The organism is Pseudomonas sp. CC6-YY-74 (assembly GCF_002025205.1).
GTDB lineage: Bacteria > Pseudomonadota > Gammaproteobacteria > Pseudomonadales > Pseudomonadaceae > Aquipseudomonas > Aquipseudomonas paeninsulae.
This window is the reverse complement of the sequence record NZ_CP019947.1, coordinates 2,413,817-2,873,353: the sequence shown is the minus strand read 5'-3', so window position 1 is coordinate 2,873,353 and position 459,537 is coordinate 2,413,817. Positions and strand designations below refer to the sequence as shown.

Below are 459,537 nucleotides of genomic sequence, written 5' to 3'. Positions count from 1 at the left end.
TCGTTGCTACGCGCGAGCAGCGAGGTCGGCTGCAGTACCTGCAGTTCGTTATGCACCTTGGTGATGCCTTGAACCTTGCGTGTCGCCTGTTCGGCGGTGCTTTTCAGTTCACTGCGTGGCGTCTGACCGGCCAGCAGCACCACGCCGTTGTAACTGGTGACCACGATGTGCGAGGTTGGGTCGGTCAGGTCGGCGTGAGCGCGGGCGATATTGGCGCTGACTTGTGGGGCGATGAACTGGTCATCGATTTTGTTGCCGATGCTGCGGCTGCCGCAGCCGGCAAGAATCAGGCTGCACAGCAGTCCGGCAAGAATCAGTGGCGAACGGGTCATTCTTCACTCCCAAACAGTTGGTGGTCGATCAGGTCGCACAGGCAGTGGATCACCAGTAGATGGACTTCCTGAATGCGTGCGGTGGTCTTCGACGGTACGCGAATTTCCACATCTTCCGGCAGCAGCAGTGAGGCCATGCCGCCGCCATCGCGGCCCGTGAGGGCGACCACGGTCATTTCACGGTCATGGGCGGCCTGTATGGCCTGGATCACGTTGGCCGAGTTGCCGCTGGTGGATATCGCCAGTAGCACGTCGCCCGGCTGGCCGAGTGCGCGGATTTGCTTGGAAAAAATTTCGTTGTAGCTGTAGTCGTTGGCGATCGAGGTGATGGTCGAGCTGTCGGTGGTCAGGGCGATGGCCGGCAGGCTCGGGCGTTCGCGCTCGAAGCGGTTAAGCAGTTCGGAGGAGAAGTGCTGGGCGTCGCCGGCCGATCCGCCGTTGCCGCAGGTGAGAATCTTGCCCTCGCTGAGCAGCGCCTGAACCATGGCCAGGCTGCCTTGCTCGATGAAGGGAACCAGTACTTCCAAAGCCTGTTGCTTGGTTTCAATGCTGGCCAGGAACAGTTGGCGGATGCGGTCTTGCATTTCCATCAGAGATTTAACCTTCAGTGTGGCGCCGGTTCAGGTGTCAAAGGCGTTTTGAATCCAGTTCAGCCCGGGAGTCGAGTTGCCTTCGGCGGTTATGGCAATCACGTCGAACCGACAAGGGTGTTTGGCCCAGCGCGATTCCTGCTGCAAAAAGTGCATGGCTGCTTTCGTGAGCTTGTCGCGCTTGCGGGCGTCGACGCTCTCCACGGCGCCGCCCCAGGTGGAGTGCCGACGATAGCGGACTTCGACGAATACTACTGTATCGATGTCGAGCATGACCAGATCAAGCTCGCCGCGGCGGCAGCTCCAGTTCTGCGCCAGAAGCTTCAGGCCGTGTTGCTGCAGATGCAGGCGGGCCAGCTCTTCGGCAGCCTTGCCGCTGCTTTGCGTGCTGCGGTGGTCGATCAATTGAGGTTGTCTGGCAGGCGCTCGACGCGACCGTCGCGAAACTCGGCCCAGGGCAGTTGGCGTTCAATGCGCTGCGCCGGGTTGAGGCTGAGGCTGCCGGACAGGCCGTCGATCCGGGTATCCGGCAAGGCCTTGAGCTGGCTCAGGCGCGGCGCCAGGAGGTAGGCGTCGGCACCCATGGCGTAGAGGCGGCCGAGACTGCCTCCGGCCTGTGGCCATTGGCTTTCGACTTGCTGGCGTACCGGGTCGTTGACGTTCAGCAGCCAGGGCGTTTCGCAAAAGCGGATGCCGTTCAGGTCGTGATATTGCGCATCGCTGTGGTTGCCGGTAAACAGGTGCGAAGTGGCATACACGGGCACGTCGCCAGCGTATTGGAAGGCCAGGATCGGTTTGATCTGTTGCGCTTGCTGCGGGGTGGCCGCAAGGAAGATGAAGTCGATGTCCTGGCGCCGTGCCGGCTGCGCGGCCACCGCAGTGCCCAGGGTGTTCTTTAGGCGCTTGCTGCGTGCTTCGCTTTCACGCAGTTGGAACAGTTCGGCGATTTGCCGCGCCAGTTCGACGGGCTGGTCAACATGTTCGGCGGCGATCAGGGTGCCGCCCTGGGCTTGCCAGCTCTGCCGGAAGGCATCGAGTACCCGGTCGCCCCAATCACCGCGCGGCACCAGGGCCGCTGCGCTGCGCATGCCGTCAGCCCAGGCGCGACGTGCCGCTTCGCGCGCTTCATCTTCGGCAGCAAGGCCGAACTGGAACAGCTGAGTCGGACCTTCCTGGCCTGGGTCGCTGTAGTTCAGGGCCAGGGTGGTGATCGGTAATTGCTCGCGATCACTGAGTTGTTTGACCAGTGGTTTTTCCAGTGGGCCGATAACCAGTTGCACGCCGGCAGCCTGTGCCTGGCGGTAGAACTCATCCAGTGAGCCCATGCGTGAGCTGTCATAGAACTGGATATTCGGCGGGTTCTGCCCGGCCTGCTGGGCTTGATAGTGGGCGGCGAGAAAGCCGTCGCGCAAGGCGCGCGCTACGGCTGCAAGCGGGCCTTCTTGTGGTAGCAGCAGGGCGATTTCCTGCAAGGGCTGGCTGGACAGTTCTTGCAGTTTGCGCAGTGCTGGCGGTAATTGCAGAGCGGCGGGATGTTGGGGGTGTTGTGCCAGCCAGTCATCGATGGCTGTTTGCTGTTGTTGCACGGTGCCAGGAGTCTTGGCGGCCTGAGCCAGGCCCAGCCAGCCAGCCAGGTCGGCGCCGTCGTTGGATTGCAGTTGCTCGCTTGGCAGGCTGGAGACCAGGCTCCAGATCGTTTCGTGGTTGCGGGTGGCGGTCTCGCCGCTTATCAGCAGTGGGGCGATGTACACGCGTTCGCGCGCGGCGGCGAGGATCTGTCCGTCGGCCTGCAGGGCGTTGGCGCGAGCCAGTTGGGTGCGCACCTGTTGTTCGATCGGCAGTTCTCCCAGGCGCTCCAGGCTGGGATGGCTGAGCGCCTCCAGGGCGGCTTTGGGTTTTTCGCGCGCCAATGCCAGTTCGGCGGCCAGGGTGCTGGCATAGATCTGCTGGGCCGGCTTCAGGCTACTGAGTTGCACCTGTTCGAGGATGTTGTCGGCACGCGCGATATTTTTCTGCTGATAAGCCTGATCGGCGGCAGCCAGGCGCAGCAGGGCGGCTTGTTCGGGCTTGCTTTCGGTGGCCTGTTGCAGCAGTTGCTCGATGCTGGCTTGAGGGGTGCGCGGCAGTTCTCCCAGGTTGGATGAGGGCGGGCTGGCGCAGGCGGTAAGCAAGCCAGCAAGACAGAGAACGAGGAGCGGACGCAGGCAGGCGATCATGTAAGCGGTCCTGATACTTGATCAAATGAACGGTGAATTGTACCCAAGGCCTGGCCCTGGCGCGATGTCGATGGCGTGAAACGGGCTACAATGCGCGCTTTTGCGATTGAAGAGGCTCGAGCTGTGACCAGTCCCGGTGCACTGAATTCCACTCCCGGCACCCTTTATGTGGTCGCCACGCCAATTGGCAACCTGGACGACATCAGTGCGCGGGCGCTCAAGGTGCTCGGCAATGTGGCCTTGATTGCTGCCGAGGACACCCGCCACTCCGTGCGCCTGATGCAGCATTTCGGGATTGCCACGCCGCTGGCCGCCTGTCACGAACACAACGAGCGTGATCAGGGCGGGCGCTTTCTCGCGCGGCTGTTGGCGGGCGAGGACGTGGCATTGATTTCTGACGCCGGTACGCCGTTGATTTCCGACCCCGGCTATCACTTGGTGCGCCAGGCGCGTGCCGCCGGGGTCGCCGTAGTGCCAGTGCCGGGGCCTGTGCGCTGATTGCGGCGCTGTCGGCGGCGGGCTTGCCGTCCGACCGGTTTATTTTCGAGGGGTTTCTGCCGGCCAAGACCGCCGGCCGGCGGACGCGCCTGGAGCAGGTAAGGGAAGAGCCGCGCACGCTGATCTTCTATGAGGCGCCGCACCGCATCCTCGAGTGCCTGGAAGACATGCAGGCGGTGTTCGGCGATGAGCGGCCGGCCTTGCTGGCTCGCGAGATCAGCAAGACCTTCGAGACGCTCAAGGGCCTGCCATTGAGCGAGTTACGCGCCTGGGTGGCGGCTGACAGCAATCAGCAGCGCGGCGAGTGCGTGGTCCTGGTCGCTGGCTGGCAGGCGCCGGAGGGCGAGGCGGCGGTCAGTGCCGAGGCGCTGCGTGTGCTCGAGTTGTTGCTCAAGGAAATGCCCCTCAAGCGAGCGGCGGCGTTGGCGGCGGAAATCACCGGAGTGCGCAAGAATCTGCTCTATCAGGCGGCGCTGGAGCGGCAGAAAGACGCTTGAGCCTTGTTCTATCGGGCGCGTGCCGGTAACCTTGGCGGCGGAGAGTCGATCGGACAGTCGCTGCCGTGTTTCGTTCTGCGAAATGCGGGGGAGGAAAGTCCGGGCTCCATAGGGCGGAGTGCCAGGTAACGCCTGGGAGGCGTGAGCCTACGGAAAGTGCCACAGAAAATAACCGCCTAAGCGCTTCGGCGCCGGTAAGGGTGAAAAGGTGCGGTAAGAGCGCACCGCGCGGCTGGTAACAGTCCGTGGCTAGGCAAACCCCACTCGGAGCAAGACCAAATAGGGTTCCATTGGCGTGGCCCGCGCTGGAACCGGGTAGGTTGCTAAAGGCGTGCAGTGATGTACGTCGTAGAGGAATGACTGTCCTCGACAGAACCCGGCTTACAGATCGACTCTCCACCTTTCCTTTCTATCCGCGACACCTCTACTCCTCGCTTTTCTAAGACCAAAAAAATCTTACTCTTAACAAATCACTTTAAGTTCGAAGTGCAGCTTGCTGTACATGCTCAACTTGCCGCGAAAAACTCCGCGTATTGCTCCGCTCTTACTCCTGTTTAGTTTGCTAAATCGCCGTTCTGTAAGGGTTTTTCCCTCCAGGCGCGTCTTGACGGTGGGGTGTGGGCGTTCCTATAGTGTGCGCAGGTGGTAAGAAGTGGCATGAAGTGGGTTTTTTGGGGCATGGATAGCTAATTTAAGGGGAAGCGCAGCTGTGTTTCGTGGAGCCAACGCCATCAGTCTCGACGCCAAAGGGCGACTCGCGATGCCAAGTCGGTATCGGGACGAGCTCGTGTCGCGTTGTGCGGGCCAGCTTATCGTGACCATCGATGCCATCGACCCCTGCCTCTGTGTCTACCCACTGGCTGAGTGGGAGCAGATCGAGAACAAGCTGCGCGAATTGGCCTCCTTCCGTGAAGAGAACCGCCGTTTGCAGCGTTTGCTGATCGGTAATGCTGTTGACCTCGAGCTGGATGCTAGCGGTCGCTTTCTGGTGCCGCCGCGTCTACGCGAGTACGCCAGGCTGGATAAACGCGCGATGTTGGTCGGCCAACTGAATAAATTTCAACTGTGGGACGAAGATACCTGGAATGCGGTCGCCGATGCCGATTTGGCGGCCATCAAGCAACCGGGTGCTTTGTCCGACGAACTACGTGACTTGATCCTGTGACTATGACCAGCAGCTTTCGCCATATTACTGTGCTACTCGACGAGGCTGTCGGCGGGTTGGCTGTGCGTGCGGATGGCTGTTACCTGGATGGCACCTTCGGTCGTGGCGGGCATAGCCGGTTAATCCTCGAAAGGCTCGGGCTAGACGGGCGCTTGCTGGGGTTTGACAAAGACCCCTTGGCGATTGCCACGGGGAATGAGTTAGCGGCCGAAGACGGCCGCTTTGTCGTTGTGCAGCGCAGTTTTGCGGAACTTGGCGAGGAAGCTGCTGTCCGCGGGCTGGTTGGCAAGGTCAATGGCGTTCTGCTGGACCTGGGCGTTTCATCGCCGCAGCTGGACGACGCCGAGCGCGGTTTCAGCTTCCTCAACGATGGCCCGCTGGACATGCGCATGGATCCCGCACGCGGCGTCAGTGCGGCGCAGTGGATCGCCAGCGCCAGCGAAGAGGAAATTGCCAGGGTCTTTAAGGAGTATGGCGAAGAGCGTTTCGCCAGGCGCATGGCTCGTGCCGTGGTGTTGCGTCGTGCGGAACAGCCCTTTGAGCGCACCGCCGACTTGGCCCAGGTGCTGACGGTGGCCAATCCCGCCTGGGAGAAGGGCAAGAATCCGGCGACCCGCGCGTTCCAGGGGCTGCGCATCTACATCAATAACGAGCTCGGCGATCTGCAGCGTGGCCTCGATGCCGCGCTGGAGACGCTTGAAGTGGGCGGGCGCTTGGTGGTGATCAGCTTTCACTCCCTTGAGGATCGCATCGTCAAGCAGTTCATGCGCAAGCATGCCAAGGGCGAGCGGGACGAGTACCCGCGCGACTTGCCGATCATCCCCAAGGCCTTCGAGCCCCGTTTGAAACTGATCGGCAAGCCGCAGTTCGCTTCCGAAGCCGAGCTGAAGGCCAATCCGCGCTCGCGTAGCGCCGTCATGCGTGTGGCGGAGAAAATGCGATGAGTACGGCCTTCGCCAAGCCATTGCCAAAGGGCAGCCTGCTGATGCTGGTGCTGTTCATTGGCGTGCTCGGCAGCTCGCTGGCGGTTTCTTACAGTGCGCACTGGAATCGGCAGTTGCTCAACGGGCTGTATGCCGAGCTGAGCATCCGCGACAGGGCGCAGGCCGAATGGGGGCGTTTGATTCTCGAACAAAGCACCTGGACCGCGCACAGTCGTATTGAGACTCTGGCCAGCGCACAGCTGAAGATGCGTATTCCCGAAGCCGCCGAAGTGCGCATGGTGGCGCCATGATCAAGCTCGAAGGGGCTCTTTATCCCTGGCGTTTTCGCCTGGTGCTGCTGCTCCTGGCGCTGATGGTCGGTGCGATTGTCTGGCGCATCATCGATTTGCATGTATTCGATCATGATTTTCTCAAGGCCCATGGCGATGCGCGCAGCGTGCGGCATATTCCGATTCCTGCGCATCGTGGTTTGGTCACTGATCGCAATGATGAGCCGTTGGCGGTGAGCACCCCGGTCACCACCCTTTGGGCCAATGGTCGGGAGTTGCAGGCGGCCAAGGCTCAATGGCCGGCCTTGGCGGCGGCGCTGGGGCAGGAGCCCAAGGGGCTGGGCGAGCGCTTGCAGGCCAATGCCGAACGCGAATTCATGTACCTGGTGCGTGGCCTGACGCCTGAGCAAGGGCAGCGGGTGCTCGACCTGAAGGTGCCCGGCGTGTATGCCATCGAAGAGTTTCGGCGTTTTTATCCGGGCGGCGAAGTGACCGCGCACGTGGTCGGTTTTACCGATATCGATGATCGCGGCCGCGAAGGCATGGAGCTGGCTTTCGATGAGTGGCTGGCCGGCGTGCCGGGCAAGCGTCAAGTGCTCAAGGATCGCCGCGGTCGTTTGATCAAGGATGTCCAGGTTACCCAGAATGCCAAGGCAGGTAAGGCGCTGGCGCTGTCGATCGACCTGCGCCTGCAGTATCTGGCGCATCGCGAGTTGCGCAATGCCCTGGTCGAGTTCGGGGCCAAGGCGGGCAGCCTGGTGATGATCGATGTGAAGACCGGCGAAGTGCTGGCGATGGTCAATCAGCCCACCTACAACCCGAATAACCGCCGCAATCTGCAGCCGGCCGCCATGCGTAACCGGGCGATGATCGACGTGTTCGAGCCGGGCTCGACCATGAAGCCATTTTCCATGAGTGCCGCGTTGAAGAGCGGCCGCTGGAAGCCGACCGATACCGTCGATGTGTCTCCGGGTACCTTGCAGATTGGCAGGTACACGATTCGGGATGTTTCACGCAGCACTGGGCCGTTGAATCTGACCGAAGTTCTGATCAAGTCGAGCAACGTCGGCATGAGCAAGATCGCCTTCGATATTGGCGGCGAGTCCATCTACTCGGTAATGCAGGCGGTCGGGTTGGGGCAGGATACCGGTCTGGGCTTTCCGGGCGAGCGGGTCGGCAATTTGCCCAATCACCGCGAATGGCACAAGGCCGAAACCGCCACCCTGTCTTATGGCTACGGCTTGTCGGTGACGGCTGTGCAGTTGGCGCATGCCTACTCGGTACTGGCCAATGATGGTCGCAGCGTCCCCTTGTCGTTGACCCGAGTTGATCGCAAGCCGGACGGTGTGCAGGTGATCCCTGAAAATATCGCCAAGACCATGCAAGGCATGCTGCAGGAAGTGATCGAAGCGCCCGCGGGTGTGTACCGGGCCAAGGTTCCGGGTTACCACGTTGCGGGCAAGAGTGGTACCGCGCGCAAGGTTTCGAAGGACTCAAGAGGTTATCGGGATAATGCCTACCGTTCATTGTTCGCTGGCTTCGGCCCGGTCAGTGATCCGCGGATTGCCGTTGCCATCGTCATCGACGAGCCCAGTAAAGGCGGTTACTACGGTGGTTTGGTGTCCGCGCCGGTATTCGGCAAAGTCATGGCAGGCGCCCTGCGGCTGATGAATGTCGTGCCGGATAACCTGGCGCCGCCGGTCGAATCGCAAGCGACTGCAGTGAACGCAGCCAAGGGAGAGCGCATCTGATGCCCATGCCTCTGAATCAACTGTTGCCCGAAGCCGCCAGTGCGGTGCTGATCCGTGAATTGACCCTGGATAGTCGCAAGGTGCGTCCCGGTGATCTGTTCCTTGCCGTGCCGGGTAGCCAGCAGGACGGCCGCGTGCATATTGCCGACGCGATTGCCCGCGGTGCCGCTGCGGTGGCCTATGAGGCCGAGGGTGCGCCGAGCATGACGGCCGGCAGCGCTGAGCTGGTGGCGATCAAGGGCTTGGCCGGTCAGCTATCGGCTATCGCCGGGCGCTTCTACGGTGAGCCGAGCCGCAGGTTGCATCTGGTTGGCATCACTGGCACCAACGGCAAGACCAGCGTCAGCCAGTTGTTGGCCCAGGCGTTGGATTTGCTGGGTGAGCGCTGCGGCATCGTCGGTACCCTGGGCAACGGTTTTTACCACGCCTTGGCCCTCGGTCGGCATACCACCCCGGATCCGATCGGCGTGCAGGCCACCCTGGCCGACATGAAGCATGCCGGTGCCCGTGCGGTGGCCATGGAAGTCTCCTCCCATGGCTTGCACCAGGGCCGGGTGACGGCGCTGGCGTTCGACGTGGCGGTCTTTACCAATCTGTCGCGCGATCATCTGGACTATCACGGTTCGATGGATGCCTATGGCGAGGCCAAGGCAGCCTTGTTCGCCTGGCCGGGCTTGCGTTGCCGGGTGCTCAATCTGGACGACGAATTCGGTCGTAAACTGGCCCGTGCCGAGCATGACTCGCGCCTGATCAGCTACAGCCTGGAAGACCCAACTGCTTACCTGTACTGCCGCGACGCCCAGTTCGACGAGCAGGGTGTGCGGGTCAAACTGGTCACGCCGCGCGGCGAAGGTAACGTGCGCAGCGCACTGTTGGGGCGTTTCAACCTGAGCAACCTGCTGGCCGTGGTCGGTGCGCTGCTGGGCATGGATTATCCGCTCGACGAAATCCTCAAGGTGCTCCCGCAGTTGCAGGGCCCGGTCGGGCGCATGCAGCGCTTGGGCGGCGCCGAACAGCCACTGGTGGTGGTCGATTACGCGCACACCCCGGATGCCCTGGAAAAGGTTCTCGAAGCCCTGCGGCCGCATGTCAAAGGTCGTTTGCTGTGCCTGTTCGGCTGTGGTGGTGACCGTGATCGCGGCAAGCGTCCGCTGATGGCGGCCGTGGTCGAGCGTCTGGCCGATAGCGTGCTGGTCACCGACGACAACCCGCGTAGCGAGGCTCCCGGGCAGATATTCAGCGATATTCGCGCAGGTTTTGCGATGCCCGACAGCGTGCAGTTCATCCATGGTCGCGCTCAGGCCATTGCCCAGTTGATCGCCGCCGCCGGCCCGGCCGATGTGTTGGTGCTGGCGGGTAAGGGCCACGAGGACTATCAGGAAATCAACGGCGTGCGCCAGCCATTCTCCGATCTGGTCGAAGCTGGCAAAGCCCTGGCGGCATGGGAGGTTGGACATGCTTAAAGCCCTGCGATTGAGCGAAATCAGCGCGGCGCTGAATGCGCAGCTGATCGGTGAAGATTGTGCCTTCGATGCGGTCAGCACCGACAGTCGGGCGATTCAGCCGGGTCAGCTATTCATTGCGCTGACCGGGCCGAACTTCGACGGTCACGCTTACCTGGCCGATGTCGCCGCCAAGGGTGCGGTGGCTGCGCTGGTCGAGCGGGAAGTGGCGGACGCACCGTTGCCACTGTTGCTGGTGGCTGATACGCGCCTGGCGCTTGGCAGGCTCGGCGCTCTGAATCGTCGGGCCTATGGCGGTCCGCTGGTTGCGGTCACCGGTTCCAGCGGCAAGACCACGGTCAAGGAAATGCTGGCCAGCATTCTGCGCACGGCGTTCGGCGCGCAGGGCGGTGCCGTGCTGGCTACCCGTGGCAATCTGAACAACGACCTGGGTGCGCCCCTGACTCTCCTTGAGTTGGCGCCCGAACATGTCGCAGCGGTGATCGAACTGGGCGCCAACCATGTCGGCGAGATCGCCTACACGGTCGGGCTGACCCGGCCCCAGGTGGCCATCATCACCAACGCCGGAACCGCGCATGTCGGCGAGTTCGGCGGTCCGGAAAAAATCGTCGAGGCCAAAGGCGAGATCCTCGAAGGGCTGGGCGAGGGCGGGGTTGCCGTGCTCAATCGTGACGATGCGGCCTTTGCGCTCTGGCAACAGCGGGCAGGCGACAAGCGCGTGCTCAGTTTCGCCTTGCACAATTCGGCGGCCGACTTCCATGTCAGCGACCTGGACCGCGATGCACGTGGCTGCTCGGCGTTCACCCTGCACTGTGCCGATGGCCTGGCGCGTATCCAGCTCAACCTGCTCGGCGAGCACAATGTTGCCAATGCCTTGGCTGCATCTGCGGCGGCGCGGGCCCTGAGCGTGCCGCTGGTCGATATCAAGAATGGCCTGGAAAACCTGCAACCGGTCAAGGGCCGCGCCGTCGCGCAGCTGGCGAGTAATGGCGTGCGGGTAATCGATGACAGCTATAACGCCAACCCCGCGTCGATCTGCGCGGCGGTTGATATACTCGCCGGCTTCTCTGGTCGCACCGTTCTGGTGCTCGGGGACATGGGCGAGCTGGGAGCCTGGGCTGAGCAAGCTCACCGCGATGTGGGCAGCTATGCCGCTGGCAAGGTTGCCGCGCTCTATGCGGTTGGCCCGCTGATGGCTCATGCGGTTGCCGCGTTCGGTGCAGATGGCCGGCATTTTGCCGATCAAGCCGGTCTGATCGAAGCGCTCCGCAGCGAGCATGGCGACACCACCATTCTAATCAAAGGTTCACGCAGCGCCGCGATGGATAAAGTCGTGGCGGCGCTCTGTGGCATATCCAGCGAGAATCACCCAATGGAGCGTCACTAAATGCTGCTGCTGCTGGCGGAGTACCTGCAACAGTTCCACAAGGGCTTCGCGGTCTTTCAGTACCTGACCCTGCGCGGGATTCTCGGTGTGCTGACCGCACTGGCGCTGTCGTTGTGGCTGGGGCCGTGGATGATCCGTACTTTGCAGATCCGTCAGATCGGCCAGTCGGTGCGCAGTGACGGACCGCAGTCGCACCTGTCGAAGAAGGGCACGCCGACCATGGGCGGCGCGCTGATTCTCTCCGCCATCGCGATCAGCACGCTGCTCTGGGCCGACCTGAGCAATCGTTATGTGTGGGTGGTACTGGTGGTGACCCTGCTGTTCGGCGCGATCGGCTGGGTCGATGACTACCGCAAGGTGATCGAGAAGGATTCGCGCGGCCTGCCGAGTCGCTGGAAGTATTTCTGGCAATCGGTATTCGGCCTGGCTGCGGCCTTGTTCCTTTATATGACTGCGCAGAGTCCGGCAGAAACCACCCTGATCCTGCCGCTGCTCAAAGACGTCAGCATTCAGTTGGGCTTTGGCTTCGTGGTGCTGACCTACTTCGTCATCGTCGGCTCGAGCAACGCGGTCAACCTCACCGATGGCCTGGATGGCCTGGCGATCCTGCCCACCGTGATGGTCGGCGGCGCCCTGGGGATCTTCTGCTACCTGTCGGGCAACGTGAAGTTTGCCGAATACCTGTTCATCCCCTACCTGCCGGGCGCGGGCGAGTTGATCGTGTTCTGCGCCGCCCTGGTCGGTGCCGGTCTGGGCTTCCTCTGGTTCAACACTTACCCGGCCCAGGTGTTCATGGGCGATGTCGGCGCGCTGGCGCTGGGTGCAGCCCTGGGCACCATTGCCGTGATCGTCCGCCAGGAAGTGGTGCTGTTCATCATGGGCGGGGTGTTCGTCATGGAAACCCTGTCGGTGATCATCCAGGTCGCTTCGTTCAAATTGACCGGCAAGCGGGTGTTCCGCATGGCGCCGATTCACCACCACTTCGAACTGAAAGGCTGGCCCGAGCCCCGCGTCATCGTACGTTTCTGGATCATCACCGTAATTTTGGTGCTGATCGGCCTTGCCACCTTGAAATTGCGTTGAGGAGACTATGAGCCTGATCGCTTCCGACCAATTCCGCATCGTTGTCGGCCTCGGCAAGAGCGGCATGTCCCTGGTGCGTTTTCTCGCGCGCCAGGGCTTGGCCTTTGCCGTGGTCGATAGCCGTGCCAATCCGCCAGAGCTGAGCACCTTGCGTGAACAGTTCCCGCAGGTTGAGGTGCGTTGCGGCGAGCTGGACGTGGACTTCCTCTGTCGTGCCAGCGAGTTGCTGGTCAGCCCGGGCCTGGCGATTGCCACCCCGGCGCTGCAGGAAGCGGCCAGGCGCGGGGTGAAGCTTTCCGGCGATATCGAGCTGTTCGCTCGTTATGCCAAGGCCCCCATCGTGGCGATCACCGGTTCCAACGCCAAGAGCACGGTGACCACATTGGTCGGCGAGATGGCGGTGGCGGCCGGCAAGAAGGTCGCGGTCGGCGGCAACCTGGGTACTCCCGCGCTGGATTTGCTCAGCGACGAAGTCGAGCTGTATGTGCTGGAACTGTCCAGCTTCCAGTTGGAAACCACCGATCAGCTGAACGCTGAAGTGGCGACCTGCCTGAACATCAGCGAAGACCATATGGATCGCTACGCCTCGCTGGCGGCTTATCACCTGGCCAAGCACCGGATTTTTCGCGGCGCGCGTCAGGTGGTGGTCAATCGCGACGATGCATTGTCGCGGCCGCTGGTAGCGGACGATATGCCGTGCTGGTTGTTCGGTCTGGGCAAGCCGGATTTCAAGCGCTTCGGTCTGCTCGAGGAGAACGGCGAGAAATACCTGGCCTACCAGTTCGACGCGCTGCTGCCGGTGCGCGAGCTGAAAATTCGCGGTGCGCATAACCAGTCCAATGCCCTGGCGGCACTGGCCCTGGGGCATGCGGTCGGCCTGCCGTTCGAGCCGATGCTGGAGGCCCTGCAGCGCTTCGCCGGCCTGCCGCACCGCTGCCAGTGGGTCGGTGAACATAATGCCGTGAGCTACTACGACGACTCCAAGGCGACCAACGTCGGCGCCGCCCTGGCTGCCATCGAGGGCCTGGGCGCGGATATCGCCGGCAAGCTGGTGTTAATCGCCGGTGGCGACGGCAAGGGTGCCGATTTCTCCGCCTTGGGCAAGCCGGTCGCGCAGTTCTGCCGCGCCGTGGTGTTGCTCGGCCGCGATGCCGAGCGCCTGGCTACGGCGCTCGGCGACGGCGTGCCGTTGATCCGGGTGACCAGCCTGGAAGAAGCCGTGCAGCGCTCCGCCGAGCTGGCCCAGCCGGGCGATGCCGTGCTGCTCTCGCCGGCTTGCGCCAGCCTGGACATGTTCAAGAATTTCGAAGAACGCGGACACCTGTTCGCCCAAGCCGTGGAGGCGCTCGCCTGATGCTCGCCTTCCTGCGCCCATACCCGTCCCCGCTGTTCAGCCGCCGTGGCCTGGACATGGACTTTCCGTTGCTGGTCGGTTGTCTGGCCCTGCTCGGTCTGGGCCTGGTGATGATCGCTTCCGCCTCTACCGAGGTGGCCGCGGTGAATGTGGGCAGCCCGCTGTACTACATGCTCCGTCACCTGATTTACCTGTTGATCGGCCTCGGCGCCGCCGCTGTGGTGCTGTTGATCCCGCTGGAAACCTGGCAGCGTCTGAGCGGGGTGGCGTTGCTGGCCGCCTTCGCCATGCTGGTACTGGTGCTGGTGCCGGGAATTGGCCGCGAAGTGAATGGCTCGATGCGCTGGATCGGCTTCGGCGCATTCAACGTGCAGCCTTCGGAAATCGCCAAGTTGTTCGTGGTGATCTACCTGGCTGGCTATCTGGTGCGTCGTCAGGCAGAAGTGCGCGAAAGCTGGGCTGGTTTCTTCAAACCCTTCGTCGTATTGCTGCCGATGGCCGGCTTGCTGCTGCTGGAGCCGGACTTCGGTGCCACCGTGGTCATGATGGGCGCCGCCGCGGCCATGCTGTTCCTCGGCGGCGTCGGCCTGCTGCGTTTCGGCCTGATGGTCGGGCTGGCTGTCGGGGCGATCTTCGTCCTGGTGCAGACCCAGGAATACCGTTTGCAGCGTCTGATCACTTTCACCGACCCCTGGGCCGATCAGTTTGGCTCCGGCTACCAATTGACCCAGGCGTTGATCGCCTTCGGTCGCGGCGAGTGGTTCGGCGTCGGCCTGGGTAACAGCATTCAGAAACAGTTCTATTTGCCAGAAGCGCACACCGACTTCGTGTTCGCCGTGCTCGCTGAAGAGCTGGGCATGGTGGGCGCCCTGATTACCGTTGGCTTGTTCGTCTTCGTCTGCGTGCGTGCCCTGTATATCGGCGTTTGGGCCGAGAAGGCCAAACAGTTTTTCGCGGCCTATGTCGCCTACGGTCTGGCGTTCCTCTGGATCGGTCAATTCCTGATCAATATCGGGGTCAACATCGGCCTGCTGCCGACCAAGGGCCTGACCTTGCCGTTTCTCAGCTATGGCGGCAGTTCCCTGGTGATCTGCTGCGTCAGCCTGGCGCTGTTGCTGCGGATCGAGTGGGAGCGGCGCACCCAGTTGGGCAGCGAGGATGCCGATTTCAGCGAGGCGGATTTTGTTGACGAGAAGCACGCGGAGGAGTCTGCCCATGCCCGGTAATGTGCTGATCATGGCCGGCGGTACCGGCGGGCACGTGTTCCCGGCGCTGGCCTGTGCTCGCGAGTTCCAGGCACGCGGTTACCGCGTGCATTGGCTGGGCACCCCGCGCGGCATCGAGAATGAATTGGTCCCGGCCGCCGGCCTGCCGTTGCACCTGATCAACGTCACGGGTCTGCGCGGCAAGGGCAAGCTGTCGCTGCTCAAAGCACCGTTTCAGCTTATCAAGGCACTGTTTCAGGCCCGTAAAGTGGTGCGTGAGCTGCAGCCCGTGTGCGTGCTCGGTATGGGCGGCTTCGTCACCGGCCCTGGCGGCCTGGCGGCCAAGCTGGGTGGCGCGCCGCTGATCATCCACGAACAGAATGCCGTGGCCGGCACCGCCAATCGCAGCCTGGCGCCGTTTGCCAGCCGCGTTTGCGAGGCCTTCCCGAATACCTTCGGCGCTTCGGCCAAGCGCCGCACCACCGGCAATCCGGTGCGCGAGGAACTGTTTCTGGAAACCCCGCGCGCAGCGCTGCGCGATCGCCGGCCGCGCCTGCTGATCCTCGGCGGCAGCCTGGGCGCCGAGCCGTTGAACAAACTGCTGCCCGAAGCACTGGCATTAGTGCCAGGCGAGCTGCGCCCGGAAGTGTTCCACCAGGCCGGCAAGCAACACGATGTGATTACTGGCGAACGTTACCGCGCTGCCGGCGTCGAAGCGCAGGTCGCTGCGTTTATCAAGGACATGGCCCGCGCCTACGCCTGGGCCGATCTGGTGGTATGCCGCGCCGGTGCCTTGACCGTCAGCGAACTGGCCGCCGCCGGTCTGCCGTCGTTCCTGCTACCGCTGCCCCACGCCATCGACGATCACCAGACGCGTAACGCCGACTATCTCGCCAGGGAGGGCGCTGCCGTCCTTCTGCCACAACGCTCCACAGACGCCGCCACGTTGGCTGCACAGCTGTCCGAGGTCTTGATGCACCCTGAACGATTGAACGAAATGGCGCGTACCGCGCGGCGTCTGGCCAAGCCCGATGCAACCCGCACTGTTGTTGATATTTGTCTGGAGGTGGCCCGTGGTTGAGAGTCGCAAAACTTTCCCGCAGCCTGAAATGCGCCGTATCCACCGCATCCACTTCGTCGGCATCGGTGGTGCCGGTATGTGCGGCATCGCCGAAGTGCTGCTTAATCTGGGCTATCAGGTGTCCGGCTCCGACCTCAAGGCTTCGGCGGTCACTGAGCGTCTGCAGAGTTTTGGTGCGCAGATCCATATCGGCCACCGCGCCGAGAACACCGAGAACGCCGATGTGCTGGTGGTCTCCAGTGCCGTGAATACGTCCAACCCGGAAGTGGCCGCTGCCCTGGAGCGACGTGTCCCGGTGGTGCCGCGTGCGGAAATGCTCGCCGAACTCATGCGCTACCGACATGGCATTGCCGTGGCCGGCACCCATGGCAAGACCACCACCACCAGCCTGCTGGCTTCGGTGTTCGCCGCTGGCGGCCTGGACCCGACCTTCGTCATTGGCGGTCGCCTGAATGCGGCGGGCACCAACGCCCAGTTGGGCGCCAGCCGCTACCTGATTGCCGAAGCGGACGAAAGCGATGCCAGCTTCCTGCATTTACAGCCGATGGTTGCGGTGGTCACCAATATCGACATGGACCACATGAGCACCTACGAGGGCGACTTCAACAAGTTGAAGAAAACCTTCGTCGAGTTCCTGCATAACCTGCCGTTCTACGGCCTGGCGGTGATGTGCGTCGACGACCCCATCGTGCGTGAGATCCTGCCGCAGGTGAAGCGCCCGGTCATGACCTACGGCTTCGGTGAGGATGCCGACGTGCGCGCGATCAACGTGCGCCAGCAGGGCATGCTGACCTTCTTTACCGTGCTGCGTCGCGACTGCGCGCCGCTGGATGTGTCGGTGAACATGCCGGGCAATCACAACGTCCTCAATGCCCTGGCGACTATTGCCATTGCGACCGATGAAGGCATCAGCGATCAAGCCATCGTCCAGGGTCTGTCCGGTTTCCAGGGCGTCGGCCGACGCTTTCAGGTCTACGGCGAACTGCCAGTGGCCGACGGCAGCGTGATGCTGGTCGACGACTACGGCCACCACCCGCGCGAAGTCGCGGCGGTGATCAAGGCGGTGCGCGGTGGTTGGCCGGGCCGTCGTCTGGTGATGGTTTACCAGCCGCACCGTTTCAGCCGTACCCGCGACCTCTACGAGGATTTCGTCCAGGTCCTGGCCGACACCAACGTCCTGCTGTTGATGGAAGTCTATCCGGCCGGCGAAGAGCCGATCCCGGGGGCTGACAGCAAGCATCTGTGCCACAGCATCCGTCAGCGTGGCCAGTTGGACCCGATCTACATCGAGCGTGGCGTCGACCTGGCGCCGCTGATCAAGCCGCTGCTGCGCGCTGGCGACATCCTGCTATGCCAGGGTGCCGGCGATATCGGTGGCTTGGCCCCGCAACTGCTGCAAAGCGCGCTGTTCGCCGTGGCTGTCGGCGAGTCGAAAGAGGAGGAGTCCAAATGAGCGCCGAATCCTTGACGTCGCACCTGCCAGTTACGGCTTTCGGCCGCGTCGCCGTGCTGTTCGGCGGCAAGAGCGCCGAGCGTGACGTCTCGCTGAACTCCGGTAATGCCGTGCTCAAAGCGCTGCAAAGTGCGGGCGTGGATGCCTTTGGCATCGATGTCGGTGACGATTTTCTGCAGCGTCTACTCACCGAGAAAGTCGACCGCGCCTTCATCGTGCTGCACGGTCGCGGCGGTGAAGACGGCAGCATGCAAGGCCTGCTCGAGTGCGCCGGCATCCCTTATACCGGCAGCGGCATTCTGGCTTCCGCCCTGGCCATGGACAAGCTGCGCACCAAGCAGGTCTGGCAAAGCCTCGGTCTGTCGACTCCGCGTCATGCGGTATTGGCCAGTGCCGAGGACTGCCGCGCCGCCGCGGCGGAGCTGGGTTTCCCGCTGATCGTCAAACCGGCCCATGAAGGCTCGAGCATTGGCATGGCCAAGGTGGCCGATGTCGACGCCTTGATCGCCGCCTGGCAGGACGCCAGCCAGTACGATTCGCAGGTGTTGGTCGAACAGTGGATTCACGGTCCGGAATACACCATCGCCCTGCTGCGCGGCCAGGTGCTGCCGCCGATTGCCCTGGGCACGCCACATTCGTTCTACGACTACGACGCCAAGTACCTGGCCAGCGATACCCAGTACCGCATCCCCTGTGGCCTCGATGCGGCCAAGGAAGAAGAGCTGAAAAACCTCAGCGCGCGGGCCTGTGAAGCGGTTGCTACCCAGGGGTGGGCGCGAGTCGATGTGATGCAGGACGCTGCCGGGAAGTTCTGGCTGCTGGAGGTCAACACCGTACCGGGCATGACCGACCACAGTCTGGTGCCAATGGCGGCGCGTGCTGCCGGTCTGGATTTTCAACAACTGGTGTTGGCGATCCTCGCCGACAGCTTTGAGGCGCGGGGTTAAACCATGATCGCCACTCTGCGTCACCAGCCAGGCTCTGCACGTGCACCGTTGCGCGGCAAGCCTGCGCAGCGCGGTGCCAGCCGCATGGTGGCCAAGGAGTCGGTCGGCCTGCGGTTGCCCAAAGCCAATTTCGCTCTGCTCAAGCGCATCACCTGGCCGCTGTTGCTGCTGGTGTTGGGCTTCGCAGCTTACGAGTTGGCGCAACGCCTGCTGCCCTACGCGGACCGGCCGATCGCCAAGATCAGCGTCGAGGGCGATCTCAGCTACATCAGCCAGCAGGCGATCCAGCAGCATATCGAGCCGTTCGTTAAGGCGAGCTTCTTCAGTGTCGATCTGCCGGGCATGCGTCATGAGTTGGAGCAGATGCCCTGGATCGCCAGTGCGCAGGTGCGGCGGGTTTGGCCGGACCAGTTGGTGGTGCGCCTCGAGGAGCACCTGCCGATCGCCCGTTGGGGCGATGAGGCCCTGTTGAACAATCAGGGTAAGGCCTTCGCGCCCAAGGAACAGGCGAACTATCAGCACCTGCCGCAACTGTATGGCCCCAAGCGGGCACAACAGAAGGTCATGCAGCAGTACCAGGTGCTCAGCCAGATGTTGCGTCCAATGGGTTTTTCCGTGGCGCGACTGGAGCTGCGTGAGCGAGGCAGCTGGTTCCTCTCCACCGGGCAGGGGATCGAGCTGCTGTTGGGCCGTGATCACCTGGTGGAAAAAATGCGTCGTTTCAGCGCCATCTACGACAAGGCGCTGAAAGAGCAACAAACGAATATCGCGCGAATCGATCTGCGTTACGCCTACGGCTTGGCCGTGGCGTGGCGTGAGCCGGTTGCGCCCACGGCGGCTGATACCGCTGTCGTGCAGTGAATCAGGAGAAGGCGAGACCCATGGTAAACGTGCAGAGCGGCAAGATGATCGTTGGCCTCGATATCGGCACCTCCAAGGTGGTGGCGCTGGTCGGTGAAGTGACTGCCGATGGCCAGTTGGAGATCGTCGGTATCGGCACCCACCCGTCGCGCGGCCTGAAGAAGGGCGTGGTGGTCAATATCGAATCGACCGTGCAGTCGATCCAGCGCGCGGTGGAAGAGGCGCAGCTGATGGCAGGTTGTCGCATCCACTCGGCCTTCGTCGGCGTGGCCGGTAATCATATTCGCAGCCTCAACAGCCACGGCATCGTGGCCATCCGTGATCGCGAAGTCAGTCCAGCCGACCTTGAGCGCGTACTGGATGCAGCCCAGGCCGTGGCGATTCCAGCGGATCAGCGGGTGCTGCACACCCTGCCGCAGGATTACGTGATCGACAATCAGGAAGGCGTGCGCGAGCCGTTGGGCATGTCCGGCGTGCGCCTGGAAGCCAAGGTGCATGTGGTGACCTGCGCGGTGAATGCGGCGCAGAACGTCGAGAAGTGCGTGCGCCGCTGCGGCCTGGAAATCGACGACATCATTCTCGAGCAGCTGGCTTCGGCCTATGCGGTGCTCACCGATGACGAGAAAGAGTTGGGCGTGTGCCTGGTCGACATTGGCGGTGGCACCACCGACATCTGCATCTTCACCGAAGGCGCGATTCGCCACACCGCGGTGATTCCGATTGCGGGCGACCAGGTCACCAACGACATCGCCATGGCGTTGCGCACACCGACCCAGTACGCCGAAGAAATCAAGATCCGTTATGCCTGTGCCCTGGCCAAGCTGGCCGGTCCGGGCGAGACCATCAAGGTGCCGAGCGTCGGCGATCGTCCGCCGCGCGATCTGTCGCGCCAGTCCCTGGCTGAAGTGGTCGAGCCGCGTTACGACGAACTGTTCACCTTGATCCAGGCCGAGCTGCGCCGCAGCGGTTATGAGGACCTGATCCCGGCGGGCATCGTGCTCACCGGCGGCACCTCGAAGATGGAAGGCGCGGTCGAGTTGGCCGAGGAAATCTTCCACATGCCGGTCCGCCTGGGCATGCCGCAGGGGGTCAAGGGCCTGGCCGACGTGGTGCGTAACCCGATTTATTCCACCAGTGTGGGCCTGTTGCTATATGGCCTGCAGAAGCAGGCTGACGGCATATCGATGTCGACCATCGGCAGCTACAGCGATGAACCCAAGACACCGCTATTCGAGCGCGTGAAGCGCTGGATACAAAGCAATTTCTGATTTAACAAGCGTTTATGCAGTAGGCGTTACAACTAGAAGCAAAGGAGAGGGAAAATGTTCGAGCTCGTAGACAACATCCCGCAAAGTGCGGTCATCAAGGTAATTGGCGTGGGCGGCGGCGGCGGTAATGCGGTCAACCACATGTCGAAGAACAACATCGAAGGCGTCGAGTTCATCTGCGCCAATACCGATGCGCAAGCACTGAAAAACATCGGTGCGCGCACCATCCTGCAGCTGGGTACTGGCGTGACCAAGGGCCTGGGCGCGGGCGCCAATCCTGAAATCGGCCGTCAGGCCGCCATGGAAGACCGCGAGCGCATCGCCGAAGTGCTGCAAGGTTGCGACATGGTCTTCATCACCACCGGTATGGGTGGTGGTACCGGTACTGGCGCTGCGCCGGTGATCGCCCAGGTGGCGAAGGAAATGGGCATTCTCACCGTCGCTGTGGTGACCCGTCCGTTCCCGTTCGAAGGCAAAAAGCGTATGCAGATCGCCGAGGAGGGTATTCGTGCCCTGGCGGAAAGCGTCGACTCGCTGATCACCATTCCCAACGAAAAACTGCTGACCATCCTCGGTAAAGATGCCAGCCTGCTGTCGGCGTTCGCCAAGGCGGATGACGTGCTGGCCGGTGCCGTGCGCGGTATCTCCGACATCATCAAGCGTCCGGGCATGATCAACGTCGACTTCGCCGACGTGAAAACCGTGATGAGCGAGATGGGCATGGCGATGATGGGCACTGGCTGCGCCAGCGGTCCGAACCGTGCGCGTGAAGCCACTGAGGCGGCAATCCGCAATCCGCTGCTGGAAGACGTCAACCTGCAGGGTGCGCGTGGCATCCTGGTGAATATCACCGCCGGTCCCGATTTGTCCCTGGGCGAATACTCCGACGTGGGTAACATCATCGAACAGTTCGCTTCCGAGCACGCCACCGTCAAGGTGGGTACCGTGATCGATCCGGACATGCGCGACGAGCTACACGTTACCGTGGTCGCCACTGGCCTGGGCGCAAAAATCGAGAAGCCGGTCAAGGTGATCGACAATACCGTGCAAGTCACGACCAGCAGTGCTTCGTCGGCGGCTACCCCAGCTTCGCGTGGCGAGCAAAGCGTCAATTACAAGGACTACGAGCGCCCAACCGTTCAGCGGCAAAGTCACGGCGGCGGTGCAGCCGCGGCCAAGCTGAATCCGCAGGATGACCTGGATTACCTGGACATCCCGGCCTTCCTGCGTCGTCAGGCCGATTGATGGCATGTATCAGGAGTATTGGGGCGATTGGTGTTCAGCAAAGGCCGGTTCTGCTATTATCGCCGGCCATTGTTGAAAACAATTCGCAACTAGTGCTATAGCGGCCAGAGCCATGATCAGACAACGTACCTTGAAGAACATTATCCGCGCCACTGGCGTCGGCCTGCATTCCGGGGAGAAGGTATACCTGACCCTGAAGCCGGCACCTGTGGACACCGGTATCGTGTTCCGTCGTACCGACCTTGACCCTGTCGTGGAAATTCCCGCGCGGGCAGGCAATGTCGGTGAAACCACCATGTCGACCACGTTGGTCAGTGGTGACGTCAAGGTGGATACGGTAGAGCACCTGCTTTCGGCCATGGCTGGCCTGGGCATCGATAACGCCTACGTCGAGCTCTCCGCGTCCGAAGTGCCGATCATGGATGGCAGTGCTGGCCCCTTTGTATTCCTGATTCAGTCCGCTGGGTTGCAGGAGCAGGAAGCCCACAAGAAGTTCATCCGTATCCTTCGCGAAGTGACGGTCGAGGAGGGCGACAAGCGCGCCACCTTCGTCCCTTTCGAAGGCTTCAAGGTGAGCTTCGAGATCGATTTCGATCACCCGGTTTTCCGCAATCGAACCCAGTCGGCCAGCGTGGATTTTTCCAGCACCTCCTTCGTCAAGGAAGTCAGCCGCGCGCGCACCTTCGGCTTTATGCGTGACATCGAGTTCCTCCGTTCGCAGAACCTGGCGCTCGGCGGCAGCGTGGATAACGCCATCGTGGTGGATGAGTTTCGTGTGTTGAACGAAGACGGCCTGCGTTACGAGGACGAATTCGTCAAGCACAAGATCCTCGATGCCATCGGCGATCTCTACCTGCTGGGCAATAGCCTGATCGGTGAGTTTCGCGGTTTCAAGTCGGGGCACTCCTTGAACAATCGTCTACTGCGCGCGTTGATCGAGCAGCCGGACGCTTGGGAAGTGGTCACCTTCGATGACATCAAGAATGCGCCTATCTCTTACATGCGTCCGGTTGCGGCGGTGTAAGTAAAAACTCTCTCCCTTTGTTTATGAAGCCACCCTAGGGTGGCTTCTTTTTTCTGCAAAACAGCCGCAAACCATTCGCCATGGCCCAGCTTGTTTTGGTGCTATTCGCGGGGTTGGCCGTGCTTGGCCAGTCGCTCCAGGGCGGCGCGCAGTTTGGGGTCGGTTATGCCGTCTGCAGTGGCCTGGATGTTCTCGGCAGCGCTGCTGGATAGGCTGATTGTGCGACCGGGTGCACGCCTTTCAGCAGTTGGCGGTTGCACCTTGAACAGGATCTTAGTTAATGTCGCGAACTCTTCGAGTGTCTGCAGCTGCCTGAGCAGGCGACGTTGCTGATAACGCAAGCGGGTGGCCCAGTGGCCATCGGTGACGATAAGAAGCAGGCAACCCTCGCGCCAGGATGCTACATGGCAGTGTTCGCGGGCCGCGGGTTGTAGCTGGCTTTCAAGTAAGTGCTGCAGGTGATCGATGCGTTGCGCCTGACTAAACAGCGCTCTCAAAGGCTTCGCTTCGCGCATTAGTGCGGCGGGTGCTTTGGCCGGCAAGGGACGAAACGTCATGGCAGGACGCCTGAAATTGTGGAGCCGCCATGGTAGCAGACTCTCTGCCGCCGACTTTGGCTCTGCCTTAATGGGGAAGCCATGCACATTATTTTACTCAATCGGAGTCACGGAGCCGCGCGCTCACTGAGCCTGGATTTACGTTGGTTGCTGGTTGCGCTGCTCATGCTGATCGTGGCGGTGCTTGGCGGTGGGGTCGCAGTGGGGGCGTGGGTCGTGCCGCAAGTGGAAAACGCGCCAGGCAGCGCGCAATTGAGCGCGGCGCTGGATCGGCAGCGTGCGGAAGTGGGCGCGGTGCGGGTCAAAGCGCAGCGTCAATTGGATGCTTTCGCCGCCCATGTTGCCGAGTTGCAGGCCCGCTTGACCCGTCTGGATGCACTGGGCGAGCGCTTGACCGAGCTGGCCGAGCTGGATGCCAGTGAATTCGATTTTTCCTTGAGCGTGGGTCAGGGCGGTCCCGAAGAGCTGTTCGGTGGCTCAGCCTATTCTCCGCCGTCATTCATCAGCACCCTCGATGATCTGGCCCTGCGCCTGGACAGCCGTGAGCAGCAGCTCGAGGTGCTGGAGCAGCTGCTCGCCGATCGCCAGCTCCATGAAGCCGAATATCTTGCGGGGCGCCCGGTATTGCAAGGCTATATATCATCGCCGTTCGGCCGGCGTACCGACCCCATGAACGGGCGTTTGAGCGTGCATAAGGGCGTGGACTTCGCCGCCAAGGCCGGCAGTGATGTGATCGCCGTGGCAGCGGGCGTCGTGACCGCGGCAAGCCGCCGCTCCGGCTACGGTAATGCCGTGGAAATCAGCCATGTCGATGGTTACGTCACCTTGTATGCGCATAATCAGCGCAATCTGGTGCAGGTTGGCGATCTGGTGCAGCGCGGTCAGGTTATCGCCAAGGTTGGTAGCACCGGCCGCTCTACCGGTTCCCATGTGCATTTCGAAGTCAGTCAAAATGGCCGGGTGGTCAACCCCACCAGCTATATCGCTCGAGTCAGCGACGTCGAATAACGCCGCTTTCTTCATCGCCGTTTCCGGGTAGAATGCCCCCTTCGCACGCAGCCATGAGGGCTGCATGGGCGACTCATGGGCCGCCCTCCATCCATACGCGTGGAAGACCCTGCCTATATGTTTGCGCCTTTGTTGAAAAAGCTCTTTGGAAGCAAGAACGAGCGTGAAGTCAAGCGCATGCTCAAGACGGTTCAGATCGTCAATGCCTTCGAGGAGCAGATGCTCGCGCTCTCGGATGAGCAACTGCGTGCCAAGACCGCCGAGTTCAAGGCCCGCCTGGCCAAAGGTGAATCCCTCGATCAGTTGCTGCCGGAAGCCTTCGCGGTAGCCCGTGAAGCGGGCAAGCGCGTCATGGGCATGCGCCACTTCGATGTGCAGTTGATCGGCGGCATGACCTTGCATGAAGGCAAGATTGCCGAAATGCGTACCGGCGAAGGCAAGACCCTGGTGGGAACCCTGGCGGTCTACCTCAACGCGCTGGATGGTAAAGGCGCGCATGTGGTCACGGTCAACGACTACCTGGCTCGCCGCGATGCCAACTGGATGCGTCCGCTGTACGAATTCCTCGGTTTGTCGTTGGGCATCGTTACGCCCTTCATGCCTCCAGATGAAAAGCGTGCCGCCTATGCTGCCGACATCACTTATGGCACCAACAACGAATTCGGTTTTGACTACCTGCGCGACAACATGGCCTTCAGCATGGAGGACAAGTTCCAGCGCGAGCTTAATTTCGCCGTAATTGACGAAGTCGACTCGATTCTCATCGACGAGGCGCGTACCCCGTTGATCATCTCCGGCCAGGCCGAAGACAGCTCCAAGCTGTATACCGAGATCAACAAGCTGATCCCTACCCTCAAGCTGCACATCGAGGAAGAGGAAGGCGTGGTCACTCAGGAAGGCCATTACACGGTCGACGAGAAGGCCCGTCAGGTTGAGCTGAATGAGGCTGGCCATCAGTTCATCGAGGAAGTGCTCACCGAGGCCGGTTTGCTGGCCGAGGGCGAGAGCCTTTATTCGGCGCATAACCTCGGCTTGCTGACCCACGTCTATTCCGGTTTGCGGGCGCACAAGCTGTTCAACCGCAACGTCGAATACATTGTGCAGACCGATCAGGTACTGCTGGTCGACGAGCACACCGGTCGCACCATGCCGGGCAGGCGCCTATCGGAGGGCCTGCACCAGGCCATCGAGGCCAAGGAAGGTTTGCCGATCCAGGCCGAGAGCCAGACCCTGGCCTCGACCACCTTCCAGAACTACTTCCGCCTGTACAACAAACTGTCCGGTATGACCGGTACCGCCGACACCGAAGCCTTCGAGTTCCATCAGATCTACGGCCTGGCGGTGATCGTGATTCCGACCAATCGGCCGATGGAACGCAAGGACTTCAACGACCTGGTCTATCTGACCCAGGAAGAGAAGTACGCGGCGATTATTACCGATATCAAGGAATGCCAGGCCCAGGGCCGGCCGATCCTGGTCGGTACCGCGACCATCGACAGTTCCGAGTACGTCTCGCGATTGTTGAATGAAGAAGGCATCGAGCATAAGGTGCTCAACGCCAAGTTCCATGAAAAAGAAGCCGAGATCATCGCTCAGGCAGGGCGCCCTGGCGCGCTGACCATCGCCACCAACATGGCCGGTCGCGGCACCGATATCGTCCTGGGGGGCAACTGGGAGGTCGAAGTGGCCGCCCTGGAAAACCCTACTGAAGAGCAGATCGCGCAGACTAAAGTCGACTGGCAGAAACGCCATCAACAGGTGATCGAGTCCGGCGGCCTGCATGTGGTCGCCTCCGAACGGCACGAGTCGCGGCGTATCGACAACCAGTTGCGCGGCCGCTCCGGTCGCCAGGGCGACCCGGGTTCCAGCCGCTTCTACCTGTCACTGGAAGACAACCTGATGCGCATCTTCGCCTCGGATCGGGTGAAGAATTTCATGAAGGCTCTGGGCATGCAGCCCGGCGAAGCGATCGAGCATCGGATGGTCAGCAACGCCATCGAGAAGGCGCAGCGCAAGGTCGAGGGACGTAACTTCGACATGCGCAAGCAACTGCTGGAATTCGATGACGTATCCAACGAGCAGCGCAAGGTGATTTATCACATGCGCAATAACCTGCTGGCAGCCGAGGATATTGGCGAAACCATTGCCGAGTTCCGCAAGGAAGTGCTGGAAGGCATCATCAACGATCATATCGCGCCGCAGTCGTTGCCCGAGCAATGGGATGTCGCCGGCCTGGAAGAGGCGCTGTACACCGGCTTCAACCTCAGGCTAGCGATCCAGCAGTGGCTCGACGACGACCACAAACTCTACGAAGAAACCCTGCGCGAGCGCATCTTGCAAGAGCTGATCGCGGCCTACAACGAGAAGGAAGAGTTGGCCAGCGCCGAGGCTCTGCGTAGCTTCGAGAAGCAGATTCTGCTGCGCGTGCTCGACGACCTGTGGAAAGACCATCTGTCGACCATGGATCACCTGCGCCACGGCATTCACCTGCGTGGTTACGCGCAGAAGAACCCCAAGCAGGAGTACAAGCGCGAGTCGTTTACCCTGTTCCAGGAGCTGCTCAATTCGATCAAGCGCGACACCATCCGGGTCTTGTCGCATGTCCAGGTGCGTCGCGAAGATCAGGTCGATGAAGAGGCGCGTCTGCGCCGCGAAGCCGAGGCACTGGCCGAACGCATGCAGTTTCAGCACGCCGAAGCCTCTGCCCTGATGCAGCCCGACGCCGTGGCTGAAGACGGTGATGTGGCCGTTGCGCCGCCGCCAGTGCGTGCCGAGCCGAAAATCGGCCGTAATGAGCCTTGCCCCTGCGGTTCCGGCAAGAAGTACAAGCATTGTCACGGCCAGGTCAACTGACAGACGCGTTGATAAACTACTGCGGGCTTCGCGCGCTAGGTTTCTCAACGGCCTGTTGGTCACCCGGTTGGATGGGTAGATGCCTCACGCTACCTACAACGCCGCGAACGGCTTAGCCGCTCGCGGCGTTTTGCCATCGAATTCGGTCGCGTCCAGTGGCGCGACACTTAAATCCCTCAAGGAGCACACCCTATGGCTGTTGGTCTTGGCCCGCTGTCTACCCTGCACCCGGTTCCAGGTTTCGAGCTGGGCATCGCTTCGGCTGGCATCAAGCGCCCCGGGCGCAAGGATGTGGTAGTCATGCGCTGCGCCGAAGGCTCCAGCGTGGCCGGGGTGTTCACCCTCAATGCCTTCTGTGCGGCACCGGTGATCCTGGCGAGAAAGCGTGTCCTGGGTAGCGTGCGCTACCTGCTGACCAATACCGGCAATGCCAACGCCGGCACCGGCGAGCCCGGCTTGCAGAATGCCAGGCGCAGCTGCGCCAGCCTGGCGCAGCTGGCCGGTGTCGAGGAGGGGGCGGTGCTGCCGTTTTCCACCGGGGTGATCGGCGAGCCCTTGCCGGTGGAGAAGATCGAAGGCGCCTTGCAGGCGGCTTTGGACGATCTGGACGCGGACCACTGGGCTGAAGCGGCCAGCGGCATCATGACCACCGACACCCTGCCCAAGGGCGCCAGCCGTCAGTTCGTGCATGACGGGGTGACCGTCACCGTCACCGGCATCAGCAAGGGTGCCGGGATGATCAAGCCGAACATGGCGACCATGCTCGGTTATATCGCGACCGACGCCAAGGTCAGCCAGGGTGTGTTGCAGGACTTGCTGCGCGATGCGGCGAACAAGTCGTTTAACCGCATCACCATCGATGGTGACACCTCGACCAACGATTGCTGCATGTTGATCGCCACTGGCCAGGCGCCGCTGGAGGAGATTACCCAGGCCAGCGGCGCGCTGTTCGCCGCACTCAAACAGGCGGTGTTCGATGTGTGCATGGAGGTGGCCCAGGCCATCGTGCGTGACGGCGAAGGCGCGACCAAGTTCGTCACCGTGCAGGTCAATGGCGGGGCGACTTACCAGGAGTGTCTGGACGTCGGTTATGCCGTGGCCCATTCCCCGCTGATCAAGACCGCGCTGTTCGCCTCCGACCCGAACTGGGGGCGCATCCTCGCCGCCGTCGGCCGTGCCGGTGTGGCGCAGTTGGATGTCAACCTGATCGACGTGTTCCTCGGCGACGTGTGCATTGCCAGCCATGGCTGCCGTGCGGCCAGCTACACCGAAGAGCAGGGCGCGGCGGTGATGGCCCAAGCGGAAATCACTATTCGCATCGAACTGGGGCGTGGCACCTGCAGCGAGACGATCTGGACCACCGACCTGTCCCACGAGTACGTGAAGATCAACGCCGAATATCGGACTTGAGCGCAGCCTACCGCCTTTAGCGCGCAAGGTAGGCGCGAGCGGCGTCGAATATTCCCATTGTTCATGGGGGCATGAACAATGGGAATTTGCTATTGAGCGGCGCTGCGTCCTAATGTCCATTGACCCTTCAGCAACCGCATCACGCAAGGAGTGCCCCCATGTCCCTGGTTCTGATCATCGGCAACAAAACCTATTCGTCCTGGTCGCTGCGCGCCGCCTTGGCCATGGAGCTGGCCGAGGCTGCGTATAGCGAAGTACTGATCCCACTCGATCGCCCGGACACCCGTGCGCGCATCCTTGTGCATTCGCCGACCGGTAAGGTGCCGCTGCTGCAGACCGAAGAGGGGCCGGTGTGGGACTCCTTGGCGATTGGCGAATACCTCGCCGAAAGCTTCCCCGAGGCTCACCTATGGCCGCGCGGCGAATACGCCCGCGCGGTGGCGCGCAGTGTCTGTGCCGAGATGCACAGCGGTTTTGCGGCGCTGCGCACGCATCTGCCGATGGACCTCAAGCGCGATCAGGCACTGGCCGAGATGCCGGCTGATGCCGAGGCCGATATCCGCCGCATCTGTGCGCTCTGGGCCGAGTGCCGTGGCAACTTCGGTGAGGGCGGCCCCTTCCTGTTCGGCCGCGCCAGCCTGGCGGATGCCTTCTTCGCGCCTGTTGCGGCTCGGCTGCGCAGTTATCGGGTGGCGTTGCCCGAGGTGGCGGCGGCGTATGTGGCCACGGTCTATCAGTGGCCGGCATTCCTGCGCTGGTATCAGGCGGCTCAGGCGGAGCAGTTGGAGTGAAACGCATTCATGTAGCCGCCGCGGTGATCCGTGCGGCGGATGGCCGTATCCTGATTGCCAAGCGCCCGGACGACAGGCACCAAGGCGGGCTGTGGGAGTTTCCCGGCGGCAAGGTCGAGCCCGGCGAGGCGGTGGAGGCCGCCCTGGCTCGCGAGCTGGAGGAGGAGCTGGGGATTCGCCCGACTGAAGCGCGGCCATTGATTCAGGTGCATCACGATTACCCGGACAAGCAGGTGTTGCTGGATGTCTGGGAGGTGTCGGCCTTCGTTGGCGAACCCCACGGTGCCGAAGGCCAGCCGCTGGCCTGGGTCGGTCCGCGGCAGTTGGCCGAGTATCAGTTTCCGGCGGCGAACCAGCCGATCATTGCCGCTGCCCGTTTGCCCGACCGCTACCTGATCACGCCAGAGGGACTGACCCCGCAGGCGTTGTTACAGGGGGTGCGCGCGGCGCTGGCCGCCGGCATTCGGCTGGTCCAGCTGCGTGCGCCGGGTATGTTCGATGCCCAGTACCGTGACTTGGCCCTGGATATCCAGGGGCTCTGCGCGGGCAGGGCGCAGCTGATGCTCAAGGGGCCGCTGGAGTGGTTGGGGGATTTTCCCGCCGCGGGCTGGCACCTGACCGCCGAGCAGCTGCGCCGATATGCCGGCAAGGGCCGACCATTGGCCCAGGGGCGTTGGTTGGCGGCGTCCTGTCATTCGGCGCAAGAGCTGGCACTGGCAACGCAGATGGGCGTGGATTTTGTCACCCTGTCGCCGCTGCAGGCCACCCAGACTCACCCTGATGCACCGGCGCTGGGTTGGGTTGTGGCCGGCGAACTGCTGCGCAGTTTCAATCAGCCGACCTACCTGCTTGGCGGTGTCGGTCCGCAGGATTTGGCGCAGGCATGGCAAGCGGGTGCTCAGGGTGTCGCCGGCATTCGCGCGTTCTGGCCGGAGCCGGCTGGCTGAGCACGCGGATAGGCTGAGCTGCGCTGATGCGAGCAAATTGCGATTAGACGCGTAGACCTGCTGCCCTTAGTCTGCGCGATCACTTTGCTCGTAGGTGGTCGGCTTCATGGCTTCGGTGTTCAACGTTATTCTGCCTATTTTTGCTCTGATCCTGGCCGGCTACTTGTGCCGCCGCACGGGCGTTCTTGGGCCGAGCGCCGCCTCGGAAATCAACCGCCTGGTGGTCTGGCTATGCTTGCCAGCGTTGCTGTTCGAGGCCACGGCCACGGCGGTCTGGACGCAGATCTGGCAGCCGCAGTTCATCCTCGCCTATAGCCTGGGCACCTTGCTGGTGTTCCTGCTGACGCTGTGCTGGCGCCTGCGTCGGGTCGGTAATTTGGCCGATGCCAGCATCCAGGGACTTAGCGCGTCTTACGCCAATACCGGCTATATGGGCATTCCGTTGTGTCTGCTGGTTTTCGGTGACGAGGGACTGCAGCCAGCGCTGATCGCCAGCCTGATCGTGATCTGTGTGCTGTTTGCCCTGGCGGTGGTGTGTATCGAGGTCGCCCTGCAGGATGAAAAGAGCCTGCGGCGTGCGACGGCCAAGGTGCTGATTGCATTGATCAAGAATCCGCTGGTCGTTGCGCCGTTGCTTGGCGGTCTGTGGGCGCTGGGCGGCCAAGCGCTGCCCGCGCCGCTGCACCGTTTTATCGACTTGCTGGCCAGTGCCACCGCGCCCTGTGCGCTGATTTCCCTCGGCCTGTTTCTGGCCCACAAGCAGGTTGGGCGCAGCGAGGGTAGCGTCGCCCTGGTGCTGATCAAGCTGATCGCTCACCCATTGATTACCTGGGTACTGGCTTTCCATGTGCTGCAACTGCCGCCCCTGTGGGCCGCCGCGGCCTTGCTGCTGAGCGCCCTGCCGACGGGTACTGGGCCCTATATGCTGGCCGAGTTCTATCGCCGCGAGGCGGCAGTGGTCTCCAGCACTATCTTGCTCTCGACCCTTGGCTCGCTGCTCAGTCTGTCGCTGTGCCTGTATCTGCTCGAACTCTGAGACTGAGGGCTGAAGTGAGGGGCGTCCGGTATAGCACCAGGCGGTAGCAACCCAGGCTGATCAGCCAGTCGAACAGCGCGGTCCACAGGTTGTGCGAGAAGAAGTGCGCGCCCTGCAGCATGCGCCCGACCGAGAAGGTAATGCCCAAGATCAGGGCCACGGCGAGTGCTGCCCTGGCCAGACCTGGGCGCCGGTCGCGCAGGACGAAGAACAGCGCGAGCAGCGCGAAACCCGCGCCAGCGTGGCCACCGGGCCAGCAGCGCCCGGGGTGCTCGGTTGCTGCGCGGCTGCTGAACAGTGGTGTGTAAGTTTCCTCGCCACCAAATTCGCTGAGGCTCCAGGGGCAATGCACGCCGGTCAGGGCTTTCAACGGCGTCACATAGCTGGTCGACAGCCCCATCGCCAGCACCAGGTAACCCAGCGGGCGGCGCCATGCCCGCCAGCGCCCGACTAGCAGGCTGAGCACGAAACCGACAATGGCCAGTACGCCGATGGCGATCACCGCCTGCTTGGCGCGGTCATGCAGGATGTCTTCGAGAAACCAACTATGCCGACCAATAAAGCCCGCCTGTGGATCGTAGGCCCAGTGGGCAATGACAAAGTCCAGCGCAGTTGGATCTGCCAGCAACAACAGCAGCATCAGCGCGAGGGGCAGGCCGAAGCCCAGGTGGAAGTTGAACGGCCTGGATGCGGCCGGGAGGAGTTCAAAGCGCATGGTCACGATCCTTGGTCTGGGCCGGAGCGACGGCGAGTCGCTCGGTGGCGGTTGCGCGCGTCTGCTGCCAGCCAAGCAGGTGGTGGCTGAAGTCGTAACTGGCGCTCTGGTAGTAGCTGATATTGCGCTTGATCAGCGGCTCGTCGGCCGTGGCACTCGCTTCGTGGCTGAGACCCAGGGCGTCAGCGTGGCGGCGCATGCGCTTGCGTGGGCTGAGAATCGCCAGGTCGTGCCCATCGAACAGACCGAGGTGTTGGTAATTGCCAAGCAGAGCGCGGCCTGGCGCTGCATCCGCGCGTAGTACATTGCGGCCAAAGAAGGTCGAGGTGTAGTCGACATTGAGCAGGCCCAACAAGGTCGGGGCCAGGTCGATCTGGCTGGTCAGGCCTGCATGTTCGCGTGGTGGGATAAAGGCCGGGGCGTAGATGAACAGCGGGATATGGTAGTTAGCCACCGGCAGGTCTTCGGTGCCGGCGCTACCGGCGGTGTGATCGGCAACGAAGACGAACAGGGTGTTGGCAAACCAGGGTTTGTGCCGCGCCTGCTCGAGAAACAGGCCGATGGCATGGTCGGTGTACTTGACGGCGCCTTCGCGGCCATAGCCCGATGGGATATCGATACGCCCGCTCGGGTAGGTGTACGGTCGGTGGTTGGAGGTGGTCATCAGTTGCAGGTAGAACGGCTTGCCGGCGGCATGGTCGGCGTCGGCCAGCTTCAAGGTTTCCGTGTAGAGGTCTTCGTCTGACATGCCCCAGGCATTCTTGAAGTGGATATCGTGCTCATTGACGCTGCTCTGATCGACCACGCGGTAACCGTTGCCGCGGAAAAACGCGCTCATGTTGTCGAAATAACCGCGCCCGCCATAGACGAAGGCGCTGTCGTAGCCGAGGGCCTGGAATTGCTGGCCAAGGCTGGCGAAACCGCTTTCACGGCCGATGCGTTTGACGATAGAGCGCCCTGGCGTCGGCGGCATCGACAGGCTGATGGCCTCGAGTCCGCGGTCGGTGCGGGTGCCGGTGGCGTAGAAGTTGGGGAAGAACAGGCTCTGCTGGCGTAGCCGGTCGAGGTTGGGGGTCAGACCGCGAGTGTCGCCGAAGCTGCCCAGGTATTTGGCGCTGAGGCTCTCTATGGTCACCAGTACCACGTTGCGCCGCTGTACCAGGCCGGGATTATCGATCCGCCGGCGAATATCCATAGGTTCGCTGCCGATAAAGCGTGCGTTGGGCTCGCTGAGCTCGGCGCGCAACTGCTTGGCGATTTCGTCCTGGTTAAGGCTGGCGTAGAACTGTGGGTAATCCAGCTCATTGTTGCGAAAGGCCGCGAAGAATTGGTAGGGGCCATTGCTCGCCAGTTCGCGTTGGTACGGATTGCCGTCTGTGCCGCGGGGGAAGTCCTGGTCGAGCAGCAGGCTGCTGACGCAGGCCGCCAGGACAAACCCTGCTACTGCCCATGGCGTATCACGCCAGCTCAGCAGCGCTGCGTTGAGGGCGGCGTCTGTGGCGCTGCGCAAGAGCATGGCGGCAACCGCAGCAATGACGGCAAGAGCCGCCAGCAGCGGGTAGATCGGATAAGACTCGAGGATGTTGTTGAGTACCTCGTCGGAGTAAACCAGGTAATCCACGGCGATAAAGTTGAAGCGCACGCCGAACTCGTCCCAGAACAGCCACTCCGCCACGGCGGTAAACAACATGGCGAACAGGCTGACAGCCACTACGCCATGTAGCAGGCCGCGGTGCCAGCGCTGCTGCCAGGTGCGCCGTGGGCAGAGCAGCAGGTAAAGGGCCAGCGGCAGTGCCGCGTAAAACCCAAAGCCCACGTCATAGCCCAGACCTGTGGCGTATAAACGGGCGAGTTCGCTCAAGCCGAGATCCGCTTCGCCGAGGTGACTGAGTAGCAAGGCACTGCGGGTCAGGGTAAAAACTGTCAGCCAAGCCAGTAGAATCAGCGCCAGGTAACGCAGTTGAGCAAACTTCAAGGCTGGCATCGTATGATCCGGCAGCGGAAAGATGCCGTGCACTCTGCCCATCGGCATGTGAGATCAATGTAGAAACCGCGTGAAAAAAACATCAAATCGTTGCGGCACGCTTGAGGATTGAACGGACATGCGCATTCTTGTGGTGGAAGACAACCGGGATATTCTGGCCAATATCCTCGATTACCTGACCCTGAAGGGTTACAGCGTCGACTGCGCGCAGGATGGCCTGAGTGGGCTGCATCTTGCGGCCACCGAACACTACGACTTGATCGTGTTGGATATCATGCTGCCGGGCATCGATGGTTATCAGTTGTGCAAACGCCTGCGTGAGGATGCCCGGCGTGATACGCCGATCATCATGCTGACCGCGCGCGATGCCCTCGACGACCGCCTGCATGGCTTGAGTGCGGGGCCGACGATTACCTGCTCAAGCCGTTCGCCCTGTCCGAACTGGTGGCGCGCATCGAAGCGATCCTGCGCCGCAGTCAGGGTAATCGTAAGCGCCAGCTGCAAGTCGGCGAGCTGGTCTATGACCTCGATACCCTGCATGTCAGTCGCGCCGGTCAGCCGTTGAAACTCAATCCCCTGGGCCTGAAGCTGCTGGCCGTGTTGATGCAGCGCAGCCCGGCGGTGGTGCGTCGCGAGGCCCTCGAAGAGGCCCTGTGGGGCGACAATTGCCCGGACAGCGACAGCCTGCGCAGCCATATCCATCAGCTGCGCCAAGTGCTCGATAAACCCTTCGCCACACCCTTGCTGCACACTATTCACGGTATCGGTTATCGCCTGGCGGAGTCCGCCAATGGGGTCTAAACAGCCGTTGCTGAGGCGCATCGTGATCGCTTTCGTGCTGATGACGCTGGTGGTCAGTGGCGTGTTTTCGTTGAGCATCGTGGCGATTGTGCACTTCGTCGAAGAGCACCTGGTGTCCCAGGAACTTGATCGTGAGCTGAGCATCGTCCTCGATGAGGAGATACGGCGTGGCGAAAGGCCACGGCTGGATTCCAGCACACGTTTTTTCGCCTCGCATCTGCCGGAGTACCAGGTGCCGCCGCAGTTCGCCGAGGCGGGCGACGGGTTTTCCGAGGTGATCGAGGGCGACCAGGCGTTTTATCTGTTCAAACGCAGCAAAAACGATCGGACTTTCATGTTGGTGCAGGAGCAGCACGAGTTCGAGGCACGCGAACAGGTGCTGTTCAATGTGGTACTGGCTGGCTTTCTGCTCAGCCTGCTGGTCGCCTGGGGCCTTGGCTGGCTGTTGGCGCGGCGGGTGATGGCGCCGGTGATCCGCCTGGCCAACCAGGTGCGCCATCGCGATCAGTTGCTCGAGTTGGCCCCGGCCCTGGCGCCGGAATACCCGGACGATGAAGTCGGTCACTTGGCGGCGGCCTTCGACAGTACGCTCGGCCAGTTGCGTCATTCTCTGGAGCGTGAGCGATTGTTCACCAGTGATGTCAGCCATGAGCTGCGTACGCCATTGATGATCATCGCCAGCTCCTGTGAATTGCTTGCAGAGCTACCTAATCAGGATGCGCGCCAGCTTGAACAGGTACAGCGCATCGGTCGTGCGAGCGAGGAAATGCGTGACCTGGTGCAGACCTTTCTGATCCTCGCACGGGCCAGGCCTCAGGAGTCGAGCCAGGGTGGCAGCGCGACCCTGGCCGACGTTGCCGATGAGCAGAGCAAGCGCTGGGCGCCACTGATGCACGAGAAGGGCCTGCAGTTCCAGTTGATCACCCAGGGTCAGGATGAGGCGCAGTACAACCTGACGTTCCTGCGCACGGTGATCTCCAATCTGCTGCGCAATGCCTTGCATTACACCGAGCAGGGCACGGTGCGCTTGATCCTCGAGAACGGCAGCTTTCGCGTGGAGGACAGCGGCGTTGGCATCCCCCTGAATCAGCAGGAACAGATGTTCCAACCTTTTGTGCGCGGTGCTCAGGCGCGTGGCGAAGGCCTGGGTCTGGGCTTGTCCTTGGTCAGGCGGATCTGCACGCACCAGGGTTGGACGGCGCAGGTGCGCGACCTGCCTCCACAGGGCAGTGTGTTCGAGGTTAGCTTGCGCCGCTGATGGCACTGCCGCACGGCGTGCTGCCGTCGATTCACGTTTTTTTCACACCCTTTTGACGGCTACATGATGCGCTAGTAGTTAATTTGGCAACCATGGATTCCTCAGAGGAGCAGGTTGTCATGTCTAGCGCTAAACCCGTCGAGTTGGACTTCTCGCGCAAGTACGACCGCGAGCATGCCCGCCAGTACTTGGCAAAGCATCAGGATGGCCTGTCCCGCCGATTGTCCCATTGGCGCGACGAGCAACTGGCCCGACATGCCCTGAAGTTGGCGGGCGAGCCGAATCTGCTGCTCGATTTACCGTGCGGCGCCGGTCGATTTTGGCCGCTGCTGGCCAAGCGGCCGAACCGGGTGATTCTCGCAGCTGACAACTCAGCGGACATGCTGGCGATTGCCATGAACGGGCAACCGGCAGATGTGGTGGCACGGGTAAAGCCCTTTCAGACCTCGGCCTTCGCCATCGATCTGGGTGATAACGCGGTCGACAGTATTTTCTGCATGCGCCTGCTGCATCACATCGCAGACCCCGAACATCGCCTGGCCATGCTGCGCGAGATGCGCCGGGTGACCCGCGACACCCTGATCGTCTCGCTGTGGGTCGACGGCAACTACAAGTCCTGGAAACGTCGGCGCCTTGAGGCTCGACGGGCAGTAAAGGGCGGGGCAACGAATAACCAGAACCGCTTCGTCATCGCCAGGTCGACCATCGAGGCGGAGTTCAAACAGGTCGGTTTCGATATCCTCGGCCACCAGGATTTTCTCCCGGGCTATGCCATGTGGCGGGTCTATGTGCTGCGCAAGGGCAATTGAGATGAGTAGCCTGATTGCGCTAGCCAAGACCGAGCCGCTGCCCAGCACCTTCGAGCGTTGGTGGCAGGCTCGGGGTGAGTGGGTCGAGGCGCCTAATCAGCGCCGTGGCGGTGAAAGTGGCGTGCAGCGGTTACATAGCAAAACAGGGCCGTTATTTTACCTGAAACGCCAGACCGGACACCTGTATCGCTCCTGGCTGCACCCCTTTGGCCGGCCCACGGTGTTGCGTGAGCTGCATGCAATGCGGGCGCTGCAACGGCTTGGCATCCGCGTGCCAACGCTGGTCTATGGTGCGGCGCAGCAACAAGCCGGCCAGTGGCGGGCGCTGTTGGTGACCGAGGCCCTCGAAGGTTTTATCAGTCTGGAACAGTGGTATGCCAGCGCAGCGCAGCAGCGCGACACACCACTCAATCGGTGCATGCTGGAACAACTGGCAGCGATGCTGAGCTGCCTGCACCGGGCCGGCTGGCAGCATGGCTGCCTGTATCCCAAGCACATCTTCATCAAGTCTCACGCTACCGTCGACGGCGGTGGGGTCGAAGTGGCGCTGCTCGACCTGGAGAAAAGTCGTCGTCGGTTGTTCAGTCGCTCGGCTTCGCGGCGCGACATGGGGCAACTTTTTCGCCATCGTGACGGTATGCCGGCTGCCGATTGGCACGTGTTGCTCGAGGCCTACAATCGTTCAATGGCTACCGTGGGGGCTGTTTCCCATGAGGTCTGAAGTCGCTGTCACTGTGCGCGATGGCAGTGCGCTGAAGGGGCAAACCGGCTGGCGGCGTATCGTGCATGCCTTCGGCTATTCCCGGGCAGGCCTGTTGGCCGCGTTCAGGGGCGAGGCGGCGTTCCGTCAGTTGCTGCTGCTCAATGCCGTGCTGTTACCCCTGGCGTTCTACCTGGATGTTGGCAAGGTCGAGCGTGCGCTGTTGCTCAGCGTATGTTTGCTGGCGCTGATCGTCGAGCTGCTCAACTCGGCGATCGAGGCCACGGTGGACCGTATCTCCCTGGAATTGCACCCCCTGTCGAAACAGGCCAAGGACCTGGGCAGCGCCGCGCAATTGGTGACCATGACCCTGATCGCCCTGGTCTGGGCGGTGATACTGCTGTAACCGCCCTGGCCTTTGACGCCAGGCGAGTGGCTGCGGCTTAATGGGCGCTGGTTACCTTTGCCGTTGTCCGCCGAGCCCCGTCATATGTCCGTATCCGCCCGTTCCCCCTCCAACATGCGTCCCAGCACCCTGCATCTGCCCCAAGGCGACTGGCCGACGGTGCTCGACTGCCTGTGTGCGCATTTTCCGGCGATCAACCGCGAGGTATGGCTGCAGCGCATGGCGCGTGGGCGGGTGCTGGATGCCGAGGGTGCGCCGATCGGCCCGACGCATGTATATCGAGTTGGTCTGCGCGTGCATTACTTTCGCGAGGTGGCAGCGGAGACGCCGATTCCCTTCGTCGAGACCGTGCTGTATGTCGACGAGCACCTGCTGGTGGCCGACAAGCCGCATTTCCTCCCGGTGATGCCGGCCGGCGAGTATGTCGAGCAGACGTTGCAGGCGCGCCTGGCCAAGCGTTTGGGCAATGCCGATCTGGTGCCGCTGCACCGCATCGATCGGCATACTGCCGGGCTGGTGCTGTTTTCCTGCAACCGGCAGAGCCGTGGCCAGTACCAGGCGTTGTTCCGTGAGCGGCAGATCGACAAGCGCTACGAAGCCCTTGCGCCGGCGCTGCCGGAGTTGGATTTTCCCCTGCGGCGGGCCACGCGACTGGCCGCCGGTGAGCCGTTTTTCCGCATGCAGGAAGTCGCCGGCATGGCGAATACCGAGACCCGCATCGAAGTGGCGCAGCAGTTGGGCGAGCACTGGCTCTACGGGCTCTATCCGGTGACGGGGAAAAAGCACCAGCTGCGGGTGCATATGGCCGCCTTGGGTGCGCCCATCGTCAACGATCCCTTCTACCCCGAAATCAGCGAAGGGCCCGATGCGCCTGACGACTACAGCCGGCCGCTCAAGCTGCTGGCCCAGGGCCTGGCCTTCATCGACCCACTGAGTGGCGAGCAACGCCGCTTCGCGAGCCGGCTGAGTCTGCTCTGAGCGAGATGCCGGGCGGATGACGCCTCGTTCATTCACCGCCGCGATGGGTGGATGGATAAAGCCTCATCCACCCTACGAATTGCGGAGTGCTCGATATCACCGGGCGGTCCGGGCGGCGTTCCGTCTGAGCGTCGCGTCAGCCCGCCGAGCGAGCCCAGGTGCACTGCCTGCGGCGAGTGGCACCTTAGGCTGTCGCAAACCGTGCTCATGCACAGATGATCACGCCGGTTGCTTCGGCGCCGCCTGCCAGAGCACTTCAGCGATGTGCTGGCGCTTGGCGATCAGGCGGGCGGCGACGAACAGCAGGTCAGAGAGGCGGTTGACATAAGCCAGGCCGACGCCGCGCAACGGCTCCAGCGCATTCAGCTGTTGGCAGCGGCGTTCGGCGCCACGTGCCAGGCTGCGGCAGACGTGCGCCTGAGCGACCAGGCGCGAACCGCCCGGCAGGATGAAGTTCTCCAGCGGGCCGAGCTCTTCGTTCCAGCGATCGATGGCGGCTTCCAGACGTTCGACTTCGACTTGTTGCAGGGCCTGGTACTCGGGCATCGCCAGTTCGCCGCCGAGGTCGAACAGGCGGTGCTGGCAGGGCGCGAGCACCGCGCTGACTTCGCTCAAGCCCGGCCACGTCGCCTGGTGTTCGGCGAGGTCGGCCAATAGCAGACCGAGCTGGCTGTTGAGCGTATCCACCTCGCCCATGGCCTCTACCCGCGGGTGATCCTTGGCCACTCGGCGGCCGTCGGCCAGCCCGGTTTCGCCAGCATCGCCGGTGCGTGTGTAAATCTTCGACAGTCGATAACCCATGTTCAATGACCTGTGTGGGGGATGGCGGCAACCAGGGGTAGGCGCAGCGTGAAGCAGGTGCCCTGGTCTGCCTTGGATTGCACTTCCATCTGTCCTTTGTGGTTGTTGGTGATGATGAAGTAGGACACCGACAGGCCCAGTCCGGTGCCCTGGCCGACTTCCTTGGTGGTGAAGAAGGGCTCGAAGATGCGCTTGCGCACCAATTCAGGCATGCCGAGGCCGTTGTCTTCCACCTGGATCTCTGCCCAGGGCGGTGCCAGCCGGGTACGCAAGGTGATCTGTCCGGGCGTGCTGCAGTCTTCGCGTTGGTGAATCGCCTGGGCGGCGTTTTTCAGCAGATTGAGCAGCACCTGTTCCAGTTCGTTGGTGGTGCCGGGCACCGGACCCAGTGTCGGATCGAACTCGCGGCGAATGAGCAGGCTTTTGAAGTCGAAGCTTTCGGTCAGGTCGAAGTCGTTGCCGGCGATGTCCAGTGCCTGGTCGATCAGGGCGGGCAGCTCGCAGGGCGCCAGTTGGCGGTTGCTGCGGCGACTGAAACTGAGCATGTGGCTGACGATTTTCGCCGCGCGCATGCCGGCCTTCTGGATGTCATCGAGCAGGCGCGGGATTTCCCGAGCCTGCAGGTAGCCGTCGATGTTTTGCAGGCTGATACCGATGCGCTCGGCCTGCTCGCGGTTCTTCTCCAGCTCCGGCGACAGGCGCCGGCGAATATTCTGCACGTTATGCAGGATGGCGCCGAGCGGGTTGTTGATCTCGTGGGCCATGCCGGCAGCCAGGCCGCCGACCGAGAGCATTTTCTCCGACTGCACCATCATCTCTTCCATGCTCAGGCGCTGGCTGATGTCGTCGACTCGGATCACCACGCCGCGGCCACTGCCGCCCATCAGCGGGTAAAAGGTCAGGGCGTAGTGATGCGGTTCTTCGTCTTTGCTCCAGGTCACGCGCTCGATTTTCTCCACCTTGTGTTGCTCGACGGTGCGTTTGAGCAGCGGCAGAAAGGGTTTCAGCGGAGGGAAGGCGAGGAACACCGGCTGGTTCAGCGCTTCTGCCAGGTGCGTGCCGGAGAGGGCGCTGGCTTCCTGATTCCATTGGGTGACGTAGAGTTGCTCGTCGAGGGCGATCAAGGCCGAGGGCATGGAGTCGATGATGCTGTTGAGGTAATTCTGGAAGCCGGTGAGCTTTTTCTCGATCTTGCTGCGCACCTGCACTTCCAGCTCCAGTTTGCGGTTGGAATGGCGGGTTTCTTCGGCCAGCTTATGCGCCTGATCGAATGCGGCCTGGGCATCGTCGCGGGCGCGCTCGAGTTCTCGTTCGCGCGCCTCGATGCGCACCAACATGGTGTTGAAGGCGTCGGCCAGGCTGCCGATTTCGTCCTGATTGCCGCGCCTGGCCCGCAGGGAATAGTTCTCCTCGCGGGTGACTTGGCGCGACAGTTCTTCCAGTCGGCGGATCGGCTTGGTCACCAGGCGGCGGATCTGCCGCGCCACGGTAAACCACAGCAGGATGCTGACGAACAGGATTGCCCCGCTGGCGGTCAGGGTGCCGGTATAGAAAGCGCCAGGCAGTTCGCTGGACGCGACTAGCAGCAAGTAGCCGTGGCGGGCGCCAAGCTGCGGCAGTTCGACCAGCAGGTTGGTGCGAAATTCGCTGTGACGCCAGCTGTCCAGTTGTTCGACGCGCTGTGGCAAGTCCAGGGACTCTCCACGGTGCAGTTGCGCCAGGCTTACGCCATTGCTGTCGTAGATTACCGCGGCGCGCAGTGGCGGGTAGTCATCCAGGCGTTGCAGCAGAGCTTGGGCCGCGCTCGCCGAGCGCAGCGCCTCCTGACCTAGGGTGGGACTGGCGATCAGTTGGCCGAGGGTGTGCAAGGCCTGCGGTGCGACGCTCTGCTGGGAAATCCAGTAGGCCGCGCTGATGAACGCCAGGTTGGCCATCAGCAACACGGCGGCCAGCAATACCAGGAGTGCGGCGAGCAGTTTGCGGCCGACGGGCAGATTTTCGAGGCGCTGGCGCAATAGCATGGGCGGGCAAGTCGCAGTGGCGAGGAAGTGTAAGCAGGGTAACGCGCGACTTAATGGCTGGGCAATCCATGTGCGTCGAGGTACTGCAACAGACGCTCATGCAGTGCCGCGAGGTGCGGCAAGACCAGGTGCTGGCGCTGCGCCGTGGCACAGGCATGGCCAAGCAGGTAGGCAATTTCGGTGCGCCGGCCCTGGGCGACATCTTGGTGCATCGAGGAGTAGTTCGCCGCGGTAGCCTGGATCACCCGTTGCACGTCGGCATGCAGGTCCAGCGCCGCGGCGGGCTGGCCACAGGTTTGCAGCAGTAGACCGAGCTCCGCGCAGAGCGTGGCGACCTCAGCCCGGTGTTCACTCAGGCCGCCGTTGCGGCAAGCGTAGAGCACGGTCAGCGGGTTGATGGCGCAGTTCAGTGCCAGCTTGCGCCATAGCCGGCTGAGAATATCCGGGCTCCACAGGTGGGGGATGCCACTGCGCTCGAGCTCACCCAGCCAACCCGGTGGGCTGCCGTCGAGCGGGTCACCAAGCCAGGTGTGGCCATGACCGGCGAATACCACACGCCATTCTCCTTCAGGCGCGGCGCGATCGCGAAAGGCGCCTTCGGTGCTTGCGGCGAGAATACAGCGCGCATTGGCTACCCGGGCAGCCACGGCATCCTGGCTGCCCAGGCCGTTTTGCAGAAGAACCAGCTCGGCGCCAGGCGCCAGGCGCGGTGCGAGACTGGCAATGGCGCTTTCGGCGTCGTAGGCCTTGCACGCCAGCAGCAGGCGTTGGATAGGCGCCGGGTCGTCGGCGGTCTGCCCCGGCACGGGGTAGTGTCGGGCCTGTCCCTGCTCGACCAGGGTCAGGCCGCCAGCGCGCTGATAAGCATCGAGCCGAGCCGAGTCGCGCAGGATCAACTGCACCGGCACGCCGGCACGCGCCAGGCGTGCGGCCCAGAGGCAGCCCAGGCTGCCGGCGCCGAGTACATGCCAGCTCATTGTCGGCACCGCCTGGCAAACCGTTGGAAAACTACCTGCGTTGGCAATACTGCGTTAAAAACGGCCTCACAAAAGCGCAGCGTTGAACGCGCTTTAGCGCGGCCCCGAAGGCGGTGAGCGAAGCGAATCAAATGCTCATTTACAGCACGTAAACTGCGCTTTTTCGGCCGTTTTTGCCTTGTCTTGCCTGCCTCGCCTACGTTTTTCAACGGATTGCTAGGTCGCATGCGGCAGGCGCATGGCGGCGACCCGGCCGCTGGCATAGGACTCCGGCAGCAGTTTAGTCGCATGCGCAATCAGGTCTTCCGGGCCGATAGGCAAGGCTTTGGCGTCGAGGCCGACCAGGCAGATCCCTGCCTTGAGACTGACGAAGCCTTCGCTGGTCTTGAACGCCTTGAGGTTGATCCCTTCGTGCAGGCGCTTGAAGCTGCTCGGCGAGCACTCGTGCAGGTTTTCGAGCAGGGTAATCAGGGCGAAATGGTCGTCGTCCAGACGCACCAGTACGTCCAGCGGGCGCACCAGTTGCTGCAGGCGGCGGGCGACGCCATGCAGCAGCTCGGTGTAGAAACCGCTGCCATGACGCTGGCGCAGTTCGCTGGCCTCCTGCAGGCCGATCAACAGGTAACACAGCGCGCCACCGCGCGACTCGATCTGGCGCAGGCTGTCGAGCAGCTTCTGCCGCAGGTAGCGTGCGTTGCCCAGGCCGGTAAGCGTATCGACCTGGTTGCGCTGTTCCATACTGGCGATGTTTTCCGTCAGCAGGCGGTTTTCCTGCAGCAGGCGGTGCAGGGTGTTGCACAGGCGGTCGGCGGCATAGACCCGTGGCACCAGTTGTTCATTCATCTGCGCCTTGTTGATGAAATCGTCGACCCCGCGGTCAAAGGCTTCGCCCAGCACGTTTTCGCCTTCCTTGCCGGTCAGCAACATGACGTAGGTGTAGTGATCGGTCATTTCATCCAGCTGACGAACCCGGCCGGTCAGTTCCAATCCGTCCATTTCCGGCATCAACCAGTCCGCCAGAAGCACGCTGGCCGGTCGCAGTTCGAGCTGCCTGATGGCTTCCGCGGCGCTGTTGGCAAAACGTACATCCTGGTAGCCGGCCTGGCTCAGGGCGCGGCCGATCATGGCGCTGGAGAACTTGGCGTCGTCCACCACCAGAATGCTGAGATGGGGGTTGGGCATGGGCAGGCTCGTAGGGAAAGTCACATGGGCCCGGTACATCGCCGGGCAGTGTTTGTCGCTATGGCTATATAATGGCCGGGTTTTTCAACCATCAACAAGCCACGCGTGCCCCGTCCGTGATCTGGGTCGCGCCGTCTATCAGGAGGAATACCATGCCCTCGTTCGACGTGGTGTCCGAATTGGACAAACACGAAGTTACCAATGCTATCGACAACGCCCTCAAGGAACTTGAGCGCCGTTATGACCTGCGCGGTAAAGGCAGCTTCGAGCTCAAAGACCTGACCGTCAACCTGACCGCCGATGCGGATTTCCAGCTGGAGCAGATGGTCGAGATTCTCAAGCTCTGCCTGATAAAGCGCAAGATCGATGTGCAATGTATGGAGTTCAAGGACGCCTATCCCTCGGGTAAGAGCGTCAAGCAGGAGATGACCCTGCGCGAAGGCATCGACAAGGAACTGGCGAAGAAAATCGTTGCCCACATCAAGGACTGCAAACTCAAGGTGCAGGCTGCCATCCAGGGTGAGCAGGTGCGGATTACCGGCAAGAAACGCGATGACCTGCAGGACGCGATTGCCGCCCTGCGCGCCAAGGATTTCGGAATGCCGTTGCAATTCAATAACTTCCGCGATTGATGCGGCAAGCCTGTCGGGCCTGGGTGGCGCGGCAGCAGTTATCGTAAAGCGACCGCCATGGCTTGCCATGGCGGTCGCGTTTTAAGTGTCGAAAAGGAGCGTCAAATGGAGATGAATGTCGAGCAACTGGTGAAGATGTCCGAGTCATGGCTGCCGGCGGTACTGCAATACAGCGGCCAGCTGACCTTGGCGGTCATCACGCTGCTGGTCGGTTGGTGGTTCATCAACACGCTGACCCATAAAGTCAGTGGTGTACTGGAACGCCGCAATGTCGACCGCGCCCTGCACAGCTTTATTAGCAGCCTGGCGAGCATGATTCTCAAGGTGCTGTTGCTGGTCAGCGTCGCCTCGATGATCGGTGTGGAAACCACTTCCTTCATCGCGGTGATCGCTGCCGCAGGCCTGGCCATCGGCTTGGCCCTGCAAGGCAGTTTGGCGAATTTCGCCGGTGGCGTGTTGATCATATTCTTCCGGCCGTTCCGCGCCGGCGACTGGATCGAAGGGCAGGGCGTATCGGGCAGCGTCGACAGCATCCATATCTTTCACACCACCCTGAAAACCGCCGATAACAAGGTGGTGATCGTGCCCAACGGCAGTTTGTCGAATGGCAATATCACCAACTATTCGCGCGAACCCAAGCGTCGCGCCGACATCAATCTGGGCATCGACTACTCCAGCGACATCAAGAAGGCCCGTGATGTGCTGCTGAAGATCGCCGAGGACCCGCGCATTCATCTCGACCCGGCTCCGGTGGTGTTCGTCACCGGCCTGGGGGACAGCGCGGTCAATTTGTCACTGCGCGTCTGGGTGGCCACGCCGGATTTCTGGCCGGTGACCTTCGCGTTTACCGAGTTGGCCAAGGAACGCTTGACCGAAGCCGGCATCGGTATTCCGTTCCCGCAGCGAGTGGTGCATCTGGTTCAGCCCAGCTGAGCCAGCGCAGTTAAAAATCGCACGTTGCGCTTATGAAAATGCCGCGTTCCCTTCGACAGGAACGCGGCATTTTTCTGCGCTTGGGCCCGCCCGGATTACCCCGCGTTCTGCGGTTTTGTTCGGGCTGCAGGCCGAGCGATTACTGAAATTACATACGCAGGCCGCCGTCCAGTTCGAGGATACGGCCGGTGTAGTAGTCGTTTTCCAGGATGTAAGCCACCGAGTGGGCGATCTCAGCCGGCTTACCCATGCGTCGCAGGGGGATGCCAGAGGTCATTTTCTCCAGGGCTTCCGGTTTCATGCTCAGGGTCATCTCGGTCTCGATGAAGCCCGGTGCCACGCCGGCCACACGAATGCCGTAACGTGCCAATTCCTTGGCCCAAACCACGGTGTCGGCGGCGACGCCGGCCTTGGCCGCGGAGTAGTTGGCCTGGCCCATGTTGCCGGCACGGGAGATGGAGGAGATATTGACGATCGCGCCCTGCTGCTTCAGCTCGATCATCTTCGCCGCCACTTCACGGGTGCAGAGGAAGACGCCGGTCAGGTTGACGTCGATCACCGACTGCCACTGGGCCAGGCTCATCTTGGTCATTTCGCCGTCCTTGACCTTGATGGTCAGGCCGTCACGCAGGATGCCGGCGTTGTTGACCAGGCCATTGATCGCCCCGAAATCTTCGGCGACCTGGGCGACCATGTGCGTTACCTGCTCTTCGTTGGCCACGTTGCACAGGTAGGCGCGTGCTTCTGCGCCGAGGGCCTTGCAGGCGGCTACGGTTTCGTCGAGCTTTTCCTGGTTGAGATCGACCAGTGCCAGTTTCACGCCTTTGTCCGCCAGGTATTCGCCCATGGCGCGGCCCAGACCCTGGCAGCCGCCAGTGATGATGATGACTTTGTCTTTGAGTTGCATCGCGTATCCCCTCAATGTGTGTCGTGTAGCCCCGCTGGCGCGCTGTAACAGCTATTCTAGGGCGCCTGTCCGTTAGTGACGGATTCTTTGCAAGGAGTCATAAGGTGAGCGTGAAAGCCGCTAAGCATGCCCGAGAACTGCTGCTCAAGGAATACCGAGGGGTACTCTCGACTCATTCGAAGGCCATGCCGGGCTTTCCTTTTGGATCAGTGGTGCCCTACTGCCTGGACGCTCAGGGCTGGCCGCTGATCCTGATCAGCCGTATCGCCCAGCACACCCATAACCTCAAGCAGGACGCCAAGTGCTCGCTGTTTGTTGGCGAGCGTGGCGCCGAGGATGTGCAGGCGGTCGGTCGCCTCACGCTACTCGCCCAAACACGACAATTGTGTGACCAGGCCGCAGTCGAAGCGGCCGCTCGGCGTTATTACCGCTATTTTCCCGAATCGCAGAATTATCACCACGCCCATGATTTCGATTTCTGGGTGCTGGAGCCGGTACGCTGGCGCTACATCGGCGGTTTCGGCGCGATTCACTGGCTGGACCACGTGGCGCTGGCCAACCCGTTCGCGGCGGTAGTCGGTGTAGGTGAAAGCGAGCAGGGCATGCTGGAACACATGAACAGTGACCATGCCAGTGCCATCGGCCATTATGTCGCGCTGGCCGGTTTGCCGGCCCATGTGCCGGCCGAACTGGTGGGTATCGACAGTGAGGGGTTCCACCTGCGCATCGGTCAGGGCTTGTATTGGCTGGCCTTTTCCACACCCTGTAACACTCCGACTGAAGTGCGCCAGGCCTTTGTTCAGCTGGCTCGTGCAGAGATTTGGCCGACCGGTGGCGCTGTTTCAGCTTGAATTAAGCGCAATATCCCATACTTCACTCTTACTGGAAGCCGTTCTTCCGCTAAGGAATTCTTGATGCGTGTTTTTCTGTTTTTGTTCTTATTGTTCCCGTTCGTCGAGCTGGCGCTGCTGATCCAGGTCGGCAGCGCCATTGGCGTGCTGCCGACTTTGTTGCTGGTCATCGGCACGGCGATCCTCGGCAGCATTCTGCTGCGCGTTGCCGGTGTGGCCGCCGCCTGGCGCGCGCGCGAGAAACTGGCGCGCGGCGAGTTGCCCGAGCAGGAAATGCTCGAAGGCCTGCTGATTGCGGTTGGCGGCGGCCTGTTGCTGTTGCCGGGTTTCATCAGCGACATCTTCGGTGTGGTGTGCCTGATCCCCTTCACCCGCCGCTTGCTGGTTAATAAAATCCGCCTGCGGGCAGCCGAGCAGGCCATGCGCCAGCGGGCCTTTGCCGATGATCTGGCGGCGCGCTCCGGACAGGCCCGTCCGGGTGCGACCCGGCCGAATGTGCTGGAAGGTGAGTTCAAGCGCCACGACTGATGCCTGTGTGCAAGCCTCGGCGGCACGGCAAGGGTGGGCTGGCCAGTCCCCTTGCGTGGCGTTTTGTGTTCGCCGGGCTGGCGTCAATACGCCGATGCCGCGGTTCCTCGATAGCAAAAAAAATCAACGCTGACCCTTGAAATCCCCTTGCACGCCCTTATGTAGCGGTCACCGCAAGGTTTTCTGCTGGTTTCGGCAGAACAGACTTCCGCGTTGTACTTAGGTGCAGCGCAACCGGCCCCGCCGGACTTTGCCAACCCGCTGGCGTGAACGCCAGCTGATGTAAACAACCTATTTGGGAGAGATCGACAATGAAGCTTCGTCCTTTGCATGACCGCGTCGTGATCCGTCGCAGCGAAGAAGAAACCAAAACCGCAGGCGGCATCGTGCTGCCGGGTTCCGCTGCCGAGAAGCCGAACCAGGGCGAAATCGTCGCCGTAGGCACCGGTCGCGTGCTGGACAACGGCGAAGTACGCCCGCTGGCCGTGAAGGTTGGTGACAAAGTGGTGTTTGGTCCTTACTCCGGCAGCAACGCCATCAAGGTTGACGGCGAAGAGCTGTTGGTCATGAGCGAGAGCGAAATCCTGGCCGTTGTCGAAGCCTGATTTCCATCTCCAGCACAGCGTACTGCGCTCCACCAAAACGAATTTTGAGGAATATCCATCATGGCTGCTAAAGAAGTTAAGTTCGGCGACTCCGCCCGCAAGAAAATGCTCGCCGGTGTAAACGTGCTGGCTGATGCCGTTAAAGCGACCCTCGGGCCAAAGGGCCGTAACGTGATCATCGAGAAGAGCTTCGGCGCTCCGACCATCACCAAGGACGGCGTTTCCGTTGCCAAAGAAATCGAGCTGAAAGATCGCTTCGAAAACATGGGCGCCCAGCTGGTCAAAGACGTGGCTTCGCGTGCCAACGATGACGCTGGCGACGGCACCACCACTGCCACCGTCCTGGCTCAGTCGATCGTCAACGAAGGCCTGAAAGCCGTCGCTGCCGGCATGAACCCGATGGACCTGAAGCGCGGCATCGACAAGGCGACCATCGCCATCGTCAAAGAAATCAAGGCTCTGTCCAAGCCGTGCTCCGACACCAAGGCGATTGCCCAGGTCGGTACCATCTCCGCCAACTCCGACTCCTCCATCGGCGACATCATTGCCGAAGCCATGGGTAAAGTCGGTAAAGAAGGTGTGATCACCGTTGAAGAAGGCACGGGCCTGGAAAACGAGCTGTCGGTTGTAGAAGGCATGCAGTTCGACCGTGGCTACCTGTCGCCGTACTTCATCAACAAGCCGGACACCATGGTCGCCGAGCTCGACACTCCGTTGATCCTGTTGGTCGACAAGAAGATCTCCAATATCCGCGAAATGCTGCCAGTACTGGAAGCCGTAGCTAAGGCTGGCCGTCCGCTGCTGATCGTCGCCGAAGACGTTGAAGGCGAAGCCCTGGCGACTCTGGTCGTGAACAACATGCGCGGTATCGTCAAGGTCGCTGCCGTCAAGGCACCGGGCTTCGGCGATCGTCGCAAGGCCATGCTGCAGGACATCGCCATCCTCACCGGCGGTACCGTCATTTCCGAAGAAGTTGGTCTGAGCCTGGAAAGCGCCACCCTGGAGCACCTGGGTAACGCCAAGCGGGTCATCCTCAACAAGGAAAACACCACCATCATCGACGGTGCTGGCGTGCAAACCGACATCCAGGCGCGCGTCGCCCAGATCCGCAAGCAGGTCGAAGACACTTCGTCTGACTACGACAAAGAGAAGCTGCAAGAGCGTCTGGCCAAACTGGCCGGCGGTGTTGCCGTAATCAAGGTCGGCGCTGGTTCCGAAGTCGAAATGAAAGAGAAGAAAGCCCGCGTTGAAGACGCCCTGCACGCCACCCGTGCAGCCGTTGAAGAAGGCGTTGTACCTGGCGGCGGTGTAGCCCTGGTACGTGCCCTGCAGGCTATCAGCGAACTGAAAGGCGAGAATGCCGATCAGGACGTCGGTATCGCTCTGCTGCGTCGCGCTGTCGAAGCGCCGCTGCGTCAGATCGTTGCCAACTCCGGTGACGAGCCGAGCGTTGTGGTCGACAAGGTCAAGCAAGGTTCGGGTAACTACGGTTACAACGCAGCGACCGGCGAGTACGGCGACATGATCGAAATGGGCATCCTCGACCCGGCTAAAGTGACCCGTTCGGCGTTGCAGGCAGCCTCTTCGATTGCCAGCCTGATGATCACTACCGAAGCGATGATCGCTGAGATTGTCGACGACAAGCAATCCGGCGGCGGCATGCCGGACATGGCGGCATGGGTGGTATGGGCGGCATGATGTAAGCCAGCCTGCTCCCCAGCAGTCCTTGAAAAACCCGCGCCTCGGCGCGGGTTTTTTATTGGGCGCAGATAAAGCCAGGTCATGCTTGTCCTGGCTGAATTGGCGATGGTTTTACGGGTCGATGATATCCAGTGATGTACTGTGGGTAGGCACGGATAGCTGCATGAGCGTTAACGGGCAGCAGACTGACCCGGCGCTACATGGTTGTATGGTGTGGAAATTGCTGCAAGTTTCACTCTTGTGGCCACTGGCAAGGCGCTGCTCGCTGCGGCCATGCAGTCGGGGCCGTTCAGGCTTGCTGCATGAATGCGTAGAGATGGTGATGGGTTACCCACGGGTTCTTTGTTACGGATGGTGACTGCCCGGACTCTTGCTCACGTTCGCGAAGGTAGCGGTTTGATTTACAGGCGGATGAAATGACGGCAGCGATGGGCTTCGAACAATGGTGGCAACGGCAGGGTGAGTGGGTCGAAGAGCCGAATCATCGGCGCGGCGGCCAGAGCGGCGTACAGCGTCTGCGTCAGGACGACGGTCAGATGCTCTATGCCAAGCGCCAGGTGGGGCATATCTACCGCAGTCTGCGTTACCCCTTAGGTCGGCCCACAGTGCTGCGTGAGCGCGATGCCTTGTTGGCCCTGCCGCGAATTGGGGTCAAGGTGGCGAGCCTGCTCTATTGCGACGTGCGGCGCGATGCCGCCGGGCTCTGGCGTGGTTTGCTGGTGTCGGAAGAGCTTAAAGGCTTTCAGGAGATCAATCATTGGTATGCCGGCGGTGGCCGTGAGCGTTTCGGCGTCGCGGTGAATGAGCAATTACTGAAACAAGTGGCCGGTATGCTGGCGCGGTTTCACCGGGCGGGCTGGCAGCATGGTTCTCTCTATCAAAAGCATCTGTTTGTGCGAGTCGAGCAGGTGGGCGAGCGTATCGAAATTGAAACGGCCTTGTTGGACCTGGAAAAAAGCCGGCGGCGTATCACCAAGTGGCAGGCCGCCCGTCACGACATGCTGCAGCTTCAGCGCCATTCGTCGTGGAGTGCTGGTGATTGGGAACGATTGGTCTACCTTTACCAGCAAGCGTTTGGCAGCGCTATCAAGGGGTTGCGATTATGAAGTTAGAAGTTGCTAGAGGAGTTTTTCTGATTGCCGCGCTGGGTGTGGCCTCATTGGCCGCAGCCGCCTGGCATGAGCCGGGTCCGGTCATGCTGGGTAACGCCAGTAGCTCGGAGCACTGCCCGCTGCCACGCAAAGCCAGCGCAGCGATGCAACAACTTGCTCCAGATAAGGATTTGCTGCTGTTCATGTTCAGCCTGTCGCAGAGCCTGTCCGGCCATAAATGAGCGAACGGCCTGTCTGACAAACCCTGCTGCGCTGCCAATGCCGTGCACTTGCCTCAAGTGCACGGCATTGGCTTTTCTGATGACTTGCCCTGGCTCAGCCCCTCAAGCGTTTTGTCGTCATTCCTGGGGCGGCCCACTAGCCTGCTGACCAAAGCCAAGGTTATCTGCCTGGTCAAGACTCAGTTACGGCTGTCGGTGTCGGCGCGGGCTCGGCGTCCGGCTTGGCCAGCAGGCTGTAGACGCAGGGCAGCACGAACAGGGTGAACAGGGTGCCCACCGACATGCCGGTGGCGATTACCAGGCCGATATCGAAACGGCTCACCGCGCCGGCGCCGGTGGCGAGGATCAGCGGCACCATGCCGAAGACCATGGCGGCGGTGGTCATCAGCACCGGGCGCAGGCGGATCGATGCGGCTTCCTCGACCGCTGCGCGGCGCGACAAGCCTTTCTCGCGGCGCAGCTGATTGGCGAACTCGACGATCAGGATGCCGTGTTTGGTGATCAGGCCAATCAGCGTGACCAGCCCGACCTGGGTGTAGATGTTCATGCTGGACAGGCCGAGGAATAGCGGAATCAGCGCGCCACAGATCGACAGCGGCACGGTCACCAGAATCACCAGCGGATCGCGGAAGCTCTCGAACTGCGCGGCCAGGACCAGGAAGATCAACGCCAGCGCCAGGCCGAAGGTCTGGTACAGCGCGCTGCCTTCCTGCACGAACTGGCGCGAGGCACCGGCGTAGTCGAAGGCGTAGCCTTGCGGCGCCTCCTCCTCGGCGATCTGCCGCAGGCTGTCGATGGCTTCGCCCATGCTGACAATCGGCACGCCCTGGATGATCGCCGAGTTGAGCTGCTGGAACTGATTCAGCTGAGTCGGTCGGGCGCGGTCGCTGACCGTGATCAGGGTCGACAGGGGCAGCATCGCGCCGCTCTTGCTCCTCACGTAATAACTGCCGAGCCAGCCCGGATTGTCGCGGTAGGCACGTTCGACCTGGGCGATCACCTTGTAGCTGCGACCGTCGATGGTGAAGCGGTTGATCTCGCCCTCGCCGAGCAGGCTGGCCAGGGTCAAGCCGAGGTCCTGCATCGACACGTCCATCTGCGCGGCTTTCTGGCGGTCGATCTCGACCACCACTTCCGGCTTGTCGAAGGCCAGGTCGACGTCGAGGAAGGCGAACTTGCCCGACTCCAGCGCGCGCTGCTTGATCTTCTCGGTCACCTGCAGCAGCGACTCGTAGTCGTTGGGCGTGTTGATCACGAACTGGAAGGGCAGGCCCTGGCCGGTGCCGGGCAGGGAGGGCAGGTTGAAGCCGAAAATCTGCAGGCCGGGTATCTGCGCCAGGCGCCCCTGTACTTCGGGGAGCAACTCCATCTGGGTGCGTTCGCGATCGCTCCAGGGGGTCAGCAAGAAACCGCCAATGCCTGATTGCACACCATTGAAGCCGTTGATCTGGAACGACGAGTAGTACTCGGGAAACTCCTTGAAGATCGCCACGAACTCATCGGTGTACTTGTTCAGGTACTCGATGTTGGTCGGTTGTGGGGCGTTGGCGATCATGAAAATGATGCCCTGGTCTTCCTCCGGGGCCAGTTCGCTCTTGGTGAAGTTGAGCAGCACGGGGATCAGCGCCATGACGATGAGGGCGAACACCACCACCACCGGCCGCGTCTCCAGGGTGCCGTGCAGGGCGCGTTGGTAGCGGCGCTTGAGTGTGTCGAACAGCCGGTCGAGGCGGTGCGCCAGCCCTGAGGGGTTCTCGTCGTGGCGCAGCAGCTTGGCACACATCATCGGCGACAGGGTCAGGGCGACGATGCCGGAGATGATCACGGCGCCGGCCAGGGTCAGGGCGAACTCCTTGAACAGCGCACCGGTGAGGCCTTCGAGGAAGCCGATCGGCGCATAGACCGCGGCCAAGGTGATGGTCATCGACACCACCGGCACGGCGATCTCGCGTGCACCTTCGATGGCCGCATCGAACGGCGTCTTGCCCTCTTCGATATGCCGGTGGATGTTTTCCACCACGACGATGGCGTCGTCCACCACCAGACCGATGGCCAGCACCATGGCCAGCAACGTCAACAAGTTGATCGAGTAGCCCATCAGCTGCATGAAGAACAGCACGCCGATCATCGACAGCGGGATGGTGATCACCGGGATCAGTACCGAACGTAGCGCCCCGAGGAACAGGAACACCACCACGATGACGATCAGCACCGCCTCGAACAGGGTTTTCACCACCTCGTCGATCGAGGCCTGGATAAACAGCGTGGCGTCGTAGGCGATGGAGACCTTGAGGTTGGGCGGCAGCTGGGCTTCCAGCTCCGGCATGAGCTTGCGCACTTCCCTGATCACGTCCAGCGGGTTGGCGCCCGGCGTGCCCTTGACGCCGATATACACCGAAGGAATGCCATCGAACGAACTGACCGAGTCGTAGTTCTCCGCGCCCATCTCCACCCGTGCCACGTCGCGCAGCAGCACCCGGCTGTCACCGACGGTCTTCAGTGGAATGGCGGCGAAGGCATCGACGGATTTCAGGTCGGTTTCGGCGTTGATGCTGGTGACTACATACTCGCCTTTCACTTCGCCGGCAGCGGCGAGGAAGTTGTAATCGCGCACGGCGTCGTTGACGTCGCTGGCGGTGATGCCATAGGCCGCCAGTTTCATCGGGTCGAGCCACAGGCGCATGGCGAACACCTGATTGCCGAGGATTTCCGCCTCGGCCATGCCGGGCAGGGTGGCCAGCTTGGGCTGGATGACCCGGGACAGGTAGTCGGTGATCTGCGGGTTGGACAGCTGCTCGCTGTAGAAGCTGATGTACATCAGCGCCGAGGCGTCGGCGGCCTCCTTGGACAGCACCGGGTCTTCGGCATCCTGCGGTAGCTGGTTCTTCACCTCGTTGGCCTTGGCCAGCAGTTCGGTGAACAAACGGTCGCTGTCGGCACCGATGCGCGCATAGATCGAGACGATCGACACGTTCTGCCGACTGACCGAAGTCATGTAGTCGATGCCATCGGCGCTGGCCAGGCTCTGTTGCAGCGGCTGGGTGATGTAGCCCTGGATGGTTTCGGCGTTGGCCCCGGGGTAGGCGGTGGTCACTGTGATCAGGGCGTTTTCCAGCTGCGGGTACTGACGGATGGTCAGTTTGCTGAACGCCTGCAGGCCGAGCAGGATGATCAGCAGGCTGACCACGGTTGCCAGCACCGGCCGACGGATGAAGGGATCGGTAAAAGCCATAGGTAAGTTCCTTTACGCCAGCGTCGGCTTACTGTTCGGCGCTGGGCTGGCTGGGCGCATTGGCCGGGTCTTCGGCGAGCGAGACCTGGGCACCGTTATCCAGCTTGAGCTGCCCGGCGGTGACGACCCGCTCACCGGCTTGCAAACCCTTGATAATCACCACTTGCCCCGCGCGGCGCTCACCGGTTTCGACGAAGCGACGTTCCACGACGAGTTGGGTTTGCCCCTGCGGATCTTTGCCCTCCTGGCCATCCGGGTCTTTTTGCTCTTCGATCACGTAAACCGAGTTGCCGTAGAGGGTGTAGGTGATGGCGGTTTCCGGCACCACGACGCGCTGGCGCTCACCCGGCAGAAGCACCTCCAGGTTGGCGAACATGCCTGGCAGCAGCTTGTCGTCGGGGTTATCCAGCTGGGCGCGTACCTGGACGTTGCGCGTGGTGTCTTCGACCTTGGGATTGATCGCCGCGATCTTGCCCTCGAATACCTCGCCCGGGTAGGCCGTGACGCTGAAGCGCACACGCTCGCCGACGGCCAGTTGCGGCACGAACTGCTCGGGCAGGAAGAAGTCGAGGTAGAGCCTGGACAGGTCCTGCAGGGTGGCGATGGTGGCGCCGGGCGCCAGGTAGTCGCCGAGGTCCACCTGGCGGATGCCGATGGTGCCGGCGAAGGGGGCGAGGATGCGTTTCTTCGCCAGGGTGGCTTGTAACTGGGCGACGCTGGCGTTGGCCTTTTGCAGCTCGGCGGAGAGCGTGTCGAAGGCGCTCTTGGAAATGTTCTGCCGGCTGACCAGGCTGCGTCCGCGCTCGAACTCGACACGGGCCAGGCCTCTTTCGGCTTTTGCGGTCGCCAGGATGGCCTGCTCGACATCGCTGTCCATCTGCAGCAGTGGCTGATCGCGTTCGATTTTTTCACCGGAGCTGAACAGTATTTCGTGGACGATGCCGCCGACTTCCACGGTCAGGTCGATGCCCTGGAAGGCCTTTAGCGTGCCGATGGCCGGCAAGCGGCTCTGCCACGGACGTTCCACGGCCTGTTCGGCGGCCACGCTGATAGCCGGTTGCGGCTGCGAGAACTGTTGGACCTGCTGGTAAATGGACCAGCCTTTGTAGGCGGCGAGGGCGAGCACCACGAGGGCTACGACGCCCAGCATGATAAGCATGCGGCGGAGCAACATATTCCGGTTCCTTGGCAAGACAAGTGGGGGCCTGGGAATAGGCAAGGAAAGCACCTTAGTACCCCGCCCGAAGCAAGTCAAAGCGGCGCTTTGCGAGAAGTTTCCTAGCACTATTTTGCGGCTGAAAGGCATGCTCAGCCAGTGGGCTGGGGCTTGTGTGTCGGCGCTTTGGCGCAGGTTCGAGGCGATTGCTCGGGCGGGGCTGTACCCTGCGCGCAGAGCGCTGCGCAAGAGCCGCGAGCGACTATGGAGGGGGCGCTGGATACGCTGGGGAACTGCCCCCGTCAGCGGGGGCAGTGGCTGGGCGTTACGCGCTCAGGCGACGGGTGACTTCGCTGAGTTGCCCGGACAGCTCGTTGAGGTTCTGGCTGGCAGCTTCGGTGCGCTGGACATTTTCCTGGTTGGTGGTAGCGATTGAGGTGATCTCGGTGAGGTTGCGCGAAATGTCTTCGGCTACCGAGGTCTGCTCTTCGGCGGCCGTGGCGATCTGCCGATTCATGTCGCGGATCGCTTCCACCGCCTGGGTGATGCGCTGCAGCATGACGCCGGCCTCGGTCACCTGTTCGACGCCTTCGTCACTGCGGCTCTGGCCACTCTCGATGGCGCGCACGGCATTTACCGCGCCGGTCTGCACCGTGTCGATGATCTGGTGAATCTCGGCGGTGGATTCGGCGGTGCGCTGGGCCAGGGTGCGTACTTCATCGGCGACCACGGCGAAGCCACGGCCGGCCTCGCCTGCACGAGCGGCCTCGATGGCGGCGTTGAGGGCCAGCAGGTTGGTCTGGTCGGCAATCCCGCGGATCACTTCGAGTACCTTGCCGATACGGCCGCTGTCAGTTTCCAGGCGACGGAGCACTTCGGCGGTGTTGACGATCTCGCCGCGCATCGCGGTGATAGAGCTGATGGTCGACTGCATGACTTGTCCGCCCTGCTGTGCGGAACGGTCGGCGTCGTCCGCCGCGCTCGCGGCTTCGGCGGCATGGCGTGCGACTTCCTGGGCGGTGGCGGACATTTCGTGCATGGCGGTGGCGACCTGGTCGGTGCGCGAGAATTGGTCGCGGGTGCCTTGGGCCATCAGGGTGGCGATGGTGTTCAGGTCGCCGCTGGCGTTGTCCAGGTTGGCGGTGCTGCGCTGCAGGCGGGCGAAGGTGTCGGCGAGAAAATCGCGCAAGGTGTTGGCGGCCACGGCCAAGTGGCCGAGCTCGTCGTGACGGCTGCTATCGACCTGCTGGCCGAAGTTGCCGTGGCTGAGCTGGGTAATGTGCTCGATCAGCTCGCGAATCGGGTTGATCAGGCTGCGGTTGACCAGCCACAGGCTGAACAAACCGACCGCCAGGCTGGACAGCAGCATGACCGCAAAACCGATTTGCAGGGTGCGATCGGCCGCGACACTGATCGTCGCCGACTGGACCAGGCCTTGTTCGCCGAGTTGTTGTACCAATGCGCTCATCTGCTCGCTGGCTGCCCGGTCGATACCTTTGACCGCTGCATCGCCCACGGTCGGGTCGGCACCCGCCGCGACAAAGGCGTTATAGCCCTGGTGGTACGCACGACCCATGCTCTGGTGTTCGTTGCGCAGTTGCTCGACCTGGCGATTCAGTCCGGCGATCTGTTGGCGGTCGGCGACCTCAAGCAGTTGCCCCAGCACAGCCTGAACCGTGCGTTCCTGGGCCTGGAAGCGTTCCCAGTATTTATCCCGGTCGGTCGGGTTTTTGCCACGCAGCAGGACGTTCTTCCACTCCTGAACCTGGGTTTTGAATTCAACGTTGGCACTGTCCACCAGCCGGGAGGCGTGCAGCGGTCCGTTGATCAGGCCGCGGTAAGCGTCGATGCCATTGGAGAGGAAGCTGAAGCTGGCCAGTGCGACCAACAGAACCAGCAGCAGGCTGCTACCCAGGAGGGTAAGAATCTGCGCGCGTAGTGAATTTTTTAACATGCTCTATGCCTCGTCGTAGCGAAGGAAGTCAGAGTCCGGGCCGCCAGGTTATCGAGGCGTTGTGACTTCCATGTGAGGCAAAGCGGCGCGGGGGTACTGTTAGCCGGGGTTGTCGGCGCTGCGCCGCTATTCTTGAGCGCTAATCGGGCCTGAGTTTAGAAGGGGCGCTAGCGCTGCTAGACCAAACGTAGATGGTTATCCCAAAGGCCCGCCGGCAGTTGCAGCGGCTGAGTCAGAATGCGCTCGCCGCGACAATCGTAGCGGCGACAGCGGCCAATCCCCGCGCTGACCACGAACCCTTCGGCCACCGCGCCGACGCCGGCGCAATCGGCTAGTGCTGCATCCAGGCGCAGTTCGGCACTGTCCAGGTCCCAGATGAATACCCGGTTGCCACGCGGCGCGGTCAGTGCCAGCAGGCGCAGCTCGCTGTTGATTGCCACGCTGGCGGTGTACTGGTTCATCACCAGACGTTGCGCCTCGGCCAGGGGGAAGGGCTGGAAGGCTTGGCCGGGGCGCTTGATCGCCAGCAGTGACGCCGCATCGCCGGCTTCGCCCATGTATTGCTGGCCGCTGACCACAGTGCCGTCGCTGGCAACCGCCAGGTGGCGCACGCTGTTCATGCGTTCGGGGAGCTGCTCTTTGCTGAGCAATGTGCCGTCGCGCTGGAGCAGGACCAGGCTGGACTCCATGGTGTCGAGGTTCATTTCCACCCGGCTGTCGGCTTCGGTGCGGATACCGCCGTTAGCCACCACCAGGGTTTCACCATCGGCCAGCCAGAGCAGCTGGTGCGGACCCAGGCCGTGGCTCGGCAGCTCATTGCTGCGCTGCAGCCGCTGGCCATCCAGACGATAGACGCCAATCACCCCGCGGCCGGGATCGCTGGTGTCGTTCTCGGTGGTGTACAGCCACTCACCGTCTTTGTGAAATAGCGCATGGCCGAAGAAGTGCCGTTGTGCCGGAGTGTGCAGGGTTTGCAGCAGGCGGCCGTCGCGGGTATCGATCAGGTAGCTCTGGGTGCTGGGTCTGCGGCCGACGAACAGCGCCAGCGGCCGACTGGGGTGGGGCACCACATCGTGACAGCGTTCGCTGACCTGGGTGGCGAATACCTGGCTGCCGTCCAGGCGATAGCCCACTGCATAGTGTTTGCCGGCGGCATCGTTGCGCGCCGACAGCAGCAGAGGTTGTGCGCCGTTGTCGCTCAGGGTCCAGCCAGCAAAAGCCCCGGCAACCGCTGCGGTGGCGGCCAGGGTCGCGCCAGTCAGGCCGAGAAAGGCTCTGCGCTTCACCAGTGGCATCTCTTAGTCGCCATCGTGGGAGTTGAAGCCCATCTGGATGCTGAGGGCTTTCGCCAGCTCGGTTTCATGCAGGCGGTGCAAGGCATTGAGGCTGTCGTACAGCGCGTTCAGCTCGCTGCGACCGGCCGGGTCGGCGAGCAGCTCGCCGAGTGGACGTTGCAAGGCGGCAAGGCGTTGGCGAGTATCGCTGTAGGCGGTGTCGATGCGTTGTTGCAGGGCTGCCTGATCACTGCTCAGCAGGGCTTGCACGCCGTCCTGCTCGGCACCACGCCAGATGCGTTCGGCGCTGGCCAGGCCGGCCGCCAGGTTGGCCAGGCTGGCCTTGCTGCGCCACGCCTCGGCCTGATACGGCTGCGGCTGGCCTTTGCTCTGTCGACCGAGTGGGGTGCCGAGTTTCTTTTTCAGACCGTCGAGGGCGTTGACCTGGGTGCGCAGCAACTCGGCGACGGCCTCGGCAGGCTCGGCGTAGCGCTCGTTGGGGAAGGCTTGCAGCTGCGCGGCCATCCCGTCCTTGGCTTGCCAGCGATCGAGTACGTCGGTTGCCAGGGCTTGCTGGTGCTGACCGATGGCGACTAACAGTGGCAGTAACGGGCCTTCTGCTCGGCATTGCCGAGGTCGATGGCCGCGTCGTACACCAGGTATTCGTAAGCAGTCAGGCCTTGTACCACCACGCTGGATTTATCCAGGTCGGCGGGCGTCAGCTCTGGTTTGTTCTTGAGCAGTGCTTCGACCTGGCGCGCCACCAGATTCTTCTTGTCCGGCCAGAACTGTACCTGCCAGGCCCGGTTGCCCTCGGCCAGCGGGCCGATCAGCAGCGGCTGCAGGCTGGCCCAGGCGCTTTGCGCGGTGAGGAAGGCCTGGCGTGCATCGCTGAGGTTTTGCTGGTCGGCGCAGAAGGCCTGGCCGCTGCTGGCCAGCTGCCGGTTGGCCTCGGTCCAGGTGCTGTAGGCCGGCAGCAGTACGCCGTTGGTCAGGGCGCTGCTGACGCTCTGCTGCGGATCAGCGGGTGAACAGGCGGTGAGTGTCAGGCTCAGCAAGGCGAGGGTGAGGGGGGAACGGATCATGCACAGCTCCTTAGTGAGTGTTTACACATTACTGCGCTTGGCCCGGCTGCGTTGAAATCAGCCTGGCCATCGCTCGCTACTTTGGTAAACACGCTCTCTATAGCGAATTCAAGAAAGCCAGCAGCGCGGCACGCTGCTGGGCTGAAAAAGTCAGTACTTCCTGCTTGGCCGCTTCGGCTTCGCCGCCGTGCCAGGCAATCGCCTCAAGCAGGTTGCGCGCACGGCCGTCGTGGAGGAACTGAGTATGGCCGCTGACCCTTTCGGTGAGGCCTATGCCCCATAGCGGCGGAGTGCGCCATTCTTGACCGGTGGCGAGGAACTCGCTGCGGTTATCCGCCAAACCCTCGCCCATGTCGTGGAGCAGCAGGTCGGTATAGGGACGAATCAGCTGGTTGGCCAGCTCCGGCTCGGCGGCATCGCTGGCGGTGGTGAATTGTGGGCTGTGGCAGCGCTGGCAACCAGCCTGGTGGAACAGGCTCTTGCCCGCGAGTACCGCCGGCGCAGCGACATCGCGCCGCGCCGGCACGCCCAGGTTGCGGCTGTAGAACAGCACGCTGGCGAGAATGCTGTCGGTGACTTCGGGCGTGCCACCGTGGGCGGCGTTGCGGCAGTCGTTTTGCTTGCTGCTGCAGTTGTCCTGGGTGGTCAGCGAGCTGGTCAGGCCCATGTCGTTGGCGAAGGCCTCGGCGTTTTGCTGATTCAGGCTGGGTTGCCCGGCTTTCCAGCCGAAACGGCCCAGCACCGTGCGCTGCTGCGCCCGATCCCAGACTCGGTTGGCGCGCCCGGAGATGCCGTCGCCATTGCTGTCGTCCGGGTCGGCATTGGCCAGGATAGCCGCGTCGGGGATGGCTTCGAGCAGTCCCAGGCCGATCATCGGCGGGGCGATGCGGGCGGAGAGCCGGGTGTCCGCATGCAGCGGGCCATAACCGAGCTGACTGATGTCCAGTTGCGGATGGCGCAACTCAACCGCGCTGCCATCGGCCAAGTACAGGTTGTGCAGGCTGTAGCTGACCCGCACTTTGCCCTCGGGGGCGACGCCGGGGTTAGCCATGTCTTGCAGTTGGCCGCCGTAGGTCGGTTCGGCAAGCACGCCCAGGCGCTTGATGATGTCGGCGTGCTCGTTTCCCGTGGGTAGCGATAGGCGCACCAGCATGGAGGCGGCGCTAATGGCATCCGGTGCGGGCGGGTGGCCACGGCCGTCCTTGATGTGGCAGTTCTGGCAGGCGTTGGTGTTGAACAGCGGGCCCAGGCCGTCGCGCGCGGTGGTGGTGGCCGGGGAAGTCACCCAGGGATTGCGGAAAAAGCTGTTGCCGACGCTGAAGTCCAGGCGGCGTGAGGGTGGCAGATTGGCCGAGGGCAGGGAGAAGGCATTGTGGTCGTGCTTGAACACGGTGGCAGTGCCGGCCGACAGCGCTTCCCCTGGCTCGGCCTGGGTGAAACGGGGTGACTGATCACAGCCTGCCAGGGCGAGGAGAAGGCCCAGTAGCAGGTGAGGGAGCGGGGCACGCATCGACGGGAGTCCACGGCAGGAAAGTCAGGCGGGCAAGCTTAGCAGGCTGACTGAGTTTAAATAAGACGGATTTGCGTTAGCGTTGGAGGTGAAAAGTCGCAGGCAGAACAACCTGGGTGATCGTGCGATCGCCCAGGTTGTCAGGCGGACTTAGAAGCTGTGGTCGGCGGTGTCCGGGTTGAGGTCGCCGAGGCCCAGCTTGCCCGCGACCTGTTCGATCGCGTCGGTCTGTTTGACCAGGGCGGTGATGGCAGCGCGCACGATCTGCTGGCCTGCGGTGTTGTCGGCAGCGATCAGTTGGTCAAAATGCTGGTCGTTGTTGGCGCTGTCGACCAGGGCCTGCAACTTGGCTTCAGTCGCTGCGAGGTCGGCCTTGAGCGTGCTGTCGGCCTGGACGTCGACCTTGGCCACCAGCGCGGACAGGCTCGGGCCGGTCAGGGTCGTGCCGTCGGCCTTGAGGTATTCGCCCAGGTAAACGTTACGAATGCCTTTGCCATCGTAGAAATGCGAGTTGTGGGTGTTGTCGCTGAAGCAGTCTTGCTCGTCTTCGGTGGAGTTGGCTTCCAGGGCGACCTTCATGCGCTCACCTGCCAGCTCGCCAAGGGACAGGCTACCCATGCCGAAGAGCATCTTGCGCAGGCCGTTCTCGGCCGGTTCGGCTCGCAGGCTGGCGCGGTAGTTGTCCGTCACGCCGGCCTGCCATTGGCCGACCATCTCGTCCAGGTCGCTGACCAGTAGATCGCTGGCGGCCTTGATGAAGGCGCGACGGCGTTCGTTGTTGCCGCCAGTGGCACCGTCGCCGACCACGAAGTCTGTGGCTGGACGCGCGCCGGCACCCGGGTTGCTGCCATTCAGATCCTGGCCCCAGAGCATGAATTCGATAGCGTGGTAGCCGGTGGCGACGTTAGCTTCGGAGCCACCTAGCTCATTCAGGCTGGCGAGCAGTTGCGGCGTGATCGTCGTCACGTCGAGCATGTCTTCGCCAACCTGGAGTTGCGTGTTGGCGATGATATTGGCAGTGGCGCCAGGATTGCCCAGGGCCGACTGGTAGTCGGCTGCCACATAATCGATCAGGCCTTCGTCCAACGGCCAGGCATTGAGTTGGCCTTCCCAGTCGTCGACCACGGCATTGCCAAAGCGAAAGACTTCCGACTGCATGTAGGGCACCCGCGCAGCCAGCCAGGCTGCGCGGGCGGCTTGCAGGGTGGCGTCAGTCGGGTTGGCGAGCAGCGCGTCGATCGCGCTCTGCAGCGCCTTGCCGGTGCTGGCGGCGTCGCTGAATACAGCCAGAGCCAGGTCGGCATAGTGGGCGACCACGGCGCTGGCAGCGGCTTCGTCGATGTGGTTGGTCGCGGCTACCGGGGCGCTGGCGACAGGTGCTGGGGTTTGGCTGACAGGTGCCTTGTCTTCGCCGCAGCCAGCGAGGGAAATAGCGATGGCCAGCAAGCTGGCGGAAGCCAGGGGCATACGAATCATGGTGAAATCCTTTGCATGGAAATGAGAGCTATACGCAAATGCGTACGCAAAGCTGCAGCATAATGCGAAAGATTTGCATTTTGCGCAAAGGGTTACTGCGATTAAATCGCATAAACTCGTGCGCCGGATCTCCGTCTCAGCAGATCGATGCCGCTAGAATGCCAGCATCCCCTCGCAGTCATGGCCCGCCGTTATGGAGCAAGCCGCATGAGTCTAACCAGTGTTGCCGTCCTCGTGATTCTGATTCTGATCGCCGCCTATGCGGTGATTCTCTACAACGCCCTGGTGCGCTTGAAGCATGGGCTGAGCAAGGCCTGGGCGAATATCGATGTGTTGCTCAAACAGCGCCACGAAGAGTTGCCCAAGCTGGTGGAGACCTGCAAGCAGTACATGCAGTACGAGGGCCGTACCCTGGAACGGGTGATTGCCGCGCGCAACGCCGTCGCCAGTGCCCGCGCGCAGCATGATCTCGGTGCCCTGGGCAAGGCCGAGAGCGGCTTGCGGGTTGGGCTTGGGCAGCTGTTTGCGCTGGCCGAGAACTACCCGGAACTGAAGGCCAATGACAATTTTCAGCATCTGCAGCTGCGCATCAGCGGCCTGGAGAACGGCATCGCCGATCGCCGCGAGCTGTACAACGAGGCGGTCAACCTGAACAACGTGCGCATTGAGCAATTTCCCGACGTATTGATCGCCCGGGCCTTCGCCTTCAAGGCGGGTGAGTTGCTGGAGTTCAGCGATGCGCAGAAGGCAGACGTCGATCTCAAATCGCTGTTCAGTTAAGCCGTGGCGTTCGAAGGGCTGTTGCTCAGCCTGCTGTTCAGCGGCGGCGCGACTCTGGCTGGCGCCTGGTGGAGCCTGAAACGCTGGTCCCAGGTCCGCCAGCTACTCGACACGCCGACCTCGAAGATCCGCTCGGCGGCCCAGGGCTATGCCGAGTTCTATGGCGTGCTGGCCGCGCTGGCCGATGCGCCGGTGCGTGCGCCGCTGACCGGTAAGCCCTGTCTGTGGTGGCGCTTCAAGATCGAGGAATACCAGTCCAGCGGCAAGAATCGCAGTTGGCGGGTGGCCGAGAGCGGTAGCAGCGAAGCCTGGCTGCGCTTGCGCGATGGCACCGGCGACTGCCTGATCGATCCGCGCGGCGCCGAGGTTCGCCCGGCGATCCGCGAAGTCTGGCAAGGCAACCTGCGCCACCCGATGGGCTCGGCGAAAAGCGGGTTGCTCAGTTGGTTGGGCAGCGGCAAGCGCTATCGCTACAGCGAGGAGCGTTTGCAGGTCGGCCAGCCGCTGTATGCCATTGGCGATTTTCGCAGCTGTGGTGGCGGTCGTCAGGCCCGCGACCTTGAAGCAGCACAGAGCGCGGTGATCCGTCAGTGGAAGGGCGATTTCAGCGGCCTGTTGCAGCGTTTCGACAGTGACCGCAACGGCCGGCTGGATGAGCAGGAGTGGAATCGCGTGCGCCTGGCCGCGCAACTGGAAGCTGAAGACCGCCATCGCCAGGAGAGTTCGCAGCCGGCGCAGCACCATCTGGGCAAACCTGCCGAGTCGCGGCCGTTCATTCTGGCCAATGCCGGCGAAGATGAACTGGCGCGGCATTTCCATTGGCAGGCGGCCGGCGGCGCTGTGGTCTGCTTGGTCGGCGCGTTGGCGACGGCCTGGTTGCTCGGGGTGAGGGTGCTGTAGCAAGGTTGGCGGAGATTGCTTTCAGCCCGCCACGCCTGACGTGGGGCGCCGCCCGTCTGCCCCTATGTGCGGTTGTCGGCAGGCTACGGGCTGTTACAGCGTGGCTGGGTTGATGGCGGCTTGGTTGAGACGCCGGGCCTGCTTGAGGAAGAGTACTAGTTCGCGGGGTGGTAGCGGCTTGCTGTAGAAGTAGCCCTGACCTTCATGGCAGCCCTGGGCGATGATGTAGGCTTCTTGCTCGATGGTTTCCACGCCCTCGGCGATCACCTGCATGCCCAGGCTCTTACCGAGCTGGATGATGGCACGCACGATGGTGGCGTCGTCGTCGTCGTCGAGCAGATCCTGGACGAAGCTCTTGTCGATCTTGATCTTGTCCAGCGGCAGGCTCTTCAGGTAGCTCAGCGAGGAGTAGCCGGTGCCGAAGTCGTCAATCGCGATCAGTGCGCCGGAGCGGCGCAGGCTGAGCAGATGCTGGGCGGCGGTGCTGATGTCTTCCATCAGGCCGGTTTCGGTGACTTCCAGTTCCAGGCTGCGCGGCGGCAGGCGATAGACCTGCATCAGGTTGTTGACCACCCGCGGCAGTTCGGCGTGATGCAACTGCACGGTGGACAGGTTGATCGCCATGCGCAGCTCGCTGAAGCCCTGATCGTGCCATTCGCGCAGTTGGCGGCAGCCTTGGTCGAGAACCCACTCGCCGATCGCGATGATGCTGCCATTCTGCTCGGCCAGCGGGATGAACAGATCCGGCGGCACCAGGCCATGCTGCGGGTGCTGCCAGCGCAGCAGCGCCTCGACCCCGACTATCCGGTGATCGCGGTAGTCCACTTGCGGTTGATAGACCAGGAACAGCTGGTTGAGGGCCAGGGCCTCGCGCAGATCCTTCTCCAGCTCGCGGCGGCGGCGCATCTCGCTGTCGACGCTGGCGATATAGAACTGGTAGCGGTTGCGTGAGCGGCTCTTGGCCAGGGTCATGGTCTGTTCGGCTTTCTGTAGCAGCTTCTCGGTGCAGTCACCGTCTTCCGGGAACAGGGTGATACCGATAGTGGCGCGCAGGCGCACTTCCTGCTGGTCGAGAATAAAGGGTTGTTCAAGGTCATCCAGCACGCTTTGCGCCAGTTCGGCGGCCTCATAGGGCTGCTCGATGTCGGCTTGAACCAGAGCGAACTGGTCACCTCCCAGGCGGGCCAGGACGCCGAGGCGACCACCGTGGCTGCGCAGGCGATCGGACAGGGCCAACAGCAACTGGTCGCCGGTCTGGTAGCTGAACTGTTCGTTGATACCCTTGAAGTCGTCCAGGCCGACGCAGAGCACGGCGACCCGACGTTGCAGGCGCCCGGCATCATTGAGGATCTGGTCGAGTTGCTGTTGCAGTTGTTGGCGGTTCGCCAGGCCGGTGAGGAAGTCGTACTGAGCCATGCGTAGCAGGCTGTTTTCCGCTTCGCGGCGCAGGTGTGTGTTGCGTTCGATGGAGGAGAGCAATTGGTTGGCGGTGTTGATCCACAGGCCCAGCTCGTTTTTCTCGTTGCCTTTGAGCATCGGCAGCTTGTGTGCGCTGGGTCGATCCGGATTGATCTTGCTGAGGTGTTCGATGATTTTCGACAGCGGTTTGGTCAGCAGCCAGTGGTAGACCAGGAACAGCACCAGGCCCATGGCCAGGGCGCGGAGCGCACCGACGATGAAGATGATCACCGAGTTGGTGACGAAGCTCTCGCCGTAGTGTGCGGTATCGAGGGTGATGCTGAGGTCGCCGTAATATTCGCTGTAGGGGCCGCGGCCCAGCAGTTTGGTGGTGAAACTCTGTTCCTGGCCGAGAATCGGGTCGGTCAGCCAGCGGGTGGGCAATTGCGCCGGAGCACGGGATTTTTCCGCAAGCATTGGCTCGTTGGGATGGCCGATGGCAGCCACCCGCACCGATTCGTGCTGGAACAGGCCTTCGATGACCTGCATGCCCATTTCGCGATCCAGGCTGTAAACCGCCTGGGTCGAGGGGTCGCGAAACATGCCGAGAATGCGCTGGGCATCGTTGGTCACTGCCTGGCGGGTCTTGTAAACATCGAAGGCAATTTGCGCGCAGCTCAATACCACCCCAACGGCAAGCGCCGAAAGCAGTACTACACGTAGCAGCTTCAGAGACAGGCTGTTCTTGAGTTCCAGCTTCAAATGGCGGTTCCTTGTTCGATGCCAGAGGCGTCAGACCGGTGTGAGTATTAGCAACCTCGCGGTTGACGTCAAAGGGCCATTACATCAATACGCAACAGTCTACCGGGTGAGCCGCGCTGGCACGGCTGCCGCAGGGCGTTGGCAGCCTCTCCAGTATGTCGGTGCGAAGGGCTGAGTACTTGAGCGCTATCTGCTGATTTATTTCACTGACCACTGCGTCGCGGCCTGCTCCACGAATCGTCGTCCGGCATGCTCAGCATGTCGAGTCCGGCATTGATCCTACCCTGTTTTCAGGTATGGCGGCGAGGTGCGGGTGGTGCTCCCCGCATCGGGGTTGGCTGGGGGTGTGACGCGGTTGTGCGGCGCGCCGTGGAAAGTAAAAAGCCCGGCTGATCAGCCGGGCTTTTTCATTACCTGCGCGGGCCCTGGGGCTCGCGCAATGGCAGGTCTCAGGCTGCGTAGTTGTTCGCTACGAAGTCCCAGTTGACCAGGTTCCAGAACGCTTCGACGTACTTCGGCCGCACGTTGCGGTAGTCGATGTAGTAGGCGTGTTCCCATACGTCGCAGGTCAGCAGCGGAGTGTCGCCGCTGGTCAGCGGGTTGCCGGCACCGATGGTGCTGGCCAGGGCCAGGGAGCCGTCGGCTTTCTTCACCAGCCAGCCCCAGCCGGAACCGAAGGTGCCGATGGATACTTTGCTGAACTCTTCCTTGAACTTGTCGAAGGAACCAAAGGCCGCGTTGATCGCGTCGGCCAGGGCGCCAGTCGGTTGACCGCCGCCGTTGGGCTTCATGCAGTTCCAGTAGAACGTGTGGTTCCAGACTTGAGCGGCGTTGTTGAAGATGCCGCCGGAAGAGGTCTTGACGATCTCTTCCAGGGTTTTGCCTTCGAACTCGGTGCCAGGCACCAGGTTGTTCAGGTTCACGACATAGGTGTTGTGGTGCTTGTCGTGGTGGAATTCCAGGGTTTCCTGGGAAATATGCGGCTGCAGAGCGTCATGTGCGTACGGCAGTGGCGGCAATTCGAAAGCCATGGTTGATCTCCTAATCAGGTCAGGTGCGGTGTTCGCGAAGCCGATCACGGGCGGCCATATCTGCGGCGGGAGTTATCTCTTTGCGCCGCGAGTCCAGAAGCATAGCACTGGGTCCGCGGCTTAAACACACGGGAACTGTGTGGGAAACCAACTTGAAGCAGCTACCCCGGGCTTGTCGGGCAAGTGACTCAGGCGGCGGCGGGAGCGGCCAGCAACTGCCAGGCGATAGTAAACATCATCAAGGCCACGGCCAGATCGATCAGGCGCCAGGTTAGCGGTCGTGCCAATTGCGGGGCCAGCCAGGCGGCGCCGAGCGCGAGGCTGAGGAACCAGATCAACGAGGCACTGGCAGCGCCCATGGCATAGGCTCCGGGCACACTCTGCTGGGCGCCGAGCGAGCCGATCAACAGCACGGTATCGAGGTACACATGGGGGTTGAGCAGGGTCACCGCCAGGGCGGCGAGTAATACGGTGCGTAGCGAGCGCGGGGCGGCTGCCCTTTGTTCCAGACCCTGCGGCCGGCAAGCGCGCAGCAGGGCCTGGGCGCCATACCAGAGCAGGAAGGCCGCGCCGCCCCAGCGGGCGACACCCAGTAGCAGCGGGTTCTGCGCCAGCAGCGCAGCCAGGCCGAACACTCCGGCGGTCACCAGCAGGGCATCGCAGGTCACGCAGAGCAAGGCCACGGGTAGGTGATGTTCGCGGCGCAGGCTTTGCGCGAGAACGAAGGCGTTCTGCGCGCCGAGCGCGATGATCAGCCCGGCGGCGACCAGCAAACCATTGATATAGCTCTGCCACATGATAGTCACTCCGTCTGCTTGGCCAGTTGTTGCAGCACCGTCACGGCGCGTTGGCCATCGGCTTGGGCGACGAACAAGTGGTCGTGGTGGTAGCCGGCGATCACGTTGCAGCTGATGCCATGGGCGGCCAGGGCGGTAGCCACCGCGGCGGTGAGGCCGACTGCGGCGAGCGCCGAGTGCACCTCGAGGGTGATCCAGGCGGCGATATAGTCGAACTCCAGGCCCAGCCGCTCGGCCTGCTGGCGCGGCAGGATCAGGCTCAGGCCCTCGCGCTCGCGGAAACTGCCGAGTGGTTGCAGGTCGGCCGGTGGCGTGGCATCGGCCAGACAGCAGAACACGTAGTCGCCGTCGTTCAGGATTGGGCTCATGCTGCGTAGCAGGGTGGGGAGCGCGGTCTCGCCGGCCATGATGATGTCCTTGTTGCAGGGTGGGGAGGTAGCCAGTCTGTTGCGCCTGGTTGTATAAGAGAAACAAATTATGCTGATCTCTCATTAGGAAAATTGATTTGTTCGACTACAAGTTGTTGGCCGCTCTGGCGGCGGTGGTGGAGCAGGCCGGTTTCGAGCGCGCCGCCCAGCTGCTGGGCTTGTCGCAATCGGCGGTGTCGCAGCGGATCAAGCTGCTCGAAGCGCGGGTTGGCCAGCCGGTGCTAGTGCGTGCCACGCCGCCGACGCCCACCGAGATCGGCCGGCGCCTGCTCAATCATGTGCAGCAGGTGCGTCTGCTCGAGCGCGATGTGCAGGATCAGGTGCCGGCGCTAGACGCAGGCGGGGTACCCGAGCGCCTGCGCATCGCCTTGAATGCCGACAGTCTGGCGACCTGGTGGGCCGCTGCCGTGGGCGAGTTTTGCGCCGAGCACCGGCTGTTGCTGGAATTGCTGGTGGAGGATCAGGACGTCGGCCTGAAGCGCATGCGCGCCGGTGATGTAGCGGCTTGTGTATGTGCCACGGACCGGCCGGTGGCAGGGGCGCGTAGCCAGGCCCTTGGCGCCATGCGTTACCGTGCGTTGGCCAGTCCGGGATTCATTGCCCGGCATTTCCCCCAGGGCGTCACGCCGGCAGCGCTGACCCGGGTGCCGGGCATCGTGTTTGGCCCGGATGACCTGTTGCAGCATCGCTACCTGGCTGAACTTGGCGTCGAGGGTGGCTTTTTGCATCATCTGTGCCCGTCGTCCGAGGGTTTTATTCGCATGACCCAGAGTGGCCTTGGTTGGGGCCTGATGCCGGAACAGCAGGTGTTGAATGAGCTGGCCCGTGGCGAGTTGGTCGAGCTGATCGCCGATCGGCCGGTCGATGTGCCGCTGTACTGGCATCACTGGCGCAACGGCGGCGAGCTGCTCAATCGGCTGACCGATCATTTGCGCAAGGCGGCCGGCGAGTGTCTGGTGCCCGCGGGTCAATCCGTTGGCTAGGCCGCGCCGGGCGGCGATCCGCTTCAGCTCAGCTAGCCCGGTTTGCCTAACGGTGGGCTGAAGTACGGGGCCGGGCGTCGCTCAACGCCTTGCGGCGCCGGTTTCGTAGTCTGGATAAGCGCCAGCGCAACCCTGGATGGCCCGTCCGGATCGCAGCGCATTCACGCTTTATTGGGCTACGAGAGCTGTGGGGCTGGCGCCTTTTCATCCACCCTCGTTATTGATGGATGGATGGGTAAAGCGTCAGCCATCCTAGGCCGCGCTCGCGGCCACAGCGACAGCGTCAGGACAGCAGAATCTTGCCCGACCCCGGTAGCTGTTCTACGCAGCGTGCGCCGAGTAGTTGCGAGGGCGTGAAATAGCCGCCAGGGCCGCTGTAGGCGAGCAGGTGACGCACCGCCAGCAGCACGCCATGCACGGTCACCTCATAGCCATTGGCTGTTTCCAGACGGGCGGTTTTCATCTCGCCAGCGGCGTTGCGTGCCTCGCCCCACAGCCAGGTGCGCTGCTGTTCGCGGGTGGCCTGGTCGGGACCCGCTACGCGCTTGTCGACCAGGCGCTTGAGCCAGTGCTGGACGGCATTCAGGCCGAGCAGCGGGCGCAGCGGGTCGAGCAGGCGCATGCCGATGGCCAGGGCCGGCGGGGTAGACAGGTAGACCTCGATGTTGTCGATGCCGGTCGAGTAATAGGCAGTCGCCACGTCGCCCCAGGGAATGCTAACCGCGGATTTCACGCCGCGGCCGAAGTTGATCTGGCGGCGCCTATAGCCCAGCGGTACATCGGTGATGATGCCCGCGCGGCGCACCTTGCCGCCGAACTTGAAGCCTTCCAGCGTGGTTTTCGCGGTGCCCGGCGATAGCCCGCTGGCCGTGTCGAAACCGAGTGCCAGATGGCTGGCATCGGGCAGCGCCTGGTGCAGGCAGGCGGCCAGGCAATCGCTGGGGATGACGTCGAAGCCAACGCCGGGGCAGACCGCCAGTCCGGCCTCCCGGGCTTGCCGGTCACGGCCGTGAGCCGCTTCGAACACGCCGATCTCGCCGGTGATATCGACATAATGGGTCGCGCTGGCCAGGCAGGCATCGAGCATCGGTGCGCTGGTGGCGGAAAAAGGCCCGGCGCAGTGGGCGACCAGCGCCACGTCGGCCAGTGCCTCGCGAGCGCGCTCGGGCTGGCCAATGTCGAATATCCGGCATTCCAGGCCCAGCAGGCTGCCCAGGGCATGCACCGCCGCCGGGTTGCGTCCGGCCAGAATCGGCGTCAGGCCTTGGCGTTGCGCTTCGGCGGCCAGCAGGTGGCCGGTGTAACCGTTGGCGCCGTAGATCATCCAGTTGCTCGTGGTCATGCCTGACTCCTGTGGGGGATGCGCTGCATAACAGCGTAGTTGCTATATTCCGGCTGGCGTCTATCCAGAGGGCAGCCGCCTGGTTCGCCCGGTCGCTGTTCTGGCGAGTTGCGACACGGCGAGCCAGCGTCGGCACTGTTAGAGTGCGCAGACGGTCAAGTACGGCATGGAGTGGTGATGAAGATTCTGGTTACCGGTGCAAGTGGCTTTATCGGCGGACGCTTCGCCCGCTTTGCCTTGGAACAGGGCTTGAGCGTGCGGGTCAATGGTCGCCGCGCAGAGGGAGTGGAGCACTTGGTCAAGCGCGGCGCCGAGTTCATCCAGGGCGACTTGTCCGACCCCGAGCTGGTGCAGCGGCTCTGTCATGACGTCGAGGCGGTGGTGCACTGCGCCGGCGCCGTGGGCTTCTGGGGCAACTATCAGCAGTTCCATCAGGCCAATGTGGTGGTTACCGAGAACGTGGTCGAAGGCTGCTTGAAACAGCACGTGCGGCGGCTGGTGCACCTCTCCTCGCCGTCGATCTATTTCGATGGCCAGTCGCACGTGGCGATCAAGGAAGAGCAGGTGCCCAAGCATTTCTTCGATCATTACGGCAAGACCAAGTACCTGGCCGAACAGCAGGTGTTCGGCGCCCAGGAATTCGGTCTCGAGGTGCTGGCCTTGCGTCCGCGCTCGGTCACGGGGGCCGGCGATACCAGTCTCTTTCCCCGGCTGATCAATATGCAGCGCAAGGGACGCCTGTCGATTGTCGGCAACGGCCTGAATCGGGTCGACTTCACCAGCATGCAGAACCTCAATGACGCCTTGTTCAGCTGCTTGCTGGCCGCCGCGCCGGCGCTGGGCAAGGCCTACAACATCAGCAATGGCGCACCGGTGCCGCTGTGGGACGCGGTCAACTATGTGTTGCGCCAGCTCGAGCTGCCGCCGGTGACCCGGCATCTGCCCTACGCCCTGGCTTATGGCGCCGCGACGCTCAACGAAGGGCTGTGCACGCTGCTGCCTGGCCGCCCCGAACCCACCCTGTTTCGCCTGGGGGTGGCGCTGATGGCCAAGGATTTTTCTCTGGATATCAGCCGTGCGGGCGAATACTTGGACTATGCGCCGCAGGTCAGCCTGTGGACGGCGCTGGATGAGTTCTGCCTGTGGTGGAAGGCCCAGTATCCCGGCTGAAGGCTCTCAACCCAGGTTCAAGGCGCTCAGGCGTAGACCCGCTGGCCGCGATACATGCGCAGCGAACCGCTCGCCGGCTTGGCCTGCGGATCTTGATCCGGCAGGGGATGGCCTGCCTGCAGGCGGGGCGTAGGGCTATCGCTGGCGGGGTTGAATGGCTGGTCGCTGTACTGGGCGAGGAGCTGGCCGAGCTGGCGGGTCTCTTCGCTGGTCGACCTCAGGCAGGCGCTGAGCATCGTGCTGATCGCGTCCGGCTGGCTCATACGGATATCCACCGCCAGTTCCTCGCGTAGCCTGCGGCGCAAACTCTTCATGCAATCCAACACTGCTCTGTTCAGTTCCATATGCCTTAGCCCTGTTCTTGGAGTGGGCTGGGTGTCACTCATCTTGAAGGACACGAAGCTCGTTCTATCGGTAGAAACCGTTCAGGTCGCTGCCTCCAGCGCCATTAACCCTGATCCCAGGCACTGTGAGGACGGCGCTGATAAATTAATGCAAAGCGCATACCAGTCCACATGATGCGGAACTGTGCGCCCTGCAGGCGGTCTCTTTGCCAGTACCGCGCTCTGCGTCGGTGCGTGTCGCACTGGCTTGGCGCGCCGGTGAAGCGTTGCGCACTAACCGGTATACTGGCCGGAATTTCGTGTCTTCAGCGTTTTCTAAAGGTTTACTCATGCGTAACGATGCCCACGACGAACTCGATCATGTGCCCAGTCTGACCACCGATCAGAGTGATCGTGATTATTTGGATACGGGTCACCAGGAGCCCGACGCGCGGACACCATCCCGCGCCGCGGCGGATGCGCCCAAAGCGCCCAAAGCAGGCAAAGCCCCGAAAGCTCCCAAAGCCCCCAAGGCAGGCAGCACTGGCGCGCTGTGGGCCTTGGTCGGCGCCCTGGCTATCGCCTTCTGTGGGCTGGGCTGGTGGAGTTTTCAACAGATCAGCCTGATGGAGCAGCAATTGGTGGCCACCCAGGAAAGCTTCGCGCGTATCAGCGAGGAGGCTACCGGGCGTATCCAGGATATCAGCGGCAAGGTAGTGGCTACCGAATCCACGGTCACCAGCGGCAGTGAATCGCTCAAGCTGCAAGTCAAACAGCTGGAAACTAAACTGCTCGAACTGAGCAAGCAGCAGCAGGGCGTGGCCGGTCAGCAGAGCGGCCAGGACAAGCGCATAGAGCAGTTGGCAGCCGAGCTGAAGACTCAGCAAGGCGCGACCGGCAACTTCGATGGCAGCCTGAAGAGCCTGAGCAGTGAGCAGGTCGCGCTGAAAAAAGCCCAGGCGTCATTGCAAGCCGAGCAGGCATCCTTGAAAGCCGCGCAAACCGGGTCGGCCAAGCTCGACGGGCAACTGCAAAACTTGAATGACGAGATTGCGGCGCTGAAAAGGGCTGGCAATTCGAATCAGGCCATCGGCCGTCTGGAGCAGGATCTGCTGGTGTTGCGCAGCGAATTGGACAACCGTCCGGCGGCGAAAAGCAACACGGCCGAGTTCGATGCCTTCCGTGCGCAGATGACCCGCAATATCAGCACCCTGCAAGGCCAGATCCAGAACCTGCAGCAGCAAATCGACGCGCGCTGACCGGCGCGCTCAATGCCGCCAATATGAGTGTCCCGGCCATGCTCGCCTGTCGATTCGGGCGTTCAGGGCGCCTGGCGTATGCGCCGGCGGAATGCGCCCGGAGGTTCGCCGCAGAGCTGCTTGAACAGCTTGGCAAAGGTCGCCCGATCGGCAAAACCGACCTGTTCGGCAACCTGCTCCAGCGAGCGCGCGGGCTGGCGCAGGGCGTTTTGTGCGGCGCTGATGCGCAGGCGCTGCAGGTAGTCGTTGGGTGTCAGCCCGGTACTGGTCTTGAAGCGGCGCAACAAGGTGCGCGGCGAGCAATTGGCCTGCTCGGCCAAGCGCTTGAGGTCGATTGACTCGGCGTGATGCTGTTGCATCCAGTGCAGCAGCGGGGCCAGAGGGCTGTCAGTGGCGCTGCTTGCCGGCAGCAGCGGGGCAAACCTCGACTGGCGTCCGCGTTGGGTGTCGAACACCAGCGCGTTGGCGACTTGCTGCGCGAGCCACGCCCCGGCATGCCGGGTAATCAGGTACAGGCACAAATCCAGTCCGGCGTGGGCGCCGCCTGAGCTGTGTAGGTTGCCGTCGTGGCAGAGCAGTTCATCGATTTCCAAACGTACCTGCGGGAAGCGCTGGCGGAACTGGCTGGCCAATGCCCAATGGGTGGTGGCCCGACGGCCATCAAGCAGACCGGCGGCGCCGAGCAGGAAGGCGCTGCTGCACAGGCTGGCGATTGCTTGGCTGCTCGGACGTTGCGCGAGCCAGGGCAGCAAGGCGGCATTGGCGGCAAGACTCAGGTCGATGGCGCTGCCGGTGGCCGGCAGTATCAGCAACTCGGCCTGTTCGGCCAGCGCCAGGCCGCCGTCGACCTGGATACGCGCGAAGTCGAGGTCGACCGGCTGGGCATCCAGGCTGAAACGCTGCAGCTTGAACAGAGGCTTGCCGGCCAGGCGGTTGGCCAGGGCAAAAGCATCGCAGGCCATGCTCAGGCTGGAGCAGACGGTTTGCGGGCAGACGTAGAGTGCGATGGTGAACATGGCGAGTGAGTCATTGCTGGTTTGTGGCGATTATTGACACAAAGTTGGCGTGCGCGCCAATCGCCAGCTAGCCCTTTGCCGGCAATACTAAGCGCTTGTGAAACAACGCTCGCCTACTCCGGCCACCTCCAAACGCCCCCTGCTTTTCACGTAGCGCGCCTTGCCGCGAACGCCTGGAGACGGCCTCGCGACGGCGCGCGATATTGTCACAACCGCTGAGACACTCTCACCTCTGGAGTCGTGCCCATGAATCACCCCAACGCCGAACTCATCTGCCATTTCTACCAGGCCTTCCAGCAGCGTGACGCCGAGGCCATGGCGGCGTGCTATGCCGAGGATGTACGCTTCAGCGACCCGGTGTTCGAGGATTTGCGTGGCCGCGAAGCGGCGGACATGTGGCGCATGTTGACGGCGCGGGCGCAGAATTTTTCGCTGACCTTCGACCATGTCCAGGCGGACGAGCGGCAGGGCAGTGCGCAGTGGGTGGCGACCTACCTGTTCAGCCAGACCGGCAATACGGTGGTCAACCGCATCGATGCCCACTTCGTCTTTAGCGCCGGCAAGATCGTCGAGCACCGCGACCATTTCGACCTGTGGCGTTGGGCGCGTCAGGCCTTGGGTATGAAAGGGCTGCTGCTGGGTTGGGCGCCGCCGGTGCAGAACGCCATTCGCCGTCAGGCGGCCAAGGGCTTGGCGCAGTTCAGGGCCTCTCGATAACCCTTGATTCATGGCTTTTAGCTGCAATAGCGAACGTAATGGTAGGCTTTCTGGTCTGAACCTTCAGCGACGTCAGGCGCAAGTTGTAAGCCTGGACTATTCGTTGAATAACAGACCGTAGCTGAACGCGGCCCAACCGAGTGCAGTGGTTCTCCAGCTGCCAGACACAAGCCAGAGCGCCAGGAAGCCTGATCATGAATGTAATATTGCTGTCCGCAAGCAAAGCCAAGGCTTGGGGCGCGCATGCCGTCACCTCTAGCGGGGTGATTCTGGCGTTGCTGGCCTTGCTGGCTGTACTCGATGGTCGGCCGCAGGTCTGCCTGCTCTGGTTGGGATTGGCATTGCTGGTCGATGGCCTGGACGGCACCCTGGCCCGCAAATTCGACGTCAAGGTGGTGTTGCCGCACTTCGATGGCTCGACCCTGGACTTGGTGATCGACTACCTCACCTATGCATTCATCCCGGCGATCTTCGTGTATCGCTTCATCCCCCTACCCGAGTACACCCTGCTGCTCTCGGTCGGAGTGATCCTGCTGTCGTCGTTGTTCTGCTTCTGCAACCTCAACATGAAGAGCAAGGACAACTACTTCGTCGGCTTCCCGGCGGCCTGGAACGTGGTGATCGTCTACCTCTACCTGTTGGACTTCGATCCCTGGCTAAGCCTCGCCACCATCGTGCTGTTGTCGGGCCTGACCCTGACCAGGATGAAGTTTCTCCACCCGTTTCGGGTCAAGCAGTTCATGCCACTGAATATCGGTGTGACCTTGGTGTGGATGTCGGCCTGTGCCTTGCTGATTGTGCAGTACCCACTCAACCAGACCTGGCTGCTGGCGGTCTGGGGGCTGGCCTCGGTCTATTTCGTCGGTATCTGCCTGTGGCGTACGGCTCGCGAATGGTTCGCCTGACTCGGTTCGCGGGCGGTGCCTGCGATGACTGAGGCCGCCGGCAAAACCTGGTTCGTCTATCTGGTGCGGACGCAGAACGGCGCGTTGTATTGCGGTATCAGCGACAACCCGCAGCGGCGTTTCACCCAGCACCAGAGTGGCAAAGGCGCGCGCTTCTTCTATTCCAGTCCGGCGCTGGCGTTGGTCTATATCGAAGCCTGCGCGGGCAAAGGCGATGCGTTGCGCCGGGAGCGGGCGATCAAGCGTCTGGGCAAACCGGCCAAGGAAGTGCTGGTGGCCGCTGGCAGTCTTATCGCCGTGGTTGATGGCGCGCTATCAACCTGAGCGGGTAGGCCGCAGTGGTGGGCACGGGTAAGCTGGCGGTTTCCTGAATAGTTGCGGAGCCTGTCATGCACGAGTTGATCCTGCACCATTACCCAACCTCGCCGTTTTCCGAAAAGGCGCGCCTGATGCTGGGCTTCAAGCAACTGTCCTGGCGCTCGGTGATGATCCCGGCAATGATGCCCAAACCGGATCTGATCGCCTTGACGGGCAGTTATCGCAAGACCCCGGTGTTGCAGGTTGGTGCCGACATCTATTGCGATAGCGCGCTGATCGCCCGGCGTCTGGAGGCGGAAAAAGCCACGCCGCCGTTGTTTCCCGAAGGCCAGGAATTCAATGTCACCAGCTTCGCCCAGTGGGCCGACTCGCTGGTGTTCCAGCATGCGGTGAGCCTGGTGTTCCAGCCTGAATCCATCGCTGTACGCTTCGGCACCCTGCCGCCGGAATTCCTCAAGACCTTTATCGTCGACCGTACCGCGCTGTTCAGTGGCGGCAATGCCGTCCGCGTGCCGCTGGAGCAGGCCAAGCATCAATGGCCGGTGCTGATGAGCCGTTTGCAGCAGCAACTCGAGCGCGAGCAGGGCGATTTTCTGTTTGGCGAGCCGTCGCTGGCCGACTTCGCCATGGCCCATTCGCTGTGGTTCCTGCGCGGCACCCCGGTGACTGCGCCGCTGGTTGACGAGTATCCGGCAGTGGCGGCCTGGCTCGGCCGGGTGTTGGGTTTCGGTCACGGTGCGCACAGCGAGATGAGCGGTGAAGAAGCCGTGGCGATCGCGCGCGAGGCCACCCCGGCAGAGCTCCCCAATGAGGCATTTACTGACCCGAATGGTTTCACGCTCGGCCAGCAGGTGACCATTGCGGCCATCGATTACGGCGTCGATGCGGTCGCAGGCGAGTTGTTGTTCAGCGGTAGCGAAGAGTTGATCCTGCGTCGCGAGGATCCGCGCGCCGGGGTTGTGCACGTACACTTCCCGCGCATGGGCTTCCGGATCGAGGCGCGCTGAGGCGCGCTTGCCCCGGCCTACGGCTTGCGACAGCTGTCGCAGGCTTGGATGGCCGCCTGGCGCAGGCGCGGTAACTGCACGGCGAGCAGCTGAAAATGCGCCAGGCGTTCGTAGCACAGCACCAGCTCGCCGCCGGTGCGGCTGTACCAGGCGTCTGGCGCACCACAACTGGCCAGGCGCAGCACCAGATCACGGGGCAGGTGGTAAGTCTCGCTGGCGCGGGCGGCGATGGCCTCCACTTCGCCAGAGCGGCGGATCTGTTCGAGCAGGCGCTGACTCTCTTCCGGGCGCAAGCTCGGCGGCTCGTAGATCACCTGGATGCGATGGCCAAGTGACTCGCCGGGGCGGCGGCCGTGTTGTTGCTCGACCCAGGCCAGCGCCTTGCGCACCTGGGCGTACTCCTGGTCGCAGTAGAGTGCACGTTCCATTGGCAGGCCGGTGAGCTTGGGCACCCATTCCAGCCGATCCGGATCGCTGCCGTAGATCAGGCAGGCCAGATTGTAGAAGCGCTGGGCATCGAGGCCATGGCTGGCCCAGGCGTACACTTCCTCATGCTCCGGTTTCGCCCGTTGCCATTCCAGCCGCCAGTAATCGGCGATGTCCAACAGCTTGGCGTAGAAGTCGGCGTCGCGCTGACGCCCGTTGGCGAGGAACAGGCTGATGAAGCCGAGTTGATCGGCGGCATCCTCCTCGCGGCCGAGCACCGGAAGATTCAGTTCGGCGATCAGCAGGTGGCCCATTTCGTGCGATAGGGTGAACGCAGTATTCACCGCGACGAAACGTGCGCTGTCGCTGCGCAGCGCTTCCGGTGGCGGTTCTTCACTGGCCATGCTCGCCATGCCGGCCAGTAGTCCCAGGCATAGCGTGGCGCACACAACCAGGCGGCGACACTGGGCCGCAGGGCCTGGTTGGTTGCAGGACGGTTTCATCCCCGACTCCTCAGCGCAGACGGTGGAACCTTTACATCTGACTCTAGCAGCCTGGCGGGCTTGGGATTGAGTGCACAGGAGCGGCTTCAGCCGCGCAGCGCTTGGTTGCTTGTGCGACGGCTAAAGCGCAGCGCTGCCGCTGCTTCCCAGGCGAGCAGAGGGAAGTGGCTCTAATCCGCGTCCTGCAGGTCGTCCACCGTGAAGGGCGCTGGGCGATCCGGCCACTCGAGGTGCAGGCGTTCGAATTCGCGGGCCAGCAGGCTGGCCAGCAACCAGTCGCGCAGCCAGCGATGCTCGGCCGGCAGCACATACCAGGGGGCCTGTTCGCTGTGGCTGGCCGTCAGCAGTTGGCTCCAGTGTTGCTGGCGCACCGCGTAGCCACGGTAGGCCAGCAAATCACTGGCGCGCAGTTTCCAGCGCTTGTCCGGGCGCTGCACACGTTGCAGCAGGCGCGCTTTCTGCTCGTCGCGGGATATCTGCAGGTAGCACTTGAGCGGATGCAGGCGCTGCGCCGGCAGACCCGCTTCCAGGGCCAGCACGCGCTGCAGGCGGGCGGGTAACTCGGCGGCGGCGATCAGGCCGTCGAAGAGGTCGCTGGCCAGGCCTTCGTAGTAACTGCGGTTGAACACCCCGAGCAGTCCGGGGGCGGGCAGCCGCCGCCGATAGCGCCAGAGGAAATCATGCCGTCGCTCGCCGGCATCCGGTTGCTTGAAACTGTGCAGGTGCAGGCCTTGCGGGTCGATGCTGTTGAGCACGCGCCTGATGACGCCGTCTTTGCCGGCGCAGTCCGGGCCTTGCAGCACCAGCAGCAGGGCGTCCTGGCCGTTGGCCTGGAGCCGCCGCTGCTGATCGTTGAGCCAGGCGCGCAGTTCGGCCAGGGCCGATTGCGCGGCCTTTCTGTCCAGGCCGAAATCGCGCGCCGGATCCTTGGCAAAAGGTGCCGCCGGATCGAGCAGGCAGTCGTCGAGCACACTGTCGGGCAGGCGTGACATGGCGCAGTGCCTCGAATGTCATGAAACTATCGAACGCAACCTCAGCGCGAGCGCCTACAGATGGTCGCAATAGGCGCTCAGTCTTTCAGTCCTTGCGCCGCTTGAGCTGGTCGGTCAGTTGGGTTGGCAAGTTGCGCAGGATCAGGGTGCCCTGGCTCTCGTCGTATTCGACTTTCGAGCCGAGCAGGTGAGCTTCGAAGCTGATCGACAGGCCTTCGGCGCGGCCGGTGAAGCGCTGAAACTGGCTGAGCGTGCGCTTGTCCGCCGGGATCTCCGGCGACAGGCCGTAGTCCTTGTTACGGATATGCTCGTAGAACGCCCGCGGACGCTCTTCGTCGATCAGCCCGGAGAGCTCCTGCAGGCCCATGGGCTCGCCGATCTTGGCCTGGCTGCTGGCGTAGTCGACCAGGGTCTTGGTTTTTTCCCGTGCCGCTTCTTCTGGCAGATCCTCGCTTTCGACGAAGTCGCTGAAGGCTTTCAGCAGGGTGCGGGTTTCGCCCGGCCCGTCGACGCCTTCCTGGCAGCCGATGAAGTCGCGGAAGTACTCCGACACCTTCTTGCCGTTCTTGCCCTTGATAAAGGAAATGTACTGCTTGGAATTAGCGTTGTTCTGCCATTCGGAAATATTGATCCGCGCCGCCAGGTGCAACTGGCTGAGGTCCAGGTGCTTGGCGGCAGTCACGTCCAGCGCGTCGTTGACCGCCACGCCGTCGCTGTGATGCAGCAGGGCGATCACCAGGTAGTCAGTCATGCCTTGCTGGTAGTGGGCGAACAGCACATGGCCGCCGGTGGACAGGTTGGACTCCTCCATCAGCTTCTGTAGGTGCTCGACCGCCTGGCGGCTGAACGCGGCGAAGTCCTGGCCAGCGTCGAGGTAATGCTTCAGCCAGCCACTGAACGGGTAGGCGCCGGATTCGGCGTGAAACAAGCCCCAGGCCTTGCCCTGCTTGGCGTTGTAGCTCTGGTTGAGGTCGGCGAGCATGTTCTCGATGGCCTGCGAGGCACCTAGTTCGTTGTCGCGGGCGTGCAGCACGGCGGGAGTTCCATCGGGTTTCTTGTCGATCAGGTGGACGATGCAGTGGCGGATCGGCATGGACGGTCTCTCTGGAATCTTCAGCGGTGAACGGGGGCGCTGACAGCTGGCGATGGCCGGCTTCGCTGCCCCGGGAATGCTGCGCAGTTTACCCGAGTGTCTCGGCCTCGGTCGCCCGCCGCTGCTGCAAGGTCTGCAATCGTTCAATCACGTAGCGCAGGTGCACATGCAGTTCGTACAGTTCGTTGGAGTAAGACAGCGGTACCTCGACCTTGGCCAGTTCGTCCTGCAGTTGTTCCAGGCGCTCGATCTCGCTGCCCAGGCGTTCCGGCAGGGTGCCGGCATCCAGTTGCCGGTCAATCTCGCGCAGGTGCTTGTACCAGCGGTAGATGCGCGCGCGGATGCGCCAGCGATACAACGGGCCGACCGCCTTGAGCAGCGGCACCAGCACCACGATCAGCGGGATCAGCAAGATGATGTAGCGGTCGGCCAGGGACGCGATGCGAAACGGCAGGTAGCGCTGCAGTAGGGGTAGACCGCTCTTGTAGTAGTGCTCGGCGTCGCTGGACAGTTCGAAGGTGCGCGGCACGGCGCTGGGAAAGGCGCCGGCCTGATCGAGCAGGGTGCCGTTCTTCATCACCTCGCGGCTCGCCTCGAGGAACAGCGCCACCAGACCCGGGTGGAAGTTTTGGTTGATCACCAGGGTGGCCACCGGGGATAGGGTGACGGTGGTTTGCGGCGGGCTGTTCAGCGCGAGATTGAGCAGGCCTTCCTCGATAGTCACGCGCTTGAAGAACGGCAGGCGGGCTTCATAGGCGGCGGCGCGGCGGAAGTTGGCCAGGCGTAACGCCGGGTTGGCCGCCAGTAGCTGCACGCGGGTGTTCTCCGCCGGACCGACGAAAAAGGCGGCGTCCAGTTCGCCGGAGTTCAGGGCAGCGGCGGCCTTGTTGCCGCCCAGATTCTGCCAGGTGGCGGGGTACTGCTGCGGGTCGATGGCGTTGGCGAGGAGGATTGCCTCGCTGGCCGCCTGGGTGCCGCTACCGACGCTGCCCAAGGCCAGGCGCAGCGGCAGTAGATCGGCGATGCGATCGAGCGCGATGTCCTTGCGGTAGTACAACCACAGCGGTTCCTGATACACCGCACCGAGGCTGTGCAAGCGGGGTTTGTCGCCGGCGCTGAGCTGGCGTTCCAGGCCGCTCTGCACCAGGGCGATCTCGACCTGGCTGTCCTCCGCCAACAGCCGCCCGAGGTTGTCCCGCGAGCCGGCGCTGGGTACCAGGGTCAGCTCGAAGCCTTCCCTGGCCAGTTGCGTCTTGAGCTTCTCGGCAAATAACCGGTAATTGCCACCCTCAGCGCCGGTGGCCATGCTGGCGTGCATCGGCGGCGGCGGGGCCACGAAATAGAACACCGCGCCGACCAGCGCCGCGACCACTGGGACTATCCACAGATTGGCCAGCAACATGATCTTCAGGTCTGTGAGTACGCGGTGCATGGGGCTTCCTTTCGGCGGGTTCGCCCCAAGGATAGAGCATCTAGGAGCCTGTCGGACTTGACCGTTCGTAGCGAGGGGAAGTCCATGGTCCGACAATTCGGTTCGAGTCAGTTTTGTCGGTCTTTCGAGGCGAATAGCTAGCTATTTAACGAGAAAGAGCGGCAAAAATGGCCGAACCCGGCTTTTCCGCAGTAGATCAGCGTTAAGTTCGACAGGCTCCTTGTGCCTCAGGTCACCTTTGCCGCCTGCATGGGCGGGTTGCGCAGGTAATCGAGTGCCGCCAGCACGGCCAACAGGCCCAGGGCATACCAGGCATCCACACCGAGCATCAACAGCACCAGGGTGCAGAGCAGCGCGCTGAAACCGGCTAGCCAGCGCCAGACGCCGCGCAGCAGTACCCAGCCGGCGGCCATGCTCAGCAGGTAGATGACCACGAAGTTGCCGTTGGCGTAGCGGATCAGGTCGTCCACCGAGAGGTTGAACAGACCGGCCAGGCTGGCGCACAGGGCGCAGCTGAGGACCACCAGCAGCAGGGCGCGGGCCGGCACGCCGTGGTGATTGCGCTGGGCCAGGCGGGCTGGCAGCTTGCCTTCGTCGGCCAGGCTCCAGATCAGCCGGGCGAAGCCCTGGATATAGACGTTGATCGAGGCGAAGCAGGCCAGGTAGCCGACCAGCGCGATCAGCCAGCGCGCCTGCTCGCCCAGCAGCAGGTCGAACAGGCGCGGCAGCGAGGCAGCGTCGCTGTGCACATTGCCGTACGCCTGAAAGCTCAGCACCGCGACCGAGCAGGCCCAGTACACCAGGCCGGCAAGTAATACGCCGAGCAGCAGGGCCAGGGGGAAGTCGCGCTCGGGGCGCTTGAATTCCTCGCCCATATGGGTGAACGCCTCGATGCCGACGAAACACCAGAACATCACCCCCAGCGCGGCGGGCAGCAGGTGCCAGGAACCGGCGATGGGCGGCAGCAGCGACTGACTGTTGAGCGGCAAGTCGCCGACCCACCAGATCAGGCCGACACTGCCGACGATAGCCACGGCGATCAGACCCTGTACCAGCCCCGAGGCCTTGGCCGGACGCTGGCCGAGCAGCAGGATGGCGCCGAGTGTGGCGAGCTGGATGGTCAGCGCCTGGCCGCGACTCAAGTCGACCACGGCCTGCCAGAAACCGCTGGCGATATTCAATGCTGCCGGCAAGCCGACTGGCAGCACGGCGAGGAACAGCCAGGCGCTGAGGCGCTCCATGCGCGGGCCGAAGGCGCGGCCGATCAAGTGCGGCGCACCGCCGGCATGGGGGTAGTGCCGGCCCAGCTGGGCGAAGGTGAAGGCGATCGGCAGGACCAGGGCGATGAGGATCATCCAGGCCCACAGCGAGGCCTCGCCAGCCGCGGTGGCGGCCAGCGCCGGCACGACGAAAATACCGGTGCCCAGCAGCGACGTGCTCAGCAGGCCAATGCCCTGCAGCAGGCCAAGTTCTTGGTTCAGGCGGCTCATGTTGTATGCTCGTGTCCTTTCGAAGAATGCTGCCATATTAAGCCGCCGATCCGGCGCAAGCTGCCGGCTTTCACCGACGAAACGGCGCAATTCCCCCTCAAATTGCCGGATGCACGAGAACCCTGTGGACAAGTTCGATCGCCAGATCCTCGCCCTGCTGCGCAGCGATGCGCGTACCCCGGTCAGCCAGATTGCCCGCGACGTCAACCTGTCGCGCTCGGCGGTCAGCGAGCGCATTCGTCAACTGGAGCAAACCGGGATCATTCAGGGCTATCACGCCCGGGTCGCCGATCCCGATGGCGGCGCAGTCAAGGCGTTCTTCGAGCTGTTCTACAAGGATGGCCGCTGCCAGGACTACGTCGAGCGCATGCGCGCCTTCCCGGAAATCCGCCGTTGTTGCGGCATCAGCGGCGAGACCGACATGCTGGTCTACGTCGAGGTGGCTTCAATGGCGCGGCTCAGCGAGATTCGCGACGAACTCGAACGCTTCCCGCAGATGCAGCGGGTCAAGACCCATATGGTGGTGCAGGAGTGGGCCATGTGAACCGGGGCGGTTGCTCTTGAGGTTTGCCGTTCAGGGCCAGGCGTCGGCTGCGGCTCTGTAACACAACCGCTCAACCAGTGCCGGCAGCTCGCGCATGTCCTCGATCAGGTGTTGCACACCGAGTTGCCGTAGGGTCTCGCCATGTTCCGGAGGAATGTGGCTGGCACCTAGGAAGCCGATTACCTGCATGCCTGCGGTCAGCGCTGCGGTAGCGCCAGTGGCACTGTCCTCCACTACCAAGCAGCGCTGCGGGGCGACGCCGGCGGTTTTCGCGGCCAGCAGGTAAACATCGGGTGCCGGCTTGGGCCGGTCGACCTGTTCTGCGGCAAAAATGCCGCTATCAACCCGCCCGCTCAGATCGCTGCGCTGCAGCGCAAAGACAACCGCCTGATGACGACCATTGGAGGCGATGGCCAATGGCAAGTCGATGCTGTGCAGGGCATCGCGTACCCCTGGAATAATCTGCACCTCGCTGCGGATCAGCGCTTCGCTACGGGCGAGTTGCTCGGCATGGAAGTTGACCGGCAGGCAGATGCCGAAATGCGCTTCGACCCTGGCCAGGATGTCGCGGCCCTGCAGGCCGAAGGTGCCGTTCAGCACGACGTCCAACTCATGCAGGGGGACCAGGCTGGCAAGCGCTTCGCGCAGGGTCCTTTCGGCGATGATTTCGCTGTCGATTAGCACACCGTCGCAATCACAGATCAGTAAGTCGATATGACGGGTTTGCTTCATGCGGTGCGATCCTCCTGGTTATTGAGTGCTGAGGCGATTTTACCGATTCAGCCTTGGCTGCCGCGGCGACCTATCGAGTATTTGCTTCGACCGGTGCGAACAGGCAAGGTTGCCGGATTATTTTTCGTGAGAATTACAGCGAGATGCGCATTCTGCACACCTCCGACTGGCACCTTGGCCAGCACTTCATGGGCAAGACCCGCCAGGCCGAACACCAGGCTTTCTGCGCTTGGCTGATCGAGCAGGTGCACGCACATGAGGTCGATGCGCTGCTGATCGCCGGCGATATCTTCGACACCGGCGCGCCGCCCAGCTATGCCCGCGAGCAGTACAACCGCTTTATCGTCGAGCTGCGCGGCAGCGGCTGCGAGCTGGTGGTGCTCGGCGGCAACCACGATTCGGTGGCCATGCTCGGCGAGAGCAAGACCCTGCTGGCGCAGCTGGATACCCGGGTGATCCCTGGCGTGTGTGCCGATCTGCGCGAGCAACTGCTGGTGCTGCACCGGCGCGACGGCGCGCCCGGGGCGATTCTCTGCGGTATTCCCTTTATCCGCCCGCGCGATGTGCTGCAGAGCCAGGCCGGGCAGAGTGCGCAAGACAAGCAACTGTCGTTGCAGCAGGCGATCCAGCAGCATTACCAGGATCTGTATGCCCTGGCCGAGGCCGAGCGCGACGAGCTGGGTGGCGACGTGCCAATCATCGCCAGCGGGCATTTGACCACGGTCGGCGCTAGCGCCAGCGAGTCGGTGCGCGAGATCTACGTCGGCAGCCTGGAAGCCTTCCCCACCAGCGCCTTCCCGCCGGCTGCCTATATCGCCCTGGGGCATATCCACCGGCCGCAGAAGGTCGGCGGCCTGGAGCATATCCGCTATTGCGGTTCGCCGATCCCGTTGAGTTTCGATGAGGCCAGGCAGCAGAAGGAGGTGTTGCTGGTCGAGCTGGATGGCAGCGGTTTGCGCGCTATCACGCCCTTGCCGGTGCCGCGTTTCCAGCCACTGTTGTCCGTACGCGGATCGCTCAAGGAGCTGGAACCGGCGATTGCCGAGGCCGCGCAGCAGGGCAGCAGCGAGTTGCCGGTGTGGCTGGAAGTGCTGGTGAGCACCGATGACTACCTCAGCGACCTGCAGCTGCGCATCGCCGCGCTGTGCGAGGGCTTGCCGGTCGAAGTGCTGCGCATCCGCCGCGAGCGCGGTAATGCCGTGGCCGCGTTGCAGGGCCAGGCCAGGGAAACCCTGGACGAACTGAGCGTGGAGCAGGTGTTCGCCCAGCGCCTGGGCAGCGAAAGTCTGGATCAGGCGCAGCAGGCACCTTTGCTCGCCCTGTATCGGCAAGTGGTCGGCGCATTGCGCGAGGGCGAGGCATGAAGATCCTCAGCCTGCGCCTGAAGAACCTCAACTCGCTGAAGGGCGAGTGGAAGATCGATTTCACCGCCGAGCCGTTCAAGGACAACGGCCTGTTCGCCATCACCGGGCCGACCGGCGCCGGCAAGACCACCTTGCTCGACGCCATCTGCCTGGCCCTGTACCACCGCACGCCGCGCATGAGCAGCGTGTCGGCCAGCGCCAACGAGCTGATGACCCGGCACACCGGCGATTGCCTGGCCGAGGTCGAATTCGAGGTCAAGGGCGCGCGTTACCGTGCCTTCTGGAGCCAGCGCCGCGCCCGCGACAAGGCCGGCGGCGCGCTGCAGGCGCCCAAGGTGGAACTGGCGGCGGCCGACGGCACTATCCTCACCGACAAGATCAACGAGAAGCTGCGCGAGACCGAGCGCCTGACGGGCCTGGATTTCGAACGTTTCACCAAGTCCATGTTGCTGGCTCAGGGCGGGTTTGCCGCCTTCCTCGAAGCCAATGCCAACCAGCGCGCCGAGCTGCTCGAAGAGCTGACCGGCACCGACATCTACGGCCAGATTTCCCAGCGCGTGTTCGAGCAGACCCGCGAGGTCAAGGGCGCGCTCGATCAACTGCGTGCGCGGGCCGAAGGCGTCGAGTTGTTGGGCGACGAACAGCGTCGCGCGCTGCAGCTCGAAGCCGAACGCCTGGGCGCCGAAGACACCCGCCTGAATGCCGAGCAGGTCGAACTGCAACGCCAGCGCCAATGGCGCGATGACCTGGGCAAAGCGCAGAGCCAGCAGCACAGCACGGCGCTGGCCGAGCAGCGGGCCCAGGACGAATTGCAGGCCGCCCAGGCGCAGCTGGCGCAACTGGCCGCCAGCGAACCCGCGGCAAAGTTGCAGCCTATTTATCGCGACTGGCAGCAGGCGCAGCAGGCCGTGCACCAGGCTGAGCAGGCCTTGCAGCAGACCCGGCTCGAGCAGCAGCAGACCGTACAGCGCAGCAGCGCCTGTCTGTGGCAGGCGCACCAGTTCAGCCAGCAACTGCTTGGCGAGCGGCAGCACGCGTACGATCAGCTGGCCGCGCAGCGCCAGCAGCTGGACACCCGCCTGGCCGAGCACGCGCAACACGCTCGGCTCGGTGAGCAACTGGTGGCTTGGCGCAGCCAGTTCGCGGCGCGCCAGCAGTTGGGCGTGGACATCGACCAGCTCGGCAGCCGCCAGCAGCAGACCGCGCAGGCCGTGCAGGTGCTGGATCGGCAGTTGGCCGAGCAGGCCGCGCAGTTGAGCGCCGAGCAGGCGCACCTGCTTGCAGCGCAACGGGTGGAAGGCGAGCAGCAGCGGCTAGTCGATGGCCTGTTGGCCGGGCGCAGCGAAGCCGCCCTGCGCGAGCACTGGCAGTTGCTGCACCGCCGCAGCGGCCTGCTGGGCCAGCTCAAGCAGCTGGTCAGCACGCGCCTGCAGTTGGCCGAACAACAGACGCAGCTGGACGGCAAACTGCGCGAATTGCACGGCCAGCACGCCGCCAAGGATGCCGAAGTGCTCGCCTTGCGCGCGCGCTACAAGGACGTGCAGCAACAGCTGCGCGACCAGGAAAAACTGCTGGAGCAGGAGCAGCGCATCCAGGCCCTGGAGACCTACCGCGCGCAGCTGCAGGAGGGCCAAGCCTGCCCGTTGTGTGGTGCCCACGAACACCCGGCGATTGCCGCCTACCAGGCACTGGACGTTTGCGCGACCCAACAGACCTTGCTGGCGAAGAAGGCCGAACTGGAAACCCTGACCGGCAGCGGTCAGCGTCTGGCCAGCGAGCTGGCGACCTTGACCACCCAGCTCGAGCAGCAGCGGCAGCAGTTGCAACGTACCCATCAGGAGCACACTCAGCAGGAGCAACGCTGGCAGCAGTTGACCGAGCAGCTCGGCACCGTGCTGGCCGATGCTGCCGCCTTGGCCGCGTATGAGCAGCAGCAGGCGGGTGAGCTGGATGCCATCCAGCGCAGTCTGGATCAGCTCGAACACGTGAAGAGCGCCCATGACGGCGCGCGCACGGCTCGTCAGCAGCTCGAGCAGGCGTGCATCGCCAGGCAGCAACAGCTGGCCCTGAGCAGTCAGCAACGGCAGCATCAGGACACCCAGGTGGCGGACCTCGCCACCCGTCTCGAACAATTGCAGGGCCAGCGCCGCGAACGCGACAGCCTCCTCGGCCAAGAGCTGGGCGCCCTCGGCTATAACCTGCCAGCCGACGGTGACGCCTGGCTGCGCGAGCGCGAAGTCGAGTGGCACAGCTGGCAGCAGGCGCAGCAACGGCGTCAGCAACTGGAGGGTGAACAGCGCGAGCTGGAACATGCCCTCAGCGTTGCCCGCGAACTGCACGGCAACTGGCTACAGCGCTGGGCGGCAGAGCAGCAGGAACAGCCGCCGACACTGGCGGCGGTTGCCGATGCGCGGGCCGCCCTGCGGCAAAGCGAGGCGCAGCTAAGCCATGAGCAAAGCCGTCATCAGCAATTGCACGGTACGCAACAGACCCAGGCGCAGCGGCTGATTGATGATCAGCACGACCTGCAGACCAAGGTGCAGCAATGGGCGGCGGCCCTGGCCGCCAGCCCGTTCGGCGACGAGGGCGCATTCCAGGCTGCGCTGCTTGACGATCAGCAGCGTGCTGCGCTGTCCCGGCTCAAGGAGCGCCTGGACAAATCCCTGGCCGAGGCCCAGGCGCTGAAAACCGCCGCCGAGCAACAGTTGGCGACCTTGCAGGCCAATCCGGCCAGTGAACTCGAGCGCGAACAGCTTGAACAACGCCTGCTGCTGCTGACTGCCGAGCTAAAAACCCTGACCCAGCGCCAGGGCGAAATCCGCGCCCAGTTGCAGGGCGACGATGCACGGCGGCTGAGCCAGCAGAGTCTGTTCGCCGGGATCCAAGCCAAGCAGGTCGAGTACGACCTCTGGCAGCAACTCAACAGCCTGATCGGCTCGGCCGACGGCGCCAAGTACCGCAAGTTTGCCCAAGGCCTGACCCTCGATCACCTGGTCTACCTGGCCAACCAGCAACTCGAACGCCTGCATGGCCGCTACCAGCTGGCCCGGCGTAGCAGCGGCGAACTGGAACTGGAAGTGATCGACACCTGGCAGGCCGATGTCGCCCGCGACACCAAGACCCTGTCCGGCGGCGAAAGCTTCCTGGTCAGCCTGGCCCTGGCGTTAGCCCTGTCCGACCTGGTCAGCCACAAGACCAGCATCGACTCGCTGTTTCTCGACGAAGGCTTCGGCACCTTGGACGGCGAAACCCTGGAAATCGCCTTGGATGCCCTCGATAGCCTGAATGCCAGCGGCAAGATGATCGGCGTGATCAGCCACGTCGAGGCCATGAAGGAGCGGATTCCGGTGCAACTGAAAGTGCACAAGAGCGTGGGCATGGGCTACAGCGCCCTGGACCGCCGTTATGCCCTGTGACTCGCTGCCCGCGTCTTTACCTATACTGGCCAGGGCGCTGACCAGGCGCGTTGATACATGCTATGAGCATGGACGTGATGCCCAACCAGGGCCGGGGGAGGAACACACTTTGCTCAGGTTGTTCATTTGTACTGCTTGGTTGTTTTTTTGTCCCGCCGTGGTTATGGCTGAGCAAACAGCGGCACAGCAGCTGACTTTTTGCCATGAGGACCAGGATGCCTATCCCTGGGTCATGACTGACAAGAGCGGGCTTAATCTGCAGTTGCTGGGGTTGGTCGAACAGACCCTGCCGGTGACCTTCACCTATGTGTCCGTGCCCTGGAAGCGTTGCCTGTCCGGGCTGGAACAGGGCACTTATGACGGCGCCTTCGCCTCCAGCTTCAAGGTCGAACGCATGAGCGCCGGGCGCTATCCCATGGCGGCGGATGGTCAGCCTGACGCGAGTAAGCGCCTGCACATGTCGCGCTATGCGCTTTACCGCCGCCGGGGCGACTCGGTGTCCTGGGACGGTTCGGCGTTCCAGCAGCTGAGTGGCCGAATCGGTTCCCTGAGCGGGTTTTCCATCGCAGCATTTCTGCGTGAGCAGGGCGCCGAGGTGGATGAAACCAGTCGCGACCCCCTGGCGCTGCTGCGGATGCTCCAGTACGGACGTATTGAGGCGGCGGCGTTGCAGAGCCAGCGCGCCGACTTCGTCCTGCAGGCCAATCCGCCGCTGGCTGCACGGATCGAGAAGGTCGAGATGCTGCTGGAAGAAAAACCCTACTACCTGATGCTGTCCAAGGCTCTGGTCGCGAACCATGCCGCCCTGACAGAGGCCATCTGGAGCGCCATCGCGTTGCAGCGTGAGTCCGCGGCTTATCAGCAACGTATGCGTGTGTTCCTGAGCAGCGCCACGCCGTGAGGCGTGGCGCTGGCGGCCGCTAAACCATTCAGGGGCAGGCTGCTAGGGCGTGGCGATGATAAAGCGCAGCACCACGGCGGCCAGCTCTTCGCCTTGGTCTTCCTGGAGGAAATGCCCGGCGCCGGCGATGGTGGTATGGGCCTGGCCCTGGGTGCCGGGAATCAGCTTTTGCATCAGTTTGTCGCCGCCGGCGGTGATTGGGTCGCTGTCGCTGAAGGCGGTCAGGAATGGTTTGCACCAATTCGCCAGCACCGTCCAGGCCGCGCGGTTGGCCGCTGCGGCCGGGTCGTCCGGGGTGGTCGGCACCAGCAGGGGAAACTGTCGGGCACCTTCCTTGTAGCGCTCGTCCGGGTAGGGGGCGTCGTAGGCGTCGATCACCGTTTGCGGCAGGGTCGTCACGGTGCCGCCCTTGATCACCCCGCCGGCGGGAAATACCGGCACCTCCTGGGAGAATTTCTGCCAGTTACTGAAGGCCGCGCCGGGAGTGTGATCGCCGGTTGGCAGCATGGTGTTGGCGGCAACCACCCGGGCGAAGCGCTGCGGGTTTTCCGCGACCAGGCGCAGACCGATCAGGCCGCCCCAGTCCTGGCAGACCAGGGTGATGTGCTTGAGGTCGAGCTGCTCGAGTACCGCATGCATCCAATCAACGTGACGTTGATAGCTGTAGTCCTGGCGTTGAGTCGGCTTGTCGGATCGGCCAAAACCTATCAGGTCGGGGGCGATCACCCGATGCCCGGCGGCGACGAGCAGAGGGATCATCTTGCGATACAGGTAACTCCAGGACGGTTCGCCATGCAGCAGCAGCACGGGAGCGGCTGCGGCAGGCCCCTCGTCGAGGTAGTGCACGCGCAGCTGGCCGCCCTCGCAGTCATCCACCTGCAGGTAGTGGGGCGCGAACGCATAGCCCGGCAGATTGGCAAAGCAGCTGTCAGGGGTGCGTAAAAACTCCATGGGATTGTTCCTCTCGATGGCCAAGCAGGTAAATTGTGCTGTGCCGGTGCCGCTGTACAGTGTGTTGGCTGTCATGAATATAGCTGCATCAGCGGGCAGGGGCCGCGACCAGCGCTTGAACCCCAGGCATACGCGTGCATGATGGCCTCGCAAAAACTACCGGCTGCCTCGTCGCCGTAGGGGCCGCCACGAGCCAACCGAGGCACGGTGCCAGTAGCCAGCCTGCGACTCTTTGTCGAGACTATGCTCGACGTGGGTGCAGCGAAGCAGAATTGCTCCCCATCAAAACCCTCCACAGCAGGATCGCCAGTGATCGCCGTATTTCTAGTCAACAGCCTGATCGTGATAGCCGCCGTCATCATCCACTACGAATTCCTCTATCGGCTGACGCTGCTGTTGCCGCACATTCAGGTGCGCCACCGCTTTCGCATCGTGTTGGGCGTCGGTGGCGCTCTGCTGGCGCATGCGGTCGAGGTGTGGATATTCGCTTTCGCCTACTATGTGATGCACCGCGCCGGTGGCTGGGGCTACCTGGAAGGCAACTTCAACGGCAGTTTGATGGACTCGGTGTATTTCTCCTTCACGACCTTCACCACCCTTGGCTTTGGCGATATCCAGCCGCACGGCGATCTGCGCTTCCTGACCGGAATTGAATCGCTCACCGGACTGGTGCTGATTACCTGGACCGCGACTTTTCTCTTCGTGGAAATGCAGCGGTTCTGGAATACGCGATAGCCCGGGGCGTTGCCGCGCGGTCATCGTTGCTGACCGGCTTGCCCGTTGGTAACTGTCCCGAGCAGGCGCATGATCACTGTACGTTCTGAAGAGCATCGCCAATGGCCAAGCCCCCGCTAATTCCATCCTCAGCCTCCGCGCTCGGGCGTTTTTTCAAACTGGCCGGCACTGCGACACGCATCGGTGGCGGACTGCTCGGACAGCAGCTCAGCCTGGGCCGCTCGGCCATCGATTGGCAGCCAGTGGCCGAGCAACTGGGCACTGTGCTCGGCGAGATGAAAGGCCCGGTGCTCAAGCTTGGGCAGATGGCCTCGCAATGGCACGAAGTGCTCCCCGAACCGGTGGCGCAGGCCTTGAACAAACTGCAAAACCGGGTGCCGGCGTTGCCCTTCAGCGCCCTGCAAGGGCATTTGCAGCAGGTCTATGGCGATGATTTAAGCCAGTTCTTCCAGAGTATCGAGGAGCAGCCGTTTGCCGCCGCTTCGCTGGGCCAGGTGCATCGAGCGGTGGCGCTGGATGGGCGGGCGCTGGTACTCAAGGTGCAGTACCCCGGTATCGCCGAGATCTGCGCGGCAGATTTGCGCCAGTTGCGTCGTCTGCTGCCGCTCGGGCGCTTGTTCCGCGCGCCAGCCGAACAGTTGGAAGGGGTCTATCAAGAACTGGCGGCGGTGATCGCGGCCGAACTGGATTACCCGGCGGAGATGCGCCGCCTGCAGCAGTTCCGCGCGCACTTTGCCGACTGGCCGGGGCTGCGCTTGCCGCAGCCGCAGGAAGATCTGTGCCGGCCGGGCGTACTGGCGTTGAGCGAAGAGCCCGGCTTGCCCTTTGCCGAAGTCGCTCAGGCCAGTGCCGAGGTGCGCGAACGCCTGGCCCTGACGCTGGTGCGCTGGCTGAGTACGCAGGCCTTCGAGCTGGGGTTGCTGCATGCCGACCCGCATCCGGGTAATTTCGCCTACACCGCCACCGGCGAATTGGTGGTGTATGACTTCGGCTGCGTTCAGACATTGTCGCCCGCGTTGCTGGGCGCCTACGTGCAAACCTACCGGGCGCTGCAGGCGCGCGATGGCGAACAGCTGGAGCGGGCTTTCCAGGCACTGGGCACACGCCAGCCGCAATCGACCACCCCTTATGGCCTGTATCGCCAGTTGCATGGGCTGCTCGGGCCGTTGTTGCAGCGGGGCAAGTGCTGGGATTTCGCCGCCACGCCGCTGCACCAACAGGTGCAGGCGCTGTTACCGGATGTATTGGGCGCGCTTGGCAGCCTGCAACCGGCGCCGGCCACCCTGCTGGTCAACCGCACCCTGGAAGGGCATTACTGGAATCTCAGCCGGCTGGGGGTGGCCTTGCCGCTGGCAGATCTGCTGCATGAACAGATGGCGCTGGTGCAGAACCACTAGCAGGCCGTTGAAAAACTACCTACGTTGTCGATACGGCGTTAAAAACAGGCTCGGAATGCTCATTTACAGCTCGTAAAATCCGCTTCCTCGCCTGCTTTTGCCTTGTCTCGGCTGCCTCGCCTACGTTTTTCAACGGCCTGCTAGCCGCTCGGGAGTACGGACGGCGTAAACCTGGGCGCTCCAGTCCAGGCGGGGCTGGCTTACGGCTCGACTAAATCGGCTTCGAGGTCGATTGCCTGGCCGGGTGTCTGTTGGTATTTGCCTAGCTGCAGGTCGCGAAAATACTGCTGGTAGCGGCCGCTGTCGCGATACTGCTGCAGGCGCCGGTTGAAGCGCTCGCGCAGCGCCTGACTGCCTTCGAGCTGCGTGGGGAACAGCAGGTAGCTGAAGTTGTTGAGCAGTGGTTTGCGGTGGTGGGTGATTTTGCCGATGTCGGCTGCGCTGAAATGGCTGTGCAGTGCGGCGTAGCCGACGTTGATTTCCTGCGGGTAGAGCGCCACGCGATTTTTCAGCAGTTTCTCGAAGTTCTGCATGTCGCTGGAGACCCGCTCCATGCGCACGTTGCCGGTGTCGAGAAATGCATCGAATTTGGCGCCATAGCTGTATCCCAGACCGCCGCCCAGGGTCATGCCGGTCAGGTCGTAGGGGCTCTGCCAATCGAACGGAAAGTCTTTCAGGTGGAAAAACACGAACTGTTCATCGAGGATCGGTGCGCTATAGAGAAAATCCGCCTCGCGCTCGTTCTTGTGCATCCAAATCGCGCTGGCGGCGAATCTACCAGCGGCCGTTGCCGCATAGGCGCGCGGCCAAGGCAGGAATTGGAAGCTGACGCGATAGCCTTCATCGGCGAACAGGTCGCTGATCAGGTGGGCAATCACGCCGTTGTGCTTGAGGTCGGCAGACAGGTAGGGCGGCCAGTCGCCGACGCTGATGCTCAGCGCCTGCCGTTCGGCGGCCTGAGTGTTCAGGCACAGCAGCAGGCAAAGGCTGGTGCATAGTCGTCTTGCATTCATTTGCGCTACTCGCTTGGCACTGCAGCCATAGTGGCACGTTGGCCAATTTGTGCTCAATGCGCATTGTGCTGTATCGCCCACAGGTCAGTGCTTGAGGATTCGGCGCATGCCCTGGCCGCTTAAAAAAAACGCGGCGATGACGACGATTTGCTCTGTGAATGTTGCGTGCCTATGGTCATAAACAGCAAGCCAGTTAACCTTAAGGGGCTGCTCGGCCGTATTGCCGGGTCGAGCGTTTCTGGTCATCAACCAACAGGGTGGAAAAACCATGTCTTTATTGGGCAAGCTACTGGGTCGTGTGCTGTCACTGCTGGCGCTGTGGGGCGTAATGGCTGCTGCCCAGGCGCAGCCAAACGTGGTGGTCGCCTCCAAGATCGACACCGAGGGCGCGGTGCTGGGGCAGTTGATCTATCAGGCGCTCAAGCGTGGCGGGGTGCCGGTTGAAGATCGCACCCAGCTCGGCGCCACCAATATCGTGCGCAGTGCACTGATCGCCGGAGAGGTCGGTATCTACCCGGAGTACACCGGCAATGGCGCGTTCTTTTTCGACAGCGCCGACAGCAGCCTGTGGAAAGACGCCGAGCAGGGCTACGCCAAGGTCAAGGAGTTGGATCTTGCCGCCAACCAGCTGGTCTGGCTCCAGCCTGCCAATGCCAACAACACCTGGGCGATGAGTGTGCGCGGCGACCTGGCACGCGCCCACGGTCTGAAGACGCTGGATGATCTGGCCCGCTACCTGACCGAGGGCGGCGACTTCAAGTTCGCCGCCAGCGCCGAGTTCGTCGAGTCGCCAACGGCGCTCCCGGCGTTCCAGGAGGCCTACGGCTTCAAGCTTGCGTCCGAGCAGCTGCTGATCCTCGCCGGCGGCAATACCGCGGCGACCCTCCGCGCCGCGTCGATGCAGACCAATGGCGTCAATGCGGCCATGACCTACGGCACCGATGGCGGATTGAGCGCCCTGGATCTGCTGGTACTGGACGACACCCGCGGCGTGCAGCCGGTCTATCAGCCAGCGCCCGTGGTGCGCGCGGATGTACTCGAGGCCTATCCGCAGATTGCCACGCTGCTCCAGCCGGTCTTCGCCGCCCTGGATCTGCAGACCCTGCAGCGGCTCAATGGCGAGGTGGCGGTGCAGGGCGCCGAGCCGGCGAAAGTGGCGGCAGCCTTCCTCGATAACCTGGGCCAATGATCTCGGCATGATGCCGCCACTGTGGGGCAATAGAGTCATTCCTGTGCTGGCGCTGATGGCGCTGGCACTGCTCTGGAGCCTGGATTTCGTCAGTATTCAGCCCAACCGTATCGCCGCGGGCAATGGCCTGGGACTGCTGGCGGCTGTGGGGCTGCCGTGGGCGTTATCGCTAACGGCGGCGTTGCTGGCGTGTGCGTTGCTGGCGCTGCGCCCGCAGTATCCGGCCTACTGGCCGATCCTGCTGATGGTGTTGCTGCTGTTGCTGCAATTACCCCTGAGCCTGGCCTGGAGCATCGAGCGCCATATAGGCGCGGACATGCCCTATGCGCGGGTGGGTCTAGGCGCGGGTTACTGGAGCCTGCTGTTCCTGCTGGGGTTGCTGCTGATCGAGCTGCAGCAGCGCCTGCGTCTCGCGCGTGCCTGGCTGCTCGGCAGCGGCGTCGCCCTAGCCCTGCTGCTGTGGTTGCTGGCCCCGCAGGACTGGCTGGAGCCGTTGGCGTTGTTGCGTGAGTACCGCTCTCGCCGCAGCCAATTTGCCGCGGCCTTGACTAGCCATCTGGGCCTGGTCGGTGGGGCTGTGGGGCTGAGCTTGCTCTTGGGCAGTGCCATCGCCCTGTTGCTGCAACGTTATCCCAGGGCGCAAAAGGGCAGTATCGGTCTGCTGAGTTTTATCCAGACCATTCCCAGCCTGGCCCTGTTTGGCCTGCTGATCGCGCCGCTGAGCTACCTGTCTGCGCAGTTCCCCTTGCTGCTGCAGCTGAATATCCGCGGGATCGGCTGGGCGCCGGCACTGCTTGCCTTGATCGCCTACAGCCTGCTGCCGATTGTGCGCAATACCTGCGTCGCCCTGCAGGAAGTCGAGGCTGCTGTCATCGAGTCCGCCCGCGGCATGGGCATGAGCCCCAGCCAGGTGTTCCTGCAGGTACGTCTGCCACTGGCCATGCCCCTGATCATCGAGGGCGTGCGGGTTACCAGCATCCAGGCAATCGGCCTGACGGCAGTCGCCGCGCTGATCGGCGCGGGCGGTTTTGGCACCTTTATCTTCCAGGGCCTGGGGCAGTCGGCGATGGACCTGATCATTCTCGGCGCCTTGCCCATCATCGTCCTGGCGCTGCTGGCAGACAGCCTGTTCAGTCTGTTGGCAGAACGCTGTTCCACCGGAGTGAGTCGATGATCGAGCTGAGTAATGTCAGCAAGCTGTTTGGCCAGACCCGGGCGGTGGACGACATCTCCCTGACCGTGCAAACCGGCGAGCTCTGTGTGCTGGTCGGTACCTCGGGCTGTGGCAAGTCGACCACCTTGCGCATGATCAATCGCCTGATCGCGCATTCGGCTGGCAGCATCCGCATTGATGGCCGCAACATCGAGCAGATCGATCCGCAGCAGCTACGCCGCGGCATCGGCTATGCGATCCAGAGCACCGGCCTGTTTCCACACTGGACGGTGGCGCGCAACATCGCCGTGGTGCCGCGCCTGCTCGGTTGGCCGGCCGCACGGGTGCGTCAGCGGGTCGAGGAATTGCTGCAGTTGCTCGAGCTGGCGCCGGCCGAGTTTGCCGACAAGTACCCCAGCCAGCTGTCCGGCGGCCAGGCCCAGCGGGTCGGCGTGGCTCGGGCGTTGGCCGGCGACCCGGACATCCTGCTGATGGACGAACCCTTCGGCGCACTCGACCCGATTACCCGTGAAAGCCTGCAGAACGAGCTGTTGCGCATCCAGCAGCAGGTGCGCAAGACCATCGTCTTCGTCACCCATGACATGGACGAGGCGCTCAAGTTGGCCAACCGTATCGTGGTGATGGACAAGGGCCGGATCGTCCAGCAGGACAGTCCGCAGGCGCTGCTGGGCAAACCGGCCAATGCCTTTGTCGAGAACCTGCTCGGTGGCCAGGAGCGTGGCCTGAAGCAGGCTGGGCTGTTGCGCGTCGATAGCCTGATGCAGGCGCTGGCCACGCCTGCCATACCCGCCGCTGGGCCCACGCTCAAGGCCTCGGACAGCCTGCGCCAGGCGCTGTCGCTGATGCTCTGGCATCGCTGCAGCAGCTTGCCGGTGGTCGATGCGCAGGGTCTGCAGGTCGGTGTGCTGCAGCTGGATGCGCTGCTGAGCCGACCCCAGTGAGCAAACTCGGGCTGCTACGTGGTGGCGGCTGGCAGCCGTTGCTGTGGCTGGCCTTGTTGCTGGCAGCGGCGCTGGGGCTGGCCGATCTGGAGGGATTGTTTCGCCTGATCGAGCCGGACAGCCGCACGGTGATCTACGGCCGCGCTGCCTTCATCGACCTGCTCGGCAGTCATCTGCTGCTGGTGGCGCTGGCGGCCGGCGTCTCCAGCCTGCTCGGGGTGGGCGCGGCGATCATGGTGACCCGGCGCTGGGGTGCGGACTTTCTGCCGTTGGTCAGCCAGCTCGCCTCGATCGGCCAGACCATACCGCCGGTAGCGGTGCTGGCCCTGGCAGTGCCGGCGCTCGGCTTCGGCAGCGGGCCGACGCTGTTCGCCCTGATGCTCTATGGTCTGCTGCCGATTCTGCGCAACAGCCTGGCGGGCTTGCGCGGCATCGATCCGGCGGTACTGGAGGCGGCGCGCGGCATGGGCATGGCGCCGCTGCAGGTGCTCTGGCAGGTGGAGTTGCCGCTGGCCTTGAACGTTATCCTGGCCGGTATTCGCACCTCGGTGACGATCAACATCGCCACGGCGGCCATCGGCTCCACTATCGGCGCCAGCACCCTGGGCGATCCGGTGATATCGGGGCTGGTCATCGGCAATACGGCCTTTATTCTGCAGGGCGCCATCCTGATCGGCCTGCTGGCCGTGGCGGTCGACAGCCTGTTCGAGCAGCTGCAACGCTGTACGCCTGGAGCCTAGCGGGCTGCCGACCTCCGGTGTTTTGCCCCTTGCGGCGCTGCGCGCTGCTTCCGGCGCCCGCGTGCTTGGCGCCAGCAGAACCGTAGGCGGGGTTAGCCGCGGCAACGATATTCAGGCCGCTTGCCCTGTCCGGGCTGACTCCGCGTCTACGCCCCGCGGGTTATTGGTGCCCACCGGGCTTTTCGCCAGCTCTGCTGCTGTGCGGCGGTGAGGAAGGTCCAGGCGACAAAGCGGCTCTGCTTCTGCCCCTGGGCCATTTCCACGGTGCGCACTTCGAGCGCGCCGGCTTGTTGCAAGGCGCTGTAAACGCCGGGCAGGTTGCTCGCCTTGGAAATCAGGCTGGTGAACCACAATACCTGCTGGGCGTGCTGGGCACTTTCCTTGATCAAACGGCTGACAAAGCCTGCTTCGCCGCCCTGGCACCACAACTCGGCCGCCTGACCGCCAAAATTCAATACCGGCAGTTTGCGCTTGGGGTCGAGCTTGCCCAGGTTGCGCCATTTGCGCGTGCTGCTGCTGCTGGCTTCCTCTGCGTTGGCGTGGAACGGCGGATTGCACAGACTCAGGTCGAAGCGTTCGTCGGCTTGCAGCAGGCCCTGGAGAATATGCGCGCCATCGGTCTGCTGGCGCAGTTCGATGGCATCTCTGAGCCCCGGGTTGGCCTGCACGATGGTCTTGGCCGCAGCAATAGCGTTGCTGTCGATGTCCGAGCCGAGAAACTGCCAGGCATATTCGCGGTTGCCCAGCAGTGGGTAGATGCAGTTGGCGCCGACGCCGATATCCAGTGCGCGCACCTGGGCGCCGCGCGGTATCTCGCCGCCATTGCTGCTCGCCAGCAGATCGGCCAGGTAATGCAGATAGTCGGCGCGCCCGGGAATTGGCGGGCACAAGTAATCCGCTGGGATATCCCAATGGCTGATGCCGTAGAACTGTTTGAGCAGCGCCCGATTGAACACCCTGACCGCCGCCGGGTTGGCGAAGTCGATGCTCTCCTTGCCATAGGGGTTGATGATCACGAATGCCGCCAGCTCCGGGCTGGCCTTGATCAGTGCGGGAAAGTCGTAGCGGCCCTGATGGCGGTTGCGCGGGTGCAACTGGCCCTTGGCGGCATCGGGCCTGGCCGGCAAAGGAGGGCGCGGCGTGGATGGTTTACGGCTGGGGGGTTTGGTCGGCGATGTCATGCTGGCGCTATCGGCAGGGGCTGAGCGCGGCATTTTCCCATAGCTGCTGCGGCTGTGCTGGAAAAGAGTGTGCTCGATGGTTTGCTTTCAGCTCTGCGCAGCGTTAAGTGCCGGCTAAGCGATATTCAGCCACATCGCCAGGTAATCGAAAAACAGGCAGTACAGTGCGATCGGCAGCGGCAGACCAAGCAGGGTGCCGAGCAGGTAGGTACGAAAAGGCACGCCGGACAGGGCGAGGCTGTAGTTCAGCGCCGGCACCGTCTGGAACAGCGTGCGCAGGGCGATGATGCTCCACAACGGATGCCGATCCAGGCCGGCCAGTAGGCGTTGTGCCAGGCGGTTATCCAGTTCGCGCAGAGCGTTGCCGCCCAGGTAGCGAATGGTCAGGAAGGTCAGCACGCAGGAAACGATGGCGGCCAGGTAGGTGGCAATGCCGCCATAGACCCGCCCGAGCGCCAGCACCGCGGCGGCGAGGAAGATCCAGCCGGGAATCTGGATCAGGTTGCCCAGGGCGAACAGCAGGATGAACAGCAGCAGGCCGATGACCGGGTGCGTCAGGATCAAGTTTTGCAGGGCTTCCAGGTTGAACTGCGCACGGATGCCCAGTGCTTCGAACAGGAGGAACAGGCCCAGGAGAAACCCGATTACGCCTAACAGTCGGTGGGAGCTGCGCATGGCGAGTCTCTTGCTCAGGGATAACCGAGTATGCCCTTGATCTGCGCCAGGTTGGCCGCGATCCATTGTGGGTTGATCGCGCCCCAGTCACGAATGAGGTAATGCCCGGCGTTGTTGCGCTCGCCCTCTTGCTGGACGAAGACGCAGTCGATATCCAGATCGGCGAGTGCCGCCAGCGTGTCCTGGGCGGTACGCCGGGGCATGCCGGTGGCGTCCATCAAGGCCGGCACGCTGCAGGCCGTGTCACTATCGATCAGCCAGGCCACATAGAGGCGGCGGTAGAAGCTGGTTTTGGTCTTGCTCACGTCCATCGGGTCGAGTGTTCCTGTTGCAAGCTAGGGGGCGCTGCAGGATGAGCGCCCCCTACCTTATAGCCGTCAGGCGTTGGCTGTCAGCCAGCGAAGAGGGCGATGTAGCTCAGGGCTCCGGCGATATAGCCGACAAAGGCCAGGCCACTGATGTATTTGACGTACCAGATGAAGTTGATCTTCTCCATGCCCATGGCCGCCACACCGGCGGCCGAGCCGATGATCAGGCAGCTACCGCCGGTACCGGCGCAGTAAGCCAGCATTTCCCAGAAGTTGCCGTTGACCACGAAGTTGCTCAGCCAGCCATTCCCTCCGGCTGCTGCCAACGCGTCGGGGCTGACCAGCGGATACATCTTCATGGCGCCGGCGACCATGGGCACGTTGTCCACCACGGCGGAGAGCAGGCCGATCGACATGGCGATGGTGAAGACGTTGCCCAGGCCGTCCTTCAGGTAAGCCGCTACTTGTGTCAGGTGGCCTGCGGTGGACAGACTGGATACGGCCAGCAGGATGCCGAGGAAGAACAGCACGCTGGTAATGTCGATACGGCGCAGTACGCCGACCACCGAGAGCGGATCCTTGTCTTCGCTGTTTTTGCTGCGGTGGATGATTTCGGTGGTGACCCAGAGGATGCCCAGGCCGAAGAGAATGCCCATGTACGGCGGCAGGTGGGTGATGGTCTTGAACACCGGCACGAACAGCAGGGCGCCGAGGCCCAGGCAGAACACCAGGTTGCGCTCGAAGGAAGTGGTCGGGTCGCGACGACTCTCGCGGCTTTCCTTGACCTTTGGTGGCTTGATATCGCCTTTGAGCACGAAGCTCATGATGGTCAGCGGCACCAGCAGGCAGATCAGGCTCGGCAGGAAGAGCTTATAGATGATGCCGGTGGCGGTAATTTGGTTGCCGATCCACAGCATGGTGGTGGTCACGTCGCCAATCGGCGACCAGGCGCCGCCGGAGTTGGCGGCAATCACCACGATGCCAGCGTAGAACCAGCGTTCCTGCTTGTCGTCGATCAGCTTGCGCAGCAAGGAGATCATCACGATGGTGGTGGCCAGGTTGTCCAGTGCGGCCGACAGGAAGAAGGTGATCAGTCCCACCAGCCACAGCAGGTGCACGCGTTTGGTGGTGCGGATGCGGTCGGTGATGACCTTGAAGCCTTCGTGGGCGTCGATCAGCTCGACGATGGTCATGGCGCCCATCAGGAAGAACAGAATCTCGGAGATTTCACCGAGGTGATGACGCAGTTCGCCGACCACCAAATCGGTGTTATTGGTCGCGTGGGCACCTGCTTCGAGTAGCGGCAGGATGCTGTCGGCGCTTAGCACCAGTACTGTCCAGGCCAGCACTGCGGTGAGCAGTGCCGAGGCGGCTTTGTCGATTTTCAGTGGATGTTCGAAGGCGATGCATAAATAGCCGAGCACGAAGATCAAGGCCATAAGCATGTAAGCATACATAGGCGAGGTTTCCAGTCAGAGGTTTAAGGTTAGAAATAATTAGAAAAATAATGGGCGGCAGGATGCACCAATAGGCCGGTGACTGGAAGGCATTGGGTGCGACACAGGCATTAATCGTGACTAAATGTCGCGGTGCCTTGACGGCAGACAAGAAGGGATTATTGGCTTGCCGTGGGCCGTTCTGATTTACGGCTGGCAGCCAGCGCGATGTCCGGCGCGACCACTACAGGTTTATCGACGCGGTACAAAACTGGCGGGCTGTCGCTGCGCTCCGAGGCCGCCCTACGGGCCAAGCAAGTCGCCGAATCTGGAACAATCCGCAATCCGTAGGCTGTCACTCGCCGCAGGCAACGCACCCTGGTTTATCGGCGTGGCACAAAAGCTGACGGGCTGTCGCCAAGGAAAAGCCCGCGGTCTGGCGACGGCGGGCTTGGGATTTGACGCTTGTTTACGGCTTACAGGCTGGCGATGCGCTCGCGCTGCTCGGCGAGCCTGCCGAGGGCCTGCTCGGCCTCGGCCAGCTTGGCGCGCTCCTTGTCGAGCACCTCGGCGGGCGCCTTGGCGACGAAGCCTTGGTTGCTCAGCTTGCCGCCGACTCGTTTGACTTCACCGTCCAGGCGCTGGATTTCCTTGTCCAGGCGCGCCAGTTCGGCGTCCTTGTCGATCAGTCCGGCCATCGGCACCAGTACTTGCATGTCGCCGACCAGGGCGGTGGCGGACATCGGCGCCTCTTCGGCGGCGCCCAGCACGCGGACCGACTCCAGCTTGGCCAGCTTGTTCAGCAGCGGCAGGTTGTCGGCCAGACGCCGTTGATCTTCGTCACTGGCGTTCTGCAGGATGATGTCGATGCGCTTGGCCATGGAGATTTTCATCTCGCCACGGATCTGCCGCAGGCCGAGCATCAGCTGCTTGACCCACTCGATATCGCCTTCGGCGGCGGCATCGATGCGGCTCTCGTTGGCTACCGGCCAGGCTTGCAGCATGAGGGTCTCAGCGCGCTCGCCACCTTGGGAGCAGCCAGCCTGGAGCTTGATCCGCTGCCAGATTTCTTCGGTGATAAAGGGCATGAACGGGTGGGCCAGACGCATGGCCACCTCCAGCACGCGGATCAAGGTGCGGCGGGTGCCGCGCTGGCGTTCGACCGGCGCGTTCTCGTCCCATAGCACCGGCTTGACCAGCTCCAGGTACCAGGCGCAGTACTCGTCCCAGATGAACTCGTACAGCGCTTGCGCGGCCAGGTCGAAGCGGAAGGCGTCGAGTTGGCGGGTGACTTCGACTTCGGTGCGCTGCAGGGCGGAGATGATCCAGCGGTCCACCGAGGACAACTCGACTGGTTCGTCGTTGATCCCGGTGTCCTGGCCATCGGTGTTCTCGAGGACGAAGTTGGCGGCGTTCCAGATCTTGTTGCAGAAGTTGCGGTAACCCTCGACCCGGCCCATGTCGAACTTGATGTCGCGGCCGGTGGAGGCCAGCGCCAGGTTGGTGAAGCGCAGGGCGTCGGTGCCGTAGGCGGCGATGCCCTCGGGGAATTCGGTGCGGGTCTGCTTGGCGATTTTCTCCGCCAGTTTGGGCTGCATCATGCCGCTGGTGCGTTTGACCAGCAGGCTGTCGAGGTCGATGCCGTCGATGATGTCCAGCGGGTCGAGTACGTTGCCCTTCGACTTGGACATTTTCTGGCCCTGGCCATCACGCACCAGGCCGTGCACGTAGACGGTCTTGAACGGGACTTGCGGCGTGCCGTCGTCGTTCTTCACCAGGTGCATGGTCAGCATGATCATCCGCGCGACCCAGAAGAAGATGATGTCGAAGCCGGTGACCAGTACGTCGGTGGGGTGGAAGGTCTTGAGGAATTCGGTCTGCTGCGGCCAGCCGAGGGTGGAGAAGGTCCACAGGCCGGAGCTGAACCAGGTGTCGAGGACGTCTTCATCCTGGCGCAGCGTGATCTCGCCGAGGTTGTGCTTGGCGCGCACTTCGGCTTCGTCGCGGCCGACGTAGACCTTGCCGGCTTCGTCGTACCAGGCCGGGATGCGGTGGCCCCACCACAGCTGGCGGCTGATGCACCAGTCCTGGATGTCGCGCATCCAGCTGAAGTACATGTTCTCGTACTGCTTGGGCACGAACTGGATCGCGCCGTCTTCCACGGCTTTTATCGCCGGCTCGGCCAGCGGTTTGGTGGAGACGTACCACTGGTCGGTCAGCCAAGGCTCGATGATGGTGCCGGAGCGGTCGCCTTTCGGCACTTTCAGCGCATGGTCGTCGATGCTTTCCAGCAGGCCGAGGGATTCAAATGCAGTGACTATCTGTTTGCGCGCGACAAAGCGATCCAGGCCGGCGTATTCGGCGGGCAGGCTGCCATCGACTTCACTGTTGAGGCTGCCGTCGACATTGAACACCTGGGCCGTCGCGAGTACGGCGGCGTTTTTATCGAAGATGTTGAGCAGCGGCAGGTTGTGGCGCTTGCCGACCTCGTAGTCGTTGAAATCATGGGCCGGGGTGATTTTCACGCAGCCGGTGCCGAACTCTGGATCGCAATAGTCGTCGGCGATAATCGGGATGCGTCGGCCAACCAATGGCAGCTCGACGAAGGTGCCGATCAGCGCCTGATAGCGTTCGTCGTTGGGATTTACCGCGACGGCGCTGTCGCCGAGCATGGTTTCCGGGCGGGTGGTGGCGACGATCAGGTAGTCCTTGCCGTCAACCGTCGTGTTGCCGTCCGCCAGCGGGTAGCGCAGGTTCCACAGCTTGCCTTTCTCGTCGTGGTTTTCCACTTCCAGGTCGGAAATCGCCGTGTGCAGCTTGGTGTCCCAGTTGACCAGGCGCTTGCCGCGATAGATCAGGCCGTCTTCGTGCAGGCGCACGAAGGCCTCCTTGACCGCTTCGGACAGGCCGTCGTCCATGGTGAAGCGCTCGCGCGACCAGTCCACCGAACTGCCCAGGCGGCGGATCTGCCGGGTGATGTTGCCGCCGGACTCTTCCTTCCATTCCCAGACTTTTTCGAGGAATTTGTCCCGGCCCAGGTCGTGGCGGCTGATGCCCTCTGCGGCCAGTTGCCGCTCGACCACCATCTGGGTGGCGATGCCGGCATGGTCGGTGCCTGGTTGCCATAGGGTTTTGCGACCCTGCATGCGGCGGAAACGGATCAGCGCATCCATGATCGAGTTATTGAAACCATGGCCCATGTGCAGGCTGCCGGTGACGTTCGGCGGCGGGATCATGATGGTGTAAGGCTGGCCCGAACCCTGTGGGGCGAAATAGTTGTTCGCCTCCCAGTTTTGGTACAGGGCGGTTTCAATGGCGTGCGGCTGGTAGGTCTTGTCCATGCGCGGCGGGACCCTTATGACGGCTGATCGGAAAAGCCGACAAGTATAGCGGGCTGGCACTTGAGGCGTAAGGCCGGCGAGGGGCGGCTGACTGACGGGGCGGGTCAAGCCTGCCCGGATTGCATCCGGGCTGCAGGTGATTTTCTATTTACGCGGCGGCAGCAGGCGACTCAGACGGGCTTGCAGGCGGCGCTTGAGCTCGGCCTCGATCTGCGGCACGAAGTCGTCGATTACATCCTGCAGAATCAGCTCGGCGGCGGCGCGCAGTTCGTTATCCAGGCGGTTCATGTCGCTGTCGCGGCTGAAGGTTTGCTCGATGCTGCTGTGCAGGGTCGCGGCCTGCGGCTGCGGAGCGGGCTCGGCGACTGGTGCGGGCGGCGGGGTGACGATGTCCGAGAGCAGGGGGATGCTGTCCGGATCGATCGTGTCGGTCAGCAGTGGCGGATCGAGGTTTTCGTCGCCCAGCAGCTGGCGGATCGACTCGAGGTCGTCCAGCAGGTGGGTGGGTTTTTGCGGTGGTTTTGGCGTGTCCATGGTGCAGAACTTAAAGTTCGACTCGTTTCGGATCATAGCCGCGCTGGCGGTAGCTGCGGAAATTTTCCCGGCAGGCGGTCAATAGATCGGGTTGTTGGTTGACGATCTCGATCACCCGGCTGAAGCGTTCGACAAAGGGCGAAAGGGTCGGGTTGAGGTTGATCAGCACGCCTTGCTGGGTGTTCGGCTCTTCATCCAGGCCAATCACCACCGGCGCTTGCGGGTCGTCCTGGTGCAAATTGTGCGGTACGAATGCTTCGGCCTTGAAACGCCAAAGAAGTTCGTCGAGCTGCGTGCATTGCTCTGTATCGCAACCGCGCAGAAACACCGGCAGGCCATGGCGCCAGGCTTTCATCGCCAGTTGGCAGGCGGCCCGCAGGCGGTCTGCCGGGGCGGCGGAGGACAATACATAAAATTCTATTCGGGGCATGGTGGTTTCGTTATGTGGGCGGCTGCAGGCGCGGCAGAGGCGAAAAGCGCTCGGCCGCTCCTGCAATACTCGTCATCAGGCGTTAGCGCGATCCAGCAGGTACTGGGTCAACAGCGGCACCGGCCGACCGGTTGCGCCTTTCTCCTTGCCGCCACTGATCCAGGCGGTGCCGGCGATGTCCAGGTGCGCCCAGTGATACTTCTTGGCGAAGCGCGAGAGGAAGCAGCCGGCGGTGATGCTGCCGGCTTTCGGTCCGCCGATATTGGCAATGTCGGCAAATGGACTGTCAAGTTGTTCCTGGTATTCGTCGAACAGCGGCAACTGCCAGGCGCGGTCGTCGGCGCTCTGGCCGGCTTTGAGGAGCTGTTGCAGCAGTTCCTCGTTGTTGCCCATCAGGCCCGAGGTATGGGCGCCCAAGGCGACGATGCAGGCGCCGGTCAGGGTGGCGATATCGATAACGGCCTGGGGCTTGAAGCGTTCGGCGTAAGTCAGGGTGTCGCACAGCACCAGGCGGCCTTCGGCGTCGGTGTTGAGGATTTCAACGGTCTGCCCGCTCATGCTGGTGACGATATCGCCGGGGCGGGTGGCGCCACCGCTGGGCATGTTCTCGGCGCAGGCCAGCAGGCACACCAGGTTGATCGGCAGTTGCAGTTCCAGCACGGCCTTGAGCGTGCCAAATACACTGGCGGCGCCGCACATGTCGTACTTCATCTCATCCATGCCGGACGCCGGTTTGATGCTGATGCCGCCGGTATCGAAGGTAACGCCTTTGCCAACCAGGACGAAGGGCTTGTCGGTTTTCTTGCTGCCCTGGTAGTTGAGCACGATCATCCGCGGCGGCTGGTCGCTGCCTTGGGCCACGGCGAGGAAGGCGCCGGCACCGAGTTCCTTGAGTTTTTTCTCATCGAGAATCTCGACCTTGAGGTTCTTGTAGCTCTTGCCCAGGGTCTTGGCCTCTTCAGCCAGGTAGCTGGGGTGGCAGAGGTTCGGCGGCATGTTGCCGAGATCACGGGTGAATGCCATGCCGCTGGCAATCGCCTGGGCATGCTTGGCCGCACGCTGGACGTCGGCCAGCTCGGACTTGTCGCAGAGCAGGGTCAGCTTCTTCAAGGCCTTGGCGTCGGCCTTCTCGCTCTTGAACTGGTCGAACTGATAGCCGCCATCGGCCAGGTTTTCCACCATCAGGCGCGCCTTGCCGTAGGCGCCACGGTCTTTGACCTGAATTTCGCCCAGCGCGAGCACTGCATCGCTGCCGCCCAGGGTGTTCAATACGCCACGCACGGCATTGAGCATGCTGTGCAGCTGGCGGTCTGATAGTTCAGCCTCCTTGCCGCTACCGACCAGCAGCACCCGCTCGGCCTTGAGGTTGGGCAGGTTATACGCGAGCAGGGTCTGGCCAAGTTTGCCAGCCAGGTCGCCGCGCTTGAGCAAGGCGCTGATCGCACCGGCACAGACGTTATCAATTGCTTTCGCCGTTTCACCGAGCTTGTGACCTTCGCCGACGGCAATGACCAGCGTGGCGGTTTTCAGGGTTTCCGGGCGAGCGCTTTTGACAATATATTCCATGGCGTAGTGTCCCCAAGACAATGAGTCGTTATTGCAGGATAATGCCGGTTATTTTTTCGATGGTTCGTCTGTATGCGAACCGGCAAACAGTGCGGCTAGTGTGATCGTAGCCGCCTGAGCCTGACAACCCTGGAGTGTCTGGTTTGATCGTGTTCCGTTATTTGTCTCGTGAAGTCCTGGTTACCTTGAGTGCGATGAGTGCCGTGCTCCTGGTAATCATAATGAGTGGCCGTTTCATCAAGTACCTGGCGCAGGCGGCTCAGGGATTGCTGGATCCGGGTGTGTTGTTCATGATCATGGGCTTTCGCCTGCCGGGATTCCTGCAGCTGATCCTGCCGTTGGGGCTCTTCCTCGGCATCCTGATGGCCTACGGCCGGCTCTATCTCGACAGCGAGATGACGGTGCTCTCGGCCACGGGTATGAGTCAGCAACGTTTGCTGGTCTACACCATGGCGCCGGCCTTGTTGGTGGCCCTGTTGGTGGCCTGGTTGAGCATGGGCTTGGCGCCGCAGGGTGTGGCGCAGGTGGCGAAAATTCTCAATGAGCAGGATGCCCTGACCGAGTTCGATACCCTGGTGCCCGGGCGTTTCCAGGCCATGAAGGATGGTTCGCGGGTGACCTATACCAAGGAGTTGTCGGCAGATCGCGCTGAGTTGGCCGGTATCTTCATCTCCGAGAAGCGTTTTTCTAGTGGGGGCGACAAGGAGCGCGGGATCACCGTGCTGGTAGCGGAAAGCGGGCGGCAGGAGATTCAGGCCGATGGCAGTCGCTATCTGATTCTGCAGAACGGTTACCGTTACGACGGCAATCCAGGTCAGGCCGACTACCGGGCGATTCAGTACGACACCTATGGCGTGCTGTTACCCAAGCCATCGGTCAGTGGCGAGATCAGTGAGCGTGAGGCCGTGTCGACCGCTGAGTTGATCGGCAGTGACAATCCGCGCTTCCAGTCCGAGTTGCAGTGGCGTCTGTCGCTGCCGCTGCTGGTGTTCATCGTGACCCTGCTGGCGGTGCCGCTGTCGCGGGTCAATCCACGGCAAGGGCGCTTTCTCAAGCTACTGCCGGCAATCCTCTTGTATATGACTTACCTGGCGCTGTTGATCGCTGCGCGCAGCGCTCTGGATAAAGGGCGAATCCCTCAGGCGTTAGGTTTGTGGTGGGTGCATGGAGTATTTCTGTTGATTGGTCTTGTGCTGCTTTATTGGGAACCGTTGCGCCTGAAGTGGGCGAGTCGCCGTGCCGGGTCGGAGGTGGCTCATGCTTAGATTGGATCGCTACATCGGCACCCAGGTATTTTTCGCGATTCTCACCGTATTGGGCGTCCTCGTCGGGCTGGCCTTGCTGTTCGCCTTTATCGATGAGATGGGCGATGTCGAGGGTGGTTACGGTTTGCCGGAAGCCGCCTGGTACGTCTTTTTGACCCTGCCGCGGCGCGTTTACGAGATGCTGCCGATGGCGGCCTTGATCGGTTGTCTGATCGGGCTGGGCAGCCTGGCCAGCAACAGCGAGCTGACCATCATGCGCGCCGCCGGGGTTTCGATCGGGCGCATCGTCTGGGCGGTGATGAAGCCGATGCTGGTGTTGATGTTGGCCGGTATTCTGATCGGCGAGTACCTGGCGCCCTGGGGCGAAAACCAGGCCCAGGCCGATCGCGCTATGGCTATGGGCGGTGGCGAGGCGCAGAGCTCCAGGCGTGGTCTGTGGCATCGCCAGGGTGACGAGTTCGTGCACATCAATGCGGTGCAGCCCGATGGCGTCTTGTTCGGTGTGACCCGTTACCGCTTCGATGATCAGCGCCACATGCTGTCTTCCAGCTTCGCCCGGCGCGCGCAGTATCAGGGCGATCACTGGCAACTGGAGAATGTGGCGACCACGCATTTCGGTGAGCGCAGCACTGAGGTGGTAAAAGCCCCGAATGAACGCTGGGATGTCGAGTTGAATCCGCAACTGCTCGGTACCGTGGTACTGGAGCCTGATGCATTGTCGGTAACTGGGTTGTGGCGCTATATCCATTACCTGGCCGAGCAGGGATTGAATAATGGTCAGTATTGGCTGGCGTTCTGGAGCAAGATCTTGCAGCCGGTGGTGACGGCCGCGCTGGTGTTACTGGCGATCTCCTTCGTCTTCGGTCCATTGCGCTCGGTGACCTTGGGTCAGCGGGTCTTCACCGGCGTGGTCGTGGGCTTCGTGTTCCGCATCGCCCAGGACCTGCTCGGGCCTTCCAGCCTGGTGTTCGGTTTCTCGCCACTGTTTGCCGTGTTGATTCCCGCGGGGTTCTGCGCCTTGGCCGGTGTCTGGCTGTTGCGTCGCGCTGGATAGCTTCTGCAATCGATAAAAAAGCCGGCAGTTAGCCGGCTTTTTCGTGTGCAGATTTTAGCGCTTGTCTTGGTGAGTATTCTTCGGCAGTTGTACGGTGCTGCTGTCGGAATAGATGTCATGCCAGCTGCGCTTGTCCTTGTCCCAGAGTACCCAGAAAAACCCCAGGCCCAGGCACAGCCAGGAAGCAAAGGCGACCAGAAAACGCAGCAGTGCCTGCCATAGACTGATGGCCGTGCCGTCGACGTTCTGGATGCGGATGCCCCAGACCTGCATGCCCAGCGTCTGGCCGCTGTGGGTCCAGAATTTGCTGAAGAAGCCAAACAGGCTGAGTACCAGCAGGGTGGACAGTACGGGGTCGCCATCCAGTGCGCCGGCATCGGAGAGCTGTTTGAGCTGCGCTTCGCCGTAGAAGCCCATCAGAATCAGCTTGTAGGCAAAGGTCACGACGATCAGCAGGGCCAGGCACAACAGCAAGTCATAGAACACGGCGGCCAGGCGGCGAATCAATCCTGCAGAGGGAAAATCACCCTGCGGGCGCAGCAGGTGTTTGGGCATGTTGGGCTCGATATGCAATAAGGCGCTAGGTCTTGAGGGTGCGATTTACGGTATTCGGGAGCATAAAAAACCCCCGACGTTACCATCAGGGGTTCTTCAAAGCAGCAGGGTTATTCCTGGACTTGAACCTGGTCGGCCTGCATGCCTTTTTGGCCTTGTACGGCAACGAAGCTGACTTTCTGGCCTTCTTTCAGGCTCTTGAAGCCGTTGCCCTCGATCGCGCGAAAGTGCACGAAAAGATCCGGACCGCTTTCTGGCGTGATGAAGCCAAAACCCTTCTCGTCGTTAAACCACTTAACGGTACCGCTCTGACGATTCGACATGTCTGAATATCCTTGAAACCATGGTTAATGACAGCCTCTACTCGATAGAGGGCTGAGACTGGTTGCAAGGAGTAATGCGACGTCGAACGGGATGTAGCGGATCTGGACGATCTACTGCACCAGGCCACGAATTACGGCGACCCATGCAAACACAGTGGAAAGCACTCTACGCTAACTAAAAGGCAAATACCAACCCCCGCCGGGCCTGTGTTTCCGGGGTGATTAGGCAAATTTATGGGCTGCTGTACAAGCGTTTTGGCGGTGCTCGCCGGTGCGTTAGTGTGCACCACAAACCGTTGTTTGAATCGCCGCCGGTGAGAGTGGCTTATTAGGCCGAACTCAATCTACTCTCGGATCTATGCTTATTCCGGCGGGCTCGCCAGGACGAACGGGGGAGCCGTAGGCAATAAAAAACCGGCTCAGATGGCCGGTTCTCTAGGGTTTCAGGTCGTTTCGATACGTCCTGAGATGTTTGTATGGTGCCCCGAGGGAGACTCGAACTCCCACTTCTCTCGAAAACGGATTTTGAATCCGCCGCGTCTACCGGTTCCGCCATCGGGGCACAATGGCGGCGAAGTATAGGGATGCCATTGGCCTTGGTCAATCCACTTGCGTGGCTAGATTGCACTATTTCCGGTAAGCTTTGCCGCCCTGCTAGATGACCTCCTCCGAACATGCGCGTTGCCGACTTTGATTTCGAGCTGCCTGACGCTCTTATTGCCCGCCATCCGCTCGCCGAGCGGCGTGCCAGCCGTTTGCTCGTGCTGGATGGGCCAAGTGGTGCGCTGGCGCATCGTCAGTTCAGTGATCTGCTGGAGTATTTACGCCCCGGCGACTTGATGGTGTTCAATAACACGCGGGTGATTCCTGCGCGTCTATTCGGCCAGAAGGCTTCGGGCGGCAAGCTCGAAGTGTTGGTCGAGCGGGTGCTGGACAGCCACCGCGTCCTGGCCCATGTGCGTTCGAGCAAATCACCCAAACCGGGTTCGACGATTCTGATCGATGGCGGTGGTGAGGCGCAGATGCTGGCGCGGCATGACGCGCTGTTCGAGTTGCGCTTTGCCGAAGAGGTTTTGCCGCTGCTTGAGCGGGTTGGTCATATGCCGCTGCCTCCTTATATAGACCGCCCGGACGATGCCGCCGATCGTGAGCGTTATCAGACCGTCTATGCCGCGCGCTCCGGTGCAGTGGCGGCGCCTACCGCGGGCTTGCACTTCGATCAGGCGTTGCTGGCGAGCATTGCCGGGATGGGGGTGGAGAGTGCCTTCGTGACCCTGCATGTCGGGGCCGGAACCTTTCAGCCGGTGCGGGTCGAGCGCATCGAAGATCATCCGATGCACAGCGAGTGGCTGGAGGTCGGCCAGGATGTGGTCGATGCCGTGGCGGCCTGCCGTGCCCGTGGCGGGCGTGTGGTGGCGGTGGGTACCACCAGCGTGCGTTCGCTGGAGAGTGCGGCGCGCGACGGCGAGCTCAAGGCGTTCAGCGGCGACACTGACATCTTTATCTACCCGGGCCGTCCGCTGCATGTGGTCGATGCTCTGGTGACCAATTTCCATTTGCCGGAATCGACCCTGCTGATGCTGGTCTCAGCGTTTGCCGGCTACCCCGAAACCATGGCGGCCTATAAAAGCGCGATCGCCGAGGGTTATCGCTTCTTCAGTTATGGCGATGCCATGTTCATCACCCGCAACCCCGCGCCGCGCGGGCCAGAGGATCACGTATGACGCGCACCTGCCGGATGGCTTTCGAATTGCTGGCGACCGATGGTAAGGCGCGGCGTGGACGCATTACCTTTCCGCGTGGGGTGGTCGAGACGCCGGCGTTCATGCCGGTGGGCACCTATGGCACGGTCAAGGGCATGTTGCCGCGTGACATCGAGGCGACCGGCGCGCAGATGATCCTCGGCAATACCTTTCATCTGTGGTTGCGTCCCGGCACCGAGGTGATCAAGCGTCACGGCGATCTGCACGACTTCATGCAGTGGCAGGGGCCGATCCTCACCGACTCGGGTGGTTTTCAGGTGTTCAGCCTGGGTGCGATGCGCAAGATCAAGGAGGAGGGGGTGTATTTCGCTTCGCCGGTCGATGGCGCCAAGGTGTTCATGGGGCCGGAAGAGTCGATGCAGGTGCAGCGTGACCTGGGCTCGGACATCGTGATGATCTTTGACGAGTGCACGCCTTATCCGGCCGAATTCGATGTGGCCAAGCGCTCCATGGAGCTCTCGCTGCGTTGGGCCAAGCGCTCGAAGGAGGCGCATGGCGACAGCACGGCGGCGCTGTTCGGTATCGTCCAGGGCGGCATGCATGAAGAGTTGCGCATGCGCTCGCTGGAAGGCTTGAATGCGCTGGATTTTGACGGTTTGGCGATTGGCGGCCTGTCGGTCGGCGAGCCGAAGGAAGAAATGATCCGCGTGCTGGATTATCTGCCCGCCCTGCTGCCCGCCGATAAACCGCGCTACTTGATGGGGGTTGGCAAGCCAGAGGACTTGGTCGAGGGCGTACGCCGCGGTGTGGATATGTTCGACTGCGTGATGCCGACGCGTAATGCGCGTAATGGCCATCTGTTCGTCGATACCGGCGTGTTGAAAATTCGTAATGCGGTGCATCGGCATGATGATTCGCCACTCGATGCAACCTGTGATTGTTATACCTGCCAACATTTCTCCCGTGCCTACCTGCATCATTTGGATAAGTGTGGCGAAATGTTGGGCAGTATGCTGAATACAATCCATAACTTACGGCACTATCAGCAGCTGATGGCTGGTTTGCGCGAGTCTATTCAACAGGGTACATTGGCCGCCTTTGTCGATGCCTTCTATACCCGTCGTGGCCTGCCGGTCCCGGCGCTAAACTGATAAATCAACGTTTTTGAGTAGTTTCTAACAGGAGTGTTAAATGAGCTTTTTGATCCCTGCGGCATTTGCCGATGCCGCTGCCCCAACGGGTGCTGTTGGTTCTGGTTTCGAATGGGTGTTTCTGGTCGGCTTTCTGGTCATCTTCTATCTGATGATCTGGCGTCCCCAGGCCAAGCGTGCGAAAGAGCACAAGAACCTGCTCGGCTCCTTGCAGAAGGGTGACGAAGTCGTGACCAGCGGCGGTATCGCCGGCAAGGTGACCAAGGTCAGCGATGACTTCGTGGTGCTGGAAGTGTCCGACACCGTCGAGCTGAAGATTCAGAAAGTGGCCATCGCCGCGACCCTGCCCAAGGGCACGTTGAAAGCTATTTAAGCTTCACACTCTTACCATTCGACGGGGCGCTTAAGGCGCCCCGCGTCATAACGGGCGGCGTCATGCTCAACAAATTCCCCCTCTGGAAGTACCTGCTGATCCTGGCTGTGCTGGCGATCGGTTTTCTTTATTCCGCGCCCAACCTGTATCCAGATGATCCGGCAATTCAGATCAGCGGTAACAGTACGGCGATGCAGGTCGAGCAAGCTGATCTGGAGCGCGCCACGCGTGCCTTGCAGGCAGCAGGGATTGAGGTCAAGGCTTCGAGTCTGGCTGCGCAAGGCCGTGCCGGTCTGCTCCGGTTGACCAAGCAGGCCGATCAGCTGCCAGCCAAGGATGTGGTGCGCAAGACCTTGGGCGAAGAGTTCGTGGTTGCCTTGAACCTCGCGCAGACTACCCCTGATTGGCTGCGCAACCTGGGTGCGGGGCCGATGAAGCTGGGTCTGGACTTGTCCGGTGGTGTGCACTTCCTGCTGGAAGTGGATATGGACAAGGCGCTGGACGCGCGGCGCAAGGTCTACGAGGGGGAGGTCAAGAGCATGCTGCGCAAGGAGCGCGTGCGCTATCGCAGCCTGCCCGAATTCAACGGCGCGATTCAGTTGGGTTTCGTCGACGAGGCGACTCTGGAGAAGGCCCAGAGCCTGATTCGCAAGGAGTTCTCCGATTTTGAATTGAGTTCGGTCGAGCGTAGCGATTTGCAGGTGCTGCGCTTGAGCCTGACTCAGGCCAAGCTTGCGGACATTCGCGAATACTCGATCAAGCAGAACCTGACTACCGTGCGTAACCGGGTCAATGAGTTGGGCGTGGCCGAGCCGCTGGTTCAGCGTCAGGGTGCCAACCGGATCGTGGTTGAGTTACCCGGTGTGCAGGACACCGCCGAGGCCAAGCGCATTCTGGGCAAGACGGCCAACCTCGAGTTTCGACTGGCTGCCGATGTCGATGCATCGAGAACCACGACCGAGGCCTTCGAATTCCGTGAGGAGGGTCGCCCGCCTGCTCAGTTGGAGCGTGAGCTGATCATCACGGGTGATCAGGTAACCGACGCCCAGGCCAGCTTCGATGAGAATGGCAGTCCGCAGGTGAACATCCGTCTGGATGGTCATGGCGGCGAGTTGATGAACCGTGCGACGCGCAGCAATGTCGGGCGCAGCATGGCGGTGATCTTTATCGAGCAGAAGCCGACCGTGCGTTACCTGCGCCAGGTTGTCGATGGTGTCGAAAAGGAAGTCGCGGTCCAGAATTTCGTCGAAGAGAAAAAGATCATCAGCCTGGCGACTATTCAGTCGCCACTGGGTAGCCAGTTCCGGATTACCGGCCTCGATGGTCCGGGCGAGTCGACCGAACTGGCGTTGTTGCTGCGTGCCGGTGGCTTGGCTGCGCCAATGTACTTCGCCGAAGAACGCACCATCGGCCCGAGCCTGGGTGCCGACAACATTGCCAAGGGTGTTGATGCCGCGCTCTGGGGCATGTTGTTCGTGTCACTGTTCATCATCGTCATCTACCGCTTCTTTGGTGTGTTGGCGACCCTGGCCCTGGGCCTCAACATGGTGCTGCTGCTGGCGCTGATGTCGCTGCTGAGTGCCACCCTGACGTTGCCGGGTATCGCCGGTATCGTACTGACCATGGGGATGGCGGTGGATGCCAACGTGCTGATCTTCTCGCGGATTCGCGAGGAAATCGCCAATGGCATGTCGGTGCAACGGGCCATTCATGAGGGCTTCGACCGCGCTTACTCGGCGATTATCGACGGCAACCTGACCACGTTATTGGTGGGTGGGATTCTTTTCGCCATGGGTACCGGTCCGGTCAAGGGCTTCGCGGTGACACTGTCGCTGGGCATTCTCACCTCGATGTTCACCGCTATCCTGGTGACGCGAGCCATGGTCAACCTGAGCTTCGGCGGGCGTGACCTGAAGAAGTTGTGGATTTGAGGGGCTGAGATGAATCGTGTAATCAACTTCATGGGCGTGCGCAAGATTGCGCTCGTCCTCACCCTGATCGTGACCTTTATTGCGCTGGGTAGTCTGGTAGTTAAAGGCCTGAATTTCGGTCTGGATTTTACCGGTGGTACGCAGATCGAGCTGGCTTATGAGCAGCCTGCGGACCTCAGCAGTATTCGCCAGAACCTGGCGGACGCCGGTTATGGCAATGCCGTGGTGCAGAGCTTTGGTGCAACTACCGACGTGGTCGTGCGGATGCAGGGCGATGATGCGGACTTGGGGGATAAGGTTGCCTCTGTGTTGCAGCAGGCGGGCGACAAGCTCCAGGTGAAGAAGGTCGAGTTCGTCGGGCCGCAGGTCGGTGAGGAGTTGCGTGACCAGGGCGGCCTGGGCATGCTCCTGGCGCTGGGCGGCGTCATGCTCTATCTGGCCTTCCGCTTTCAGTGGAAGTTCTCCATGGGCGCGTTCATCTCGCTGGTGCATGACGTCATCGTCACCCTGGGCATTCTGTCGTTCTTTCAGGTCACTTTCGACCTGACCGTGCTGGCGGCGCTGCTGGCGATCATCGGTTATTCGTTGAATGACACCATCGTGGTATTCGATCGGGTTCGCGAGAATTTCCGGGTGCTGCGCAAGGCCAGTTTGATCGAAAATATCAATATCTCTACCACGCAAACCCTGTTGCGCACTCTGGCCACGTCGATCTCGACATTGCTGGCGATTGGTGCCTTGCTGGTCTTTGGCGGCGATAATCTGTTCGGCTTTGCCATCGCGTTGTTCGTGGGGGTGCTGGTGGGTACTTATTCGTCGATTTATATCTCCAACGCGACGCTGATATGGCTCGATCTGACTGTCGAAGATCTGATTCCACCGGTGCCGACCGAAGAGGTTGATGAGCGTCCCTGAATCTGCGCGCTTCTGCGTGGGGTAACTTGTTGAACTTGCTGCGAGTCGCTCCAGTCCAATTATGCTAGATCGGGCGCCATGCGCCGAATAAGCGAAAACCAGGAGTTCTTATGAACAAGTCAATGCTCGTTGGTGCTGTGCTGGGTGCTGTCGGTGTGACGGCAGGCGGTGCAGTGGCCACTTATAATCTGATGAGTGGTTCCGAGTACGCGGAAGTTCTAGCTGTGCAGCCGATCAAGGAGGCGATCAAAACCCCGCGTGAGGTCTGTGAGGATGTCACCGTGACCCGGCAGAAGCCGGTAAAGGACCAGCATCAGATTGCCGGTACGGCGATCGGTGCGGTTGTTGGCGGTTTGCTGGGTAATCAGGTGGGTGGCGGTTCTGGCAAGAAGATTGCCACCGTAGCTGGTGCCGTTGGTGGCGGTTACGCCGGCAACAAGGTGCAGGAAAACATGCAGGCGGGCGCCACCTATACCACCACTGAAAACCGCTGTCGCACCGTGACCGATACCAGCGAGAAAGTGGTCGGTTATGACGTGAAGTATCAGTTGGATGGTAAAGCAGGGCGGGTGCGTATGGACAATGATCCGGGTAGTCGGATTCCGGTCAAGGATGGGCAGTTGGTAATGGCCGAAACGGCCGAGTAACCCTGCAAATGAAAAAGCGCCCTGTGGGGCGCTTTTTTGTGGGCATTAAAAAACCGGCCGTTGGCCGGTTTTTTATTTATCGAGCAATCAGCGCTTCATTGAGGCGGAAAGATGCGGCTGGATGGCCGTCAGCACTGCCTTGAAGCACTTGGTGTTGCCGGCGACGATCTGGCCTTTCTCGAGGAATTCGTGGCCACCGGTGAAGTCGCTGACCAGGCCGCCTGCTTCCTGAATCAGCAGGGCGCCGGCTGCCATGTCCCATTCGGACAGGCCGAATTCCCAGAAGGCATCGAAACGGCCTGCAGCCACATAGGCCAGGTCCAGGCTGGCGGCGCCCGCACGACGAACGCCAGCGGTCTGGCCGACCAGGTTGCGGAACATGCCCAGGTAGTTTTCCAGGTTGTCGAGCTGGCTGTCGCGGAATGGGAAGCCGGTGCCGAGCAGGGCGCCTTCCAGGCTCTTGCGTGAGCTGACGCGCAGGCGACGGCCGTTGAGGGCGGCGCCACGGCCGCGACTGGCGGTAAATTCTTCCTGGCGTACCGGGTCGATGACCACGGCATGCTCCAGTCGGCCGCGGTACTTGCAGGCCAGGCTGACGGCGAAATGCGGCACACCGCGGATAAAGTTGGTGGTGCCGTCCAGTGGATCGATGATCCACAAGTAGTCGGCGCCGTCACCGCTGCCTTCGATCAGGCCGCCTTCCTCGCCGAGGAAGCCGTGGGTCGGATAAGCCTTGCGCAGCGCTTGGATGATCAGCAGCTCGGCAGAGCGATCGATTTCGGTGACGTAATCCTTGGCATCTTTCTCGTCGACCGAGATGACGTCCAAGCGTTCGATCGAGCGGAAAATCATTTCACCGGCGCTACGGGCTGCGCGCAGGGCGATATTCAGCATGGGCTGCATGGGCGATTCACCTGGGTTGTTAAAGAAAGCCGGCAATATTAGCAGAAAAGCCTGGTGGATGAAGTGCCGTCTGTGTCGTGCATGGCATTACCCTGGGTGGTTCTGTAAGCTTTGCTGCCCTTGGCTGCCCATGTGAGCGTTTGCGTTGCTGCAAAATATTCGAGTGGTTCTGGTTAATACCAGTCATCCCGGCAATATCGGTGGTGCTGCGCGCGCCATGAAAAACATGGGTCTGTCGCGCCTGGTGCTGGTCGAGCCGATGGACTTTCCCAGTGGCGATGCGGTGGCTCGGGCCTCGGGGGCGACCGATGTGCTTGAGGCTGCGCAGGTGGTCGGCACGCTTGAAGAGGCGCTGGTCGGTTGCAGTCTGGTGCTGGGGACCAGTGCGCGCGATCGACGCATTCCCTGGCCGTTGCTCGATCCGCGCGAGTGCGGGCTGGCCGCGTGCGAGCAGGCTCTGCAGGGGGCCGAAGTGGCCTTGGTGTTCGGTCGTGAATACGCCGGCCTGACCAACGAGGAACTGCAGCGTTGCCATTTTCATGTGCACATTCCGTCCGATCCGGATTTCAGTTCGCTGAACCTGGCGGCGGCCGTGCAGGTGCTGGCCTATGAGGTGCGCATGGCCTGGCTGGCGGCGCAGAATAAGCCGACCAAGACGCTCAAGTTGGAGACCACGGCGATTCAGAGTTCCCAGCCGGTGACGGCAGATGAGTTGGAGTCCTTTTATGCGCATCTGCAGCTCGCCCTGGTCGAGATCGGCTTTCTCGATCCGGCCAAGCCGCGGCACTTGATGAGCCGCTTGCGGCGCCTGTACGGTCGTAGCGGTATCAGTAAGCTGGAAATCAATATCTTGCGTGGCATTTTGACGGAAACCGTCAAGGCGGCGCGTGGTGAGCACCTTAAACAGGGGAAAACTGATGTTTGAGCGCATGCGGGAAGATATCCAGAGCGTATTCCATCGCGATCCGGCGGCGCGCAATGCGCTTGAGGTGGTGACCTGCTACCCGGGCCTGCATGCGGTCTGGTTGCATCGTCTGGCGCATGCGCTGTGGACGTCCGGTTGGAAATGGTTGGCGCGGGTGGTCTCCAATCTGGGGCGCTGGCTGACCGGGATCGAGATCCATCCGGGGGCGAAGATCGGTCGGCGCTTCTTCATCGACCATGGCATGGGCATTGTCATCGGCGAGACGGCCGAAATCGGCAACGATGTCACTCTGTATCAGGGCGTGACTCTGGGCGGTACCAGCTGGAACAAGGGCAAGCGCCATCCGACGCTGGAAGATGGTGTGGTGGTCGGCGCGGGGGCCAAGGTGCTCGGGCCGTTCACGGTGGGCGCGGGTGCCAAGATCGGCTCCAATGCGGTGGTGACCAAGGAGGTGCCGGCGGGGGCGACTGCGGTCGGTATTCCCGGGCGGATCATCGTCAAGGTGGATGACGAGCAGGCAGCCAAGCGTCAGGCCATGGCGGAAAAACTGGGCTTCGATGCCTATGGCGTCGGTCAGGACATGCCGGATCCGGTGGCGCGCGCCATTGGCCAGTTGCTCGATCACTTGCAGGCGGTTGATGGGCGCCTGGAAGGCATGTGCACTGCGCTTAACGAGTTGGGCAGTGACTACTGCGCCAAGGAGTTGCCGGCGTTGCGCGACGAGGACTTCGTTGGCGTGTGCAAGGATCAGGATGGCAAGCCGGTAGCGTGATGCGCGCGGGCGAGTGCTTTGCTATGCTGGGCGCCCTCCGGGTGCGGCTAATCCCGAGTAAAACACTAGGTCTTATAGTTGACTTGAATACTCGGGAATTGCATACTCGCTGCAAATTGTGATCCCGTGGTAACTCCCTTATGCGACTGACCACCAAAGGCCGTTACGCCGTTACCGCCATGCTCGATCTGGCGCTACATGCGCAGCATGGGCCGGTGTCCCTGGCCGATATCTCCGAGCGTCAGGGTATCTCCCTGTCATACCTCGAGCAGCTGTTCGCCAAGCTGCGGCGGAGTAATCTGGTTTCCAGCGTGCGTGGTCCTGGCGGTGGTTACCAGTTGTCGCGCGACATGCAGGGTATCCAGGTAGCCGAAGTAATCGATGCGGTCAACGAGTCGGTCGATGCCACGCGCTGTCAAGGGCAGGGCGATTGCCATGGCGGTGAGACTTGCCTGACCCATCATCTGTGGTGCGACCTGAGTCAGCAGATTCATGAGTTCCTCAGTGGCATCAGTTTGGCTGATCTGGTGACGCGCCGCGAAGTGCAGGAAATCGCGCAGTCTCAGGATCAGCGGCGCAGTAATGGCAGGATGCCGCACCTAGATAAGATTGCAGCATCCACCGTCGATTGAACGTAGGGTGCCGGCCCGCGTGGCCAGAAACCTGATTAGGAGAAGATCAATGAAATTGCCGATTTACCTCGATTATTCCGCCACCACCCCGGTCGATCCGCGTGTGGCGCAAAAGATGAGTGAGTGTTTGCTGGTCGATGGCAACTTCGGCAATCCGGCATCGCGCTCCCATGTGTTTGGCTGGAAGGCCGAGGAGGCTGTTGAGAATGGTCGCCGTCAGGTCGCCGAGCTGGTCAATGCCGACCCGCGCGAGATCGTCTGGACCTCCGGTGCCACCGAGTCGGACAACCTGGCGATCAAGGGCATTGCGCACTTCTACAGTGGCAAGGGCAAGCACATCGTCACCTCGAAGATCGAGCACAAGGCGGTGTTGGACACCACCCGCCAGTTGGAGCGCGAAGGCTTCGAGGTGACCTATATCGAGCCGGGTGAAGACGGGCTGATTACTCCGGCCATGGTCGAGGCGGCGCTGCGCGAGGACACCATTTTGGTGTCGATCATGCATGTCAACAACGAAATCGGCACCATCAACGATATCGCGGGCATCGGTGAAGTGACTCGCGCGCGCGGCGTGTTCTTCCACGTCGATGCGGCGCAGTCCACCGGCAAGGTGGCAATCGATCTGGAGAAACTCAAGGTCGACCTGATGTCCTTCTCGGCGCACAAGACCTACGGCCCCAAGGGCGTCGGCGCGCTCTACGTCCGGCGCAAGCCGCGCGTGCGCCTGGAAGCGCAGACCCATGGCGGTGGTCATGAGCGCGGTATGCGCTCCGGCACCCTGGCGACTCACCAGATCGTCGGCATGGGCGAAGCCTTCCGTATTGCCAAGGAAGAAATGGTCCAGGAAAACCAGCGCATCAAGGCCTTGCGTGATCGTTTCTTCGAGCAGGTCGATGGCCTGGAAGAGTTGTACGTGAACGGCAGTATGACCTCGCGTGTGCCGCACAACCTCAACCTCAGCTTCAACTATGTCGAAGGCGAGTCGTTGATCATGGCGCTCAAGGATCTGGCGGTATCGTCGGGTTCGGCCTGTACCTCGGCTTCTCTTGAGCCATCGTATGTGTTGCGCGCCCTGGGTCGTAACGACGAGTTGGCGCACAGCTCGATCCGTTTCACCTTCGGCCGGTTCTCCACTGAAGAAGAAATCGACTACGCCGCGCAGAAAGTTCGCGAGGCGGTCACCAAGCTGCGCGATTTGTCGCCGCTGTGGGATATGTTCAAAGAGGGTGTCGATCTGTCCAAGGTCGAGTGGGCTGCACACTAAAGCTGCCGTTGAGCAGCCCTGATGAGAGAGGAATACCAGCATGGCTTACAGTGAAAAGGTTATTGACCACTACGAAAACCCGCGCAACGTCGGCAAGATGGACGCGGAAGATCCGGATGTCGGTACCGGCATGGTCGGCGCCCCGGCGTGTGGCGACGTGATGCGCTTGCAGATCAAGGTCAACGAGCAGGGCGTGATTGAAGACGCCAAGTTCAAGACCTATGGCTGCGGTTCCGCGATTGCCTCCAGCTCCCTCGCCACCGAGTGGATGAAGGGTAAGACTCTGGATGAAGCGGAAACCATCAAGAACACCCACCTCGCCGAAGAGTTGGCGTTGCCGCCGGTGAAAATCCACTGCTCGGTACTCGCCGAGGACGCCATCAAGGCGGCCGTGCGTGATTACAAGCAGAAGAAAGGCTTGCTCTAAGGAGGTTGTCGATGGCTATCAGCATGACCGAAGCTGCCGCTCAGCACGTGCGGCGTTCGCTTGAAGGGCGCGGTAAGGGCGACGGCATCCGCCTGGCTGTGCGCACTACTGGCTGTTCGGGCCTGGCTTATGTGCTGGAGTTCGTCGACGAGGCCGCCAGCGAAGACCAGGTGTTCGAGACTCACGGGGTCAAGGTGATCATCGATCCCAAGAGCCTGGTGTACCTCGACGGTACCGAGCTGGACTTCGTCAAGGAAGGTTTGAACGAAGGCTTCAAGTTCAACAATCCTAACGTGCGCGGCGAATGTGGCTGCGGCGAAAGCTTTAATATCTGAGGCATGTGTGGGTAGTCCTTGTCATTTCGCCCTGTTCGCTCTGCAACCAAGCTTCCGTCTGGATCTGGAGCAGTTGGCCGTGCGTTATCGCGAGCTGGCGCGCACTGTCCATCCGGATCGTTTCGCCGATGCCTCTGACCGTGAGCAACGTTTGGCGCTGGAACATTCGGCCAGCCTCAATGAGGCTTATAGCACGCTGAAAAGTTCGCCCAAGCGCGCGCGTTACCTGTTGGCATTGGGCGGGCCGGAATTGCCCCTGGAAGTCACGGTGCAAGACCCGGACTTCCTGCTGCAGCAGATGCATTGGCGTGAAGAATTGGAAGATCTGCAGGACAGCACCGATTTGACGGGCGTGGCGACGTTCAAGCGGCGCCTGAAGATTGCTCAGGATGAGTTGAACGAGAGCTTTGCCGTTTGTTGGGATGATTCGTTGCGTCGCGCCGAGGCCGAGCGCCTGATGCGCCGCATGCAGTTTCTCGACAAGCTTTCCCACGAAGTGCGCCAGCTGGAAGAGCGCCTCGACGATTAACCCTCGCGCAGCCAACGTGGCACGCCTGATATACAGATAAGCATTTATTAATCATGGCCTTACTGCAGATCGCTGAGCCCGGACAGAGCCCCCAGCCCCACCAGCGTCGGTTGGCGGTGGGGATTGATCTGGGAACCACTAATTCGCTGGTCGCCGCCCTGCGCAGCGGCCTATCTGAGCCGATCGCCGATGCCGCAGGGCGGGTCATCCTGCCTTCCGCGGTGCGCTATCACGTCGACCATGTCGAGGTCGGCGAGGCCGCCAGGCTGGCCGCATCGGCTGACCCGCTGAATACCGTACTGTCAGTCAAGCGCCTGATGGGGCGTGGCCTGGCCGACGTCAAGCAATTGGGTGAGCAGTTGCCCTATCGCTTTGTCGAAGGCGAGTCGCACATGCCCTTCATCGATACGGTGCAGGGGCCGAAAAGCCCGGTCGAAGTGTCTGCCGATATCCTCAAGGTGCTGCGTCAGCGTGCCGAAGCCGCCCTGGGTGGCGAGCTGGTTGGTGCGGTAATCACGGTGCCGGCCTACTTCGATGACTCCCAGCGCCAGGCCACCAAGGATGCGGCGCGTCTGGCCGGCTTGAATGTGCTGCGCTTGCTCAATGAGCCGACCGCTGCGGCCGTGGCCTATGGTCTGGACCAGCATGCCGAGGGCGTGGTGGCGATTTATGACCTGGGCGGCGGCACCTTCGATATTTCCATTTTACGTCTGACCGGTGGGGTTTTCGAGGTATTGGCCACCGGTGGTGACAGTGCCTTGGGTGGTGATGACTTCGATCATGCGATTGCTGGCTGGATAATCGAACAAGCCGGTCTGTCTGCCGATCTCGATCCGGGCGAGCAGCGCAGCCTGTTGCAGGCTGCCTGCGTGGCCAAGGAGGCCCTGACCAGTTGTGCTGCGGCCCAACTCAGTTATGGAACCTGGCAGGGGCAGTTGAGTCGCGAGCAGTTCGAAGGGTTGATCGAGCCGATGCTGGCGCGCAGCCTCAAGGCCTGTCGGCGAGCCGTGCGCGATGCCGGAATCGAGCTGGAAGAGGTCGAGGCCGTGGTCATGGTCGGTGGTTCGACTCGCGTGCCGCGCGTGCGCCAGGCGGTCGCCGAGATGTTCGCCCGCGAGCCCTTGACCGATATCGATCCGGATCAGGTGGTGGCCATTGGTGCCGCGATCCAGGCCGATGCGCTGGCGGGTAACAAGCGTGCGGAGGGTGACGAGCTGTTGCTGCTGGACGTGATTCCGCTGTCGCTTGGCCTGGAAACCATGGGCGGGCTGATGGAGAAGGTCATTCCGCGCAACACCACCATTCCGGTGGCGCGTGCTCAGGACTTCACCACCTATAAAGATGGCCAGACGGCCATGATGATTCATGTGCTGCAAGGTGAGCGCGAGCTGATCAGCGATTGCCGCTCCCTGGCGCGTTTCGAGTTGCGCGGTATTCCGCCAATGGTCGCCGGTTCGGCGAAGATTCGTGTGACCTTCCAGGTCGATGCCGATGGCTTGCTCGGCGTAGCGGCCCGCGAGCTGGCTTCGGGGGTGGAGGCGAGCATCCAGGTCAAGCCGTCTTACGGGCTTACCGATGGCGAAATCGCGCGAATGCTGCAGGACTCTTTCAAGAATGCCGGTGACGACAAGGTCGCCCGTGTATTGCGTGAACTGCAGGTGGATGCTCAACGTCTGCTCGAGGCGGTGGAGGCTGCCTTGCAAGCCGATGGCGAACGTTTGCTGGGCGCCGATGAGCGCCTGGCTATCGATGCGCAAATGCAGCAGTTGCGCGCGCTGATGGCGAGTAACGATGGCCTGGCCATCGAGCAGCAGACCAAGCGCTTGACCCAGTTGACCGATGCCTTTGCCGCTCGTCGCCTGGATGCCACGGTCAAAGCCGCATTGGCTGGCCGTAGTCTTAATGAAATCGAGGAATAAACATGCCGCAGGTGATTTTTCTGCCCAACGCCGACCACTGCCCTGAAGGGCTGGTGATCGAAGCGCAGCCGGGTGAAACCGTGCTCAACGTCGCGCTTCGCCACGGTATCGGCATCGAGCATGCCTGTGAGAAATCCTGTGCCTGTACGACGTGTCACGTGGTGGTTCGCGAGGGGTTTGCTTCTATGGAGCCATCCGACGAACTCGAAGACGATATGCTGGACAAGGCCTGGGGGCTGGAGCCTAATTCGCGGCTGTCTTGTCAGGCGGTGGTGGCTGAGCAGGATCTGGTGGTCGAGATCCCCAGGTACACCATCAATCAAGTGTCCGAAGGGCACTGAATATTCGGCATAAGGAGCAGGTCATGAGCCTAAAATGGTCCGATGTGCTGGAAGTCGCGATCCAGTTGGCGGAAAGCAAGCCTGACATCGATCCGCGTTTCGTCAATTTTGTCGACCTGCATCGCTGGGTACTGGCATTGCCGGATTTTTCCGACGATCCACAGCGTGGTGGCGAGAAAGTGCTTGAGGCCATTCAGGCCGCCTGGATCGAAGAGGCGGATTGACCCAGCTGTAAGCCATAAGCGGCAAGCTTCAAGCGAGTTGGCATTGGCCCGAACCATGGGCGTCAATGCTTGCTTGGCGCTGCTCTTATATTTCCCCCCCAAACCCGCGTATAATTCGCGGGTTTAATTTTTCGTATTACCCACCGTTTCTGGAGTTACACATGGCTGTTCAACGTACTTTTTCCATCATCAAGCCTGACGCTGTTGCCAAGAATGTTGTTGGCGAGATCGTCAGCCGTTTCGAAAAAGCCGGCCTGCGCGTCGTTGCCTCGAAAATGGTACAGCTGTCCGAGCGCGAAGCTGGCGGTTTTTACGCCGAGCACAGCGAGCGCGGCTTCTTCAAGGATCTGGTCGCTTTCATGGTTTCGGGTCCGGTCATCGTGCAGGTGCTGGAAGGTGAAGATGCCATCGTCAAGAATCGTGAGCTGATGGGCGCAACCAACCCGAAAGAAGCGGCTGCCGGCACCATTCGCGCCGATTTCGCCGTATCCATCGACGAGAACGCGGTACACGGTTCCGATTCCGAGGCGTCCGCCGCCCGTGAAATCGCCTACTTCTTCTCCGCTACCGAGGTATGTGCGCGTCTTCGCTAAGGCGACGCGTACGAGGGTGAAGCCATGACTGAAGCTACCGGCAAAATCAATCTACTGGGTCTGACCCAGGCAGAGATGGAACAATTCTTCGAGGACATCGGGGAAAAACGTTTCCGTGCCGGTCAGTTGATGAAGTGGATTCACCACTTTGGCGTCGATGATTTCGATGTCATGAGCAACGTCAGCAAGGCCTTGCGGGAAAAACTCAAGGTCTGTGCTGAAATTCGTGGCCCGGAAGTGGTCAGCGAAGATATTTCTACTGATGGCACGCGCAAGTGGGTGGTGCGGGTGGCGTCAGGCAGTTGTGTGGAAACCGTGTATATCCCGCAAGGTTCGCGCGGCACCCTGTGTGTTTCCTCGCAGGCGGGTTGCGCTCTGGATTGCAGTTTCTGCTCCACGGGCAAACAGGGTTTCAATAGCGATCTGACCGCCGCCGAAGTGATCGGTCAGGTGTGGATCGCCAGCAAGTCATTCGGTAGCGTGCCCGCCAGATCCGATCGCGCCATCACCAATGTGGTGATGATGGGCATGGGCGAGCCACTGCTGAACTTCGACAACGTGGTCGCCGCCATGAAGATCATGATGGACGATCTCGGTTACGGTATCTCCAAGCGCAAGGTGACCCTGTCTACCTCGGGCGTGGTGCCGATGATCGACAAGCTGGGTGAAGTCATCGATGTATCCCTGGCGCTGTCGTTGCACGCGCCTAACGATGAGTTGCGCAACCAGTTGGTGCCGATCAACAAGAAGTACCCGCTGGAGATGTTGCTGGCGGCCTGCCAACGTTATGTCTCGCGCCTCGGCGAGAAGCGTGTGCTGACCATCGAGTACACCCTGCTCAAGGATGTCAACGATAAGCCCGAGCATGCTGAGCAGATGATCGCACTTCTGCAAAATGTACCTTGCAAGATCAACCTGATTCCGTTTAATCCCTTCCCCTTCTCGGGTTACGAGCGGCCGAGCAACAATGCCATTCGCCGTTTCCAGGATCTGCTGCACAAAGCCGGGCACAATGTCACCGTGCGTACCCCGCGCGGCGAAGACATCGATGCTGCCTGCGGCCAGTTGGTCGGCCAGGTCATGGATCGTACCCGTCGTAGCGAACGCTACATTGCCGTGCGTGAGTTGAGTAGCGAGGCCGAGACGCCGAGTTCCGCCGCCAATCGAACCTGAAGAGAGGATACCCATGACCCTGCGCCCAGCGCTGTTCTTGTTAATCGCCAGCCTGTTGGCCGGCTGTGTGTCGACAGGTGATGTCGACCCGATGGGAACCGACAAGGGCCGTGATGGTGCGCGTGATGCCTACATCCAGTTGGGGCTCGGCTACCTGCAGCAAGGCGCTAGTGAACGGGCCAAGTTACCGTTGAAAAAGGCGCTCGACCTCGACCCGAGCAGCGCGGATGCGCATGCGGCTCTGGCGTTGGTGTTTCAGCACGAAATGGAATACAAGCTGGCCGATGAGCATTATCGCACCGCGTTATCGCAACGCCGCGACGATGCCCGGCTGTTGAATAACTACGCTGGCTTCCTGTTCGGGCAGGAGCGCTATCAGGAGGCGCTCGAGCATTATCAGCAAGCTTCGCGCGATACCCTTTACCCGAGCGTTCACGGGTGTTCGAGAACCTTGGCTTGACTGCCATGAGGCTCAATCAGCGCGAACAGGCGAAAGCCTATTTCGAGCGCTCGCTACGCCTGAATAGCCGCCAGCCTCGGGCACTACTCGAGATGGCCGTAATGCTCTACGAGGAGAAGCAATATGTGCCGGCGCGCGGCTATTACGATAGCTACATCCTGCTGGCCGAGCAGAATGCGCGTAGCCTGTTGCTCGGCGCGAGCCTGGCGACCATCTTCCAGGATCGCGACACGGCTGCCAGCCTGGGTCTGCAATTGAAACGTTTTTATCCCGGTACGCCGGAATATCAGCAATATCGGTCGGAGCAATGATGAAAGTGGCGCATCCTGAAGTTGTAACAACCCAGCGCGTCAATCCCGGTGAGTCACTGCGCGAGGCGCGCGAGAGCAAGGGCTGGGCCGTTGATGAAGTGGCTGGCCAACTGAATCTCTCGCCACTGCGCCTGAGTCAGATCGAAGCGGGTGCTTTCGATAAATTGCCGGGCAATACCTTTGCCCGTGGCTACGTTCGCGCTTATGGAAAACTCCTGGGCATGGATCAGAGTCGTCTGGTCCTGGAGTTCGATCAGTTCACTGGCAGTGACGCCGTAGGCAGCGATGTACACAGCCTGGGCCATATCGAGGAACCGGTACGTTACTCACAACGCATCCTGCGTTTCGTCAGTTTTGCCTTGCTGGTGGCGCTGGCGGGCGTCGGTTTTTACTGGTGGCAAGAGCAGGCCGCGCAGCTTGCCGGTGAGTCGCCTGTAACCAGTATCGAGCAGGTTGAAGTAGACGGTGCCGATGGCATGACCCAGATTCATCCTCTGGATGAGCCTGAAGATCAGGCCGTGCTGGCGGCTCAGGGGGATACTGAGCTGAACCTGATGCCTGCCATCGCCGAAGTAGCCGCGGAGTCGGAATTGGACGGCGCTGCAGAGCAGGCAGCGGCTGAGCCGGCTGGCGAAGAGCTGCAGGCCGAACTTGCTGCTACCGACAGCTCCGTACCAGCCAACACTACCGAGTCGCTGGCCGTCGCTGCTGGCGAGGGCATGGTAAGTGTCAGCTATGTCGCTGACTGCTGGACGCAGTTGACCGATGCCAGTGGCAAGGTACTGTTCAGTGCGCTCAAGCGTAAGGGCGATAGTTTGCAGCTCGCCGGCAAGGCGCCACTGGAGTTACGCCTGGGCTTTGCCCGTGGTGCGCAGGTGAGCTACAACGGTCAGGCGGTCGATGTGACGCCCTATATCACGGGTGAAACCGCACGTATCAAGTTGGGTGGTCAGTAAGATGCATTGCGAATCGCCGATCAAGCGTCGTCTGACGCGCAAGATTTGGGTTGGCTCGGTACCGGTGGGCGGCGATGCACCCATCGCGGTGCAGAGCATGACCAATACCGATACCAACGATGTGGCGGCAACAGTGGCCCAAGTCCGGCGTCTGCAAGATGCCGGTGCGGATATCGTGCGTATTTCGGTGCCGGACATGGACGCCGCCGAAGCCTTTGGCCGGATCAAGCAACAGGTCAGCCTGCCGCTGGTGGCGGATATCCACTTCGATTACCAGATCGCCCTGCGGGTGGCCGAGTTGGGCGTCGATTGCCTGCGCATCAATCCGGGCAATATCGGCCGTGCAGATCGGGTCAAGGCCGTGGTCGAGGCGGCCCGTGATCGCGGTATCTCGATTCGCATCGGGGTCAACGCCGGTTCGTTGGAAAAAGACCTGCAGAAAAAATATGGCGAGCCGACCCCGGAAGCACTGGTCGAGTCGGCGCTACGCCATGTAGAGCATCTGGATCGTTTGAATTTCCCCGACTTCAAGGTCAGCGTCAAAGCCTCCGATGTGTTCATGGCGGTGGAGGCCTATCGACTGCTGTCCAAGCAGATCGAACAACCTTTGCACCTGGGCATCACCGAGGCCGGTGGCCTGCGCTCGGGTACTGTGAAGTCGGCAGTGGGCCTGGGTATGCTGCTGGCCGAGGGAATTGGCGATACCATCCGCATCTCCCTGGCTGCTGACCCGGTGGAAGAGATCAAGGTTGGCTTCGATATTCTCAAGTCGCTGCGTCTGCGTTCACGCGGGATCAACTTCATCGCCTGCCCGAGCTGCTCGCGGCAGAATTTCGATGTGGTGAAGACCATGAACGACCTCGAGGGCCGCCTGGAAGACCTGCTGGTGCCGCTGGATGTGGCGGTGATCGGCTGTGTGGTCAATGGGCCGGGCGAAGCCAAGGAAGCGGACATCGGCCTCACTGGCGGCTCGCCGAGCAACTTGATCTATATCGATGGCAAGCCGGCGCATAAATTGAACAACGACAACCTGGTGGATCAGCTGGAAAAGCTGATACGCCAGAAGGCGGCCGAGAAGGTCGCTGCTGACGCCGCAATCATCGTGCGCAGCTAACCCTGTTAAGGAAATGAATTGAGCAAGTCCCTGCAAGCCATTCGTGGCATGAACGATATCCTGCCCGAGCAGACCCCGCTTTGGCGTTACTTTGAAGACAGCGTGGCGCGCCTGCTGGATGGCTATGGCTATCGGCAGATACGTATGCCGATCGTCGAGTTCACCGAGCTGTTCAAACGCTCGATCGGCGAAGTGACCGACATCGTCGAAAAAGAGATGTACACCTTCGAGGATCGCAACGGTGATTCCCTGACCCTGCGTCCAGAAGGCACTGCCGCCTGCGTGCGGGCCGTGCTAGAGCACGGTCTGGCCGGTGGCGGGCAAACCCAGAAGCTCTGGTACATCGGGCCGATGTTCCGGCACGAACGTCCGCAGAAGGGGCGTTATCGCCAATTCCACCAAATTGGTGTCGAAGTCTTCAATATCGATGGCCCGGATATCGACGCCGAGTTGATCATCCTGACCTGGCGCCTGTGGGGCCTGCTCGGTATTCGCGATGCAGTCACCCTGGAGCTGAACAGTCTGGGCACCAGCGCGGCGCGAGCGGTCTATCGCGAAGCCCTGGTCGAGTACCTCACGGCCCGCGCCGAGCAACTGGATGAAGACAGTCGCCGGCGCATGACCAGTAATCCGCTGCGCGTGCTCGACAGCAAGAGCCCGGAGACCCAGGCGTTGCTGGCCGACGCGCCGAAGCTGGCCGATTATCTGGACGACGAATCGCTGCTGCATTTCGACGGCCTCAAGGCGCGCCTGGATGCGGCAGGGGTTCCTTACGTGATCAATCCCAAGTTGGTGCGTGGCCTGGATTACTACAGCAAGACTGTGTTCGAGTGGGTGACCGATCAGCTCGGCGCCCAGGGCACCGTCTGCGCCGGCGGTCGCTACGATGGCCTGGTCGAGCAGATGGGTGGCAAGCCGACGCCGGGCGTGGGTTTCGCCATGGGCATCGAGCGCCTGGTGCTGCTGATCGAAACCCTGGACAAAGTACCGACTGAAATTTCCCGACAGGTCGATGTCTACCTGTGTGCGCTGGGTGAGCCGGCGGAATTGGCGGCCTTGGCCTTGGCCGAGCGCCTGCGTGATCAGCTGCCGGCGCTGCGTTTGCAGGTCAATGCCGGCGCAGGCAGTTTCAAGAGTCAACTGAAGAAGGCCGACAAGAGCGGCGCGCTTTACGCCTTGGTCATGGGTGAAGACGAACTGGCCCAGCAAGTGGTAGGTTGCAAGCCGCTGCGGGGCCAGGGTGAACAACAAAGTATCGCCTGGTTGGCATTGGCCGACCATTTGGCGACCTGCGTCTTGCAGGCCTGACAGGCAGTTAAGCGATTTAGCGAATAGGAGTATCTGGGGTGGTTTCGCGTACCGATGATGAAGAGCTGGCGGTAATCAAGGATTGGTGGCAGCGCAACGGCAAGCCATTGCTCACTGGCAGCGCATTGGCGCTGGTGGTGGTGTTTGGCTGGCAGGGCTGGCAGAAATACCAGACCAACCAGGCTCATGGCGCTTCGATGGTTTATCAGCAATTGCTGGAAACCGCATTGAATCCGAGTGGCCAGCCTGATCCGGGCAAGGTCGCTGAGTTGGCCAACAGGCTCAAGAGCGATTTTGCCGGCAGTCACTATGCCCAGTACGGCAGTCTGTTCGTCGCCAAGGTAGCAGTAGAATCCGGCAAGCTGGACGATGCCGCGACCGAGTTGCAAGCGATTGTCGATAAGCCGGTGGACGACACGCTGGCAGAATTGGCCCGTCAGCGTCTGGCCCGTGTTCTGGCTACGCAGGACAAAGTCGAAGAGGCACTCACGCTGCTCGAGGGTGATGCTGATCAAGCCTACCTCGCCAGCCGTGAAGAGCTTAAAGGCGACCTGCTGGTGAAATTGGGTCGCAGCGATGATGCCTATAGCGCCTATGTAAAAGCCAAGGCGGCGCTTGCCGAAGAGGCCGCTGTGGGTGGCTTGCAAATGAAGCTCGACGATTTGGCCAAAGGGGATGCGTGACGTGATGCGTTGGAAAAATGCCGCACTGCTGGCCCTGGCCGTTTTGGCTGTAGGTTGCAGCAGCAACAGTAAAAAGGAATTGCCGCCTGCCGATCTGCCTGACTTCGAAGAAGAAGTAGTGCTGCAGAAGGAATGGAGCCGTTCGATCGGTGCAGGCCAGGGCAAAACCTTCAACATGCTGGTGCCCGCTGTCGAGGGTGACAGCATTTATGCGGCCGATGTTGAAGGCCTGGTCATGGCGCTCGATCGCATGACGGGTAAGGTGATCTGGAAAAAAGACCTGGATCTACCGGTTTCGGGTGCCGTCGGTGCCGGTTACGGCCTAGTGGTTGTCGGCACGCTGAAAGGCGAGATCATTGCCCTCGATGCCAGCTCCGGTGAGGAAAAGTGGCGCGCGCAGGTGGCCAGTGAAGTGCTCGCCGCCCCGGCGATCAATGGCGACATCGTGCTGGTGCAGACCCAGGAAGATAGTCTTATTGCCCTGGATGCCGACACCGGTAGCCAGCGCTGGATCTTTGAAAACACCCCGGCAGTTCTGACCCTGCGTGGCACTGGCAGCCCGGTGCTGACCAACCGCCTGGCAATCGCCGGCCTGTCCAGTGGCAAGGTGATTGCCCTCGATGCCCAGCGCGGTATCCCGGTTTGGGAACAGCGCGTGGCGATTCCGCAAGGGCGTTCCGAGCTTGAACGGGTGGTGGACATCGACGGAGGCCCGTTGCTTTCGGGCGGTAAACTGTATGTCGTCAGCTACCAAGGTCGTGTGGCTGCGCTGGATTTGGAAAGCGGGCGGGTGCTGTGGCAGCGCGAAGCCTCCAGTTCGGTCGGCGTGGCCCAGGGTTTCGGCAACGTCTACGTCAGCCTGGCTAACGGTACGGTAGAAGGCATCGACGAGCGTTCCTCCTCGGCGCTGTGGAGCAACGATGCTCTGGCGCGTCGCCAGTTGTCGGCGCCGGAAGTGTTTTCCAGCTATATAGCCTTCGGCGATCTGGAAGGTTACCTGCACCTGATCAGCCAGGTGGATGGGCGGTTTGTCGGACGTACGCGCATTGATAGCGATGGCTTGCGTGCTCGTCCGCTGGTGGCCGGTGCCTGGCTGTATGCGTTCGGCAATGGTGGCAAGCTGGTCGCACTGACCATCAAGTGAGCCACTGCTAGCGGGCTTGGCTATGCTGCACGGCGATGCTGTGCAGCTGGCTGTTTCGCCCTGTGAATTCCGGCCGCTGCCCATGCAGCGGCTTTTGTATTTTTTGAATTAACGAAGTGGAGAGCCTAATGGTTCCCGTAATTGCCCTGGTGGGCCGCCCTAACGTCGGCAAGTCCACCCTATTTAACCGCTTGACCAAAAGCCGCGACGCGATTGTCGGCGACCTGTCTGGTCTGACCCGTGATCGCCAATACGGTGAGGCCAAGTGGCAGGGGCGAACCTATATCGTCATCGACACCGGGGGTATTTCCGGTGATGAAGAGGGTATCGACGCGAAGATGGCCGAGCAGTCGCTGCAGGCCATTGAAGAGGCCGATGCCGTCTTGTTTATGGTGGACGCCCGCGCCGGTTTGTCGGCGGCGGACCAGATGATTGGCGAGCACCTGCGCAAGCGCAACAAGCGCAGCTTCCTGGTGATCAACAAGGTCGACAACATCGACCCTGACATGGCCCGTGCCGAGTTCGCCTCCATGGCGATGGGCGAGTCCCTGGCGATTGCCGGTGCCCATGGGCGTGGCATCACCCAGATGCTCGAAGCCGTATTGGGGTCTTTCCCCAAGGATGCAACCGAGCTGCCAGAGGGTGAGGAAGAAGAAATTGTCCTCGAAGGTCAGGAAGCCAAGCGCATCCCGGGCCCGAGCGAGAAGGACGGTATCAAGCTGGCGATCATTGGCCGGCCCAACGTCGGCAAGTCGACTCTGGTTAACCGCATGCTCGGTGAAGACCGGGTCATCGTCTATGACGAGGCCGGCACCACCCGCGACAGCATCTATATCCCGTTCGAGCGCGATGGTGAGAAGTACACCCTGATCGACACCGCCGGCGTGCGTCGACGCGGCAAGATCTTCGAGGCGGTGGAAAAGTTCTCGGTGGTCAAGACCCTGCAGGCGATCCAGGACTCCAACGTGGTGGTGTTCGTCATGGATGCCCGCGAAGGGGTGGTCGATCACGATCTCAACCTGCTCGGCTTCGTCCTGGAAAGCGGTCGTGCCCTGGTTATCGCCCTGAACAAATGGGATGGCATGGAGCCCAGCGAACGCGACTACGTGAAGGTCGAGTTGCAACGGCGGTTGTTCTTCGTCGACTTCGCCGATATTCACTTCATCTCGGCCTTGCACGGTACCGGTGTCGGTCATCTGTACAAATCAGTGCAGGACTCGTTCAAGTCGGCGATTACTCGCTGGCCGACTAACCGCCTGACCCAGATTCTCGAAGATGCGGTCGGCGATCACGCGCCACCAATGGTCAGGAACCGCCGGATCAAGCTGCGTTATGCTCACCTCGGCGGGGCCAACCCGCCGCTGATCGTGATCCACGGCAACCAGGTCGATGCGGTGCCCAAGTCTTATGTGCGCTACCTGGAAAACACCTACCGGCGAGTACTCAAGCTGGTCGGCACGCCGATCCGCATCGAGTTCAAGGGTGGCGAAAACCCTTACGAGGGTAACAAGAATACCCTCACCGACCGCCAGGTGAACAAGAAGCGCCGCATGATGAGCCACCACAAGAAGGCCGAGAAGAAGCGCAAGGACAAAAAATAGCCACAAGCTTCGAGCCGCAAGCCGAAGCAGCACGTAGGGCGGGTGAAACCCGCCGGCCCGAGTTTTTTGGCGGGTTGCACCCGCCCTACGGAATAACGCGATGCTCCAGAGCAAACTGCCGAATGTCGGCACCACCATCTTCACCCGCATGTCGCAGCTCGCCGTGGAAACCGGCGCGCTCAACCTGTCCCAGGGCTTTCCCGATTTCGATGGCCCACAGGCTTTACGCGAGGCGGTCGGTCGGCACATAGCCGCCGGGCATAACCAGTACGCGGCTATGACCGGTTTGCCGGCGCTGCGCGAGCAGGTGGCGGCGAAGATCGCGCGCAGCTATGGCCGTACAGCCAATGCCGATACTGAAATCACCATTACCCCTGGGGCGACCCAGGCGATCTTCTGCGCCATTCAGGCGCTGATTCATCCAGGTGATGAAGTGATCGTTTTCGATCCTTGCTACGACAGCTACGAACCCTCGGTTGAGCTGGCCGGAGGGCGCTGCGTGCATGTGCCGCTGGCCTTGCCCGGCTTTGCCATCGATTGGCAGGCATTGACCGATGCACTGAGCGACAAGACCCGCCTGATTATCCTCAATAGCCCGCACAACCCCAGTGGCGTGTTGATCTCGCGGGCCGAGCTGGATCAGTTGGCGGCGCTGATCCGTATGCGCGACATCTACCTGATCAGTGACGAGGTCTATGAGCACCTGGTGTTCGACGGGGTCAGGCATGCCAGCGTGCTGGCCCATGAAGAGCTGTATCTGCGTGCCTTCGTGGTCAGCTCGTTCGGTAAGACCTACCACGTCACCGGTTGGAAGACCGGCTATGTGGTGGCGCCGCCGGCCTTGAGCGCCGAGTTGCGCAAGGTGCACCAGTACGTCAGTTTCTGCGGCGTCACCCCGCTGCAGTGGGCACTGGCCGACTTTATGGCCGAGCATCCCGAACATGTCGAGGAGTTGCCGGCGTTCTATCAAGCCAAGCGCGACCTGTTCTGCGACCTGCTGGGCGAATCGCGCTTCAGCTTTAGTCGCGCCGCCGGCAGCTATTTTCAGCTGGTCGATTATTCGACGATTCGCGATGACCTGGATGATCTGGCGATGGCCGAGTGGTTGACCCGCGAGCATGGCGTGGCGGCCATTCCAGTGTCGGTGTTCTACCAACAACCGCCGAAAGGCCTGCGCCTGCTGCGCTTGTGCTTCGCCAAGCGCGAGGAGACCCTGCGCCAAGCAGCGGAGAAACTATGCGCGATATAAGCCAATTGCCCGACCTTGAACTGGCGCTGATCCAGACCGAACTGACCTGGCAAGACCCCGCAGCCAACCGCGCGCATTTTCAGGCCTTGCTCGAGCAGGCCCGAGGCGCCGATCTGATCGTGTTGCCGGAGATGTTCAGCACTGGCTTCTCCATGGATTCGGCGGCCTTGGCCGAGCCGGAGAATGGCCCAACCAGCCAGTGGTTGCTGGCGCAGGCCGCGCGGATACAAGCGGTGATCTGCGGCAGCCTGATCATCCAGGCGACCGATGGCACTTACCGCAATCGTCTGCTGTGGGCGCGTCCGGACGGCTCGCTGGCGCACTACGACAAGCGCCACCTGTTCCGCATGGCCGGCGAGCACAAGCATTACGCCGCCGGTGAGGAGCAGGTGCTGTTGGAGGTCAAGGGCTGGCAGGTGCGTCCATTGATCTGCTATGACCTGCGCTTCCCGGTGTGGAGCCGCGATTCGCATGACACTGACCTGCTGCTGTATACCGCCAACTGGCCGGCGGCGCGGCGTCAGCACTGGAACCGTTTGCTGCCGGCACGGGCGATCGAAAATCTGTGTTATGTCGCAGCGGTCAACCGTGTCGGCCAGGACGGCAAGGGGCATGCCTACAGTGGCGATAGCCAGGTGCTGGATTTCCAGGGTGAGACCTTGCTCGCTGCGGTCGACGCCGACGGCGTGTTTCGGCTGAGTCTCAAGGCCGCCGAGCTGGCGGCTTACCGGGAGCGCTTCCCGGCGTATCGGGATGCCGATGAGTTCACCCTGCTGTGAGCGAATGACCGCTACTGGGTCAGGTAGTGGTCATAGATGGCCTGGTAACGGCCACTGGCCTTGAGTGCCTCGAGGCCAGCATTGAAGTCGTCACGGATCTGCGGGTCGTGGAATAGCGGCCGGTAATTCTGCGGGTCTTCCTCGATAAACTGATGTGTCTCGGTGGTCTTGGCCTTGAACAGGCTGGTGCGCTCCAGCCGCAGCTCAAAGTAGCGAAAAATGCTCTTGTCACTGAGTACCAGGTCGTAGCGCTCCTTGTTCAGGCCCAATACCTGCAACTCCTGGTTGTTCTGCTCGAAATACAGACCCTCTTTCTGGCTGACGGCCAGCCATTCGGGGTAGCGCTGGGCGGCGCCCTGGAAGGCCACTACGCTGAGGCCCTTGAGGTCCTCGGGGGTTTTGATCTCGAGGTGGCGGCCCTTCAGGCTGACGAACACGTTGCGGTAGATCACCGCGGGATTGCCGTACAGCGCGCCGGCTTCGCGCAGGTCCTGGCCCAGGTCGGTCATGGCCGCATTCACCTCGCCACGGCGAAAGGCCAGGGGTACGCGGGCCAATGGAAAATAGCGGGGTTCGAGCTTGTGTCCGCGAAAGGCCAGCGCCTCGCCTATGACGTCCAGTTCGATGCCGCTGTTGCTCTCCGGGAAGCAGAAGGGCGGAATTCTCTCGCCGAAGGCCATGACCACGGTGGCGGCCATGCTGGAGCCGCTGCCAAGTAGCAGCAGGCAGAGCAGCGACAGGCGGGCCAAGCCAGCAATTGGGTACTTCATCGTATTTCCCGGCGAATCGAGGCTGTGGAGTCTAGATGATTGGCCGGGGCGAATGCTCGCTGGATTGCTACCAGCTGTCCGGCGGAACCTGCACCTGGCTGGCGGGGTTGTCAGTCGCCGGGTCAGGCGTCGGCATGCCCTGACGGCTGGTTTAAGGCCAGCTGCTGCGCCGCGCTGGCCTCCAGGCGTTGGTGTTCGCTGCGTAGAAAATTGCGCAGGTTGAGCAGGTCGGCAATCTTCTGTTCCACCTCGGTGAGTTTTTTCGCTACCAGCGCGGCGCCCTGGGCGCAGTCCAGTTGCTGCTCGCGTCGAGCCAGGAGTATTTCGCCGATTTCGCCAAGGGTGAAGCCCATGCTCTGCGCCTGCTGGATAAAACCCAGGTCACTGAGGGTTTGTGGGCTGTACTCGCGATAATTATTGGCGCGGCGCTGCGCGCTGATCAGGCCGAGGTCTTCGTAGTAGCGCAGGGTGTGCCGACTGGCGCCGCTGCGCTTTTCCAGTTCGCCGATGCGCATCGCAGTTGCCTCTTGACTATCGAGTAGGCTCTACAGTTTAGCCTGCTTGGGTCATTGATTATTCAGGTGGCTTAGCCATGCAACAAGAATGTTTTGTAACCGGCGGCAGTGGCTTTATCGGTCAACATCTAGTGGCTTCCCTGACGCGGGAGGGGCACCCGGTCAGCTTGCTACTGCGCGCGCCGCAAGCCTTGTCAGCACTGGCTGCGCAGGTCGATGGGCTGGGCGGCAACGCCACACTGCTGAGCGCCGTGGCGGGCGATCTGGGCAGTCCCGGACTGGGCCTGGATGGCGCCGCGCGGGCGCGGCTGGAGCAGGCGGCGGTGGTGTTTCACCTCGGTGCCCAGTTCGCCTGGGGCCTGTCCATCGAGCAGGCGCGTAAGGTCAATGTCGAGGGAGCGCTGGCGGTGGCCGAGCTGGCGGCCAGCCAGGGTAGCCGGCTGGTGATGGTGGGCGGCTATATGTTGGCCAATCGGGAGCACCTGGCGCGCATCGGCATCGACCTGCACAAACCGCAGCGCACCGACTGGGCCAGGGTCTACCGCCGCACGGGGGGCTACGAGGGCAGCAAGCTGGAGGCGCATTTCCGGGTGCTGGCACGCCTGCGTGAGCTGCGGGCGGCGTGGACGCTGGTGCATCCAGCCACCGTCTGTGGGCACAGCCGCAGTGGGCACATCCTGCCGACGCAACCATTGGCCGGCTTGATCGCCAACCTGGCAGCGGGTCGTCTGTCGGCGATCCCGGGCTCACCGGCGCACTGGCTGCCACTGGTCAGCGTGGACTTTCTCGCGCAGCTGTTGCGGGTGGCGGCCGTCGATCCGGCCCTGGCGGGACAGGAGGTCCTGGCCCTGGATGCCAGCACCCCAAACCTGCAGGGCATGCTCCAGCAGTTGGCCACAGCCCTTGGCGTCAGCGCGCCGCGCCGACATATGCCGCTGCCGGTGTTGCGCTGGTTGCTGAAAATTCCTGGTGCCCCCGGGCTCTTGCACAGCGAGTCGGAGTCGCTGGATTTTATCCAGACCACACGCTTTGATACCGCCGCGACCCAGGCGGTGGCGCGACGGCATCAATTGGTTTGGCCGGATATTGCGCAGGCATTGCAGGCCACCGCGCATTATCTGGCGGCCCAGCAGCGCCCCCGCGGCAAGGCGGGGGCAGGCTGACTCAGGCCGCCTGTTCAGCCGCCTGGCCGATTGCGCGGTTGAGCGCGCTGAACAGGGCGCGGAAGCTCGCCGTGGTCAGGTTCTCGTCGATGCCGACGCCATGCAGCGCCCGGCCGCCGTTGACCCGCAGTTCGATATAGGCCGCGGCTTTGGCGTTGGTGCCGGCGCCGATGGCGTGCTCGCTGTAGTCCATGATTTCCACGGCCACCGGCAAGCCGGCGACCAGGGCTTCCAGCGGACCCTTGCCGATGCCGCGCCAGTGTTGAGTCTCGCCTTTGCTGAGCACTTCCACGTCCACCGCGCTGGTGCCGTTCTCTTCCTGCAGGCGATGGCCCTTAAGCGCATAAGGCGCGGTGGCTTGCAGGTATTCGCGCTCGAGCAGCTGGTGGATCTGCCCGGCGCTCATTTCCAGGCCGAGGCGATCGGTTTCCTTCTGCACCACCTGACTGAACTCGATCTGCATGCGCCGGGGCAGGCAGATGCCGTATTCCTGTTCCAGCAAATAGCTGATGCCGCCCTTGCCCGACTGGCTGTTGACCCGGATCACCGCCTCGTAGCTGCGGCCAATATCGGCCGGGTCGATTGGCAGATAGGGCACTTCCCAGATGCCATGCGGGTCTTGCTGGCTGAGGCCCTTGCGGATCGCGTCCTGGTGCGAGCCGGAAAACGCGGTGTGCACCAGGTCGCCGACATAGGGGTGGCGTGGGTGAACGGGCAGCTGGTTGCACTCCTCGACCACCTTGCGCACGTTATCGATGTCGGAAAAATCCAGGCCGGGGTGAATGCCCTGGGTGTAGAGGTTCAGCGCCAGGTTGACCAGGTCGACGTTGCCGGTGCGCTCGCCGTTGCCGAACAGGCAACCTTCGACGCGATCGGCGCCGGCCATCAGGCCCAGCTCGCTGGCGGCCACGCCGGTGCCGCGGTCGTTGTGGGTGTGCAGGCTGATCAGCACGCTGTCACGGCGGCTGATATGGCGGCCGAACCATTCGATCTGGTCGGCGTAGACGTTGGGTGTGGCCACTTCCACGGTGGCCGGCAGGTTGAGGATCACCTTGTTGCTCGGCGTCGGCTGCCAGACATCGAGCACCGCATCGCAGACTTCCACGGCGAACGCCAGTTCGGTGGAGGTGAAGACTTCCGGCGAGTACTGGAAGGTCCACTGGGTGTCCGGCTGCTGGGCGGCCAGGTCCTTGATGATCTGCGCGGCATTCACCGCGATATTGACCACGCCCGCCTGGTCCTGGTTGAAGACGATGCGGCGGAAGCTCGGGGCGGTGGCGTTGTAGACGTGGACGATGGCCCGCTTGGCGCCCTTGAGTGATTCGAAGGTGCGGCTGATCAGGTCTTCGCGGGCCTGGGTCAGCACCTGGATCGTGGTGTCGTCGGGAATATGGCCGTCTTCGATCAGGCTGCGCACGAAGTCGAAGTCGGTCTGCGAGGCGGACGGGAAGCCCACTTCGATCTGTTTGATGCCGACCTGCACCAGGGTCTTGAAGAAGCGCAGCTTCTTCGCCGCATCCATCGGCTCGATCAGCGACTGGTTGCCGTCACGCAGGTCCGAGCTGCACCAGATCGGTACTGCGGTAATGGTCTTCGACGGCCAGGTACGATCCGGCAAATCGATGGCCGCAAAGGCGCGGTACTTGCTGGACGGGTCTTTGCGCATGCTCATGGGGTAATCCTTTTGACGGCGACCGGAGAGGGTGGCCAGACGAAGTCGAGATCGGTGCGGCGCTTCGGTTCAGTCACCCAGTCGCTGGTTGACCAGGCGGAGGTTGGCATGTTGCCGCAGCAGAATCAGGCTGTGGGTAGCGTTCATGGCGTCAACCCTATCCGGGGCGATCAAAGCTGGCAAGTGGTGCGATAAAATTGGTGATTTCGATCTATTTCATGCTTTATGCGCAATTATATTGCGTGGAGGCGGGCGGCGCTGCTCGGCGATTGTGCAGTGCTTTGCCCCGGCCATCCGCGCGCTGTGGCCAGGGCTGTGTGGCGTATCAGTGCTCCGCTTGCGCGGCTCGGCTGCGTCCCAGTACACGCATGTCCGCACCACTGGGGTGTTGAAATACGCGCAGGCCGAACTCGGGCAGGATCGCCAGCAGGTGGTCGAAGATATCCGACTGGGTGCTCTCGTAACTGCCCCAGGCAATGGTGTTGGTGAAGCAATAGAGTTCCAGCGGCAGGCCGTCGGCCGTCGGGCTGAGCTGGCGCACCAGTTGGGTCATGCTCTGGTTAATCTGCGGGTGCTGGCGCAGGTAATGCTCCACGTAGGCGCGGAAGGTGCCGATATTGGTGATGCGGCGGGTGTTGGCCGGCTCCTGAGCGTCCTCGGCCAGTGCGCTGTTCCAGCTGAGCAGTTCGCTGTGCTTGTGCTTGAGGTATTGCCTGAGCAGGCTGACGCGCTGCAGGCGGGCAATGGCCTCGGCGTCGAGGAAGCGGATGCTGGTCTGGTCGAGGTACAGGCTGCGCTTGATCCGCCGGCCGCCACATTCCTGCATGCCGCGCCAGTTCTTGAACGGGTCGCTGATGAAGCGCTTGGTCGGGATGCTGGTGATGGTCTTGTCCCAGTTCTGCACCTTGACCGTGTGCAGGGCGATGTCGATCACGTCGCCATCGGCATTCAGTTGCGGCATTTCTATCCAGTCGCCGACCCGGATGATGTCGCTGGAAGAGATCTGCACGCTGGCTACCAGCGACAGAATGGTGTCCTGGAAAATCAGCATCAATACGGCGGCCATGGCGCCAAGACCGGAAAGCAGGATCAGGGGTGAGCGGTCGATCAGGGTGGCGATGATCAGGATGCTGGAGACCACGTACAGGACGATCTTGACGACCTGCAGGTAGCCTTTGATCGGGTGCAGGTGAGCATCCTTGCGGCGCTGATGGAGCAGGTTGGCGATGTCCAGCAGCGCGCTCAGGGCCAGGGCGATGGTCAGCACGATAAAGCCGCTGCAGACGTTGCGCACCACCGACACCGCAGCCTCCGGCAGGCCGGGTATGGCGCTGACCCCCGCAGACAGCAGCAGTGCCGGGACAATGTTCGACAGCCGCTTGATGATGCCGAAGTCTTGCACCTGGGCATCGCTGGCATGGCGCAGCAGACGATACAGGCCGCGTACCAGCACGCGCTTGACCAGCCAGTTGGATAGCCAGGCGGCGATGATCAGCAGTACGGAGAAGGTCAGGGTTTGCAGTTCTGGGTGGGCATTCAGCCAGTCGAGCCAGCCGTTGAGTTCGTTACGCATGTTTCAACTCCGGGTTGCACGGGTAGGCCGGGATGCGTCGGTGCATGCCTGGCAGTCCGCGGTGTTCAGGATGCGGGGGAATGCCGGCGCGGTCAGCGAATGAACGTCTTGCTGACCTCGCGAAACAGCGGGTTGCCGGCCTGTTCGAGCCATTCGAAGGCGACCATTTCCCGCGATACGATGCTGGCGCCGGCTTGCTGCATGCGCGCCAGGGCCAGCGCCTTGTCCGAGGCCTGGCGCGAGCCGACGGCCTCTGCCACCACGAACACCTGGCGGCCCTGGAGGAGCAGGTCGAGTACGGTCTGCAACACGCAGACATGCGCTTCGCTGCCGCACACCACGAACTGCGCGCGGTCACCGCCGGAGCGCTTGAACAGTTCGCCTTCGCTGACTGCAGAAAAATGCAGCTTCTCGATGATGGCCGAAGCCGGGTGGCCGTCGCGCAAGGACGGGATAGTCTGCCCCAGGCCCTTACTGTACTGCTCGGTGAGCAGCACCGGCACGCCGATGCGCTGCGCCACCTGCTGCAACCACAAGGCATGTTCGGCCAGTGCGGCGCTGTCATGGATGACCGGAAACAGGCGAGCCTGAATATCGATGAGCAGCAGGGTTGAAGTCTCGGCTTTGATTCGCATCAACAGTCCCTCGTTATGGCTAAGTCACTGCAGCACGGCAATGTTTCAGGGTTTGAAGGCCCCGATAAAAATGGCCGGGTCGATCCGCGCATCATTCAGGCTGACGTTCCAGTGCAAATGCGGCCCGGTGGCGCGACCGGTGGCGCCGACCTTGCCGAGCACGCCGCCGCGCGGCAGTTCGTCGCCAACTTTGACGTCGATCTCCGAGAGGTGGCAGAACATGCTGATCAGGCCCTGGCCGTGGTCGACGAACACGGTCTTGCCGTTGAAGAAGTAGTCGCCGATCAGGATTACCTGTCCTGCTGCCGGCGCCTGGATCGGGGTGCCACGCTTGGCGGCGAAGTCCAGGCCGGAATGTGGGTTGCGTTCCTCGCCATTGAAAAAGCGGCGCAGGCCGAAGGGGCTGGACAATGGCCCGGTGACGGGCTTGTCGAACAGCAGGTTGCTCGGCTGGCGGGCGCTGAACTGCTGGTAGGCGCGGGTCTGTTCCGCCAGCTCGCGGTTGATGCGCTTGAGGTTGGCGGCGTTCGGGTTGACCTGCTGCTGGTTCTTGATGGTGATGCGCTGCTCGGCGTAGTGCTTGGCGCCGACCTGAAAGCTCAGGCTCTGAGTGTCGTTCACCTTGATCTGCTGACTGCCGAGTTTAGTCGTCAGGGGCAGGCCGACGATGGCGATCCAGCGCTGCCCATCTTCGTGGATTATCAATACCGGCTTGTCTTGATAGGTGGCGCGGGGTGCGCTGGCGGCCGGGCCCAGGTCGATCACGGCGACGCCGCCGGGTATCGGTTGGTTGAGCAGGCGGCTGATAAAACCTTCGGCCTGCACGGGCAGGGCGAGGCAAAGGCTGACTAGCAGGGCAACAAAACGCATGGGCTATCCCGGGTATAGGGTGGATGCCGTTGTGCTCATCCACCTGATGATTGATCAGTCCAGCAGCGACAGCGTCGCTGGCTGCACATGGTTGTCTTCGACCCGCACATCCAGCTCGCCTTCGCCCAGACGTGCTTTCAGGCGCTGGCCGGTGTGGGTGTCGGCGGCGCGGCGCACGGCCCGGCCGCGCTCGTCGAGGAGGATGCTGTAGCCGCGGCCGAGGGTGGCCAGTGGGCTGACCGCATTTAGGGTCTGCACCTGGCTTTGCAGTTGCAAGCGGCGTTGCTTCAGGCCTTCGCGCATGGCCCGTGGCAGGCGCTCGGCGAGGCTGCCCAGGCGCTGGCGCAGCAGTTGTAGGGTGCGCTTGGGGTGCTGGCCGGCCAGGCGGGTTTGCAGGCGCGCGAGGCGCTCGCGGCGATTGTTCAACTGGCGCTCGAAGGCCCGTGCCAGGCGCATTTCCAGGTCGTCCAGGCGCTGGGCGTGCTGGCGCAGGCGTTCGCCGGGGTGGCGCAGGCGCCGGGTCAGGCCATCCAGGCGCAGGCGTTCGCGCTCCAGGCGGTTGTGCATGCGCATGATCAGGCGCCGCTGCAGGCTGTGCAGGCGCTGCACCAGTTCGCTGGCGTCGGGGGCCAGCAGCTCGGCGGCGGCCGAGGGGGTGGGGGCGCGTACGTCGGCGACGAAATCGCAGATGGAGACGTCGGTTTCGTGGCCCACCGCGCTGACGATCGGTGTGACGCAGGCCGCGACCGCGCGCGCCACGGCTTCTTCGTTGAAGCACCAGAGGTCTTCCAGCGAACCGCCGCCACGCGCCAGGATCAGTGCGTCGAAGCCCTGGCGGTCGGCCAGTTGCAGGGCGCGGATGATCTGCGCGCTGGCTTCGCGGCCCTGTACGGCCGTGGGGATCAGGGTCAGGGCGACCTGCGGGGCGCGGCGGCGGAACACACTGATGATGTCGCGGATTACCGCGCCGGTCGGCGAGCTGACGATGCCGATGCGCTTGGGATGGGCGGGCAGGGCGATTTTGCGCTCAGTGGCGAACAGACCTTCGCTGCTGAGTTTGTCCTTCAACGCGTCGAAGGCCAGGCGCAGGGCGCCGTCGCCGGCCGGCTCGACGCTGTCGAGAATCAGCTGGTAATCGCCGCGCCCTTCAAACAGTGAGACCTTGCCGCGCACCTTGACCGCCAGGCCATCGCGCAAGGCCTGGCGAACCTTGGCCGCGTTCTGTCGGAACAGCGCGCAGCGTACCTGGGCCTGGCTATCTTTAAGGGTGAAGTAGATATGCCCGGAGGCCGGCTTGGCCAGGTTGGAGATTTCCCCCTCGACCCAGATGCCAGAGAACACATCTTCCAGCAGCAAGCGTGCGCGGTTATTGAGCTGGCTGACGCTGAGCACTTCGCGGTCGAGGTTCAGGCGTTGGAACGGGTCTTTGATCATGTCCGGCATGATAAAGACTTTGCCGGGCCTGCCATAGGCCGTTTGCCTTGACCGGCGGCGCCGGGCCATTAACAGGCCGTTGAAAAACTACCTACGTTGCCGATACGGCGTTAAAAACAGGCTCGGAATGCTCATTTACAGCTCGTAAACTCTGCTTCCTCGCCTGTTTTTGCCTTGTCTCGGCTGCCTCGCCTACGTTTTTCAACGGCCTGTTAAGCTGCGCGGCTATTACCTCGGAACAGAGTCTTTCATGAGCGAACAGCAAGCCATCATAGTGCCGAAAATCTCCAGCTTTCCCGGGCATGAAGCCAGGGCGCGGGCGATCGTGCGCTGGCTGGTGCAGCAGAATGTTATTGAGGCGCAACTAAGCACCTGTGGCCGAACGTTCAACAAAATGGCCTATGGCGTTGCCCCGGGTGCCCGGCGGGTGGTCGAGCAGCCGCAGTTATTGCCTTTCGCCCAGCCGGTCAATGGTCTGGAAATCGTCTACAAACGCTGCATCTTTACCCCGCTGCACGACTTTCTCGAGGAGGCCGGTTGTCCGCAGTGTCGCAAGGAGGTTGGCGTGGAGCTGTTCGATCGCCTGGAGGACTGGATGCCCGGCCATACCGACACCTTCATCTGCCCGCTATGCAGTCACGAAGACGACATCAATGGCTTCCTGTTTCTGCAGCCCTGCGGCTTTTCCAATCTGGGCTTTATCTTCAATAACTGGGCCGAGGCGGGTTTCAAACAGAGCTTTCTCGACGAATTCGCTGACCGGCTGGGTTACCCGCTGTCCGTGGTTGAGGTCAAGCTGTAACGCCTGCTTGGCAGGCGCGTGCGCTGGCTGCGACAGGGCGCGGCATCACGGCCGATTGTTTGCATTGAGTGCAGGGGCTTGCCTGAGTATAATGGCGCGCTTCCAATTTCCCGCCTGGGAGCCCCCGCCATGCTGCGTATCAGTCAAGAAGCTCTTACCTTCGACGACGTTCTACTTGTTCCTGGTTACTCCGATGTTCTGCCGAAGGATGTCAATCTCAAGACTCGCTTGACTCGTAGTATCGAGCTGAATATTCCGTTGCTCTCTGCTGCAATGGACACCGTTACCGAAGCCCGTCTGGCGATTGCCATGGCCCAGGAAGGTGGCATTGGCATTATTCACAAGAACATGACCATCGAGCAGCAGGCGCTCGAAGTGCGCAAGGTCAAGCGCTACGAGTCCGGCGTGGTCAAGGACCCGATCACCATCGATGCCGACGCCAGCGTCGGCGATCTGTTCGACCTGACTCGGCAGAACAACATCTCCGGCGTGCCGGTATTGTCCGCTGGCGACCTGGTTGGCATCGTCACTTCGCGTGACGTGCGCTTTGAAAACCGCTTGGACGCCAAGGTGCGCGAAGTGATGACGCCGAAAGAGCGTCTGGTCACGGTCAAGGAAGGCGAAGATACCCAGGTGGTGCGCGAGTTGTTGCACAAGCACCGTATCGAACGCGTGCTGATCGTCGACGACAGTTTCCGCCTCAAGGGCATGATGACCGTCAACGACATCGAAAAGGCCAAGGCCTATCCGCTGGCGAGCAAGGACGACCAGGGTCGCCTGCGCGTCGGCGCGGCGGTCGGTACTGGTGCCGATACCGGCGAGCGGGTTGCTGCGTTGGCGGCGGCAGGTGTCGATGTGATCATCGTCGACACCGCCCACGGCCACTCCAAAGGGGTGATCGACCGTGTGCGTTGGGTCAAGCAGAACTTCCCTGAAGTACAGGTAATCGGCGGCAATATCGCCACCGGCGATGCAGCCAGGGCGCTGGTCGACGCTGGCGCCGATGCGGTCAAGGTCGGTATCGGTCCTGGTTCGATCTGCACCACGCGCATTGTTGCCGGGGTGGGTGTGCCGCAGATTTCCGCCGTGGCCAATGTCGCCGCCGCACTGGAAGGCACTGGCGTTCCGCTGATCGCCGACGGCGGCATCCGCTTCTCCGGTGACCTGTCCAAGGCCATCGTGGCGGGTGCATCCTGCGTCATGATCGGCTCGATGCTGGCCGGTACCGAAGAAGCACCGGGTGAAGTCGAGCTGTTCCAGGGGCGTTCCTACAAGGCTTATCGTGGCATGGGCTCGCTGGGCGCCATGTCCCAGACCCAGGGTTCCTCGGATCGCTATTTCCAGGATTCCTCCGCCGGTGCCGAGAAGCTGGTGCCGGAAGGCATCGAAGGTCGCGTGCCTTACAAGGGCGCCATGAGCGCTATCGTTCATCAGATGATGGGCGGTTTGCGTGCTTCCATGGGCTATACCGGCAGCGCCACCATCGAAGAGATGCGCACCAAGCCGCAATTTGTGCGCATCACCGGTGCCGGCATGGCCGAGTCTCACGTCCACGACGTGCAGATCACCAAGGAGGCGCCGAACTACCGGGTCGGCTAAAAAATCGATTTGCCGCTGCTGCGCTTGTGCCAGCGTTGTTGGAGAGAAACTCGAAATGCTCATTTGCTACAGCAAACTCCGCTTTCTCGTCTCTCTCCGCCTAGCTGGCCCTGCGCTCGCGACGTGGCAAATCGATTTTTGAAAAAATATTTAGTCACGGGGCTGTTCGATTCAGCCCCTTGTCATTTGTGAATTTCGCTACGAGAGATGGCCATGGCTCATCAAGATATCCACGCCCACCGCATCCTGATCCTCGACTTCGGTTCCCAGTACACCCAGCTGATCGCGCGCCGCGTGCGCGAGATTGGGGTGTATTGCGAGCTGCATCCGTTCGACATGAGCAACGAAGACATCCGTGCCTTCGCTCCGCGCGGGATCATTCTCGCCGGTGGCCCGGAGTCGGTGCATGAAGCCGACAGCCCACGTGCGCCGCATGCGGTGTTCGAGCTTGGGGTGCCGGTGCTGGGCATCTGCTACGGCATGCAGACCATGGCCGAGCAGCTCGGTGGCAAGGTGCAGGGCTCGGATGTGCGCGAGTTCGGCTATGCCCGCGTCGATGTCGTCGGTAAAGGTCGCCTGTTGCAGGGTATTGAAGACCATGTCGACGACGATGGCGTGTTCGGCCTGGATGTGTGGATGAGTCACGGTGACAAGGTCACCACCTTGCCGGAAGGTTTCCATATTCTCGCCAGCACCCCGAGCTGCCCGATTGCCGGCATGAGCGACGACACGCGTGGCTACTATGGCGTGCAGTTCCACCCGGAAGTGACCCACACCAAGCAGGGCGGGCGCATCCTCTCGCGGTTTGTCCTGGAAATCGCCGGCTGCGAAGCGTTGTGGACGCCGTCGCACATCGTCGAAGACGCGATTGCCCAGGTGCGTGCCCAGGTGGGCAGCGCCAATGTGCTGCTGGGTTTGTCTGGCGGGGTCGACTCTTCGGTGGTCGCGGCTTTGCTGCACAAGGCGATCGGTGATCAGCTGACCTGTGTGTTCGTCGATAATGGTCTGTTGCGCCTGCACGAAGGTGAGCAGGTGATGGCCATGTTCGCCGAGAACATGGGGGTCAAGGTGATTCGCGCCAACGCCGAAGAGCAATTCCTCGGCAATCTGGCCGGCGAAGCCGACCCGGAGAAGAAGCGCAAGATCATCGGCCGCACCTTTATCGATGTCTTCGATGCCCAAGCCAGCAAGCTGGACAACATCAAGTTCCTCGCCCAGGGCACTATCTATCCGGACGTGATCGAGTCGGCCGGCGCCAAGACCGGCAAGGCCCACGTGATCAAGTCGCACCACAATGTCGGCGGCCTGCCCGAGGAAATGAACCTCAAGCTGGTCGAGCCATTGCGCGAACTGTTCAAGGACGAAGTGCGCCGTATCGGCCTGGAGTTGGGCCTGCCCTACGACATGGTCTACCGCCACCCGTTCCCGGGCCCGGGCCTGGGTGTGCGCATCCTCGGCGAAGTGAAGAAGGAGTACGCCGATATTCTGCGTCGCGCCGACCATATCTTCATCGAAGAGCTGCGCAACTTCGACTGGTACCACAAGACCAGCCAGGCCTTCGTGGTGTTTCAGCCGGTCAAGTCGGTCGGCGTGGTCGGTGACGCCCGGCGCTACGCTTGGGTCGTGGCCCTGCGCGCGGTGGAAACCATCGACTTCATGACCGCGCGTTGGGCGCACCTGCCCTACGAGCTGTTGGAGAAGGTGTCCAACCGCATCATCAACGAGATCGAGGGCATCTCCCGCGTCACCTACGACGTGTCGAGCAAGCCGCCTGCCACCATCGAGTGGGAATGATGCGTTAGCAGGACGGCTTCCTGGTCGTCGGCCATGCAGCGTTGCGTCCTCGCTTTTAATGCTCACGTACTGCAGTACGCTGCGCTTAAAAGCTCCGGGGCGCCTTGCCTGGCCTTAGCCCAGTAACCCTTTTTTGCGTTGCCTGTTCGATTTTAAAAGCTTCTAAAAAGCCGGTCCATCAGAGACCGGCTATTGCATGCCTACCTTGATTTCCCCGATGGGCTCAGCGTTTTGTTCTAGAAAGTCCCCCTATCTAGAGGTGTCTGTACCCATGTCATTTACACGTCGAAAACTTCTCGGTGGCCTGCTTGGTTTGACCGCCGTAGGGCTGGGTGCCGGCGGCGTACGTTACTGGCTGGGTCGCCCGCAGAATGCGGCGACCCACGACTACGAGCTGATCGCTGCGCCACAGGATATCGAGCTGGTACCCGGACACATGACCCCGGCCTGGGCCTATGGTGGGCAGGCGCCGGGCGTGGAAATTCGCTCGCGCCAGGGCGATTGGCTGCGGGTGCGCTTTATCAATCACCTGGATGAGCCGAGTACCATTCACTGGCATGGCATTCGCCTGCCGCTGGAAATGGACGGTGTGCCCTACGTCTCGCAGTTGCCGGTGCTGCCGGGCGAGTATTTCGACTACCGCTTCAAGACCGAAGACGCCGGCAATTTCTGGTACCACCCGCACCTGTCCAGCGCCGGGCAACTGGGCCGCGGACTGGTCGGTCCGCTGATTGTCGAGGAGCGCGAACCGAGCGGGTTCAGGCATGAGCGCACGCTGAGTCTGAAGACCTGGCATATCGACGAGCAGGGCGCCTTCACCGCGTTCAGTGCGCCGCGCGAGGCGGCCCGCGAGGGTACGCGTGGACGCTTGAGCAGCATCAACGGCAAGTCACGGCCGACCCTGGAACTGCCGGCCGGGCAAGTGGTACGACTGCGGCTGCTGAACCTGGACAACACCGTGACCTACCGCCTCAATCTGCCCGGTGCCGAAGTGCGCATTTATGCGCTGGACGGCCACCCGATCGAGCCGCGCGCGCTGGGCAAGGAGTACTGGTTGGGGCCTGGCATGCGTATCGATCTGGCTGTTCGCGTACCGGCGGCTGGCCAGGAGCTGTCGCTGCGCAACGGGCCGATGCGCCTGGCCACCCTGAAAAGCACTGCGACCACTGAAAGCGCGGGCGACTGGCCGGCGCGGTTGCCGCGCAATCCGGTAGCGGAGCCCGATCTGGCAAAGGCCGAGACCCTGCGGTTCAACTTCGAGTGGTCGGCGAAGCTGGCTGGTGTGGACGACAAGGGGCCGGCCAAGTATTGGCAGATCAACGGCCAGGCCTGGGACATCAATGACAAGACCTGCGCGGATCGGCCCATCGCCAGCCTGAAGAAGGACGGTCACTACATCTTCGAGCTGCGCAACATGGCCCAGTACCTGCACCCGATCCACCTGCACGGGTTGGCGTTCAAGGTGATCTCGTCCAATCGCAAGAAGATCATTCCGTATTTCACCGACACTTATCTGCTGGGTAAGAATGAGATCGCGCGAATCGCCTTCGTCGCGGATAACCCCGGCATCTGGATGTTCCATTGCCATGTCATCGATCATATGGAAACCGGCCTGATGGCCGCGATCGAGGTGGCCTGATGCGCCAGGCAAAGATCATCGACCGCAGCCAGGATCAGCATTTCATGCGCGAAGCCCTGGCCCTGGCCGCCGAAGGCGCAGCCCTGGGCGAGGTGCCGGTCGGCGCGGTGCTGGTGCAGGATGGCGTGATCGTCGGGCGCGGTTTTAACTGCCCGATATCCAGTCACGACCCCAGCGCGCACGCCGAGATGGTGGCGATTCGCGCGGCGGCGCAGGCCGTCGACAACTACCGCCTGCCGGGCAGCACCCTGTATGTGACCCTGGAGCCGTGCAGCATGTGCGCCGGATTGATCGTGCATGCGCGGATTCAGCGGGTGGTGTATGGCGCCACCGAGCCCAAGGCCGGGGTGGCGCTGAGCCGTGGCGAGTTCTTCAGTCAGGCGTTTCTCAATCATCGGGTGCTGATCGAGGGCGGGGTGCTGGCCGAGGAGTGCGGCGCAGTGCTCAGCGAATTCTTCAAGACGCGGCGGGCAACGCGGTAGAGGCCTTCTCCACTTCAGGCCGGCGGCGTATAGCCCAAATAAGCCTAGTGTCGAAACAGCGTTGAAATGTCGGTTCAGTGCCAGACCATAGTGGGGATGGCTGGCAAACTGGAGCGCGTAAGTTGATCGTGGGAGGCGCTTTAGCGGCGCTGGCGCGCAGCGCCCTCGAACGAGGCCGTCGCGGCTAAAGCCCCTCCCACCAGTGCCTCGCTATCGGTCAGGTTCGAGCGTTGCAGGCGTTCCACGGATTTCATCCAGGCTACCAAGCTGATGCGAATCGCTGCGCTCAAACTACGCGGCCCGCGCTACTGCTGGTTGGTGACGGTGAGGTGTTTGGGTCAAGCGCTGGGTAGTTCATCATGCCTTACAGCGGCGGCAGTTCTTCCTGCGGCGGCGTCTTGTTCACCCCAGGCGTGTGCAGATTGCTGGCGGCCATTTGGCCACCTTCCAGCTGCGGCTGAGTGACCCAGGTGAGGATGTCGTAATAGCGGCGGATGTTGCGCACGAAATGCACCGGTTCACCGCCACGGGCATAGCCGTAGCGGGTCTTGCTGTACCACTGCTTCTGCGCCAGGCGGGGCAGGATCTTCTGCACATCCAGCCACTTGTTCGGATTGAGGCCCTCGGCCTCGGTGAGCTTGCGCGCATCTTCCAGGTGACCGCCGCCGACGTTGTAGGCCGCCAGGGCAAACCAGGTGCGATCAGGCTCTTCGATGCTGTCGGGCAGCTGATCCTTCACCCGCACGATGTACTTGGCGCCACCGTCGATGCTCTGCTTGGGGTCGAGGCGGTTGGATACGCCCATGGCCTGGGCGGTGCGCAGGGTCAGCATCATCAGGCCGCGCACCCCGGTTTTCGAGGTGGCGGTGGGTTGCCAGAGTGATTCCTGATAGCCCATGGCGGCCAGCAGGCGCCAGTCGACCTGATTGACCTGTGCCGCCTTGCGGAAATCCTTCTCATAACGGGGCAGGCGTTGTTGCAGGTGCTTGGCGAAGGTGTAGGCGCCGACGTAACCCAGCACATCGACGTGGCCGTAATAGCGTTCCTTCAAGCGCTGCAGGCTGCCGTTCTGCTGGGCGCGATCGAGAAAGCGGTTGATCTCGTCGAGCAGGCTGTTGTCTTCGCCGGGCGCGACAGCCCAGGCCAGGCTTTGCGAGTCGCCGAGGTCGAAGGCCACCCGCACGTTGGGGAAGTACACCTGGTTCATCGCCAGTTCGTTGGAGTCGACCAAGGTCAGGTCGATTTGTCCCTCGTCGACCATGCGCAGCAGGTCGACCACTTCCTCCTCCGCCGACTCTTCGTAGTTCAGCTCCGGCAGTTTGACTTTCAATTCGGCTAACTGCTCGGCGTGGCTGCTGCCCTTGAGTACCAGGATGCGCTTGCCGATCAGCTCATCTGGACGGGTGGGGCGGCGCTGGCCATTGCGGTAGATGATTTGTGGCGTGACTTGCAAATAGGGCATGGAGAAGCGAGCTAGCTGTTGCCGTCCCTCGCTTGCTACCAGGCCGGCGGCGGCCAGTACCGGGCCATTCTCCTTGCCGAGGCGGGTAAACAGATCGTCGAGGTTATCGGCGGTCTCGATTTGTAGCTCCAGGCCCAGATCGGCGGCAAAGCGTTTGACCAGCTCGTACTCGAAGCCGGTTTCGCCGTTGCGATCCTGGAAGTAGGTGGCCGGGCTGTTACGAGTGATCACCCGCAGTACACCCTCCGCCTTGACGCGCTCAAGAGCGCTGGGTTCTTCAGCGCAGCTGGCGAGCACTAGGAGGATTCCGATCGCCGAGAGCCAGTGGGCGCAGCGTGTGCGGAACGCAGATTGAGCAAACATTGGCGCAGTATACGCAAAGCGAGGGGCTCGCCATATCTCGGCAGTGCAGGCGATAGTTCTGCTGCCTCCACGGGTGCCGCGGCGAGCGCTTTAGGCTAGAATGCACGGCCTCAAAGTACACCCCTTCCCAGAGGCTGTCCCCGATGTTGATCCTGCGCGGCGCTCCCGCCCTTTCTGCTTTTCGCCACGGTAAATTGCTTGAGCAACTGACCAGCAAAGTACCCGCTGTGACTGGGCTGTATGCCGAGTTCGCGCATTTTGCCGATGTCACCGGGGTGCTCAGCACCGATGAAGAACAGGTGCTGGCCCGTCTGCTGAAGTACGGCCCGAGTGTGCCGGTGCAGGAGCCCAGCGGCCGTCTGCTCCTGACCATTCCGCGTTTCGGTACCATCTCGCCCTGGTCGAGCAAGGCCAGCGACATCGCGCGCAACTGCGGCCTGGCGAAGATCCAGCGCATCGAGCGCGGTATCGCCTACTACGTCGCCGGTGAGTTGAGCGAAGCCGAGATGCAGCTGGTCGCGGGCTTGCTGCATGACCGCATGACTCAGCTGGTGTTGACTGATGTGCAGGGTGCCGCTGCGCTGTTCAGTCACGCCGGGCCCAAGCCGCTGACTGCGGTGGATGTGCTTGGCGGCGGTCGCGCCGCCTTGGAGCAGGCCAACGTCGAGCTGGGTCTGGCCCTGGCCGAAGACGAAATCGATTACCTGGTCAGCAGCTTCAATGACCTGAAGCGCAACCCGCACGACATCGAATTGATGATGTTCGCCCAGGCCAACTCCGAGCATTGCCGGCACAAGATCTTCAATGCCAGCTGGGATATCGACGGCGAGAGCCAGGAAAAGTCGCTGTTCGGCATGATCAAGAACACCAACGCGCTGCATGGCGAGGGCGTGCTCTCGGCCTATAAAGACAATGCCGCGGTGATCGTTGGCCACTCTGCCGGTCGTTTCTACCCGAACGCAGAAACCCGACAGTACGCTGCCCATCAGGAGCCGGTGCATATCCTGATGAAGGTGGAAACCCATAACCACCCGACCGCCATCGCGCCGTTCCCCGGTGCGGCCACTGGCTCCGGTGGCGAGATCCGTGACGAGGGCGCTACCGGCCGCGGTGCCAAGCCCAAGGCCGGGTTGACCGGTTTCAGCGTCTCCAACTTGCAGATCCCGGGCTTCGAGCAGCCGTGGGAAGTGCCCTATGGCAAGCCGGAACGCATCGTCACGGCGCTGGACATCATGATTGAAGGCCCGCTCGGTGGCGCGGCGTTCAATAATGAATTCGGTCGTCCGGCATTGACCGGCTATTTCCGTACCTTCGAGCAGGCGATCGATTCTCCGCGCGGCTACGAGGTGCGTGGTTACCACAAGCCGATCATGCTCGCTGGCGGCATGGGCAACATCCGCGCCGATCACGTGCAGAAAGGTGAAATCACCATCGGCTCCAAGTTGATCGTGCTCGGTGGCCCGGCCATGTTGATCGGTCTGGGCGGCGGCGCCGCCTCGTCGATGGCCACGGGTACCAGCTCGGCTGATCTGGATTTCGCCTCGGTGCAGCGCGAAAATCCGGAAATGGAGCGGCGCTGCCAAGAAGTGATCGACCGCTGCTGGCAGCTTGGCGAGCACAACCCGATCAGCTTTATTCATGACGTCGGCGCTGGCGGTTTGTCCAACGCCTTCCCCGAGCTGGTCAACGATGGCGGTCGCGGTGGGCGTTTCGAACTGCGCAATGTGCCCAATGACGAGCCGGGCATGGCACCCCATGAGATCTGGAGCAACGAATCCCAGGAGCGCTACGTGCTGGCCGTCGATGCCGCCGAATTCGAGCGGTTCAAGGCGATTTGCGAACGCGAGCGTTGCCCGTTCGCGGTGGTCGGTGAGGCCACCGAAGAGCCGCACCTGACCGTTGCCGACAGCCATTTCGGGAACAAGGCGGTGGACATGCCGCTCAATGTGCTGCTCGGCAAGGCGCCGCGCATGCACCGCTCGGCAAGCCACGAAGCCGAGCGGGGCGATGATTTCGATGCCAGTGGCCTGGCGATCGACGATGCCCTGACCCGCGTGCTGCATCACCCGGCCGTGGCCAGCAAGAGCTTCCTGATCACTATCGGCGACCGCACTATCACTGGGCTGGTCGCACGCGATCAGATGGTCGGTCCGTGGCAGGTGCCCGTGGCCGATTGTGCGGTCACCGCCACCAGTTTCGACGTCTATACCGGCGAAGCCATGGCCATGGGTGAGCGCACGCCGCTGGCCTTGCTGGATGCGGCCGCATCGGGGCGTATCGCCATTGGCGAGACCTTGACCAACCTGGCCGCGGCGCGGATCGAGAAGATTTCCGACATCAAGCTGTCCGCCAACTGGATGGCCGCCGCTGGCCACCCAGGCGAAGACGCCCGCCTGTACGACACGGTCAAAGCCGTGGGCATGCAGCTGTGTCCGGAACTGGGGATCAGCATCCCGGTGGGCAAGGATTCGATGTCGATGAAAACCCGCTGGCAGGATGACGGCGCGGAGAAGAGCGTAACCTCGCCGCTGTCGCTGATCGTTACCGGCTTTGCCCCGGTCAGCGATATCCGCAAGACAATGACTCCGCAACTGCGCATGAACAAGGGCGAAACCGACCTGATCCTGATCGACCTGGGGCGCGGGCAGAACCGTATGGGCGCCTCGATTCTGGCTCAGGTGTACGGGCAGATCGGCAGGCAGGCCCCCGACGTCGACGACGCCGAAGACCTCAAGGCATTCTTCGCGGTGATCCAGGGGCTGAACGCCGATGGTCACCTGCTGGCCTACCATGACCGTTCCGACGGCGGCCTGCTGGTCAGCGCGCTGGAAATGGCCTTCGCCGGCCATTGCGGCCTGCAGCTGTCGCTCGACTCACTGGCCGGCAGTCCAGACGAACTGGCTGCCGTGCTGTTCAACGAAGAGCTGGGTGCGCTGATCCAGGTGCACAAGGACGCCACGCCGCAGGTGCTGACGCAGTTCAGCGCGGCGGGGCTTGATTGCGTGGCGGTGATCGGTCAGCCGGTCAACAATGACGAGGTCGCGATCAGCTTCCAAGGCCAGCCGGTATTCGCCAGCCAGCGTCGCTTGCTGCATCGGCAGTGGAGCGAAACCAGCTACCAGATCCAGCGCCTGCGCGACAACGTCCAGTGCGCCGAGCAGGAGTTCGATGCACTGCTTGAGGAAGACAATCCGGGTCTCAGCATCAAGCTGGATTTCGACGTCAACCAGGACATCGCCGCGCCCTACATCAAGAAGGGCCTGCGTCCACAAATTGCCGTGCTGCGTGAGCAGGGCGTCAACGGCCAGGTGGAAATGGCCGCCGCCTTCGACCGTGCCGGTTTCAGCGCGATCGACGTGCACATGAGCGATATCCTCGCCGGCCGTGTCGACCTTGAGGCCTTCAAGGGGCTGGTCGCCTGTGGCGGCTTTTCCTATGGCGACGTGCTCGGCGCCGGTGAGGGTTGGGCCAAGTCGATCCTGTTCAACAACCGTGCCCGTGATGGCTTCCAGGCCTTTTTCGAGCGCAAGGACAGCTTTTCCCTTGGCGTGTGCAACGGTTGCCAGATGATGTCCAACCTGCACGAGCTGATCCCGGGCAGCGAGTTCTGGCCGCACTTCGTGCGCAACCGTTCGGAGCAGTTCGAGGCGCGGGTGGCCATGGTTCAGGTGCAAGAGTCGGCCTCGATCTTCCTACGCGGCATGGCCGGTTCACGCATGCCGATCGCCATCGCCCACGGTGAGGGCCATGCCGAGTTTGAGAGCGAGGAAGCCCTGCTCGAAGCCGATCTATCCGGTTGCGTGGCCATGCGCTTTATCGACAACCACGGCAAGGTCAGCGAAACCTATCCGGCCAACCCCAATGGCTCGCCGCGCGGGATTACCGGCCTGACCAGCCGCGACGGTCGGGTGACCATCATGATGCCGCACCCGGAGCGGGTGTTCCGCGCCGTGCAGAATTCCTGGCAGCCGGACGAGTGGCAGGAAGATGCCGGCTGGCTGCGCATGTTCCGCAACGCGCGGGTCTGGGTGGACTGACCGCGAGGTTTGGGCTCGTCAGCGCCCTCTCCCAATGCGGGAGAGGGCCAGCAGCCACTCTGACGTCTCCATTTTTCGCTCTTTGAGGCGCAGCGCAGCAACTCGGATGTTGTCTGGGCTGGTCTAACCATTGTCCCCGGAGTACATCCGGGCTTGCGGTGTCGATGGCTGAACGCGATGTTCCAATCCTCCCCGAAGTCCGTCAGGTCAAACCCGGCGAGACGCATCTGTTGTGCCGTTGCGGGCGTTCGTCCGCGCTACCCGATTGTTCTCCCGGATGCTGCGCTGGAGTACGCCTCGAGCCGCAGCGCGAGCAGCGTCTGTTGCTCTGTCGCTGTGGCCAGTCGCAGCGCCTGCCCTATTGCGATGGCAGCCACAACCCGCCGGTCGGTGGCCTGCGGGCGCGCTGGCGGCGTTTTGTCAGGGGTGATTAAGGTTTGCTTGCTTATAACTAATTGCTCTAATAAGGAAATGGATGATCTGCCATTCCGGCGCTCCAATATGGAGTTGTGAACTGGGCCATGGGTATCGCATAAGGCAAAATGCCATTATTGCTGTGGCAGGGCGATCCTGAGGTCCGGGTTTGCCGTATTCGTCGATGCATTATGGAGAACTCGATGTACAAGCTGTGTTTCTACGTCCCGGAAAGCCATCTTGAGCAGATCAAACAGGCTGTTTTCGCGGCAGGCGCCGGGCGCATCGGTAACTACGACAGCTGCTGTTGGCAGACCCTGGGCCAGGGCCAGTACCGGCCGTTGGTGGGTAGCGCGCCTTTCCTCGGCCAGCAGGGGCAGGTGCACCAGGTAGCTGAATGGAAAGTCGAGCTGGTGGTGGCCGACGAGCTGTTGCACGACTCGGTCAAGGCGATGAAAAAGGCCCATCCCTATGAGACACCTGCCTTCGAGGTTATGCGCCTGTCCGACTTGCAGTTCTGAGCGGGTGTGACAGCATTCTGGGGGCAGTGCTCGATATTGCCCAATCTCTGGGTGCTGGGTTCGGCGCCGAGGCTGCCGGCGGCGAGTACGAGAAGTGCGGCGGAAACCATCGTGCTGAAGTTGTTAACTATTCTGTTCCTCTCGGTCAGCCGGTTCGTGTCCAGCCTGATCCGTTTGATTAGTCAATTTCGGCGCCCGAGGCCCTGATACTGCGTTGCCGCTCCTCACCATAGCGGGCTATGGCTGGTCGCCGCACCTTAGCTCAGAACCTCAGGTATCCGACTTGAGTTAACCCACTAACCGCCCGACCGCTGGGTGCGCGTTTCAGACGGCGACGTTCAGGCGTACGTCAATGTTGCCGCGGGTGGCGTTGGAGTATGGGCAGACCTGATGAGCTGCGTCGACCAGTTCCTCGGCGGCGGCCTGTTCGAGGCCCGGCAGGCTGATGTTGAGTTGCACTTCCAGGCCGAAGCCGCCGGGAATCTGGCCGATGCCGACCTTGCCAGTGATCGCGGTGTCTGCCGGCAGGGCCAGTTTCTTCTGGCTGGCGACGAACTTCAGCGCACCGATGAAGCAGGCCGAGTAGCCGGCAGCGAACAGCTGTTCCGGGTTGCTCGCTTCGCCGCCCTGGCCGCCTAGTTCGCGCGGGGTGGTCAGTTTCACGTCGAGGAAACCGTCGGAGGAAACGGCGCGGCCGTCACGTCCACCAGTGGCGGTGGCGCTAGCGGTGTAAAGGGCTTGGATGCTTTGCATGGTGATGTCTTCCGGTTAGTTTGTTGTCTAAAGTATTGCGCGCTAAGTAAGTGCGTGGCATGAAACTTAGTGCGATTGAATTTAGTGCGCAATATATTTATAAGATTAAATAGTTATACGTATTTGTATTTTATGGAATAAGTGAGGCTGGCTGCGGATTTCAGGCGGGGGCGTTGGCGGGGCGGGGACAAAGGCTAGCGACCGACAGGGTGGTGCCGGTACCTGGGTTAGATCGACTGTTGTAGCTGGTTGCGCAGGGCTAGCACTTCCTCCTTGAGCGCCATTAGCTCGGCCGTGCTGTGCCCGCTGGCCTCGGCTATGCAGGCGGGGAAGCGCTCGGCCTGCTGCTGCAGGGCGCGGCCCTGTTCGGTCAGGTACAGCTCGACCACGCGCTCGTCAACGCTGCTACGGGTGCGCTTGAGCAGGCCTTCGGCTTCCAGGCGCTTGAGCAGTGGCGTCAGCGAACCGGGGTCGGTCAACAGGCGGGCGCTGATCTCGCCGACGGTGATGCCGTCGCGTTCCCATAGCACCAGCATGGCCAGGTACTGCGGGTAGGTCAGGCCGATGCTCTGCAGCAGCGGCTTGTAGGCCTTGGTCATCAGCAGGGAGGTCGAATACAGGGCGAAGCACAGCTGGTTGTCCAGCAATAGCGCGGCGCAGGTGTGGGGCTGGGTCATGGGGCGGTCCCGCGATCAGGTGATTAGCACAATAAGTTATCGCGCAAGATTAACGTGTGCAAACCTTTGCTGGCGCGACGCGTGCAGGCTGACGGATTTGTCCGCAACCCAGCGTTGAGTGAATGGCGCAAGCGCCAAGCCATGGGCCGCAAGAGAAGGCCTTGCGGCCATCAGGGCCTGATCTCGATCAGGGTGCCGTCCTTGACCAGGCTCCAGATTTCACGGATGTCATCGTTTTTCATGGCGATACAGCCTTCGGTCCAGTCCAGTGTGTGGAAGAACCACTCCGGGTACTCCTCGTCCAGCGGTGTGCCGTGAATCATGATCATGCCGCCGGGAGGCACGCCTTGCGCGCGGGCGTGGGCCTGATCGCGGGCATTGGGGTAGGAGATGTGCAGGGACAGTTGGTATTTCTCGCTGGTTTTACGCCAATCGATCCAATAGAAGCCTTCCGGCGTGCGCCGATCGCCCTCGCGTTGTTTGGCGCCATTGGCCTGCTTGCCGAGGGACACCCGGTAGGATTTGAGTGTTTCGCCGCGGCTGATCAGGTGCAGTCGGCGTTCCGACTTGACCACCAGTACCTTGTCGATCAGCGGGGCCTCCTGCATGGGCGTGGCAGTGGCGTGAACAGTAGCGGTAAGGGACAAGCAGAGCAGAATGAGTAACCAGCGCATCGGAGCGGTATCCCGGGGATCAATGAACTTTCTTGTAGTGTGCGCGCAAAGCTTCCAGCGGCTCGTTGCGTACCGGGTAAAGGTGCTGCTGGCGGTCAGCAAAGTAGCATTCTAAGGTACGCCCGATAGTCGGGAAAGCCAGCTCGGACCAGGGAATCTCAGCTTCCTCGAATAGCTTCACCTCGAGGCTCTCTTCGCCGACGGCGAAATCCAGGTCAGCCAGTTCGGCACGGAAGAACAGGTACACCTGATTGATATGCGGCAGGTCGAACAGGGTGTAGAGGTTCAGGTCGTGTACCCGGGCGCAGGCTTCCTCGTGGGTTTCGCGCGCAGCAGCCTGTTCCAGGGTTTCACCGTTCTCCATGAAGCCGGCCGGCAGGGTCCAGAAACCACGACGCGGCTCTATGGCGCGGCGGCACAACAGTACGCGCTGGCCCCACACCGGCAAGCAGCCGGCGACTATTCGCGGGTTCTGGTAATGAATGGTGTGGCAGTGCTCGCACACATGGCGCAAGCGGTTGTCGCCCTCGGGGATTTTCAGGGTCACAGGGCTGCCGCACTGGCTGCAGAACTTCATGGGGGATCCTCTTAGTCACCCATATTTTGGCGCGTGATGGGGCCGGGCGGCAAGCGCGATCAGGCGCTGCAGCGACTCCCTGAATGATCGTCGCGAGCGTTGCCGAGCTTGGGGCGAGGGTGACTTTCGTGCAATCATCGAAATAAGAATAAAGACTGAGAATCTCCATGCTGGACGATCTGCTCCACCGCGTGCGCGGCTACAGCCCGCGTCTTCTGGAGACTGACCGCAACTTCCCCGAAGCGGCGGTGTTGGTTCCACTCACCCGCAACGACCAACCGGAAGTGGTGCTGACTTTGCGCGCCAGTGGCCTGTCCACTCACGGCGGCGAGGTGGCTTTTCCCGGCGGTCGACGGGATCCGGAAGATGCCGATCTGATTCGTACCGCACTGCGTGAGGCCGAAGAGGAAATCGGCCTGGCGCCGGGGCTGGTCGAGGTGATCGGGCCGCTCAGCACCCTGATTTCGCGTCACGGCATTCAGGTCACCCCCTACGTCGGGCTGGTGCCGGATTACGTCGAATACCTGGCCAACGATGATGAAATCGCCTCGGTGTTCTCGGTGCCCCTGGAGTTCTTTCGCGGCGATCCGCGCGAGATGACCCATCGCATCGACTACCTCGGGCAGAGCTGGTACGTGCCGAGTTACCGTTATGGCGAATACAAGATCTGGGGACTTACGGCGATCATGCTGGTGGAGCTGGTCAATCTAGTCTATGACGCCGAGATCAATCTGCATCAACCATCTGAGCACTTCATCACGCTCCGCTAATTGCGCGAAAGCGCAGATCAATCGCGAAACGAGGGTCAATCAATGAAATATCGCCTGGGGCAATCCAGCGTCGACGTCCACCCCGAGAGCTGGGTGGCACCGAACGCCACGCTGGTCGGCAAGGTCAAGCTGGAGCAGGGTGCCAGCGTCTGGTTCGGCGCGGTGTTGCGCGGCGACAACGAGCTGATCCACATCGGCGAGCAGAGCAACGTGCAGGACGGCACCGTGATGCACACCGACATGGGCTTTCCGCTGACGCTCGGCAAGGGCGTGACCATCGGCCATAACGCCATGCTGCATGGCTGCACGGTCGGCGATTACAGCCTGGTTGGCATCAATGCGGTGGTGCTCAACGGCGCGAAAATCGGCAAGTACTGCATCATCGGCGCCAATACCCTGATCGGCGAAGGCAAGGAAATTCCCGACGGCTCCCTGGTAATTGGTTCGCCAGGCAAGGTGGTGCGCGAGCTGAACGAGGCGCAAAAGACCATGCTCGAGGCCAGCGCCGCGCACTATGCGCATAACGCTCAGCGTTATGCCCGCGATCTGGTCGAGCAGGACGACTGATGGGGCACGAACGCCCCGTTGTCTCGCCCTGCGTGCAGATCTGTGCGCTGGACGATGACGACATCTGTATCGGTTGCCAGCGTAATGTTGCCGAAATCACCCGCTGGGGTCGCATGGACAATGCCGAGCGTCGTCAGGTGTTGCTGCTTTGTCATGCGCGGGCGCAAGCCCTGGGTGTACTGCTCTAGCTCCACCGCCTGGTGGCCTTTTATCCCTGTTAGTTCGAGGAGCCTTCATGCCCCGTATCGGAACCCCATTGTCGCCGAGTGCGACTCGCGTCTTACTCTGTGGTTCTGGTGAGCTGGGCAAGGAAGTGGTGATCGAACTGCAGCGCCTCGGCGTTGAGGTGATCGCCGTGGATCGCTATGTCAATGCCCCGGCGATGCAGGTGGCGCATCGCAGTCATGTGATCGATATGCTCGATGGCGCGGCGTTGCGTGCGGTGATCGAGTTGGAACAGCCGCATTACATCGTGCCCGAGATCGAGGCGATTGCCACGGCGACGCTGGTCGAGCTGGAGAGCGAAGGTTTTACCGTGATCCCCAGCGCGCGTGCCGCGCAGTTGACCATGAACCGCGAGGGTATCCGCCGTCTCGCGGCCGAAGAGTTGGGCTTGCCGACCTCGCCTTACCAATTCGCCGACTCGTTCGAGGCGTGCCGGGCGGCGGTGCAGCAGATCGGCTTTCCCTGTCTGATCAAGCCGATCATGAGCTCCTCGGGTAAAGGCCAGTCGCTGCTGAAAACTATCGATGACCTGCAGCCGGCCTGGGAGTACGCCCAGGCGGGTGGTCGCGCCGGCAAGGGGCGAGTGATCGTCGAGGGCTTTATCGATTTCGACTATGAGATTGCCCTGCTGACGGTGCGGCATGCCGGCGGCACCAGCTTCTGTGCGCCGGTCGGCCACCGTCAGGTCAAGGGCGACTATCAGGAATCCTGGCAGCCGCAGCCGATGAGTGCGAAGGCCCAGGCCGAGGCGGAACGCATTGCCCTGGCCGTCACGGACTCGCTGGGCGGTCGCGGTCTGTTTGGCGTCGAGTTGTTCGTCAAGGGCGATCAGGTCTGGTTCTGCGAAGTCTCGCCGCGGCCCCACGATACCGGTCTGGTCACGCTGATTTCTCAAGATCTGTCCGAGTTCGCCCTGCATGCGCGGGCCATTCTCGGTCTGCCGATTCCGCTTATTCGTCAGCTCGGCCCCTGCGCTTCGGCGGTGTTGTTGGTGCAGGGTGATTCGCGGCAGGTCAGTTTTGCCAATCTCGGTGCGGCGCTGGCCGAACCGGACACGGCGCTGCGTTTGTTCGGCAAGCCCGAAGTCAGTGGTCAGCGGCGCATGGGGGTGGCCTTGGCGCGCGATGAGTCGCTGCAGACAGCGCGTGCCAAGGCCGCTCGTGCGGCGCAAGCGGTCAGCGTCGAACTGTGAACCCTCTGCGCGCATATGCCTGGTGGCTGACTGTGCTGGTGCTGTCGCCTGTGCTGGTGCCGCTAGCCCTACGCACGCGCAGGCAGGCACTCAGGCTGCCGCCAGCCGAAGGTCCGCGGCGCGGGTTGGCTGGGGCTGACCTGGCGGGCGAGCCATTGCGCTTGCTGGTGTTGGGTGAATCCACGGTGGTGGGTGTTGGCGTGAGCTGCTTGCGGGCGGCGCTGGTGGGGCAGTTGGCCGAGGCGCTGGCGGTTCGGCAAGGCAGGCCGGTGGCCTGGCGTGCCTGTGGTGAAAATGGCATCACCGCCGCGCAGGCGTGTGAGCGGTTGTTGCCGCAGGTGCTGGACGAGCCGTTCGATCTGGCGCTGTTGGTCTTCGGTGTCAACGACGCCAGCCATCTCACGTCGCTGCGGCGCTGGCGCGTTGCGCTCGGCAACATGGCCGAGGTGTTGGCTCGGCGTGGTGCGCAGGTGGCGTTCAGCGGTGTGCCGCCGCTGCAGCATTTCAGCGCCTTGCCCTGGCTGCTACGGCAGGTGCTCGGCGTGCGTGCAGCCTTGCTCGATACCTGCTTGCGCCAGCTCGCCGCTCGCCTGGGGGCGGGGCATCATCCGCTGAGCCTGGAGTTTTCCGCGGATTACCTGGCGGTCGACGGCTACCACCCGTCGAACCTCGGTTATCGGGTCTGGGCCGAGGGCCTGGCGGCTAGTGGCCTGTTTGGTCGGTTCGAGTAGTCAATATCGGCGCCTGAGGCCCTGATAGTGTGTTGCGGTTCCTCGCCAGAGCGGACCATGACTCGTCGCAGACGACTTGTCTCAGAGCCTCAGGCATCCGCACTTGAGTTAACCACTCACCGCACCAGCCGCTAGTCTGCCGGTGTTTCGCTCGGTGCCGTAGCGCTGGTCTTCCAGGCTCGTACGCTTTTCACCCGGTTCTCCGACGACTGCAGGATTTCCAGGCGGTAAGGGCCGATCTTCAGGCACACAGCACTGTCGGGGATGCTTTCCAGCGCTTCGGTGATTAGGCCGTTAAGGGTCTTGGGGCCGTCGCAGGGCAGGTGCCAGCCGAGCGTCTTGTTGACCTCGCGAATGTACGCGGCGCCATCGATGACCTGGGTGCCATCTTCTTGCGGATGAATGTCCGGGCTGCGCAGGGTGTCCTGATTGCTGAAGTCGCCGACGATTTCTTCGAGGATGTCTTCCAGGGTCACGATGCCAATCACATCGCCGTACTCGTCGACGACGATGCCGATCCGGCGTTTCTGTTTCTGGAAGTTGATCAGCTGAGTCGATAGCGGTGTGTTCTCCGGCACGAAGTAGGGCTCGTTGCAGGCGGCGAGCAAGTCTTCCTTGGTCAGCTGGTTGTGCCCCATCAGGCGTGCGATCTGGCGCATGTGCACGATGCCTTCGACCTGGTTGATGTCGTGGCGAAACACCGGCAGGCGCGTGTGGGTCGTGGTGGTGAGCAGGTTGATGATGGTCTCGATATCGTTTTCCAGGTCGATGCCGGTGACTTCGTTGCGCGGGATCATGATGTCGTCGACCGTGACCTTCTCCAGGTCGAGGATGCCGAGCAGCATGTTCTGGCGGTTTTTCGGCAGTTCATGGCCGGACTCGCGCACCACGCTGCGCAGTTCCTCGGTGGTCAGGCTGTCGTTGTTTTTACTGGCCGGGTCGACACCCAGTAGCCTGAGCAGGCCGTTGCTGATCCAGCCGAGCAGGATGACCAGCGGGTAGAACAGTTTGAGCAGTATCAGCAGCGGCAGGCTGAACGGGTAGGCAACTTTTTCCGGGTGCAGGGCGGCCAGGGTTTTCGGGGTGATTTCACCGAAAATCAGCAGCGCCAGGGTCAGGCCTATGGTGGCGATCGCGATCCCGGCTTCGCCCCAGAGCTGAATGGCCAGCACGGTGGCGATGGCCGAGGCGAGAATATTGACGAAGTTGTTGCCGATCAGAATGGTGCCGAGCAGGCGATCCGGGCGGCTGAGCAGGTCGCTGACCCGCTTGGCGCCACGGTGGCCTTCTTTGGCCAGATGGCGCAGGCGATAGCGGTTGAGGCTGAGGATGCCGGTTTCCGAGCTGGAGAAGAACGCCGAGCAGGCGAGCAGGAAAATCAGCAGGCCGAGCAGAAAGCCAGGGTGAGCGTTGTCCACGGAAATGGCCTAGATATGCAGTATGAATTCGCGAACCAGCTTGCTGCCGAAGTAGGCCAGCATCAGTAGGCAGAAGCCGGCCAGGGTCCAGCGGATTGCCTTGTGGCCGCGCCAGCCGAGCTGGTGGCGGCCCCAGAGCAGGACGGCGAAGACGATCCAGGCGAAGCAGGAAAGGATGGTTTTATGCACAAGGTGCTGGGCAAACAGGTCATCGATGAAGATCGCGCCGGACAGCAATGACAGCGACAGCAGGATCCAGCCGGCCCAGAGAAAGCCGAACAACAGGCTTTCCATGGTTTGCAGTGGGGGGAAGTTCCTGATCAGTCCGGACGGGTGCTTGTGCTTGAGCTGATGATCCTGCAGCAATAGCAGCAGTGCCTGGAACACGGCAATGGTCAGCATGCCGTAGGCCATGATCGATAGCAGAATGTGGGCGAGAATGCCTGGCGCTTCATTGATCGACTTTAGGGTGCCGGACGGCATGAGCTGCGCCAGTAATACGGTCAGGCAGCCTAGCGGGAATAGCAGCAGCAGCAGGTTTTCTACCGGGATGCGGGCGCAGGCGAGCAGGGTCAGTGCGATCACGGCATAGGCGATCAGGCTGGCGGCATTGAAAAAGTCGAGCGACAGGCCGGGCGCTTGGCTCATCTGCAAAAACAGGCTGGCACCATGGAAGAGCAGGGCGAGCACGCCGAGTAGCACCAGCAGGCGTTTATCGGGCGTGCTGCGCTGGCTGAGGCGCAGACCTTGGTAGAAGGTGGCGCCGGCATAGAGGCTGGCAGCGGCGAGGCTGGGAAGCAGAGGGTGCATAAATCCTTGTTAGGCGAGCCCGAAAGGCGCTGAGTGTGGCATACAACGAGCATTTCACGAAAGACCGCTGACAGTGTCGGTGGGTGGGAGTCTCCGATATAATCGCCGGTCTGTTGCAAGCCCACCCTCGGCTCGAAAGGGCCTGAAAGGAACGTGCATGTTCGAAAATCTGACTGATCGCCTCTCGCAGACGCTGCGCAATGTCACTGGCAAAGCCCGGCTGACAGAAGACAATATCAAGGACACCTTGCGCGAAGTGCGCATGGCGTTGCTCGAAGCTGACGTCGCGCTGCCGGTGGTCAAGGACTTCGTCGGCAAGGTCAAAGACCGTGCGGTCGGTACCGAGGTGTCGAAAAGCCTGACGCCGGGTCAGGCTTTCGTGAAGATCGTGCGTGCCGAACTGGAAGCGCTGATGGGCGCGGCCAACGAAGATCTGGCGCTGAATGCCGTGCCGCCCGCCGTGGTGCTGATGGCGGGTCTGCAGGGCGCCGGTAAAACCACCACGGTCGGCAAGCTGGCGCGCTTTCTCAAGGAGCGCAAGAAGAAGACCGTCATGGTCGTGTCCGCCGACGTTTACCGTCCCGCGGCAATCAAACAGTTGGAAACCCTGGCTGCCGAGGTCGGGGTGACCTTCTTTCCCTCGGACCTCAGTCAGAAACCGGTGGCGATTGCCGAGGCGGCAATCAAGGAAGCCAGGCTCAAATTCATCGATGTGGTGATCGTCGATACCGCCGGTCGCCTGGCCATCGATGCCGAAATGATGGCGGAGATTCAGGCGCTGCATGCGGCGATCAAACCGGCCGAGACCTTGTTCGTGGTCGATGCGATGACCGGTCAGGATGCTGCCAATACCGCCAAGGCCTTCGGTGATGCGTTGCCGCTGACCGGCGTGGTGTTGACCAAGGTCGATGGTGATGCGCGTGGTGGTGCAGCCTTGTCGGTGCGGCATATCACCGGCAAGCCGATCAAGTTTATCGGTATGGGCGAGAAGAGTGATGCGCTGGAGCCGTTCCATCCGGATCGTATCGCTTCGCGCATCCTCGGCATGGGCGATGTACTCAGCCTGATCGAGCAGGCCGAGCAGACCCTCGACCGCGAGAAAGCCGACAAGCTGACCAAGAAGCTGAAGAAGGGCAAGGGCTTCGATCTCGAAGACTTCCGTGACCAGTTGCAGCAGATGAAGAGCATGGGCGGCCTCGGCGGCCTGATGGACAAGTTGCCGCAGATGGGTGGCGTCAACCCGGCGCAGATGGGTAACGCCCAGGGTGCGGCCGAGAAGCAGTTCAAGCAGATGGAGGCCATCATCAATTCGATGACCCCGGGCGAACGACGTGATCCTGAAGTCATCAGCGGTTCGCGCAAGCGGCGTATCGCCATGGGCTCCGGGACTCAGGTGCAGGATATCGGTCGCCTGATCAAGCAGCACAAGCAGATGCAGAAGATGATGAAGAAATTCACAGCCAAGGGCGGTATGGCCAAGATGATGCGTGGCATGGGCGGTATGATGCCGGGCGGTATGCCGAAGATGTAGCTGTGAGTAACACGCTGCAGGTAGCAAGCTCATGCTTGAGGCTTGTAGTGGTCCTTTTATGAAGCCTTTTCCGTCTTTCGGAAAAAGACTTTGCAAAAGTAGCGATAATCCTTAGAATATGCGGCCTTTCGGGCCTCGTGCCCTATGCATGCATTTTTAGTTTTGCAGCACCGACTACAGGAAAGAAGTTCAATGGTAACCATCCGTCTTGCCCGTGGCGGCTCCAAAAAGCGCCCGTTTTACCACCTCACCGTGACCAACAGCCGCAATCCGCGCGATGGTCGTTTCGTTGAGCGTATTGGTTTCTTCAACCCGGTTGCTTCGGGTGCCGAAATCAAGCTGTCCATCGACCAAGAGCGTGCCACTTACTGGCTCGGTCAGGGTGCACAGCCGTCTGAGCGTGTTGCTCAGCTGCTCAAGGAAGCTGCCAAGGCTGCTGCCTAAGCAACCTTATGAGCATGAAGCCAGCCCCCGCCGAGGACTTAGTGGTTCTTGGCAAGATAGTTTCGGTGCATGGCATAAAAGGTGAGGTGAAGGTTTTTTCCTTTACTGATCCTTTGACCAACGTGCTCGATTACCCTCGCTGGACGCTCAGGCGTGACAACGAGGTGAAACAAGTCGAAGTGGCCAGTGGCCGCCTGCAAGGCAAGGTTCTGGTAGCAAGGCTCAAGGGTCTCGATGATCGCGAGGTAGCGCGTACCTTCGCCGGTTTCGAGATTAGTGTGCCGCGCAGCCAATTGCCTGATCTGAGCGAAGGCGAGTTCTACTGGTATCAGTTGGAAGGTCTCAAGGTTATCGATCAGGCAGGGCAGTTGCTCGGCAAGATCGAGCAGTTATTCGAGACCGGTGCCAACGATGTGATTGTGGTCAAACCCTGCACCGACAGCCTGGATGATCGTGAACGCCTGTTGCCCTATACGGAGCAATGCGTGTTGTCGATTGACCTTGGTGCTGGCGAAATGCGGGTCGACTGGGATGCGGACTTCTAAGCCTGATGCCAAATCTGCGCGTTGAAGTCATTACGCTGTTCCCGGAAATGTTTACCGCAATCAGCGATTACGGCATCACCAGCCGTGCGGTGAAACAGGGCTTGTTGCAATTGACCTGTTGGAACCCGCGGAGCTACACCGCAGACCGCCATCACACTGTTGATGATCGGCCTTTCGGTGGCGGTCCGGGCATGGTGATGAAGATCAAGCCGCTTGAGGATGCCTTGCTCGATGCCAGGCAGGCCGCAGGTGTAAAAGCGAAGGTGATTTACCTCTCGCCGCAGGGTCGTCAGCTGACGCAGTCAGCCGTACGCGAACTGGCCAACGAGGAGGCTTTGATCCTCATTGCCGGGCGCTACGAAGGTGTCGATGAGCGTTTCATTGAAACGCATGTCGATGAAGAATGGTCGATTGGGGATTACGTCCTGTCTGGCGGTGAGCTGCCGGCCATGGTGCTGATCGATGCGGTGACGCGCCTTTTGCCTGGTGCATTGGGTCATGCAAGTTCGGCCGAGGAGGATTCCTTTACGGATGGCCTGCTCGACTGCCCGCATTACACTCGTCCGGAGGTGTATGCGGATAAGCGTGTTCCTGAGGTGCTGCTCGGCGGCAACCACGAACACATCCGGCGCTGGCGTTTACAGCAGTCCCTCGGTCGGACCTGGGAACGCCGTGTCGATCTTCTGGATAGCCGCTCGCTTTCTGGAGAAGAGAAAAAGCTGCTGGAGGAATACATCCGCCAGCGGGACGATAGTTAATGTATCGATGACCGGCCAGACGGCTTGTCTTAGGAGCGCAGCATGACCAACAAGATCATTCAGCAAATCGAAGCTGAGCAGATGGGCAAAGTAGTCCCTCCCTTCTCCCCGGGTGACACCATTGTCGTCCAGGTAAAAGTGAAGGAAGGCGACCGTGAGCGTCTGCAGGCATTCGAAGGCGTGGTAATCGCCAAGCGTAACCGTGGTCTGAACAGTGCCTTCACTGTGCGCAAGATCTCCAACGGTGTTGGCGTAGAGCGTACTTTCCAGACCTACAGCCCGCTGGTTGACAGCCTGGCCGTCAAGCGTCGCGGCGACGTGCGTAAAGCCAAGCTTTACTACCTGCGTGACCTGTCCGGTAAGGCAGCACGTATCAAGGAAAAATTGGGCTAAGCCTCAGCTTCCTTATGAAAAGCAGCCTTCGGGCTGCTTTTTGCGTTTATGGGGCGGGCTGGACGCTGAGTGTTGCCTGGTCTGGGCCCCGATAAGCTGCCCGTCTGGCAGGGCGGCCATCCTCAAGAAGCTACGCAGTGCTGTGGCTGCTGCGGCCATTGATTCAGGTCGTAATGGCAGGCCAGCGGGAGAGCAAGAAGTTCGGCAAGGCGGTAATGACTCGGCTGGAAGAGGTGTCGGTCATTGTTGCGACGCGTAGTTATCCGGTTGCCACTGGTAGCGCTGATATCCGGTAGTGCCGTCTTCTAGCGCTCGGTCGGCTCGGTTGTGGGGCTGCCAAGAGACTTCCGGTTGCCGAGTACCTGATGAGTGGATCATCCGAGGTGTTCTGCTCATGCCCGTATAGCTCAGTATCTGGCCGAAGCGTGAATACGCCAGCTTCGGTTGCTCACCCAGTCAGGTCCGGTTGATTCGAGCGTTGCTCATGTTGTCTGCAGGCTATTTTGCTCCGCGCCGGCGGTGCTGGCCGTTTGCGTTTCGATGAGTGATACCAGGGTCCAGCCGGTCTGCGGTTGCAAGTTGTGGCCTGAAGTTGCCACATGCACCCAGCCTTCACGGTCGCGAGCGAACAGTAGGGTGGCGCGCGTGCCATGCAGAGCCTGGTAATCGCTCCAGCCGAAGCCGTCGGTCAAGGTTGTGTTGTACAGTTCGGCGCCGTGGGACAGGCGACTGGCTGCATGAGGATAGGTCAGGGGCTGACTGCCCAGCGGTCGGCCGCGGTGTTCGTCGCTGGCGCGGTGCTTGTCGCTGCGGCGACTTTCCTGGCCGCTTGCCAGGCTGAACAAGCGCGTGGCGCCGAACTCATGGCGGAAGCGCATGCTCGCCAGGGTGTTCAGTTCGCCGGCCGGCGATAGCGCCAGCAAGTGGCCGAGGCCGACCAGATCCAAGTGCGCCTCGGCATGTTGTGAGGCGGGGTTGCCGAAATAGGTCGGCAGGTTCTCCATGCGCGCGGCACGAATGTTTTCCCAGCTTGAGTCGGTGAGCAGTACCCGACAGTTGAGTTGTTGCAGGGCCTTGCCAATCGCCCGGGCGACTGAATTGGCGCCAACGATGAGAAAGCCGCTGGGCGATGGTTCGGCCACCTTGAGCAGGGTTGCCAGTGGGCGGGCGGTGGCGCTCTGTAGCACCACGGTGCCGATGATGACTGCAAACGTCAGGGGCACCAGAAGCTGGGCGCCGTCGTGGCCGGACTCGCTCAGGCGGATGGCGAAGGTCGCCGAGACCGCTGCGGCGACTATGCCGCGCGGGGATATCCAGGCGAGCAGGGCGCGTTCGCGCCAGTTGAGGCTGGAGCCAAAGGTCGACAGCGCCACGCTGAGCGGGCGAGCAACGAACTGAATGACGGCAAGCAGCAGCAAAACTGCCGGTCCCATTGCGAGCAGAGCGCTGAGGTCCAGGCGCGCGGCGAGCAGAATGAACAGGCCGGAAATCAGCAGCACGCTGAGGTTTTCCTTGAAGTGGAGGATGTGCCGGACGTCCACGCCCTTCATATTGGCCAGCCACATGCCCATCAGGGTGACCGCGAGCAGGCCGGACTCGTGCATGACCTGGTTGGCGCCAATGAAAACCCCGAGGACGGTAGCCAGTACGGCGAGGTTGTGTAGGTAGTCTGGCAGCCATTGCCGCCGCAGTACTTGTCCGAGTGCCCAGCCACCGGCCACGCCGAACAGGCTGCCGCAGAAGATCACCCCGGCGAAGGTGCCTAGGCCATGATTCCAGCCATCGCCGTCACTGCTGGCAATAATGAAGCTGTAAACGACTACGGCAAGTAGCGCGCCAATTGGGTCGATGACAATGCCTTCCCAGCGCAGGATGTTCGACACTGAGGCTTTCGGGCGCACCACGCGCAGCATCGGCACTATCACCGTGGGCCCGGTGACCAGGGTCAGGGTGCCGAACAGCAGGGCCATGTCCCAGGAAAAGTCGAGCAGGTAGTGGGTCGCGATGGCGATAGTCGCCCAGGTGGTCAGTGCGCCAACTGTTACCAAGCGTCTGACCACGCTGCCGATTTCGCGCCATTCAGACAAGTGCAGGGTCAGGCTGCCTTCGAACAAGATCAGCGCCACGGCCATCGAGACCATGGGAAATAGCAGTGGGCCGAACAGTGCCTGTGGGTCAAGCCAGCCGAGAATCGGCCCCGCGAGTATGCCGCTGATCAGCAAAAACAGAATCGCCGGCAGGCGCAGGCGCCAGGCCAGCCACTGACAGACGAGGGCGGTTGCGCCGATAGCCGTGAAGGCCAGGAGAATTTGTTGCTCGTCCATCGCTGATCCTTGTGCGCACACTACTAGTCGGGGATGACCAGGCTGTGAAAGACTAACCCGCTTTCAATTGCCGCCATAGCCCCCCCCATGCCCGCTATCGATCACCCGCTGATTGACCGTTTTCTCGATGCCCTGTGGCTGGAGAAGGGCTTGTCCGTGCATACAAGGGCTGCTTATCGCAGCGATCTGGCGTTGTTCAATGGTTGGTTGCAGGCGCGTGATCTGGAATTGCCCAGCGCCGGCCGTGAGTTGATTCTCGATCACCTGGCCTGGCGCTTGAACGAAGGTTACAAGGCTCGCTCCACGGCGCGGCTGATCTCGGGGTTGCGCGGCTTTTATCGCTTCTTGTTGCGAGAAGGGCTGATTGGCACCGATCCGACCCTGCAGGTCGACTTGCCACAGCTCGGCAGGTTGTTGCCAAAATCCCTCTCGGAGGCGGATGTCGAGGCACTGCTGGCGGCGCCGGACTTGGATGACCCGATCGGTCTGCGCGATCGTGCCATGCTCGAGGTGCTCTATGCCTGCGGCTTGCGGGTCAGCGAGCTGATCGGCCTGACCCTGGAGCAGGTCAATCTGCGTCAGGGCGTGCTGCGGGTGTTCGGCAAGGGCAGCAAGGAGCGTCTGGTGCCGCTGGGCGAAGAGGCGATCCTGTGGATCGAGCGCTACAGCAAGGAGGCGCGACCGTTATTGCTGGGCGGCAAGCCCAGTGACGTGCTGTTTCCCAGCTTGCGTGGCGAGCAAATGACCCGGCAAACCTTCTGGCATCGAATCAAGCTGCAGGCCAGGGTGGCAGGTATTGCCAAGAGCCTGTCGCCGCACACCCTGCGTCATGCGTTTGCTACCCATCTGCTCAATCATGGCGCCGATCTGCGGGTGGTGCAGATGTTGCTGGGGCACAGCGATCTGTCGACCACGCAGATTTATACCCATATCGCTCGAGCGCGCCTGCAGGAGTTGCATGCCCAACACCACCCAAGGGGCTGAGGTGGCCGTCCGACCTGCTGTGGTCTGCCTTTGCGGGCATCTATGGTAGGCTGTTGCAACCTTCGTTTGTCCTACGCTCGTTAGGAGTATCCATGCGCGTGACCCGTATTTTTGCAGCCGTGGCCCTCGGCTTGGCCAGCAGTTTGAGCCTGGCCGCCGACCCTGATCAGGTGATCCGCCAGAGCCTGCAGGCTATCCAGCCAGACCTGCCAATCGAAGCGATTGCCGAGAGTCAGATGCCCGGTCTGTATCAGATTCAGCTCAAGGGCGGCCGCCAGTTGTACGCCAGCGCCGACGGCCAGTTCCTCATGCAGGGCTATCTGTTCCAAATCAAGGGCGGCAAGGCGGTCAACCTGACCGAGCAGCATGAAACCCAGGCTATTGGTAAAGAAATCAACGGCATTCCGACCAAGGAAATGGTGATCTTCGCCGCCGAGCCGGCCAAGACCCACATCACCGTGTTCACCGACACCGATTGCGGTTACTGCCAGAAGCTGCACAGCGAAGTCCCGGAACTCAATCGCCTGGGCGTCGAAGTGCGTTACGTGGCGTTTCCGCGCCAGGGGTTGGAAAGTCCGGCCTATAAGGAACTGGTCAGTGTCTGGTGCGCCAAGGACCGCCAGGCGGCGATGAACCTGGCCAAGACGCGCCAGGAGGTACCCGCTGCCGAATGTGACAATCCGGTGGCCAAGCAGTACGCCCTGGGGCAGATGATCGGGGTCAATGGCACGCCGGCGATCGTCTTGGCCAATGGCAAGTTGATACCCGGTTACCAGCCAGCGGCGCAATTGTCCAAGCTGGCGCTCGAAGCCGAGTGATTGTGGGCCTCGGCCCGATTGACTAATAAACAGCCGCTTCGTAAGGTGCGGCTCTTTTTTCTTTTCTGCGGCCGGAGCTAGCTCCGGCCGTTTTACGCAGTGCAGATGGGGAGTTCAGTGTGAAACCGGTCAAAGTAGGCATCTGTGGGCTAGGTACCGTCGGTGGCGGTACCTTCAACGTGCTCAAGCGCAACGCCGAGGAAATCGCGCGGCGTGCCGGGCGTGACATTGAAGTGGCGCAAATTGCGCTGCGTTCGCAGAACCCGCAGTGCGACATTACCGGTACCCCCATTACCCACGATGTCTTCGAGCTGGTGAACAACCCCGAGATCGAGATCGTCATCGAGCTGATCGGCGGCTATACGCTGGCCCGTGAGCTGGTGCTCAAGGCCATCGACAACGGCAAGCACGTGGTCACCGCAAACAAGGCGCTGATCGCCGTACATGGCAATGAGATCTTCGCCCGGGCGCGCGAGAAGGGCGTGATAGTCGCGTTCGAGGCTGCGGTGGCGGGTGGCATCCCGGTGATCAAGGCGATTCGCGAGGGGCTGGCAGCCAATCGCATCAACTGGTTGGCCGGGATCATCAACGGCACCGGCAACTTCATCCTCAGCGAAATGCGCGAGAAGGGCCGGGCGTTCGACGACGTGCTCAAAGAAGCCCAGGCCTTGGGGTATGCCGAAGCCGATCCGACTTTCGACGTCGAAGGCATCGATGCGGCGCACAAGCTGACCATCCTCGCCTCCATCGCCTTCGGCATTCCGCTGCAATTCGACAAGGCCTACACCGAAGGCATCACCAAGCTGACCACGGCTGACGTGGGCTATGCCGAAGCCCTGGGTTATCGCATCAAGCACCTGGGCGTGGCGCGTCGCACCGAGGCCGGTATCGAATTGCGGGTGCACCCGACATTGATCCCGGCCGATCGTCTGATCGCCAACGTCAATGGCGTGATGAACGCTGTGATGGTCAATGGCGACGCGGCGGGCTCGAGCCTGTATTACGGTGCTGGCGCCGGCATGGAGCCGACCGCTTCCTCGGTCATCGCCGACCTGGTCGACGTGGTGCGCGCCCTGACCACCGACCCGACAAATCGTGTGCCGCACCTGGCCTTCCAGCCGGATTCGTTGTCCGATCACCCGATTCTGCCGATCGCGGCGTGCGAGAGCGCCTACTACCTGCGCATTCAGGCCAAGGATCATCCCGGCGTGCTGGCTCAGGTGGCGAGCATCCTGTCGCAGCGCGGGATCAACATCGAGTCGATCATGCAGAAGGAAGTCGAAGAGCACGACGGCCTGGTGCCGATGATTCTGGTGACCCACCGGGTGGTCGAGGCGCGTATCGACGAGGCGCTGGCCGCCTTGGAAGCGCTGGACGATGTCGTTGGCAAAGTCATGCGCATCCGCGTCGAACAGTTGAACTAACCAGCAGCAGACCGCACGCGCAGCAGGCGCGTGCGGCTTACCGCTTGAAGCTTGCAGCTCAAACCGAAGGTTTGCCAAACATGCGCTATATCAGTACCCGCGGCCAGGCACCGGCCCTGAATTTCGAAGACGTTCTGCTGGCTGGCCTGGCCAGTGATGGTGGTCTCTACGTACCGGAAAACCTGCCACGCTTTACTCAGGAAGAAATCGCCTCCTGGGCCGGCTTGCCCTACCACGAGCTGGCCTTCCGGGTGATGCGGCCGTTCGTGACCGGCAGCATTCCGGATGCCGATTTCAAGAAAATCCTCGAGGAGACCTACGCGGCCGGCCCAGATGGTGTGTTCGCCCACGGCGCAGTGGCGCCACTGCGTCAGCTGAATGGCAACGAGTGGGTGCTCGAACTGTTCCACGGCCCGACCCTGGCGTTCAAGGACTTCGCCCTGCAGTTACTCGGTCGTTTGCTCGACTATGTGCTGGCCAAGCGCAACGAGCGCGTGGTGATCATGGGAGCCACCTCGGGTGACACCGGTTCGGCGGCCATCGAAGGCTGCAAGGCCTGCGACAACGTCGACATCTTCATCCTCCATCCGCACAACCGGGTGTCCGAAGTGCAGCGCCGGCAGATGACCACCATTCTCGGCGAGAACATCCACAACATCGCCGTGGAAGGCAACTTCGACGACTGCCAGGAGATGGTCAAGGATAGCTTCGCCGACCAGAGCTTCCTCAAAGGCACGCGTCTGGTGGCGGTCAACTCGATCAACTGGGCGCGGATCATGGCCCAGATCGTCTACTACTTTCACGCCGCCCTGCAGCTCGGCGGCCCGGCGCGCTCCATTGCGTTCTCGGTGCCGACTGGCAACTTCGGCGATATCTTCGCCGGCTACCTGGCGCGCAACATGGGCCTGCCGATCAGCCAGCTGATCGTCGCGACCAACCGCAACGACATCCTCCATCGCTTCATGAGCGGCAATCAGTACGTCAAGGGCGACCTGTACCCGACACTGTCGCCGTCCATGGACATCATGGTTTCGTCGAACTTCGAACGCCTGCTGTTCGACCTGCACGGGCGCAACGGTGCGGCGATTGCCGGGCTGATGAGCAACTTCAAACAGGGTGGCGGTTTCAGCGTGGAAGAAGAGCGTTGGACCGAGGCGCGCAAGTTGTTCGACTCCTTGGCGGTAGACGACCAGGCGACCTGCGAAACCATCGCCGACGTGTTCGCCGAGTGCGGCGAGCTGCTCGATCCGCACACCGCCATCGGCGTGCGTGCGGCCCGTGAATGTCGGCGCAGTCTGGCCACGCCCATGGTTATCCTGGGGACTGCACACCCGGTGAAGTTCCCCGAGGCGGTGGAGCAGGCCGGCGTCGGCCAGGCCCCAGCGTTGCCGCCGCATCTGGCTGATCTGTTCGAGCGCGAAGAACGCTGCACGGTGCTGGCCAATGACCTGAAAACGGTGCAGGGCTTCGTCACCCAGCACGGCAACCGCGGCAAGCCACTGTAACGGCGCGCGCGATTGGGCCAAGGCCGGTCACCGCAAGGTGCCGGCCTTTTTCGTCGGCGTGAGATCTCGGCGCGCTGCTGTCTCAGCCGGCCAGCAGCAAGTAGGTCAGCGCCATGAGCACGATCAGGCCCAGCCAGATCAGGGCGTTGAGCTTGCTGTGGATCAGTATTCCAGGGCCGCGCAGGCGGATCTGCGGGTTTTCCTCCAGGTAGCGGTTGATCCGTTTTTCGGCTTCTTGCGCGCTTATCCCCTGGCGTACCTGCAGCAGTTCGATGGCCTCCTCGCGCCTGTCCTGGCGCAAAACCAGCAGCACGTCCTCGGGCAGTGAGGGTTCATCGGCAAGCATGGCTCTGCTCCTAGGCTGATTCAGATGGCGCCGTTGCGGCGCAGTTCGGTAACAGTTGCATGGCTATAGCCTAGCGCAGCGAGGATCTGCTCGGTGTGTTCGCCCAGTTGCGGGCCTGTCCACTCGACGCCGCCCGGGGTGTCGGACAGCTTGGGCACGATGCCGGGCATCTTGAATGGCGTGCCGTCCGGCAGCTTGGCGCTGAGGAGCATCTCGCGGGCGAGGTATTGCGGGTCGTTGAACATGTCCTCGGCGCTGAAGATGCGACTGGCCGGTACTTCGGCCTGGTTCAGCGTGGTCAGTACCTGCTCCAGCGGCAGTCCGCCGACCCAGCGGTCGATTACCCCGTACAGCTCGTCGCGGCGGGCGTCGCGGCCGTCGTTGCTGGCCAGGCTCGGGTCTTCGGCCAGGTCATGGCGGTCGATGGCCTGCATGAAGCGTTTGAAGATCGCATCGCCGTTGGCGCCGATCTGGATGTGCTTGCCATCGCTGCTGGAGTGGATCGAGGACGGCGTGATGCCGGGCATGATATTGCCGCTGCGCTCGCGAATGAAGCCGAACACGTCGAACTCCGGGACCATCGACTCCATCATGGCGAAGATCGCTTCATACAGCGCCACATCGACCACCTGGCCCTGGCCGCCGTTGACCTCGCGGTGACGCAGCGCCATCAGCGCACCGATCACGCCCCACAGGGCGGCAATCGAATCGCCGATGGAAATGCCGGTGCGCACCGGCGGCCGATCCTCGAAGCCGGTGATATAGCGCAGCCCGCCCATGGCTTCGCCCACCGCGCCGAAGCCCGGCTGATCCTTCATCGGCCCGCTCTGGCCAAAGCCGGACAGGCGCACCATCACCAGCTTGGGGTTGAGTGCATGCAGCACCTCCCAGCCCAGGCCGAGTTTTTCCAGCACCCCGGGGCGAAAGTTCTCGATCAGGATGTCGGCCTCGCCGAGCAGCTTCTTCAGCACTTCCAGGCCTTGCTCGTGCTTGAGGTTGAGGGTGATCGAGCGTTTGTTGCGCGCCTGCACGAACCACCACAGCGATGTTCCTTCGTAGAGCTTGCGCCACTTGCGCAAGGGATCGCCGCCATCGGGCGACTCGACCTTGATCACTTCAGCACCGAATTCGGCGCAGATACGCGCGGCGAAGGGGCCAGCAATCAGGCTGCCGAGTTCGATCACTTTCAGGCCGGTGAGGGGTTTGCTGGGCAGTTGCATGGCGCTTCCATCTATCAGGCGGTGGTCGTGACTCTAACGTGAGCGGGCGGCATCGGGTAGACTTGCGGGCTTATTTGCCCAGCCAAGAAGCCCGCCAATGGCCCTGCCGTCAACCACCTACAAGATCGATCTGAACCTTACCGACATCGACCGCAGCGTCTATCAAACCCTGCGCTTCACCGTGGCCAAGCACCCGTCGGAAACCGAAGAGCGCCTGGCCGCGCGGCTGATTGGCTATGCGTTGTTCTATGACGAGCAACTGGCTTTCGGCCGTGGCCTGTCGGACGTGGATGAGCCGGCGCTGTGGGAAAAGAGCCTGGACGACCGTGTGCTGCACTGGATCGAAGTCGGTCAGCCCGATAGCGATCGCATCACCTGGTGTTCGCGGCGCACCGAGAAGTTCAGCCTGGTGGCCTACGGCAACTTGCGCGTGTGGCAGGCCAAGGTGCTGGCGCCGGTGCGCAGCCTGAAGAACATCAACGTGGTGGCGCTGGATCAGGAGGCGCTGGCCAGTCTGGCGCTGGACATGCCGCGGGCGCTGAGCTGGAGCGTGATGATCAGCGACGGCGAGCTGTTCGTCACCGATGAGCGCGGTCAGCATGAAGTGCCGATCGAGTGGCTGATCGGCGAACGATAAAAGCTGTTTCAACGCTGTTGCGCTTGGTTATGCGGCGTTAAAAGCTGGCTAACCTGCGCTCACACCGCGTTGCGAACAGGTTTATTGCCGTAGGGCGGGGGCAACCCGCCAAGCAAGGAACCCGGCGGGTTGCACCCGCCCTATACGAAAAAGAATACCCATGCGTATCGAAGCCCGACCGTTACCCGCCATCTTGCCCGATCTGGGCAATCTGCCGCCGTTGTTGACCCGCCTGTATGCCGCTCGTGGCGTGCAATCGGTGGCCGAACTGGACAAGGGCCTGGCACGGCTGATCCCTTACCAGCAGTTGAAGGGCATTGAGGCGGCGGTCGAGTTGCTGGTGCAAGCCCTGGAGCAAGGCCAGCGGATGCTGATCGTCGGTGACTTCGATGCCGATGGCGCCACTGCCAGCACGGTTGGCATGCTTGGTTTGCGCATGCTCGGCGCGGCCCATGTCGACTACCTGGTGCCGAACCGGTTCGAGTACGGCTACGGCCTGACTCCGGAAATCGTTGCAGTGGCGCTGCAGCGCCAACCGCAGTTGTTGATTACCGTGGACAACGGCATTTCCAGCGTCGAGGGCGTGGCGGCGGCCAAGGCGGCGGGACTGATGGTGCTGGTCACCGATCACCACTTGCCCGGCGCCGAGCTGCCGGCAGCGGATGCGATCGTCAATCCCAACCAACTGGGCTGCGAGTTCCCGAGCAAGGCGATGGCCGGGGTCGGGGTGATTTTCTACGTGCTGCTGGCGCTGCGCGCGCGGTTGCGCGAGCTGAACTGGTTCAGTGCGCAGCGCCCGGAGCCGAATCTGGCCGAGCTGCTCGACCTGGTGGCGCTGGGCAGCGTCGCCGACGTGGTGCCGCTGGATGCCAACAACCGCATCCTCGTGCATCAGGGCCTGGCGCGGATTCGTGCCGGCCGCGCACGGCCGGGCTTGCGCGCAATTCTCGACGTGGCCGGGCGGCAAGCGGAGCGCATCACCTCCACGGATCTGGGCTTTATCATCGGCCCGCGCCTGAATGCAGCGGGACGCCTGGATGACATGAGCCTGGGGATCGAATGCCTGCTTTGTGAAGATGAAGCGCTGGCCCGCGACATGGCGGTGCAGCTGGATCAGCTCAACCAGGACCGCAAAGCCATCGAGCAGGGCATGCAGCGCGAGGCCTTGGCCCAGCTCAAGGATCTGCCGCTGGAAGACATGCCGTTCGGTCTGTGCCTGTTCGACGCGGATTGGCATCAGGGCGTGATCGGTATTCTCGCCTCGCGCCTGAAAGAGCGTTACCACCGGCCGACCATCGCCTTTGCCGATGCCGGCGGCGGTGTACTCAAAGGGTCGGCGCGCTCAGTGGCGGGCTTTCATATCCGCGACGCCCTGGATGCCGTCGCGGCCAAGCATCCGCAGCTGATCAGCAAGTTCGGCGGGCACGCCATGGCGGCGGGTTTGTCGCTGCCTGAAGCTAACTTCGGTGCCTTTGCCGTGGCCTTCGATGCCGAGGTGCGGCGTCAGCTTGACGAAGACGACCTGACCGGGCGCCTGCTGTCCGATGGCGCCTTGTCGGTGGAAGAGTTTCATCTGCCCCTGGCCAAGGAACTGCGCAATGCCGGACCCTGGGGCCAGCATTTTCCTGAGCCGCTGTTCCACGGCGTGTTTCAGGTGGTGCAGCAGCGTCTGGTCGGTGACAAACACCTCAAGCTGGTGCTGAAGACCGAGTGCGGCGGCCAGACCCTGGATGGCATCGCCTTCAATATCGACCGCGAGGTCTGGCCCAATCCCAACGTGCGCTGGGTCGAGCTGGCCTACAAACTGGACGTCAACGAGTACCGTGGCCGGGAAAGCGTGCAGCTGATGGTGGCGCACCTGGCGCCGCGTTGACGATCAGCTCTGGTTTGCCCGCCGGCGCGCGTCATCGGCGATGACTCGCTCGCTGACATCGCTCCAGCGCGAGAGCGACTGCGGCGATTGCCCGGATTTTTGCTGCGGCGCCTTGGCCAGGAAGACCCCGTGGTTATTGAAGGCATACACCGGCAGCAGGTCGCGGCGTTCGTCGGCCAGCTTGATCTGCGGGTCGAGGTTGTCGAGGATCAGTGGCTGCGCCGTCTGACTCGGGTAGTAGGCCAGCACCATATGCGCCTGGTTGAGCGCCAGGGCTTTGACGAAGGTCAGGCGCAGTTTCTCGCTGGGCACGCCCATCTCCACCAGGCTGAAGTACTTGCTGATGGCGAAGTCTTCGCAGTCGCCGCGGCCGCGTGACAGAGTCTGCAGCGGTGTCGCCCAGTATTCGTCTGCGCCCCATATTTCGCGATCGGTCCCGTAGCTCACCGTGCGATTGATGAAGTCGTTGACCGTTTTCAGCTTGCTGCGCTCGTCCAGGACGCCGCCCTGCTCGATCAGGCTGCGCCAGCTGCTCAGCCGTGCCTGCTCGATGGCCTGATTCAGGGCGCGGACTTCTGTCTGGGCAGCGCCAAGGCAGTGGCTGGTAGCCATGCTCAGCAGGGTTGTCAGGGCAATGGAAAGCGTGCGGGCGAGGGTGACTGGAAATCGGGGCATGGTTGGGGCTGTCTGCGCTGGACTGTTGAGCCATCCATAGCCTTAACCGAGGTTTACTCGATTTGGCCGCCATCCTACCGACGTCAATTAGTAAGCGCATAGAGGCAGTGTGTGATGGAAAACACTATTTGAGGATTTCCCCCAGATTAACCGACGAACTGCGTGGGGGGTGGTGTGGGCGGGGAGGTCGTTGCGCAGGTGGCGCCGCCGGTGCGGATCGGCGGCGCGGCGGCCTTACCAGCCTTACCAGCCCAACTGCTTGTTGAAACCGAGGGCGTCGTAGTAGTCGCCCTGGTAGGCGATCTTGCCGTCCTTGATACGGATGAAACTAACCCCCTCGAAGCTCAGCGGCTTGCCGGTGGCCGGGGTTTCGGGGCCCCATGCGCCGCTGTTGGTGCCAGTGAAGACCCACTGGAAGGCGATGCCATCGGCGCCGGCGATCGGCGCGCTGGTCATCTTCCAGCTCAGGTCCGGCACGGCGCCGATGAATACCTTGATTACATTGTCGCGCGCGGCCGCCTTGCCATTCTGCGGGGTGCCGACGGTAGCATCGAAGTACACCGCGTCCTCGGCCAGAAAAGTTGCGGCCAGGTCGGCGTCGTGGGCGTTCCAGGCGGCCATGTAGCCATCGACTATGGCCTTGGCGTCATCCGCGGCCTGAACCAGGCCAGCCAGGGTGCAGATCAGAATGAAGCTGAAACTACGCAGGGTGCTTTTCATCGTTATTGCTCCAGCGCTGTAGGAGCGGCCCGGTGCAGGCCTCTCGGGGTGAGGCGAATACCTGAGCGTCACGCGCAAAGGCCAGGCAAGGCGACAGGCGGCGAGAAAGCGGAATGTACTGCAGTACATGAGCATTTCGAGCCGGCGTTCAACACCGCATGGCCGAGCGCAGTAGCTCAGGTCAGTGTTTGAACATCACGTGTCTAACCGTCGTGTAATCCTCCAGCCCGTACATCGACATGTCCTTGCCGTAGCCGGATAGCTTCATCCCGCCGTGGGGCATTTCGCTGACCAGCATGAAGTGCGTGTTGACCCAGGTGCAGCCGTACTGCAGGCGTGCGGCGAGGCGGTGGGCGCGGCCGACGTCCTGGGTCCAGACCGAGGAGGCCAGGCCATAGTCGGAATCGTTGGCCCAGGCCAGCGCCTGCGCTTCGTCATCGAACGGGGTGACCGAGACCACCGGGCCGAACACTTCGCGGCGCACGATCTCGTCGTCCTGGCGGGCACCAGCGAGTACCGTGGGTTGATAGAAGAAGCCGGGGCCGGCGACCGCCTTGCCGCCAGTAACCACCTCGATATGTCCCAGCGCGGCCGCGCGTTCGACGAAGCCGCTGGCGCGGTCGCGGTGCTCGGCGGTGATCAGTGGGCCCAGCTCGGTGGCCGGGTCGTGCTGCAGGCCGTGCTTGATACTGCCGACCGCGGCGCCCAGTTCGGCGACGAACTTGTCGTAGATACCTTTCTGCGCATAGATGCGGCAGGCGGCGGTGCAGTCTTGCCCGGCGTTGTAGAAGCCGAAGGTGCGGATGCCCTCCACCGCGGCGGCGATGTCGGCATCGTTGAAGATGATCACCGGCGCCTTGCCGCCCAGCTCCATGTGCATGCGTTTCACCGAGGCGGCGGTGCTGGAAATGATGTTTGAGCCGGTGGCGACCGAACCGGTCAGCGACACCATGCGCACCAGGGGATGGCTCACCAGTGGGCTGCCGACACTCTGGCCGCAGCCGAAGACGATGTTGACCACGCCGGCCGGGAAGATCTCGGCGAGGAACTCGGCCAGCTTCAGCGCAGTCAGCGGGGTCTGCTCGGACGGCTTGAGCACTACGGTGTTGCCGGCGGCCAGGGCCGGGGCGAGCTTCCAGGCGGCCATCATCAGCGGGTAGTTCCAGGGCGCGATGGATGCCACCACGCCGATCGGGTCGCGGCGAATCATCGAGGTGTGACCCGGTAGGTATTCGCCGGCGGCGCTGCCCTGGAGGCAACGGCTGGCGCCGGCGAAGAAGCGGAACACGTCGGCGATGGCCGGGATCTCGTCGTTCAGCGCGGCGGCGTAGGGCTTGCCGCAGTTGTTCGACTCCAGTTCGGCCAGCTCCTCGGCATGCGCCTCGATCTTGTCGGCCAGGCGCAGCAGCAACCGCGCACGGTCTTTCGGCGCGGTCTGCGACCAGCCGTCGAAGGCGGCATCGGCGGCGCGTACGGCGGCGTCCACCTGATCGCTGCTGGCCTCGTTGATCTGCAGCAGCGGAGCGCCGAGCGCGGGATTGAGGACCGCCAGGCTGGCGCCTTCACCAGCGACCAGTCGGCCATTGATCAGCAGTTTGCTTTGCATTGCGCAATCCTCCGGTTGGGGCTCTACGAATTCACAGAGGGCACGATCTCGCGCCGCTCCAGGGTCATTTACCGCCGCTGCCGGCCACGCTTTCACCGCCCTTGGTCAGGTAGTAAGCGCCGAGGATCGGCAGCATGGTCGCCAGCATCACCGACATCGCCACCACGTTGGTGACCGGTACATCGCGTGGGCGACTGAGCTGGTTGAGCAGCCACAGCGGCAGGGTGCGTTCGTGACCGGCGGTGAAAGTGGTGACGATGATCTCGTCGAACGACAGGGCGAACGCCAGCATGCCGCCAGCCAGCAGGGCCGAGCCGAGGTTGGGCAGGATGATGTAGCGGAAGGTCTGCCAGCCGTCGGCGCCGAGGTCCATCGAGGCCTCGATCAGGCTGTAGGAGGTGCGGCGAAAACGCGCGATCACGTTGTTGTAGACGATCACCACGCAGAACGTGGCGTGGCCGACGACGATGGTGAAGATCCCCGGCTGGATATCCAGGGTCTTGAACGCCGCCAGTAGGGCCAGGCCGGTGACGATGCCGGGCAGGGCGATCGGCAGGATTAGCAGCAGCGAGATGCCTTCTTTGCCGAAGAAGTCGCGGCGGTACAGCGCGGCGGCGGCCAGGGTGCCGAGCAGCAGGGCGATCAGGGTGGCCAGGCAGGCGATCTGCAACGACAGCTTGATCGACTCAAGCACATCGACCCGGGTGAAGGCCACGCTGAACCAGTGCAGGGTGAAGCCCTGGGGCGGGAAGCTGAAGGCGGCCTCCTCGGTGTTGAAGGCGTAGATGAAGATGATCAGGATCGGGAAGTGCAGGAACAGCAGTCCCGCCCAGGCCGCCAGCTTGAGGCCCCAGGAAGCCCGCTCTGATGAGGGAGTATTAGAGTGCATCGAAGGCCCCCAGGCGTTTGACGATGGACAGGTAGAGGGCGATCAGCACGATCGGCACCAGGGTGAAGGCGGCGGCCATCGGCATGTTGCCGACCGCGCCCTGTTGCACATAGACCATGCTGCCGATGAAGAAGCCGGGCGGGCCGACCAGCTGCGGCACGATGAAGTCGCCCAGGGTCAGCGAGAAGGTGAAGATCGAACCGGCGGCGATGCCCGGGATCGACAGCGGCAGGATCACCTGGACGAAGGTCTGCCAGGGCCGTGCGCCGAGGTCGGCGGAGGCCTGCAGCAGCGACGGCGGCAGGCGCTCCAAGGCGGCCTGGATCGGCAGGATCATGAACGGCAGCCAGATGTAGACGAACACCAGGAAGCGGCCCAGGTGCGAGGTCGACAGGGTGCTGCCGCCGACCCCGGGAATGTTCAGGATCAGCTGCAGCACTGGCGCCAGGCCGAGCTGGTCGACAAACCACTGGGCCACCCCGCCTTTGGCCAGCAGCAGGGTCCAGGCGTAGGCCTTGATGATGTAGCTGGCCCACATCGGCATCATTACCGCGATATAGAAGAACGCCTTGGTCTTGCCCGTGGTGTGACGCGCCATGTAGTAGGCGATGGGGAAGGCCAGCAGGGCGCTGGCCAGCGATACGGCGATGGCCATGCTCAGGGTGCGCAGGATGATGTCGTAGTTGGCTGGTCGGAACAGTGCGCTCAGGTTGTCCAGGGTCAGCTCCGGGGTCACCGTCATGCTGTAGTCGTCGAAGGTGTACAGGCCTTGCCAGAGTAGGGTCAGCAGCGAGCCGAAATAGATCGCGCCGAACCACAGCAGCGGCGGTACCAGCAGCAGCGCCAGGTATAGGTTGGGCTTGCGGTACAGCAGGTTGGACAGGCGGTGCAGGGGGCCATGGGCCGGCTGCCGGATCCGGGATTTCAACGACGCCTGCATCTCAGTGACCCTCACTCGTCGCGCCGTCCTGCAGGGCGACCATGGCCGCCCGGGCCCAGCGCGCGGTCACGGCCTGGCCCGGCTGGAAAGCCGAGGTGCCGGCCTGCCACTGATCGTTGGCCTGGCTGATGCTGAGATTCTGGCCGTTATCCAGCTGGATTTCATAGCGGGTGGCCGCGCCCTGGTACTGGATGTCGAGCAGCAGGCCGCTGACTTCCACCTCGCCGCTGGTGGCCGCCTGGTCGTCGGCGAAGCGAATGTGCTCGGGGCGGATCGAGCAGGGTAGGGCCTGGCCGGTCAGGCGTTTGGCCAGCTCGCCGCGCAGCACGTTGGAGGTGCCGACGAACTCGGCGACGAACGCGGTCGCCGGCTTCATGTACAGGTTGCGCGGGCTGTCGACCTGCTCGATGCGACCCTGGTTGAACACCGCGACACGGTCGGACATCGACAGCGCCTCGGTCTGGTCGTGGGTGACGAAGATGAAGGTGATGCCGAGCTGGCGTTGCAGCTTCTTCAGTTCGCCCTGCATCTGCTCGCGCAGCTTGAGGTCGAGGGCGCCGAGCGGTTCATCCAGCAGCAACACCCGTGGCCGGTTGACCAGGGCGCGGGCCAGGGCCACGCGCTGGCGCTGGCCGCCGGACAGTTGCGCCGGTTTGCGCGGGCCGTAGCCATCCAGGGCGACCAGGGCCAGGGTCTCTTCGGCACGGGCATAGCGCTCGCTCTTGCCCACGCCCTTGACCTTGAGGCCGTAGGCGACGTTGTCCAGCACGTTCATGTGCGGGAACAGTGCGTAGTCCTGGAACACCGTGTTGACGTCGCGCTGATAGGGCGCCAGGCCCACGGCCTCCTCGCCGTGGATGCGGATGCTGCCGGCGCTGGGCTGCTCGAAACCGGCGATCAGGCGCAGGCAGGTGGTTTTGCCCGAGCCCGAGGGGCCGAGCAGGGAGAAGAATTCGCCATCCTGGATGTCGATGGACACCCGGTCGACGGCCTTGACCTCGCCGAACACGCGCGACACACCGGTGAATTGCACTGCAAGGGTCATGTCAAAAAACTCCAGGAGAAAAAACCAGCCATCCCGCCCTGGCTGCCAGGCTTTGCCGATACGGGGCAGGGTGGATGTGTCACGGTGAAACCAACTGCTCGGGATGCGCGGCTGGATAAGGTTTTAGCCAGCCGCCATCAGATCGCTCCCCGTGTGTGGCTCACACCGAAGCTCCGTGAGCGAGCGGTTCGTGCGAGGACACAACGCGGCCCACGGACCGCGCAGCCAGCGCGATGACAGGATCAACGGCCGCCCATGATGGCGATGTAGTCCTGGGTCCAGCGGCTGTAGGGCACGTATTTTCCGCCCTCGGCCTGCGGGGTCTTCCAGAAGGCGATCTGCTCGAACTTGTCGAAGCCATTGGTCTTGCAACCTTCGGCGCCGAGCAGTTCATTACCCTGGCAGGCGGCGGGTACCGCCGGCAGGGAGCCGAACCAGGAGGCCAGGTCGCCTTGCACCTTGGGCTCCAGCGACCAGTTCATCCACTTGTAGGCGCAGTTCGGGTGCTTGGCCTCGGCGTGCAGCATGGTGGTGTCGGCCCAGCCAGTGGCGCCCTCTACCGGCACCACTGAGGCGATTTGCTGGCTTTCCGCCTGCAGGGCGTTGACCTGATACGGCCAGGAGCCCGAGGCGATCACCCCTTCGTTCTTGAAGTCGCTCATCTGCACCGTGGCGTCGTGCCAGTAACGGTGGATCAGTTCATGTTGCTGGCGCAGCAGGGCCAGGGTGGCGGCGTACTGCGCCTCGTTGAGCAGGTAGGGGTCGTCGATTCCCAGCTCGGGCTTGGTCGCCTTGAGGTAGAGCGCCGCGTCGGCGATGTAGATCGGGCCGTCATAGGCCTGGACCCGACCCTCGTTGCTCTTGCCATCGGGCAGGGTCTGCTTCTCGAACACCACCTTCCAGCTGGTCGGCGCCTCTTTGAACACGCTGCTGTTGTACATCAGCACGTTCGGTCCCCATTGATAGGGGGTGCCGTAATGCTGGCCGGCAACGGTGTGCCAGGGTGCGTCCTTGAGGCGCTCGTCGAGCGACTTCCAGTTGGGAATCAGGTCGATATTGATCGGCTGTACGCGCTTGCCGGCGACCAGGCGCAGCGAGGCGTCGCCCGAGGCGGTGACCAGGTCGTAGCCGCCCTTGGCCATCAGACTGACCATTTCGTCGGAGGTGGCGGCGGTCTTGACGTTGACCATGCAGCCGGTCTGCTGCTCGAAACCAGTGACCCAGTCGTAGCCCTTGTCGGTCTCGCCGCGCTCGATATAACCGGGCCAGGCGACGATATCCAGGCGCCCTTCGCCGGCTCCGACCGCCATCAGCGGCTCGGCGGCTTGCAGGCTGGCGCTGGCCAGCAGTGCGCTGGTCAGCGCACTCAACAAAGCGGTTTTTTGCACGAACATTGGAATTCCCTCTTGTCTATTGTTGGGTTCGGGACAGTTGCACGGCGCGTTGCTCGCCCTTGCGGGGCTGATTTTTGCTACTACCTGCGCAATCCAGTTGCTCGCCGTGGCGAGCCATGATGTGGCGCACCACGCTGTAGTCCTGCCGCGAATCGCTGGACGGATCCTTGCCGTGGCCGGAGCGCTTGAGGCCGCATGGGGCATCGCGCTGACCAGCATGAAGTGACTGTTGATCCAGGTGCTGCCGTACTGCAGACGCGCGGCGACCTGCACGGCCTTGTCCAGGTTGTCGGCCCACAGCGAAGACGCCAGGCCGTATGCGGAGTCGTTGGCCCAGTCCACCGCGGTAACCAGTTCGTCGAAACGGGTGACGGTGACCACCGGGCCGAACACCTCGCGCTGGCTGTCTGCAGCCGGCGAGCAGGGTCGGCTGGTAATAGAAATCGGGGCCGGAATGCACGGCGGCGCCGGTGACGTGCTCGATATGCGGCTGACCAAGGGCGCGCTCGACGAAACGGGCCTCTCGGTCGCGCTGGCGCGCACTGATCAGCGGGCCGATCGCGTTGTCCGCGTCCGTCTTGCGGGCAACGCGCAAGTTGCTCACGGCATCACCCAGCTCCGCGGCTAAACGGTCATGGATACTTGTTTGAGCATAGATGCGGCAGGCCGCAGTGCAATCCTGGCCAGCGTTGTAAGAGCCATAGGTGGTGCGCACGCCTTTGACTGCCAGGAGACGTGTCGATGAATGCCCGTGGTTTGCTCGATCAGCTACTCAACTCCGGTCAGGTTCTGCTGCAAAACATGGCTGGGCAAACCCCCAGCAAGGGTTCCCGGTGGTTCGGGTGGTTTGCTTTTCTCTGCGGGTGGCGGCGCATTGCCCGGGCACTCCATCCTTAGATTGCATCCGGGTTACCAGGGCGCGATAGGGTGGATGACGCTGTCGCAGACCTTGCACGGGAACATGGGATTTACCGGCCCGGTTGCCATTCACCGCGTCTATCTCAGACCAAATGATCATTCTGCCGCGCGGCCCGAGCGGCTAGGCTGGAGGTCATTGGCATCAACACGAGCATGACGAGGGCACCGATGCAGCAACTCGAGGACAGCTACGACTACCTGATCGTCGGGGCCGGACCGGCCGGCTGCCTGTTGGCCAATCGCCTGTCTGCCGATCCTGCGGTACGGGTGTTGCTGCTGGAGGCCGGCGGGCGTGACAACTATCCGTGGATCCATATTCCGGTCGGTTACCTGTATTGCATCGGCAACCCGCGCACCGACTGGTGCTATTCCACCGAGGCCGAACCCGGCCTGAACGGCCGTGCGCTGAACTATCCGCGCGGCCGGGTGCTGGGCGGCAGCTCGTCGATCAACGGCATGATCTACATGCGCGGCCAGGCCCGCGACTACGATGCTTGGGCGACGGCCGGCAATCTCGGCTGGGCCTGGGATGATGTCTTGCCGCTGTTCAAACGCACGGAGAACCATTTCGCCGGCAGCAGCGCGGTGCATGGCGCGGCAGGCGAGTGGCGGGTCGAACGCCAGCGCCTGTCCTGGCAGGTGCTGGAAGCCTTCCGTCAGGCCGCGGGGCAGAGCGGTATCGCCAGCATCGAAGATTTCAACGCGGGCGATAACGAAGGTTGCAGCTATTTCCAGGTCAATCAGCGCCGTGGCGTACGCTGGAACGCGGCGAAAGCCTTCCTCCGCGATATTCGTCAACGGCCCAATCTGCGCGTACTGACGGGTGCCGAGGTGCAGCGGGTGGTGCTCGCCGAGGGCCGCGCCGATGCGCTGAGTCTGCGCTGGCAGGGTCGCGAGCGGCTGATCCGGGCGCGCCGCGAGATCATCCTGTGTGCCGGCTCGATCGGCACGCCGGCACTGCTGCAGCGTTCGGGTATCGGTCCGCGGCCGTTATTGCAGCGCCTGGGCATCGGCGTGCAGCACGAGCTGGCCGGCGTGGGCGAGAACCTGCAGGATCATTTGCAGCTACGGCTGATCTACCAGGTCAGCGGCGTGCCGACCCTCAATCAAATCGCCGGCAGCCTGTGGGGCAAGCTGGGCATGGGCCTGGAGTACTTGTTCAAGCGCAGCGGCCCGCTGGCCATGGCGCCGAGCCAGTTGGGCGCGTTTGCCCGGTCCAGTGCCGAGCAGGCATCGGCCAACCTGCAGTACCACGTGCAGCCGCTGTCGCTGGAGCGTTTCGGCGAGCCGCTGCATGACTTTCCGGCCTTCACCGCCTCGGTGTGCAACCTGCGTCCGCACAGCCGTGGCAAGGTCGAAATACGTTCGCTGGACGTCGCGCAGGCGCCGTTGATTCAACCCAACTACCTGAGTGACCAGCGTGACTTGCAGGTGGCGGCCGATGCCATCCGCCTGACTCGACGCATCGTCGCCGCGCCGGCGCTGGCGGCCTTCAAGCCCGAGGAATACAAGCCGGGGCCGAGTTACCAGAGCCAGGAAGACCTGCAGCGGGCGGCGGGGGAGATCGGTACCACGATTTTTCATCCGGTCGGCACCTGCAAGATGGGCTCGGGGCGCGCTGCGGTGGTCGATGCGCAGTTGCGCGTACATGGTGTGCCGGGGCTGCGTATCGCCGATGCGTCGATCATGCCGAGCATCGTCTCGGGCAACACCTGTTCGCCGGTGTTGATGATCGCCGAGAAAGCTGCGCAGTTGATTCTCGAGCCGCAATCTTGGCCGGGCCAGGAGGTTAGCCTGGCGCGGCCCGTGGGCGAGGGCGTTGCCGGCTGAGCGCCCGCTGGTCTGCCGCCTGGCCAATCACGGCCGCGTGCGGGCTGCCAGAGCTAGTGCGACTACGGTATACTCGCCGGCTTTTCCGAAAGTTTTACCTGCGAGTGCCGCCAGCCATGGAAATCAACCCGATCCTGAATAGCCTCAAGGACCTGTCCGAGCGCACCCAGACTATTCGGGGGTATCTTTGACTACGATCAAAAGCATGATCGTCTAGTTGAAGTAAATCGCGAACTCGAAGACCCGAACGTCTGGAACAACCCCGAATACGCCCAGAATCTGGGGCGTGAGCGCGCCGCTCTGGCGTTGATCGTCGAGACTATCGACGACCTCGACGGCAACCTGGTCGACTCCCGCGACTTGCTGCAGATGGCTGCCGAAGAAGAAGACCAGGGCGCCGTCGACGATGTCGCGGCCGAGGTCGAGCGCCTGCGCGGCATCCTCGAGAAGATGGAATTTCGCCGCATGTTCAGCGGCGAGATGGACGCCAACAACGCCTACCTGGACATCCAGGCCGGCTCCGGCGGCACCGAAGCCCAGGACTGGGCCAACATCTTGCTGCGCATGTACCTGCGCTGGGCCGACAAGCGCGGTTTCGACGCCACCATCATGGAGCTGTCGGCCGGTGAAGTAGCCGGGATCAAGGGCGCGACCCTGCACATCAAGGGCGAGTACGCCTTCGGCTGGCTGCGCACCGAGATCGGTGTGCACCGCCTGGTGCGCAAGAGTCCGTTCGACTCCGGCAACCGTCGTCACACCTCGTTCTCGGCCGTGTTCGTCTCGCCGGAAATCGATGACAACATCGAAATCGACATCAACCCGTCGGACCTGCGTATCGACACCTACCGCTCTTCGGGCGCCGGTGGTCAGCACGTCAACACCACCGACTCGGCGGTGCGGATTACCCACGTGCCGAGCAATACCGTGGTCTGTTGCCAGAACGAACGCTCGCAGCACGCCAACAAAGACACCGCGATGAAGATGTTGCGGGCGCGCCTGTACGAGCAGGAAGTGCAGAAGCGCAATGCCGCCTCGCAAGCCCTGGAAGACACCAAGTCGGACATCGGCTGGGGGCATCAGATTCGCTCCTACGTGCTCGATCAGTCGCGGATCAAGGATCTGCGGACCAATATCGAGCGTAGCGACTGCGTCAACGTGCTCGACGGCGATATTGACGAGTACCTGGTGGCCAGCCTGAAACAGGGGCTTTAACCACACGTAATGTAGGTTGGGCCGGTCAGGCCCAACGAGCGGCGCTGCATTTGCGTAGGAGGCCGGCCCATTGGCCGGATGTTGAGCATCGCTGCGCTCAGCACCAGCCTACGATTACCAGGAAAGACCAGAGACCATGAGCGACCAACAACTCGACCAGCACGAACTGCAACAGGAAGAAAACAAGCTGATTGCCCAGCGCAAGGAAAAGCTTGCCGCCGCGCGTGAGCAGGGCAACGCCTTCCCCAACGATTTCCGTCGCGACAGCTACTGCGCGGACTTGCAGAAACAGTACGTCGATAAGACCAAGGAAGAGCTGGCCGACGCCGCTATCCCGGTCAAGGTCGCTGGTCGCATCATGCTCAACCGCGGCTCCTTCATGGTCATTCAGGACATGAGCGGGCGCATCCAGGTGTACGTCAATCGCAAGACCCTGGCGGAAGAAAAACTGGCCGAGGTGAAAACCTGGGACCTGGGCGACATCATCGCCGCCGAAGGCACCCTGGCGCGTTCCGGCAAGGGTGACCTGTACGTCGAGATGACCCAGGTGCGTCTGCTGACCAAGTCGCTGCGTCCGCTGCCGGACAAGCACCACGGCCTGACCGATACCGAAACCCGCTATCGCCAGCGCTATGTCGACCTGATCGTCAACGAGGAGGTGCGCGACACCTTCCGCGTGCGCTCCCAGGTGATCGCCCATATCCGTACCTTCCTCATGCAGCGCGACTTCCTCGAAGTGGAAACGCCGATGCTGCAGACCATTCCGGGCGGCGCCGCGGCCAAGCCGTTCGAAACTCACCACAATGCCCTGGACCTGCAGATGTTCCTGCGCATCGCCCCGGAGCTGTACCTCAAGCGCCTGGTGGTTGGCGGTTTCGAGCGAGTGTTCGAGATCAACCGCAACTTCCGTAATGAAGGCGTGTCGACCCGGCACAACCCCGAGTTCACCATGCTCGAGTTCTACCAGGCCTACGCCGATTACGAAGACATGATGGACCTCACCGAGGAGCTGTTCCGCGAGTTGGCGCAGCTGGTGCTGGGTTCGACCGACGTGCCCTACGGCGAGAAGCTGTTCCACTTCGGCGAGCCGTTCGCCCGCCTGTCGCTGTTCGATTCGATCCTCAAGTACAACCCGCAAATCAGTGCCGAAGATCTGCGCGATATCGACAAGGCGCGGGACATCGCCGAGACCGTCGGCGCCGACGTGAAGGGCTACGAAGGCCTGGGCAAGCTGCAAACCATGATTTTCGAAGAGTTGGTCGAGCACAAGCTGGAGCAACCGACCTTTATCACCCAATACCCGTTCGAAGTGTCGCCGCTGGCCCGGCGCAACGATGCAGACCCCAGCGTCACCGACCGTTTCGAGCTGTTTATCGGCGGCCGTGAAATCGCCAACGCCTATTCCGAGTTGAACGACGCGGAAGACCAGGCCGAACGCTTCCAGGCCCAGGTGGCCGACAAGGACGCCGGCGACGACGAAGCCATGCACTACGATGCCGATTTCGTCCGCGCCCTGGAGTACGGCATGCCGCCGACCGCCGGTGAAGGTATCGGTATCGACCGCCTGGTGATGCTGCTGACCAATGCGCCGTCGATTCGCGACGTGATCCTCTTCCCGCACATGCGCCCGCAGGCGTGAAGCCAAGCCGCCCTCGGGCGGCTTTTTGTTGTCTGGCGCTGAAATTATTCTGCGCAATACTGCCTAACACGAGATGTCGCTGTTTTTAGTGCCGCGAGGACGTCCAGCCGTGAGTTCCACCCCTGCCCAAGATAGCGCCACCAGTGTGGCCAATGCCGTGGCCCAGAGTGTGCAGTACCAGGGCCGCAAAACCAGCCGGCAGGGCAGCGAGCAGCGTCGTCAGGCGATTCTCGATGCCGCCATGGCCATCATCGTGCGCGATGGCGTGCGCGCCGTACGCCATCGCGCGGTAGCCACCGAAGCCGGGGTGCCGCTGTCGGCCACCACCTATTACTTCAAGGATATCGATGACCTGATCACCGATACCTTCGCCCAGTTCGTTGAACGCAGCGCTGCCTACATGGCCAAATTCTGGAGCAGCACCGAGGGTGTGTTGCAGGCGTTGCTCGACGCGCTCGATGGCAGCGTGCAGGCACGCCAGTACCTGGCAGACGAGATTGCCCGCTTGGCGCTGGAGTACGTGCGCCATCAACTGCTTAGCCGTCGTGACCATTTGCTCGCCGAGCAGGCCTTCAAACAGGAAGCCTTGCTCAATCCGCGCTTGCACGAGTTGGTGCGCGCCCATCGGCAGATTCTCTTGCAGGGCGTCAGCCAGTTTTGCCAGGTGTTGGGTTCAGCGCAGCCCGAGCAGGATGCCAAGCTGTTGACGGCGATTATTGGCTGGATGGAGTATCAGGGCCTGCTCGATGGGCTCGAGCAGTTGGATAATGAGGACATGTTGGCCATTCTTAAACGCTATATGCATGTAGTGTTGGCACTCTGAGTAGCGCCCTGCGGCCGGGGGGCTCTCAAGGATTATCTGCAGGCGTGGTCGAATTGTTTTCACAAGGAGAGCGAAATGAATGCCTGGCGCGTAGCGGTTGCCTTGTCCTTGCTGCTGTTGAGTGGCTGTCTGGTGACCTTCAACGACCCGATTCCAGCCAACGAAGCGGCGCCCATCCCTCTGCTCGGCGAATGGTCGCGCAAGGACGAATGGGGAGAGCGCTACTATCTGGACATTACCCGTGCCGGCTCCAGCCTCTACGAGGCCAGAACCTACAAGGGCAGCCCGGACAACCTCGATAGCCTGGAAAAGTACGGTTTCACCGTGGCCCATCATGGCCGGCGCTGGTATCTGTCGGCGGGTCTGCCGCAAAACTTGGGTGGCAACTTCGCCATCGCCGGTTTCGAACTGACCGCCGACAATGAGCTGGTGATCCACACCCTGGATGTCGAGCGCATCCTGCAGGAGCTTGAGGCAGGCACGTTGCAAGGCAAGTCAGTCGATACGCAGCAGGGTGAGGGGGTATTGATTACCAGCCCACTGGATGCCGTATTTGCCTATCTCGACGACCAGGCCAATTCGGATGTATTTATCGAGGTCGCGCGCTTTCAGCGCGTCGGTCCATAGTTAGTTAATGACCAAATAATGAGGGAGCGATGAACAGTCTCACTGGGTTGGACGACTATCAGCTTACCGTGCGGGCGTTGTCCGACCGGATTGTCGAGGCGCAGACGCCGATTCGTGTGCTGGATGCGGTGAAGTGGGACGACAGCATTCGCGAGGGTTTTATCAAGCACAAAGGCAAGAAACTGCCGGCGGTAGATCGTGCCTATTACGACAGTCGGCCGTTGGCCTTCGATGCAGCGGCGAAGAAGCTGGAGTTCCAGAATATCGAGCGCGACGTCACCCGCCAGTTGGGCCAATTCAATCCGGTCGGGCAGATCATGCGGCGCATGTGCCGCGAATACCGCATGGTCATTCGCATGCTTGAAGCGCGCGGCACCGAGGACTTTGGCCTGATCTCGCAGGAGCTCTACGGCGCGGCGTCGGATGCCTTCCATGCCGGCGACCCGACCCTGTCCGACCTGGGCCTGATGTTTTCCGGCTACCTGAACAACATCGACAAGCGTGGCGACCTCGAGGACGAGCCGAAAGACCTCACTGCCAAGCAGGCCGTCGACCTGTTGCAGCACCGGCTGAACAAGGTGTTTGGCGAGGCAGAAGACACCATTCGGGTGTTCGAGTCCGATGGCATCCTCGCCGACGCCGCTGCCGGTGCCGATTACATCAAGATTCGCGCCGATGCGATGTTCAACCAGCGTGACGTCAAGGCCCTAGAAGTGCATGAAGGCCTGGTGCATGTGGCGACTACCCTGAATGGCCTGAATCAGCCGGTCTGTACCTTCCTGGCCAAGGGCCCGCCATCCTCTACTGTGACCCAGGAAGGCCTGGCGATTCTGATGGAGGTGATTACCTTCGCCTCCTACCCGACCCGTCTGCGCAAGCTGACCAATCGTACGCGCGGTATCCACATGGCCGAGGAGGGTGCGGACTTTCTCCAGGTGTTCGAGTTCTACCGCGAACAGGGCTTCAGTCTGGAGGAGGGCTACAGCAATGCCAGTCGGGTGTTCCGTGGCTCGACCCCGACCGGGCTGCCGTTCACCAAGGATCTGTCCTATCTGAAGGGCTTCATCATGGTCTACAACTACATCCAGTTGGCCGTGCGCAAGGGCAAGCTGGAGCAGATACCCTTGTTGTTCTGCGGTAAAACCACCCTGGAAGATATGCGCACCCTGCGCCAATTGGTCGACGAGGGCCTGGTCGCCCCGCCGAAATACCTGCCGCCGCAGTTCCAGGACCTCAACGCCCTGTCGGCCTGGATGTGTTTCTCCAACTTCCTCAATCACCTGAGTCTGGACCGGATCGAAGCCGACTACGCCAACATCCTCTAGGAGCTACTGCACTCGGTTATGCGGCGTTGCGCACGGCCTGAAAAATGCTCATTTACAGTCGTAAACTCCGCTTTTTCAGGCCGTGCGCGCCTTAACTAGGCGTCCCCGCCTACCCTTCGCTCGTTACTCTCCTAGCCCTTAAATAGGTGAACCGTAGCCCGGATGCATCTGGGAAAGCGCCCAATTCAAACTGCCAGGAGCCCCGCATGCCCAGCCATCAACTCGACTACGAAATTCTCGGCGCCTCGGCGCAGAGTGTGGAAATCATCCTCGACCCCGGTGAGACGGTGATCGCCGAAGCCGGGGTGATGAACTACATGACCGACGGCGTGCGCTTCGAGACGCGCATGGGCGATGGCGCGGCGAGCGGGATGCTGGGCAAATTGTGGAGCGCCGGCAAGCGCATGCTCACCGGCGAATCGCTGTTCATGACGCATTTCTCCAATGCCGGCAAAACCCAGGCGCGGGTCGCCTTTGCCGCGCCGTATCCGGGCACCGTGGTGCCGATCAAGTTGGCCGAGCACGGCGGCAGCCTGATCTGCCAGAAAGACGCCTTTCTCTGCGCCGCCTACGGCACCGCTGTCGGTATCAGTTTCAACAAGCGCCTGGGCGCCGGCTTCTTCGGCGGCGAGGGCTTTATCCTGCAAAAGCTCGAGGGTGACGGTCTGGCCTTCGTGCATGCCGGCGGCACGGTGATCCGTAAGGAGCTGAACAACCAGACCCTGCGCCTCGACACCGGTTGCCTGGTGGCCTTTACCAGCGGTATCGATTACGACATCGCCCTGGCCGGCGGGCTGAAAAGCATGTTGTTCGGCGGCGAGGGTATCGTCCTGGCGACTCTCAAAGGTACTGGCACGGTCTGGGTGCAGAGCCTGCCATTCTCACGCCTGGCCGAGCGCATCTACGCGGCGACCTTCAAAGCCCGTGAGCAAGTGCGCGCCGACGGTAAATGATCGCCACTTTGCAACGGCGTGGGTTTGTATCAAGCTGCGCCGCCTGTCGCGACTGTCAGTGTCACTTCGTAGCTCGCCGGTCAGCCAGCCATCTGGTTCGCTAGGCGATTATTTTTGCTGAAACGTCCAACCTCGAGAGTCTGTAATGAGTGAACTGAACCCCATCCCCCTGATCCTCACCGGCATCGGCAGCATCTGCGCCACAGTGGCGGTCCTCGGCTACTACGGCTACCTGCACTTCGCCCAGCCGGAAGACGCTTTGCTGCTCTCTGACTACACCATGCTCAAGACCGTTCCCGGCGAGGACTACAAGGTCTCCCTCAAACCGGCCAACCAGGTGGCGCAGTGCGTAGATGGCGTCGTGGTGCTGTTCGACCTGGAACAGAAAGGCCTCAGTGGTGTACTGGTCGATCAGCGCAAGCGGGCCGTACGCTGCGTGGCCGAAGATGCTCCGCTTGTGGAGTGAGCCTGCGCCGGTATGAAGGCGCTACGCACAGCCTGACAGCATCGACTTGCCGGACGAGATTAAGCGTCGGCAAGAACGGTTGCTGGCCATGGACGCCGCGAAGGCCAAGATCGAGGCGCCCGCTCGCGTGCGCTTGGAACAGGAGCATGCCGTCTACCAGGAGAAACTGGCTAAGCGTGCGGCGCGTACGGCACGCTTCGGCAAGAAACCTGGCGGCAAGCCGCCTCTATGCCCTGCGCAAACAGACGGTTGAGTCGGTGTTTGGCATCATCAAGTTGGTCATGGGCTTTCGTCAGTTTCTGCTGCGGAGCAGGGGCAAGGTGAGCGGCGAATGGCGAATGGCGCCTGGTTTGCCTGGCCTGGAGCCTGAAGTGCATGGCTGTTTTTCGCAAAAAACACGTCACTTGTTAGCAAAAACTAGCCTGAATCCACTTGTTTTAATGAATTTATTGGCAAAAAAATCCTGGAACTATCTAAGTGGTTAGGCGAATGACTTCGTCTTCGTTATTGATGCCCTGCCCATGAACTCAAGTCCGCCAGGCTGCTAGGCTTATGCTTAATCTGGGTGAATATCTGTTCATGGGGGAGTGGGGCGGTCGATGACTGCAGCGAACCCTGAGGGTATTGTGCGCACTGTCGCAAGCACCTCTACGCTGTATGTCACGCAGCCCTCCAGATTCTTAAGAAGTAGGCCGGTCGATGACGCAAATTGGAGAACCTCTGGTGTACGCGGCGCAGACTGTCGTTGGCCAGGTACGAGGGCACAATGAAGATGCGCTATTGTGCTGTCCCGAGTTGGGTTTATGGGCGGTCGCCGATGGCATGGGCGGCCATCTACGCGGTGAAGTGGCCAGTGCTCTGGCGCTGCAAACGCTAGGTACCGCCTGTGCCGAAGGGCAGGATTTGGTGACCGCCGTACATGCGGCCAATTGCGCCATCCTCGCCGCTGCCGAGGGCGATGCCGATTGCCGCGGAATGGGCACTACCCTAGTCGCCGTGCGCTTTTCGGGGGTCGATTTCGAGATTGTTTGGGTTGGCGACAGTCGCGCCTATCGCGTCGATGCCGACTGCATCAGCTGCTTGAGCCGTGATCACAGCTGGGTGCAGTCGATGATCGATGCCGGCGAAATGAGCCCCGAGGAGGCGCGCAGCCATCCTCAGCGTAATGTCATTTTCCAGTGCCTGGGGCGCGACCATCAGGTCATCGAAGTCGGACAGGCGCGGGGCAGTCTAGGGCCACATGAGCTGTTGTTGCTGTGCAGCGATGGGCTGACCGGGGAGTTGATCGACCCGCAAATCCAGCAAGTCTGTGCTAGCGCCAACGGCCTCGACGAACTGGTGGAGCAGTTGATTGCCCAGGCCAACCAAATGGGTGGGCGTGACAACATCTCTTGCATCGTACTCGGGCGCGCCTCGGTCGAACCGGTGGCTGCGGCTCGGCCGCGCGGGTTTCTCAGTAAATTATTCAAACCCCTAACGAAGTAATCACTCGGTGTGCGTTGACCCAGATGAATGAAGACTTGATTGAGATTCCTGGCTATAGCATGCATGGCCGCCTGGGAAAGGGCGGAATGGCCGAGGTCTACCTGGCCACCCAGCTCTCGTTGCACCGCAAGGTCGCGGTGAAAGTGTTGCTCAGCGCCCATGACGAGGCGTTCAGTCAGCGCTTCATCAAGGAAGGCCACATAGTGGCCGGCCTGCATCACCCCTCAATCATCACCATCCATGACATCGACATGCTCGCCGATGGCCGTTACTACCTGGCGATGGAGTTCGTCGCCGGCGGCGACCTGGCGCAGCACAAGGGTGAAGTCTTCGCGCCGCACCGTGCGTTGCAGATAGTCCGCCAGATCGCCAGCGGTCTGGCCGTGGTGCATGACCATGGCTTGGTGCACCGCGACATCAAACCGGCCAACATCCTCTTTCGTGATGACGGCACTGCGGTGATCAGCGACTTTGGCGTGGCCAAGGAAGTGACGCTGGATCACGACCTGACTCAGTTCGGTATCGCGGTCGGCAGCCCAGCGTACAGCAGTCCGGAACAGGCCCAGTGCTTGGCGCTGGATGCCCGTAGTGACATTTACAGTCTTGGCGTAATCCTGCTGGAGATGCTCACTGGTACTAACCTTTATCGCGGCGCTAGCTACACCCAGACCGTGATGAATCACGTGCAGATGGAACTACCCAATCTACCGGTGCATCTGCAGAGTTATCAATGGTTGCTCGATCGCATGCTGGCCAAGAACCCGGACGAACGCTTTGTGGACTGCCGGGTATTGCTCGCCAGTTTGGACGAGTTGCAGGAGTCTGACCCGGATAGCACCCGCATCGGCCCTGGGCTCAAGTTGGATCAGGCTCATGCCCGCAAGGGGACGAGTGCACGACGCAACGTTCTGCCCTGGGCGCTGCTTGGTGTCCTATTGTTGAGTGGGGCTGGGTGGGCCGGTTACTACGGTTACCAACACATGCAAATCGCCGACTTTATCGCTCAAGCCGAACAGCGCCTGGGCGAAGGCAAGCTGCTCGAGCCGCCGCAGAATAACGCCGATTACTACTACCGCCAGGCGTTGTTGCTCGATCACGGCAACGCTCAAGCCCTTGAGGGCTTGAAGCGGGTGTTACAGGCGCGAATCGACGGTTACCTGGAGCGCGCTGAGCAGCGCCTTGTGGAAGATCGGCTATGGTTGCCAGAGGATGACAGTGCGACGTTCTATTTTCGCCAAGTGTTGGCTTGGCAGCCGGACAACCTATTGGCTCTGGCGGGTATTAATCGCATTGCGCAGCGCTTTATCGAGCAAAGCCAACGGGCCTATGGGCGACGCGAGTACAGAATGGCCTTGGAATACATCAAACAAGGGCTGGAAGTGGAGCCGGCCAATGAAGCCCTGCTAAAACTCTATGATGCTCATGAGCGCCGCGTACAGTTGGCCCAGGCGCCGCGGGTGCCGGCCAGCAAGCCCGCAGCGCGAGCAACGAGTTCGCAAAAACAAACCACACAGAACCCGATCAAGCGACTGTGGAACAATATCTTCAACAAGTGAATGTGGTGAAACTCATAGTCCGGTGACTGTGACTAGTGGCCTGTACGGTTAGGGGGTTAACTCAAGTTCGGAGGGTTGAGGTTCCGAGACCCAGCGCTGCGACGAGCCATAGTGGGCTATGGCGAGGAGCGGCAACGTAGTATCGGGGGCCCCAAACGCCGACATAGACTCATTGAACTAGCCATACAGGCCATTAGCACCGGCCTTGGGCGACAGTGACATGCGTTAATGGGTTGCGTTTTTTGGCTTTGCGTCACTTACACAAGGTAAGCGCCAAACATGCTCAGGATTCATTTCAGCGACAATCGCCAAGCGCCGATCTGGCTGGTCGACGAGCGTCTGACCATCGGTCAGGATGGTCGTAACAACCTGGTTCTGGCCGATGCCGGCATTAGCTCTTTCCATGCCGAGATTCGCCAGGACCACGGTTATTACTACCTCACTGACTGCGGCAGCCAGGCGGGCACCTTCGTCAACGACGAGCGTATTAGCGCCCGCTACCAGATTCGCACCAACGACTGCGTACGTCTGGGTACTGTGGAACTGTTGTTCGTTGACCCGACCAAGAGCAAGGTGAAAACCGCTGTCAGTGCGCGCTGGTTCTTGCAGGTCGCCAAGGGTGAGCATGAGGGCAAGAAGTTTCACGTCAACGGCTCGATGACATTCGGGCGCTCGTCAAAGTGTGAGCTGTGCTTTAGCGACATGGAGCTGTCGCGTCGGCATTGTGAGTTCTTCCTCAAGGATGATGTGCTGGAGGTTAAGGATCTGGCCTCGGCCAACGGCGTACTGGTCAACCAGCAGAAGGTCGCTATGGCTGTCTTGCAGCCAGGTGATCAACTGAAAATGGGCTCGGTGACGCTGTTGGTGATCGGCCCCAAGACCGCAGTCGCGCAAGCCGAGGATGAAGATGCCACGGTCTTTATGCGCGCCATTGACCTGCCCCAGCCGGGTAACAGCAAACCCCAGGTCAGCCATGCGGGTGCCAGGAATCCGCTACGCTCTGCCGTTCCGCTCAGCTCAGGGCCGGCTGCGGTGCCGCGAAACCAAGGGTTTAGTCGGCGGTTGTTAGGTGTCGTGGCGGTTTTATTAGCCGGCGTGGTAGCGACGCTGGCACTCAAGACGTTGTTCTGATCACAGGCAAATCTGCGCATAGTTAGCCCGGATCTTTCATAGGCAGAGGCGGGTCTCGTTTAATATTTTGATATAAAAGGAGTTATGCCAATAACTCTTCGTCCGAAGCTTAACCGAGACATGCGTGATTCTACCCCGGGCCAGCTGCGTTTTCCTGCCATCGCCAGTTTTGCAGGCGCGCGCTCGAGTGATTTTGGCCGATTGCTGCTAAGTGGCATCGAACCGCAGTGCGGGCTGATCGGCCGTCTGGCTGAAGCGATCCATGATGGCGGCTATCCGTCCTCCATCGAGCACCGCGTCGTCGACCTGCCGCGCCAATGGATCTATCAACGTGCCTGCGGCTAGGTCGACGGGGCAATGACGCCAACAGCCTGCGCCGCGACCTTGTGTTCAAGTTGGCGTTGGGGGGGTCTACCAGCTGGCCCCGGTAGAGTTCGAAAAACAACATTTATTGAGTTTGGAAAGTGTCTAGGAAATCCGGGGGCGGTTCCGGCAGCTAGCGAGTGCACGACAGGCCAGTGGGTGACGGAGCAGGGCAGTGAGGCGCGAGAGCTCGGCGGCGTTGCTGCGTCTGTTGCAGGTGATTTCGCGAGAGTAGCGTTCGCTGGCTTCGCCGAAGGTGGTGGTCTCGGCTTCATTGCGGCTGACGAATACGGCTGCATCCATTTCCCGCTCGAACATGGTTGCCCAGATTTTTGCCTCTGCCTGGGTATTGAGTGTGCGGGTCTGTTGGGGCCACCCTTTACGCCTGATTTTGGCGTGCCACTGGTAAGGGCCTTTCTTCCTGAGCGTCGCCATCTTCAATCGCACTGTGCCAAAATTGTGCCATCAACCCTGCAGGAGTACCCATGGACGCCGCAAAGACCGCGCTAATCCGCGAAACCTTCCCCGTCGGGCCTTTGCAGTGCAACTGCACGATCATCGGCGACCCCGTGACCAAGAAGGCGATCGTGGTCGATCCCGGTGGCAATCCCGAGTTGATCATGGCGCGCCTTGAAGCCCATGGCCTCAACGTGGTGAGCATCATCCACACCCATGCCCATCTGGATCACTTCCTCGCCTCCGGGCAGATGAAGGAGAAGACCGGCGCGACCCTGCACCTGCATAAGGAAGATCAGTTCCTCTGGGATAGCCTGGAAATGCAATGCCGCATGTTCGGCGTGCCCTATGTGCCGGTGCCCGCGCCAGATCAGTGGTTGGTCGACGATCAGGCGCTGGACTGCGGTTGTGGTGTGGCGCTGCACACTCCAGGGCATACACCGGGGTCGATGAGTTTCTGGTTCCCCCAGGACAAGTTGCTGATCGCCGGCGATACCTTGTTCCGTCGGGGTATCGGCCGTACCGATCTGTGGGGCGGCGATTACCCGACGATCGAGCGCTCGATCAAGCAGCGCCTGTACAGTCTTGACGAGGACGCCACCGTGATTACCGGACATGGGGCGCAGACCCGGTTGGGCGATGAAATGCGCGAGAACCCATTCGTGCGGGCATGATTGGCAATTCATCGTGGCAGATCTTGCTAAGCTGGTGAGGAACTTAAGGTCAGATCCGATTTCGAAAACTCCGATCAAGATCTGACACAACACGCAATAACAAAGGAATAATCATGACTAAATGGCGCAATCTGGCATTTGCAGCAGCGGGCATTACCCTTCTGGCTGGCTGTACCACCAATCCTTACACCGGCGAACGTGAAGCCGGTAAAGCCGGGATCTACGGCGGTATCGGTGCTGTAACCGGCGCGGTGATTGGTGCAGCCACTTCGAGCAAGAAAGACCGGGGCAAAGGCGCGCTGATTGGCGCGGCAGTGGGTGGCGCCGCAGGCGGTGGCTATGGCTATTACGCCGACACGCAAGAAGCCAAGTTGCGCCAGACCCTGCAAGGCACTGGTGTGCAGGTGCAGCGCAATGGCGATGATCTGAAGTTGATCATGCCGGGCAATATCACCTTCGCCAGCAACTCGTCGGATGTTTCCAGCGGTTTCTACGCGACCCTCAATTCGCTGGTCACGGTCTTCAAGGAGTTCGACAAGAACGGCATCGACATCGTCGGCCACACCGACAGCACCGGTTCGCTGGAACTGAATCAGAACCTGTCGAATCGCCGCGCGCAAAGCGTCGCGTCGTACCTGACCAGTAACGGCGTACCAGCACCGCGGATTTCGTCCTACGGTGCCGGGCCGAACCAGCCGATCGCCAGCAACGCCAGCGAGGCCGGCCGCGCGCAGAATCGCCGCGTTGAGATCAATTTGCGCCCGCAGTAAGCCACTCTCGCCCCCCAACAAGCCTGTTGCGCTGGTGGCTTGTTGGGGGCGCCACCTAGTAAATATCTGCTGGTACAAGGCCGGTTCTCCAATTCCTGACTATTATCCTCTCGAGGGCTGTGAAAGCCTCCGCGAGGGGCCGCTGTGTGGCTGCCCGTTATGGATATAACGTGGAACGCTCATGGACGACAGATCGAGTGCTATTTCCCAAAAATACCGACTGCCGCTCGGGGTCACCCTGGCGTTATTGTTGGGGTTCGGCGCACTGAGCGTCTGGTTGTGGCAGAGTTTCGAAGCCCGCAACCGAGAGGGTGTTCAGCAACGATTTCAGCTCGAGGCGCAAGATGTCGGACAGCGGGTGGTTACCCGCATGCGTGCCTATGAAATGGTCTTGCGTGGCATGTCCGGTCTACTGCTCGGCAGTGAGAGTGTCTCGTATCAGGAGTGGGAGCGGGCCGTCGATCAGCTGCAGTTGCAGGATCGCTATCCCGGCATGCAGGCGCTGGGTTGGGCGCGCTACCTGAAACAGGAGCAGCTCGACGATTTCCTGGCTGGCGTCCAGTCAGCCGGGCGTAGCGACTACCGGGTGTTTCCTCCCGATCCGCGTGATGAGTATGTGCTGATCAATTACATCAGTCCGTACGACTGGCGCAATCGTCGCGCCTTGGGCTATGACATGTTCAGCGAGTCCGTGCGCCGGGCAGCGATTGAACAAGCTCTGAGTAATGGTGCCGCGGCCCTGACTGCGCCGCTCACCCTCAAGCAGGAAACCGAGGCGGATGTGCAGGGCGGGGTGATGCTGTACCTGCCGGTGTTTCAGGCGGGCATGCCGTTGAGCAGCGTGGAGGAACGCCGCGCGGCATTACTTGGCTTTGTCTACGGGGCGTTTCGTAGCCACGACCTGATGGCGGGGATTCTCGGGCCACAGAGTCGCCTATTCGATATCACGATCAAGGACTTGTCCGCGCTGGACACCGATCTGCTGAGTGCCAATCAGCCGGCCGCCGCGTTGCCGTCACGTCTGCGGCAGACCCTTGAGTTGCCACTGTTCGGGCGAACTTGGGTGCTGGAGGTAGGCAGCACCGCAGATTACGAAGCGGCCATGGGTAGTCGAAGCCGGACCTTCAGCTTGTGGATGGGGCTGATTGCCAGCGGCTTGTTGGCGCTATTGATCGGCGGTTACCTGTACCTGCGCGAGCGCGAGTTGAATGCTAACCGGTTGGCGACCCGACAATTAGGTGAGCGCGAAGAACGTTTCCGCCTGCTGATCGAGCAACTGCCGGTCGCGACCCTGCTCTGCAATGCCGAAGGGCGCATCGAAATGGCTAACCGCAGCGCCGCTGAGCTGCTTGAGTGCCCAGCCGCAGCCCTGATGGGTGAGCGAGTTCGGCGCTTCCTGCCAAAGCTGGATGACTTCGGCGAGCTGGCCGCTAAAGGCGATAGCCCGCTGTTGGGCAATGATTATGAGGCGCGTCGAGACAGTGGCATCAGTGTGCCCGTGTCGCTGAGTTTGAGTGTGTTGGCAGAGTCGAAGGGGGCCACTTACGTACTCAATTTGATCGACTTGAGGGCACGTAAAAGTGCCGAAGAACGCTTTCGTCTGGTGGTTGAGGCGTCGCCCAACTCGATTGTCCTGATTGACAGTGCTGGGCAGATTGCCATGGTCAACCAGCAGACCGAGCAGATGTTCGGCTATACGCGTCAGGCGCTGCTTGGTCAGCCGGTGGAAAAACTTGTACCGCAAGAACAGCGCGAGGCGCATGTGGGGGTCCGCCGCGGCTACCAGGACGACCCCGAGCGGCGGCGTATGGGCAGCAACCGCGAGCTGTTCGGCCAACACCGCGATGGTCGTTTGATTCCTCTTGAGGTGAGGCTTTCGCCGATCCGTAGTGGCGAGGAAGCGCTGGTGCAGGCGGTGATTATTGACATCAGCGAGCGCAAGGCCGCGGAGCAACGCCTACGCGACCAGGCCGAGCAGTTGACCCTGGCCAGCCGCTACAAGTCCGAATTTTTGGCCAACATGTCGCATGAACTGCGCACCCCACTCAACAGCATCCTGATCCTCAGCGATCAACTGCGTCTGAACCGCGGCGCCACTCTCACGGAGAAGCAGGTCAAGCACGCCGACATTGTCCACCGCGCCGGCAGCGATCTGCTGCAGTTGATCAACAGCATCCTCGATTTGGCCAAAGTCGAGTCCGGACACATCGACCTCAAGCTGGAGCCGCTGAATCTACAGGAGCTACTGGTAGAACTGGATGCCAGCATGCGGCCTATGGCCGAGCTCAAGGGCTTGCGCCTGCACTCCACGCTGGGGGCCGAGGTGCCACGGGTGGTGCACACAGACCGTGCGCGGTTGCAGCAGATCCTGCGTAATTTGCTGTCCAATGCCTTCAAGTTTACCGAGCAGGGTGAAGTGAGCCTGACAGTCACCTGCGAGCCAAGCGCTGGTGATGAGCCGAGCATGCCGTTGCTCTTCAGCGTGCGCGATACCGGTATCGGCATCGCAGCCGAACAGCATGAGCAGATTTTTCAGGCGTTTCAGCAAATCGACGGCTCCACCAGTCGCCGTTTTGGCGGTACCGGGCTGGGGCTGGCGATCACCCGGCAGTTGGTGCAGGCCATGGGCGGCGAGATGGGCCTGCAAAGTGCGCCCGCGCAAGGTTCCTGCTTTACCCTGCGTTTGCCGGTGCGCGTGGAGGCGCCGGTCGAGGGCGCTGGCGCTACTGAACCCGCGCAGCGAAGTGGCGTGGGGCCGGCGGTTCTCATCATCGAAGATGATCCCAACTTCGCTACAGTGATCATCGAGGCGGCGCATGCCCATGGTTTCACCAGCGTGCATTGCCGTACGGGCTTGCAAGCGCTCAAGTTGCTGGAGGAGGAGTCTTTCAGCGCAGTGATCCTGGATATCCTGCTCCCGGATATCAGTGGCTGGCAGCTGTTTCGCCGTTTGCGCGGCCAGGCCAGCAACCGCAGTACGCCGGTGAACATCATTTCCTGCGTGCCGCAGCCGGTCGGCTGGAATGATGACGGTACTCACTACCTGGTTAAACCCATCGATCGCGAGGACCTTGAGCAGGTCTTCATCGAGCTGCAGGGCAGCGACCAACCCTTGGCCCAGACGCTGCTGCTGGTGGAAGACGTCGAGGTCGAGCGCGAGCATTACCGTGAGCACCTGCAACAGCTGGGTTTTGCCGTGATCACCTGCAGCACCGGCGAGGAAGCCTGCGCTGCCTATGCTGCAGGACACTTTACGGCCCTAGTGATCGATCTCGACCTGCCCGATCAGGATGGTTTCGAGCTGTTGGATAGTCTGGACCGTCAGCGCCCGCTGAATGGTACTCGGGTGGTGATCAATACCGGTGTGGACGTGGCGCAACAGGCGCTGCAGCGGCTCAGGCGTTATTCCGCAGTGGTGGTGCGCAAGCACGGTGAGGATATGCGGGAGCTGGGGCTGGCCGTGCAGGGCTTCCTCGGCAGTGTGCGCGATCCCGTCCAGAGCCCGCTTGTGCAGTCGCTCAGCCAGCCGCTGGCGGGGCGGAGAGTGTTGCTGGTGGATGACGATGTGCGCAATGTCTACGCCATGACTGCGTTGCTCGATGAGGTGGGGATCAAGAGCAGCGCGGCCAAGGATGGACTGGAGGCCATCGAGCGTTACCCGCAAGAGCCTTTCGACCTGATCCTGATGGATATGGCCATGCCTAATATGGACGGTTACACCGCAACTCGCCTGCTCAAGCAGGAGCATCACTGCAGCATCCCGATCATCGCCCTGACTGCCCATGCGATGAAGGGCGATCGGGACAAATGCATTGCCGCCGGCGCCGATGATTATCTGGCCAAGCCGATCAGTCGCGATGAGCTGCTCGGCACACTGCGGCACTGGCTAAGTAGCAGCGAAGTGCCGTGTAGAGCGTCCGCCGCTGCTGCATTGTTTGCTGATCGGCCCTGATCGGCTGGGCTCATGCAGGCACAGGTGGTTCACCCCAAGGAGTGGTACATGGCTCAGGCGCAGATTAAAGCCGCACGAAGAACTCAGGTCCTTCTGGTGGTTGATGATCGTCCGGAAAACCTCGTGGCAATGGAGGCGCTGCTGGAGGAGGGCGATTGGCAGTTACGTTGCGTCAGCTCCGGTGAGGCCGCCTTGCAATGCATGCTGGAGGAGCATGTCGGATTGGTGCTCCTGGATGTGCAGATGCCGCATATGGATGGCTTCGAAGTCGCGCGGTTGATGCGTGGCAACCCGCGGACACGCTTCACGCCGATTATCTTTGTCTCGGCCATCTCGCAAACCCAGGATGCCGTGCTCCAGGGCTACGCTACTGGCGCGGTGGATTTCATGCTGAAACCCTTCGCGCCGCAGGTGCTGCGTCAGAAGATTCACTCCCTGCTCGGCCTTGAGCGCAATCGCAGCGATCTCTTGCAGCTGACCCAGCAATTGGATAGTGCGCGGGCCTTCAATGCCTCGGTGCTGGATAATGCCGCAGAGGGTATCGTGGTGGTCGGCGAAACGGGCCTGATCAGTTTTGCCAACCCTGCAATGGCGCAGATGCTGCACTGCTCGGTGAGTGATCTGGAAGGCACTGCGATGCTGTCCTGGCTGCTGACCCCTGAGGTCGATTGCGCCTGGGGCGAGTCGGCGTTCTATCAGGCCTGGCGACGCCAGGAAACCTATCGCCTGCACGACGCGAGCCTCCGCCTGCACACAGGTGAAGGCGTGCCGGTGGCCCTGTCCTGCTCTCCTTTACCGCGACTGCAGAAGGCCATGGTGATCATTGCCCTGGACATGTCGGTCGTGCGCAATCTGCATAATCAGCTGGAGTCATTGGCGATCACCGATGCCTTGACCGGGTTGATCAACCGACGTGGCTTTTACCTGGCCATGGAGTCAGCACTCTCACGTAGCAAACGCAGTGGTCGTGGTATGGCGGTGCTCTATCTCGATCTGGACGGTTTCAAGCGCATCAACGACTCGCTCGGTCATGACGCGGGCGACCAGGTGCTGCGGCGGGTCGGCGAGCAATTGAAAGTCAGCCTGCGGCCCTACGACACGCTGGCGCGCATGGGCGGTGATGAATTTACCGTGTTAATTGATGGCCTGGGGCACCCCGAAGATGCAGCACGGATAGCCGAGAAGTTGATCGAGCAGGTTTCGGTGCGACATAACCTGAATGGGGTTGAGTTCACCCTCGGTGCCAGCGTGGGGATTGCCTGCTTCCCCGAGTGCGGGCAGACCGTGGACGAATTATTGCAGGCTGCGGACATGGCGATGTACGAGGCCAAGCGTGCGGGGCGCCAACAGTACCGGTTTTTCCTGCCGGAAATGAATGGGCGGGCGCGTTCCCGGTTGATGCTCGAGGAGGGTTTGCGCACGGCGATCGAGCACGATGATTTTCGCTTGGTCTATCAACCGCAGGTGTATCTCGACAGCGGACGGTTGCGCGGCTTCGAGGGATTGCTGCGCTGGGAGCATCCGGTCGCCGGTACCGTGGGCCCCAGTGTGTTTATTCCGTTGCTGGAGGAAACCCGTCTGATCAACCGTCTGGGTGGCTGGATTTTTCGCCAGGGGGCCCAGCAGCGCAGCAGCATGAGCCAGTGTTTTGCCCATGAACTGGTGCTCAGCCTGAATGTCAGCCCCGTTCAGTTCGGCATGCCCCAGTTGGTCGATGACCTGCGTCGGGTGTTGCAAGAACATCACCTGGAACCGGCGCAACTGGAGGTCGAGGTCACCGAAGGCGCGTTGATGCAGGATGTGGAGGCCACCCAGAAGCAGCTGCAGCAGTTGCGCACGCTGGGTGTGAAGGTCGCCATCGACGACTTCGGTACCGGCTATTCATCCTTGGCCTACCTGCGCCACTTCGAGCTGGACACCCTGAAGATCGACCGGCTGTTTATCGCCAATATGCTCGACTCTCCGCGCGATGCGGCCGTGGTCAGCACTATCATCGATCTGGGCCGGCATCTGGGCCTGGAAGTCATCGCCGAGGGGGTGGAAACCATGGCCCAGCGCGACTGGCTGGTGGCTCACCAGTGCGCCATCATGCAGGGGTTCCTGGTTGCGCCCGGGCTGTCTGCCGCGCAAGCGCAGCAATTCCCCGAGCAACTGGACTGGTCAGCGCTGCCGTTACCATTCAGTCAACCGCCCGCTGCATAAGCGGGCTCTGTACGCTTGAGCTACTGGGGCGTGGCGTACTGCCGATGCAAATCTGCCAGAGTGGCGTCTTTCTCCCGCCACAGCTGATTGATCCATTGCTGGAACGCCAGGCGGTAGGCCTCATCGGAGTGGTAATCCTTGCCGAGGAATTCCTGGGGAATGTCCTGGCGCTGGTAACGAATCACCACCTGGGGCACTTCGCCGCAGAGAAAGGCCCAAAAACCCGGGCTGCCGGCAGGGTAGTGGATGGTGATGTTCACCATGGACTTGAGCTGGCTGCCCATGGCGTCCAGGACGTAGGCGATACCGCCGGCTTTAGGCTTGAGCAGGTATCGGAAAGGTGAGTTTTGCTGATCATGCTTGGCCTGGGTAAATCGGGTGCCTTCGAGGAAGTTGAACACGGCCACCGGTACGTCACGGAATTTTTCGCAGGCCTTGCGCGTGGTCAGGGTGTCCTGGCCCTTCTTCTCCGGATGCTTGGCCAGGTAGGCTTTTGAGTAGCGCTTCATGAAAGGGAAATCCAGCGCCCACCAGCACAGACCAATCACCGGTACCCAGATCAACTCCTGCTTGAGGAAGAATTTGAAAAACGGCATGCGCCGGTTCAGCGTGTGTTGCAGTGCGAGGATATCGACCCAGCTCTGGTGATTGCTGGTGACCAGGTACCAGCCGTCATACTTCAGTTGCTCGCGGCCCTGCAGGTCCCACTGGGTTTTTTGGGTCAGCCACATCCAGCCGCTGTTGCAGGAAATCCAGGCTTCCGCCACCCAGTTGAGCACCTGATTACAGGTTTTGCGCACCGGCTTGAACGGTAAGCACAGCTTGACCAGTGCGGCGATAAACAGAAACCAGCACCAGATCAGGGTATTTACGAAGAGCAACAGGGCCGCAAGGGTGCCGCGTACGCGGCTAGGCAAAAAGGACAGCATGGGGGCGGGCGCCTTCGGCAAAGAGGCGATAGGATCGCCTCGAATCGGGGGGATACCCGCTTTTTTGATCGGCGCGGGCTTGCTTGGAGGCCGATGTTAACGATTGCCAGCTGAACTGCAAGGCCCGCTACCGCCGCACCGAACGACGCGTTGCAGCGCATGGGCCCTGGCGCAACGCCAGTGGCCATGCCGGGTCTGGCGTTTTTGGGGATGCCGATCTCGCCTGCTACGACGACTAATCGGCGTGTTAGTTGGCCAAATTCGCCGCCTGAATCGCCGTCAGAGCGATGGTGTAGACGATGTCGTCGACCAGCGCGCCGCGCGACAGGTCGTTGACCGGCTTGCGCAGCCCTTGCAGCATGGGGCCGACGCTGATGCAGTTGGCGCTACGCTGCACCGCCTTGTAGGTGGTGTTACCGGTATTCAGGTCGGGGAACACGAATACCGTAGCGCGACCGGCCACTGGGCTGTTGGGTGCCTTCTGCCGGCCAACGCTGTCGATCGCGGCGGCGTCGTATTGCAGGGGGCCGTCGAGCAGCAGGTCCGGGTTTAGCAGCTTGGCCAGGCGCGTGGCCTCGCGAACCTTCTCGACTTCCTCGCCGGTGCCCGAGTCGCCGGTGGAGTAGCTGAGCATGGCCACCCGCGGTTCGATGCCGAAGGCTACGGCCGAAGCGGCGCTTTGCACGGCGATCTCCGCCAGCTGCGCCGCAGTCGGGTCCGGGTTGACCGCGCAATCGCCGTAGACCAGCACCTGATCCGGCAGCAGCATGAAGAACACCGAGGACACCAGGTTGTAACCCGGTGCGGTCTTGATCAGCTGCAAGGCCGGGCGAATGGTGTTTGCCGTGGTGTGGATGGCGCCCGAGACCAGGCCGTCGACCTCGTCCAGCGCCAGCATCATGGTGCCGAGCACCACGTTGTCCTCCAGTTGCGCCAAGGCCATGGGCGCATTGAGGCCCTTGCCCTTGCGCAGTTCGATCATGGGCTCGACATAACGCTCGCGGATCAGGTCCGGGTCGAGGATTTCCAGTCCCGGCGGCAGCTCGATGCCCTGGGCCTGGGCCACGGCGTGCACGTCTTCCGGCTTGGCCAGCAGTACGCAGCGGGCGATGCCGCGCGCCTGACAGATGGCGGCCGCCTTGATCGTGCGCGGTTCGCTGCCCTCCGGCAGGACGATGCGCTTGTCCGCGGCCTTGGCGCGCTGCACCAGTTGATAGCGGAACGCCGATGGCGACAGGCGCAGCTCCCGTGGGGTGCCGCAGCGGGTGCGCAGCCAGTCGTGGTCGACATGGCTGGCGACGAAGTCGGCGACCTTCTGGGCGCGCTCCTTGTCGTCCACCGGGATTTCCTTGTTCAAGCGGTTGAGGTCGGTGGCGGTGTCGTAGGAACCGGTGCGTACCGTCATCACCGGCAGGCCGCTTTGCAGGGCGCCACGGCACAGTTCCATGATCCGCGGGTCGGGCGCGAAGTCGCTGCACAGCAGCAAGCCGGCCAGCGGCATGCCGTTCATTGCCGCCAGGCTGGCGGCGAGGATGATGTCGTCGCGATCGCCAGGGGTCACCACCAGGGTGCCGGGCTTGAGCAGTTGCACGGTGTTGGCCACGGCGCGGGCGCAGAGCATGATCCTGAGCATGCGTCGTTGTTCATAGTCGCCGGCGTTGAGCACGCGGGCGCCGAGCAGGTCGGCGATGTCGCGGGTGCGCGGGGCGTTCAGCTCGTCGTGCCAGGGAATGCAGCCGAGCAGGCGGAAGTCGTCGCTCTTGAGCAACGGCGAGTGTTCCTTCAAGCGCTCGCAGAAGGCTTCGATGCCATCTTCGCTGCGCACCTTGTTGATGATGACTCCGAGCACTTTCGGGTCTCGCGGGCCACCGAACAGTTGCGCCTGAATTTCTACCCGGTCGCACAGTTCACTCAAGCTCTCCTGCTCCGGTGCCGAGACCAGAACCACCTCGGCATCCAGGCTCTTGGCCAGGTGAAAGTTGACCCGCGCCGCGTAACTGGCCTGGCGGGTCGGCACCATGCCTTCGACGATGATCACATCTTTGCCGGCGGCGGCCTGGTGATACAGGCTGATGATTTCTTCGAGCAGTTCATCCAGTTGACCGTCGCCGAGCATGCGCTCGACATGCGCCAGGGCCAGCGGTTTGGGTGAGTGCAGACCGTGGGTGCGGGCGATCAGTTCGCTGGAACGCTCCGGGCCGGCATCGCCCTGGTGGGGCTGGGCGATCGGCTTGAAGAAGCCGACCTTGAGACCGGCGCGCTCCAGGCCGCCAACCAGGCCGAGGCTGATCGAGGTGAGACCGACGCCAAAGCCGGTGGGCGAGATAAAGAAGGTGTGCATGAAGTCTCCAATCGTGTCGGGCGAGCGCTTGCAGATAGGTGGGCGCTGAGCAGCAGGCGCTGTTGGTCGTGGCTTGGGCGGGGCTGGCGAGGGCGCAGGTTGGGCTTCGTCGCTGCGCTCATCAAGCCTACCTGCCCGGGCATAAGCATTCAGTTATCGAGCAGGGCCAGGGTGTCCAGGGCAATCTGCCGTTCTTCGTTGGTCGGCACCACCAGCACACGCGGGTGGCCATAGGCCTGGATCGAGCCCGCAGCGCCGCGGATGGTGCGGGCGTTGGCCTCCTTGTCCAGGGCCAGGTTGAACAGTTTGAGGTGGGCCACGGTCTTGCTGCGGATCAATGGCGAGTTCTCGCCGATGCCGCCGGTGAAGATCAGCCCGTCCAGCTGCGGCAGGGCGCAGCTCATGGCGGCGAGCGATTTAGCCAGGCGGTAGCAGAACACCTCGATGGCCAGGGTGGCGCCAGCATGGCCCTGTTCGCGGGCTTGCTCAAGGCTGCGCATGTCGTTGGACAGCCCGGAAAGGCCGAGCAGGCCGCTTTCCTTGTTCAGCAGCTGGTCGATGCGTTCCAGACTCCAGCCCAAGGTGCGAGCCAGGTGGCTGTGCAGGTTGGGGTCGACATCGCCGCTGCGCGTACCCATCACCAGGCCTTCCAGAGGGGTCAAGCCCATGCTGGTGTCACGGCTCTGGCCGTTGACGACTGCGCAGGTCGAGCAGCCGTTGCCCAGGTGGGCCACCAGCCAACTGCTATCGCCGGTCGCCAGCCCGGCCAATTCGGCCGCGCGATGGCTGACGTAACGGTGGCTGGTGCCATGGAAGCCGTAACGGCGCACGCCGTGCTCGCGGTAGAGGTTGTCCGGCAGGGCATACCGAAACGCATGTTCGGGCAGGGTCTGATGGAAGGCGGTGTCGAACACCGCGACCTGGGTCAGGGTGGGGAACAGCTTGATCGCCGCCTCGATGCCCTGCAGGTTGGCCGGATTGTGCAGCGGCGCCAGCGGCGCGGTGGCGCGAATGGCGCGCAAGGTGGCTTCATCCAGGCGGCTGGCCGCGGTGAAATGCTCGCCGCCATGCACCACGCGATGGCCGATACCGTGCAGCTTGCCGCCGGCGGCACCCTGCACCAGCGGCAATAATTGGGCGAGGGCTGCGCGGTGATCGCCATTGGGGATTATCAGGCTGTCCTTCTCGCCGCCGCGTTGCCAGTGCAGCACCGCGTCGTGGCTGCCGAGGCGTTCGGCTAGGCCGCTGAGGGTAAATTGCGAGTGGGCTTCATTGACCAGGGCGAACTTGATCGACGAGCTGCCGCAGTTGATTACCAGGATATTGCGTGCCGGCATTTACCGCTCCTTGTCTGTATCGCTCGGGTTGGCGGCGTCGGGTTTGACAGCTGCCGTGCACCAGCCGCAGGCGAACGGCTGGCCCAGGCGGGTAATACGTTGTTTGGCGTCGAGAACCCAGGCGCGATTTTGCCAGGGCGGCTGATGGCGTAGGTGCTGAGTATGACCACACGACAAGATTGCCAGCCAATGGCCATCGGCGTCCTGACCAAAGTCAATCAGTTGCACCAAGGCCGCGTCCGGCCGTCCGTCAGGGCTGGGTTCGCTTTCGCGCGCACCCTTGGTTAAACTTGTCCGTTCTTTATTTCTACGCAAAAGGTCTCGCCCCATGCTGATCGCCCCCAATAAGGCTGTCTCTATCGACTATACCCTGACCAACGATGCCGGTGAGGTGATCGATAGCTCCGCTGGCGGCGCGCCGCTGGTTTACCTGCAAGGCGCCGGCAACATCATCGCCGGGCTGGAAAAAGCCCTGCTCGGCAAGCAGGCCGGTGACGAACTGGATGTCTCCGTCGAGCCGGAAGATGCCTATGGCGAGTACAGCGCCGAGCTGGTCGCGACCCTCAATCGCACCATGTTCGAAGGCGTCGACGAACTGGAAGTCGGCATGCAGTTCCATGCCTCCGGCCCGGACGGCAGCATGCAGATCGTCACCGTGCGCGACCTGGACGGCGACGACGTGATCGTTGACGGCAACCACCCGTTGGCCGGTCAGCGTCTGAACTTCAAGGTCAAAGTGATCGAAGTGCGTGACGCCAGTGAAGAAGAAGTTGCGCATGGTCACGTGCATGGCGAAGGTGGTCACCAGCATTGATCCACGGCCGCAATGTCGAGCGCGCCATACGACTTATGGTCGTAGCAACTGCGCCACCGACTGCTAAGCTGAGTTAAAAAGAAAGGCGCCTTCTATAGAGGCGCCTTTTTTGTCCTTTGCCGGTAATTTGAAGCGTTCCCAAGGAGCTAGTCATGAGTGCTTTTCACGACCTCAAGCTGCGTGCGTTGGATGGCCAGGAACTGCCGCTGGCGCCATTCAAGGGGCAGCTTGTGCTGGTGGTCAACGTCGCCTCCAAGTGCGGCCTGACTCCGCAGTACGCCGGGCTGGAAAAACTCCACCAGCAATACCGCGCGCAGGGTTTTACCGTGCTCGGTCTGCCGTGCAACCAGTTCGCCGAACAAGAGCCCGATAGTGAAGAGGCCATTCGCGAGTTTTGCAGCCTGAACTATGGGGTGACCTTCCCTCTGGGCAGCAAAATTGAAGTCAATGGTCATGATCGTCATCCGCTGTACCGACTGCTGGCGGGTGAGGGCGCGGAGTTTCCAGGTGACATCAGCTGGAATTTCGAGAAGTTCCTGGTTGGTCAGGACGGCCGGGTGCTGGCGCGCTTCTCGCCACGCACTGTGCCGGATGACCCCGCCTTGATCCAGGCCATCGAAAAAGCCCTGAGCTGAAAAGCCTCAGGCTCCCTCGCTTGGATAAGCGCTAGCGCAATTCGGGAGCGCTTTCCCGGATTGCGCCGCGCTCCGCGGCTTCTCCGGCTACAGGCTGTTCCTTCTTCCTCCGTTGTAAGCACTTATCACGCCAATCAATAGTGCTGGGCGGGGCGAGACGACCGGTCATATCCTTGCCGGCATGAACGCAAACCAACGACTCGACAAACGTGACCTGATCCTCGCCAAAGGCGCCGAGGTGATGACCCGGCGCGGTTATCACGGCGCTGGCGTGCAAGAAATCGTGCAGGCCGCCGGCGTGCCCAAGGGCTCTTTCTACCACTACTTCGCCAGCAAGGAAGAGTTTGCCCTGCAGGCCTTGCAGCAGGTGTATGGCCCGCGTTTGCAGCGTTATAGCCAGGCGCTGGCGAACTCGGCGTTGAGCCCGTGCGCGCGCATCGTCGGTTACTACGGTGAGTTGGTGGAGCACTTTGCCCAGCAGGAAAAGCTCGAATACCACTGCTTTATCGGCAGCCTGAGTTTCGAGATGGCCGAACTGTCGCCAGCCCTTGGTGCCGAGATCGACGCTATTTTGCAGCGTTCGGCGGACATTCTGCAGGCCTGCCTGCAGCAGGCGCAGGGCGCGGGCGAGCTGGCCGCCTATGAGGATTGCCGCAGCCTGGCGAGCTTTATCACCAGCGCCTGGCAGGGCGCCCTGACGCGCCTGAAGGTAGCGAACAACACCTGTGCCCTCGAAGACTTCATGCAGCGCTTGCAATTGTTGTTGCGGGCCTGATTTTTTAAAACACCATTACGTAGACGACCGGTCACCTGGCCGGCAGAGGAACGACGATGAACGATCCGGTAAAAGCCTTGTTTCAACCCTTCAGCCTGGGCGCGCTGGAGCTGCCGACCCGTGTGGTGATGGCGCCCATGACCCGTTCCTTTTCGCCGGGCGGGGTACCTAACAGCAAGGTTATCGAGTATTACCGTCGCCGCGCCGCCGGCGGTGTGGGCCTGATCGTCACCGAGGGCACCACCGTCGGCCACAAGGCCGCCAACGGTTACCCCAATGTGCCGCGTTTCTACGGCGAAGATGCCCTGGCTGGCTGGCAGAAAGTAGTCGAGGCGGTGCATGCCGAAGGTGGCAAGATCGTTCCGCAACTATGGCACGTGGGTAGTGTGCGCAAGCTTGGCACCGAGCCGGACGCCGCCGTGCCGGGTTATGGCCCGAGCGAGAAAGTCAAGGAAGGCAATGTCGTGGTGCACGGCATGACCCAGGACGATATCCAGGAAGTCATCGCCGCCTTCGCCCAGGCCGCCAAGGATGCCCAGCGCATCGGCATGGACGGCGTGGAAATCCATGGCGCCCACGGTTACCTGGTCGATCAGTTCTTCTGGGAAGGCAGTAACCAGCGTACCGACGAATACGGCGGTGACCTGGCGCAGCGCTCGCGCTTTGCCATCGAGCTGGTCCAGGCGGTACGTGCGGCAGTCGGTCCGGACTTCCCAATCATCTTTCGCTTCTCGCAGTGGAAGCAGCAGGATTACAGCGCGCGTCTGGTGGAAACTCCGGAGGCCCTGGAAGCCTTTCTCAAGCCGCTCAGCGATGCTGGCGTGGATATCTTCCATTGCTCGACCCGGCGTTTCTGGGAGCCGGAGTTCGATGGTTCGCAGCTGAACCTGGCCGGCTGGACGCGCAAGCTCACCGGCAAGCCGACCATCACCGTCGGCAGCGTCGGCCTGGACGGCGAGTTCCTGCAGTTCATGGTCAACACCGACAAGATCGCCGAGCCGGCCAGCCTGGAAAACCTGCTGGAGCGCCTGAACAACCAGGAGTTCGACCTGGTTGCCGTGGGCCGCGCCCTGCTGGTCGATCCGGATTGGGCACTCAAGGTTCGCGAAGGTCGTGAGCAGGACATCCTGCCGTTCAGTCGCGCCGCCCTGACCACGCTGGCCTGATTCACGCTTTAGGTGTGCGCCGCACAACGGCGCAACGCTCCCTCAGCCCCGGCATATCGGGGCTTTTTTTCGCCTTGCAGAAAGTCAGGGAGAGCGGCGCAAGCTAGCCGCCACCTGGAAACCTGATCGGCAACCTTGTCGTAGTCGGGGGGCGTTCAGTCATTCAACCGCGAACTGCTCGCGGCGCAGCCAAAGCTTCGCGCCTGGAGCGTAACGCCGCCCAGTCGCTCTCATCAAATAAAAAATAACTCATTGTTTTATATATAAATTAAATATACACAAAGCCCTGTAGGAGCGGGCCATGCCCGCGAAACCCATCGTGGGCATGGCCCGCTCCTACAGGTACCCACAAGTCGACAGACACCATTACCTCCAGTTTGCTGCGCGACAGCGCGGCGTCTTGACGACGGGGGATCTCCTACGGTGCGGGTGCGCTCTGCTTGATCGCGAGTGGGCATGCAGCCAGAGACGCCCCGCGGCTCAGCACGACGGACGCAGAGCGTCCAGAGCAGGGTTGCCACGCAGAGCGTGGCAACCACTGGGGTTTCTAGTTTGATCAGGCGGCGGGCAATTCGACGGTCAGCCGCAGGGCGGCGCGCAGGTACTGCTCGAATAGCTCGACTCTGCTCTCCCAGCCTTGTCGCGAGGCGTGTTGCCGGGCATTCAGACGCACCCGGCGCAGGCTCTCCGGCTCTTCCAGCAGCCAGCTGGCGGCTTCGATAAAGCCCTGCTCATCTTCGGTCACGGCCAGGGCCCCATTATGGCCGTGGCGGATATGTGCGCCGCCGCAGCCTGGTCGAATGCGACCACGGCAAGGCCCGAGGCGAGGGCTTCGAGCACCACGTTGGCGAAGGTTTCCGAGAGGCTGGGAAATACCAAAAGGTCGCCCGAGGCGTAGTGCGCAGCCAGTGCTTCGCCGCGCTGCAGGCCGCAGAAAACCGCCTCGGGCAGCTGCTGTTGCAGGCTGGTGCGCTGCGGTCCGTCGCCGACCAGAATCAGTTTCAGGCGTTGCTGCGGGTGCGCCTGTTGCAGGCTGCGAAAGCTTTTAACCAATAGCGCCAGGTTCTTCTCCGCTGCCAGGCGGCCGACATGCAGGATGGCGCTATCGCTCTCGGCCAGGCCCCAGCTCATGCGCAGGCTATTGCACCGTTTGGCGGGGTGGAACAGCTGACCATCGACGCCGCGGGCGAGCAACTCCAGGCGCTCGAAACCGCGGCGTTGCAGTTCGATCAGCTGGCTGGTGCTGGGCACCAGGGTCATCTGCGAGCGGTTGTGGAACCAGCGCAGGTAGTTGGTCAGGGCGCGGGTCAGCAGGGCGATGCCGTACTGCCCGGTGTGCTGCTGGACGTTGCTGTGAAAACCGCTGACCACCGGGATCTGCAGGCGCCGTGCGGCGCGCAGGGCGGACAGACCGAGCGGGCCTTCGGTGGCGATGTACAGCACATCCGGGCGCTGCCTGTTCCAGCGTCGCAGAAGCTTGTGCAGTGACGGCTGGCCCCACTGCAAGCCGGGGTAGCCGGGCAGCGACCAGCCGCGGGTCAGCAGTAACGGGTCGTCGCTGTTGCGGCCGTCATCGCTGCTCTGCCGTGGGCGCACCAGTTGCAGGCGATGGCCGCGTGCGCGCAAGCCATCGACCAGGCGCTCGAGAATATTGGCTACGCCGTTGATTTCCGGTGGGAAGGTTTCCGTGATCAGTGCGATAGAGTGCGGTGGTGTGTTCATGGCAGCAGTCTCGGCTGTTGCCATGTAGTGCATGTAACAATCTGATTGCTTTTTTGTGACGGCGTTTTCGCCGCGTTCAAGTAGGCGCTTGCGACCTAACCAGTAGGGTCATTGCCTTGCGCTGGTGCTGGGCAAGGCACACCTTGTACACCGCCGGTGTGCAAGATTTCCACGGATCAGCTGCTAGCTGAGCAGGTCACTCAATTGTTGGCGCAGCCAGCGCTGTGCCGGGTCGAGGTCCTGTTGTCGGTGCCAGATCAGACTGATCTGGACGGGCGGCATGTCGAAGGGCAGGGGCGCCATCTGCAGGGCGTATACGGGCGCGAATGCCTCGGCCAGCCGTTTCGGCACGGTGCCGAGCAGGTCTGTTCGGCCAATGACCGCCGGAATAGGCAGGTAGTTGGGCAGATGCAGCGCCGTCTGGCGACGCACCCTGGCTGAGCCGAGTACGATTTCCAGGGGCGAGCCGCGCCCGGCACGTGGTAGCACCGACACGTGGCGGGCGCTCTGGTAGTCGTCCCGACTCAGTCCGCCGGCGAAGGCGGGGTGACCGGCGCGGCCGATCACCACCAGCTGTTCTTCCTGTAGGGGGCTGTAGTTCAGATCGGGGGCATCGAAGTGCAGGTAGTCGATGGCCATGTCCAGCGTGCCGCTTTCCAGGCGCTGGATCAGCGTGTCCGCATCATCAGGCTGTACATGAATCTCCACGCGCGGCGCCAGCTTGGCCAGACGTTCGAGCAGCCGCGGGAGCAGGGCGGCCTGGGCATAGTCGTTCAGCGACAGGCTGAAGCTGTGCTCGCTCTGCGGGTCGAAACGCTCCTGGGGGCCCAAGCCACTTTGCAGCAGGCGCAGGGCCTGGCGCACCGGCACGTACAGCACTTGGGCGCGGGCGGTAGGCGTCATGCCTCGGGCGGTGCGCTGGAACAGCTCCTCGCCGAGCTGCTGGCGTAGGCGCGACAGGGCGTTGCTCACCGTTGACTGGCTCAGGTGCAGGCGCTGTGCGGCGCGGGTCAGATTCTGCTCCTGCATCAGGGCGTCGAAGACCAGCAGCAGGTTGAGGTCGATCTGGCGTAAATTCGTAGCCACGGATAATGCTCTTTTATAATATCCATTATAAAAATAATCAGGCGCCGCATAGACTCCTGTCAACCACCACCGGAGTTACTGCCATGAGCCACAACAACAATGCCCAGGCGTTCCGCATTCGCTACCGGAGCGATATTCATCCGCGGTACAACCCCTGGCTGCATGCCGTCTTCGTCCTCGTCTACGGCGCCGCCTGCCTGTCCTTCCTGTGGCGCTCCCTGGATCAGGTGGCCGTCTGGCAATGGCTGCTGGTGCCACTGACCCTGGTGTTCTTCAGTTGGGGCGAATATATGGTGCACAAGCACCTGGGGCATCACAAGACTCGCTTCGGCAAGCTCTTCTACAAGCGCCATACCGGCGACCACCACAGCTTCTTCGTCGAGGCCAGATGCGCTACGAGACGCCGCGCGACTGGCGGGTAATCCTGTTTCCCGCCTGGCTGATCGTGCTCTACAGCCTGCCGCTGTTCGCCGCCTGGTGGTTGCTGGCGCGAATCGACGGCAACCTGGCCGCGCTGGTCGTTGGCAGCATGCTGTCCGGCTACCTGGCTTATGAGGTGATGCACGCGTGCGAACACCTGCCTGCCGAACATCCGCTCTCGCACCTGCCTGGGATTTCCCAGATGCGCCGGCTGCATGCGCTGCATCACCGCCGCGACCTGATGCATAGCCACAACTTCGGCATCGTCCATCCGCTGATGGACTGGCTGTACGGGACCTTGCATTGGGAGCCGCTACCCGTCTGCGAGCAGGTGCGCATGCAGCATGCCGTGTACATCGAGCGGCCGGCCAATGCGGTGCTGGCTTATGCCGCCACGCCGACGCACTGGCCCGATTGGCATCCGTCGTCCCTGCGTATCGAGGGGCGTGACGGCGTGCTGGTGGCCGGTGACGGTTTCGAGGAGGACATCCATGCAGGCCGCCGCTTCGGCCACCTGCGCTGGGAAGTGCTCGACCATCAGGCCGGTCGGCGCTGGCAGGCCAGGGCCTGGGGCGACCAGGGTTTGGAACTGCTGGTGACCTACGAGTGCCAAGCGGAGCACGGTGGCACCCGCTTCGTGCGGACTCTGGATTACGGCTTTCGTGGCCTCGGGATGCAGTTGGTCAATCGCCTGCTGCTACGCCGGCGCATCGAGCAGGAATCTGAGCGCTCCCTGCAGGCGCTGCGCGAAGTGGTCGAGCGCCGCTTGCCCGCAAGTTGATGAGCGTTCAGCGGGCGGGGGTCAGTGCCCGTTCGCCACCTTCGCGTACCCAGAACAGGGTGGCGCCGGCCACCGCCGCCGGCATCATCAGGATATTGACTCCGGGAATCAGCAGCACCGCGTAGGTGATGCCACCGAACCCCAGGCTCTGCCAGCGCTTCTCGCGCAGCCAGGCGAGCATGTCCGGCCAGCTCATCTTGTTGTTGTCCGCCGGGTAGTCGATGATCGACCATATAGTGGTCGCTACGCCTGAAAGCTACGTCATGTGCAGACCCCCTTTCCAAGGAGTCGAGTGCAAATGTACCAGCGAAATGGAGGCCCTAGGAAGCGGCTTCATCGTGGGGGGTAAATATCAGTGTTGTGTGGCCTAAAGCAGTCGGTTAACCGACGATCCTGAACTCAGAAATGCCGCAGTGTAGACACGCTGATCTGTGGGATTCGACAGCCAATGAGGCTTAAACGTAAATTGAGCCCCGCTGCCCCAAGACAATAAGTTGGGCGCATTTAGTCGATAATTGCTCTGTGATAGGCCAAAATCGGCCGCTCAGTTGGCGGCCTACTCACGTCAGAAAGCAGGCTTATGAAGGTGTATTCGGAAAAAAGGAAATTCGAATTTTGGCTTATTGACAAGAAATTGTTAAGTAATTCAGGGTGCATTTTCAAAAAAGCTATAGAGCTGAGATGGCAAAACAGTATCATGGTGTGCGTAGTACATTAAGCACACCTATTATGCTCCCAGCTCAACATGAACCTCACAAGATACACAGAAAGGATGCTATGAACTATTCATCACCTCCCTCTAAAGATCCATCAAATTTAACCGATGTGATCAAGCTTGCTTTGATACTACTAGCAGTTTTATCAATTTGGTTAGGCGCTTGGTACTGGATTGATGGTCACATATATATAGAGAATGATATTGCGGAAAGCATTGCAGCTAGAGGTCAGTTCGGCGACAAATTCGGTGCAGTAAATGCCCTGTTTGCGGGTTTCGCTTTTGCAGGGATTATCTTCACAATTTTTTTGCAAAATCGCGAAATAAAACAGACAAAGAAAATGCTTGAAGAACAACTAAAAGACTCCAACAAGCAAAGATTTGACAGTACTTTTTTCAGCTGCTAACTTTACATAATGACATTACTTCAAAACTTTCCGATCTTGAAAAGCGAGGTCGGGAGGCATTCCGCGCCTTCCATGCTCGCATAATACTTTCTGATCCTGACTTCCGTTGCTACCCAGCTTTGCAAAAATTAGATCGCGAAGAGATCCGTCGAGTTAAAGATACCAAATCCATAGTCTCAGATGCAGGTGGAAAGCTTGATTCAGCCGACATCTCCAATCTCCAGACAAGTTTAGAAGAGGGAGTTGCCAGTCTTGAAAACTATCTGGATGATTCACTAGCACTTCAAGAAAAAAAAATACGCCAAGCTTATACGAAAGCTGCGGAGTTGCACGTTGACAACTATTCCCACTACTTTCGAAACCTATATCACACTTTGCGATTCATTAAGGAGTCGCCTCTAATAGAAGACTCTGAGCGACCGCGCTATGCTAAATATGTGCGCTCTCAGTTATCAGAGCCGGAGTTGCTTTGTCTTTTCTATAACTCCCTAACCAAGATTGAACTTCCAGGTAGAGAAAAAATGGAACTTGGCTACCCTAAGATGGGCAAGCTCCTTTATCATTTTGATATATTGCAGAATTTGCCCCCAAGAAGCCTATTGCATCCTTCCCATTTGCAGATATTTGAAGTCAATTATGCGGAGGCAGCATAATGTCACAGCGCGAGCCCAAACCTGAAGTTTATCGACTCGAAGAACTTGCAATACTTGTAAAGTCTGGCGACATAAAACTGCCTAAATTTCAGCGCCCCTTTGTCTGGCGACGTACGGACATGCTGAAGTTATTGGACAGCATTTATAAAGGGTATCCAATTGGAAGCCTTTTGCTATGGCATAGTTCCCAGCGTTTAAAAAGTGAACGTAATATCGCCGGTTTAAAAGTAGACGAAGAAACTACTGTCTATCCAACTAGCTACTTGCTCGATGGTCAGCAGCGACTTACAACCCTCTGCGGCGCACTCTTCTGGGATGGTGACGCTTCTAACAATATGTGGAACATCCATTTTGATCTTGAGACTGAGGAGTTCATTCACCCAAAAAACTCAGATAGCACTTCAACATACCCGCTGAACAAGCTACTCGAAACACACCAATTCATTAAGCAGTGCATGAAGTTTGCGCACCATGAAAAACAAAATATATACACCGAAAGAGCTGAGCGCTTGTTGCGTATTATCAAGGATTACAAGATCGCCGTCGTTAAAATTGGCGATATGTCAATTGAGCAAGTCGCCCCGATTTTCGAAAGAATAAATAGCACCGGGCGAAAGCTTACTATTGTCGACTTGATGATGGCGGCAACTTGGAGTGACGGATTTGATCTTTCTTCTGAAATACAAAAAATTCAGAAGGTTTGCAATGATAATGGTTTTTCAGGAGTGTCAGAGCAAGTCATATTGCGCTCGATTGCAGCATCTGCCAATCTGGGTATTAACAAAGACGACATCCAGCGCCTTAGAACTCTTAATTCTGACCAGCTCAGCACGGCTGCAAACGAATGCAACTCTGCTATCTCCAAATCTGTTAATTGGCTTACAACAGAGCTAGTGATTCGTGACGCAAACTATCTACCTTATGGGTTGTTTTTTACTTATTTAGTAGAGTTTTTCCGGTGCGCTCCCACGCCATCTGATGACACATTGGGGGAGCTCAAAGCATGGTTTTGGTTTACATCGACAACTCTTTACTTTGGAGGCGCCAGTACTGGCGACATATCTCGCGAACTAATCAATGTCAGAGAATTTGCGACGGGCGCTCGCACTCAGCTATTCAAGAGAGCAATAATAAATATCGGTAACTTGGTTTACGACAAGTTCAATCTAAAGAATGCAAGCAGCACAGCCTTTTGCTTAATTCTACTATCAAAAAGGCCCAAAACAAGCCTGTCTGGAAGAGATTTGGATCCTGACGTTTTATCAGAAAAAAACTCTAAGCTTTTTGGGAGGATCGCACCTTCAGGGATTGAATATATTAACATCTCGGCAATCATCGAGCCTTCAAAAAGCAACACTTCACGCGTGGGGCCAAATGTTGATATTTCCGAGCATCTACTGAATTCGCTGTGTTTAGAATTGATTGATGAGGGGGATTCTAAGGGTTTTGTTTGGGAGCGCTCTGGTCTAATCGCTGACGCAGTTACGCAGCTTACCGGATGTGAGTGCACAATAAATTTCTCTGACTTACCCACTGATGATGGTGGCTCAGAGGACGGATTGGAGTAGCACCTTTGTGGCGCTTTCTTAAAGTCTGCGCCACATTATTATTATGTCTGTACGATCGGCATCCACATCTTTAGCTGAAATTTAAAATGGGATGTGGGATTGTTTAACTCGAGAAAAGCTAATTAGCCCCTACTGTCGGTGGTGATTGAGAACTCACTCAGGGCGGGTTTGATTTCCACTAGTCTCGTATACTGATCGGAATGACAGGTTTTTGGCCGATACTTGCCTATGGGAAACTTCTGGTCGATCCCCGTCATCCGTGACAGGAAGTCACTGATCCCCCCCCCCGCCAAACAAACCGGCCCTATCGTGTAAGCAACGAATTCTCAGCGGATAAATATCAGTGGAGCTATTGGCCTTGGAGTTCTAGCCGGGAGTTCTCGCCGAAGCGCTTAGCAAGGGAGCTAACCCCGTAAGCCAAGGCCATTATTCGTTCAAATATCTGTGGTGCTGCCCTGTGAACGCTTGGCTATCGGCGCTGAACAACGGCGATACCCACCAAGCATGAAAAATAACCCGCCACGGGGGCGAGCTATGAAATTGCAGGGTTATCCAGTCAGGCAGCCAGCGAGCGCTTAACCTTTTGGACGGTAGTGGTTGAGCAATCCAGCAGCTCAGCTACTCGACGAATACTCTTACCATCAACCAATAGTTCAGCAATCTTTGCGTGTAGGGCTGCATCAACTGGACGGCCTTTGTAAGCCTCTTCTGCCTTTGCTTTAGCGATCCCCTGAGCTTGACGTCTACGGCGGTCTTCGTAGTCCTTACGAGCGACTACAGCTAGCATGTCCAGCAACATTCCGTTCACTGCTGAAATCATCCCCTTGGTGAAATCATCTTGATCCTTGGTTGGGGCTAGCACCGAGTGGCTGGTGCTTAGATCAAGGGACACAACAGTGACTTTCTTACGGGTAATCATCTGTTTCAGACTGTTCCAGTCATCAGCGTTCAAACGGGACAACCGATCTACCTGCTCAATCAGTAGAACATCACCTTCGTGACTATCTTCCAGCAGACGAAATAGCTCAGGACGATGAAGTTTTGTGCCTGACTCATTTTCAATGTAGAAGGCAGCAATCTTATGGTTCCGTTCTGCTGCAAAGGAAACTAACTGTGCCTTAGCCCGTGATGCGTCTTGTTGATCGGTAGAAGCACGAAGGTAAGCTCGGATGAACATGGCAGCAGTCCTTTGTGTCATTTTGGGTGTGTCACATAATGCTGTGTCACTTTGGCTATGTAAAGCTATTTTATGACACGATCTAGGGGCTGCTTTATCTGTGTCATCAGAGGCACACCCAGATTGACACAGCCTGTACACCACTATTCCCGTGTTTACTCAGTCGTTCGGTAGCCAGTGAATGTTCAGGTTGATATCTGTAGCCGTCAGGTGGCTTTGGGATAGCCTCTGGTGAAATAGCTCTTCACGTTACAGTTGACTTCACAGTTACCAACCTCATCCAAGTTTCTGTGACAGCAGGAATAAATCATCCAGTTCTTGCCTGCTACTGGAGTTTGAACTATCAGGGGAAGGAGCGGTTTAGCTAAACAATACAAGCTGAAAGGAGCGTACTTGCTAGCCTGTAACCTTGTTACATCATCAACCATGGAGTTAAATGAATAAATTAATTGAATTAACCGCCTGATAACCATTCCTGTTAGTTTCTGCGCTTCAGAGGTTATTATGCTGAATAAATTTAGCTGGTTAGTTTCGTTAAGATTTATTTAATTTTTTGTGTTGTATATTTATTCGCTGGTAAAATTTATTGGTCGATAGATGCCGCAGGCTGGAAATTTACACAGCTCTCGCTTCGCTCAGTCATGGCTGTGTAATGTCATAGTAAATCTAGCTATTGATGTGGGTACCTTTCCTAATAAACTCTTTAGGATTAGTACCCATTTGAAGGATTAAAACTATAAGGTTACGCTACCGACCCAGTAGGTATCAGGTTCCAGTTGCAGTGATTGCACCTGTCAATTCTTCTCGCCACTTTCTAATTGTCTTCCGGGAAACCCCCGTCAGTCTTTCGATGGCAGTGTTTGTCTGCCCATCACGGATCAATGACAGCACCGTCTTTTTACTTACGTGTTCAGTCTTCCTACCATCTTCCGGTACTGGTGTTTCCCACGACACTGACCAGTCCACTTCTGCATGCGATAGGTACGTTTCCAACAGGTAGCGAACCACGCGCCCATCCTGAACATACAGCCGGATAAGGCTGGTGTTATCTCTGCGGCGTATCGCGGTCCGTGTTACTGCTTGGAGGGAGGGCTCCAGAAACCGAGTCGTGATGAAAGCGTCGCTGAAGCTCCGTCCATACTTCTTTTCTAGGTATTCCAAGCCACGTTCATCTGACGGGCTAGGGTTCCCACCGAACAGCAGAATTGCCTCAGTCGTCGTGTCGTAACCGTTCAAGCCACGGCAATCGACAGGTGCGTGGAGTACATCATTCCGCCCTTTGAGTCCGGCCCATTTGTTCGTGAACAGCAGTGGTTTTCCCTCGGTGCGTGTCAGAATTTCCTGCAAGATGAAGTCGAAAACTCGCTCATTACCAAACGGGGCAGTCACAAGCGCCTTGCTGAAGATGCGGCCCTTCGGCATGACGGGGAGAAGCGTAACTGGGCAGGTGTATACCCTAGCCTCTGGTGTGAACATAGATCGGTGGATCTCGAATCCATGCACCTGAGCAAATTGCTCAAACAGACTGCCTGACACATTGGCCGCTAATACATGCACTTCGTCCGCCGATTGGAAGATACTCCACCAGTCTATCTCCTCAACGGAGCGAACGTGGCGGATGCCATTGCTCTGGGGCGTATCGATGAAAACTGGTATAGCGTCCAGCAGCAGCTGAAATATGTGAGCACCGGATGTACCTAGCGTTGAGCAGCCTGTGCCCATGGCGTCGGCCTGGTTGGTCTGCACCTGTTCCTTCACCTGCGTTAGCTGGTGGTCACGAATCCAGAGTCGATTATCGCGTTCTTCGATGAAGGTCAGTAGGCGAGCAAGCTCAATGGGCTTCATTGGGTAGTCGGGAAAATCGACAACCTTGGGCAGTTCATCTACTACCAGAGCCCACCCGGCGAGGACAGACTCATCGATATTCTGAAGTGACTCGTGGGTGCAGATGATGACGTTGTCGTGCTTTGCCAATAAGGCGGCGTTCAGTTCGAGGCCGACGCGGGTACCTGTGGTTGAATCAATAACGCGAGTCTTGAGTCCGACGGCAGAGCATCGGATAGTGACATCGCTACTTAGAACTAAGGTGGGGAGTGCCAGAAGGAATCGCTTGCCAGAGGTGAGAAGTGCGGGGAGTTGGCGGATTAGTGCTTCGGTTTTGCCAGCACCTGGAGCGGCTACGGCAGTGTGGATCAGTTTATTGCGGGCAAAAGTGTTCATTTGGTTAGTTATCCGTAGTTAAGTTTATTTACATAGGCAAGTGCCTCGTGTGTTGGTGGCGGGCCACTTTTACAAACTCCAGAAACGCAAAAGCCCCCTTGCAAAGGACTGCGTTTGCGCAATCGTCGCGTGGAGGCTTCGGTATTTGGTTCTGCTTTTAGGCAGGCAGCGAAGTATACAGAAGGATGCTTCGTTGTCAACGGACAAACTCACAGGTCAGCCAACAACTGCAACAAGTATTTTATTTTATTTTACATAAAGTATTAGGCTTCTGGTGCGAATAAAAGATATAGGCTGTGGGGTAGCAATGGCTAGGCGATAGCTCTTGTTATAGGCCTTCTCAGGACGCCAGTAGAGTAATCTACTGGCGTCGAGTGAGTAGACGCTTGGAAGGATGTAAGTCTTCTAGGTTGTTGCCGTGTTTGTTAGGAGACCTGCCTCCTTGGCAATGCTGGGAAGTTTCTCCAACTCCTTTGCCATCCTCGATAGTGGGTTGCTGCCGTAGGAGTCTCCCACCTGTCCTGACGAATGTCCGGTAATCCAGTCGTGAACCTCCTTGGGAATACCCGCCTCTCGGCACAGTGTCTTGAAGGTATGCCGGAACGCATGTAACGGGCTGCGTCCCGCCCGGTAGATGCCCCATTTCTGGGTCAGTGGGCGCCATGCCTTGGAGACGATGCCCGCAAAGCCGTCCGAGACCTTCACTAATTGAGGAAAAATGCGGGAGCTACTGCTATTTCCCTGCACCAGTTCCAAGAGCCCCAGCGCTATAAGGTCGGTATGCAAGGGTATGTCGCGGCGGCTGCTGTCGGTCTTCACTGACTTGTCGGGGCGATCATCAATGATGCGTATAAACCACTGGCCATTGCTGTTTTGGCGTACGTCACTAACGTAGAGCTGAGCGATTTCTTCGCGCCTAGCTCCTGTATACGCTGCAATCAGAGGTAGCCAGAACAGCGCATTGCCGGGGCGGCCCTCTGCATGACGCAAGGCGACGAATTCTGGCTGACTGAACATCTTCACCAACTCCGACCACGCATAACTACGGTCATCATCCAAGCAGCGTTTGGGCTTTGCTGAGCCGAGGCGCTTGTGAATGCGAGAGGTGATGACAGGGTTACTCTGAACAAGGCCTGAGTCCACCGCATAGGCCATCACGGACGACAGTCGAGCCATTGTTAGACGCACTGTTGAGACGGCAAGGGGTTTGTCTTTGCCTTTGGCTTGGGTTGAAGTCAGTAGTGCGGCGAAAGCCTGTATCTCGGTGGGGCCAATGCTGGTGATGCTCAGATCGCCTATGGCATTGGTGAAGCGTTCGACTGCTCGCCCGTAATCAACCAAATGGCGTCGATGGACGTACTCAGGTCTGCCAGACAGCGCTAGGGATTCGGCATAGCGCTGGAAGACTTGAGATAGTGTCGGTGCTGTCACAGCTTGTCGTGCGGGTACTGGGGCACTGGTAACTGCCGGAGTGTGCTGAGATAGCAGGGGAGGGCAAGTCTCGCCATCACTTGCCATTCCCGTTTGGGCAGCTCTAAGGCCGTGTAAGTCGCCCTGGCGTGCCTGCTGAAACAATTTCTCCGATTCTGCGTAGGCTGCTGCAAAGGCTGCCTTGGCTTGATGGTGGTTTCGTGTATTCAGCGAACGGCGAATTTCTGTTTTACCGATCACTGATCGAATGTCATCAGGCACCCTACGTCGGAGGTAATAGATTCCCGAATCTGGGTGCCGAAAAGGCTGTGCGATGAGCGCCATGTGTACCTGCTATGTGTATCAGTTAGCAGGAAAGGGGGGCGCTTATGACTCAGCTCACCGTTCGATCGCCACCTTCGCGTACCCAGAACAGGGTGGCGCCGGCCACCGCCGCCGGCATCATCAGGATATTGACTCCGGGAATCAGCAGCACCGCGTAGGTGATGCCACCGAACCCCAGGCTCTGCCAGCGCTTCTCGCGCAGCCAGGCGAGCATGTCTGGCCAGCTCATCTTGTTGTTGTCCGCCGGGTAGTCGATGTATTGGATGGCCATCATCCACACGCCGAACAGCAGCCACAGCGGCGCGGCGACCAGGTTGACCACCGGGATGAAGGTGAGGATCAGCAAGCCGATGGCGCGCGGTAGGAAGTACCCCAGCTTGCGCATCTCACGGCCCAGGGTGCGCGGCACCATGGCCAGCAGTTCGGCCCAGCTGAAGGGCGGCAGGGTGTCTTCGCCGCGCACCACCACTTCGACCTTCTCGGCGAGAAAGCCGTTGAACGGAGCGGCGATGATATTGGCCAGCATGGTGAAGGTGAAGAACACCATCAGCAGCACCAGCACCACGAACAGCGGCCAGAGGATGTACTCGAGGAAGCTCAGCCAGCTTGGCAGGCTCGGCATGAATGCATCGACCCAGCCGCTGAACTGCTGCACGGCAAAACCGACCAAGGCAACGAAGAGGATCAGGTTGATCGCCAACGGCAGCAACACGAACAGCCGCAAACCCGGGCTCAGCACCAGTTTCAGGCCTTCTCTGAGGTATTGCGGGCCGGATAGTACAGGAGCAGGCATGGGGTTCTCCGCGAGGTGAAAGTCGCGCCGACCTTACCGGCTTTGTCCGGTAGGGGAAAGCCCGCCGCTGTCGGCGCGAGGCGCCATAGGGATTCACTATGCATGGAATTGGCAAAGGGTATTTCCTCGACTGCCAGCACCTGCGTAGCCTGCGCATCAGTTCAACGATTGGTTGATTTTGGGGGCCAGTGTTTTAGAGCACTGTTCACCCCTCTTTCATTTGCCCGGCCAAGTGTCCGGCAGGAGTCTTCTATGTCTGCAACACGTCATGCTCGAGTGATCATCCTGGGTTCCGGTCCTGCCGGTTACAGCGCCGCCGTCTATGCCGCGCGGGCCAACCTCAAGCCGCTGCTGATCACCGGCATGCAGGCTGGCGGCCAGTTGACCACCACCACCGAGGTCGACAACTGGCCGGGCGACGTGCATGGCCTGACCGGCCCGGCGTTGATGCAGCGTATGCAGGAGCATGCCGAGCGCTTCGAGACCGAGATTGTCTTCGACCATATCAACGCGGTGGATCTGGCTGGCAAACCGTTCACCCTGGTCGGCGACAGCGCCACCTACAGTTGCGATGCGCTGATCATCGCCACCGGTGCCAGCGCCCGCTACCTCGGTCTGCCGAGCGAGGAGGCGCTCATGGGCAAGGGCGTTTCGGCATGCGCCACTTGCGATGGATTCTTCTATCGCAACCGTGACGTGGCGGTGGTCGGCGGCGGCAACACCGCGGTAGAGGAGGCGCTGTACCTGGCCAATATCGCCAGCAAGGTAACCCTGGTGCATCGTCGCGAAACCTTCCGTGCCGAGAAGATCCTGCAGGACAAGCTGCAGGCGCGGATTGCCGAAGGCAAGATCGTGCTCAAGCTCAACGCCGAGGTCGACGAAGTGCTGGGCGACAACATGGGCGTCACCGGCGTGCGCCTGAAGAACAACGACGGCAGTAGCGATGAGCTGAAGGTCGATGGCTTGTTCGTCGCCATCGGCCACACGCCCAACACCTCGCTGTTCGACGGCCAGTTAGCGCTGAAGGATGGTTACCTGGTGGTCAGCGGCGGTCGCGACGGCAATGCCACCGCCACCAGCGTGCCGGGCGTGTTCGCCGCTGGTGACGTCGCCGACCATGTCTACCGCCAGGCAATTACCTCGGCCGGCGCCGGCTGCATGGCGGCTCTGGATGTGGAGCGTTTCCTCGACGGTCAGTAAGCGTCGCGGTCGCCCATAGCCCGACGCGGGCGCTGCACTAGCTGTAGGAAGGTCGCCCCGGCGCGGTGCTTTTGGTTTTTTTTTGGCGGTCCGGCGGTCCGGCGGCCCGGCGCCTGCACCCTGCATCGCCGCCGACAAAGAACCGCTGTGCGGCAGGGGCTCTGCTCAGGCCTTGCGCTTGAGCGGCGGCTGGTCGAAGCGCACGCCGGCGAGGCCGGTAGTCATCAGTGCGCGGATGTTGCCGTGGTCGTTGCCATCTGGGGTAGCCAGCACGCTGCGGTAGTGTTCGCCGAAGCAGCGCAGGGCGTCTTCCAGGCTGAAGCCTTCGAGCAGGGCCAGGCCGAGGGTCTTGCAGGAGCCTTCATTCTGTCCGGCTGGGTTTTCTACCGCGCCATTGCGGAAGGCGCTCGGCTGGTAATCATAGTGCTCGGCGATAAAGGCCAGGGTCTCGGCAAAGGCGAACTCGTCGCTATGCAGATGGGCGCGGAAATCGTGCAGGGCGCTCATGCATTGTTGCCTTTATCACTGGCCTTTCGGAATGCAGCCTGCTGTTCGGCGCTGGCCTCCTGCTGGTATTTGTTTTTCCACTCGCTGTACGGCATGCCGTAGATTTCTTCGCGCGCCTGGTCCGGGGTGAGCGCAACGCCGATGTCATCGGCCGCGGCCTTGTACCATTTGGACAGGCAGTTTCGGCAGAAACCGCTGAGGTTCATCATGTCGATGTTCTGCACATCGGGGCGGCTGCGCAGGTGTTGCAGCAGGCTGCGGAAGGCGGCTGCTTCGAGTTCCAGGCGTTCTTGATCGGTCATGGTGATGTTCTCCGAGGCGGGCAGGGCTTCTGTCGGGCGCGGCGGGCGACTCCGACAGACTGGCTGGCTAACGAGTCGGGGATGATAAAAGCCCCGCCGCCCTGCGGCAATGCCCGGGCGGCTGGTTGGTCGAGCCTTTGCAGGGTAATCCGCCGTTCAGCGGTGGCCGGCCAGGGTGATCGATACCGACTCGGCAAAGCGCAGGGCGTGGGGTTTGTCCACTTCCACTTCGGCGTAACGCACGGCCGTCTGCTGCATCACCAGGTCGAGAATTTCCTGGGTCAGGCGTTCGAGCAGGGCGAAGCGATTGTCTTCGACGTGCTGGATGATCGCCTTGGTGATGGTGCGGTAGTTCAGCGCGTGATCGATATCGTTGTCGCGCACCGCCTCGTTTGCCGGGTAGAGGATGGTCAGGTTGATCAGCACATCCTGCTTGTTGTTGATTTCCTCTTCCTTGATTCCGATAAAGGTTCGCAGGCGCAGATCCTTGACCCGAATTCGCGCCATTCCAGGCTCCAGTCGTGGCATAGCTAGTTGCTCCGTCCAATCAGTTGCAGGAACTCGTGGCGGGTATTGTATGACTCGCGGAAGGCTCCGAGCATCACCGAGGTGCTCATGACCGAGTTCTGCTTCTCGACGCCACGCATCATCATGCACATGTGCTTGGCTTCGATCACCACGGCGACGCCGGCGGCGTTGGTGACCTGTTGCACGGCGTCGGCGATCTGCCGGGTCAGGTTTTCCTGGATTTGCAGGCGTCGCGCGTACATGTCGACGATCCGCGCGACTTTCGACAGCCCCAGCACCTTGCCGGTGGGGATGTAGGCAACATGTGCCTTGCCGATAAACGGCAGCAGATGGTGCTCGCACAGGGAATAGAGTTCGACGTCCTTGACGATCACCATTTCGTCATTGTCGGAGGCGAACAGTGCGCCGTTGACCACCTCTTCCAGGCTTTTCTGGTAGCCGTTACACAGATATTGCATGGCCTTGGCCGCGCGTTTCGGGGTGTCCAGCAGACCTTCGCGTTCAGGGTCTTCACCTACACCGAGGAGGATCTCGCGGTAGTGATCAGGCAGTTGTTGGTTCATGGGTGCAATCCTCGAGGCGCGCCTCACTTGAGATGGCGGCCGCCGTTTACGGTAAGGGTGGTGCCAGTGACGTAGGGGTTGTCCAGCAGGTAGCGCAAACTTTGGTAGATCACCTGGGGCCGGGTTCGATGGCCAATGCCGATTTCTCCAGGGTTTTCGCCCGGTAGGCCGCGTCATCCTCGGGGTTGAACATGATCAGTGCCGGGGCGATGCCGTTGACCTTGATCTGGGGGGCGAGTTTGGCGGCGAACGAGAGCGTGAGGCTGTCCAGGCCGGCTTTGCTGGCGCAGTAGGCCGGGCGCTTGGCGCTGCCTTTACGGGCCACATCGTCACTGATATGGATGATGTCGGCCGGGACCGAGCGCTGCAGCAGTTCCGCACAATGCAGGTTGATCAGGTAGGGCGCCAGCATGTGCACGTTGAACAGCTGCTGGAATAGTGTCGCCTCTGCGCCGGGCGTTTCGACCAGCCAGTCGGAGGCGTTGTGGACGATGGCCCGCAGGCTGTCGGTGTGGCTTTTCAACTCGGCGATAAAGGCGAGAATCCCCGCTTCGCTGGAAAAGTCCGCCTGGATGGCCAGCGCTCCGCGCGCGCGCAGATGCTTGATGCCATCGCGCTCGCTGCGGTAGGTGGCGATCAGCTGATGGCCGTCATCGAGCAGGCGCTCGGCACAATACAGGCCGACTCGTTGACTGGCGCCAGTGATCAGGACGGGTGATGCGCTAGCGCTCATGATGGACTCAGCTGATGGGATAGTGGGTTCAGCGACGTCACGGCGGGATACCTGACCAGTAAGGCGCTTCGCGACTGAACCAGTGGCAAAGTTATACCAGCCACAAGTTTTGTACAACCATGCGGGCTGTATGGTTACTGTCGGCTTGATCGCTTTATAGCTGTTCTGCTGGGCTGTGCCGCGCCGGTGCAAAATTTCAAGCGTCAGAAACTTGGTTTTGTCCTGTACAGAATAAGTTTATATGTACAGTTTATTGGGGTGATTATGAACCTGTGACAATTGCGTATTGCGCTGCTGTGGCGGCAGGCCGAGCGGGTCGAGGTATTTGCCGTGCGTTACAGGGGTTATGCCGTGCAGGTGATTGCGGCGGATGGCCGCGTACAGGCTTCATTGCCGGTGTCCACCGCTGGCCTTGGTTGCCTGCGCTCAAGGCGCGTCTGCGCTGCTGTGGTGTGCGGCGGGTTGCGCAGTCATGACGAGATCAGCGGCCGTCCTGGTCGGCAGGTACCCGATCTCGGCGTGCTCATTCAGTTATAGGCGTGCGCCGGGCGTGAGCTGATCGGCGTTGCATTGCCCACGCTGACAGCGCTTGCCTGCCTGCGGATGCGGTAGCCAGGCCAATTGCGGGCGCAACACGCAGAATAGCCAGTAACCCAGCTCAAAAGCGGGGCGCAGCGACCGCCAGGTCAGAGGTGTCGCCCAGCGGCCAAGTCCCGCCGCACGCCAGCTCCAGAGCGTTGCATCGAGGCCGGTAACCCACTGGCCATCGGCGAAGCGGGCGTGCAGCCGGTTTGCCAGGGTAGTGCTGTCAATGCCGACGCTGTCTGCTTGGAAGCCTGCGCTGCTGATATCGATCAACAGCAAGCGTTGCTGATTGGCATGCCGGCGCAGTAACTGGATCTCCCGGGCGCACAGCGGGCAGTCGCCATCGTAGTAAAGGGTCAGCGGCCAGCGTGGAGCGTGAGACATGCTCAAGTTCTCTGTATAGGTCTCGTACAATGTAGGTCGGTGTCAGCTGAGTTACAATGCCGGCAACATTTTTGCGGTGATGCCTCTCCCATGTCCGATCTCGTTGGTGGCTTGTCCCTCGATTCGAGTGCCCTCAAGCAGGAAGAGCTGTTTCCTATCCGTGAGGTGTCGCGCTTGACCGGGGTCAATCCGGTGACCTTGCGGGCCTGGGAGCGACGTTACGGATTGATCCAGCCGACGCGCACCGACAGCGGGCATCGCCTCTACTCGCAGGCGGACATCGAGTCTGTGCGCAGCATTCTGGCGTGGATCGAGCGCGGGGTGTCGGTCAGCAAGGTCGGCAAGATTCTGGCGAAAAACATTTCGACCCGATCGGCCAGCACGCCGGTCTATGAAGAGGTCACCTGCGGCGAGTGGGCGGAATGGCAGGCTCAACTGCGCCGCGCGATCAGTGCCTTTGACGACGTCAGGCTCGATCGCTTGTACGGCCAGGTGTTTTCCAGCTACCCGCTGCCGGTGGTGTTCCAGGACATTCTGATGCCGCTCTGGCAGGAATTACTGCTGAGCCAGGACGAGTTCGGGCAGGCCAGCGAGTGGTTGTTCTTCGATACCTTCCTGCGCGCGCGCACCCTGCAGCGCCTGCAGATCTTGCGTACCCAGGTTGAGGAGCGGGTCTTGCTGGCGGCCTTGCCGGGTCACTGCCGCGAATTGGAGTTGCTGGTCACCGGTCTGCTGCTGAGCGGTTCGCAGGTGTCGGTCAGTGTGCTGGGATTGGGTCAGCCGTTGGAAGAGCTGGCCCTGGTCTGTGAGCGCATGCAGCCGCAGGCGTTGGTGCTGTTCACCAATCTGCCCCCCAGTGACGACTTGCCACGCGTGCTGGCGCGCCTGGCGCTGGCGCTGGATTGTCCGCTGGTGTTGGCGGGGGATGGCGCCGAGCTCGCCGAAGACAGCCTGAGCGGCTCGCCGATAGCCTGCCTGGGTAACGAGGGTCGCCTGATGCAGCGCCGTTTGCAGCAGTTCCTCGCCGGGCATCTGGATACCTGACAACCACTTCACGTCCTGCATACCTGCCGTGCACTGAGTGCTGGGGCCATGCCGGTCGCAACATTGCTGCTGAATGCTGCGTATGCGCTCAACCCGCGCGGGCCGACCTGCCCGGCCGACCTACGCGGCCCGACCTACGCGGCCCGGCCTACGCGGCCCGGCCCATACACGCTTTAGCCGTGCGGATCAGCGTCAGCACGAATGGCTGACTAGCAGGCGAAGTTATCTACACCCTGGGCAGGGGGAGACGGCAAGGGGGCGCGATCGCCCGCTAGCCCTGGCTGACCTGGGGGTGGAGGGCGCGGTGCTGCTGGAAAATAAACTGCTGCAAGCGCTCGCTGCCGCGTTTGTCGAGCGGGTCGAGTTGATAGGCTAGAAGCCCGCCAGCGGTTTTACGTACCAGGCTGCCTTCAATGGCAATCGGTTTCTGGCCGGCCAGCGGCAGAATCAGGTTGAAGTGCTCGGGTGTGGCACGCTTGGCGCGAAGTTCGATCAGCAGCCCGTTGAGCGACAGTTCGTGTACCCACAGGTCGCTGGGTTTGGCATTGCGCTGGCGCAGTACAACCGGTGGATCCAGCGGCAGGCGCCAGGCACGGTTGGCCGGGCCGTCTTCGAAAATCTGCGGAGTGCCCAGTTCAAGATGCTGCACCTGTTGCGCGTCTTCGACCAGGTGCGCGGTAAACGTCAGACGCTGATTGGCGACGTGTGCCTCAATGGTCAGTTGCTCCTTGGCTGCACAGTAGGCGAGCAACTCTTTGAGCTGAGCGCCGGCATCGACCAGCAAGCTTGGCGCGGCAGCAGGCTTGCGCTGGCTTGGCGCAGGCTTGGTATGTAGGTGCTGGATAAACTCCAGTTCAGCCTGGGTGAGCAATGGCTGTTCTTGCATGGTCGAACTCTGCGCGAAGGCTTGAACCCTTAAGACAGCATAGTTCGCTATTGGTTTATACCAGTGGTCGGTCTTTTAGCTGTGCCAGTGCCGCGCGCACAGTCGCCAGTTCGGCTTCCAGTTCCTTGACCCGTTCCTGGGCTTGTACTTGCTCGGTGACATTCTTCTGGATGCCGATGAAGTAGGTCAGCTGATCAGCTTCGTTGAACACCGGGGTGATCGACAGTTCGTTCCAGAAGGCGCTGCCGTCCTTGCGGTAATTGCGGATGATCTGCCGGCAGGGTTGGCGGGTGTTCACCGCTTCGCGGATGACGGCCAGACCAGGCTGGTCACGGTCGCTGGCCTGCAGGAAGCGGCAATCCTGATAGAGGATCTCTTCGCTGGCATAACCGGTGAGCCTTTCAAAGGCGGGGTTGGCATAGATGAGGATGTTGTCATCGCCCTCTTGCTCGGCAACCACAATGCCGTCGTTCGAGGCGTCGATCACCAGTTGCAGCAGTTTGGCGTTGATCATGAGGTGATTCCTGGGCTCTGTCCGCTGCATTCTAAAACATCCGGGCGCGCTGTCTACTTGCGGCATAATGCCCGCCGTTTCAGACTGTGTTCTGCATGTTTCGGAGTTATTTATGAAAGTCGCCATCCTTTCCGGTTCGGTCTATGGCACTGCCGAGGAAGTCGCCCGGCATGCCGAGCAACTGTTGAAAAATGCCGGTTTCGACGCCTGGCACAACCCGCGCGCCAGCCTGGCCGATGTCCTGGCGTTTGCCCCCGAAGCCTTTCTGGCGGTGACCTCGACCACCGGCATGGGCGAGCTGCCGGATAACCTGCAGCCTTTGTATTTCGCCATCCGCGATCATCTGCCCGCGTGGAGTGGCCTGCCCGGCGGGGTGATTGCCCTGGGTGACTCCAGCTACGGCGACACCTTCTGCGGTGGCGGCGAGCTGGTTCGCGAGTTGTACGCCGAACTGGGTATTCGCGAGGTGCAACCGATGTTGCGTCTGGACAGCAGCGAAAGCGTCACTCCGGAAAGCGACGCAGAGCCTTGGCTGGCCGAATTCATGGCAACGCTGCAGGCCTGATGGATCCTGCGCGCCATGGCTAATGAACGTGGCGCGCAAGCTGACGGGCTGTGTGACGCCCAGACGGAACACCGCCTGGATCGCCCTGTAGCAAACAAGGCTCGCTCGGTCACTAAGCTGGCTGCCAGGGCAACTCACGTTTGCCGCATCTCTCGCTAGACTCCTTGGCACTGATAACAACAAGTGCCGAGGTGTATGCCATGACCGCTGCTCAAGTTCTGCCGACTCCGAACCTCAAGGACCAGGTGTCCGCCGCCGAATGGCAGACCCGCGTCGATCTGGCTGCCTGCTACCGGCTGATCGCCCTGTATGGCTGGGACGACCTGATATTCACCCACATCTCGGCCAAGGTGCCGGGCAGCGAAGAATTCCTGATCAACCCCTTCGGCCTGATGTTCCATGAAATTAGCGCCTCCAGCCTGGTGAAGATCGACCTGGCCGGCAACAAGCTGATGGACAGTCCCTTCAATATCAATCCGGCCGGCTACACCATCCATAGCGCCGTGCACGAGGTGCGCCACGACGTGGCCTGCGTGCTGCACATCCATACGGCCGCCGGGATCGCCGTCTCCGCGCAGAAGCAAGGCCTGCTGCCGCTGTCGCAGCAGTCGTTGTTCGTCCTCTCCAGCCTGGCCTATCACGGCTACGAGGGGGTGGCGCTGAACCACGACGAGAAGGCCCGTCTGCAGGCCGATCTGGGCGACAAGAACTTTATGATCCTGCCCAATCACGGCCTGCTCAGCGCCGCCGGGAGTATCGCCGATGCCTTCCTGATGATGTTCACCCTGCAGCGCGCCTGCGAAATCCAGGTGATGGCGCAGAGTGGCGGCGCCGAGTTGATCCACATTCCCCAGCAGATTCTCGATGGCGCCAAGGCGATGCTCGCCGGGGTGATGAAAAGCCCGCAGGGCATGGGCGGCGCGCTGCCCTGGCCGGCCCTGCTGCGCAAGCTCGATCAGCAGATGCCGGGCTATGCCGAATGACTGTACTGCCCGGCATTGCCCTGGCGGATTGGCGCGCCGAGGGCCTGCCCTTCGAGTTTCGCGGCCATGCCATGCGCTATTGGACGGCGGGCGCGGCAACCGCTGAGCCCTTGCTGCTGATCCATGGCTTTCCCACCGCCAGTTGGGATTGGCACTACCTGTGGACGCCGCTGAGCCTGAATTACCGCCTGATCGCTTGCGACATGCTCGGTTTCGGTGATTCGGCCAAACCGCGCGGGCATGCTTACAGCCTGCTGGAGCAGGCCGACCTGCAGCAGGCGCTGCTGGCGCACCTGGGCATTCAGGAGCCGGTGCATGTGCTGGCGCATGACTATGGCGACAGCGTCGCCCAGGAGTTGCTGGCGCGGCACCATGAGAGCCGCCTGCAGCTGGCCAGTTGCGTGTTTCTCAATGGTGGCCTGTTCCCCGAGACCCATCACCCGGTGCTGGTGCAGAAACTCCTGCTCAGCCCCATCGGGGCGTTGATCGGTCGGCTGTTCAGTCGGCAGAAGCTGGCGGCCAGTTTCGCCAAGGTGTTCGGTCCGCAGACCCAGCCGAGTGTCGAGGAGTTGGATGACTTCTGGAGCCTGATCAGCCACAACGATGGGCCCGGTGTGATGCACCGGCTGATTCGCTATATGCCCGAGCGCCGGGTGCAGCGTGAGCGCTGGGTCAAGGCCATGCAGCGTGGCGGGGTGCCGTTGCGGTTGATCGACGGCGCTGCCGACCCGATCTCCGGGGCGCATATGCTGGCACGTTACCGCGAACTGATCCCGGCGCCCGACACTGTGTTGCTCGACGGCATCGGCCATTACCCGCAAACCGAGGCGCCGGCCTTGGTCTTGCAACACTATCTGGCCTTTCGCCAGGCTTTGGCTTGCCGTAATGAACAGACGACAGCTGGTTAAATTCGCGGCATTGACTGGCGTGGCGGGCGTCGGGACAGGCTACTGGGCTTTGCCGGCCGGCGAAGCGCCAGGGCCGCTCAGCTTGCAAGGCGCGCAGCAGCTAGTGGTCGGCCTGCGGGATAAGCAGCTGGTCAGCCTCAAAGGCTGGAGCCCGGCCGAGGTGTTCAACCACTGCGCGCAAAGCATCGAGTCTTCCATCAGCGGTTACCCCGAACTTAAGCCCGCCTGGTTCCGCCATAGCGTCGGGCCGCTGGCGTTCAGTGTGTTCGTCGCGCGTGGGGCCATGCGTCACCCACTGGATGAGTCCATTCCTGGCGCTGCGCCGCTGAGCGAACCGGTCACCCAGGGGCTGGCGCTAGAGCGGTTGCAGCAGGCGTTTGCGGATTTTGCCAGCTACCAGGGCGAGTTGCAGCCGCACTTCGCCTACGGCGCTCTGAGCCATGCCGACTATGCCCAGGCCCATGTGCTGCACCTATATAACCACCTGAGTTTGATCCGGCTGGCTTAATCATCCCGCAGCCTTATCGAGCACCATTCAGCTGTGGGCGTCTTTATTGTGACCAGCACGCGCCTGCTGGACACTTGGATCATTGCCAACCTGCCAAGGAGCTCACTTCATGAGCGAAGCCATTAGTTTCCAAGACCAAGTCGTGATCGTCACCGGTGCCGGTGGTGGCCTGGGTCGCGCCCATGCCCTGCTGTTCGCCAAACATGGCGCCAAGGTGGTGGTCAACGATCTCGGTGGTAGCACTCATGGCGAAGGCGCCAACGCATCGGCCGCCGCCAAGGTGGTCGAGGAAATCCGCGCCGCCGGCGGCACCGCGGTGGCCAATCATGACTCGGTGACCGATGGCGAGAAGATCGTTCAGCACGCCCTGGACGCCTTTGGCCGTATCGATGTGGTGGTCAACAACGCCGGCATCCTGCGTGACAAGACCTTCCACAAGATGGACGACGCCGACTGGGATCTGGTCTACAAGGTCCACGTCGAGGGCGCCTACAAGGTGACCCGCGCCGCCTGGCCGCACATGCGCGAGCAGGGTTATGGCCGGGTGATCTTCACCGCCTCCACTTCCGGCATCTACGGCAACTTCGGCCAGGCCAACTACGGCATGGCCAAGCTCGGTCTGTATGGCCTGACCCGCACCCTGGCCATCGAAGGGCGCAAGAACAACATCCTGGTCAACGCCATCGCCCCCACTGGCGGTACGCGCATGACCGAAGGGCTGATCCCGCCGCAGATATTCGAGCAACTCAAGCCCGAACTGGTCAGCCCGCTGGTGGTTTACCTGGCTAGCCAGGCCTGCGCAGAAACCTCTGGCCTGTTCGAGGTCGGCGGCGGCTGGATCGGCAAGACGCGCTGGGAGCGCAGCCTGGGCACCGGATTCGACCCGCGTGCCGGCTTCAGCCCGGAAGACGTGGCCGATCATTGGCAGCAGATCTGCGACTTCGACGACGCGGTGCATCCGGCCGACACCATCGAGGCCTTGCAGGCGATGATGAAGCATTTGCAGCAATACACCTCCTGATCGCGCCAGCCTGGCGGGGGATTCGGCCAGCGGGCTGATTTTCCTCACGCAGAGTTCTAAGGTGAAGGCCGGCTAAATGCCGGCCTTTGGCATTTAGGGACGCGGGGGCGGCAAGGCTCCTGAAGGCGCGGGGCGTGCCCGCTAAAAGTGGCCATGGCTAAGCGCATCGCGGGCGTGGCCCGCGCCTATGGTTTTCCTTGGAAACGGAGATTTGCTCATGAGCGTTATCGTCGAGAACCACGGCCCGGTCACCACCCTGATCATCGACCGTGCGCCGGTGCGTAATGCCGTCGACCGGCCGACCGCCGAGGCCTTGGTCGCGGCGTTGCGTGCATTCGAGGCGGACCCGCAGGCACGGGTCGCCGTGCTCACCGGCGCTGGTGGGACCTTCTGCGCCGGTGCCGATCTGGGTGCGGTGGCAGCAGGCGGCGCGCGCGCCAATCGCCTGGAGCCTGAGGGCGACGGCCCCATGGGGCCGAGCCGCATGCAACTGAGCAAACCGCTGATCGCCGCCATCGAAGGCCATGCGGTGGCCGGCGGCCTGGAACTGGCGCTGCTCGCCGACCTGCGGGTGATGGCCGATGACGCCGTGCTCGGGGTGTTCTGCCGACGCTTCGGCGTGCCGCTGATCGACGGCGGCACTGTGCGCCTGCCACGAATCATCGGCCAGGGCCGCGCGCTGGACCTGATTCTCACCGGCCGTGCGGTGTTGGCCGAGGAAGCGCTGGCCATCGGCCTGGTCAACCGTGTCGTGCCGACCGGTACGGCATTGGCCGCCGCCCAGCAACTGGCCCTGCAGATCGCCGACTTTCCACAGCACTGCCTGCTGGCCGACCGCGCCAGCGCCTATGCGCAGTGGAACCTGCCCTTCGAGGCAGCCATCGCCAACGAATTTCGCGGCGGCCTGGTCGTGGTTGAAAGCGGCGAAACCCAGGCCGGCGCGCAGCGTTTCAAGGCGGGGCAGGGGCGTCACGGCGCGTTCTGATGCTCGTACCCGTGGGAGCGGCCGGGCGGCGCTCCGCTTTAGCCGCGAAGGGTTTACTCAACCCTCAACTCTTGCCGGAAATCCCGTACTTGCGCAGGCGCATGGCGATGGCGCTGTGCGAGGTGTGCAGGCGCGCCGCCAGTTGCCGGCTGGAGGGGTGGCTGAGGTAGAGCTTTTCCAGCAGGGCTTTCTCGAAACCGGCCACGGCAGCTTCCAGGCTGACGATATCGCCTTCGAGCAGTTGGGGGGCTACGGCGGTGCTGGCGATGTCCAGATCGTCGATCTGCACCAGATTGCTTTCGCAGATGGCGGCGGCGCGGAAGATCACGTTCTGCAGCTGGCGCACGTTACCCGGCCAGCGGTTGCCAAGCAGTGCCGGGTAGGTGTCTGGCGCCAGACGGCAGGGCAGGCGTTGAATTTGCTTGCAGGCATGCTGCATGAAATGCCGGGCCAGCAGCAGGATGTCCTGGCCGCGTTCGCGCAGGGGTGGCACTTCCAGGTTGAGCACATTGAGGCGGTAGAACAGGTCTTCGCGGAAAGCGCCTTCGCTGACCATTTTTTCCAGGTCGCGGTGGGTGGCGCTGAGGATGCGTATATTGACCTTGACCTCACGCTCGCCGCCGACCCGGCGGAAGGTGCCGTCACTGAGAAAACGCAGCAGTTTGGCCTGCAGGTAAGGCGACATCTCGCCGATTTCATCGAGAAACACCGTGCCCTGATTGGCCAGTTCCAGTAGCCCCGGTTTGCCGCCGCGCTGGGCCCCGGTAAAGGCCCCGGGGGCATAGCCGAACAGCTCGCTCTCGGCGAGGTTTTCCGGCAAGGCCGCGCAGTTCAGCGCTAGGAAGGGCGCTGAACTGCGCGCGCTGATGGCGTGGCAGCCACGCGCCACCAGTTCCTTGCCGGTGCCGGTTTCGCCCTGGATCAACAGCGGCGCATCGAGGCTGGCGACGCGCAGGGCACGGGTCTTCAAGGTGCGGATCGGCAGCGACTCGCCGAGCAGCGAATCGAAGCTTTCGACATGGTCGTGGTGCAGGGCCGCCAGCCGTGCGCCGATGCGGCTTGGCTCATACAGGGTCAGCAAGGCGCCAGCGAGGCGGCGCTGCCCGCTATCGACGGCCTCACTGATCGGTGTGGCGTCCAGCAGCAGCGCCTGGCCGTTGAGGGTGACTTCGCGCAGCGGCAGGCGGAATTGCTGCTCCAGCAGGGCATGCAACAAGGCCGGATCGACGAACAGCTCACCGAGCGACAGCCCTTCCACATCACGTCCACACAGGGCGATCAGCGCCGGGTTGGCCAGCAGCACACTGCCTGCGCCATCCACCGCCAGCACCGGGTCGGTCATCGCCGCGAGCAGGGCGTCGAGCTGCAGACGTCGACGCTGGCCGGGGAGGATGTCGACGATGGTCACCGCCTGCACGCCACGCACCTTGAACAGGGCCTCGCGCAGCTCGTCGAGCACCGCGGCGCTCAGGGTCGGCGCGTCGATGTAGACGTTCGGCGGCACCATTTCCACCGCATCCAGGTTGAGATTGCGCCCACCGAGCAGGGCCAGGACTTCCTGGGTGATACCAACGCGGTCGATAAAGCTGACGTGGATGCGCATACGGGCGAGGAACCGGCTCGATTACAGGTGCAGCAGTATGCCCGGTCTGGATGGCTTAGTTAACCGAGCGAAGGTTTCACGGTTGCGCGTGGCCGGCAGGCGCGGGTCAGCCGCTTAACCGCAGCGGATGTGCTGGATCACCTCGGCCTCGTCGATCTCGATGTTCAGCCGTTGCGGGTCATGCTCCATGCTCACGGCATCGCCGGGCGCCAGCACCCGCACGCGTTGCGCCCCGGTCTGTTGGCGCGCGCGCTCGATCCGCTCGGCGGTGGCCTGCTTGCCGAGCATGCCCGGCACCGCTTCGGCTTTGCAGCCGTGACTTGGCTTGCCGGACCCCGGCGCCTCGGGCGTAGCGGTGGAGCTGCAGCCGGTCAAGACTGCGAGCAAGGCCAGGCTGGCGGTGATTTGTTTGAACAGCATGCGGTGTTCCTCCGTGTCGGTGTGTGCCGCGGGCGCCGGGTCGAGCGCTTATCCGTGTTTACGATAGGTCAGCAGGACGATGCCGCCGACCACTATGGCGCCGCCAATGATCTGCGTCTGGTTGAGCATCTGGCCGAGGATCAGCCAGCCCAGCAGCAGGGTCGCCACCGGCTCGATATTCATCACCGGGGTGTTGCGCGCCATGTCCAGGCGCGGCATGTAGATGAACAGCAGAGAAAAACCGGTGCAGTAGAGCAGGGCCAGCACGCCCAGGGCGATCCAGCCGGTGGTGCTTGTGGGTGACTGAAAACCGCCAGGGATCAGCTCGGCGATGCCGGCCGTGAGCGTTGCGGCGAACACTACCAGCATGGTCAACATGCTGCGCAGCGAACCGCGTAGGCCCGACAGTTTGTGTTCGGTCACCCACAGCGCGCTGGCGAAGGCGCAGGCGGCAGAAAACGCCAGACCGATGCCGAGCAACCAGCCGCTGCCGACCTCGTCATGGCTGCTCAAGCGGGCTGGCACGTCGAGGGCGAACAGCAGGCCGAAGAGGATCAAGGCCATCAGCAGGGCCGTGCGTCTGGTCGGCGGCGAACCTCCGAGCGCCCAGGTGAGCAAGGCCAGGAGAATCGGGAAGATATTCGCCACCAGCAACGCCAGGGCCACCGGTATTCGCGCCACCGCCGAATACAGGCAGAGGCTCTGCAGCGTAATCAGTAACCCTAGCAGCAACTGCCAAGGCCAGGTTCCAGGCCCCGGCCGCAGGGTCTGCCGTTGCCACAGCACCAAGGCCGTGAGCGCCAGCAGGGTCACCCCGGAGCGGCAGAGTACCGCCAGCAGCACCCCGGCATCTTGGTCGAAGGCGATACGCGCGGCGATATGGTTGCCGGCGAGAATGCAGGCGAGAAAGGCCAGCAGCAGTACGGCGAGGTGGCGGGGAAACGGCGTAGGGGGAGACATAAGCGCGCGGACAGTTCCTGGGCAGATTCGGCGCGAAACTCCGCGCCTGGGACAGGGTACAGCAGCCGCCGAGCAGCCGGTCGGGGTTGTGCCGGGGTCTTCGCGCCAGTGCGCTAGCGCCGCACCGGAAGCCATGAACTCCAGCATGGGCCGACGGATGGTGGCGTGCGAGTTGAGCAGCGTCATTTGTGCTCATCTAGGCTTCAGCCTGTTAACCACACCTTGGTTTGGGGGAACCGATTTCGCAGGAGACACGCACATGCACACGATGACTCGCACACTCATCCTACCGGCGGCTCTGTTGGCCTTGGCCTGCAGTTTCGCTAGTCAGGCCGAGCAAGCCGACATGACCTTCTTCGTCACCAGCGAGGGATCGGGCCAGGGCGCCAACTTCGGCGGCCTGGATGGTGCCGACGCGCACTGCCTGAAACTCGCCGGTGTTGCCGGGGCCGGCCAGCGCACCTGGCACGCCTACCTCAGCGCCAGCGCCAGCGAAGGGGCGGCGTCGGTCAACGCTCGTGATCGCATCGGCAGCGGCCCCTGGCAAAACGCCAAGGGGTAGTCATTGCCAAGGATGTTGAGCAACTGCATGGCGACAACCAGCTGACCAAGGACACCGCCCTGGACGAGCACGGCGCGCCGATCAAGGGGCGTGGTGACACGCCGAACATGCACGACATCCTCACCGGCTCCCAGGCCGACGGCACGGCGTTCGCCGCGGGCGAGGATAATACCTGCGGCAACTGGACCAGCAATGGCGAAGGCTCCGCCCAGGTCGGCCACCATGACCGCATGGGCTTGAGCGACGATGTGGCGTCGCGCTCATGGAACTCCTCGCACCCCTCGCGCGGCTGCAGCGACGAAGGCCTGAGGGGTACCGGCGGGGCGGGGCTGCTGTACTGCTTTGCCGTGGACTGAGGCGGATTCCAGCGGGCCGGCACTAGGGTGCTGGCCTGCCTGCCATGTTGTGCTGCTGGCGGGGGCGAGCAGTGCAGCGTTGAGTCGCGTTGGATGTGCTGCGCTTGAATCGACCCAGGGCATGGGACGAAAAAAGCGGGAGGTCTGGCGCGTGTTGTCCATCCGGCCTACTCGCACGTTCGGGTAGGCGAGGCGCGGTGGAGCGTTATTGACCATGAATAGTTGGGTTAATTGGCTAGACCTTAGTCATATGGTCACGCTTGGTTGCGTCTGTTAAGTGTCGCCGGACTAGATTGATTTATTTGTATTTCAAATCAATAGCCAGAAAAAACAAACTAAAAGGATCAACCTGTCGATGCGAGACTCCGGCGCAACACCGGGTCTGCCTAGCCTGACTCCGGCCGCACGCAACGTGTTGAGCACAGCACCATGGAGGCGCTGATCGTCAGTGTTCAGGCGCGCGTTTCGTCGTCCGCCGCATGCCCATAAGCTCACAATAAGAATCGGAGTTGTTGATGTTCAATAAAGTGATAGGCCTTAGTGTGGGCCTGGTGCAACGCTACCTCCCTTCGCCCTTCGTGTTTTCAGCCATCTTGACCTTGATCGTGCTGGTGGCGGGGATGGTCTCCACTCAACAGACCTTGCCGGCCATGGTGCAGCACTGGAGTGGCGGTTTCTGGTCGCTGCTGGCGTTCGCCATGCAGATGAGCCTGATCTTCGTGACGGGCCATGCGCTGGCTAACGCCCCCATCGTCAATCGGCAATTGGATCGCCTGGCCGGCCTGGCGCGCACCCCTGGTCAGGCGGTGGTGATGGTGACCCTGGTTGCCCTGGTGGGCTGCTGGATCAACTGGGGTTTCGGCCTGGTGATCGGCGCCGTATTTGCCCGGGCCTTGGCGCGCAAGGTCGTCGGAGTCGACTACCCGCTGCTGGTGGCCTCGGCGTATTCAGGCTTTCTCATCTGGCATGGCGGCCTGTCGGGCTCGATTCCACTGTCGATGGCAACCGGTGGGGCCGATCTGGCCCGCATTACTGCAGGGGTTCTCACCGAGCCCGTGGGGGTCATGCAAAGCCTGTTTATGCCGATCAACCTGACGATCATCGCCTTGTTGGTGATTGGTTTGCCGCTGCTCAATCGGGCCATGCACCCACGCAGCAATGCCAAAGTGGCCGACCCGGCCCTGCTGGTCGATACCAGCGACGAGCTGCCGCAGCGTGCTACTCCCGCGCAACGTCTGGATGACAGCCGCATTCTCGGTCTGGCCCTAGTGGCGATTGCCGGCGTGTATCTGTTCAACCACTTCAGCAGCAAGGGCTTTGTCCTGGGCCTGGATGTAGTCATCGCGATCTTCCTGTTCTGCGGCCTGCTGCTGCACGGAACGCCCGAACGCTACATGCGCGCCGTGGAAAAGAGTGTGCGTGGCATCGGCGGTATCGTGCTGCTGTTTCCCTTCTACGCGGGGATCATGGGCATGATGATGGGCGTCAATGCCGAGGGCATTTCGCTCGGCCGGCAGATCACCGAGCAGTTCATTGCCTGGGCATCGGCGGACACCCTGCCGGTGTTCGCCTTCCTCAGCGCCGGTGCGGTGAACGTGTTCGTGCCATCGGGTGGCGGCCAATGGGCCGTACAAGGACCGATCATGCTGCCGGCTGCTCAGGCGCTGGGCGTGTCGCCCTCGGTGACGGCCATGGCGATTGCCTGGGGTGATGCCTGGACCAACATGATCCAACCCTTCTGGGCACTGCCCCTGCTCGGTATCGTCGGCCTCGGCGCCCGCGACATCATGGGTTACTGCCTGATCACGCTGCTGTATTCCGGCATAGTGATCTCGGGGGTCTTTTACCTGATGGCCTAAGCGCCGGCGGGTTTTGTCCTGAGTACTGAAAAGCCCCGGATGTAAGTCCGCAATGCTGTTCACTTAAGCCTAGTGAGCAGCATTTTTCGTAGCCCGGATGAAATCCGGGGAAGTGTCGGCCCCGTAGGAGCGGCCCATGGCCGCGACAGCTTCGCGGGCGTGGCCCACTCCTACGATGGGCATCAATCGTCAGCGCCCGTACAGACAACAGCCCCGCACCTGCGCGGGGTCTGACTTACGACAAGCACCTTGAGAAGGTCACTTAAGTGAACAGCATTGCGGATTTAAGTCCGGGGCTTTTCTTTGTGCAGGTTTTGCTGTGGCTGTCTGGCGCAACCTCAATGCAGGGGGGCGCTTGCTCGACCTGCTTGGTGAGCCACTGGCCGGACGCGATGTTCGACCTGCGAGCGCCTTGAGTTCAGCCCGCAGAGGGGTGTCTTGTCGCTGGATCGACAGGGCGGAAACCTGGATTACCCTGGAGCGCAGCAGAGAAGCCCGACAGCCTGCTAGGCTGGCGGTTCGTGATGCGACCCGGCGAGACTCGACCATGACCAAGCGCCCCAGCAATAGCTACTCCCAGTACCATGCCCACGTTTACTTCGATGAACAGTCGCTGCCGTTGGCCACCTCGATATGTGAGCAGGCTGGCGAGCTGTTCGCAGTCAAGGTCGGGCGTATTCATCAACGATTGGTCGGCCCGCATCCGCGCTGGAGCTGCCAGCTGTCGTTCGACCCTGTGCAGTTCGATCGACTGCTGCCTTGGCTGGAGGCCAACCGTCAGGGTTTGTCCGTCCTGGTGCATGGTGTGACCGGCGATGACCTGGCCGACCACAGTACCCATGCGGCGTGGCTGGGCGAAGAGCTGCCGCTGAACCTGGCCATGTTCAAGACTTGAGTTAACCCGGTTCGCGGGACACTGCACTGGCCGCCAGTCGAGATGCTATAGCGCGCACCCATGCAGCCGCGTTAATCAATGGCGGCGCCTGTGAAGGCCCACCCGGCCTGCGACCCGACTATCACGCAGATTACTATGGCGGCTACTTTCGCGACCCCGATGGCAACAAACTCGGTGTGTGTTGCCATGAGCCCGCGCAAGCGTAGCGCGATTAATTCACGCCTTTGGTCAGCACGCCACTGTCCATCGACGCGGTGTTCAGCGGCAGGCATTGGCGGAACAGGTCACGCTCGGGCTGGTACGCCGAGGTACGCACATCCATCAGGCCGAGGATCGAGTGGAACAGGTTGTCGTGCGAATAAGCGACGTCCTGATGCTTGGTCAGGCAGCTGGCTTGAATGCCCGAGCGTTGTTCCAGCCCAGCCGATAACCAGACAATCATCGGCACATGGGTTTGCTCGCTCGGCGCCATGGCGTAAGGCAAGCCATGCAAGTAGAGACCATTCTCGCCCAGCGACTCACCGTGATCGGACATATAGAGCATGGCCGTGTCGAAACGCGCGGCGTTGCCCTTGAGCAATTCGATGGTTTGCGCCAGCACATGGTCGGTGTAGGTCAGGGAGTTGTCGTAGGCATTGACGATGCTTTCGGCCGAGCAGCGGTCGAGCTGGTTGTCCTGGCACACCGGGGTGAATTTCTCGAACGCCGCCGGGTAGCGCTTGAAGTACGCCGGGCCGTGACTGCCCTTCATGTGCAGCACCACCACGGCATCGTGATCGAGCCTGTCCAGGTAGGTTTGCAGGCCGCTGAGCAACACCTCGTCGTGGCACTCATTGCCCTCACACAGGTCGGGAATCTGCAGGTGCGACACGTCGTCGGTCGGCACGCGGTCGCACGCCCCCTTGCAACCGGAGTTGTTATCACGCCACAACACCGCGACCCCGGCGCGCTGCAACACATCCATCAGGCCCTCGCGGTTCTTGGCCATCGAGTCCTTATAGTTGTCGTGGCCGACATCGAGGAACATGCAGGGCACCGATATCGCGGTGGCGGTGCCGCAGGAGCTGGCATTGCGGAAGCTGATGACAGCCTGCTTGGCCAGCTCCGGGTTGGTCGGGCGGGCGTAACCATTGAGCGAGAAATTCACCGCCCGCGCGGTTTCCCCGACGACCAGGATCGTCAGCTTGGGCTTGACGGCAGCGCCCACCTGTTTGATCTGGTGAGCATCGGCGCCGACCACCTGTAGCTTGGTCGGGGTCGCGAGCTGACGTTTGCTATAGCCATGTACCGCCGCCGCCACGTTGGACGGGGTCAGCAGCAGACGCAGCTCATGGTGATTGCGCAGCAGCGAGGCGTACGACTGATAGTTGCTCATCGCGATGCCGCCCAGGCAGGCCAAGGCCAGCACCATGCTCGCCAACTTGAAGCCCAGCTCACGCGCCCAAGGTCGGGTGAGCAGGCGTACCCGGCTGACGACCAGTGCGGGTACTAGGCCAAGAACCAACACCCAGCCGAGCATGCCCCAGCTGAACAGGTCCATCGCCTCGGCACTGTCGGTCTGCAGCACATTGGTCAGCATGTTGTAGTCGATGACGATGCCGTAGCTGCTCATGAAGAAACTGGCAGCCGCCGACACCAGCAGCAGCACGCCGAGGATGGCCTTGGTCAACCGCCCCCAGGTCAGCAGGCTGAGCAACAGGTACAGCCACAGCCAAACCAGCACGGGCAAGGTGATCAGGAACAGGCTGTTGTCATTGCTCCAGCCGCCAACGCCGTGCCAGACATCCCGCCAGAAGGGGATGTTCATGGTCAGCATCAGCCACAGCGCCACGGCCATGATCAGCACGTTGCGGCTGATGGCGAAGGTCCACGTGGCAGAGCCTGCGGGTTTTTCGGTTGACTGAGGATTTTTGCGCACAACGGCCTCTATGCGTAGGTCGAGAGAATGTTGGGCAGCCTAAGGAGCGCGATGTGAAAGGCCTGTCGGGGCTATGTGAAGAATTCGTTGGCCAATTGCAGAGCCGCAGGCTCATACGCAAAACGCCGCCCTAGAGGGCGGCGTTCGATCGAGCGCAATGCGGCTGGAGCGGCCAGCAACTCAAATAGCGAGTCGCTCGGCCCTCACCTCTGGCGTCAGGCCGAGATGGGCGCGGCGATAGGGTTTGCATTGCGGTTTTGACTGCGCATGGCGAAGACCACCAGCGCCAGCAGAACCGCCGCGAGAATCGCCGAGGAACCGACTGTGCCAAAGTCCAGGCCGCCCTGGTCTTGGGTTTTGGTGAGGAAGTCGCCCAGGGTCGCGCCGAACGGGCGAGTCAGCACGAAGGCGACCCAGAACAGCGCCACCGCGGAAATCCGCGTGTAGTACCGGGCCAGCGCGACCAAGGTGATCAAGCCGCCGATCAACAAGGCGCCACCGGCAAAGCCCAGGCCCGAATCATCGGCCAGGTAATCACCCAACGCGGTGCCCAGGGTGTTGGAGAACAGAATCGCCATCCAATAGAACAGCTCGCCGCGCAGCCCCTGAATGTTGTCCACCGACAGCGACTTCTCGCTCATCCACCACACCGCGAAGGTGGTAATCAGAATGCCGATGAGGATGGCCGAACCGGTGGCATAACCGAGGCCCAGGGTGCGGTCCATGAAATCCGACATGGTGGTGCCCGCCGTGCTGGTGGCGAGAATCACCGTCCAATACAACGCCGGTTTGTAGCTACGCGCCTTCAGTTGGGCAAACAGGCTGAGCAGAAACAGGCTGATGAGGATCAGCGAGCTCATGGCGTAACCCACATTCAGGGTCATCGACAGCAGGTCGCCGGCGGTTTCCCCCAGCGTGGTCGCGCAGATTTTCATCACCCAGAAGGCCAGGGTGATTTGAGGCAATTTGTTCATCCGAGAGTCCCCAACCGCAAGATAGAAGTGGAGCAGGCGCATTCGTCGCAACCTGCCGCGCACGCGGCAAGGGAGAGGTCGATGGCTGATCCAGCAAGCAGAACGCTGCCGGCGCGAGCAAGGTAGGTGAGCCCAGGTGAAAAATCGGTGAAGAATTCATCAAGCCGTCGTCACGCCTGCGGCCCTGCGCGCAAGCGAACTAGCCGCGCGGTTATTTGCATTAGGCGGCCATTGCGGTTTAGAGCGCTGAGCGACTGCTACGCGAGCGTGACCAGACGGTGTTTTCAGTGCCGGAACAGCCAACTCATGGCCAATGGCAGCAAGACCGCCGTGAGTACACCGAGCAGACTCATCGCCAGGGCCGCAAAAGCACCGGATTCCTCGCCTTCCTCCAATGCCCGAGCCGTGCCAATGGCGTGAGCGTTGATCCCATAGCTCAGTCCGCGGGCAGCCGGATGGACGACCCTGGCCCAACGCAACAGCAGCGGACCAAGAGCCGTACCTATCACGCCCGTGAGCATCACAAATACCGCGGCCAGGGGCACGATGCCGTCCAGTTGTTCGGTCACCAGCATGGCGATGGGCATGGTCACCGACTTGGTCGACAGGGTCATCAGCACCGGCACGCGCGCGCCGAGACCATAGGCGATCAGCACGGTCAGCAGAACCGTTAGCGCACCGCCGATCAGGACCGTCAGCAGGATCGGCAAGAGCAGCAGGCGAATGCGTTTCAGGTTGTGGTACAGCGGCACCGCCAAGGCCACAGTCGCAGGGCCGAGCAGCAAAGCGATGGGCGCGGCGCCCTGGCGGTAGGTGGGGTAATCCAGGCCGCTGGCGAACAACGTCGCTACCACCAACAGCATGGCGACCATCACCGGTTGCAACAGCAACCAGCCGCTGCGCCGATACAGCCAGAGGGCGAACTGGAAGGCCACCAGGGTCAGACCCAAGGCAAACAACGGATGGATGACCAGGGCGCGCCACAGCGTTTGCAGTTCCAGCAGATTGATCTAGGTTCTGCCGCCTTACGCTCAATGCGCCTGGTCAAGTGCTGCATCAGCCAGCCGCAGAAGGGGATGGTCACCAGCAATGACAGCACCAGGGCCGTAGCGATGGCCAGGCCGTCTTCGCGCAAGGCATCGCCCGCCAGCATGATGCCGGCGGCTGGAACCACCAGTAGCAGCGGCAGGTAGTTGAGCAAGCCACTGGCCGCCTGATGCAGCGGCTCATCCACCTTGCCGCGCACCAGCAAATAACCGAACAACAACAGCATGCCGATCACTGCGCCCGGCAGCATGGGCAGCCACACGGCGCTCAGCAGGTTGCCAACCAGCTGCAACGCCAGAAGCCAAGTCAGTCCTTTAAGCATCAAAGGGGCTCACCTGCGCTACGGCGGCGGAACAACGGTCGCGGCTCGATGGCCGAGCGGCCGTAGAGCACGCTCATGCCCGCCAGGCCCTTGAGGGCGTCCTCTGCCGATCAAGGCCTGCTGGTTTATGAGCAGCTTGCAGAACCCCCTGGGTGCGAGCATGAACGAGGCGAAGAAACGCGGCCTCTATGAACTGCTGCAACGCCATCAAATACCGCTGATCGAGGACGACGTCTACGCCGAGTTGTACTTCGGCCTGCGGCCGCCCAAGCCGGTGAAGAGCTTCGATCGCGATGGCCTGGTGATGCACTGCGGTTCGTTCTCCAAGTGCCTGGCTCCGGGCTATCGGGTCGGCTGGGTGGCGGGCGGGCGCTATGCCGAGCAGATCAGTCGGCTCAAGTTGATGACCACCATCTCGCCCTCGGTACCGGCCCAGGCAGCGCTGGCCGACTATCTGCAGCACGGCGGCTACGACCGTCACCTGCGCAAGCTGCGCCATGCCCTGGAAACCCAGCAGGCCTCGATGCTCGCCTCAGCCGCAAGACATTTCCCGGCCAGCACGCGGGTGACCCGGCCCAGCGGCGGCTACTTTCTCTGGTTCGAGTTCCCCGCACAGGTCGACTCGCTGCAGTTGTTCCAGCTCGCCCTGGCCCAGGGCATCAGCCTGGCCCCCGGGCCGATCTTCTCGGCCACCCGGCGTTTCGGCAACTGCGCGCGCTTGAACTATGGCCACCCCTGGAGCGCCCAGAGCGAACAGGCGATGGCCGTGCTCGGGCGCATCATCGATTCCTTCTGAACCGCGACAAGAGTCTGTTTTCGCTCAGCGGCAATAACTCGTCCCCTTCGCTCCAGCAGGAAGACAGGTGTCTCATGCAATACCTGGCTGGACCCAGCCTTTGCAGTCACGCAAATAGCCATAACCGAGAGAGATTAAACGGGAACGTTCAGATGCAAGAAAACCCGCTCAAAGGCCGGTTTTCAGGGGCTTTCACTGCATGCGTGGGCATGTGGAAATAGAGGACTGGAGCGGGCGAAGGCAATCGAACCCTGTACCAGCCTCGGTAATCAATGACCTACGTTGGCCAAAGCTGGCTGTTTGGCGGTGTCTGCTTTCTTGGTTCTGGACAGTGCCGGCCTTCCCGAGTCAGTGATTTCGACACATTTTCGACACGTACGGTCTTGCGATGTACCCTCCTCGAATCGCTGTATGGCACATTGATATTTCGGTATGGTGCTACTGATAACGTAAAATGTGGAAGCCAAGCGAAAACGTATAGCTCGCCATTGCGACCTGCTAAGCACCTGATTTTATTGAGCACCCTGCTTTGTTCGTATGCAAGGAGTGCGGAGTTATACGGAACTTTCTACTATTGGAATAGTGTGGAATTCCATCTAATCACTATTATAGGAATTAGTTTAATTTTATGTACAACGCAATCAAGAAATTCGCTCCAATACTTTTCATCAGCACAGTTGTTGTAGCTGTTTTAAATTATTTCTCGTACCAAGCCATTATTCAAATAACCCAGGCACAAACCGATACCATCCCAGCGAAGCTAATTTTAGAAATCATTACTAACATTGCAATTCATATAATTGCTCTTGCAGTGGTGCCATTAACTCTATCTGCAACAAACAGAAAGCTCGCCAGCTACGTGGCGCTAGTAATTCTTGGCGCGATCTATACAACATTTATGACCGGAATGAATGCGGCAGGCCCAGCAGTAGCTATTGTTGCCTTCTGTTACTTGGCTTATTACGGCTACACAAAGGCTCAAGGCATATTCCATTATTATCGAACTAAGTAATTACCGCGGTGAATTCCTATAACAAGGCGCTCAAGCCGCTCGTTTCACTCGCTGGGACCGGCAAAGCCGGCCCCTTAGCTTAATCGTTAGGCACACAAGGAGATAAAGTGAATAACAAACTATCGAAACGTTTCCAAGAACTAGAAGAAGAAATGGGGCGTGTAGGCGAAACCAAGCATGTAACGCACAGCGAAATGTTTGGAAAGTCTGAACATGTAGATGCTGAAGCGCTGCTTGAGTGGCGAGTCAAAGTTAAAAACCTAATTGTCAAAGTTTGCGGCAAGGAGTCAGAACACTATGAAGCTTTCAAAGAGAAAGAAAAAGACCAAGCCTTTACTGGCAGTCTTTCAAAGTACAGAGAGCTAAAAGCAGTTTTTAAGGCAACAAAAGACGATTTTGATGGTGGTTATTTGGCTTCGTACAAGTCCATTGTCCAAGCGGAAGTCTTCGATACAGAATTAGAGCAAGCGTATGAACTCCTAAGTAGTGGGTATTATGTCGCCGCAGCAGTGATATGTGGTGTAGTTTTAGAAACGGCACTCCGAGAGCTTTGCGATCAGTCAGGCATTGCGTATGGCAAATTGGATAAAATGAACGCCGATTTAGCAAAGGCAGGCATATACAACAAAATTGTACAGAAACAAATAACAGCTCATGCAGGTTTAAGAAATAGTGCCGCACACGGTAATCAGTCAGAATTTTCTAAACAGGATGTCGAGCAGATGCTTCCTGCTGTAGAGCAGTTTCTATCAGTACATCTTGCGAGCTAGGCCTAACAAGTGCATCTTGCCGAATTTGTGTAGACATGATCGAACCCAGTACAAGGAGTACACATGAGCGACCAAGAACTCCTCAAGAGTTTCAAGGATAAATTCAAAGAGTTTCGAACCATTGAAGCGAGCTTAGTTTTTGGGCGGTACAAAGATGACTCATGCACAAAGGCATTTTCTCTTCTTCGTGACATGGAGCTTTCCTATGCAATCGGAGCATATTACGCATGCTTAGTAATTGCCTGCACATCAATTGAAGCATGTTTAAGTCACGAATTTGGAGACAAGGGCACCCTAGGAAGCAAGCTTGAGAAAGCAGGCTACACTACTGAGGCTAATTGGCTTCGTGAAGTTAGAAATTCTATTGTTCATAAAAATGACAGCAGTATTGTGCAGCACCACTTTAGCGAAGAACACGAACAGGAACTCAAAGAGTTATGCCGCAAAGCCTTTGTGCTAGTACATACGATCTACTATGAACCAGTCAAAAATACCGAGCCTGCCTAATCACTGTTAGTAATGAAAAGGGGACAGATTTATTTAATCGCTACAAACACAGCCAAACAAATAAATCTGTCCCCTTTTCCCTGTTCGTTTCACTCACTGAGACGGGCTAAAATCCGTCCCTTAACCAAACGTCAGTCGCCAAATAAAGGCAACGTTCTATCTAAGCACTGGAGGAAACCATGAAAGACGAAACGCGCCTAGCGAACCTCAGACTCTTGGTGCACGAACACTGCTCCCGAGCGGCTGTAGCTAAGGAAATTGGCATTACACCCGCCGAAATAGTGCGCTACTTTGATAACAAACATCTTTCAGTGCCAGACCAGATAGCAAGAAAAATTGAAAATGTATTTGAAAAACCGAAAGGTTGGATGGATAGAGAAAATTACGATCTAAAACTTAACGAAAGTGAGTGGGAGTTACTTAAAAAATTTCGAGAAACAAGCGATCAAAATAAAAAAATAGTAATCGCCGTACTAAATGCCATCCAAACAACCGAATCCAGCAGTTAACAATGCGCTCAAATCGCTCATTTTATTCGCTGGGACTGGCTAAAGCCAGTCCCTTAGTTTAATCGTTAGGATGCCATATTGAACCGCGTCATATTAGCTATAGAAATTATTATATTTTGTACTCCTGCGGCGGCGCTCCTTTATTTAGGAGTTCTTTTTTTGCCAGCTTCTTTATTGTTTCTATCCGCCCCCACCTCATACAGTGGCGATCTTCCATTAATGCCAATAATGATAATTAGTGGGGTATGGGGTTCTATCTCATTGACTAATTTGGCATGGAATACGTTTAGCCGTACGCGTAAGTGGCCCGGGCGGCCGATTCAGTGGTTTGGAATTGCGCTGGGGATTATTTCCTGCATCATCGGGCTTTCCACCTTTTCAACTTCGGAAGGTATGGCTCTCATCTTTGTAGGTCCAATTATTACCACTGCGCATCTTTTGTACTTATCAAGAAATCGGAGTGTGTCATCCTAACTAGTGGTTCAAGTCGTCCGCTTCGCTCACTCGGGACGGGCTGAAGTCCGCCCCTTAGCCAACCGTTATATGTTTATCATTAAGGTGTCATCAAAATGTCTCATTCAGAAGCAAACTGCCTTTGTGGTGCTGTAAGAATTATCGCAGAGGAAATTAATCCTAAATTCACAGTGTGCCATTGCCAATCATGTAGAACGTGGGGCGGCGCACCATTTTTTGCTGTTAAGTGCGGTACGAGAGTTAAAGTTGAAGGGGGTGATAAAGTTAAAATGTATGAATCCTCGTCTTGGGCATCTCGTGGATTTTGTACAGAGTGTGGGACTCATTTGTTTTATAAGTTCAAAGAAAGCGGCGAATATAATATGCCAGTAGGCCTGTTTCCAAATTTGAAAGGACTAGAGATGGATATGCAGTACTTTAGTGACATGCGACCTAGTTATTACTGCTTTGCAAATGAAACAAAAGAAATGACAACCGCTGAGATAATGGCTTATTTCGCACCTGAAATGTAACCGCTCATATAATTTGAAAAAGGGGGCATCCATTAGCCGGTGCTGAGCATGATGCTGCGTTATGCGCACCGCGCACCTGAGCATTTGCATGATGCGATCAGGTTAGGGCCGCTGGCGGGCTTTGCTTTCCCATGACCGACAGTTACCGCTCCGTTGCGGCTAGCCGCAGAAGCCGGTGAACAAGTAAAGGTTGTCTAGCCTACAAAGACCTCAAGTCGGCGTAGGGTGGAAAACGTCGATACGTTTTCCACCCATGGGCATCCAGGCTACCTCGCTACGCCGCACTCACGCGGGTTCGGTCCACATGATTGATCACGCGCCAGATCTGTCGGGGCGTGGCCAGGACGGCCGACATTGTCCAGCGCTGGTCCGCGTCGCTGCCGATGCGCACCATGCCGGTGTGTTCGCTGTCGTTGGCGTCGACCAGCGGGTCGGGGTCGTAGAAGCCAAGGGCGTAGCGCAATTGCTCGATATCGGCGGGATCGCCGGTGAGGAACTGCCAGCCAGGTCCAATGCCATGCAGCTCGGCGTATGCCTTGAGAACCTCCGGGGTATCCAGCAGTGGCTGCAGGCTGATCGAGTACATAAATACGTCGCGACCCACACGGTCGCCCAACAGCTTCTGGACCTTCCTGAGGTTGGCCGTGGCGGTCGGGCAGATGCCGGCACAGCTGACATACATCATGTTGATGGTGACGACCTTGCCACGCACCAGGTCGTCGTAGAACCTGACCGCCTTGCCTTCGTGGGTGTACAGCGGCGTATTGGGAATGCGTTGGTCGCGGGTCGTGCCGGCGTCCGTCGGTTGCGGCTGGGCCAGGATGCTCTGCCAAGCGTGCAGGCCCAGCGCGACGGTACCCAGGGTGCCCATGCCGAACATTAGTTCTCTGCGTGTGTTCATGTGATATCCACCTTTGCTGATCAAGTGGGTGTATCTACGATATTCAAGCGCACCATCATCTCGTGGTCTTCGTGGATCACGTTGTGACAGTGCATGACGTACTTGCCGGTGAAGTCGCGAAAGCGCACGAGCACCTGGATGGTCATGCTGCCCTCGAGCGTAAAGACGTCTTTACGCCCTAGCTCGTGAGGCGGTATGGGCAGCTGTACACCCTCCACGCTCTTGCTGAGCGTGCGGCCCTCCTCCAGATGAATGTGGATGGGATGGTCCCAGCCACCCTTGCCCGAGAACTCCCAGACTTCGACCGCACCCAGCGCAATCCTGTTGCTCTTGTCGTCATCGGCATCGAACAGTTTGCCGTTGATCGTCCACATGCCGTTCTTGCGATCAAACTCCCAGCGGCGTTTCTTTAGCCGGGCGAGCGCCTTCTCCGTCGGTAGCTCGCGTATTGCGCGCAGCTGATTGGGTACCTGGCTGAGGTCTTGTTTATCTGGATAACGATCGACAATGATCTTCAGCACGCGACTGCCTGGCCCTCGAACATCCTTGGCCTTGCGGGTACTTTCCTGGCGCAGGCGGTTGACCAGGTAGAGCTCGGTGCCGATCGGATACCGGGCAAAGTCCACCACTATGTCGGCGCGCTCGGCCACCGTGAGGCGCACCTTGGTCTGGTCGCGCAGCGTCTCGGTGAGCAAATTGCCGTCGTTGGCGATGTAGTCGAAGCGCTGTTCCTTGCCCTTGGCATCTACTAAATAGAACTCGTAGAAACGGCTGGGACCGGTGTTGAGCAGGCGCAGACGGTACTTGCGCGCATCCACCGGCAACACCGGCTCGATCTTGCCATTGACCGTGACCTTGTCGCCCAGCACGCCTTCCGGATTGAACTCGTTCCAGAACAGCATGCCGTTGGCGTCGAAGCGCTTGTCGCCAAAGGCCAGTGGGTAGTCATAGGCGCCGCTGGGTAGGCGCAAGGCTCTAGGGTTTGAGTCGAGTTCGTTGCCCGAGTCGAACTCGTCGAATAGCAGGTAAAACCCCGCCAGCCCGAGGTAGGTGTTCGGCGCGGTGAAATCCTTGGTGTGGTCGTGAAGCCACAGCGTACCCAAGCCCTCGCGATAGTCGCCGATTGGCTGACCATTGGCGGCATAGCCGGTGAACGGGCTGGGATTGTCCAGGCTCTCCAAGTAACCCGCGTAGAGGTTGTGATAGAGGTGATCCTTGAATTCACCGCGCGTGATCTGCGAAGCCTCGTGCAGTTCTTCGGCGCTATAGAAGTCGCCCGGGAAGCCATCGCAGCCGGAGGACGCGTGCAGATTGTGCAGATGGGTGGATATCTCCGGGCTGCCAAACCTCGGACGGGCGAAGCCCTGTTCGACCAGTTTTTCCGTCGACTCGGCCAGTTGGCTGTGGAAGCGGCAAATCACCGGTCGACCGTAGCGTGCGAGGAGGGTGGTGGGGAACGTCGGTTTCGGCTCCGCTGACTTATCGGTGCCTTGATACGTCCAGATAATCTGCTTGGTCTTGGGGTAGTCGTGATGGAATTGCCAAGGAAGCGCTTGGGCATTGATGTCATACAGGTCCGCTCCGCCCAGCCGGTCTAGGATCTCGAAATGCTGGTGGGAAGGACGCCCGGCTTCGCGTTGCTGCGGGTCTGCATGTTGGCTCTTGGGCGCCTCTTCGGAGAGTGGAAACAGATCGTCCACTGGGTTCAGCGCGACTATCTTCCTCGGCAGTACATCCCGCCACGGCGTGGTGGGTGGGCTGGGGGGATAGACAAGGTCACCTAAGGACAGCTCTTGCGCGTCATTGTCACGTCCCTTCTTGGCTGCACTGTCACGCCCACTCAGCAGCAGCGGCGCCGCCATTGCCGTGGTGGATAATTTGAGGAAGGTGCGGCGTGTTCCGTCCTCGGGTAAACCTTGGGGCGGCATGGGTTTTCCGCCACTCGCTGGAATGGATTTTTCCCCGCTAGCGGCGGGCAGTTTGCTTTTCCATATGTGCATGGCGGCTGTTCTCCTCGTTGCGTGGTTGTTGAAAACTCATCAATAGAGGTTGCGCACATCCATCGCTCACCGCCGCTCAACACCCTTGCGGCGCAGAAGCTTGAATGAAAGCTAACTAGGTAAATGCCACCTGCTGAGCGCACCTGAATGGCTTGCGCTTGCTCAGTGGTCAAGGATCGGCGGATACGCCTGCGATGACCGCGCCAGGGGGTGGCGCTGCTGGTCAGAGGTATGGCGGGCCATTCATATGGGGCCAGGCATGCTCATGCGGGGGAAGCACGAGTCCTGTGCGGCGGAGCGTTGCACTGCTCACAATGAGACTCCCGGCGATTGACGCTCCCCCCCCCTGAGCCGCATTCCTCGCCTACGATTGAACACACGACAACCGGACTTATTTCCTTTTTTTAATCGGACTAAAGTCTGCTTGGACACCTAAGGCTTAGGGTCTTCTACCGCTGTTGTCAATGTGCCATCAGCACTATTTAGCAGTCCGTCCTGAGCGTCGCTATCGTCGTCAATCCCCGTGAAATTGGGCCTCATCAGGGGCAAAAATTTACCTAACGGAAACGCAAATTTTGCGCAGCGACATCTGCGAAAGGGGAGGCGATTGATTTTTTCCACTCTAAACGTCCGCAACTGGCCGAAAGTTGTCCGCCACAGTTGCCAGCTCCGTGGCTGGTTTCGACACTTATTCGACAGTAGCAAATCGCAGAAACGAAAAAGCCCTATCAAAATAGGGCTCTAACTTGTTGAAGCTGGAGCGGGCGAAGGGAATCGAACCCTCGTTATCAGCTTGGGAAGCTGGAGTAATGCCATTATACGACGCCCGCTTGGGGGAGCCTTTATACCGGAAGTCGCGGCCGAAATGAAGTCCGCATCGAGTGCTTTTTACTGCGGCTCGATGCGGATGGGCCTGGGTGTGGCTCATACGGCCAGCGCATGCTGCATGTCTACTGGCGCACGGTAGCCGGTTTGGCGCAGCGGTTGGCTTTGCAGGAAGCCCAGCAGTACGTCGCTGCTTTGCTGCCACGCGGCCTTGTGTTCCATGTCGAGGAAGTGCCCGGCATTGTCGATGATGGCGAATTTGCAATCATTGAGGTGCTCGGCGAATACGCGCACGTCTTCGGCGGAGGTGTATTCGTCGTGCTCGCCATTGACGAACAGCACGGGAATCTCGATGCCCGCCAGGCATTCCATCTCGCAGTGGGTTTCCAAGTGCACGACCTGGTCGATATGGGCGTGCATCTGGCGGTATTCGTGATCGTCCAGGCTGCTGATGTGGCGATGGTTGAAGCGCTTGAACAGCGACGGCAGGTGCTTGCCGATGGTGTTGTTGACCAGGTGGCCAAGACCTACGCCATCCACGGCCTGCAGAGTGGTCATGCCTTTTTGCAGGTAGTCGAGCATCGGCGCATTGATCAGCGGCGAGAACGAAGCGATCACTGCTTTTTCGATGCGCGGCGGACGCTGCGCTAGGGCCAGCATGGCGGCGACGCCACCCCAGGAGAACGACTGCAGGTAGTCGGCTTTGAAGTGCTCGATTAACTCCAGCAGGATGCGCGCTTCATCTTCCTTGGTCAGCGACTGGTTGTGGCTGTTGTGCGGTTTCGATTTCCCGGAGTAAGGCTGATCGTAGAGCACCACATTGAATTGGGTGTTGAGGTATTTGACCGTCTGCGCGAATGCGGCAGTGGTCGACAGCGAGCCGTTGACCAGGATGATGGTCTTACGGGCGCTGGGGCTGGAGTAAAACTCGGTGTGAACCTTGTAAGTTCCGTGTATGTCGACGACAGCGATGGTTGGCTGCATGTTGTTTCTCCAGGCGCAAGTAGTACGTGGCAAGCGGCGGGGCAGGGCCGATTACCGGGCAAGTAGGACAGATAGCAAAGCGCCTGGACATGACAAGCGAATGTCAGGCTGGAGGATTTTTTATAAGAATTATTTTTCAATCGGTCAGGGCTGAAATAGAGCATCCGCACCAGCCTTAGCACAGGGCTGGAGAGATGTCGTGTTACCAGGCAGGAACCCTTTCGCGCAGAGCGCAAGTAACCAAAAGATCGCTTAGATGGCTTTGTGTGACTGTGTGGTCACATCAAGACCTTATGGGTGGATTTAAGCAGTGGCCCCTGATGCTGGCAAGGGTTTATTTGGGTAGCGCACTACCGTTTATCGGTTAGCTTGCTAAGGGTGTGACTAATGGAGAAATTGGCGTCAGTTGCTGCTGAAACTGGCGATTTCTTCGGCCGTCAGGGCGCGGTACTGACTGGGGCAGAGTCGTTCATCAAGCTGGAGCGTGCCCATGCTGAGACGGTGCAAAGCGACGACCTTGTTCTGGAAGTGGCCGAACATGCGCTTGACCTGATGGTAGCGACCTTCGTAGAGGGTCAGGCGTGCCTGGCGCGGAGCGAGGATCTGCAATTCGGCGGGCTGGGTGAGCAGATCCTCGAAGCGAAAGTACAGGCCGCGGGCGAAGACCTCGATGCAGGCCGGGTCGATCGGGTCTTCGGTATCGACCAGATAGACCTTGGGTTGTTTGCCTGTCGGCGTGGTTACCCGGCGCGACCATTGGCCGTCGTTGGTGAGCAGCAGCAGGCCACTGGTGTTGAGGTCGAGGCGCCCGGCCAGGTGCAGCTCATGCTTGTCCGGCTCATCGAGCAGATCGAGCACGGTGCGGTGCTCCGGATGTTCGGTGGCGCTGACCACGCCAAGCGGTTTGTGCAGCATGAAGTAGCGTGCCGCTTTGCCGGCCTGCAGCACCTGATCATCCAGTTCGACGCGACTGAAGACGCGCACTTCGTCGCGGCTGTCGCGCCTGACCTGGCCATCCACGCGCACGCGGCCACTGGCGAGCAGGTGGCGCACGTCCTGGCGGTTGAAACTCGGCAGGTTGCTGAGAAAGCGGTCGAGGCGCATGGCTAGTCGGCGGCTGGCGGCGTTGTACTCGGCAGCAACCCCTGGGCGCAGCGGGGGCACAGGCAGGCGCGGTTGCGCTGCTCGGGCGGCAGGCTGTCGAGCGCCGCGGGGTCGATACCTGCGCTGAAACACCAGCAGTCGCTCACGGGCGTGGCGGACTCGGCTTGGGCGCACTGGTTGCGCTGGCCACAGCGCGGACAGTGGGTGGTATTCATGTGCTGGCTTCGCAGGTGCGGTTACGCCCGGATTGTTTGGCGCGGTACAAGGCGCGGTCGGCACGGGCGAGCAGTTCGCTCAATGAGTCATCCGCATGCAGTTCGGCCAGGCCAATACTGGTGGTGATGTGCAGGCTGGCACCTTTGTAGCTAAAGCTGCTTTGCTCGGTCTGCTGGCGGATTTTCTCGGCCAGCAGGCGCGCCTGCTCGAGCGAGGTGTCCTTGAGCAGGAGGATGAATTCTTCACCGCCCCAGCGGCAGATGATGTCGGACTGGCGCAGGTTGTCGCGCAACTTGTTGGCGAATCCGCGCAGCACTTCGTCACCGGCCAGATGGCCGTGGCTGTCGTTGAGATCCTTGAAGTTATCGAGGTCGAGCAACAGGGCGCAGAGAGAGTTGGGGTTGCGCCGCGCCTCCTGGATCGCCTGGTTGGCCAGCAGGTCGAAGCCGCGGCGATTGAGCAACTGGGTGAGTTGGTCGGTGGTGGCCAGGGCGGCGATGCGTGCCTGATAGCGGCGCAGGGCAATGTTGACCAGGGTCAGGACGATGACGGTGACCACCAGGCAGATCAGCAGGTTGAGGTACAGCGATTGGCGAATGCCGGCCAGCGCACCGGTTTCGCGCTTGTCGACGAACAGGTACCAGTCCAGCTCGGGAATGAAGCGCACGTTGAGGAAGTGGCCGCGGCCGTGTTCCTGATACTCGAAGTTGCCGGTTTGCGGCTGTGGCAGTTTTGCCTGGAGTTCTTCCAGTCCCGCCACGTCACTGAGCGCTTGGCCGACCGTTGCGCCCATTGGCCCACCTGTAGCGCCGGTGAGCACGATGCGGCCGTCGGTGTCGACGAAGTACACGCTGCGCTCGTAGCGCGCCTGGTAATCATCGATCAGCTTGATCACCGCATCCACGGTCAGGCCGACGCCGGTGGCGCCGATAAAGCGCTGGTCGTAGTCGAACACCTTGTAGTTGATGAAGACGGTCAGGCGATCCTGGTTGGCCATGTCGACATCGACATTGATTTCGTAGGGCTCCTGCATGTCGCGCACACGGAAGTACCAACTGTCACGCGGCTTCTGCGGTTCGACGCGCTTGAGTACGCCCTTGGCCTGGTAGTAGGTGCGGGTCTTGTCGGAGACGAAGAAGCTGGTGACGGCGCCGTAATGCTCCTGCACCTCGCGCAGGTAGCGGGTCATCTGGGCGACGTCCTGCTCGCCGCTCATCACCCAGTCGCGGACGAAGGTGTCGCGGGCCATCATCGAGGAGATCAGCACCGGCGTGATCAGGTCCTTCTGGATCTCGGAGTAGACGTTGTCCGAGGTCAGCGGCAGTTCGGTGTTGACGATGTTGTCGCGGATCGAGTCGAGCGCGGCGTAGTAGCTGACCAGGGAGGTGGCGAGGAAGCCGCAGCCGAGCAATACCAGTAGCAGTAGGACCAGGGGACGTTGACTGATTGTCGAGGGCATGGACGGCATGCAAGGTTCTGCTCACGAAATAATGGCGCCATGCTAGCGTGCAATTGGCGTGGCGTCATCGACTGGCGCTGCTTTGGCGGCATGTGAGCATGCCCCGCCGATCATCCGGGCTTGCCGGCATGGCGAGTAAAGGACTACCGTGCGCGCTTGGTGACTTGCAGTGTGCAATCGCGCTGCGTCTTGCTGATCTGTTCTGACTTCAACACATCCGTGCGTCGTTCTTTTCAGCACCCGAGCCGCCCATGCCTGGTTACCGTATCAAATACTCCACCCTCAGCATCGGTGCTGAGGATTTTCACCTGTGTTCCCTGCGCGATAAACAGCAGTTCGCCGACCCTGACGGCCTGGCCGAGCAGGCGGGGATCTCGTCGGCGACCTGGCCGTTGTTCGGCCAGATTTGGCCGGCCGGTCAAGTGTTGGCGCAGACCTTGAGTGGTATGGCCGTGCAGGGCCTGCGCATCCTCGAATTGGGCTGCGGCCTGGGGCTGACCAGCTTGGTGCTGCAACGCCTGGGCGCGGATATCACCGCCAGCGACTACCATCCGCTGGCCGGCGAGTTTCTCCTGCGTAACTCCGTGCTCAATGAGTTGCCGCCGGTCACCTATCACAACTGCGACTGGGCCGAGCATTACCTGGGCCTGGGTCTGTTCGACCTGATCATCGGCAGCGACCTGCTTTATGAACCCGTGCACCCAGCCCAGCTCGCCGACTTTATCGCCCGTCACGGCGCGCGCTGCTGCCGGGTGGTGATCGTCGATCCCGGTCGTGGCAATGGCGCGCGCTTCAGTCGGTTGATGCTGGGGCATGGCTATCAGCAGATGGCCGACACGGTGAACCTGCTGGATGACCCGGAGGCGCCTTTCAAGGGGCGTATTCTCCAATATCAGCGACTACTGGCTTAGCCGTCTGCCAGCTGCACCTTGCCCAGATCCAGTGGCGCCGGGATGCCGGTGAAGAAGGTCGCCAGCTCTCGGACCAGTTACTCGCTAAGCGAGCCGGAATCCTAGTCGGCTATTGCACATTGTGGTGCTGCGATCCCGCCAACACGGGCTATTCCTGCGCAGCTTGAGTACGGCGAACATCGTGCCAGATGCTCGCAATGCGCTAACGCCGGGCTCAATGCTTTGCTTGCGCTATTTGTCGCGCCAGCGTGGTGCGCTATGAACGCGCTGCGCTCCCTTGTGGGCGCTAACGTGTCTGCTCTGTCCAGTTTAAAACGCCCTGGCGAGCGTCAATGATGAATTATGGCTCCCTGAGCATTGTCCTATAGGATGGAGTCGATCGAGCCCACAGTGAAGCCGTTGGCTACTTGCTGAAAATCAACGGCAAACAGTTGCACCAGTAGAGTGGGTTGTTCTGGTCCCCGGGCGTGTTTAAGCAGTAGCGGCAGCCAACTTTGCCTGCCGTGGCAACCTAGGATGGTAATGACTTATGAAAGCACTAATGGGATTAGTACTGGCTGGTATGTTGATGGTCACTTTGCCTGCCTGTAGCCTGCGGCTGCCGGGTATAGGCGTCGATATTGGCGATGGCGGCGGCGGTTCGTCACATTGCCCTCCTGGTCAGGCCAAGAAGGGCCGCTGCTAATCTGGCACTTTCCTCGCAAAATCGTTGTCCAACTTCATGAGAGTACCCCGAAGGCCAGCAGTCGCTGGCTTTCTTCTTCTTGTGCTCATGGAGGTCTCCATGCCCTATAAATTCATGCTTATTGCGCTGTTGGGGCTGTTTTTAACCGGTTGCGCGGTCTACGGCGACGGTTATGACCATCGCTCCTCAGGATATGACCGCCCCTATTATTCGGGTGGCGATTATCGGGTGCAGCGTTACCCGGTATATGTCGCGCCGCGGCATTACGGGTACGAAGACCGTCGCCACGTCCAGCGTCGTTATGACGCCCCCCGGCATGACCAGCGCCGCTATCTACCGGCACCGCAGCAACGTCATTTCAACAACGACCGTCGCGCCGAACGGCGCCATGACGGACGCCATGACGGGCGCCGCGACCAGCGTCATGCGGGCCGTCACGATCAGCGCGGCCAAGACTACCGCGCGGCGCAACAGCGCCAGGGTTGGAACGGCAAGCGGCTGGATCAGCATGATCGGCAACAACGTTCGTCGAACCGGAAACAGCGTGATCACGGCTCGCGCAGCGAGAATCGGCGCGAGAGGGAAGGTCACCGCAACTAGCTGAGACCCGTTGCGGCGCACGCCAGCAGTCATGCTGGGCGTGCGTCGGGCAGGTTCTGGGCGCGGCATGCTGGTTGAGCTTGCCTTAGCTGCGCCCGCAGAACTGATTTCGTCCATCCAGCCTTTCTTTCGATAGCCATGGCGGCGCCAGCCCTGGCTCTCTGTCTGTCTCGCCACATCCTTAACTGACCGTTACGTTGCGTGCATCAGCTGCGTCGGCGACGGCTCCAGAACACCTCTCCTATGCGTTTCCCACCATGATGGCAGTTGGCAATTGTGTTTTGCCTGCGTCGCCCGCAACATGGCGCAGGCCTGACGTGTGGAATCCTCAGTTTGCAGACCGGTCGTATCGAAGTTGTGCGCGCGTATCGTCGCTGGCCATGGGTGGCGGCCTGGCTGCTGGCCGTGTTGCTAATTTCCGGTGCGTTACAGGCCGACTGGGATTTCAACCTGATCAGCAAGCGTGCCGAGCAATTGTATGGGCCGCTTGGACAGGGCCGTGGCCGCATCGATGATTGGCAGCGACTGCTGCAGGAGCAGGCAGACGTCGGCGAAATGGCACAGCTGCAAGCGGTGAACCGCTTCTTCAACCTGCGCCTGCGCTTTCGCGATGATATCCAGATATGGAAGGTCAATGATTACTGGGCCACTCCAGTCGAGGCGCTGTTTCAGGGGGCCGCCGACTGCGAGGATTATGCCCTCGCCAAGTACTTCAGCCTGCGCCAGCTAGGTGTGCCGAGTGAGAAGCTGCGCATCACCTACGTCAAGGCGGTGCGTTTGAATCAGGCGCACATGGTGCTCACCTATTACGAACATCCTCTGGCCATGCCGCTGGTGCTGGATAACCTGATCGATGCTATCGAACCGGCCAGTCAGCGCCGCGACCTGGTGCCTGTCTATGCCTTCAACGCCGAGGGGCTGTGGCTGCCCGGCGCTGGCGGCGGCAAGCAAGTAGGAGACAGCAAGCGCCTTTCGCGCTGGCAGGATCTATTGAAAAAAATGCGGGCCGAAGGCTTCCCTTGAGAGCGACCCGAAGGAGTGGTTGATGTCACTGTTCAAGCAGTTGTTTATTGCCATCTGCGTGCTGATGCTGGTGAACTTCACCGGTAGCTTTCTGGTTAGCGTGGAGAGTTCGCGCGAGCAGCAGGCCAACCAATTACGGGCGCATGCCCAGGATGCGGCGACCGCTTTGGGTCTGTCGTTGAGCCCGCATATCAACGATATGGCGATGATCGAGCTGATGGTCAGCTCAATTTTCGACAGCGGTTACTTCGAGAGCATCAGGGTGCTCGACTCGGAGAGTGGGCAGGTGATGGTCGAGCGCACGGGTGTGCCGGTCACCGCCGAGGCGCCGCAGTGGTTCGCCGATCTGGTCGACTTGGCGCCGGCCAGTGGCGATGCCATCGTCAGCGACGGCTGGCGCCAGGCCGCGCGGGTCGAGGTCACCAGCCATCCGCTGTTCGCTGTTGGCAAACTGTGGCAAAGCGCTCTCGGTGTGCTGCTCTGGTTGGCAGTCAGTGGCGTGGTCTGCATCGGTTTGGGTGTACTGCTGCTCAAGCGCCAGTTGCGGCCGCTGGACTACATGGTCGAGCAGTCCAATGCCATCGCCCGGCGTGAGTTTCTCAGCCTGCAAGAGTTGCCCAAGACTCCCGAGTTCCGTCGGGTGGTCAATGCCATGAACCAGATGGTCGAGAAGCTCAAGGCGCTATTCGCCGAGGAAGCTGCGCGCAGTGAGAGATTGCGTGCCGAGGCCTATCAGGACAGCCTCACCGGGCTGGCCAATCGGCGTTACTTCGATCTGCAGTTGCAGGCGCGCGTGGGTGTCGATGAGCACGCGGGTAGCGGCTTCATGCTGCTGCTGCGGGTCAATGATCTGACCGGACTCAACCAGCGTCTGGGCGGCCAGCGTACCGACCAGTTGCTCAAGGCTATCGCCGTGCAGTTGCAGCAAATCAGCCAAGGCCACTACTTGTTGGCGCGCAACCGTGGCGGCGAATTTGCCGTGTTGGCTGCCGGCCTCGATCGCAGTGAAGCGGAGCAGTTGGCAGAGAGCCTGGACGGCGCCCTTGCCAGCCTGCAGCAGACCGGCGCCAGCGATTGTTTGCCGGTCGCGCATATCGGTATGACGGCTTTCGCGCCGGGCGATCAGCTCGCGGCTATTTATGCCGCGCTGGATGCGGCGCTGGCCCAGGCCAGCAGTCAGAGCCTGCAGAACTGGGCCTGCAGTGAGCACGACGCACAGCGGCCTGCCGCCGATGAACGGCAGAGCTGGCATAGCTTGTTGGATCAGGCGCTCAATCAGGGGCGTTTCCAACTTTATGTGCAGCCGGTGGTGAGTGCGGCTGATCCGGCGCAGGTGTTGCACCTCAAGGTGCTGGCGCGCTTGCTCGATGAGCAGAACAACCCGGTACCGGCGGGGCGCTTTCTGCCCTGGCTGGAGCGTTTCGGCTGGGCCACCCGTCTCGACCTGGCCATGCTCGACTGGGTATTGGCGCAGCTGCAGACCCATAGCAGTTGTGTTGCGTTGAGCCTCTCCGGTAGCACCATTCGTGATCCGCAGGCACTGCAGCAACTCTATGAGCGGCTGCGCCAACATGCGCATCTGGGCGCACGCCTGACCCTGGAACTGGACGAAGATCAGTTGCCCGATGCCGCGGCTCTGGAGGCGCTGACCGTGCGTCTACGTAGCCTCGGCTTCAGCCTGGGGCTGCAGCACTTCGGCGGACGCTTCAGCATGATCGGCAACCTGGCCAAACTCGGTCTCAGCTACCTCAAGGTGGATGGCAGCTATATCCGCGCCATCGACGCCGAGAACGACAAGCGCCTGTTCATCGAGGCCATGCAGCGCGCAGCCCACAGCATCGATCTGCCACTGATTGCCGAGCGGGTCGAAACCGACGGTGAGTGGCAGGCATTGCGTGACCTGGGGATCGAGGGCGTGCAGGGCCGCTTGTTTGGCGAGCCGGGTCGCTGGGTTTGAGGTGATTCTCGTCAGGGATTGCCCACAAGAGCTTGGTCTGCAGCACTTGTCGATGAGGCGGTCCGGTCATGGGCATGGCCCACCAGCAACGGCGTACTCGCGAAGCAGTACGCCGTTGCTGGTGGAAATACTGGACGGTACGTTGCGCTCATGAGCGGCTGGCGTTCTGGTTCAGCCTACGAACTGATGATGGAACCTGTGGCAGTGGCTTTAGCCGCGAAGCCTTGCTGTCACTGCCTCTCAGATCAATCCGGACTCATCGTCATTGATCAGCCGATTCAACCCGCCAAGGGCATCCCGTGCCTTGCTGCGGCCGACCAGTTTGCTTTGCGCCGCTTCGGGCAGATCGGTGATGCGTACAACCCCTTTCTGGATCAGCACGGTGATCAAATCTTCCAGTACCCGGATCATGTCCAGGTCGCTCTGCTTGAGCTGGAGTAGGCTGCTTTCCACCGTCTGATTGGCAAACCAGGCCAGCGCCTCCTGATCATCAGCAGCAAGCTCACCATCCATGCCTGCGAACGGTGATGCCTCGACCCGTTGCAGGTTGCCCCAGGTATCGCGTTTCACATACAACATCGATCACTCCTTTGCGCCAACGGATTCCCTTGAACCAAAACCCCGCTAACCGATGTTAGCGGGGTTTGGGCCGTCAGGTGTGGTCGATTTTGACGATAGGGTCTGCACCGGCAATCAGCGAGTTGACGATCTGCGAAGAGGTCGAACCATATCCAGAGAGGTCAACGGCTGCGCCAGCGTGCTCCAGTTTGATGGTCGCATCCGCGCTGCCGCCACTGGCGAACTGCCCAGTGCTGCTGATCTCCAGGGTTGAGGTCGTGGTGTTGACGCGCAGGTAGTTGAGAATGTTGCCATCGTTCTCGCCCTGCAGCAGATCGTGCAGATCGATGCGGTCGCCTTCACTGGCTTTGAAGTCCTTGATTACATCACGCCCAGTGTCGCCGGCCTTCCAGACGAAGGAGTCGGCGCCAGTCCCGCCGAGCAAAATATCGTCACCAGTCCCGCCAATGAGGATGTCGTTGCCGGTACCGCCGTCCAGGGTGTCGTTGCCCGCCCCGCCGATGAGAGTGTCTTGACCGGCACCGCCGCTGATGTAGTCGTTGCCGCTGCCGCCGACAAAGGTAGAGTTGGCCGAGCCGCCGATGATGGTCTTGGCCACGCTGGCGCCGTCAGTAATCTCGAGAGACAGCGTCGGCGCGAAGCCAGTGGGCAGCGCCGAGCTGGTGACCAGGTAGATCTTGTCGGTCCCCGAGATCGCCGTAGAGGTGCTCAATAGCGACGTATAAGGGCTCAGGTCATATACGCCCTGAGCGTTGGCGTTGATTTCCTGGTAGCTGCCGTCGGCCAGCACCACGTTGATCGACGAGCCGGCTGGCAGGTCGCTGAGCGTGAAGCTGGTGATGGTCTCCGGCGTCCCCACCTTGTCCTGCACCACGGCATACACGTCCAGCGGGTAGCTGTAGCTGGTTAGGCCTGTCGGGTTGGGGTCGGTGGCGATGTACTCGATTTGGAAGCCGTTGTTCTTGGCGTTGGTGCCGAACGTGTTTGCAGCGCCCAGGCCGATAGCCAGGCTGCTCATGTCGGCGCTGATCGAGTAGGTTACGTTGGCGGATTCATTGCCGCCCTGATTGAACATACCGCCGTCGAGCGTGGCATTGAGCGTGGCTTTAGTGATGGTGCCGCTGATGCCGGTTAGGCTCACGGACCAGCTGCCACCGGCAGTGACCGTGGCAGTGCGGGTCACAGTGCTGGTGACGCCAGCATTGACCACTTCCAGTTGCAGATCCACCTTGAGGTTGGCCGAGGACACCACGCTCGTGGATGAGGTGGTGATGGCGCCACTCAGCGTGCTTTGCCCCACCAGGTCGGCCGTTTCCAGTTTGCTACTGATCTTGAACACATCATCGGCGGAGTTCTTCAGCCGCAGCGCCATGTATTGCATACCGGTCGGGAAGCGGAAGTTGATCGCTTCGCTGCCGTCGATGCGCTGGGCCTGTGTGCCGTTGTCGCCCGGGCTGTTGACACCTAGGTTGTTGCCGCCCGACCAGTTGAAGGTGGCGTTACTGCCGGTGGAAATGGTTACACCATTGCCGAAGGTGTATTCGCTCTTGCCGGTCAGGCCGCCATCGCTGGTGAAGCTGATTTCATTGACGACCGGTGTGCCGATGACGATCGAGACATCACTGCCGGGTATGGCGTCGGCCACCGGATTGATGGTGATCAAGCTGGAGTCGGTATCAGTCAACACACCGCCCGCACCGGTATTGCCGCCATCGTTGCTGGTCATGCTCAGGGTGACGCTGCCGCTGTCATCCTTGAGCGGGATATAGCTCGGCTGGGTCGCCGGTGATGCCAGGTAGGTATTGATGTCGGCAAGGGTGCCGCTGAGCACAAGGATGCCGGTACCCGCGCCGCTCACGTTGACGCCACTGGCTGCTGCAGCACTCAGGCTGCCGCGGGCAACCGCCAGGGTGACGGTAATCAGGCCGGAAGCGACGTCCACATCGCTTACCGACAGGCCGCTGAGCTTGAGCGCAGTGTCTTCGTTGGTGGTGTAGCTGGCCGGCAGCTGATTGACCGGTGCATCGTTAACCGGGTTGATCAGGATGGAAACGGTGGCAGGCGTTTGATCCACGTTGCCGGCGACATCGCTGGCGCGGTACTGAAAGTCGGTGCTGCCGTTCCAGTTGGAGCCCGGTATGAAGCTCAGGTTGGCCTGATTGCCGACTGCGGGAATGGCCTGGCCAATTTGGACCGCCTGGCTGTTGTACATCAGCGTGCCGTTCGCCGGCAGGCTGGTGATGGTGAAGTTGGCAATGCTGCTGGCGGCATCGGTCGCGTTCAGCGTGATGGTAATGGGGCCGGAGTCCTCATTGGCGACCACCGATACATCGCCGGTTTCGGGCGCGGTAGCGTCGCCAATGGTGATAGTGGCGGCATTTGATTCGGTATCCGCACCGTCCTGTGCCGTAGCCGTCACGGTCACGCTCAGGCTGCCAACCGGGTTGCCTGGGAGCGTCATGCTCAGACCCCTGATGCTCACCGCTTGGGTGGCCGGATCCACCACCACGGAATAGCTGCCCGAGCTGGTCAGGGGCAGCGTCCAGGTGCCATCGCCGTTGGCTGAGCCGGCCGATAGGGTGGCGCCGGCTGGGACCGCGACCGTGATGCTGGCAATGGACTCGGAGTAGTCGATGTCTGTCGGTGTAGCCGTAATGGTAAGCGGATAGCTGGTGCTGGTCGCGAACTCGATCGAGTTGATCAGGTAGTCGTCCCCAGCCCCCGGCGCGCTGAACTCGATGCGGCTGATTGCGGCACCGGTGCTGCTGGTCAGGGTGATGGCCGGGTCGATGGAGTCGGTGATCCCAGCGAGTGTGTTGCTGCCGATCGGGTTGCCAGCGCTGTCGAACAGGTTGTAGGTCGCTCTTTCACCGGTATGCAGCCAGGCGAAACTAACGGTCGCGCTTGCTACCGGCGCATCGAAGGTCACCACGAGGCGCTCCGACTGGCCGTTGGAGTAGCCAAGTTCATTATTGGCACCAGAGGCCGCGCCGACGACCCCGAAACCAATGGGGCTGCTATTGCTGGAAATAACCCCCGCAGTGCCATCGAGATTGAAGGCTTGGACGGTGAAGCCTTGTCCGCTGGACGCCGCGTTGGCGGTGTTGATGGTAGTGGTGCTGATGTTGGATGCGCCAATTGCGATGGTGACGATGGGCGCATCGGCCACTGGGGTCACATCGAAGGTGAGCGTATTGGGTGTGGTAGCGAACTGACCGGACTGATCGCTCACCGAGAAGCTCAGGTTGGTGTAGCCGTTTCCACTGGCGTCATGGGCAGGCGTGAACGTCAGGTTATTGAGCTGGGCCAGGGTAATGACTTGACCGCTGGTCACCGAGGTGCCGTTCAGTTGCAGTGAGCCTGCACTAAGCAGACTGTCGATGCGTACGGCCTGCAGGCTGTCACCAATGTCGGCATCGGAAAAACCGAAGTCATCTGCGCTGAAACTGTAGCTGGTGTCTTCGTTGAGGGTGATTACACCATCGGTGCCGGTGGGTGCATCGTTGACCGGTGTGACACCGATGGTGGTGGTTCCGCTGACGGTGACGGTGCCGTCGTTGACCGAGTAGCTGAACGAGCCGACGGCATCGCCGCTGGTGTAGTCGGCCGGTGCGTTGTAGAGCAGGCCAGTCAGCTCGGCGCTGGTCAGGGTGTCGCCATTGCTGATGGCGGAGCCATCGGCTTTGGTGACGGTACCCAGGGTCGGCAGGCCGGAGACGGTGATGGTCAGGCTGTCGCCATCGACATCAGTCGGCGCGGTGAGGCCCAGGCTGGTCCCGGTGCTTTCTTCCGCGACGCTAATGCTGCTGCTGGCCGCGATCGGTGCATCGTTGATCGGGGTGACACCGATGGTGGTGGTTCCGCTGACGGTGACGGTGCCGTCGTTGACCGAGTAGCTGAACGAGCCGACGGCATCGCCGCTGGTGTAGTCGGCCGGTGCGTTGTAGAGCAGGCCAGTCAGCTCGGCGCTGGTCAGGGTGTCGCCATTGCTGATGGCGGAGCCATCGGCTTTGGTGACGGTACCCAGGGTCGGCAGGCCGGAGACGGTGATGGTCAGGCTGTCGCCATCGACATCAGTCGGCGCGGTGAGGCCCAGGCTGGTCCCGGTGCTTTCTTCCGCGACGCTAATGCTGCTGCTGGCTGCGATCGGTGCATCGTTGATCGGGGTGACACCGATGGTGGTGGTTCCGCTGACGGTGACGGTGCCGTCGTTGACCGAGTAGCTGAACGAGCCGACGGCATCGCCGCTGGTGTAGTCGGCCGGTGCGTTGTAGAGCAGGCCAGTCAGCTCGGCGCTGGTCAGGGTGTCGCCATTGCTGATGGCGGAGCCATCGGCTTTGGTGACGGTACCCAGGGTCGGCAGGCCGGAGACGGTGATGGTCAGGCTGTCGCCATCGACATCAGTCGGCGCGGTGAGGCCCAGGCTGGTCCCGGTGCTTTCTTCCGCGACGCTAATGCTGCTGCTGGCCGCGATCGGTGCATCGTTGATCGGGGTGACACCGATGGTGGTGGTTCCGCTGACGGTGACGGTGCCGTCGTTGACCGAGTAGCTGAACGAGCCGACGGCATCGCCGCTGGTGTAGTCGGCCGGTGCGTTGTAGAGCAGGCCAGTCAGCTCGGCGCTGGTCAGGGTGTCGCCATTGCTGATGGCGGAGCCATCGGCTTTGGTGACGGTACCCAGGGTCGGCAGGCCGGAGACGGTGATGGTCAGGCTGTCGCCATCGACATCAGTCGGCGCGGTGAGGCCCAGGCTGGTCCCGGTGCTTTCTTCCGCGACGCTAATGCTGCTGCTGGCTGCGATCGGTGCATCGTTGATCGGGGTGACACCGATGGTGGTGGTTCCGCTGACGGTGACGGTGCCGTCGTTGACCGAGTAGCTGAACGAGCCGACGGCATCGCCGCTGGTGTAGTCGGCCGGTGCGTTGTAGAGCAGGCCAGTCAGCTCGGCGCTGGTCAGGGTGTCGCCATTGCTGATGGCGGAGCCATCGGCTTTGGTGACGGTACCCAGGGTCGGCAGGCCGGAGACGGTGATGGTCAGGCTGTCGCCATCGACATCAGTCGGCGCGGTGAGGCCCAGGCTGGTCCCGGTGCTTTCTTCCGCGACGCTAATGCTGCTGCTGGCCGCGATCGGTGCATCGTTGATCGGGGTGACACCGATGGTGGTGGTTCCGCTGACGGTGACGGTGCCGTCGTTGACCGAGTAGCTGAACGAGCCGACGGCATCGCCGCTGGTGTAGTCGGCCGGTGCGTTGTAGAGCAGGCCAGTCAGCTCGGCGCTGGTCAGGGTGTCGCCATTGCTGATGGCGGAGCCATCGGCTTTGGTGACGGTACCCAGGGTCGGCAGGCCGGAGACGGTGATGGTCAGGCTGTCGCCATCGACATCAGTCGGCGCGGTGAGGCCCAGGCTGGTCCCGGTGCTTTCTTCCGCGACGCTAATGCTGCTGCTGGCTGCGATCGGTGCATCGTTGATCGGGGTGACACCGATGGTGGTGGTTCCGCTGACGGTGACGGTGCCGTCGTTGACCGAGTAGCTGAACGAGCCGACGGCATCGCCGCTGGTGTAGTCGGCCGGTGCGTTGTAGAGCAGGCCAGTCAGCTCGGCGCTGGTCAGGGTGTCGCCATTGCTGATGGCGGAGCCATCGGCTTTGGTGACGGTACCCAGGGTCGGCAGGCCGGAGACGGTGATGGTCAGGCTGTCGCCATCGACATCAGTCGGCGCGGTGAGGCCCAGGCTGGTCCCGGTGCTTTCTTCCGCGACGCTAATGCTGCTGCTGGCCGCGATCGGTGCATCGTTGATCGGGGTGACACCGATGGTGGTGGTTCCGCTGACGGTGACGGTGCCGTCGTTGACCGAGTAGCTGAACGAGCCGACGGCATCGCCGCTGGTGTAGTCGGCCGGTGCGTTGTAGAGCAGGCCAGTCAGCTCGGCGCTGGTCAGGGTGTCGCCATTGCTGATGGCGGAGCCATCGGCTTTGGTGACGGTACCCAGGGTCGGCAGGCCGGAGACGGTGATGGTCAGGCTGTCGCCATCGACATCAGTCGGCGCGGTGAGGCCCAGGCTGGTCCCGGTGCTTTCTTCCGCGACGCTAATGCTGCTGCTGGCCGCGATCGGTGCATCGTTGATCGGGGTGACACCGATGGTGGTGGTTCCGCTGACGGTGACGGTGCCGTCGTTGACCGAGTAGCTGAACGAGCCGACGGCATCGCCGCTGGTGTAGTCGGCCGGTGCGTTGTAGAGCAGGCCAGTCAGCTCGGCGCTGGTCAGGGTGTCGCCATTGCTGATGGCGGAGCCATCGGCTTTGGTGACGGTACCCAGGGTCGGCAGGCCGGAGACGGTGATGGTCAGGCTGTCGCCATCGACATCAGTCGGCGCGGTGAGGCCCAGGCTGGTCCCGGTGCTTTCTTCCGCGACGCTAATGCTGCTGCTGGCTGCGATCGGTGCATCGTTGATCGGGGTGACACCGATGGTGGTGGTTCCGCTGACGGTGACGGTGCCGTCGTTGACCGAGTAGCTGAACGAGCCGACGGCATCGCCGCTGGTGTAGTCGGCCGGTGCGTTGTAGAGCAGGCCAGTCAGCTCGGCGCTGGTCAGGGTGTCGCCATTGCTGATGGCGGAGCCATCGGCTTTGGTGACGGTACCCAGGGTCGGCAGGCCGGAGACGGTGATGGTCAGGCTGTCGCCATCGACATCAGTCGGCGCGGTGAGGCCCAGGCTGGTCCCGGTGCTTTCTTCCGCGACGCTAATGCTGCTGCTGGCCGCGATCGGTGCATCGTTGATCGGGGTGACACCGATGGTGGTGGTTCCGCTGACGGTGACGGTGCCGTCGTTGACCGAGTAGCTGAACGAGCCGACGGCATCGCCGCTGGTGTAGTCGGCCGGTGCGTTGTAGAGCAGGCCAGTCAGCTCGGCGCTGGTCAGGGTGTCGCCATTGCTGATGGCGGAGCCATCGGCTTTGGTGACGGTACCCAGGGTCGGCAGGCCGGAGACGGTGATGGTCAGGCTGTCGCCATCGACATCAGTCGGCGCGGTGAGGCCCAGGCTGGTCCCGGTGCTTTCTTCCGCGACGCTAATGCTGCTGCTGGCTGCGATCGGTGCATCGTTGATCGGGGTGACACCGATGGTGGTGGTTCCGCTGACGGTGACGGTGCCGTCGTTGACCGAGTAGCTGAACGAGCCGACGGCATCGCCGCTGGTGTAGTCGGCCGGTGCGTTGTAGAGCAGGCCAGTCAGCTCGGCGCTGGTCAGGGTGTCGCCATTGCTGATGGCGGAGCCATCGGCTTTGGTGACGGTACCCAGGGTCGGCAGGCCGGAGACGGTGATGGTCAGGCTGTCGCCATCGACATCAGTCGGCGCGGTGAGGCCCAGGCTGGTCCCGGTGCTTTCTTCCGCGACGCTAATGCTGCTGCTGGCTGCGATCGGTGCATCGTTGATCGGGGTGACACCGATGGTGGTGGTTCCGCTGACGGTGACGGTGCCGTCGTTGACCGAGTAGCTGAACGAGCCGACGGCATCGCCGCTGGTGTAGTCGGCCGGTGCGTTGTAGAGCAGGCCAGTCAGCTCGGCGCTGGTCAGGGTGTCGCCATTGCTGATGGCGGAGCCATCGGCTTTGGTGACGGTACCCAGGGTCGGCAGGCCGGAGACGGTGATGGTCAGGCTGTCGCCATCGACATCAGTCGGCGCGGTGAGGCCCAGGCTGGTCCCGGTGCTTTCTTCCGCGACGCTAATGCTGCTGCTGGCCGCGATCGGTGCATCGTTGATCGGGGTGACACCGATGGTGGTGGTTCCGCTGACGGTGACGGTGCCGTCGTTGACCGAGTAGCTGAACGAGCCGACGGCATCGCCGCTGGTGTAGTCGGCCGGTGCGTTGTAGAGCAGGCCAGTCAGCTCGGCGCTGGTCAGGGTGTCGCCATTGCTGATGGCGGAGCCATCGGCTTTGGTGACGGTACCCAGGGTCGGCAGGCCGGAGACGGTGATGGTCAGGCTGTCGCCATCGACATCAGTCGGCGCGGTGAGGCCCAGGCTGGTCCCGGTGCTTTCTTCCGCGACGCTAATGCTGCTGCTGGCCGCGATCGGTGCATCGTTGATCGGGGTGACACCGATGGTGGTGGTTCCGCTGACGGTGACGGTGCCGTCGTTGACCGAGTAGCTGAACGAGCCGACGGCATCGCCGCTGGTGTAGTCGGCCGGTGCGTTGTAGAGCAGGCCAGTCAGCTCGGCGCTGGTCAGGGTGTCGCCATTGCTGATGGCGGAGCCATCGGCTTTGGTGACGGTACCCAGGGTCGGCAGGCCGGAGACGGTGATGGTCAGGCTGTCGCCATCGACATCAGTCGGCGCGGTGAGGCCCAGGCTGGTCCCGGTGCTTTCTTCCGCGACGCTAATGCTGCTGCTGGCCGCGATCGGTGCATCGTTGATCGGGGTGACACCGATGGTGGTGGTTCCGCTGGCGGTGACGGTGCCGTCGTTGACCGAGTAGCTGAACGAGCCGACGGCATCGCCGCTGGTGTAGTCGGCCGGTGCGTTGTAGAGCAGGCCAGTCAGCTCGGCGCTGGTCAGGGTGTCGCCATTGCTGATGGCGGAGCCATCGGCTTTGGTGACGGTACCCAGGGTCGGCAGGCCGGAGACGGTGATGGTCAGGCTGTCGCCATCGACATCAGTCGGCGCGGTGAGGCCCAGGCTGGTCCCGGTGCTTTCTTCCGCGACGCTAATGCTGCTGCTGGCCGCGATCGGTGCATCGTTGATCGGGGTGACACCGATGGTGGTGGTTCCGCTGACGGTGACGGTGCCGTCGTTGACCGAGTAGCTGAACGAGCCGACGGCATCGCCGCTGGTGTAGTCGGCCGGTGCGTTGTAGAGCAGGCCAGTCAGCTCGGCGCTGGTCAGGGTGTCGCCATTGCTGATGGCGGAGCCATCGGCTTTGGTGACGGTACCCAGGGTCGGCAGGCCGGAGACGGTGATGGTCAGGCTGTCGCCATCGACATCAGTCGGCGCGGTGAGGCCCAGGCTGGTCCCGGTGCTTTCTTCCGCGACGCTAATGCTGCTGCTGGCTGCGATCGGTGCATCGTTGATCGGGGTGACACCGATGGTGGTGGTTCCGCTGACGGTGACGGTGCCGTCGTTGACCGAGTAGCTGAACGAGCCGACGGCATCGCCGCTGGTGTAGTCGGCCGGTGCGTTGTAGAGCAGGCCAGTCAGCTCGGCGCTGGTCAGGGTGTCGCCATTGCTGATGGCGGAGCCATCGGCTTTGGTGACGGTACCCAGGGTCGGCAGGCCGGAGACGGTGATGGTCAGGCTGTCGCCATCGACATCAGTCGGCGCGGTGAGGCCCAGGCTGGTCCCGGTGCTTTCTTCCGCGACGCTAATGCTGCTGCTGGCCGCGATCGGTGCATCGTTGATCGGGGTGACACCGATGGTGGTGGTTCCGCTGACGGTGACGGTGCCGTCGTTGACCGAGTAGCTGAACGAGCCGACGGCATCGCCGCTGGTGTAGTCGGCCGGTGCGTTGTAGAGCAGGCCAGTCAGCTCGGCGCTGGTCAGGGTGTCGCCATTGCTGATGGCGGAGCCATCGGCTTTGGTGACGGTACCCAGGGTCGGCAGGCCGGAGACGGTGATGGTCAGGCTGTCGCCATCGACATCAGTCGGCGCGGTGAGGCCCAGGCTGGTCCCGGTGCTTTCTTCCGCGACGCTAATGCTGCTGCTGGCTGCGATCGGTGCATCGTTGATCGGGGTGACACCGATGGTGGTGGTTCCGCTGACGGTGACGGTGCCGTCGTTGACCGAGTAGCTGAACGAGCCGACGGCATCGCCGCTGGTGTAGTCGGCCGGTGCGTTGTAGAGCAGGCCAGTCAGCTCGGCGCTGGTCAGGGTGTCGCCATTGCTGATGGCGGAGCCATCGGCTTTGGTGACGGTACCCAGGGTCGGCAGGCCGGAGACGGTGATGGTCAGGCTGTCGCCATCGACATCAGTCGGCGCGGTGAGGCCCAGGCTGGTCCCGGTGCTTTCTTCCGCGACGCTAATGCTGCTGCTGGCTGCGATCGGTGCATCGTTGATCGGGGTGACACCGATGGTGGTGGTTCCGCTGACGGTGACGGTGCCGTCGTTGACCGAGTAGCTGAACGAGCCGACGGCATCGCCGCTGGTGTAGTCGGCCGGTGCGTTGTAGAGCAGGCCAGTCAGCTCGGCGCTGGTCAGGGTGTCGCCATTGCTGATGGCGGAGCCATCGGCTTTGGTGACGGTACCCAGGGTCGGCAGGCCGGAGACGGTGATGGTCAGGCTGTCGCCATCGACATCAGTCGGCGCGGTGAGGCCCAGGCTGGTCCCGGTGCTTTCTTCCGCGACGCTAATGCTGCTGCTGGCCGCGATCGGTGCATCGTTGATCGGGGTGACACCGATGGTGGTGGTTCCGCTGACGGTGACGGTGCCGTCGTTGACCGAGTAGCTGAACGAGCCGACGGCATCGCCGCTGGTGTAGTCGGCCGGTGCGTTGTAGAGCAGGCCAGTCAGCTCGGCGCTGGTCAGGGTGTCGCCATTGCTGATGGCGGAGCCATCGGCTTTGGTGACGGTACCCAGGGTCGGCAGGCCGGAGACGGTGATGGTCAGGCTGTCGCCATCGACATCAGTCGGCGCGGTGAGGCCCAGGCTGGTCCCGGTGCTTTCTTCCGCGACGCTAATGCTGCTGCTGGCCGCGATCGGTGCATCGTTGATCGGGGTGACACCGATGGTGGTGGTTCCGCTGACGGTGACGGTGCCGTCGTTGACCGAGTAGCTGAACGAGCCGACGGCATCGCCGCTGGTGTAGTCGGCCGGTGCGTTGTAGAGCAGGCCAGTCAGCTCGGCGCTGGTCAGGGTGTCGCCATTGCTGATGGCGGAGCCATCGGCTTTGGTGACGGTACCCAGGGTCGGCAGGCCGGAGACGGTGATGGTCAGGCTGTCGCCATCGACATCAGTCGGCGCGGTGAGGCCCAGGCTGGTCCCGGTGCTTTCTTCCGCGACGCTAATGCTGCTGCTGGCCGCGATCGGTGCATCGTTGATCGGGGTGACGGTGACCGTGGCGGTGGCGACGTTGGAGGTCAGCTCGCCATCGGTGACGGTGTAGGTGAAGTCAGCAGCGCCATTGAAATTGGCGTTCGGGGTGAAGGTGACGGTGCCGTCGCTATTGAGCACGGCGGTGCCGCCAGTACCACTGGTGACGCTGTTAATGGTCAGCGGCGAGTTTTCTGGATCGGTGTCGTTGCCGGTCAGCTGGGCGGCGGTGAAGGTCACCGGGGTGTCTTCGCTGGCCGTCAGGCTGTCGTCGTTGGCGACCGGAGCATCGTTGATCGCACCGACGGTGACCGTGGCGGTGGCGACGTTGGAGGTCAGCTCGCCATCGGTGACGGTGTAGGTGAAGTCGGCGGTGCCGTTGAAATTGGCGTTCGGGGTGAAGGTGACGGTGCCGTCGCTATTGAGCACGGCGGTGCCGCCAGTACCACTGGTGACGCTGTTAATGGTCAGCGGCGAGTTTTCTGGATCGGTGTCGTTGCCGGTCAGCTGGGCGGCGGTGAAGGTCACCGGGGTGTCTTCGCTGGCCGTCAGGCTGTCGTCGTTGGCGACCGGAGCATCGTTGATCGGGTCGACGGTGCCACTGACCATCGCAGTACTGGTCAATACGCCATCGCTGACTGTGTAAGAGAAGCTGACCGGGCCGCTATAGTTGGCGGTTGGGTTGAATACCAGCTGACCATTGATCAGAGTCACCGAGCCATTGCTGACATTAACGGAACCACCCTCGGCAATGGTCTGGCCATCGACGGCGGTGATGGTCAGGCTGTCGCCGTCCAGGTCTGTGTCATTGCTCAGCACGTCGATGCTGATGCTGCCGTCTTCGTTCACGGTGAAGCTGTCAGCTAGCGCAACGGGAGCGGTGTTGGCAATCTCGAGAGCCTCAATAGGTTCTGGAGCCTCTTCCTCTGTAGGTGAGGACGCAGCAACCCCCAGCCCTTCAGTCTCAAACCCAACAGTCGGATCGAGCTGCTGACCTGTTTCATCCAACATTACGAAGCTGTGACCGCCACCTGCCGCACCACCTGCGCCACCTGCCGCGCCCGGGCCTGCGGCGGTCGGTTCGAGGTCGGCGGTCGGGTCGAAGCCGGCGGCGATGGCTTGTTCCAGTTCGGAAGCTGGCGCTTGTGCCGCCTGCACTTGCTCTGAGGCTTGATCCCCGCCAGCTTGCCAGTTGCCGTTGGCGGCAATATCGATCACATCGCCATTGGCCAGTTCCAGAGTTGCCGAACCGCCCGATGCAGTCACTACCTGGTCGCCTTGGAACAGACGCTCGCCTTCGAACACTTGCCGCTTGAGGCCGTCGAGGGAAACAACGAATACTTGGCCCACAAGGCTTTTAATAACAGCGACAAAATTGCTCATGCTTAAGCTCCAGACGCCCCGGGCGTGGTGTGATCCTTGGATTAATGCGGCCTAGGCCAAGGCAGAAGTAAAGGCTGACTGTCATTTTGTTGACGGCAGCAACTTGTCCTTGTTCTCAATTGGCTCGGTAATATGCCAAACTATTGACCACTCTTTCGCGATAATACACACTCACTATCGTTGATGTCACTTTGATATTGATTTAGTCGTTCATGTCACCTTCGCAGCCTGCAAAAAAGTGAATGCGTAGCCTCGTTGGCTGGGTCGTTCTGCAGTGGTTCGTCCTCTGATTTTGTATACCTTCTGCTCCTCAGCCCGAAAGGAATCTAACTTCCAATGCGTTTTTTAGCCCTTCTGCCTCTTGCTCTGGCGATCTCCCTGTCGGCCAACGGCCAAACCCTTAACGAAGCCATGCAGAGTGCTCTTGAGGTGCATCCGGAAATCCAGGCGGGGGTCAACGCGCGTCTGGCTGTCGAGGAGCAGATGAAAGCCGCCAAAGGCGGTTATCTGCCGCAGGTCGACCTGCTTGCCGGCTATGGCCGTGAGGGCACCGATAATCCCAGCACTCGTAATACCTACGGGCATAGTTACAAGACGCTGAATCGCGGTGAGTCGTCCTTACGTCTGCAGCAGATGCTGTTCGACGGCTTTGCCACCAGCAGTGAAGTCGGCCGTCAACGGGCGACGGTCAATGCCCGTGCCTATGAGCTGTTGGGCACGTCAGAACGCACCGCGCTGACCGTCGCGCAGGTCTATCTGGAAGTGCTCAAACGTCAGGATATGGTGCGGCTGGCGACTGACAACCTGCGTAGTCACGAGCGCATCTACGACCAGATCTCGCTGCGCAGCGAGCGCGGAGTAGGGCGTATGGCCGATCTCGATCAGGCCGAGGCCCGTCTGGCGCAAGCGCGGAACAACCTGATCACCGAGCAGACCAATCTGGCCGACGCGCAGGTCAATTATTACAGCGTGGTTGGCAGCGATCCCAGCGAACTGAGCATTCCGCAAGGGTTACCAGGCCGTTTGCCAGAAAACCTGCAAGCCGCGCGTGAGGAAATGCTGGCGAATAATCCGTTCTTGAGTTCGGCCGAGTCCGATGTCCAGGCTAGCGAGCAGCAGTACGAAGCGGCCAAGTCGACGTTCTATCCGCGTTTCGACGCCGAACTGTCGCAGGGTGTCGACAGCAATATCGATGGCGTGCCCGGCCATAGCAATGAATGGCAGGCGATGCTGCGCATGCGTTACAACCTGTTCGCCGGTGGCAGCAACAAGGCCGATCTGCAGTCCAAGTCGTATCAGGTCAACCAAGCGATGGATATCCGCAACAATGCGTTGCGCGTGCTGCTCGAGGACCTCGGTCTGGCCTGGAATGCCCTGGAGAATTCGCGTCAGCAATTGCCGATCGCTCAGCAATATGTCGACTACAGCAGCCGGGTGCGCGATTCCTACCAGAAGCAGTTCGGCCTGGGCGAGCGGACATTGCTGGACTTGCTCGACAGCGAGAACGAGCTGTTCACTGCTGCGCGTCGCCTGGAAGAGGTGCGCTTCACTGAACTGTTTACTCAATACCGGATCAAGGCGACCATGGGCTCCCTGCTGCAAAGCCAAGGTGTAGTTGCACCCATGGCTGCGGCGCCGCTGGACGTAGTCAAGGCCAAGGTGACACTGCCGGGCCTGAACTGACAGCGACTTTCCTCCGTGCATGAGTGAATCTTTGTGGCAGTAGACCTCAGCGAGGCCCCGACCCGTAGCGATCCGCGCGATCGCTACGATGATCCACTGCTCGACAGCCTGCTGTCACTTTGCAGTCTGCACCAGAAGCCGGTCAGTCGGGCCATGCTCACGGCCGGCTTGCCACTGCCCGAACAACGCCTGAGTGTCGAGTTGCTGCCCCGTGCAGCGGCTCGCGCCGGCCTGCAAGGGCGTTGGTTGCGCCGCAGTCTGCAGAAGATCCCGGCGTTGGCCATGCCTGCGCTGCTGTTGCTGCGTGAAGGTCGCAGCGCGGTCTTGCTCGGTTGGGACGAACAGGGTCGTGCGCGGGTCATGCCCAGCGAGAGTGAGGGTGGTGAGGTTCTCGTCAGTGCCGAGATGCTGGACGAGGATTACAGTGGCCAGGTGTTCTTTGCCCAGCCGCTGCACAAGTTCGACTTCAATCGCGGTGAGCTGATTCCACGGGCGACTTCCTGGTTTCGCGACACCCTCAAACGCTCCCGCTGGCTCTATATAGACGCTATCGCGGCCAGTTTCCTGATCAGTCTGATCGGCCTGGCCACGCCGCTGTTCGTCATGAATGTTTATGATCGGGTGGTGCCAAACCAGGCAGAGGCCACGCTCTGGGTGCTGGCGATCGGTATCTGCGGCGTGTATCTGTTCGATCTGCTGCTGAAAACCTTGCGCGGTCTGTGCCTGGATCTTGCGGGCAAGAAGACCGACCTGATTATTTCGGCGACGCTGTTCGAGCGTGTCGTCGGCATGGCCATCAAGTACCGTCCGGCGCGGGTCGGCAGTTTCGCCCAGAACATCCACGAGTTTCAGAGTCTGCGCGATTTTCTCGCCTCGCTGACCCTGGCCAGTGTCATCGATCTGCCGTTTACCCTGTTGATTCTGGCAGTCATCGCGATGATCGGCGGCCACCTGGTGTGGATCCCAGTATTGGCCTTTCCGCTGGTCGCCCTGATCGGCTGGGCGTTGCAGCGACCCCTGGCGGAAACCATGGAACGCACCATGGCGCTGGCCGCCGAGCGTCAGTCGAGCCTGATCGAAAGCCTCGCCGGACTGGATGCGGTCAAGGTCAATAATGCCGAGAGCGAGCGCCAGTATCTGTGGGAACAGACCATCGGTACCCTCAGTCGCCTGGAGTTACGCGCGCGCATGCTCTCCAGTCTGGCGATGAATGCGACGATGCTGCTGCAGCAACTGGCCGGCGTAATCGTCATCGTCTTCGGTGTTTACCAGATCATCGACGGCCAACTGAGCATGGGTGGCCTGATTGCCTGCTACATGCTCAGCAGTCGTGCACTCGGCCCGCTGACCCAATTATCCGGCCTGCTGACCCGCTACCAGCAGGCTCGTGTCACCCTCGAATCAGTCAATCAGATGATGACCCTGCCGCAGGAGCGGCAGGAAGAGGAGCGTCCGCTCAAGCGTCAGTCATTGCAGGGTGCCATCGAGTTCCGCCAGCTGGATTTCCATTATCCGGACCAGCAGCAGGCCGCCCTGCAGAACATCAACCTGGTGGTGCGACCCGGCGAGAAGATCGGCATCATCGGTCGCAGCGGCTCTGGCAAGAGTTCGCTGGCCAAGCTGATTGTCGGCCTGTACCAGCCGGATGCCGGCAGCCTGTTGGTCGACGGCGTCGATGTGCGCCAGCTGGATGTCAGCGATCTGCGCCACAACATCGGCTACGTGCCCCAGGATATCCAGCTGTTTTCCGGCACGCTGCGCGACAACCTGATGGTGGGCGCGCGCTACGTGGAGGATGAGCTGGTCTTGCAGGCATCCGAGCTGGCCGGGGTGCATGAGTTCGTGCGTCTGCATCCCAAAGGCTACGAGCTGCAGGTCGGCGAGCGTGGGCAGAACCTTTCCGGGGGACAGCGGCAGAACGTTGCCCTGGCCCGGGCGTTGTTGCTCGACCCGCAAATCCTGCTGTTCGACGAGCCGACCAGCGCCATGGATAACACCGGCGAAGAGCGGCTCAAGCAGCGCCTGGCTGCCGTTATCGGCAGCAAGACCCTGCTGCTGGTTACCCACCGTGCCTCCATGCTCAGTCTGGTCGACCGGCTGATCATCGTCGACCGTGGGCAGATCATCGCCGACGGCCCTAAAGGCAGTGTCATGGAAGCGCTGAAAAAGGGGCAGATCAGTGTCAGTTAAACCACCGTCAAAAGGTCTGCGTCAGGCTCTTGCGTCTTACTTCGGCAGTCATGACGCCATGGGCGACGAGCCGCTGCCGGAAGTCAGCAAGGCGCTGATCGAGGATGCGCCCAGGATCATTCGCCTGACCATCTGGGGCTTGATCGCCTTCGTTGCCTTCTGTTTGCTGTGGGCGCATTTCGCCGTGGTCGACGAGGTCACCCGTGGCGATGGCAAGGCGATTCCATTCTCACGGTTGCAGAAAATCCAGAACTTGGAAGGCGGTATCGTTTCCGAACTGTTTGTCCGCGAGGGGCAGATCGTCAATATCGGCGATCCGCTGCTGCGTCTGGATGACACGCGTTTTGCTTCCAACGTCGGTGAGACCGAGGCCGACCGCCTGGCCCTGCTGCTGCGGGTCGAACGCCTCAGTGCGGAAATACAGGATCGTGAACTGGTAATTGTCGCCGAAGTACGCGAGAAGGTGCCGCGTCAGGCCGAGAACGAGGAACAGTTGTTCAACAGCCGGCGCCAGCAACTGCTGGACGAGGTCGCCGGACTGGAACAGCAGTTGCTTCAGCGCCGCCAGGAATTGCGCGAGTTTGCTTCCAAGCAGAACCAGTTTCGCAACAGCCTGGAGCTGTTGCGCCAGGAAATTCGCATGTCCGAGCCACTGGTGGCCGAAGGCGCGATTTCCCCGGTTGAAGTGCTGCGTTTGAAGCGTGCCGAGGTGGAGAGTCGCGGCCAGTTGCAGGCCACCACCCTGGCGATGCCGCGTGCCGAGGCCGCGATCAAGGAAGCAGAGCGCAAGATCGACGAGACCCGCGGGCGTTTTCGCAGCGATGCGCTGACCCAGTTGAATGAGGCGCGCACCGATCTGAGCAAGATCCAGTCGACCGGCAAGGCGCTGGAAGATCGGGTCAATCGCACCCTGGTCACCTCACCCGTGCGCGGTATCGTCAAGCTGCTGCTGGTCAACACCATCGGTGGAGTGATTCAGCCGGGCAGCGACCTGGTGGAGATCGTGCCGCTGGGCGAGAACCTGCTGGTGGAGGCGCGCATCCGTCCGCAGGATATTGCCTTCCTCCATCCGGGGCAGGAGGCCATGGTCAAGTTCACCGCCTATGACTACACCATCTACGGTGGGCTCAAGGCCGAGCTGGAGCAGATTGGCGCCGACACCGTGACCGACGACGATGGCAACAGCTTCTACGTGATCAAATTGCGCACCAACAGGAGCCACCTGGGCAGCGAAGAGCATCCGTTGCTGATCATTCCCGGCATGGTCGCCTCGGTAGACATCATCACCGGCAAGAAAAGCGTGCTCAGCTACCTGCTCAAACCGATCATCCGTGCCCGCGCGGAGGCGTTGCGCGAGCGCTGATCGGAGCTATGGGTAGATGAAAAAGCCGCAGGTATTTGCGGCTTTTTGCTATCTGCAGATCGTAGCCCGGATGCAATCCGGGAACGGTGTAGTAGGCGCGAACCTCTCCCCGGATTACATCCGGCTACACGAGCTGCGATCCGCAGCCCTGCGTTACTCGACAAATAGCCAGTAGGGCGGGTGCAACCTGCCGTTGGCTTTGCGCTTATTCGACGAACAATTGCTGCACCACCGAGAAATCCTGCTGGCCCTTGCCTTGCTTGAGCAACAGGCGATACAGCTGCAGGGCCAGGGCGCCCATCGGTGTGCTGCTGCCGCTGTGTTGCGCGGCTTCCTGGGCCAGGCCGAGGTCCTTGGCCATCAGTTCGGCCATGAATCCACCGGAATAGCCTTTGGATGCCGGGGCGTTTTCCATCACGCCGGGCCAGGGGTTGTATTTTTCCAGGGTCCAGTTGCCACCGGAGCTCTGGCGCATGATCTCGGCCAGCACGGCTGGCTCCAGGCCGTTGGCCACGCCCAGGGCCATGGCTTCGGCGGTAGCGATCATCTGCACCGCCAGGACCTGGTTGTTGCACACCTTGGCCACCTGGCCGGCGCCATCGGGACCGGCGTGGAAGATGTTGCTGCCCATGGCAGTGAAGACTGGGCGGGCTTTTTCCAGGGTGCTGGCCTGGCCGCCGATCATGAAGGTCAGGGTACCGGCGGCGGCGCCGGCGGTACCGCCGGAAACCGGTGCGTCGAGCATCTCCAGGCCACGCTCGGCCGCCGCCTTATGCACCTGGCGCGCAGACTCCGGGGCGATGGTCGAGCACTCCAGGACCAGGGTGGCGGGCTTGAGCGCCTTGAGCAGGCCGCCGTCGCCCAGGTACAGGCCTTCGACATGCCGGCTGGCCGGCAGCATGCTGATCACCACGTCGGCGCCTTGTACGGCGTCGCTGGCACTGCTCGCGGCGTGCGCCCCTTCCTTGGCCAGTTCGTCGATGGCCGCTTGCACCAGGTCGAAGACGTTGAGCGTGAAGCCGGCCTTGAGCAGGTTGCGGGCCATGGGCAGGCCCATATGGCCGAGGCCGATAAAGGCGATCGTTGTCATGGTTATGCTCCTTATCTGGAACGCCCGTTTGGTTGTGCTGCGGGGCGTAGGATGGGTTGAGCATAGCGATACCCATGCTGTCGGGTTGGGTCGCGCTGGTGGGTTACGGCGCAATCAATAAGCGTATGTGACCGATGCAGCGTGCCATGCGCCTAACCCACCCTACGGTCCGATGCGCACGGCGCACCCTAAAGCTGGTTACAGATCCGCCAGCGGATGCTCGCCTTCCCATGTGGCCTCGAAGTGCGACTCGATCACCTCTGCGGGGATGCTGGCCACATCCGGCCAGTGCCAGTGGGGTGTTTGGTCCTTGTCGATCAGGCGCGCGCGCACACCTTCGGGGAGTTCCGGGTGGCGGCAGCAATTCAGGCTCATGGCGTACTCCATCTGGAATACCTGGGCTACTGACAGGTGGCGGGCGCGAGCGATTTGCTGCCAGACCAGATGCGCGCTCAGCGGGCAGCCGCCGGCCAGGGTCTTGGCTGCGCGCGCCAGCAGCAGGTCGCTGTTGTTGTGCAGGGCGGTGAGGGCGCGCCAGGCGGTGGGCAGGTCAGCCTGGTCGAGCACCTCGTCGATGCGTTCGCGGCGCGGTAGCCATTGGGCTTCCGGCAGTTCACCGAGGGCCTCGTGCTGCAGGGCCTTGAGCAGGCTGTGCAGTTGCAATTGTGGTTGTTCCAGCCAGTTCAGCTGCACCAGCCCTTCGATCAGGGCGTCTTGTTGCTCGTCGAGCAGGAAACGGTCGGCCAGGTCCAGGTCCAGGGCGTCGCGGGCGTTGATGCTGCTGGCGGTGAGGCCGAGGAACAGGCCGAGCTTGCCCGGCAGGCGGGCGAGGAACCAGCTGCCGCCGACATCCGGATACAGGCCGATATTGATTTCCGGCATACCCAGGCGACTGCTCGGGGTGACGATGCGCACTCCGGCGCCCTGCATCAGGCCCATGCCGCCGCCCAGCACATGGCCGTGGGCCCAGCAGATCAAGGGTTTCGGGTAGGTATGAAGACGATGGTCGAGACGGTATTCGTCGGCGAAGAAGCGCCGCGCCAGAGGCGGTACTTCGCCGGGGTGTTCGCGGCACTGCTGCGCCAGTTGCACCACGTCACCGCCGGCGCAGAAGGCTTTGGCACCGTTGCCACGCAGCAGCACGCAGGCGATGGTCGGGTCATCCGCCCAGGCCGCGAGTTTTGCATCCAATGCCTCGATCATCGGCAAGGTCAGGGCGTTCAGGCTTTTTTCTGCATCCAGGCTGGCGATGCCGATCCGAAAGCCATGCAGGCTGTGGTGTTCTTCGAAAATCACGTTCATGTCGCGGGTTCCTGGTGCGCACGGCGCACGCTCGGGGAATGGGCTTATTTATTGCGCCACTGTGGCGCGCGTTTTTCCAGGAAGGCGTTCACCCCTTCGCGGGTATCGTCGGCGTCGAACAGGTCGATGAAGCGCTCGCGTTCCTCGCTCAGCCAAGTGCTCGGGCTGCGTGCGCGGGCGCCCTGGATCAGCGGTTTGATGGTGCGTACCGCCACCGGGCTCTGCCGCGCGACTTTGGCCGCCAGCAGCAGGGCATGGCCGCGCGCTTCGCCGCTGTCGACCAGTTGTTCGACCAGGCCGATGCGCAGGGCGGTTTCGGCGTCGATGCGCTCGCCACAGAGGATCATGCGCTTGGCCCAGCCTTCACCGACCAGCCAGGCCAGGTTTTGGGTGCCGCCGGCACAGGGCAGTAGGCCTACCGCGGCTTCCGGCAGGGCCATCTGCGCCTGGCGTTCGGCGATGCGCAGGTCGCAGGCCAGCGCGCACTCCAGGCCGCCACCCATGGCGTAGCCGTTGATCGCGGCGATCGACACACCGCGAAAATCGCGCAGCGCCTCGAAGGCTTCGCCGAAGCGCCGGGCCATTTCCCGCGCGCGGGCCTTGTCGCCATCGGCGAACAGGTTGAGATCGGCGCCGGCGCTGAAGAACTTGCCGCCCTGGCCGGTCACCACCAGGGCGTAGATGTCGTCGTCGTGGTTGAGGTGCTCGATCAGTTGCTTGAGGCCGATCAGCGAGTCGCGGTCCCAGGTGTTGGCCGGCGGGTGGTTGATGGTGATCAGCGCGGTGTGGCCGTGCTTTTCCACGGTGATCTTGTGAGTCAGGTCGAATAGACCGGGGTGGTAGGGTTCGATGGCGTGGCTCATAAGTGTCCTCGTTTCTATTCCGATGGTGCCCGCGCTCTGCGTGGGCACCCAGCCTGGGACGCTCTGCGTCCCGCTTGCCCCGTGTCAGGACGCGGAGCGTCCGGGGCGGCGTTCCCACGCGGAGCGTGGGAACGATCAAGTTAAACCTTACAGCAGGCGATCGAGCATGCCGCCCTGCTCGAGCAGGCGGCGGGCGATGATCACCCGCATGATTTCGTTGGTGCCCTCGAGGATCTGGTGCACGCGGCTGTCGCGGACCCAGCGTTCCAGTGGGTAGTCGTTTAGATAACCGTAGCCGCCATGCAGCTGCAACGCATCGTTGCACAGGGTAAAACACTGATCGGTGGCGAAGCGCTTGGCCATGGCGCAGTACAGGCTGGCCTCGCCGTGCTGCCGATCCAGCTTGTGCGCGGCCAGGCGCACCATCTGCCGGCTGGCCGTGAGGTCGGTGAGCATGTCGGCCAGCTTGAATTGCAGGGCCTGGAACTCGCTCAGCGGTTTGCCGAACTGTTTGCGTTGTTCGACGTAGCGCAGCGATTGTTCCAGCGCCGCCTGGGCCGCGCCGAGCGAGCAACTGGCGATGTTGATACGGCCGCCGTCCAGGCCCTGCATGGCGTAGACGAAGCCCTGGCCCTCGGGGCCGATGCGGTTGCCGGCGGGGATGCGCACGCCTTCGAAGCTGATGGTGCGGGTCGGCTGGGCGCGCCAGCCCATCTTCAGTTCGTTGCGGCCGTATTTCACCCCGGCGGCGTCGGCCGGCACCAGGAAGCAGGAAATGCCCTTGGCGCCGCTGTCCTCACCACTACGTGCCATGACGATCAGCACGTCGGTCGAACCGGCGCCGGAGATAAAGCACTTGCTGCCGTCGATCAGGTAGTCGTCACCGTCACGTCTGGCGCGGGTACGCAGGTGGGCGGCGTCGGAACCGGCATCCGGCTCGGTCAGGCAGTAGGAGGCGAGCAGTTCGCCGCTGACCAGGCGCGCGAGCCAGGTGTCTTTCAGCGCCTGGTCGGCAAAGGAGGCGAGCATCCAGGTCGCCATGTTGTGGATGGTGAGAAAGGCCGTGGTGGCGACGCAGCCGGCGGCCAGTTGCTCGAAAATCAGCGCGGCGGACAGCCGTGACAGGCCCAGGCCGCCGTCGTCTTCCTTGATGTACAGGGCCAGGTAGCCCTGTTCGGCGGCCTGCTTGATAACGTCCACCGGGAAGTGGTGGTCGCGGTCCCAGTCGGCGGCATGGGGCGCCAGTTCGCGGCTGGCAAAAGCGCGGGCGCTGTCGACCAGCAGGCGTTGTTCATCGCTGAGTTCGAAATCCATAAGTCCTCATTGCAGGGTCAGGGGTTGCCCGGCGGCACGTCTATCAGACTGCCATTCGGCCAGGCTGGGCGCCACCTGGTCGGCGTCGAGACGGTCGACGATTTCAAAGTAATCCTGTTTCAGCGGATCCTTGAGCACTTCGGCGCGGGCTTTGACTTTGACGGCATACACCGTCTGCAAGTTCTGGTGATCGAAGGCGCGCCACTCTTGCGGGCCCTTGAGTAGCTGGTAACGGTGACCTTCCAGGGCCTTGATCAAGGCCTCGCTGTCCAGGCTCTTGGCCCGCTGCGCGGCGTCGGCCCACTGATAGACGATGCTGTAGGCCGAGGCAGCGGAGCTGGACGGGTACATCGCATAACGCTGGCTGAAGGCGTTGACGAAGGCTTCACCCTGGGCGGACTTCTCCAGTTTAGGCACGCGCCAGGTCCATGGCTCGGTGCCGAGCACACCTTGCATCAGGCCGGGGCCGGCTTGCTCGATGATGCTCTGGGTCAGGTTGGGCGCGACTATCTGCATGCGTTCGGTCAGGCCGAGATCCTTGGCGATGCGCATGGCGCGCACCAGATCCTCGCCGAACAACACCAGTGTCAGTACCTCGGCATCGCTCGCCGCAGCCTGGTGCAGCACATCCAGGTAATCGGCCAGGCGCGCGCCGGGGAAGGGCACCTTGAGCCCGGGGTGTTTGCCGGTATCCGTGCTGCCGGTGGTCTGGCGTAGCGAGCTTTCCGTGGTATGGCCCCAGGTGTAGTCGGAGGTCACGTAGAAATAGCGCTTGTCCGGCAGGTGCTTGCTCAGGTACTGGCCGAGCACTCGGGCGCTCATCCAGGCGTTGTTGCACTCGCGGAACAGGTAACGGTGGGCATCTTTGCCGGTGGTGTCGTTGGAATAGGTGAGGGTGCCGAAATACAGCAGGCCATGGGTCGCCGCGCGCTGGCCGGAAGCGATGGCCACCGCGCTGGAGGAGCCGCCGAACAGCATGGCCGCGCCCTCACTGGCCAGCTTGTCGACATTGCGCACGGCTTTCGCCGGGCGCGAGGCGGTATCGCGGCTGGACAGGCGCAACGAGCGGCCGAGCACGCCGCCCTTGGCGTTGAGCTCGTCGATGGCCAGCAAGGCGCCGCGCATCTGGGCCAATCCTTCTTCCTTATAGGGGCCGGTGCGCGGGTAATTGAGGCCGAGGGTGATCGGCTCGGCGGCCTGCGCACAGGCGGTTAATCCAGCCCAAAGGGCCAAGGCGGCAGTCAGTCGTTGCATGGCAGCTTTCCTTGTTCTTATTGTCGGAACCAGGAGGACTTTTTACGCCCTTAGACTAATTGCCGAGATCGTCTATTGGTCTAACAGGCCCCTGAAAAACTACTGCGGGCTGCGCGCGCCATGCTGCGTTTCGCCTTATGACCCACATGGATGTGGGAAATGCCGTTACCCGTAGGGAACGGGTACGGCCCTAGCTATCGCTCGCTACGTTTTTCAGTGGCCTGTCGACATTGTTAAGCCGTTCTCATTTCAACTGAATAGTCATGTTCGCTCCGGCCGGCGCTCCGGCGGCCACGGCGTCTTCATCGAACCAGCGGCTGGTGACGGTCTTGGTCTCGCTGTAGAAACGTACGGCCTGTTTGCCGTAGGCGTGCAGGTCGCCATAGAACGAGCCTTTCCAGCCGGTGAAGGAGAAGAACGGCAGCGGCACCGGCACCGGTACGTTGATCCCGACCTGGCCGACTTCCACCGCGTGCTGGTAATGCCGCGCCGCGCCACCGGAACGGGTGAAGATCGAGGTGCCATTGCCATAGGGGCTGGCGTTGACCAGTTCGATAGCCTGTTCCAGGGAGTCGACTGCCATGCACACCAGCACCGGGCCGAAGATTTCCTCGCGGTACAGGCCCATCTTGGTTGTCACCCCACGGAACAGGGTCGGGCCCAGCCAGTTGCCGTTGGGGTAGCCCTCGACCGCACAGTGCGAACCGTCGAGCAGGCATTCGGCGCCTTCCGCCTTGCCCTCGGCGATCAAACGCAGCACCCGTTGCTTGGCCTGCTGGCTGATCAACGGACCGAACGCCGCATGGCCGTCGGTCCAGTAGCCGGGTTGCAGGTCGGCCATCTGCGCCTGCAGCTCCCCGATCCACTGCTGCGACTCACCGACGAACACCGCCACGCTGATCGCCATGCAGCGCTGCCCGGCCGCGCCGCAACTGGCGCCGACCAGGTTGCTCAGCACCTGCTGCTTATTGGCGTCGGGCATGATCACCATATGGTTCTTGGCCCCGGCGAAGGCCTGCACGCGCTTGAGGTGGGCAGTGCCGGTGCGGTAGATGTGCTGGCCGACCGACACCGAGCCGACGAAGGAGATGGCGCGGATATCCGGGTGAGTGAGCAGGCTGTCGACCACCTCGCGGGCTCCATGCAGCACCTGCAGCACGCCCTTGGGCGCACCGGCCTCGATAAACAGCTCGGCCAGACGGTTGGGGGTCATGGGGTCCTGTTCGGACGGCTTGAGGATAAAGGTGTTGCCGGCGGCGATGGCCAGGGGAAACATCCACAGCGGAATCATGGCCGGGAAGTTGAACGGGGTGATGCCGACGCAGACGCCGAGCGGCTGAATCCAGCTGGCGGTATCGATGCCCGTGGCCACGTTCTCCATGGTCTCGCCCATCATCAGGCTGGCGATATTGGCCGCCTGTTCGACCACCTCGATGCCGCGCCAGATATCGCCCTTGGCATCGGCCAGGGTCTTGCCGGTTTCCCTGGCGAGGATTTCCGCCAGTTCGTCGTGGTGTTCCTTGAGCAGGTGCTGATAACGCAGCATCAGCCGTGCGCGCTCGGACACCGGCACTGCGCGCCAAGTCAGAAAGGCCGCCTTGGCGCTGGCGATTGCCGCCTCGATTTCTTCGGCGGTGGCCTTGGGCGCCAGGGCCAGCACTTGCTGGGTCGCCGGGTCGGTGACTTCGATGAATTCGCGGGTACGGCTTTCGCGCCATTCGCCTTCGATCAACTGCGGGAGTGCCTTGCTCATCACGTTCTCCACCTTGGCCCAGCGACAGATCCTAGTGCTCTTAGTGTTATAGCCGGATCAAGCGCGCTTGTGGATTGACGATCTTGGGCAATGGATGGACGATCTTGGCATTGAGTTGTTGGAGGGCAGATGAACGCTCGAATTGAAACATCGAACTGGCCATTACCGGCCAACGGCGTGCGCTTTATCACGCCGCCGCGCCTGCGGCGCATCCTGAGTCACCATCCACTGGCCTCTAGCTGCTATCCGCTGGCCCTGGGGTTCTATCCAGACGCGGGCGGACACCGCATGCAGCGGCCGCTTCCGGACGATTACCTGCTGATCTATTGCCGTGCCGGGCAGGGCTGGCTGGAGTCTGGGGATGGACGAATCGCTGTCGCTGGTGGCGATCTGCTGCTGTTGCCCAAGGGCATTCCCCACGCCTATGGCGCGGATCTCGGCAAACCCTGGACGCTGTACTGGGTGCACTTCGATGGCGAGCTGGTGGCGGAGTTCTTGCGCCCGTTGGGCAAGGGGCCGATCTGGCGCATCGGCGTACAACCGCGCCTGCTCGCCGACTTCGATGCACTGCTCAGTCTGCGCAAGCAGGGCCTGAACCTGGCGCACTTCATCTATGCCGCCCACCAGCTGCAGGCGCTGCTGGCCTCCCTGGCGGTGCTGCCGGCGCGGGCCAAGTTGAAATCGGGGCGGGTGCTGGATGTCGATGCGGTGCAGGCGGTGATGCGCGCCCACCTGCACGGCTCGCTCAACCTCGATGAACTGGCGGCGCAGTTCAAGTTGTCGCGTTTTCACTTCGCCAAGACCTACCGCGCGCTGACCGGCCATGCGCCTATCCAGGCGTTCATCCAGCTGAAAATGGCCCACGCCTGCCGCCTGCTCGACGAAGGCCAGCAGGGTATCCGCCAGGTCGCCGAACAGTTGGGCTACGAGGACGTCTACTACTTCTCGCGGCTGTTTCGCAACGTGGTGGGCATGGCGCCCAGTCATTACCGGGCGTTGCATCAGGGCTGAGAGTTTGTGCGGCGGCCGACCGCGAACGCAGCGTCTTCTACACCCGCGCGATGGTCGCCAGGCCGGTGGCGATGATCTTCTCCTCGCCGTGGTTGACGGCAAACACATCGGCGCGGCATACCGCCTGGCGTTTGCCGGCCTTGATCACCTCGCTGCGGCAGATCAGCTTGTCGCCGATGGCCGGGGCCAGCAGGTTGACCTTGTATTCGCTGGTGACTACGTCGCCCACCAGCGAGGCGGCAGCCCAGGCGCAACCGCTGTCGATCATAAAACCGACCACCGCGCCATGGGTGTAACCGTGGTGCTGGCTGAGTTCCGGGCGACTGTGCAGCTGCAGGCTGACCTTGCCAGGGGCAAAGTCCAGCAGTTCGGCGCCGAGCAACTTGGCAAAGGCGGAGTGTTCCAGGGCCTGCTCCAGGCGCTCACGGCTGATGCCGATGGGGTTGTCCATCTGGGGTGCTCCTCTGGGTTGGTTGTCCCAGTTTCGACTGCCTGCCGGGCTGTCGCCATCTGCATCCAGGTGGATGATAAGGGTCTATTCGTCTGCGCCTTGACTTGCCTGTGAGGCTTCTCTAGCGTGCCGGCTTCAATTCGTTGACTCGGGAATCAGGCATGACCTCCGCCGATAACATCAAGCTCGACGCGGGCTGGAAAGAGGCCCTGCGCGAGGAGTTCGCCCAGCCCTATATGCAGGCGCTGGCCGACTTCCTGCGCCAGGAGAAAGCCGCCGGCAAGGAGGTCTATCCGCCCGGTGCGCTGATCTTCAATGCGCTCAACTCCACTCCGCTGGAGCGGGTCAAGGTGATGATCATCGGCCAGGATCCCTATCACGGCCCGGAGCAGGCCCATGGCCTGTGCTTCTCGGTGCAACCGGGGGTCGCCACGCCGCCGTCGCTGTTGAATATCTACAAGGAATTGAAGCGCGACCTGAATATCGACATCGCCGGCCATGGCTGCTTGCAGCATTGGGCCGAGCAAGGCGTGCTGTTGCTCAACACCTCGCTGACGGTCGAGCGCGGCATTGCCGGCTCCCATGCGGACAAGGGCTGGGGGGTATTTACCGACCGGGTGATCGAGGTGGTCAGTGGTCATTGTCCACACCTGGTCTTTCTGTTGTGGGGCAAGCATGCGCAGAGCAAGACGCGCCTGATCGACCCGAGCAAACACCTGGTGCTGTGTTCGCCGCATCCCTCGCCGCTGTCGGCCCACCGCGGGTTTATTGGCAACGGTCACTTCAGCCGCTGCAACAAGTTCCTCGTACAGCACGGCATGCCGCCTATCGACTGGCGCCTGCCCGAACTGTAACGGGAGCGGCACAGAGCTGCCGGGCAAGGTCGTGACGCAGCTCGTGCAGGCGCGCCGTCAGGTGTTCGCGCTGTTTGCGCTCGGCGCTAGCGAGCAGGTCGCTGAACAGCTCGGCCAGCGCTTGCCGTGAGTGAGAGTAGGCCGCGCGGTAGCGGGCGTCATGGAAGGACTCGCGTTGCTGCAGCAAGCGCGTCAGGCGTGCGGGGAAGTCGGCACTGCGCCGTGCATCGACAGCGGCGCGAAATTCGGTTTGCCAGTGCATGCGGTTGTCCAGCCACAGCCGATTCTGCTCGCCCGCCGCCTGCGCCCACTGAGCGATACGCGCCTGTTGCGCGTCATTCAACCGGCCAAACCAGGGGCGCAGGCGCTTGTGCATGCGCGTGGCGCGTTGGCTGATCTGGCTCGCCAGCGGCGGCTCGAGAAATTCCTGACGATCCTCGCGGTTGTCTGCATCGAGCGCGGCATACAGGTCGGCAACTTGGCTGGGGTTGAGACTTCGCAGCAGCGCAATGGCGGTCGGCGTGATTTCGCCCGTGATGCGCTTGAGCGCCAGATCCAACTCGGCGAACTGCTCGCTCAGTTGGGCGGCGCTGGGGTGCGCCTGTGCGAGCAGACCTTCAGTGCCTTGCAGCCAATCGATATACCGCGCTAGCTCGCTGCTGCAGTGCCACTCCAGGTGGGCCTGCAGGCGCGGCATGAACCAGGTTTTCTGTGCAGGGTTCAGGTTCAGGTAAGCGTTGAGCTGCCAGGGGATCAGCCAGTCGAGGTTGCGATAGGCCAGGTCGACCCGGCTACAGGCGGCCAGCAGCACGCTGAGGGCGATCAGCAGAAGCGGGCTTTTCAGGTGGGGCCAGCGCGGCAGAATCATGCGGTTTGCCTCGGCGGGGGTGATCTATCGGCGCGTGCGCAGCAATGCCTGGAAACGGCCGCGCGATGGCTTGCACAACCTCAAAGGTTAGCGCGCTCGGGCAAGTGCTGTGGCGTTAAAAATATTCGCTAAAAAACAGCCCGCGCGAGGCGGGCTACACGTGGTCGACATATTCGCTAGCGGCGTTGCCACAACCTGAACAATGGCTCGGCCAGGAACATCACCAGAAACAGGCGCAGCACCTGCAGCGCGGTGACCAGCGCTACCGACAGGTGCAGGGCTTCGGCGGTCAGGCACAGCTCGGTGATGCCGCCGGGCATCATGCCGAGCATCAGCGAGGGCTGGTCTTCGCTGGCCAGCCAGCCGAGGCCGTTGGCCAGCAGCGCGGCGCTGAGCATGGCGAGCAGGCTGAACAGCAGAATGCGCGCGAGAAAGCCCGGTGCGTTGCGAAAGAAAGCGCGGTCGAAGTGGCAGCCCAGGGCGCAGCCGATCAGCCACTGACCGACTTGGCCGAGTCCGTTCGGCAAACCGATGTGCAGGTCGAAGCTGACGCTGGCGACGGCGCACACCGTCAGCGGCCCGAGCATCCAGGGGTTGGGTTGTTTGAGCCTTTTCCACAGCAAGGCCAGCAGCGCGCCGCCGGGTAACAGTGCGGCCAGCCAGGGCCAGCTCACCGGCGCAGCCGCCGGCGGTTCGATGGGTGGCAGGCTCCAGGTGAAGATGGCCGGAATCAGTAGCACCACCAGCAACAGACGCAGGCTGTGCGCCGCGGCAACGCGGGCGACCTGGGCATCGTGGCGTTGCGCCAGGTTGACCATTTCGCTGGCACCCCCCGGCATGCTGGAAAAGAACGCGGTGGCGCGGTCGACCCCGGAGCGGCGCAACAGCGCGATACCGAACAGGCTGAGCAGCAGGGTCACCAGGGCGCCAACCAGGATTACGCCGAAATGACCGAGCAACTCGCCCATCACCTCGCTGGTGAAGTGCAGGCCGATGGCGCTGGCGACCAGCCATTGTCCGGTTTGTCGGCCACCGGGGATTTCCGTGACCAGCCAACCGCTGCAGCGTGCCGCGATGACCGCCAGCAACGAGCCGATGATCCACGGCAAAGGCCAGCCGATCAGGCTGGCCAGGTAGCCGCCGATCAGACCGATCAGCGCAGTGGCCCAGTAGCGCCGCCACTGGGCCAGGGCGCAGAGATCAAGCATTGGCTAGCTGAGAGACGCGTCGCGCACGCCACCAGCGCAGGGCTGGCATCACCAGCATCAGCGCGGTGAGCGCCCACAGGCACAGGCTGATCGGGCTGCTCCAGAGGATGTTGAGGTCGCCGGCCGAAATCGACAGGGCGCGGCGCAGGTTGTCTTCCATCAACTCACCGAGGACGAAGCCGAGGATCAGTGACGACAGCGGGAAGTCCAGTTTGCGCAAAATGTAGCCGAATACGCCGAGGCCGATCATCAGCACCAGGTCGAAGGTGGTGCTGTGTACTGCATAGACGCCGACCATGCTGATCGCGGTGATCGCCGGCACCAGCACCCAGTTGGGGACGCTGAGCATGCGCGCGAACAGGCCGACCAGGGGGATGTTCATCACCAGCAGGAGCACGTTGCAGATGAACAGCGAGGCGATCAGGCCCCACACCACATCCGGTTGCTGTTCGAACAACAGCGGGCCGGGCGTGATGTTGTACAGGGTCAGGGCGCCGATCATCACCGCGGTGGTGCCCGAACCCGGGACGCCGAGGGTCAGCATGGGGATCAGCGAACCGCAGGCCGAGGCGTTGTTGGCCGCTTCCGGCGCGGCCAGGCCGCGCAGGTCGCCTTCGCCGAAGGTGCCGCTGGCGCCGGCCATACGCTTCTCGCTCATGTAGGTCATGGCGCTGGCGATAGTCGCGCCGGCGCCCGGCAGCACGCCGATGACAAAGCCGGCAACCGAGCTGCGCACCATGGTCCAGAAGGTGAAGCAGAATTCCTTGAAGTTGAACAATAGCCGGCCGCTGGTCTTCACCGCCTTCTGCCCACTGTGGGTTTTTTCCAGCATCAACAGCACTTCGCTGACGCTGAAGAAGCCGATCACCACGATGACGAACTGGATGCCGTCGGACAGGCTGACGCTGCCGAAGGTGAAGCGGTACACCCCGGTGGTCGAGTCCACGCCGACGGTGGCCAGGGCCAGGCCGATCAGTGCCGCCATCAGGGTCTTCACCGGTTTGTCGCCGACCATACCGCCGAGGCAGGCGATGGCGAAGATCATCAGCACGAAATACTCAGCCGGGCCGAAGGCCACCGCCCATTTCGCCAGCAGTGGGGCGAACAGCACCACGCCGCAGGTGGCGATGATGCTACCGATAAAGGAGCTGACCGCCGACAGTGACAGGGCGATCCCGGCCTTGCCCTGGCGCGCCAGCGGGTAGCCGTCGAGGGTGGTCATCACCGCCGCCGCATCACCTGGCACGTTGAGCAGGATGGCCGAGATACGTCCGCCGTATTCGCAACCGAGGTACACGGCGGCCAGCAGGATCAGGGCGGTTTCCGGCGGCAGGCCGAGGGCGAAGGCCAGCGGCAGCAGCAGGGCCACGCCGTTGATCGGGCCCAGGCCCGGCAGCAGGCCGACGATGGTGCCGACGAAGGCGCCGAACAGCGCCACCAGCAGGTTTTCCGGCCGGGTGGCGACCTCGAAGCCCTGCATCAAGAAATTCAGCGTTTCCATGTTCAGATCTCCACAAAGGCTTCGAACAGGCCCAGCGGCAGCGGCACGTCCAGCAGGTAATCGAATAAACCGTAGAGCAGCGCGCCCATCAGCACACCGCTTATGGCGCAGGGCAGCAGGCGGCCAGTGAACAGCAGGCCGAGGGCGAAGGTGCACAGGGCGGTGCTAATGATGAACCCCAGGGGTTCGAACAGCAGGGCGTAGGCCAGTAGCGTCAGCATGCACAGCAGCGAGCGCAAGGCGCTGGAGCTGTCCAGCTTCTGCTCGAGTAAACCGGGTTTGACCAGCAGCCACAGCGAGCCAGCGGCCATCAAGGCCAGCAGCAGTAGGGGGTAGGCGCGGGGGCCGACCGGGTCGTAGGCGAAGGGCGCCTGGAAACCCCAGGCAACAACGGCGAGGCCGGCGCAGAAAAGCAGCCAGATCGCAGCGAACAGGCGGACGTACATGGCGGTAGTCTCGTGAAAAGGTACAGAGTTGAACGCATCACGCTCGATTGCGGGCGCCGGTCAGAGCAGCCCCAGGGCTGCCTGACCGAGCGTGCCGGCGCGTTACTCGCGCATCAGACCGAAGGCATCGGCCAGCACCTTGTAGTCTTCAACCTGCTTGAAGACCAGGGCTTGCAGTTCGTCGCCAGTCACCGACAGCGGCAGCAGGTCGCGTTGCTCACGCAGCTTGGCGAAGTCCTCGCTGGCAAGCAGGGTGTCGAACTGCTGTTTCCACCAGTCGTACTGCTCGTCGCTGACCTCTGGGCCGACATAGAAGCCGCGGATCACCGGCCAGCTGATGTCGTAGCCCTGTTCCTTGGCCGTGGGGATATCGGCCAGCTTGCCTGGCAGGCGCTCGTCGGCGAGTACCGCGAGGATACGTACCTTCTTCGCTTCCAGTTGCGGGGTGACTTCGCCCAGACCGCTGCTGGTCACCTGCACGTGGCCGCCGAGCATGGCGGTAAGGGTTTCGCCGCCGCCTTCGAAGGCGACGTAGCGCAGGTTCTTCGGATCGATGCCGGCCAGGCGGGCGATCAATGCGGTCTGCATCCAGTCCTGGCCACCGATGGTGGCGCCCGCGCCGAAGACGATGCTCGATGGGTCTTTCTTCAGCGCTTCGACCAGGTCGTTGAGCGTCTGGTAGGGCGAGTCGGCGCGCACGGTGATGGCGCCGTAGTCGGTGCCCACCGCCGCCAGCCAGCGCACGCCGGTTTCGTCGTAACGGCCGAACTTGCCCTGGGCCAGGTTGAGCAGGGAGCCGCTGGAGAAGGCGACAATCGTGCCTGGATCATCGGCGCGCTGGGCGATCACCGCGTTGTAGGCCACCGCGCCGACTCCACCGGGCATGTAGGTGACGCGCATCGGTGCTTTCAGCAGGCCGCTGTCCTTCAAGCCGCTCTGGGCCAGCTTGCAGGTCAGGTCGAAGCCGCCGCCGGGCTTGGCCGGGGCGATGCACTCGGGGCGCTTGGGTTCTGCGGCCAACAGTTGGCCGGCGAAAGCCAGGCAGGCGGTGGCCAGGGCGAGGCGGGTAAAGGCAGTTTTCATGGTTGGTTCCTCTCGATTGTTATTGTGGGTTACCAGATCGGCAGTGTGTAGCCGACGATCACGCGGTTTTCGGTTGCATCGCGGGCGAAGTCGGAACGGAAGTTGGCGTTGCGCAGGCGCACATAGAGGTTCTTCGCCGGGCCGCTCTGCACCACGTACTTGAGTTCGATGTCGCGTTCCCATTCGCTACCGGTGGCAGTGCTGCCAGCGATGCGCGCATCGTCGCCGCTGACGTAGCGGGTGAGAAAGCTCAGGCCGGGCAACCCAAGTGCGGCGAAGTTGTAGTCGTAGCGGGCCTGCCAGGAGCGTTCGTCGGCGTTGGCGAAGTCGTTGATCTGGACGAAGTTGACCAGGTAGGGATCGCTGCCGTCGAGATAGGCATAGCCGGTGTCACCGCTCATTTTCTGGTAGGCCAGGCTGAGCTTGTGGCCACTGTGGGCGTAGCTGAGCACGCCGTTCAACGCGCGGTTATCGACCTTGCCGGCGTTGGCCGCGCCCGTGTCGTCGCTGAGCATCAGGCGCAGATCGGCGGCCAGGGTGCCACCGCCCATTGGATAGCTGGCGAGCAGGTTGAAGAAGTTCTGCCGGTAGATGTCGTCCAGCTCGGCATGGAAATAGCGCCCGCTCAGACCCTTGCTGAACTGGTAATCGAGACCGGCCAGGTCCAGGTGGTCGGCAGTGATGCCGCCGGCGTAGCGCTTGTTCTTGCTGTTGAGCACCAGATCTTCGGAGTTGGTTGAAGCACGGTCGATGACCTTGTCCAGGCGCCCGCCGGTGAAGGTCAGGCCCTCCAGTTCAGAGGAGGTCAGCAGGCCGCCTTCGAAAACCTGGGGCAGCAGGCGGCTGTCGCTGGCCTTGACCACCGGTAGTTCGGGCACATGCGAGCCGTAGCGCAGTTCGGTGCTGGAGACCTTGACCTTGGCGGTCAGGCCCAGGCGGCTGAACTGGTCCGGAGTGCCGCCGTCGTCCTGGACCGGCAACAGGTCGGTGCCGGTACGCCCGCCGCCGGAGTCGAGCTTGACGCCGAGCATGCCCAGGGCGTCGAGGCCAAAGCCGACAGTACCTTCGGTGTAGCCGGACTGGATGTCGAGGAGAAAGCCCTGGCCCCATTCTTCGCGCTTGTTCTGGCCAGTGCCTTCGCGGAAATCACGGTTCAGGTAGATATTGGTCATGCTCAGGCTGGCTTTGCTGTCGTCGACAAACGCGGCCTGGGCGGCAGGAGCGAGCAGTGCGGCGGTTACGGCTAGGCTAAGCAGGTGCGCAGGCAGCGGGGCCTGACGGGATGCGAACGGCATCATGTGGTCTCCATTGTTGTTTTTGTCACGGCTGCACACCACTGTGCGGTCCGTTCAGGTAGGTGGATCGAGCCACCTGGGACTGATCCTATGAGGTCAAGCTTTCACCAAGCTTTCAGCGCTGACAAAAACGCCTGGAGCGTTTTTGGACGTCGCCTGCGACGGCCCGCAGGGTGGGCGCCAGGGATGGCAGGCCACAAAGTTTTTTTGCGGCGACTGTGCGCCAGCATTTAGACCATTCACAGGGCGCCTCGCGTCTGTAAACTGCGCCACGGACGGCGTGGTCGGTAGCGATTGTCTGACTCGATTCTGGAGGGAGGTGGCGGTGCGAATTCTGCTGGTCGAAGACCATCCGCAGCTGGCGGCGAGCGTGGCCCAGGCCCTGAAAAGCGGCGGCTGGACGGTGGATGTGCTGCACGACGGAGTGGCCGCCGACCTGGCCCTGGCCAGCGAGGAGTACGCCCTGGCGATACTCGATATCGGCTTGCCGCGCCTCGATGGTTTCCAGGTGCTGGCGCGTCTGCGCGCACGCGGAAAAACCTTGCCAGTACTGATGCTGACCGCCCGTGGTGAGGTCAGGGATCGGGTGCATGGGCTCAACCTCGGTGCCGACGATTACCTGGCCAAACCTTTCGAGCTGAGTGAACTAGAGGCGCGGGTCAAGGCACTGCTACGACGCAGTGTGCTGGGCGGCGAGCAGCAGCAGCGCTGTGGCGAACTGGTCTACGACCTGGCGACCCGGCGCTTCAGTGCGCGGGGTGCAAGCCTCAGCCTGACCGCCCGCGAGCAGGCGGTGCTGGAGGCCATGATTGCCCGGCCAGGGCGGGTGATGAGCAAGGAGCAACTGGCCGCCCAGGTGTTTGGCCTGGACGAGGAGGCCAGCGCCGTCTCCATCGAGATCTACGTCCATCGCCTGCGCAAGAAGCTCGAGGGCAGCGGCGTGCGCATCGTTACTTTCCGTGGCCTGGGTTATTTGTTGGAGGCGGTCGGTGACTAAGGGCTGGAGGCGCGGGGTGGCTGAAGTCGGTAGCCTGCGCGGGCGGCTGCTACGGCGTCTGGCGTTGTTGCTGGCGCTGACCCTGCTCGTCAGCAGTTTGAGTGCCTACTGGAGTGCCCGGCGCGCCGCCGACACCGCCTATGACCGCACCTTGCTGGCGTCGGCGCGGGCGATTGCCCAGGGTCTGTACACCGACGATGGCAGGCTCAAGGCCAACGTGCCCTATGTCGCCCTGGATACCTTCGCCTACGACAGCGCCGGACGCATCTACTACCAGGTGCTGGATCTGCGCGGGGAGTTGGTCTCCGGCTACGACGATCTGCCGGCTGCGCCTCCCGGCACCCCGCGCACCGACGATTACCCGGCACTGGCGCATTTCTACGATGGCACCTACCGCAACCAGGGCGTACGCATGGTCAGCCTGCTGCAACCGGTCAGCGAGCCACTGCTCAATGGCATCGCCGAGATTCGCGTGGCGGAGACCCTGGGCGCGCGCGAGCGCATGATCCGTGAATTGCTGGTCGGCACGCTGTGGCGCATGGGCTTGCTGGCGTTCAGCGCATTGCTGCTGGTGTGGCTGGCGGTGAGCGCCGCGTTGCGCCCCCTGGAACTGTTGCGGCGCACCGTGGCCGCACGCGCCAGCGACGATCTGCGCCCGCTGGCAGATGCCGAACTGCCGCGTGAGCTACGCCCGTTGGTGAATGCCTTGAACCAGTTCAATGACCGTCTGCGTGGCCTGTTCGAGCGCCAGTCGCAATTTATCGCCGATGCCGCTCATGAATTGCGCACGCCCTTGGCGGCGCTCAAGGCGCGGGTCGAACTGGGTCTGCGCGCGCAGGAGCCGGCCGCCTGGCGCAGCACCCTGGAAGAGGCAGCGCAGAACACCGACCGCCTGACCCAGCTGGCCAACCAACTGCTCTCGCTGGCGCGCATCGAAAGCGGGGCGCGGGCGATTGCCGAGGGCGGCGCGCACCGTCTCGATCTCAGCCAGTTGGCCCGTGAGCTGGGCCTGGCGCTGGCACCCCTGGCCCATGCGCGCGGTATCGCCCTGGCGCTGGAGGCCGAGCAGCCGGTGTGGCTGCGCGGCGAGCCGACCCTGCTCAACGAGCTGTTGTGCAACCTGGTGGATAACGCCCTGGCGCATACCCCGGCCGGTGGCAACGTGATCCTGCGGGTGCTGGCACCAGGCATCCTCGAGGTTCAGGACGATGGCCCGGGGATCCCTGAGGACGATCACGAAAGGGTCTTCGAACGCTTCTATCGGCGCAGCGCACAGGGGGCTGGCAGCGGCCTGGGCCTGGCCATCGTTGGCGAGATTTGCCGCGCCCATCAGGCGCGCATCAGCCTGCATCAGGTACAGCCGCAGGGGTTGCTGGTGCGGGTGGAGTTTCTGCTCGAGGACGCCTGATCAATTCGCTATCGCAAGCCTATGCGGCGGCGAGCAGGCCGCCGCATAGGCTTGCGCTTTACTGCAGCATGCCCATGGCCGCTTCCATGGCCGCGGAGAGATCTTCGTCGTCATTCATGTTCTGGTTCGGGTCCAGGCCGAGCTTGCTGAATGCCGGGATTTGGCTCCAGTCCAGCTGGGTGTAGGGATGTTGGCTGCCCAGGTAGCTCTGCAGGATGGCGACCTGGACGATGTCGACGTAGTCGACCTTGGCGCTGTCGCGGGTGAAGTCCAGATGCTGGCTCGGCACCATGGCGATCAGTTCCGGGAAGTCCCAGGTGCGCAGAATCTTGTCACCGATAATTGGATGAATTTGCTCGATCACATGGTTGAGACTGATCGAGTCGGACAGCAGTTCGTTGTGGTCCTCGGCGTAAGTGAGGATCGGCAGCACGCCAATCTGGTGCACCAGACCGGCCAGGGTCGCCTGGTCCGGCATCAAGCGGGTGTAGTGCTTGCACAGCACGTGACAGATGCCGGCGATTTCCGTGCTTTTGTTCCAGACTTCACGCATTTTGCGGTCGACCACGTCCGAGGTGGCCTGGAACATCTGCTCCATCGCCAAACCGGTGGCCAGGTTGCAGGTGTAGTTGATGCCCAGGCGGCTGACGGCCATCTGCAGGTCGGTGATTGCCTTGGTGGTGCGCAGCAATGGGCTGTTCACCACCTTGATGATGCGGGCGGTCAGCGCCGCATCGTTGCCGATTACCTTGCTGATCTGCGGAATGCCGATGTCCGGGTTTTCTGCCGCTTCACGGACTTTCAATGCGACTTCCGGCAGGGTAGGCAGTACCAGATCATCGTTGTCGATGGCCTTGATCAGTTCCTGTTGGACTTTTTCGGCAAGTTTGCTCATGGGGCAGATCTCTTCGGTAATCGGCTGCAGGTGCAGTGTGGTTAGCGCTGGATTTCGAGGTTGCTGTCCAGGGTGTAGGGCAGGTCCAGCAGTCTGAGCGGCAGGCCGTGCGGCGTACCGAGGTGAATGCGTCCGTCGCTGACCGCGTCCTCCAACAATACGGCGAGCAGCTCGAAGCCGCTGTCGCTTTGCGCGGCCAGCACCACTTCACCGACGCTGGCGTTGCGCTCGGGGGTAAACAGTTCGAGTGCCGGCGCGGGTAGTTGCTCGCCGTCCACTGCCAGGCGATACAGGCGGCGCTTGAGTTTGCCGAGGTACTGCATGCGCGCGACGATTTCCTGGCCGGTGTAGCAGCCCTTCTTGAAACTGACAGCGCCCAATGCCTGCAGATTGAGCATTTGCGGGATGAACAGCTCGCGAGTGGAGCCCAGCACCTGGCCGATGCCGGCGCGCACCTGGGCCAGCAGCCATTGATTCAGTGGGGCGTGCGCCAGCTGTGCAGCCAGGTGGGCGTGCAGGCTGTCGTGCTGGGCCGCTGGTGCCCAGAGTTCGGCGCGGCCGTCGCTCAGGCGCAGCGCCAGCAGGTCGATGGCCCGCGCCACGCTGTCGGCGTGGCGGGGCAGGTCGAGGCCGAGGCCGGCCAGCGCGGCGTCGCCGTCATGCAGGCCGAAACGTACCCAGGCAGCGCTTTCGTCGATCAGCTTGGACTTGCTGAATGCCGCGTATTTCTGCAAGTCGAGCAGTTGCGGCTCGACCAGCTCGCTGGCCATTGCCAGCAGGAAGCCGTCGGCCACGCTGACAATCCGGAAGCTCGACAGCATGCGGCCTTTCGGGGTGCAGCGCGCACCGAGGCTGGAGCTGACATCGCTCAGGTAGTTGAGGTTGCAAGTCAGTTGGCCCTGGAGGAGTTTGCTCGCATCAGGACCGCGAACGGCGAGAATGCCTTCGTGGCTGAGAGTGGAGAAAAACGCGGAATCGGCCATAGGGATAAACAATCGCTGGATGAAAGTGAGGGCGTCATCATAAAAGCAGCCACAAGTCTCAAGCTACAGGCTTTGCGTAAAAGCCGAGAAATAGCTTGAGTAGGGCTTGGTTCGAACCGTCCAGGATTGGCTTGCAGGGGGCGGCCACCCGTCTTGTGGCTGACTGTTATACTGCGCCGCTTTATCCCTGCCAGGCTCTATCAAGGAACCGCCCCATGGTCGATTCGACAGAACTCAATCGCCTTTACTGGCACAGCCGTCGCGGCATGCTGGAGCTGGATGTACTGCTGGTGCCATTCGTCAAGGAGGTTTATCCAACCCTCGATGCCGAAGATCGCGAGCGTTACCGCAAGCTGCTCGAGTGTGAAGATCAGGATATGTTCGGTTGGTTCATGCAGCGAGGCGAGTCTGAAGATGCCGACCTGCAGCGCATGGTTCGCATGATTCTGGACCGTGTCCAGCCCAAGTGACAGCTTCGAGTGCCGCTGGCAGCCGTCGCGGCGCTTGCTGCTGCTCTACGGCTTGGTACAGGCGCTAGCGCTGCTCAGCTTGTCGCTTGTCGCGATGCCGCTGTGGGCGCTGTCGCTGGGCGTCGTCCTGTGTCTGGGGCATGCCGCCTGGGTATTGCCGCGGCATATCCTGCTGAGTGCGCCGCAGGCGTTCGGCGGGCTGCGTTGCACGGCCGATGGTTGGCAGCTGTGGAGTACTGCTGGCGGCTGGCAGGCAATCCAGTTGCGCCCCGACAGTCTGGCGTTGCCGTTGGTCGTGGTGCTGCGCTTTAGTCTGGCGGGCGAGCGCCGGGTGCGCGGCCTGTGCATCCCGCATGATGGCATGCCGCGGGATATGCACAGGCGCTTGCGTGTGCGCCTGAAATTCAGTCGCCGTAGATGGGTGGCCGCAGAATAGTGTCTTTGGCCACGGGCAACTGCTGCGGGTAGTCCAGGGTGTAGTGCAGGCCGCGAGACTCCTTGCGCTGCATGGCCGAACGGATCATCAGTTCGGCCACCTGCGCCAGGTTTCTGAGCTCGATCAGGTCGCGGCTGACCTTGTAGTTACTGTAGAACTCGTCGATTTCATCCAGTAACAAGCGCACCCGATGTTCGGCGCGCTGCAGGCGCTTGTTGGTGCGCACGATGCCGACGTAGTCCCACATGAAGCGCCGCAGTTCATCCCAGTTGTGCGCGATGATCACGTCTTCATCCGAGTCGGTCACCTGGCTGGCATCCCAGGTCGGCAGGTTGCTCGGCGCACTCACCTCATCCAGTTTCTGCATGATGTCGGCCGCCGCCGAGCGGGCGTAGACGAAGCATTCCAGCAGCGAGTTGCTGGCCATACGATTGGCACCGTGCAAGCCGGTAAAACTGGTTTCACCAATGGCGTACAGGCCCGGTACATCGGTGTGTCCGCTCTGGTCGACGACCACGCCGCCGCAGGTGTAGTGCGCGGCCGGCACGACCGGGATCGGCTCGCGGGTGATGTCGATGCCAAAGTCGAGGCAGCGCTCATAGACGGTGGGGAAGTGCGTTTTGATGAAATCGGCCGGCTTGTGGCTGATGTCCAGGTACACGCAATCCACGCCGAGGCGCTTCATCTCGTGGTCGATGGCGCGGGCTACGATGTCGCGTGGGGCCAGTTCGGCGCGGGCATCGAAGCGCTGCATGAAACGTTGACCATTGGGCAGTTTGAGCAGCGCGCCTTCGCCGCGCAGGGCTTCGGTGACCAGAAAGCTTTTGGCCTGCGGGTGGTACAGGCAGGTCGGGTGGAACTGGTTGAACTCCAGGTTGCCGACCCGGCAGCCGGCGCGCCAGGCCATGGCGATGCCGTCGCCGCAGGCGCCATCCGGGTTGCTGGTGTACAGGTATACCTTGGCTGCGCCGCCGGTGGCGAGGATGACGAAGCGCGCGCCATAGGTGTCAACCTCGCCGCTGGCACGATTGAGCACATAAGCGCCCAGGCAGCGTTCGCCAGCCAGATCGAGTTTGCGGGCGGTTATCAGGTCAACCGCCACGTGCTGCTCGAGCATTTCGATGTTGGCCCGCAGCTTGGCCTGCTCGAGCAGGGTCTTGAAGATCGCCGCGCCGGTTGCGTCGGCGGCGTGGATGATGCGTCGATGGCTGTGACCGCCTTCGCGGGTCAGGTGAAATTCAAAGCCGCCGTCTTCGCGGGCAGTCTGATCGTCGCGGGTGAAGGGCACGCCCTGGTCGATCAGCCATTGAATCGCTTCGCGGCTGTGCTCCACGGTGAAGCGCACCGCCTCTTCGCGACACAGGCCGGCACCGGAATTGAGGGTGTCGTCGACATGTGACTCGACGGTATCCATGTCGTCCAGCACTGCTGCCACGCCACCTTGGGCCCAGTAAGTCGAGCCATTGGCCAGATTGCCCTTGCTCAGCACGGCAATACGCAGGTGCTCGGGCAGGGTCAGCGCCAGGGTCAGGCCGGCGGCCCCGCTGCCGATGACCAGAACGTCGTGTTGGTAGTGTTGGCTCATGTCGTGATTCCGCAAGTAAGCGGCCCCTAGTATATAGAGGGGGCGGGCGGCACAATAGCCGGCTTATGACCTACTGTGGTACTGGGGAACTTTCTTAGTCTTTCAGGTTCCATAAAGGGTCGCCCGTAGAGGACAGCGCTTATTTGACGGGGGTGCGTTGAAGGCTTTCAACGGCTTTCAATCGCCGGCAGATGAGTGGTCTAAGATTATTTGCGCGGCAGGGCTTACAGGGCGTTGCTGCGTCACTCCGTGCAGGACATAAAGCGTTCTGCAGGAAGCTTGTTTGGAGGGGAGAACTTTTGCGCAACGTCCGGGTCTATCTTGGCAAGTCGATTGATTGGTTGGCGGCGCACTCCTTCGGACTCAATGAGGAGTGTTGATGCTAGCTCAGGAAGAAGATCAGCAGTTGGTCGAACGCGTGCAGCGTGGTGACAAGCGTGCATTCGATTTGTTGGTGTTGAAATACCAGCACAAGATTCTTGGGTTGATCGTGCGTTTCGTGCATGACACCCATGAAGCGCAAGACGTGGCGCAGGAAGCTTTCATCAAGGCTTACCGAGCGCTGGGGAATTTTCGCGGTGACAGTGCGTTCTATACGTGGCTGTACCGCATTGCCATCAATACGGCGAAGAATCATCTGGTGTCGCGCGGTCGGCGGCCGCCAGAGAGCGATGTCAGTGCTGAGGATGCGGAATTCTATGATGGCGATCACGCCCTCAAGGATATCGAGTCGCCAGAGCGAGCGTTGCTGCGGGATGAAATCGAAGCCACCGTGCATCGGGCCATCCAGCAATTACCAGAGGATTTGCGCACCGCCCTAACCTTGCGCGAATTTGATGGTCTGAGTTACGAGGACATTGCGAGCGTCATGCAGTGTCCAGTCGGTACTGTGCGATCGCGAATTTTTCGGGCTCGTGAGGCCGTAGATAAATCCTTGCAACCTCTGTTGCAGGAAAGTTAAGACAGCGGCGACAGCCAAGAGAGGAACGCCATGAGTCGTGAAGCCCTGCAGGAATCGCTGTCCGCAGTGATGGATAACGAAGCGGACGAAATGGAACTGCGGCGCGTGCTCAGTGCGAGCGACGATGCCGAATTGCGTGCAACTTGGTCGCGTTATCAGGTTGCTCGTGCAGTGATGCACAATGAGCTGCTGGAGCCGCGTCTGGATATTGCGGCTGCTGTGTCTGCGGCGCTGGCCGACGAAGCCTTGCCGGTGCAGAGCAAGACCGTCGTTCGCGGCCCGTGGCGTTCAGTTGGTCGTTTTGCCGTAGCCGCTTCTGTTACGGTTGCCGTGCTGGCTGGTGTGCGCTTGTACAATCAGGATGAAGTTGCCAGTACACAATTGGCGCAGCAGGCTGCTCAGCCGGCCATGAGCGCTCCTCAAGCGCAAGGCCCAGCCATGCTGGCGGGTTTCAGTACTGCGGGAGAGCAACAAGGTGCGGCTGAACCTGCCAGTGAGGGCACGCCCGGCTGGCATGACAAGCGTCTGCCGGATTATTTGCGCCAGCATGCTCAGCAAGCTGCCATGAATGCCAATGAAAGCGCGCTGCCTTATGCTCGCGCTGCAAGTCTGGAAAGCCGCTAAGGAGGCGCATGCGCTTTATTCCCGTCATCTCTTTGTTGTTCGGTAGTTGGCTTGCATTCCCTGCTGTCGCTGCCGAGACGCAAGATTGGCTTGGGCGAATGGCTGATGCTGGCCAAAGCCAAAGCTTTCAAGGCACATTCGTTTATGAGCGTAACGGCAGCTTCTCTACCCACCGTATTTGGCATCGGGTGGATGAGGCTGGCGTGGTGCGTGAGCGATTATTGCAGTTGGATGGGGTGGCGCAGGAAGTGCTGCGTGTCGATGGCCGCACCCAATGCGTCAGCGGTGCCTTGGTCGGCCAGGTCGATGACTATCAGGCGTGGTCGGCGCACGACCTGAGTAGCCAGCGACTGCTTGAGTCTTATGATCTGCGGGTCATCGGCAAGTCGCGTGTGGCGGGGCGTGCGGCTGTGGTGCTGGCACTGTCGCCGCGCGACCAGCACCGCTATGGCGTTGAGTTGCATCTGGATCAGGAAAGCGCTCTGCCGTTGAAGTCCCTGTTACTGAATGACAAGGGGCAGTTGCTCGAACGCTTTCAGTTCACCCAACTCGATGTTGCCACGTTGCCTACTGACCAGGAACTGCAGTCTGGAGCAGGTTGTCAGCCGGTAACCGCCAGCAAGGCGGCAGCTGAGGTTGTCGAGGCCTGGCGTTCCGACTGGTTGCCGCCAGGTTTCACCTTGAGTCGGGTGGCCGAACGTCGCAACGAAGCTACCGATGAGCAAGTCGCCAGCCTGGTTTATTTCGACGGCTTGGCGCGTTTTTCGGTGTTCGTTGAGCCCTTGCATGGTGTCATGGCCGAAGATGCGCGCAGTCAGATTGGCCCGACTGCAGCGGTTTCGCGGCGTCTGACGACCGCTGATGGCGATGTGATGGTGACGGTGGTCGGTGAAATTCCGCTGGGCACTGCGGAGCGCGTCGCCTTGTCGATGCGCGCCATAGAGGGGCAGGCTATACAATGATCGAGGAACAGGGGCGAGTCGTGGCTGTCGAGCCGGGCGCTGTCTGGGTCGAGACCATGCGTAAAAGCACCTGTTCCAGCTGCTCGGTGAGCGCTGGTTGCGGTCATGGCGTGCTCGACAAGTTGGGCGCCAGTGGGCGTATGGGCTATGTTCGAGCGCTCTGTGAGCTGCAGTTGAGCGTGGGTGATGCAGTGGTGATTGGCGTGCGCGAGGAATTGCTGGTGCGCGGCTCGTTACTGGTCTATCTGCTGCCTTTGATCGGCTTGTTCAGCGCGGCATTGCTGGCCGAACAGCTGACCTTGAGTGAGCCTTTGGTGATCCTGTCTGCCTTTGTCGGCTTGTTCGTGGCCTGGTTGGCGGTGCGCTGGCACAGCAGTCGCACGGCCGATGATCCGGCATTGCAACCGGTTGTCTTGCGTGCTTTGCTCGCCGGATCTGCTGCAGCGTTTTGAGCTTTTTGCTCGTTTTCGATGGGGAGTTGTATATCGATGCCTAGCCTGAAATCGTCTTTCTCTGCCTTGCTCGCTTTACTGCTCTTGGGGCAGGCGGTGGTTGTCCAGGCAAGCTTGCCGGACTTTACCGAGTTGGTCGAAGAGGCTGCGCCAGCGGTAGTCAACATCAGCACTCGGCAGAAAATGCCGGAGCGTGTGGCGGACGCTGGCGAATTGGCGATCCCCGATCTTGAAGGCCTGCCTCCGATCTTCCGCGAGTTCTTCGAACGCAATATCCCTCGGGTTCCGCGCACGCCAAACGGTGGTCGCCAGCGTGAGGCGCAATCGCTGGGTTCCGGCTTCATTATCTCCGCCGATGGTTATGTGCTGACCAACAACCATGTGATCGCCGGTGCCGATGAAATCATCGTGCGTCTGCCTGATCGCAGTGAGCTGGAAGCCAAGCTGATTGGTGCCGATCCGCGTAGCGATGTGGCCCTACTCAAGATCGAGGGCGAGAATCTGCCGACGGTCAGGCTGGGCAAATCCGAGGATCTGAAAGTCGGCGAATGGGTGCTGGCCATCGGCTCGCCCTTCGGCTTCGATCATTCGGTGACCGCCGGTATCGTCAGCGCCAAGGGGCGCAGTCTGCCGAATGAAAGCTATGTACCGTTCATCCAGACCGATGTGGCGATCAATCCGGGTAACTCTGGTGGCCCGCTGTTCAACCTGGCGGGTGAAGTGGTGGGTATCAATTCGCAGATATTCACCCGTTCCGGCGGCTTCATGGGCTTGTCCTTCGCCATTCCAATGAGCGTTGCCCTGGAAGTGGTCGAGCAGCTGAAGGTCGATGGCAAGGTCAGTCGCGGCTGGTTGGGCGTGGTGATTCAGGAAGTGAACAAGGACCTGGCCGAGTCATTCGGTCTGGATAAACCGGCAGGTGCGCTGGTTGCCCAGGTGCTGGAAGGTGGTCCTGCAGCCAAGGGTGGCTTGCAGGTTGGTGATGTAATTCTCAGCATAAATGACGCGCCGATCGTCATGTCGGGGGATCTGCCGCATCTGGTGGGGCGCCTGAAGCCAGGTAGCAAGGCTGAGCTGGATGTGGTGCGTGACGGCGCGCGGCAGAAGCTCAAGTTGACTATTGGTGCTTTGCCGGAAGACGGCGAAACCTTGGGCGGCGCGGCTGGGCCTGGGGTGGAGCGCAGCAGTAATCGACTCGGCGTCAAGGTGGTCGAGTTGACGGTCGAACAGCAGAAAGGCCTCGATTTGAAAGGCGGTGTGGTGATCACCGAAGTGCTTGACGGCCCCGCGGCTCTGATTGGCTTGCGTCCGGGTGATGTGATCACCCATTTGAATAATCAGGCCATCGACTCGGCGAAAACCTTTACCCGGGTGGCCAAGGCGCTGCCGAAAAACCGCTCTGTCTCAATGCGCGTGCTGCGCCAGGGGCGCGCCAGCTTCATTACCTTCAAGTTGGCGGAGTGAGCTCGGTACGGATTACCGGCTGCCTCTGCGCCGCTAATGCGCTGCCCCGGACTTGATGCAACGCTGAGTGCGACAAGCAGACATGAGCAAGGGCGATTTCGGTCGCCCTTGTTCATGTCTGCCTATTGGTGCCTGGGCGTGACGGCTGCGGCGCCAATCGGGTACACTTCACGGCTATTTTCGGCGGGCTGCCGCCTGCGACCTTTTCGAGTGTTGTCCTGTGAGTGACCTAAGTCATATCCGCAATTTCTCCATCATCGCCCACATCGATCACGGCAAGTCCACCCTGGCCGATCGTTTTATCCAGATGTGTGGTGGCCTGGCCGATCGTGAAATGGAAGCCCAGGTCCTGGATTCCATGGACCTTGAGCGTGAGCGCGGGATTACCATCAAGGCTCATAGCGTGACCCTGTATTACAAGGCGCGCGACGGCAAGACCTACCAGCTGAACTTCATCGACACGCCCGGTCACGTCGACTTTACCTATGAGGTCAGTCGTTCCCTGGCGGCCTGTGAAGGTGCGTTGCTGGTGGTCGATGCCGGTCAGGGTGTCGAGGCGCAATCGGTCGCCAACTGCTACACCGCCATCGAGCAAGGCCTCGAAGTCATGCCGGTGTTGAACAAGATCGACCTGCCGCAGGCCGACCCGGATCGGGTCAAGGAAGAAATCGAGAAAATCATCGGCATCGACGCCACCGATGCCGTGACCTGCAGTGCCAAGACCGGCCTGGGTGTCGACGAAGTGCTCGAGCGCCTGGTGCACACCATTCCCGCGCCGACCGGCGATATCGAGGCGCCCTTGCAGGCGTTGATCATCGACTCCTGGTTCGACAACTACCTGGGGGTGGTTTCCCTGGTGCGCGTGCGTCATGGGCGGATCAAGAAAGGTGACAAGGTGCTGGTGAAATCCACCGGCAAGATTCACCTGGTCGACAGCGTTGGCGTATTCAACCCCAAGCACAGCGCCACGGTTGACCTCAAGGCCGGTGAAGTGGGCTTCATCATTGCCGGTATCAAGGACATTTTCGGTGCGCCAGTGGGCGATACCCTGACCTTGAGTTCTACCCCCGACGTCGACATGTTGCCCGGCTTCAAGCGCATACAACCGCAGGTCTATGCCGGCCTGTTCCCGGTTAGCTCGGATGACTTCGAGGATTTTCGCGAAGCCCTGCAAAAACTCACGCTGAACGACTCATCCTTGCAGTACACCCCGGAAAGCTCCGATGCCTTGGGCTTCGGCTTCCGCTGCGGTTTCCTCGGTATGTTGCATATGGAAATCATCCAGGAGCGCCTGGAGCGCGAGTACGACCTGGATCTGATTACCACTGCCCCGACGGTTATTTTCGAGTTGCTGCTGAAGACGGGTGAAACGGTTTACATCGATAACCCGTCCAAGCTGCCTGATCCGTCGACTATCGAAGACATGCGTGAGCCGATCGTGCGGGCCAATATCCTGGTGCCACAGGAACATCTGGGTAATGTCATCACCCTGTGTATCGAGAAGCGTGGCATACAGCACGACATGCTGTTTCTCGGTTCCCAGGTACAAGTGACCTATGACCTGCCGATGAACGAAGTGGTCCTGGATTTCTTCGACCGCCTGAAGTCGACCAGTCGTGGCTATGCTTCGCTGGACTACCACTTCGATCGTTATCAGTCGGCTAATCTGGTCAAGCTTGACGTGTTGATCAACACTGAAAAAGTCGACGCCCTGGCGTTGATCGTGCACCGTGACAACGCACACTACAAAGGTCGTGCGTTGACCGAGAAGATGAAAGAGCTGATTCCTCGGCAGATGTTTGATGTGGCAATCCAGGCCGCCATTGGCGGGCAGATTGTCGCGCGAACTACTGTCAAGGCGCTCAGAAAGAACGTGCTGGCCAAGTGTTACGGTGGTGACGTGAGCCGTAAACGCAAATTGCTGGAAAAGCAGAAGGCCGGTAAGAAAAGGATGAAGCAGGTCGGTAACGTGGAAATTCCACAAGAAGCCTTCCTTGCTGTGCTCAGGTTGGATAGTTAGATCCTATGTCGCTAAATTTCCCGCTGTTGCTGGTAATCGCTGTCGCCGTTTGTGGTGCGTTGGCGCTGTTCGATTTGATCTTTCTGGCCCCGCGCCGCCGTACGGCTATTGGTAATTACCAGGGCCAGGTCAACCAGCCTGACGAGGCCGTAGTCGAACGCCTGAACAAAGAGCCATTGCTGGTGGAGTACGGTAAATCGTTCTTCCCGGTGCTGGCGATCGTGCTGGTGCTGCGTTCCTTTCTGGTCGAGCCGTTCCAGATCCCGTCCGGTTCGATGAAACCAACCCTGGAAGTGGGTGATTTCATTCTGGTCAACAAGTTCGCCTACGGCATTCGCCTGCCGGTGCTGGATATCAAGGTCATTGACGTGGATGACCCGCAGCGCGGCGATGTCATGGTGTTTCGTTACCCGAGCGACCCGAACATCAACTACATCAAGCGCGTGGTGGGTTTGGCTGGCGATCGTATTCGTTACACCACTGACAAGCGCCTGTTCCTCAACGATCAGCTGGTAGCCCAGCAATTGCTCGGCGAAGAGCCAGGCAGTCTCGGTAGCGTGGCCCTCTATGGGGAGCAGCTGGGTGAGGCCGAGCACCTGATTCGCAAGGAAATGAATCGTTATCGGGCCGAGCCAGGGCGCGAGTGGGTGGTGCCGCAAGGGTATTACTTCATGATGGGCGACAACCGCGACAACTCCAATGACAGTCGTTACTGGAACGATCCGGCCATTCCCCAACCGTTACTGGGCATGGTGCCGGATCAGAATATCGTCGGCAAAGCGTTCGCCATCTGGATGAGCTGGCCTGACCCGAAACTACACAATCTGCCGAATTTCTCTCGCGTCGGTTTGATTCACTGACGTTTCGCGTTTTTTGCGGTGCTGTTCATTACGGCGCCGCCGGCTATATATAGTCTTGGCTCGCTGAGCACTCACATTGGTCGAACTTGGGGGCAAACATGACATTTGCACGGTCGCAGAAAGGCTTGTCGATACTGAGCTGGTTGATGGTACTGGCGGTTGTGGCGTTCTTCGCCAGCACGGCATTCAAGATGCTGCCACATTACCTCGACTATATGTCGATGGAAAAAATCATCACCTCGGTGGAGACGGATCAAACCATGGATATCCGCACGATCGGCGCTTTCTATGGCCATGTTAGCAAGGGCATGGAGATCAACAGCATTCGCGACCTGAATCTGAAAGACGCGTTGAAAGTGAAAATCGAGAACAACGAGTTTCGTGCGCATCTGAAGTATGAAAAGCGCGAGCCACTGATCGAGAACCTCGATCTGGTGGTGCGGTTCGACAAAGAATATCGCGTGCGCATGCCGTGAGTGCTTCGTTAGCTCGTCTCGAGCGTCAGCTCGGCTATACCTTCAAAGATCAGGACCTGATGGTGCTGGCGCTGACCCACCGCAGTTTTGCCGGGCTCAACAATGAGCGCCTGGAATTCCTCGGTGATGCCATCCTCAACTTCGTCGCCGGCGAGGTGCTGTTCCAGCGCTTCCCCCAGGCCCGCGAAGGGCAGTTGTCGCGTTTGCGCGCGCGCCTGGTCAAGGGCGAGACCCTGGCCATCCTGGCCCGCGGTTTTAATCTGGGTGACTACCTGCGGCTCGGTTCGGGCGAGTTGAAAAGTGGCGGCTTCCGCCGTGAATCGATTCTCGCCGATGCCCTCGAAGCGCTGATCGGCGCCATCTACCTGGATGCCGGGATGGACGCCGCGCGCGAGCGCGTGGTCGCCTGGCTGACCAATGAACTGGAAAGTTTGACTCTGGTCGATACCAACAAGGATCCGAAAACCCGTTTGCAGGAGTTTCTGCAATCGCGTGCCTGCGAGTTGCCGCGCTATGACGTGGTGGATATCCAGGGCGATCCGCATTGCCGGACATTCGTCGTCGAATGCCAGATTTCCTTACTGAATGACAAAACCCTGGGCCAGGGTGCCAGCCGTCGCATCGCCGAACAGGTCGCTGCAGCCGCCGCCTTGATTGCCCTGGGTGTGGAGAATGGTCATGACTGATACACCCGTTACACGCTGTGGCTATGTCGCCATTGTTGGCCGGCCCAACGTGGGTAAGTCGACCCTGCTCAACCACATCCTCGGGCAGAAGCTGGCGATCACCTCGCGCAAGCCACAGACCACCCGGCACAACATGCTCGGGATCAAGACCGAAGGCACTGTGCAGGCGATCTATGTGGATACCCCTGGCCTGCACAAGAACAACGAAAAAGCCCTCAATCGCTATATGAACAAGAATGCCTCGTCGGCGCTGAAAGATGTCGACGTGGTGATCTTTGTGGTCGACCGTACCCGCTGGACCGACGAGGACCAACTGGTCCTGGAGCGTATACAGTACGTGCAGGGGCCGGTGATCCTGGCGATCAACAAGACCGACCGCCTCGAAGACAAGGCCGATCTGATGCCGCATCTCGAGTGGCTGGCGACCCAGTTGCCCAACGCCGAGATAGTCCCGGTCTCCGCCCAGCACGGGCATAACCTCGATACCCTGGAAAAACTGGTGGGTGAGCGCCTGCCCGAGGGTGTGCACTTCTTCCCGGAAGATCAGGTCACCGACCGCTCCAGCCGTTTCTTCGCCGCCGAACTGGTGCGCGAGAAAATCATGCGCCAACTGGGCGCCGAGCTGCCGTACCAGATCACCGTGGAAATCGAAGAGTTCAAGCGCGACGGGCGGATTCTGCATATCCATGCGCTGATTCTGGTCGAGCGCGACGGTCAGAAGAAAATCATCATTGGCGACAAGGGCGAGCGGATCAAGCGCATCGGCCAGGATGCGCGCAAGGACATGGAGGTGATGTTCGACTCCAAGGTCATGCTCAACCTCTGGGTCAAAGTCAAAGGTGGTTGGTCGGACGATGAGCGCGCCTTGCGTTCGCTGGGTTACGACAACATTTGAGCTGCACGCGGGCGCAGCCTTGCGCCCGCCATGCCGAGTAAACACCCGCCATGCTCCCGGTCAGCCAGCCAGCCTATGTTTTGCACAGCCGTGCTTACCGCGAGAGCAGTGCGCTGGTGGACTTCCTCACCCCGCAAGGCCGTCTGCGTGCGGTATTGCGTGGCGCGCGGGGCAAGGCCGGTACCCTGGCGCGTCCTTTCGTGCCGCTGGAAGTGGAATTGCGCGGGCGCGGTGAGCTGAAGACCGTCAGCCGTCTCGAGGCCGCCGGTATCCCCAATCTGCTGCACGGCCAGGCCCTGTTCAGTGGTCTTTATCTGAACGAACTGCTGATCCGCCTGCTGCCGGAGCAAGACCCGCACCCGGCGACTTTCGAACACTACGCCCTGACCGTCCAGGCGCTGGCCCAGGGCCGGGCGCTGGAGCCCTTGCTGCGTTCTTTTGAATGGCGTTTGCTCGATGAGCTGGGCTATGGTTTCGCCCTCAATGAGGATCGGCTTGGCCAGCCAATCGTCGCGGCGGGCCTCTATCGCCTGCAGGCCGATGCTGGCCTGGAAGCAGTCGGCCAGTTGCAGCCAGGCGTGTTCCATGGCAGTGAGTTACTGGCCATGGCCGAGGCCGACTGGACTGCTCCGGGCGCTCTGGCCGCGGCCAAGCGCCTGATGCGCCAAGCCCTGGCGCCCCATCTAGGCGGTCGACCACTGGTCAGCCGCGAACTCTTCATGACGCTCAAGGAGCCACCACGTGACTGACGCTAACCGTATTCTGCTAGGTGTGAACATCGACCATGTGGCGACCCTGCGCCAGGCCCGCGGTACCCGTTACCCGGATCCGGTCAAGGCCGCGCTGGACGCCGAAGAGGCGGGCGCAGACGGCATCACCGTGCACCTGCGCGAAGACCGTCGACACATCCAGGAGCGCGATGTGCGGGTGCTCAGGGAGGTCATGCAGACGCGCATGAACTTCGAAATGGGCGTCACCGAAGAGATGCTCGCCTTCGCCGAAAGCATTCGTCCCGAGCACGTCTGCCTGGTGCCGGAAACCCGCCAGGAGTTGACCACCGAGGGTGGCCTGGACGTGGCCGGGCAAGAGGCGCGGATTCGCGCCGCGGTTGAGCGCCTGAGCAGGATCGGCTGCGAAGTCTCGCTGTTCATCGACCCGGACCCACGGCAGATCGACGCCTCGAAGCGCGTCGGTGCCCCAGCGATCGAGTTGCATACTGGGCGTTATGCCGATGCCACTACGCCGGCCGAAACAGCCAGGGAGTTGGCGCGGATTCGCGACGGCGTTGCCTGCGGCCTGGCCCATGGCCTGATCGTCAATGCCGGCCACGGCCTGCATTACCACAACGTCGAGGCGGTGGCGGCGATTGCCGGGATCAACGAACTGAACATCGGCCATGCCCTGGTCGCGCATGCCCTGTTCGTCGGTTTCAAGCAGGCGGTAGCGGAGATGAAGCAGTTGATCGTTGCGGCAGCCAATCGCTAGCTGATGGATGTGGACTGACGCGGTGGGGCGTACTCGCGAAGCAGTACACCGTTGCTGCTGGTTAGGGTGGACTGTTCGCTGCGCTCCTGAGTCCACCCTACGACTTGAATGATTCAGCCCGCCCCCGGTACGAATGAACGCCGCCAATCACGGCTTGCGGGCAATCAGTACGGCGCGGGTCGGTGCCGGCAGGCCTTCGAGGGTGCGGCTGTGGTCGGCCGGGTCGAGGAATTCCGGCAGCGACTGGAAGCGCATCCACTCGGTCGCGCGCTGCTCCTGCACCGAGGTGGTGTTGACGTCCACGCAGCGCACATCGACGAAGCCGGCGCGGCGCAGCCACAGTTCCAGGGCCGGTACCGAGGGCAGGAACCAGACGTTGCGCATCTGCGCGTAGCGGTCTTCGGGTATCAGCACCTGCTGAGCATCACCTTCCACCACCAGGGTTTCCAAGACCAGTTCGCCGCCCTTGACCAGGCAGTCCTTCAAGTCCAGCAAGTGATCGATCGGTGAGCGCCGGTGATAGAGCACGCCCATGGAAAACACCGTGTCGAAGCCTTGCAGCTTGCCCGGCAGTTCTTCGAAGGCCAGCGGCAGGTGCCAGGCTGCCAGCTTGGGCAGGTAATGCTTGATCGCCAGGAACTGGCAGAGGAACAGCCAGTTGGGGTCGATGCCGACCACGCTGTCGGCGCCGGCCCCGAGCATGCGCCACATGTAGTAGCCGTTACCGCAACCGACATCCAGCACACGCTTGCCGGTCAGGTCGAGGTAGGGCGCCACGCGCTGCCACTTCCAGTCCGAGCGCCATTCCGTGTCCACATGCACGCCGAACAGCTCGAAAGGGCCTTTGCGCCAGGGGATCAACCCTTGCAGCGCGCTTTGCAGTTCGGCGCGGGTGCTGTCATCACAGGCGCCGCCGAAGGTGAAGGCAGTCAACAGCTCCAGTTGTTCGACGTTCAGCGCAGGCAAGGCCTGAACGGCGCCGTACCAGCGCTGCAGGTCACCATGGCCGATGGCCAGTTTGGCGTCGATCTGTCCGGGCAGACCGGCTGCCCAGTCTTGCAGTGGGGTGCCCGCCAGCGCAGCTTGCAGGGCATCGAGGTCGAGGCGGTTGATCATGGCAGGGCAATCAATGAAGTGAAGTTGAGGCACTGGAACCAGGGCACCACCTTGCTGAAACCGGCGGCCAGCAGGCGTTCGCGGTGTTGCTCCAGGCTGTCTGGCAGCATGACCTTTTCGATGGCGCTGCGTTTCTGGGCGATTTCCAGTTCGCTGTAGCCGTTGGCGCGCTTGAAGGCAATGTGCAGGTCGCCGAGCAGCTGATGTTGCTCGGCATCTTCGAAGCGCAGTTTCTCCGAGAGGATCAAGGCGCCGCCGGGCAGCAGGGCTTGGCGAATCCGGCCAAGCAGGGTCAGGCGCTGTTCTGGCTGGACGAATTGCAGGGTGAAATTCAGCGCCACCAGCGAGGTCGGCTGGAACTCCAGGCTGAGAATATCGGCCTCGATCACCTCGACCGGCAACAGCTCCTGGAACATCGAGTCCTGGGCATGCAGGTATTCGCGGCAGCGCTCGACCATGGCACTGGAATTGTCCACCGCGATGACCCGGCAGTCTTCGACCTGTACGTGGCGACGCAGGGCCTGGGTCACCGCGCCGAGGGAGCTGCCGAGGTCGTAGAGCACGCTGTGCGGCTGGGCGAACTGGCCGGCGAGTACGCCGATGTTCTCGACGATGGTCGGGTAACCGGGCACCGAGCGCTTGATCATGTCCGGGAACACCCGCACCACGTCCTCGTTGAAGGCGAAGTCTGGTACCTGGGCAAGGGGCTGGGCGAAGAGACGGTCGGGGGGCTGGCGCACGGAGATTCCAAGGAGGGGGCTACGGCGGGCATTTTACCCAAGAAGAAGCGTTGGCCAAACCCTGAGGTTTTGTCGAACCGATAAAAGATGCAGAGGGGATGTCGCATGCAGGTAAGTCGAGCCGGAAATAAGACCTTGGTCCTATACAGTTTCAGACGAAAGGCCAGGGTTGGCGCGTTTGATTCTGGAACAATCAATTTTCGCTAGCGGTCTAACCCCTGTGCAGTATCCCCACCATGGAAAGGCGCATCCGACCCGTAGCTCATCAACTGATGTGAGGGCTTCTTCTGCGCCAAGGTTCACCGTATTTCAAGCAGATCAACTCTTAGGAGGGTCAGACGGTGAAACACTTAACCACTCCACTCATAGCCTTCACCCTGCTCGCGGCGGGCAGTGCGCCTGCATGGGCTGCCGAACACAGCGATCCGGCGGCCGAGCCGCCGAGCGGTCGCCTGCTGGCGACGCAATGTTTCCAGTGCCACGGCACCAACGGCAAGTCGCAAAGCGAAATTGACAGTATCGATGATGAAAGCGCGGAGGATCTGCTCGAGGAGCTGTTGGAAATGAAAGCCTCGCGCAAGGTCACGGTGATGAATCAGCAAGCCAAGGCATACAGCGACGCCGAGTTGCGCCTGATCGCCGATTACCTCGGCCGAACGGGAGGTAATGGCGATGACGACGATCATGACGATGACGATGATCATGACGATCGTGATGATGACTGATCCGCAACCAGCGACTGGAGGATAAATCATGAATAGCTTGAATCGTCGTAAGTTTATCCAGGTTTGCGGAGGCGGCCTGGCGCTCGCGACCTTACCCTTCTCATTGCATGCTGCCAGCGGCGCGCGCGTGGTGGTGATCGGCGGCGGCTTCGCCGGTGCCACTGCGGCCAAGTACCTGCGTCTGTTCGGTCCTGACCTGCAGGTGACCCTGGTCGACCCGGCGACTGCGCATGTTTCCTGTGTCGGCAGCAACCTGGTGCTCACCGGCGAGACGCCCATTGGCAAGCTGACCAAACCATTTGCCGCGCTGCGTGACAAGTATGGCGTGGAGCTGGTGGCCGAGCCGGCCGTTTCAATCGACGCGGACAACAAGCGGGTCAATCTGGCCAGCGGCGCGACCCTGGATTACGAGCATGTGATCCTGGCGCCGGGCATCGACTTCGAGCCGGTATCCGGTCACGATTTCAACGTGATGCCGCATGCCTGGATTGCCGGGGCGCAGACCACTCTGTTGCAAGAGCAACTGATGGCCATGACAAACGACGGCACCTTCGTCATCGCGATTCCGAAGACCCCGTTTCGTGCGCATACAGCACCCTATGAGCGGGCTACCGTGGTAGCCGACTACTTCCGCCGCAATAAGCCCGGCGCGAAGATCCTGATCCTCGATGCCAATGCCGCCATTGCCGGTATGAACCGTACCTTCACTGCGGCCTTCACCGGGGTCTACCGCGACATAGTCGAGTATGTGCCGAATGTGACGGTCAACGCGGCGGATGCCCTGAACCGACGGCTCGATATCACCCGTGACGGCATGGCCAGCTCGGTGACGGCGGAGGTGATCAACCTGATTCCGGCGCAGAAGGCCGGGCAGTTGTTGTTCGACAGCGGCCTTGTGCCGGACGGCAGCAAGTTCGCCCCGGTCAATCCGCTGAACTATGCGAGTACGCTGACCCCTGAGGCGAACGTGCACATTCTGGGTGATTCGCAGTCGACGGGGCAGGCCAAGTCCGGGCATATGGCCAACTCGCAGGCCAAGGTCTGCGTGGACGCAATTTTGCGCGATCTCGCCGGCCTAGCACCGGACCCCGCGCCAAAAACTACCGCCGCGGCGTTCCCGCCGATCACCCGGAGGACGGCAAGCTGGACGACTACGACCTATTCGTTCGACGCCGCCAGTATGAGTATGGTCGCGAGTTCATCGGCAGAGGCACCCGAGCCGACCAAGGATATTCGTGAGGAGGAAGGGCCGGGTTGGCTGATCAACTTGCTCAGCGATAGCTTCGCTTAGCCAGTTGCTAGCGGCCGTAACGGGCCTGGGATGTCCGGGCCCGTTGGTCTGCTGCGATTCACCGCATTACAGGAACGATCCAGCCTGTGCGGTGCAGCTCGGACGCAGGTGTCTCCAGCTGGAGTATGGCTTCCCTGTCGGGCAGTCAGGCGCCTCACTTCAATTGATCGGAAAAGTATTCGCCGGCGCCCTGCAACGGTCCCAGCGGGTTGCGCTTGACCTCGAGGCGGCGGATGTTCGGTTCGCCATTGCTGACCTTGTGCACCAGGGTGTTGTCGACCAGCACGAACACCGCGCGGAACGACCAGCCCTGCAGCGCCCGCTGCTTGCGGAAGTTGAGCACGTCGGCCCAGAAACTGCCGACCCGCTGGGTATCGGTCTTGGTGAATTCGAAGGAATAGCCGATGCAGCGGTCCTTGGCTTCCAGGCATTGCACCAGGCCGTCCGGCAAGTAGGTGATGGGGATATTCGGCTGCACGAACATCAAGCGCACATCGATGAACGAGAGCATTCTGCCGTTGCCCTGGGCCAGCGGGTCAAACCCCAGTGAGAACAGCTCGGCGCGACTGGTCATGCCGTTGATGGCCTGGGAGTAGCGCATTTCCGCATCGAGGTAATCGATGAATGGTGACTGCACTTCGGCTCGTTCGCTGGGTAAAAGGCTGCCGCATCCACTCAGGCCGAATAGCGCTACGACCACTACTGCTTCACGCCAGAACCGCGTCATGTGGTTTCCCTCGCAATTAGAACCCGTCTATTGGCTATAGCCGATTAAACCGGGTTCTGCTTGCGCCGCACGCGCAACGTCCACTGCGTGGGCTTACCGCCAATCTTGTCGAGGACCGGTGGCTAGGGCGTTACGGCTTGGCAGGACAGTGGCGTGGATTTATTTGACTCTGATCGAACAATCGAAGGTTTTTGCCGGGGCGACTTCGCTTTCCCACGGCCGCTGATAGGTCAACAGCAGGTGGCCTTCGCCTGCCTGTTTGGCCTGGAAGCGCCAGGTCGATTGGCCGGCACTGCCGACCAGCCCGGCGTCTTCCGGGTTGCTGTAGACCTCCGGGCCGAGGCTGTCGAGCAGGTTGCTGGCAGCATCACGCAAGACCCAGCGAAAACCGGTGGTGGGGTTGCTCGGCAGGGTCAGGATCACATATTGGCCGCTGTGCAGGCGCAGCGGACACTGGCTTTGCTGTTGCACAGTCTGGCTGCTGGGTTGGCTGGCGCAGGCGCTCAACAGGGCGAGGCCGAGCGGCAGTAGCAGGCGGTGGGCGGTGGGCATGGTGAACTCCTGTGGTCGGCAAACGCCTGCCAGCATAGCCGCTGTGCAGGGCAAGGCGTAAGCCGCCGAGGGCTTTTGTCGCCCGCCTGAATAGATAGGGCCGGCGCAACCCGCAATCCGCAGTCAGCGCCATTGCGGGTTGCGTCGGGGCTTATCCGTCCGATGTCGTAGACCTCGCCTATGAACCTAGGGTCTACAGGTGCGCTAGTCGAACAGCACCTTGGCCACATCGCTGTAGCGTTTGGCGAAGTGCACGGTCAGGCCTTGTTTGAGGTAGTCCGGCAGTTCCTCGTAGGAGCCACGGTTGGCTTCCGGCAGGATCAGCTCGAAGATCTTCTGCCGGCGCGCGGCGATGACTTTTTCGCGCACCCCGCCAATCGGTAGGACCTGGCCGGTGAGGGTCAGTTCGCCGGTCATCGCCACGCCTTTTTTCGGCGCCTGGTTGCGTGCGATCGAGAGCAGGGCGCTGGCCATGGTCACCCCGGCGCTGGGGCCATCCTTGGGTGTGGCGCCTTCGGGGACATGCAGGTGGACGAAGGCCTGGTCGAAGAAGCTCGGGTCGCCGCCGAACTGCTTGAGGTGCGAGCTGATGTAGCTGTGGGCGATCTCCGCCGATTCCTTCATCACCTCGCCGAGCTGGCCGGTGAGTTTGAAGCCGCGATTGAGGGTATGGATGCGCGTCGCCTCGATGGGTAGGGTCACGCCGCCCATACTGGTCCAGGCCAGGCCGGTGAGCACGCCGACGCCGGAAAGCACCTGCTCGCGGCGAAACAGCGGCATGCCGAGGGAGGCCTCCAGCTCCTTGGGGCCGATCTTGATCCTGCGCTCGGGGTCGTCGAGCAATTTGACCACCGCCTTGCGCACCAGTTTGCCGAGCTGTTTTTCCAGCTGGCGTACGCCGGCTTCCCGGGCGTAGCCCTCGATCACGGCCTTCAAGGCGGCATCGCTGATGGCCAGGCGATTCTTGGGTACGCCGGCCTTGGCCAACTGCTTGGGCCACAGATGGCGCTTGGCAATGGCCATTTTTTCCTCGGTGATGTAGCCGGACAGGCGGATTACCTCCATGCGGTCGAGCAGGGGGCCGGGAATCGAGTCGAGGGTGTTGGCGGTGCAGATGAACAGCACCTTGGACAGGTCCAGGCGCAGGTCCAGGTAATGGTCGAGGAATTCGACATTCTGCTCCGGGTCGAGGGTCTCCAGCAGTGCCGAACCCGGATCGCCCTGGTAGCTGCTGCTGAGCTTGTCGATCTCGTCGAGCATGATCACCGGGTTCATCACTTCGACTTCTTTCAGCGCCTGCACCAGTTTGCCGGGCAGGGCGCCGATGTAGGTGCGGCGGTGGCCCTTGATCTCCGCCTCGTCGCGCATGCCGCCGACGCTGAAGCGATAGAACGGTCGGCCGAGGGATTCGGCGATGGACTTGCCAATGCTGGTTTTGCCCACGCCGGGCGGGCCGACCAGCAACACGATGGAGCCGGCGATCTCGCCCTTGAAGGCGCCGACGGCCAGAAACTCGGTGATCCGTTGCTTGATGTCGTCCATCCCGGCGTGGTGCTGGTCGAGCACCTGGCGCGCGCGCTTGAGGTCGAGCTTGTCCTTGCCGAAAACGCCCCAGGGCAGCACGGTGGCCCAGTCCAGGTAGTTACGGGTGACCGCGTACTCCGGTGAGCCGGTTTCCAGAATCGACAACTTGTGGAGTTCTTCGTCGATACGTTTGCGGGCCTGCTCGGGCAGGGTCTTGCCTGCCAGGCGCTGCTCGAACTGTTCGACGTCGGCGCTGCGGTCGTCCTTGCTCAGGCCCAGTTCCTGCTGGATGATTTTCAACTGTTCCTTGAGGAAGAACTCGCGCTGGTGATGGCCGATCTTGCGATTGACCTCCGCCGACAGTTCTTTCTGCAAGCGGCCGACTTCCACTTCCTTGCGCAGCAGTGGCAGGACCTTCTCCATGCGCTTGAGCATCGGCACGGTATCCAGTACTTCCTGCAACTCGTTGCCGGGCGCACTGGTCAGGGCGGCGGCGAAATCGGTCAGCGGCGAGGGGTCGTTGGGGCTGAAGCGGTTCAGGTAGTTCTTCAGTTCTTCGCTGTACAGCGGGTTGAGTGGCAATAGCTCCTTGATCGCATTGATCAGCGCCATGCCGTAGGCCTTGACCTCATCGCGTGGGTCGGGCGAGCTTTTCGGGTATTCGACTTCCGCCAGGTAAGGCGGCTTGCGGCTAAGCCAGCCGCGGATGCGCACGCGGGTCATGCCCTGGGCGACGAACTGCAGTTTGCCGCCTTCCTCAGTGGTGTGGTGTACGCGCACCAGGGTGCCGTGCTCGGGCAAGTTGTCGGGGTCGAAGCTGGCGCCCTCAGTCGGCGGGTTGTCCATGTAGAACAGCGCCAGGCATTTGTGCGCGGTATTGGCTACGCGCTCCAGGGTCTTGCCCCAGGGGTCCTGGTTGACGATTACCGGCAGCACCTGGGCGGGGAAGAACGGGCGGTTGTGAATCGGGATCACATACAGCTTGTCCGGTAATTGCTGATCGGGCAGCGCCAGGGCCTGGCTGCTCTGGCTGCTCTGACTGTCCTGGTCAGTTTCGCGGGCTTGTTCTGCGAGGATTTCAATGTCCTGTGGCTCGTTCATGCGGCACCTGTAGTTGCACGTTAAGTGCTACATGGGGCAACGCCTGACGCATTTCAATCAGGTGGGTGCAATGCGGCGCTCGAGAGCATGGCGCAAGTCCGCCAGGCGAGCGTCGATCAGCGGGGTGAGCAGGGCAAAGTAGTCGTTGGGCGTCAGGCCAACATGGGTGGCGTCTATTAGCTCCCGCTGCAGGCGTTGCAGCAGGCTGTGCAGGGGTTCCGGGTGGGCGGGGTCGTCGAGGTGCTGGCAGAGCAGGCGGATCTGCATGTGCAGACCCTCTGGGCAGCGGCGGTAGTTGGCCGCGCGCATCGCCAGGCCGCGCAGGCGCGCCAGGTCCTCCAGGTGGCGCAATGCCGGTCCCAGGTCATGCCGTACGGGCACGGCGTGCCGGCTCAGGCGCTCCTCGAGTTGCGCGATGACCGTCAGCAGGGCTTCGATCATGCGGCTGTGGGCCTCGAAGTCGGCTGGATTGCGCCGCAGTTGCGGCCAGTCCTGCTGCAGTGGCGCCAGTTGCAGGCTGGGGCCTGGCCAGTTCAGCCAGAGCTGGTCGAGCTGACGGGCCAGGGCATTGCGCTGGCTGACGCTGACGATGTCCTGCTGCGCCCCCAGGCCGCGATGCTTCTGCAAGGTCTGCAACAGTTCAAGCGTGCGCAGCAGGGTGGCGCTTTGCAGTTGGCCAAGGGCCTGCCGGTGGCGTCGAGAGGCGCGTTGGCTGAGCCACTGACCGAGCAGAAACAGGCCCGCGGCCAAGGCCAGGGCAATGCTGAGTTCCATTTGGCGAGTCCTGGATGGGCACAAAGTGCGTCAGGGGAGTGCTAGCAACTCTCCTGCCAGTTGCTGCAAACCTGCCCTGGCGCTGGGTTTACGCGGCCGTCGGCGTCGAGAGCTGCGCCGTTGTTGTGCGCGGGCCGATCTGCCTGGCTGTTTTGGTGCGTCGGAGGGCGATGCTGCTGGCTTGCTCCAGGAGGGTTGGCTGGATACTTCCCTGCCGCCGGTCGCTGGGGATGACGGCAGCCTGCACAACTGGTTAAAGTGCCAGTACTCCTCTGCGGAATTGTCGTTGTAATGCTCAAAGCGCGCCTGCTGCGCCTGGATGACCAGGCCCATGAACACACCCACGATCACCACCAGTTGGTGCTGTCGCTGACCGGCCGTGCGGAGTTCGAGGTCAACGGCCGGGGCGGCGAGGTGTGTCGCATGCGCGCCTGCCTGGTGCCGGGCGATGCCGATCACCAGTTCGCCGGCATGGGTGACAACCGCATGCTGATCATCGATCTGGATGAACAGGGCACCTCCAGTGAAGACCTGGCCCTGCTTACCCATCTGTTCGAGACGCCGCGTTACCCGCAACTGGATGCCGACTTCCAGAACCTGCTGAGCTACGCCGGGGCCGAATTGGAACGTTACGGCAGCGACCCACTGCTGGCGCGCGCCCTCGGTGGCGTGCTGCTACGTGCGCTACACCTGCGCCTGTTCGGCGAACAATCTGCTCGGGTGCCGGGTGCGCTTAATCTGGAGCGGCTGGACGGTTACATCCTCGAGCACCTGGCGCGGCGCATCAGCGTCGCCGAGCTGGCCCAGGTTGCCTGCCTCAGTCCGAGCCATTTTCATGCGCAGTTCAAGGACAGCGTCGGCCTGACCCCCCATCAATACCTGCTGAAGACCCGTCTCGACAGTGCCTCCCGGCTGTTGCGCGAGAGCGCTCTGCCGTTGATCCGCATCGCCGAAGAATGCGGCTTCTCCAGCCAGAGCGCGTTGACCACGGCCATGCGCCGCTATCTCGGACTGACCCCCAAGCGTTTGCGCGGCGCCCAATAATCGCTTAGTTCGATAGCGCTCCCCAGGGTTTATCCAACGCTAACGCGTGATCTTCTGCGCGCGCCCGGCTAGTCTTGTCAACATTCAAACTATGGAGTTGCCAGGGCGGCGAGTATTCCTATCGAGGTGCGGATTGCACCGAACATGAGCGAGCTGAATGAGCAGATTTTTCTTCGAGCTATCACGCGTTGCCTTGCTTGGCCTGCTCTGCTCTATAAGCCCAGTGCTCTGGGCCGCCAGCCTGAATGCCGAGCTGGTCGATGCCCAGGGCCAGCCGTTGGCGGGTGCGGTGTTGACCTTGCGCGGGCCCTTGGGCGCGGAGGCCGAGCCGGTGCCGGCGCTGATGGACCAGCAGGCCAAGCAGTTCGTGCCAAACGTGCTGGTGGTGCGCAGCGGTACCGAGGTGGCCTTCCCCAACAGCGACAATATTCGCCACCACGTCTATTCCTTCTCGCCGGCCAAGAAGTTCGAGCTGCGCCTGTACCAGGGCACACCCAGCGAACCGGTGCTGTTCGACAAGTCCGGTGCGGTGGTGCTCGGCTGCAATATCCATGACTGGATGGTCGGCTATGTCTATGTCACCGACGACCCCTGGTTCGCCGTGAGCGATGCCCAGGGCAGGGTGCAGCTCGATGGCTTGCCGGTTGGCAATTACGCCGTCAGCCTGTGGCACCCGCAGGCCCCCGACAGGCTGCCGCAAGCTGCAGGCACGCTGGTGCTCGGCGCACAGCAAACCCTGCAGCGCTTTACCCTGGCCATGCAGGCGTCCGCCGTTGTCGCTTCGCCGCAGGCGCCAGCGAGTGCCTTTGGCGATGCCTTCAAGAAAGCGCAGCGTGATGCTGCCCCGTAGTTTTCAGGCGCGCATCGCCAGTGTGTTGATCCTGCTGATGCTGGTGGTGGTCGGCGCGCTGTATTTCGCCGTGCAGGCCGCCACCAATGTGGCCGTGCGCAGCCAGGCCCGCGAGCAGTTGGATGTCGGTACGCGGGTCTTCGAACAACTGCTGGATGTGCGCGGTCGGCAATTGCGCGACGCGGTGCAGGTGCTGGCCGCCGACTTTGGCTTCAAGGCGGCGGTGACCAGCGGCGATAGCGAAACCATTCGCTCGGCGCTGGCCAACCATGGCGCACGGATCAATGCCAGCGCGGTGATGATGCTCGGCCTCGATGGCACTCTTGAAGTAAGCACCGACCGGCGCATCAGCGGGCAGACCGCCGCACGTCTGAGTGCCCAGGTGATGGCGCAGCAGCGCGCAGGTGTGCAGATTTTCCTGATGCCGATCGGCGACAGCATCTACCTGTTGGTGCAAGCCACGGTCAATGCCCCTCTACCGATCGCGCGAGTGATGATGGGCTTCGAGGTGGACCAGGCATTCGCTCGCGAGCTGCGCGAACTGACCCTGCTCGAGCTGACCCTGATTGCCAGTCAGGAGGGTCTGCCGGCGATCTGGGTCAGTACCTTGCCAGCCTCGACGCAGGCGTTGCTGAGGAACGACATGGCGATTGAGCCAGCCGCTGCTAACGATCCGATGATGATCGGCGAAGAGCGCTACCTCGATCAACGCCTGGTGCTCGCCAGTGGCGATGGCTTTGAGGTCCAGGCCTTGTTGCATAAATCCATGACCCAGGCGCAGCAGGCCTTTGCCCCACTCGATCGCAATATTCTGTTGATCGCCATGGCCGCACTGCTGGCCGCGTTGGGTGGTGCCTTGTTGCTGGCGCGCAATATATCAAAGCCGGTACAGCGCCTGGCGGCTGTGGCCGAGCGGGTGGGCCAGGGTGATTACCAGATGCCCCTCGAACTGCACCGCAACGATGAGCTGGGCAGCTTGGCCAAGGCGTTTCACACCATGCAGCTGGGCCTTGCCGAGCGTGAGCGACAACTGGCACATAACGCCCTGCATGATGCGCTGACCGGTCTGCCCAACCGCACCCTGGCGCAGGAGCGGCTCGGCAGTGCGATTGCCGCCGGACGGCCAACGGCGCTGCTGTATGTGGGCGTAGGCAACTTGCGTGCGGTCAACGACAGCTGTGGGCCGGGCGCCAGCGATCTGGCCTTGCAGCAACTCAGTCAGCGTCTGCAAGACAGCCTGCGCCCCGGCGACAGCCTGGCTCAGTTGATGACCAGCGAGTTACTGCTGTTGCTGGAAAACAGCGACGGCGACAGTGCCATTGTGGTCGGCGACCGCTTGCAGCAATTACTCAGCCAGCCCTTGCGCATCGGCAATCAGGAGGTCGTCCTGGATTGCTGTGTCGGCATCGCCGCCTACCCGGCCGATGGCGAAACCGCGGATGACCTGTTGCGCCGCGCCAGTATCGCCATGCAGGACGCCGCGCAGCTGCCTGGTCGCCTGCTGATGTACGAACGCGGCCGCGACGCCGTACACCAGCGGCAGATTCGCCTGATCCGCGACCTGCGCCTGGCCCCCGACAACGCCGAACTGCTGCTGCATTACCAACCCAAGCTGGATATCGCTACCGGCAAAGTGCGCCAGGCCGAAGCCCTGCTGCGCTGGCAGCACCCGCAGCTGGGGATGATTTCGCCAGGCGAATTCATCCCCCTGGCCGAGCGTACCGGCAGTATCCAGAGCCTTACCGCCTGGGTGATTGAAGAGGCTCTGCGGCAGTTGCAGGCGTGGAATGGCCGCGGCCTGCGCGTGCAGCTGTCACTGAATATCTCCACCGAGGACCTGGTCGACCCCAAGCTGCCTGTGCGCGTCGGCCAGTTGTTGCGGCGCTACCAGGTGCCGGCCGAGCAACTGATTTTCGAGATTACCGAAAGCGGGGTGATGCTCAACCCCACGCTGGCGCTGCAAGTGCTGCACGGTTTGCGCGACCTCGGCATCAGCCTATCGGTGGACGATTTCGGCACGGGCTATTCCTCGCTGGCCCAGCTCAAACGCATGCCGGTGCAGGAGTTGAAAATCGACCAGTCCTTTATCCTTGACCTGGATGAGGCCAGCGAAGACGCCGTGATTGTCCGCTCGACCATCGAAATGAGCCACAGCCTGGGCCTCAAGGTGGTTGCCGAGGGGGTCGAGTTGGCCTGCAGCCTGCGTTTGCTCGAACGCTGGAAATGTGACTGCGCCCAGGGCTACCTGATCAGCCGGCCGCTGCCGGCCGAGGCCTTCGAGGCCTGGGTCGCTCTGCCGTTGCCGACTGCCGCGTTGAAGGTGTCTTGAGGCTATGCCGTACTCACAATGGCTTGGCGTGGGGTTATTCAGTCTGTGTTCAAGCCTGGCGGTTGCCGACCAGGGCCGCCTGCTGGCCACCGGCGGGGCGAGCAGCCTGGAAGGGGCGGCGGGTGGCGGCATCACCCCGTGGGCGCTGTTGTCCGGTTATGGCGAACGGGGTGAGTGGGGCGCCGATGTGTTCGCCACCCGAGTGGAAACGCCTGACTACCGCCTGGATGTGACGGGTGTGGCGGCGTCGTTCGACAACCGTATGGAATTATCCTATGCGCGCCAGCGCTTCGACCTGGGCAACCTGGCGCGTGGTCTCAATCTGCCGCAGAACAGCCTGAGTCAGGACATCTTCGGGGTGAAGTTGCGGCTGTTCGGCGACCTGATCTACGGGCAATTGCCCCAGCTATCGCTTGGTGTCCAGCACAAGCGGCAGAAGGATTTTCTCATCCCCAGCCTGGTCGGCGCCCAGCGCAGCGCAGACACCGAAGGCTACCTCAGCGCCAGTCGGCTGATTCTCGGCGGCGCCTTCGGCTACAACCTGCTGCTCAACGGCGGCCTGCGCTACAGCCGGGCCAACGAACTGGGTCTGCTCGGCTTCGGCGGCGACCGCCGCGACCGGCACTCGCTGCTCAAGGAGGGCTCGGTCGCCGTACTGTTCGACCGCCATTGGGCGCTCGGTATCGAATACCGCGAGAAACCGGACAACCTCAGCTTCGCGGGTGAAAGTGATTGGGCCGACCTGTTCCTCGGCTACTTTCCCAACAAACACCTGGCGGTGGTGCTGGCCTACGCGCGCCTCGGCGAGATCGCCAGTCTGGATAACCAGAACGCTACTTACCTGTCCGTGCAGGGGAGCTTCTAGCAATGCGCATTGTGCTGCTGGTCCTGGTGTTGAGCCTGGCCGCCTGCGCCCAGCGCGCGCTAACCGATGACAGCCTGTACCGCGCCTTGGGCGAACAGCCGGGCATCACCCGTATCGTCGAAGGCATGCTGCTCAATATCGCCAGGGACCAGCGCATCGTCCGCCACTTCGAGAATATCGACATCGTGCGTCTGCGCGACAAGCTGGTCGAACAGCTTTGCGTCGAGGCCGGCGGCCCCTGCACCTACACTGGTGACAGCATGCAAGACAGCCACAAGGGGCAGAATCTCACTCGCAGCGATTTCAATGCGCTGGTGGAAAACCTGCAAGACGCGATGGACGCCGAAGGCATCGCCACGCCGGCGCAGAACCGCCTGTTGGCGCGCCTGGCACCCATGCGCGGCCAGGTGATCGAGCGCTAGCGGGCATCGGTTCTGCAAAGCTGACCCTGCTCCGGCGCCGAGCAGGATCAACACCCCAGCCAAACGATGATTTGTCCTGAGTCGTGCTTATGGCTCAACGCATAATTTATGTCTTCGTACCATATAGGTTCATAAAGGCGACATTTCGCTCTATTGCGGTGCGTTTGCTGCTGCTAGAGTGCTGCCAAATTTCAGTGAGTGACCGTATGAGCACGGTCAATCGAGGGCAGTCCCATGAGCGAATCCGCAGACCATTTTCTGGCCCGCCTCAAGCAGCGCGATCCCGACCAGCCGGAATTCCACCAGGCCGTAGAGGAAGTGTTGCGCAGCCTCTGGCCGTTTCTCCAAGCCAACCCGCGCTACCTGCAGAGCGGTATCGTCGAGCGCATGGTCGAACCCGAGCGGGCCATCCTGTTCCGGGTGCCGTGGGTCGATGATCAGGGGCGGGTGCAGGTCAACCGTGGCTATCGGGTGCAGATGAGCAGCGCCATCGGCCCATACAAGGGCGGCCTGCGTTTCCATCCCTCGGTGAACCTTGGCGTGCTCAAGTTTCTCGCCTTCGAGCAGGTGTTCAAGAACTCGCTGACTTCGCTGCCGATGGGCGGCGGCAAGGGCGGCTCGGACTTCGACCCCAAGGGCAAGAGCGACAATGAAGTGATGCGCTTCTGCCAGTCGTTCATGAGCGAGTTGTATCGTCATATCGGTGCCGACCTCGACGTGCCGGCTGGTGACATCGGTGTGGGCGCGCGCGAGATCGGCTATATGTACGGCCAGTACAAGCGCCTGGCCAACCAGTTCAGCTCGGTGCTGACCGGCAAGGGCATCGCCTACGGCGGCAGCCTGATCCGCCCGGAAGCTACTGGTTTCGGCTGTGTGTACTTCGCCGAGGAAATGCTCAAGGGCCGTGGCCGGACCATCGATGACCTGCGTGTGGCTATTTCCGGTTCCGGCAACGTGGCGCAGTACGCCGCGCGCAAGGTGATGGATCTGGGCGGCAAGGTGATCTCGCTGTCCGACTCCGAAGGCACCCTGTACGCAGAGGCCGGCCTCAGTGAAGAACAGTGGCAACTGCTGATGGAACTGAAGAACCTGCGTCGCGGGCGGCTCAGCGAGATGGCTGAGCAGCCTGGCTTGCAGTTCATCTTCAGCCAGCGCCCGTGGCACCTGCCATGCGATGTTGCGCTGCCATGCGCCACGCAGAACGAACTGAACGCTGAAGACGCCCGCAGCCTGCTGAAGAACGGCTGCTTCTGCGTGGCCGAAGGTGCCAACATGCCCTCGACCCTGGACGCCGTGGACCTGTTCATCGACGCCGAGATTCTCTACGCCCCGGGCAAGGCGTCCAACGCCGGCGGTGTAGCGGTCAGTGGCCTGGAAATGAGCCAGAACGCCATGCGCCTGCACTGGACGGCCGGCGAGGTCGACGAGCGCCTGCACGGCATCATGCAGTCGATCCACCATGCCTGCATTGGCTACGGCACAGAACCAAACGGCTTTGTCAATTACGTCAAGGGCGCCAACATCGCCGGCTTCGTCAAAGTCGCCGATGCCATGCTGGCGCAAGGCGTGGTGTGAACCGAGTGGGGCCATTCACCGTCGGCTGACAGTACAGGGATGGGCGGTCACGCTCTTCGCGGCAGTACGGCGCGGATAAATCGTGGTCGCCTGCCATTCATCAGGTTTTTCCTGCGGGCAGCCGAACCTCGGCGCCTGGACGCGGGCATTCGCCAGTGCCCCCAGTGCTCCTTTCTGTGCGTAAACGTACGCAGGCAGGACGACCTGGGGCTATCCTGTGTGGTGGGGAAGGGTATTTCCCATGGTCTTCAATCGAACGGTGGCAGCTATGTCCACGATGCCCACGCCGCAACAGAACCACCTTCTGGCGGCCTTGCCGGCCGATGTGCAGCAGCGCCTGCTGGTGAACCTCGAGTTGATCCCCTTGCCGCTCGGCAAGGTCGTGTATGAATCCGGGGACGCCTTGCGCCACGTCTATTTTCCGATCGACGCCATCGTCTCGTTGCTCTATGTGATGGAAGACGGCGCGTCGGCGGAGATTTCTGTGGTGGGCAATGAAGGCCTGATCGGCATCGCCGTGTTCATGGGCGGCGAAAGCACCCCGAGCAGGGCGATCGTGCAGAGCGCCGGCTATGCCTTCCGCTTGCCAGGCAGGCAGTTCAAGGATGAGGTCAACCGCCATGGCGAGATGTTGCACCTCATGTTGCGCTATACCCAGGCGCTGCTGACGCAAATGGCGCAGACGGCCGTGTGCAACCGACACCATTCGATTGACCAGCAACTGTGCCGCTGGCTGCTGTTGTCGCTGGATCGCCTACCCGGCGACCAGTTGACCATGACCCAGGAACTGATCGCCAACATGCTTGGTGTGCGCCGCGAAGGGGTTACCGAGGCCGCCGGCAAGTTGCAGAAGCTTGGCGTGATCGAATACAGCCGCGGGCATATCAGGGTGCTGGATCGATGCAAACTCGAGCAGCTGAGTTGCGAGTGTTACGCCGTGGTCAAGAAAGAAACCGATCGCCTGCTGTTCTATGTTCCCGCCGAAGCGCGGCGACGGCATTCAGCCCTGAGCTGACGAAGCGAGCAGGGGGCTTGCAGGTCAATACGGGCTCGTCAGGTGAATCACCGATTCGCTCAGGTTATCAAGCACGCTCAGATCATCCGACTCGCTTCGCCCTCTGGGCGGATCTCCTCACTGTTCCTGCCAGTCCAGGTCACAGCAGAAGACATAGAGCGTGCCGCCGACCTTGACGGTCTGCGAGACCGTGATGCACATGCGTGAATCGGCGACCGACAGATAGGGCCGGCTGACCTGAATGACTCCCGGTTGCTTCAGCGCCCGGTAGTGGTAGTGCTTGTGCGACCAGTTGGCGTTGTCGCCACACAATAGAGGGGCAAATCGCGCATTCATCTGCTGCTGGTAGTGCGGGGCATAGACATTGCGCGAGACCTGATAACCGGCCTCATTGAGCAGATAACAGCGCACCGTGCGCGGGTCGCTGAAGAGTACGCCGCAGCTGTGGTCAAACTGCTGGTTGGCGGCAAAATGCGCCACGGCCTGGTGAAACAGGCCTTCTATTTCGCGCACATAGTGCTGCAAGTCGGCGCTGCGTTTGACGGTTTGCCACTGCTGGCCGCGCAGCAGGCTGTCGAAGGTAGTCACAAAGCTTTGCTCGGCGTTGATGCGGGCCTGTGGTTTGGCGAAATAGAAGCCCTGGATCATGTCGGCATTGGCCGCAATCGCCACCAGGGCTTCGTGTTCACTTTCCACGCCTTCCACTACCACCAGGCTGCCAGCCTCATGCAGCAAGCTGACCATGCCGGTGAGAATCCGCTCCACTCGACGGGAAGTACCGGCATCCTGAATCAGGCGGCGGTCGATCTTGACGATGTCGGGTTCCAGGTCCCAGATGCGGTCGAAGTTGGAATGCCCGGCGCCGAAGTCATCGATGGCGATCAGGCAGCCGAGCTGGCGAAAATGGCTGATGAAGCGCTTCAACTGGGCATGATCGCTGACTTCACTTTCAATGATTTCGATCACCAGCCGATGCGCGGCAATGCCGCTTGCCTGCAGCAGATTGCGGGTAAAACCAATGTCCGGTTGTTCGCTGACCAGGTACTGCGAGTTCAAGTTGAGAAACAGCCAGGCCTGCCCCGTGGCCTGGCGCGCAAAATTGTGCACATGCAGGGTTCGGCAGGTGCGGTCCAGCTCCAGGCTTTCCCGGCCATTGCTCGGCATCGCCAGCAGGGTTGCCGGCGGCTCGGCTGTGCCATCGGCATGCTGGGCGCGAATTAGCCCTTCGTAGCCCACCGCCCGGCCGTGCGCGATACTGAAAATGGGCTGGAAATGGCTGCTCAGTGACAGGCCGCGATAGCCGGTGGCAAGCATGGGGTCAGTCAGCTGGCCGGGGGCTGGCCGGCGTACGGGTGCTGGCTGGTCGTAGTTCAGCGGCTGGACGGTATTGAGCATCTGCAATTCCTTAGCGGGGCTGTAGCTGAGCCAGCGCCGCATCGACCAGGGCCAGCAGTTCGTCGATGGCTTGGCTAGCGCGTTGGAAGTAGGTCTTGGCGGCAATTACGGGTTGTTCCTGGCCGAGCAGTTCCTGTTTTATGCAGCGCAGAAAATCCGCCACCACCTGTTCGCGATGCTCCAGGCGCAACCCGTTGGCCTGCGGGTGTTCGGTGGCATGGCGCTGCAGGGTGGCAAAGGCCGTGCCGGCCAGCAGCTCGATCTTCTGGTAGAGAAAACGCATCCGCACGCGCTGCTCGGCACTGCTCTGGCCGGCCGCCGCGATGCCGGTGCCGAGGGCGCGCGCCTGGCCCGCCCACTCTGCCGCCTGGACCACCTCGCGCCAGATGCAGGGCAGGTAACTCAGCTCGGCACGGCCCTCGCTCAGATCGATTTCGCTGGCCACATCCTCCATCAGAAAGATGCTGTTGCGAATGATCAGGTGATGCTGGGTCAGATTGTTCGCCCGGTCGCTACTGCGCCCTTCGCGCATCCGTGACCAGTGATCGATAAGGCTATTCCAGGCGTCCCGGTGCGAGCTGTCGAGCTCCTCGGCCGCGCGGATATGCTGGTCCAGCCCCTGGCGTGCGGCAGCAAGATCCTGACTCAGGCTGGCATCGCCACAGAGCACGCCATTGCTCAGGCCGCGATGACGCTGAAACCCGGAGATCAGTGCGCGCAACAAGGCCAGCTGACGAATGTTCAACTGCATATGCTGGCGCCTGTGCCGCTGCAGGCGTCGGTGCAGGCCGTAGAACAGCAGGGTCGTTATGACCAGGGTGGCGGCGCCAGCGAGCTGGAAGGGGAGACCGGGGAATCCATTCATGCTGATTATCCTGTCAGATGAGCCAGATGGTGGGCGATGGTGCGCGCCTGATCGGCAGCCAGCAGGTTGTCGGCATTGCCTTGACGGACGCGGTCGGCCAGTTCGGCGATTTCCGCAACAGCCTTGCCCTGCTGTTCGGTGCTGACCGCCACTTGGTCGACCTGCTCGGTCAATTGCAGGGTGCGCTGCTGCACCTGATCGAGCAGGCTGCGCACCGCTTCGGAGCTGTGCGCGCTGCGATGCGCCAGATTAGTCAGGTCGGACACCTGGACCGTGGCATTCTGGATGTGCTGTTGCACCGATTCGATGTTGCGGCTGATTTCGGCCGCCGATTCCTGGCTGTGCAAGGCCAGGCGGCGCACTTCATCGGCCACTACGGCGAAGCCACGGCCGCTCTCACCGGCGCGGGCCGCTTCGATGGCGGCATTCAGGGCGAGCAAGTTGGTTTGTGCGGCAATCCCGCGGATGGTGCCGGACATTTCATTGATGGTGCGCGAGTTGCTGTTCAGTCGCTGGATCAGCTCGTTGGTGGTGATGGCTTGCTGCGCCATCTCGGACACCTGCTGCACCAAATTGGTGAGCTGCTCGATGCCATCGGCCAGCTGTTCGCTGGCCATCACGCTGGTCTGACGCGACTCATCGGCCAGCGCCGCCACCTGCACAATGCTCACATTCAATTGTTCCACCGCGGCTGCCGCGACAGTGGCCGATTGGCTTTGCCCTTCGGCATTGCGGGTCACCAGTGCCGCGCTTTGCTCAAGCTCGTGAGAGGAGTGGGAGATTTCATCCAGGCGCTGCTGCAACAGCTGTTGTTGCCGTTGCTCGCGGTTCAACCACTGCTGGAAGCCGCGGCTAACTGGCTGCAGTAGCTGCCACTCGCTAGCGCTGACGGGCTCCTGGGCGCCATGCTGGGCGGCGTCTTCACAGTAGCGTTGCAACTGCCCGATCTCCTGCCGCAGCAACCACAGGCTGGCAATGGCCAGGTAGGCCAGGACTGCCCACAGCGGGCCTGTTGGCAGGGTCGGCGCAAACAGCGCAATGGCGGCGCCGGCCAAAGTAATCGCCAGCAGCGTGCGGATAATGCCGACGATGCCCAGTTCGCGCAGCAGCAAGAACGCAGGGTAGGTAAGCCACTTCATGTGCCTGAATCTCCAATGCGGTAGCGCAAAAAAAGCGCCTGAAGCCTCTGCGAAATAGCCGCAGCGGGTTCAGGCGCCTTTGCCTTGCAGGAGCGAATCCTGCGGATGTGATCTGTCAGTTATATCGGGTAGCGATAAATACTAGGCAAGAGTGATGCCATAGAGAGCCGGCGATGTTCAACGTGGCTGTCGATGCACCAAGGCAACCGCTCTCTTGCCGTTCTTATAAGTGATAAGGCGGCTTCGATAGTCCGACCATTCGCGGGTTAGCGGGCGTCCGGCTTGCGGGTCAGGGGGTGTCCATCTGCGGATCAGGGCAGGTTGAGCGACGCGGCCCTTGGTCGAGGGTGTTGCGGCTGCCGCAGGTGGCGCCGCAGCACCCGGCCGCGCTGGCGGTCTGCGACGATCGGCGGTTGTCACGCGGGGTTGTGGGCGCCCGCGTAGGCTGGTCGTCGAGGGCGATTACGTCGGCATCGGCATACAGGGCGCCGTCGCGGCGACCCAGGCGGTGTTTATCGAGTACGCCGGCATCCCCTCTTCCTGGCCATCCCCGCGCCGTGCAGCGATAGCCCGCGGCGGCGACCACCGCTGTTCGGCCAGCGAAAACTGCGACAAATCGTTTGGCTGCAAGTTGTCGCCTGCAGACGCGCCAGGCCGCTGCGCAGCCCAGCGGCGGTTCAGAACCAGCGGTCGTTGCGTTTGCGCCCGCGGGTCATGGCCGGCAGGATCAGCCCGAGGAGCAGGCCGGCACCGGCGATGCCAGCGCCGTAGATCAGGTAGCGCATCAATAGCTGATTGTTCTCATCGCCCAGGCGCGCTTGCGCGGTGCGCAGTTCCGATTGGCTCTCGGTCAGCTCGACGTCGAGGGCCTTGCGGTGCGCTTGCAGTTCTTCGATCAACGCCTTGCGCGAGTCCAGGGTTTCCTGCAGGCCCTGGGTGCGGGTCTTCCAGTTGTCGTCGATGGTCTTGAGTTGGTCGCTGAGTTCGGCTACTTGCTGTTCCAGTTGCGGCAAGCGCTCGGCCTGGCCGGGCATGTCCTGCAGGTCCCTGCTGGGAATCCAGACGGTGCTGTCGGCCTCGCTGCGGACCTGGCTGTAGTCGCCCTGGGTGCTAATCAGCTCGACCTTCTGCCCGGATTGCAGGGTGCCGACTATGCGATAGCCGTCAGTCGGGCCGCTGCGTACATAGGTGTTCAGGCTGTCGCTGACCCAGCGCTGATTGCCGGCGGCCTCCTCAGCATGAACGGGGCCGCAGACGGCGAGCAGGGCACCGAGCAGGCCGGCGCCAAGGGCTCGGCGCTGCGTGCTGAGCTCAAGGCAGGCAAGACGAGAGACCAGTGCAAAAAGATGATGAGATAGGGACATGATGACTTCACATAAAAAAGGAAAAGTTAATGGCTCCGATGGCCATTCGGTAAGCGATCCGGCAATAGCCTGATAAGGCCCTGCCACCAAGCCGTAGCGACGTTTTTTGTCACGACTGCTACGCAGCTCGAGGCTTGCCTGGGAGAGACCTTTCTCCCAGGAGGGGTTCATGGCCCGTTATGCCATCCCCAGATGACAGACACTGCAAATTGCCTAGGGTTCACTCACGGCCCCAAGGCATCGTGCACGCTAGGCTTGGCGCTTGCCGCAGCTAGCGGGCAGGGGCGTATTTTGCCAGGTGCCCAGGAGCTCAGCTGTGAGCGGCTGCAAAGGGGGCTGCAGGGCACGAAAGACCAACCGACGCGAGGCGGCCGGTCTGTTCTTTAAATAAACCCGTTCCCTTCTCGGAGCCCTTTTTTTGTCCGAAAAAAGGGCTAGAAGTGCGTCACAGCTGATGCCCGCTAGGTGTGGACGTTTAACCCTGGTTACAGCGCAAGCCCCCGTCATGATATCGTTTCGACATTACAGGGCCGCGATGCTCGCCAAGCAGCTATACAGCCGCTTTCTTGCTGAGCAGCTCTCGCTAAAATTGCGCTCGCGGCTAGGCTAAGCAAAACAGGTTGCATTGCCGGGCGGCTGGAGACGCTCGCGAGAGCAGGTCGGCATATACCTTTAGCGTCGGTAACTCGATTTGTTCAACATGCGGGTAGTTGGGGGAGTCGCCAGGCTTATGACGAGTAAACCGAGCAGAGCAACTCTGGGGGCATCCACCACGTGGCGCATGAATGGATGGGGTAAATACGTCATTCTTGCCGGTTTCATGCTGCTGTGGATAATCGCTGCGCTGGCCATTTACCGTGACGCCCAGCAGATAGCCGCCAATACCCAACAGAAGATCCGCAACGAGATGCGGCTTGAAGCGCAAACCATGGCCGAAAAGCTGGCCGGGGTGCTGGAGCGAACCTACGTCACTATCAAAACCATCTCGTTATTGCCGGCAGTGCGTAGCGCGGCCCCGCGCAATCGCCGCAGCATCCATGACGACGTCGTCAAGCTGGGGCACTTCGGCGATGGTGACGCCAATACCATCCAGCAACTGTATAACCACGTTTCCGCCGATGTCGCGGTATCTGAGGTGTATCTGGTATATGACGGCTTCGCCCCCGAACGGGGTGAAGTGCCTTTCCTGATGTTTGACCAGGTGCTGCTGGAGCGAATCGCCAACGCGCAAGAAGCAGACAATACTCACGAGCAGGATGAGCCCGAAGAGTACGAAGCTGCCGAGTATGCCGAATATGTGCGGCAACTCAGCTACTTGCAGCAATACCATCCCCAGTTGCCTCGCGCCGCCCCCGAGGGCATTGCGGCGGTGAGCTCAACCCTGCTGCGTACCTGTGATAACTCCCAGTACACCTCGATTGCCAACGGCGACGAGCGCGATACCTTGGGTATTCTGCTGTCCGTGCCTATCTACGATCAGGCCAACAAACAGTTCAAAGGGCTGGTGACCGCCGTGCTGCGGGCCAATGTACTGGAGGCCGTCCTGAACGGCTGGCCCAGGCTGCCCATCACCGCTGTGGACAACGCGTTTCTGGCCCAGCAGCAGATTGACCTCGCCACTCCGGCCGCCGAATACCTGCTGGAGAATCGCCAGACCGGCGTGCGCATCATGGATAGACGCAACCTCGACCTGCCGGATTTCCTCACGGGTAAGCAGCAAGCGGCCATTCATCTCGAGCAAACCATCCGGTTGCCCTTCTCCGAGGCGTGGCACTTGCATCGGTATAAGTCGGTGGCCGACCTCAACGTGGCAATTGATCCAATCCGCAGAGACATGTGGCAGCGACTGGCGCTGTTAAGCCTGCTGATTGCCGGGTTCGCGCTAGCGGTGGAGCGTGTCTTCGCCATCCAGCGCCGGTCTACCCGTGAGCTGTCGCAAATGGCCAACTACGACGCCCTGACCGGCTTACCCAATCGGCGCCTGGTCGCCGAACACTTATCAAATTCGTTGAGCCGGAAACTGACCCTGGACCATCAGTACGCGGTGCTGATGATCGATCTCGATGACTTCAAGGAAATTAACGACACGCTCGGCCACCAGGTCGGCGACAGTCTGCTGATCGAGGTATCGCAGCGCTTCGTCCACAGCCTGCGCGCCTCAGACCAGCTGTTGCAGCTGCATAATCACAACCCCTTGGGCAATCCAGGCAGCAGTCCCCTGAATGAGAACGAGTCGATGGTCGGCCGCCTGGGGGGCGATGAGTTTCTGGTGTTGCTGCCCAATCTTCCCGACCTCGAACAGGTCATGGGCGTGGCCGAACGCCTGCACGCGAGCCTGAACGAGCCCATCGCCTTGGGCCCCGACAAGATTTACGTTTATGCCAGTATCGGCATCGCCGCTTACCCGGACCATGGCCACACGGGCGCCTCGTTGTTACGCAGCGCCGATACGGCAATGTACCTGGCGAAGCGCCAGGGACGTGGGCAGACGGTGGTGTTTCAGCAGGAATTCGACGACAAATCCCGCCAGCGCCTGCAGTTGCTCACCGACTTGCACTCGGCCCTAACGGAACAACAATTCGTCCTCCACTACCAGCCGGAGCTGAACTTGGCCTCAGGCGTCATCGATTCCGTCGAGGCATTGATCCGCTGGCAGCATCCCAGCCGCGGCATGATTTATCCGGCTGATTTCATTGCCCTGCTGGAGCAGTCGGGCCGGATAATGGACGTTGGTCAGTGGGTGCTGGAAACGGCCTGCCGGCAACTGAAAGAATGGCAGGACAAGGACTCACCGATTAAGCACATGTGCGTCAATGTATCGATCAAGCAACTGACGCAACCGGCGTTTGCCGACACGTTGCTCAACACCATACGTCAGGCAGGCATAGCGCCCGCGGGCCTGACCCTGGAACTGACCGAATCGATGTTGATGCAACAACCGGAAGCCAGCATTCTGCTCCTGCACGCGTTACGCAAGACCGGGGTGAAGATTGCCCTCGACGATTTCGGCACCGGCTACTCGTCGCTCAGCTACCTGCGCCAACTGCCGCTGGACGTGCTGAAGATCGACCGTAGTTTCATCATCGACATGAACACCGAAGAAGGCTTGGCCATCTGCGAAACCCTGATGACCTTGGCCCAACGCTTGGGACTCAAGGTCATTGCCGAAGGCATAGAGACAGCCGAGCAATACTGCACCATGAATAGAGTCGGCAGTGACTGGATGCAGGGCTACTTGATTGCCCGCCCGCTGCCGGCAGAGCAAGCCGATCAATTCGCGCAGACTTTCGACTGGAGAGCATTCAAGGCCGCTAATGGCCCGCAACAACATCCGCCCGGATGGACGCCATCATTAAGGGGCTACTCCCGCGAGACACCTTAACCGTCTCAGGCGCACTGAGGCGCATCTTTCGGGTACGCCTCGCCGGCGCTGCGAGGCCTAGGCCGTAACCGCAAAGCGCTTATCCTGCCCCCGCTCTTGTACAGCTTGAGCGGCAGCGGGATGCTGCCGGCGCCGGCCATTGACCCTTGGGCTTATGAAGCACAACTGTGCACTCCGCTATCCTAGGAAAAGCCGAGCAGTCGATATGAGGTCGAGCCATGAGCCACAAACACCAGAATCTCCTGCACTCGATTTGCCAGGGGCCGTTGCCCAGCAACGTCCACTGGCGCGAGGTCGAGTCTTTGCTGCATCACCTCGGTGCAACTATCGACCCTATTCTCGGTGCGCGTTTTCGCGTGGTCTTGAACCAGTACGAGTTCTTTCTGCACCATCCGCACCACAGCAATGAGTGCAGCAGGCAGGAAATCAAGCACCTGCGTGAATGCCTGGCCAGCGCCGGCATGACCCCTACGGCCTATGACGAGAAGTTTGCCTGAGTGTGGCGGCAGACTGCAGGTTGCAGCGCTGGCGGTGGGGTACAAGCATGGCGCGTTGGTTGATGATGATTGGTGCGGCGCTGTTGCTGCTCGGCGCCGTACTGCACTTCACGCCGTGGCTGCTGCACTGGTTCGCCGCTTGCCGGGCGATATCCGTATCGAGTCGCCACGCGGCAAGTGATTCATTGCGCTGACATCGATGTTGCTGGTCAGCATCGGTTTGACCCTGCTGATCAGCCTGTTCAGGCGCTAGCGGGCCTGTTCCAGCGGTAAAGCCGCGCGATATGCGCCTGCTCAAATAGGCTGAAGCTCGAACGTCCGTTCGCCATTAGTTCCCGGCTCTGGAGCTTTTCGCAAAAACTCCAGAGCTTTCTGTAAGAAGCTGTCATGACGATGCCACTAAATTCCATCATCCACTCTTTGCCGTGTGTGTTTGGCAGGTCGCGATGGTCAGACCAGTGCATCTGAGCTAAACCCATTAGCAGTAGTTCCTACAACAACAGTCTCCATTAAGAGGATGGGCGTGATGTTTAAAGCCAGTCACGTCTTGCAGGACGAGTTCCTTAACCGGATCTCGGCCGCCAAGGCCGCCGATTTTTTTCCTGTCATCAGCGCCAACTACAGCGTTGACGAGGCAGCCTATCTCACTGAGCTCCTGCAGCTCGCCGACCCCGGTGAAACCGGCATCGAGGCTATCAGCCACGGTGCCCGTAGCCTGATTCAGGATGTACGTGGCCGGGACAATGCCGTCGATACCCTCGACGCACTGCTTCGTCAGTACAGCCTCGATACCCAGGAAGGGCTGATGCTCATGTGCCTGGCCGAGGCTCTGCTGCGCGTCCCTGACGCCGCCACCGCCGATGCGCTGATCCGCGACAAGCTGAGCGCCGCCGAGTGGGAGCGCCACCTCGGCAAGAGCGACAATGTGCTGGTCAACTTCGCCGCCTGGGGTCTGGTCATGACCGGTAAGGTGGTTGATCCGTCCGCCGCCGATGGCCGGCCGAAGAACGTCATCGGGCGTCTGGTCAAGCGCTCCGGCGAGCCGGTCATTCGTGCGGCGATGAACCAGGCGATGAAGATGATGGGCAAGCAGTTCGTGCTTGGCCGCAACATCGCCGAGGCGCTGAAGAACGGTCGCCCGGAGCGCGAAAAAGGCTACAGCTACTCCTTCGACATGCTCGGCGAGGCGGCATTGACTGCCGACGACGCAGAGAAGTACATGGCCGACTACCGCAAGGCCATCGACACCGTCGGTGCCGAGGCGCAGGTGGGCAAGGGGCCGAAGCCGTCGATTTCGATCAAGTTGTCCGCCCTGCATCCGCGTTACGAAGTGGCCCAGCGCGAGCGCGTGCTCAGTGAGCTGTTCGCCAATGTGCTGGAGCTGGCCGTGCGTGCACGCAAGCTGGGCGTTGGTATCTCGGTGGACGCCGAGGAAGCCGACCGCCTGGAGTTGTCGCTGGAACTGTATGAAAAGCTCATGCGCGACCCGGCCATCGCCGGCTGGGGCGAGTTCGGCCTGGTGGTCCAGGCCTACTCCAAGCGCTGCCTGCCGGTGCTGGTGTGGCTGGCCCTGTTGGGCAAGGAGCTCGGTGCCAAGATGCCGCTGCGCCTGGTCAAGGGCGCCTACTGGGACACCGAGATCAAACAGTGTCAGGTCCAGGGCCTGGACGGCTACCCGGTGTTCACCCGCAAGGAAGGCACCGATACGTCCTACCTGGCCTGTGCGCGCTTCCTGCTGTCGGAGTTCACCCGTGATGTGATCTACCCACAGTTCGCCAGCCATAACGCGCATACCGTCAGCTGCATCCTGTCGATGGCCGCCGACTACCAGCAGCCTCGCGAGTTCGAGTTCCAGCGCCTGCATGGCATGGGCGATGCGCTGTACGACACCGTGTTGGAAACGCATGGCAAGACCGTGCGCATCTATGCACCGGTCGGTGCACACAAGGATCTGCTGCCGTACCTGGTCCGCCGCTTGCTGGAGAACGGCGCGAATTCCTCGTTCGTCCACCAGCTGGTTGACCCGAGTACGCCGATTGAGTCACTTCTTGATCATCCGGTGACGCAACTGCGCAAGTTCAAAACGCTCGGTAATGACAAAATTCCCCTTCCGCCTGCTCAGTTCGGTGTCGCGCGGAAAAATTCCCAAGGCATCAATATGAACATCCAGCACTCTTTGGCTGAGCTTGAGCTCGCCTACCAGCCGCACCTCAACCGTCAATGGCACGCTACGCCGGTGATCAATGGGCAGTCGCTGCCTGGCACCGCGCAGGACGTGCACTGCCCGTATGAGCTGAGCAAGGTCGTCGGCACCGCCCAGTTCGCCAGCGCCGCCCAGGCGGCTCAGGCGCTGGACGGGTTGAGCGCTGCCTGGCCGCGCTGGAATGCCACCGCCATCGATAGCCGCGCGAGCATCTTCGAGCGTTTGGCCGATCTGCTCGAGAGCAACCGTGCCGAGTTGATGGCGCTGTGCACCGTGGAAGCCGGCAAGTCCATGCAGGACGGCATCGACGAAGTGCGCGAGGCGGTGGATTTCTGCCGTTACTACGCCCAGCAGGCGCGTCTGCGTCTGGGTCGCGAAGAGCTGAAAGGCCCGACCGGCGAGCGCAACGAGCTGTTCCACGAAGGTCGCGGCATCTTCGTCTGCGTCAGCCCGTGGAATTTCCCGCTGGCCATCTACCTGGGCCAGATCGCCGCCGCCCTGGTCGCCGGCAACTGTGTGCTGGCCAAGCCGGCTGAGCAGACCAGTCTGATCGCCGCGCGTGCCCTGGAACTGATGTTCGAAGCCGGCCTGCCGATGGATGTGATCGCCTTCCTGCCGGGCGATGGCGCCACCCTGGGTGGCGTGTTCTGCCGCGATGCCCGCGTCGCTGGCGTGTGCTTCACCGGCTCCACCGACACCGCGCGGATCATCAACCGTCAGCTGGCCGAGAAAGCCGGGCCGATCGCCGCACTGATCGCCGAGACCGGCGGGCAGAACGCGATGATCGTCGACTCCACCGCGCTCCCGGAACAAGTGGTCAAGGATGCCGTACAGTCGGCCTTCACCAGCGCCGGCCAGCGTTGCTCGGCCCTGCGTGTGCTCTATGTGCAGGCCGATATCGCCGAGCGCGTGCTGGACCTGCTCAAGGGCGCGATGGCCGAACTGAAAGTCGGCCCGACCCACCTGCGCGAAAGCGATGTGGGCCCGGTGATCGACGCCGAAGCCAAGGCCGGCCTGGACGCGCATATCGCCCAGCTCAAGGGCGAGGGCAAACTGATTGGCGAAACCCCGTTGCCGGCTGGCCTGCACGGTCATTTCGTCGCCCCGGTGGCGTTCGAGATCGGCGGCATCGCCGAACTGAAGAAAGAGAACTTCGGCCCTATCCTGCACATCGTGCGTTTCCAGGCGGCCGATCTTGAGAAGGTGGTCGCGGCGATCAATGGCACGGGTTATGGCCTGACCCTCGGCGTGCATACCCGCAACGAGGAAACCGCAGATCGCATCGAGGCGCTGGCGCGCGTCGGCAACCTCTACGTCAACCGCAACCAGATCGGTGCCGTGGTCGGGGTGCAGCCGTTCGGTGGTTGCGGTCTGTCGGGTACCGGGCCAAAAGCCGGTGGTCCGAGCTACCTGTTGCGCTTCGTCAACGAACGCACCACGTCGGTCAACACCACGGCGGTGGGCGGTAACGCTTCGCTGCTGTCGCTGGGCGACGAGGACTGAGTTTATTCAGGGGCGGGCTCACAAGGCCGGCCCCGCCTCCGACCGGATGTTCAGGCGTGCGCCGGGTCGGTGGATTCAAGGCAGTGACCGCATGAGGCAGTCGCTTAAAAAACTATAACCACGGCCTGAGCCGTGCCAAATAAGAGAACAACAAGATGAACGAGCAGAACGTTTTTGTTGTAGGGGTGACCTTCGTGGTCTACCTGATACTGATGTTGTGGTTGGGCCTGGTGGCCTACAAACGTACCAGCAATCTGTCCGATTACATCCTCGGCGGCCGCTCCATCGGTCCGACCACTGCGGCGCTGTCGGCTGGCGCTTCCGATATGAGTGGCTGGCTACTGCTCGGTCTGCCGGGCTATGCCCTGGTGGCCGGTTTCGAAGCCACCTGGATCGCGGGTGGCCTGCTGGCGGGTACCTGGCTGAACTGGCTGTTCGTCGCTCAGCGCCTGCGCGTGTACTCGCACACGGCTAATGACTCGGTGACCATGCCGTCCTACTTCGAGCATCGCTTCAACGACAAATCCCGCGCCCTGCGGGTGGTGTCGGCGCTGATCATCCTGACCTTCTTCCTGTTCTACACCAGCTCTGGCCTGGTGGCATCCGGCAAGCTGTTCGAGACCGTGTTCGGTTTCGACTACCAGATCGCCGTGATCGTCGGCACCCTGGCGGTGGTTTCCTACACCCTGTTCGGCGGCTTCCTCGCCGTGGCCTGGACCGACGTGGTGCAAGGCCTGCTGATGGCGGCCGCACTGGTATTGGTGCCGGTATTCGCCCTTAACGCAGTAGGCGGTGTCGACGCCGCACACCTGGCAATTGCCGCGAAGAACCCCGAGCTGCTGACCTTTTTCAACGATGCCGAAGGCCAACCGCTGGGCATTATCGCGATTCTCTCGCTGGTCGGTTGGGGCCTGGGCTACTTTGGCCAGCCGCACATCCTCGCGCGTTTCAAGGCGATTTCCGATGACAAGGACATTCCGACTGCCCGTCGCATTGCGGTGAGCTGGACGGCCCTGACCCTGGTTGCTGCCCTGTCCATCGGCTGGGTAGCCTTGGGTTACCTGGACACCGACCTGGCCGACGCCGAAACCGTCTTCATGGTGCTGGTCAACAGCCTGTTCCACCCGGTAGTGGCCGGCATCCTGATGGCCGCCGTGCTGGCAGCGATCATGTCCACCGCCGACTCGCAACTGCTGGTTAGCTCCTCGGCCCTGGCCGAAGACTTCTACAAGGCCATCCTGAAGAAAGATGCCGGCGATACCGAGTTGGTCTGGATCGGCCGTGGCGCCGTGGTCCTGATTGCGATCATCGCCCTGGTGCTGGCGTTGAACCCGGACAATACCGTGCTCGGCCTGGTGTCCTACGCCTGGGCTGGTTTCGGCGCCGCCTTCGGCCCGGCCATCCTGCTGTCGCTGTACTGGAAGCGCATGAACCGCAATGGCGCCCTGGCTGGCATCGTCCTCGGTGGTCTGACCGTGGTGATCTGGAAGCAACTGTCCGGCGGGATCTTCGATCTGTACGAGATCATTCCCGGCTTCATCCTGGCAACCGTTGCCATCATCGTTGTCAGCCTGCTGACCGAGGAGCCGGAAGCCGCAGTGCAAGCCCAGTTCGACGAGGTCGAGCGCAAGCTGGCCTGATGAGTTGCATCCCCGCCTGCAGCCGGTCGTCTGCAGGCGAGGCGCCCGAGTCAGGATTTCAATGCTGATGCCCGGCTCGGGCTCCACGACGACCCGATAGTGCTTTACCGGCCCACACCTCGTTGTGTTGGGCCGGTTTTTTTTGCCTGTGCGGATCAGTGGTCATGCGTGTGCTGCACTAGCCTGCTATGCCTGAAGACACACCGGTGGAGTGGGGCAGTGACCTCAGCCCGTCCAGTGCTGCGCCAGCAACAGGCGCAAGTAATCGATGGTCGGACTCGCGGGTTTGGAAGAATGGCGGCCCTCTTCCAGGTAATCGCTGCCGGCTCTGTGACCGCCATTGGGCAACCCTGACAAGGGGTGTAATCATGGCAACCTTCATCTCGCTGGTTAACTTCACCGATCAGGGCATTCGATCGGTCAAAGACTCACCGGATCGTTTTCAGGCATTCAAGGCGCTGGGTGAAAAGGCCGGCGTAGCGGTCAAGGCGGTCTACTGGACCGTCGGCAGTTACGATCTGGTGCTGATCGTCGAGGGGGACGAGGAGGCCGCCACCTCCCTGCTGTTGAAAGTCGGCTCGCTCGGCAATACGCGCACGCAGACACTGCGCGGTTTCTCGGAGCAAGAGATACGCAAGATCATCGGCAACATGCCTTAGCAGGCCGTTGAAAAAACGTAGGCGAGGCAGCCGAGACAAGGCAAAAACAGGCGAGGAAGCGGAGTTTACGAGCTGTAAATGAGCATGCCGAGCCTGTTTTTAACGTCGTATCGGCAACGTAGGTAGTTTTTCAACGACCTGTTAGAGCCTGGCCCTGCCTGCGTGGTTTGTCGTAGCTGCAGGCGCTACGCTTGTGTTGTAGCGGCCCATTGCCTTGGTGATGGGCCGTTTTCTATAGCGGATCTGTTGGCCGCAGAGCTTCGCGCCGCATGGCCGCACTTCACCCACACATAGCGGCGCTATGACGGAGGTTGAATGCCTCAGGCCAGCTATTCTTGTTAGCGACCCTTGGCTAAATCGGTAGGCGGTTACGCCTGCATGGAGGCTGAACATCATGCGCACTGCACTGCTGGGCTTAGGCGAGCCTGCCCCCTGGTTCACCTGCCGAACCGAAACCCGCGAACGCTTCGTCTTCGACACGGTCGCCGGTCGCTATCTGCTGCTGAGTTTTCTCGGTTCCGCCGCCGACCCCATCAGTGCCCAGGTGTTGGCGCTGCTGGCCGTCAATCGAGCGCGTTTCGATGATTACAACCTGTCGTTGTTTGGCGTCACGGTTGATCCCGAGGACGAACGGCTGCGGCGGGTTGTCACCGAGTTGCCCGGGGTCCGTTACTTCTGGGATTTCGACCGCCAGATCAGCGGGCTATACGGCGCACTGCAGGAGGATGGTGGTTACCGCAAGGTGACCTACCTGCTCGATCCGATGTTGCGGGTGATGGCCGTGCTGCCGTTCGCCGCTACCGCGCAGGCGCACGTAACGGCTGTGCTGGCGCTGCTGGATCGCTTGCCGGCGATCGGCCCGGCGTACCCGGCCAGGACGCAGGCGCCGGTGCTGGTGCTGCCACGGGTATTCGAGCCGAGTTTATGCCAGGCGTTGATGGACTATTACCGCACCCAGGGCGGCGAACCTTCAGGCTTCATGCAGGACATCAATGGCAAAACGGTGATGGTCCTTGGCCAGGACCACAAGAGTCGGCGCGACTGCACGCTTGAGGATGAGGCGTTGCGCCAGGCCTGTCGGCGACGGATTTATGAGCGGGTAGTGCCGGAAATCCTCAAGGCCTTCCAGTTTCACGTCACGCGCATGGAGCGCTATCTGGTCGGCTGCTACGACGCCAGTGAGGGTGGGCATTTTCGCGCGCACCGCGACAACACCACCAAGGGCACGGCGCATCGACGGTTTGCGATATCACTGTTCCTCAACAGTGGCGAGTACGACGGTGGTTTTCTGCGCTTCCCCGAATTTGGCCCGGGCTTGTATACCGCGCCGCCAGGCGGCGCGGTGGTGTTCTCCTGCGGGTTGCTGCATGAAGCCATGCCTGTGACGCGCGGTCAGCGTTACATGTTTCTGCCATTTCTCTACGACGAGCAGGCGCGGCGCATTCGCGAGGAAAACCAGGCGTACCTCGACGTTGGGCCTGACCCTGCTACTCCCGCAGCGGCGGAGGAGGTCGGGGCAGCCGGGGCCGGTTAGTCCGCGGCACTGATTTCGCCTATCTGGCACGATTGCTTGTTCGCGCGCTGTGTTTAGCGCATGCATGGTTCTAAACTGCGGGGACATAACTAAAACACTGCGTGATCTTGCCTGCATGAAAATCCATCCCCTGCCTCCACTCAACAGCCTGGTGGCTTTCGAAGCGGCTGCGCGCCACCTGAGTTTTACCCTGGCGGCGCACGAACTGAACGTCACCCAGGGCGCGATCAGCCGCCAGGTGCGCCTGCTCGAGGACTACCTGGGCAAGACCCTGTTCGAACGCACCACACGGGCGATCAACTTGAGCCCGACCGGTGGCCAGTACTATGAGACGGTACGAACCGCGTTGATGCAGCTGGCCCATGCCACCGGTGAAATTCGCCACTGGCAGGGCGCCCAACAGGTGACCGTGGTCACCAGTACGGCGATGGCCTCGTTGTGGCTGCTGCCCAAGGTGGCGGAGTTTCAGCGCGATAACGAAGAGATTGACCTGCGCATCATCGCCTATGACCAGGTCAAGGATTTCTCCCGCCTGGATTGCGATCTGGCGTTGTACTACTGCCGCACCCCGCCCAAAGACATGCAGGTGACGCCGCTGTTTGCCGAGGAAGTGTTCCCGGTGTGCAGCCCGGGCTATCTGGCCAAGAACCCGACGCTGAGCACCCCGCAGCAGCTGGCCGACTGCACCTGGCTGTGGCTGGAAGATCCGCAGCGCGACTGGATCGGCTGGTCCGAGTGGTTCCAGCGCCTGGGCCTCAAAGGCGTCGAGCCCAGGCGGCGGATCAACATCAACAGTTACTCGATGCTGATTCAATCGGCGCTCAGTGGCCAAGGCATTGCGCTGGCCTGGTCGAACCTGGTCGACAACCACCTGCAGACCGGCGCCCTGGTTAGGCCGATCGATACCGTGTTGCAGTCGGATGCGCAGTTCTGCCTGCTCGAGCCGCTCGGCCGGGGTGCGATGCGTCAGAGCGTCAAGTGCTTCCGCGCCTGGTTGCTTGAGCAGTTGCCGCCTGCGCTGGACGACGCAACGCTCGGTGCCGGCGCCTAACTACCGGGCCGAAACGAACGCTGCCGCAGGCTTGTGGCCTGCGGCAGCGTTGCATGGAGCAGTCGCGGCGCTAGTGTTGGACTATGCGCGGCTATTCCTCAGCAGGCCGTTCGCGCGGGTAGCGCGAGGGGAGTGGCCCCGCCCAGCACGACCGTAGGCGCAATGCCGGGGTCGTCCTGGGAGTGTTCCTGCGTTAGCGACTGGTATCCCGGTGATGGCGTGGGAAGGCCAGCGGAGCTGCCTGACGCAAGCAACGCGTCGTGACAAAACTCAAGTGCAGGATGAATTCGCTGTTCGATGGCTGTTGGATGCTTTCCAGCCTGCCGGCATCACCAATAGCACCCGATAAGTCCGTTCAAATCTATCGACCTGCGTCAGGGCAGGCGAGCCTGTATGGGTGTCTGTCGCGCGCAGCCGGCGCTGGTGCCCGCCTTCTGTTGATTCCGGTGGGCTGGTTTGGTGGTGGCTAAAGTGGCGTTTCCCCGGCCCCTCGAACAAGCCATTTATTGTCATGGATTGATGATCTTTGCGCATATGCAAGCCCCCGTTACCGGGCTGGCAGCGGCCAATCAAGCCGCTGAGCATGGTCTGCTGAATGGATGATTAAAAGTCATAAATCCAGCCGTTAAAAATCGTTTGTCGAACTATCCCCAGATTCTCGAAACTCGCTGCCAACGGACCTGGCCAGCGAGCCTGCCGATCAATCAGTCACCGTGCCCAGCAGGGGAGAACAACAATGACCAACTCCATCGCTCAACATATTCCGGTGCAACAACTGGAAACTGTCCTCAACCCGATCCATGAGGCCACTGGCCTGGCTAACGAGTTTTATATCGAGCAGCGTCATTTCGAGCTGGAGCGCGATCAGGTGATGGGCAAGACCTGGGCCTGTGTTGGCTTCGCCAGCGACCTGACCCAGAACGGCTCGGTCAAGCCGGTCGACTTCATGGGCCTGCCGCTGCTGCTGATGCGCAATCGCGAGGGTCTGGTGCAGGTGTTCCACAACGTCTGCAGCCACCGCGGCATGAAGCTGGTGCAGGAAGAGGGCACCGTGCAGGGCGTGATCCGTTGCCCCTACCACTCCTGGACTTACGACCTCAATGGCGGCCTGCGCGGCACGCCGCACGTCGGTGGTATCGATGTGCACAAGGACGAGCGCTTCGCCTGCGAAAAGCACGGCTTGAAGGCCATCCGCAGCGCCATCTGGATGGACATGGTGTTCGTCAACCTGTCCGGCGACGCCCAATCGTTGGAAGACATGCTCGCGCCGCTGACCGCGCGCTGGAGCCAGTTCCTCGGTGACGACGGCATGAGTCTGCTGCGCCGCCGTCCGGGCCACGACGCCACCACCCTGGACATCAACTGCAACTGGAAGCTGGCGGTAGAGAACTACTGCGAGGCCTACCACCTGCCGTGGGTGCACCCGAGCCTGAATACCTATTCGCGCCTGGAAGACCACTACAACATCCTCTTCGACGAGCATTTCGCCGGTCAGGGCAGCTACGCCTACAACCTGTCTGACGTCGCCGGTACGCACCTGCCGCAGTTCCCGAGCTGGCCGCAGGACCGTCTGCGCAACGCCGAATACGTGGCGTTCTTCCCCAACGTGTTGCTCGGCATCCAGGCCGACCACGCCTTCGCCATGCAGCTGGAGCCGGTTGCGCCGGGCCGTACCATCGAGCACCTGCGCCTGTTCTACGTCGGCGACGAGGCCCTGGGCGACGAGTACGCCGCCTGCCGTAACGCCATTCTGGAGTCCTGGAAGGTGGTATTCGCCGAGGACATCGCCTCGGTCGAAGGCATGCAGAAGGGCCGTCATTCGCCGGGCTACAAGGGCGGCGCCTTCTCCCCGGAGATGGACATCCCGACCCACTTCTTCCATCAGTGGGCTGCGCGTCAGCTGCTGGCCACCGTACCGTCCGCCTGAGGAGGCCGCCATGTATCCGATTGCATCCCACTGGCTCAACTACATCGACGGTGAGTGGCTCGATAGCGCTCAGCAGCTGAAGGTAAACAACCCTGGCACCGGCGAGCCGCTGGCGACCATCGCCCAGGCCACGCTCGCCGATGCCGAGCGCGCCGTGCTGGCTGCCCGCCGTTGCGCCGACAGCGGCGCGCTGAGCAGCGTGCGCCCGGCGCAGCGAGTCACCTGGCTGCTGCGTATCGCCGAAGAGATTCGTGCGCTCGCCGACGAAGGTGCCTGGGTGCTGTGCCAGGAAAACGGCAAGAGCCTGAACGATGCTCGCGACGAGTTCACCGAGGCGGCGCGCTACTTCGAGTACTACGCCGGCATGGCCGACAAGATCGAGGGCACCTCGATCCCGCTGGGCAACGGTTACATGGATTTCACCCTGTACGAGCCGATGGGCGTCTCGGCGCAAATCGTGCCCTGGAACTTCCCGGTGTCGATCTGTGCCCGCTCGCTGGCTCCGGCCCTGGCCGCCGGTAATGCGGTGGTGATCAAGTCGCCGGAGCTGTCGCCGCTGGGCATGTGCGTGCTGATTCGCGCCATCGCTAAGGCCGGCTTGCCAAATGGCGCGGTCAACCTGATCTGCGGCCGTGGCCGTGAGGTCGGCAGCCACCTGGTCGGCCATCGCAGCGTCGATCAGATCGTCTTCACCGGCTCGGTAGCGACCGGCCAGACCATCCTGCGTGACGCCGCCGAGCACGCCATCCCCAGCGTCATGGAATTGGGCGGCAAGTCGGCGGCGATTGCCTTCGCCGATGCCGATCGCGAGCAGCTGCTGTCCAGCGTCAAGGGCGGCATCTTCTTCAATGCCGGCCAGGTCTGTTCGGCCATGTCGCGCCTGCTGGTGCAGCGCGAGATCTATGAAGAAATCGTCGACTCGGTCGTCGCCCTGGCCGAAGGCCTCAGCGTCGGCGTCGGCCAGGACAACCCAGACCTCACTCCGGTGGTCAGTGCCGGGCAACTGGCCAGCATCGAAACCCTGTGTCGGCGCGCCATCGAGGAGGGCGCGGTAGCGGCCACCGGTGGTGAGCGTTTCAGCGACCGCGCCGGGCACTATATGCGCCCGACCGTGTTCCGCGATGTAAGCCCCGAGATGTGCATCGCCCAGGAAGAGGTGTTCGGCCCGGTCCTGGCGATCATCCCCTTCGATACCGAGGAACAGGCCATCGCCATCGCCAACGGCACCGAATTCGGCCTGGTCGCCGGCGTGTTCACCCAGGACATCAGCCGCGCCATGCGCTGCGCCCGTCGCCTCAAGGCCGGCCAGGTGTTCGTCAATGAGTGGTATGCCGGTGGTATCGAGACGCCGTTCGGCGGCGTCGGTTTGTCCGGTTTCGGCCGCGAGAAGGGTCAGGAAGCCTTGTACAGCTATGTGCGCACCAAGAACGTAGCGATCCGCGTAGCGGGGGAGTAAGCGACATGTTCAAGACCTGGCTCTGTGTAGTGTGCGGTTTGATCTATGACGAGGCCCTCGGCTGGCCGGATGACGGCATCATCGCTGGCACCCGTTGGGACGATGTGCCGGAAGATTGGAAATGCCCCGAGTGCGGCGTCGGCAAGGACGATTTCGAGATGCTCGATATCAGCCCTGTGGTTGCCGCCGTCGCGGTCAGTGCGCCGGTTACCGCTTCCGTGTCGGCGCAGGCGCTGACAGCAACGGCAAAACCGGCCGCCTCCCAGCCGCGTCAGCCGATCGTGATCATCGGCAGTGGTTACGCCGGCTATGGCCTGGCTCAGGCCTTGCGCCGGGCCGATCCGTTGGTCGAGATCCGCGTACTGACCCAGGAGTCGGGTCATCTGTATTCCAAGCCGGCGCTGTCCATCGGCCTGGCCCAGGGCAAGAGCGCCGCAGCGTTGTCGGGCGAGTCGGCCCTGGCGATCGAGAAGCGCCTGAAGATCCGCGTCTATCCGTATTGCACGGTCGAGCGCATCGACGCAGTGGCGCGGCGCCTGCACACCAACATCGGCGAGATGGACTACGGCCAGTTGGTGCTGGCCAGCGGTGCGGCGCCAATCCGTTTGCCGATCGAAGGCGACACGGCGGCGCTGCTCAGCGTCAACAATCTGCACGACTATCAGAGCTTCCGTGAGCGCCTGGTCGGCGTGCAGCGGGTGGCGATCCTCGGTGACGGCCTGATCGGCTGCGAGTTTGCCAACGATCTGGCCAGCAGCGGCTTCCAGGTCAGCGTCATCGGCCTCGGTCAGTGGCCGATGGAGCGCCTGCTGCCGGTCGAGGCCGGTCAGCAGTTGCAGGCCGCCCTGGGCGAGATGGGCGTGAGCTGGCACCTGCAGAATACCGTGCAGCGCATCGACTCGGCCGAGCAGGGCTATCGCCTGACACTCGCCGATGGTCAGAGCCTGGACGCCGACCTGGTGCTGTCCGCTGTTGGCCTGCGGCCCAATCTGGGCCTGGCCGAGACGGCCGGCGTCGCCGTGGGTCGGGGCATTCAGGTGGACGCCCGGTTGCAGTGCTCGCAGCCGGGGATCTTCGCCCTCGGTGATTGCATCGAGATCAACGGTCAGCTGCTGCCCTACCTGGCGCCGATCAACCAGGGCATCCAGGCCCTGAGCAAGACCCTGCTCGGCCAGCCGACGGCGGTCAGCTATCCGCTGATGCCGGTGACGGTGAAGACCCCGGCCGCGCCGCTGTGCCTGTTGCCGCCTGCTGTTGGCGTAACCGGCGAATGGCGCTGCACGGCTACCGACGATGGCCTGAGCGCCGGTTATTACGATGCCGAGGGGGCGCTGCACGGCTTCGTCCTGCTCGGTCGCCAAGCACAATTGCAGCGCAACAGCTGGCTGCAATCCTGTCAGAACGCGCAACGGGCTGTGGCCTGAGGGCGGTAGCATGAAAAATACCATCAAGTTGCCTTACGACGACGCCAGCTGCGGCTGGTATGCGGCTCTGCCCGAGCAACCGGCCTGCACCCGCCTGCAGGGTGAGCAGCGCGCCGACTACACGGTGATCGGCGCCGGCTTCGCCGGCCTGGCCGCCGCCCGCCGGCTGGCCGAGCACCATCCAGAGGCGCGCATCCTGCTGGTCGACGCCCAGCGCGTGGCCTATGGCGCCTCCGGGCGTAACTCCGGTTTCGTCATCGACCTGCCGCACAAGTTCGCCCTCGAGCATCCGGACCCGGCGCACAAGCAGCGCCTGCTGGCGCTCAATCGCGCCGCCATCGCCCAGTTGCAGGGGCTGATCCAGAGCCACAAGATCGACTGCCAGTGGTCGCATGCCGGCAAGTACCAGGGCGCGGTGGGTCCGCGTGGTCTGGCTTACCTCGATCATTTCGAGAAGCTGATGAGCGACCTCGGCGAGCCGTTCCACCGGGTCGAACGTGCCGAGCTGGCCAAGGTGCTTGGCACCGGCCATTACAGCGGGGCGATCTACACCCCCGGTTGCTACCTGATGCAGCCGGCGGCGCTGGTCACCGGCCTTGGCCGCTCGCTGCCGGGCAACGTCGAGCTGCTGGAAGAGTCGCCGATCCAGCGTCTGGAGCGTGACGGTCAGGGCGGCTGGATTCTGCACGGCAATAACGGCCGCATCCGCACCCCGCAGCTGTTGCTCGGCACCAGCATCTTTACCCAGGAGTTCGGCTACCTGCGCAACCGCCTGTTGCCGGTGATGACCTTCGCCAGCTGGACCCGGCCGCTGACCGACAGCGAACTGCAGGTGTATGGCGGCCAGCTCGACTGGGGCCTGACCCCGGCCGACCACGCCGGCACTACGGTGCGCATGACTCAGGATCGCCGTCTGATCATTCGCAACACCTACAAGCACGTGCCCAAGTACGGCCAGAGCACCAGCGATGCGATGCGTGCGAGCGTGCGCGCGGATCACCGCAAGGCCTTCCTGGCGCGCTTCCCGCAACTGACCAACGTACCGTTCAGCCACACCTGGGGCGGCGTCTACGCCATCTCGCGCAATTTCACCAACTTCTTCGGCGAGCTGGAGCAGGGCGTCTACGCCTCGGCCTGCGACAACGGCGTCGGCGCGGCCTGGGGCACCATCTCCGGCACCCTGCTGGCCGATCTGGCGGTGGGTGCCGATTCGGCGCAGTTGCGCGACATCCAGGCAGTCACCGGCATGCCGTCGTTGAATCCGCCGGAACCCTTCCTCGGTCTCGGCGTGCGTTCGCGCATTCGTCTGGCGGCCTGGAACAGTCGGAGTGAGTTATGAGTCAGGTCGTTTCTGGAAAAGGTCCGGTGCTGCTGGTCGATCACCATGACCTGGAGTTCATCCCGCGTGGCGGCCCGCCCGGCGCCGCCTTTGTCGCCCGCGCCATCAGCAATGAAGTGTCGCCGAATATCGGCATCGGCTTTGCCCGCTGGGAGGGCGCCGAGGTCCACTGGACCCTGCTGTATGACGAGGTGATCTTCGTCATCGAAGGCTGTTTCGAGCTGCAGGCCAACGGTGAGCTGTACCAGGTCAAGCCGGGCCAGCTGCTGTGGATACCGGAAGGCACCGAGCTGGTCTACGGCGGCCATGCGCTGTTCGGTTACGTGGTCCATCCGGGCGACTGGAAGCAGCGTCACGGTTTGGCCTGACAGGCCTTCGCCCTGGTCGTACTGCCGCCGCATTCCCCTAGCCGGGAGCGGCGGTTTTCTTCGTTCTGGCCAAGGAGCCACGCATGCTCGGACTGACTAAGACCTTCGGCGCGCTGTACCTGGCCAGCCTGTTGATGCAGCTGGGCTCGACCCTGCTCATGACCTACCTGGCGCTACGCCTGAGCGCCGACGGGGTGGCCGAGTTCTGGGGCGGCGCGCTGATGGCCGCCAACGCCCTGGGCATGGTGGCCGGCGGCAAGGTCGGGCGCGTGCTGATCCAGCAGGTCGGGCATATCCGCACCTATGTCGCCTGTGGCGGGGTGATTTCCGCCGCCGTATTGGCTCACGAATTCAGCAGTGCCTTGCCGTTCTGGCTATTTCTGCGCGCGTTGGTCGGTCTGGCGATGATGTGCCAGCTGATGGTGCTGGAAAGCTGGCTCAACGACCGCGCCCGCAGCGACCAGCGTGGCAAGGTGCTGGGCATCTACATGGTGGCGATATACGTCGGCATGGTGCTCGGCCAGCTGGCCCTGAGCTGGAAGGGCGATTTGGGCATCCACGCGCTGCTTGGCGTGGCCATGGCCTTTGCCCTGTGCCTGGTGCCGGTGGCCCTGACTCGCAGCATGCACCCGGCCGCGCTGCAGCCGGCGCCTGTGGATATCAAGCTGTTTATCCAGCGGGTGCCGCAGTCACTGATCACCGTGCTGATGGCCGGGATGATCTACAGCGCCTTCTTCGGCCTGGCGGCCATCTATGCCAGTCGCCAGGGCCTGGATACCACCGAGGTCGGCCAGTTCATGGCGATGATCATCGGCGCCGGCCTGCTCGCCCAACTGCCCCTCGGCTGGCTGTCCGATCGCTTGCCGCGGGCCAGCCTGATCCGTGGCGTGGCGGTGCTGCTGGTCCTCGCCTGCCTGCCGCTGGGTTTCTCTCAGCAACCGTCCTTCGGCGTCCTGCTGTTGGTCGGCGCCTGCATCGGTTTTCTGCAGTTCTGCCTGTATCCGCTGGGCGTGGCCCTGGCCAACGACAATATCGAAGCCGAACTGCGCGTGTCCCTGGCCGGCCTGTTGCTGGTGACCTACGGCGTCGGCGCCGCTATCGGCCCGTTGCTGGCCGGCGCGCTGATGGAGTGGTTCGGCGCCTCCAGCCTGTACTACTTTTCCGCCGCTTGCGCTGCGCTGCTGGCCCTCTCGGTCGGCCAGGGCAAGGTCAGCGGCGCGCACCTGCAGGAGGATGCGCCGCTGCATCACCAGGCCACGCCAGTCGGCTTGGCCAGCGCCACCCTGGCCGCTGCGATCGAGCCGGCCAGCCCGAGCGAAGCAGAGCCGCAATCAGCAGCCCAGCCGGCGATGACTGCACTGCCCGAGCGATCGGGCGTTTGACCTAACAGCGTCCCTTTAATCCGAGTCTGTTCACTGGAATCCAGCACATGTTCGACAACAAGAATAAGTACCCCAGCGGCGAGTCCGCCAACCAGCCGTTGCGCAACCCGGTCAGCACCCAGACCCTGGAGGCGGCGCGGGCCTATCGCCTGCAGCGGGTGCGCGAGCAACTGCTGGCCGCCGATTGCGCGGCGATCCTGCTCTACGACCCGGTGAACATACGCTACGCCACCGACACCTCGAACATGCAGGTGTGGACGTTGCACAACTTCGCCCGTTACGCCCTGGTGTTCGCCACGGGCCCGGTGATCCTGTTCGAGTTCCACAACTGCGAGCACCTGCACGAGGGCAACGGCCTGCTCGACGAGATTCGTCATGCGGTGAGCTGGAGTTATTTCGGCGCCGGTTCGCGGATCTCCGAGAAGGCCAAGCTGTGGGCCGCGGAAATCGTCGAGCTGCTGCGTCAGCACGCCGGTGCAGGCGCACGGCTGGCGGTGGACAAGGCCGACTTCGAGGGGCTCGAACTTCTACAGGCGCAGGGTCTGACCCTGGTCGAGGGTCACAGCCTGATGGAAGAGGCGCGCAAGATTAAGTCCGCCGCCGAACTGGAACTGATGCGCTGGACCATCGCCGTGTGCGAGAAAGGCATCCAGCGCATGCATGACGAGCAGCGTCCGGGCATGAGCGAAAACCAGCTGTGGGCCTGGCTGCACTACGAGAACATTCGCCACGGCGGCGAGTGGATCGAGACCCGTCTGCTGGCTTCCGGGCCGCGCACCAACCCGTGGATGCAGGAGTCCAGTGAGCGGGTGATGCAGCAGGGTGAAATCGTCTCGTTCGACACTGACCTGATCGGCCCCTACGGCTACTGCGCAGACATTTCGCGGGCCTGGACCGTCGGCCATGTCGCGCCGACGGCCGAGCAACGCAAGCTGTATGCCCTGGCCTTCGAGCAGGTCCATCACAACATGGACCTGCTGCGCCCCGGCATCAGCCACCGCGAGTTCGTCCAGCGCGCCTGGGACATTCCCCAGCCCTACCAGCAAAATCGCTACTGCTGCGTGGTGCATGGCGTCGGCCTGGCCGACGAGTACCCGGCCCTGGCGCACAAGGGCGCGGACTGGGACAGCAGCGGCTACGACGGGGTCATCGAGGAAAACATGGTGCTCTGCGTCGAGAGTTATATCGGCGAGCGCGGCGGCAAGCAGGGCATCAAGCTCGAACAACAGGTGCTGATCACCCGCGATGGCTGCCAGGCGCTGTCGCAATACCCCTGGCAGGACGACTGGTTATGAACGGTCGTGGCAAGTACGCGTCCTCAGCCAGGGCCTCTGCGCCAATAAACCATAGCCGGAACGCGGGTTCAGAAGGCTGATTAACCGGCGCTAATGGCGACAGGTCTGACCTGCGCCAGTGTCTGCGATTGATGCTGTGATTGGTTACGCGCATGGATGATCAAAAGTCATTAATTGCGCACATAAAATGATTTGTGGCGAGCGCTTAGCTACCCGACCATCACTTATCTGTTCAATTCGGCGGGTGTGTTTTTATTGGCGGTTAACGCCATTAAAACGCTGTTCGGTATTGGCATGACTACAAAAACAATACAGTGAGGATCCTTGCGTGAAAGACATTGCTGCCGATGCTTCAGTGCCCCGGAATTTCAATATCCAGATACTGGGTTTGAACTTCCATCGGGTTATTTTTCCTGCTTCATTTTCTATCGTGCTGGCCCTGGTGTTGCTGGCCCTGAATGACCCCGCGGCCTTCGGCGAGGCCCTGGAAGGAACCAAGGGCTGGATCCTGAAGAACTGCGACTGGTTCATCATGATCATGGGCAATCTGGCCGTTCTATTCTGCGCCGGCCTGGCGCTGTCGCCGTTCGGTACGATCCGCCTGGGCGGTAAACACGCCAAGCCTGAGTTCAGCACCCTGTCCTGGTTTTCCATGCTGTTCGCCGCCGGGATGGGCGTCGGCCTGCTGTATTGGGGCGTGGCGGAACCGGTGGCGCAATACACCGAATGGTGGAAAACCCCGCTCAACGTACCCAAACAGACCCCTGAAGCGCTGCATGCGGCCATGGGTTCGACCATCTTCCACTGGGGTTTTCATCCCTGGGCGATCTACCTGACCAGTGCGCTGGTGGTGGGTTTCTTTGCCTACAACAAGGGCCTGCCGTTTTCCCTCAGCTCCGGCCTGCAACCGCTGATCGGCAAGGCGCACAAGGGCCTGCCCGGGCAACTGGTGGATACCTTCACCGTGGTGCTGACAGTGTTCGGCTTGGCCACCTCCCTGGGCCTCGGCGCCATGCAGGCGACCGCTGGGATCTCGCATGTGCTGGGCATCCCCAACTCCTTCGGCCTGCAGCTGCTGTTTATCCTGGTGGTGACCGGCGTGGCCGGATTCTCGCTGTGGCGCGGTATGGATGCCGGGGTCAAGCTACTCAGCAACATCAACATGCTGCTGGCGCTGGGCCTGTTTCTGCTGGTGGTCGCCGGCATTGGCGTGCTGAGTTTCTTCTCGGGCGTGCTGGATACGACCGTCGACTTTGTCGAGTTCTTCCTGCCGTTGGCCAACTGGGTCGATCGTCCGGATCAGGACTGGTTCCAGGGCTGGACGGTTTTCTATTGGGCCTGGTGGTGCACCTGGGGTCCGCTGGTCGGGGTGTTCGTCGCCCGCGTCTCCCGGGGCCGCACGCTGCGACAGATGGTCGGGGTGGTCATGGTGGTGCCGACCATAGTGGCGATCTTCTGGTTCAGCGCCTTCGGTGGCGGTGCGATTGCCCAGGTGATTGACGGCAGTGGCGCGTTGGCCGCCGGTTTGACGGACGTCAACATGGCGATCTTCCAGTTCCTCGAAGTGCTGCCGCTGGCGGCTGTCACCTCGGTGCTGGTGGTGGTCCTGCTGGTCATCTTCATGGTCACCTCCATGGACTCCGGTGCCCTGGTGGTCGACAACCTGGCGGCGGGTGGTGATCCGGGTACCTCGCCGGTGCAGCGCGTGCTGTGGCTGGTGATGATTGCCCTGGTGACCATCACGTTGTTCGTGATTGGCGGCGATACGGCGCTCAAAGGCATTCAGGCCGGGGCCGTGGCCATGGGCCTGCCGTTCATGGTGCTGATGCTGTTCCTGATGATCGGCTTTCTCAAGGCGCTGAGCCAGGAGCCGCGCGGCTGACCTTCGGTTTAGTCGCATGGTGAGGAGGCAGGCGCAATCGCCTGCCTCTAGCGTCCGCTGAACCGCCGGATTTGGCGCGAATGGATCGGCGGAGGACGTGGATAGAATACTTTTGGGTTGCCCCATGACCCTATAGTCAGCCGCGAAATAATGATCCGCTGGTTATGTTTCGGCGTGGCGTGCGGATGCACTTAGCAAACCTATGAAGAGTGATGTTGCCCCGGTCAGGGTGGTTTCCGCGTGCAAGCTCGAGTGCTGTTTCGGGCGGCGGAAACACGCGCTGTTGCGCGCCGATTAATGACTAAAACGCATTAATTGCCCGTATAAAAATCATGTGTCAGAAATTGTTTTTTATCGAATTATCGGGGCTGATAAAACAGCCTGGAGGCAACCGCACAGATTCATCAGCTCGCCCTGAGCCCAGCGTGCACAGAGGCATACCGACAATAACAATGGAGCACATGCTATGAGTAATTCCAGCGGGGTTTTTCGCGGCGTCGATGCCGGAATAACCTTGATCTCGATCCTGATAATTGCGGCCTTCGTCGGCTTTTGCGCCGTTATGGGTGAGCAAGCCGGGGCACTATTCGGCGAGCTTTCCACGACTATCCTGCAGAATTTCAAGTGGTTCTACTTGGCCATGGCCTCGGCCGTGCTGGTTTACCTGTTGTATCTGATGACCAGCCGTTACGGCAATGTCACCCTCGGCCAGGACGGCGAAAAACCCGAGTTCAGTACGATTTCCTGGTTGTCCATGTTGTTCAGTGCCGGCATGGGCATTGGCCTGTTGTTCTGGTCGGTGGCCGAGCCCATGTGGCACTACGCCGGCAACCCCTTCAGCGTCACCACCCTGAGTGCCGAGTCGGCCGAGTCGGCGATGCGCGTGACCTTCTTCCACTGGGGCATGCACGCCTGGGCGCTGTACCTGCTGCCGGCGCTGTGCCTGGCCTACTTCTCCTTTCGCAAAGGCAAGCCACTGTCGATCCGCTCGACCCTGACCCCGCTGTTCGGCGAGGCGCGGATGAACGGCTGGCTGGGTAGCATGTTCGACATCCTGATCGTGGTCGTCACCGCGTTCGGCATCGCCACCTCCTTCGGCCTCGGCGTCGAGCAGCTGGCGACCGGGATCAAGACCCTGAGCGGCTTCGAGCTGGGCATCGGCCTGAAAATGGGCCTGATCCTGGCGATTTCCCTGGTGGCGATCATGTCGGTCGTGTCCGGTGTAGACCGCGGCATCAAACTGCTGTCGCTGTGGAACATGCTGTTGTCGCTGGTCATCCTGGGCGCAGTGATGGCGTTCGGACCGACTCGTTACATCCTCAACACCATTCTCGAAGGCACCTCCGGTTACGCCCAGAGCGTGATCGGCATGAGCCTGTGGAGCGACACCCAGAACGATGCCGGCTGGCAGAACTGGTGGACTGCCTTCTACTGGGCCTGGTGGCTGACCTGGGCGCCCTTCGTCGGCACCTTTATCGCGCGGATTTCCCGTGGCCGCACCATTCGCCAGTTGGTGATGGGTTCGCTGATTATTCCGGTGCTGTTCAGCTTTGTCTGGATCGGTACCTTCGGCGGCGCCGCGCTGTATTACGAGAAGGCCGATCGCCTGGCTCACCAGGAGCAGGTTGCGAGTCAGGCGCTGAGCGGTGAAGCCGCCGAGTTCAGCGGCGGTGCCATCCTGCTGGCGACCAAGGCCGATGCCACCTCTTCGCTATTCACCCTGTTCGACAAGATCGAGCAGAGCGCCGGTGCCAGCCTTGGCACGCTGCTCGGGGCGCTGGCTTCGCTGCTGATCGTGACCTACTTCGTCACCTCGGCCGACTCCGGGACCCTGGTGGTGAGCACCCTGGCCGCCCGCGGCAATATGCATCCGCCGACCTGGAGTCGCGTGGCCTGGGGGCTGATGGTGGGCGCCATCGCCGCGGCCCTGCTGTGGTCGGGCGGACTCAAGAGCGTACAGACCGCGAGTATCTGCGCCGCCTTGCCGATCGCGGTGATCCTGATGCTGATGGCCATGGCCCTGCATCGCGCGCTGCTGAGCGAACCTGCGGCCAGCCTGCAGTTAACCACCGCTGACGACCCGCGCGCCTCGGCCGGCTGAGCCTCGCGAGTGAGGTGAAACCAGGGCCTGCCTCTTTCTCGGAGGCGGGCCTTTTTTATAACGGCTGCCTAGCAGCCGGTCGGACTTGGAACTGGGCTGGAGAAAAGTGGATGACCATCGATAGTTACAACCTGGAACGCTTTATCGACGATCTGCGGCGCATCGTCGCGACCGCCGCCGATGAAGCCAGCTTGCTGGCGCAAGTCGCACCGCTGGCCAAGCGGGTCGTCGCCGAACGCGGTTGGTTGCGGGCGGACATGTACAGCGCCGATCCGGCCCTGGGCTTTGGTACCAGTCTGCTGCACGTCGAGGCCGATCAGTCGCTGTTCGTGGTGGTCGACAGCTGGCTGCCCGGACGCGGCGTGCCGCCCCATGACCACGACACCTGGGCGGTGGTGGTGGGCGTCGAGGGCAGTGAACGCAATATTTTCTGGCAACGCCTGGACGATGCCACGCGCCCCGGTTATGCCGAACTGCAGCGCCTTGACGAGCAGTGCATTGCACCGGGGCAGGTGCTGGCGATGCCCAGCGGCAGCATTCATAGCGTGATCAATGAAACCTCGCACACCAGCTTGTCGTTCCATGTCTACGGCCGTCACCTGAACCATACCGCCCGCCGCCAGTTCGACCCGGAGCGCAACCTCGAACTGCCGTTCATCATCGACGCTCGTTGAGACTGGTTGGGGCCGCCGAGCCCGGGGCGGTGCTTTTGCGCTGGAGCTGGCTGGTGAGTCAGGTCAGAATATCCCCCTACGCGCGCCACAGTCTGTCAGCCGGTGCGCCTCGCCACGCTGTCGACACAGGTTCCGCATGACTCAATCGCCGAAAGATCCGCTGCATGGTGTCACCCTGGAAGCCATCCTCACCGAGCTGGTGGCGAAACTGGGTTGGGATGGCCTGGCGGCGCGCATCGATATCCGCTGTTTCAAGAGCGATCCGAGCATCAAGTCCAGCCTGACCTTTCTGCGCAAAACCCCCTGGGCGCGGGAGAAGGTCGAGGGGCTGTATGTTCGACTGCAGAAAAAGGGCTGAACAGCGCGACAGGACAGCATGCCCCCTGTAGGAACGGCCCATGGCCGCGAAGGGCGCAAGCCCATCAAAATATACGCGGCTAAAACCGCTCCCACGAGAGCACCGTCGTACCCGTAGGAGCGGCCCATGGCCGCGAAGGCCGCAAGCCCGTCAAAATATTCGCGGCTAAAGCCCCTCCCACAAGCACACTGCCGCTCCTACAGGGCTTTGTGTTGATTTAATTTATATATAAAGCAACGACTTATTTATTTTTTGATGAGAGGGGCGCCCAGATCCGTAGCCCAGATGCAATCCGGGGAGGGGTGTATGGCCACTGCAGCGTCCCAGGTTGCGCCTGGGCTTATTCGGGCTACGGGATCCCGGTGGGGTGGCTCTGGCAGTCCTTGCAGATGAGCATGGGCTCTACGCCTGATGCCTACTTCCAACTGGCCTGCACCGCTGCCAGCGGGGGGACGCATTGGCTGTGGCTGCCCGGCTCCAGGTAAGGCGCGAGGATCGGTGCCATGCCTTTGAGCACCTGCACCGGCAGCGCCGAGGTGAAGGTGAATTTCTCCGCGGCGCGGCCGGGCACGAAGGCGGTGAGGGTGCCGTAATGGCGCGCGCCGATAAAGAAGACAAAGGTGGCGGTGCGGTTCATCGCCCGTGAGCTGAGTACGCGCCCGCCGCGGCCGACGGTTTCGACCCGGTTGTCGCCGGTGCCGGTCTTGCCGCCGAGGGTCAGCAGGCGACCGTCGGGCAGGCTGAAACTGCCCTGCAGGCGCCGTGCGGTACCGCCTTCGACCACTTGCGAGAGTGCGCCACGCAGGGCCGCGGCCACTTCGCTGGGCATCACCCGTTTGGCGTTCAGGGCGTTACGCTCGACCTGGGTGTCGTAGGGCGTAGCCGCGGCGAAATGCAGGCTGTCGATGCGCACCGTGGGTTGGCGGATGCCATCGTTCTGGATGATGCCCATCAGTTCCGCCAGTGCCGCCGGGCGGTCGCCGGAACTGCCGATGGCGGTGGCCAGCGACGGTACCAGGTACTCGAAGGGGTAGCCGTGTTTCTGCCAGCGGCGGTGGATATCGAGGAAGGCTTCAACCTCGAGCATGATGCGGATCCGGCTGTCGCGGGCGCTCTTGTGACGGCTGCGGAACAGCCAGCCGTAGACTTCCTGGCGCTGGTCGCGGCTGGCGACCACCGCATCGCCGAAGCGGGCATCGGGGTTTTCCAGCAGGTAGCCGAGCAGCCACAGCTCCAGCGGATGCACGCGGGCGATATAACCCTGGTCGGGTAGGCTGTAGGCACCAGGGCCGTAGTTCAGGTACAGCTCGCGGATGCGCTTGTCGCTGAGTTTCTCGTTGGGCGCATGGGCGCGCAGGAAGGCGGCGAAGGTCGGTTCATCGACTTCCGGCATCAGGTAACGGTGTACGGCGGCCAGGCGTGCCGAGGTGTGGCGCAGGCCGCTGAGGAAGGTCTCGAGGCGTAGCTGCGCCGGCTGGCCCTGGTATTTGCGCCAGAAGCGCAGGAGGAAAGTCTTGCCTTCGCGGTCGGCGAAGCGGCTGAGGTAGGCCTGGCGGCGCGGGTCCTTGTCGTCCTTGAGCAGCTCGGCGCTGTTGCCCGGTGCCTGGTAGGTGCTGTAGCGCACCAGGTCGCGCATCAGGCGAATGAACGGCAGGTTGATCGACTCGCGCAGCGCATCGCGCAGGGTCGGGTTGCGGCCGTTGTCTTCGCGGCGGAAGTTGGCAAAGGTGTGCAGGCCAGCGCCGGTGAAGAAGCGTTCAAAGGGACTGGCGGAATACTTGCGCTCCAGGGCGGCGTCGAGCATGGCCGGCAGCTCGGCAGCGGGATTTTGCCGCAGGTAGTCGAGGGCCCAGCGGGTCAGGTAGTCCTGGTCGGCGACCTCCACCGCGCGCAGTTCGGCCACGCTCTGCCCGACATGGCGCTGGTGCAATTCGGCGATGATTTCCAGGTAGGTGGCCAGCACGCGCAGTTTGGCGGTGGAGCCGAGTTCCAATTTGCTGCCTTCGTTGATGTCGAAGGGTTGGTCGGTGTTGTCGGTCTGCACGCGCACCCGGCTGCCATTGGCGGTGCGTTCGAACAGGGTGAAGCTGTAGCGCACTTCGCCGGTTTTTTCGGCAGACAGTAGGCGCTCACCGAACAGGCCGATCTGCTCGGCAAAGGCGGGGTCGGCAAGTTGCTCGAGGTAGTCGCTGACCGCTTGTTGCAGTTCGTTGTTGAGGGTGGTGCTGGCGGAGAGATCCAGGCGGTCGAGGTCATACAGCGGCATGTTGAGCAGGCTGGAGAGGCGCGTGCGGGCCACGCTGATGCCCTTGTTGCCGTCCACCGTTTGCAGGTTTGGCTGCAGCTCCCAGTTGCGATAACGCAGTTGGCTGGCCAGGGCTGCGTCGCGCAGTGGCGTATCGATCAAACCGTCGCCCGCCAGTAGGCGGATATGACTGTCGATCAGCTCGGCCAGCTCATGTCGGCCCTGGGCCAGGTAATAGGATGGCCGCCGTTGGGCAATCATGAATGACAGCACCTGACGCAGGGCCAGGCCGCGTTCGGCATTGCTCGCCCTGGGTGAGCGACTGGGGTCGAGCAGGCGGTTGACCTCGGCGAAGTCGGCGCCGTACCAGATGCGCAAGCCATCGGCCAGGCCATTCACTTCGCCATGTCCCGGCGCGGCGGAGAGCGGCACGCTGTTGAGGTAGTCGCGCACGACGTTTTCCCGCGCGGTCTGAGTGAGTGGGCCACCTTGGTAGGCGCGCACGCTGGCGGAAACCATCTGCCGCAATTTTTCCGAGGCGGAAGAGGTTAAGCCGCCCGGTGAGTGGCGGTATTTCTCCAGCTGAGTGGCAAGGGTGCTGCCGCCAGCGGACTGATCCTGGACGTCCAGCACCTTGCCGACCTGCGACCACGCGGCCTTGGCGAAGCGCGGCCAGTCCACCGCCGGGTTGGCCTGTGCCGGTTCGGGGTCGAGCAGGTGGCGGTTCTCGATGAACAGCAGGCTACCCACCACCAGTGGTGGTATGGCGCTGAAACTTGGGTAGTGCTGCTGCGGGTAGCGGAACTGGTAGAAGGGCGTGCCACGGCAGTCGCTGATGTTCACGCCTGCCTGGATTTTTTCCGGGTAGGGGGTGAAAAAGCCGCGTTGCGTGTAGTCGAGCAACGCCGGGGAGAACTCTGCCTGTTGGGTAATCTGGAAGCCGCGCTGTTGCAGGCGCTCCAGCATCAGCGGCAGGTAGCTGTAGCCTTGACGTTTATCGAAGGGGCCGTCCTGCGGGAAGATGATCGCCGGGCTGGGGCCAGGTTGCACGCGGTAGCTCAGGCTGTCGCTGTAGCGGCTGAGGTAGTGGGCCTGGAAATACGCGGTACGCATCTCGAAAATAACCAGCAGCGCAGCCGCCACCACTAGCAGTGTCAGCATCAACCAGATGGCGATGCGCAACTTGCTGGTGCGCTTAACCGGCTTCAGCTGATACGCCGGTTGTTTGTTCGTCGGAAGCGCCTGTTCTGGCGCGTCGGATTTCGAGAATACGCCCATAATTGCTTGGTCTGCCCTCAATTAGCACTTCACAACAGCTTAGTCGCTGCTTGATGAGTTAGACGCCAGTGTCCTTGGCCAAGTCGCAAAGATTTCAGCTGGGCCTGCATGCGCTGGCGACGTTAGTGATCGAGCGACACTGGGCCGAGACGGTGCCACAAGGGCGCCGGCACGGCTACTACATTAAATTTCATCGGCGAGTGACTTATGCCGCGCAATTATCGTGAGCAGCTTGCCCTCAGTTGGCAGGCCAATGCAGATGCCTGGACCGCCGCCGTGCGCGAGCAGCGCAGCGAAAGCCGGCGCCTGGTCACCGATGCGGCGATTCTGCAGGCGGTACTGGCGCTGACACCTGCGCGGGTGCTGGATGTCGGCTGTGGCGAGGGGTGGTTGTGCCGAGGCCTGGCCGCGCGGGGGGGCGAGGTGGTGGGGGTGGACGCCTCGGCACCCTTGATCGAGGTGGCGCGGGCGGCAGACGATCCCCGTGCCCGTTACCGTGTCTGCGGCCATGCCGAGCTGGCAAGCCAGGCCAGCGAGCTGGGCCGCTTCGATGTGCTGGTGTGCAATTTCGCCCTGCTCGAAGAGTCGCTGACACCGACCCTAGATGCCCTGCAGGGGGTGTTGGCGCCGGGTGGCCGGTTGTTGATCCAGACCCTGCACCCCTGGCGCGCCTGCGACGATGCGAGTTACCGCGATGGTTGGCGGGTGGAAACCTTCGCCGGCTTCGGCGCGGGCTTTGCGCAGCCGATGCCCTGGTTCTTTCGCACCCTGGAGTCCTGGCTGAGCCTGCTCAACGCCAGCGGCTGGCGCCTGCAAAGGCTGCAGGAACCGCTGCACCCGGAGAGCGAACAGCCGGAGTCGCTGTTACTGCTGTTGAGCTCCGCGCATAACGGCGCGGTATCGTCCACGGCCAGCTCAGCGGCGGCAACGGCATGCTGATGCTCGGCTCGCTGGGCGAGTCGGCCTATGGCCGGCTGATGCGCCTGGCGGCTGCACCCAGAGCCTCTATTTAGTAGGCGCGGATGCCGATGTGTTGGATGCCTAGGCCGCGGGCGCCGAGATCCTTATTGGGCTCAAGGACGAAGACTAGGTGGCCGCGCTTTCAGCTGTCGCGACCTGCAAGGGCATCTGTGGACGTTCGGCAGCTATGATTCCTGGCGAGCGGATTGAACGAGGAGGCGAGACGATGGGTACGCTTGAACTGGCCGGTGTGTCGGTGCCGGTGATCGGACAGGGCACCTGGCACATGGGCGAGGTGGCCAGCCAGCGGCGCGCGGAAGTGGCGGCGTTGCGCGAGGGCATCGAGTTGGGCCTGCGCCTGATCGACACGGCCGAGATGTACGGTGAAGGCGGCGCCGAACTGGTGGTGGGCGAGGCGCTTGCGGGCTTGCGCGAGCAGGTATTTCTGATCAGCAAGCTCTATCCGCACAACGCCAGCCGCCAAGGTGTGGCGCAGGCCTGCGCGCGTAGCCTGAAACGGCTGAGAACCGAGCGGATCGACCTCTATCTGTTGCACTGGCGTGGTCAGTACCCGCTGGCGGAAACCGTCGAGGCCTTCGAGCGTCTACGCGAGGAGGGCAAGATCGGCAGCTGGGGCGTGTCCAACTTCGACCTGGACGATTTGCAGGAATTGCACGGCCTGGGCGTCGCTGGCTGCGCCACCAACCAGGTGCTGTACAACCCCGAGGCGCGCGGCATCGAGTTCGACCTGCTGCCCTGGCAACAACGCCAGGGCATGCCGCTGATGGCCTACTGCCCGCTCGGTCAGGCTGGGCAGCTGCTGCGCCATCCGGCGTTGCGCCAGGTGGCCGAGACGCATGGCGTCACCCCGGCGCAGGTCGCGCTGGCCTGGCTGTTGCGCCAGCCGGGGGTGATTGCCATTCCCAAAGCAGTCGAGCCGGCGCATCTGCGCTTGAATGCCGAAGCCGCTGCCTTGCAGCTGACGGCCGAGGACCTGGCGCAGATCGATGCGGCCTTTGCCGCGCCGACGCGCCGCAGTCCCTTGGCGATGATTTGAGCGCTCTGCAATGGTTGTTAGCGAATGAGCCGATTCGAGAGCGTGAATATGAAGAAGCTGTGGCTATTCATTTGTGTCCTGTTGGCCGGCTGCGCCGGTTATCGCTCTGGCGAAGTCAGTCAGGCCTACGTCGACGTCGCGCCAGCGGTCGCCGCTGTCGCTCGGGGTACGCCAACCTGGCTGGAGATTCCCGGTGCGCGGGTGCGGGTCGAGTTGAGTAACGAGATCCAGCAACGCGAACATCAGGTGATGCTGTTCATCGTTCCGGTGATGGTCGACCCGCGCGATAAGCCGCTCTACCCGGTCGAGCAGGGCGCCCGCCTGCTGCTGGAAATCAGCCCTGCCGTGCATGGCGCGCGCTTGCGACCGGAGGCAGTCGTCCTGACGATTGATGGCCGTGAGTACCGAGCGAGCGGGGTGCAGCGCTTGGCGGTTTTCGATCCGGGTAAGTACCCACTCGATAGCTTGCGCGATGCCGAGCCAAGTAGTTCGGCGGACCTCACCTACAGCCTGGATACGCCGGGACGGCATCATCAATTTTGGCTGCGTTTCGAGACGCCGATGCCCGCGCCGACGCAAGGCATTCAGCTGGACCTATCCCGCGCCTTGTATCTGCCGGGTCAGCCGACAGTGCCGCCGATACGTTTTCGCGCCGTGCGCTGGAAGCAGGGCTATACCTGATAGGCGACCCAAGCAGTCGGTTTGATTTATGCGCCTGGCCGGCTTAAGTCCTCTGGCTGCCCAATGGTGACTTCTCAGCCGGGCAAGGATGCGCAGGATTAGCTTCTTGCCAGCGAGGGTTGAACAACATGACCGGCGCCACCCTGAACGACGAGCAGGTCCGTTTTATCGAGAGCGGCGTATCCATCAGTGCGGCTTCGCGCGATGTGCGCCGGGTGCCCTCGGTGAGCAAGGTGGTGGGTTGCCGGGTAGCGACGGATCGGCGGCAGATTACGGTGCTGGTCGACGCTGCGCAGGCGGGTCAGTTGCTGGAGGACGTCGAGGCGAGCAAGGCACTGGCCGTGGTCTTCTGTCTGCCCAGCAGCCACCGCACTCTGCAGCTCAAGGGTCGCGATGCCTGTCAGGTAGCGCTGGCGCCGGGCGATGCCGCGTTGGCGGCGCGTCACCGTGATGCGTTTGCCGAGGATTTGCTGCCCTTGGGCTATGCGTTGCCCTTCGCGCGCGCCACCCACGAGTTCCAGGCGCAGCAGTTGCGGGCGCTGTGTTTCACCCTGAGCGACCTGTTCGAGCAAACCCCCGGGCCCAATGCCGGCTCGCGCCTGGAGCAGGGATGATGACGTCCAGCCGGAGTCTGGATGCCATTCGGCCCTGTCTGGAGGGCGCGGTGCCGGCGACGGTCGCCACCTGCGGGGCGGACGGCACACCCAACGTCACCCTGGTCTCCCAGGTGCACTACGTGGACGCCAGCCATGTCGCGCTGTCCTTCCAGTTTTTCAACAAGACGCGCGAGAACATCCTGGTCAATCCGCAGGTCACGGTCTTCCTCCTGCATCCGCAGACCAGCGCGCGTTACCGCTTGGCGCTGCTCTACCGGCGCACCGAAGTCGAGGGTCCGCTGTTCGAGAGCATGAAGGCCAAGCTCGCTGGAATCGCCTCGAATGCGGGGATGAGCGAGGTGTTCCGCCTGCGTGGCGCGGATGTTTATCAGGTGCTGGATGTCGAGCATGTGCCTGGCGTCGAGGTGCCGCCAGCGCAGTGCGCGCCTTGCCACATCGCCCGCTTGCGCCAGTTGAGCCAGCGCCTGGCCGGTTGCAGCGATCTGGCCAGCCTGCTGGAGCAGTGCCTGGAGGGCTTGGCCAGCCAGCTCGAAATACCGCAGGCCATGGTTCTGCTACTCGATAGCCAGGGACAGAAACTCTACACCGTGGCCAGCCACGGCTACCCGCTGTCGGGGGTCGGCTCGGAGTTTCCCCTGGGCCGCGGCATCATCGGCGTGGCGGCGCAATTCCGCACGCCGATTCGCATCGCCCATTTGGCCTCGGAATACGCCTACAGCCGGGCCATTCACGAACACCTGGCTGCGGCCGGGCTTGGCAACCGGTTGGAGACCGAGATCGCCTTTCCCGGGTTGGCCGAACCGCATAGCCAGCTGTCGGTGCCGATCCTCGCGGCCGGGCGCCTGCTCGGCGTGCTGCATGTCGAAAGCGCCGAACCACACCGTTTCGGCTACGACGAGGAAGACAGCCTGATGAGCCTGGCCAGCCTGCTCGGCGCCTCGATCCTGGCGCTGCAGCAGGTGGCCGATTGCCCAGGCGAGGAGGGCGCCGCGCTGCCGCTCGCGCCGGCCTTGCCGGGAGCGCCGCTGACGGTGCGCTACTACCTGGCCAACAGCAGCGTGTTCCTCGGTGAGGACTACCTGATCAAGGGCGTGGCTGGCGCCATCTTCTGGCGCCTGCTGAGTCTGCATGTCGAGGAGCGGCGCAGCGAGTTCAGCAACCGCGAGCTGCGTATCGATCCGGCGTTGAAGCTGCCGGAGCTCGACGACAACCTCGAGGCGCGGCTGATTCTGCTGCAGCGCCGGCTGGCGGAACGCAGCCACGACATCCTGCTGGAGAAGGTCGGGCGTGGGCGTCTGCGCCTGCTGCTCAAACGGCCGGTACTGCTGCAGCAGATCGCTGCCCGCTGATCAGGCGCGGCGCCAGAGTACATTGCCGGCGAACAGCAGCACCGCCAGCAACATCATGACTGCGGCGCCGCCAAGCACCGGGCCAGCCTGGGGCGTGCCGTTGATCACCAGGGTCAGCGCCACCATCATTACCGGCAGGCACAGGTTGTGCAGCCAGAACTGCAGGCTGGCCAGGCGGCTGGCGGCGGCCTTGGGGAAGTAGTGGTAGATAATCCCGACCAGGGTCAGGCTTACCCAGCCGAGCAGGTTCAGGTGGGCATGCACGCTCATCAGGCGGTGATCACCGCTGGTGCCCATGAACACGCCCAGGCTGACGGCCAGGCAGAAATAAACGATGGCGACATAGATCCAGCGACGCGAAACGGGACTCATCGGGGTACTCCTTTGGGGTGTTTGGAGGAGCTCCATGCTAGAGCGTGCCGCGCCGGGCCATTGCGAAATAGACCCTATGCAATCCCTAAAACTTTCCTAAATAGCGGTCGGCCTGGCGCAGTTGCGCTGACGATGCTGCGATCACCCGTCGGGCCGGCTAGGGTGTGCGGTGCGCACGTTGCGGTCTGGTGGCATCAGCGCGAGTCAGTCGACGATAAACAGCCGTGCGCCGGTGGTCGTCGAGGAGCGGTGTGCTTCGGCCTGGTCGGCGACCTGATAACTCATGCCCGCGGTCATGACGAAGCGCCGGCCGTCTGCCAGTTCGGTGTGCAGTTCGCCTTCCAGGCACAACAGGGTATGGCCCTTCTGGCACCAGTGGTCGGCCAGTTAGCCTGGCGTGTAGTCGACCATGCGCACGCGCAGCGCGCCGAACAGCTGGGTGCGCCAGTAGGCGCTGGCGGTTGTGCCGGCATGTTCGCTGCGCTCGATCTGCTCCCAGTCGGTGACGCCGAAGGGGATGCCACGGAGGTCCATCGATTGCTCCTTTTAGTTGCGCCTAGTTGCTGCGCAGACGGGCTTTGCCCGGCCGCGGTGCGAGCAAGTGTTCCGGTAAATCGAGCAGGTCGTCGTCGTAGGTTTCCAGCGGCGGCGGGCGGCGTTCGAAACGCGAGCCGAGCACCAGCAGGCAGGGGGTCAGCAGCAGGGTCAGCACGGTGGCGAAGCTCAGGCCGCCGGCGATGGCGCTGGACAGCTGGGTCCACCACTGGGTCGAGGGCGCGCCTACGCCCAAGCTTGGCGTCAACAGATCGACGTTAACGCTCAGGACCATGGGCAGCAAACCGAGAATGGTGGTGACCGCAGTCAGCAATACCGGACGCAGGCGCAGGCTGCCGGTTTCCAGGGCCGCCTCGCGTGGCTCCAGACCCTGGCGACGTAGCTGGTTATAGGTATCGATGAGGATGATGTTGTTGTTGACCACGATCCCGGCGAGGGCGATCAGGCCCATGCCGACCATGACGATACCGAACGACTGACCGTTGACCAGCAGGCCCATCAGTACTCCAGCGGTGGACAGGACGATGGCGGACAGCACCAGCAGGGCCTGGTAGATGCTGTTGAACTGGGTCACCAGGATCAGGGCCATGAGGAAGATCGCCACGCCGAAGGCGGTGGCCAGGAAGGTTGCGGCCTCGCGCTGGTCGGCATCCTCGCCGGCGAATTTCAGCTGGATGTCCGCCGGCAGTTCGCCCATGGCTTCGCGCAAGGCTTGCAGGCGTTCATCCAGGCGCGCGTCGTCGGCCAGATCGGCCTGCAGGGTGATGGTGCGGCTGCCGTCGACCCGGTGCAGGGTGCCGACCTTGGGCGCGGGCTGGAGTGTGACGAAGTTCGCCAGCGGTACCTGACCACTTGGCGTGTTCAGGGTCAGGCGGCCCAGCTGGTCGAGGGAACGCCAGTTACCGGGCAGGCGGACGCGGATGTCGACCTCGTCGGTGGCGTCTTCCGGCCGGTAGGTCGCCAGTTTCAGGCCATTGGTGATCATCTGCACGGCGTTACCGACGCTCAATACGTCGGCGCCGAAGCGCGCTGCGGCCTCGCGATCGACCTTGACCCGCCACTCGATGCCGGGCAGGGCGCGGTCATCCTCGATGTCCTTGAAACCGCCGAGGGTGAGCATGCTGGCGCGCAGCTTATCGACAAATTGATCGGCCTTGACCGGGTCGAGGGCGCTGATCTGCAGCTTGACCGGCTTGCCGCCACTGGGACCTTGGTCCTGCTCGCGGAACTCCAGGACCACGCCAGGAATGTCGGCACTGCGCTGGCGCATGTCGGCGAGAATCTGCCGGGCTGGACGGCGCTCATGCCAATCGACGAACTGGAACTGCAGGGTACCGATCACGTCGACCCCGAGCTGGCCGTCCGGCTGGGCCAGGGAACGGGCGTACAGCGCCTTGACCTCGCTCATGCCAAGCAGGCGGCGTTCGACCTGTTGCAGCAGGGCGTCCTTTTCCTGCACCGACAGGTCGCCGCGGGCGCGCAGCCATATCTGCGCATTTTCCGGCTCGACCTCGGGGAAGAACTCCACCCCATGGTTGAAACGGCCGTAGCCGACATAGATCAGGGCAACCAGTGCGAGTATGCCGAGCAGGGTCAGGCCCGGCCGGTGCAGCAGTTTGTCGAGCAGTTTGCGGTAGGCCTGGGCGCCACGGCTGGGCGTGCTCGGCAGCGGTTGCGGGCGTCCGCCGGTCACCGCGCCAAGCACCGGCAGGAACACCAGGGCCATGGCCAGGGAGGCGAGCAGGCAGACGATCACCGTGGCCGGCAGATATTTCATGAACTGGCCGACCACCCCGGGCCAGAACAACAGCGGCAGGAATACCACCAGGGTAGTGGCGGTGGAGGCGATCACCGGCCAGGCCATTCGCGTTGCCGCATTGGCCCAGGCCTGGCGCGGGTTCTGGCCCTGGTGCAGGTTACGGTCGGCCAGCTCGGAGACCACGATGGCGCCATCCACCAGCATGCCGGCGACCAGGATCAGGCTGAACAGCACCACGATGTTGAGGGTGAAACCGAGCGTCCAGATCAGCAGGATGCCCGTCAGGAAGGCGCCGGGAATGGTCAGGCCGACCAGCAGCGCCGAGCGCAGGCCCATGCTGGCGATCACCAGAATCAGCACCAGGACGATGGCGGTCATCACGTTGTTGAGCAGGTCGCCAAGTAGGCTTTCGACTTGTTGCGACTGATCCATGATGTAGCTGACGTGCAGGCCTTCGGGCAGCAACGGCTGGGCCTGGGCCATCAGCAACTTGACCTGTTCGATGGTGGCGATGATGTTGGCGCCGCTGCGCTTGGCCACTTCGAGGACGATGGCCGGCTGGCCGTTGATCCGGGCGAAGCCGGTTGGATCCTTGAAGGTGCGGTGGATGGTCGCGACATCGCCAAAGGTCACCACGCTGTCGCCGACCACCTTGATCGGCATGGACAGCACATCCTGCAGGTCCTCGATGACCCCGGGCACCTTCATGCTCATGCGCCCGGCGCCGGTGTCCAGGCTGCCGGCGGCAACCAGGCGATTGTTGCGGCTGACCAGGCTGAACAGCTCGTTGTAGTCGATGCCGTAGCTGTCTAGTACCTGCGGATCGACGACGATTTCCAGCAGGTCTTCGCGGTCGCCGCCGATCTCCACCGAGAGCACCTCGGCGATGCCTTCGATGTTTTCCTTTAATTGGCGGGCGACATACACCAGTTGCGCTTCGGCGATCGGCCCGGACAGTCCGATCGACAGTACCGGAAACAGCGCCACGTTGACTTCGGTGACTATTGGTTCATCGGCTTCTTCCGGGAGTTTGCTGCGCGCGGTATCGACTTTTTCGCGCACATCGACCAGGGCCGCCTTGGCGTCGAAGCCGGCATCGAACTCCAGGGTCACCGAGGCCCGGCCTTCGTTGGCAATCGAGCGCATTTCCTTGACCGCCTCGAGACTGCGCAATTCCTGCTCCAGCGGGCGCACCAGCAGGCGTTCGGCGTCTTCCGGGCTGATGCCTTCCAATGCCACCGAGACATAGATGATCGGGATGCTGACGTCCGGGTTGGCTTCCTTGGGGATGGCGACATAGGCGGCCAGGCCGCCGATGATCAGGAAGGCCAGCAGCAGCAGGCTGGTGCGGCTGCGGTCCAGCGCCGCGGCGATCAGGGCGTGCATTTCAGCTGCCCTCTTTGGCGAGTTGGCTGAGCACTTCTTGGCCGGGCTCGACAAAGCCCTGGCCGAGGGTGATCAGCGCGACCCGCGGCGGCAGGCCACTGACCCAGGCGCCTTGGTTATCGACGCTGATCAGCGCTACCCGGGTGAACTCGACCCGTTGTTGCTGGTTGACCCACTTCACCCCTTGGCGGCCGTCCTCATCGAGACTGAGCAACGCCGGCGAAAGGCGATGGGCCATGGCCTCGCCGGTCTGGATATGCAGCGTGGCGCTGGCTCCGGCCAGACGCAGCCGCTTGGGATTGTCGACCCGTACCTCGATGCGGAAACTGCGCGAGTCGGGGTCGGCGGCGGCGGCGATGAAGTGCAGCTCGCCGCTCAGTTCGCGGCCGTCGAGTAGTTGCACTGCGACCTGCTGGCCGAGGGTCAGCTGGGTCACTTGCTGCTGGGCGATCTGTGCGCTGACCTTGAGCTGGCTGATATCGACCAGGGTCAGCAGGCTTTGACCGGGCTGAACGAAGTCGCCCAGTTCGACCTGGCGCGCGTCATAGACCCCGGCGAAGGGTGCCTCGATCCGGGTGTTGCGCAGGTGCAGGCGGGCCGTTGCCAGTTCGGCCCGGGCCTTGGCCAGCTCGCTGTCCAGGCGCAGCAGTTCGTTGGCGGAAAACAGGTTGCGTTCGCGCAGGCGTTTGGCTGAGCTGACGTCGGTCTCGCGCTGGCGCACCTCGGCTTCGCTACGCGCCACCTGGGCGGTGCGGTCGTCTGGCGACAGGCTGAGGAGTAATTGCCCCTGTTCGACCGGCTGGCCCTTGTCCCGATCCAGGCGCGCCACGCTGGCGCTGATCTGCGCGCGCAACTCGACCCGGCGCCAGGCTTCGACCTGGCCCTGGACCACATGCTGGCGCTGCATCGGTTGGGCCTCCAGCCACTGGATCTCGACTTTCGCCAGACCCTGCTCCACGGCAGGTTGATCGGCGCTGGCGACTTTCTGCGCCTTGAACAGCGAACCGCTGAGCAACCAGAGCAGCAGCAAGACGCTGATGGCGACGGCGATCAACCACGGACGTTTGGACACTTGACGGAACATGAGCGGTTACTCGTGGTTGGCGGGTAGGGCGCAAAGGCTGGCGGCCTGACCACGCAGGCCGGCAATGATGAAATCGGTGACGCGGTCGAAGTAGTCGCCCAGGGCAATGGGTTCGGCCCAGTGCTCGAAGCCGCCGGAGGCGATGCGTGCCATCACCCCGTTGACGCAGGCCTCCACGCCCCACAACAGGTACTGGCAGTCGGCGGGGCAGAGCACGCGATCATCGAAGGTGGCGTGCAGCAGCTGGCCGAAGAAGTCTATGTAGTCGCGTTCCAGCAGCAGGAACTGCTCGCGGCAGGGCGCATCCAGCCGCTCCTGAAAAGCCGGGCGGTCGCAGTGTTGGCACAGTTGCGCCAGGATCGGGTCGGCGAGCATCTGCTCGAAGGCGCGGCGGATTACCTGGCGCATGGCCAGGTGCGGCGGCTGTGTGGCATGCAAGGCGCGCAGGTCAGCGAGATTCGCCCGGCTCATGTCCAGCGCCAGGCGGGCATAGAGCGCCTCCTTGCTGGGGAAGTGCTTGTACACCGTGCCCTTGCCGATACCGGCCTGGGTCGCCACTTCGGCGATGGTCACCCGATCCCAGGGTTGCTGGCGAAACAGCAGGCGCGCGGCGTCGAGGAGGACGCTTTCGCGCTGCAGGAAGAGTTGGTCTTGAAGGCGCATGGGCAGGAACTTGTCTGGCTGTGACTGACGGTCATGCTATGACTGTCGGTCACGGCGAGCAAGCGCGCAGTTGTAACAGTGCTTGGCGACGGCGGGATTCTCTGTAAGAGCTGCGACAGCGGACGCTCCATCCACCAGGTCGCGGGGGTGGATGAACCAAGCGTCATCCAGCCGACCCCGCGCTCGCCAGCCAATACCAGCCGGTAATTACGCCGCAGCACAGCTTGTGCCCGCCGCTAGTGGAAAACCCAGCGGGTTTCCCACCTCGGCCACCGCCGTTACTTGGGTTGCGCCACCACCCGCAAATAGGGTTTGAGGGTCTTGAAGCCCTGCGGGTACTTGCGTTTGGCCTCGTCGTCGGACACCGAGGTGGGGATGATCACATCGTCGCCCGGTTTCCAGTTCACCGGCGTGGCCACCGCGTGCTTGGCGTTGAGTTGCAGCGAGTCGAGCAGGCGTAGCACCTCGTCGAAATTGCGTCCGGCACTCATGGGGTAGATCAGCATGGCCTTGACCTTCTTGTCTGGGCCGACGATGAATACCGAGCGTACCGTGGCGTTGTCCACCGCGGTGCGCGGGCCGCCGCTGGCGTTGGGGTGGATCATGTCGTACAGCTTGGCCACCTTGAGGTCGTGGTCGCCGATCATCGGGTAGTTGACCGCATGGCCCTGGGTTTCCTCGATGTCGCCGACCCAGGCCCGGTGATCGCTGACTGGGTCGATGCTGAGACCGACGATCTTGGTGTTGCGTTTGTCGAATTCGGGTTTGAGCCTGGCCATGTAGCCCAGTTCGGTGGTGCACACCGGGGTGAAGTCCTTGGGATGGGAAAACAGGATGGCCCAGCCGTCGCCTATCCACTCATGGAAGTGAAGGGGGCCTTCGGTGGTTTCGGCGCTGAAGTCGGGGGCTTCGTCGCCAATGCGGATGGTCATGGTCTGCTCCTCTTGCGGGTGCGGGGCCGACTTGCCAACACTGCAGCTCGCCAGTCCAGGTTGCTGGAGAAAAAAGTATAGGCCCGCTGTCAGCCTCGACCCGGTTCTGTTGACGTAAGGTCGCGGGCCGCAGCCCTTGGGCTTGCGCGGCGCAACCTTATGCAGGTCAAGGCAGGTCAATAGAGTGTGGCCAATTGATCCTTATCAATTGTCCACAGCCCGGCGCGGGGCTAGACTGCGCGGCATGAATGCCTTTCGTCGTCTCTGTCTAGTGCTACTCCTGGCCTTGGTTCTGCCCTTGCAGAGCCTTGCGGGTTCGCTGCTGGTCGGCGCGCCCTGCCCGATGGGCCAGAAGGCGGCACAGCTGACTGACTGCTGTGACGAGGCGACGATGCAGGCTGACGGTCAGTTGTGCCCGGATATGGCTAAATGCCCGACTGCCGGCCTGCCGTTGGCTGACAGTCAGCGGCTGAAGCTCAAACTGCTGCCGGTTTCCTCTCATTCCCTGCTGCATGCCCAGGCCGTACTTCCGTCGCGGCCGCTAACCGCCCCCTGGCGCCCCCCGCGCGCCTGATTCCTGCTCCGTTGTAAACCCCACTGTGCGGCCCCGGCTGCCCGCTGGCCATTGCGCGTCCCATGGGGCGCGGGATATCGACAGGAATCACGTGCATGTCCAACATTTCCCCCCTCCTTGGGCGCCTGGCGGCCGGGGTACTGGCGACTGCCTTGCTCAGCCAGCCGGCCGCGGCCCTGACTCTCGACGAAGCCCTGCGCCAGGCTGAACGTGAAGCGCCCTCGCTGACGGCACAAGCCGCGCAAGTCGAGGCGGCGCGTAGCTCGGCGATACCCGCCGGCGAGTTGCCCGATCCCAAGCTGTTGCTGGGGCTGCAGAACGTGCCGATCGAGGGCGACAACCGTGGTCGCTTCGACCGCGAGCCCATGACCATGCAGATGGTCGGAGTCATGCAAGAGGTGCCCAACCGCGCCAAACGCCGGGCGCGGGTGGAGGTGGCCCAGGCCGGGATCGAGCGCGCTACGCTGGAGCAACGGGTCGAATTGCTCAAGGTCCGCCGGGAAACTGCGCTGGCCTGGATTTCGGCGCTCGCCGTCGAGGAGAAGCTGGCGCTGTTCCAGACTCTCTATGCCGAAAACGATCTTCTGGTCAAAGCCGTGCGCGCCCGCCTCGCCGGTGGCCGCGGTCAGGCGGCCGACAGCGTCGGACCGAGGCAGGAAGCGGCGCTGCTGGCCGAGCAGGAAGACCAATTGCTGCAAAGCCGGACGCAGCAGCGCGCCGCCCTGCGGCGCTGGATCGGCCCGCGCGCCGATGAACCTTTGGCGGGTCGCCTGCCAAACTGGCCGGTGGATGCCCAGCATTATCAGCACAACCTGCAACGCCATCCTGAGCTGGCGCTATTCGAGCCCATGACCGATGAGGCGCAAGCCGAGGTGCGCCAGGCCGTGGCGGACAAGAAATCCGACTGGAGCTGGCAGCTGGCCTACCAGAAACGCGACCCGGCCTTCGGCGACATGATGAGCGTGCAGTTCAGCTTCGATCTGCCGCTGTTTCCTGGCTCCCGACAGAACCCCAGAATCGCCGCCAAACAGGCCAAGCTGAGTCAGCTGGAGGCCGAGCGCGAAGCCAGCGAACGCGAACATGCGCAGCAGCTGGCCGATGATCTGGCCGAGTACCAGAGGCTCGAACGTGCGCTGCGCCGCAGCCAGGACAGCCTGGTGCCGCTGGCCGAGGAAAAGGTCGCGCTGACCCTGGCCGACTATCGCTCCGGTGCCGGTGAGCTGGCCGGCGTGATCGCCGCCCGGCGTGAACTGATCGAGACACGCCTGAAACACATCGACTTTGCCCAAGCGCGCGCGCTGACCAGCGCCCGCCTGTATTTCGCTTACGCAGGGATTAGCCAATGAGTGCTCGAATCGCAAAAGGTGCGCTGCTGGCCACCCTGGTGCTGGGTATCGGCGCGGCCGGCGGCTACTGGCTCGCCCAACAGTCGCTGAGTGCCGGGCACAGCTCGATCACCGCCGAGGCTGCCCCGGCTGCTCAGGAGGTAGATAAGGGCGAGGTGCTCTATTGGTACGACCCGATGATGCCGCAGCAAAAATTCGACCAGCCGGGCAAGTCGCCGTTTATGGATATGCAGCTGGTGCCGCGCTATGCCGAGGAGGGCGGCGACAACGCCGCCGTCAGCATCGATGCGAGCATCACCCAGAATCTCGGCATGCGCCTGGCGCCAGTGACCCGCGGAGCGCTGGCCAACAGTCTGGAGGTGGTCGGCAACCTGACCTTCAACAGCCGCGACATCGCCGTGGTCCAGGCGCGCAGTAACGGCTTCGTCGAGCGGGTCTACGCGCGTGCCGCGGAGGACCTACTCGAGGTCGGCGCGCCACTGGCCGACCTGCTGGTGCCCGCGTGGGTCAGCGCCCAGGAAGACTATCTGGCCCTGCGTGATGCCGGCGATCCCGCTCTGCTGGCGGCGGCGCGCCAGCGCCTGCGTCTGGCCGGCATGCCGGCGGCGCTGATCGCCCAGTTCGAGCGCAGCGGCAAGGTCCAGGCGCTGTGGACCGTGACCAGCCCCATCTCCGGCGTGCTGCAAGAACTTAACGTGCGCGAGGGCATGAGCCTGATGGCGGGTGACACCCTGGCGACCATCAATGGTCTGCGCAGTGTGTGGCTGGACGTGGCGGTGCCCGAGGCCGAGGCCCTGGGCCTGCACCAAGGTCAGGTGGTCGAAGCGCGTTTGCCGGCATTTCCTGGCGAAGTGCTCAGCGGCAGCATCGACGCCATTCTGCCCCAGGCCAATCTCGACAGTCGCACCCTGCGCGTGCGGGTCGAACTGGCCAACCCCGATGGCCGGCTGCGTCCAGGCCTGACCGCGCAGGTGCGCCTGACCCGCCCGGCCGAGCGCGATGCCTTGTTGGTGCCAAGCGAGGCGGTGCTCCGCGGCGGTCGTCGCGCCTTGGTGATGCTGGCCGAAGGCGAGGGGCGTTACCGCCCGGTGGAAGTGCGCCTGGGTCAGGAGGCCGAGGGCAATACCCAGATCCTCGAAGGGCTGGAAGAGGGCCAGCAGGTGGTCGCCTCCGGGCAGTTCCTGCTCGATTCCGAGGCCAGCCTGCGCGGCATCATGGTTCAGGAACTGGGCGCCCCGGCGACTGAGGTCAAGCTGGAAGCGGCGCTGCATGAAGCCGAAGGGCAGATCGACGCCATCGAAGCGGACGGCGTGATGCTCACCCATGGCCCATTCAAGACCCTGGGCATGCCGGGTATGAGCATGCTGTTTCCGGTCGCCGATAAGGCGCTGCTGGAGGGCTTCGCGGCCGGTGATCGGGTACGGGTCGGCGTGCGCGCCAATGACGATGGCATGTTGATCGAACGCATCGAGCACCTGGCGGCCACGCCCCAGGAAAATAACACGCATGACGGACACCAGGAGATGCAGCCATGATTGCTGCCCTGATCCGCTGGTCGGTGGCCAACCGTTTCCTGGTGGTGCTGGCGACCCTGTTCGCCACCGCCTGGGGCGTCTGGTCGGTGCAGAACACACCGATCGATGCCTTGCCGGACCTGTCCGACGTGCAGGTGATCATCCGCACGCCCTACCCGGGCCAGGCGCCGCAGATCGTCGAGAATCAGGTGACCTATCCGCTGGCCACCACCATGCTCTCGGTGCCGGGGGCGAAGACGGTGCGCGGTTATTCGTTCTTTGGCGACAGCTTTGTCTATGTGCTGTTCGATGACGACACCGACCTGTATTGGGCGCGCTCGCGGGTGCTGGAATACCTCAGCCAGGTCCAGAGTCGCCTGCCGGACAGCGCCAAACCGTCGCTGGGACCGGATGCTACCGGGGTCGGCTGGATCTACCAGTACGCCCTGGTCGACCGCACGGGCAAGCATGACCTGGCGCAGTTGCGTGCGCTGCAGGACTGGTTCCTCAAATTCGAGTTGAAAACCCTGGCCAACGTCGCCGAAGTGGCGACCATCGGCGGCATGGTCAAGCAATATCAGGTGCAACTCGACCCGATCAAGCTGGCCAGCCTGGGCATCACCCAGGCCGAGGTGACGGCGGCCATCGGCCAGGCCAACCAGGAAACCGGCGGCGCGGTGCTGGAACTTGCGGAAACCGAGTTCATGGTGCGCGCCTCGGGTTATCTGCAAAGCCTCAACGACTTTCGCACCATCCCGCTGCGCCTGGATGCCGGCGGCGTGCCGGTAACGCTCGGCGAGGTGGCGCATATCCAGTTGGGGCCGGAGATGCGTCGCGGCATCGCCGAACTGGATGGCGAGGGCGAGGTGGTCGGCGGCGTGGTGATCCTGCGCAGCGGCAAGAACGCGCGCAGCACCATCGCCGCGGTCAAGGCCAAGCTCGAACAGCTGAAAAGCAGCCTGCCGGAGGGGTGGAGATCGTCACCACCTACGACCGCAGCAAATTGATCGACCGTGCGGTGCGCAATTTGGGTGAGAAACTGGTGGAGGAATTCATCGTCGTGGCGTTGGTCTGCGCGGCCTTCCTCTGGCATCTGCGTTCTTCGCTGGTGGCGATTGTGTCCTTGCCGGTCGGCGTACTGATCGCCTTCGCCGTGATGCAGCAGCAGGGCATCAACGCCAACATCATGTCGCTCGGCGGCATCGCCATTGCAATCGGCGCCATGGTCGATGCGGCGGTGGTGATGATCGAAAACGCGCACAAGAAGATCGAGGCCTGGCGTGAGCAACATCCGGACGAGGAGCTCAAGGGCGAACAGCATTGGCGGGTGATTACCGACGCGGCGGTGGAAGTCGGCCCGGCGCTGTTCTTCTGCCTGCTGATCATCACCCTGTCGTTCATTCCGGTGTTCACCCTGCAGGCCCAGGAAGGCCGGCTGTTCGGCCCGCTGGCTTTCACCAAGACCTATGCCATGGCGGCGGCGGCGGGGCTGTCGGTGACCCTGGTGCCGGTGTTGATGGGCTACTGGATTCGCGGACGGATTCCCGACGAGGCGAGTAACCCGCTGAACCGCTGGTTGATCAGGATCTACCAGCCGGCACTGGATGCGGTATTACGTTGGCCCAAGGCCACCCTGCTGGTCGCGCTGCTGGTGTTTCTCAGCACGCTGTGGCCGCTGTCGCAGTTGGGCGGCGAGTTCCTGCCGCCGCTGGATGAAGGTGATCTGCTCTACATGCCTTCGGCCCTGCCCGGCTTGTCCGCGCAAAAAGCCGCGCAGCTGTTGCAGCAGACCGACCGGATGATCAAGACGATACCGGAAGTCGCCCATGTGTTCGGCAAGGCCGGACGCGCCGAGACCGCTACCGATCCGGCGCCGCTGGAGATGTTCGAGACCACCATCCAGTTCAAACCGCGTGAGCAGTGGCGTGCCGGCATGACCGCGGACAAGCTGGTGGAGGAACTGGACCGGGTGGTGCAGGTGCCCGGCCTGACCAATATCTGGATTCCGCCGATCCGCAATCGCATCGACATGCTCGCCACCGGGATCAAGAGCCCGATCGGGGTCAAGGTCGCCGGCACCAACCTGGCGCAGATCGACGAGGCCACCCTGGCCATCGAAAAAGTCGCCAAGAACGTACCCGGCGTGAGTTCGGCCCTGGCCGAACGCTTGACCGGCGGACGCTATATCGACGTCGATATCGACCGGGCGGCGGCGGCGCGTTATGGCCTGAACATCGCCGATGTGCAATCGATCGTGTCCAGCGCGATTGGCGGCGAGAATATTGGCGAGACCATCGAAGGGCTGGCGCGTTTCCCGATCAGCGTGCGTTACCCGCGTGAATGGCGCGACTCCTTGAGTCGCCTCGAACAACTGCCGATCTACACCCCGCAGGGCAGCCAGATCACCCTGGGCACGGTGGCGCGGATCAAGGTCAGCGACGGCCCGCCGATGCTCAAGAGCGAGAATGCGCGGCCCACGGGCTGGGTCTATGTGGATGTGCGCGGCCGCGACCTGGCCTCGGTGGTGGCCGACCTGCGCACGGCGATCGATGCCCAGGTGAAGTTGCAGCCAGGCATCAGCCTGAGCTATTCGGGGCAGTTCGAGTTTCTCGAACGCGCCAATGCGCGGCTCAAGCTGGTGGTACCGGCCACGCTGCTGATCATCTTCGTGCTGCTCTACCTGTGCTTCGCCCGCTTCAGCGAGGCCGCACTGATCATGGCCACCCTGCCGTTCGCCCTGACCGGCGGGGTCTGGTTCCTCTACCTGCTCGGCTATCACATGTCGGTGGCCACCGGCGTCGGTTTCATCGCCCTGGCCGGGGTGGCGGCGGAATTTGGCGTGATCATGCTGCTCTACCTGAAGAACGCCTGGGCCGAACGCGAGGAAGCCGGCGACAGCAGCGAGCTGGGGCTGATCGAGGCGATTCGCGAAGGCGCGGTGCAACGGGTACGGCCCAAGGCCATGACGGTGGCGGTGATCATCGCCGGCCTGTTGCCGATTCTCCTCGGCAGCGGCACCGGCAGCGAGGTGATGAGCCGCATCGCCGCGCCTATGGTCGGCGGCATGCTCAGCGCGCCGCTGCTGTCGCTGTTCGTCTTGCCGGCGGCCTATCGGCTGATGCGTCGGCGGCGTCTCCCCGCCGCAGCAACCATCCCTTTGGGAGAAATAACATGAAGAAAATCCTCAATGCTCGGGGAGATTTGACCCCATACCTCAGGCCGACTCTACGGCGTGTGGCGGCGCTCGGCTTGCTGGCTGCTTTCGCCATCCTCGCCGCCTGTGGCGACCCGGCAATAACCCTCACCCATGTGCACGGGTTGGCGTTCAGCCCGGATGGCCAGCGCTTGTTAATTCCCAGTCACCACGGGCTGGCCGTCTACGCTGAGGGGCGCTGGCGCAAGGCCGCCGGAGCGGAACACGACTACATGAGCTATGCGGTGACGCGACGGGCGATCTATAGCAGTGGCCACCCGGCCCCTGGCAGCCGCCTCGCCAACCCCTTGGGCCTGATCAAGAGCAGCGATGACGGACGCAGCTGGCAGCCGCTGGGTTTGCAGGGCGAGGCGGACTTTCACCTGCTGGCCAGCGGCTTCGACAGCGCAACGTTGTATGTCTACAACGGGCATCCGAACTCGCGGATGAGCGCCCCCGGCCTGTATTACAGCCGCAACGACGGCGCCGACTGGCGGCGCGCTGCCGCGCAGGGAGTTAGCCAGGCGCCGACCGCCCTGGCGGTGCACCCGCGTGACGAGCGCATGGTTGCAGTGGCAACAGGTGCCGGCCTGTACCTGTCGCGCGATGCGGGCCAGCGCTTTGTACCGCTCAGTCAGGGCGAACAGGTGGTGAGTGCCACCTTCAGCCTTGACGGTAACAGCCTATGGTTCGGCAGTTACGGCAGCGCGGCAAAACTATCCAGGCTGGATTTGCAGACACGCCAGATCACCGCGCTCGGCGTGCCCGAGCTGAGCGAGGATGCCGTCGCCTACCTCGCGCAGAATCCGGCCAAATTGCAGGAGTGGGCAATGGCCACCTTCAAGCGCGACCTCTACCTGTCGCAGGACGCCGGCGCGACCTGGCGCGCGATCGCCAAGGCCGGTCAGCCATTGGAGTGAGAACTGGTGAAAAACACAGGCCTACTGCGGCCGTCCCCAAACACCCGCGCTCGATATGTTCGCAACCATTGATCCCGGTTGAAGGATCGCCGACCTTGGAGCCTACTCCCGTGCCATAGGCAACCTGCTCGGGTTCCGGCCCAAGGCCGGTTGCGCCCAAAAGGCGGGCGGCAGTGAGACCATGAGCCACATCGCCGCGCCAAGGTAGAGGGTAGATCAAGGCGCCAAGGCAACGCTTGCGGCCGCGTGAACATGGCGGGGCTGGGCGCTACACCAGGCTCATTGGCCGTTTGGCATGGCTTGGCTTTCCAGCATCTGTTCCATCATCTGCAGCATGTTCTGCATGTTCTCGTGCATATCTCGCATGCATTGCTGCTGCATGGGCGCATCTTTGGCCATAGGGCACTGGCTCTGTTGCATGCGGTTGCGCATCATGCCCATCTGCGACTGCATGGCCTGGCGATGCTCGCCACGAATCTTCTGACGCTCCTGCGGAGTCTTGGCGGCGTGCATCTGCTCCATCATCTTGTGCATCTTGGACATGTCCATCATGCCCATGCCTTGTCCCATGCCCTGGCTCATGCCTTGTCCCATTGGGGCACTTTGGTGGTTCTGCGCCAGTTGTTCGGGGTGGTGCTCCTCGGCGGCGAAAGAGGGTGTGGCCAGTAGCGCGCCGGTGAGGGCGATAGCCGTCAGGGTCTGGTAAGTGAACGTGCTCATGGTGGTTCTCCTGCTTGGTTTAATGAGTGTTGCGGATGGTGCTCAGGGTGGCTCTTTTCAGTAGTAGGGAATTGGCGATCGCGCAGCAGCACTGCGCGCTTGGCCCCGGTGTCAGCATCTTGTCGATAGCCTGGGAGGCGCGGCCCTTGGCGCGGGCTTCCAGGTAGCGGCCGATGTGGCTGTCGCAGTAAGGCTGCGGATTTCAGCGGGGCAGAGTGCGCTACTCGTTATAGCGATGTAGGTGCTTGCGCACGGGCGTGGGCAGGCCGGGGCTGAGCCGCGGCACGGGCAGCAAGTTGCTGCACTGGCGATTCAAGTCGCTGAGCAGGCCGGCGCTGCTGGCCAGGCCGAACAGGGCTGTGAATGCCAGGACCACCAACAGTTGTTGGTTGAACGGAGCGTTCTGCAAGGAGCAGTGGGTATCCGCTGCTCCTTGGTCATGCTGGGAATCGCCCTGGTCGATGTGCGCAGGGCTGTGGCTGAGCAAACTGAGCGAGGCTGCAGCCATCGCGCTGCTGGCTGCGGCCTGCACGTGAGAGAAGGCGCAGGCGAAAAGCAGCACGAACCAGAGCGCCAGCAGATTCCTGGCGAACCCTCTATGGTGGCTGCGCATCGCTTGGATCATGAAATCGGCTTCCGCATTTGTTTCGCGCTGTTGTACTGATTAAAGCCCAGGGACGGCTAAGCGCGATTGATCCAGGTCATGAGTGTGGAGTGGGCAAAGCCCTGGGGGCGCCGAGCGTGGCGCCGGTAGTGTGCGCGGGCAGTCGGCTATGGTCGGGATGCCGGCGGCCTATCGCTTGATGCGCCGGCGCACGCTCGGGCGAGCGCGTGAGCTGTAGCCTGGATGCAATCCGGGGAAATGGTATGTCCGCCGGAGCCTAGCTGGCTACCGTGGTAGGGCGGGTGTAACCCGCCAGGGCAGGGGCACGTGCAAGACCCTGCGGCTGCGGGCTCAGCGCGCCACGCTGACCCCTTCCAGATTGGCGAAGGAGGTGTCCTTGGCGGTGAGCAGGAAGTCGCGCATAAACGGCGAATCGAGCATGTCGGTGCGGATGCCGGCGTAGAGGGTGGCGAACAGGCCTTTGTCGCCCAGGCGCTTGGCCGTCACGTAGCCGCGCGAGCTGTATTCGTGCAGCGCCCAGTTGGGCAGGCCGCAGACGCCGCGGCCGCTGGCCACCAGTTGCATCATCATCACCGTCAGCTCCGAGGTGCGCACCTGGGCCGGCTCGACGTCGGCCGGTTCGAGGAAACGGGTGAAGATGTCCAGGCGGTCGCGCTCCACCGGGTAGGTGATCAGGGTTTCGGTGGCCAGGTCTTCGGGCTGGATAAAGGACTTGGCGGCCAGTGGGTGCTGGTTGGCCACCGCGAGCATGGCCTCGTAGGTGAACAGCGGCACATAGGTGATGCCGGCCAATTCCAGCGGGTCGCTGGTCACCACCAGGTCGAGGTCGCCACGGGCCAGGGCCGGCAGCGGGGCGAAGGAGAAGCCCGAGGCCAGATCCAGCTCCACCTCCGGCCAGGCATCGCGGAACTGGTCGATGGTCGGCATCAGCCACTGGAAGCAGCTGTGGCACTCGATGGCCATATGCAGGCGCCCGGCGGTGCCACCGGCCAGCCGCGCCAGATCGCGCTCGGCGCCGCGCAGTAGCGGCAGCACCGCATCGGTCAATTGCAGCAAACGCAGCCCGGCACTGGTGAAGCGCACCGGCTTGGTCTTGCGCACGAACAGCTGCATGCCCAGGCGCTCCTCCAGCTCCTTGAACTGGTGCGACAGCGCCGACTGGGTCAGGTGCAGGCGTTCGGCGGCGTCGACCAGGCTCTCGCTTTCGCGCAGGGCGTGCAGGGTTTTCAGGTGGCGCAATTCGAGCATGGCGGCCTCGGCGGCAGGGTAGGGTGGATGTGGCTTAACCCATCCATCACGGGAGGTGTTTGCACGTGCTGGATGAAAGCAGGGTCATCCAGCCTACATGAGTAAAACTATAGATCAAGACGAATATGTTGAGTTTGTCTCACGATGCAGGCTTGCGGAGAATACCCACCATCTTGTTTATCTATGGAGCGTTTCGACATGGCCCTGTCCCATTCCCTGGGTTTCCCGCGTATCGGCGGCGACCGTGAATTGAAGAAAGCCCTGGAGGCTCACTGGACGGGCGAGCTGGACGAAACCGGCCTGCGCGCGGTCGGCCGCCAGCTGCGCGCCGCCCACTGGCAGCTGCAGAAGGACGCCGGTATCGACCTGCTGCCAGTCGGCGACTTCGCCTGGTACGACCAGGTGCTGACTCACTCGCTGACCTTCGGTGTGATCCCCGAGCGCTTCCGTCCGCACAGCGGTAAGCCGACCCTGGATACCCTGTTCGCCATGGCGCGGGGCGTTAGCCACAACAGCTGCTGTGGCGGTGCCCATGCCCAAGAGATGACCAAGTGGTTCGACAGCAACTATCACTACCTGGTCCCCGAGTTCAGTGCCGACCAGCAGTTCCAGCTGAGCTGGGAGCAACTGTTCGAGGAGGTCGATGAGGCGCACGCCCTCGGGCACAAGATCAAGCCGGTGCTGATCGGCCCGCTGACCTACCTGTGGCTGGGCAAGGCCAAGGGCGCTGCTTCTGAGGCCGATAGTTTCGACCGACTGGATCTGCTGGAAAAGCTCCTGCCGGTCTACGGTGAGATCCTCCAGCGCCTGGCCGCTCAGGGTGTGGAGTGGGTGCAGATCGACGAGCCGATCCTGGCGCTCGACCTGCCGCAAGAATGGAAGAATGCCTTCGAACGCGCCTACAACCTGCTGCAGCGTGAGCCGGGCAAGAAGCTGATCGCCACCTACTTCGCCGGCCTGGAAGACAACCTCGGCCTGGCCGCCAACCTGCCGGTCGACGGCCTGCATATCGACCTGGTCCGCGCCCCCGAGCAGTTCCCGAGCATTCTCGATCGCTTGCCGGCCTACAAGGTGCTGTCGCTCGGTGTGGTCAACGGGCGCAACGTCTGGCGCACCGATCTGGAAAAAGTCCTGGCCATCCTGCAACAGGCGCAGGAGCGCTTGGGTGATCGCCTGTGGGTGGCGCCGAGCTGCTCGTTGCTGCACAGCCCGGTCGACCTGGGCCGTGAAGACCAACTGGATGCGGAGCTGAAAAGCTGGCTGGCCTTCGCCGTGCAGAAGTGCGAGGAAGTCGCCCTGCTGACGACTGCCCTGAATGACCCGCAGAACGCCAAGGTGCAGGCCGCGTTGGCGCAGAGCCGCGCCGTGCAGGCCAGCCGCGCGCAGTCGCCGCGTATCCACAAACCGACGGTGCAGGCGCGGTTGGCGGCCATTACCGCGGCCGACAGCCAGCGCCGTTCGCCGTTCGCCGCACGCATCGAGCAGCAGCGCGCACGCCTGCAACTGCCGGCGCTGCCGACCACCACCATCGGCTCCTTCCCGCAGACCGCCTCGATCCGCCTGGCGCGTCAGGCGTTCAAGCAGGGCAAGCTGTCGCCCAGCGATTACACCGAGGCCATGCACCGCGAAATCCGCCATGCCGTCGCGGTGCAGGAACACCTCGGGCTGGACGTGCTGGTGCACGGCGAGGCCGAGCGCAATGACATGGTCGAGTACTTCGCCGAGCAGCTCGACGGCTATGCCTTCAGCCGCTTCGGCTGGGTGCAGAGCTACGGTTCGCGCTGCGTCAAGCCGGCAGTGATCTATGGCGACCTGAGTCGTCCGCGACCGATGACGGTGGAGTGGACTCGCTACGCCCAGAGCCTCACCAGCAAGGTGATGAAAGGCATGCTGACGGGCCCGGTGACCATGCTGATGTGGTCCTTCCCGCGGGACGACATTTCCCGCGAGCAGCAGGCGCGGCAACTGGCGCTGGCGATTCGTGACGAAGTGGTTGACCTGGAAGCGGCCGGGATCAAGATCGTGCAGATCGACGAGGCGGCGTTCCGCGAGGGTTTGCCGCTGCGCCGGGCGCAGTGGCAGGACTACCTGGACTGGGCCACCGAGGCCTTCCGCCTGGCTGCCTGCGGCGTGCGCGACGCAACGCAGATCCACACCCACATGTGCTACAGCGAGTTCAACGACGTGATCGAGTCCATCGCCGCCATGGATGCCGACGTGATCACCATCGAAACCTCACGTTCGGATATGGAGTTGCTGCAGGCCTTCGAGGCCTTCGATTACCCCAACGATATCGGCCCGGGGTCTATGACATCCACTCGCCGCGGGTGCCGGACAGCGCCGAGATGCTCAAGCTGCTGCGCAAGGCGGCGCAGCGCATCCCCGTCGAGCGTCTGTGGGTCAACCCGGACTGCGGCCTGAAGACCCGCGCCTGGGCGGAAACCGAAGCGGCGCTGGTGAATATGGTGGCGGCGGCGCGGCAGCTGCGCGGCGAGCTGGCCTAGCAGCCTGACAGCATGCACAAGGCGACCCACGGGTCGCCTTTTTTCTGCTCAAGCCATGCCCGGATCAGCTGGGCGCCGGACGAGGCGCAGCGGTTGCTGCGGTTTTCAAGCGTGATTGGCGGTGGGTGAGCAGGTCGCCAGGTCTTCGAGGAAGGCGCGCAGGATCGGTGGCGCGGCCATGCCGCGCCGGGTGATCACGTCGAATGGTGACATCAGCTGCAGTTGGCTTGCCGCCAGTTGGCGCATGTCGCCGCTCTTGACCCATTGCGCGGTGAAGTGCACCGGCAGGAAACCGAGGTAAGCACCGGAGATGATCAGGATGGCCAGGGCCTCGATGTTGTCCACCGTCGCCGCCGCCTTGCTCACGCCCAGTTGCTCGAGGTCATAGTGCTGCATGTAGCCGCGGGCGACGATGCGGCTCGCGCGGATTTCCTCGAGCAGCTTGGCGCCTTCGGCCTGGCTGGCGAAGAGCGGGTGGCGGCGACCGCAATACAGCCCCAACGCCTCCTGGTAGAGCGCCGAATACGACAGCCCGGGCACATGGATGGGGAAGTGCCCCACCGCCAGGTGCAGGCGACCGTCGAGCACGCGCTCCTCCAGTTCCGCCGGCGCGCCTATATAGACGTTGAGATGCACGTCATGCCCGCGGGAGACGAAGCGCTGGGTGGTGCGCGGCAGCGGCGAGTCGGGATCGGTGATGGTGGTGTCGATGATGCCCAGGTTGAGCTGGCCGCTGATGTGCTGCTTGAGCACGTCGGCATCCAGGCAGAAATTCTCCACCGCCCCTAGTAGGCGCAGGGTCGCCTCGTGGACCGCCACGCCTTGCTCGGTCAGGTGAAAGCCGCTGCGCCCGCGCTGGCAGAGCTTGACCCCGAGGCGGGTTTCCAGATGACTCATCTGTTCGCTGATGGTCGACTGGCCGGCATTGAGCGCCGCCTGGGCCGCGGAAAAGCCGCCGCACTTGACGATGGTGGCGAAGACCCTGAGTAGTTTCAGGTCGACATCATGCAGTTGGATCACCCAAACCTCCGGTATCGCGATACATCGGGAACGCCGATATGAGTATCTGATGTTCAGGATTTTTTCCAGAAAAAACTGCGCCCATAGTCACTCCAACGGCGAATGCCTAGTCGCTTCGCCACTCACTAATAACAAGAGTTGGAGACGCCTGAACATGTCGAGTAACAGTTACGAGTCCGGTCGCCTGAACCTGCCGTTCGTGGGCCATTGCACCTTTGCCAAATCGCCGGTCTGCACCGACTGGGAGGCCATCGACGCGGATGTCGCGGTTCTCGGCGCCCCGAATGACATGGGCACCCAGTGGCGACCCGGCGCGCGCTTCGGCCCGCGTGGGATTCGCGAGGCATCGACGCTGTTTTCCTTCGGCCATGCCGGCGCTTACGACCATGAGGACGACGTGCTCTATCTGGCCGCGCAGGACGTGCGCATGGTCGATGTGGGGGATGCCGACATCGTCCACACCGACATGCACAAGAGCAACGCCAATATCGAATTCGCCGTACGCAAGATTCTCCAGGCCGGGGCGATGCCGGTGGTGCTGGGTGGCGACCATTCGATCCATGCGCCGGTGATCAAGGCCTACGAAGGGCACGAGCCGATCCACATCATTCACTTCGACGCGCACCTGGATTTCGTCGATGAGCGCCACGGCGTGCGCTATGGCCACGGCAACCCACTGCGCCGCGCTTCGGAAATGGACCACATAGTCGGCATGACCCAGATGGGCATCCGCAACGTATCGTCTTCCAATCGCGATGACTATGAAGCTGCCCATGCAGCCGGCTCGAAGATTCTTTCGGTTCGCGATGTCCGCCGCCTCGGCAGCGAGGGCGTACTGGATCTGATCCCGCAAGGCGTCAACTACTACATCACCATCGACATTGATGGCTTCGACCCCTCCATCGCGCCCGGCACCGGCACGCCCAGCCATGGCGGTTTCCTCTACTACGAGGTGCTGGAAATCATCCAGGCACTGGCCAAGCGCAGCCAGGGCAAGATCGTCGGCATGGACCTGGTCGAGGTCGCACCGGCCTACGATCCGGCCGGGGTCACCTCGATTCTGGCCGCGCAACTGCTGTTGAACAGCATCGGTTTCATCTTCCACGAGCGCGCCCGCGCACGCTAACGCCTGCAACAATCCCCGTGCCCGGCGCGGGCACGGGGATCATCGAACAATGAGTGGCGGCCCTGCCTGCAGGCGGCGCCCGAGGAAATCACAGTGGACATCAAGGTCAAACAGTATCTGCAGCAATTCGGCGTCAGCGAAGCCACCCAGCGCTTCCTCAGCAAACCGCACAAGCTGTTTATCGGCGGGGCCTGGCTGGATGCCGCCGATGGCGGCAGCGCCGAGGTGATCGAGCCTGCCACCGAGGGCGTGCTCGGGCGCATCGCGATGGGCACCGCAGCTGATCTCGACCGCGCCGTGCAGGCTGCCCGTGCGCAGTTCGATGGCGGCACCTGGCGCCTGCTCAAGCCGCTGGAACGTGAGCGTTTGCTGCATCGTCTGGCCGACCTGATCGAAACCAATGCCGACGAGCTGGCCGAGATCGAATCGATCGACGTGGGCAAGTCGGTGGCCCAGGCGCGCGCCGTGGACATCCAGGGCACCATCGACACCTTCCGCTACTTCGCCGGCTGGGCCAGCAAGATCCACGGGCGTACCGTCGAGCCGTCGCTGCCCGGCAACTACCTGGCCTATACGCGCAAGGAGCCGGTGGGCGTGGTCGGGGTCATAGTGCCGTGGAACTTCCCGCTGCAGACCATGGCCTGGAAGCTCGGCGCGGCCCTGGCGGTTGGCTGCACCGTGGTGGTCAAACCGGCCGAGCTGACTTCGCTGTCGGCCCTGCGCTTCGCCGAGCTGGTGCAGCAAGCCGGCATCCCGGATGGCGTGGTCAACATCGTCAGCGGGCGCGGCAGCGTGGTCGGCGCGGCCATGGCCAGCCATCCGGGCATCGACAAGCTGAGCTTCACCGGCTCGACCCCGGTCGGTTGCAGCGTGGGCAAGGCGGCCCTGGACCAGATGAAGCGTCTGACCCTGGAGTTGGGCGGCAAGTCGCCGGTGATCGTCTTCGCCGATGTCGACCTCAAGGCGGCCGCGCAGGCGGTAGCCAACGGCGTATTCTTCAACTCTGGGCAGGTGTGCGATGCCGGTACCCGTGCCTACATTCATCGCAGCATCTACGCCGAGTTCCTGGGCGAACTGGCCGCCTACACCGCCAGTCTGAAAATGGCGCCGGGCCTCGATCCCGATTGCTTTATCAGCCCGCTGGTGTCGCGCCAGCAGCAGGAACGGGTGCTCGGCTATATCGAGGCCGGCAAGGCCGAGGGCGCCGAGGTCTATTACGGCGGCGCGGCCGTCGAGGGGCCTGGTTACTTCGTCCAACCGACCATCTTCGCCAACTGCCGCAACGACATGCGCATCGTCCAGGAGGAAATCTTCGGTCCGGTGCTGGTGACGGCGCCGTTCGATGACGAAGAGGAAGCGCTGGCGCTGGCCAACGATTCACCGTTTGGCCTGGCCGCCGCGCTCTACTGCAACGACCTCGGTCGCGTACACAGCCTGATTCCGCGGCTGCGCGCCGGCTCGGTGTATGTCAATGCGCACAGCACCATCGACCCGTGCATGCCCTTCGGCGGCTACAAGCAGTCAGGCTATGGCAAGGACCTCGGCGCCGAACAGCTCGATTACCTGCTGGAGACCAAGGCGGTGTGGATCACCCTGCCATGAACTAAGGAAAGCAACAGACCACCGGCATAACGCCAAGCGTCATGCCGGGACACATCGGGTAGCCAATAACAAGAGCCATACGAGGTTATGTCCAGATGAACAGTCAAGCCGAAAGCGTACGTGCGCAAGACCTGGAACGACGCATTCGCGTCTATGAGGAGATGGAGCAAGCCAATAATTGGCCGGGGGCGCTGAGCGCCATCGACTACCTCGCAATCACCCTGATGACGCTGGTGCTGGTCACCGGTTTCTACCTCTGGGGGTACTGAGCCATGGCCACGTCAAAACCCGTCGATATCAGCCTCGAAGCCGAACGCGGCGATACGCCGCTGCTGCCCAACGAACGCATGTGGGGCTTCTGGGAGTTCACCTACGCCAACTCGGCCCTGGCCATCGCCACCTGGGCCTTCCTCATCGGCGGCGCCACCGCGCTGTTCGTCGGCGTCAGCGAAGGCATCGCCGCCATCGTCATCGGCAACATCCTCGGCGTGCTGCTGGCGACCTTCGCCACCTGCGTGCCGTGCGGCAAGTACGGCACCGAGCAGTTCACCTTCCTGCGCAGCATGTTTGGCAGCAACGGCAGCCGTCTGGTCTATGTGCTGGCAGTGGTGTTCCTGACCATGGGTTGGCTGGCGGTTCTGGGCCTGATGTTCGGCCGCTCGATCGATGGCCTGACCGGCCTGCTGAGCGAGCATCAGACCGAGCCGACCGGGCTGCTGGTGCTGCTCTCGGGTTTCTTCGCGATAATCTTGGCCGGCTTCGTGGTCGCCAGGGGCCCCACCTCGATCAAGGTGTTCAACACCATAGTCGCCCCGGCGCTGGTGCTGATCATGGGCGCGATGCTCTACCTGATCCTCAGCGAACGTAGCGTCGCCGAACTGCTAGCCCTGCCGGCCCTGGACGCGCCCTTCGCCGACAAACGGGTCAACTTCATGATCGCGGTGGAGGTGAACATGGCGGCGGGCCTGTCCTGGTGGCCCTATATCGGCAACCTGGCGCGTCTGAGCAAGAACCAGCGCACCGCATTCTGGCCGAACATCATCGGCATCTTCGGCGCCGCGGTGCTCGGTGAGGTGGTCGGCCTGCTGGCGTCCGCCGCCCTGGGCGACAGCGACCCGACCATCTGGATGACCCATATCGGTGGCCTGGCGTTCGGCGTCATCGCCTTGGGCTTCGTCGCCTTCGCCAACGTCACCAGCATGATCAACATCCTCTACACCTCGATCGTCGGCCTGCGCCAACTGGCCGGCCAGAAGCTCAGGGAGATGCGGTGGGAGCTGCTGGTGGCGCTGTTCTGCGTGGCGCCGGCGATCATCGTCTTCGTCGCCCCGGGAATCTACGACGGCTTCTTCATCTTCCTGGTATGGACCTCGGCGCTGAACAGCGCGCTGGCCGGCATCGGCATCGCCGATTACTACTTCCTGCGTCAGCAACGGATGAACCTACGGCACATTTATGCGCCCGAGGAGCAGTCGCCGTACCGCTACTGGAAGGGCTTCAATCCGATTGCGCTGCTGGCGCTGGTAGTCGGCGTCGGCGTCTACGTGCTGTTGTTCAACCCGCAGACCCTGGCCAATACCTCGTTGTTCAGCTTCATCTCCGCCTCGCTGCCGTCCTGCCTGCTGGCCGGGGTGGTGCATTACGGGCTGACCCGCGCATTCGCCGCGCGACTGGGCTGGGGCGCCTATGCGCCACGCGGCAGCGTCAAGCCCACTTCCCTGAATCTCAATACACAGGGCTTGAGCAATGATTAAGCGATACGACTACATCATCATCGGCGCCGGTTCGGCCGGCTGCGTGCTGGCCAACCGCCTGAGCGAGGATGCCGACACCTCGGTGCTGGTCCTGGAATTCGGCGGCAGCGACCGCAGCGTGCTGATCCAGATGCCCAGCGCCTTCTCGATCCCGATGAATACCAAGAAGTACAACTGGCGTTATGAGACCGAGCCGGAGCCCGGTCTCGACGGCCGGCGGGTGCATTGCCCGCGGGGCAAGGTGCTCGGCGGCTCATCGTCGATCAACGGCCTGGTGTATATCCGCGGTCATGCCTACGACTTCGATGAGTGGGAGCAGCTCGGTGCGCACGGCTGGGGCTATCGCAACTGCCTGCCGTACTTTCGCCGCGCCGAGCATTATGAGGCCGGCGGCGACGCCTACCGCGGCGATAGCGGGCCGTTGCACACCAACAACGGCAACCATATGCGCAACCCCTTGTACGGCGCCTGGGTCGAGGCCGGCGCGGAGGCTGGCTACATCAAGACCGCCGACTGCAACGGCTACATGCAGGAAGGCTTCGGCGCCATGCACATGACGGTCAAGAACGGCGTGCGTTGTTCCACCGCCAACGCCTACCTGCGCCCGGCCATGGATCGGCCGAACCTGACCGTGGTGACCCAGGCCATGACCCGGCGGATCATCCTCGACGGTAAGCGCGCGGTGGGCATCGAATACGACCACGGCGGTCGCACCCAGCAGGTTTTCTGCAACCGCGAGATCCTCCTGGCAGGCGGACCGATCGGTTCGCCGCATCTGCTGCAGCGCTCCGGCATCGGCCCGGCGGCGGTACTCAATCAGGCCGGGGTGGCGCTGCAGCACGAGCTGCCCGGGGTCGGCGAGAACCTGCAGGATCACGCGGAGGTCTACATCCAGTTCGGTTGCAAGCAGCCGCTGACCCTCAACAGCAAGATGGACCCGCTGAGCAAGCTGCTGATCGGCCTGCGCTGGCTGCTGTTCAAGGACGGTCTGGGCGCCACCAACCACTTCGAAGCTGGTGGTTTCATCCGCTCCGAGGAGGGGCTGCGCTGGCCGGACATCCAGTTCCACTTCCTCCCGGCGGCGATGCGCTACGACGGCAAGAAGCCGATCAAGGGCCACGGCTTCATGGTGCTCACCGGGCCGAACAAACCCAAGAGTCGCGGCCATGTGCGGCTACGTTCGGCCGACCCCTACGAGCATCCGCGCATCCAGTTCAACTATCTGGAGCGCGAGGAAGACCGCGCGGGCTTCCGCCGCTGCGTGCGCCTGACCCGCGAGATCATCGGTCAGCCGGCGATGGACGCCTTCCGCGACGGCGAGATCGCGCCGGGGCCATCCGTGCAGACAGACGCGCAGATCGACGCCTTCGTCCGCGAGAACCTGGAGAGCACCTACCACCCCTGCGGCACCTGCCGCATGGGCGAGGACGAACTGGCGGTGGTCGACTCCGAGCTGCGCGTGCGTGGCCTCGAGGGGCTGCGGGTGATCGACTCCTCGGTGTTCCCCACCGAGCCGAACGGCAACCTCAACGCGCCGACCATCATGCTCGCCGAGCGGGCGTCCGATCTGCTGCGCGGGCGCGGCATGCTACCGGCTGCGGATGTGCAGGTCGGCTTGGCCGCCAACTGGGAAGCGGCGCAACGCAGCCGGGCGCCGCTGCGCAAGGTGGGCGTCTAACCCCGTCCGGTAGTGCGCCTGGGCTTGATCGGGCAGGCAAGGTGGCGATGCCGGGGCCGAAGCCCTTTCACCGAGCTATCCAGCGGAGTTGGCACGTCGCTGCTGGGTGTTGTCCATCTCGACGAACTGAGTCTGCTGCAGGCGTCCATGGCAAGACGCCGCCTGTAGCGACCGCTCGACAAGATTCATCAAATTGTCATGGTTGTGTGGCAGCGCGCTCGCCTGAATGTCAGCAAACTCGCGTCTCAATGGGGTTCTGCGTTTCGGTGTTTCTATGCGTGTGTTGATTTTTCTGGCCGTGCTGCTTTGCGGCTTGGCTGTTTTTGCCAGCGAACGTTGTGATGTCCGGGCGCCGACCGTCAGGGTCGAACTGGGCGAGGTGCAACTGGCCTATCAAAGCATCGGCCGCGCCAGCGATCCGGCGTTGCTGATGGTCATGGGGCTCGGTGGGCAGTTGATCCACTGGCCGGACGAGGTGGTCGCGCGCCTGTGCCAGCAGGGCTTGCGGGTGATTCGTTTCGATAACCGCGATGTCGGCCTGAGCACCTGGGTTCAGGCTGCGCCGCCGGCCAATCTGGTCTACCAGGCGCTGCGCTACCGGGTCGGTTTGTCGGTGGCGGCGCCGTACCGGCTGCTCGACATGGCCGGCGATGCCCTCGGCCTGATGGATGCCCTCGGCGTGCGCCGCTTCCATGTGCTCGGCGCCAGCATGGGCGGGATGATCGCCCAGCATCTGGCCGACCTGGCCCCCGAACGGGTGCAGAGCCTGACCCTGATCATGACCAGCTCCGGCGCCCAGGGCCTGCCAGCGCCAAACCCGGCATTGCTGGCCTTGCTGGCCGAGCGCGAAGCGCCAAACCGCGAAGTGGCACTCGAACAGCAGGCTGACCTGCTCGCCGCATTGGGCAGCCCGATGGTCAGCGACGATCGCCAGGCACTGCTGCAACAGGCCGAGCTCGCCTACGACCGCGCCTTCAATCCCACGGGGGTGGAACGTCAGTTGCTGGCAATTCTCGCCGAACCGAGCCGGGTCGCACTGCTCAACCGTCTGCGCGTGCCGACTCTGGTGGTGCACGGCACCGCCGATCCGCTGCTGCCGGTGATGCACGGCGTGCATGTGGCCGCGCATATCAAGGGTAGCGAGCTGAAGCTGATTCCCGGCCTGGCCCATCGGTTCCAGGAGGCGTTCAAGGAGCCATTGCTGGCAGCGGTGCTGGCGCATTTACGAGCGCATCGCCAGGATGGGCATTGGGCGCAGTTGTAGCGCGGGGCAGGGCCAAGGACGGCTGAGCGGATCATCTGCGCCCTGAGAACGGGGCTTCTCGCGAAGCCATCCCCCAGCGTCTGGCTGTATCCGGCACAACAGACGGACTGTCCGCTATGTTCCTGCGTTCCTGCGCGGCTGGCGTCTCGGTCCGTCCGCCCCAATAATTCGCGTCGAAAAAAAGCCCCGCGTCTCGGGCGATCGGCGGGGCAAAGGGAATTGCAATTCAGGGTGCGCAGGCAATCAGGTGGCGTGGGCATCTTCCGGGCTGTGCGGCGCATGCACGCCCAGGTAGCGGCTCAAAAGCGCCTGCTGTGAGGGCGTCATGAACAACCCCAGCTTGCTCCGCCGCCAGAGGATATCGGCGGCGTCGATGGCCCATTCGTACTGGCACAGGTAATCCACTTCGCGTGCATACAGGCCGCCACCCAGGTGTTCGCCGAGGTCGCTCTGTTGTTGCACGCCCTCGAGCAGCAGCCAGCTGCGGCTGCCATAGCAACTGGCCCAACGCCGGGCGAGGGTGGTTGGCAGCCAGTCGCAGCGGGCGCACAGGGCTTCGACCATGGCGCTTTGGCTTTCCAGGTTTTCCGCGCCGGGGAGCAGGGCGGTGGCGGTCCAGCACGGTTTCATCTGCGGGAAGTGCGGCGCCAATTGCGCCAGTGCCGACTCCGCCAATTTGCGGTAGGTGGTCAGCTTGCCGCCGAATACCGAGAGCAACGGCGCCTCGCCCGGTTGGCCGGACAGCGCCAGGGTGTAGTCGCGGGTGACGGCGGAAGGCTGGTCGGATTCGTCGTCGCACAGTGGCCGCACCCCGGCGAAACTGTGCAGGATGTCGTCGCGGCTCAGTTGCCGTTTGAAGTGGGCGTTGACCACCTGCAGCAGATAAGTGGTTTCCTCATCGCTGATCGCCACCTTGGCCGGGTCGCCGGTGTATTCGCGGTCGGTGGTGCCGATCATGGTGAAGCGGTCGAGGTAGGGGATGGCGAAGACGATGCGGCGGTCTTCGTTCTGCAGGATGTAGGCCTGATCGCCGTCGAACAGCTTCGGCACGATGATATGGCTGCCCTGGATCAGGCGAATCCCATAGGGCGAATCCTGCTTGAGATCCTCGCGGATAAAGCGTGCCACCCAGGGGCCGGCGGCGTTGACCAGGGCGCGGGCGCGGATCGAGAACAGGCTGCCATCGGCGCGCTCCAGGTGGATATGCCACAAGCCCTTGCTGCGCCGTGCGCTGACGCAACGGGTGCGGGTGTGCACATGGGCGCCCTGTTCGCGAGCGGCCATGGCGTTGAGCACCACCAGGCGGGCGTCGTCGACCCAGCAGTCGGAATATTCGAAGCCGCGGGTGATCTCGGCCTTCAGCGGGCTGCCCGCGCCGAAACTCAGGCTGCGCGAGCCCGGCAGCTTCTCGCGCTTGCCCAGGTGATCGTAGAGGAACAGGCCGGCGCGAATCATCCAGGCTGGGCGCAAGTGCGGACGGTGCGGCAGGATGAAGCGCAGCGGCTTGACGATATGCGGCGCCTTGGCCAGCAGCACTTCGCGCTCGGCCAGGGCTTCGCGCACCAGGCGGAACTCGTAATGTTCGAGGTAGCGCAGGCCGCCGTGGATCAGCTTGCTGCTGGCCGAGGAGGTGTGTTCGGCCAGGTCGTCCTTTTCGCAAAGGAACACCGACAGGCCGCGGCCGGCCGCGTCGGCCGCGATGCCGACGCCATTGATGCCGCCGCCCACGACCGCCAGATCGTAGACTTCGGCGAGAGGGGCAGTGTGGTTGGAGAGCGTAGGCATGGCAGCACCGTAATGTCGAAAGTGAACTTATTGATGTTCAGTTTCGAAAATATGCTAGTCGAATATGCACAGCTTCGCCACCCCAAAGCGCGCTTTCGTGCCGAGTGGTCGTGAAGTTTTCTTGGGGATGGGTTGCCGTGTTCAGGGGTTGTGAATATATCGAGCGCAGTCGGCGAGCGTTTTTCAGGGTTGCTCAGGCCAGGTCCAGATGCACCTTGTTCTCGGCCAGCAGGCGGCTGATCGCCGCAGAAGGCGCGGCGTCGGTGAAGACTCGATCGACCAGGGTGATCGAGCCCAAGCGGACCACGGCATTGCGCCCGAACTTGCTCGAGTCGGCGGCGAGAAAGACTTGTCGCGCGTTGTCGATAATGGCCTGGGAGACCCGCACTTCCTGGTAGTCGAAGTCGAGCAGGCTACCGTCTTCATCGATGCCGCTGATGCCGACCAGGGCGAAGTCGACCTTGAACTGCTGGATGAAATCCACCGTCGACTGGCCGACCACGCCGCCGTCGCTGCGCACCGTGCCGCCCGCCACTAGAACCTCGAAATCCGCCCTGGTGCTGAGCTGGGCGGCGACGTGCAGATTGTTGGTGATGACCTTCAAACTCTTGCGTTTGAGCAGCTCGCGAGCAATCGCTTCGGTGGTGGTGCCGATGTTGATGAACAGTGAGGCGTGGTCGGGGATATGCGCGACGATGGCCTCGGCAATGCGTTGCTTCTCCTCGCGCATCTGCCCGGCGCGCATGGCGTAGGCGGTGTTCTGGGTGCTCGAGGCTTCGCTGGCTGCGCCGCCATGGGTGCGCCGCAGCAAGCCCTGTTCGGCCAGCTGGTTGATGTCGCGGCGGATGGTCTGCGGGGTGACGGCGAAGGCCTGGGCCAGTTCGTCGATACTGACGTAGCCGCGTTCGCGGGCGAGGTTGAGAATGTCGTGTTGGCGTGGTGCCAGGGTCATGGGGGCGATCCTTGTTGTGCACGGCATTATAGGCTGTCGTTCGGTAAATTTTCGGCTAAGGTACGCAGACTTCATCAGATTGTTTTCACATTCGAACATGACTCCTGCCATCGACCTGCTGAAAAAAGCCCAGGCTGCCCACCGGGTGCACAGTTACAGCCATGATCCCAAGGCCGCGTCCTATGGCCTGGAAGCGGCGGAAAAACTCAATCTCGAGCCGGCCCGGGTGTTCAAGACCCTGCTCGCCGCGACTGAAAAAGGCGAGTTACTGGTGGCAGTAGTGCCGGTGGCCGGCAGCCTCGACCTGAAAGCCCTGGCCCAGGCCGCCGGGGTGAAGAAGGCCGACATGGCTGAACCTAATGCCGCGCAGCGTGCCACCGGCTACCTGCTCGGCGGGATCAGCCCGCTGGGGCAGAAAAAGCGTCTACGCACGTTCATCGACGCATCGGCGCAACAGTATCCGAGCATCTTCGTCAGCGCCGGGCGGCGCGGGCTGGAGGTGGAATTGGCGGCTGAGGTGCTGGCGCAACTGACCCAGGCGCCATTCGCGGCCATCGGCCGGCAGTGAGTCGCGCCGCAACGTGCTGGGCTTCACGCCGCTCAGCCGGCGCGGCCCGACCGCCACTCACTCCGCTTCAATTGCAACTGCCATAACAACAAGGAAATCCGCATGTCCGATTACCTGCTCGCAATCGACCAAGGCACCACCAGCAGCCGCGCCATCGTCTTCAACGCCCAGGGCTTGCCGGTGGCGCGGGCGCAGCAGGAGTTCAAACAGTACTTCCCGCAGGACGGCTGGGTCGAGCATGACGGCGAGGAACTCTGGCAGAGCACTCTGCAGGTGTGCCGTGAGGCGCTGGCCCAGAGTGGTCTTGAGGCCAGCCAGATCACCGCTATTGGCATCACCAATCAGCGTGAGACCACCCTGGTTTGGGACGCCACAACCGGCATCCCTATCTATCCGGCCATCGTCTGGCAAGACCGGCGCACCGCCGATTATTGCGCCGAACTCAAGGCCGCCGGCCATGAGGCGGCGGTGACGGCCAATACCGGCCTGCTGATCGATCCCTATTTCTCCGGCACCAAGCTGCGCTGGGTGCTGAATAACGTGGCCGGCGCGCGTGAGCGGGCCGAACGTGGCGAACTCCGCTTCGGTACGGTGGACAGTTTCCTGCTGTGGCGCCTGACCGGCGGTAAATCGCACAAGACCGATGCGACCAATGCTTCGCGCACCCTGATGTTCAATATCCACACCCAGCAATGGGATGCGCAGATGCTTGAGCTGCTGGAGATTCCGGCCAGCCTGCTGCCCGAGGTGCTGGATTGCGCGGCAGACTTCGGCACCCTCGAGGCCGAACTGCTCGGCGCGGCTATTCCGGTGCTGGGCATGGCCGGCGACCAGCAGGCCGCACTGATCGGCCAGGCCTGTTTCCAGCCGGGGATGGTCAAGAGTACCTACGGCACCGGTTGTTTCATGATCCAGAACACCGGCGCCACTGCGGTGGCCTCGAAAAACCGCTTGCTCACCACCGTCGGTTACCGCCTGGATGGCAAGGTCACCTATGCGGTGGAGGGCAGTATCTTCGTCGCCGGCGCGGCGGTGCAGTGGCTGCGCGACGGCATCAAGCTGATCAGCCATGCGCGTGACAGCGAGGCCCTGGCCGAACAGACCGGCGATGCCTGTGGAGTCTACCTGGTGCCGGCGTTTACCGGCCTGGGCGCGCCTTACTGGGACCCCAAGGCGCGCGGCGCGATCTTCGGTCTGACCCGCGATACCGGGATCAAGGAGATCGTCACCGCCGGCTTGCAAGCGGTCTGCTACCAGACCCGCGACCTGCTCGAGGCCATGCGCCAGGACGGCGCCGCCGAACCCAGCGCGCTGCGGGTGGATGGCGGCATGGTGGAAAATAACTGGGTCATGCAGTTTCTCGCCGACATTCTCGGGGTGCCGGTCGAACGGCCCGAGATCACCGAAACCACTGCCCTTGGGGTGGCCTATCTGGCCGGACTCAAGGCCGGCGTGTACCGCGACCTCGACGAGATCGCCGGCCATTGGCAGCGTCAGCAGCGCTTCGAGCCACGGATGGACCCCGAGCACCGCAGCAAGCTGTATCACGGCTGGCTGGATGCCGTGCAGCGGGTACGCAGCGAGGGCTGAGGGGACGATCAACTACGGATATGAGCGGCAGGCTCGGGCAACTAGCTTCCCGGATTGCAGCCGGACTACGGAATCTGGGTGGATGACAGCTCTATCATCCACCCTCGGCATTGATGGCTGGATCAAGCGTCATTCACGACCCCACAGGCCTTGTACATCGACATGAGGTCAACAGGGCTGTGGCCGTCGTGCCTATCCCCGAAACCAGCCGCCGACCGGCTCAGGAGCCCGCCTGCATCACCCCTTCATACTGGCTAGTCAGCTCATTCATTTGCCACAGCAGGGTTTCGCTGGTGGTGGCGATCACCGTCGGCACGAAGCGCGAGTCGTTGGACAGATTGAAACCGGCGCGGGTGAAGCGCCATTGCGCTTCGGCCTGCTGCAGGCCCTTGGCAATGGCCGGGGTGTTCTGTCTGGCCTGCTGCAGCTCCTGCAGGGCCTGGTCGAATTCATCCACCGCCTGATTGAACGACTGCTCCAGGCCGGCGACCGGCAGGCGCCAACTCATGGCCAGGTAGAGTTTGGCGATGCGCTGGCTAAGCATGCGCTGGCGGCCGCTGCGGTTGACCAGGCGGGCGCTTTGCCCGCCGCTGTGGCGCTCGAGCAGTTGCACCACCTGTTCGCTCTGCGCCAGCAGTTGGTCGCTGAGTTCCAGGATGACCAGCGCCTGCTGTTTGTCCGGGCGTGACAGTGCCAGTTCGCGGTAGCGCTGCCAGGTCTTGCCGGCGTGCTCCAGGGCGCTGCGAATCGGTGCGGTGGGGGCGTATTCGCCGAGGGCCAGGTAGTTGCTCTCGAATTTGGCGATGCTCTGGTCGAGCTGCTGTTCGGCCCGGTCCGGGCGCACCTCGGCGCCGATCATCAGGTAAGTCTTGGCGATACGCTGGCTGAGCATGCGCTGCATGCCGGACAGGTTCATCGCTTCGGCGGCGTTGATGGCCGCCCAGCTCGGCGGGCTGAGCAGGGCGAGACCGAACAGCAGGCCGGCAATAATGGCGTTGAGCATGGGAACGTCTCCTTGAGGCCCGCGACGACTGGCGCCGCGGGCGCAAGCGCAAGGCCGTGGCCTGCCTGCGCGGTGGTGAGCGGAGGGGATATCCGCGCAGTTCGCGGCTCAAGCCGCTCCTACAGGACGATACGATCATCCAGGCAACGCATAACTGCAGCAGATCCACGGGAAAGGCCCCGCACAGCGGGGCCTGGTCGTCAGTAGCTGTATTGCAGTTGCGCCCAGAACTTGTCGCTATCCACAGAGAACTCATCGGCATCGTAGCTGGCGTATTTCACCAGGCCGACCAAGCCCTTCACGCCCGGAATCGGGTGGGCGTAGGAAACATCGATCTCCGAGCCGTAGTTGTTGCTGCCACGCTCGGCGCTGAAGTCGTGGTACCAAGCCGCCAGGTTGCCGCCGAGCAGGGGGGCAGTAAAGCCGACGTAAGCGTCCTCGACGCCATTGGCCGGGGTCAGCAGGAAGATGTCGGCCCAGCCCTGGAAAGCGTGCTTGGTCGCCAGCGGGGTCTGGAAGGCGCGGTTGCCCGACCCCGAGTCGCCACCGAGTACTTCGTAACCGGCTTTCAGCGCGATGCCCTTGAGCGTGTAACCCAGTTCGCCTAGGTAGTAGTCGCTGTCCAGTTCCAGCGGGTTGTCGGCGTAATCCTTCTGCTGGGCGTATTCCAGGGCATAGCTGACCCCGGCTACGGCGCCATTGAGGCGTACACCGCTGGTCTGGCTCGATTGATTGCCCAGCGCCAGGTTATCCAGGCCGAGGCGGTACTGGTAGGCGGTGGCGATCAGCTCGGGCATGACCACGTACTGGGCATTCAGCAGGTGGCTGTGGCCTTCGATGTTGGCCGGGTTGCCCGCCGTGTCGAAGCGGCCGTTGCCGGGGCCGAAGATACTGTTGATGTTGTCGATGTAGGCGTAGGTCAGGGTCAGGCCGTCCAGCGGTTTCAGTTGGCCGAGCACGCCGTCATAGGTCTGCTCGTTCTGCCGCCAGGCGACGCCGCCGACGAAGCGTTGGTTGTCCAGGTTGATGCGCTGGCGGCCGACCACCGCGTTGCCCAGGCTGTGGTCATAGCGCAGCAGGGCCTGGTTGACTTCGCTGCCGTCCGGGTCGGCGACCACCGAGTAGTCGCCCTGGCCGTTGCGCGTGCTGTTGTAGCTGGCGTCGCCGATACGGCTGACGTTATCCGCCTCGATCAGGGCGGAGAGGCCGTACCACTTGCCGCTCTGGAAGCCGACGCGGGTGCGCAGGGTCTGGGCGTTGGCGTTGTTCAGCGCGTTGTCCTGGTCGACGTGCTCGTAGCGGTAGCGCAGGTCGAGGATCGGCTTGCCTGCCGTGATCAGCGTGCTCAACGGTTGAGTAGCGAAAGCGGCGTGGCTGAAGGTGCTGCTGGCGATGGCCAGGGACAAGAGGGAGAGCGTTATCGGGCGCATGGCATGCTTCCTATAATGGGCCAAAATCGCAAAAAAAAACGTCACAGTTCCCGCGGCTCAAAGGTGAGCGGGGCGCCGTGACGTCGTTGTCGGATGTGTGGCAGACACGCCATTGTGCTGACCGAAGCTGGTCAAAGCAGATGGCGTGCCATAATTTACAACTGCATGATTTTTATAGTGTTAATTGTTTTTTAATAACATTTTCGATCAATTTGCGCACCGTCCCTGTTCGTTGCGCATTGCTACAGTGCAGCTGTAATGCCTTTATCCGGGGCGACTGTAGCGGGTGCAATGCCGGCGGCCACGGCATGCTAGCCGTATCACATGCCAGGAGCTTCACCCATGCAACTCGAATTCCATCAGGTCGACGCCTTCACCAATCGCCCTTTCGCCGGTAATCCGGCCATGGTCTATCGCCTGGATAGCTGGCTCAGCGACGCCCTGATGCAGCAGATCGCCGCGGAACACAATCTGGCGGAAACCGCGTTTCTGCTGAAGGCGGGCGCTGCCTGGCATATCCGCTGGTTTACTCCGCTCGCCGAGGTGCCGTTGTGCGGGCACGCCACCCTGGCCAGTGCCCATGTGCTGTTCGAGTGCTATGCCGAGCCGGGTGAGCACATCGACTTTACGTGCTTGTCTGGCGCGCTACGGGTGAGTCGCGAGGAGGGCAGGCTGGTGCTGGATCTCCCGCTGCGCAGGGCCGAGCCCTGTGAGTTGAGCGCGCAGGTCGAGCAGGCCATGGGCATGCCAGTGCAAGGGCTATTGGCACTGCAAGGCCAGCAGGGCATTCAGGAGCTGCTGGTGATCCTGGCGTCGGAAGCCGCGGTGCGTGCGTTCGAGCCGAATTTGCCAGCCCTGGCCGAGTTGCCGGGTTTGGGTGTGCTGATCACGGCGCCAGGCGAACGGCATGATTTTGTCTCGCGATACTTCGCCCCGGCAATCGGTATCAATGAAGACCCGGTCACCGGTTCGACCCATTGCATGCTCACGCCCTATTGGGCAGAGCGCTTGGGCAAGACTGAGCTGAGTGCCTACCAGTGCTCGGCCCGTGGCGGCGAGTTGCACTGCCGGCTTGAGGGTGAGCGGGTCAAGATCGCCGGTGAGGCGCTGTTGGTGGCCAGCGGACGCTTGTACTTGAGCGAGGCTTAACGGCCTGAGCCCTTAGCGTAGGGGGTATATGGACGCCCTACGCGTTCTGGTCCGGACTCAGCTGGCGCTGCTGTAGCGGCGCACGCTGGAGTCGCCGAGGTTGATGTGGGCGGCGATGCTGCCAGGGACGGGGAACACCACCAGGTGGTCGGCTGCCACGCGAATGCCGACGTGTTCGCCAGTGCGGTGGTCGGCATGGCTGGGGAACAGCGATTCCAGCAGGCTGCCGGTGGCCAGTTGCAGGCGGTACAGGGTAGCGGCGCCGAGGAAGGTCTTGCCGACGATCAGTGCTTTCAGCTCGCTGTCCGGAGCGTAGACGATGTCGTCCGGGCGCAGCAGCACATCCACTGCGCTGCCGCTTGCCCAGGTGTAGGCGCGGTTGCCGCGAATCAGGCCCAGCTCGGTCTGCACCGTGTCCGGGCTGAGCAACTGGCCGCGAATGAAGTAGCCCTGGCCGATGAAGCTGGCGACGAAGGGGGTCAGGGGTTCGTGGTAGAGGTTGTACGGGGTGTCCCATTGTTGCAGCCGGCCTTCATGAAAGACGCCGACATGATCGCTGACGGCGAAGGCTTCTTCCTGGTCATGGGTCACCAGGATCGCACTGGTGCCACGGGCTTTGAGAATCTCGCGAACCTCGTGGCTCAAGCGTCGGCGCAACTCGCCGTCGAGGTTGGAAAAGGGTTCGTCGAGCAGCAGCAGGCGTGGCTCCGGGGCCAAAGCGCGGGCCAGGGCCACACGCTGTTGCTGGCCGCCGGACAGCTCGTGGGGATAGCGCTTGCTCAGGTGGCTGAGTTTGACCAGCTCCAGCAGTTCGCCGGTGATGCGTTCGCAGTTGGCCTGCTGGCGAATGCCGAAGGCAATGTTTTCCGCCACGCTCAGGTGTGGGAACAGCGCGTAGTCCTGAAACACCATGCCGATCCGGCGCTTCTCTGGCGCCAGGGTGAAACCGGCGCGGGAGATCACCTCGCCGGCCAGTTGGATCTCGCCTTCGAGCACCGGCTCGAAGCCGGCAATAGCACGCAGGGTAGTGGTCTTACCGCAGCCTGAGGGGCCGAGCAGGCAGCCGATGTCGCCAGCGTTGAGGTGCAGGTGGAGGTTTTGCACCACCTTGTGCTCGGGGTAACCGCAGCTCAAGTCACGCAGGTTCAGCAGCAGGGGCTGGCTCATGCGTGGTGGTACGCCGGCTCGACCAGAAACTCGAGCAAGGCCTTTTGCGCATGCAGACGGTTCTCCGCTTGGTCCCAGGCCGCCGAGCGCGGGTCGTCGAGTAGGTCTTCGCTGATTTCCTCGCCACGGTGGGCTGGCAGGCAGTGCAGGAACAGCACGTCTTTGGCGGCGGCATCGAGCAGGGCGCGGTTGACCTGATAGGGGGTGAACAGCTTGAGGCGCTCGGCGATTTCTTCCTCCTGGCCCATCGAGGCCCAGACATCGGTGCTCACCAGATGCGCGCCGGCGACCGCCTCGCGCGGGTCGCGGAAAATCGTCACCCGATCCTCGGCCTGAGCCAGGAATTCGGGGTGCGGCTCATAGCCTTCGGGACAGGCTACGCGCAGTTGGAAGTCGAATTGCTGCGCGGCTTCTATATAGGAGTTGCACATGTTGTTGCCATCGCCGATCCAGGCCACGGTCTTGCCTTTGATGCTGCCGCGCTTCTCGTGGAAGGTCTGCATGTCGGCCAGTAGTTGGCAGGGGTGCAGGTCGTCGGACAAGCCATTGATCACCGGCACTCGCGAACTCGCTGCGAACTCGGTCAGGGTGCTGTGGGCGAAGGTGCGGATCATCACCGCATCGAGCATGCGCGACATGACGATGGCCGCATCGCCGATCGGTTCGCCACGGCCGAGTTGGGTGTCGCGGGGCGAGAGGAAGATCGCCTGGCCACCCAGCTGGATCATGCCCGCCTCGAACGACAGGCGAGTACGGGTCGAGGCTTTCTCGAAAATCATCCCCAGCACGCGGTTCTTCAGCGGTTCGAACAGCACGCCACGGTTGCGCAAGTCCTTCAGCTCCATGCCGCGGCGGATCAGGCTCACCAGTTCTTGCGGTGTGCAGTCCTTCAGCGAGAGAAAGTGTCTTGCGCTCATGGTTAACTACCTTTTGACAGCAGGGCGCAGGTTCAAGGGCCGGATAAACAGAGAAAACGGCAGAACCTACGGCTGGGAGCCGCACAGTGCGACGAAACGGGAAAGGCGCGATCTTATAAGGAAATGCCACAGCATGCCAATCAGAGGTTGTAGCTGTGCGGCTCCGAGGAGGTTAGCTGCTTAGCTTGTAGCCATTGCGCACCATCTTGCCGATTTTCCAGCTTTGCAGTTCGGCCCTGGCGGGTACCGACCTGATAGTCGCACCGCGCTACGCAGTGAGCGTGGAGGATTATCTGGTGTACAAAAACCGTCAACCTCAAAGTGACCGACAACAAAGGCACCGTGACGGCTATCCGCTAAGGATTAGTTGTCTGCATGCCTGAATCGGCCGGCCTGATGCCGGCCGATTCATAAAACGAACGCTGCTGGTGCAGTTCTCTTCCAGTCGCCATAGTCATGTTCGTGCCGACCATTGCGGTCGTATTGAATAAGAATATGAGGCTAGGCCATGACCAAGACCCTCCATCACCGTGCGTGCCATCTGTGCGAAGCCATCTGCGGCTTGACCATCGAAACCGAAACTCAAGCTGACGGCTCAACGCAGATCCGTTCGATCAAGGGTGATGCCCATGACAGCTTCAGTCGCGGTCATATCTGCCCCAAAGCCGTGTCCTTACAGGACATCCAGAACGATCCGGACCGTTTGCGTCAACCGATGCGCCGAGTCGCTGGCGAATGGCAGGCGATTGAATGGGACGAGGCCTTCGACCTGGTCGCCGAACGCCTGAGCGAGATTCAGACGCAGCATGGGCAGAACGCCGTGGCGGTCTATCAGGGCAACCCAAGCGTGCATAACTACGGGTTGATGACCCACAGCAATTACTTCCTCGGCCTGTTGAAAACGCGTAACCGCTATTCCGCCACCTCGGTCGATCAGCTGCCGCATCACCTGACCAGCCACCTGATGTACGGCCACGGCTTGCTGATCCCGATCCCCGATATCGATCACACCGATTTCATGCTGATCCTCGGTGGCAATCCGCTGGCGTCCAACGGCAGCATCATGACCGTGCCAGACGTGGAAAAACGCCTCAAGGCGATCCAGGCGCGCGGCGGCAAGTTGGTGGTGGTCGACCCTCGGCGCAGCGAGACGGCGGCGATTGCCGACCAACATATCTTCGTCCGTCCGGGCCAGGACTCGGCGCTGTTGTTCGGGCTGCTCAATACCCTCTTCGAGGAGAACCTGACTCGCGTCAGCCACCTGCCGGTGGACGGGCTAGACGAGGTGCGCCAGGCCATCGCCGGCTTTACCGCCGAAACCATGAGCGCGCGTTGCGGTGTGCCGGCCGACACCATTCGCCAGTTGGCGCGTGATTTTGCGGCGGCCGACAAGGCCGTCTGCTATGGCCGCATGGGCGTTTCCACTCAAGCCTTTGGTACCCTGTGCCAGTGGCTGGTGCAGGTGATCAACCTGGTGACCGGCAATCTCGACCGGGTTGGTGGCGTGCTGTGCACCGAACCGGCGGTGGACCTGGTTGCGGCGACTTCGGGCGGGCACTTCAATCGCTGGCAGAGCCGGATTTCCGGGTTGCCGGAGTACAGCGGCGAACTGCCGGTGTCGGCCCTGGCCGAGGAAATGCTCACGCCGGGCGAGGGGCAGATTCGCGCGCTGGTTACGGTGGCGGGCAATCCGGTGTTGTCCACGCCCAATGGGCGTCAATTGGAGCGGGCGCTGGACGGCTTGGCGTTCATGCTCAGCATCGACTTTTATATCAACGAAACCACTCGCCATGCCGACCTGATTCTGCCGCCCACCGGGCCGCTGGAGCACGATCACTACGACACCACCTTCAATATGTTCGCCGTGCGCAACGTCACCCGGTTCAATGAGGCGGTATTGGCCCAGCCCGCGGGCACGCTGCATGACTGGCAGATATTCATCGGCCTGGCCAAAGCCTTTGCGGCGAAAACCGGTGGCGAGCTGAAACCGACCATGCCTCCCGAGCAGATGATCGATATGGGGCTGCGCGCGGGCCGCTATGGCGACAAGTCTGAGCACCGGCTGTCTCTGGCGGCATTGCGTGAGCATCCCCATGGCCTGGATCTGGGCGCGCTCAAACCGAATCTGGCTGGCCGGCTGAAAACCCCGAGCCAGGCCGTGCAGGCGGCGCCAGGCATTATCATGGCGGACCTGAAGCGCTTCGCCGGGCAAGTCGCGCCCGAGGCCGATCAGTTGCTGCTGATCGGTCGTCGCCATGTGCGCAGCAACAACTCCTGGATGCACAACTATCACCGTCTGGTGAAGGGCAAGCCGCGCCATCAACTATTGATGAATTCGGCGGATCTGGATCAGCGCGGGCTCGCCGATGGCCAGTTGGTGAGGGTGCGTTCGCGGGTTGGGACCATCGAAGTGGAGGTCGTCGCCAGCGACGAAATGATGCCCGGTGTGGTCAGCCTGCCCCACGGCTGGGGCCATGCGCGCCCAGGCGTGCAGCTGGCGATTGCCAGCGCACAGCCGGGTGCCAGCGCCAACGACCTGACCGATGAGCGCCAGCTCGATGCGCTGTCCGGCAATGCCGCGCTCAATGGTGTGCCGGTCGAGGTTTGCGCCGCCTGATAGCGGTAGCCTGGAGGCCATCCGCGCACTAGCCGTGGCACACCGGCATGGTGTCCGGATTACCGGCAGAGGTAATATAAGGACCCCGTAGGAGGCGCGTCCCGCGGCGGTGCAGCCCGCAAGGGCTGTCCCCGGACCAACGTTAACGCTTAGCCCGAGGGCGGGCCTCCTACAGGTACTGGTGCAATCTGGACCTTGCGCAAAGGCATAAGGTCTACCAGGCTGTCCGCGCTTCGCCAAGTCCGAGCATTACGCTCGGCTTTTCGTTACAATGCCGCCATCGTGCCGACCCGTGAGTCGGGAAGTTAAGTCCAGAGGTGCCCCATGGATATCATCGAAACCATCAAAGAACAGATCGCCAACAACACCGTTCTGTTGTACATGAAAGGCTCGCCGAATGCCCCGCAGTGCGGCTTTTCCTCCAAGTCCGCACAAGCCGTGATGGCCTGTGGTGAAAAATTCGCCTATGTCGACATCCTGCAGAACCCGGAAATTCGCGCCAATCTGCCGAAGTACGCCAACTGGCCGACCTTCCCGCAGCTCTGGGTTGGCGGTGAACTGGTTGGTGGCAGCGACATCGTGACCGAGATGTTCGAGAAGGGTGAGCTGCAGACCCTGATCAAGAGCGCCATGCAAAAAACCGACGCCTGAGTCGGTTTCTTGTGAAGAAACCCCGCTGCGGCGGGGTTTTTTGTGCGTGGAATTTTTCGCCAAGGCCACGGCAAGTCGTTTCATTCTGGCCCTGTGTTTGAATAAAAACGGGAGCCTGAGGCTCCCGTTATCATGCAGCAAGCAGGCGGCTACTCGTCCATCTGCGACTGCAGGTAGTTCTGCAGGCCAACTTTATCGATCAGGCTCAACTGGGTTTCCAGCCAGTCGATATGGTCTTCTTCAGAGCAGATGATTTCTTCCAACAGCTCGCGGCTGGCGTAGTCGCCGGTGCTTTCGCAGTAGGCAATCGCCGCTTTCAGGTCGATGTGGGCCTTGTGCTCGATCTTCAGATCGCATTCGAGCATTTCCTGGGTGTTTTCACCGATCAGGATTTTGCCGAGATCCTGCACATTCGGCAGGCCTTCGAGAAAGAGGATGCGCTTGATCAGCTTGTCCGCATGCTTCATCTCGTCGATGGATTCGTGGTACTCGTGCTCGCCGAGTTTCTTCAGGCCCCAGTCTTCGTACATCCGTGCGTGCAGGAAGTACTGGTTGATGGCGACCAACTCGTTACCGAGGATCTTGTTCAGATGCTGGATGACTTTCTTATCGCCTTTCATGGTCTGAGCTGCCTTGCTGGGAAAGTTGATAGGAAATTTTGGGCCGGGTAATAGCGTCTGTCAAATCTAAGTATTTGAAATTTAGGCAGAAATAAATATTAACAAGAACGATTTTCCTCCGTATCTAGAGCCTAAGCGCTTGAATTGCGGACATAAAAAAACCGGACGCGAGGCCCGGTTGTTTTACATCGTCTGACTCAGGCCGCGACAAAATTCGCTGGATAGGCCAAGGCGACCTGACTGCTCTGCACTTCGCTGAGGGTTTCGCGAACCACTTGCTTGGCTAGGCAGGCACATTTGCCGCATTGGCTGCCGACACCGAGGGTCGTGCGGACATCACGGTAGCTGCAGCAACCTGCAAAGATTGCGTCGCGGATCTGGTTGTCGGTGACACCTTCGCAGAGGCAGACGTACATAAATAAGATTCGTCGCATGGCAGTGGTTGTTGAGTTGGATACTAATGCTAATGAGAATGCTTGTCAAAACTAGATTTCAGCCTGGCGTCCGAAGTCCTGTGCCGCAGACCAGCGGTCGAGGTGGGGTGGGTCAAACGGCCCGGGCCGGCGGTCGGTAAAGCGGTGGGCGAGGCTGAAAATCGCGGTGTATGATGGCCGGCCCTGGTGGTGCGGGCGTTGTCATCATGCTGCCTTCAGGCGGCTTCAAGGTTAAATTGGCTCGCACCTGACCCCCCATGACTCAAGGAGATATTCAATGAGCGTACTCGTCGGTAGAAAGCCCCTTATTTTGATGTGGCTGCGGTACTCGGCAATGGCGAAATCGTCGACAGCTTCAGCCTGTCCTCGGCGATCAAGGGTAAGTACGGCCTGGTGTTCTTCTATCCGCTGGACTTCACCTTCGTTTGCCCATCCGAGCTGATCGCTTTGGATCGCCGCATTCCCGAATTCCGCGAGCGTAACGTCGAAGTGATTGGCGTGTCGATCGACTCGCACTTCACCCACAATGCCTGGCGCAACACCCCGGTAGACAAGGGCGGTATTGGCCCGGTCAGGTACACCCTGGCGGCCGACATCAATCACGCAATCTGCAAGGCCTACGACGTCGAGTCCGAAGACGGCGTGGCCTTCCGGGGCGCGTTCCTGATCGACTTGAATGGCGTTGTGCGTTCGCAGATCGTCAACGACCTGCCGCTGGGCCGCAACATGGACGAGCTGCTGCGTCTGGTCGATGCCCTGCAGTTCACCGAAGAGCATGGCGAAGTGTGCCCGGCCAACTGGATGAAAGGCGACAAAGGCATGACCGCCTCGCCGGAAGGTGTGGCCAAGTATTTGGCCGAGAACGCCGACAGCCTGTAAGGCATTCTGCGTGGCACAAAAAAACCGGCTCGCTGCCGGTTTTTTTGTGGTTTTTCTGTAGGAGTCAGCGAGCTGTCGTCCCACAGATTGAATACAGGCTTCAGTCGTCGAAGTCGTGCCAGCCGCCCATTTCCTTCCAGCGGTTGACGATGCCACAGAACAGCTCGGCGGTTTTTTCGGTGTCGTAGCGTGCCGAGTGGGCTTCGCGGCCATCGAAGTCGATATCGGCGGCCTGGCAGGCTTTGGCCAGTACGGTCTGACCGTAGGCAAGGCCGGCGAGGGTGGCGGTGTCGAAGCTGGAGAAGGGGTGGAAGGGGTTACGCTTCATGTCGCAGCGCGTGACGGCGGCATTGAGGAAACCGAGGTCGAAGCTGCTGTTATGCCCCACCAGGATCGCTCGTTTGCAGCCGTTGGATTTCAGCGACTTGCGCAGGCTACGGAAGATCTCGGTCAGCGCGTGTTCTTCGCTGACGGCCATGCGCAGCGGATGATCGAGCTTGATCCCGGTGAAGTCCAGGGCCGCCTGTTCGATATTGGCGCCGGCGAATGGCTCGACGCGGAAAAACAGGGTGTGCTCGGGGTAGAGGAAGCCGCTTTCATCCATGCCGATGGTGGTGGCGGCGATTTCCAGCAGGGCATCGGTGGCGCAATTGAAGCCGCCGGTTTCCACATCCACCACGACCGGCAGGTAGCCGCGAAAGCGTTCCGCCATCGGATGACGCGAGCCGCTGCCGGCATTAGGGTGATCCAGCTCGGTGTCGAAATGTTCGCCGCTCACGCGTTGTCCTCCAGCAGGCGCCAGCGCAGCTTTTCACCAGCGCGCAGCGGGATTACGGTTTGATCGCCCAGCGGTAATTCGCCAGGTACGACCCAGTCTTGACGAATCAGGGTGATGGTCTCGCTGTTGCGCGGCAGGCCGTAAAAGTCGGGGCCATGCTGGCTGGCGAAGGCTTCGAGTTTGTCCAGGGCATTACGCTGCTCGAACGCCTCGGCATACAGCTCGATGGCGGCATAGGCACTATAGCAACCGGCGCAACCGCAGGCGGCTTCCTTGGCGTGCCGTGCATGTGGCGCCGAGTCGGTACCGAGGAAGAATTTCGGGTTGCCGCTAGTGGCGGCGTCGAGCAGGGCTTCCTGGTGCACGTTGCGCTTGAGAATCGGCAGGCAGTAGAAGTGCGGGCGAATACCGCCAGCCAGCATGTGGTTGCGGTTGTACAGCAGGTGATGGGCGGTGATGGTTGCGCCGACGTTGGCCGATGCGGCATTGACGAACTCGACTGCGTCGCGGGTGGTGATGTGCTCGAACACCACCTTGAGAGTCGGGAAGCGCTCGACCACCCGGCTCAGTTGCTCGGCGATAAAGAATTTTTCGCGGTCGAATACATCGACTTCACTGCGCGTCACTTCGCCGTGTACCAACAGTGGCAGGCCGACTTCGGCCATGACTTCGAGGGTCGGGAAGATCTTGTCGATGCTGGTCACGCCGGAATCGGAGTTGGTGGTGGCGCCGGCCGGGTAGAGTTTGGCGGCATGCACAAAGCCCGAGGCCTTGGCGGCGCGCACATCGGCCGGGCTGCTCAGGTCGGTGAGGTAAAGCACCATCAAGGGCTCGAAACGACTGCCTGCCGGGCGTGCGGCGAGAATCCGCTGGCGGTAGGCATCGGCCTCGCTGGCATTGCGCACCGGCGGTACCAGATTGGGCATGATGATGGCGCGGGCGAAGGTCCGGGCGGCGTCTGCGACTGTGTGTGGCAGCACGGCGCCATCGCGCAGGTGAATATGCCAGTCGTCGGGACGCAGCAAAGTGAGGCGGTCGGTCATGGATGTTTCCAGGCGGGCATAACGTGCCGGGAATGCTACCGGAAAAGCCCTGTCAGGGCACGCCGAAAGCGGCTCGGGTGCGATGAGCTGTCGCGGTTAAAACCAGGTCGAACAACCGTGCAAAGGGAAATCCAGGTGCGCGCGCCGGTTTCGCTGAGCCTGCTGGCTCAATGTAAGCCTCAAGTTTTGCCCGGCGGCACCGATAGTCAGGGGTACGTGGTATTTCCTGGAGTCTTCCGTGCGTTCGTCCTCACTCGCCCTATTGTGCTTGTTGGCCAGTCAGCCAGCGCTAGCCATCACCTTCCAGACCCGTTTGGAAAAGGTCGAGTGGGCGGTTGCGGGTGATCAGTTCGAGTGCCGCCTGAGCCAGCCGATCACCGACTTCGGTGCAGGAATCTTCGTGCGCCGGGCTGGCGAGCAGGCGACCTTTAATCTGCAGGTACCTGAACGCTGGCTGGGCGTCGGTTCGGCAACGCTGCTGGCGGCTGCTGCCCCTTGGCAGCCAGGGCGCGGCGATATCAACCTGGGGGCGGTCAGGGTTGGCGACGGGGAGATGCCTTTCAGTAGCACTCAGGAGCAGGCCAGTCGTCTGCTCACCGGCTTGCTTGAGGGGCGTAGCCCGTTGATCCGCCATCGCACCCGGCAGGCTGGCGATAGCCTTGAAGTGCGCTTGCTGCCGGTCAGGTTTCGCAAGGCCTACAACGATTACCTGGCGTGTACGGCCAAGCTGTTGCCGGTCAATTTCGAACAAATCCGCCAATCCCATGTCGGCTTCCCAGGCGGGGGCGTGGACTTGGCGCCGCAGGCCAAGGCCAAGCTGGACATCATTCTGAGTTATCTCAAGGCCGACCCCAGCGTCAATCGTATCCAGCTCGACGGCCATGCCGATAACAGCGGCAATCGCTTGACCAATCGTGATCTGTCGCGGCGACGCGCCCTGGCGGTGATGGAGTATCTGCAAGCCAATGGCGTGTCGGTCGAGCAGATCACCTTGCGCTTTCATGGCGAGCGTTACCCGCTGGCGCCGAATAACAGCGAGGCCAATCGGGCGAAGAATCGCCGGGTAACCATGGGGTTGGCCCGGGTTGCCGAGGCGGATGAAACGCCTGAAACCCCACTGTAGCGCTACCTGCAGCGGCGCTCTCAATCGCTGCGAGTGGGGCGGGCCGACTGCCGGCTGTGCCGCTTCGTCGTCACAGACTGTCGCAGTGCTGTAAATCATCTTGCGTGACCAGTAGAATCACGGGTTTTCCCGAACAACCCCGTGGAGTTGATTGGCATGGCCGACGTAAACAAGGTAGTCCTGGCATATTCCGGTGGCCTGGACACTTCCGTGATCCTCAAGTGGCTGCAAGACACCTATAACTGCGAAGTGGTGACCTTCACCGCCGACCTCGGCCAGGGCGAGGAAGTTGAGCCGGCACGCGCCAAGGCCAAGGCCATGGGCGTCAAGGAAATCTACATCGACGACTTGCGCGAAGAATTCGTCCGCGACTTCGTCTACCCGATGTTCCGCGCCAACACCGTCTACGAAGGCGAGTACCTGCTGGGCACCTCCATCGCCCGTCCGCTGATCGCCAAGCGCCTGATCGAGATCGCCAACGAGACCGGCGCCGACGCCATCTCTCATGGCGCCACCGGCAAGGGCAACGACCAGGTACGTTTCGAACTGGGCGCCTATGCGCTCAAGCCAGGTGTGAAAGTCATCGCCCCGTGGCGTGAGTGGGATCTGCTGTCGCGCGAGAAGCTGATGGACTACGCCGCCAAGCACGAAATCCCGATCGAGCGCCACGGCAAGAAGAAGTCGCCGTACTCCATGGATGCCAACCTGCTGCACATCTCCTATGAAGGCGGCGTGCTGGAAGACACCTGGACCGAGCATGAAGAAGACATGTGGAAGTGGACGGTGTCCCCTGAAGCGGCGCCGGACACCGCGACCTATATCGAGCTGACCTACCGCGCCGGTGACATTGTCGCCATCGACGGCAAGGAGCTGAGCCCGGCTACCGTATTGGCCGAGCTGAACCGCATCGGCGGCGAGAACGGCATCGGCCGTCTGGACATCGTCGAAAACCGCTATGTCGGCATGAAGTCGCGCGGCTGCTACGAGACCCCCGGCGGCACTATCATGCTCAAGGGCCACCGCGCCATCGAGTCGATCACCCTGGATCGCGAAGTCGCGCACCTGAAAGACGAGCTGATGCCCAAGTACGCCAGCCTTATCTACAACGGCTTCTGGTGGAGCCCTGAGCGTCTGATGCTGCAACAGATGATCGACGCTTCCCAGGCCAACGTGAACGGCGTGGTGCGCATGAAGCTGTACAAGGGCAACGTGATCATCACCGGGCGCAAGTCCGACGATTCGCTGTTCGATGCCAATATCGCCACCTTCGAAGAAGACGGCGGCGCGTACAACCAGGCCGATGCCGGTGGCTTTATCAAGCTCAACGCCCTGCGCATGCGCATCGCGGCGGGCAAGGGGCGTAAGCTGCTCTGATACCGTGAGCGGTGTATCTGCTCGTGAGTGATCGCGAGCAAGCTCGCTCTCGCAAAGCGCTCGCCAACCCCGGCCACTGGCCGGGGTTGTGCTTTCTACAGACCGTTACCAACGGCCAGGAATGAGGAGAAACCTGATGAGACTGCTGCATACCATGCTGCGAGTCGGCGATCTGGATAAATCCATCGCCTTCTATACCGACGTGCTGGGCATGACCCTGTTACGGCGCAAGGACTATCCGGACGGCCAGTTCACCCTGGCCTTCGTCGGCTACGGTGACGAGGCGCACAACAGTGTGATCGAGCTGACCCATAACTGGGGTGTCGACAGCTACGAGCTGGGCAGCGGCTATGGCCACATCGCCCTGGAAGTGGCGGACGTGTACAAGGCCTGTGACGACATCCGTGGCCGTGGCGGCAGGATCACCCGCGAGCCGGGACCGATGAAGCACGGCAGCAGCATCCTGGCCTTCGTCGAAGACCCGGATGGCTACAAGATCGAGCTGTTGTCGCCGCGGCGTGCAGACTGATAACTGCTATTGCGTATAAGAAAAGGCTTACATATTTCATAGCTATATAGCTCGTCAGACAGGGTGTTCCATGACGAGCGAGAACTATGCACGGAGGCTGATCCAGTCCGTGCAGGAGCTGTCCTTGGCAAGGCACCTGGATGCTATTGCGCCCGTGGTTCGCCATGCGGCGCGTGAACTGGTCGGGGGCCTGGGGCGCCATCAGCCCCTTGTGGAGGGCCAGCGTTTCGCCCTGCAGGCCTGCATCAGCGGCTGGAGCATGCTCAACCGTCAGGCCGCGGTCATCGAAGACATCTATTTGGACCCACGCATCCCCCATGCGGCTTATCGGCCAACCCTCGTCAAGAGCCTGGTTATGGTGCCTATCCGCGCTCCGGAACCCATAGGGGCTATTGGCGCCTACTGGGCCAGGCAGCATAGGGCCAGTGCGGCCGAGGTCGAGATGCTGCAGGCCCTGGCCGACTCCACCTCGGCCGCCCTGGAGAATATCCAGGTGTATGCCGAGCTGGAGCGCCGAGTTGAGGAGCGCACGGCGCAACTGGCCAAGGCCAGCCAGCGCCTGCATGTGGAGATCGCCGAACGTGAGCGCGCCGAGTAGGCCGTGCGCCAGCTCTTCCTGATCGACGAGCTGACCGCGGGCTGTATAACCGCCGCAGGCTTCCTGCTATTGGCCGAACGCGAGATGCAGGCAGCATGGCTTAGTCAGCGGCTAAGCCTGCTGCTGTATGCCGATCTGGATTACCTGACGGCCTTGGCCATGATGGCGGTGATCGCATGCTGGTCGATGCGGCGCAGGGGCTCAAGGGCGTGTTTCGCTCCGGCGATGTGGTGGCGCGCTGGGCGGCGACGAGCTTGTAGTGTTGGCTTGCCATTCCAACAGCAGCGAACAGCTGTTGCAGTGCCTGAATCAGGCGTTGATGAGTTCCGTCGCCGCAGTGTCCGGCCGTTGCCACTGAGTGTCGGCATCGCCGAGTCCTCCTTGCAGGTGGGTGAGGGGTTGCAGCACTAGCTGACCCAAGCCGATGTGGCCATGTATACCGACCAAAGTGCGCGACGTTAATTCCAGGCGACGAGTTGAAAGAACGGTATAGCAATACAGGGCGGAAGTTTGCGTAGCACAGTTATAAGTCAGTTAACGTGTTGCGCTGAAATAGGAGTGGTGATCCGGGCTCATTCAAGCAATAGAGATGACTGACCAACTAACTGGGGGGCTTCCTGATGCCGGCTGAGCTGGGCTATATATCAATTTAGCTATTATAGTTCCTTTTCTTAGTACGACCAGTCGGTCATGGTGCGCTGCTTTGGTGCGCCAGCGAAGTATTTGACTGTTTAAGTAAAGCGGGAGGGATTCGCGCTGTGCGCTGGAGTGTGATCTGGTTAGCAAATCCTTTACTGACAACGAGTTACGAATATTACATGTTGTCCTACAATCGCGCGTTGAGCCGTTTGTTAGTTGTTGCTTAAGGCCTGTTCTAGAGCGGCTGTATTTCGATAAGGTGGGGTGTTAACAAGCAAGTCCTGGTTTTTTTGTATATGACGTTTTCGATAAATCGAGAATGCCGTATTGACTCTGCCCTAAGGGGGAGAGTTTAGATTTGCCGTCCGCAGCGAGGCAGAGATTGCACGGCTGCGAAACGACGAAGTCCAGCAAAAAACAAACAAGGAGTTGCACATGAATAACCCCGTCGAACTGGATGTTGTTATCGCCAGTGCCCGTGAAATACTCGCGCAACTATTGGTGATCGACACAGCTGATATTGCACCTGACAGTAGCCTGATCGAAGACCTCTCCGCAGACTCTCTGGATATCGTCGACCTGAGCTTCCAGCTTGGGCGGATGTATGGCTGCACCTTGCCGAAAACCACTGTGCTGGACCACGCGGTGACCGTATGCGGAGATCTGGACGCCTTCGTCTTTGAGGGTGGGCTGACCGAAACCGGCAAGGCGCTGCTGGAAAATAGCCTTAGCGCCTATACGCCTAACCAGCTGCGGGTCGGTATGAAGCCTGTGGATGTGTTCGCCGTTACTACGGTACGCAATTGGGCTGAGCAGTGCCGCGGCGTGTTCAATTACCTGCCAGCGGTTTGCCCCGAATGCGCTGGCGAGCATGCCAAGTTGAATGAGCGCCAGCAGGTGGTTTGTTCGTCTTGCAGTGCCCGGGTGACACCGCTCGACGGCGATGAAATCTCCCAGGTTCTGGTGGGAAAATTTGTCGCGACCCATCTGTCGACAGTCGCCTAGGGGACGGTATGCGGGCGCACGAAGTCTTTGTCACCGGCTACGGCCTGGTGGCACCCACAGTATTGGATGCGCAAAGTCTGTTTCAGCAGATATGCGAGAAGCGTTCTTGTGTGCGTGAACATCCACTATTTGTCGAACTCGGCTTTCCCAATGCTGCGGCCGGTTTTATTGATGACCAGCAATGGCAACAGCTGCGCGACGGCTTCGCCGGCGATCCGAGTGGCCAGCCACGCCAGACGGTGCTGGCCGAGTACGTAGCCAAGCAGGCCTTGCAGCATGCCGGCTTGCAGCCCGACGCCTTCAGCCAGGCCGCCAGCGGTTTGTTCCTTGGGGCGAACAAGTACTGCGCAAACAGCCAGGATCTCGATCTGGCCAGTCTGTGTCTGGATGAACACGGCCGTCTCGATCTGGATCGTTATCTGCAGCGTCAGGTCAGGGTTGAGCATCCCTTCGCGCGTCGTGTCGATCAGCAGACCTTTCATCTGGCCAAGTGGCTGGGCATCCGCGATCACATTTCCACCCATTCGGATGCCTGCGCCGCCGGTACCGTGGCAATTGGCAGTGCCTATCGGGCGATTGAGCGCGGTGAGATTGACCTGGCCATCTGTGGCGCGGTCGAGCTGATGGCCAACGAGTTGCCCTATTACATGTTCAACAGCCTGGGTGCTCTGTGTCAGAAGGCCGATCTGGCGGCCGAGCAGCAGAGCCGACCCTTTATGCGCGATCGCAGCGGCTTCGTGCTGAGCGAAGGGGCTGCTCTGATCATCCTTGAATCGAAACAGCATGCCGAGCGGCGCAACGCCAAACCCTTGGGCCGCGTGCTTGGTTATGCCAACTTTTGCGAGTCGGAGAAAATGACTTCAAGCAGCCGTGACGGCAGCAAGTATGAACACTGCATGGAAGCTGCCATCGAAGACGCTGGTTTGCTGCGCTGTGCTGTGCAGCACGTGAACACCCACGGTACCTCGACACAGGTCAATGACAGTTGCGAGGCCCACGCGCTGAAGCGCTTGTTCGGCGATCTGTTGGACGGCATGACATTAAGTGCCAACAAGTCAGCCCTTGGTCACTCCCTAGCAGGAAGCGGCGCCATTGAGGCGGTGCTGTCGCTGATCAGCCTGCGCGATGGGGTGTTGCTGCCGACCCTGAACTACGACGTGCAGGGGGCGGAGTTTCCCGAGTTGCGCTTCCTGAGCGAGCCGCTCAAACAGTCGATCAATATCGTGTTGTCCAACTCGTTCGGCTTCGGGGGCGTGAACAGCTCCATCGTATTGGGGAGGGCATGAGCATGATTGTCCAACCCACGCGTCCGGTTTATCTGGTCGATATCGCACTGCTCAATGCGGCAGGTAGCGCGCCGAGCGATCTGTATGGCGTGGCCCAACCGGCGCAACCTGTGCCTTTCAAGCTGGATCGACTGGCGCGTCCGGTTGTTGCGCCACACCTGGCCACCGACCTGTTTGACCGCAAGATTCAGCGCAGTGTCGAGTCTCAGGGGCTGCGCTTGCTGCACTGCGCCGCACGCCTGGTGCCAGCGCTGCAGGCCTTGCAGCTGCCCGCGGAGCGGGTCGCTCTTACCGCGGCGATTCCCGAAGTCGATGCGCCGAGCCCGTGCTGGGATGCGGTCGAAGCCATTCGCCAGCAGCCGGACAAACTGCTCGGCCAGCTGTTTGCCAACACGCCGCCGCTGCATGCGTTAACCCTGCTAAACAGCAGTGTGATGGCTTATGTCGCCGAGGGCCTGCGCTGCAATGGTCCGATGGGCGGTTACTGCTCACAGGGCAATGCCGGGGTCGACGCCTTGATCGAGGCCGTGGCAATGCTTGCCGAGGCGCGCGCGGACGCGGCTCTGGTGGTCAGCAGCAGCCCGAACATCACGCCGGCCCTGTACCTGCGTGAAGGCACCTCCTACCCCACTGGCAGCGACGCCGACATCTATGGCGAGGGTGCGGCGGCATTGCTGTTGGCCACTGCTCCTCAGGCCAGCTCGCCATTGCGCGTGCGGGTTGCCGGTTCGGGCCGGGGTTACAGCGCCAGCGCGGAACGGGCCATGCCGTTGGCCGAACGGGTACTGCAGCAGGCCTTAAACGCTGAGCGGGTCCAGCTGAACGATATCGAGCAGATAGTTGCTGACGAGCACGACCCGGTTCTCTCTGAGCTGTTCACGCACAACGCTGCGCCGCGTAGCAGTCGCGGCCTGACCGGCGATCTCGGGGCCAGTGCGTTGTTGACCGATATTGCCTATGCGCTCGGCGATCCACGCCATGCAGACGAGCCTCGTTCTCGTTATGTCTTGCTGATGACGCGCAGCCGCGCGGGGCACTGCGGCGCGCTATTGCTGGAAGTCGCGAAGATGGAGAAGGGCGCATGAGTGCGAAACGAGTAGTGATCACCGGTATGGGCGCGGTGACCGGTTTTGGTTTCCAGTGGCAGCAGATGTGGTCGCAGATGCTGGCCGGCGCGCATTGCATTCGCCCTTGGCAGCCGGATGAGATAACCGATGGCAGTTTCCCGGTACGCTATGCCGCGGCCGTGGACATGTCCCTGTTGCCGGCGCATTTGCAGGAGCATCCAGCCTGGCACCTGCCGCTGGAAAAACGCAGCCGTTACGGTTGGGTCGCGGCCACTCAGGCGATCAACGACAGTGGGCTGCAGCCGGAGCAACTGCGTGAAGCGGCGGTGCTCTGCGCTTCCGGTGCGCCGCAGCACGTGCTGGCGGATATGCAGCTGGCTCTGCCGCAAGATGCGCGCGAAGGGGCCGACTGGCGGCACCTGATGCAGCGTGCCACCGAGGTGGATGAGCAGGGCTCGCTGCGCCAGAGCAACGACCGCCTGGCCCAGGTCATCGCCGATGAGCTGGGGTGTGAGGGGCCGGTGATCAATATCAGCAGCGCCTGCGCGGGCGCGGCCCAGGCCATCGGCAATGCGTTCCAGATGATTCGCCGCGGTGAAATCGAGATCGCCCTGGCCGGTGGCGCCGACTCGGTGCTCAACCTGGACACCATGGGCGCGCTCTACTTGCTTGGTGCCGCCAGCAGCGAACAGCGCTGGGGCAACGACCTGTGCCGACCCTTCGATCGTGATCGCAGCGGCCTGGTGGCTGGTGAAGGGGGCGGTTTCATCGTGCTTGAGACCCTCGAGCGAGCACTGGCGCGCGGGGCAACGCCCTACGCGGAAATCATCGGCTTCGGCAGCAGCCTCGACGCCTACAAGGTTACCGCTCCAGACCCGCAGGGGCGTGGCGCCGTGTTCGCCATGCAGGCCGCGTTGCGTGACGCCGGGGTAGAGCCTGAGCAGGTGGATATGGTCAACGCTCACGGCACCTCCACACCGCTTAACGATGCGACCGAAACCCTGGCGATCAAGAAGGTGTTTGCGCGCGGTGAGCACTATCGCCAGTTGGCGGTCAGCGCCAATAAGTCGCAGTTCGGGCATCTGATCGCCGCGGCCGCTGCTCCGGAAATCATGCTCACGGCCCTGGCTTGTCGTGAGGATCGGATCACCCCTACGGTCAACCTGCATAACCCCGACAGTGGATGCGATCTGCAGTATTGCGCTGAGCAGGCGGTCTATCGTCGGGTTGATGTGGCGTTGAGTAACTCATTTGGCTTCGGTGGTCTGAACACCTCGCTGGTCGTGCGCAAATACCGGGAGGTGCAGTGATGCGTGCGGATAATTCGATCAGTATCGCCGGCGCAGGTTGCGTGCTGCCCAGCGGCTTGGGCGTCGATGCGCTCTGGCAGGCCGCACGCGAGGCGCGTAGTGCTATCGGCCCATTACGCTCGGAACATTTCCATAGCCAGCGCGTGGTCGCCTTTGGTCATGTCGCCGAGGAGGTTCACCAGCTCTGTCGCCAGGAGGTGGCGGCTAACCTGCAACGCTATTGCCCGCCGTCCGTGATCTGGGGCGTCAGCGCGGTGCGTCAGGCACTGGAGGAAGCAGGGCTGGAGCCGCGCAAGGATCGTTTGCGCTATGGCCTCTACTGTTGCCAGGGCGGCTATACCCATCCCTCGCTCGATTCCTATGCCGAGTTGCTGCATGAGTGCAACGGCAACAATGGCTTGGATATCTGTCGGTTGGCGCGGCGGGTTCTGCAGGAGCGGGCGCTGGACCCGTTTCTGGTGCTCAAGAGCCTGAGTAACGGCTTGCTCGGCATCGTCAGCCTGGTCAATAAGTTCGAATGCGAGTGCAACGCCTATATGCAGGGGGTTGCCGGCAATCTGGCGGCGTTGCAGGAAGCCACTGCGGCCTTGCAAAGCTACCGTATCGATGTGGCCGTGGTGGTCGGCGCGGGGAGCGAGCTGGATGGCTTGGCGCTATCGGCCCTGGCTCAGGCGGGCGTGATCAGCGCCACCGGTAGCAGCGCGTTCCGGCCGTTCGACCAAGAGGGCAGCGGCGGCATCGCCGGCGAGGGGGCCGCAGCGTTGGTGTTACGCCGTAGCGAAGACCTCTGGGCAGCGCCACAGATCTGCCTGACCGGGCTGTCGGCGCATGCCGCGCTTGGCGAGCTGCAGCTGCCCGACAAACCTATCGATCTGCTGCTGTGCGGCGCGACGGCGAAACCGGAGCAGGATCGTCAAATCAGCGCGATCGTTGCCGGCGTGCAAGCTACGCATGTCTCCAGCAGTCAGCCGCTCACCGGCATTCTCAGCGCCGCGCCCAGCCTGGTGGATCTGATTCTGGCGCGCAGCGCGCTACAGGCGCAGTGCGTGCCGCCGGTCGCCGGTCTGCGCCAGCCGGTCTGCGCCGACCTGCCTTTCGTCATGGGCGAAAGCCTGGCGGCGCACCTGCAGCGCTGCGCCATCGTCAACCGCGACGACAACGGTTTCAGCGCCTGCTACCAGCTCGAGCAGCGCGATGCGCGAGCCCTGGACGCGGCCTCAGTAAAATTTTCTCAAACGACCCTGCAATCTTGATGCATGCAAAGGATGTGGCACTCATGGATTACCGTGATTACGTAAGACCTAAATACGTTGAGTTGATGCAGGCCCTCGGCCTGGAGAAAGAGTTCCACCGGGCCCGTGGCAGCAAGCTGTACTACCGCGACGCGCAAGACGCTGAGGTAGCCGTGACGGATTTTCTCGGCGGCTATGGCGCCGCCTTGTTCGGCCACAACGACCCAGAGTTCGTCGAGGCGGTCTGCGCCATGCTGCGTGCGGATGTGCCGTTTAACGCGCAGATGTCGGTGCGCAGCGCCGCCGGTGAACTGGGGCGGCAACTGAGCGATGCGTTGAATGGCGAACTGAAGAATAGCGAACGCTATATTTCGACCTTCTCCAATAGCGGCGCCGAGTCGGTGGAAATTGCCGTCAAGCACGCTGAGTATCGCCGGCAGAAGAGCCTGCAGCAGCAGTTCGACGAGGTTGATTTCGCCCTGGCGCAGCTACTGACGAGCGACAAGGCCTATGTCGAACTGGATATCGACGAGCTGGACCTGCCGGCGGGCCTGCTGCCGAGCAACCTGACTTACGGTACCTTGCGCCAGCTGGTGGACGCGCTGCGCCAGCACAACCTGGCCCTGTTGCACAGCGCACCGGTGTTTATCGCCATGCGCCGCAGCTTCCACGGCAAGCTGGTCAACTCGGTGCAACTGACCCATGGCCGGCAATATCGGCAACCTTTCGCGCGCTTCGGTTTGCAGGTGGAGTTTCTCGATCCGCAGCAGCCGGCGCAGTTGCAAGAGCTGCAAGCGCGCTACCGCCGCGATTGGCTGAGCCTGGAGTGGCAGGGCGAGAGCGTGCACCTGCGTCGCCGCTGGTTCAGCGCCATCACCGGCCTGCTGCTCGAGCCGATTCAGGGCGAGGGCGGTATCCATGAATTCTCTGCCGACTTCTATCTGGCGGTTCGGCGCTTCTGCAACGAGCAACAATGCCCGCTGATCATCGACGAGGTGCAGTCGGGCTTCGGTCGCGTCGGCACCTTGTTGGCCAGCAGCCAGTTCAAGTTGCAGGGCGATTACTACTGCCTGTCCAAGGCGCTGGGTGGCAGCCTGACCAAGATTGCCGTGACCCTGATCCGCGCCAGCCATTACGACCCCGATTTCAGCTATATCCACAGTTCCACCTTCGCCGAAGACGATGTGTCCTGCCGAGTAGCCTCGCTGGCACTCCAGCGCTTGCTGGCCGAAGACGGCGCGATGCTCAAGGACGTGCAAAAGAAAGGTGCGTACCTCAAAGCTTCGCTGGTCGAGTTGCAGCAGGCCTATCCTGATGTGATCGCCGATGTGCGTGGCCGCGGCTTGCTGCTCGGGGTCGAGCTGCACGACCTGACCGGCAGCAGTTCGCTGGTGCAGGCCTCAGCGCAATACAACGACGCGCTGGGCTACATCATCGCCGGTTATCTGTTGCAGCACGAAAAGCTGCGGGTGGCGCCGTCTGGCAGCAATGCCAACGTGATTCGCCTGGAGCCGCCGGCGTGCATCACCTTAAGCGAAATCGACGGCCTGATAGCGTCCCTGCAGAAAGTCTGCGAGATGCTTCGTCGCCGTGATGCCTTCCCCCTGGTAGCCGGTGTATGCGCCGACCTGATTCCCGAGGTTGGCGTGCGTGAGGAAAGCTTCCAGGCGCCAGCCAGTGGCGCAAAGCCTGAAGCGGCTGTGCCGGTGGTCGCGCGGGTCGCGTTTATCAATCACCTGATCGATGCCGACATGTTCAGCGATGTCGACCCGTCCTTGGCCGCCCTGAGCGCCGAGCAGAAGCGGGTGTTTATCCAGCGCATGGCCCCCGAGCGACGCTCGGCCCCCATCGGCCCGGTACTGATTCGTTCGCGTCTGGGCACGGCGGTGGAGTTCACCCTGTACCCGCTGTGCATGGATTCCAACGCCATGGCCGATTACATCGCCAGTGGCGACTTGGCCACCATTCGTGAGGAGATCACCACTCGCATCCGCGATGCACGGGCTGACGGCTACAGCGTTGCCGGCCTGGGCATGTATACCTCGATAGTCACCAATAACTGCCAGGCCCTGGCGGTGCCGGATATGGCACTGACCTCGGGCAATGCTCTGACTATCGGCATGGGCCTGGAAGCCATCGAGCAGGGCTGCGTCAAGCAGGGCCTCGATATGGGCCAGGAAACCGCGGCCGTGATCGGCGCGGCCGGCAATATCGCCTCCACCTACGCTTCGCTGCTCTCGGAGAAGGTCGATCACCTGATCCTGATTGGCAGTGGTCGTGATGGTTCGACCCGGCGCCTGGAGAAGACCGCTCAGTTGGTCTACCGAGATGCCGCCAGGGCTATCCGCAACGGCAACCTGGCACAGGATCGGCTGGCTACACGCTTGCAGCAGTTGCCAGGCGTTGCCGAGTTGCTTGAACAGCATGGCGACAGCAGCGATCTGGGCCAGCGCTTGTTCCGCCATGTTGCCGAGCAGGCCGGGGAGAATGCCTTCATCACCATCAGCAATGACCTGCAAGTGCTCAAACGGGCGCGCATCGTGCTTTGCGCGGCGAATGCGCCGGAGGCATTCCTGGGCGCCGAAAATTTCGCCGAAAACAGCGTGATCTGCGACATCGCGGTGCCGCTCAACGTCGACCAGGCCCTGCCTGAACAGCGTGCCGACGTGCTCTATATGCATGGTGGCATCGTGCAGACGCCGATGGGCGATGGCCTGGCGCCGAACGTGCGGGCCTACCTGAAGGAAGATCAGCTGTATGCCTGCATGGCCGAGTCGGTGCTCATGGGCCTGTCGGGGATGAAGCAGCATTACTCCTACGGCGATATCAGTCGCGAACAGGTGCAGCAGATCCGCGCCATAGCCGCGATACACGGCTTCGGCCTGGCCCAGTTCAAAACCGCGAATTCGCTCTGAGGAGACCGCCATGCACGACAAAGTAGCAGTGGTCACGGGCGGCAGCCGTGGGATTGGCAGGGCCATCGTCAAGGCGCTGGCTGGTGCGGGTTATGCGGTTGCCTTCAACTATGTGCGCGATGAGGTGGCAGCCGCGGCCTTGCGCGAAGAAATCGAGCAGCAGGGTGGCCAGTGCCTGGCCCTGCAGTGCGATATCAGTGCGCCGCAGAGCATCGTGGCCTTCTTCGAGCAGGTCGAAGGAGCGTTCGGCCGTATCGACCTGCTGGTCAATAACGCGGGGGTCACCCGTGATGGTCTGCTGGCCACCCTGTCGCTGGAGGACATCACCCAGGTCATCCAGACCAACCTGATTGGCACCCTGCTGTGCTGTCAGCAGGTGGTGCCTTGCATGATGCGCCAGCGCAGCGGTTGCATCGTCAATATCAGCTCGGTGGCGGCGCAGAAACCGGGTAAGGGCCAGAGCAACTATGCGGCGGCCAAGGGTGGCGTCGAAGCGCTCACCCGGGCGCTGGCCGTCGAGCTGGCACCGCGCAATATCCGGGTCAACGCGGTGGCGCCCGGCATCGTCAAGACCGAGATGAGCAAGGCGCTGATCGGCAGTCTGGAGCAGGACATTCAATCCCGGCTGCTGATCAAGCGTTACGCCGAGCCCGAAGAGATAGCTGAGGCGGTGCTGTTTATCGCCGAGCGTGCCCACTACCTGACCGGCGAAGTGTTGCCGGTCAACGGCGGATTGAAAATGCCATGAGCCAGCAACGTACCATTCTTATTACCGGTGCCGCCAAAGGCATTGGTCGCGCCGTCGCGCAGAGCTTCGCCGGCGATCCCGGCAACCGCTTGGTGCTGCTGGACCTCGACCTGGTCGAGTTGCAAGCTTGGGTGGCGGATCATCAGGCCAAGGCCAGCATCGAAACCCATGGCGCGGATATCTCCGACCTGGCGGGGCTGCGCAGCCTGTTCGGCGAGCTGGCCAAGCAGCTTGGCTATATCGATGTGCTGGTCAACAGCGCGGGTATCTGCAACGAGAACGAGCCGGAAGACCTGGACAACTGGCACAAGGTGATAGGGGTCAACCTGCATGGCACCTTCTATGTCACTTCCCTGTGTATCCCGCTGTTATCGAAGCAGGGGCGGATCATCAATATCGCCTCGATCCTCGGCCGTGCCGGCAAGGTGCGCAACACCGCCTATTGCGCCTCCAAGCACGCCATCGTCGGCATGACCAAGGCCTTGGCGCTGGATCTGGCGCCGCGTCAGATCACGGTCAACGCGATATTGCCGGCCTGGGTCGACACCCCCATGTTGCAGCATGAGCTGGCCGTGCAGGCCGGTATTGCCGGGCTCAGCCAGGAGCAGATAGTGCGCAGCGCCAAACGCAAGTTGCCCCTGCGGCGCTTTATCGAGAGCGAGGAGGTGGCCGCGCTGGTGCGTTACCTGGCCAGTCCGGAGGCTGGCGCTATCACCGCCCAGAGTCTGGTGGTCGATGGCGGTGTCGGGTTGGGGATGTAGCCATGCCGAGTCGATTATTCAGTCCTGGCCTGTGCGCCGGATTGGCCTTCTTGGCTGTCGATGCCGCTTACGCCGACCTCCGCCCCGCCTATTGGGATGCGGAGGTGGGCGTGGCCAGCGCCGTGCGTCTGCACGGCGATGACCGGGTTACGCAGAAGGCGCTGTATTTCAAGGCCAATCTGGAGGACAGCTGGGACAGCGGTTACTACAAGGCCAGAGGGCGGGTGCGTTATGACGCCCGCTATGAGGGTAACCATCCCTACAGCGATGAGGCGCGGGATGACTACCGCAGCAGTGCCGATTGGCGGCACCTGTACTGGGGGCATTACCTCGGCGACGGCGAGCTGACCGTCGGTTGGCAGCAGGTGGTCTGGGGCCGTGCCGATGAACTGCGGGTGCTCGATCAGATCAACCCGCTGGACTACCGCGAAGGGGTGACCGCGCTGCTCGAGGACAGCCGTATCGCGCTGCCCATGGTGCGGTTTACCCGGCCGCTGGGTGAATGGGAGTTGGAAGGGCTGTGGATTACCGACTTCGAAGAGAACCGCGCGCCGGCGCAAGGCAGCGAGTTCGACTCGCTGATATTCGCCAAGCCGGACCCGGACTACTTCGTGGTCGACTCGCGGCCCGATTACGCCGGCGATGACGGTTTTTCCTATGGGCTGAGCGCCAACGGCCGCATGGGGGAGGTGGACGTCAGCATGGTCGCCCTCAATGCCCGTCAGCAGGACCCGGTGTATGCCGTCGAAGGCCTGGCTGACGATGGCCGCTTGCGCCTCGAGCGCCAGTATCCACGCTACACCATGGGCGGTGCCGGCCTGGCAGTGGATGCCGGATACAGCATAGTGGTGCGCAGCGAGCTGGCCTATTTCGATGATTGGCGGGTGACCAACCCGACCCGCAGCCAGGGCGCCGATGAAACCCGGATGGTCAAGGCGCTGCTCGGCGTCGACTACCTGTTTCGCGACTGGATGGTCTCGCTGCAGTGGCAGGAGCAGCAGCTGCTCGACTGGCAGGCGGGCATGCTGCAGGACAGGCGCGACCACCTGTTTACCCTGTCCGCCGAGGGCAGCCACGACCAGGATCGCTTGAAGAGCCGCCTGGTGCTGGCGTTTTCCCCACCGCTGCGCGACGACGCCTTGCTGCAAGGCATCTTCACCTACAAACCGGTGGACTGGCTGAAGCTGGGCCTCGAAGTGGACCTGTTCTTCGGCAAGGACGATCGCGTGTTCGGCACCTATGACCAGCGTGACCAGCTGCGTTTATCCGCCGGTTACCTGTTTTGAACCTGAAGGCCGGCCGCCCTGCGCCGGCCTTCATCCACCCTGCATCGCGCACAAGGAGATGTATATGTTGAGGATATTCAAAGGCCTGACGGCCGCCGTGGTGATACTGGCTGGGGGGGCGGCAAGTGCCGCCGAAAGCCTCAGTGCCGACGAGATCATTCGACTGACCCGGGACCGCAATGACGGCAGTAGTTTTCTGTCCGAAGTGTCCTTGATCCTGCACGACAAGAAGGGCAATACCCGGGTCAGGGATTTCACCTATCTGCAGAAGGATTACGCCGATAGCGACAAATTCAGCATGTTCTTTACCACCCCGAACGATGTGCGCGGGGTGGCTTTCCATATTGAAAACCCCCATGAAGTGCAAGGTAGTGAAGACAGCCAGTGGATGTATCTGCCGGTGAGTCGCCAGACCCGACGCATTTCCACCACCGACAAGCGCGGCTCCTTTATGGGCAGTGACTACTCCTATGCCGACCTGGACAAGATCCGGGTCAAGGATTATCTGCAGACCCTGGTCGGCGAAGAGCAGGTGCTCGGCCGCGACTGCTACGTGCTGGAGCGCGTGCCGGCTTCGCCTGAGGTGCTGACCAAGTCCGGTTACAACAAGCTCAAGGTGTGGATCGACAAGCAGAACTTCCTGGTGATGCAGCAGGACTTCTTCGACGTGAAGGGCGTGCGTATCAAGCAGATGCGCACCAAGGAAGTTGCGACCGTGGGCCAGGTCGACAGCATCATGCTCAGCGAAACCGAACACCTGATCGACGGTACCCGTTCGGAAATGCGCTTCAAACAGCTGCAATACAACATGGAACTGGACGACCGCCTGTTCACCCACACGGCAATCCGTCGTGGCCTGAAGTCCGGCGATGTACCCAAATTCGCAGTTTCCTCCCTGTAAGTTCCGGTAAAGGCGACCATGGAAAGATATTTGGCTTTTGTCGAACGCTACGCGCGTTCGATTATCGTGCTGTTAGTGGCGATCACCGCGTACTTCACTTATGCATTGGGGGCGTTGACCTCCGACACCAACCCCTACCTGCTCAAGGAAACGCATCCGGCACGCAAGACCATCATCGACCTGCAGGATGAGTTCACCGGTACTTTCGACTCGGTGATGGTAGCCCTGCATAACCCGCAAAGCGTGTTCAACAAAGATTCGCTGAACGCGCTATACGCGCTGTCTCAGTCGGCACGTCTGGTGGTGCTCAGCAATGAGGACGATGCCCGCGAATTGCAGCGCATCGTTGCTGAGCACGCAGGCGATGGGCTGGCCACTGAGTTACTGGAGCAAATTGCTCAGGACGGGCTGGCGCAGAATGACTATCAGCCGCTCAAGGCCCTGCAGCAGCATGCCCGCGAGCAGAGCTGGGGCTCACAGCAGCTGCAGTTCCTGTCCTTCCTCACCGAACGGGTCAACCCCATTCGGGAGATGGCCTCGATGGGTGACCTGGAGAACATCGTCCTCACCGATGAGGGCGAGCTGCTGATTCACAAAACCCTGCGTGCCGCGAACATGGACCCAGCCGAGGTAGAAGCCGAGATCATGGGCAACGAGCTGATGCTCGATGGCGTGGTGTCCCGCGACAAGAGCGTTGCCTTGCTGGTGGCGGAACTGGGCACCAAGCAGGATGACGCTATTGCCCAACTGCGGGCTTACCAGATTTTCCGCGACATGGTGGCCACGTATCAGGCCGAGCACCCGGAGTTCACCGACGAGGTGTTTATTGCCGGTATGCCGATCTTTATCGGCGCGCAACAGGAGATCATCGATCACGATCTGGGGTTGCTGTTCCCGGCGGTGTTTGTGCTGATCATGGCGCTGCTGCTGGTGTTCTTCCGCAAGCCATTGGGTGTGCTGCTGCCGCTGCTGAATATTCTGTTCTGCACCCTCTGGACCCTGGGGATGATGGCGCTGCTGGAAGTGCCTATCGACCTGCTGACCAGCGTGTTGCCGGTGTTCCTGTTCACCATCTGCTGTTCGGACGCGGTGCATATCATGTCCGAGTACTACGAGCAGATACGGGCAGGGAAAAGCAGCCGTGAAGCCAACCGCGAGACCATGCGTCTGATGGTCATGCCGGTGGTGCTGACCACCGTGACTACCATCGCCACCTTCCTGCTCTCAACCGTCACCAACATTGTCAGCATCCGCAACTTTGGCATGTTTATGTCCATCGGTTTGGGCGTTGCACTGCTGATCTCGCTGTTGCTGATTCCGGCCTGGATCGCGCTGTTCGGCCGAGACGCCAAGCAGCAGGTCGGTACCCTGCAGAAGGATTCGATCATCTCTCGCCTGCTGGTTGCAGCCTGCGCCTGGCTGATTTCGCGGCGCAAGGCGGCCTTGCTGGTGATGGTGCCGTTGATGCTGGTGATGACCGGGCTGACTTTCCTCGTGCAGATAGAGGACTCAGGTATCGCCTACTTCGAGAAGAACAACCCTTTCCGCATCTCCGATGAATTCGTCAATGCGCATGTGGCCGGTACTGCGCCGGGTTGGATCGCCATCGATAGCAAGACCCCACGCGGCGTGCTGGACACCGAGGTGGTGCAGTTCATCGACAAGCTGGATCGCTTCCTCAAAGAGCAGCCGGATGTCAGCTATGGCTATTCGCTGGCGACCTATATCAAGCGGATGAACCTGGTTCTCAACGATATGGACCCGAGTTACCTGCGGGTTCCACAGGCGCAGGAGCAGGTGACGGCGAAGAACGAGGATGGTTCTGTCGAGCACTTTGAGGTCGAGGGCAACGCGTTGATCGAGCAGCATGTGATGCTCTTCGAGAACGGCGGTGGTTCGGATCTGACCAACGTGCTCAACGCCGATTATTCGAAGGCCCTGGTGCTCTACACCATGACCTCGTCGGTGGCCAGCGACTATCAGAGTCTGCTCAATCGCCTGGATGCCTGGTTGGCGGTGAATAAGCCAGCCAATCTGGAAATCACCCATGCGGGTACGCCGGTGATCTGGACCGGGGTGCTCCAGGAGATCACCCGCGGCCAGGTGCTCAGCTTCACCCTGGCGCTACTGGTGGTCACCTTGATGATGATGTTCTGGTTGCGCTCGTTGCGTTTGGGCCTGCTCGGCATGTTCACCCTGTTGACCACCTCGGTCAGCCTGTACGGCTGCATGTATCTGTTCGAGATCGAACTGAATATCGGCACCGCGCTGGTCACCTTCCTGGTCGTCGGGGTAGTCGATTACGCGGTGCATCTGATCTCGCGGATCAAGCTGTTCGTACAACGCGGCATGCATATAGACGCGGCAATACTCGAAGCGATGCACAGTGTCGGGCGCTCGACCGTGATCAACGTGGTGATCTTCTCGGTTGGCTTCCTGGCGCTGTTGTTTTCCGACTACAAGCCGATCATCGATCTGGGTGGGCTGGTGGCGCTAGCGCTGTTTATCAGCGGGGTGATGACCATTCTGGTGGTGACGCTGATCTCGCCGTGGTTCTTCGCTAAGGTGGTGCCGGCAACCCAAGATAACTATCCGGTTGCTGGTGAGGTGGCTGTCTAACGCGAACCCAGTGTTAAAGCCCACAGCAGGTGCAGTGGGCTTTTTCAGTACGGCTAGCAGATGGCCTAGTTCTGTAGTTCGGGAAGATTTTTTTTTGCTTCATCGCTGCTCTGAGCAAGATGGCATTGCTCTTTTGCGCCATTCAGGTTCTGTTCGAAGTCCACTAGGCCTTGGTAAAGTTGCTGCATGGAATCAATCTGGGTGAGCAGCTCTTGTTTCTTTCTAGTGATTTCCAGTTGCGCCAGATTCCAGGGGAAATCCAAACCGTTATAGTCACGCAGGATGTCTTGCAACTCCTTCAGTTTGAAACCGAGCTGTTGGGCGCATTTGATAAAACGCAGCACATCGACGCATTCCTGCCGATAGATACGGTATTTACCTACACGCTGGGGCGGAGGGATGAGGCCTATATCCTCGTAATGGCGAATGCTTTTGACTGTGGCACCTGAGAGTTTGGCGGCTTGTCCTATATACATAAATTCCATTTTCCTTCAGGGGTTAATCAGGGCTAACGCGCGGTTATGACCGTTTCGCGATAGTCGTGATAGAGCGCGGATGTGCGCTTAGCCTTCCTTGATTGCCCTGGTAATCGACTGCAAAGGCTGTGTCTTAAGGGGGGGTAGACGGTTGGTGGGCCAATCGTGTGGCGTATCACAAATATCCATCAGAGGCTGGGCTAGACGCGTGCACGGTGGTCCATGCAAGTAGCCTAATTGGGCGCGACGTAACCCAGCCTATGAGGCTGCTGCGCTTGCCTGCCAACCTCTACCTTATTTCACGCCAATCCGCGAAGAACCTTTATTTAGAGACAGCACACTAGTTGCCTTTACGGCTAGTGGGTTAACTCAAGTTCGGATAGTTGAGGTTTCGAGGCGAGGAGCGGTAACGCAGTCTCAGGGCCGCAAACGCCGAAATTGGCACATTGAACTAGCCACGCAGGCCTAGAGACTATGCAACTGCTGATTCTGCCACACCGGTGGGCAGTGATAGGCCAAGCAGCAGTCGCTTCAATCAGCTTGCCATTGGCTGCAATGTTAACGGTCTTTCGCTTCGTTGCAATGTTTGTGCACCAAGCATCAATAGGCTGGCAGCTTAGGTCATGCTTGTACGGCCTTCAGATAACCAAGCCATAGCACGACACCGGGGGGCGCACAAGACCCCTGTGCCGGGGTGGCTGGAGAAACCTTGCCTTGCCTTGCAAGGTTTCCAATATTGCAACTAAAGATCGAAGTCGTACTCGCTCAGCTGCTTATGCAGGCGGCGCTCTTCGAGGAAATTGTCGATGACGCGCCGTTTGGTCAGATTGGTTTTGGCAACCTCCACAGGGGCATCGCCATCGTCTGCATCTTCTGCGACAAAGTCTTCGTCGAGCTCGAGGTCTTCTTTACCAGTGCTCATGTTTTTCACTCCCGGCGACAAGGGCCATTTGCGCACCTTATAGCCGCAAAACCGAGGCGGGTAAAAAAGATTTTTTCTATCGGTCAGGCGTTGAACGATGGAAAGCTCAATCGTCCGAGGTTTTGTCCTTGTATTCGCACAGGTCTTCGATGCGGCAACTGCCGCAGCGCGGCTTGCGCGCCAGGCAAACATAGCGACCATGGAGGATCAGCCAGTGGTGTGAATCGAGGAGAAATTCCTTGGGCACAAACTTCAGCAGCTGCTTTTCCACCTCGAGCACATTCTTGCCAGGAGCTATTCCGGTGCGGTTGCTGACCCGGAAAATATGCGTGTCCACTGCCATGGTTAGCTGACGAAAGGCCGTGTTGAGCACCACGTTGGCGGTCTTGCGGCCGACTCCGGGCAGCGCTTCGAGGGCTTCGCGAGTCTGCGGCACCTGGCTGCCGTGCAGTTCGACCAGCAGGCGGCAAGTCTCGACGACGTTCCTCGCCTTGCCGTTGAACAGGCCGATGGTTTTTATGTATTCGCTCAAACCTGCCACACCCAGGGCATAGATAGCTTCTGGTGTGTTGGCCACCGGGTAAAGCTTGGCGGTCGCCTTGTTGACACTAACATCGGTGGCCTGGGCCGAGAGAATGACTGCGATCAGCAGTTCGAAAGGCGAGCTGTAGGCCAGCTCGGTTTTTGGCTCTGGATTATCTTCATGCAGGCGACGAAATATTTCGTGGCGCTTGGCGGCGTTCACTCAATCACTCCGGTGACCCTTACCCGACGGCTTGGCTCCGGCACGTCGACCTGTTTTGCCTTGGCCCGTTCGGTTAGCACTTCATCGATGCGGTTCTTTCCGGCGATCAGCAGGCCGAGCATGATGAAGGCTCCCGGCGGCAGGATGGCCAGGAGGAAGCCTGTGTAGTCGGCGAGCAGGGTCAGCTGCCAATCTGCTGCGATCGGGCCGAACAGCAGGTGCATGTTGGCAAATAGTGCGCCGGTACCGAGCAGTTCGCGCAGGGCGCCGATCATGACCAGTACCACGCCGAAACCGATACCCATCACCAGGCCATCATAGGCGGCCCGCCCCGGATCGTTCTTCGCCGCAAAACCGTCGGCGCGACCGAGGATCACGCAGTTGGTGGTGATCAACGGAATGAAGATGCCGAGGATCTGGTACAGCTCGTAGGTGTAGGCCTGCATCAATAGCTCGATGCAGGTGGTCAGCGCGGCGATGATCATCACGAAGGCGGGCAGGCGCACGGCGGTATTGACCACGCCGCGCACCAGCGATACCGCGGTGTTGGAGCAGATCAGTACCACCGCACTGGCCAGGGCCAGGCCCAGGGCATTGACCGTGGAGTTGCTGACGCCGAGCAGCGGGCAGAGGCCGAGCAGCTGAACCAGCGCCGGGTTGTTCTTCCACAGGCCGTTAAGGGTGATATCGCGATAGCTGGGGCTGCTCATGGCGCGGTTCCTCGATCATCGGGGGCGCTGCTGTCGCCCTCGCGGCTAGCGGCACTGCCGGCGCGCGAATGGGTGACCTCGGAGTCGGCCTCTGCCTTGTGCTGCAAGGTGGTGTCGCTGGCAGCGTCAGTATTGCGGGTGACCAGCAGTTCGGCACTATGCTGATCGAAATACAGCAGCGCGTTATGCACCGCTTTAACCACCGCGCGCGGGGTGATGGTGGCGCCGGCGAACTGATCGAACTCGCCGCGATCCTTTCTGACCGCCCAGCCGGTTTCGCCTGGATTGTCGAGTGACTTGCCAGCGAAACCCAGGATCCAGTTGCTTTTCGTCCGCTCGACCTTATCGCCCAGACCTGGGGTTTCGCGGTGGCTGAGTACGCGCACACCGGCCAGGCGGCCATCGGCACCAATACCGACCAGTAAGCGGATTGCACCGCTATAACCGTCCGGTGCGGTGGCCTGGAGGATCACCGCGTTGGCTTGGCCATCTTTCAGGGCGATATAAGCGGGCTGCGGACTGCGGTTGCCAAGCAAGGGGTCGTGCACGCTGATGCTGTTATCCAGCAAGTGGTTGTCATAGCTGCCGAGCGGGAGAATCTCGCCCAGCGCACGGACCTGTGCGGCGCGGGCAGAGGCCTCGATCCGCGTGGCGGTGGCCTGCTGGATCAGTGTCACCAGGCCCACCGTGACGATGGCAAAGAGGCCGAGCACCAGGCTGTTTTTCAGCATCGAACGGCTGATTTCCGGGAGCATTCTCTATTCTCCCAACTTGAAGCCGCGAGTCGGCTTGCGATGACCGTAGGTGCGCGGTCGGGTGTAGTAGTCGATGGTTGGCGCAGCCAGGTTCATCAGCAGCACGGCGAAGGCCACGGCATCCGGGTAGCCGCCCCAAGCGCGGATCACATAGACCAGCACGCCGACGCCTGCGCCGAAAATCAGGCGGCCACGATTGCTGGTGGCGCCGGATACCGGGTCGGTGACGATGAAGAAAGCGCCGAGCATGGTGGCGCCGGTGAGCAGGTGAAACAGCGGTGAGCCATTGGAATCCGAGCCCGAACCATGCCAGAACAGCAGGCTCATGAGGGCCAGGGAGGCGAGCATGCCCGCGGGCGCGTGCCAAGTGAACAGGCGCTTGTAGAGCAGATAGAGACCACCGGCGAGAAAGGCTAGGTTGACGGCTTCAGCCCCGGCGCCGCCGAAGCGGCCAAACGCCGGGCTTTGTGCCCAGAGTTCGTCCATGGTCAGGCTTTTATTGATCTTGATGGCATCCAGCGCCGTGGCCTGGGTCCAGCCATCGGGCAGGGCGGCCAGGCCGAAAATGTGCTGCAGGCCATCGAACAGGCCGACCGTGTGCGGCGCTGGCCAACTGGTCATTTCCACTGGGAAGGAGATCAGCACCACTACATAACCGAGCATTGCCGGGTTGAATGGGTTCTGCCCGAGGCCGCCGTACAGTTGCTTGCCGAAGACGATGGCGAAGCCGGTGGCGATCAGAGTCAGCCACCAAGGCGAATAGGCTGGTAGGGCCAGGGCCAGCAGCACCGCGGTGACCAAGGCGCTGTAGTCATTGAGGAAAAATCCCAGGGGCCGCTGGCGCAGGGCCAGGATCGCTGCTTCGAAGCCCAGGGCGCAGGCGCTGGCCCACAGCAGGTTGGTCAGGGTGCCGAAGCCGAACAGCCAGGTCAGCGCCAGGATCCCCGGCACGGTGGCCAGCAGTACCTGCAGCATCACCTGCTGGGTACGATTGCTGCCCTTGGCGTGGGGCGATGTGATACGGGGCAGAGCCATTGGCACTCCGGTTAGTGGCTTGCGTAGGCTGCGCGGTGCGCCGCCATAAAGGCTGTTAAAAATCGTAGCCCGGATGCACTCCGGGGCATTGCCAGCGGGCATGCTCGACACTGCCCCCGGAGTGCATCCGGGCTACCGGGTGTCGGTTAGCCTGGGTGTTGCTGTAATTTCTGTTCGGCTTCTACCAGGCGTTGACGGGCTGCCGCCAGGGCGTCGGTGGCACTGCTCTCGTCGCGTTCCAGTTTGCGCAGGTCGGCGCGGGCGAAGGCTACTTCGGTTTTCAGGGCGCGGGTGGCGTCGTCGATCGGGCTTTTGTCGGTGCGTAGCAGCGTCGGCGCAGGCTTGCGGGACGTTGCTTCGGCAGTGTGCAGCGCCTGTTCGGCCTGGGCCAACGCATCGCGCAGACTGCCTAGTTCGGTTTCATCACTGCCGGTTTTCTCGGCTTTTTTCAGCTCGGCGCGTTTCATCGCCAGTTCGATCTTGGCTTTTTTCAGCGCGCCGTCATCGACAGGTTTGGCTGATGCGGCGGGAGCCTGGGTGTCCAGTTCAGCCAGCAGTTTTTCTGCCGCCTGTAGCTGCTCGCGCAGTTGTTGCAGTTCGCTCTGCTGTTCAGGGCTGGGTGCCTCGGCTTTCTCCAGCTTGCGCAGCTGGGCGTGAAGCATGGCCGCGTCGATCTTGGCTTTCTTCAGGGCGCCGTCATCGACAGGTTTGGCTGATGCGGCGGGAGCCTGGGTTTCCAGTTCAGCCAGCAGTTTTTCTGCCGCCTGTAGCTGCTCGCGCAGTTGTTGCAGTTCGCTCTGCTGTTCAGGGCTGGGTGCCTCGGCTTTCTCCAGCTTGCGCAGCTGGGCGCGGAGCATGGCCGCGTCGATCTTGGCTTTCTTCAGGGCGCCGCCGCCGTCGTCCACCGCAGGCGTTGCGGCGGCGGGTGGATTGGCCGCCATGGCGGCATCCAGAGTCTGTTGTGCGGCTGTTGCGGCACTGCGCAGCTGGTCGACCTGGGCCTGCATCTCGGGGGTGACGTGGGCCACCAGTTGTTTCTCGGCCTTCTTCAGTGCGACCTGGGCCATGCTGGCTTCGATCTTGAGTTTCTTCAGGTCATCGCCGAGGCCGCCCGGCTTGCCTGCTTGCGCGCCATCGTCAGTGCTCGCTAGCGCTTCGGCCTGGGCGGCTTTGGCGCGGGCGGCTTTCTCGGCGCGGGCCTTGCGCTCGGCTTCTTTCTGCTCTTCGGCGCGGCGCAGGCGCTCCTGGCGCAGCTCGAAGCGCTGCTTGGACTGCTCGGCCTTGAGCTGCTTCTGTTCGAGGTCGCGAATTTCGCCCTTGGCCGCACGGTAGTACTGCACCAGGGGAATGCTCGACGGGCAGACATAGGCGCAGGCGCCGCACTCGATGCAGTCGAACAGGTTGTGCGCCTTGAGCTGCTCGTGTTCCTGGCCGATGGCGAAGAAATGCAATTGCTGCGGCAGCAGGCTGGCCGGACAGACCTCGGCGCATTCGCCGCAGCGAATGCAGGGCATGGCCGGTGGCGGCGCTGGCAATTCGGCGCTGGTCGCGGCGAGCAGGCAGTTGGTGGTTTTGATCAGCGGTACGTCGAAGTCGGGCAGGGTAAAGCCCATCATCGGCCCGCCCATGATCAGGCGGTTGAGCTTGCTGCGGTCGAGGCCGGCAAACTCCAGCAGCTCGCCGACCGGGGTGCCGAGCAGCACCTCGACGTTCATTGGTCGCGCCAGAGCCTCGCCGGTAAGGGTGGTGATGCGCGAGATCAGCGGTTTACCGAGAATCACCGCATCGTGGATGGCTTTGCAGGTGCCGACGTTCTGGCAGAGGATGCCGATATCCGCCGGCAGGCCGCCGCTGGGTACTTCGACGCCGGTGAGAATCTGGATCAGTTGCTTCTCGCCGCCCGAGGGGTATTTGGTCGGGAAGACCCGCAGTTGATAACTGCGCTCGCTCAAGGCTGCGCGCAGTGCGGCGATGGCTTCAGGTTTGTTGTCTTCGACGCCGATCAGCACCTGATCGGGCTGGATCAGTTGCGCGAGGATGTCGATGCCGGAGATCAGCTGCAGGGTTCGTTCGCGCATCAACAGGTCATCGGCCGTGATGTACGGCTCGCACTCGGTGCCGTTGATCACCAGGGTATGGACTTTCTGGGTGGGTCGCGCGTTGAGCTTGACCGCCGCGGGGAAGCCAGCGCCGCCCAGGCCGCTGATCCCGGCCTGGCGAATCATCTCCAGCAGGCTGCTGTTTTCCAGGTGGCGGTAGTCCGGGCAGGGCGTCAGTGCGCACCACTGATCCAGGCCATCGCTGTCGATGACGATGGCCGGGGCAAGCATGCCGGAAACATGTGGATAAGGCTGCGGGCCGATAAAACTGATAGTGCCGGAGGTCGGTGCATGCAGCGGCACGCTGACGAAACCATTGGCGGCAGCGATCAGCTGGCCCTTGAGTACCCGTTGGCCCAGGCTAACCACAGGCTCGGCCGTGGCGCCAATGTGCTGGTTGAGCGGCAACACCAGGCGCTTGGGCAACGGTGCGGGCTGGATCGGCGTGCGGTTGGAGAGTTGTTTACGCTCCGGCGGATGAATGCCGCCGGGGATATCCCAAGCCCGGGGTTGCATCGCCGTCATGCCGCCTGCTCCCGATCGGTGGCGATCAACTGGCCAGGTGCCAGGGGTTTGCTCCACTTCCAGCTTTGCACGCTGCTGCCCAGCGGGAGCATGTCGATGCAGTCCACCGGACAGGGTTCGACGCACAGGTCGCAGCCGGTGCATTCGGAGACGATCACCGTGTGCATCTGCTTGGCCGCGCCGACAATGGCGTCCACCGGGCAGGCCTGGATGCACTTGGTGCAGCCGATGCATTCGGCCTCGCGAATGTAGGCGACCATCTGCGGTTTTTCGCCTTCCACCGCATCCAGGGCTTCAGCCTCGACATCCAGCAGGTCGGCCAGTGCCTGGATGGTCGCTTCGCCGCCCGGTGGGCACTTGTTGATCTTGTCGCCGCCGGCAATCGCCTCGGCATAGGGCTTGCAACCGGGATAGCCGCACTGGCCGCACTGGGTCTGCGGCAGCAGGGCGTTGATCTGCTCGGCGATCGGGTTGCCTTCGACCTTGAAACGCACGGCGGCGAAACCGAGGATGGCGCCGGCCACCAGGCACAGCGCCAGCAGGGCAAGAACCGCGCTGAGCAACAGGCTCATAGCTTGATCAGGCCGGTAAAGCCCATGAACGCCAGCGACATCAGGCCGGCCGTGACCATGCCGATGGCTGCACCCTGGAAGTTTTTCGGCACGTCGGCGATGGCGATGCGCTCACGCATGGCGGCGAACAGCACCAGCACCAGGGAGAAGCCGAGTCCGGCGGCGAAACCATTGGCGGTGGCGGTGATAAAGGTGAACTCGGCCTTGTTGGCATTGAGCAGGGCCACGCCGAGGACGATGCAGTTGGTGGTGATCAGCGGCAGGAAGATGCCGAGCACGCGGTACAGCAGCGGACTGGTCTTGTTCACCACCATTTCGGTGAACTGCACCACCACGGCGATCACCAGGATAAAGCTGATGGTGCGCAGGAATTCGATATCCAGCGGCTTGAGCACGTATTGCTGGACCAGGTAGCTGCACATGGCGGCCAGGGTCAGGACGAAGGTGGTGGCGAGGGACAAGCCGATGGCCGTCTCGATCTTCCTCGACACGCCCATAAACGGGCACAGGCCGAGGAACTGCACCAGCACGAAGTTGTTGACCAGGATGGCGCTGACCATGATCAAGGCGAGTTCGGTCATTGCGGGTTCCGTTGGTGGACAGGCAAGGCCGTGGGAAAATGGGTGTCTATTATCGACAAGCCGATCCGGCCACACAAGCCGGATCAGCGTCCTTGAGTGGCTAGCATAAGGCTAGCGCAGCGTATTGGGGCACGCTGCGCCAATACGTCGCAGTAGTCTTACTTGACCCGCTGGCCTGGTTTGGCGCCGCTGTCCGGGCTGAGCAGGTAGATTTCCTCGCCGCCGGGGCCGGCAGCCAGGACCATGCCTTCGGACACGCCGAACTTCATCTTGCGCGCGGCCAGGTTGGCCACGTACAGGGTCAGGCGGCCTTCCAGCTTGCTCGGGTCCGGGTAGGCGCTCTTGATCCCGCTGAACACGTTGCGCTTGCCATCGCCGATATCCAGGGTCAGGCGCAGCAGCTTGTCGGCGCCTTCGACGAATTCGCATTTCTCGATCAGGGCGATACGCAGGTCGACCGCGGCGAAGGCGTCGAAGGCGATTTCCGCGGCCAGCGGCTCCTTGGTCAGCTCGCCATTGCCTTGCGGCGCGCTGTCGGTCTGGCTGGCGGCCAGGTCTTCTTTGGAGGCTTCGATCATGGCGTCGATTTTCGCAGGCTCGATACGGGTCAGCAGGGCGCTGAACGGGTTCAATTGATGGTTGGCCAGCAGGCTCTGGTGGTCGTTCCAGGTCAGCGGGGCGACATTCAGGAAAGCTTCTGCGTCGGCGGCCAGTTTCGGCAGCACCGGCTTGAGGAAGATCAGCAGCTGACGGAACAGATTGATGCCCAGGGCGCAGATGGCTTGCACCTCGTCCTGCTTGCCGTCCTGTTTGGCCAGGGACCAGGGCGCCTTGTCGGCGATCCAGGCGTTGGCGCGGTCGGCCAGGCCCATGATCTCGCGCATGGCGCGGGCAAAGTCGCGCGCCTCGTAGGCCTCGGCAATGCTCGGCGCGGCGGCCTGGAAGGCCTCGGTCAGCTCGGGGGCGGCGTTACCGGCGACCAGCACGCCAGCATTGCCCTTGTGGATGAAACCGGCGCAGCGACTGGCGATATTGACTACCTTGCCGACCAGGTCGGAGTTGACCTTCTGCACGAAGTCTTCGAGGTTGAGGTCGAGGTCGTCGACGCCGCGTGCCAGCTTGGCGGCGTAGTAGTAACGCAGGTATTCCGGGTTCAGATGATCCAGGTAGGTACGCGCCTTGATAAAGGTGCCGCGCGACTTGGACATCTTCTGCCCGTTGACGGTCAGGTAGCCATGCACGGCAATGGCGGTGGGCTTGCGCAGGCCGGCACCTTCGAGCATCGCTGGCCAGAACAGGGCGTGGAAGTTGACGATGTCCTTGCCGATGAAGTGGTACAGCTCGGCCGTCGAGTCCTTGCCCCAGAACGCGTCGAAGTCCAGTTCGGGAGTGCGCGCGCAGAGGTTCTTGAAGCTGGCCATGTAGCCAACAGGTGCGTCCAGCCAGACATAGAAGAATTTGCCGGGCTCATCGGGGATCTCGAAGCCGAAGTAGGGCGCATCGCGGCTGATGTCCCATTCCTTCAGGCCGGAATCCAGCCATTCGGCGATCTTGTTGGCCACCGCGTCCTGCAGGGCGCCGCCACGGGTCCAGCTTTTCAGCATGGCCTCGAAGTCCGGCAGCTTGAAGAAGAGGTGTTTTGAGTCGCGCAGCTCCGGTACGGCGCCGGAGATGGCCGAGCGCGGGTTCTTCAGCTCAGTGGGCTCATAGGTGGCGCCACATTTCTCGCAGTTGTCGCCGTACTGGTCCTCGGCGCCGCACTTCGGGCAGCTGCCCTTGATGAAGCGGTCGGCGAGAAACATGCCCTTTTCCGGGTCGAAGTACTGGGTTACCGAGCGGGTGGCGATATGCCCGGCGTCGCGCAGTTTCAGGTAGATCGCCGCCGACAGCTCGCGGTTCTCTGCGGAGTGGGTCGAATGGTAGTTGTCGAAATTCACCAGAAAGTCGCCGAAGTCGGCAGTGTGCTCGGCCTTGACGTTGTCGATCAGCTGTTCCGGGGTGATGCCTTCTTTCTCGGCACGCAGCATGATCGCCGAGCCATGGGCGTCGTCGGCGCAGACGTACACACACTGATTGCCGCGCAGCTTCTGGAAACGCACCCACATGTCGGTCTGGATGTACTCGAGCATATGGCCAAGGTGAATCGAACCATTGGCATAGGGCAGGGCGCTGGTAACGAGAATCTTGCGGGCTTCGCTCATGGGAATCGGCTGCACTGGTATAACGAAAGAAGTCGGCAACTATATAGGCGACGCGGATTTTTTTCACCCGCTGGATCGTCTGGGCAGGCTGCGCGGCGTCGACCAAGGGCGACTATGAGCCAGAGAGGCGGTGCGCGCGGCGTAGTCTACGGGGTAATATACCCGCCTGTTTTGCTCGGTCTTTCCCTGGGAGTTTTCTATGTCCGTCACCCGCGCAGCGATCGAAGCTGCACTGTCCCAATACACCGATCCCCACCTTGATCAGGACCCAGTCAGCGCCGGCTGTCTGCGTGCAGTGGATATCCAGGGCGGCAAGGTCAGCGTGCGCCTGCAACTGGGTTACGCCGCCGGCCTGTTCAAGAGCGGCTGGGCACAGATGCTGCAAATGGCCTTGGAAAACCTCGACGGCGTCGACAGTGCGCAGGTGCAGGTCGATTGCGTGATCGAGGCGCACAAGGCGCAGGAGCAAATACCGGCCCTGGCCAACGTGAAGAACGTGATCGCGGTGGCCTCGGGCAAGGGTGGCGTGGGCAAATCGACCACGGCCGCCAATCTGGCACTGGCGCTGATGCGCGAAGGTGCCAAGGTCGGCATTCTCGACGCGGATATCTATGGGCCGAGTCAGGGCATCATGTTCGGTATCCCCGAGGGCACGCGGCCTGAGATCAAGGATCAGAAATGGTTCGTGCCGCTCAAGGCCCATGGCGTCGAGGTCATGTCGATGGCCTTTCTGACCGACGAAAACACCCCGGTGGTATGGCGCGGACCAATGGTCTCCGGTGCGCTGATCCAGTTGATCAGCCAGACCGCCTGGGGCGACCTGGATTACCTGGTGGTCGACATGCCCCCAGGCACTGGCGACATCCAGCTGACCCTGGCGCAGAAGGTGCCGGTGTCCGGCGCGGTGATCGTCACCACGCCGCAGGATCTGGCGCTGCTGGATGCCAAGAAAGGCGTGGAGATGTTCCGCAAGGTGAACATCCCGGTGCTCGGTGTGGTGGAAAACATGGCGGTGCACATCTGCTCGAACTGCGGCCATGCCGAGCATCTGTTCGGTGAAGGGGGTGGCGAGAAGCTAGCGGCGCAGTTTGGTGTCGACCTGCTGGCGTCCATGCCCCTGTCGATGGCCATTCGCATGCAGTCCGACGGT

394 protein-coding genes, 2 tRNA genes, 1 other RNA gene and 19 pseudogenes (2 of these 416 only partly in view) are annotated in these 459,537 nt (G+C 62.0%); 250 read left to right on the top strand and 166 right to left on the bottom strand.

Annotation, left to right across the window (positions count from 1 at the left end):
• The 4 genes in view from B2D37_RS13135 to B2D37_RS13120 are tightly spaced (at most 30 nt apart) and all read right to left on the bottom strand, a layout consistent with a single transcriptional unit that may run on beyond the window.
• A protein-coding gene (locus tag B2D37_RS13135) for a BON domain-containing protein (RefSeq protein ID WP_079203107.1) crosses the window boundary here: on the bottom strand, positions 1-332 show its 5' portion. It extends 202 nt beyond the left edge of the window; the window shows 332 of its 534 coding nt (coding positions 1-332); it begins with the start codon at positions 330-332; the stop codon falls past the left edge of the window.
• Positions 329-922, bottom strand: coding sequence for a phosphoheptose isomerase (locus B2D37_RS13130; RefSeq protein ID WP_079203106.1), 594 nt, complete (start codon positions 920-922; stop codon positions 329-331). Before B2D37_RS13130 ends, B2D37_RS13135 begins: the two co-directional genes overlap by 4 nt.
• 30 nt (positions 923-952) lie before the next feature.
• Complete coding sequence (locus B2D37_RS13125) at positions 953-1,324, bottom strand: YraN family protein (protein ID WP_154067184.1); 372 nt, start codon at positions 1,322-1,324, stop codon at positions 953-955.
• Complete coding sequence (locus tag B2D37_RS13120) at positions 1,324-3,138, bottom strand: penicillin-binding protein activator (RefSeq protein WP_079203104.1); 1,815 nt, start codon at positions 3,136-3,138, stop codon at positions 1,324-1,326. The genes B2D37_RS13125 and B2D37_RS13120 overlap by 1 nt, the downstream gene beginning before the upstream one ends.
• Before the next feature lie 90 nt (positions 3,139-3,228).
• On the opposite strand from B2D37_RS13120, the pseudogene rsmI reads away from it, so the two are divergent.
• The 18 genes and pseudogenes from rsmI (at position 3,229) to lpxC (ending at position 22,633) form a co-directional block, all read left to right on the top strand.
• Positions 3,229-4,133: pseudogene (gene rsmI / locus B2D37_RS13115) on the top strand (16S rRNA (cytidine(1402)-2'-O)-methyltransferase).
• Between the two features lie 41 nt (positions 4,134-4,174).
• Positions 4,175-4,533, top strand: an RNA gene (gene rnpB, locus B2D37_RS13110) — RNase P RNA component class A.
• A gap of 309 nt (positions 4,534-4,842) precedes the next feature.
• The gene (gene mraZ / locus B2D37_RS13105) at positions 4,843-5,298 is read left to right on the top strand and encodes a division/cell wall cluster transcriptional repressor MraZ (RefSeq protein WP_079203103.1); all 456 of its coding nucleotides are present in this window, start codon (positions 4,843-4,845) and stop codon (positions 5,296-5,298) included.
• A 2-nt stretch (positions 5,299-5,300) separates the two neighbouring features.
• Complete coding sequence (gene rsmH / locus B2D37_RS13100) at positions 5,301-6,242, top strand: 16S rRNA (cytosine(1402)-N(4))-methyltransferase RsmH (RefSeq protein ID WP_177345223.1); 942 nt, start codon at positions 5,301-5,303, stop codon at positions 6,240-6,242.
• The gene (gene ftsL / locus B2D37_RS13095; protein ID WP_079203101.1) at positions 6,239-6,532 is read left to right on the top strand and encodes a cell division protein FtsL; all 294 of its coding nucleotides are present in this window, start codon (positions 6,239-6,241) and stop codon (positions 6,530-6,532) included. The genes rsmH and ftsL overlap by 4 nt, the downstream gene beginning before the upstream one ends.
• Positions 6,529-8,262 carry a penicillin-binding protein 2 gene (locus tag B2D37_RS13090; RefSeq protein ID WP_079203100.1) on the top strand — a complete coding sequence of 578 codons (1,734 nt, stop codon included), beginning with the start codon at positions 6,529-6,531 and terminating at the stop codon, positions 8,260-8,262. The genes ftsL and B2D37_RS13090 overlap by 4 nt, the downstream gene beginning before the upstream one ends.
• Positions 8,262-9,725 carry a UDP-N-acetylmuramoyl-L-alanyl-D-glutamate--2,6-diaminopimelate ligase gene (locus tag B2D37_RS13085; protein ID WP_079203099.1) on the top strand — a complete coding sequence of 488 codons (1,464 nt, stop codon included), beginning with the start codon at positions 8,262-8,264 and terminating at the stop codon, positions 9,723-9,725. The genes B2D37_RS13090 and B2D37_RS13085 overlap by 1 nt, the downstream gene beginning before the upstream one ends.
• Positions 9,718-11,112, top strand: a complete 1,395-nt coding sequence (gene murF / locus B2D37_RS13080) for a UDP-N-acetylmuramoyl-tripeptide--D-alanyl-D-alanine ligase (protein WP_079203098.1) — start codon at positions 9,718-9,720, stop codon at positions 11,110-11,112. The genes B2D37_RS13085 and murF overlap by 8 nt, the downstream gene beginning before the upstream one ends.
• Entirely contained in the window at positions 11,113-12,195 is a 1,083-nt protein-coding gene (gene mraY, locus B2D37_RS13075; RefSeq protein ID WP_079203097.1) for a phospho-N-acetylmuramoyl-pentapeptide-transferase, read from the top strand. It abuts the gene before it with no gap.
• A 7-nt stretch (positions 12,196-12,202) separates the two neighbouring features.
• On the top strand, positions 12,203-13,549 hold the full coding sequence (gene murD / locus B2D37_RS13070; RefSeq protein WP_079203096.1) for a UDP-N-acetylmuramoyl-L-alanine--D-glutamate ligase: 1,347 nt from the start codon (positions 12,203-12,205) through the stop codon (positions 13,547-13,549).
• A complete protein-coding gene (gene ftsW, locus B2D37_RS13065) occupies positions 13,549-14,775 on the top strand; it encodes a putative lipid II flippase FtsW (protein ID WP_079203095.1) in 1,227 nt (408 codons plus the stop codon). The genes murD and ftsW overlap by 1 nt, the downstream gene beginning before the upstream one ends.
• Positions 14,765-15,835: an undecaprenyldiphospho-muramoylpentapeptide beta-N-acetylglucosaminyltransferase gene (murG, locus tag B2D37_RS13060; protein WP_079203094.1), complete on the top strand. Its 1,071-nt coding sequence runs from the start codon at positions 14,765-14,767 to the stop codon at positions 15,833-15,835. Before ftsW ends, murG begins: the two co-directional genes overlap by 11 nt.
• A 28-nt stretch (positions 15,836-15,863) precedes the next feature.
• Positions 15,864-17,288, top strand: coding sequence for a UDP-N-acetylmuramate--L-alanine ligase (gene murC / locus B2D37_RS13055; protein WP_177345222.1), 1,425 nt, complete (start codon positions 15,864-15,866; stop codon positions 17,286-17,288).
• Complete coding sequence (locus B2D37_RS13050; RefSeq protein WP_079203092.1) at positions 17,285-18,235, top strand: D-alanine--D-alanine ligase; 951 nt, start codon at positions 17,285-17,287, stop codon at positions 18,233-18,235. The genes murC and B2D37_RS13050 overlap by 4 nt, the downstream gene beginning before the upstream one ends.
• Positions 18,236-18,238: 3 nt before the next feature.
• On the top strand, positions 18,239-19,096 hold the full coding sequence (locus tag B2D37_RS13045) for a cell division protein FtsQ/DivIB (protein WP_079203091.1): 858 nt from the start codon (positions 18,239-18,241) through the stop codon (positions 19,094-19,096).
• Between the two features lie 20 nt (positions 19,097-19,116).
• A complete protein-coding gene (ftsA, locus tag B2D37_RS13040) occupies positions 19,117-20,364 on the top strand; it encodes a cell division protein FtsA (RefSeq protein ID WP_079203090.1) in 1,248 nt (415 codons plus the stop codon).
• 54 nt (positions 20,365-20,418) lie between these two features.
• The gene (ftsZ, locus tag B2D37_RS13035; RefSeq protein WP_079203089.1) at positions 20,419-21,609 is read left to right on the top strand and encodes a cell division protein FtsZ; all 1,191 of its coding nucleotides are present in this window, start codon (positions 20,419-20,421) and stop codon (positions 21,607-21,609) included.
• Between the two features lie 112 nt (positions 21,610-21,721).
• Positions 21,722-22,633, top strand: a complete 912-nt coding sequence (gene lpxC, locus B2D37_RS13030) for a UDP-3-O-acyl-N-acetylglucosamine deacetylase (protein ID WP_079203088.1) — start codon at positions 21,722-21,724, stop codon at positions 22,631-22,633.
• A gap of 101 nt (positions 22,634-22,734) precedes the next feature.
• Here the strand turns inward: lpxC and B2D37_RS13025 are convergent, their stop codons facing one another.
• Positions 22,735-23,190 carry a DciA family protein gene (locus B2D37_RS13025; RefSeq protein WP_079203087.1) on the bottom strand — a complete coding sequence of 152 codons (456 nt, stop codon included), beginning with the start codon at positions 23,188-23,190 and terminating at the stop codon, positions 22,735-22,737.
• 81 nt (positions 23,191-23,271) lie between these two features.
• Here B2D37_RS13025 and B2D37_RS13020 point away from each other — a divergent pair, with 81 nt between their 5' ends.
• The 6 genes from B2D37_RS13020 (at position 23,272) to B2D37_RS12995 (ending at position 31,235) form a co-directional block, all read left to right on the top strand.
• Positions 23,272-24,198 carry a M23 family metallopeptidase gene (locus tag B2D37_RS13020; RefSeq protein WP_079203086.1) on the top strand — a complete coding sequence of 309 codons (927 nt, stop codon included), beginning with the start codon at positions 23,272-23,274 and terminating at the stop codon, positions 24,196-24,198.
• Between the two features lie 117 nt (positions 24,199-24,315).
• The gene (gene secA, locus B2D37_RS13015; protein ID WP_079203085.1) at positions 24,316-27,051 is read left to right on the top strand and encodes a preprotein translocase subunit SecA; all 2,736 of its coding nucleotides are present in this window, start codon (positions 24,316-24,318) and stop codon (positions 27,049-27,051) included.
• Positions 27,052-27,243: 192 nt separating this feature from the next.
• Positions 27,244-28,461: a bifunctional glutamate N-acetyltransferase/amino-acid acetyltransferase ArgJ gene (gene argJ, locus B2D37_RS13010; RefSeq protein WP_079203084.1), complete on the top strand. Its 1,218-nt coding sequence runs from the start codon at positions 27,244-27,246 to the stop codon at positions 28,459-28,461.
• A gap of 158 nt (positions 28,462-28,619) precedes the next feature.
• Positions 28,620-29,252 (top strand): glutathione S-transferase family protein, encoded by a 633-nt coding sequence (locus B2D37_RS13005; protein ID WP_079203083.1) that lies wholly within the window; start codon positions 28,620-28,622, stop codon positions 29,250-29,252.
• The gene (locus B2D37_RS13000; protein WP_079203082.1) at positions 29,249-30,199 is read left to right on the top strand and encodes a Nudix family hydrolase; all 951 of its coding nucleotides are present in this window, start codon (positions 29,249-29,251) and stop codon (positions 30,197-30,199) included. Before B2D37_RS13005 ends, B2D37_RS13000 begins: the two co-directional genes overlap by 4 nt.
• 106 nt (positions 30,200-30,305) lie before the next feature.
• Entirely contained in the window at positions 30,306-31,235 is a 930-nt protein-coding gene (locus tag B2D37_RS12995; protein ID WP_079203081.1) for an AEC family transporter, read from the top strand.
• Here the strand turns inward: B2D37_RS12995 and B2D37_RS12990 are convergent.
• Together B2D37_RS12990 and B2D37_RS12985 are read right to left on the bottom strand one after the other, a co-directional pair.
• Positions 31,198-31,950 carry a phosphatase PAP2 family protein gene (locus B2D37_RS12990; RefSeq protein WP_079203080.1) on the bottom strand — a complete coding sequence of 251 codons (753 nt, stop codon included), beginning with the start codon at positions 31,948-31,950 and terminating at the stop codon, positions 31,198-31,200. The two genes, B2D37_RS12995 and B2D37_RS12990, sit on opposite strands and share 38 nt — an antisense overlap.
• A complete protein-coding gene (locus B2D37_RS12985; RefSeq protein WP_079204978.1) occupies positions 31,940-33,934 on the bottom strand; it encodes an LTA synthase family protein in 1,995 nt (664 codons plus the stop codon). The genes B2D37_RS12990 and B2D37_RS12985 overlap by 11 nt, the downstream gene beginning before the upstream one ends.
• Before the next feature lie 118 nt (positions 33,935-34,052).
• Between B2D37_RS12985 and B2D37_RS12980 the strand changes: the two are divergent.
• The 6 genes and pseudogenes from B2D37_RS12980 (at position 34,053) to B2D37_RS12955 (ending at position 38,886) form a co-directional block, all read left to right on the top strand.
• Positions 34,053-34,735: pseudogene (locus B2D37_RS12980) on the top strand (response regulator transcription factor).
• On the top strand, positions 34,725-35,993 hold the full coding sequence (locus B2D37_RS12975) for a HAMP domain-containing sensor histidine kinase (protein WP_079203079.1): 1,269 nt from the start codon (positions 34,725-34,727) through the stop codon (positions 35,991-35,993). Before B2D37_RS12980 ends, B2D37_RS12975 begins: the two are co-directional and overlap by 11 nt.
• 119 nt (positions 35,994-36,112) lie before the next feature.
• Positions 36,113-36,802, top strand: a complete 690-nt coding sequence (locus B2D37_RS12970; protein WP_079203078.1) for a class I SAM-dependent methyltransferase — start codon at positions 36,113-36,115, stop codon at positions 36,800-36,802.
• 1 nt (position 36,803) lies between these two features.
• Positions 36,804-37,523, top strand: a complete 720-nt coding sequence (locus B2D37_RS12965; RefSeq protein ID WP_079203077.1) for a lipopolysaccharide kinase InaA family protein — start codon at positions 36,804-36,806, stop codon at positions 37,521-37,523.
• Entirely contained in the window at positions 37,513-37,908 is a 396-nt protein-coding gene (locus B2D37_RS12960; RefSeq protein ID WP_079203076.1) for a diacylglycerol kinase, read from the top strand. The genes B2D37_RS12965 and B2D37_RS12960 overlap by 11 nt, the downstream gene beginning before the upstream one ends.
• A gap of 84 nt (positions 37,909-37,992) precedes the next feature.
• Positions 37,993-38,886 carry a pseudouridine synthase gene (locus tag B2D37_RS12955; RefSeq protein ID WP_079203075.1) on the top strand — a complete coding sequence of 298 codons (894 nt, stop codon included), beginning with the start codon at positions 37,993-37,995 and terminating at the stop codon, positions 38,884-38,886.
• Positions 38,887-39,105: 219 nt separating this feature from the next.
• Here the strand turns inward: B2D37_RS12955 and B2D37_RS12950 are convergent, their stop codons facing one another.
• The 4 genes from B2D37_RS12950 to B2D37_RS12930 form a co-directional block, all read right to left on the bottom strand.
• A complete protein-coding gene (locus B2D37_RS12950) occupies positions 39,106-39,687 on the bottom strand; it encodes a cob(I)yrinic acid a,c-diamide adenosyltransferase (RefSeq protein ID WP_079203074.1) in 582 nt (193 codons plus the stop codon).
• Between the two features lie 2 nt (positions 39,688-39,689).
• Positions 39,690-41,708: a HAMP domain-containing sensor histidine kinase gene (locus B2D37_RS12945; protein ID WP_079203073.1), complete on the bottom strand. Its 2,019-nt coding sequence runs from the start codon at positions 41,706-41,708 to the stop codon at positions 39,690-39,692.
• A 50-nt stretch (positions 41,709-41,758) separates the two neighbouring features.
• On the bottom strand, positions 41,759-42,685 hold the full coding sequence (locus B2D37_RS12940) for a putative 2-dehydropantoate 2-reductase (RefSeq protein WP_079203072.1): 927 nt from the start codon (positions 42,683-42,685) through the stop codon (positions 41,759-41,761).
• 216 nt (positions 42,686-42,901) lie between these two features.
• Positions 42,902-43,867, bottom strand: coding sequence for a response regulator (locus B2D37_RS12930; RefSeq protein WP_079203071.1), 966 nt, complete (start codon positions 43,865-43,867; stop codon positions 42,902-42,904).
• Between the two features lie 152 nt (positions 43,868-44,019).
• Here B2D37_RS12930 and B2D37_RS12925 point away from each other — a divergent pair, with 152 nt between their 5' ends.
• Together B2D37_RS12925 and B2D37_RS12920 are read left to right on the top strand one after the other, a co-directional pair.
• Complete coding sequence (locus B2D37_RS12925; RefSeq protein WP_079203070.1) at positions 44,020-44,499, top strand: YajQ family cyclic di-GMP-binding protein; 480 nt, start codon at positions 44,020-44,022, stop codon at positions 44,497-44,499.
• 105 nt (positions 44,500-44,604) lie between these two features.
• Positions 44,605-45,432, top strand: coding sequence for a mechanosensitive ion channel family protein (locus tag B2D37_RS12920; protein WP_079203069.1), 828 nt, complete (start codon positions 44,605-44,607; stop codon positions 45,430-45,432).
• A gap of 148 nt (positions 45,433-45,580) precedes the next feature.
• Here B2D37_RS12920 and B2D37_RS12915 read toward each other — a convergent pair whose 3' ends face one another.
• A complete protein-coding gene (locus B2D37_RS12915; RefSeq protein ID WP_079203068.1) occupies positions 45,581-46,339 on the bottom strand; it encodes an SDR family oxidoreductase in 759 nt (252 codons plus the stop codon).
• A 104-nt stretch (positions 46,340-46,443) separates the two neighbouring features.
• Here B2D37_RS12915 and B2D37_RS12910 point away from each other — a divergent pair, with 104 nt between their 5' ends.
• The 6 genes and pseudogenes from B2D37_RS12910 (at position 46,444) to B2D37_RS12885 (ending at position 51,357) form a co-directional block, all read left to right on the top strand.
• The gene (locus B2D37_RS12910; RefSeq protein ID WP_079203067.1) at positions 46,444-47,190 is read left to right on the top strand and encodes a HugZ family protein; all 747 of its coding nucleotides are present in this window, start codon (positions 46,444-46,446) and stop codon (positions 47,188-47,190) included.
• Positions 47,191-47,253: 63 nt separating this feature from the next.
• Positions 47,254-47,718 (top strand): FxsA family protein, encoded by a 465-nt coding sequence (locus B2D37_RS12905; protein ID WP_079203066.1) that lies wholly within the window; start codon positions 47,254-47,256, stop codon positions 47,716-47,718.
• Positions 47,719-48,029: 311 nt separating this feature from the next.
• On the top strand, positions 48,030-48,323 hold the full coding sequence (locus tag B2D37_RS12900; protein WP_079203065.1) for a co-chaperone GroES: 294 nt from the start codon (positions 48,030-48,032) through the stop codon (positions 48,321-48,323).
• 60 nt (positions 48,324-48,383) lie between these two features.
• Positions 48,384-50,026, top strand: a pseudogene (groL, locus tag B2D37_RS12895) (chaperonin GroEL).
• 414 nt (positions 50,027-50,440) lie between these two features.
• A complete protein-coding gene (locus B2D37_RS12890; RefSeq protein ID WP_079203064.1) occupies positions 50,441-51,130 on the top strand; it encodes a lipopolysaccharide kinase InaA family protein in 690 nt (229 codons plus the stop codon).
• Positions 51,127-51,357: a hypothetical protein gene (locus tag B2D37_RS12885; protein ID WP_079203063.1), complete on the top strand. Its 231-nt coding sequence runs from the start codon at positions 51,127-51,129 to the stop codon at positions 51,355-51,357. The genes B2D37_RS12890 and B2D37_RS12885 overlap by 4 nt, the downstream gene beginning before the upstream one ends.
• Positions 51,358-51,529: 172 nt before the next feature.
• Here B2D37_RS12885 and B2D37_RS12880 read toward each other — a convergent pair whose 3' ends face one another.
• The 7 genes and pseudogenes from B2D37_RS12880 to B2D37_RS12850 all read right to left on the bottom strand — a co-directional run bounded on the left by B2D37_RS12880 (position 51,530) and on the right by B2D37_RS12850 (position 63,044).
• Positions 51,530-54,589: a multidrug efflux RND transporter permease subunit gene (locus B2D37_RS12880; RefSeq protein WP_079203062.1), complete on the bottom strand. Its 3,060-nt coding sequence runs from the start codon at positions 54,587-54,589 to the stop codon at positions 51,530-51,532.
• A gap of 28 nt (positions 54,590-54,617) precedes the next feature.
• The gene (locus B2D37_RS12875; protein ID WP_079203061.1) at positions 54,618-55,763 is read right to left on the bottom strand and encodes an efflux RND transporter periplasmic adaptor subunit; all 1,146 of its coding nucleotides are present in this window, start codon (positions 55,761-55,763) and stop codon (positions 54,618-54,620) included.
• 307 nt (positions 55,764-56,070) lie between these two features.
• Complete coding sequence (locus B2D37_RS12870) at positions 56,071-57,699, bottom strand: methyl-accepting chemotaxis protein (RefSeq protein WP_079203060.1); 1,629 nt, start codon at positions 57,697-57,699, stop codon at positions 56,071-56,073.
• 176 nt (positions 57,700-57,875) lie between these two features.
• Positions 57,876-58,985 (bottom strand): DUF1513 domain-containing protein, encoded by a 1,110-nt coding sequence (locus B2D37_RS12865; protein ID WP_079204977.1) that lies wholly within the window; start codon positions 58,983-58,985, stop codon positions 57,876-57,878.
• Positions 58,986-58,997: 12 nt separating this feature from the next.
• Positions 58,998-60,058, bottom strand: a pseudogene (locus B2D37_RS12860) (imelysin family protein).
• A gap of 97 nt (positions 60,059-60,155) precedes the next feature.
• On the bottom strand, positions 60,156-61,568 hold the full coding sequence (locus B2D37_RS12855; RefSeq protein ID WP_079203059.1) for a di-heme oxidoredictase family protein: 1,413 nt from the start codon (positions 61,566-61,568) through the stop codon (positions 60,156-60,158).
• A gap of 150 nt (positions 61,569-61,718) precedes the next feature.
• On the bottom strand, positions 61,719-63,044 hold the full coding sequence (locus B2D37_RS12850; protein ID WP_079203058.1) for an imelysin family protein: 1,326 nt from the start codon (positions 63,042-63,044) through the stop codon (positions 61,719-61,721).
• 207 nt (positions 63,045-63,251) lie between these two features.
• Here B2D37_RS12850 and B2D37_RS12845 point away from each other — a divergent pair, with 207 nt between their 5' ends.
• Both B2D37_RS12845 and B2D37_RS12840 read left to right on the top strand, forming a co-directional pair.
• Positions 63,252-63,824, top strand: coding sequence for a LemA family protein (locus B2D37_RS12845; RefSeq protein WP_079203057.1), 573 nt, complete (start codon positions 63,252-63,254; stop codon positions 63,822-63,824).
• Positions 63,825-63,827: 3 nt separating this feature from the next.
• The gene (locus B2D37_RS12840) at positions 63,828-64,724 is read left to right on the top strand and encodes a GIDE domain-containing protein (protein WP_079203056.1); all 897 of its coding nucleotides are present in this window, start codon (positions 63,828-63,830) and stop codon (positions 64,722-64,724) included.
• Between the two features lie 93 nt (positions 64,725-64,817).
• Here B2D37_RS12840 and B2D37_RS12835 read toward each other — a convergent pair whose 3' ends face one another.
• From B2D37_RS12835 to B2D37_RS12820, 4 genes are all read right to left on the bottom strand, one after another.
• Positions 64,818-66,884, bottom strand: a complete 2,067-nt coding sequence (locus tag B2D37_RS12835) for a bifunctional diguanylate cyclase/phosphodiesterase (RefSeq protein WP_079203055.1) — start codon at positions 66,882-66,884, stop codon at positions 64,818-64,820.
• A 449-nt stretch (positions 66,885-67,333) separates the two neighbouring features.
• Positions 67,334-67,915, bottom strand: coding sequence for a superoxide dismutase (locus B2D37_RS12830; RefSeq protein WP_079203054.1), 582 nt, complete (start codon positions 67,913-67,915; stop codon positions 67,334-67,336).
• Positions 67,916-68,103: 188 nt separating this feature from the next.
• Positions 68,104-68,712 (bottom strand): LysE/ArgO family amino acid transporter, encoded by a 609-nt coding sequence (locus B2D37_RS12825; protein WP_079203053.1) that lies wholly within the window; start codon positions 68,710-68,712, stop codon positions 68,104-68,106.
• A 5-nt stretch (positions 68,713-68,717) separates the two neighbouring features.
• On the bottom strand, positions 68,718-69,119 hold the full coding sequence (locus tag B2D37_RS12820; RefSeq protein WP_079203052.1) for an ACT domain-containing protein: 402 nt from the start codon (positions 69,117-69,119) through the stop codon (positions 68,718-68,720).
• A gap of 98 nt (positions 69,120-69,217) precedes the next feature.
• Here B2D37_RS12820 and B2D37_RS12815 point away from each other — a divergent pair, with 98 nt between their 5' ends.
• A complete protein-coding gene (locus B2D37_RS12815) occupies positions 69,218-70,123 on the top strand; it encodes a LysR family transcriptional regulator ArgP (protein WP_079203051.1) in 906 nt (301 codons plus the stop codon).
• Between the two features lie 283 nt (positions 70,124-70,406).
• Here B2D37_RS12815 and B2D37_RS12810 read toward each other — a convergent pair whose 3' ends face one another.
• Entirely contained in the window at positions 70,407-71,465 is a 1,059-nt protein-coding gene (locus B2D37_RS12810; protein WP_079203050.1) for a trans-acting enoyl reductase family protein, read from the bottom strand.
• A gap of 177 nt (positions 71,466-71,642) precedes the next feature.
• Between B2D37_RS12810 and B2D37_RS12805 the strand changes: the two genes are divergently transcribed.
• Positions 71,643-72,635 (top strand): NAD(P)-dependent oxidoreductase, encoded by a 993-nt coding sequence (locus B2D37_RS12805; RefSeq protein ID WP_079203049.1) that lies wholly within the window; start codon positions 71,643-71,645, stop codon positions 72,633-72,635.
• Between the two features lie 26 nt (positions 72,636-72,661).
• On the opposite strand, the gene B2D37_RS12800 is transcribed toward B2D37_RS12805, so the two are convergent.
• Positions 72,662-72,979 carry a hypothetical protein gene (locus tag B2D37_RS12800; protein ID WP_079203048.1) on the bottom strand — a complete coding sequence of 106 codons (318 nt, stop codon included), beginning with the start codon at positions 72,977-72,979 and terminating at the stop codon, positions 72,662-72,664.
• 329 nt (positions 72,980-73,308) lie between these two features.
• Here B2D37_RS12800 and B2D37_RS12795 point away from each other — a divergent pair, with 329 nt between their 5' ends.
• Positions 73,309-74,217 carry an ATPase gene (locus B2D37_RS12795; RefSeq protein ID WP_079203047.1) on the top strand — a complete coding sequence of 303 codons (909 nt, stop codon included), beginning with the start codon at positions 73,309-73,311 and terminating at the stop codon, positions 74,215-74,217.
• A gap of 62 nt (positions 74,218-74,279) precedes the next feature.
• On the opposite strand, the gene B2D37_RS12790 is transcribed toward B2D37_RS12795, so the two are convergent.
• Positions 74,280-75,233: a GlxA family transcriptional regulator gene (locus B2D37_RS12790; RefSeq protein WP_079203046.1), complete on the bottom strand. Its 954-nt coding sequence runs from the start codon at positions 75,231-75,233 to the stop codon at positions 74,280-74,282.
• A gap of 246 nt (positions 75,234-75,479) precedes the next feature.
• Here B2D37_RS12790 and B2D37_RS12785 point away from each other — a divergent pair, with 246 nt between their 5' ends.
• From B2D37_RS12785 to B2D37_RS12770, 4 genes are all read left to right on the top strand, one after another.
• Positions 75,480-75,950 (top strand): nuclear transport factor 2 family protein, encoded by a 471-nt coding sequence (locus B2D37_RS12785; protein WP_079203045.1) that lies wholly within the window; start codon positions 75,480-75,482, stop codon positions 75,948-75,950.
• A gap of 194 nt (positions 75,951-76,144) precedes the next feature.
• Complete coding sequence (pcsA, locus tag B2D37_RS12780; RefSeq protein ID WP_079203044.1) at positions 76,145-76,855, top strand: phosphatidylcholine synthase; 711 nt, start codon at positions 76,145-76,147, stop codon at positions 76,853-76,855.
• A 24-nt stretch (positions 76,856-76,879) separates the two neighbouring features.
• Positions 76,880-77,179, top strand: coding sequence for a GIY-YIG nuclease family protein (locus tag B2D37_RS12775; RefSeq protein ID WP_079203043.1), 300 nt, complete (start codon positions 76,880-76,882; stop codon positions 77,177-77,179).
• Between the two features lie 65 nt (positions 77,180-77,244).
• Positions 77,245-78,180 (top strand): glutathione S-transferase family protein, encoded by a 936-nt coding sequence (locus tag B2D37_RS12770; RefSeq protein ID WP_079203042.1) that lies wholly within the window; start codon positions 77,245-77,247, stop codon positions 78,178-78,180.
• 17 nt (positions 78,181-78,197) lie between these two features.
• Here B2D37_RS12770 and B2D37_RS12765 read toward each other — a convergent pair whose 3' ends face one another.
• From B2D37_RS12765 to yjeH, 5 genes are all read right to left on the bottom strand, one after another.
• Entirely contained in the window at positions 78,198-79,109 is a 912-nt protein-coding gene (locus B2D37_RS12765) for a DUF4344 domain-containing metallopeptidase (RefSeq protein WP_079203041.1), read from the bottom strand.
• Positions 79,110-79,279: 170 nt separating this feature from the next.
• Positions 79,280-80,101 carry a hypothetical protein gene (locus B2D37_RS12760; RefSeq protein ID WP_079203040.1) on the bottom strand — a complete coding sequence of 274 codons (822 nt, stop codon included), beginning with the start codon at positions 80,099-80,101 and terminating at the stop codon, positions 79,280-79,282.
• A gap of 85 nt (positions 80,102-80,186) precedes the next feature.
• Entirely contained in the window at positions 80,187-81,194 is a 1,008-nt protein-coding gene (gene yejK / locus B2D37_RS12755) for a nucleoid-associated protein YejK (protein ID WP_079203039.1), read from the bottom strand.
• An 88-nt stretch (positions 81,195-81,282) separates the two neighbouring features.
• Positions 81,283-82,626, bottom strand: a complete 1,344-nt coding sequence (locus B2D37_RS12750; RefSeq protein ID WP_079203038.1) for a TAXI family TRAP transporter solute-binding subunit — start codon at positions 82,624-82,626, stop codon at positions 81,283-81,285.
• A 227-nt stretch (positions 82,627-82,853) separates the two neighbouring features.
• Positions 82,854-84,116, bottom strand: coding sequence for an L-methionine/branched-chain amino acid transporter (gene yjeH, locus B2D37_RS12745; protein ID WP_079203037.1), 1,263 nt, complete (start codon positions 84,114-84,116; stop codon positions 82,854-82,856).
• A gap of 124 nt (positions 84,117-84,240) precedes the next feature.
• On the opposite strand from yjeH, the gene B2D37_RS12740 reads away from it, so the two are divergent.
• Positions 84,241-84,660 (top strand): Lrp/AsnC family transcriptional regulator, encoded by a 420-nt coding sequence (locus B2D37_RS12740; protein WP_079203036.1) that lies wholly within the window; start codon positions 84,241-84,243, stop codon positions 84,658-84,660.
• A gap of 30 nt (positions 84,661-84,690) precedes the next feature.
• Here the strand turns inward: B2D37_RS12740 and B2D37_RS12735 are convergent, their stop codons facing one another.
• Complete coding sequence (locus B2D37_RS12735) at positions 84,691-85,392, bottom strand: HAD-IA family hydrolase (RefSeq protein WP_079203035.1); 702 nt, start codon at positions 85,390-85,392, stop codon at positions 84,691-84,693.
• 143 nt (positions 85,393-85,535) lie between these two features.
• Between B2D37_RS12735 and sbcD the strand changes: the two genes are divergently transcribed.
• The 3 genes from sbcD (at position 85,536) to B2D37_RS12720 (ending at position 91,073) form a co-directional block, all read left to right on the top strand.
• Complete coding sequence (sbcD, locus tag B2D37_RS12730) at positions 85,536-86,756, top strand: exonuclease subunit SbcD (protein WP_079203034.1); 1,221 nt, start codon at positions 85,536-85,538, stop codon at positions 86,754-86,756.
• The gene (gene sbcC, locus B2D37_RS12725; protein WP_079203033.1) at positions 86,753-90,172 is read left to right on the top strand and encodes an exonuclease subunit SbcC; all 3,420 of its coding nucleotides are present in this window, start codon (positions 86,753-86,755) and stop codon (positions 90,170-90,172) included. Before sbcD ends, sbcC begins: the two co-directional genes overlap by 4 nt.
• A gap of 163 nt (positions 90,173-90,335) precedes the next feature.
• Complete coding sequence (locus B2D37_RS12720) at positions 90,336-91,073, top strand: ABC transporter substrate-binding protein (RefSeq protein WP_079203032.1); 738 nt, start codon at positions 90,336-90,338, stop codon at positions 91,071-91,073.
• Between the two features lie 42 nt (positions 91,074-91,115).
• Here the strand turns inward: B2D37_RS12720 and B2D37_RS12715 are convergent, their stop codons facing one another.
• A complete protein-coding gene (locus B2D37_RS12715; protein ID WP_079203031.1) occupies positions 91,116-92,024 on the bottom strand; it encodes a haloalkane dehalogenase in 909 nt (302 codons plus the stop codon).
• 309 nt (positions 92,025-92,333) lie between these two features.
• On the opposite strand from B2D37_RS12715, the gene B2D37_RS12710 reads away from it, so the two are divergent.
• Together B2D37_RS12710 and B2D37_RS12705 are read left to right on the top strand one after the other, a co-directional pair.
• The gene (locus B2D37_RS12710; protein ID WP_154067182.1) at positions 92,334-92,759 is read left to right on the top strand and encodes a potassium channel family protein; all 426 of its coding nucleotides are present in this window, start codon (positions 92,334-92,336) and stop codon (positions 92,757-92,759) included.
• A gap of 101 nt (positions 92,760-92,860) precedes the next feature.
• Complete coding sequence (locus B2D37_RS12705) at positions 92,861-94,156, top strand: AarF/ABC1/UbiB kinase family protein (RefSeq protein WP_079203029.1); 1,296 nt, start codon at positions 92,861-92,863, stop codon at positions 94,154-94,156.
• A gap of 200 nt (positions 94,157-94,356) precedes the next feature.
• Here the strand turns inward: B2D37_RS12705 and B2D37_RS12700 are convergent, their stop codons facing one another.
• The gene (locus tag B2D37_RS12700; RefSeq protein WP_079203028.1) at positions 94,357-95,169 is read right to left on the bottom strand and encodes an ABC transporter substrate-binding protein; all 813 of its coding nucleotides are present in this window, start codon (positions 95,167-95,169) and stop codon (positions 94,357-94,359) included.
• A 268-nt stretch (positions 95,170-95,437) separates the two neighbouring features.
• Between B2D37_RS12700 and B2D37_RS12695 the strand changes: the two genes are divergently transcribed.
• The 4 genes from B2D37_RS12695 to B2D37_RS12680 are packed head-to-tail and all read left to right on the top strand — an operon-like array spanning position 95,438 to position 99,213.
• Positions 95,438-96,358 carry an ABC transporter substrate-binding protein gene (locus tag B2D37_RS12695; protein ID WP_079203027.1) on the top strand — a complete coding sequence of 307 codons (921 nt, stop codon included), beginning with the start codon at positions 95,438-95,440 and terminating at the stop codon, positions 96,356-96,358.
• A 7-nt stretch (positions 96,359-96,365) separates the two neighbouring features.
• On the top strand, positions 96,366-97,532 hold the full coding sequence (locus B2D37_RS12690; protein ID WP_079203026.1) for an ABC transporter permease: 1,167 nt from the start codon (positions 96,366-96,368) through the stop codon (positions 97,530-97,532).
• On the top strand, positions 97,529-98,473 hold the full coding sequence (locus B2D37_RS12685; protein WP_079203025.1) for an ABC transporter ATP-binding protein: 945 nt from the start codon (positions 97,529-97,531) through the stop codon (positions 98,471-98,473). The genes B2D37_RS12690 and B2D37_RS12685 overlap by 4 nt, the downstream gene beginning before the upstream one ends.
• On the top strand, positions 98,470-99,213 hold the full coding sequence (locus B2D37_RS12680; protein WP_079203024.1) for an ABC transporter permease: 744 nt from the start codon (positions 98,470-98,472) through the stop codon (positions 99,211-99,213). The genes B2D37_RS12685 and B2D37_RS12680 overlap by 4 nt, the downstream gene beginning before the upstream one ends.
• A gap of 146 nt (positions 99,214-99,359) precedes the next feature.
• Here B2D37_RS12680 and rlmF read toward each other — a convergent pair whose 3' ends face one another.
• The 8 genes from rlmF to B2D37_RS12640 all read right to left on the bottom strand — a co-directional run bounded on the left by rlmF (position 99,360) and on the right by B2D37_RS12640 (position 108,684).
• Positions 99,360-100,394: a 23S rRNA (adenine(1618)-N(6))-methyltransferase RlmF gene (gene rlmF / locus B2D37_RS12675; protein WP_079204976.1), complete on the bottom strand. Its 1,035-nt coding sequence runs from the start codon at positions 100,392-100,394 to the stop codon at positions 99,360-99,362.
• A gap of 114 nt (positions 100,395-100,508) precedes the next feature.
• Positions 100,509-101,069, bottom strand: a complete 561-nt coding sequence (locus tag B2D37_RS12670; RefSeq protein ID WP_079203023.1) for a VTT domain-containing protein — start codon at positions 101,067-101,069, stop codon at positions 100,509-100,511.
• A 14-nt stretch (positions 101,070-101,083) separates the two neighbouring features.
• Positions 101,084-101,380, bottom strand: coding sequence for a helix-turn-helix domain-containing protein (locus B2D37_RS12665; RefSeq protein ID WP_079203022.1), 297 nt, complete (start codon positions 101,378-101,380; stop codon positions 101,084-101,086).
• Between the two features lie 80 nt (positions 101,381-101,460).
• Positions 101,461-102,834 carry a sodium:proton antiporter NhaD gene (gene nhaD, locus B2D37_RS12660; RefSeq protein ID WP_079203021.1) on the bottom strand — a complete coding sequence of 458 codons (1,374 nt, stop codon included), beginning with the start codon at positions 102,832-102,834 and terminating at the stop codon, positions 101,461-101,463.
• Positions 102,835-103,289: 455 nt separating this feature from the next.
• Complete coding sequence (locus B2D37_RS12655; RefSeq protein WP_079203020.1) at positions 103,290-106,154, bottom strand: valine--tRNA ligase; 2,865 nt, start codon at positions 106,152-106,154, stop codon at positions 103,290-103,292.
• Positions 106,155-106,298: 144 nt separating this feature from the next.
• Entirely contained in the window at positions 106,299-106,688 is a 390-nt protein-coding gene (locus tag B2D37_RS12650; protein ID WP_079203019.1) for a DNA polymerase III subunit chi, read from the bottom strand.
• 10 nt (positions 106,689-106,698) lie between these two features.
• Entirely contained in the window at positions 106,699-107,118 is a 420-nt protein-coding gene (locus B2D37_RS12645; RefSeq protein ID WP_079203018.1) for a DNA polymerase III subunit chi, read from the bottom strand.
• Between the two features lie 75 nt (positions 107,119-107,193).
• Positions 107,194-108,684 carry a leucyl aminopeptidase gene (locus B2D37_RS12640; RefSeq protein ID WP_079203017.1) on the bottom strand — a complete coding sequence of 497 codons (1,491 nt, stop codon included), beginning with the start codon at positions 108,682-108,684 and terminating at the stop codon, positions 107,194-107,196.
• A 143-nt stretch (positions 108,685-108,827) separates the two neighbouring features.
• Here B2D37_RS12640 and lptF point away from each other — a divergent pair, with 143 nt between their 5' ends.
• Together lptF and lptG are read left to right on the top strand one after the other, a co-directional pair.
• Positions 108,828-109,949: an LPS export ABC transporter permease LptF gene (lptF, locus tag B2D37_RS12635; protein WP_079203016.1), complete on the top strand. Its 1,122-nt coding sequence runs from the start codon at positions 108,828-108,830 to the stop codon at positions 109,947-109,949.
• Positions 109,942-111,003, top strand: coding sequence for an LPS export ABC transporter permease LptG (lptG, locus tag B2D37_RS12630; protein ID WP_079203015.1), 1,062 nt, complete (start codon positions 109,942-109,944; stop codon positions 111,001-111,003). The genes lptF and lptG overlap by 8 nt, the downstream gene beginning before the upstream one ends.
• A 54-nt stretch (positions 111,004-111,057) precedes the next feature.
• Here the strand turns inward: lptG and B2D37_RS12625 are convergent, their stop codons facing one another.
• The 3 genes from B2D37_RS12625 to B2D37_RS12615 all read right to left on the bottom strand — a co-directional run bounded on the left by B2D37_RS12625 (position 111,058) and on the right by B2D37_RS12615 (position 112,443).
• The gene (locus B2D37_RS12625) at positions 111,058-111,558 is read right to left on the bottom strand and encodes an RDD family protein (protein ID WP_079203014.1); all 501 of its coding nucleotides are present in this window, start codon (positions 111,556-111,558) and stop codon (positions 111,058-111,060) included.
• Between the two features lie 110 nt (positions 111,559-111,668).
• Positions 111,669-111,881 carry a cold-shock protein gene (locus B2D37_RS12620; RefSeq protein WP_079203013.1) on the bottom strand — a complete coding sequence of 71 codons (213 nt, stop codon included), beginning with the start codon at positions 111,879-111,881 and terminating at the stop codon, positions 111,669-111,671.
• A 477-nt stretch (positions 111,882-112,358) separates the two neighbouring features.
• Positions 112,359-112,443 (bottom strand) — tRNA-Leu (locus tag B2D37_RS12615).
• Between the two features lie 112 nt (positions 112,444-112,555).
• On the opposite strand from B2D37_RS12615, the gene queA reads away from it, so the two are divergent.
• The 6 genes from queA to B2D37_RS12585 all read left to right on the top strand — a co-directional run bounded on the left by queA (position 112,556) and on the right by B2D37_RS12585 (position 118,601).
• Positions 112,556-113,605 (top strand): tRNA preQ1(34) S-adenosylmethionine ribosyltransferase-isomerase QueA, encoded by a 1,050-nt coding sequence (gene queA, locus B2D37_RS12610; protein WP_079203012.1) that lies wholly within the window; start codon positions 112,556-112,558, stop codon positions 113,603-113,605.
• Between the two features lie 14 nt (positions 113,606-113,619).
• On the top strand, positions 113,620-114,735 hold the full coding sequence (gene tgt / locus B2D37_RS12605; RefSeq protein ID WP_177345283.1) for a tRNA guanosine(34) transglycosylase Tgt: 1,116 nt from the start codon (positions 113,620-113,622) through the stop codon (positions 114,733-114,735).
• A gap of 40 nt (positions 114,736-114,775) precedes the next feature.
• A complete protein-coding gene (gene yajC / locus B2D37_RS12600) occupies positions 114,776-115,108 on the top strand; it encodes a preprotein translocase subunit YajC (protein ID WP_079203010.1) in 333 nt (110 codons plus the stop codon).
• Positions 115,109-115,170: 62 nt separating this feature from the next.
• Positions 115,171-117,039 carry a protein translocase subunit SecD gene (gene secD, locus B2D37_RS12595; protein WP_079203009.1) on the top strand — a complete coding sequence of 623 codons (1,869 nt, stop codon included), beginning with the start codon at positions 115,171-115,173 and terminating at the stop codon, positions 117,037-117,039.
• Positions 117,040-117,048: 9 nt separating this feature from the next.
• Complete coding sequence (secF, locus tag B2D37_RS12590; protein ID WP_079203008.1) at positions 117,049-117,954, top strand: protein translocase subunit SecF; 906 nt, start codon at positions 117,049-117,051, stop codon at positions 117,952-117,954.
• 110 nt (positions 117,955-118,064) lie between these two features.
• On the top strand, positions 118,065-118,601 hold the full coding sequence (locus B2D37_RS12585; RefSeq protein ID WP_079203007.1) for a glycine zipper 2TM domain-containing protein: 537 nt from the start codon (positions 118,065-118,067) through the stop codon (positions 118,599-118,601).
• An 87-nt stretch (positions 118,602-118,688) separates the two neighbouring features.
• On the opposite strand, the gene suhB is transcribed toward B2D37_RS12585, so the two are convergent.
• The gene (suhB, locus tag B2D37_RS12580) at positions 118,689-119,504 is read right to left on the bottom strand and encodes an inositol-phosphate phosphatase (protein ID WP_079203006.1); all 816 of its coding nucleotides are present in this window, start codon (positions 119,502-119,504) and stop codon (positions 118,689-118,691) included.
• Between the two features lie 145 nt (positions 119,505-119,649).
• Between suhB and trmJ the strand changes: the two genes are divergently transcribed.
• The 21 genes and pseudogenes from trmJ (at position 119,650) to B2D37_RS12475 (ending at position 138,243) form a co-directional block, all read left to right on the top strand.
• Positions 119,650-120,429 carry a tRNA (cytosine(32)/uridine(32)-2'-O)-methyltransferase TrmJ gene (gene trmJ / locus B2D37_RS12575; RefSeq protein ID WP_079203005.1) on the top strand — a complete coding sequence of 260 codons (780 nt, stop codon included), beginning with the start codon at positions 119,650-119,652 and terminating at the stop codon, positions 120,427-120,429.
• Complete coding sequence (cysE, locus tag B2D37_RS12570) at positions 120,422-121,201, top strand: serine O-acetyltransferase (protein ID WP_079203004.1); 780 nt, start codon at positions 120,422-120,424, stop codon at positions 121,199-121,201. Before trmJ ends, cysE begins: the two co-directional genes overlap by 8 nt.
• A 140-nt stretch (positions 121,202-121,341) precedes the next feature.
• Positions 121,342-121,833 (top strand): Fe-S cluster assembly transcriptional regulator IscR, encoded by a 492-nt coding sequence (gene iscR / locus B2D37_RS12565; protein ID WP_079203003.1) that lies wholly within the window; start codon positions 121,342-121,344, stop codon positions 121,831-121,833.
• Positions 121,834-121,882: 49 nt separating this feature from the next.
• Positions 121,883-123,097, top strand: coding sequence for an IscS subfamily cysteine desulfurase (locus tag B2D37_RS12560; protein ID WP_079203002.1), 1,215 nt, complete (start codon positions 121,883-121,885; stop codon positions 123,095-123,097).
• Between the two features lie 40 nt (positions 123,098-123,137).
• Positions 123,138-123,524 carry a Fe-S cluster assembly scaffold IscU gene (gene iscU / locus B2D37_RS12555; RefSeq protein ID WP_079203001.1) on the top strand — a complete coding sequence of 129 codons (387 nt, stop codon included), beginning with the start codon at positions 123,138-123,140 and terminating at the stop codon, positions 123,522-123,524.
• Positions 123,525-123,535: 11 nt separating this feature from the next.
• Entirely contained in the window at positions 123,536-123,859 is a 324-nt protein-coding gene (iscA, locus tag B2D37_RS12550; RefSeq protein ID WP_079203000.1) for an iron-sulfur cluster assembly protein IscA, read from the top strand.
• Positions 123,860-123,866: 7 nt separating this feature from the next.
• The gene (gene hscB / locus B2D37_RS12545; RefSeq protein WP_079202999.1) at positions 123,867-124,388 is read left to right on the top strand and encodes a co-chaperone HscB; all 522 of its coding nucleotides are present in this window, start codon (positions 123,867-123,869) and stop codon (positions 124,386-124,388) included.
• 53 nt (positions 124,389-124,441) lie between these two features.
• On the top strand, positions 124,442-126,307 hold the full coding sequence (gene hscA / locus B2D37_RS12540) for a Fe-S protein assembly chaperone HscA (protein WP_079202998.1): 1,866 nt from the start codon (positions 124,442-124,444) through the stop codon (positions 126,305-126,307).
• A gap of 2 nt (positions 126,308-126,309) precedes the next feature.
• Positions 126,310-126,648 carry an ISC system 2Fe-2S type ferredoxin gene (fdx, locus tag B2D37_RS12535; RefSeq protein ID WP_079202997.1) on the top strand — a complete coding sequence of 113 codons (339 nt, stop codon included), beginning with the start codon at positions 126,310-126,312 and terminating at the stop codon, positions 126,646-126,648.
• A gap of 23 nt (positions 126,649-126,671) precedes the next feature.
• Complete coding sequence (iscX, locus tag B2D37_RS12530; RefSeq protein WP_079202996.1) at positions 126,672-126,872, top strand: Fe-S cluster assembly protein IscX; 201 nt, start codon at positions 126,672-126,674, stop codon at positions 126,870-126,872.
• A gap of 161 nt (positions 126,873-127,033) precedes the next feature.
• Positions 127,034-127,465 (top strand): nucleoside-diphosphate kinase, encoded by a 432-nt coding sequence (ndk, locus tag B2D37_RS12525; RefSeq protein WP_079202995.1) that lies wholly within the window; start codon positions 127,034-127,036, stop codon positions 127,463-127,465.
• Positions 127,466-127,489: 24 nt separating this feature from the next.
• Positions 127,490-128,638, top strand: coding sequence for a 23S rRNA (adenine(2503)-C(2))-methyltransferase RlmN (gene rlmN, locus B2D37_RS12520; protein ID WP_079202994.1), 1,149 nt, complete (start codon positions 127,490-127,492; stop codon positions 128,636-128,638).
• Positions 128,639-128,651: 13 nt separating this feature from the next.
• Positions 128,652-129,409, top strand: a pseudogene (pilW, locus tag B2D37_RS12515) (type IV pilus biogenesis/stability protein PilW).
• A complete protein-coding gene (locus B2D37_RS12510) occupies positions 129,409-130,365 on the top strand; it encodes a RodZ family helix-turn-helix domain-containing protein (RefSeq protein ID WP_079202993.1) in 957 nt (318 codons plus the stop codon). Before pilW ends, B2D37_RS12510 begins: the two are co-directional and overlap by 1 nt.
• Before the next feature lies 1 nt (position 130,366).
• Positions 130,367-131,479: a flavodoxin-dependent (E)-4-hydroxy-3-methylbut-2-enyl-diphosphate synthase gene (ispG, locus tag B2D37_RS12505; protein WP_079202992.1), complete on the top strand. Its 1,113-nt coding sequence runs from the start codon at positions 130,367-130,369 to the stop codon at positions 131,477-131,479.
• An 18-nt stretch (positions 131,480-131,497) separates the two neighbouring features.
• Complete coding sequence (gene hisS / locus B2D37_RS12500; RefSeq protein WP_079202991.1) at positions 131,498-132,787, top strand: histidine--tRNA ligase; 1,290 nt, start codon at positions 131,498-131,500, stop codon at positions 132,785-132,787.
• A gap of 38 nt (positions 132,788-132,825) precedes the next feature.
• Positions 132,826-133,470, top strand: a complete 645-nt coding sequence (locus B2D37_RS12495) for a tetratricopeptide repeat protein (RefSeq protein ID WP_079202990.1) — start codon at positions 132,826-132,828, stop codon at positions 133,468-133,470.
• Positions 133,463-134,614, top strand: coding sequence for an outer membrane protein assembly factor BamB (gene bamB, locus B2D37_RS12490; protein WP_079202989.1), 1,152 nt, complete (start codon positions 133,463-133,465; stop codon positions 134,612-134,614). The genes B2D37_RS12495 and bamB overlap by 8 nt, the downstream gene beginning before the upstream one ends.
• Before the next feature lie 128 nt (positions 134,615-134,742).
• Positions 134,743-136,215, top strand: a complete 1,473-nt coding sequence (gene der / locus B2D37_RS12485) for a ribosome biogenesis GTPase Der (protein WP_079202988.1) — start codon at positions 134,743-134,745, stop codon at positions 136,213-136,215.
• Between the two features lie 100 nt (positions 136,216-136,315).
• The gene (locus B2D37_RS12480; protein WP_079202987.1) at positions 136,316-137,464 is read left to right on the top strand and encodes a pyridoxal phosphate-dependent aminotransferase; all 1,149 of its coding nucleotides are present in this window, start codon (positions 136,316-136,318) and stop codon (positions 137,462-137,464) included.
• Positions 137,452-138,243: an amidohydrolase gene (locus B2D37_RS12475; protein ID WP_305879837.1), complete on the top strand. Its 792-nt coding sequence runs from the start codon at positions 137,452-137,454 to the stop codon at positions 138,241-138,243. Before B2D37_RS12480 ends, B2D37_RS12475 begins: the two co-directional genes overlap by 13 nt.
• Before the next feature lie 11 nt (positions 138,244-138,254).
• Here the strand turns inward: B2D37_RS12475 and B2D37_RS12470 are convergent, their stop codons facing one another.
• Complete coding sequence (locus B2D37_RS12470; protein WP_079202986.1) at positions 138,255-139,013, bottom strand: ABC transporter substrate-binding protein; 759 nt, start codon at positions 139,011-139,013, stop codon at positions 138,255-138,257.
• A gap of 122 nt (positions 139,014-139,135) precedes the next feature.
• On the bottom strand, positions 139,136-139,528 hold the full coding sequence (locus tag B2D37_RS12465; protein WP_079202985.1) for a MerR family transcriptional regulator: 393 nt from the start codon (positions 139,526-139,528) through the stop codon (positions 139,136-139,138).
• 77 nt (positions 139,529-139,605) lie between these two features.
• Between B2D37_RS12465 and B2D37_RS12460 the strand changes: the two genes are divergently transcribed.
• Complete coding sequence (locus B2D37_RS12460; RefSeq protein WP_079202984.1) at positions 139,606-140,691, top strand: SDR family oxidoreductase; 1,086 nt, start codon at positions 139,606-139,608, stop codon at positions 140,689-140,691.
• Position 140,692: 1 nt separating this feature from the next.
• Here the strand turns inward: B2D37_RS12460 and leuA are convergent, their stop codons facing one another.
• From leuA to xseA, 5 genes are all read right to left on the bottom strand, one after another.
• A complete protein-coding gene (leuA, locus tag B2D37_RS12455; protein WP_079202983.1) occupies positions 140,693-142,363 on the bottom strand; it encodes a 2-isopropylmalate synthase in 1,671 nt (556 codons plus the stop codon).
• A 325-nt stretch (positions 142,364-142,688) separates the two neighbouring features.
• The gene (locus tag B2D37_RS12450; RefSeq protein WP_079202982.1) at positions 142,689-143,936 is read right to left on the bottom strand and encodes a mechanosensitive ion channel family protein; all 1,248 of its coding nucleotides are present in this window, start codon (positions 143,934-143,936) and stop codon (positions 142,689-142,691) included.
• Between the two features lie 92 nt (positions 143,937-144,028).
• Complete coding sequence (locus B2D37_RS12445) at positions 144,029-144,571, bottom strand: hydrolase (protein WP_079202981.1); 543 nt, start codon at positions 144,569-144,571, stop codon at positions 144,029-144,031.
• Between the two features lie 45 nt (positions 144,572-144,616).
• Positions 144,617-145,441, bottom strand: coding sequence for a M23 family metallopeptidase (locus tag B2D37_RS12440; protein ID WP_079202980.1), 825 nt, complete (start codon positions 145,439-145,441; stop codon positions 144,617-144,619).
• Positions 145,442-145,495: 54 nt separating this feature from the next.
• The gene (gene xseA / locus B2D37_RS12435) at positions 145,496-146,875 is read right to left on the bottom strand and encodes an exodeoxyribonuclease VII large subunit (protein WP_079204974.1); all 1,380 of its coding nucleotides are present in this window, start codon (positions 146,873-146,875) and stop codon (positions 145,496-145,498) included.
• A gap of 250 nt (positions 146,876-147,125) precedes the next feature.
• On the opposite strand from xseA, the gene B2D37_RS12430 reads away from it, so the two are divergent.
• From B2D37_RS12430 to tadA, 5 genes are all read left to right on the top strand, one after another.
• Positions 147,126-147,677, top strand: a complete 552-nt coding sequence (locus B2D37_RS12430) for a sugar ABC transporter ATPase (RefSeq protein WP_079202979.1) — start codon at positions 147,126-147,128, stop codon at positions 147,675-147,677.
• Between the two features lie 129 nt (positions 147,678-147,806).
• Positions 147,807-149,276, top strand: a complete 1,470-nt coding sequence (gene guaB / locus B2D37_RS12425; protein ID WP_079202978.1) for an IMP dehydrogenase — start codon at positions 147,807-147,809, stop codon at positions 149,274-149,276.
• A gap of 213 nt (positions 149,277-149,489) precedes the next feature.
• The gene (gene guaA, locus B2D37_RS12420; protein ID WP_371915401.1) at positions 149,490-151,070 is read left to right on the top strand and encodes a glutamine-hydrolyzing GMP synthase; all 1,581 of its coding nucleotides are present in this window, start codon (positions 149,490-149,492) and stop codon (positions 151,068-151,070) included.
• Between the two features lie 271 nt (positions 151,071-151,341).
• A complete protein-coding gene (locus tag B2D37_RS12415; protein WP_079202976.1) occupies positions 151,342-152,709 on the top strand; it encodes a multicopper oxidase family protein in 1,368 nt (455 codons plus the stop codon).
• Entirely contained in the window at positions 152,709-153,191 is a 483-nt protein-coding gene (gene tadA / locus B2D37_RS12410; protein ID WP_079202975.1) for a tRNA adenosine(34) deaminase TadA, read from the top strand. The genes B2D37_RS12415 and tadA overlap by 1 nt, the downstream gene beginning before the upstream one ends.
• A 364-nt stretch (positions 153,192-153,555) precedes the next feature.
• Here tadA and mltF read toward each other — a convergent pair whose 3' ends face one another.
• Positions 153,556-155,016 (bottom strand): membrane-bound lytic murein transglycosylase MltF, encoded by a 1,461-nt coding sequence (gene mltF / locus B2D37_RS12405; RefSeq protein WP_079202974.1) that lies wholly within the window; start codon positions 155,014-155,016, stop codon positions 153,556-153,558.
• Between the two features lie 143 nt (positions 155,017-155,159).
• Between mltF and purL the strand changes: the two genes are divergently transcribed.
• From purL to B2D37_RS12390, 3 genes are all read left to right on the top strand, one after another.
• On the top strand, positions 155,160-159,053 hold the full coding sequence (gene purL / locus B2D37_RS12400) for a phosphoribosylformylglycinamidine synthase (protein ID WP_079202973.1): 3,894 nt from the start codon (positions 155,160-155,162) through the stop codon (positions 159,051-159,053).
• Between the two features lie 164 nt (positions 159,054-159,217).
• Entirely contained in the window at positions 159,218-159,487 is a 270-nt protein-coding gene (locus B2D37_RS12395; RefSeq protein ID WP_079202972.1) for a CDGSH iron-sulfur domain-containing protein, read from the top strand.
• A 183-nt stretch (positions 159,488-159,670) separates the two neighbouring features.
• The gene (locus tag B2D37_RS12390; protein WP_079202971.1) at positions 159,671-159,988 is read left to right on the top strand and encodes a YqfO family protein; all 318 of its coding nucleotides are present in this window, start codon (positions 159,671-159,673) and stop codon (positions 159,986-159,988) included.
• A 324-nt stretch (positions 159,989-160,312) separates the two neighbouring features.
• Here the strand turns inward: B2D37_RS12390 and B2D37_RS12385 are convergent, their stop codons facing one another.
• The 4 genes from B2D37_RS12385 to B2D37_RS12370 all read right to left on the bottom strand — a co-directional run bounded on the left by B2D37_RS12385 (position 160,313) and on the right by B2D37_RS12370 (position 162,669).
• On the bottom strand, positions 160,313-160,741 hold the full coding sequence (locus B2D37_RS12385) for an organic hydroperoxide resistance protein (RefSeq protein WP_079202970.1): 429 nt from the start codon (positions 160,739-160,741) through the stop codon (positions 160,313-160,315).
• A 227-nt stretch (positions 160,742-160,968) separates the two neighbouring features.
• Positions 160,969-161,418 (bottom strand): MarR family winged helix-turn-helix transcriptional regulator, encoded by a 450-nt coding sequence (locus B2D37_RS12380; protein ID WP_079202969.1) that lies wholly within the window; start codon positions 161,416-161,418, stop codon positions 160,969-160,971.
• Between the two features lie 170 nt (positions 161,419-161,588).
• Positions 161,589-162,092, bottom strand: coding sequence for a murein L,D-transpeptidase family protein (locus B2D37_RS12375; RefSeq protein WP_079202968.1), 504 nt, complete (start codon positions 162,090-162,092; stop codon positions 161,589-161,591).
• Positions 162,093-162,111: 19 nt separating this feature from the next.
• On the bottom strand, positions 162,112-162,669 hold the full coding sequence (locus tag B2D37_RS12370; RefSeq protein ID WP_079202967.1) for an NUDIX hydrolase: 558 nt from the start codon (positions 162,667-162,669) through the stop codon (positions 162,112-162,114).
• Between the two features lie 167 nt (positions 162,670-162,836).
• Between B2D37_RS12370 and B2D37_RS12365 the strand changes: the two genes are divergently transcribed.
• Genes B2D37_RS12365 through B2D37_RS12345 form a run of 5 tightly spaced genes read left to right on the top strand, consistent with a single transcriptional unit; the run spans position 162,837 to position 166,154 of the window.
• On the top strand, positions 162,837-163,439 hold the full coding sequence (locus B2D37_RS12365; protein ID WP_079202966.1) for a CoA pyrophosphatase: 603 nt from the start codon (positions 162,837-162,839) through the stop codon (positions 163,437-163,439).
• A 42-nt stretch (positions 163,440-163,481) separates the two neighbouring features.
• Positions 163,482-164,006 carry a gamma carbonic anhydrase family protein gene (locus B2D37_RS12360; protein ID WP_079202965.1) on the top strand — a complete coding sequence of 175 codons (525 nt, stop codon included), beginning with the start codon at positions 163,482-163,484 and terminating at the stop codon, positions 164,004-164,006.
• Positions 164,006-164,194: a DUF1289 domain-containing protein gene (locus B2D37_RS12355; protein ID WP_079202964.1), complete on the top strand. Its 189-nt coding sequence runs from the start codon at positions 164,006-164,008 to the stop codon at positions 164,192-164,194. Before B2D37_RS12360 ends, B2D37_RS12355 begins: the two co-directional genes overlap by 1 nt.
• Before the next feature lie 47 nt (positions 164,195-164,241).
• Positions 164,242-165,423, top strand: a complete 1,182-nt coding sequence (gene purT, locus B2D37_RS12350) for a formate-dependent phosphoribosylglycinamide formyltransferase (protein ID WP_079202963.1) — start codon at positions 164,242-164,244, stop codon at positions 165,421-165,423.
• Positions 165,420-166,154 carry an SGNH/GDSL hydrolase family protein gene (locus B2D37_RS12345; RefSeq protein WP_256573075.1) on the top strand — a complete coding sequence of 245 codons (735 nt, stop codon included), beginning with the start codon at positions 165,420-165,422 and terminating at the stop codon, positions 166,152-166,154. The genes purT and B2D37_RS12345 overlap by 4 nt, the downstream gene beginning before the upstream one ends.
• Before the next feature lie 131 nt (positions 166,155-166,285).
• Here the strand turns inward: B2D37_RS12345 and B2D37_RS12340 are convergent, their stop codons facing one another.
• Positions 166,286-167,572: an HlyC/CorC family transporter gene (locus tag B2D37_RS12340; protein ID WP_079202962.1), complete on the bottom strand. Its 1,287-nt coding sequence runs from the start codon at positions 167,570-167,572 to the stop codon at positions 166,286-166,288.
• Between the two features lie 9 nt (positions 167,573-167,581).
• Positions 167,582-168,382 carry an inner membrane protein YpjD gene (locus B2D37_RS12335; protein WP_079202961.1) on the bottom strand — a complete coding sequence of 267 codons (801 nt, stop codon included), beginning with the start codon at positions 168,380-168,382 and terminating at the stop codon, positions 167,582-167,584.
• Between the two features lie 157 nt (positions 168,383-168,539).
• Here B2D37_RS12335 and ffh point away from each other — a divergent pair, with 157 nt between their 5' ends.
• From ffh to rplS, 5 genes are all read left to right on the top strand, one after another.
• Entirely contained in the window at positions 168,540-169,913 is a 1,374-nt protein-coding gene (gene ffh / locus B2D37_RS12330; protein WP_079202960.1) for a signal recognition particle protein, read from the top strand.
• A gap of 192 nt (positions 169,914-170,105) precedes the next feature.
• A complete protein-coding gene (gene rpsP, locus B2D37_RS12325) occupies positions 170,106-170,357 on the top strand; it encodes a 30S ribosomal protein S16 (RefSeq protein ID WP_079202959.1) in 252 nt (83 codons plus the stop codon).
• An 8-nt stretch (positions 170,358-170,365) separates the two neighbouring features.
• Positions 170,366-170,902, top strand: coding sequence for a ribosome maturation factor RimM (gene rimM, locus B2D37_RS12320; protein ID WP_079202958.1), 537 nt, complete (start codon positions 170,366-170,368; stop codon positions 170,900-170,902).
• 5 nt (positions 170,903-170,907) lie between these two features.
• Positions 170,908-171,660: a tRNA (guanosine(37)-N1)-methyltransferase TrmD gene (gene trmD, locus B2D37_RS12315; protein ID WP_079202957.1), complete on the top strand. Its 753-nt coding sequence runs from the start codon at positions 170,908-170,910 to the stop codon at positions 171,658-171,660.
• Between the two features lie 42 nt (positions 171,661-171,702).
• Positions 171,703-172,053, top strand: a complete 351-nt coding sequence (gene rplS / locus B2D37_RS12310) for a 50S ribosomal protein L19 (RefSeq protein ID WP_079202956.1) — start codon at positions 171,703-171,705, stop codon at positions 172,051-172,053.
• A 482-nt stretch (positions 172,054-172,535) separates the two neighbouring features.
• Here rplS and B2D37_RS12305 read toward each other — a convergent pair whose 3' ends face one another.
• Positions 172,536-174,377 carry a sodium:proton antiporter gene (locus B2D37_RS12305; protein WP_079202955.1) on the bottom strand — a complete coding sequence of 614 codons (1,842 nt, stop codon included), beginning with the start codon at positions 174,375-174,377 and terminating at the stop codon, positions 172,536-172,538.
• An 87-nt stretch (positions 174,378-174,464) separates the two neighbouring features.
• Between B2D37_RS12305 and xerD the strand changes: the two genes are divergently transcribed.
• The 4 genes from xerD (at position 174,465) to thrC (ending at position 179,108) form a co-directional block, all read left to right on the top strand.
• On the top strand, positions 174,465-175,361 hold the full coding sequence (gene xerD, locus B2D37_RS12300; protein WP_079202954.1) for a site-specific tyrosine recombinase XerD: 897 nt from the start codon (positions 174,465-174,467) through the stop codon (positions 175,359-175,361).
• A 92-nt stretch (positions 175,362-175,453) separates the two neighbouring features.
• Entirely contained in the window at positions 175,454-176,179 is a 726-nt protein-coding gene (locus B2D37_RS12295) for a thioredoxin fold domain-containing protein (RefSeq protein ID WP_079202953.1), read from the top strand.
• Positions 176,180-176,298: 119 nt separating this feature from the next.
• The gene (locus B2D37_RS12290) at positions 176,299-177,603 is read left to right on the top strand and encodes a homoserine dehydrogenase (protein WP_079202952.1); all 1,305 of its coding nucleotides are present in this window, start codon (positions 176,299-176,301) and stop codon (positions 177,601-177,603) included.
• Between the two features lie 80 nt (positions 177,604-177,683).
• On the top strand, positions 177,684-179,108 hold the full coding sequence (gene thrC / locus B2D37_RS12285; protein WP_079202951.1) for a threonine synthase: 1,425 nt from the start codon (positions 177,684-177,686) through the stop codon (positions 179,106-179,108).
• A gap of 82 nt (positions 179,109-179,190) precedes the next feature.
• Here the strand turns inward: thrC and B2D37_RS12280 are convergent, their stop codons facing one another.
• Positions 179,191-179,454: a hypothetical protein gene (locus B2D37_RS12280; protein WP_079202950.1), complete on the bottom strand. Its 264-nt coding sequence runs from the start codon at positions 179,452-179,454 to the stop codon at positions 179,191-179,193.
• A gap of 20 nt (positions 179,455-179,474) precedes the next feature.
• Positions 179,475-180,674, bottom strand: a complete 1,200-nt coding sequence (locus B2D37_RS12275; protein ID WP_079202949.1) for a CaiB/BaiF CoA-transferase family protein — start codon at positions 180,672-180,674, stop codon at positions 179,475-179,477.
• Between the two features lie 97 nt (positions 180,675-180,771).
• On the opposite strand from B2D37_RS12275, the gene B2D37_RS12270 reads away from it, so the two are divergent.
• Positions 180,772-181,311 carry a YaeQ family protein gene (locus B2D37_RS12270; protein ID WP_079202948.1) on the top strand — a complete coding sequence of 180 codons (540 nt, stop codon included), beginning with the start codon at positions 180,772-180,774 and terminating at the stop codon, positions 181,309-181,311.
• 160 nt (positions 181,312-181,471) lie between these two features.
• Positions 181,472-183,184 carry a single-stranded-DNA-specific exonuclease RecJ gene (recJ, locus tag B2D37_RS12265; RefSeq protein ID WP_079202947.1) on the top strand — a complete coding sequence of 571 codons (1,713 nt, stop codon included), beginning with the start codon at positions 181,472-181,474 and terminating at the stop codon, positions 183,182-183,184.
• Between the two features lie 3 nt (positions 183,185-183,187).
• Here the strand turns inward: recJ and B2D37_RS12260 are convergent, their stop codons facing one another.
• The 8 genes and pseudogenes from B2D37_RS12260 to B2D37_RS12225 all read right to left on the bottom strand — a co-directional run.
• The gene (locus B2D37_RS12260) at positions 183,188-183,859 is read right to left on the bottom strand and encodes a transglutaminase-like cysteine peptidase (RefSeq protein ID WP_079202946.1); all 672 of its coding nucleotides are present in this window, start codon (positions 183,857-183,859) and stop codon (positions 183,188-183,190) included.
• 243 nt (positions 183,860-184,102) lie between these two features.
• A complete protein-coding gene (locus B2D37_RS12255; protein ID WP_079202945.1) occupies positions 184,103-184,579 on the bottom strand; it encodes an ester cyclase in 477 nt (158 codons plus the stop codon).
• A gap of 181 nt (positions 184,580-184,760) precedes the next feature.
• Positions 184,761-186,185 carry a gamma-aminobutyraldehyde dehydrogenase gene (locus B2D37_RS12250; RefSeq protein ID WP_079202944.1) on the bottom strand — a complete coding sequence of 475 codons (1,425 nt, stop codon included), beginning with the start codon at positions 186,183-186,185 and terminating at the stop codon, positions 184,761-184,763.
• A gap of 64 nt (positions 186,186-186,249) precedes the next feature.
• A complete protein-coding gene (locus B2D37_RS12245; RefSeq protein ID WP_079202943.1) occupies positions 186,250-187,074 on the bottom strand; it encodes an ABC transporter permease in 825 nt (274 codons plus the stop codon).
• Entirely contained in the window at positions 187,064-188,014 is a 951-nt protein-coding gene (locus B2D37_RS12240) for an ABC transporter permease (protein ID WP_079202942.1), read from the bottom strand. Before B2D37_RS12240 ends, B2D37_RS12245 begins: the two co-directional genes overlap by 11 nt.
• Position 188,015: 1 nt before the next feature.
• Positions 188,016-189,059 carry an ABC transporter ATP-binding protein gene (locus B2D37_RS12235; protein ID WP_079202941.1) on the bottom strand — a complete coding sequence of 348 codons (1,044 nt, stop codon included), beginning with the start codon at positions 189,057-189,059 and terminating at the stop codon, positions 188,016-188,018.
• Between the two features lie 242 nt (positions 189,060-189,301).
• Positions 189,302-190,453 carry a putative ABC transporter substrate-binding protein YdcS gene (ydcS, locus tag B2D37_RS12230; protein WP_079202940.1) on the bottom strand — a complete coding sequence of 384 codons (1,152 nt, stop codon included), beginning with the start codon at positions 190,451-190,453 and terminating at the stop codon, positions 189,302-189,304.
• 94 nt (positions 190,454-190,547) lie between these two features.
• Positions 190,548-191,177, bottom strand: a pseudogene (locus tag B2D37_RS12225) (aldehyde dehydrogenase family protein); the annotation flags it as partial.
• A gap of 362 nt (positions 191,178-191,539) precedes the next feature.
• Between B2D37_RS12225 and B2D37_RS12220 the strand changes: the two are divergent.
• From B2D37_RS12220 to B2D37_RS12160, 14 genes and pseudogenes are all read left to right on the top strand, one after another.
• Positions 191,540-193,201 (top strand): GMC family oxidoreductase, encoded by a 1,662-nt coding sequence (locus B2D37_RS12220; RefSeq protein ID WP_154067088.1) that lies wholly within the window; start codon positions 191,540-191,542, stop codon positions 193,199-193,201.
• 116 nt (positions 193,202-193,317) lie between these two features.
• Positions 193,318-194,413, top strand: a protein-coding gene (gene prfB / locus B2D37_RS12215) for a peptide chain release factor 2 (protein WP_154067087.1) whose coding sequence is annotated in 2 segments (ribosomal slippage) — positions 193,318-193,389 and positions 193,391-194,413 — 1,095 coding nt in all. Because the reading frame shifts where the segments join, the coding sequence is not laid out codon by codon here.
• Positions 194,414-194,549: 136 nt separating this feature from the next.
• On the top strand, positions 194,550-196,052 hold the full coding sequence (gene lysS, locus B2D37_RS12210) for a lysine--tRNA ligase (protein ID WP_079202938.1): 1,503 nt from the start codon (positions 194,550-194,552) through the stop codon (positions 196,050-196,052).
• 109 nt (positions 196,053-196,161) lie between these two features.
• Positions 196,162-196,875, top strand: coding sequence for a TetR/AcrR family transcriptional regulator (locus tag B2D37_RS12205; RefSeq protein ID WP_256573074.1), 714 nt, complete (start codon positions 196,162-196,164; stop codon positions 196,873-196,875).
• Between the two features lie 75 nt (positions 196,876-196,950).
• The gene (locus B2D37_RS12200) at positions 196,951-197,502 is read left to right on the top strand and encodes a hypothetical protein (protein ID WP_079202936.1); all 552 of its coding nucleotides are present in this window, start codon (positions 196,951-196,953) and stop codon (positions 197,500-197,502) included.
• Between the two features lie 29 nt (positions 197,503-197,531).
• Positions 197,532-198,827, top strand: coding sequence for a flavohemoglobin expression-modulating QEGLA motif protein (locus tag B2D37_RS12195; protein WP_177345221.1), 1,296 nt, complete (start codon positions 197,532-197,534; stop codon positions 198,825-198,827).
• A gap of 206 nt (positions 198,828-199,033) precedes the next feature.
• Entirely contained in the window at positions 199,034-199,780 is a 747-nt protein-coding gene (locus B2D37_RS12190; protein ID WP_079202935.1) for a TIGR00266 family protein, read from the top strand.
• 145 nt (positions 199,781-199,925) lie between these two features.
• Entirely contained in the window at positions 199,926-200,246 is a 321-nt protein-coding gene (locus tag B2D37_RS12185; protein ID WP_079202934.1) for a hypothetical protein, read from the top strand.
• A gap of 88 nt (positions 200,247-200,334) precedes the next feature.
• On the top strand, positions 200,335-200,499 hold the full coding sequence (locus B2D37_RS23345) for a hypothetical protein (RefSeq protein ID WP_177345166.1): 165 nt from the start codon (positions 200,335-200,337) through the stop codon (positions 200,497-200,499).
• Positions 200,500-200,503: 4 nt separating this feature from the next.
• The gene (locus B2D37_RS24180) at positions 200,504-200,731 is read left to right on the top strand and encodes a hypothetical protein (RefSeq protein WP_371915467.1); all 228 of its coding nucleotides are present in this window, start codon (positions 200,504-200,506) and stop codon (positions 200,729-200,731) included.
• A 214-nt stretch (positions 200,732-200,945) separates the two neighbouring features.
• Entirely contained in the window at positions 200,946-201,731 is a 786-nt protein-coding gene (locus tag B2D37_RS12175; protein ID WP_079202932.1) for a PP2C family serine/threonine-protein phosphatase, read from the top strand.
• Positions 201,732-201,754: 23 nt separating this feature from the next.
• On the top strand, positions 201,755-203,287 hold the full coding sequence (locus tag B2D37_RS12170) for a serine/threonine-protein kinase (RefSeq protein WP_079202931.1): 1,533 nt from the start codon (positions 201,755-201,757) through the stop codon (positions 203,285-203,287).
• Between the two features lie 279 nt (positions 203,288-203,566).
• Positions 203,567-204,418, top strand: a complete 852-nt coding sequence (locus B2D37_RS12165) for an FHA domain-containing protein (RefSeq protein WP_079202930.1) — start codon at positions 203,567-203,569, stop codon at positions 204,416-204,418.
• A 120-nt stretch (positions 204,419-204,538) separates the two neighbouring features.
• Positions 204,539-204,825 (top strand): annotated as a pseudogene (locus B2D37_RS12160) (transposase); the annotation flags it as partial.
• Between the two features lie 61 nt (positions 204,826-204,886).
• Here B2D37_RS12160 and B2D37_RS23335 read toward each other — a convergent pair.
• Entirely contained in the window at positions 204,887-205,084 is a 198-nt protein-coding gene (locus B2D37_RS23335) for a hypothetical protein (RefSeq protein WP_177345220.1), read from the bottom strand.
• Positions 205,085-205,266: 182 nt separating this feature from the next.
• On the opposite strand from B2D37_RS23335, the gene B2D37_RS12150 reads away from it, so the two are divergent.
• The 4 genes from B2D37_RS12150 to B2D37_RS12135 all read left to right on the top strand — a co-directional run bounded on the left by B2D37_RS12150 (position 205,267) and on the right by B2D37_RS12135 (position 212,835).
• Positions 205,267-205,911 (top strand): MBL fold metallo-hydrolase, encoded by a 645-nt coding sequence (locus B2D37_RS12150; protein ID WP_079202927.1) that lies wholly within the window; start codon positions 205,267-205,269, stop codon positions 205,909-205,911.
• Positions 205,912-206,024: 113 nt separating this feature from the next.
• A complete protein-coding gene (locus B2D37_RS12145; RefSeq protein ID WP_079202926.1) occupies positions 206,025-206,681 on the top strand; it encodes an OmpA family protein in 657 nt (218 codons plus the stop codon).
• 181 nt (positions 206,682-206,862) lie between these two features.
• Positions 206,863-210,633 (top strand): CHASE domain-containing protein, encoded by a 3,771-nt coding sequence (locus tag B2D37_RS12140; protein ID WP_079202925.1) that lies wholly within the window; start codon positions 206,863-206,865, stop codon positions 210,631-210,633.
• A 48-nt stretch (positions 210,634-210,681) separates the two neighbouring features.
• On the top strand, positions 210,682-212,835 hold the full coding sequence (locus B2D37_RS12135) for an EAL domain-containing protein (protein ID WP_079202924.1): 2,154 nt from the start codon (positions 210,682-210,684) through the stop codon (positions 212,833-212,835).
• A 20-nt stretch (positions 212,836-212,855) separates the two neighbouring features.
• On the opposite strand, the gene B2D37_RS12130 is transcribed toward B2D37_RS12135, so the two are convergent.
• The 4 genes from B2D37_RS12130 to B2D37_RS12115 form a co-directional block, all read right to left on the bottom strand.
• Positions 212,856-213,764, bottom strand: a complete 909-nt coding sequence (locus B2D37_RS12130; RefSeq protein ID WP_079202923.1) for an acyltransferase — start codon at positions 213,762-213,764, stop codon at positions 212,856-212,858.
• 247 nt (positions 213,765-214,011) lie between these two features.
• On the bottom strand, positions 214,012-216,105 hold the full coding sequence (pta, locus tag B2D37_RS12125) for a phosphate acetyltransferase (RefSeq protein WP_079202922.1): 2,094 nt from the start codon (positions 216,103-216,105) through the stop codon (positions 214,012-214,014).
• Between the two features lie 149 nt (positions 216,106-216,254).
• Entirely contained in the window at positions 216,255-217,442 is a 1,188-nt protein-coding gene (locus B2D37_RS12120) for an acetate kinase (protein ID WP_079202921.1), read from the bottom strand.
• A complete protein-coding gene (locus tag B2D37_RS12115) occupies positions 217,443-217,772 on the bottom strand; it encodes a DUF3565 domain-containing protein (protein ID WP_177345219.1) in 330 nt (109 codons plus the stop codon).
• Between B2D37_RS12115 and B2D37_RS12110 the strand changes: the two genes are divergently transcribed.
• The 4 genes from B2D37_RS12110 to B2D37_RS12095 all read left to right on the top strand — a co-directional run bounded on the left by B2D37_RS12110 (position 217,771) and on the right by B2D37_RS12095 (position 220,832).
• Complete coding sequence (locus tag B2D37_RS12110) at positions 217,771-218,256, top strand: peptidylprolyl isomerase (protein ID WP_079202919.1); 486 nt, start codon at positions 217,771-217,773, stop codon at positions 218,254-218,256. The two genes, B2D37_RS12115 and B2D37_RS12110, sit on opposite strands and share 2 nt — an antisense overlap.
• A 152-nt stretch (positions 218,257-218,408) precedes the next feature.
• Complete coding sequence (locus B2D37_RS12105; RefSeq protein WP_079202918.1) at positions 218,409-218,891, top strand: glutathione peroxidase; 483 nt, start codon at positions 218,409-218,411, stop codon at positions 218,889-218,891.
• Positions 218,892-219,072: 181 nt separating this feature from the next.
• Positions 219,073-219,666, top strand: a complete 594-nt coding sequence (locus B2D37_RS12100) for a TetR/AcrR family transcriptional regulator (protein ID WP_079202917.1) — start codon at positions 219,073-219,075, stop codon at positions 219,664-219,666.
• Between the two features lie 56 nt (positions 219,667-219,722).
• Positions 219,723-220,832 (top strand): NADH:flavin oxidoreductase, encoded by a 1,110-nt coding sequence (locus B2D37_RS12095; protein ID WP_079202916.1) that lies wholly within the window; start codon positions 219,723-219,725, stop codon positions 220,830-220,832.
• A 556-nt stretch (positions 220,833-221,388) separates the two neighbouring features.
• Here the strand turns inward: B2D37_RS12095 and B2D37_RS12090 are convergent.
• Both B2D37_RS12090 and B2D37_RS12085 read right to left on the bottom strand, forming a co-directional pair.
• A pseudogene (locus B2D37_RS12090) lies at positions 221,389-222,578 on the bottom strand (glycosyltransferase family 4 protein).
• Positions 222,579-222,737: 159 nt separating this feature from the next.
• On the bottom strand, positions 222,738-223,640 hold the full coding sequence (locus B2D37_RS12085) for a LysR family transcriptional regulator (protein WP_079202915.1): 903 nt from the start codon (positions 223,638-223,640) through the stop codon (positions 222,738-222,740).
• Between the two features lie 83 nt (positions 223,641-223,723).
• Between B2D37_RS12085 and B2D37_RS12080 the strand changes: the two are divergent.
• Positions 223,724-224,841, top strand: a pseudogene (locus B2D37_RS12080) (SRPBCC family protein).
• A 7-nt stretch (positions 224,842-224,848) separates the two neighbouring features.
• Here B2D37_RS12080 and B2D37_RS12075 read toward each other — a convergent pair.
• A pseudogene (locus B2D37_RS12075) lies at positions 224,849-225,064 on the bottom strand (EI24 domain-containing protein); the annotation flags it as partial.
• 458 nt (positions 225,065-225,522) lie between these two features.
• Between B2D37_RS12075 and B2D37_RS23115 the strand changes: the two are divergent.
• The 3 genes from B2D37_RS23115 (at position 225,523) to B2D37_RS12060 (ending at position 228,184) form a co-directional block, all read left to right on the top strand.
• On the top strand, positions 225,523-225,963 hold the full coding sequence (locus B2D37_RS23115) for a hypothetical protein (RefSeq protein ID WP_154067086.1): 441 nt from the start codon (positions 225,523-225,525) through the stop codon (positions 225,961-225,963).
• 119 nt (positions 225,964-226,082) lie between these two features.
• On the top strand, positions 226,083-226,616 hold the full coding sequence (locus B2D37_RS12065; protein WP_177345218.1) for a putative phage abortive infection protein: 534 nt from the start codon (positions 226,083-226,085) through the stop codon (positions 226,614-226,616).
• Positions 226,616-228,184, top strand: coding sequence for a DUF262 domain-containing protein (locus B2D37_RS12060; protein WP_079202912.1), 1,569 nt, complete (start codon positions 226,616-226,618; stop codon positions 228,182-228,184). Before B2D37_RS12065 ends, B2D37_RS12060 begins: the two co-directional genes overlap by 1 nt.
• Before the next feature lie 556 nt (positions 228,185-228,740).
• Here B2D37_RS12060 and B2D37_RS12055 read toward each other — a convergent pair.
• The 4 genes from B2D37_RS12055 to cysZ all read right to left on the bottom strand — a co-directional run bounded on the left by B2D37_RS12055 (position 228,741) and on the right by cysZ (position 234,129).
• On the bottom strand, positions 228,741-229,361 hold the full coding sequence (locus B2D37_RS12055; RefSeq protein ID WP_079202911.1) for a recombinase family protein: 621 nt from the start codon (positions 229,359-229,361) through the stop codon (positions 228,741-228,743).
• Positions 229,362-230,126: 765 nt separating this feature from the next.
• Entirely contained in the window at positions 230,127-231,581 is a 1,455-nt protein-coding gene (locus B2D37_RS12050; protein WP_079202910.1) for a DEAD/DEAH box helicase, read from the bottom strand.
• A gap of 405 nt (positions 231,582-231,986) precedes the next feature.
• Positions 231,987-233,336, bottom strand: coding sequence for a site-specific integrase (locus tag B2D37_RS12045; RefSeq protein WP_079202909.1), 1,350 nt, complete (start codon positions 233,334-233,336; stop codon positions 231,987-231,989).
• Positions 233,337-233,385: 49 nt separating this feature from the next.
• Complete coding sequence (gene cysZ / locus B2D37_RS12040) at positions 233,386-234,129, bottom strand: sulfate transporter CysZ (RefSeq protein ID WP_079202908.1); 744 nt, start codon at positions 234,127-234,129, stop codon at positions 233,386-233,388.
• A 252-nt stretch (positions 234,130-234,381) separates the two neighbouring features.
• On the opposite strand from cysZ, the gene trxB reads away from it, so the two are divergent.
• On the top strand, positions 234,382-235,329 hold the full coding sequence (gene trxB, locus B2D37_RS12035) for a thioredoxin-disulfide reductase (RefSeq protein WP_079202907.1): 948 nt from the start codon (positions 234,382-234,384) through the stop codon (positions 235,327-235,329).
• 165 nt (positions 235,330-235,494) lie between these two features.
• Here trxB and B2D37_RS12030 read toward each other — a convergent pair whose 3' ends face one another.
• The 5 genes and pseudogenes from B2D37_RS12030 to folM all read right to left on the bottom strand — a co-directional run bounded on the left by B2D37_RS12030 (position 235,495) and on the right by folM (position 237,962).
• Entirely contained in the window at positions 235,495-235,836 is a 342-nt protein-coding gene (locus tag B2D37_RS12030) for a HopJ type III effector protein (RefSeq protein WP_079202906.1), read from the bottom strand.
• Positions 235,833-236,138, bottom strand: a complete 306-nt coding sequence (locus B2D37_RS12025) for a DUF1244 domain-containing protein (RefSeq protein WP_079202905.1) — start codon at positions 236,136-236,138, stop codon at positions 235,833-235,835. The genes B2D37_RS12030 and B2D37_RS12025 overlap by 4 nt, the downstream gene beginning before the upstream one ends.
• Positions 236,139-236,294: 156 nt before the next feature.
• The gene (gene folX / locus B2D37_RS12020) at positions 236,295-236,666 is read right to left on the bottom strand and encodes a dihydroneopterin triphosphate 2'-epimerase (RefSeq protein WP_079202904.1); all 372 of its coding nucleotides are present in this window, start codon (positions 236,664-236,666) and stop codon (positions 236,295-236,297) included.
• 2 nt (positions 236,667-236,668) lie between these two features.
• Positions 236,669-237,229: a GTP cyclohydrolase I FolE gene (gene folE, locus B2D37_RS12015; protein WP_154067085.1), complete on the bottom strand. Its 561-nt coding sequence runs from the start codon at positions 237,227-237,229 to the stop codon at positions 236,669-236,671.
• A gap of 23 nt (positions 237,230-237,252) precedes the next feature.
• Positions 237,253-237,962: pseudogene (gene folM / locus B2D37_RS12010) on the bottom strand (dihydromonapterin reductase).
• A gap of 279 nt (positions 237,963-238,241) precedes the next feature.
• On the opposite strand from folM, the gene B2D37_RS12005 reads away from it, so the two are divergent.
• On the top strand, positions 238,242-238,499 hold the full coding sequence (locus B2D37_RS12005) for a hypothetical protein (protein WP_079202902.1): 258 nt from the start codon (positions 238,242-238,244) through the stop codon (positions 238,497-238,499).
• Here B2D37_RS12005 and B2D37_RS12000 read toward each other — a convergent pair.
• On the bottom strand, positions 238,494-238,931 hold the full coding sequence (locus tag B2D37_RS12000) for a thiol-disulfide oxidoreductase DCC family protein (protein ID WP_079202901.1): 438 nt from the start codon (positions 238,929-238,931) through the stop codon (positions 238,494-238,496). The genes B2D37_RS12005 and B2D37_RS12000 overlap by 6 nt on opposite strands.
• A gap of 90 nt (positions 238,932-239,021) precedes the next feature.
• Here B2D37_RS12000 and B2D37_RS11995 point away from each other — a divergent pair, with 90 nt between their 5' ends.
• A complete protein-coding gene (locus tag B2D37_RS11995; RefSeq protein WP_079202900.1) occupies positions 239,022-239,975 on the top strand; it encodes a MerR family transcriptional regulator in 954 nt (317 codons plus the stop codon).
• A gap of 271 nt (positions 239,976-240,246) precedes the next feature.
• Here B2D37_RS11995 and B2D37_RS11990 read toward each other — a convergent pair whose 3' ends face one another.
• On the bottom strand, positions 240,247-240,861 hold the full coding sequence (locus tag B2D37_RS11990; protein WP_079202899.1) for a PilZ domain-containing protein: 615 nt from the start codon (positions 240,859-240,861) through the stop codon (positions 240,247-240,249).
• Between the two features lie 55 nt (positions 240,862-240,916).
• Positions 240,917-241,375 (bottom strand): PAS domain-containing protein, encoded by a 459-nt coding sequence (locus tag B2D37_RS11985; protein ID WP_079202898.1) that lies wholly within the window; start codon positions 241,373-241,375, stop codon positions 240,917-240,919.
• A gap of 112 nt (positions 241,376-241,487) precedes the next feature.
• Here B2D37_RS11985 and B2D37_RS11980 point away from each other — a divergent pair, with 112 nt between their 5' ends.
• The 6 genes from B2D37_RS11980 to B2D37_RS11955 all read left to right on the top strand — a co-directional run bounded on the left by B2D37_RS11980 (position 241,488) and on the right by B2D37_RS11955 (position 246,345).
• Positions 241,488-241,940, top strand: a complete 453-nt coding sequence (locus B2D37_RS11980; protein ID WP_079202897.1) for a flavodoxin — start codon at positions 241,488-241,490, stop codon at positions 241,938-241,940.
• A gap of 200 nt (positions 241,941-242,140) precedes the next feature.
• Entirely contained in the window at positions 242,141-242,923 is a 783-nt protein-coding gene (locus tag B2D37_RS11975) for a class II aldolase/adducin family protein (RefSeq protein ID WP_079202896.1), read from the top strand.
• Positions 242,920-243,831, top strand: coding sequence for an alpha/beta fold hydrolase (locus B2D37_RS11970; protein ID WP_079202895.1), 912 nt, complete (start codon positions 242,920-242,922; stop codon positions 243,829-243,831). The genes B2D37_RS11975 and B2D37_RS11970 overlap by 4 nt, the downstream gene beginning before the upstream one ends.
• Positions 243,809-244,339: a DUF1569 domain-containing protein gene (locus B2D37_RS11965; RefSeq protein WP_079202894.1), complete on the top strand. Its 531-nt coding sequence runs from the start codon at positions 243,809-243,811 to the stop codon at positions 244,337-244,339. The genes B2D37_RS11970 and B2D37_RS11965 overlap by 23 nt, the downstream gene beginning before the upstream one ends.
• A gap of 109 nt (positions 244,340-244,448) precedes the next feature.
• A complete protein-coding gene (locus tag B2D37_RS11960; protein ID WP_079202893.1) occupies positions 244,449-245,360 on the top strand; it encodes an SDR family oxidoreductase in 912 nt (303 codons plus the stop codon).
• A gap of 217 nt (positions 245,361-245,577) precedes the next feature.
• Positions 245,578-246,345 carry a crotonase/enoyl-CoA hydratase family protein gene (locus tag B2D37_RS11955; RefSeq protein WP_079202892.1) on the top strand — a complete coding sequence of 256 codons (768 nt, stop codon included), beginning with the start codon at positions 245,578-245,580 and terminating at the stop codon, positions 246,343-246,345.
• A 64-nt stretch (positions 246,346-246,409) separates the two neighbouring features.
• Here B2D37_RS11955 and B2D37_RS11950 read toward each other — a convergent pair whose 3' ends face one another.
• From B2D37_RS11950 to B2D37_RS11940, 3 genes are all read right to left on the bottom strand, one after another.
• Positions 246,410-247,948: a sigma-54-dependent transcriptional regulator gene (locus B2D37_RS11950; protein WP_079202891.1), complete on the bottom strand. Its 1,539-nt coding sequence runs from the start codon at positions 247,946-247,948 to the stop codon at positions 246,410-246,412.
• Between the two features lie 114 nt (positions 247,949-248,062).
• Positions 248,063-248,368, bottom strand: coding sequence for an I78 family peptidase inhibitor (locus B2D37_RS11945; RefSeq protein ID WP_079202890.1), 306 nt, complete (start codon positions 248,366-248,368; stop codon positions 248,063-248,065).
• A gap of 48 nt (positions 248,369-248,416) precedes the next feature.
• Positions 248,417-249,328, bottom strand: coding sequence for an EamA family transporter (locus B2D37_RS11940; RefSeq protein WP_079202889.1), 912 nt, complete (start codon positions 249,326-249,328; stop codon positions 248,417-248,419).
• 259 nt (positions 249,329-249,587) lie between these two features.
• Between B2D37_RS11940 and B2D37_RS23425 the strand changes: the two genes are divergently transcribed.
• The 4 genes from B2D37_RS23425 (at position 249,588) to B2D37_RS11925 (ending at position 253,000) form a co-directional block, all read left to right on the top strand.
• Entirely contained in the window at positions 249,588-249,890 is a 303-nt protein-coding gene (locus B2D37_RS23425; protein WP_218190323.1) for a hypothetical protein, read from the top strand.
• Positions 249,891-249,997: 107 nt separating this feature from the next.
• On the top strand, positions 249,998-250,246 hold the full coding sequence (locus B2D37_RS23420) for a hypothetical protein (protein WP_218190322.1): 249 nt from the start codon (positions 249,998-250,000) through the stop codon (positions 250,244-250,246).
• A 515-nt stretch (positions 250,247-250,761) separates the two neighbouring features.
• Positions 250,762-252,105: a short-chain fatty acid transporter gene (locus B2D37_RS11930; protein WP_079202888.1), complete on the top strand. Its 1,344-nt coding sequence runs from the start codon at positions 250,762-250,764 to the stop codon at positions 252,103-252,105.
• A gap of 547 nt (positions 252,106-252,652) precedes the next feature.
• Positions 252,653-253,000 (top strand): DOPA 4,5-dioxygenase family protein, encoded by a 348-nt coding sequence (locus B2D37_RS11925; protein ID WP_079202887.1) that lies wholly within the window; start codon positions 252,653-252,655, stop codon positions 252,998-253,000.
• A gap of 211 nt (positions 253,001-253,211) precedes the next feature.
• Here B2D37_RS11925 and B2D37_RS11915 read toward each other — a convergent pair whose 3' ends face one another.
• The 5 genes and pseudogenes from B2D37_RS11915 to B2D37_RS11895 form a co-directional block, all read right to left on the bottom strand.
• Positions 253,212-254,918, bottom strand: a complete 1,707-nt coding sequence (locus tag B2D37_RS11915; RefSeq protein WP_256573073.1) for a phosphoethanolamine transferase — start codon at positions 254,916-254,918, stop codon at positions 253,212-253,214.
• A gap of 215 nt (positions 254,919-255,133) precedes the next feature.
• On the bottom strand, positions 255,134-255,892 hold the full coding sequence (locus B2D37_RS11910; protein WP_079202886.1) for a hypothetical protein: 759 nt from the start codon (positions 255,890-255,892) through the stop codon (positions 255,134-255,136).
• Between the two features lie 284 nt (positions 255,893-256,176).
• Entirely contained in the window at positions 256,177-256,902 is a 726-nt protein-coding gene (locus B2D37_RS11905; protein WP_079202885.1) for an LrgB family protein, read from the bottom strand.
• 5 nt (positions 256,903-256,907) lie between these two features.
• Positions 256,908-257,264: pseudogene (locus B2D37_RS11900) on the bottom strand (CidA/LrgA family protein); the annotation flags it as partial.
• Positions 257,261-257,371 (bottom strand): annotated as a pseudogene (locus B2D37_RS11895) (oxidoreductase); the annotation flags it as partial. The pseudogenes B2D37_RS11895 and B2D37_RS11900, both read right to left, overlap by 4 nt.
• Here B2D37_RS11895 and B2D37_RS11890 point away from each other — a divergent pair.
• From B2D37_RS11890 to B2D37_RS11870, 6 genes and pseudogenes are all read left to right on the top strand, one after another.
• Positions 257,365-258,057, top strand: a pseudogene (locus tag B2D37_RS11890) (PLP-dependent aminotransferase family protein); the annotation flags it as partial. The pseudogenes B2D37_RS11895 and B2D37_RS11890 overlap by 7 nt on opposite strands.
• 628 nt (positions 258,058-258,685) lie before the next feature.
• Positions 258,686-259,069 carry a hypothetical protein gene (locus tag B2D37_RS11885; RefSeq protein WP_079202883.1) on the top strand — a complete coding sequence of 128 codons (384 nt, stop codon included), beginning with the start codon at positions 258,686-258,688 and terminating at the stop codon, positions 259,067-259,069.
• A gap of 107 nt (positions 259,070-259,176) precedes the next feature.
• The gene (locus B2D37_RS11880) at positions 259,177-259,839 is read left to right on the top strand and encodes a DUF4145 domain-containing protein (protein WP_218190321.1); all 663 of its coding nucleotides are present in this window, start codon (positions 259,177-259,179) and stop codon (positions 259,837-259,839) included.
• 63 nt (positions 259,840-259,902) lie between these two features.
• A complete protein-coding gene (locus B2D37_RS11875; RefSeq protein ID WP_079202882.1) occupies positions 259,903-260,346 on the top strand; it encodes a hypothetical protein in 444 nt (147 codons plus the stop codon).
• 179 nt (positions 260,347-260,525) lie between these two features.
• On the top strand, positions 260,526-260,855 hold the full coding sequence (locus B2D37_RS23110; RefSeq protein ID WP_154067084.1) for a hypothetical protein: 330 nt from the start codon (positions 260,526-260,528) through the stop codon (positions 260,853-260,855).
• A gap of 569 nt (positions 260,856-261,424) precedes the next feature.
• Positions 261,425-261,841 carry a GFA family protein gene (locus B2D37_RS11870; RefSeq protein WP_079202881.1) on the top strand — a complete coding sequence of 139 codons (417 nt, stop codon included), beginning with the start codon at positions 261,425-261,427 and terminating at the stop codon, positions 261,839-261,841.
• A 274-nt stretch (positions 261,842-262,115) separates the two neighbouring features.
• Here B2D37_RS11870 and B2D37_RS11865 read toward each other — a convergent pair whose 3' ends face one another.
• From B2D37_RS11865 to B2D37_RS11835, 7 genes are all read right to left on the bottom strand, one after another.
• The gene (locus tag B2D37_RS11865) at positions 262,116-262,742 is read right to left on the bottom strand and encodes an SCO family protein (RefSeq protein ID WP_079202880.1); all 627 of its coding nucleotides are present in this window, start codon (positions 262,740-262,742) and stop codon (positions 262,116-262,118) included.
• Positions 262,743-262,762: 20 nt separating this feature from the next.
• Positions 262,763-264,670, bottom strand: coding sequence for a multicopper oxidase family protein (locus B2D37_RS11860; RefSeq protein WP_079202879.1), 1,908 nt, complete (start codon positions 264,668-264,670; stop codon positions 262,763-262,765).
• An 828-nt stretch (positions 264,671-265,498) separates the two neighbouring features.
• Positions 265,499-265,572, bottom strand: a tRNA-Gly gene (locus B2D37_RS11855).
• 94 nt (positions 265,573-265,666) lie between these two features.
• Positions 265,667-266,551, bottom strand: a complete 885-nt coding sequence (locus B2D37_RS11850; RefSeq protein ID WP_079202878.1) for an alpha/beta fold hydrolase — start codon at positions 266,549-266,551, stop codon at positions 265,667-265,669.
• Positions 266,552-266,953: 402 nt separating this feature from the next.
• Positions 266,954-267,655 (bottom strand): pseudouridine synthase, encoded by a 702-nt coding sequence (locus tag B2D37_RS11845; RefSeq protein ID WP_079202877.1) that lies wholly within the window; start codon positions 267,653-267,655, stop codon positions 266,954-266,956.
• 2 nt (positions 267,656-267,657) lie between these two features.
• Positions 267,658-267,870 carry a cysteine-rich CWC family protein gene (locus tag B2D37_RS11840; protein WP_079202876.1) on the bottom strand — a complete coding sequence of 71 codons (213 nt, stop codon included), beginning with the start codon at positions 267,868-267,870 and terminating at the stop codon, positions 267,658-267,660.
• Complete coding sequence (locus B2D37_RS11835; protein WP_079202875.1) at positions 267,867-269,339, bottom strand: sensor domain-containing diguanylate cyclase; 1,473 nt, start codon at positions 269,337-269,339, stop codon at positions 267,867-267,869. Before B2D37_RS11835 ends, B2D37_RS11840 begins: the two co-directional genes overlap by 4 nt.
• A gap of 242 nt (positions 269,340-269,581) precedes the next feature.
• On the opposite strand from B2D37_RS11835, the gene B2D37_RS11830 reads away from it, so the two are divergent.
• From B2D37_RS11830 to lapD, 4 genes are all read left to right on the top strand, one after another.
• A complete protein-coding gene (locus B2D37_RS11830) occupies positions 269,582-270,241 on the top strand; it encodes a methyltransferase (protein ID WP_079202874.1) in 660 nt (219 codons plus the stop codon).
• Between the two features lie 784 nt (positions 270,242-271,025).
• Positions 271,026-271,526 (top strand): hypothetical protein, encoded by a 501-nt coding sequence (locus B2D37_RS11825; protein WP_079202873.1) that lies wholly within the window; start codon positions 271,026-271,028, stop codon positions 271,524-271,526.
• Between the two features lie 384 nt (positions 271,527-271,910).
• The gene (gene lapG / locus B2D37_RS11820) at positions 271,911-272,549 is read left to right on the top strand and encodes a cysteine protease LapG (protein WP_371915453.1); all 639 of its coding nucleotides are present in this window, start codon (positions 271,911-271,913) and stop codon (positions 272,547-272,549) included.
• 22 nt (positions 272,550-272,571) lie between these two features.
• Positions 272,572-274,506 (top strand): cyclic di-GMP receptor LapD, encoded by a 1,935-nt coding sequence (gene lapD / locus B2D37_RS11815; RefSeq protein ID WP_079202872.1) that lies wholly within the window; start codon positions 272,572-272,574, stop codon positions 274,504-274,506.
• Between the two features lie 240 nt (positions 274,507-274,746).
• Here the strand turns inward: lapD and B2D37_RS11810 are convergent, their stop codons facing one another.
• Together B2D37_RS11810 and B2D37_RS11805 are read right to left on the bottom strand one after the other, a co-directional pair.
• Entirely contained in the window at positions 274,747-275,085 is a 339-nt protein-coding gene (locus B2D37_RS11810) for a tryptophan synthase subunit beta (RefSeq protein ID WP_079202871.1), read from the bottom strand.
• A gap of 73 nt (positions 275,086-275,158) precedes the next feature.
• Positions 275,159-287,488: a retention module-containing protein gene (locus tag B2D37_RS11805; protein WP_079202870.1), complete on the bottom strand. Its 12,330-nt coding sequence runs from the start codon at positions 287,486-287,488 to the stop codon at positions 275,159-275,161.
• Positions 287,489-287,824: 336 nt separating this feature from the next.
• On the opposite strand from B2D37_RS11805, the gene B2D37_RS11800 reads away from it, so the two are divergent.
• Genes B2D37_RS11800 through B2D37_RS11790 form a run of 3 tightly spaced genes read left to right on the top strand, consistent with a single transcriptional unit; the run spans position 287,825 to position 292,724 of the window.
• Positions 287,825-289,171: a TolC family outer membrane protein gene (locus tag B2D37_RS11800; protein ID WP_079202869.1), complete on the top strand. Its 1,347-nt coding sequence runs from the start codon at positions 287,825-287,827 to the stop codon at positions 289,169-289,171.
• Positions 289,172-289,204: 33 nt separating this feature from the next.
• Entirely contained in the window at positions 289,205-291,361 is a 2,157-nt protein-coding gene (locus B2D37_RS11795) for a type I secretion system permease/ATPase (RefSeq protein ID WP_079202868.1), read from the top strand.
• Between the two features lie 58 nt (positions 291,362-291,419).
• Positions 291,420-292,724, top strand: a complete 1,305-nt coding sequence (locus B2D37_RS11790) for an HlyD family type I secretion periplasmic adaptor subunit (RefSeq protein ID WP_079202867.1) — start codon at positions 291,420-291,422, stop codon at positions 292,722-292,724.
• 205 nt (positions 292,725-292,929) lie between these two features.
• Here B2D37_RS11790 and mmsB read toward each other — a convergent pair whose 3' ends face one another.
• From mmsB to B2D37_RS11760, 6 genes are all read right to left on the bottom strand, one after another.
• On the bottom strand, positions 292,930-293,928 hold the full coding sequence (mmsB, locus tag B2D37_RS11785) for a 3-hydroxyisobutyrate dehydrogenase (RefSeq protein ID WP_256573071.1): 999 nt from the start codon (positions 293,926-293,928) through the stop codon (positions 292,930-292,932).
• Between the two features lie 84 nt (positions 293,929-294,012).
• Positions 294,013-295,116: an enoyl-CoA hydratase/isomerase family protein gene (locus tag B2D37_RS11780; RefSeq protein ID WP_079202865.1), complete on the bottom strand. Its 1,104-nt coding sequence runs from the start codon at positions 295,114-295,116 to the stop codon at positions 294,013-294,015.
• Positions 295,117-295,160: 44 nt separating this feature from the next.
• Positions 295,161-295,979: an enoyl-CoA hydratase gene (locus tag B2D37_RS11775; protein ID WP_079202864.1), complete on the bottom strand. Its 819-nt coding sequence runs from the start codon at positions 295,977-295,979 to the stop codon at positions 295,161-295,163.
• A 147-nt stretch (positions 295,980-296,126) separates the two neighbouring features.
• Positions 296,127-297,293, bottom strand: coding sequence for an acyl-CoA dehydrogenase family protein (locus tag B2D37_RS11770; RefSeq protein ID WP_079202863.1), 1,167 nt, complete (start codon positions 297,291-297,293; stop codon positions 296,127-296,129).
• A gap of 6 nt (positions 297,294-297,299) precedes the next feature.
• A complete protein-coding gene (locus tag B2D37_RS11765; RefSeq protein WP_079202862.1) occupies positions 297,300-298,547 on the bottom strand; it encodes a substrate-binding protein in 1,248 nt (415 codons plus the stop codon).
• A 244-nt stretch (positions 298,548-298,791) separates the two neighbouring features.
• Positions 298,792-300,300 (bottom strand): CoA-acylating methylmalonate-semialdehyde dehydrogenase, encoded by a 1,509-nt coding sequence (locus tag B2D37_RS11760; protein WP_079202861.1) that lies wholly within the window; start codon positions 300,298-300,300, stop codon positions 298,792-298,794.
• Positions 300,301-300,429: 129 nt separating this feature from the next.
• Here B2D37_RS11760 and B2D37_RS11755 point away from each other — a divergent pair, with 129 nt between their 5' ends.
• Positions 300,430-301,311: an AraC family transcriptional regulator gene (locus B2D37_RS11755; protein ID WP_079202860.1), complete on the top strand. Its 882-nt coding sequence runs from the start codon at positions 300,430-300,432 to the stop codon at positions 301,309-301,311.
• Between the two features lie 37 nt (positions 301,312-301,348).
• On the opposite strand, the gene B2D37_RS11750 is transcribed toward B2D37_RS11755, so the two are convergent.
• Positions 301,349-301,762 carry a PaaI family thioesterase gene (locus B2D37_RS11750; protein WP_079202859.1) on the bottom strand — a complete coding sequence of 138 codons (414 nt, stop codon included), beginning with the start codon at positions 301,760-301,762 and terminating at the stop codon, positions 301,349-301,351.
• Positions 301,763-301,923: 161 nt separating this feature from the next.
• Here B2D37_RS11750 and ung point away from each other — a divergent pair, with 161 nt between their 5' ends.
• Positions 301,924-302,616: a uracil-DNA glycosylase gene (gene ung, locus B2D37_RS11745; protein ID WP_079202858.1), complete on the top strand. Its 693-nt coding sequence runs from the start codon at positions 301,924-301,926 to the stop codon at positions 302,614-302,616.
• On the opposite strand, the gene B2D37_RS11740 is transcribed toward ung, so the two are convergent.
• From B2D37_RS11740 to B2D37_RS11715, 6 genes are all read right to left on the bottom strand, one after another.
• On the bottom strand, positions 302,588-303,484 hold the full coding sequence (locus tag B2D37_RS11740; protein ID WP_079202857.1) for a DUF6279 family lipoprotein: 897 nt from the start codon (positions 303,482-303,484) through the stop codon (positions 302,588-302,590). The genes ung and B2D37_RS11740 overlap by 29 nt on opposite strands.
• Before the next feature lie 176 nt (positions 303,485-303,660).
• Positions 303,661-304,692: an AbrB family transcriptional regulator gene (locus B2D37_RS11735; protein ID WP_079202856.1), complete on the bottom strand. Its 1,032-nt coding sequence runs from the start codon at positions 304,690-304,692 to the stop codon at positions 303,661-303,663.
• Positions 304,685-306,193: a tripartite tricarboxylate transporter permease gene (locus tag B2D37_RS11730; protein ID WP_079202855.1), complete on the bottom strand. Its 1,509-nt coding sequence runs from the start codon at positions 306,191-306,193 to the stop codon at positions 304,685-304,687. Before B2D37_RS11730 ends, B2D37_RS11735 begins: the two co-directional genes overlap by 8 nt.
• 2 nt (positions 306,194-306,195) lie before the next feature.
• Positions 306,196-306,639 (bottom strand): tripartite tricarboxylate transporter TctB family protein, encoded by a 444-nt coding sequence (locus B2D37_RS11725; RefSeq protein WP_079202854.1) that lies wholly within the window; start codon positions 306,637-306,639, stop codon positions 306,196-306,198.
• Positions 306,640-306,741: 102 nt separating this feature from the next.
• The gene (locus tag B2D37_RS11720) at positions 306,742-307,722 is read right to left on the bottom strand and encodes a tripartite tricarboxylate transporter substrate binding protein (RefSeq protein WP_079202853.1); all 981 of its coding nucleotides are present in this window, start codon (positions 307,720-307,722) and stop codon (positions 306,742-306,744) included.
• Between the two features lie 29 nt (positions 307,723-307,751).
• Entirely contained in the window at positions 307,752-309,020 is a 1,269-nt protein-coding gene (locus B2D37_RS11715) for an OprD family porin (protein ID WP_371915400.1), read from the bottom strand.
• Positions 309,021-309,342: 322 nt separating this feature from the next.
• Here B2D37_RS11715 and B2D37_RS11710 point away from each other — a divergent pair, with 322 nt between their 5' ends.
• Both B2D37_RS11710 and B2D37_RS11705 read left to right on the top strand, forming a co-directional pair.
• Positions 309,343-310,014, top strand: a complete 672-nt coding sequence (locus tag B2D37_RS11710; RefSeq protein ID WP_079204967.1) for a response regulator — start codon at positions 309,343-309,345, stop codon at positions 310,012-310,014.
• Between the two features lie 16 nt (positions 310,015-310,030).
• Complete coding sequence (locus tag B2D37_RS11705; protein WP_079202852.1) at positions 310,031-311,422, top strand: sensor histidine kinase; 1,392 nt, start codon at positions 310,031-310,033, stop codon at positions 311,420-311,422.
• 58 nt (positions 311,423-311,480) lie between these two features.
• On the opposite strand, the gene B2D37_RS11700 is transcribed toward B2D37_RS11705, so the two are convergent.
• Positions 311,481-312,317 carry an HDOD domain-containing protein gene (locus tag B2D37_RS11700; RefSeq protein WP_079202851.1) on the bottom strand — a complete coding sequence of 279 codons (837 nt, stop codon included), beginning with the start codon at positions 312,315-312,317 and terminating at the stop codon, positions 311,481-311,483.
• A gap of 41 nt (positions 312,318-312,358) precedes the next feature.
• Positions 312,359-313,300 carry a folate-binding protein YgfZ gene (locus B2D37_RS11695; RefSeq protein ID WP_079202850.1) on the bottom strand — a complete coding sequence of 314 codons (942 nt, stop codon included), beginning with the start codon at positions 313,298-313,300 and terminating at the stop codon, positions 312,359-312,361.
• 215 nt (positions 313,301-313,515) lie between these two features.
• On the opposite strand from B2D37_RS11695, the gene B2D37_RS11690 reads away from it, so the two are divergent.
• Positions 313,516-313,770: a succinate dehydrogenase assembly factor 2 gene (locus tag B2D37_RS11690; RefSeq protein ID WP_079202849.1), complete on the top strand. Its 255-nt coding sequence runs from the start codon at positions 313,516-313,518 to the stop codon at positions 313,768-313,770.
• Positions 313,754-314,206, top strand: coding sequence for a protein YgfX (locus B2D37_RS11685; protein WP_079202848.1), 453 nt, complete (start codon positions 313,754-313,756; stop codon positions 314,204-314,206). The genes B2D37_RS11690 and B2D37_RS11685 overlap by 17 nt, the downstream gene beginning before the upstream one ends.
• Here B2D37_RS11685 and nadB read toward each other — a convergent pair.
• On the bottom strand, positions 314,175-315,791 hold the full coding sequence (gene nadB / locus B2D37_RS11680) for an L-aspartate oxidase (RefSeq protein ID WP_079202847.1): 1,617 nt from the start codon (positions 315,789-315,791) through the stop codon (positions 314,175-314,177). The two genes, B2D37_RS11685 and nadB, sit on opposite strands and share 32 nt — an antisense overlap.
• A 379-nt stretch (positions 315,792-316,170) precedes the next feature.
• On the opposite strand from nadB, the gene rpoE reads away from it, so the two are divergent.
• The 12 genes from rpoE (at position 316,171) to pdxJ (ending at position 326,676) form a co-directional block, all read left to right on the top strand.
• The gene (gene rpoE, locus B2D37_RS11675; RefSeq protein ID WP_079202846.1) at positions 316,171-316,752 is read left to right on the top strand and encodes an RNA polymerase sigma factor RpoE; all 582 of its coding nucleotides are present in this window, start codon (positions 316,171-316,173) and stop codon (positions 316,750-316,752) included.
• Between the two features lie 30 nt (positions 316,753-316,782).
• Positions 316,783-317,376 (top strand): sigma-E factor negative regulatory protein, encoded by a 594-nt coding sequence (locus tag B2D37_RS11670; protein ID WP_079202845.1) that lies wholly within the window; start codon positions 316,783-316,785, stop codon positions 317,374-317,376.
• An 8-nt stretch (positions 317,377-317,384) separates the two neighbouring features.
• Positions 317,385-318,338, top strand: a complete 954-nt coding sequence (locus B2D37_RS11665) for a MucB/RseB C-terminal domain-containing protein (protein WP_079202844.1) — start codon at positions 317,385-317,387, stop codon at positions 318,336-318,338.
• Complete coding sequence (locus B2D37_RS11660; RefSeq protein ID WP_079202843.1) at positions 318,335-318,790, top strand: SoxR reducing system RseC family protein; 456 nt, start codon at positions 318,335-318,337, stop codon at positions 318,788-318,790. The genes B2D37_RS11665 and B2D37_RS11660 overlap by 4 nt, the downstream gene beginning before the upstream one ends.
• Positions 318,791-318,826: 36 nt before the next feature.
• On the top strand, positions 318,827-320,254 hold the full coding sequence (locus tag B2D37_RS11655; RefSeq protein WP_079202842.1) for a DegQ family serine endoprotease: 1,428 nt from the start codon (positions 318,827-318,829) through the stop codon (positions 320,252-320,254).
• A gap of 220 nt (positions 320,255-320,474) precedes the next feature.
• A complete protein-coding gene (lepA, locus tag B2D37_RS11650; protein ID WP_079202841.1) occupies positions 320,475-322,274 on the top strand; it encodes a translation elongation factor 4 in 1,800 nt (599 codons plus the stop codon).
• A gap of 5 nt (positions 322,275-322,279) precedes the next feature.
• Entirely contained in the window at positions 322,280-323,134 is an 855-nt protein-coding gene (gene lepB / locus B2D37_RS11645) for a signal peptidase I (protein ID WP_079202840.1), read from the top strand.
• Between the two features lie 98 nt (positions 323,135-323,232).
• On the top strand, positions 323,233-323,610 hold the full coding sequence (locus tag B2D37_RS11640; protein WP_079202839.1) for a DUF4845 domain-containing protein: 378 nt from the start codon (positions 323,233-323,235) through the stop codon (positions 323,608-323,610).
• Positions 323,607-324,296, top strand: a complete 690-nt coding sequence (gene rnc / locus B2D37_RS11635) for a ribonuclease III (RefSeq protein ID WP_079202838.1) — start codon at positions 323,607-323,609, stop codon at positions 324,294-324,296. The genes B2D37_RS11640 and rnc overlap by 4 nt, the downstream gene beginning before the upstream one ends.
• Positions 324,289-325,191, top strand: a complete 903-nt coding sequence (gene era, locus B2D37_RS11630) for a GTPase Era (RefSeq protein ID WP_079202837.1) — start codon at positions 324,289-324,291, stop codon at positions 325,189-325,191. The genes rnc and era overlap by 8 nt, the downstream gene beginning before the upstream one ends.
• 50 nt (positions 325,192-325,241) lie before the next feature.
• Positions 325,242-325,940, top strand: coding sequence for a DNA repair protein RecO (recO, locus tag B2D37_RS11625; protein ID WP_079202836.1), 699 nt, complete (start codon positions 325,242-325,244; stop codon positions 325,938-325,940).
• A complete protein-coding gene (gene pdxJ / locus B2D37_RS11620; RefSeq protein ID WP_079202835.1) occupies positions 325,933-326,676 on the top strand; it encodes a pyridoxine 5'-phosphate synthase in 744 nt (247 codons plus the stop codon). Before recO ends, pdxJ begins: the two co-directional genes overlap by 8 nt.
• Positions 326,677-326,823: 147 nt before the next feature.
• Here the strand turns inward: pdxJ and cmoB are convergent, their stop codons facing one another.
• Both cmoB and cmoA read right to left on the bottom strand, forming a co-directional pair.
• The gene (gene cmoB / locus B2D37_RS11615; protein ID WP_079202834.1) at positions 326,824-327,792 is read right to left on the bottom strand and encodes a tRNA 5-methoxyuridine(34)/uridine 5-oxyacetic acid(34) synthase CmoB; all 969 of its coding nucleotides are present in this window, start codon (positions 327,790-327,792) and stop codon (positions 326,824-326,826) included.
• Entirely contained in the window at positions 327,789-328,532 is a 744-nt protein-coding gene (cmoA, locus tag B2D37_RS11610; RefSeq protein WP_079202833.1) for a carboxy-S-adenosyl-L-methionine synthase CmoA, read from the bottom strand. The genes cmoB and cmoA overlap by 4 nt, the downstream gene beginning before the upstream one ends.
• A gap of 341 nt (positions 328,533-328,873) precedes the next feature.
• Between cmoA and B2D37_RS11605 the strand changes: the two genes are divergently transcribed.
• Positions 328,874-329,257 (top strand): hypothetical protein, encoded by a 384-nt coding sequence (locus tag B2D37_RS11605; protein WP_079202832.1) that lies wholly within the window; start codon positions 328,874-328,876, stop codon positions 329,255-329,257.
• Positions 329,258-329,285: 28 nt separating this feature from the next.
• Positions 329,286-330,548 (top strand): FAD/NAD(P)-binding oxidoreductase, encoded by a 1,263-nt coding sequence (locus tag B2D37_RS11600; RefSeq protein ID WP_079202831.1) that lies wholly within the window; start codon positions 329,286-329,288, stop codon positions 330,546-330,548.
• A 154-nt stretch (positions 330,549-330,702) separates the two neighbouring features.
• Here the strand turns inward: B2D37_RS11600 and B2D37_RS11595 are convergent, their stop codons facing one another.
• The 4 genes from B2D37_RS11595 to B2D37_RS11580 all read right to left on the bottom strand — a co-directional run bounded on the left by B2D37_RS11595 (position 330,703) and on the right by B2D37_RS11580 (position 335,226).
• Complete coding sequence (locus B2D37_RS11595) at positions 330,703-331,275, bottom strand: hypothetical protein (protein ID WP_079202830.1); 573 nt, start codon at positions 331,273-331,275, stop codon at positions 330,703-330,705.
• A 159-nt stretch (positions 331,276-331,434) separates the two neighbouring features.
• Positions 331,435-331,827 carry a protease inhibitor I42 family protein gene (locus tag B2D37_RS11590; protein ID WP_079202829.1) on the bottom strand — a complete coding sequence of 131 codons (393 nt, stop codon included), beginning with the start codon at positions 331,825-331,827 and terminating at the stop codon, positions 331,435-331,437.
• A 204-nt stretch (positions 331,828-332,031) separates the two neighbouring features.
• Positions 332,032-334,452, bottom strand: a complete 2,421-nt coding sequence (lon, locus tag B2D37_RS11585; protein ID WP_079202828.1) for an endopeptidase La — start codon at positions 334,450-334,452, stop codon at positions 332,032-332,034.
• 57 nt (positions 334,453-334,509) lie between these two features.
• A complete protein-coding gene (locus B2D37_RS11580; RefSeq protein WP_079202827.1) occupies positions 334,510-335,226 on the bottom strand; it encodes a hypothetical protein in 717 nt (238 codons plus the stop codon).
• A gap of 291 nt (positions 335,227-335,517) precedes the next feature.
• On the opposite strand from B2D37_RS11580, the gene B2D37_RS11575 reads away from it, so the two are divergent.
• From B2D37_RS11575 to B2D37_RS11545, 7 genes are all read left to right on the top strand, one after another.
• Complete coding sequence (locus B2D37_RS11575) at positions 335,518-336,270, top strand: AraC family transcriptional regulator (RefSeq protein WP_079202826.1); 753 nt, start codon at positions 335,518-335,520, stop codon at positions 336,268-336,270.
• Between the two features lie 157 nt (positions 336,271-336,427).
• A complete protein-coding gene (locus tag B2D37_RS11570; RefSeq protein ID WP_079202825.1) occupies positions 336,428-337,120 on the top strand; it encodes a methylamine utilization protein in 693 nt (230 codons plus the stop codon).
• Positions 337,107-339,449 carry an EAL domain-containing protein gene (locus B2D37_RS11565; protein WP_079202824.1) on the top strand — a complete coding sequence of 781 codons (2,343 nt, stop codon included), beginning with the start codon at positions 337,107-337,109 and terminating at the stop codon, positions 339,447-339,449. Before B2D37_RS11570 ends, B2D37_RS11565 begins: the two co-directional genes overlap by 14 nt.
• Positions 339,450-339,453: 4 nt before the next feature.
• Positions 339,454-340,314 carry a DUF3034 family protein gene (locus B2D37_RS11560; protein ID WP_079202823.1) on the top strand — a complete coding sequence of 287 codons (861 nt, stop codon included), beginning with the start codon at positions 339,454-339,456 and terminating at the stop codon, positions 340,312-340,314.
• Between the two features lie 2 nt (positions 340,315-340,316).
• Complete coding sequence (locus B2D37_RS11555; RefSeq protein ID WP_079202822.1) at positions 340,317-340,736, top strand: group 1 truncated hemoglobin; 420 nt, start codon at positions 340,317-340,319, stop codon at positions 340,734-340,736.
• A 234-nt stretch (positions 340,737-340,970) separates the two neighbouring features.
• Positions 340,971-342,311 carry an NADP-specific glutamate dehydrogenase gene (gene gdhA / locus B2D37_RS11550; RefSeq protein WP_079202821.1) on the top strand — a complete coding sequence of 447 codons (1,341 nt, stop codon included), beginning with the start codon at positions 340,971-340,973 and terminating at the stop codon, positions 342,309-342,311.
• A gap of 268 nt (positions 342,312-342,579) precedes the next feature.
• Complete coding sequence (locus B2D37_RS11545; protein ID WP_079202820.1) at positions 342,580-343,326, top strand: Crp/Fnr family transcriptional regulator; 747 nt, start codon at positions 342,580-342,582, stop codon at positions 343,324-343,326.
• 117 nt (positions 343,327-343,443) lie between these two features.
• Here the strand turns inward: B2D37_RS11545 and B2D37_RS11540 are convergent, their stop codons facing one another.
• From B2D37_RS11540 to B2D37_RS11525, 4 genes are all read right to left on the bottom strand, one after another.
• Positions 343,444-344,721 (bottom strand): EAL domain-containing protein, encoded by a 1,278-nt coding sequence (locus tag B2D37_RS11540; protein ID WP_079202819.1) that lies wholly within the window; start codon positions 344,719-344,721, stop codon positions 343,444-343,446.
• 10 nt (positions 344,722-344,731) lie between these two features.
• Positions 344,732-345,586 carry a nitrate- and nitrite sensing domain-containing protein gene (locus B2D37_RS11535; protein ID WP_079202818.1) on the bottom strand — a complete coding sequence of 285 codons (855 nt, stop codon included), beginning with the start codon at positions 345,584-345,586 and terminating at the stop codon, positions 344,732-344,734.
• A 5-nt stretch (positions 345,587-345,591) separates the two neighbouring features.
• Positions 345,592-346,203 carry a methyl-accepting chemotaxis protein gene (locus B2D37_RS24175; protein WP_371915452.1) on the bottom strand — a complete coding sequence of 204 codons (612 nt, stop codon included), beginning with the start codon at positions 346,201-346,203 and terminating at the stop codon, positions 345,592-345,594.
• Between the two features lie 1,199 nt (positions 346,204-347,402).
• The gene (locus B2D37_RS11525; protein WP_079202816.1) at positions 347,403-348,089 is read right to left on the bottom strand and encodes a TIGR04211 family SH3 domain-containing protein; all 687 of its coding nucleotides are present in this window, start codon (positions 348,087-348,089) and stop codon (positions 347,403-347,405) included.
• Between the two features lie 781 nt (positions 348,090-348,870).
• Here B2D37_RS11525 and B2D37_RS11520 point away from each other — a divergent pair.
• The 3 genes from B2D37_RS11520 to B2D37_RS11510 all read left to right on the top strand — a co-directional run bounded on the left by B2D37_RS11520 (position 348,871) and on the right by B2D37_RS11510 (position 352,162).
• Positions 348,871-351,471, top strand: coding sequence for a bifunctional diguanylate cyclase/phosphodiesterase (locus tag B2D37_RS11520; protein WP_177345216.1), 2,601 nt, complete (start codon positions 348,871-348,873; stop codon positions 351,469-351,471).
• A 218-nt stretch (positions 351,472-351,689) separates the two neighbouring features.
• Positions 351,690-351,968: a hypothetical protein gene (locus tag B2D37_RS11515; RefSeq protein WP_079202814.1), complete on the top strand. Its 279-nt coding sequence runs from the start codon at positions 351,690-351,692 to the stop codon at positions 351,966-351,968.
• 47 nt (positions 351,969-352,015) lie between these two features.
• A complete protein-coding gene (locus B2D37_RS11510; RefSeq protein ID WP_256573070.1) occupies positions 352,016-352,162 on the top strand; it encodes a hypothetical protein in 147 nt (48 codons plus the stop codon).
• Positions 352,163-352,210: 48 nt separating this feature from the next.
• Here the strand turns inward: B2D37_RS11510 and B2D37_RS23330 are convergent, their stop codons facing one another.
• A complete protein-coding gene (locus B2D37_RS23330) occupies positions 352,211-352,447 on the bottom strand; it encodes a hypothetical protein (RefSeq protein ID WP_079202813.1) in 237 nt (78 codons plus the stop codon).
• Between the two features lie 47 nt (positions 352,448-352,494).
• Here B2D37_RS23330 and putA point away from each other — a divergent pair, with 47 nt between their 5' ends.
• The 17 genes and pseudogenes from putA to B2D37_RS11425 all read left to right on the top strand — a co-directional run bounded on the left by putA (position 352,495) and on the right by B2D37_RS11425 (position 374,764).
• Positions 352,495-355,674, top strand: a complete 3,180-nt coding sequence (putA, locus tag B2D37_RS11500) for a bifunctional proline dehydrogenase/L-glutamate gamma-semialdehyde dehydrogenase PutA (RefSeq protein ID WP_079202812.1) — start codon at positions 352,495-352,497, stop codon at positions 355,672-355,674.
• Positions 355,675-355,829: 155 nt separating this feature from the next.
• The gene (gene putP / locus B2D37_RS11495) at positions 355,830-357,314 is read left to right on the top strand and encodes a sodium/proline symporter PutP (protein ID WP_079202811.1); all 1,485 of its coding nucleotides are present in this window, start codon (positions 355,830-355,832) and stop codon (positions 357,312-357,314) included.
• Between the two features lie 368 nt (positions 357,315-357,682).
• On the top strand, positions 357,683-357,973 hold the full coding sequence (locus tag B2D37_RS11490; protein ID WP_079202810.1) for a GYD domain-containing protein: 291 nt from the start codon (positions 357,683-357,685) through the stop codon (positions 357,971-357,973).
• A 394-nt stretch (positions 357,974-358,367) separates the two neighbouring features.
• A complete protein-coding gene (locus B2D37_RS11485) occupies positions 358,368-359,507 on the top strand; it encodes a 2OG-Fe(II) oxygenase (RefSeq protein WP_079202809.1) in 1,140 nt (379 codons plus the stop codon).
• 115 nt (positions 359,508-359,622) lie between these two features.
• The gene (locus B2D37_RS11480) at positions 359,623-360,558 is read left to right on the top strand and encodes a LysR substrate-binding domain-containing protein (RefSeq protein ID WP_079202808.1); all 936 of its coding nucleotides are present in this window, start codon (positions 359,623-359,625) and stop codon (positions 360,556-360,558) included.
• 736 nt (positions 360,559-361,294) lie between these two features.
• Positions 361,295-362,485 (top strand): aromatic ring-hydroxylating dioxygenase subunit alpha, encoded by a 1,191-nt coding sequence (locus tag B2D37_RS11475; protein ID WP_177345215.1) that lies wholly within the window; start codon positions 361,295-361,297, stop codon positions 362,483-362,485.
• Positions 362,486-362,495: 10 nt separating this feature from the next.
• On the top strand, positions 362,496-363,941 hold the full coding sequence (locus B2D37_RS11470) for an aldehyde dehydrogenase family protein (protein ID WP_079202807.1): 1,446 nt from the start codon (positions 362,496-362,498) through the stop codon (positions 363,939-363,941).
• Between the two features lie 5 nt (positions 363,942-363,946).
• Positions 363,947-364,111, top strand: a pseudogene (locus B2D37_RS23685) (rubredoxin); the annotation flags it as partial.
• Complete coding sequence (locus B2D37_RS11465) at positions 364,100-365,365, top strand: FAD-dependent oxidoreductase (RefSeq protein ID WP_256573201.1); 1,266 nt, start codon at positions 364,100-364,102, stop codon at positions 365,363-365,365. The pseudogene B2D37_RS23685 and the gene B2D37_RS11465, both read left to right, overlap by 12 nt.
• A 10-nt stretch (positions 365,366-365,375) precedes the next feature.
• Positions 365,376-366,704, top strand: a complete 1,329-nt coding sequence (locus tag B2D37_RS11460; protein ID WP_079202805.1) for an FAD-binding oxidoreductase — start codon at positions 365,376-365,378, stop codon at positions 366,702-366,704.
• A complete protein-coding gene (locus tag B2D37_RS11455; RefSeq protein ID WP_079202804.1) occupies positions 366,701-367,072 on the top strand; it encodes an ethanolamine utilization protein EutQ in 372 nt (123 codons plus the stop codon). The genes B2D37_RS11460 and B2D37_RS11455 overlap by 4 nt, the downstream gene beginning before the upstream one ends.
• Positions 367,073-367,155: 83 nt before the next feature.
• Entirely contained in the window at positions 367,156-368,454 is a 1,299-nt protein-coding gene (locus B2D37_RS11450) for an MFS transporter (RefSeq protein WP_177345214.1), read from the top strand.
• 47 nt (positions 368,455-368,501) lie between these two features.
• Positions 368,502-369,749, top strand: coding sequence for a Xaa-Pro peptidase family protein (locus B2D37_RS11445; RefSeq protein ID WP_079202803.1), 1,248 nt, complete (start codon positions 368,502-368,504; stop codon positions 369,747-369,749).
• A 328-nt stretch (positions 369,750-370,077) separates the two neighbouring features.
• Entirely contained in the window at positions 370,078-371,631 is a 1,554-nt protein-coding gene (locus B2D37_RS11440; RefSeq protein WP_079202802.1) for a BCCT family transporter, read from the top strand.
• A 466-nt stretch (positions 371,632-372,097) separates the two neighbouring features.
• Positions 372,098-373,732 carry a BCCT family transporter gene (locus tag B2D37_RS11435; RefSeq protein ID WP_079202801.1) on the top strand — a complete coding sequence of 545 codons (1,635 nt, stop codon included), beginning with the start codon at positions 372,098-372,100 and terminating at the stop codon, positions 373,730-373,732.
• Between the two features lie 110 nt (positions 373,733-373,842).
• On the top strand, positions 373,843-374,406 hold the full coding sequence (locus B2D37_RS11430; protein WP_079202800.1) for a hypothetical protein: 564 nt from the start codon (positions 373,843-373,845) through the stop codon (positions 374,404-374,406).
• A gap of 136 nt (positions 374,407-374,542) precedes the next feature.
• Positions 374,543-374,764, top strand: a complete 222-nt coding sequence (locus B2D37_RS11425; protein ID WP_079202799.1) for a VF530 family DNA-binding protein — start codon at positions 374,543-374,545, stop codon at positions 374,762-374,764.
• A 415-nt stretch (positions 374,765-375,179) separates the two neighbouring features.
• Here the strand turns inward: B2D37_RS11425 and B2D37_RS11420 are convergent, their stop codons facing one another.
• Complete coding sequence (locus B2D37_RS11420) at positions 375,180-378,287, bottom strand: transglycosylase domain-containing protein (protein ID WP_079202798.1); 3,108 nt, start codon at positions 378,285-378,287, stop codon at positions 375,180-375,182.
• 207 nt (positions 378,288-378,494) lie between these two features.
• On the opposite strand from B2D37_RS11420, the gene B2D37_RS11415 reads away from it, so the two are divergent.
• The 5 genes from B2D37_RS11415 (at position 378,495) to B2D37_RS11395 (ending at position 382,951) form a co-directional block, all read left to right on the top strand.
• A complete protein-coding gene (locus tag B2D37_RS11415; RefSeq protein WP_079202797.1) occupies positions 378,495-379,226 on the top strand; it encodes a bifunctional 2-polyprenyl-6-hydroxyphenol methylase/3-demethylubiquinol 3-O-methyltransferase UbiG in 732 nt (243 codons plus the stop codon).
• Between the two features lie 247 nt (positions 379,227-379,473).
• Positions 379,474-380,304 carry an aldo/keto reductase gene (locus tag B2D37_RS11410; protein ID WP_079202796.1) on the top strand — a complete coding sequence of 277 codons (831 nt, stop codon included), beginning with the start codon at positions 379,474-379,476 and terminating at the stop codon, positions 380,302-380,304.
• Positions 380,305-380,328: 24 nt separating this feature from the next.
• Positions 380,329-380,985 (top strand): hypothetical protein, encoded by a 657-nt coding sequence (locus tag B2D37_RS11405; protein WP_154067082.1) that lies wholly within the window; start codon positions 380,329-380,331, stop codon positions 380,983-380,985.
• Positions 380,986-381,113: 128 nt separating this feature from the next.
• Positions 381,114-381,599, top strand: a complete 486-nt coding sequence (locus tag B2D37_RS11400; RefSeq protein ID WP_079202794.1) for a hypothetical protein — start codon at positions 381,114-381,116, stop codon at positions 381,597-381,599.
• The gene (locus B2D37_RS11395) at positions 381,596-382,951 is read left to right on the top strand and encodes a GAF domain-containing protein (RefSeq protein ID WP_079202793.1); all 1,356 of its coding nucleotides are present in this window, start codon (positions 381,596-381,598) and stop codon (positions 382,949-382,951) included. The genes B2D37_RS11400 and B2D37_RS11395 overlap by 4 nt, the downstream gene beginning before the upstream one ends.
• Here B2D37_RS11395 and B2D37_RS11390 read toward each other — a convergent pair whose 3' ends face one another.
• From B2D37_RS11390 to B2D37_RS11365, 6 genes and pseudogenes are all read right to left on the bottom strand, one after another.
• A complete protein-coding gene (locus tag B2D37_RS11390) occupies positions 382,952-383,323 on the bottom strand; it encodes a hypothetical protein (RefSeq protein WP_079202792.1) in 372 nt (123 codons plus the stop codon). It abuts the gene before it with no gap.
• A 204-nt stretch (positions 383,324-383,527) separates the two neighbouring features.
• A pseudogene (locus B2D37_RS11385) lies at positions 383,528-383,857 on the bottom strand (DHCW motif cupin fold protein).
• Positions 383,858-383,879: 22 nt separating this feature from the next.
• Positions 383,880-387,023: an efflux RND transporter permease subunit gene (locus B2D37_RS11380; RefSeq protein ID WP_079202791.1), complete on the bottom strand. Its 3,144-nt coding sequence runs from the start codon at positions 387,021-387,023 to the stop codon at positions 383,880-383,882.
• A 1-nt stretch (position 387,024) separates the two neighbouring features.
• Positions 387,025-388,107 carry an efflux RND transporter periplasmic adaptor subunit gene (locus tag B2D37_RS11375; protein WP_079202790.1) on the bottom strand — a complete coding sequence of 361 codons (1,083 nt, stop codon included), beginning with the start codon at positions 388,105-388,107 and terminating at the stop codon, positions 387,025-387,027.
• Positions 388,108-388,113: 6 nt separating this feature from the next.
• Entirely contained in the window at positions 388,114-388,770 is a 657-nt protein-coding gene (locus B2D37_RS11370) for a TetR/AcrR family transcriptional regulator (RefSeq protein WP_079202789.1), read from the bottom strand.
• A gap of 278 nt (positions 388,771-389,048) precedes the next feature.
• Positions 389,049-389,702 carry a peroxiredoxin gene (locus tag B2D37_RS11365; RefSeq protein WP_079202788.1) on the bottom strand — a complete coding sequence of 218 codons (654 nt, stop codon included), beginning with the start codon at positions 389,700-389,702 and terminating at the stop codon, positions 389,049-389,051.
• A gap of 244 nt (positions 389,703-389,946) precedes the next feature.
• Between B2D37_RS11365 and B2D37_RS11360 the strand changes: the two genes are divergently transcribed.
• From B2D37_RS11360 to B2D37_RS11340, 5 genes and pseudogenes are all read left to right on the top strand, one after another.
• Positions 389,947-390,276: a hypothetical protein gene (locus B2D37_RS11360; RefSeq protein ID WP_154067081.1), complete on the top strand. Its 330-nt coding sequence runs from the start codon at positions 389,947-389,949 to the stop codon at positions 390,274-390,276.
• A gap of 95 nt (positions 390,277-390,371) precedes the next feature.
• Positions 390,372-391,622, top strand: coding sequence for a TolC family protein (locus B2D37_RS11355; RefSeq protein WP_079202786.1), 1,251 nt, complete (start codon positions 390,372-390,374; stop codon positions 391,620-391,622).
• The gene (locus B2D37_RS11350) at positions 391,619-393,157 is read left to right on the top strand and encodes an efflux RND transporter periplasmic adaptor subunit (RefSeq protein WP_079202785.1); all 1,539 of its coding nucleotides are present in this window, start codon (positions 391,619-391,621) and stop codon (positions 393,155-393,157) included. Before B2D37_RS11355 ends, B2D37_RS11350 begins: the two co-directional genes overlap by 4 nt.
• Positions 393,154-396,212, top strand: a pseudogene (locus B2D37_RS11345) (efflux RND transporter permease subunit); the annotation flags it as partial. The gene B2D37_RS11350 and the pseudogene B2D37_RS11345, both read left to right, overlap by 4 nt.
• Before the next feature lie 95 nt (positions 396,213-396,307).
• The gene (locus B2D37_RS11340) at positions 396,308-397,249 is read left to right on the top strand and encodes a F510_1955 family glycosylhydrolase (protein WP_256573179.1); all 942 of its coding nucleotides are present in this window, start codon (positions 396,308-396,310) and stop codon (positions 397,247-397,249) included.
• 279 nt (positions 397,250-397,528) lie between these two features.
• Here the strand turns inward: B2D37_RS11340 and B2D37_RS11335 are convergent, their stop codons facing one another.
• The 3 genes from B2D37_RS11335 to metR all read right to left on the bottom strand — a co-directional run bounded on the left by B2D37_RS11335 (position 397,529) and on the right by metR (position 399,842).
• Entirely contained in the window at positions 397,529-397,969 is a 441-nt protein-coding gene (locus B2D37_RS11335) for a hypothetical protein (RefSeq protein WP_079202784.1), read from the bottom strand.
• A 220-nt stretch (positions 397,970-398,189) separates the two neighbouring features.
• Positions 398,190-398,594 (bottom strand): hypothetical protein, encoded by a 405-nt coding sequence (locus B2D37_RS11330; protein ID WP_079202783.1) that lies wholly within the window; start codon positions 398,592-398,594, stop codon positions 398,190-398,192.
• Positions 398,595-398,924: 330 nt separating this feature from the next.
• On the bottom strand, positions 398,925-399,842 hold the full coding sequence (gene metR, locus B2D37_RS11325) for a transcriptional regulator MetR (RefSeq protein ID WP_079202782.1): 918 nt from the start codon (positions 399,840-399,842) through the stop codon (positions 398,925-398,927).
• A gap of 198 nt (positions 399,843-400,040) precedes the next feature.
• Here metR and metE point away from each other — a divergent pair.
• Positions 400,041-402,346, top strand: a pseudogene (gene metE / locus B2D37_RS11320) (5-methyltetrahydropteroyltriglutamate--homocysteine S-methyltransferase).
• A gap of 105 nt (positions 402,347-402,451) precedes the next feature.
• Here metE and B2D37_RS11315 read toward each other — a convergent pair.
• Positions 402,452-403,366 carry a LysR family transcriptional regulator gene (locus B2D37_RS11315; protein WP_079202781.1) on the bottom strand — a complete coding sequence of 305 codons (915 nt, stop codon included), beginning with the start codon at positions 403,364-403,366 and terminating at the stop codon, positions 402,452-402,454.
• A gap of 154 nt (positions 403,367-403,520) precedes the next feature.
• On the opposite strand from B2D37_RS11315, the gene speB reads away from it, so the two are divergent.
• From speB to B2D37_RS11290, 6 genes are all read left to right on the top strand, one after another.
• On the top strand, positions 403,521-404,492 hold the full coding sequence (speB, locus tag B2D37_RS11310; RefSeq protein ID WP_079202780.1) for an agmatinase: 972 nt from the start codon (positions 403,521-403,523) through the stop codon (positions 404,490-404,492).
• Between the two features lie 93 nt (positions 404,493-404,585).
• Positions 404,586-406,094 (top strand): aldehyde dehydrogenase, encoded by a 1,509-nt coding sequence (locus B2D37_RS11305; protein ID WP_079202779.1) that lies wholly within the window; start codon positions 404,586-404,588, stop codon positions 406,092-406,094.
• Positions 406,095-406,189: 95 nt separating this feature from the next.
• Positions 406,190-406,363, top strand: coding sequence for a hypothetical protein (locus B2D37_RS23325; RefSeq protein ID WP_177345213.1), 174 nt, complete (start codon positions 406,190-406,192; stop codon positions 406,361-406,363).
• A gap of 3 nt (positions 406,364-406,366) precedes the next feature.
• Positions 406,367-407,848, top strand: coding sequence for a cytosine permease (locus B2D37_RS11300; RefSeq protein WP_079202778.1), 1,482 nt, complete (start codon positions 406,367-406,369; stop codon positions 407,846-407,848).
• Positions 407,841-409,526, top strand: coding sequence for a choline dehydrogenase (gene betA, locus B2D37_RS11295; RefSeq protein ID WP_079202777.1), 1,686 nt, complete (start codon positions 407,841-407,843; stop codon positions 409,524-409,526). The genes B2D37_RS11300 and betA overlap by 8 nt, the downstream gene beginning before the upstream one ends.
• Before the next feature lie 274 nt (positions 409,527-409,800).
• Positions 409,801-410,790 carry an alpha/beta fold hydrolase gene (locus B2D37_RS11290; protein ID WP_079202776.1) on the top strand — a complete coding sequence of 330 codons (990 nt, stop codon included), beginning with the start codon at positions 409,801-409,803 and terminating at the stop codon, positions 410,788-410,790.
• Between the two features lie 243 nt (positions 410,791-411,033).
• Here the strand turns inward: B2D37_RS11290 and glpD are convergent, their stop codons facing one another.
• The gene (gene glpD / locus B2D37_RS11285; RefSeq protein WP_079202775.1) at positions 411,034-412,575 is read right to left on the bottom strand and encodes a glycerol-3-phosphate dehydrogenase; all 1,542 of its coding nucleotides are present in this window, start codon (positions 412,573-412,575) and stop codon (positions 411,034-411,036) included.
• A 193-nt stretch (positions 412,576-412,768) separates the two neighbouring features.
• The gene (locus B2D37_RS11280; protein WP_079202774.1) at positions 412,769-413,527 is read right to left on the bottom strand and encodes a DeoR/GlpR family DNA-binding transcription regulator; all 759 of its coding nucleotides are present in this window, start codon (positions 413,525-413,527) and stop codon (positions 412,769-412,771) included.
• A gap of 97 nt (positions 413,528-413,624) precedes the next feature.
• On the opposite strand from B2D37_RS11280, the gene ybaK reads away from it, so the two are divergent.
• Together ybaK and glpK are read left to right on the top strand one after the other, a co-directional pair.
• Positions 413,625-414,095, top strand: a complete 471-nt coding sequence (gene ybaK, locus B2D37_RS11275) for a Cys-tRNA(Pro) deacylase (RefSeq protein WP_079202773.1) — start codon at positions 413,625-413,627, stop codon at positions 414,093-414,095.
• A gap of 102 nt (positions 414,096-414,197) precedes the next feature.
• Positions 414,198-415,685 carry a glycerol kinase GlpK gene (gene glpK / locus B2D37_RS11270; protein WP_079202772.1) on the top strand — a complete coding sequence of 496 codons (1,488 nt, stop codon included), beginning with the start codon at positions 414,198-414,200 and terminating at the stop codon, positions 415,683-415,685.
• Between the two features lie 220 nt (positions 415,686-415,905).
• Here glpK and B2D37_RS11265 read toward each other — a convergent pair whose 3' ends face one another.
• Together B2D37_RS11265 and B2D37_RS11260 are read right to left on the bottom strand one after the other, a co-directional pair.
• Positions 415,906-416,688 carry a type IV pili methyl-accepting chemotaxis transducer N-terminal domain-containing protein gene (locus B2D37_RS11265; protein WP_079202771.1) on the bottom strand — a complete coding sequence of 261 codons (783 nt, stop codon included), beginning with the start codon at positions 416,686-416,688 and terminating at the stop codon, positions 415,906-415,908.
• A gap of 200 nt (positions 416,689-416,888) precedes the next feature.
• Positions 416,889-418,118 carry a hypothetical protein gene (locus B2D37_RS11260; protein ID WP_079202770.1) on the bottom strand — a complete coding sequence of 410 codons (1,230 nt, stop codon included), beginning with the start codon at positions 418,116-418,118 and terminating at the stop codon, positions 416,889-416,891.
• Between the two features lie 342 nt (positions 418,119-418,460).
• On the opposite strand from B2D37_RS11260, the gene B2D37_RS11255 reads away from it, so the two are divergent.
• Complete coding sequence (locus B2D37_RS11255; protein WP_079202769.1) at positions 418,461-419,267, top strand: PhzF family phenazine biosynthesis protein; 807 nt, start codon at positions 418,461-418,463, stop codon at positions 419,265-419,267.
• Between the two features lie 57 nt (positions 419,268-419,324).
• Here B2D37_RS11255 and B2D37_RS11250 read toward each other — a convergent pair whose 3' ends face one another.
• Both B2D37_RS11250 and argF read right to left on the bottom strand, forming a co-directional pair.
• On the bottom strand, positions 419,325-420,434 hold the full coding sequence (locus B2D37_RS11250; protein WP_079202768.1) for an ABC transporter ATP-binding protein: 1,110 nt from the start codon (positions 420,432-420,434) through the stop codon (positions 419,325-419,327).
• On the bottom strand, positions 420,431-421,351 hold the full coding sequence (gene argF, locus B2D37_RS11245) for an ornithine carbamoyltransferase (protein WP_079202767.1): 921 nt from the start codon (positions 421,349-421,351) through the stop codon (positions 420,431-420,433). Before argF ends, B2D37_RS11250 begins: the two co-directional genes overlap by 4 nt.
• Positions 421,352-421,859: 508 nt before the next feature.
• Between argF and B2D37_RS11240 the strand changes: the two genes are divergently transcribed.
• Positions 421,860-423,968, top strand: a complete 2,109-nt coding sequence (locus B2D37_RS11240; protein ID WP_079202766.1) for a molybdopterin oxidoreductase family protein — start codon at positions 421,860-421,862, stop codon at positions 423,966-423,968.
• A 324-nt stretch (positions 423,969-424,292) separates the two neighbouring features.
• Entirely contained in the window at positions 424,293-424,619 is a 327-nt protein-coding gene (gene grxD / locus B2D37_RS11235; protein WP_079202765.1) for a Grx4 family monothiol glutaredoxin, read from the top strand.
• Between the two features lie 149 nt (positions 424,620-424,768).
• On the opposite strand, the gene bfr is transcribed toward grxD, so the two are convergent.
• Positions 424,769-425,239, bottom strand: a complete 471-nt coding sequence (gene bfr / locus B2D37_RS11230; protein ID WP_079202764.1) for a bacterioferritin — start codon at positions 425,237-425,239, stop codon at positions 424,769-424,771.
• 197 nt (positions 425,240-425,436) lie between these two features.
• Positions 425,437-425,655, bottom strand: a complete 219-nt coding sequence (locus B2D37_RS11225) for a bacterioferritin-associated ferredoxin (protein ID WP_079202763.1) — start codon at positions 425,653-425,655, stop codon at positions 425,437-425,439.
• A gap of 295 nt (positions 425,656-425,950) precedes the next feature.
• Here B2D37_RS11225 and B2D37_RS11220 point away from each other — a divergent pair.
• A pseudogene (locus tag B2D37_RS11220) lies at positions 425,951-426,552 on the top strand (peroxiredoxin).
• A gap of 100 nt (positions 426,553-426,652) precedes the next feature.
• Here the strand turns inward: B2D37_RS11220 and rnt are convergent.
• Positions 426,653-427,330, bottom strand: a complete 678-nt coding sequence (gene rnt / locus B2D37_RS11215) for a ribonuclease T (RefSeq protein ID WP_079202762.1) — start codon at positions 427,328-427,330, stop codon at positions 426,653-426,655.
• The gene (gene pyrC, locus B2D37_RS11210; RefSeq protein ID WP_079202761.1) at positions 427,327-428,373 is read right to left on the bottom strand and encodes a dihydroorotase; all 1,047 of its coding nucleotides are present in this window, start codon (positions 428,371-428,373) and stop codon (positions 427,327-427,329) included. The genes rnt and pyrC overlap by 4 nt, the downstream gene beginning before the upstream one ends.
• A 238-nt stretch (positions 428,374-428,611) precedes the next feature.
• Between pyrC and B2D37_RS11205 the strand changes: the two genes are divergently transcribed.
• From B2D37_RS11205 to B2D37_RS11130, 16 genes are all read left to right on the top strand, one after another.
• Positions 428,612-429,496, top strand: a complete 885-nt coding sequence (locus B2D37_RS11205) for an OmpA family protein (protein WP_079202760.1) — start codon at positions 428,612-428,614, stop codon at positions 429,494-429,496.
• 156 nt (positions 429,497-429,652) lie between these two features.
• Complete coding sequence (locus B2D37_RS11200; RefSeq protein WP_079202759.1) at positions 429,653-430,870, top strand: argininosuccinate synthase; 1,218 nt, start codon at positions 429,653-429,655, stop codon at positions 430,868-430,870.
• Positions 430,871-431,006: 136 nt separating this feature from the next.
• Entirely contained in the window at positions 431,007-431,399 is a 393-nt protein-coding gene (gene gloA / locus B2D37_RS11195) for a lactoylglutathione lyase (protein WP_079202758.1), read from the top strand.
• A gap of 70 nt (positions 431,400-431,469) precedes the next feature.
• Entirely contained in the window at positions 431,470-431,997 is a 528-nt protein-coding gene (locus B2D37_RS23675) for a GAF domain-containing protein (RefSeq protein ID WP_079202757.1), read from the top strand.
• 176 nt (positions 431,998-432,173) lie between these two features.
• Positions 432,174-432,257: a hypothetical protein gene (locus B2D37_RS24170; protein ID WP_079202756.1), complete on the top strand. Its 84-nt coding sequence runs from the start codon at positions 432,174-432,176 to the stop codon at positions 432,255-432,257.
• An 814-nt stretch (positions 432,258-433,071) separates the two neighbouring features.
• A complete protein-coding gene (locus B2D37_RS11180) occupies positions 433,072-433,641 on the top strand; it encodes an acyl carrier protein (RefSeq protein ID WP_079202755.1) in 570 nt (189 codons plus the stop codon).
• 8 nt (positions 433,642-433,649) lie between these two features.
• The gene (locus B2D37_RS11175) at positions 433,650-434,927 is read left to right on the top strand and encodes a beta-ketoacyl-[acyl-carrier-protein] synthase family protein (RefSeq protein WP_079202754.1); all 1,278 of its coding nucleotides are present in this window, start codon (positions 433,650-433,652) and stop codon (positions 434,925-434,927) included.
• Entirely contained in the window at positions 434,924-436,012 is a 1,089-nt protein-coding gene (locus B2D37_RS11170; RefSeq protein ID WP_256573177.1) for a beta-ketoacyl synthase, read from the top strand. Before B2D37_RS11175 ends, B2D37_RS11170 begins: the two co-directional genes overlap by 4 nt.
• Positions 436,009-437,304: a beta-ketoacyl synthase gene (locus B2D37_RS11165; protein ID WP_079202752.1), complete on the top strand. Its 1,296-nt coding sequence runs from the start codon at positions 436,009-436,011 to the stop codon at positions 437,302-437,304. Before B2D37_RS11170 ends, B2D37_RS11165 begins: the two co-directional genes overlap by 4 nt.
• Positions 437,304-438,557 carry a beta-ketoacyl synthase N-terminal-like domain-containing protein gene (locus B2D37_RS11160; RefSeq protein WP_079202751.1) on the top strand — a complete coding sequence of 418 codons (1,254 nt, stop codon included), beginning with the start codon at positions 437,304-437,306 and terminating at the stop codon, positions 438,555-438,557. The genes B2D37_RS11165 and B2D37_RS11160 overlap by 1 nt, the downstream gene beginning before the upstream one ends.
• 23 nt (positions 438,558-438,580) lie before the next feature.
• Positions 438,581-441,451, top strand: coding sequence for an aminotransferase class III-fold pyridoxal phosphate-dependent enzyme (locus tag B2D37_RS11155; RefSeq protein WP_079202750.1), 2,871 nt, complete (start codon positions 438,581-438,583; stop codon positions 441,449-441,451).
• Positions 441,452-441,461: 10 nt separating this feature from the next.
• Positions 441,462-442,199 carry a 3-oxoacyl-ACP reductase family protein gene (locus B2D37_RS11150; protein WP_079202749.1) on the top strand — a complete coding sequence of 246 codons (738 nt, stop codon included), beginning with the start codon at positions 441,462-441,464 and terminating at the stop codon, positions 442,197-442,199.
• Positions 442,196-442,960, top strand: a complete 765-nt coding sequence (locus B2D37_RS11145) for an SDR family NAD(P)-dependent oxidoreductase (protein WP_079202748.1) — start codon at positions 442,196-442,198, stop codon at positions 442,958-442,960. The genes B2D37_RS11150 and B2D37_RS11145 overlap by 4 nt, the downstream gene beginning before the upstream one ends.
• Before the next feature lie 2 nt (positions 442,961-442,962).
• Positions 442,963-444,246, top strand: coding sequence for a DUF1302 family protein (locus B2D37_RS11140; RefSeq protein WP_079202747.1), 1,284 nt, complete (start codon positions 442,963-442,965; stop codon positions 444,244-444,246).
• Positions 444,247-444,310: 64 nt separating this feature from the next.
• Positions 444,311-445,147, top strand: coding sequence for an outer membrane lipoprotein-sorting protein (locus B2D37_RS11135; RefSeq protein ID WP_079202746.1), 837 nt, complete (start codon positions 444,311-444,313; stop codon positions 445,145-445,147).
• 18 nt (positions 445,148-445,165) lie between these two features.
• Positions 445,166-447,766 carry an MMPL family transporter gene (locus B2D37_RS11130; protein WP_079202745.1) on the top strand — a complete coding sequence of 867 codons (2,601 nt, stop codon included), beginning with the start codon at positions 445,166-445,168 and terminating at the stop codon, positions 447,764-447,766.
• Positions 447,767-447,831: 65 nt separating this feature from the next.
• Here the strand turns inward: B2D37_RS11130 and B2D37_RS11125 are convergent, their stop codons facing one another.
• The 10 genes from B2D37_RS11125 to metG all read right to left on the bottom strand — a co-directional run bounded on the left by B2D37_RS11125 (position 447,832) and on the right by metG (position 458,387).
• A complete protein-coding gene (locus B2D37_RS11125) occupies positions 447,832-448,242 on the bottom strand; it encodes a MerR family transcriptional regulator (protein WP_079202744.1) in 411 nt (136 codons plus the stop codon).
• Positions 448,243-448,984: 742 nt separating this feature from the next.
• Positions 448,985-449,164, bottom strand: coding sequence for a PA3496 family putative envelope integrity protein (locus tag B2D37_RS11120; protein ID WP_079202743.1), 180 nt, complete (start codon positions 449,162-449,164; stop codon positions 448,985-448,987).
• A 106-nt stretch (positions 449,165-449,270) separates the two neighbouring features.
• The gene (nth, locus tag B2D37_RS11115) at positions 449,271-449,909 is read right to left on the bottom strand and encodes an endonuclease III (RefSeq protein ID WP_079202742.1); all 639 of its coding nucleotides are present in this window, start codon (positions 449,907-449,909) and stop codon (positions 449,271-449,273) included.
• Positions 449,906-450,619 carry an electron transport complex subunit E gene (locus tag B2D37_RS11110; protein WP_079202741.1) on the bottom strand — a complete coding sequence of 238 codons (714 nt, stop codon included), beginning with the start codon at positions 450,617-450,619 and terminating at the stop codon, positions 449,906-449,908. Before B2D37_RS11110 ends, nth begins: the two co-directional genes overlap by 4 nt.
• Entirely contained in the window at positions 450,616-451,350 is a 735-nt protein-coding gene (rsxG, locus tag B2D37_RS11105) for an electron transport complex subunit RsxG (RefSeq protein ID WP_371915451.1), read from the bottom strand. Before rsxG ends, B2D37_RS11110 begins: the two co-directional genes overlap by 4 nt.
• Positions 451,351-451,377: 27 nt before the next feature.
• Positions 451,378-452,409 (bottom strand): electron transport complex subunit RsxD, encoded by a 1,032-nt coding sequence (gene rsxD / locus B2D37_RS11100; protein ID WP_079202739.1) that lies wholly within the window; start codon positions 452,407-452,409, stop codon positions 451,378-451,380.
• A gap of 146 nt (positions 452,410-452,555) precedes the next feature.
• Positions 452,556-455,033: an electron transport complex subunit RsxC gene (gene rsxC / locus B2D37_RS11095; RefSeq protein ID WP_079202738.1), complete on the bottom strand. Its 2,478-nt coding sequence runs from the start codon at positions 455,031-455,033 to the stop codon at positions 452,556-452,558.
• Positions 455,030-455,605: an electron transport complex subunit RsxB gene (gene rsxB, locus B2D37_RS11090; protein WP_079202737.1), complete on the bottom strand. Its 576-nt coding sequence runs from the start codon at positions 455,603-455,605 to the stop codon at positions 455,030-455,032. Before rsxB ends, rsxC begins: the two co-directional genes overlap by 4 nt.
• Positions 455,602-456,186, bottom strand: a complete 585-nt coding sequence (gene rsxA, locus B2D37_RS11085) for an electron transport complex subunit RsxA (protein WP_079202736.1) — start codon at positions 456,184-456,186, stop codon at positions 455,602-455,604. The genes rsxB and rsxA overlap by 4 nt, the downstream gene beginning before the upstream one ends.
• 158 nt (positions 456,187-456,344) lie before the next feature.
• Positions 456,345-458,387 (bottom strand): methionine--tRNA ligase, encoded by a 2,043-nt coding sequence (gene metG / locus B2D37_RS11080; protein WP_079202735.1) that lies wholly within the window; start codon positions 458,385-458,387, stop codon positions 456,345-456,347.
• A gap of 199 nt (positions 458,388-458,586) precedes the next feature.
• Here metG and apbC point away from each other — a divergent pair, with 199 nt between their 5' ends.
• Positions 458,587-459,537, top strand: partial view of an iron-sulfur cluster carrier protein ApbC gene (apbC, locus tag B2D37_RS11075; protein WP_079202734.1) — the 5' portion only. Its footprint extends 141 nt past the window's final position; only the first 951 of its 1,092 coding nucleotides appear in the window; it begins with the start codon at positions 458,587-458,589; its stop codon lies off the right edge, out of view.

Bases quoted from the DNA above. Each gene is read 5' to 3' on its own strand.
- B2D37_RS23345 (WP_177345166.1), top strand. From the start codon at position 200,335: ATGGACGCCGCGAAGGCCAAGATCGAGGCGCCCGCTCGCGTGCGCTTG.
- ftsA (WP_079203090.1), top strand. From the start codon at position 19,117: ATGGTAAACGTGCAGAGCGGCAAGATGATCGTTGGCCTCGATATCGGC.
- B2D37_RS11265 (WP_079202771.1), bottom strand. From the start codon at position 416,688: ATGCTCAACGCCATTATTGCCGGCCTGCTGTTCGGTCTCGCCCTGCTC.
- B2D37_RS12785 (WP_079203045.1), top strand. From the start codon at position 75,480: ATGAATCACCCCAACGCCGAACTCATCTGCCATTTCTACCAGGCCTTC.
- B2D37_RS11415 (WP_079202797.1), top strand. From the start codon at position 378,495: ATGCCGCGCAATTATCGTGAGCAGCTTGCCCTCAGTTGGCAGGCCAAT.
- lpxC (WP_079203088.1), top strand. From the start codon at position 21,722: ATGATCAGACAACGTACCTTGAAGAACATTATCCGCGCCACTGGCGTC.
- B2D37_RS11335 (WP_079202784.1), bottom strand. From the start codon at position 397,969: ATGAGCACGTTCACTTACCAGACCCTGACGGCTATCGCCCTCACCGGC.
- leuA (WP_079202983.1), bottom strand. From the start codon at position 142,363: ATGAGCATGCGCAAAGACCCGTCCAGCAAGTACCGCGCCTTTGCGGCC.
- putP (WP_079202811.1), top strand. From the start codon at position 355,830: ATGAACGAGCAGAACGTTTTTGTTGTAGGGGTGACCTTCGTGGTCTAC.
- B2D37_RS12930 (WP_079203071.1), bottom strand. From the start codon at position 43,867: ATGCCCAACCCCCATCTCAGCATTCTGGTGGTGGACGACGCCAAGTTC.
- B2D37_RS12920 (WP_079203069.1), top strand. From the start codon at position 44,605: ATGGAGATGAATGTCGAGCAACTGGTGAAGATGTCCGAGTCATGGCTG.
- B2D37_RS12135 (WP_079202924.1), top strand. From the start codon at position 210,682: ATGGCTCAGGCGCAGATTAAAGCCGCACGAAGAACTCAGGTCCTTCTG.
- B2D37_RS12415 (WP_079202976.1), top strand. From the start codon at position 151,342: ATGTCATTTACACGTCGAAAACTTCTCGGTGGCCTGCTTGGTTTGACC.
- B2D37_RS12585 (WP_079203007.1), top strand. From the start codon at position 118,065: ATGAACAAGTCAATGCTCGTTGGTGCTGTGCTGGGTGCTGTCGGTGTG.
- iscU (WP_079203001.1), top strand. From the start codon at position 123,138: ATGGCTTACAGTGAAAAGGTTATTGACCACTACGAAAACCCGCGCAAC.
- B2D37_RS12655 (WP_079203020.1), bottom strand. From the start codon at position 106,154: ATGGACAAGACCTACCAGCCGCACGCCATTGAAACCGCCCTGTACCAA.
- B2D37_RS11540 (WP_079202819.1), bottom strand. From the start codon at position 344,721: ATGCTCAATACCGTCCAGCCGCTGAACTACGACCAGCCAGCACCCGTA.
- B2D37_RS12945 (WP_079203073.1), bottom strand. From the start codon at position 41,708: ATGCTATTGCGCCAGCGCCTCGAAAATCTGCCCGTCGGCCGCAAACTG.
- B2D37_RS12670 (WP_079203023.1), bottom strand. From the start codon at position 101,069: ATGCGCAGCTCCCACCGACTGTTAGGCGTAATCGGGTTTCTCCTGGGC.
- nhaD (WP_079203021.1), bottom strand. From the start codon at position 102,834: ATGTATGCTTACATGCTTATGGCCTTGATCTTCGTGCTCGGCTATTTA.
- B2D37_RS12990 (WP_079203080.1), bottom strand. From the start codon at position 31,950: ATGCGCTTTGAACTCCTCCCGGCCGCATCCAGGCCGTTCAACTTCCAC.
- B2D37_RS11930 (WP_079202888.1), top strand. From the start codon at position 250,762: ATGTTCAATAAAGTGATAGGCCTTAGTGTGGGCCTGGTGCAACGCTAC.
- iscR (WP_079203003.1), top strand. From the start codon at position 121,342: ATGCGACTGACCACCAAAGGCCGTTACGCCGTTACCGCCATGCTCGAT.
- B2D37_RS11760 (WP_079202861.1), bottom strand. From the start codon at position 300,300: ATGAGCAAGGCACTCCCGCAGTTGATCGAAGGCGAATGGCGCGAAAGC.
- B2D37_RS13130 (WP_079203106.1), bottom strand. From the start codon at position 922: ATGGAAATGCAAGACCGCATCCGCCAACTGTTCCTGGCCAGCATTGAA.
- B2D37_RS12100 (WP_079202917.1), top strand. From the start codon at position 219,073: ATGAACGCAAACCAACGACTCGACAAACGTGACCTGATCCTCGCCAAA.
- B2D37_RS12120 (WP_079202921.1), bottom strand. From the start codon at position 217,442: ATGCCGGCACGCAATATCCTGGTAATCAACTGCGGCAGCTCGTCGATC.
- B2D37_RS13005 (WP_079203083.1), top strand. From the start codon at position 28,620: ATGTCCCTGGTTCTGATCATCGGCAACAAAACCTATTCGTCCTGGTCG.
- B2D37_RS11780 (WP_079202865.1), bottom strand. From the start codon at position 295,116: ATGAACGTGATTTTCGAAGAACACCACAGCCTGCATGGCTTTCGGATC.
- argF (WP_079202767.1), bottom strand. From the start codon at position 421,351: ATGAGCGCAAGACACTTTCTCTCGCTGAAGGACTGCACACCGCAAGAA.
- B2D37_RS11695 (WP_079202850.1), bottom strand. From the start codon at position 313,300: ATGGCCGATTCCGCGTTTTTCTCCACTCTCAGCCACGAAGGCATTCTC.
- iscA (WP_079203000.1), top strand. From the start codon at position 123,536: ATGGCTATCAGCATGACCGAAGCTGCCGCTCAGCACGTGCGGCGTTCG.
- B2D37_RS11810 (WP_079202871.1), bottom strand. From the start codon at position 275,085: ATGTTGTATGTGAAACGCGATACCTGGGGCAACCTGCAACGGGTCGAG.
- B2D37_RS11165 (WP_079202752.1), top strand. From the start codon at position 436,009: ATGAGTGCGAAACGAGTAGTGATCACCGGTATGGGCGCGGTGACCGGT.
- B2D37_RS12260 (WP_079202946.1), bottom strand. From the start codon at position 183,859: ATGCCCCGATTTCCAGTCACCCTCGCCCGCACGCTTTCCATTGCCCTG.
- B2D37_RS12805 (WP_079203049.1), top strand. From the start codon at position 71,643: ATGAAGATTCTGGTTACCGGTGCAAGTGGCTTTATCGGCGGACGCTTC.
- B2D37_RS12870 (WP_079203060.1), bottom strand. From the start codon at position 57,699: ATGTTAAAAAATTCACTACGCGCGCAGATTCTTACCCTCCTGGGTAGC.
- B2D37_RS11420 (WP_079202798.1), bottom strand. From the start codon at position 378,287: ATGGGCGTATTCTCGAAATCCGACGCGCCAGAACAGGCGCTTCCGACG.
- B2D37_RS12385 (WP_079202970.1), bottom strand. From the start codon at position 160,741: ATGCAAAGCATCCAAGCCCTTTACACCGCTAGCGCCACCGCCACTGGT.
- mltF (WP_079202974.1), bottom strand. From the start codon at position 155,016: ATGTTTGCTCAATCTGCGTTCCGCACACGCTGCGCCCACTGGCTCTCG.
- B2D37_RS11465 (WP_256573201.1), top strand. From the start codon at position 364,100: ATGCTCGATATCAGCCCTGTGGTTGCCGCCGTCGCGGTCAGTGCGCCG.
- B2D37_RS12705 (WP_079203029.1), top strand. From the start codon at position 92,861: ATGGCCAAGCCCCCGCTAATTCCATCCTCAGCCTCCGCGCTCGGGCGT.
- B2D37_RS11735 (WP_079202856.1), bottom strand. From the start codon at position 304,692: ATGCTTGATCTCTGCGCCCTGGCCCAGTGGCGGCGCTACTGGGCCACT.
- B2D37_RS12355 (WP_079202964.1), top strand. From the start codon at position 164,006: ATGGGGCACGAACGCCCCGTTGTCTCGCCCTGCGTGCAGATCTGTGCG.
- B2D37_RS12255 (WP_079202945.1), bottom strand. From the start codon at position 184,579: ATGAAAAGCACCCTGCGTAGTTTCAGCTTCATTCTGATCTGCACCCTG.
- B2D37_RS11435 (WP_079202801.1), top strand. From the start codon at position 372,098: ATGAGTAATTCCAGCGGGGTTTTTCGCGGCGTCGATGCCGGAATAACC.
- B2D37_RS12240 (WP_079202942.1), bottom strand. From the start codon at position 188,014: ATGCAGGCGTCGTTGAAATCCCGGATCCGGCAGCCGGCCCATGGCCCC.
- B2D37_RS12960 (WP_079203076.1), top strand. From the start codon at position 37,513: ATGAGGTCTGAAGTCGCTGTCACTGTGCGCGATGGCAGTGCGCTGAAG.
- B2D37_RS12450 (WP_079202982.1), bottom strand. From the start codon at position 143,936: ATGCGTAACGAACTCAACGGCTGGCTCGACTGGCTGAATGCCCACCCA.
- folX (WP_079202904.1), bottom strand. From the start codon at position 236,666: ATGCCACGACTGGAGCCTGGAATGGCGCGAATTCGGGTCAAGGATCTG.
- B2D37_RS12690 (WP_079203026.1), top strand. From the start codon at position 96,366: ATGATGCCGCCACTGTGGGGCAATAGAGTCATTCCTGTGCTGGCGCTG.
- B2D37_RS11600 (WP_079202831.1), top strand. From the start codon at position 329,286: ATGAATAGCTTGAATCGTCGTAAGTTTATCCAGGTTTGCGGAGGCGGC.
- B2D37_RS12845 (WP_079203057.1), top strand. From the start codon at position 63,252: ATGAGTCTAACCAGTGTTGCCGTCCTCGTGATTCTGATTCTGATCGCC.
- rimM (WP_079202958.1), top strand. From the start codon at position 170,366: ATGAGCATGAAGCCAGCCCCCGCCGAGGACTTAGTGGTTCTTGGCAAG.
- B2D37_RS12885 (WP_079203063.1), top strand. From the start codon at position 51,127: ATGAAGTTAGAAGTTGCTAGAGGAGTTTTTCTGATTGCCGCGCTGGGT.
- B2D37_RS23425 (WP_218190323.1), top strand. From the start codon at position 249,588: ATGCACACGATGACTCGCACACTCATCCTACCGGCGGCTCTGTTGGCC.
- B2D37_RS23675 (WP_079202757.1), top strand. From the start codon at position 431,470: ATGACGAGCGAGAACTATGCACGGAGGCTGATCCAGTCCGTGCAGGAG.
- B2D37_RS24170 (WP_079202756.1), top strand. From the start codon at position 432,174: ATGCTGGTCGATGCGGCGCAGGGGCTCAAGGGCGTGTTTCGCTCCGGC.
- B2D37_RS12700 (WP_079203028.1), bottom strand. From the start codon at position 95,169: ATGAATGCAAGACGACTATGCACCAGCCTTTGCCTGCTGCTGTGCCTG.
- B2D37_RS12395 (WP_079202972.1), top strand. From the start codon at position 159,218: ATGGCTGAACGCGATGTTCCAATCCTCCCCGAAGTCCGTCAGGTCAAA.
- ftsL (WP_079203101.1), top strand. From the start codon at position 6,239: ATGAGTACGGCCTTCGCCAAGCCATTGCCAAAGGGCAGCCTGCTGATG.
- B2D37_RS11330 (WP_079202783.1), bottom strand. From the start codon at position 398,594: ATGATCCAAGCGATGCGCAGCCACCATAGAGGGTTCGCCAGGAATCTG.
- B2D37_RS24175 (WP_371915452.1), bottom strand. From the start codon at position 346,203: ATGGCCAGCGAACAGCTGGCCGATGGCATCGAGCAGCTCACCAATTTG.
- B2D37_RS11565 (WP_079202824.1), top strand. From the start codon at position 337,107: ATGCTGCCCCGTAGTTTTCAGGCGCGCATCGCCAGTGTGTTGATCCTG.
- B2D37_RS12390 (WP_079202971.1), top strand. From the start codon at position 159,671: ATGTACAAGCTGTGTTTCTACGTCCCGGAAAGCCATCTTGAGCAGATC.
- nadB (WP_079202847.1), bottom strand. From the start codon at position 315,791: ATGAGCCAACACTACCAACACGACGTTCTGGTCATCGGCAGCGGGGCC.
- yjeH (WP_079203037.1), bottom strand. From the start codon at position 84,116: ATGAGCCGCCTGAACCAAGAACTTGGCCTGCTGCAGGGCATTGGCCTG.
- B2D37_RS11400 (WP_079202794.1), top strand. From the start codon at position 381,114: ATGACCGGCGCCACCCTGAACGACGAGCAGGTCCGTTTTATCGAGAGC.
- B2D37_RS12480 (WP_079202987.1), top strand. From the start codon at position 136,316: ATGCTCCAGAGCAAACTGCCGAATGTCGGCACCACCATCTTCACCCGC.
- B2D37_RS11910 (WP_079202886.1), bottom strand. From the start codon at position 255,892: ATGAACAAATTGCCTCAAATCACCCTGGCCTTCTGGGTGATGAAAATC.
- lon (WP_079202828.1), bottom strand. From the start codon at position 334,452: ATGAACGAGCCACAGGACATTGAAATCCTCGCAGAACAAGCCCGCGAA.
- B2D37_RS12720 (WP_079203032.1), top strand. From the start codon at position 90,336: ATGGCTGAGCAAACAGCGGCACAGCAGCTGACTTTTTGCCATGAGGAC.
- B2D37_RS11355 (WP_079202786.1), top strand. From the start codon at position 390,372: ATGTCCAACATTTCCCCCCTCCTTGGGCGCCTGGCGGCCGGGGTACTG.
- mraY (WP_079203097.1), top strand. From the start codon at position 11,113: ATGCTGCTGCTGCTGGCGGAGTACCTGCAACAGTTCCACAAGGGCTTC.
- B2D37_RS12185 (WP_079202934.1), top strand. From the start codon at position 199,926: ATGAGTGAACTGAACCCCATCCCCCTGATCCTCACCGGCATCGGCAGC.
- B2D37_RS11560 (WP_079202823.1), top strand. From the start codon at position 339,454: ATGCCGTACTCACAATGGCTTGGCGTGGGGTTATTCAGTCTGTGTTCA.
- ispG (WP_079202992.1), top strand. From the start codon at position 130,367: ATGCATTGCGAATCGCCGATCAAGCGTCGTCTGACGCGCAAGATTTGG.
- B2D37_RS12880 (WP_079203062.1), bottom strand. From the start codon at position 54,589: ATGGCTTTTACCGATCCCTTCATCCGTCGGCCGGTGCTGGCAACCGTG.
- B2D37_RS12695 (WP_079203027.1), top strand. From the start codon at position 95,438: ATGTCTTTATTGGGCAAGCTACTGGGTCGTGTGCTGTCACTGCTGGCG.
- B2D37_RS11350 (WP_079202785.1), top strand. From the start codon at position 391,619: ATGAGTGCTCGAATCGCAAAAGGTGCGCTGCTGGCCACCCTGGTGCTG.
- xerD (WP_079202954.1), top strand. From the start codon at position 174,465: ATGCCCGCTATCGATCACCCGCTGATTGACCGTTTTCTCGATGCCCTG.
- B2D37_RS12440 (WP_079202980.1), bottom strand. From the start codon at position 145,441: ATGCGTTTTGTTGCCCTGCTAGTCAGCCTTTGCCTCGCCCTGCCCGTG.
- B2D37_RS12875 (WP_079203061.1), bottom strand. From the start codon at position 55,763: ATGTTGCTCCGCCGCATGCTTATCATGCTGGGCGTCGTAGCCCTCGTG.
- B2D37_RS12645 (WP_079203018.1), bottom strand. From the start codon at position 107,118: ATGCCCCGAATAGAATTTTATGTATTGTCCTCCGCCGCCCCGGCAGAC.
- B2D37_RS12460 (WP_079202984.1), top strand. From the start codon at position 139,606: ATGCAACAAGAATGTTTTGTAACCGGCGGCAGTGGCTTTATCGGTCAA.
- B2D37_RS11835 (WP_079202875.1), bottom strand. From the start codon at position 269,339: ATGCCGTCCATGCCCTCGACAATCAGTCAACGTCCCCTGGTCCTACTG.
- B2D37_RS11995 (WP_079202900.1), top strand. From the start codon at position 239,022: ATGTCCGATCTCGTTGGTGGCTTGTCCCTCGATTCGAGTGCCCTCAAG.
- rplS (WP_079202956.1), top strand. From the start codon at position 171,703: ATGACCAACAAGATCATTCAGCAAATCGAAGCTGAGCAGATGGGCAAA.
- B2D37_RS11490 (WP_079202810.1), top strand. From the start codon at position 357,683: ATGGCAACCTTCATCTCGCTGGTTAACTTCACCGATCAGGGCATTCGA.
- B2D37_RS11240 (WP_079202766.1), top strand. From the start codon at position 421,860: ATGACCAAGACCCTCCATCACCGTGCGTGCCATCTGTGCGAAGCCATC.
- B2D37_RS12045 (WP_079202909.1), bottom strand. From the start codon at position 233,336: ATGGCGCTCATCGCACAGCCTTTTCGGCACCCAGATTCGGGAATCTAT.
- ung (WP_079202858.1), top strand. From the start codon at position 301,924: ATGACCTCCGCCGATAACATCAAGCTCGACGCGGGCTGGAAAGAGGCC.
- B2D37_RS11470 (WP_079202807.1), top strand. From the start codon at position 362,496: ATGTATCCGATTGCATCCCACTGGCTCAACTACATCGACGGTGAGTGG.
- B2D37_RS12955 (WP_079203075.1), top strand. From the start codon at position 37,993: ATGTCCGTATCCGCCCGTTCCCCCTCCAACATGCGTCCCAGCACCCTG.
- ffh (WP_079202960.1), top strand. From the start codon at position 168,540: ATGTTCGAAAATCTGACTGATCGCCTCTCGCAGACGCTGCGCAATGTC.
- B2D37_RS11535 (WP_079202818.1), bottom strand. From the start codon at position 345,586: ATGAATGGATTCCCCGGTCTCCCCTTCCAGCTCGCTGGCGCCGCCACC.
- argJ (WP_079203084.1), top strand. From the start codon at position 27,244: ATGGCTGTTGGTCTTGGCCCGCTGTCTACCCTGCACCCGGTTCCAGGT.
- B2D37_RS12270 (WP_079202948.1), top strand. From the start codon at position 180,772: ATGGCCCTGCCGTCAACCACCTACAAGATCGATCTGAACCTTACCGAC.
- B2D37_RS12820 (WP_079203052.1), bottom strand. From the start codon at position 69,119: ATGGCCGGCGAGACCGCGCTCCCCACCCTGCTACGCAGCATGAGCCCA.
- secD (WP_079203009.1), top strand. From the start codon at position 115,171: ATGCTCAACAAATTCCCCCTCTGGAAGTACCTGCTGATCCTGGCTGTG.
- B2D37_RS11155 (WP_079202750.1), top strand. From the start codon at position 438,581: ATGGATTACCGTGATTACGTAAGACCTAAATACGTTGAGTTGATGCAG.
- B2D37_RS11225 (WP_079202763.1), bottom strand. From the start codon at position 425,655: ATGTACGTCTGCCTCTGCGAAGGTGTCACCGACAACCAGATCCGCGAC.
- B2D37_RS11720 (WP_079202853.1), bottom strand. From the start codon at position 307,722: ATGAAAACTGCCTTTACCCGCCTCGCCCTGGCCACCGCCTGCCTGGCT.
- B2D37_RS11110 (WP_079202741.1), bottom strand. From the start codon at position 450,619: ATGAGCAGCCCCAGCTATCGCGATATCACCCTTAACGGCCTGTGGAAG.
- guaB (WP_079202978.1), top strand. From the start codon at position 147,807: ATGCTGCGTATCAGTCAAGAAGCTCTTACCTTCGACGACGTTCTACTT.
- metR (WP_079202782.1), bottom strand. From the start codon at position 399,842: ATGCTCGAATTGCGCCACCTGAAAACCCTGCACGCCCTGCGCGAAAGC.
- rsxG (WP_371915451.1), bottom strand. From the start codon at position 451,350: ATGCTGAAAAACAGCCTGGTGCTCGGCCTCTTTGCCATCGTCACGGTG.
- B2D37_RS12445 (WP_079202981.1), bottom strand. From the start codon at position 144,571: ATGCGAATCAAAGCCGAGACTTCAACCCTGCTGCTCATCGATATTCAG.
- B2D37_RS12150 (WP_079202927.1), top strand. From the start codon at position 205,267: ATGGACGCCGCAAAGACCGCGCTAATCCGCGAAACCTTCCCCGTCGGG.
- sbcD (WP_079203034.1), top strand. From the start codon at position 85,536: ATGCGCATTCTGCACACCTCCGACTGGCACCTTGGCCAGCACTTCATG.
- guaA (WP_371915401.1), top strand. From the start codon at position 149,490: ATGGCTCATCAAGATATCCACGCCCACCGCATCCTGATCCTCGACTTC.
- B2D37_RS12235 (WP_079202941.1), bottom strand. From the start codon at position 189,059: ATGACCCTTGCAGTGCAATTCACCGGTGTGTCGCGCGTGTTCGGCGAG.
- B2D37_RS12140 (WP_079202925.1), top strand. From the start codon at position 206,863: ATGGACGACAGATCGAGTGCTATTTCCCAAAAATACCGACTGCCGCTC.
- trmD (WP_079202957.1), top strand. From the start codon at position 170,908: ATGCCAAATCTGCGCGTTGAAGTCATTACGCTGTTCCCGGAAATGTTT.
- B2D37_RS12560 (WP_079203002.1), top strand. From the start codon at position 121,883: ATGAAATTGCCGATTTACCTCGATTATTCCGCCACCACCCCGGTCGAT.
- B2D37_RS11360 (WP_154067081.1), top strand. From the start codon at position 389,947: ATGAATGCCTTTCGTCGTCTCTGTCTAGTGCTACTCCTGGCCTTGGTT.
- B2D37_RS12025 (WP_079202905.1), bottom strand. From the start codon at position 236,138: ATGACCGATCAAGAACGCCTGGAACTCGAAGCAGCCGCCTTCCGCAGC.
- B2D37_RS11955 (WP_079202892.1), top strand. From the start codon at position 245,578: ATGAGCGTTATCGTCGAGAACCACGGCCCGGTCACCACCCTGATCATC.
- B2D37_RS12165 (WP_079202930.1), top strand. From the start codon at position 203,567: ATGCTCAGGATTCATTTCAGCGACAATCGCCAAGCGCCGATCTGGCTG.
- B2D37_RS12475 (WP_305879837.1), top strand. From the start codon at position 137,452: ATGCGCGATATAAGCCAATTGCCCGACCTTGAACTGGCGCTGATCCAG.
- B2D37_RS11405 (WP_154067082.1), top strand. From the start codon at position 380,329: ATGAGCCGATTCGAGAGCGTGAATATGAAGAAGCTGTGGCTATTCATT.
- lapD (WP_079202872.1), top strand. From the start codon at position 272,572: ATGTCACTGTTCAAGCAGTTGTTTATTGCCATCTGCGTGCTGATGCTG.
- metG (WP_079202735.1), bottom strand. From the start codon at position 458,387: ATGAGCGAAGCCCGCAAGATTCTCGTTACCAGCGCCCTGCCCTATGCC.
- B2D37_RS12335 (WP_079202961.1), bottom strand. From the start codon at position 168,382: ATGCACCCTCTGCTTCCCAGCCTCGCCGCTGCCAGCCTCTATGCCGGC.
- B2D37_RS12375 (WP_079202968.1), bottom strand. From the start codon at position 162,092: ATGCGCTGGTTACTCATTCTGCTCTGCTTGTCCCTTACCGCTACTGTT.
- B2D37_RS11580 (WP_079202827.1), bottom strand. From the start codon at position 335,226: ATGGAACTCAGCATTGCCCTGGCCTTGGCCGCGGGCCTGTTTCTGCTC.
- gloA (WP_079202758.1), top strand. From the start codon at position 431,007: ATGAGACTGCTGCATACCATGCTGCGAGTCGGCGATCTGGATAAATCC.
- murF (WP_079203098.1), top strand. From the start codon at position 9,718: ATGCTTAAAGCCCTGCGATTGAGCGAAATCAGCGCGGCGCTGAATGCG.
- speB (WP_079202780.1), top strand. From the start codon at position 403,521: ATGTCGAGTAACAGTTACGAGTCCGGTCGCCTGAACCTGCCGTTCGTG.
- rsxD (WP_079202739.1), bottom strand. From the start codon at position 452,409: ATGGCTCTGCCCCGTATCACATCGCCCCACGCCAAGGGCAGCAATCGT.
- B2D37_RS11980 (WP_079202897.1), top strand. From the start codon at position 241,488: ATGAAAGTCGCCATCCTTTCCGGTTCGGTCTATGGCACTGCCGAGGAA.
- B2D37_RS12685 (WP_079203025.1), top strand. From the start codon at position 97,529: ATGATCGAGCTGAGTAATGTCAGCAAGCTGTTTGGCCAGACCCGGGCG.
- B2D37_RS11175 (WP_079202754.1), top strand. From the start codon at position 433,650: ATGCGGGCGCACGAAGTCTTTGTCACCGGCTACGGCCTGGTGGCACCC.
- B2D37_RS11845 (WP_079202877.1), bottom strand. From the start codon at position 267,655: ATGCGCCTCGACCGCTTTCTCAGCAACCTGCCGAGTTTCAACCGCCAG.
- B2D37_RS11945 (WP_079202890.1), bottom strand. From the start codon at position 248,368: ATGCTGTTCAAACAAATCACCGCCAGCCTGGCCTTGCTCGCAGTCTTG.
- B2D37_RS11885 (WP_079202883.1), top strand. From the start codon at position 258,686: ATGTACAACGCAATCAAGAAATTCGCTCCAATACTTTTCATCAGCACA.
- der (WP_079202988.1), top strand. From the start codon at position 134,743: ATGGTTCCCGTAATTGCCCTGGTGGGCCGCCCTAACGTCGGCAAGTCC.
- sbcC (WP_079203033.1), top strand. From the start codon at position 86,753: ATGAAGATCCTCAGCCTGCGCCTGAAGAACCTCAACTCGCTGAAGGGC.
- B2D37_RS12220 (WP_154067088.1), top strand. From the start codon at position 191,540: ATGCAGCAACTCGAGGACAGCTACGACTACCTGATCGTCGGGGCCGGA.
- B2D37_RS12055 (WP_079202911.1), bottom strand. From the start codon at position 229,361: ATGTTCATCCGAGCTTACCTTCGTGCTTCTACCGATCAACAAGACGCA.
- yejK (WP_079203039.1), bottom strand. From the start codon at position 81,194: ATGCCGATCCGCCACTGCATCGTCCACCTGATCGACAAGAAACCCGAT.
- murD (WP_079203096.1), top strand. From the start codon at position 12,203: ATGAGCCTGATCGCTTCCGACCAATTCCGCATCGTTGTCGGCCTCGGC.
- B2D37_RS23325 (WP_177345213.1), top strand. From the start codon at position 406,190: ATGAACAGTCAAGCCGAAAGCGTACGTGCGCAAGACCTGGAACGACGC.
- B2D37_RS13085 (WP_079203099.1), top strand. From the start codon at position 8,262: ATGCCCATGCCTCTGAATCAACTGTTGCCCGAAGCCGCCAGTGCGGTG.
- B2D37_RS12250 (WP_079202944.1), bottom strand. From the start codon at position 186,185: ATGCAAAGCAAACTGCTGATCAATGGCCGACTGGTCGCTGGTGAAGGC.
- era (WP_079202837.1), top strand. From the start codon at position 324,289: ATGACTGATACACCCGTTACACGCTGTGGCTATGTCGCCATTGTTGGC.
- secA (WP_079203085.1), top strand. From the start codon at position 24,316: ATGTTTGCGCCTTTGTTGAAAAAGCTCTTTGGAAGCAAGAACGAGCGT.
- B2D37_RS11250 (WP_079202768.1), bottom strand. From the start codon at position 420,434: ATGAGCCAGCCCCTGCTGCTGAACCTGCGTGACTTGAGCTGCGGTTAC.
- B2D37_RS11970 (WP_079202895.1), top strand. From the start codon at position 242,920: ATGACTGTACTGCCCGGCATTGCCCTGGCGGATTGGCGCGCCGAGGGC.
- ndk (WP_079202995.1), top strand. From the start codon at position 127,034: ATGGCTGTTCAACGTACTTTTTCCATCATCAAGCCTGACGCTGTTGCC.
- iscX (WP_079202996.1), top strand. From the start codon at position 126,672: ATGAGCCTAAAATGGTCCGATGTGCTGGAAGTCGCGATCCAGTTGGCG.
- B2D37_RS12380 (WP_079202969.1), bottom strand. From the start codon at position 161,418: ATGACCCAGCCCCACACCTGCGCCGCGCTATTGCTGGACAACCAGCTG.
- B2D37_RS13050 (WP_079203092.1), top strand. From the start codon at position 17,285: ATGAGCGCCGAATCCTTGACGTCGCACCTGCCAGTTACGGCTTTCGGC.
- B2D37_RS11670 (WP_079202845.1), top strand. From the start codon at position 316,783: ATGAGTCGTGAAGCCCTGCAGGAATCGCTGTCCGCAGTGATGGATAAC.
- lepB (WP_079202840.1), top strand. From the start codon at position 322,280: ATGTCGCTAAATTTCCCGCTGTTGCTGGTAATCGCTGTCGCCGTTTGT.
- B2D37_RS12145 (WP_079202926.1), top strand. From the start codon at position 206,025: ATGACTAAATGGCGCAATCTGGCATTTGCAGCAGCGGGCATTACCCTT.
- B2D37_RS12995 (WP_079203081.1), top strand. From the start codon at position 30,306: ATGGCTTCGGTGTTCAACGTTATTCTGCCTATTTTTGCTCTGATCCTG.
- B2D37_RS12750 (WP_079203038.1), bottom strand. From the start codon at position 82,626: ATGCACCGCGTACTCACAGACCTGAAGATCATGTTGCTGGCCAATCTG.
- cysE (WP_079203004.1), top strand. From the start codon at position 120,422: ATGTTTGAGCGCATGCGGGAAGATATCCAGAGCGTATTCCATCGCGAT.
- B2D37_RS12370 (WP_079202967.1), bottom strand. From the start codon at position 162,669: ATGAAGTTCTGCAGCCAGTGCGGCAGCCCTGTGACCCTGAAAATCCCC.
- B2D37_RS11775 (WP_079202864.1), bottom strand. From the start codon at position 295,979: ATGAGCCACGCCATCGAACCCTACCACCCCGGTCTATTCGACCTGACT.
- B2D37_RS12470 (WP_079202986.1), bottom strand. From the start codon at position 139,013: ATGAAGTACCCAATTGCTGGCTTGGCCCGCCTGTCGCTGCTCTGCCTG.
- B2D37_RS13020 (WP_079203086.1), top strand. From the start codon at position 23,272: ATGCACATTATTTTACTCAATCGGAGTCACGGAGCCGCGCGCTCACTG.
- purT (WP_079202963.1), top strand. From the start codon at position 164,242: ATGCCCCGTATCGGAACCCCATTGTCGCCGAGTGCGACTCGCGTCTTA.
- B2D37_RS11375 (WP_079202790.1), bottom strand. From the start codon at position 388,107: ATGTTCCGTCAAGTGTCCAAACGTCCGTGGTTGATCGCCGTCGCCATC.
- B2D37_RS11170 (WP_256573177.1), top strand. From the start codon at position 434,924: ATGAGCATGATTGTCCAACCCACGCGTCCGGTTTATCTGGTCGATATC.
- B2D37_RS11450 (WP_177345214.1), top strand. From the start codon at position 367,156: ATGCTCGGACTGACTAAGACCTTCGGCGCGCTGTACCTGGCCAGCCTG.
- B2D37_RS12975 (WP_079203079.1), top strand. From the start codon at position 34,725: ATGGGGTCTAAACAGCCGTTGCTGAGGCGCATCGTGATCGCTTTCGTG.
- B2D37_RS13120 (WP_079203104.1), bottom strand. From the start codon at position 3,138: ATGATCGCCTGCCTGCGTCCGCTCCTCGTTCTCTGTCTTGCTGGCTTG.
- B2D37_RS11395 (WP_079202793.1), top strand. From the start codon at position 381,596: ATGATGACGTCCAGCCGGAGTCTGGATGCCATTCGGCCCTGTCTGGAG.
- B2D37_RS11740 (WP_079202857.1), bottom strand. From the start codon at position 303,484: ATGATTCTGCCGCGCTGGCCCCACCTGAAAAGCCCGCTTCTGCTGATC.
- B2D37_RS12855 (WP_079203059.1), bottom strand. From the start codon at position 61,568: ATGCGTGCCCCGCTCCCTCACCTGCTACTGGGCCTTCTCCTCGCCCTG.
- B2D37_RS11825 (WP_079202873.1), top strand. From the start codon at position 271,026: ATGCCCTATAAATTCATGCTTATTGCGCTGTTGGGGCTGTTTTTAACC.
- B2D37_RS12280 (WP_079202950.1), bottom strand. From the start codon at position 179,454: ATGCTTGCCGATGAACCCTCACTGCCCGAGGACGTGCTGCTGGTTTTG.
- B2D37_RS12170 (WP_079202931.1), top strand. From the start codon at position 201,755: ATGAATGAAGACTTGATTGAGATTCCTGGCTATAGCATGCATGGCCGC.
- B2D37_RS11725 (WP_079202854.1), bottom strand. From the start codon at position 306,639: ATGTACGTCCGCCTGTTCGCTGCGATCTGGCTGCTTTTCTGCGCCGGC.
- B2D37_RS11135 (WP_079202746.1), top strand. From the start codon at position 444,311: ATGTTGAGGATATTCAAAGGCCTGACGGCCGCCGTGGTGATACTGGCT.
- B2D37_RS12305 (WP_079202955.1), bottom strand. From the start codon at position 174,377: ATGGACGAGCAACAAATTCTCCTGGCCTTCACGGCTATCGGCGCAACC.
- B2D37_RS11850 (WP_079202878.1), bottom strand. From the start codon at position 266,551: ATGCAGCCAACCATCGCTGTCGTCGACATACACGGAACTTACAAGGTT.
- B2D37_RS13045 (WP_079203091.1), top strand. From the start codon at position 18,239: ATGATCGCCACTCTGCGTCACCAGCCAGGCTCTGCACGTGCACCGTTG.
- B2D37_RS11715 (WP_371915400.1), bottom strand. From the start codon at position 309,020: ATGATGCCGTTCGCATCCCGTCAGGCCCCGCTGCCTGCGCACCTGCTT.
- B2D37_RS12190 (WP_079202935.1), top strand. From the start codon at position 199,034: ATGCCCAGCCATCAACTCGACTACGAAATTCTCGGCGCCTCGGCGCAG.
- B2D37_RS11145 (WP_079202748.1), top strand. From the start codon at position 442,196: ATGAGCCAGCAACGTACCATTCTTATTACCGGTGCCGCCAAAGGCATT.
- B2D37_RS11665 (WP_079202844.1), top strand. From the start codon at position 317,385: ATGCGCTTTATTCCCGTCATCTCTTTGTTGTTCGGTAGTTGGCTTGCA.
- B2D37_RS11525 (WP_079202816.1), bottom strand. From the start codon at position 348,089: ATGTCCCTATCTCATCATCTTTTTGCACTGGTCTCTCGTCTTGCCTGC.
- pta (WP_079202922.1), bottom strand. From the start codon at position 216,105: ATGCACACCTTCTTTATCTCGCCCACCGGCTTTGGCGTCGGTCTCACC.
- fdx (WP_079202997.1), top strand. From the start codon at position 126,310: ATGCCGCAGGTGATTTTTCTGCCCAACGCCGACCACTGCCCTGAAGGG.
- murG (WP_079203094.1), top strand. From the start codon at position 14,765: ATGCCCGGTAATGTGCTGATCATGGCCGGCGGTACCGGCGGGCACGTG.
- B2D37_RS12365 (WP_079202966.1), top strand. From the start codon at position 162,837: ATGCTGGACGATCTGCTCCACCGCGTGCGCGGCTACAGCCCGCGTCTT.
- B2D37_RS12200 (WP_079202936.1), top strand. From the start codon at position 196,951: ATGAATGCCTGGCGCGTAGCGGTTGCCTTGTCCTTGCTGCTGTTGAGT.
- B2D37_RS11365 (WP_079202788.1), bottom strand. From the start codon at position 389,702: ATGACCATCCGCATTGGCGACGAAGCCCCCGACTTCAGCGCCGAAACC.
- B2D37_RS12130 (WP_079202923.1), bottom strand. From the start codon at position 213,764: ATGCTGTCCTTTTTGCCTAGCCGCGTACGCGGCACCCTTGCGGCCCTG.
- recJ (WP_079202947.1), top strand. From the start codon at position 181,472: ATGCGTATCGAAGCCCGACCGTTACCCGCCATCTTGCCCGATCTGGGC.
- B2D37_RS11975 (WP_079202896.1), top strand. From the start codon at position 242,141: ATGACCGCTGCTCAAGTTCTGCCGACTCCGAACCTCAAGGACCAGGTG.
- B2D37_RS12790 (WP_079203046.1), bottom strand. From the start codon at position 75,233: ATGTTCACCATCGCACTCTACGTCTGCCCGCAAACCGTCTGCTCCAGC.
- queA (WP_079203012.1), top strand. From the start codon at position 112,556: ATGCGCGTTGCCGACTTTGATTTCGAGCTGCCTGACGCTCTTATTGCC.
- bfr (WP_079202764.1), bottom strand. From the start codon at position 425,239: ATGAAAGGCGATAAGAAAGTCATCCAGCATCTGAACAAGATCCTCGGT.
- B2D37_RS12925 (WP_079203070.1), top strand. From the start codon at position 44,020: ATGCCCTCGTTCGACGTGGTGTCCGAATTGGACAAACACGAAGTTACC.
- B2D37_RS11430 (WP_079202800.1), top strand. From the start codon at position 373,843: ATGACCATCGATAGTTACAACCTGGAACGCTTTATCGACGATCTGCGG.
- glpD (WP_079202775.1), bottom strand. From the start codon at position 412,575: ATGCCTACGCTCTCCAACCACACTGCCCCTCTCGCCGAAGTCTACGAT.
- B2D37_RS23335 (WP_177345220.1), bottom strand. From the start codon at position 205,084: ATGGATGCAGCCGTATTCGTCAGCCGCAATGAAGCCGAGACCACCACC.
- xseA (WP_079204974.1), bottom strand. From the start codon at position 146,875: ATGATCAAAGACCCGTTCCAACGCCTGAACCTCGACCGCGAAGTGCTC.
- B2D37_RS12950 (WP_079203074.1), bottom strand. From the start codon at position 39,687: ATGGGTTATCGACTGTCGAAGATTTACACACGCACCGGCGATGCTGGC.
- B2D37_RS11485 (WP_079202809.1), top strand. From the start codon at position 358,368: ATGCGCACTGCACTGCTGGGCTTAGGCGAGCCTGCCCCCTGGTTCACC.
- B2D37_RS11200 (WP_079202759.1), top strand. From the start codon at position 429,653: ATGGCCGACGTAAACAAGGTAGTCCTGGCATATTCCGGTGGCCTGGAC.
- yajC (WP_079203010.1), top strand. From the start codon at position 114,776: ATGAGCTTTTTGATCCCTGCGGCATTTGCCGATGCCGCTGCCCCAACG.
- pcsA (WP_079203044.1), top strand. From the start codon at position 76,145: ATGAATGTAATATTGCTGTCCGCAAGCAAAGCCAAGGCTTGGGGCGCG.
- B2D37_RS11380 (WP_079202791.1), bottom strand. From the start codon at position 387,023: ATGCACGCCCTGATCGCCGCGGCGCTGGACCGCAGCCGCACCAGCCTG.
- B2D37_RS12245 (WP_079202943.1), bottom strand. From the start codon at position 187,074: ATGCACTCTAATACTCCCTCATCAGAGCGGGCTTCCTGGGGCCTCAAG.
- B2D37_RS11410 (WP_079202796.1), top strand. From the start codon at position 379,474: ATGGGTACGCTTGAACTGGCCGGTGTGTCGGTGCCGGTGATCGGACAG.
- B2D37_RS23420 (WP_218190322.1), top strand. From the start codon at position 249,998: ATGCACGACATCCTCACCGGCTCCCAGGCCGACGGCACGGCGTTCGCC.
- B2D37_RS11595 (WP_079202830.1), bottom strand. From the start codon at position 331,275: ATGACGCGGTTCTGGCGTGAAGCAGTAGTGGTCGTAGCGCTATTCGGC.
- secF (WP_079203008.1), top strand. From the start codon at position 117,049: ATGAATCGTGTAATCAACTTCATGGGCGTGCGCAAGATTGCGCTCGTC.
- B2D37_RS11750 (WP_079202859.1), bottom strand. From the start codon at position 301,762: ATGGACAACCCCATCGGCATCAGCCGTGAGCGCCTGGAGCAGGCCCTG.
- B2D37_RS11445 (WP_079202803.1), top strand. From the start codon at position 368,502: ATGTTCGACAACAAGAATAAGTACCCCAGCGGCGAGTCCGCCAACCAG.
- folE (WP_154067085.1), bottom strand. From the start codon at position 237,229: ATGAACCAACAACTGCCTGATCACTACCGCGAGATCCTCCTCGGTGTA.
- B2D37_RS11790 (WP_079202867.1), top strand. From the start codon at position 291,420: ATGGGCGACGAGCCGCTGCCGGAAGTCAGCAAGGCGCTGATCGAGGAT.
- B2D37_RS12050 (WP_079202910.1), bottom strand. From the start codon at position 231,581: ATGAACACTTTTGCCCGCAATAAACTGATCCACACTGCCGTAGCCGCT.
- B2D37_RS12770 (WP_079203042.1), top strand. From the start codon at position 77,245: ATGCACGAGTTGATCCTGCACCATTACCCAACCTCGCCGTTTTCCGAA.
- grxD (WP_079202765.1), top strand. From the start codon at position 424,293: ATGGATATCATCGAAACCATCAAAGAACAGATCGCCAACAACACCGTT.
- rlmN (WP_079202994.1), top strand. From the start codon at position 127,490: ATGACTGAAGCTACCGGCAAAATCAATCTACTGGGTCTGACCCAGGCA.
- B2D37_RS12510 (WP_079202993.1), top strand. From the start codon at position 129,409: ATGAAAGTGGCGCATCCTGAAGTTGTAACAACCCAGCGCGTCAATCCC.
- B2D37_RS11370 (WP_079202789.1), bottom strand. From the start codon at position 388,770: ATGCGCCTTCAAGACCAACTCTTCCTGCAGCGCGAAAGCGTCCTCCTC.
- B2D37_RS11640 (WP_079202839.1), top strand. From the start codon at position 323,233: ATGACATTTGCACGGTCGCAGAAAGGCTTGTCGATACTGAGCTGGTTG.
- murC (WP_177345222.1), top strand. From the start codon at position 15,864: ATGCGCCGTATCCACCGCATCCACTTCGTCGGCATCGGTGGTGCCGGT.
- lptG (WP_079203015.1), top strand. From the start codon at position 109,942: ATGCTTAGATTGGATCGCTACATCGGCACCCAGGTATTTTTCGCGATT.
- B2D37_RS11140 (WP_079202747.1), top strand. From the start codon at position 442,963: ATGCCGAGTCGATTATTCAGTCCTGGCCTGTGCGCCGGATTGGCCTTC.
- B2D37_RS11300 (WP_079202778.1), top strand. From the start codon at position 406,367: ATGGCCACGTCAAAACCCGTCGATATCAGCCTCGAAGCCGAACGCGGC.
- B2D37_RS11865 (WP_079202880.1), bottom strand. From the start codon at position 262,742: ATGAACACACGCAGAGAACTAATGTTCGGCATGGGCACCCTGGGTACC.
- B2D37_RS23330 (WP_079202813.1), bottom strand. From the start codon at position 352,447: ATGGGTTTAGCTCAGATGCACTGGTCTGACCATCGCGACCTGCCAAAC.
- ybaK (WP_079202773.1), top strand. From the start codon at position 413,625: ATGACTCCTGCCATCGACCTGCTGAAAAAAGCCCAGGCTGCCCACCGG.
- B2D37_RS12830 (WP_079203054.1), bottom strand. From the start codon at position 67,915: ATGGCTTTCGAATTGCCGCCACTGCCGTACGCACATGACGCTCTGCAG.
- B2D37_RS12965 (WP_079203077.1), top strand. From the start codon at position 36,804: ATGAGTAGCCTGATTGCGCTAGCCAAGACCGAGCCGCTGCCCAGCACC.
- B2D37_RS23110 (WP_154067084.1), top strand. From the start codon at position 260,526: ATGAAAGACGAAACGCGCCTAGCGAACCTCAGACTCTTGGTGCACGAA.
- ydcS (WP_079202940.1), bottom strand. From the start codon at position 190,453: ATGTTCGTGCAAAAAACCGCTTTGTTGAGTGCGCTGACCAGCGCACTG.
- B2D37_RS11255 (WP_079202769.1), top strand. From the start codon at position 418,461: ATGCAACTCGAATTCCATCAGGTCGACGCCTTCACCAATCGCCCTTTC.
- B2D37_RS11655 (WP_079202842.1), top strand. From the start codon at position 318,827: ATGCCTAGCCTGAAATCGTCTTTCTCTGCCTTGCTCGCTTTACTGCTC.
- B2D37_RS12760 (WP_079203040.1), bottom strand. From the start codon at position 80,101: ATGTCACGCCTGCCCGACAGTGTGCTCGACGACTGCCTGCTCGATCCG.
- B2D37_RS12360 (WP_079202965.1), top strand. From the start codon at position 163,482: ATGAAATATCGCCTGGGGCAATCCAGCGTCGACGTCCACCCCGAGAGC.
- B2D37_RS11660 (WP_079202843.1), top strand. From the start codon at position 318,335: ATGATCGAGGAACAGGGGCGAGTCGTGGCTGTCGAGCCGGGCGCTGTC.
- betA (WP_079202777.1), top strand. From the start codon at position 407,841: ATGATTAAGCGATACGACTACATCATCATCGGCGCCGGTTCGGCCGGC.
- B2D37_RS11180 (WP_079202755.1), top strand. From the start codon at position 433,072: ATGAATAACCCCGTCGAACTGGATGTTGTTATCGCCAGTGCCCGTGAA.
- hscA (WP_079202998.1), top strand. From the start codon at position 124,442: ATGGCCTTACTGCAGATCGCTGAGCCCGGACAGAGCCCCCAGCCCCAC.
- B2D37_RS12430 (WP_079202979.1), top strand. From the start codon at position 147,126: ATGAGCGAACAGCAAGCCATCATAGTGCCGAAAATCTCCAGCTTTCCC.
- B2D37_RS11965 (WP_079202894.1), top strand. From the start codon at position 243,809: ATGAACAGACGACAGCTGGTTAAATTCGCGGCATTGACTGGCGTGGCG.
- B2D37_RS11575 (WP_079202826.1), top strand. From the start codon at position 335,518: ATGCTCAAAGCGCGCCTGCTGCGCCTGGATGACCAGGCCCATGAACAC.
- B2D37_RS11875 (WP_079202882.1), top strand. From the start codon at position 259,903: ATGAGCGACCAAGAACTCCTCAAGAGTTTCAAGGATAAATTCAAAGAG.
- B2D37_RS12915 (WP_079203068.1), bottom strand. From the start codon at position 46,339: ATGCAACTCAAAGACAAAGTCATCATCATCACTGGCGGCTGCCAGGGT.
- B2D37_RS11570 (WP_079202825.1), top strand. From the start codon at position 336,428: ATGAGCAGATTTTTCTTCGAGCTATCACGCGTTGCCTTGCTTGGCCTG.
- B2D37_RS11390 (WP_079202792.1), bottom strand. From the start codon at position 383,323: ATGAGTCCCGTTTCGCGTCGCTGGATCTATGTCGCCATCGTTTATTTC.
- B2D37_RS12275 (WP_079202949.1), bottom strand. From the start codon at position 180,674: ATGCAACTGCCCAGCAAACCCCTCACCGGCCTGAAAGTGATCGAACTC.
- B2D37_RS11280 (WP_079202774.1), bottom strand. From the start codon at position 413,527: ATGACCCTGGCACCACGCCAACACGACATTCTCAACCTCGCCCGCGAA.
- B2D37_RS11700 (WP_079202851.1), bottom strand. From the start codon at position 312,317: ATGAGCAAACTTGCCGAAAAAGTCCAACAGGAACTGATCAAGGCCATC.
- recO (WP_079202836.1), top strand. From the start codon at position 325,242: ATGCTCCCGGTCAGCCAGCCAGCCTATGTTTTGCACAGCCGTGCTTAC.
- B2D37_RS11840 (WP_079202876.1), bottom strand. From the start codon at position 267,870: ATGAATACCACCCACTGTCCGCGCTGTGGCCAGCGCAACCAGTGCGCC.
- B2D37_RS12095 (WP_079202916.1), top strand. From the start codon at position 219,723: ATGAACGATCCGGTAAAAGCCTTGTTTCAACCCTTCAGCCTGGGCGCG.
- B2D37_RS11690 (WP_079202849.1), top strand. From the start codon at position 313,516: ATGGTCGATTCGACAGAACTCAATCGCCTTTACTGGCACAGCCGTCGC.
- lysS (WP_079202938.1), top strand. From the start codon at position 194,550: ATGAGCGACCAACAACTCGACCAGCACGAACTGCAACAGGAAGAAAAC.
- B2D37_RS11130 (WP_079202745.1), top strand. From the start codon at position 445,166: ATGGAAAGATATTTGGCTTTTGTCGAACGCTACGCGCGTTCGATTATC.
- rsxC (WP_079202738.1), bottom strand. From the start codon at position 455,033: ATGACGGCGATGCAACCCCGGGCTTGGGATATCCCCGGCGGCATTCAT.
- B2D37_RS11940 (WP_079202889.1), bottom strand. From the start codon at position 249,328: ATGTCTCCCCCTACGCCGTTTCCCCGCCACCTCGCCGTACTGCTGCTG.
- B2D37_RS12940 (WP_079203072.1), bottom strand. From the start codon at position 42,685: ATGAGCTGGCATGTACTCGGCGCCGGCAGCCTGGGCTGCCTCTGGGCC.
- B2D37_RS11870 (WP_079202881.1), top strand. From the start codon at position 261,425: ATGTCTCATTCAGAAGCAAACTGCCTTTGTGGTGCTGTAAGAATTATC.
- B2D37_RS12775 (WP_079203043.1), top strand. From the start codon at position 76,880: ATGACTGAGGCCGCCGGCAAAACCTGGTTCGTCTATCTGGTGCGGACG.
- B2D37_RS11480 (WP_079202808.1), top strand. From the start codon at position 359,623: ATGAAAATCCATCCCCTGCCTCCACTCAACAGCCTGGTGGCTTTCGAA.
- gdhA (WP_079202821.1), top strand. From the start codon at position 340,971: ATGAGCGAATCCGCAGACCATTTTCTGGCCCGCCTCAAGCAGCGCGAT.
- B2D37_RS12715 (WP_079203031.1), bottom strand. From the start codon at position 92,024: ATGGAGTTTTTACGCACCCCTGACAGCTGCTTTGCCAATCTGCCGGGC.
- B2D37_RS11150 (WP_079202749.1), top strand. From the start codon at position 441,462: ATGCACGACAAAGTAGCAGTGGTCACGGGCGGCAGCCGTGGGATTGGC.
- ftsZ (WP_079203089.1), top strand. From the start codon at position 20,419: ATGTTCGAGCTCGTAGACAACATCCCGCAAAGTGCGGTCATCAAGGTA.
- B2D37_RS13090 (WP_079203100.1), top strand. From the start codon at position 6,529: ATGATCAAGCTCGAAGGGGCTCTTTATCCCTGGCGTTTTCGCCTGGTG.
- B2D37_RS12295 (WP_079202953.1), top strand. From the start codon at position 175,454: ATGCGCGTGACCCGTATTTTTGCAGCCGTGGCCCTCGGCTTGGCCAGC.
- B2D37_RS11160 (WP_079202751.1), top strand. From the start codon at position 437,304: ATGCGTGCGGATAATTCGATCAGTATCGCCGGCGCAGGTTGCGTGCTG.
- B2D37_RS12640 (WP_079203017.1), bottom strand. From the start codon at position 108,684: ATGGAATATATTGTCAAAAGCGCTCGCCCGGAAACCCTGAAAACCGCC.
- B2D37_RS11765 (WP_079202862.1), bottom strand. From the start codon at position 298,547: ATGCAACGACTGACTGCCGCCTTGGCCCTTTGGGCTGGATTAACCGCC.
- B2D37_RS11290 (WP_079202776.1), top strand. From the start codon at position 409,801: ATGCGTGTGTTGATTTTTCTGGCCGTGCTGCTTTGCGGCTTGGCTGTT.
- B2D37_RS11475 (WP_177345215.1), top strand. From the start codon at position 361,295: ATGACCAACTCCATCGCTCAACATATTCCGGTGCAACAACTGGAAACT.
- rsxB (WP_079202737.1), bottom strand. From the start codon at position 455,605: ATGAGCCTGTTGCTCAGCGCGGTTCTTGCCCTGCTGGCGCTGTGCCTG.
- glpK (WP_079202772.1), top strand. From the start codon at position 414,198: ATGTCCGATTACCTGCTCGCAATCGACCAAGGCACCACCAGCAGCCGC.
- B2D37_RS11925 (WP_079202887.1), top strand. From the start codon at position 252,653: ATGACCAAGCGCCCCAGCAATAGCTACTCCCAGTACCATGCCCACGTT.
- cmoB (WP_079202834.1), bottom strand. From the start codon at position 327,792: ATGATCAACCGCCTCGACCTCGATGCCCTGCAAGCTGCGCTGGCGGGC.
- B2D37_RS11950 (WP_079202891.1), bottom strand. From the start codon at position 247,948: ATGCGCATCCACGTCAGCTTTATCGACCGCGTTGGTATCACCCAGGAA.
- B2D37_RS12800 (WP_079203048.1), bottom strand. From the start codon at position 72,979: ATGGAACTGAACAGAGCAGTGTTGGATTGCATGAAGAGTTTGCGCCGC.
- B2D37_RS12030 (WP_079202906.1), bottom strand. From the start codon at position 235,836: ATGAGCGCCCTGCACGATTTCCGCGCCCATCTGCATAGCGACGAGTTC.
- B2D37_RS11590 (WP_079202829.1), bottom strand. From the start codon at position 331,827: ATGCCCACCGCCCACCGCCTGCTACTGCCGCTCGGCCTCGCCCTGTTG.
- B2D37_RS12795 (WP_079203047.1), top strand. From the start codon at position 73,309: ATGCGTAACGATGCCCACGACGAACTCGATCATGTGCCCAGTCTGACC.
- B2D37_RS12985 (WP_079204978.1), bottom strand. From the start codon at position 33,934: ATGCCAGCCTTGAAGTTTGCTCAACTGCGTTACCTGGCGCTGATTCTA.
- B2D37_RS11730 (WP_079202855.1), bottom strand. From the start codon at position 306,193: ATGGAAACGCTGAATTTCTTGATGCAGGGCTTCGAGGTCGCCACCCGG.
- B2D37_RS12620 (WP_079203013.1), bottom strand. From the start codon at position 111,881: ATGTCGAATCGTCAGAGCGGTACCGTTAAGTGGTTTAACGACGAGAAG.
- putA (WP_079202812.1), top strand. From the start codon at position 352,495: ATGTTTAAAGCCAGTCACGTCTTGCAGGACGAGTTCCTTAACCGGATC.
- B2D37_RS11830 (WP_079202874.1), top strand. From the start codon at position 269,582: ATGCCTGGTTACCGTATCAAATACTCCACCCTCAGCATCGGTGCTGAG.
- B2D37_RS23115 (WP_154067086.1), top strand. From the start codon at position 225,523: ATGGCAAAACAGTATCATGGTGTGCGTAGTACATTAAGCACACCTATT.
- B2D37_RS12850 (WP_079203058.1), bottom strand. From the start codon at position 63,044: ATGATTCGTATGCCCCTGGCTTCCGCCAGCTTGCTGGCCATCGCTATT.
- B2D37_RS12970 (WP_079203078.1), top strand. From the start codon at position 36,113: ATGTCTAGCGCTAAACCCGTCGAGTTGGACTTCTCGCGCAAGTACGAC.
- B2D37_RS11860 (WP_079202879.1), bottom strand. From the start codon at position 264,670: ATGCCGCCCCAAGGTTTACCCGAGGACGGAACACGCCGCACCTTCCTC.
- B2D37_RS12060 (WP_079202912.1), top strand. From the start codon at position 226,616: ATGTCACAGCGCGAGCCCAAACCTGAAGTTTATCGACTCGAAGAACTT.
- B2D37_RS13025 (WP_079203087.1), bottom strand. From the start codon at position 23,190: ATGACGTTTCGTCCCTTGCCGGCCAAAGCACCCGCCGCACTAATGCGC.
- pyrC (WP_079202761.1), bottom strand. From the start codon at position 428,373: ATGACCGACCGCCTCACTTTGCTGCGTCCCGACGACTGGCATATTCAC.
- B2D37_RS11125 (WP_079202744.1), bottom strand. From the start codon at position 448,242: ATGTATATAGGACAAGCCGCCAAACTCTCAGGTGCCACAGTCAAAAGC.
- B2D37_RS12905 (WP_079203066.1), top strand. From the start codon at position 47,254: ATGCGTGTTTTTCTGTTTTTGTTCTTATTGTTCCCGTTCGTCGAGCTG.
- rpoE (WP_079202846.1), top strand. From the start codon at position 316,171: ATGCTAGCTCAGGAAGAAGATCAGCAGTTGGTCGAACGCGTGCAGCGT.
- B2D37_RS12175 (WP_079202932.1), top strand. From the start codon at position 200,946: ATGACGCAAATTGGAGAACCTCTGGTGTACGCGGCGCAGACTGTCGTT.
- B2D37_RS11455 (WP_079202804.1), top strand. From the start codon at position 366,701: ATGAGTCAGGTCGTTTCTGGAAAAGGTCCGGTGCTGCTGGTCGATCAC.
- B2D37_RS11460 (WP_079202805.1), top strand. From the start codon at position 365,376: ATGAAAAATACCATCAAGTTGCCTTACGACGACGCCAGCTGCGGCTGG.
- rsxA (WP_079202736.1), bottom strand. From the start codon at position 456,186: ATGACCGAACTCGCCTTGATCATGGTCAGCGCCATCCTGGTCAACAAC.
- B2D37_RS12900 (WP_079203065.1), top strand. From the start codon at position 48,030: ATGAAGCTTCGTCCTTTGCATGACCGCGTCGTGATCCGTCGCAGCGAA.
- B2D37_RS11990 (WP_079202899.1), bottom strand. From the start codon at position 240,861: ATGCAAGAACAGCCATTGCTCACCCAGGCTGAACTGGAGTTTATCCAG.
- B2D37_RS11520 (WP_177345216.1), top strand. From the start codon at position 348,871: ATGAATGGATGGGGTAAATACGTCATTCTTGCCGGTTTCATGCTGCTG.
- bamB (WP_079202989.1), top strand. From the start codon at position 133,463: ATGCGTGACGTGATGCGTTGGAAAAATGCCGCACTGCTGGCCCTGGCC.
- rlmF (WP_079204976.1), bottom strand. From the start codon at position 100,394: ATGACATCGCCGACCAAACCCCCCAGCCGTAAACCATCCACGCCGCGC.
- B2D37_RS11805 (WP_079202870.1), bottom strand. From the start codon at position 287,488: ATGAGCAATTTTGTCGCTGTTATTAAAAGCCTTGTGGGCCAAGTATTC.
- B2D37_RS12665 (WP_079203022.1), bottom strand. From the start codon at position 101,380: ATGGACGTGAGCAAGACCAAAACCAGCTTCTACCGCCGCCTCTATGTG.
- B2D37_RS11510 (WP_256573070.1), top strand. From the start codon at position 352,016: ATGGCGCGTTGGTTGATGATGATTGGTGCGGCGCTGTTGCTGCTCGGC.
- ftsW (WP_079203095.1), top strand. From the start codon at position 13,549: ATGCTCGCCTTCCTGCGCCCATACCCGTCCCCGCTGTTCAGCCGCCGT.
- thrC (WP_079202951.1), top strand. From the start codon at position 177,684: ATGCGCTATATCAGTACCCGCGGCCAGGCACCGGCCCTGAATTTCGAA.
- B2D37_RS12000 (WP_079202901.1), bottom strand. From the start codon at position 238,931: ATGTCTCACGCTCCACGCTGGCCGCTGACCCTTTACTACGATGGCGAC.
- B2D37_RS11515 (WP_079202814.1), top strand. From the start codon at position 351,690: ATGAGCCACAAACACCAGAATCTCCTGCACTCGATTTGCCAGGGGCCG.
- B2D37_RS12890 (WP_079203064.1), top strand. From the start codon at position 50,441: ATGACGGCAGCGATGGGCTTCGAACAATGGTGGCAACGGCAGGGTGAG.
- rsmH (WP_177345223.1), top strand. From the start codon at position 5,301: ATGACCAGCAGCTTTCGCCATATTACTGTGCTACTCGACGAGGCTGTC.
- B2D37_RS11555 (WP_079202822.1), top strand. From the start codon at position 340,317: ATGCGCATTGTGCTGCTGGTCCTGGTGTTGAGCCTGGCCGCCTGCGCC.
- B2D37_RS11545 (WP_079202820.1), top strand. From the start codon at position 342,580: ATGTCCACGATGCCCACGCCGCAACAGAACCACCTTCTGGCGGCCTTG.
- rpsP (WP_079202959.1), top strand. From the start codon at position 170,106: ATGGTAACCATCCGTCTTGCCCGTGGCGGCTCCAAAAAGCGCCCGTTT.
- B2D37_RS11340 (WP_256573179.1), top strand. From the start codon at position 396,308: ATGAAGAAAATCCTCAATGCTCGGGGAGATTTGACCCCATACCTCAGG.
- B2D37_RS12115 (WP_177345219.1), bottom strand. From the start codon at position 217,772: ATGGGGCGAGACCTTTTGCGTAGAAATAAAGAACGGACAAGTTTAACC.
- B2D37_RS11960 (WP_079202893.1), top strand. From the start codon at position 244,449: ATGAGCGAAGCCATTAGTTTCCAAGACCAAGTCGTGATCGTCACCGGT.
- B2D37_RS12825 (WP_079203053.1), bottom strand. From the start codon at position 68,712: ATGTGGCAGAGCTATATCAATGGTTTGCTGGTCGCCGCCGGGCTGATC.
- B2D37_RS12195 (WP_177345221.1), top strand. From the start codon at position 197,532: ATGAACAGTCTCACTGGGTTGGACGACTATCAGCTTACCGTGCGGGCG.
- B2D37_RS11260 (WP_079202770.1), bottom strand. From the start codon at position 418,118: ATGCGCCCGATAACGCTCTCCCTCTTGTCCCTGGCCATCGCCAGCAGC.
- tadA (WP_079202975.1), top strand. From the start codon at position 152,709: ATGCGCCAGGCAAAGATCATCGACCGCAGCCAGGATCAGCATTTCATG.
- B2D37_RS11985 (WP_079202898.1), bottom strand. From the start codon at position 241,375: ATGATCAACGCCAAACTGCTGCAACTGGTGATCGACGCCTCGAACGAC.
- B2D37_RS11770 (WP_079202863.1), bottom strand. From the start codon at position 297,293: ATGGATTTCGAACTCAGCGATGAACAACGCCTGCTGGTCGACAGCGCC.
- cysZ (WP_079202908.1), bottom strand. From the start codon at position 234,129: ATGCCTGCTCCTGTACTATCCGGCCCGCAATACCTCAGAGAAGGCCTG.
- tgt (WP_177345283.1), top strand. From the start codon at position 113,620: ATGGCTTTCGAATTGCTGGCGACCGATGGTAAGGCGCGGCGTGGACGC.
- B2D37_RS11425 (WP_079202799.1), top strand. From the start codon at position 374,543: ATGACTCAATCGCCGAAAGATCCGCTGCATGGTGTCACCCTGGAAGCC.
- B2D37_RS12650 (WP_079203019.1), bottom strand. From the start codon at position 106,688: ATGGACACGCCAAAACCACCGCAAAAACCCACCCACCTGCTGGACGAC.
- suhB (WP_079203006.1), bottom strand. From the start codon at position 119,504: ATGCAGCCCATGCTGAATATCGCCCTGCGCGCAGCCCGTAGCGCCGGT.
- B2D37_RS12625 (WP_079203014.1), bottom strand. From the start codon at position 111,558: ATGCCCAAACACCTGCTGCGCCCGCAGGGTGATTTTCCCTCTGCAGGA.
- B2D37_RS12465 (WP_079202985.1), bottom strand. From the start codon at position 139,528: ATGCGCATCGGCGAACTGGAAAAGCGCAGCGGCGCCAGTCGGCACACC.
- B2D37_RS12105 (WP_079202918.1), top strand. From the start codon at position 218,409: ATGAGTGCTTTTCACGACCTCAAGCTGCGTGCGTTGGATGGCCAGGAA.
- purL (WP_079202973.1), top strand. From the start codon at position 155,160: ATGTTGATCCTGCGCGGCGCTCCCGCCCTTTCTGCTTTTCGCCACGGT.
- B2D37_RS12810 (WP_079203050.1), bottom strand. From the start codon at position 71,465: ATGACCACGAGCAACTGGATGATCTACGGCGCCAACGGTTACACCGGC.
- trxB (WP_079202907.1), top strand. From the start codon at position 234,382: ATGTCTGCAACACGTCATGCTCGAGTGATCATCCTGGGTTCCGGTCCT.
- B2D37_RS11120 (WP_079202743.1), bottom strand. From the start codon at position 449,164: ATGAGCACTGGTAAAGAAGACCTCGAGCTCGACGAAGACTTTGTCGCA.
- B2D37_RS12110 (WP_079202919.1), top strand. From the start codon at position 217,771: ATGCTGATCGCCCCCAATAAGGCTGTCTCTATCGACTATACCCTGACC.
- B2D37_RS12735 (WP_079203035.1), bottom strand. From the start codon at position 85,392: ATGAAGCAAACCCGTCATATCGACTTACTGATCTGTGATTGCGACGGT.
- B2D37_RS12765 (WP_079203041.1), bottom strand. From the start codon at position 79,109: ATGAAACCGTCCTGCAACCAACCAGGCCCTGCGGCCCAGTGTCGCCGC.
- B2D37_RS11755 (WP_079202860.1), top strand. From the start codon at position 300,430: ATGAACGCTCGAATTGAAACATCGAACTGGCCATTACCGGCCAACGGC.
- B2D37_RS11800 (WP_079202869.1), top strand. From the start codon at position 287,825: ATGCGTTTTTTAGCCCTTCTGCCTCTTGCTCTGGCGATCTCCCTGTCG.